This is a genomic window from Silvimonas sp. (genome assembly GCF_031291215.1).
GTDB lineage: Bacteria > Pseudomonadota > Gammaproteobacteria > Burkholderiales > Chitinibacteraceae > Silvimonas > Silvimonas soli.
Genome location: NZ_JARLJK010000122.1, coordinates 1 through 461,373, shown reverse-complemented (window position 1 = coordinate 461,373; position 461,373 = coordinate 1). Strand labels below are relative to the sequence as shown.

At 56.5% G+C, this 461,373-nt stretch carries 434 protein-coding genes, 1 other RNA gene, 1 pseudogene and 1 riboswitch (1 of these 437 only partly in view); of the genes and pseudogenes, 165 read left to right on the top strand and 271 right to left on the bottom strand.

What is annotated here, in order from left to right; translation table 11 throughout:
* From ccoN to P4L78_RS14830, 6 genes are all read left to right on the top strand, one after another.
* Positions 1-1,267 carry the 3' portion of a cytochrome-c oxidase, cbb3-type subunit I gene (gene ccoN, locus P4L78_RS14855; protein WP_283149536.1) on the top strand. It extends 155 nt beyond the left edge of the window, so 1,267 of the gene's 1,422 nt are visible here — the last part of the coding sequence; its start codon lies off the left edge, out of view; its stop codon occupies positions 1,265-1,267.
* A gap of 25 nt (positions 1,268-1,292) precedes the next feature.
* Positions 1,293-1,907 (top strand): cytochrome-c oxidase, cbb3-type subunit II, encoded by a 615-nt coding sequence (ccoO, locus tag P4L78_RS14850; protein WP_283149537.1) that lies wholly within the window; start codon positions 1,293-1,295, stop codon positions 1,905-1,907.
* Positions 1,908-1,912: 5 nt separating this feature from the next.
* Positions 1,913-2,083: a cbb3-type cytochrome c oxidase subunit 3 gene (locus P4L78_RS14845; protein ID WP_283149538.1), complete on the top strand. Its 171-nt coding sequence runs from the start codon at positions 1,913-1,915 to the stop codon at positions 2,081-2,083.
* Between the two features lie 26 nt (positions 2,084-2,109).
* On the top strand, positions 2,110-3,030 hold the full coding sequence (gene ccoP, locus P4L78_RS14840; protein WP_283149539.1) for a cytochrome-c oxidase, cbb3-type subunit III: 921 nt from the start codon (positions 2,110-2,112) through the stop codon (positions 3,028-3,030).
* A gap of 143 nt (positions 3,031-3,173) precedes the next feature.
* Positions 3,174-4,622: a cytochrome c oxidase accessory protein CcoG gene (gene ccoG, locus P4L78_RS14835; protein WP_309328633.1), complete on the top strand. Its 1,449-nt coding sequence runs from the start codon at positions 3,174-3,176 to the stop codon at positions 4,620-4,622.
* Positions 4,623-4,735: 113 nt separating this feature from the next.
* Entirely contained in the window at positions 4,736-5,233 is a 498-nt protein-coding gene (locus P4L78_RS14830; RefSeq protein WP_309328632.1) for a FixH family protein, read from the top strand.
* A gap of 134 nt (positions 5,234-5,367) precedes the next feature.
* On the opposite strand, the gene P4L78_RS14825 is transcribed toward P4L78_RS14830, so the two are convergent.
* From P4L78_RS14825 to P4L78_RS14815, 3 genes are all read right to left on the bottom strand, one after another.
* The gene (locus P4L78_RS14825) at positions 5,368-5,913 is read right to left on the bottom strand and encodes a FixH family protein (protein ID WP_309328631.1); all 546 of its coding nucleotides are present in this window, start codon (positions 5,911-5,913) and stop codon (positions 5,368-5,370) included.
* Between the two features lie 9 nt (positions 5,914-5,922).
* Positions 5,923-6,756: an undecaprenyl-diphosphate phosphatase gene (locus P4L78_RS14820; protein WP_283149543.1), complete on the bottom strand. Its 834-nt coding sequence runs from the start codon at positions 6,754-6,756 to the stop codon at positions 5,923-5,925.
* A gap of 77 nt (positions 6,757-6,833) precedes the next feature.
* Positions 6,834-7,904, bottom strand: a complete 1,071-nt coding sequence (locus P4L78_RS14815; RefSeq protein ID WP_309328630.1) for a tRNA-dihydrouridine synthase — start codon at positions 7,902-7,904, stop codon at positions 6,834-6,836.
* A 59-nt stretch (positions 7,905-7,963) separates the two neighbouring features.
* Between P4L78_RS14815 and P4L78_RS14810 the strand changes: the two genes are divergently transcribed.
* The 6 genes from P4L78_RS14810 to P4L78_RS14785 all read left to right on the top strand — a co-directional run bounded on the left by P4L78_RS14810 (position 7,964) and on the right by P4L78_RS14785 (position 15,506).
* Positions 7,964-8,551, top strand: coding sequence for a LexA family transcriptional regulator (locus P4L78_RS14810; protein WP_309328629.1), 588 nt, complete (start codon positions 7,964-7,966; stop codon positions 8,549-8,551).
* Positions 8,552-8,744: 193 nt separating this feature from the next.
* On the top strand, positions 8,745-9,572 hold the full coding sequence (gene queF, locus P4L78_RS14805; protein ID WP_309328628.1) for an NADPH-dependent 7-cyano-7-deazaguanine reductase QueF: 828 nt from the start codon (positions 8,745-8,747) through the stop codon (positions 9,570-9,572).
* Positions 9,573-9,638: 66 nt separating this feature from the next.
* Positions 9,639-10,181: a peptide-methionine (S)-S-oxide reductase MsrA gene (msrA, locus tag P4L78_RS14800; protein WP_283149548.1), complete on the top strand. Its 543-nt coding sequence runs from the start codon at positions 9,639-9,641 to the stop codon at positions 10,179-10,181.
* Positions 10,182-10,331: 150 nt separating this feature from the next.
* A complete protein-coding gene (gene dapC / locus P4L78_RS14795; protein WP_283149549.1) occupies positions 10,332-11,522 on the top strand; it encodes a succinyldiaminopimelate transaminase in 1,191 nt (396 codons plus the stop codon).
* A 79-nt stretch (positions 11,523-11,601) separates the two neighbouring features.
* On the top strand, positions 11,602-12,423 hold the full coding sequence (gene dapD, locus P4L78_RS14790) for a 2,3,4,5-tetrahydropyridine-2,6-dicarboxylate N-succinyltransferase (protein ID WP_283149550.1): 822 nt from the start codon (positions 11,602-11,604) through the stop codon (positions 12,421-12,423).
* Positions 12,424-12,674: 251 nt separating this feature from the next.
* Positions 12,675-15,506, top strand: coding sequence for a pitrilysin family protein (locus P4L78_RS14785; protein WP_283149551.1), 2,832 nt, complete (start codon positions 12,675-12,677; stop codon positions 15,504-15,506).
* A 167-nt stretch (positions 15,507-15,673) separates the two neighbouring features.
* Here the strand turns inward: P4L78_RS14785 and rpoS are convergent, their stop codons facing one another.
* The 5 genes from rpoS to apaG form a co-directional block, all read right to left on the bottom strand.
* Positions 15,674-16,642 (bottom strand): RNA polymerase sigma factor RpoS, encoded by a 969-nt coding sequence (rpoS, locus tag P4L78_RS14780; protein ID WP_283149552.1) that lies wholly within the window; start codon positions 16,640-16,642, stop codon positions 15,674-15,676.
* Positions 16,639-17,676, bottom strand: a complete 1,038-nt coding sequence (locus tag P4L78_RS14775) for a peptidoglycan DD-metalloendopeptidase family protein (protein ID WP_283149553.1) — start codon at positions 17,674-17,676, stop codon at positions 16,639-16,641. Before P4L78_RS14775 ends, rpoS begins: the two co-directional genes overlap by 4 nt.
* 83 nt (positions 17,677-17,759) lie before the next feature.
* Positions 17,760-18,389 (bottom strand): protein-L-isoaspartate(D-aspartate) O-methyltransferase, encoded by a 630-nt coding sequence (locus tag P4L78_RS14770; RefSeq protein ID WP_390901594.1) that lies wholly within the window; start codon positions 18,387-18,389, stop codon positions 17,760-17,762.
* A gap of 26 nt (positions 18,390-18,415) precedes the next feature.
* Entirely contained in the window at positions 18,416-19,159 is a 744-nt protein-coding gene (gene surE, locus P4L78_RS14765; RefSeq protein WP_309328627.1) for a 5'/3'-nucleotidase SurE, read from the bottom strand.
* Positions 19,160-19,382: 223 nt separating this feature from the next.
* Complete coding sequence (gene apaG / locus P4L78_RS14760; RefSeq protein ID WP_309328626.1) at positions 19,383-19,766, bottom strand: Co2+/Mg2+ efflux protein ApaG; 384 nt, start codon at positions 19,764-19,766, stop codon at positions 19,383-19,385.
* A gap of 118 nt (positions 19,767-19,884) precedes the next feature.
* On the opposite strand from apaG, the gene rpe reads away from it, so the two are divergent.
* Both rpe and P4L78_RS14750 read left to right on the top strand, forming a co-directional pair.
* Positions 19,885-20,571, top strand: coding sequence for a ribulose-phosphate 3-epimerase (rpe, locus tag P4L78_RS14755; RefSeq protein WP_283149557.1), 687 nt, complete (start codon positions 19,885-19,887; stop codon positions 20,569-20,571).
* Between the two features lie 17 nt (positions 20,572-20,588).
* Positions 20,589-21,248, top strand: a complete 660-nt coding sequence (locus tag P4L78_RS14750; RefSeq protein ID WP_309328625.1) for a phosphoglycolate phosphatase — start codon at positions 20,589-20,591, stop codon at positions 21,246-21,248.
* Between the two features lie 87 nt (positions 21,249-21,335).
* Here P4L78_RS14750 and P4L78_RS14745 read toward each other — a convergent pair whose 3' ends face one another.
* Both P4L78_RS14745 and P4L78_RS14740 read right to left on the bottom strand, forming a co-directional pair.
* A complete protein-coding gene (locus tag P4L78_RS14745; RefSeq protein WP_309328624.1) occupies positions 21,336-21,833 on the bottom strand; it encodes a dihydrofolate reductase in 498 nt (165 codons plus the stop codon).
* A 129-nt stretch (positions 21,834-21,962) separates the two neighbouring features.
* Entirely contained in the window at positions 21,963-22,700 is a 738-nt protein-coding gene (locus P4L78_RS14740; RefSeq protein WP_309328623.1) for an SDR family oxidoreductase, read from the bottom strand.
* Between the two features lie 100 nt (positions 22,701-22,800).
* Between P4L78_RS14740 and P4L78_RS14735 the strand changes: the two genes are divergently transcribed.
* The 3 genes from P4L78_RS14735 (at position 22,801) to serB (ending at position 25,475) form a co-directional block, all read left to right on the top strand.
* The gene (locus P4L78_RS14735; RefSeq protein WP_309328622.1) at positions 22,801-23,742 is read left to right on the top strand and encodes an AraC family transcriptional regulator; all 942 of its coding nucleotides are present in this window, start codon (positions 22,801-22,803) and stop codon (positions 23,740-23,742) included.
* 76 nt (positions 23,743-23,818) lie between these two features.
* Positions 23,819-24,520 carry a UPF0149 family protein gene (locus P4L78_RS14730; protein WP_283149562.1) on the top strand — a complete coding sequence of 234 codons (702 nt, stop codon included), beginning with the start codon at positions 23,819-23,821 and terminating at the stop codon, positions 24,518-24,520.
* Between the two features lie 115 nt (positions 24,521-24,635).
* A complete protein-coding gene (gene serB / locus P4L78_RS14725; RefSeq protein WP_309328621.1) occupies positions 24,636-25,475 on the top strand; it encodes a phosphoserine phosphatase SerB in 840 nt (279 codons plus the stop codon).
* Positions 25,476-25,579: 104 nt separating this feature from the next.
* Here serB and P4L78_RS14720 read toward each other — a convergent pair whose 3' ends face one another.
* Complete coding sequence (locus P4L78_RS14720; RefSeq protein WP_309328620.1) at positions 25,580-27,205, bottom strand: EAL domain-containing protein; 1,626 nt, start codon at positions 27,203-27,205, stop codon at positions 25,580-25,582.
* 338 nt (positions 27,206-27,543) lie between these two features.
* On the opposite strand from P4L78_RS14720, the gene P4L78_RS14715 reads away from it, so the two are divergent.
* Complete coding sequence (locus tag P4L78_RS14715) at positions 27,544-27,903, top strand: translation initiation factor Sui1 (RefSeq protein WP_283149565.1); 360 nt, start codon at positions 27,544-27,546, stop codon at positions 27,901-27,903.
* Here the strand turns inward: P4L78_RS14715 and P4L78_RS14710 are convergent.
* Positions 27,900-28,775 (bottom strand): EamA family transporter, encoded by an 876-nt coding sequence (locus P4L78_RS14710; RefSeq protein ID WP_309328619.1) that lies wholly within the window; start codon positions 28,773-28,775, stop codon positions 27,900-27,902. The two genes, P4L78_RS14715 and P4L78_RS14710, sit on opposite strands and share 4 nt — an antisense overlap.
* 117 nt (positions 28,776-28,892) lie before the next feature.
* Here P4L78_RS14710 and P4L78_RS14705 point away from each other — a divergent pair, with 117 nt between their 5' ends.
* The 6 genes from P4L78_RS14705 to P4L78_RS14680 all read left to right on the top strand — a co-directional run bounded on the left by P4L78_RS14705 (position 28,893) and on the right by P4L78_RS14680 (position 36,548).
* Complete coding sequence (locus tag P4L78_RS14705) at positions 28,893-29,291, top strand: DUF2946 family protein (protein ID WP_309328618.1); 399 nt, start codon at positions 28,893-28,895, stop codon at positions 29,289-29,291.
* 151 nt (positions 29,292-29,442) lie between these two features.
* Positions 29,443-29,934 (top strand): copper chaperone PCu(A)C, encoded by a 492-nt coding sequence (locus P4L78_RS14700; protein WP_309328617.1) that lies wholly within the window; start codon positions 29,443-29,445, stop codon positions 29,932-29,934.
* A 187-nt stretch (positions 29,935-30,121) separates the two neighbouring features.
* On the top strand, positions 30,122-30,952 hold the full coding sequence (gene efeU / locus P4L78_RS14695; protein WP_309328616.1) for an iron uptake transporter permease EfeU: 831 nt from the start codon (positions 30,122-30,124) through the stop codon (positions 30,950-30,952).
* 92 nt (positions 30,953-31,044) lie between these two features.
* Positions 31,045-32,238: an iron uptake system protein EfeO gene (efeO, locus tag P4L78_RS14690; RefSeq protein WP_283149570.1), complete on the top strand. Its 1,194-nt coding sequence runs from the start codon at positions 31,045-31,047 to the stop codon at positions 32,236-32,238.
* A 169-nt stretch (positions 32,239-32,407) separates the two neighbouring features.
* Positions 32,408-33,700 (top strand): iron uptake transporter deferrochelatase/peroxidase subunit, encoded by a 1,293-nt coding sequence (gene efeB / locus P4L78_RS14685; protein ID WP_309328615.1) that lies wholly within the window; start codon positions 32,408-32,410, stop codon positions 33,698-33,700.
* A gap of 181 nt (positions 33,701-33,881) precedes the next feature.
* Positions 33,882-36,548 carry an MGH1-like glycoside hydrolase domain-containing protein gene (locus tag P4L78_RS14680; RefSeq protein WP_309328614.1) on the top strand — a complete coding sequence of 889 codons (2,667 nt, stop codon included), beginning with the start codon at positions 33,882-33,884 and terminating at the stop codon, positions 36,546-36,548.
* On the opposite strand, the gene P4L78_RS14675 is transcribed toward P4L78_RS14680, so the two are convergent.
* Entirely contained in the window at positions 36,545-37,213 is a 669-nt protein-coding gene (locus tag P4L78_RS14675; protein WP_309328613.1) for an HAD hydrolase-like protein, read from the bottom strand. The genes P4L78_RS14680 and P4L78_RS14675 overlap by 4 nt on opposite strands.
* Before the next feature lie 590 nt (positions 37,214-37,803).
* On the opposite strand from P4L78_RS14675, the gene P4L78_RS14670 reads away from it, so the two are divergent.
* The 5 genes from P4L78_RS14670 to P4L78_RS14650 are packed head-to-tail and all read left to right on the top strand — an operon-like array spanning position 37,804 to position 43,115.
* Entirely contained in the window at positions 37,804-38,937 is a 1,134-nt protein-coding gene (locus tag P4L78_RS14670) for an AI-2E family transporter (RefSeq protein ID WP_309328612.1), read from the top strand.
* A 1-nt stretch (position 38,938) separates the two neighbouring features.
* Positions 38,939-40,480 (top strand): TolC family protein, encoded by a 1,542-nt coding sequence (locus P4L78_RS14665; protein ID WP_309328611.1) that lies wholly within the window; start codon positions 38,939-38,941, stop codon positions 40,478-40,480.
* A complete protein-coding gene (locus P4L78_RS14660; RefSeq protein WP_309328610.1) occupies positions 40,477-41,625 on the top strand; it encodes an HlyD family secretion protein in 1,149 nt (382 codons plus the stop codon). The genes P4L78_RS14665 and P4L78_RS14660 overlap by 4 nt, the downstream gene beginning before the upstream one ends.
* On the top strand, positions 41,615-42,670 hold the full coding sequence (locus P4L78_RS14655) for a DUF2955 domain-containing protein (protein WP_309328609.1): 1,056 nt from the start codon (positions 41,615-41,617) through the stop codon (positions 42,668-42,670). Before P4L78_RS14660 ends, P4L78_RS14655 begins: the two co-directional genes overlap by 11 nt.
* Before the next feature lies 1 nt (position 42,671).
* Complete coding sequence (locus P4L78_RS14650; protein WP_283149578.1) at positions 42,672-43,115, top strand: ion channel; 444 nt, start codon at positions 42,672-42,674, stop codon at positions 43,113-43,115.
* A 44-nt stretch (positions 43,116-43,159) separates the two neighbouring features.
* On the opposite strand, the gene P4L78_RS14645 is transcribed toward P4L78_RS14650, so the two are convergent.
* From P4L78_RS14645 to dcd, 6 genes are all read right to left on the bottom strand, one after another.
* The gene (locus P4L78_RS14645) at positions 43,160-43,561 is read right to left on the bottom strand and encodes a gamma-glutamylcyclotransferase (RefSeq protein ID WP_283149579.1); all 402 of its coding nucleotides are present in this window, start codon (positions 43,559-43,561) and stop codon (positions 43,160-43,162) included.
* Positions 43,548-45,005, bottom strand: coding sequence for a chitinase N-terminal domain-containing protein (locus P4L78_RS14640; RefSeq protein WP_309328608.1), 1,458 nt, complete (start codon positions 45,003-45,005; stop codon positions 43,548-43,550). The genes P4L78_RS14645 and P4L78_RS14640 overlap by 14 nt, the downstream gene beginning before the upstream one ends.
* Positions 45,006-45,046: 41 nt before the next feature.
* A complete protein-coding gene (gene recJ, locus P4L78_RS14635; protein WP_309328607.1) occupies positions 45,047-46,732 on the bottom strand; it encodes a single-stranded-DNA-specific exonuclease RecJ in 1,686 nt (561 codons plus the stop codon).
* Positions 46,733-46,791: 59 nt separating this feature from the next.
* Positions 46,792-47,787, bottom strand: coding sequence for a hypothetical protein (locus P4L78_RS14630; protein ID WP_309328606.1), 996 nt, complete (start codon positions 47,785-47,787; stop codon positions 46,792-46,794).
* Positions 47,788-47,849: 62 nt separating this feature from the next.
* Entirely contained in the window at positions 47,850-48,893 is a 1,044-nt protein-coding gene (gene mgrA / locus P4L78_RS14625; RefSeq protein ID WP_309328605.1) for an L-glyceraldehyde 3-phosphate reductase, read from the bottom strand.
* A 323-nt stretch (positions 48,894-49,216) separates the two neighbouring features.
* Positions 49,217-49,792: a dCTP deaminase gene (dcd, locus tag P4L78_RS14620; RefSeq protein ID WP_283149584.1), complete on the bottom strand. Its 576-nt coding sequence runs from the start codon at positions 49,790-49,792 to the stop codon at positions 49,217-49,219.
* Positions 49,793-50,020: 228 nt separating this feature from the next.
* Here dcd and P4L78_RS14615 point away from each other — a divergent pair, with 228 nt between their 5' ends.
* The 3 genes from P4L78_RS14615 (at position 50,021) to P4L78_RS14605 (ending at position 52,703) form a co-directional block, all read left to right on the top strand.
* Positions 50,021-50,479 carry a peroxiredoxin gene (locus P4L78_RS14615; RefSeq protein ID WP_309328649.1) on the top strand — a complete coding sequence of 153 codons (459 nt, stop codon included), beginning with the start codon at positions 50,021-50,023 and terminating at the stop codon, positions 50,477-50,479.
* Between the two features lie 81 nt (positions 50,480-50,560).
* Positions 50,561-51,970: a PhoH family protein gene (locus P4L78_RS14610; protein ID WP_283149586.1), complete on the top strand. Its 1,410-nt coding sequence runs from the start codon at positions 50,561-50,563 to the stop codon at positions 51,968-51,970.
* A 433-nt stretch (positions 51,971-52,403) separates the two neighbouring features.
* Positions 52,404-52,703, top strand: a complete 300-nt coding sequence (locus P4L78_RS14605) for a hypothetical protein (protein WP_283149587.1) — start codon at positions 52,404-52,406, stop codon at positions 52,701-52,703.
* 93 nt (positions 52,704-52,796) lie between these two features.
* Here the strand turns inward: P4L78_RS14605 and P4L78_RS14600 are convergent, their stop codons facing one another.
* Positions 52,797-53,159 (bottom strand): cupin domain-containing protein, encoded by a 363-nt coding sequence (locus P4L78_RS14600; RefSeq protein ID WP_309328604.1) that lies wholly within the window; start codon positions 53,157-53,159, stop codon positions 52,797-52,799.
* A gap of 282 nt (positions 53,160-53,441) precedes the next feature.
* On the opposite strand from P4L78_RS14600, the gene P4L78_RS14595 reads away from it, so the two are divergent.
* Positions 53,442-54,509, top strand: a complete 1,068-nt coding sequence (locus P4L78_RS14595; RefSeq protein ID WP_283149589.1) for a type II asparaginase — start codon at positions 53,442-53,444, stop codon at positions 54,507-54,509.
* A gap of 367 nt (positions 54,510-54,876) precedes the next feature.
* Here the strand turns inward: P4L78_RS14595 and dnaB are convergent, their stop codons facing one another.
* Positions 54,877-56,289 carry a replicative DNA helicase gene (gene dnaB, locus P4L78_RS14590; protein WP_283149590.1) on the bottom strand — a complete coding sequence of 471 codons (1,413 nt, stop codon included), beginning with the start codon at positions 56,287-56,289 and terminating at the stop codon, positions 54,877-54,879.
* Between the two features lie 152 nt (positions 56,290-56,441).
* Here dnaB and P4L78_RS14585 point away from each other — a divergent pair, with 152 nt between their 5' ends.
* The 4 genes from P4L78_RS14585 to P4L78_RS14570 all read left to right on the top strand — a co-directional run bounded on the left by P4L78_RS14585 (position 56,442) and on the right by P4L78_RS14570 (position 58,319).
* Positions 56,442-56,870 carry a type II toxin-antitoxin system RatA family toxin gene (locus P4L78_RS14585; protein ID WP_283149591.1) on the top strand — a complete coding sequence of 143 codons (429 nt, stop codon included), beginning with the start codon at positions 56,442-56,444 and terminating at the stop codon, positions 56,868-56,870.
* 30 nt (positions 56,871-56,900) lie between these two features.
* On the top strand, positions 56,901-57,218 hold the full coding sequence (locus P4L78_RS14580) for an RnfH family protein (RefSeq protein WP_283149592.1): 318 nt from the start codon (positions 56,901-56,903) through the stop codon (positions 57,216-57,218).
* Positions 57,215-57,436 carry a DUF1737 domain-containing protein gene (locus P4L78_RS14575; RefSeq protein WP_390901537.1) on the top strand — a complete coding sequence of 74 codons (222 nt, stop codon included), beginning with the start codon at positions 57,215-57,217 and terminating at the stop codon, positions 57,434-57,436. The genes P4L78_RS14580 and P4L78_RS14575 overlap by 4 nt, the downstream gene beginning before the upstream one ends.
* A 214-nt stretch (positions 57,437-57,650) precedes the next feature.
* Positions 57,651-58,319, top strand: coding sequence for an OmpA family protein (locus P4L78_RS14570; protein ID WP_283149593.1), 669 nt, complete (start codon positions 57,651-57,653; stop codon positions 58,317-58,319).
* 86 nt (positions 58,320-58,405) lie between these two features.
* On the opposite strand, the gene P4L78_RS14565 is transcribed toward P4L78_RS14570, so the two are convergent.
* Positions 58,406-58,834: a DUF4124 domain-containing protein gene (locus P4L78_RS14565; RefSeq protein ID WP_309328603.1), complete on the bottom strand. Its 429-nt coding sequence runs from the start codon at positions 58,832-58,834 to the stop codon at positions 58,406-58,408.
* Positions 58,835-59,078: 244 nt separating this feature from the next.
* Here P4L78_RS14565 and P4L78_RS14560 point away from each other — a divergent pair, with 244 nt between their 5' ends.
* Positions 59,079-60,260, top strand: a complete 1,182-nt coding sequence (locus P4L78_RS14560; RefSeq protein WP_309328602.1) for an AGE family epimerase/isomerase — start codon at positions 59,079-59,081, stop codon at positions 60,258-60,260.
* An 89-nt stretch (positions 60,261-60,349) separates the two neighbouring features.
* On the opposite strand, the gene P4L78_RS14555 is transcribed toward P4L78_RS14560, so the two are convergent.
* The 15 genes from P4L78_RS14555 to P4L78_RS14485 form a co-directional block, all read right to left on the bottom strand.
* Entirely contained in the window at positions 60,350-61,372 is a 1,023-nt protein-coding gene (locus P4L78_RS14555) for an adenosine deaminase (RefSeq protein WP_309328601.1), read from the bottom strand.
* 254 nt (positions 61,373-61,626) lie between these two features.
* Positions 61,627-62,421 carry a thymidylate synthase gene (locus tag P4L78_RS14550; protein ID WP_309328600.1) on the bottom strand — a complete coding sequence of 265 codons (795 nt, stop codon included), beginning with the start codon at positions 62,419-62,421 and terminating at the stop codon, positions 61,627-61,629.
* 57 nt (positions 62,422-62,478) lie between these two features.
* On the bottom strand, positions 62,479-64,554 hold the full coding sequence (locus P4L78_RS14545; RefSeq protein WP_309328599.1) for a sensor histidine kinase: 2,076 nt from the start codon (positions 64,552-64,554) through the stop codon (positions 62,479-62,481).
* Between the two features lie 38 nt (positions 64,555-64,592).
* Complete coding sequence (gene greB, locus P4L78_RS14540) at positions 64,593-65,168, bottom strand: transcription elongation factor GreB (protein ID WP_309328598.1); 576 nt, start codon at positions 65,166-65,168, stop codon at positions 64,593-64,595.
* 42 nt (positions 65,169-65,210) lie between these two features.
* Positions 65,211-66,467 (bottom strand): 23S rRNA pseudouridine(2605) synthase RluB, encoded by a 1,257-nt coding sequence (gene rluB / locus P4L78_RS14535; protein WP_309328597.1) that lies wholly within the window; start codon positions 66,465-66,467, stop codon positions 65,211-65,213.
* Positions 66,468-66,623: 156 nt separating this feature from the next.
* Positions 66,624-67,073 (bottom strand): hypothetical protein, encoded by a 450-nt coding sequence (locus P4L78_RS14530; RefSeq protein ID WP_283149601.1) that lies wholly within the window; start codon positions 67,071-67,073, stop codon positions 66,624-66,626.
* A 164-nt stretch (positions 67,074-67,237) separates the two neighbouring features.
* Positions 67,238-69,772, bottom strand: coding sequence for a DNA mismatch repair protein MutS (gene mutS, locus P4L78_RS14525; protein WP_309328648.1), 2,535 nt, complete (start codon positions 69,770-69,772; stop codon positions 67,238-67,240).
* A gap of 289 nt (positions 69,773-70,061) precedes the next feature.
* Positions 70,062-71,096 carry a low specificity L-threonine aldolase gene (locus tag P4L78_RS14520; protein WP_309328596.1) on the bottom strand — a complete coding sequence of 345 codons (1,035 nt, stop codon included), beginning with the start codon at positions 71,094-71,096 and terminating at the stop codon, positions 70,062-70,064.
* Positions 71,097-71,313: 217 nt separating this feature from the next.
* A complete protein-coding gene (gene xylB / locus P4L78_RS14515; RefSeq protein ID WP_309328595.1) occupies positions 71,314-72,783 on the bottom strand; it encodes a xylulokinase in 1,470 nt (489 codons plus the stop codon).
* 49 nt (positions 72,784-72,832) lie between these two features.
* Complete coding sequence (gene dalD / locus P4L78_RS14510; protein WP_309328594.1) at positions 72,833-74,230, bottom strand: D-arabinitol 4-dehydrogenase; 1,398 nt, start codon at positions 74,228-74,230, stop codon at positions 72,833-72,835.
* A 115-nt stretch (positions 74,231-74,345) separates the two neighbouring features.
* The gene (locus P4L78_RS14505; RefSeq protein WP_309328593.1) at positions 74,346-75,449 is read right to left on the bottom strand and encodes a sn-glycerol-3-phosphate ABC transporter ATP-binding protein UgpC; all 1,104 of its coding nucleotides are present in this window, start codon (positions 75,447-75,449) and stop codon (positions 74,346-74,348) included.
* A gap of 263 nt (positions 75,450-75,712) precedes the next feature.
* Complete coding sequence (locus P4L78_RS14500; protein ID WP_309328592.1) at positions 75,713-76,378, bottom strand: HAD family phosphatase; 666 nt, start codon at positions 76,376-76,378, stop codon at positions 75,713-75,715.
* Complete coding sequence (locus P4L78_RS14495) at positions 76,375-77,187, bottom strand: carbohydrate ABC transporter permease (RefSeq protein WP_309328591.1); 813 nt, start codon at positions 77,185-77,187, stop codon at positions 76,375-76,377. The genes P4L78_RS14500 and P4L78_RS14495 overlap by 4 nt, the downstream gene beginning before the upstream one ends.
* Positions 77,184-78,128, bottom strand: coding sequence for a carbohydrate ABC transporter permease (locus P4L78_RS14490; protein ID WP_283149608.1), 945 nt, complete (start codon positions 78,126-78,128; stop codon positions 77,184-77,186). Before P4L78_RS14490 ends, P4L78_RS14495 begins: the two co-directional genes overlap by 4 nt.
* A 99-nt stretch (positions 78,129-78,227) precedes the next feature.
* Entirely contained in the window at positions 78,228-79,538 is a 1,311-nt protein-coding gene (locus P4L78_RS14485; RefSeq protein WP_283149609.1) for a sugar ABC transporter substrate-binding protein, read from the bottom strand.
* 551 nt (positions 79,539-80,089) lie between these two features.
* On the opposite strand from P4L78_RS14485, the gene P4L78_RS14480 reads away from it, so the two are divergent.
* Positions 80,090-81,043 (top strand): sugar-binding transcriptional regulator, encoded by a 954-nt coding sequence (locus P4L78_RS14480; protein WP_309328590.1) that lies wholly within the window; start codon positions 80,090-80,092, stop codon positions 81,041-81,043.
* 123 nt (positions 81,044-81,166) lie between these two features.
* Here P4L78_RS14480 and P4L78_RS14475 read toward each other — a convergent pair whose 3' ends face one another.
* The 5 genes from P4L78_RS14475 to P4L78_RS14455 all read right to left on the bottom strand — a co-directional run bounded on the left by P4L78_RS14475 (position 81,167) and on the right by P4L78_RS14455 (position 84,826).
* Positions 81,167-81,661 carry a heme-degrading domain-containing protein gene (locus P4L78_RS14475; protein WP_309328589.1) on the bottom strand — a complete coding sequence of 165 codons (495 nt, stop codon included), beginning with the start codon at positions 81,659-81,661 and terminating at the stop codon, positions 81,167-81,169.
* Entirely contained in the window at positions 81,654-82,709 is a 1,056-nt protein-coding gene (locus tag P4L78_RS14470) for an oxidoreductase (protein WP_309328588.1), read from the bottom strand. The genes P4L78_RS14475 and P4L78_RS14470 overlap by 8 nt, the downstream gene beginning before the upstream one ends.
* Positions 82,706-83,494 carry a DeoR/GlpR family DNA-binding transcription regulator gene (locus P4L78_RS14465; RefSeq protein ID WP_309328587.1) on the bottom strand — a complete coding sequence of 263 codons (789 nt, stop codon included), beginning with the start codon at positions 83,492-83,494 and terminating at the stop codon, positions 82,706-82,708. The genes P4L78_RS14470 and P4L78_RS14465 overlap by 4 nt, the downstream gene beginning before the upstream one ends.
* Positions 83,495-83,562: 68 nt before the next feature.
* Entirely contained in the window at positions 83,563-84,012 is a 450-nt protein-coding gene (locus P4L78_RS14460) for a DUF3293 domain-containing protein (RefSeq protein WP_309328586.1), read from the bottom strand.
* A gap of 31 nt (positions 84,013-84,043) precedes the next feature.
* Positions 84,044-84,826, bottom strand: a complete 783-nt coding sequence (locus P4L78_RS14455) for an inositol monophosphatase family protein (RefSeq protein WP_283149615.1) — start codon at positions 84,824-84,826, stop codon at positions 84,044-84,046.
* Positions 84,827-85,069: 243 nt separating this feature from the next.
* Here P4L78_RS14455 and P4L78_RS14450 point away from each other — a divergent pair, with 243 nt between their 5' ends.
* Complete coding sequence (locus P4L78_RS14450) at positions 85,070-85,879, top strand: RNA methyltransferase (protein ID WP_309328585.1); 810 nt, start codon at positions 85,070-85,072, stop codon at positions 85,877-85,879.
* A 35-nt stretch (positions 85,880-85,914) separates the two neighbouring features.
* On the opposite strand, the gene clsB is transcribed toward P4L78_RS14450, so the two are convergent.
* The 3 genes from clsB to nudB all read right to left on the bottom strand — a co-directional run bounded on the left by clsB (position 85,915) and on the right by nudB (position 88,469).
* Entirely contained in the window at positions 85,915-87,081 is a 1,167-nt protein-coding gene (gene clsB / locus P4L78_RS14445) for a cardiolipin synthase ClsB (RefSeq protein ID WP_309328584.1), read from the bottom strand.
* A gap of 2 nt (positions 87,082-87,083) precedes the next feature.
* Positions 87,084-87,833 (bottom strand): endonuclease/exonuclease/phosphatase family protein, encoded by a 750-nt coding sequence (locus P4L78_RS14440; RefSeq protein ID WP_283149618.1) that lies wholly within the window; start codon positions 87,831-87,833, stop codon positions 87,084-87,086.
* A 192-nt stretch (positions 87,834-88,025) separates the two neighbouring features.
* A complete protein-coding gene (gene nudB / locus P4L78_RS14435; RefSeq protein WP_283149619.1) occupies positions 88,026-88,469 on the bottom strand; it encodes a dihydroneopterin triphosphate diphosphatase in 444 nt (147 codons plus the stop codon).
* Positions 88,470-88,521: 52 nt separating this feature from the next.
* On the opposite strand from nudB, the gene P4L78_RS14430 reads away from it, so the two are divergent.
* Together P4L78_RS14430 and P4L78_RS14425 are read left to right on the top strand one after the other, a co-directional pair.
* Positions 88,522-89,739: a cysteine desulfurase gene (locus P4L78_RS14430; RefSeq protein WP_309328583.1), complete on the top strand. Its 1,218-nt coding sequence runs from the start codon at positions 88,522-88,524 to the stop codon at positions 89,737-89,739.
* Positions 89,736-90,152, top strand: a complete 417-nt coding sequence (locus P4L78_RS14425) for a SufE family protein (protein ID WP_309328582.1) — start codon at positions 89,736-89,738, stop codon at positions 90,150-90,152. Before P4L78_RS14430 ends, P4L78_RS14425 begins: the two co-directional genes overlap by 4 nt.
* Positions 90,153-90,244: 92 nt before the next feature.
* Here P4L78_RS14425 and P4L78_RS14420 read toward each other — a convergent pair whose 3' ends face one another.
* The 9 genes from P4L78_RS14420 to hemN form a co-directional block, all read right to left on the bottom strand.
* Entirely contained in the window at positions 90,245-91,492 is a 1,248-nt protein-coding gene (locus P4L78_RS14420) for a sorbosone dehydrogenase family protein (RefSeq protein WP_283149622.1), read from the bottom strand.
* A 162-nt stretch (positions 91,493-91,654) separates the two neighbouring features.
* Positions 91,655-93,220: a SpoVR family protein gene (locus P4L78_RS14415; protein WP_283149623.1), complete on the bottom strand. Its 1,566-nt coding sequence runs from the start codon at positions 93,218-93,220 to the stop codon at positions 91,655-91,657.
* Between the two features lie 32 nt (positions 93,221-93,252).
* Positions 93,253-94,527: a YeaH/YhbH family protein gene (locus P4L78_RS14410; RefSeq protein WP_309328581.1), complete on the bottom strand. Its 1,275-nt coding sequence runs from the start codon at positions 94,525-94,527 to the stop codon at positions 93,253-93,255.
* Positions 94,528-94,618: 91 nt separating this feature from the next.
* Complete coding sequence (locus tag P4L78_RS14405) at positions 94,619-96,541, bottom strand: PrkA family serine protein kinase (protein WP_283149625.1); 1,923 nt, start codon at positions 96,539-96,541, stop codon at positions 94,619-94,621.
* Between the two features lie 321 nt (positions 96,542-96,862).
* Positions 96,863-97,831, bottom strand: a complete 969-nt coding sequence (locus tag P4L78_RS14400) for a sensor domain-containing diguanylate cyclase (RefSeq protein ID WP_283149626.1) — start codon at positions 97,829-97,831, stop codon at positions 96,863-96,865.
* Positions 97,831-98,445 (bottom strand): hypothetical protein, encoded by a 615-nt coding sequence (locus P4L78_RS14395; RefSeq protein WP_283149627.1) that lies wholly within the window; start codon positions 98,443-98,445, stop codon positions 97,831-97,833. Before P4L78_RS14395 ends, P4L78_RS14400 begins: the two co-directional genes overlap by 1 nt.
* Complete coding sequence (locus tag P4L78_RS14390) at positions 98,442-98,810, bottom strand: response regulator (RefSeq protein WP_309328580.1); 369 nt, start codon at positions 98,808-98,810, stop codon at positions 98,442-98,444. Before P4L78_RS14390 ends, P4L78_RS14395 begins: the two co-directional genes overlap by 4 nt.
* 80 nt (positions 98,811-98,890) lie before the next feature.
* Positions 98,891-99,634: a sulfite exporter TauE/SafE family protein gene (locus P4L78_RS14385; protein ID WP_390901539.1), complete on the bottom strand. Its 744-nt coding sequence runs from the start codon at positions 99,632-99,634 to the stop codon at positions 98,891-98,893.
* A gap of 24 nt (positions 99,635-99,658) precedes the next feature.
* A complete protein-coding gene (gene hemN, locus P4L78_RS14380; protein WP_283149629.1) occupies positions 99,659-101,056 on the bottom strand; it encodes an oxygen-independent coproporphyrinogen III oxidase in 1,398 nt (465 codons plus the stop codon).
* A 217-nt stretch (positions 101,057-101,273) separates the two neighbouring features.
* Between hemN and fnr the strand changes: the two genes are divergently transcribed.
* Together fnr and P4L78_RS14370 are read left to right on the top strand one after the other, a co-directional pair.
* A complete protein-coding gene (gene fnr / locus P4L78_RS14375; protein WP_283149630.1) occupies positions 101,274-102,020 on the top strand; it encodes a fumarate/nitrate reduction transcriptional regulator Fnr in 747 nt (248 codons plus the stop codon).
* Between the two features lie 13 nt (positions 102,021-102,033).
* On the top strand, positions 102,034-102,741 hold the full coding sequence (locus tag P4L78_RS14370) for a hypothetical protein (protein ID WP_309328579.1): 708 nt from the start codon (positions 102,034-102,036) through the stop codon (positions 102,739-102,741).
* A gap of 119 nt (positions 102,742-102,860) precedes the next feature.
* Here P4L78_RS14370 and P4L78_RS14365 read toward each other — a convergent pair whose 3' ends face one another.
* Positions 102,861-103,415 carry a phasin family protein gene (locus tag P4L78_RS14365; protein WP_283149632.1) on the bottom strand — a complete coding sequence of 185 codons (555 nt, stop codon included), beginning with the start codon at positions 103,413-103,415 and terminating at the stop codon, positions 102,861-102,863.
* Between the two features lie 181 nt (positions 103,416-103,596).
* Positions 103,597-103,812 carry a YjfB family protein gene (locus tag P4L78_RS14360; RefSeq protein ID WP_309328578.1) on the bottom strand — a complete coding sequence of 72 codons (216 nt, stop codon included), beginning with the start codon at positions 103,810-103,812 and terminating at the stop codon, positions 103,597-103,599.
* A gap of 122 nt (positions 103,813-103,934) precedes the next feature.
* Here P4L78_RS14360 and dnaE point away from each other — a divergent pair, with 122 nt between their 5' ends.
* The 9 genes from dnaE (at position 103,935) to P4L78_RS14315 (ending at position 117,575) form a co-directional block, all read left to right on the top strand.
* Positions 103,935-107,375, top strand: coding sequence for a DNA polymerase III subunit alpha (dnaE, locus tag P4L78_RS14355; protein WP_309328577.1), 3,441 nt, complete (start codon positions 103,935-103,937; stop codon positions 107,373-107,375).
* Between the two features lie 223 nt (positions 107,376-107,598).
* Positions 107,599-109,896: an NADP-dependent malic enzyme gene (locus P4L78_RS14350; RefSeq protein WP_283149635.1), complete on the top strand. Its 2,298-nt coding sequence runs from the start codon at positions 107,599-107,601 to the stop codon at positions 109,894-109,896.
* A 205-nt stretch (positions 109,897-110,101) separates the two neighbouring features.
* Positions 110,102-110,371: a PhaM family polyhydroxyalkanoate granule multifunctional regulatory protein gene (locus P4L78_RS14345; protein WP_283149636.1), complete on the top strand. Its 270-nt coding sequence runs from the start codon at positions 110,102-110,104 to the stop codon at positions 110,369-110,371.
* A complete protein-coding gene (locus tag P4L78_RS14340) occupies positions 110,368-111,582 on the top strand; it encodes a murein transglycosylase A (RefSeq protein ID WP_283149637.1) in 1,215 nt (404 codons plus the stop codon). Before P4L78_RS14345 ends, P4L78_RS14340 begins: the two co-directional genes overlap by 4 nt.
* A 261-nt stretch (positions 111,583-111,843) precedes the next feature.
* Positions 111,844-113,313 carry an anthranilate synthase component I gene (gene trpE, locus P4L78_RS14335; protein ID WP_309328576.1) on the top strand — a complete coding sequence of 490 codons (1,470 nt, stop codon included), beginning with the start codon at positions 111,844-111,846 and terminating at the stop codon, positions 113,311-113,313.
* Between the two features lie 27 nt (positions 113,314-113,340).
* Complete coding sequence (gene pabA / locus P4L78_RS14330) at positions 113,341-113,910, top strand: aminodeoxychorismate/anthranilate synthase component II (RefSeq protein ID WP_283149639.1); 570 nt, start codon at positions 113,341-113,343, stop codon at positions 113,908-113,910.
* A 55-nt stretch (positions 113,911-113,965) separates the two neighbouring features.
* Complete coding sequence (gene trpD / locus P4L78_RS14325) at positions 113,966-114,997, top strand: anthranilate phosphoribosyltransferase (protein WP_283149640.1); 1,032 nt, start codon at positions 113,966-113,968, stop codon at positions 114,995-114,997.
* Between the two features lie 6 nt (positions 114,998-115,003).
* Positions 115,004-115,792, top strand: a complete 789-nt coding sequence (gene trpC / locus P4L78_RS14320; protein ID WP_309328575.1) for an indole-3-glycerol phosphate synthase TrpC — start codon at positions 115,004-115,006, stop codon at positions 115,790-115,792.
* A gap of 577 nt (positions 115,793-116,369) precedes the next feature.
* Complete coding sequence (locus tag P4L78_RS14315; RefSeq protein ID WP_309328574.1) at positions 116,370-117,575, top strand: porin; 1,206 nt, start codon at positions 116,370-116,372, stop codon at positions 117,573-117,575.
* A gap of 190 nt (positions 117,576-117,765) precedes the next feature.
* On the opposite strand, the gene P4L78_RS14310 is transcribed toward P4L78_RS14315, so the two are convergent.
* From P4L78_RS14310 to P4L78_RS14290, 5 genes are all read right to left on the bottom strand, one after another.
* Positions 117,766-118,656: a L,D-transpeptidase family protein gene (locus P4L78_RS14310; RefSeq protein WP_283149643.1), complete on the bottom strand. Its 891-nt coding sequence runs from the start codon at positions 118,654-118,656 to the stop codon at positions 117,766-117,768.
* Positions 118,657-118,725: 69 nt separating this feature from the next.
* On the bottom strand, positions 118,726-120,471 hold the full coding sequence (locus P4L78_RS14305; protein WP_283149644.1) for a glycoside hydrolase family 18 protein: 1,746 nt from the start codon (positions 120,469-120,471) through the stop codon (positions 118,726-118,728).
* A gap of 225 nt (positions 120,472-120,696) precedes the next feature.
* On the bottom strand, positions 120,697-121,248 hold the full coding sequence (tadA, locus tag P4L78_RS14300) for a tRNA adenosine(34) deaminase TadA (protein ID WP_309328573.1): 552 nt from the start codon (positions 121,246-121,248) through the stop codon (positions 120,697-120,699).
* Entirely contained in the window at positions 121,241-122,899 is a 1,659-nt protein-coding gene (gene recN, locus P4L78_RS14295; protein ID WP_309328572.1) for a DNA repair protein RecN, read from the bottom strand. Before recN ends, tadA begins: the two co-directional genes overlap by 8 nt.
* Before the next feature lie 12 nt (positions 122,900-122,911).
* Positions 122,912-123,790, bottom strand: coding sequence for an NAD kinase (locus tag P4L78_RS14290; protein ID WP_283149647.1), 879 nt, complete (start codon positions 123,788-123,790; stop codon positions 122,912-122,914).
* 141 nt (positions 123,791-123,931) lie between these two features.
* On the opposite strand from P4L78_RS14290, the gene hrcA reads away from it, so the two are divergent.
* The 3 genes from hrcA (at position 123,932) to mltB (ending at position 126,694) form a co-directional block, all read left to right on the top strand.
* A complete protein-coding gene (gene hrcA, locus P4L78_RS14285; protein ID WP_309328571.1) occupies positions 123,932-124,942 on the top strand; it encodes a heat-inducible transcriptional repressor HrcA in 1,011 nt (336 codons plus the stop codon).
* Positions 124,939-125,457 (top strand): GNAT family N-acetyltransferase, encoded by a 519-nt coding sequence (locus tag P4L78_RS14280; protein ID WP_309328570.1) that lies wholly within the window; start codon positions 124,939-124,941, stop codon positions 125,455-125,457. The genes hrcA and P4L78_RS14280 overlap by 4 nt, the downstream gene beginning before the upstream one ends.
* A gap of 154 nt (positions 125,458-125,611) precedes the next feature.
* A complete protein-coding gene (mltB, locus tag P4L78_RS14275) occupies positions 125,612-126,694 on the top strand; it encodes a lytic murein transglycosylase B (protein WP_309328569.1) in 1,083 nt (360 codons plus the stop codon).
* 212 nt (positions 126,695-126,906) lie between these two features.
* Here the strand turns inward: mltB and rlmB are convergent, their stop codons facing one another.
* Complete coding sequence (rlmB, locus tag P4L78_RS14270; protein WP_283151465.1) at positions 126,907-127,653, bottom strand: 23S rRNA (guanosine(2251)-2'-O)-methyltransferase RlmB; 747 nt, start codon at positions 127,651-127,653, stop codon at positions 126,907-126,909.
* A 277-nt stretch (positions 127,654-127,930) separates the two neighbouring features.
* Here rlmB and mfd point away from each other — a divergent pair, with 277 nt between their 5' ends.
* The gene (gene mfd, locus P4L78_RS14265) at positions 127,931-131,335 is read left to right on the top strand and encodes a transcription-repair coupling factor (RefSeq protein ID WP_309328568.1); all 3,405 of its coding nucleotides are present in this window, start codon (positions 127,931-127,933) and stop codon (positions 131,333-131,335) included.
* Between the two features lie 598 nt (positions 131,336-131,933).
* On the opposite strand, the gene P4L78_RS14260 is transcribed toward mfd, so the two are convergent.
* Positions 131,934-132,878: a histone deacetylase family protein gene (locus P4L78_RS14260; protein WP_309328567.1), complete on the bottom strand. Its 945-nt coding sequence runs from the start codon at positions 132,876-132,878 to the stop codon at positions 131,934-131,936.
* Between the two features lie 231 nt (positions 132,879-133,109).
* On the opposite strand from P4L78_RS14260, the gene P4L78_RS14255 reads away from it, so the two are divergent.
* From P4L78_RS14255 to P4L78_RS14245, 3 genes are read left to right on the top strand one after another with little or no spacing between them, the layout of a single operon-like run.
* Positions 133,110-134,021, top strand: coding sequence for a MoxR family ATPase (locus P4L78_RS14255; protein WP_283149652.1), 912 nt, complete (start codon positions 133,110-133,112; stop codon positions 134,019-134,021).
* A 13-nt stretch (positions 134,022-134,034) separates the two neighbouring features.
* Positions 134,035-135,018, top strand: a complete 984-nt coding sequence (locus tag P4L78_RS14250) for a DUF58 domain-containing protein (RefSeq protein ID WP_309328566.1) — start codon at positions 134,035-134,037, stop codon at positions 135,016-135,018.
* Entirely contained in the window at positions 135,015-136,970 is a 1,956-nt protein-coding gene (locus P4L78_RS14245) for a DUF3488 and transglutaminase-like domain-containing protein (protein WP_309328565.1), read from the top strand. The genes P4L78_RS14250 and P4L78_RS14245 overlap by 4 nt, the downstream gene beginning before the upstream one ends.
* Positions 136,971-136,983: 13 nt before the next feature.
* On the opposite strand, the gene P4L78_RS14240 is transcribed toward P4L78_RS14245, so the two are convergent.
* Positions 136,984-137,562, bottom strand: a complete 579-nt coding sequence (locus P4L78_RS14240; protein ID WP_309328564.1) for a GNAT family N-acetyltransferase — start codon at positions 137,560-137,562, stop codon at positions 136,984-136,986.
* Between the two features lie 223 nt (positions 137,563-137,785).
* Here P4L78_RS14240 and hemH point away from each other — a divergent pair, with 223 nt between their 5' ends.
* From hemH to P4L78_RS14225, 3 genes are all read left to right on the top strand, one after another.
* Positions 137,786-138,904 (top strand): ferrochelatase, encoded by a 1,119-nt coding sequence (gene hemH / locus P4L78_RS14235; protein ID WP_309328563.1) that lies wholly within the window; start codon positions 137,786-137,788, stop codon positions 138,902-138,904.
* Between the two features lie 82 nt (positions 138,905-138,986).
* Positions 138,987-139,682: a response regulator transcription factor gene (locus tag P4L78_RS14230; protein ID WP_283149657.1), complete on the top strand. Its 696-nt coding sequence runs from the start codon at positions 138,987-138,989 to the stop codon at positions 139,680-139,682.
* A complete protein-coding gene (locus P4L78_RS14225) occupies positions 139,672-141,084 on the top strand; it encodes a sensor histidine kinase (protein WP_283151467.1) in 1,413 nt (470 codons plus the stop codon). The genes P4L78_RS14230 and P4L78_RS14225 overlap by 11 nt, the downstream gene beginning before the upstream one ends.
* A gap of 21 nt (positions 141,085-141,105) precedes the next feature.
* Here the strand turns inward: P4L78_RS14225 and gspK are convergent, their stop codons facing one another.
* From gspK to purU, 8 genes are read right to left on the bottom strand one after another with little or no spacing between them, the layout of a single operon-like run.
* Positions 141,106-142,023: a type II secretion system minor pseudopilin GspK gene (gspK, locus tag P4L78_RS14220; RefSeq protein ID WP_309328562.1), complete on the bottom strand. Its 918-nt coding sequence runs from the start codon at positions 142,021-142,023 to the stop codon at positions 141,106-141,108.
* A gap of 44 nt (positions 142,024-142,067) precedes the next feature.
* Positions 142,068-142,655 (bottom strand): type II secretion system minor pseudopilin GspJ, encoded by a 588-nt coding sequence (gspJ, locus tag P4L78_RS14215; RefSeq protein ID WP_309328561.1) that lies wholly within the window; start codon positions 142,653-142,655, stop codon positions 142,068-142,070.
* A complete protein-coding gene (gspI, locus tag P4L78_RS14210; RefSeq protein WP_309328560.1) occupies positions 142,642-143,022 on the bottom strand; it encodes a type II secretion system minor pseudopilin GspI in 381 nt (126 codons plus the stop codon). The genes gspJ and gspI overlap by 14 nt, the downstream gene beginning before the upstream one ends.
* Complete coding sequence (gspH, locus tag P4L78_RS14205) at positions 143,015-143,512, bottom strand: type II secretion system minor pseudopilin GspH (RefSeq protein ID WP_283149661.1); 498 nt, start codon at positions 143,510-143,512, stop codon at positions 143,015-143,017. Before gspH ends, gspI begins: the two co-directional genes overlap by 8 nt.
* Positions 143,513-143,527: 15 nt before the next feature.
* On the bottom strand, positions 143,528-143,980 hold the full coding sequence (gene gspG, locus P4L78_RS14200) for a type II secretion system major pseudopilin GspG (RefSeq protein WP_283149662.1): 453 nt from the start codon (positions 143,978-143,980) through the stop codon (positions 143,528-143,530).
* A gap of 8 nt (positions 143,981-143,988) precedes the next feature.
* Positions 143,989-145,191: a type II secretion system inner membrane protein GspF gene (gene gspF / locus P4L78_RS14195; protein WP_309328559.1), complete on the bottom strand. Its 1,203-nt coding sequence runs from the start codon at positions 145,189-145,191 to the stop codon at positions 143,989-143,991.
* Positions 145,188-145,760: a hypothetical protein gene (locus P4L78_RS14190; RefSeq protein WP_309328558.1), complete on the bottom strand. Its 573-nt coding sequence runs from the start codon at positions 145,758-145,760 to the stop codon at positions 145,188-145,190. The genes gspF and P4L78_RS14190 overlap by 4 nt, the downstream gene beginning before the upstream one ends.
* Positions 145,761-145,769: 9 nt before the next feature.
* Positions 145,770-146,621: a formyltetrahydrofolate deformylase gene (purU, locus tag P4L78_RS14185; protein WP_283149665.1), complete on the bottom strand. Its 852-nt coding sequence runs from the start codon at positions 146,619-146,621 to the stop codon at positions 145,770-145,772.
* A 186-nt stretch (positions 146,622-146,807) separates the two neighbouring features.
* Between purU and trmL the strand changes: the two genes are divergently transcribed.
* The gene (trmL, locus tag P4L78_RS14180; protein WP_309328557.1) at positions 146,808-147,272 is read left to right on the top strand and encodes a tRNA (uridine(34)/cytosine(34)/5-carboxymethylaminomethyluridine(34)-2'-O)-methyltransferase TrmL; all 465 of its coding nucleotides are present in this window, start codon (positions 146,808-146,810) and stop codon (positions 147,270-147,272) included.
* A gap of 55 nt (positions 147,273-147,327) precedes the next feature.
* Here the strand turns inward: trmL and P4L78_RS14175 are convergent, their stop codons facing one another.
* From P4L78_RS14175 to P4L78_RS14160, 4 genes are all read right to left on the bottom strand, one after another.
* Positions 147,328-147,717 (bottom strand): group II truncated hemoglobin, encoded by a 390-nt coding sequence (locus tag P4L78_RS14175; protein ID WP_309328556.1) that lies wholly within the window; start codon positions 147,715-147,717, stop codon positions 147,328-147,330.
* Positions 147,718-147,719: 2 nt separating this feature from the next.
* The gene (purT, locus tag P4L78_RS14170; RefSeq protein WP_309328555.1) at positions 147,720-148,922 is read right to left on the bottom strand and encodes a formate-dependent phosphoribosylglycinamide formyltransferase; all 1,203 of its coding nucleotides are present in this window, start codon (positions 148,920-148,922) and stop codon (positions 147,720-147,722) included.
* A gap of 200 nt (positions 148,923-149,122) precedes the next feature.
* Positions 149,123-149,320, bottom strand: coding sequence for a DUF3460 family protein (locus tag P4L78_RS14165; RefSeq protein WP_283149669.1), 198 nt, complete (start codon positions 149,318-149,320; stop codon positions 149,123-149,125).
* Positions 149,321-149,373: 53 nt separating this feature from the next.
* A complete protein-coding gene (locus P4L78_RS14160) occupies positions 149,374-150,162 on the bottom strand; it encodes an inositol monophosphatase family protein (protein ID WP_309328554.1) in 789 nt (262 codons plus the stop codon).
* 137 nt (positions 150,163-150,299) lie between these two features.
* On the opposite strand from P4L78_RS14160, the gene bfr (P4L78_RS14155) reads away from it, so the two are divergent.
* A complete protein-coding gene (gene bfr, locus P4L78_RS14155) occupies positions 150,300-150,770 on the top strand; it encodes a bacterioferritin (RefSeq protein WP_283149671.1) in 471 nt (156 codons plus the stop codon).
* Between the two features lie 14 nt (positions 150,771-150,784).
* A complete protein-coding gene (bfr, locus tag P4L78_RS14150) occupies positions 150,785-151,270 on the top strand; it encodes a bacterioferritin (protein ID WP_283149672.1) in 486 nt (161 codons plus the stop codon).
* Positions 151,271-151,397: 127 nt separating this feature from the next.
* Here the strand turns inward: bfr (P4L78_RS14150) and P4L78_RS14145 are convergent, their stop codons facing one another.
* Together P4L78_RS14145 and P4L78_RS14140 are read right to left on the bottom strand one after the other, a co-directional pair.
* Positions 151,398-151,607, bottom strand: a complete 210-nt coding sequence (locus tag P4L78_RS14145; RefSeq protein ID WP_283149673.1) for a bacterioferritin-associated ferredoxin — start codon at positions 151,605-151,607, stop codon at positions 151,398-151,400.
* 217 nt (positions 151,608-151,824) lie between these two features.
* Entirely contained in the window at positions 151,825-154,305 is a 2,481-nt protein-coding gene (locus tag P4L78_RS14140) for an EAL domain-containing protein (protein ID WP_309328553.1), read from the bottom strand.
* Between the two features lie 205 nt (positions 154,306-154,510).
* Here P4L78_RS14140 and P4L78_RS14135 point away from each other — a divergent pair, with 205 nt between their 5' ends.
* Entirely contained in the window at positions 154,511-158,641 is a 4,131-nt protein-coding gene (locus P4L78_RS14135) for a CHASE domain-containing protein (protein WP_309328552.1), read from the top strand.
* 75 nt (positions 158,642-158,716) lie between these two features.
* On the opposite strand, the gene P4L78_RS14130 is transcribed toward P4L78_RS14135, so the two are convergent.
* From P4L78_RS14130 to ndk, 15 genes are all read right to left on the bottom strand, one after another.
* On the bottom strand, positions 158,717-160,012 hold the full coding sequence (locus tag P4L78_RS14130; protein ID WP_283149676.1) for an adenylosuccinate synthase: 1,296 nt from the start codon (positions 160,010-160,012) through the stop codon (positions 158,717-158,719).
* A gap of 95 nt (positions 160,013-160,107) precedes the next feature.
* Entirely contained in the window at positions 160,108-161,253 is a 1,146-nt protein-coding gene (locus P4L78_RS14125; protein WP_283149677.1) for an ATP phosphoribosyltransferase regulatory subunit, read from the bottom strand.
* A 238-nt stretch (positions 161,254-161,491) separates the two neighbouring features.
* The gene (gene hflC / locus P4L78_RS14120) at positions 161,492-162,376 is read right to left on the bottom strand and encodes a protease modulator HflC (protein ID WP_283149678.1); all 885 of its coding nucleotides are present in this window, start codon (positions 162,374-162,376) and stop codon (positions 161,492-161,494) included.
* A gap of 12 nt (positions 162,377-162,388) precedes the next feature.
* Positions 162,389-163,573, bottom strand: a complete 1,185-nt coding sequence (hflK, locus tag P4L78_RS14115; RefSeq protein WP_283149679.1) for an FtsH protease activity modulator HflK — start codon at positions 163,571-163,573, stop codon at positions 162,389-162,391.
* A 6-nt stretch (positions 163,574-163,579) separates the two neighbouring features.
* Positions 163,580-164,683, bottom strand: coding sequence for a GTPase HflX (gene hflX / locus P4L78_RS14110; RefSeq protein WP_283149680.1), 1,104 nt, complete (start codon positions 164,681-164,683; stop codon positions 163,580-163,582).
* A 158-nt stretch (positions 164,684-164,841) separates the two neighbouring features.
* On the bottom strand, positions 164,842-165,108 hold the full coding sequence (gene hfq, locus P4L78_RS14105; RefSeq protein ID WP_283149681.1) for an RNA chaperone Hfq: 267 nt from the start codon (positions 165,106-165,108) through the stop codon (positions 164,842-164,844).
* Positions 165,109-165,265: 157 nt separating this feature from the next.
* The gene (gene der, locus P4L78_RS14100) at positions 165,266-166,690 is read right to left on the bottom strand and encodes a ribosome biogenesis GTPase Der (protein WP_283149682.1); all 1,425 of its coding nucleotides are present in this window, start codon (positions 166,688-166,690) and stop codon (positions 165,266-165,268) included.
* Positions 166,691-166,694: 4 nt separating this feature from the next.
* Positions 166,695-167,837, bottom strand: coding sequence for an outer membrane protein assembly factor BamB (gene bamB, locus P4L78_RS14095; protein WP_309328551.1), 1,143 nt, complete (start codon positions 167,835-167,837; stop codon positions 166,695-166,697).
* A 1-nt stretch (position 167,838) separates the two neighbouring features.
* A complete protein-coding gene (locus tag P4L78_RS14090; RefSeq protein ID WP_309328550.1) occupies positions 167,839-168,468 on the bottom strand; it encodes a tetratricopeptide repeat protein in 630 nt (209 codons plus the stop codon).
* Between the two features lie 93 nt (positions 168,469-168,561).
* The gene (gene hisS / locus P4L78_RS14085; RefSeq protein ID WP_309328549.1) at positions 168,562-169,827 is read right to left on the bottom strand and encodes a histidine--tRNA ligase; all 1,266 of its coding nucleotides are present in this window, start codon (positions 169,825-169,827) and stop codon (positions 168,562-168,564) included.
* A 75-nt stretch (positions 169,828-169,902) separates the two neighbouring features.
* Positions 169,903-171,186, bottom strand: a complete 1,284-nt coding sequence (gene ispG, locus P4L78_RS14080; RefSeq protein ID WP_309328647.1) for a flavodoxin-dependent (E)-4-hydroxy-3-methylbut-2-enyl-diphosphate synthase — start codon at positions 171,184-171,186, stop codon at positions 169,903-169,905.
* Positions 171,187-171,219: 33 nt separating this feature from the next.
* A complete protein-coding gene (locus P4L78_RS14075; RefSeq protein WP_309328548.1) occupies positions 171,220-172,107 on the bottom strand; it encodes a RodZ domain-containing protein in 888 nt (295 codons plus the stop codon).
* Between the two features lie 65 nt (positions 172,108-172,172).
* Positions 172,173-172,925 (bottom strand): type IV pilus biogenesis/stability protein PilW, encoded by a 753-nt coding sequence (gene pilW, locus P4L78_RS14070; RefSeq protein ID WP_309328547.1) that lies wholly within the window; start codon positions 172,923-172,925, stop codon positions 172,173-172,175.
* 42 nt (positions 172,926-172,967) lie between these two features.
* A complete protein-coding gene (gene rlmN / locus P4L78_RS14065) occupies positions 172,968-174,092 on the bottom strand; it encodes a 23S rRNA (adenine(2503)-C(2))-methyltransferase RlmN (RefSeq protein WP_283149688.1) in 1,125 nt (374 codons plus the stop codon).
* A 28-nt stretch (positions 174,093-174,120) separates the two neighbouring features.
* Positions 174,121-174,546: a nucleoside-diphosphate kinase gene (gene ndk / locus P4L78_RS14060; protein ID WP_283149689.1), complete on the bottom strand. Its 426-nt coding sequence runs from the start codon at positions 174,544-174,546 to the stop codon at positions 174,121-174,123.
* A gap of 180 nt (positions 174,547-174,726) precedes the next feature.
* Between ndk and P4L78_RS14055 the strand changes: the two genes are divergently transcribed.
* Positions 174,727-175,524, top strand: a complete 798-nt coding sequence (locus P4L78_RS14055; RefSeq protein WP_283149690.1) for an SPOR domain-containing protein — start codon at positions 174,727-174,729, stop codon at positions 175,522-175,524.
* Between the two features lie 100 nt (positions 175,525-175,624).
* Here the strand turns inward: P4L78_RS14055 and P4L78_RS14050 are convergent, their stop codons facing one another.
* From P4L78_RS14050 to P4L78_RS14035, 4 genes are all read right to left on the bottom strand, one after another.
* Positions 175,625-176,776: an FAD-dependent oxidoreductase gene (locus P4L78_RS14050; RefSeq protein ID WP_309328546.1), complete on the bottom strand. Its 1,152-nt coding sequence runs from the start codon at positions 176,774-176,776 to the stop codon at positions 175,625-175,627.
* 105 nt (positions 176,777-176,881) lie between these two features.
* Complete coding sequence (locus P4L78_RS14045; RefSeq protein ID WP_283149692.1) at positions 176,882-177,829, bottom strand: hydrogen peroxide-inducible genes activator; 948 nt, start codon at positions 177,827-177,829, stop codon at positions 176,882-176,884.
* Positions 177,826-178,326, bottom strand: a complete 501-nt coding sequence (locus P4L78_RS14040) for a disulfide bond formation protein B (protein WP_283149693.1) — start codon at positions 178,324-178,326, stop codon at positions 177,826-177,828. The genes P4L78_RS14045 and P4L78_RS14040 overlap by 4 nt, the downstream gene beginning before the upstream one ends.
* Positions 178,327-178,521: 195 nt before the next feature.
* Complete coding sequence (locus P4L78_RS14035) at positions 178,522-179,682, bottom strand: patatin-like phospholipase family protein (RefSeq protein WP_309328545.1); 1,161 nt, start codon at positions 179,680-179,682, stop codon at positions 178,522-178,524.
* A gap of 305 nt (positions 179,683-179,987) precedes the next feature.
* On the opposite strand from P4L78_RS14035, the gene guaB reads away from it, so the two are divergent.
* A complete protein-coding gene (guaB, locus tag P4L78_RS14030; protein ID WP_283149695.1) occupies positions 179,988-181,454 on the top strand; it encodes an IMP dehydrogenase in 1,467 nt (488 codons plus the stop codon).
* Positions 181,455-181,568: 114 nt separating this feature from the next.
* Here guaB and P4L78_RS14025 read toward each other — a convergent pair whose 3' ends face one another.
* The 4 genes from P4L78_RS14025 to P4L78_RS14010 form a co-directional block, all read right to left on the bottom strand.
* Positions 181,569-183,896 (bottom strand): extracellular solute-binding protein, encoded by a 2,328-nt coding sequence (locus P4L78_RS14025; RefSeq protein WP_309328544.1) that lies wholly within the window; start codon positions 183,894-183,896, stop codon positions 181,569-181,571.
* A 167-nt stretch (positions 183,897-184,063) separates the two neighbouring features.
* Positions 184,064-186,475, bottom strand: coding sequence for an EAL domain-containing protein (locus P4L78_RS14020; RefSeq protein WP_283149697.1), 2,412 nt, complete (start codon positions 186,473-186,475; stop codon positions 184,064-184,066).
* 229 nt (positions 186,476-186,704) lie between these two features.
* Positions 186,705-188,354, bottom strand: coding sequence for an electron transfer flavoprotein-ubiquinone oxidoreductase (locus P4L78_RS14015; RefSeq protein WP_309328646.1), 1,650 nt, complete (start codon positions 188,352-188,354; stop codon positions 186,705-186,707).
* Positions 188,355-188,416: 62 nt separating this feature from the next.
* The gene (locus P4L78_RS14010; RefSeq protein WP_283149699.1) at positions 188,417-189,364 is read right to left on the bottom strand and encodes a LysR family transcriptional regulator; all 948 of its coding nucleotides are present in this window, start codon (positions 189,362-189,364) and stop codon (positions 188,417-188,419) included.
* Between the two features lie 98 nt (positions 189,365-189,462).
* On the opposite strand from P4L78_RS14010, the gene P4L78_RS14005 reads away from it, so the two are divergent.
* The 3 genes from P4L78_RS14005 to P4L78_RS13995 are packed head-to-tail and all read left to right on the top strand — an operon-like array spanning position 189,463 to position 191,972.
* Entirely contained in the window at positions 189,463-190,233 is a 771-nt protein-coding gene (locus tag P4L78_RS14005; RefSeq protein WP_283149700.1) for a ferredoxin--NADP reductase, read from the top strand.
* A 48-nt stretch (positions 190,234-190,281) separates the two neighbouring features.
* On the top strand, positions 190,282-191,034 hold the full coding sequence (locus P4L78_RS14000) for an electron transfer flavoprotein subunit beta/FixA family protein (RefSeq protein WP_309328543.1): 753 nt from the start codon (positions 190,282-190,284) through the stop codon (positions 191,032-191,034).
* Entirely contained in the window at positions 191,031-191,972 is a 942-nt protein-coding gene (locus tag P4L78_RS13995) for an FAD-binding protein (RefSeq protein WP_309328542.1), read from the top strand. Before P4L78_RS14000 ends, P4L78_RS13995 begins: the two co-directional genes overlap by 4 nt.
* 106 nt (positions 191,973-192,078) lie before the next feature.
* On the opposite strand, the gene P4L78_RS13990 is transcribed toward P4L78_RS13995, so the two are convergent.
* The 6 genes from P4L78_RS13990 to P4L78_RS13965 form a co-directional block, all read right to left on the bottom strand.
* Positions 192,079-192,861, bottom strand: coding sequence for a peptidylprolyl isomerase (locus P4L78_RS13990; protein WP_283149703.1), 783 nt, complete (start codon positions 192,859-192,861; stop codon positions 192,079-192,081).
* 77 nt (positions 192,862-192,938) lie between these two features.
* A complete protein-coding gene (locus P4L78_RS13985; RefSeq protein ID WP_309328541.1) occupies positions 192,939-193,202 on the bottom strand; it encodes a BolA family protein in 264 nt (87 codons plus the stop codon).
* An 8-nt stretch (positions 193,203-193,210) separates the two neighbouring features.
* The gene (locus P4L78_RS13980; RefSeq protein ID WP_309328540.1) at positions 193,211-193,513 is read right to left on the bottom strand and encodes a YciI family protein; all 303 of its coding nucleotides are present in this window, start codon (positions 193,511-193,513) and stop codon (positions 193,211-193,213) included.
* A gap of 2 nt (positions 193,514-193,515) precedes the next feature.
* A complete protein-coding gene (locus P4L78_RS13975) occupies positions 193,516-194,193 on the bottom strand; it encodes a septation protein A (protein ID WP_309328538.1) in 678 nt (225 codons plus the stop codon).
* A 366-nt stretch (positions 194,194-194,559) separates the two neighbouring features.
* Positions 194,560-194,657, bottom strand: an RNA gene (ffs, locus tag P4L78_RS13970) — signal recognition particle sRNA small type.
* Positions 194,658-194,700: 43 nt separating this feature from the next.
* Entirely contained in the window at positions 194,701-195,825 is a 1,125-nt protein-coding gene (locus P4L78_RS13965; protein ID WP_309328537.1) for an asparaginase, read from the bottom strand.
* Here P4L78_RS13965 and smpB point away from each other — a divergent pair.
* On the top strand, positions 195,754-196,209 hold the full coding sequence (gene smpB, locus P4L78_RS13960; protein ID WP_283149708.1) for an SsrA-binding protein SmpB: 456 nt from the start codon (positions 195,754-195,756) through the stop codon (positions 196,207-196,209). The genes P4L78_RS13965 and smpB overlap by 72 nt on opposite strands.
* A gap of 117 nt (positions 196,210-196,326) precedes the next feature.
* On the opposite strand, the gene plsY is transcribed toward smpB, so the two are convergent.
* Complete coding sequence (plsY, locus tag P4L78_RS13955) at positions 196,327-196,941, bottom strand: glycerol-3-phosphate 1-O-acyltransferase PlsY (protein WP_309328536.1); 615 nt, start codon at positions 196,939-196,941, stop codon at positions 196,327-196,329.
* Between the two features lie 84 nt (positions 196,942-197,025).
* Here plsY and P4L78_RS13950 point away from each other — a divergent pair, with 84 nt between their 5' ends.
* The 4 genes from P4L78_RS13950 (at position 197,026) to P4L78_RS13935 (ending at position 199,857) form a co-directional block, all read left to right on the top strand.
* Positions 197,026-197,382 carry a dihydroneopterin aldolase gene (locus P4L78_RS13950; protein WP_283149758.1) on the top strand — a complete coding sequence of 119 codons (357 nt, stop codon included), beginning with the start codon at positions 197,026-197,028 and terminating at the stop codon, positions 197,380-197,382.
* A 446-nt stretch (positions 197,383-197,828) separates the two neighbouring features.
* A complete protein-coding gene (locus P4L78_RS13945; RefSeq protein ID WP_283149759.1) occupies positions 197,829-198,728 on the top strand; it encodes a Tim44 domain-containing protein in 900 nt (299 codons plus the stop codon).
* Positions 198,729-198,889: 161 nt separating this feature from the next.
* Positions 198,890-199,168, top strand: a complete 279-nt coding sequence (locus tag P4L78_RS13940; RefSeq protein ID WP_309328534.1) for a hypothetical protein — start codon at positions 198,890-198,892, stop codon at positions 199,166-199,168.
* 20 nt (positions 199,169-199,188) lie between these two features.
* Complete coding sequence (locus P4L78_RS13935; protein ID WP_283149761.1) at positions 199,189-199,857, top strand: Crp/Fnr family transcriptional regulator; 669 nt, start codon at positions 199,189-199,191, stop codon at positions 199,855-199,857.
* Positions 199,858-199,964: 107 nt separating this feature from the next.
* Here P4L78_RS13935 and P4L78_RS13930 read toward each other — a convergent pair whose 3' ends face one another.
* On the bottom strand, positions 199,965-200,255 hold the full coding sequence (locus P4L78_RS13930; protein ID WP_309328533.1) for a YciI family protein: 291 nt from the start codon (positions 200,253-200,255) through the stop codon (positions 199,965-199,967).
* Positions 200,256-200,382: 127 nt separating this feature from the next.
* Between P4L78_RS13930 and P4L78_RS13925 the strand changes: the two genes are divergently transcribed.
* Positions 200,383-201,267, top strand: coding sequence for a LysR family transcriptional regulator (locus P4L78_RS13925; RefSeq protein WP_309328532.1), 885 nt, complete (start codon positions 200,383-200,385; stop codon positions 201,265-201,267).
* Positions 201,268-201,561: 294 nt separating this feature from the next.
* Positions 201,562-203,886, top strand: coding sequence for a PAS domain S-box protein (locus tag P4L78_RS13920; RefSeq protein ID WP_309328531.1), 2,325 nt, complete (start codon positions 201,562-201,564; stop codon positions 203,884-203,886).
* Positions 203,887-204,025: 139 nt separating this feature from the next.
* Here the strand turns inward: P4L78_RS13920 and P4L78_RS13915 are convergent, their stop codons facing one another.
* The 3 genes from P4L78_RS13915 to pnp form a co-directional block, all read right to left on the bottom strand.
* Positions 204,026-204,349: a DUF2325 domain-containing protein gene (locus P4L78_RS13915; RefSeq protein WP_283149765.1), complete on the bottom strand. Its 324-nt coding sequence runs from the start codon at positions 204,347-204,349 to the stop codon at positions 204,026-204,028.
* 175 nt (positions 204,350-204,524) lie between these two features.
* Positions 204,525-205,511: an NAD(P)H-quinone oxidoreductase gene (locus P4L78_RS13910; RefSeq protein ID WP_309328530.1), complete on the bottom strand. Its 987-nt coding sequence runs from the start codon at positions 205,509-205,511 to the stop codon at positions 204,525-204,527.
* A 204-nt stretch (positions 205,512-205,715) separates the two neighbouring features.
* Complete coding sequence (gene pnp, locus P4L78_RS13905; protein ID WP_283149767.1) at positions 205,716-207,848, bottom strand: polyribonucleotide nucleotidyltransferase; 2,133 nt, start codon at positions 207,846-207,848, stop codon at positions 205,716-205,718.
* A gap of 158 nt (positions 207,849-208,006) precedes the next feature.
* On the opposite strand from pnp, the gene P4L78_RS13900 reads away from it, so the two are divergent.
* Positions 208,007-208,261, top strand: a complete 255-nt coding sequence (locus tag P4L78_RS13900; protein ID WP_283149768.1) for a hypothetical protein — start codon at positions 208,007-208,009, stop codon at positions 208,259-208,261.
* Between the two features lie 67 nt (positions 208,262-208,328).
* Here P4L78_RS13900 and rpsO read toward each other — a convergent pair whose 3' ends face one another.
* The 6 genes from rpsO to rimP form a co-directional block, all read right to left on the bottom strand.
* The gene (rpsO, locus tag P4L78_RS13895) at positions 208,329-208,598 is read right to left on the bottom strand and encodes a 30S ribosomal protein S15 (RefSeq protein WP_283149769.1); all 270 of its coding nucleotides are present in this window, start codon (positions 208,596-208,598) and stop codon (positions 208,329-208,331) included.
* Between the two features lie 129 nt (positions 208,599-208,727).
* On the bottom strand, positions 208,728-209,642 hold the full coding sequence (gene truB, locus P4L78_RS13890; RefSeq protein ID WP_283149770.1) for a tRNA pseudouridine(55) synthase TruB: 915 nt from the start codon (positions 209,640-209,642) through the stop codon (positions 208,728-208,730).
* Positions 209,643-209,651: 9 nt separating this feature from the next.
* A complete protein-coding gene (gene rbfA / locus P4L78_RS13885) occupies positions 209,652-210,044 on the bottom strand; it encodes a 30S ribosome-binding factor RbfA (RefSeq protein ID WP_283149771.1) in 393 nt (130 codons plus the stop codon).
* 145 nt (positions 210,045-210,189) lie between these two features.
* Positions 210,190-212,904, bottom strand: a complete 2,715-nt coding sequence (gene infB, locus P4L78_RS13880) for a translation initiation factor IF-2 (protein WP_309328529.1) — start codon at positions 212,902-212,904, stop codon at positions 210,190-210,192.
* A gap of 15 nt (positions 212,905-212,919) precedes the next feature.
* Positions 212,920-214,392, bottom strand: coding sequence for a transcription termination factor NusA (gene nusA / locus P4L78_RS13875; protein ID WP_283149773.1), 1,473 nt, complete (start codon positions 214,390-214,392; stop codon positions 212,920-212,922).
* A 65-nt stretch (positions 214,393-214,457) separates the two neighbouring features.
* Positions 214,458-214,886 carry a ribosome maturation factor RimP gene (gene rimP, locus P4L78_RS13870; protein WP_283151389.1) on the bottom strand — a complete coding sequence of 143 codons (429 nt, stop codon included), beginning with the start codon at positions 214,884-214,886 and terminating at the stop codon, positions 214,458-214,460.
* 277 nt (positions 214,887-215,163) lie between these two features.
* Between rimP and fadD the strand changes: the two genes are divergently transcribed.
* From fadD to dapE, 4 genes are all read left to right on the top strand, one after another.
* Positions 215,164-216,831: a long-chain-fatty-acid--CoA ligase FadD gene (fadD, locus tag P4L78_RS13865; protein ID WP_283149774.1), complete on the top strand. Its 1,668-nt coding sequence runs from the start codon at positions 215,164-215,166 to the stop codon at positions 216,829-216,831.
* 38 nt (positions 216,832-216,869) lie between these two features.
* Positions 216,870-218,021 carry a PilT/PilU family type 4a pilus ATPase gene (locus tag P4L78_RS13860; protein ID WP_283149775.1) on the top strand — a complete coding sequence of 384 codons (1,152 nt, stop codon included), beginning with the start codon at positions 216,870-216,872 and terminating at the stop codon, positions 218,019-218,021.
* Between the two features lie 85 nt (positions 218,022-218,106).
* Entirely contained in the window at positions 218,107-218,457 is a 351-nt protein-coding gene (locus P4L78_RS13855) for an ArsC family reductase (protein WP_283149776.1), read from the top strand.
* A gap of 49 nt (positions 218,458-218,506) precedes the next feature.
* Complete coding sequence (dapE, locus tag P4L78_RS13850; RefSeq protein WP_283149777.1) at positions 218,507-219,637, top strand: succinyl-diaminopimelate desuccinylase; 1,131 nt, start codon at positions 218,507-218,509, stop codon at positions 219,635-219,637.
* A 665-nt stretch (positions 219,638-220,302) separates the two neighbouring features.
* On the opposite strand, the gene P4L78_RS13845 is transcribed toward dapE, so the two are convergent.
* On the bottom strand, positions 220,303-222,162 hold the full coding sequence (locus P4L78_RS13845) for a sigma-54-dependent Fis family transcriptional regulator (protein ID WP_283149778.1): 1,860 nt from the start codon (positions 222,160-222,162) through the stop codon (positions 220,303-220,305).
* Positions 222,163-222,443: 281 nt separating this feature from the next.
* Between P4L78_RS13845 and adh the strand changes: the two genes are divergently transcribed.
* Positions 222,444-223,964, top strand: coding sequence for an aldehyde dehydrogenase (gene adh, locus P4L78_RS13840; RefSeq protein ID WP_309328528.1), 1,521 nt, complete (start codon positions 222,444-222,446; stop codon positions 223,962-223,964).
* Between the two features lie 92 nt (positions 223,965-224,056).
* On the top strand, positions 224,057-224,443 hold the full coding sequence (locus P4L78_RS13835; protein WP_309328527.1) for a DUF779 domain-containing protein: 387 nt from the start codon (positions 224,057-224,059) through the stop codon (positions 224,441-224,443).
* Between the two features lies 1 nt (position 224,444).
* Here P4L78_RS13835 and tilS read toward each other — a convergent pair whose 3' ends face one another.
* Both tilS and P4L78_RS13825 read right to left on the bottom strand, forming a co-directional pair.
* Positions 224,445-225,788, bottom strand: a complete 1,344-nt coding sequence (tilS, locus tag P4L78_RS13830; protein WP_309328526.1) for a tRNA lysidine(34) synthetase TilS — start codon at positions 225,786-225,788, stop codon at positions 224,445-224,447.
* Positions 225,775-226,743 carry an acetyl-CoA carboxylase carboxyltransferase subunit alpha gene (locus tag P4L78_RS13825; RefSeq protein WP_283149782.1) on the bottom strand — a complete coding sequence of 323 codons (969 nt, stop codon included), beginning with the start codon at positions 226,741-226,743 and terminating at the stop codon, positions 225,775-225,777. Before P4L78_RS13825 ends, tilS begins: the two co-directional genes overlap by 14 nt.
* 505 nt (positions 226,744-227,248) lie before the next feature.
* Here P4L78_RS13825 and flgM point away from each other — a divergent pair.
* Entirely contained in the window at positions 227,249-227,557 is a 309-nt protein-coding gene (gene flgM, locus P4L78_RS13820; protein ID WP_283149783.1) for a flagellar biosynthesis anti-sigma factor FlgM, read from the top strand.
* An 83-nt stretch (positions 227,558-227,640) separates the two neighbouring features.
* A complete protein-coding gene (gene flgN, locus P4L78_RS13815; RefSeq protein WP_283149784.1) occupies positions 227,641-228,111 on the top strand; it encodes a flagellar export chaperone FlgN in 471 nt (156 codons plus the stop codon).
* A gap of 112 nt (positions 228,112-228,223) precedes the next feature.
* Here the strand turns inward: flgN and P4L78_RS13810 are convergent, their stop codons facing one another.
* A complete protein-coding gene (locus P4L78_RS13810) occupies positions 228,224-228,757 on the bottom strand; it encodes a C40 family peptidase (RefSeq protein WP_283149785.1) in 534 nt (177 codons plus the stop codon).
* Between the two features lie 219 nt (positions 228,758-228,976).
* On the opposite strand from P4L78_RS13810, the gene P4L78_RS13805 reads away from it, so the two are divergent.
* Positions 228,977-230,170, top strand: coding sequence for a cyclopropane-fatty-acyl-phospholipid synthase family protein (locus P4L78_RS13805; RefSeq protein ID WP_283149786.1), 1,194 nt, complete (start codon positions 228,977-228,979; stop codon positions 230,168-230,170).
* A 191-nt stretch (positions 230,171-230,361) separates the two neighbouring features.
* On the opposite strand, the gene P4L78_RS13800 is transcribed toward P4L78_RS13805, so the two are convergent.
* From P4L78_RS13800 to P4L78_RS13790, 3 genes are all read right to left on the bottom strand, one after another.
* Positions 230,362-231,846, bottom strand: coding sequence for a DegQ family serine endoprotease (locus P4L78_RS13800; protein WP_283149787.1), 1,485 nt, complete (start codon positions 231,844-231,846; stop codon positions 230,362-230,364).
* Positions 231,847-231,936: 90 nt separating this feature from the next.
* Positions 231,937-233,256 (bottom strand): ATP-binding protein, encoded by a 1,320-nt coding sequence (locus P4L78_RS13795; protein WP_309328525.1) that lies wholly within the window; start codon positions 233,254-233,256, stop codon positions 231,937-231,939.
* Entirely contained in the window at positions 233,253-233,918 is a 666-nt protein-coding gene (locus P4L78_RS13790; RefSeq protein ID WP_283149789.1) for a response regulator, read from the bottom strand. Before P4L78_RS13790 ends, P4L78_RS13795 begins: the two co-directional genes overlap by 4 nt.
* 108 nt (positions 233,919-234,026) lie before the next feature.
* On the opposite strand from P4L78_RS13790, the gene P4L78_RS13785 reads away from it, so the two are divergent.
* On the top strand, positions 234,027-235,313 hold the full coding sequence (locus P4L78_RS13785; protein ID WP_283149790.1) for a ClcB-like voltage-gated chloride channel protein: 1,287 nt from the start codon (positions 234,027-234,029) through the stop codon (positions 235,311-235,313).
* Between the two features lie 128 nt (positions 235,314-235,441).
* Here the strand turns inward: P4L78_RS13785 and P4L78_RS13780 are convergent, their stop codons facing one another.
* Positions 235,442-235,738 (bottom strand): PsiF family protein, encoded by a 297-nt coding sequence (locus P4L78_RS13780; protein WP_309328524.1) that lies wholly within the window; start codon positions 235,736-235,738, stop codon positions 235,442-235,444.
* Between the two features lie 144 nt (positions 235,739-235,882).
* Positions 235,883-238,123, bottom strand: a complete 2,241-nt coding sequence (locus tag P4L78_RS13775; protein ID WP_309328523.1) for a patatin-like phospholipase family protein — start codon at positions 238,121-238,123, stop codon at positions 235,883-235,885.
* Positions 238,124-238,367: 244 nt separating this feature from the next.
* Here P4L78_RS13775 and P4L78_RS13770 point away from each other — a divergent pair, with 244 nt between their 5' ends.
* The gene (locus P4L78_RS13770) at positions 238,368-239,684 is read left to right on the top strand and encodes an anaerobic C4-dicarboxylate transporter family protein (protein WP_283149793.1); all 1,317 of its coding nucleotides are present in this window, start codon (positions 238,368-238,370) and stop codon (positions 239,682-239,684) included.
* Positions 239,685-239,786: 102 nt separating this feature from the next.
* Entirely contained in the window at positions 239,787-240,050 is a 264-nt protein-coding gene (locus P4L78_RS13765) for a hypothetical protein (protein WP_309328522.1), read from the top strand.
* Between the two features lie 101 nt (positions 240,051-240,151).
* Here P4L78_RS13765 and P4L78_RS13760 read toward each other — a convergent pair whose 3' ends face one another.
* The 7 genes from P4L78_RS13760 to leuC form a co-directional block, all read right to left on the bottom strand.
* Complete coding sequence (locus tag P4L78_RS13760) at positions 240,152-242,467, bottom strand: Tex family protein (RefSeq protein WP_309328521.1); 2,316 nt, start codon at positions 242,465-242,467, stop codon at positions 240,152-240,154.
* Between the two features lie 87 nt (positions 242,468-242,554).
* The gene (locus P4L78_RS13755) at positions 242,555-243,427 is read right to left on the bottom strand and encodes an Asd/ArgC dimerization domain-containing protein (RefSeq protein WP_283149795.1); all 873 of its coding nucleotides are present in this window, start codon (positions 243,425-243,427) and stop codon (positions 242,555-242,557) included.
* A 214-nt stretch (positions 243,428-243,641) separates the two neighbouring features.
* A complete protein-coding gene (leuB, locus tag P4L78_RS13750; RefSeq protein ID WP_390901546.1) occupies positions 243,642-244,706 on the bottom strand; it encodes a 3-isopropylmalate dehydrogenase in 1,065 nt (354 codons plus the stop codon).
* A 166-nt stretch (positions 244,707-244,872) separates the two neighbouring features.
* Positions 244,873-245,607 (bottom strand): glucosamine-6-phosphate deaminase, encoded by a 735-nt coding sequence (nagB, locus tag P4L78_RS13745; RefSeq protein WP_283149796.1) that lies wholly within the window; start codon positions 245,605-245,607, stop codon positions 244,873-244,875.
* Positions 245,608-245,826: 219 nt separating this feature from the next.
* A complete protein-coding gene (gene leuD, locus P4L78_RS13740; RefSeq protein ID WP_283149797.1) occupies positions 245,827-246,468 on the bottom strand; it encodes a 3-isopropylmalate dehydratase small subunit in 642 nt (213 codons plus the stop codon).
* Between the two features lie 9 nt (positions 246,469-246,477).
* A complete protein-coding gene (locus P4L78_RS13735) occupies positions 246,478-246,594 on the bottom strand; it encodes an entericidin A/B family lipoprotein (protein WP_283149798.1) in 117 nt (38 codons plus the stop codon).
* A gap of 55 nt (positions 246,595-246,649) precedes the next feature.
* Positions 246,650-248,056: a 3-isopropylmalate dehydratase large subunit gene (gene leuC / locus P4L78_RS13730; RefSeq protein ID WP_309328520.1), complete on the bottom strand. Its 1,407-nt coding sequence runs from the start codon at positions 248,054-248,056 to the stop codon at positions 246,650-246,652.
* Positions 248,057-248,243: 187 nt separating this feature from the next.
* Between leuC and P4L78_RS13725 the strand changes: the two genes are divergently transcribed.
* The 3 genes from P4L78_RS13725 (at position 248,244) to P4L78_RS13715 (ending at position 249,833) form a co-directional block, all read left to right on the top strand.
* Positions 248,244-249,029, top strand: coding sequence for a helix-turn-helix transcriptional regulator (locus P4L78_RS13725; protein WP_283149800.1), 786 nt, complete (start codon positions 248,244-248,246; stop codon positions 249,027-249,029).
* A gap of 94 nt (positions 249,030-249,123) precedes the next feature.
* Positions 249,124-249,558, top strand: a complete 435-nt coding sequence (locus P4L78_RS13720) for a ribonuclease domain-containing protein (protein WP_283149801.1) — start codon at positions 249,124-249,126, stop codon at positions 249,556-249,558.
* A complete protein-coding gene (locus P4L78_RS13715; protein WP_283149802.1) occupies positions 249,549-249,833 on the top strand; it encodes a barstar family protein in 285 nt (94 codons plus the stop codon). Before P4L78_RS13720 ends, P4L78_RS13715 begins: the two co-directional genes overlap by 10 nt.
* A gap of 144 nt (positions 249,834-249,977) precedes the next feature.
* Here the strand turns inward: P4L78_RS13715 and P4L78_RS13710 are convergent, their stop codons facing one another.
* A complete protein-coding gene (locus P4L78_RS13710) occupies positions 249,978-250,763 on the bottom strand; it encodes a ferritin-like domain-containing protein (RefSeq protein WP_309328519.1) in 786 nt (261 codons plus the stop codon).
* Positions 250,764-250,917: 154 nt separating this feature from the next.
* On the opposite strand from P4L78_RS13710, the gene P4L78_RS13705 reads away from it, so the two are divergent.
* Entirely contained in the window at positions 250,918-251,241 is a 324-nt protein-coding gene (locus P4L78_RS13705) for a DNA-binding transcriptional regulator (RefSeq protein ID WP_283149804.1), read from the top strand.
* Between the two features lie 24 nt (positions 251,242-251,265).
* Here P4L78_RS13705 and P4L78_RS13700 read toward each other — a convergent pair whose 3' ends face one another.
* Both P4L78_RS13700 and P4L78_RS13695 read right to left on the bottom strand, forming a co-directional pair.
* On the bottom strand, positions 251,266-252,132 hold the full coding sequence (locus P4L78_RS13700) for a radical SAM protein (protein WP_283149805.1): 867 nt from the start codon (positions 252,130-252,132) through the stop codon (positions 251,266-251,268).
* Positions 252,125-252,577 (bottom strand): universal stress protein, encoded by a 453-nt coding sequence (locus tag P4L78_RS13695; protein ID WP_283149806.1) that lies wholly within the window; start codon positions 252,575-252,577, stop codon positions 252,125-252,127. The genes P4L78_RS13700 and P4L78_RS13695 overlap by 8 nt, the downstream gene beginning before the upstream one ends.
* A 124-nt stretch (positions 252,578-252,701) precedes the next feature.
* Here P4L78_RS13695 and P4L78_RS13690 point away from each other — a divergent pair, with 124 nt between their 5' ends.
* The 3 genes from P4L78_RS13690 to P4L78_RS13680 all read left to right on the top strand — a co-directional run bounded on the left by P4L78_RS13690 (position 252,702) and on the right by P4L78_RS13680 (position 255,603).
* Positions 252,702-253,175 carry a thioesterase family protein gene (locus P4L78_RS13690; RefSeq protein ID WP_309328518.1) on the top strand — a complete coding sequence of 158 codons (474 nt, stop codon included), beginning with the start codon at positions 252,702-252,704 and terminating at the stop codon, positions 253,173-253,175.
* Positions 253,153-253,566, top strand: a complete 414-nt coding sequence (locus P4L78_RS13685; protein ID WP_283149808.1) for a TerB family tellurite resistance protein — start codon at positions 253,153-253,155, stop codon at positions 253,564-253,566. Before P4L78_RS13690 ends, P4L78_RS13685 begins: the two co-directional genes overlap by 23 nt.
* Before the next feature lie 234 nt (positions 253,567-253,800).
* Positions 253,801-255,603: a methyl-accepting chemotaxis protein gene (locus P4L78_RS13680; protein ID WP_309328517.1), complete on the top strand. Its 1,803-nt coding sequence runs from the start codon at positions 253,801-253,803 to the stop codon at positions 255,601-255,603.
* A 357-nt stretch (positions 255,604-255,960) separates the two neighbouring features.
* Here P4L78_RS13680 and P4L78_RS13675 read toward each other — a convergent pair whose 3' ends face one another.
* The 8 genes from P4L78_RS13675 to P4L78_RS13640 all read right to left on the bottom strand — a co-directional run bounded on the left by P4L78_RS13675 (position 255,961) and on the right by P4L78_RS13640 (position 263,960).
* The gene (locus P4L78_RS13675; RefSeq protein ID WP_309328516.1) at positions 255,961-256,449 is read right to left on the bottom strand and encodes a DNA-deoxyinosine glycosylase; all 489 of its coding nucleotides are present in this window, start codon (positions 256,447-256,449) and stop codon (positions 255,961-255,963) included.
* An 88-nt stretch (positions 256,450-256,537) separates the two neighbouring features.
* Positions 256,538-257,641: a nucleoside hydrolase gene (locus tag P4L78_RS13670; RefSeq protein ID WP_309328515.1), complete on the bottom strand. Its 1,104-nt coding sequence runs from the start codon at positions 257,639-257,641 to the stop codon at positions 256,538-256,540.
* A gap of 151 nt (positions 257,642-257,792) precedes the next feature.
* The gene (gene rbsD / locus P4L78_RS13665) at positions 257,793-258,200 is read right to left on the bottom strand and encodes a D-ribose pyranase (protein ID WP_283149812.1); all 408 of its coding nucleotides are present in this window, start codon (positions 258,198-258,200) and stop codon (positions 257,793-257,795) included.
* Positions 258,197-259,144, bottom strand: coding sequence for a ribokinase (rbsK, locus tag P4L78_RS13660; RefSeq protein WP_309328514.1), 948 nt, complete (start codon positions 259,142-259,144; stop codon positions 258,197-258,199). The genes rbsD and rbsK overlap by 4 nt, the downstream gene beginning before the upstream one ends.
* Before the next feature lie 45 nt (positions 259,145-259,189).
* Positions 259,190-260,206: a LacI family DNA-binding transcriptional regulator gene (locus P4L78_RS13655; RefSeq protein ID WP_309328513.1), complete on the bottom strand. Its 1,017-nt coding sequence runs from the start codon at positions 260,204-260,206 to the stop codon at positions 259,190-259,192.
* Positions 260,207-260,239: 33 nt separating this feature from the next.
* Positions 260,240-261,271, bottom strand: a complete 1,032-nt coding sequence (locus P4L78_RS13650) for an ABC transporter permease (RefSeq protein WP_283149815.1) — start codon at positions 261,269-261,271, stop codon at positions 260,240-260,242.
* A gap of 124 nt (positions 261,272-261,395) precedes the next feature.
* The gene (locus P4L78_RS13645) at positions 261,396-262,937 is read right to left on the bottom strand and encodes a sugar ABC transporter ATP-binding protein (RefSeq protein ID WP_283149816.1); all 1,542 of its coding nucleotides are present in this window, start codon (positions 262,935-262,937) and stop codon (positions 261,396-261,398) included.
* A gap of 72 nt (positions 262,938-263,009) precedes the next feature.
* Entirely contained in the window at positions 263,010-263,960 is a 951-nt protein-coding gene (locus tag P4L78_RS13640; protein ID WP_309328512.1) for a sugar ABC transporter substrate-binding protein, read from the bottom strand.
* A gap of 737 nt (positions 263,961-264,697) precedes the next feature.
* Between P4L78_RS13640 and P4L78_RS13635 the strand changes: the two genes are divergently transcribed.
* A complete protein-coding gene (locus tag P4L78_RS13635) occupies positions 264,698-265,453 on the top strand; it encodes a M48 family metalloprotease (RefSeq protein ID WP_283149818.1) in 756 nt (251 codons plus the stop codon).
* A gap of 67 nt (positions 265,454-265,520) precedes the next feature.
* Here the strand turns inward: P4L78_RS13635 and sucD are convergent, their stop codons facing one another.
* The 12 genes from sucD to P4L78_RS13575 form a co-directional block, all read right to left on the bottom strand.
* Positions 265,521-266,408, bottom strand: coding sequence for a succinate--CoA ligase subunit alpha (gene sucD, locus P4L78_RS13630; protein ID WP_283149819.1), 888 nt, complete (start codon positions 266,406-266,408; stop codon positions 265,521-265,523).
* 27 nt (positions 266,409-266,435) lie between these two features.
* Complete coding sequence (sucC, locus tag P4L78_RS13625; protein ID WP_283149820.1) at positions 266,436-267,605, bottom strand: ADP-forming succinate--CoA ligase subunit beta; 1,170 nt, start codon at positions 267,603-267,605, stop codon at positions 266,436-266,438.
* A 66-nt stretch (positions 267,606-267,671) separates the two neighbouring features.
* Entirely contained in the window at positions 267,672-269,105 is a 1,434-nt protein-coding gene (lpdA, locus tag P4L78_RS13620; protein WP_283149821.1) for a dihydrolipoyl dehydrogenase, read from the bottom strand.
* A gap of 136 nt (positions 269,106-269,241) precedes the next feature.
* Positions 269,242-270,489 (bottom strand): 2-oxoglutarate dehydrogenase complex dihydrolipoyllysine-residue succinyltransferase, encoded by a 1,248-nt coding sequence (gene odhB, locus P4L78_RS13615; protein ID WP_283149822.1) that lies wholly within the window; start codon positions 270,487-270,489, stop codon positions 269,242-269,244.
* Between the two features lie 65 nt (positions 270,490-270,554).
* Entirely contained in the window at positions 270,555-273,380 is a 2,826-nt protein-coding gene (locus P4L78_RS13610) for a 2-oxoglutarate dehydrogenase E1 component (RefSeq protein WP_309328511.1), read from the bottom strand.
* Positions 273,381-273,490: 110 nt separating this feature from the next.
* Positions 273,491-274,771: a citrate synthase gene (gene gltA, locus P4L78_RS13605; RefSeq protein WP_283149824.1), complete on the bottom strand. Its 1,281-nt coding sequence runs from the start codon at positions 274,769-274,771 to the stop codon at positions 273,491-273,493.
* A gap of 48 nt (positions 274,772-274,819) precedes the next feature.
* Positions 274,820-275,062, bottom strand: coding sequence for a succinate dehydrogenase assembly factor 2 (locus tag P4L78_RS13600; protein ID WP_283149825.1), 243 nt, complete (start codon positions 275,060-275,062; stop codon positions 274,820-274,822).
* 72 nt (positions 275,063-275,134) lie between these two features.
* Complete coding sequence (locus P4L78_RS13595) at positions 275,135-275,836, bottom strand: succinate dehydrogenase iron-sulfur subunit (protein WP_283149826.1); 702 nt, start codon at positions 275,834-275,836, stop codon at positions 275,135-275,137.
* Positions 275,837-276,036: 200 nt separating this feature from the next.
* Entirely contained in the window at positions 276,037-277,803 is a 1,767-nt protein-coding gene (sdhA, locus tag P4L78_RS13590) for a succinate dehydrogenase flavoprotein subunit (protein ID WP_283149827.1), read from the bottom strand.
* The gene (gene sdhD / locus P4L78_RS13585; RefSeq protein ID WP_283149828.1) at positions 277,803-278,150 is read right to left on the bottom strand and encodes a succinate dehydrogenase, hydrophobic membrane anchor protein; all 348 of its coding nucleotides are present in this window, start codon (positions 278,148-278,150) and stop codon (positions 277,803-277,805) included. Before sdhD ends, sdhA begins: the two co-directional genes overlap by 1 nt.
* On the bottom strand, positions 278,144-278,518 hold the full coding sequence (gene sdhC / locus P4L78_RS13580; RefSeq protein WP_283149829.1) for a succinate dehydrogenase, cytochrome b556 subunit: 375 nt from the start codon (positions 278,516-278,518) through the stop codon (positions 278,144-278,146). Before sdhC ends, sdhD begins: the two co-directional genes overlap by 7 nt.
* A 173-nt stretch (positions 278,519-278,691) precedes the next feature.
* Positions 278,692-279,414 (bottom strand): GntR family transcriptional regulator, encoded by a 723-nt coding sequence (locus tag P4L78_RS13575; protein WP_283149830.1) that lies wholly within the window; start codon positions 279,412-279,414, stop codon positions 278,692-278,694.
* A gap of 345 nt (positions 279,415-279,759) precedes the next feature.
* On the opposite strand from P4L78_RS13575, the gene P4L78_RS13570 reads away from it, so the two are divergent.
* Complete coding sequence (locus P4L78_RS13570; protein WP_283149831.1) at positions 279,760-280,740, top strand: malate dehydrogenase; 981 nt, start codon at positions 279,760-279,762, stop codon at positions 280,738-280,740.
* Between the two features lie 284 nt (positions 280,741-281,024).
* Here the strand turns inward: P4L78_RS13570 and nagE are convergent, their stop codons facing one another.
* Positions 281,025-282,995 (bottom strand): N-acetylglucosamine-specific PTS transporter subunit IIBC, encoded by a 1,971-nt coding sequence (gene nagE / locus P4L78_RS13565; protein ID WP_309328510.1) that lies wholly within the window; start codon positions 282,993-282,995, stop codon positions 281,025-281,027.
* 609 nt (positions 282,996-283,604) lie between these two features.
* Here nagE and dapA point away from each other — a divergent pair.
* Both dapA and bamC read left to right on the top strand, forming a co-directional pair.
* Positions 283,605-284,480 (top strand): 4-hydroxy-tetrahydrodipicolinate synthase, encoded by an 876-nt coding sequence (dapA, locus tag P4L78_RS13560; protein ID WP_283149833.1) that lies wholly within the window; start codon positions 283,605-283,607, stop codon positions 284,478-284,480.
* A 37-nt stretch (positions 284,481-284,517) separates the two neighbouring features.
* The gene (bamC, locus tag P4L78_RS13555) at positions 284,518-285,741 is read left to right on the top strand and encodes an outer membrane protein assembly factor BamC (protein ID WP_283149834.1); all 1,224 of its coding nucleotides are present in this window, start codon (positions 284,518-284,520) and stop codon (positions 285,739-285,741) included.
* A 223-nt stretch (positions 285,742-285,964) separates the two neighbouring features.
* On the opposite strand, the gene P4L78_RS13550 is transcribed toward bamC, so the two are convergent.
* Together P4L78_RS13550 and P4L78_RS13545 are read right to left on the bottom strand one after the other, a co-directional pair.
* On the bottom strand, positions 285,965-286,777 hold the full coding sequence (locus tag P4L78_RS13550; protein WP_283149835.1) for an anti-sigma factor: 813 nt from the start codon (positions 286,775-286,777) through the stop codon (positions 285,965-285,967).
* Positions 286,774-287,295, bottom strand: a complete 522-nt coding sequence (locus P4L78_RS13545) for a sigma-70 family RNA polymerase sigma factor (RefSeq protein ID WP_283149836.1) — start codon at positions 287,293-287,295, stop codon at positions 286,774-286,776. Before P4L78_RS13545 ends, P4L78_RS13550 begins: the two co-directional genes overlap by 4 nt.
* A 139-nt stretch (positions 287,296-287,434) precedes the next feature.
* Between P4L78_RS13545 and P4L78_RS13540 the strand changes: the two genes are divergently transcribed.
* Together P4L78_RS13540 and P4L78_RS13535 are read left to right on the top strand one after the other, a co-directional pair.
* Entirely contained in the window at positions 287,435-288,331 is an 897-nt protein-coding gene (locus P4L78_RS13540) for a metallophosphoesterase (protein WP_309328509.1), read from the top strand.
* 2 nt (positions 288,332-288,333) lie between these two features.
* Complete coding sequence (locus tag P4L78_RS13535; protein WP_309328508.1) at positions 288,334-288,696, top strand: cupredoxin domain-containing protein; 363 nt, start codon at positions 288,334-288,336, stop codon at positions 288,694-288,696.
* A 254-nt stretch (positions 288,697-288,950) separates the two neighbouring features.
* Here the strand turns inward: P4L78_RS13535 and P4L78_RS13530 are convergent, their stop codons facing one another.
* The 6 genes from P4L78_RS13530 to P4L78_RS13505 all read right to left on the bottom strand — a co-directional run bounded on the left by P4L78_RS13530 (position 288,951) and on the right by P4L78_RS13505 (position 295,678).
* Positions 288,951-290,339, bottom strand: coding sequence for a TolC family protein (locus P4L78_RS13530; RefSeq protein ID WP_309328507.1), 1,389 nt, complete (start codon positions 290,337-290,339; stop codon positions 288,951-288,953).
* A 14-nt stretch (positions 290,340-290,353) separates the two neighbouring features.
* Positions 290,354-292,321 carry a macrolide ABC transporter ATP-binding protein/permease MacB gene (macB, locus tag P4L78_RS13525; RefSeq protein ID WP_309328506.1) on the bottom strand — a complete coding sequence of 656 codons (1,968 nt, stop codon included), beginning with the start codon at positions 292,319-292,321 and terminating at the stop codon, positions 290,354-290,356.
* Positions 292,322-292,492: 171 nt separating this feature from the next.
* Positions 292,493-293,683 (bottom strand): macrolide transporter subunit MacA, encoded by a 1,191-nt coding sequence (gene macA / locus P4L78_RS13520; RefSeq protein ID WP_309328505.1) that lies wholly within the window; start codon positions 293,681-293,683, stop codon positions 292,493-292,495.
* A 209-nt stretch (positions 293,684-293,892) separates the two neighbouring features.
* Positions 293,893-294,300, bottom strand: coding sequence for a hypothetical protein (locus tag P4L78_RS13515; protein ID WP_283149842.1), 408 nt, complete (start codon positions 294,298-294,300; stop codon positions 293,893-293,895).
* Between the two features lie 54 nt (positions 294,301-294,354).
* A complete protein-coding gene (gene yfcF, locus P4L78_RS13510; RefSeq protein ID WP_309328504.1) occupies positions 294,355-294,990 on the bottom strand; it encodes a glutathione transferase in 636 nt (211 codons plus the stop codon).
* Between the two features lie 52 nt (positions 294,991-295,042).
* A complete protein-coding gene (locus tag P4L78_RS13505) occupies positions 295,043-295,678 on the bottom strand; it encodes a GNAT family N-acetyltransferase (RefSeq protein ID WP_309328503.1) in 636 nt (211 codons plus the stop codon).
* Positions 295,679-295,814: 136 nt separating this feature from the next.
* On the opposite strand from P4L78_RS13505, the gene P4L78_RS13500 reads away from it, so the two are divergent.
* The 3 genes from P4L78_RS13500 to P4L78_RS13490 all read left to right on the top strand — a co-directional run bounded on the left by P4L78_RS13500 (position 295,815) and on the right by P4L78_RS13490 (position 298,137).
* Positions 295,815-296,066, top strand: coding sequence for a hypothetical protein (locus P4L78_RS13500; RefSeq protein ID WP_309328502.1), 252 nt, complete (start codon positions 295,815-295,817; stop codon positions 296,064-296,066).
* Positions 296,067-296,399: 333 nt separating this feature from the next.
* Positions 296,400-296,849: a hypothetical protein gene (locus tag P4L78_RS13495; RefSeq protein WP_309328501.1), complete on the top strand. Its 450-nt coding sequence runs from the start codon at positions 296,400-296,402 to the stop codon at positions 296,847-296,849.
* Positions 296,850-296,964: 115 nt separating this feature from the next.
* The gene (locus P4L78_RS13490; protein ID WP_283149847.1) at positions 296,965-298,137 is read left to right on the top strand and encodes a CmpA/NrtA family ABC transporter substrate-binding protein; all 1,173 of its coding nucleotides are present in this window, start codon (positions 296,965-296,967) and stop codon (positions 298,135-298,137) included.
* 23 nt (positions 298,138-298,160) lie between these two features.
* On the opposite strand, the gene P4L78_RS13485 is transcribed toward P4L78_RS13490, so the two are convergent.
* The 3 genes from P4L78_RS13485 to P4L78_RS13475 all read right to left on the bottom strand — a co-directional run bounded on the left by P4L78_RS13485 (position 298,161) and on the right by P4L78_RS13475 (position 302,994).
* Positions 298,161-299,138 (bottom strand): NAD(P)-dependent oxidoreductase, encoded by a 978-nt coding sequence (locus tag P4L78_RS13485; RefSeq protein ID WP_283149848.1) that lies wholly within the window; start codon positions 299,136-299,138, stop codon positions 298,161-298,163.
* A gap of 140 nt (positions 299,139-299,278) precedes the next feature.
* Positions 299,279-300,202 (bottom strand): glyoxylate/hydroxypyruvate reductase A, encoded by a 924-nt coding sequence (locus P4L78_RS13480; RefSeq protein ID WP_283149849.1) that lies wholly within the window; start codon positions 300,200-300,202, stop codon positions 299,279-299,281.
* A 191-nt stretch (positions 300,203-300,393) separates the two neighbouring features.
* Positions 300,394-302,994 (bottom strand): hypothetical protein, encoded by a 2,601-nt coding sequence (locus P4L78_RS13475; protein WP_309328500.1) that lies wholly within the window; start codon positions 302,992-302,994, stop codon positions 300,394-300,396.
* Between the two features lie 205 nt (positions 302,995-303,199).
* On the opposite strand from P4L78_RS13475, the gene P4L78_RS13470 reads away from it, so the two are divergent.
* Positions 303,200-304,036 carry an AraC family transcriptional regulator gene (locus tag P4L78_RS13470; protein ID WP_283149851.1) on the top strand — a complete coding sequence of 279 codons (837 nt, stop codon included), beginning with the start codon at positions 303,200-303,202 and terminating at the stop codon, positions 304,034-304,036.
* Here P4L78_RS13470 and P4L78_RS13465 read toward each other — a convergent pair.
* On the bottom strand, positions 304,028-304,756 hold the full coding sequence (locus tag P4L78_RS13465) for a LysE family translocator (protein WP_309328499.1): 729 nt from the start codon (positions 304,754-304,756) through the stop codon (positions 304,028-304,030). The genes P4L78_RS13470 and P4L78_RS13465 overlap by 9 nt on opposite strands.
* Before the next feature lie 152 nt (positions 304,757-304,908).
* Between P4L78_RS13465 and P4L78_RS13460 the strand changes: the two genes are divergently transcribed.
* A complete protein-coding gene (locus P4L78_RS13460; protein ID WP_283149853.1) occupies positions 304,909-305,607 on the top strand; it encodes a PadR family transcriptional regulator in 699 nt (232 codons plus the stop codon).
* Positions 305,608-305,820: 213 nt separating this feature from the next.
* The gene (locus tag P4L78_RS13455) at positions 305,821-306,834 is read left to right on the top strand and encodes a BamA/TamA family outer membrane protein (protein ID WP_283149854.1); all 1,014 of its coding nucleotides are present in this window, start codon (positions 305,821-305,823) and stop codon (positions 306,832-306,834) included.
* Positions 306,835-306,921: 87 nt separating this feature from the next.
* On the opposite strand, the gene P4L78_RS13450 is transcribed toward P4L78_RS13455, so the two are convergent.
* Positions 306,922-307,620: a siderophore-interacting protein gene (locus tag P4L78_RS13450; RefSeq protein ID WP_283149855.1), complete on the bottom strand. Its 699-nt coding sequence runs from the start codon at positions 307,618-307,620 to the stop codon at positions 306,922-306,924.
* A gap of 330 nt (positions 307,621-307,950) precedes the next feature.
* Between P4L78_RS13450 and P4L78_RS13445 the strand changes: the two genes are divergently transcribed.
* Together P4L78_RS13445 and P4L78_RS13440 are read left to right on the top strand one after the other, a co-directional pair.
* Positions 307,951-308,625 carry a TetR/AcrR family transcriptional regulator gene (locus tag P4L78_RS13445; protein ID WP_309328498.1) on the top strand — a complete coding sequence of 225 codons (675 nt, stop codon included), beginning with the start codon at positions 307,951-307,953 and terminating at the stop codon, positions 308,623-308,625.
* A complete protein-coding gene (locus P4L78_RS13440; protein ID WP_309328497.1) occupies positions 308,622-309,233 on the top strand; it encodes an NAD(P)-dependent oxidoreductase in 612 nt (203 codons plus the stop codon). Before P4L78_RS13445 ends, P4L78_RS13440 begins: the two co-directional genes overlap by 4 nt.
* A gap of 174 nt (positions 309,234-309,407) precedes the next feature.
* On the opposite strand, the gene P4L78_RS13435 is transcribed toward P4L78_RS13440, so the two are convergent.
* The 6 genes from P4L78_RS13435 to upp all read right to left on the bottom strand — a co-directional run bounded on the left by P4L78_RS13435 (position 309,408) and on the right by upp (position 316,073).
* The gene (locus P4L78_RS13435) at positions 309,408-311,543 is read right to left on the bottom strand and encodes a TonB-dependent siderophore receptor (protein ID WP_283149858.1); all 2,136 of its coding nucleotides are present in this window, start codon (positions 311,541-311,543) and stop codon (positions 309,408-309,410) included.
* Between the two features lie 95 nt (positions 311,544-311,638).
* On the bottom strand, positions 311,639-313,240 hold the full coding sequence (locus P4L78_RS13430) for a PepSY-associated TM helix domain-containing protein (RefSeq protein ID WP_309328496.1): 1,602 nt from the start codon (positions 313,238-313,240) through the stop codon (positions 311,639-311,641).
* Positions 313,227-313,484, bottom strand: coding sequence for a hypothetical protein (locus P4L78_RS13425; RefSeq protein ID WP_309328495.1), 258 nt, complete (start codon positions 313,482-313,484; stop codon positions 313,227-313,229). Before P4L78_RS13425 ends, P4L78_RS13430 begins: the two co-directional genes overlap by 14 nt.
* Complete coding sequence (locus P4L78_RS13420) at positions 313,484-313,756, bottom strand: hypothetical protein (protein WP_309328494.1); 273 nt, start codon at positions 313,754-313,756, stop codon at positions 313,484-313,486. Before P4L78_RS13420 ends, P4L78_RS13425 begins: the two co-directional genes overlap by 1 nt.
* Before the next feature lie 314 nt (positions 313,757-314,070).
* On the bottom strand, positions 314,071-315,312 hold the full coding sequence (locus P4L78_RS13415) for a uracil-xanthine permease family protein (protein ID WP_283149862.1): 1,242 nt from the start codon (positions 315,310-315,312) through the stop codon (positions 314,071-314,073).
* 125 nt (positions 315,313-315,437) lie between these two features.
* Complete coding sequence (gene upp, locus P4L78_RS13410; RefSeq protein WP_283149863.1) at positions 315,438-316,073, bottom strand: uracil phosphoribosyltransferase; 636 nt, start codon at positions 316,071-316,073, stop codon at positions 315,438-315,440.
* A gap of 228 nt (positions 316,074-316,301) precedes the next feature.
* Between upp and P4L78_RS13405 the strand changes: the two genes are divergently transcribed.
* Positions 316,302-317,069 carry a hypothetical protein gene (locus tag P4L78_RS13405; RefSeq protein ID WP_309328493.1) on the top strand — a complete coding sequence of 256 codons (768 nt, stop codon included), beginning with the start codon at positions 316,302-316,304 and terminating at the stop codon, positions 317,067-317,069.
* A gap of 61 nt (positions 317,070-317,130) precedes the next feature.
* Here the strand turns inward: P4L78_RS13405 and P4L78_RS13400 are convergent, their stop codons facing one another.
* Genes P4L78_RS13400 through imuA form a run of 3 tightly spaced genes read right to left on the bottom strand, consistent with a single transcriptional unit; the run spans position 317,131 to position 322,355 of the window.
* Positions 317,131-320,256 carry an error-prone DNA polymerase gene (locus tag P4L78_RS13400; RefSeq protein ID WP_309328492.1) on the bottom strand — a complete coding sequence of 1,042 codons (3,126 nt, stop codon included), beginning with the start codon at positions 320,254-320,256 and terminating at the stop codon, positions 317,131-317,133.
* The gene (locus P4L78_RS13395) at positions 320,240-321,688 is read right to left on the bottom strand and encodes a DNA polymerase Y family protein (RefSeq protein ID WP_309328491.1); all 1,449 of its coding nucleotides are present in this window, start codon (positions 321,686-321,688) and stop codon (positions 320,240-320,242) included. The genes P4L78_RS13400 and P4L78_RS13395 overlap by 17 nt, the downstream gene beginning before the upstream one ends.
* A complete protein-coding gene (gene imuA / locus P4L78_RS13390; protein WP_309328490.1) occupies positions 321,612-322,355 on the bottom strand; it encodes a translesion DNA synthesis-associated protein ImuA in 744 nt (247 codons plus the stop codon). Before imuA ends, P4L78_RS13395 begins: the two co-directional genes overlap by 77 nt.
* 88 nt (positions 322,356-322,443) lie before the next feature.
* Between imuA and P4L78_RS13385 the strand changes: the two genes are divergently transcribed.
* The 3 genes from P4L78_RS13385 (at position 322,444) to P4L78_RS13375 (ending at position 325,340) form a co-directional block, all read left to right on the top strand.
* Entirely contained in the window at positions 322,444-322,836 is a 393-nt protein-coding gene (locus P4L78_RS13385; protein ID WP_309328489.1) for a hypothetical protein, read from the top strand.
* Positions 322,837-322,979: 143 nt separating this feature from the next.
* Positions 322,980-324,050: a tetratricopeptide repeat protein gene (locus P4L78_RS13380; RefSeq protein WP_309328488.1), complete on the top strand. Its 1,071-nt coding sequence runs from the start codon at positions 322,980-322,982 to the stop codon at positions 324,048-324,050.
* A gap of 12 nt (positions 324,051-324,062) precedes the next feature.
* Positions 324,063-325,340: a murein L,D-transpeptidase family protein gene (locus P4L78_RS13375; RefSeq protein WP_283149870.1), complete on the top strand. Its 1,278-nt coding sequence runs from the start codon at positions 324,063-324,065 to the stop codon at positions 325,338-325,340.
* Positions 325,341-325,445: 105 nt separating this feature from the next.
* On the opposite strand, the gene P4L78_RS13370 is transcribed toward P4L78_RS13375, so the two are convergent.
* Together P4L78_RS13370 and P4L78_RS13365 are read right to left on the bottom strand one after the other, a co-directional pair.
* Positions 325,446-326,186 carry a beta-ketoacyl-ACP reductase gene (locus P4L78_RS13370; protein ID WP_283149871.1) on the bottom strand — a complete coding sequence of 247 codons (741 nt, stop codon included), beginning with the start codon at positions 326,184-326,186 and terminating at the stop codon, positions 325,446-325,448.
* Between the two features lie 228 nt (positions 326,187-326,414).
* Positions 326,415-326,708: pseudogene (locus tag P4L78_RS13365) on the bottom strand (DUF3579 domain-containing protein); the annotation flags it as partial.
* A 269-nt stretch (positions 326,709-326,977) separates the two neighbouring features.
* Here P4L78_RS13365 and argF point away from each other — a divergent pair.
* From argF to P4L78_RS13320, 9 genes are all read left to right on the top strand, one after another.
* Positions 326,978-327,892, top strand: coding sequence for an ornithine carbamoyltransferase (argF, locus tag P4L78_RS13360; protein WP_283149872.1), 915 nt, complete (start codon positions 326,978-326,980; stop codon positions 327,890-327,892).
* A 1-nt stretch (position 327,893) separates the two neighbouring features.
* Entirely contained in the window at positions 327,894-328,517 is a 624-nt protein-coding gene (gene leuE, locus P4L78_RS13355) for a leucine efflux protein LeuE (RefSeq protein ID WP_283149873.1), read from the top strand.
* Between the two features lie 110 nt (positions 328,518-328,627).
* Entirely contained in the window at positions 328,628-329,845 is a 1,218-nt protein-coding gene (locus P4L78_RS13350; protein ID WP_309328487.1) for an argininosuccinate synthase, read from the top strand.
* 136 nt (positions 329,846-329,981) lie between these two features.
* On the top strand, positions 329,982-330,209 hold the full coding sequence (locus P4L78_RS13345; protein ID WP_283149875.1) for a DUF2788 domain-containing protein: 228 nt from the start codon (positions 329,982-329,984) through the stop codon (positions 330,207-330,209).
* Positions 330,210-330,244: 35 nt separating this feature from the next.
* Positions 330,245-330,568 carry a pyrimidine/purine nucleoside phosphorylase gene (locus P4L78_RS13340; RefSeq protein ID WP_283149876.1) on the top strand — a complete coding sequence of 108 codons (324 nt, stop codon included), beginning with the start codon at positions 330,245-330,247 and terminating at the stop codon, positions 330,566-330,568.
* Between the two features lie 73 nt (positions 330,569-330,641).
* Positions 330,642-331,172: a metal-dependent hydrolase gene (locus tag P4L78_RS13335; protein WP_309328485.1), complete on the top strand. Its 531-nt coding sequence runs from the start codon at positions 330,642-330,644 to the stop codon at positions 331,170-331,172.
* Positions 331,173-331,212: 40 nt separating this feature from the next.
* A complete protein-coding gene (locus tag P4L78_RS13330) occupies positions 331,213-331,731 on the top strand; it encodes a DinB family protein (RefSeq protein ID WP_309328484.1) in 519 nt (172 codons plus the stop codon).
* A 37-nt stretch (positions 331,732-331,768) separates the two neighbouring features.
* Positions 331,769-332,254 (top strand): YajQ family cyclic di-GMP-binding protein, encoded by a 486-nt coding sequence (locus P4L78_RS13325; protein ID WP_309328483.1) that lies wholly within the window; start codon positions 331,769-331,771, stop codon positions 332,252-332,254.
* Between the two features lie 138 nt (positions 332,255-332,392).
* Positions 332,393-332,572: a DUF3149 domain-containing protein gene (locus P4L78_RS13320; protein ID WP_283149880.1), complete on the top strand. Its 180-nt coding sequence runs from the start codon at positions 332,393-332,395 to the stop codon at positions 332,570-332,572.
* 80 nt (positions 332,573-332,652) lie between these two features.
* On the opposite strand, the gene P4L78_RS13315 is transcribed toward P4L78_RS13320, so the two are convergent.
* From P4L78_RS13315 to flgB, 16 genes are all read right to left on the bottom strand, one after another.
* On the bottom strand, positions 332,653-334,296 hold the full coding sequence (locus P4L78_RS13315) for a glycosyltransferase family 39 protein (protein WP_309328482.1): 1,644 nt from the start codon (positions 334,294-334,296) through the stop codon (positions 332,653-332,655).
* 98 nt (positions 334,297-334,394) lie between these two features.
* Positions 334,395-334,661, bottom strand: coding sequence for a type B 50S ribosomal protein L31 (locus P4L78_RS13310; RefSeq protein WP_283149882.1), 267 nt, complete (start codon positions 334,659-334,661; stop codon positions 334,395-334,397).
* A 256-nt stretch (positions 334,662-334,917) separates the two neighbouring features.
* Complete coding sequence (gene rho / locus P4L78_RS13305) at positions 334,918-336,174, bottom strand: transcription termination factor Rho (RefSeq protein WP_283149883.1); 1,257 nt, start codon at positions 336,172-336,174, stop codon at positions 334,918-334,920.
* 227 nt (positions 336,175-336,401) lie between these two features.
* The gene (gene trxA, locus P4L78_RS13300; RefSeq protein WP_283149884.1) at positions 336,402-336,728 is read right to left on the bottom strand and encodes a thioredoxin TrxA; all 327 of its coding nucleotides are present in this window, start codon (positions 336,726-336,728) and stop codon (positions 336,402-336,404) included.
* A 197-nt stretch (positions 336,729-336,925) separates the two neighbouring features.
* The gene (radA, locus tag P4L78_RS13295; RefSeq protein ID WP_283149885.1) at positions 336,926-338,278 is read right to left on the bottom strand and encodes a DNA repair protein RadA; all 1,353 of its coding nucleotides are present in this window, start codon (positions 338,276-338,278) and stop codon (positions 336,926-336,928) included.
* Between the two features lie 115 nt (positions 338,279-338,393).
* Entirely contained in the window at positions 338,394-339,773 is a 1,380-nt protein-coding gene (gene flgL / locus P4L78_RS13290; protein WP_283149886.1) for a flagellar hook-associated protein FlgL, read from the bottom strand.
* Between the two features lie 90 nt (positions 339,774-339,863).
* On the bottom strand, positions 339,864-342,062 hold the full coding sequence (flgK, locus tag P4L78_RS13285; RefSeq protein WP_309328481.1) for a flagellar hook-associated protein FlgK: 2,199 nt from the start codon (positions 342,060-342,062) through the stop codon (positions 339,864-339,866).
* A 137-nt stretch (positions 342,063-342,199) separates the two neighbouring features.
* A complete protein-coding gene (gene flgJ / locus P4L78_RS13280; protein ID WP_309328480.1) occupies positions 342,200-343,099 on the bottom strand; it encodes a flagellar assembly peptidoglycan hydrolase FlgJ in 900 nt (299 codons plus the stop codon).
* Positions 343,100-343,153: 54 nt separating this feature from the next.
* Positions 343,154-344,257 carry a flagellar basal body P-ring protein FlgI gene (locus P4L78_RS13275; RefSeq protein ID WP_283149889.1) on the bottom strand — a complete coding sequence of 368 codons (1,104 nt, stop codon included), beginning with the start codon at positions 344,255-344,257 and terminating at the stop codon, positions 343,154-343,156.
* 101 nt (positions 344,258-344,358) lie between these two features.
* Complete coding sequence (locus tag P4L78_RS13270; protein ID WP_283149890.1) at positions 344,359-345,114, bottom strand: flagellar basal body L-ring protein FlgH; 756 nt, start codon at positions 345,112-345,114, stop codon at positions 344,359-344,361.
* A 53-nt stretch (positions 345,115-345,167) separates the two neighbouring features.
* The gene (flgG, locus tag P4L78_RS13265) at positions 345,168-345,953 is read right to left on the bottom strand and encodes a flagellar basal-body rod protein FlgG (RefSeq protein WP_283149891.1); all 786 of its coding nucleotides are present in this window, start codon (positions 345,951-345,953) and stop codon (positions 345,168-345,170) included.
* A gap of 76 nt (positions 345,954-346,029) precedes the next feature.
* Positions 346,030-346,767, bottom strand: a complete 738-nt coding sequence (gene flgF / locus P4L78_RS13260; RefSeq protein ID WP_283149892.1) for a flagellar basal-body rod protein FlgF — start codon at positions 346,765-346,767, stop codon at positions 346,030-346,032.
* A 76-nt stretch (positions 346,768-346,843) separates the two neighbouring features.
* Entirely contained in the window at positions 346,844-348,169 is a 1,326-nt protein-coding gene (gene flgE / locus P4L78_RS13255) for a flagellar hook protein FlgE (RefSeq protein ID WP_283149893.1), read from the bottom strand.
* A gap of 119 nt (positions 348,170-348,288) precedes the next feature.
* Entirely contained in the window at positions 348,289-348,990 is a 702-nt protein-coding gene (locus P4L78_RS13250) for a flagellar hook assembly protein FlgD (protein WP_283149894.1), read from the bottom strand.
* Between the two features lie 28 nt (positions 348,991-349,018).
* Positions 349,019-349,426, bottom strand: a complete 408-nt coding sequence (gene flgC, locus P4L78_RS13245) for a flagellar basal body rod protein FlgC (protein WP_283149895.1) — start codon at positions 349,424-349,426, stop codon at positions 349,019-349,021.
* An 18-nt stretch (positions 349,427-349,444) separates the two neighbouring features.
* Positions 349,445-349,858: a flagellar basal body rod protein FlgB gene (gene flgB, locus P4L78_RS13240; protein ID WP_309328645.1), complete on the bottom strand. Its 414-nt coding sequence runs from the start codon at positions 349,856-349,858 to the stop codon at positions 349,445-349,447.
* 414 nt (positions 349,859-350,272) lie between these two features.
* Here flgB and P4L78_RS13235 point away from each other — a divergent pair, with 414 nt between their 5' ends.
* Positions 350,273-350,851 carry a polymer-forming cytoskeletal protein gene (locus P4L78_RS13235; RefSeq protein WP_283149897.1) on the top strand — a complete coding sequence of 193 codons (579 nt, stop codon included), beginning with the start codon at positions 350,273-350,275 and terminating at the stop codon, positions 350,849-350,851.
* Positions 350,852-350,979: 128 nt separating this feature from the next.
* On the opposite strand, the gene P4L78_RS13230 is transcribed toward P4L78_RS13235, so the two are convergent.
* From P4L78_RS13230 to P4L78_RS13210, 5 genes are all read right to left on the bottom strand, one after another.
* Positions 350,980-351,111 (bottom strand): hypothetical protein, encoded by a 132-nt coding sequence (locus tag P4L78_RS13230; RefSeq protein WP_309328479.1) that lies wholly within the window; start codon positions 351,109-351,111, stop codon positions 350,980-350,982.
* A gap of 89 nt (positions 351,112-351,200) precedes the next feature.
* Complete coding sequence (locus P4L78_RS13225) at positions 351,201-351,857, bottom strand: DUF1345 domain-containing protein (protein WP_283149899.1); 657 nt, start codon at positions 351,855-351,857, stop codon at positions 351,201-351,203.
* A gap of 47 nt (positions 351,858-351,904) precedes the next feature.
* Positions 351,905-352,234, bottom strand: a complete 330-nt coding sequence (locus P4L78_RS13220; protein ID WP_283149900.1) for a DUF2185 domain-containing protein — start codon at positions 352,232-352,234, stop codon at positions 351,905-351,907.
* Positions 352,235-352,319: 85 nt separating this feature from the next.
* Positions 352,320-352,880 carry a DUF4142 domain-containing protein gene (locus tag P4L78_RS13215; protein WP_309328478.1) on the bottom strand — a complete coding sequence of 187 codons (561 nt, stop codon included), beginning with the start codon at positions 352,878-352,880 and terminating at the stop codon, positions 352,320-352,322.
* Positions 352,881-352,956: 76 nt separating this feature from the next.
* On the bottom strand, positions 352,957-353,226 hold the full coding sequence (locus tag P4L78_RS13210; RefSeq protein WP_283149902.1) for a hypothetical protein: 270 nt from the start codon (positions 353,224-353,226) through the stop codon (positions 352,957-352,959).
* A 336-nt stretch (positions 353,227-353,562) separates the two neighbouring features.
* Here P4L78_RS13210 and P4L78_RS13205 point away from each other — a divergent pair, with 336 nt between their 5' ends.
* Positions 353,563-354,186 (top strand): nucleoside/nucleotide kinase family protein, encoded by a 624-nt coding sequence (locus P4L78_RS13205; RefSeq protein ID WP_283149903.1) that lies wholly within the window; start codon positions 353,563-353,565, stop codon positions 354,184-354,186.
* A 77-nt stretch (positions 354,187-354,263) separates the two neighbouring features.
* Here P4L78_RS13205 and P4L78_RS13200 read toward each other — a convergent pair whose 3' ends face one another.
* Complete coding sequence (locus tag P4L78_RS13200) at positions 354,264-356,453, bottom strand: prolyl oligopeptidase family serine peptidase (protein ID WP_309328477.1); 2,190 nt, start codon at positions 356,451-356,453, stop codon at positions 354,264-354,266.
* A gap of 371 nt (positions 356,454-356,824) precedes the next feature.
* Between P4L78_RS13200 and P4L78_RS13195 the strand changes: the two genes are divergently transcribed.
* From P4L78_RS13195 to P4L78_RS13185, 3 genes are all read left to right on the top strand, one after another.
* Positions 356,825-357,223, top strand: a complete 399-nt coding sequence (locus P4L78_RS13195) for a DUF3224 domain-containing protein (protein ID WP_309328476.1) — start codon at positions 356,825-356,827, stop codon at positions 357,221-357,223.
* 114 nt (positions 357,224-357,337) lie between these two features.
* Complete coding sequence (locus P4L78_RS13190; protein WP_283149906.1) at positions 357,338-357,682, top strand: hypothetical protein; 345 nt, start codon at positions 357,338-357,340, stop codon at positions 357,680-357,682.
* Positions 357,670-358,692 (top strand): hypothetical protein, encoded by a 1,023-nt coding sequence (locus tag P4L78_RS13185; RefSeq protein ID WP_309328475.1) that lies wholly within the window; start codon positions 357,670-357,672, stop codon positions 358,690-358,692. The genes P4L78_RS13190 and P4L78_RS13185 overlap by 13 nt, the downstream gene beginning before the upstream one ends.
* A 19-nt stretch (positions 358,693-358,711) precedes the next feature.
* Here P4L78_RS13185 and P4L78_RS13180 read toward each other — a convergent pair whose 3' ends face one another.
* Positions 358,712-359,710, bottom strand: coding sequence for a hypothetical protein (locus tag P4L78_RS13180; RefSeq protein ID WP_309328474.1), 999 nt, complete (start codon positions 359,708-359,710; stop codon positions 358,712-358,714).
* Between the two features lie 56 nt (positions 359,711-359,766).
* Positions 359,767-361,650, bottom strand: a complete 1,884-nt coding sequence (gene pepF, locus P4L78_RS13175) for an oligoendopeptidase F (RefSeq protein ID WP_309328473.1) — start codon at positions 361,648-361,650, stop codon at positions 359,767-359,769.
* A gap of 447 nt (positions 361,651-362,097) precedes the next feature.
* Here pepF and P4L78_RS13170 point away from each other — a divergent pair, with 447 nt between their 5' ends.
* The 9 genes from P4L78_RS13170 to P4L78_RS13130 all read left to right on the top strand — a co-directional run bounded on the left by P4L78_RS13170 (position 362,098) and on the right by P4L78_RS13130 (position 374,741).
* Positions 362,098-362,559, top strand: coding sequence for a hypothetical protein (locus P4L78_RS13170; protein ID WP_309328472.1), 462 nt, complete (start codon positions 362,098-362,100; stop codon positions 362,557-362,559).
* A 174-nt stretch (positions 362,560-362,733) separates the two neighbouring features.
* Complete coding sequence (sbcD, locus tag P4L78_RS13165; RefSeq protein ID WP_309328471.1) at positions 362,734-363,954, top strand: exonuclease subunit SbcD; 1,221 nt, start codon at positions 362,734-362,736, stop codon at positions 363,952-363,954.
* Positions 363,951-367,373, top strand: a complete 3,423-nt coding sequence (locus P4L78_RS13160) for an AAA family ATPase (protein WP_309328470.1) — start codon at positions 363,951-363,953, stop codon at positions 367,371-367,373. Before sbcD ends, P4L78_RS13160 begins: the two co-directional genes overlap by 4 nt.
* Positions 367,374-367,787: 414 nt before the next feature.
* The gene (gene hemP, locus P4L78_RS13155; RefSeq protein ID WP_283149913.1) at positions 367,788-367,928 is read left to right on the top strand and encodes a hemin uptake protein HemP; all 141 of its coding nucleotides are present in this window, start codon (positions 367,788-367,790) and stop codon (positions 367,926-367,928) included.
* A 336-nt stretch (positions 367,929-368,264) separates the two neighbouring features.
* Positions 368,265-370,559 (top strand): TonB-dependent hemoglobin/transferrin/lactoferrin family receptor, encoded by a 2,295-nt coding sequence (locus P4L78_RS13150; RefSeq protein ID WP_309328469.1) that lies wholly within the window; start codon positions 368,265-368,267, stop codon positions 370,557-370,559.
* A gap of 164 nt (positions 370,560-370,723) precedes the next feature.
* A complete protein-coding gene (locus P4L78_RS13145) occupies positions 370,724-371,779 on the top strand; it encodes a ChuX/HutX family heme-like substrate-binding protein (protein ID WP_309328468.1) in 1,056 nt (351 codons plus the stop codon).
* A 249-nt stretch (positions 371,780-372,028) separates the two neighbouring features.
* Positions 372,029-372,868, top strand: coding sequence for a hemin ABC transporter substrate-binding protein (locus P4L78_RS13140; RefSeq protein ID WP_283149916.1), 840 nt, complete (start codon positions 372,029-372,031; stop codon positions 372,866-372,868).
* A 23-nt stretch (positions 372,869-372,891) separates the two neighbouring features.
* Positions 372,892-373,926, top strand: a complete 1,035-nt coding sequence (locus tag P4L78_RS13135; protein ID WP_283149917.1) for an iron ABC transporter permease — start codon at positions 372,892-372,894, stop codon at positions 373,924-373,926.
* On the top strand, positions 373,926-374,741 hold the full coding sequence (locus P4L78_RS13130) for a heme ABC transporter ATP-binding protein (protein WP_309328467.1): 816 nt from the start codon (positions 373,926-373,928) through the stop codon (positions 374,739-374,741). Before P4L78_RS13135 ends, P4L78_RS13130 begins: the two co-directional genes overlap by 1 nt.
* Positions 374,742-375,107: 366 nt before the next feature.
* Here P4L78_RS13130 and P4L78_RS13125 read toward each other — a convergent pair whose 3' ends face one another.
* From P4L78_RS13125 to P4L78_RS12990, 28 genes are all read right to left on the bottom strand, one after another.
* Entirely contained in the window at positions 375,108-375,446 is a 339-nt protein-coding gene (locus tag P4L78_RS13125; RefSeq protein ID WP_309328466.1) for a hypothetical protein, read from the bottom strand.
* Between the two features lie 278 nt (positions 375,447-375,724).
* On the bottom strand, positions 375,725-376,321 hold the full coding sequence (locus P4L78_RS13120) for a hypothetical protein (RefSeq protein ID WP_309328465.1): 597 nt from the start codon (positions 376,319-376,321) through the stop codon (positions 375,725-375,727).
* 455 nt (positions 376,322-376,776) lie between these two features.
* On the bottom strand, positions 376,777-377,280 hold the full coding sequence (locus tag P4L78_RS13115) for a phosphatidylglycerophosphatase A (RefSeq protein WP_309328464.1): 504 nt from the start codon (positions 377,278-377,280) through the stop codon (positions 376,777-376,779).
* Between the two features lie 84 nt (positions 377,281-377,364).
* Positions 377,365-378,339: a thiamine-phosphate kinase gene (gene thiL, locus P4L78_RS13110; RefSeq protein ID WP_309328463.1), complete on the bottom strand. Its 975-nt coding sequence runs from the start codon at positions 378,337-378,339 to the stop codon at positions 377,365-377,367.
* A gap of 15 nt (positions 378,340-378,354) precedes the next feature.
* Positions 378,355-378,846: a transcription antitermination factor NusB gene (gene nusB, locus P4L78_RS13105; RefSeq protein WP_283149925.1), complete on the bottom strand. Its 492-nt coding sequence runs from the start codon at positions 378,844-378,846 to the stop codon at positions 378,355-378,357.
* On the bottom strand, positions 378,843-379,316 hold the full coding sequence (gene ribH / locus P4L78_RS13100) for a 6,7-dimethyl-8-ribityllumazine synthase (RefSeq protein WP_283149926.1): 474 nt from the start codon (positions 379,314-379,316) through the stop codon (positions 378,843-378,845). The genes nusB and ribH overlap by 4 nt, the downstream gene beginning before the upstream one ends.
* 21 nt (positions 379,317-379,337) lie before the next feature.
* Positions 379,338-380,447: a bifunctional 3,4-dihydroxy-2-butanone-4-phosphate synthase/GTP cyclohydrolase II gene (gene ribBA, locus P4L78_RS13095; protein ID WP_283149927.1), complete on the bottom strand. Its 1,110-nt coding sequence runs from the start codon at positions 380,445-380,447 to the stop codon at positions 379,338-379,340.
* Positions 380,448-381,059 carry a riboflavin synthase gene (locus P4L78_RS13090; RefSeq protein WP_283149928.1) on the bottom strand — a complete coding sequence of 204 codons (612 nt, stop codon included), beginning with the start codon at positions 381,057-381,059 and terminating at the stop codon, positions 380,448-380,450.
* Positions 381,060-381,239: a zinc-ribbon domain-containing protein gene (locus P4L78_RS13085; RefSeq protein WP_283149929.1), complete on the bottom strand. Its 180-nt coding sequence runs from the start codon at positions 381,237-381,239 to the stop codon at positions 381,060-381,062.
* Positions 381,240-381,243: 4 nt separating this feature from the next.
* Entirely contained in the window at positions 381,244-382,356 is a 1,113-nt protein-coding gene (gene ribD, locus P4L78_RS13080; protein ID WP_283149930.1) for a bifunctional diaminohydroxyphosphoribosylaminopyrimidine deaminase/5-amino-6-(5-phosphoribosylamino)uracil reductase RibD, read from the bottom strand.
* Positions 382,353-382,823, bottom strand: coding sequence for a transcriptional regulator NrdR (nrdR, locus tag P4L78_RS13075; protein ID WP_283149931.1), 471 nt, complete (start codon positions 382,821-382,823; stop codon positions 382,353-382,355). Before nrdR ends, ribD begins: the two co-directional genes overlap by 4 nt.
* A 234-nt stretch (positions 382,824-383,057) precedes the next feature.
* Entirely contained in the window at positions 383,058-384,305 is a 1,248-nt protein-coding gene (glyA, locus tag P4L78_RS13070; RefSeq protein ID WP_309328462.1) for a serine hydroxymethyltransferase, read from the bottom strand.
* A gap of 614 nt (positions 384,306-384,919) precedes the next feature.
* Positions 384,920-385,474 carry a hypoxanthine-guanine phosphoribosyltransferase gene (locus tag P4L78_RS13065; RefSeq protein WP_283149933.1) on the bottom strand — a complete coding sequence of 185 codons (555 nt, stop codon included), beginning with the start codon at positions 385,472-385,474 and terminating at the stop codon, positions 384,920-384,922.
* A gap of 14 nt (positions 385,475-385,488) precedes the next feature.
* Positions 385,489-386,037 carry an adenine phosphoribosyltransferase gene (locus P4L78_RS13060; RefSeq protein ID WP_283149934.1) on the bottom strand — a complete coding sequence of 183 codons (549 nt, stop codon included), beginning with the start codon at positions 386,035-386,037 and terminating at the stop codon, positions 385,489-385,491.
* Positions 386,038-386,058: 21 nt separating this feature from the next.
* Entirely contained in the window at positions 386,059-387,351 is a 1,293-nt protein-coding gene (locus tag P4L78_RS13055; RefSeq protein WP_283149935.1) for an NCS2 family permease, read from the bottom strand.
* A gap of 176 nt (positions 387,352-387,527) precedes the next feature.
* Positions 387,528-388,097: a TMEM165/GDT1 family protein gene (locus tag P4L78_RS13050; protein WP_283149936.1), complete on the bottom strand. Its 570-nt coding sequence runs from the start codon at positions 388,095-388,097 to the stop codon at positions 387,528-387,530.
* Between the two features lie 279 nt (positions 388,098-388,376).
* A complete protein-coding gene (locus tag P4L78_RS13045; protein WP_309328461.1) occupies positions 388,377-389,129 on the bottom strand; it encodes a hypothetical protein in 753 nt (250 codons plus the stop codon).
* Between the two features lie 114 nt (positions 389,130-389,243).
* Positions 389,244-389,765, bottom strand: a complete 522-nt coding sequence (locus P4L78_RS13040) for a low molecular weight protein-tyrosine-phosphatase (RefSeq protein WP_283149938.1) — start codon at positions 389,763-389,765, stop codon at positions 389,244-389,246.
* A 277-nt stretch (positions 389,766-390,042) separates the two neighbouring features.
* On the bottom strand, positions 390,043-390,951 hold the full coding sequence (locus P4L78_RS13035; protein ID WP_309328460.1) for a DMT family transporter: 909 nt from the start codon (positions 390,949-390,951) through the stop codon (positions 390,043-390,045).
* Positions 390,952-391,039: 88 nt separating this feature from the next.
* The gene (locus tag P4L78_RS13030) at positions 391,040-391,759 is read right to left on the bottom strand and encodes an ATP-binding cassette domain-containing protein (RefSeq protein ID WP_390901577.1); all 720 of its coding nucleotides are present in this window, start codon (positions 391,757-391,759) and stop codon (positions 391,040-391,042) included.
* A gap of 2 nt (positions 391,760-391,761) precedes the next feature.
* Positions 391,762-392,589, bottom strand: a complete 828-nt coding sequence (locus P4L78_RS13025; protein ID WP_309328459.1) for an ATP-binding cassette domain-containing protein — start codon at positions 392,587-392,589, stop codon at positions 391,762-391,764.
* A complete protein-coding gene (livM, locus tag P4L78_RS13020; protein WP_309328458.1) occupies positions 392,586-393,893 on the bottom strand; it encodes a high-affinity branched-chain amino acid ABC transporter permease LivM in 1,308 nt (435 codons plus the stop codon). The genes P4L78_RS13025 and livM overlap by 4 nt, the downstream gene beginning before the upstream one ends.
* Positions 393,893-394,807 (bottom strand): ABC transporter permease subunit, encoded by a 915-nt coding sequence (locus P4L78_RS13015; RefSeq protein WP_309328457.1) that lies wholly within the window; start codon positions 394,805-394,807, stop codon positions 393,893-393,895. The genes livM and P4L78_RS13015 overlap by 1 nt, the downstream gene beginning before the upstream one ends.
* Positions 394,808-395,015: 208 nt before the next feature.
* The gene (locus P4L78_RS13010; RefSeq protein WP_283149944.1) at positions 395,016-396,125 is read right to left on the bottom strand and encodes a branched-chain amino acid ABC transporter substrate-binding protein; all 1,110 of its coding nucleotides are present in this window, start codon (positions 396,123-396,125) and stop codon (positions 395,016-395,018) included.
* 416 nt (positions 396,126-396,541) lie between these two features.
* Positions 396,542-397,027: an Lrp/AsnC ligand binding domain-containing protein gene (locus P4L78_RS13005; protein ID WP_283149945.1), complete on the bottom strand. Its 486-nt coding sequence runs from the start codon at positions 397,025-397,027 to the stop codon at positions 396,542-396,544.
* A gap of 225 nt (positions 397,028-397,252) precedes the next feature.
* Positions 397,253-398,197: a DMT family transporter gene (locus P4L78_RS13000; RefSeq protein WP_309328456.1), complete on the bottom strand. Its 945-nt coding sequence runs from the start codon at positions 398,195-398,197 to the stop codon at positions 397,253-397,255.
* Positions 398,198-398,434: 237 nt separating this feature from the next.
* Positions 398,435-398,863, bottom strand: a complete 429-nt coding sequence (locus P4L78_RS12995; protein WP_309328455.1) for a hypothetical protein — start codon at positions 398,861-398,863, stop codon at positions 398,435-398,437.
* A 55-nt stretch (positions 398,864-398,918) separates the two neighbouring features.
* Positions 398,919-400,061 (bottom strand): PLP-dependent aminotransferase family protein, encoded by a 1,143-nt coding sequence (locus P4L78_RS12990; RefSeq protein ID WP_309328454.1) that lies wholly within the window; start codon positions 400,059-400,061, stop codon positions 398,919-398,921.
* 110 nt (positions 400,062-400,171) lie between these two features.
* Here P4L78_RS12990 and P4L78_RS12985 point away from each other — a divergent pair, with 110 nt between their 5' ends.
* Positions 400,172-400,606, top strand: coding sequence for a helix-turn-helix domain-containing protein (locus tag P4L78_RS12985; RefSeq protein ID WP_309328453.1), 435 nt, complete (start codon positions 400,172-400,174; stop codon positions 400,604-400,606).
* A 25-nt stretch (positions 400,607-400,631) separates the two neighbouring features.
* Here P4L78_RS12985 and P4L78_RS12980 read toward each other — a convergent pair whose 3' ends face one another.
* A complete protein-coding gene (locus tag P4L78_RS12980; RefSeq protein WP_283149950.1) occupies positions 400,632-401,264 on the bottom strand; it encodes a DNA-3-methyladenine glycosylase in 633 nt (210 codons plus the stop codon).
* Positions 401,261-402,634: a metalloprotease PmbA gene (gene pmbA / locus P4L78_RS12975; RefSeq protein ID WP_309328452.1), complete on the bottom strand. Its 1,374-nt coding sequence runs from the start codon at positions 402,632-402,634 to the stop codon at positions 401,261-401,263. Before pmbA ends, P4L78_RS12980 begins: the two co-directional genes overlap by 4 nt.
* 257 nt (positions 402,635-402,891) lie before the next feature.
* Between pmbA and yjgA the strand changes: the two genes are divergently transcribed.
* From yjgA to P4L78_RS12955, 4 genes are read left to right on the top strand one after another with little or no spacing between them, the layout of a single operon-like run.
* Positions 402,892-403,464, top strand: coding sequence for a ribosome biogenesis factor YjgA (gene yjgA, locus P4L78_RS12970; protein WP_283149952.1), 573 nt, complete (start codon positions 402,892-402,894; stop codon positions 403,462-403,464).
* A 1-nt stretch (position 403,465) separates the two neighbouring features.
* Positions 403,466-404,125 carry an HAD-IA family hydrolase gene (locus tag P4L78_RS12965; RefSeq protein WP_309328451.1) on the top strand — a complete coding sequence of 220 codons (660 nt, stop codon included), beginning with the start codon at positions 403,466-403,468 and terminating at the stop codon, positions 404,123-404,125.
* The gene (gene mog, locus P4L78_RS12960; protein ID WP_309328450.1) at positions 404,122-404,697 is read left to right on the top strand and encodes a molybdopterin adenylyltransferase; all 576 of its coding nucleotides are present in this window, start codon (positions 404,122-404,124) and stop codon (positions 404,695-404,697) included. Before P4L78_RS12965 ends, mog begins: the two co-directional genes overlap by 4 nt.
* 42 nt (positions 404,698-404,739) lie before the next feature.
* Positions 404,740-405,429, top strand: a complete 690-nt coding sequence (locus P4L78_RS12955) for an alpha/beta fold hydrolase (RefSeq protein ID WP_309328449.1) — start codon at positions 404,740-404,742, stop codon at positions 405,427-405,429.
* A gap of 84 nt (positions 405,430-405,513) precedes the next feature.
* On the opposite strand, the gene P4L78_RS12950 is transcribed toward P4L78_RS12955, so the two are convergent.
* The 15 genes from P4L78_RS12950 to rpoE form a co-directional block, all read right to left on the bottom strand.
* Positions 405,514-407,184: a hypothetical protein gene (locus tag P4L78_RS12950; protein WP_309328448.1), complete on the bottom strand. Its 1,671-nt coding sequence runs from the start codon at positions 407,182-407,184 to the stop codon at positions 405,514-405,516.
* Between the two features lie 66 nt (positions 407,185-407,250).
* Complete coding sequence (locus P4L78_RS12945; protein WP_283149957.1) at positions 407,251-407,619, bottom strand: STAS/SEC14 domain-containing protein; 369 nt, start codon at positions 407,617-407,619, stop codon at positions 407,251-407,253.
* 91 nt (positions 407,620-407,710) lie between these two features.
* Positions 407,711-408,481, bottom strand: a complete 771-nt coding sequence (locus P4L78_RS12940; RefSeq protein ID WP_283149958.1) for a pyridoxine 5'-phosphate synthase — start codon at positions 408,479-408,481, stop codon at positions 407,711-407,713.
* Positions 408,482-408,669: 188 nt separating this feature from the next.
* Positions 408,670-409,446: a DNA repair protein RecO gene (recO, locus tag P4L78_RS12935; RefSeq protein ID WP_283149959.1), complete on the bottom strand. Its 777-nt coding sequence runs from the start codon at positions 409,444-409,446 to the stop codon at positions 408,670-408,672.
* 29 nt (positions 409,447-409,475) lie between these two features.
* Entirely contained in the window at positions 409,476-410,411 is a 936-nt protein-coding gene (gene era / locus P4L78_RS12930) for a GTPase Era (RefSeq protein WP_283149960.1), read from the bottom strand.
* A 45-nt stretch (positions 410,412-410,456) separates the two neighbouring features.
* Entirely contained in the window at positions 410,457-411,167 is a 711-nt protein-coding gene (rnc, locus tag P4L78_RS12925; protein WP_283149961.1) for a ribonuclease III, read from the bottom strand.
* Between the two features lie 3 nt (positions 411,168-411,170).
* A complete protein-coding gene (locus P4L78_RS12920; protein WP_283149962.1) occupies positions 411,171-411,539 on the bottom strand; it encodes a DUF4845 domain-containing protein in 369 nt (122 codons plus the stop codon).
* Positions 411,540-411,620: 81 nt separating this feature from the next.
* The gene (gene lepB / locus P4L78_RS12915; RefSeq protein WP_283149963.1) at positions 411,621-412,583 is read right to left on the bottom strand and encodes a signal peptidase I; all 963 of its coding nucleotides are present in this window, start codon (positions 412,581-412,583) and stop codon (positions 411,621-411,623) included.
* 60 nt (positions 412,584-412,643) lie between these two features.
* The gene (gene lepA, locus P4L78_RS12910; protein ID WP_309328447.1) at positions 412,644-414,437 is read right to left on the bottom strand and encodes a translation elongation factor 4; all 1,794 of its coding nucleotides are present in this window, start codon (positions 414,435-414,437) and stop codon (positions 412,644-412,646) included.
* Between the two features lie 173 nt (positions 414,438-414,610).
* Positions 414,611-414,871, bottom strand: a complete 261-nt coding sequence (locus P4L78_RS12905; protein WP_405051551.1) for a glutaredoxin family protein — start codon at positions 414,869-414,871, stop codon at positions 414,611-414,613.
* A 5-nt stretch (positions 414,872-414,876) separates the two neighbouring features.
* The gene (locus P4L78_RS12900; protein WP_309328446.1) at positions 414,877-416,316 is read right to left on the bottom strand and encodes a DegQ family serine endoprotease; all 1,440 of its coding nucleotides are present in this window, start codon (positions 416,314-416,316) and stop codon (positions 414,877-414,879) included.
* Positions 416,317-416,383: 67 nt separating this feature from the next.
* The gene (locus tag P4L78_RS12895) at positions 416,384-416,875 is read right to left on the bottom strand and encodes a SoxR reducing system RseC family protein (protein ID WP_283149966.1); all 492 of its coding nucleotides are present in this window, start codon (positions 416,873-416,875) and stop codon (positions 416,384-416,386) included.
* Positions 416,876-416,916: 41 nt separating this feature from the next.
* Positions 416,917-417,918, bottom strand: a complete 1,002-nt coding sequence (locus P4L78_RS12890; protein WP_283149967.1) for a MucB/RseB C-terminal domain-containing protein — start codon at positions 417,916-417,918, stop codon at positions 416,917-416,919.
* Positions 417,918-418,430, bottom strand: coding sequence for a sigma-E factor negative regulatory protein (locus P4L78_RS12885; RefSeq protein ID WP_309328445.1), 513 nt, complete (start codon positions 418,428-418,430; stop codon positions 417,918-417,920). Before P4L78_RS12885 ends, P4L78_RS12890 begins: the two co-directional genes overlap by 1 nt.
* A gap of 56 nt (positions 418,431-418,486) precedes the next feature.
* On the bottom strand, positions 418,487-419,098 hold the full coding sequence (gene rpoE / locus P4L78_RS12880) for an RNA polymerase sigma factor RpoE (RefSeq protein ID WP_283149969.1): 612 nt from the start codon (positions 419,096-419,098) through the stop codon (positions 418,487-418,489).
* Positions 419,099-419,483: 385 nt separating this feature from the next.
* Between rpoE and nadB the strand changes: the two genes are divergently transcribed.
* Both nadB and tpiA read left to right on the top strand, forming a co-directional pair.
* On the top strand, positions 419,484-421,064 hold the full coding sequence (gene nadB / locus P4L78_RS12875; RefSeq protein WP_309328444.1) for an L-aspartate oxidase: 1,581 nt from the start codon (positions 419,484-419,486) through the stop codon (positions 421,062-421,064).
* 262 nt (positions 421,065-421,326) lie between these two features.
* A complete protein-coding gene (tpiA, locus tag P4L78_RS12870) occupies positions 421,327-422,163 on the top strand; it encodes a triose-phosphate isomerase (RefSeq protein ID WP_283149971.1) in 837 nt (278 codons plus the stop codon).
* A 141-nt stretch (positions 422,164-422,304) separates the two neighbouring features.
* Here tpiA and P4L78_RS12865 read toward each other — a convergent pair whose 3' ends face one another.
* The 5 genes from P4L78_RS12865 to P4L78_RS12845 form a co-directional block, all read right to left on the bottom strand.
* Positions 422,305-425,469 carry an efflux RND transporter permease subunit gene (locus P4L78_RS12865; RefSeq protein WP_309328443.1) on the bottom strand — a complete coding sequence of 1,055 codons (3,165 nt, stop codon included), beginning with the start codon at positions 425,467-425,469 and terminating at the stop codon, positions 422,305-422,307.
* Positions 425,470-425,483: 14 nt separating this feature from the next.
* Positions 425,484-426,641: an efflux RND transporter periplasmic adaptor subunit gene (locus P4L78_RS12860; RefSeq protein ID WP_309328442.1), complete on the bottom strand. Its 1,158-nt coding sequence runs from the start codon at positions 426,639-426,641 to the stop codon at positions 425,484-425,486.
* A gap of 577 nt (positions 426,642-427,218) precedes the next feature.
* Positions 427,219-427,761: a hypothetical protein gene (locus P4L78_RS12855; RefSeq protein ID WP_283149974.1), complete on the bottom strand. Its 543-nt coding sequence runs from the start codon at positions 427,759-427,761 to the stop codon at positions 427,219-427,221.
* A 261-nt stretch (positions 427,762-428,022) separates the two neighbouring features.
* On the bottom strand, positions 428,023-428,589 hold the full coding sequence (locus P4L78_RS12850) for an acyl-homoserine-lactone synthase (protein ID WP_309328441.1): 567 nt from the start codon (positions 428,587-428,589) through the stop codon (positions 428,023-428,025).
* An 86-nt stretch (positions 428,590-428,675) separates the two neighbouring features.
* A complete protein-coding gene (locus tag P4L78_RS12845) occupies positions 428,676-429,095 on the bottom strand; it encodes a DUF4902 domain-containing protein (protein WP_309328440.1) in 420 nt (139 codons plus the stop codon).
* A 156-nt stretch (positions 429,096-429,251) separates the two neighbouring features.
* Between P4L78_RS12845 and P4L78_RS12840 the strand changes: the two genes are divergently transcribed.
* From P4L78_RS12840 to P4L78_RS12825, 4 genes are all read left to right on the top strand, one after another.
* Entirely contained in the window at positions 429,252-429,962 is a 711-nt protein-coding gene (locus P4L78_RS12840; RefSeq protein ID WP_283149977.1) for an autoinducer binding domain-containing protein, read from the top strand.
* Positions 429,963-430,867: 905 nt separating this feature from the next.
* Positions 430,868-431,242 carry a DUF2946 family protein gene (locus P4L78_RS12835; RefSeq protein ID WP_309328439.1) on the top strand — a complete coding sequence of 125 codons (375 nt, stop codon included), beginning with the start codon at positions 430,868-430,870 and terminating at the stop codon, positions 431,240-431,242.
* 167 nt (positions 431,243-431,409) lie between these two features.
* A complete protein-coding gene (gene copC / locus P4L78_RS12830) occupies positions 431,410-431,769 on the top strand; it encodes a copper homeostasis periplasmic binding protein CopC (RefSeq protein ID WP_283149979.1) in 360 nt (119 codons plus the stop codon).
* 21 nt (positions 431,770-431,790) lie between these two features.
* The gene (locus P4L78_RS12825; RefSeq protein ID WP_309328438.1) at positions 431,791-432,633 is read left to right on the top strand and encodes a CopD family protein; all 843 of its coding nucleotides are present in this window, start codon (positions 431,791-431,793) and stop codon (positions 432,631-432,633) included.
* A gap of 31 nt (positions 432,634-432,664) precedes the next feature.
* On the opposite strand, the gene P4L78_RS12820 is transcribed toward P4L78_RS12825, so the two are convergent.
* The 4 genes from P4L78_RS12820 to P4L78_RS12805 form a co-directional block, all read right to left on the bottom strand.
* Complete coding sequence (locus P4L78_RS12820) at positions 432,665-433,453, bottom strand: 2OG-Fe dioxygenase family protein (protein ID WP_309328437.1); 789 nt, start codon at positions 433,451-433,453, stop codon at positions 432,665-432,667.
* 160 nt (positions 433,454-433,613) lie between these two features.
* Positions 433,614-434,780: an MFS transporter gene (locus P4L78_RS12815; RefSeq protein ID WP_309328436.1), complete on the bottom strand. Its 1,167-nt coding sequence runs from the start codon at positions 434,778-434,780 to the stop codon at positions 433,614-433,616.
* 95 nt (positions 434,781-434,875) lie between these two features.
* Positions 434,876-436,345, bottom strand: a complete 1,470-nt coding sequence (locus tag P4L78_RS12810) for an MFS transporter (protein ID WP_309328435.1) — start codon at positions 436,343-436,345, stop codon at positions 434,876-434,878.
* Positions 436,342-437,055, bottom strand: coding sequence for an SDR family oxidoreductase (locus P4L78_RS12805; protein ID WP_309328434.1), 714 nt, complete (start codon positions 437,053-437,055; stop codon positions 436,342-436,344). Before P4L78_RS12805 ends, P4L78_RS12810 begins: the two co-directional genes overlap by 4 nt.
* Positions 437,056-437,196: 141 nt before the next feature.
* Here P4L78_RS12805 and P4L78_RS12800 point away from each other — a divergent pair, with 141 nt between their 5' ends.
* The 4 genes from P4L78_RS12800 to thiD all read left to right on the top strand — a co-directional run bounded on the left by P4L78_RS12800 (position 437,197) and on the right by thiD (position 441,136).
* Positions 437,197-438,150, top strand: coding sequence for a LysR substrate-binding domain-containing protein (locus tag P4L78_RS12800; RefSeq protein ID WP_309328433.1), 954 nt, complete (start codon positions 437,197-437,199; stop codon positions 438,148-438,150).
* Positions 438,151-438,718: 568 nt separating this feature from the next.
* Positions 438,719-438,815, top strand: a riboswitch (TPP riboswitch).
* Positions 438,816-438,885: 70 nt separating this feature from the next.
* Entirely contained in the window at positions 438,886-439,695 is an 810-nt protein-coding gene (gene thiM / locus P4L78_RS12795) for a hydroxyethylthiazole kinase (RefSeq protein ID WP_309328432.1), read from the top strand.
* On the top strand, positions 439,692-440,330 hold the full coding sequence (gene thiE, locus P4L78_RS12790) for a thiamine phosphate synthase (RefSeq protein ID WP_309328431.1): 639 nt from the start codon (positions 439,692-439,694) through the stop codon (positions 440,328-440,330). Before thiM ends, thiE begins: the two co-directional genes overlap by 4 nt.
* Complete coding sequence (gene thiD / locus P4L78_RS12785; RefSeq protein ID WP_283149988.1) at positions 440,327-441,136, top strand: bifunctional hydroxymethylpyrimidine kinase/phosphomethylpyrimidine kinase; 810 nt, start codon at positions 440,327-440,329, stop codon at positions 441,134-441,136. The genes thiE and thiD overlap by 4 nt, the downstream gene beginning before the upstream one ends.
* A 148-nt stretch (positions 441,137-441,284) precedes the next feature.
* Here the strand turns inward: thiD and P4L78_RS12780 are convergent, their stop codons facing one another.
* Positions 441,285-441,977 carry an LrgB family protein gene (locus P4L78_RS12780; RefSeq protein ID WP_309328430.1) on the bottom strand — a complete coding sequence of 231 codons (693 nt, stop codon included), beginning with the start codon at positions 441,975-441,977 and terminating at the stop codon, positions 441,285-441,287.
* A complete protein-coding gene (locus P4L78_RS12775) occupies positions 441,970-442,431 on the bottom strand; it encodes a CidA/LrgA family protein (RefSeq protein ID WP_309328429.1) in 462 nt (153 codons plus the stop codon). Before P4L78_RS12775 ends, P4L78_RS12780 begins: the two co-directional genes overlap by 8 nt.
* 117 nt (positions 442,432-442,548) lie before the next feature.
* Between P4L78_RS12775 and P4L78_RS12770 the strand changes: the two genes are divergently transcribed.
* Positions 442,549-443,439 (top strand): LysR family transcriptional regulator, encoded by an 891-nt coding sequence (locus P4L78_RS12770; protein WP_283149991.1) that lies wholly within the window; start codon positions 442,549-442,551, stop codon positions 443,437-443,439.
* An 11-nt stretch (positions 443,440-443,450) separates the two neighbouring features.
* Here P4L78_RS12770 and P4L78_RS12765 read toward each other — a convergent pair whose 3' ends face one another.
* Positions 443,451-445,394, bottom strand: coding sequence for an AsmA family protein (locus P4L78_RS12765; RefSeq protein WP_309328428.1), 1,944 nt, complete (start codon positions 445,392-445,394; stop codon positions 443,451-443,453).
* A gap of 323 nt (positions 445,395-445,717) precedes the next feature.
* Between P4L78_RS12765 and P4L78_RS12760 the strand changes: the two genes are divergently transcribed.
* The 5 genes from P4L78_RS12760 to P4L78_RS12740 all read left to right on the top strand — a co-directional run bounded on the left by P4L78_RS12760 (position 445,718) and on the right by P4L78_RS12740 (position 448,286).
* A complete protein-coding gene (locus P4L78_RS12760; protein WP_283149993.1) occupies positions 445,718-445,876 on the top strand; it encodes a DUF3309 family protein in 159 nt (52 codons plus the stop codon).
* An 83-nt stretch (positions 445,877-445,959) separates the two neighbouring features.
* Complete coding sequence (locus P4L78_RS12755) at positions 445,960-446,379, top strand: hypothetical protein (protein WP_309328427.1); 420 nt, start codon at positions 445,960-445,962, stop codon at positions 446,377-446,379.
* Positions 446,380-446,679: 300 nt separating this feature from the next.
* Positions 446,680-447,105: a PRC-barrel domain-containing protein gene (locus tag P4L78_RS12750; RefSeq protein ID WP_283149995.1), complete on the top strand. Its 426-nt coding sequence runs from the start codon at positions 446,680-446,682 to the stop codon at positions 447,103-447,105.
* Positions 447,106-447,412: 307 nt separating this feature from the next.
* Positions 447,413-448,048 carry a hypothetical protein gene (locus P4L78_RS12745; RefSeq protein WP_309328426.1) on the top strand — a complete coding sequence of 212 codons (636 nt, stop codon included), beginning with the start codon at positions 447,413-447,415 and terminating at the stop codon, positions 448,046-448,048.
* Positions 448,049-448,121: 73 nt separating this feature from the next.
* The gene (locus P4L78_RS12740) at positions 448,122-448,286 is read left to right on the top strand and encodes a DUF1328 domain-containing protein (protein WP_283149997.1); all 165 of its coding nucleotides are present in this window, start codon (positions 448,122-448,124) and stop codon (positions 448,284-448,286) included.
* Positions 448,287-448,447: 161 nt separating this feature from the next.
* Here P4L78_RS12740 and P4L78_RS12735 read toward each other — a convergent pair whose 3' ends face one another.
* The 5 genes from P4L78_RS12735 to P4L78_RS12715 form a co-directional block, all read right to left on the bottom strand.
* Entirely contained in the window at positions 448,448-449,044 is a 597-nt protein-coding gene (locus P4L78_RS12735; RefSeq protein WP_309328425.1) for a glutathione S-transferase, read from the bottom strand.
* Between the two features lie 211 nt (positions 449,045-449,255).
* Positions 449,256-449,732 (bottom strand): BON domain-containing protein, encoded by a 477-nt coding sequence (locus tag P4L78_RS12730; protein ID WP_309328424.1) that lies wholly within the window; start codon positions 449,730-449,732, stop codon positions 449,256-449,258.
* Between the two features lie 443 nt (positions 449,733-450,175).
* Positions 450,176-450,604, bottom strand: coding sequence for a response regulator (locus P4L78_RS12725; RefSeq protein ID WP_309328423.1), 429 nt, complete (start codon positions 450,602-450,604; stop codon positions 450,176-450,178).
* 323 nt (positions 450,605-450,927) lie between these two features.
* Entirely contained in the window at positions 450,928-451,578 is a 651-nt protein-coding gene (locus P4L78_RS12720; protein WP_309328422.1) for a response regulator transcription factor, read from the bottom strand.
* 86 nt (positions 451,579-451,664) lie between these two features.
* Entirely contained in the window at positions 451,665-452,204 is a 540-nt protein-coding gene (locus P4L78_RS12715) for a ferritin-like domain-containing protein (RefSeq protein WP_309328421.1), read from the bottom strand.
* 329 nt (positions 452,205-452,533) lie between these two features.
* Between P4L78_RS12715 and P4L78_RS12710 the strand changes: the two genes are divergently transcribed.
* On the top strand, positions 452,534-453,958 hold the full coding sequence (locus P4L78_RS12710) for a CHASE3 domain-containing protein (RefSeq protein ID WP_309328420.1): 1,425 nt from the start codon (positions 452,534-452,536) through the stop codon (positions 453,956-453,958).
* Between the two features lie 27 nt (positions 453,959-453,985).
* Here the strand turns inward: P4L78_RS12710 and P4L78_RS12705 are convergent, their stop codons facing one another.
* A complete protein-coding gene (locus P4L78_RS12705) occupies positions 453,986-454,123 on the bottom strand; it encodes an entericidin A/B family lipoprotein (RefSeq protein ID WP_283150004.1) in 138 nt (45 codons plus the stop codon).
* Between the two features lie 339 nt (positions 454,124-454,462).
* A complete protein-coding gene (locus tag P4L78_RS12700; protein ID WP_283150005.1) occupies positions 454,463-454,654 on the bottom strand; it encodes a CsbD family protein in 192 nt (63 codons plus the stop codon).
* A 237-nt stretch (positions 454,655-454,891) separates the two neighbouring features.
* Here P4L78_RS12700 and P4L78_RS12695 point away from each other — a divergent pair, with 237 nt between their 5' ends.
* Entirely contained in the window at positions 454,892-457,174 is a 2,283-nt protein-coding gene (locus tag P4L78_RS12695; protein ID WP_309328419.1) for a PAS domain S-box protein, read from the top strand.
* A 134-nt stretch (positions 457,175-457,308) separates the two neighbouring features.
* Here the strand turns inward: P4L78_RS12695 and P4L78_RS12690 are convergent, their stop codons facing one another.
* Positions 457,309-458,634, bottom strand: coding sequence for a glucoamylase family protein (locus tag P4L78_RS12690; protein ID WP_309328418.1), 1,326 nt, complete (start codon positions 458,632-458,634; stop codon positions 457,309-457,311).
* A gap of 276 nt (positions 458,635-458,910) precedes the next feature.
* On the opposite strand from P4L78_RS12690, the gene P4L78_RS12685 reads away from it, so the two are divergent.
* Both P4L78_RS12685 and P4L78_RS12680 read left to right on the top strand, forming a co-directional pair.
* Complete coding sequence (locus P4L78_RS12685) at positions 458,911-459,723, top strand: hypothetical protein (RefSeq protein ID WP_309328417.1); 813 nt, start codon at positions 458,911-458,913, stop codon at positions 459,721-459,723.
* 155 nt (positions 459,724-459,878) lie between these two features.
* Positions 459,879-461,138: a phospholipase A gene (locus P4L78_RS12680; RefSeq protein WP_309328416.1), complete on the top strand. Its 1,260-nt coding sequence runs from the start codon at positions 459,879-459,881 to the stop codon at positions 461,136-461,138.
* The last annotated feature ends 235 nt before the right edge of the window (positions 461,139-461,373 follow it).

The following is a 461,373-nucleotide window of genomic DNA, read 5'->3' as shown; positions in this document are numbered from 1 at the left end:
CTTGCGGGCGCTCCACACCAGCGCGGTGATTTTCGCGTTTGGCGGCAGTGGCCTTTTTGCTACTTCGTATTACGTGGTTCAGCGCACCTGTAACGTGCGGCTGTTCAGCGACAAGCTGGCCGCTTTTACTTTCTGGGGCTGGCAAGTCGTCATCGTGGCTTGTGCCATCACCTACCCGCTCGGCATTACTTTCAACAAGGAATATGCCGAGATGGAATGGCCTATCAAGCTGTTGATCGCCGTGGTCTGGGTTACCTATGCCGTGGTGTTCTTCGGCACACTGGCCAAGCGCAAGGTCAAGCATATTTACGTGGCAAACTGGTTCTACGGTGGCTTCATTCTGGCCGTAGCGCTGCTGCACATTGTGAATAGCGCGTTTGTACCGGTCAGCATGTGGAAGTCCTACTCGGTGTACGCCGGTGCTGTGGATGCCATGGTGCAATGGTGGTACGGCCACAACGCCGTGGGCTTTTTCCTGACCGCAGGCTTCCTGGGCATGATGTATTACTTTGTGCCTAAACAAGCCGGTCGCCCGATCTACTCGTATCGCCTGTCAGTGGTTCACTTCTGGGCGCTGATCTTCACCTATATGTGGGCTGGCCCTCACCATCTGCATTACACCGCTCTGCCAGACTGGACCCAGTCGCTGGGTATGGTGTTCTCGTTGATTCTGCTGGCGCCAAGCTGGGGTGGCATGATCAACGGCATCATGACGCTGTCCGGTGCGTGGCACAAACTGCGTACTGACCCTATCCTGAAGTTCCTGATCACAGCCCTGTCGTTCTACGGTATGTCCACCTTCGAAGGCCCGATGATGGCCATCAAGACGGTAAATGCGCTTTCGCACTACACCGACTGGACCATTGGTCACGTGCACTCCGGTGCTCTGGGCTGGGTGGCGATGATCACGATCGGCTCGATCTACTACCTGATCCCGCGCCTGTTCAATAAAGAAGAAATGTGGTCGGTGAAGCTGATTGAGGTCCATTTCTGGGTCGCGACACTGGGTACTGTGCTGTATATCGCTTCCATGTGGATTGCTGGCGTAACCGAAGGCCTGATGTGGCGTGCGGTGAATCCGGATGGCACGCTGACCTACGCATTTATTGATGCGGTAAAAGCAACCCACCCGTACTACATCATCCGTTTCCTGGGTGGCGTATTGTTCCTCTCCGGCATGGTGCTGATGCTTTACAACACGCTGCGTACCGCTTTCTCCGGCACTCCGGTCAATGCGCAAATCCCAGCAGTGCACGCACACGCCTGATTGCCGAAGACGGAGAAGAGATTAAATGGAAAGAATTCAAAAACTGATCGAACAGAACGTCTTCTGGCTGATTCTGCTGACCATCCTGACCATTAGCGTCGCGATGATGGTGGAAATCCTGCCACTGGCGTTCTCCAAGTCCACCACGCAGCCAATTGAAGGCGTCAAACCCTACACCGCGCTGCAACTGGCTGGTCGTGATATTTATCTGCGCGAAGGCTGTTACAACTGCCACTCGCAAATGATTCGCCCGTTCCGCGCAGAAACCGAACGCTACGGTCATTATTCGGTGGGCGGCGAGTCGGTTTACGATCACCCGTTCCTGTGGGGCTCCAAGCGTACTGGTCCGGACCTGGCTCGTGTTGGCGGTCGTTACTCGGATGAGTGGCATCGCGCCCACTTGACCAATCCGCGTGATGTGGTGCCTGAGTCGATCATGCCAGCGTTCCCGTGGCTGGCCGCAAACAAGGTGGATGCAGAAAGCCTGCCTGCCAAAATGCGCGCCCTGCGTCGTGTTGGTGTGCCATATACCGATCAAGACATCGCTAACGCGACCAAAGATGCTGAAGGCAAATCCGAAATGGAAGCTGTCATTGCCTATCTGCAAGGCTTGGGTCTGGCGCTGAAAAACAAGAGGTAACAGACATGGCTTGGCAGGATTTGTTGCGCATCAGCGTCACCGTTCTGGGTTTCCTGTGCTTTGTTGCCCTGATTATCTGGGCATTCAGCAAGGGCACAAAGGATGAAATGGAGGAAGCGGGCCGCGCGCCCCTTCTCGACGATGACCTGCCTGCGTCTTCGTCTGGGCAAAAATAAAAGCAGTTCACCGCGCGGAGTCATAAATGACTGATTTTTATAGTAGTTTTTGGGGCGTTTACATCACCGTAATCGTCATCGTTTCGCTGATCGGCTTGGGCTATCTGCTCAAGAGCCAAAGCGTGATCAAGGTCAAGAAGGGCGAAAAAGTCCAGACCCTGGATCACGTCTGGGACGGCGACTTGCAGGAATATAACAATCCGCTGCCGGGTTGGTGGGTCGGTCTGTTTGTGCTGACCCTTTGCTTTGCTGTTGGCTATCTGGCGCTTTACCCCGGTGTGGCCATTGGTAACCTCAAGCACTGGAGCGCAACTGGCCAGTACAAAGAAGAAACCGCCAAAGCTGATGCCAAGTACGGTCCGCTGTATGATCAGTTCCTGAAGATGCCAGTTGAGCAAGTTGCGCAGAATCCACAAGCGCAAGAAATGGGCAAGCGTCTGTTCCTGACCTACTGTCTGCAGTGTCACGGTGCGGATGCTCGCGGCGCGAAGGGCTTCCCGAATCTGGTTCATCATGACTGGATGTACGGCGGTACACCGGATCGTATCGTGCAAACCATCAGCTTTGGTCGTCACGGCCAGATGCCGGCGTTCGGTGCTGCATTTGGTGAAGAAAAAGTGCGTGACGTTGCCAACTATGTGCTGAAGATTTCCGGCAACAAGTTTGATGATGAACGCGCCGGTCGAGGCGAAGCCACCTTCAAGCAAGTTTGCGCAGCCTGTCATGGCCCGGATGGTCACGGTAATATTGATGTTGGTGCCCCGAATCTGACCCATCCAAGCGGCGTTTGGCTGTATGGCAAGTCTGAATCCACCATCATCGAAACCGTTACTAACGGCCGTAACAACCAGATGCCGGCATGGAAAGACTTCCTGGGCGATGCCAAGGTGCATGTGCTGGCAGGTTATGTATACGGTTTGTCGCACAACTCGCAGAACGCCCAGTAACCCGGTGCGTCATGCTTGAAAGCTGTTAAAAGCGAAAAAAAAAACGGGCGGCTTATTCCGCCCGTTTTTCATTTCGCCCTTGAATGAGCGAAATCTACCACCCGCATTTGCGTGCAAGCGTGGCAGCAACAGGATTCCCGATCATGAGCAAGAAACTGCAAGATATTCCCGTCACCGTCGTCGAGGTTAACGATCAAGGTGAGTATGAAGAAGTCAGGCTCTATGCCAAGCACAAAAAGATCTATCCGCGCTGGATCAATGGCGTCTTCAATAAATGGCGAATTTTCTTTGTGGTGGCCACGCAGTTGTTTTTCTACGGTATGCCGTGGATCAACATCAATGATCGGCAAGCGCTTCTGTTTGATCTGGCTAATCGCAAATTCTTTATTTTTAACATTGTTTTCCTGCCGCAAGACTTTATCTACCTGACCGCCCTGCTGCTGCTTTGCGCCTTCGGCCTGTTTGCCTGGACCACCATTGCCGGGCGCATCTGGTGCGGCTACTCCTGTCCGCAAACGGTCTACACCGAAATTTTCTTGTGGATAGAAAAATGGGTGGAAGGTGATCGCATGGCGCGCCTGAAGCTGGATAACGGCCCGCTGAATGTGCGCAAATTACGCCTGAAGCTAACCAAGCATGCGATCTGGATCCTGTTTGCGTTGTGGACCGGTTTTACTTTTGTTGGCTATTTCATGCCCATTCGCGAACTGTGGATGGAATTGACCACGCTGACATTGGGTACTCTTGAGCTGTTCTGGGTGCTGTTCTACGGTTTTGCAACTTATGGCAACGCTGGTTGGCTACGCGAGCAGGTCTGCAAGTATATGTGCCCGTATGCACGCTTTCAGAGCGCCATGTTTGATGCCGATACGCTCATTGTTTCGTACGACCCGGAGCGTGGCGAGCAACGCGGTAGCCGCAAAAAAGGCAGTGATTACAAGGCAGATGGTCTGGGTGACTGCATTGACTGCAAGATGTGCGTGCAGGTATGCCCCGTCGGCATTGATATCCGGGACGGGTTGCAATACGAATGTATCGGTTGCGCGGCATGTATCGACGCCTGCGATGAGGTCATGGATAAAATGAGCTATCCGCGTGGCCTGATTCGCTACACCACGGAAAACGCACTCAATCACGTTTATCCAGAGTCGCAATTCTGGTCCCGACTGAAGCGTCCCCGCGTCTTGATGTACGGTGTCGTCCTGTTCATTGTGGCTGCCGTAACCATTGTTTCGCTGGTTCAGCATCAACCGGTCAAGGTGAACATAGCCCGGGATCGAGTTGCGCTGGTACGTGAAGCAGAAGACGGCATGCTGGAAAACAGTTATCGCCTGCAAATCGAAAACGCTGACGAACAGAACCATAGCTACTCGATCGGGGTCGAAGGTTTGCCGGGCATGAAGATTCTGGTCGACGGTGGGAATAAGGTTCTGGTGAAATCAACTGACCAGGAAGACGTCGGCGTGCGTGTGCATGTTGATGCCGCGAATGCGAAAGCAGGCAGTCACCCCATTGTCTTTATCATTCAGGCAGTGGATAGCCCGAAGATTCAAGTGCGCGAGAAGTCGAGCTTTATCGGGCAAAACCAGTAATCCACGACGACACAAGCTGGGCCAGCGGATTCGGGTATTTCGTCTGCTGGCCCAATGCTTTTGATCTGCTTTATCTATCTATTTATTTATCGAGCAAAGTAAAGACCGCACGTATGCAGCAACAAAAGAAGCCTTGGTACAAATCGCCGTGGGCATGGTTCATCCTGATGTTTCCGATTGCCGCCATTCTGGGTTGCATCAACATGATCTGGATCGCCGCCAAATCCAACGATGGCACGGTGGTTGACGATTATGCCAAGCAAGGCGAAGAGGTCACCAAAGTCGTGGCCCGTGACCAGGCAGCGGCTCGCTTGGGCTTGAATGCCCATTTCGCGATGGATGCTGATCGGCAGACCATTCATCTGGTTCTGAACAAGCCGGTCGGCGATGTACTGCGCCTGCAGTTCGTCCACCCCACCCGTTCTGAACTGGACCAGAAAGTTCAACTAAAAGCGCAGTCCGCTACTGACTTCATCGGCAAATTGCCTGGCCCTCTTGGCAATGCACGATGGGGGCTGGATCTAGCTGACAATGCCAACCAGTGGCGTTTGCAGGGTAGCTTCAAGCCAGAGCAATCGCTGTCTGCGCCACTACAACCGGCGGGCCAATAGCGCCAAAATATCCGTTCTTGGCACCAAAAACATAAAGCCCTGCTATCGCAGGGCTTTATGTTTTTTTTACTGGTGCCGCGGCTCTCGGATTTATTCAGATGCCGCTGCACAAGCCAGAATCAAATCAAACCAGATCAGTTTTCCGCTGGCGCGACGGTTTGCACGGTGGGTTTAACACTCACGGTATCACCGGTTTTCCCCGCATCCCATTCGCCTTCCATGCGCCACAATTCCTGATTCTGAATCGAGATATGCCAACGTGTAGCTTTGGTCGGCTCGATATTGGCCAGGTAATGACCGCCATCCACCTTGCTTAGCAACACATGCTGATCCAGCTTTTCTTGTGTCGGGTGTGCCAGATCCATCTGTAATACTGGCGGTAATTGCTGATTTTTGGGATTGTCCAACAACAACTCAACGTGACCGCGCACCACGTCCAGCGTCAACTTGCCATCCAGCCCGAGCAACTTGGCTTGTTCGTCCTCGTGCATGCGCTGGTTTATGGCCTGGCCAGCCTGATAATAATTCTGCGTAACCAGATCGTCTTCACGCGAGAATGCCAGGTAGACGCAGAACAAGCTGCCTACTACCACCACCGCCGGACCCGCCATCACCAACCACGGCCCGGGCTCTTTGTACCAGGGTTTGCGGCTGTGGTTGTTTTCAGTCGTGGATACCATGTTTGTTCCTTATGCCAATTTCACTGCCAGACCCAGGATGCCCACGGCAATGCAGTACCAGCCAAAGGGTCGCAAGGCTTTGATTTCATGCGTTTTGAAGTATCGCATCAGCAGCCATGTGCTCAGATAAGCGCAGACACCGGCGATCACGCCGCAAATAAGCATGAGTGACAATGGCAGTGGACCGGCTTCGTGTATGGCTTTAGGCAATTCCAGAATGCCCGCCGCCAAGATGATCGGCGTTGCCAGCAGAAACGAAAAACGCGCGGATGCTTCGTAATCCAGCCCCTGCGACAAGCCGCCCAACAAGGTGCTGCCCGAGCGGGAAATGCCGGGAATCAACGCCAGGCTTTGCGCAAAGCCAATTTTGATTGCCTCAAAAAAGGTCAGGCTTTCCAGTTTGCGGCCACTGGAGCGGCGACGGGCAAAGCGGTCTCCGGCGATCAGCATGACGCCATTCACGATCAGAAACGCCAATACGATGGTGCTGCTGGCAAACAGCATGCGGATTTTCTTTTCCAGCAACAAACCCAGCAAGCCGGCGGGAATGGTACCCGCGACGACCAGCCACAGTGGTCGCGCTGCGGAATTACCCGGCATACAGCCGCCGCGAAAGAAGTCGGCAATCAACGAGATCCAGTCTTTACGGAAATACAGCAGCAAAGCCAGTGCAGTGCCTAAATGCAAAACCACCATGAACGGCAGAAATTGCGGGGAACGCGGGTCCAGTTGCCAATGCAGCAAATCGGGGACAATGACGCCGTGCCCCAGACTACTCACTGGAAACAACTCGCTCACACCTTGCATTACGGCAAAAAGAATACTTTCCAGCTGCAGCGCCATAAAGGCGTCTCCTTGAACGTCAAATTATATTTGTTGATAACCGCAAATCATGACAACTCGTCGCGGGCAGGCCAATCTCAGACTAAAACAGCGGCTTCAGCCCGCATGGAGTCAAGCATTAACGCCACGAGATCTTTGCCTTCTTGCAATGCCCTGCCCTCGATAAAAACAGCATCAGCTTGCGGATAAGTACGGCGCAAATAACCCAGCCACTGCTTGGCGCGGCCGGCCTGGTATTTGGGGAGAATGCGCGATTCCACGTTATGCCAAAACAGCTGCACCAACGGAGCCAGATCGGACCAGGCCAAACCAGCCTGGCTGAGCGCCTGCAATGCAAGACCGGGGTTGGCCACCATGCCGCGCCCGATCATCACATCTTCGCAGCCGGATACTTCGCGACAACGATGAAAGTCCGCAGCGGTCCAGATTTCGCCATTGGCAATAACCGGAATCGAAAGTGCCTCACGAATGGCCGGGAGTTTTTCCCAATAGGCTGGCGGGCGATAACCGTCTGTTTTGGTTCGCGCATGTACCACCAGTTCGGCCGAGCCCCCGTCTTGCATGGCGTGCGCGCATTCCAGCGTCAGACTTTGGTCTTCGTAGCCCAAGCGCATCTTGGTGGTTACAGGAATATGTGCCGGCACTGCTCGCCGCACCGCGCTAACAACCTCATGGATCACTTCTGGCGTCTTGAGCAATAACGCCCCGCCGCCATGTCGGTTGACGGTTTTAGCCGGACAACCAAAGTTCAGATCGATACCAGGGGGATTGAGCGATGCCAGACGTTCCGCGTTTTCGGCCATGCAGGCGGGGTCTGACCCCAGCAACTGAACGCGCACTGGCACACCCGCTGGCGTTTTCCCGCCATTCAGCAGCTCAGGGACGAAACGATAGAAGATGCGTTTGGGCAGCAACGAGCCAGAAACCCGAATGAATTCGCTGACACAAAGATCAACACCGCCTGCACGAGTCAAAACATCGCGCAAAACGTGATCAAGCAGCCCTTCCATCGGGGCCAGATAAATACGCAAAGCCGGTAGCCAGTCAAAATAACAGCCGCCATTGTACCCTGGCCCGGCTTGTTTGCTTAAGGCCGCCAGGCTGGCCAACCCAGGCCAGCGGCTGGCAACAGTCGAGGTCCTATGCATTTGACAACAGAACGTTCGTTCACATACCCTATGTTGAACGAATGTTCTGTGAGCGCATCATGGGCAACCCCAATCGCGATACCGAGTACCTGGGCAAACTTCAGGATTATTATTCTAACTACCGCAGTTTGCCGTCCTATGCCGTCATCGGCGAAATGCTGGGTATGGCATCCAAGTCTGCCGTTTCAGCGCTGGTCAAGCGCCTGATGCTGGCCGGTTATATCGAAATGACGCCCGATAAACGCCTGGCGCCCACCAAACGCTTCTTTGAACGTGAGTTGGCGGACTTTCCGGTGCCAGCGGGTTTGCCCGCCGCCGCGAACGACGCCATGAGCGAAGCGCTTTCTATTGACGACTATCTGGTCAATCGCCCTTCTGCCACCATCATGGTGCGCGTTCGCGGCGAGTCGATGATTGAAGCTGGCATTCATGATGGTGATATCGCCATCGTCGAAAAACGCCCTGCCGCCAGCGTTGGCGATATTGTCGTGGCCATCATAGATAACGAATACACGCTCAAAGAACTTGGGCGCGACAAGCAAGGTTTCATGTTGTTGCCGCGTAACCCGGAGTTCTCGCCAATCCGCCCGCAAGAAGGATTGGAGATTTACGGCGTGATGGTGGGGCTGGTGCGCAAGTACCGCTAACGGTTGGTTTCGGGCTGGCACCGTTGGCCGCGTGCCCCTCTGGCCAGACAAACAAGACGCGTTGGGCTGGTATCCAGTGGACGCTTTGCCGCAGAATATCGTCCCATATACCCGGCAAGGGCTTGAAGGTGCGCGGATTGGGCGCATCTATTCAACCTTCCCGACCATCTAGTCCACGCCCCCTGGAACACGCATGAGCGAAGCTGAATTCTCACCCCTTGGCAAAGCGGTGAGCTACAAGACTGAATACGATCCATCGTTGCTGTTTCCGATTCCCCGCCAGGGCAAGCGTGATGAAATCGGTGTAACCGGCGCGCTGCCGTTTATGGGTGTTGATATCTGGAACGCCTTTGAACTGAGCTGGCTCAATGCCCGCGGCAAGCCGCAAGTGGCGATGGCAACGTTTCATATTCCGACTGAAAGCCCGAATATTGTTGAGTCCAAATCATTCAAGCTCTACCTGAACAGTTTCAACCAAACCCGTCTGGCTGACATCGAAGCATTGCAATCGTTATTGCAAGCCGATATTTCCGCCGCTGCTGGCGCGCCAGTAATCGTGCAGTTGCTTGAGCCTGAAGTTTTTGCAGCGCAGAAAATGGCCGATCTGGCCGGCTATTGCATCGACAATCTGGATATCGAAGTCGACAACTACGAACCCACACCGGGTCTGTTGCGTTGTGACCAACTGGATAGCCCGGTCGATGAAGTGCTGACTTCCAATCTGTTGAAGTCCAACTGCCTCGTTACCGGCCAGCCAGACTGGGCCAGCGTACAGATTCGTTATGTCGGCGCGCCGATCAATCGCGAAAGCCTGCTGCGTTATCTGATCTCGTTCCGTAACCACAACGAGTTTCACGAGCAGTGCGTCGAGCGCATTTTTGTCGACATCATGCGTGACTGCAAACCCATGAAACTGGCCGTCTACGCGCGCTATACGCGTCGTGGTGGTCTGGACATCAATCCTTACCGTTGTAATTTCAGCGGCCCGCAGCCGACCAATATCCGGACGGCGCGACAGTAGGCCTGATCTGCTGGCCCACCACAAGGCGTGAACGCGCCAAATCACAAATCCCACAAGGAGAAATCAATGACCACTGAAGTTGCGATCCTGGCTGGTGGATGTTTCTGGTGCATGGAAGCGGTTTTTCAACGCCTGCGCGGTATTACCGCTGTGCAATCGGGCTATATGGGCGGCCATGTGCAGCACCCGACCTACAAGGCCGTGTGCACCGGCGAAACCGGTCATGCCGAAATTCTGAAGATTTCCTTCAATACGGATGAAATCAGCTACGAAGATGTGCTGGACGTGTATTTCACGATTCACGACCCAACCACGCTGAATCGCCAAGGCGATGACATTGGCACCCAATATCGCTCGGAAATCTTTTATCTGAATGGCGAACAAGAGTCTGTTGCCCGCACCAAAATTGCGGAGTTGAGCGCAGCGGGAACCTATCCGGACCCAATCGTTACCAAACTGACGCCTGCGCAGGAGTTCTGGCCAGCTGAGGACTACCACAACAACTACTTCAATCAGCATGGCGAACAGCCGTATTGCTCGTTGGTAGTGGCCTCCAAAGTACACAAACTGCTGAAATACTTTCCGCAGCAAGCCAAAGAAAGCCTGTAAAACCCGTTATTTGTGACCGTTAACGCGATGCCTGCCTTTATCGGGCGGCATCGCGTTTTTCATTTGGCCTGACATTCGCGTTAATCAGCGGGTGTTAGCATGATGCCAACGCCGGTATAATCGCCGTTTTCCCTAAGGCCCAGCTGCGACATGTCACCCCGGCTCGACGACCTGCATCCCTACCCGTTCCAGAAGTTGAAATCGCTGTTTGCCGGTGTTACGCCCAACCCGGTGTTCAAACACATCAACTTGTCGATCGGGGAGCCCAAGCACGCCACGCCGGAGCTGATCAAAGCCGCGCTCGTCAACAATCTGGACGGTCTGGCTGCATATCCGGCCACGCTGGGCTCGGAAGCACTGCGTGAGTCGATCAGTCATTGGCTTGCTCGTCGTTACGATCTACCTGCGCCCAATCCGGCCACCGAAATCATCCCGGTCAACGGCAGCCGCGAGGCGTTGTTTTCGTTCGCCCAAGCCGTGATCAACACCGAAACCGGCAACAAGCCGGTGGTGATCTCCCCTAATCCGTTTTATCAGATTTATGAAGGCGCCGCGCTGCTGGCCGGGGCTGAACCGTTTTATGTGAACTGCCTGGCGCAGAACCGCTTTCAACCCGATTGGGATAGCGTGCCGGAAGATGTCTGGCAACGCACCCAACTGGTGTTTGTATGCTCGCCCGGCAATCCGACCGGCGCGGTAGCCTCGCTGGATGACTGGAAAAAACTGTTTGCGCTGGCAGATCGCTACGGCTTCGTTATTGCCAGCGATGAATGTTATTCCGAGATTTACTTTGACGATGCCAAGCCGCTGGGTGGGCTCGAAGCAGCCCACAAGCTGGGGCGCGATTATCGCGGGCTGGTGGTGTTTTCGTCGCTGTCCAAGCGCTCTAACGTGCCCGGACTGCGTTCGGGCTTTGTGGCTGGCGACGCGGCGATTCTGGCCAAATTTTTGCTGTACCGTACTTATCACGGCTGCGCCATGAGCCCTTCCATTCAGGCGGCCAGTATTGCCGGCTGGAACGATGAGGCTCATGTTGTCGAGAACCGCAGTCTTTATGGCGCCAAATTTGCCGCTGTGACACCAGAACTGGCGACAGTGCTGGACGTGGCCATGCCCGATGCCTCGTTCTATCTGTGGGCCAGCACGCCCATTGCCGACACCGAATTTGCCCGCCGCCTGTATGCCGAACAGCACGTTACCGTTTTGCCAGGCTCCTATCTGGCGCGCGATGCGCACGGCGTGAATCCGGGAGCGAATCGCGTGCGGATTGCGCTGGTGGCACCGCTGGAAGATTGCATTGCCGCCGCCAAACGCATCGTTCATTTCTGCCAGACGCTTTAATCGGGTTTTAAGCCCAAGCGTCTACATTTGAATTTATCCGATTAATCAGCAAGCCATATCAACCTGAACAGGAACCGCCATGAGCAACCTGCAAGCCGTTATCGAAACCGCATTTGAAAATCGCGCCGAGATCAACCCAGGCAACGTAACCGCCGAACTGCGTGATGCCATCAACGAAACCATCAACGGTCTGGATAAAGGTCTGTGGCGCGTCGCTGAAAAAGTGGACGGCCAATGGCAAACCAATCAGTGGCTCAAGAAAGCCGTTCTGCTGTCGTTCCGCATTAACGACAACGTCTTGCTGGATGGCGGTTGCACTCAGTACTTCGACAAAGTCCCTAGCAAGTTTGCTGACTACAGCGAGGCTGACTTCCGCGCTGGCGGTTTCCGTGTTGTGCCCAACGCCGTGGCGCGTCGCGGCTCGTTTATTGGCAAGAACGTGGTGCTGATGCCTTCGTACGTCAACATCGGTGCTTATGTTGATGAAGGCACTATGGTCGACACTTGGGCCACCGTCGGTTCTTGCGCGCAGATTGGCAAGAACGTTCACTTGTCCGGCGGCGTGGGTATTGGTGGTGTATTGGAGCCGCTGCAAGCCGGCCCGACCATCATTGAAGACAACTGCTTTATCGGTGCGCGCTCGGAAGTGGTTGAAGGCGTGATCGTGGAAGAAGGCTCGGTGATTTCGATGGGCGTTTACATCGGCCAATCCACCAAGATCTATGACCGCGAAACCGGCGAAGTGACTTATGGCCGCATCCCGGCCGGTTCGGTGGTGGTATCGGGCAATCTGCCTTCCAAAGATGGCTCCTACAGCCTGTACTGCGCTGTAATCGTGAAGAAGGTCGATGCCAAGACTCGCGGCAAGGTCGGCATTAACGAACTTCTGCGCGGCATCTGATTCAAATCTGCCTGAGCCGGCCGGGATATTCACGCCCCGGCCGGCGTCATGGCCCGCTTTGTGCGCCTTTCCTGGCGCGCGGTGCACAAAACCGGTCCCCGCTCGTTATTTGAATACCCCAATAACAAGAGTGGCTGGCAATTGCGTTCTGGTGCACCCTGGACTGGCATGCCAATAAATGGCGTGCCGTGTCGCGGATAGGTCGCCAGAGCACCGTTGTCATCGTCCCTCTAAAGACTCGGTGTCAATTCATGCCCCTTATCCGCAAGCTTCTTGTTGCCTCACTGTTGTCTGTGGGCTTGCTCGCCACAGCTGCTCAGGCCAAACCCGGTTTCCCGCAAGACCAAAGTGACATCAAGCCCGATCCCGCCGCCACATGGGGTGTGCTCGATAACGGCGTGCGCTATGTCGTTCTGCCCAATAGCGAGCCTAAAGGTCGCGCCAGCCTGCGCTTGCTGGTTAAAGCCGGTTCGTTGAACGAAACCGATGACCAACAAGGCCTGGCCCACTTTCTGGAGCACATGGCGTTCAAGGGCAGTACGCATTACAAGCCGGATACGCTGGTGAACTACTTCCAGCGCCTGGGTATGGGCATGGGCAGCGACGCCAACGCCAATACCGGTCAGGATCGCACGGTGTACCAGCTGGAGTTGCCTGACACCAAAGAACATACGTTGACTGAAGGCCTGCAGGTGTTCGCTGATTTCTCGGGCGGATTGCTGCTGCAACAAGATCAGATCAACAGTGAACGCGGCGTTATTCTCAGTGAAAAACGCGCGCGTGATTCGGTGGCGTTCCGCAACTACGTAGCGGAAATCAACTTCCTGCTGCCCGGCTCATTGCCTGCTCAGCGCATGCCCATTGGCCAGGAAAGTGTCATCAATGCGGCCAATCGTGATCGCTTTGCTGACCTTTACAACACCTGGTATCGGCCGGACCGCCTGACCATCATTGCGGTGGGTGACTTGAATGTTGTCAAAACCGTCGCGCTGATTAACAAGGAATTCGGCGGATTAACCGCTCGCGCGCCAGAACGCGCTGCGCCCGATCTGCGGATTCAGTCGACAGTAAAAGACGTGCAGGTGGGATATCACTACGAGGCCGACGCCCCGAATACCAATATCAGCATTCAAACGCTGCAGCCTTTCCCTGGAGAAGACAAAGCGCAAATCCGCCTGAGCGACCAAACGTTGCAACTGGCGCTGGATATGTTGTCGCGGCGGCTGGACATGCTGGCGCACCAGGAAAATTCGCCACTCAATGGCGCGTATACCGGTGTCTACGACATGTTCAAGCAAGTGCGTATCAGCACCATCGGCGCTTCGGCCAAGCCGGAACAATGGCAAACGGCCTTGGGCTTGGTCGAGCAACAATTGCGCGGCGCACTGGAACACGGTTTTACTGCTGCCGAACTCAAGGTCGCCACCGCCAATATGCGCACGGATTTGCAGCAATCAGTATCCAGCGCCGCAACGCGCCGTTCTGATCGCTTGGCGGGTTCGATAGCCGACTCGCTCAATGACGACAATGTATTTACGTCGCCGCAGCAAGATCTCGCCCTGCTCGGCCCGTTGCTGGATAAAGTCACGCCACAAGATTGCCTGGACGCACTGCGCAAAGCCTGGTCGGGTGGCCGAAAAGTGTTTGTTGCCGGTAACGTCAAACTGGATCAGCCGCAAACACAAATCCTAGCGGCTTATCAGCAAGGCCAGACTCAGGCCGTAAAAGCCCCGGATGCTGATAAAACGACCGAGTTTCCATACAAGGATTTTGGCCCTGCTGGCGCGGTAGCCAAACAGAAGCAGATTGATGATTTGGGGATCACCCAAGTGCAGTTTGCCAATGGCGTCCGCCTGAATCTGAAGAAAACCCCGTTTCAGGCCAACACCGTGAGCGTGATTTTGCGCGTGGGCAGCGGCTTGCTGACCGAACCTGCAGCCACTCAACCTGGTTTGGCCTACCTGGCCAATCTTGGATTCAAAACCGGCGGGTTGGACAAGCTGGGCATTGATGACCTGCAAACCGCATTGGCTGGCAAGCAAGTCGGGCTCAACTTTGGTGTCGGCAGCGATGCCCTGACCTTCTCGGCCAATACCAACCAGGACAATCTGCAGCTGCAATTGCAATTGCTGGCCGCTTATCTAGCACATCCTGGCTACCGGCCAGAAGCGCTGTCTATGGCCCGCAAAGCCATCGTAGAGAACCAGACGGAGCTGGCGCATACGCCGGAAGGCTTGTTGCAGACGCGCATTGCCAGCGAGCTGGCCGACCACGATCCGCGCTTTGGCATTCCCGATCAGAAAGTGGCTTTGTCGCGCAATCTGGACGAACTGAAAACGTGGCTGCAACCGCAACTGAGCAGCGGACCGCTGGAAGTATCGATTGTCGGTGATATCGACATCCCGCAAACCATAGCTGCGGTATCGCAAACGCTGGGTGCCCTGCCACAACGCGATGCCAAGCCGGATTACACCGCGCAACGCGTCGTCAACTTCCCGGCTCAAGCGGTGAACCAGCGGTACACGGTGGCCACCGAGATCAATCGCGGGTTGGTGTTTATTGTGTGGCCAGCCACCGATGGCAAAGACATTCATCTGACTCGCCGTTTCAATCTGCTGGCCGAAGTCCTGAAGAACCGCTTGTGGGACACCATCCGCATGCAGATGGGCAGTTCGTACAGTCCACAGGCGTTCTCGCAGCTGAGCGAGGTGTTCACCAATTACGGCTCGATTGGCGTATTGATTACGGTGGAGCCAGAGCAAGCAGACAAGGTGGCCAACGCAGTACGCAAAATTGCTGCAGACCTGCAAAGCAAAGGCATTACCGACGATGAACTGGAACGCGCCAAAGCACCTATCCTCACCGGGATTCGCGACTCCGAACGCACCAATGGCTACTGGCTGGGCACAGTGATGAATGGTTCGCAAGAAGTACCAGCCCGGCTAGATTGGGCGCGTTCGCGGGCCAGCGACTATCAGAGCATCAGCAAGGCCGACCTGGACTCACTGGCGCGCCATTATCTGGTCGCCAACAAGACCTACAGCTTTATCGTGGTGCCCGATCACAAGATCAGCAGCAAATAGTCATGGCGTAGCGTCAATGGTGGTGCCACGCGGCGGTGAATTCATCGCAGCGTGGCACCCCCAGGCAAGTAGTCATGCGTAGTGCCAATAAAAAACGGCTAAATGAGATTGATCATTTAGCCGTTTTTTATTGTCGGTAATGGCCGACGAAATTTAACCCAGACTCGTTAAAGCACCACATCGCGGGTTACCCCGTAGCGACGCAAGATGCGGCGCAGTTGTTCCAGTGCTTCAATCTGGATCTGCCGTACTCTTTCGCGGGTCAGATTCAGGCTCGCCGCCAGGTCTTCCAGCGTGCAGATTTCATAACCATTCAAGCCATAACGGCGCTCGATTACCATGCGTTGCTTGTCGTTCAGTTGCTTGAGCCAGTCGCGCACATAGCGTTCGATTTCCATGTTCTGCAACAGCGTTTCCGGACCATCATGCTGGTCATCGGGGATGGACTCACCGATGGTCAACATTGGATCGATATCCAGCGGCGCGTCCAGCGAAGCAACTCGCTCGTTCAGACCCATGATCCGGCGTACATCTTCCACTGGTTTGCCCACCAGCGCGGCAATTTCTTCCACCGTTGGCTCATGCCCCATGCGCGCTTCCAGATGGCGTTGCGCACGCAGATACACATTGAGTTCTTTGATGATGTGCACAGGCAGTCGAATGGTGCGCGACTGATTCATGATGGCGCGCTCGATGCTTTGGCGAATCCACCACGTGGCATAAGTCGAAAAACGGAATCCACGCTCTGGATCAAACTTTTCCAGTGCATGCATCAGGCCGATATTTCCTTCCTCGATCAGATCAAGCAAGGTCATACCGCGGTTGATGTAGTGCTTGGCGATGTTCACCACCAAACGCAGGTTGTGCTCGATCATTTTCTGGCGGGCAGGAAAATCGCCTTGAACCACTCGCCGTGCCAGTGCCCGTTCTTCATCCGGAGTAAGTAGCGGGCTGTGACCGATTTCATTTAGATAAATCTGGGTAACGTCGCCAGTGCTCTCATAGACAGGCGCGTCGGCCTCTTCTGCAGCCGCAGCTTCTGTCTCGGTTTCCCCTTCTGCTTCGTTATCAATTGACTCGAGTTCTTCTTCCTCGAGTAACGCTTCGTCTTCCAGGATATCGATTTGATCGTTCATGATTTATCTGAGTGGATGTATTTGGCTGGATCGACTGGTTTACCAAATCTGCGAATTTCAAAGTGCAGTTTGACCTGGTCGGCATCGGTGTTGCCCATCTCCGCGATCTTTTCACCCTTCTTGACGATGTCGCCCTCCTTGACCAGCAATTTGCTGTTATGCGCGTATGCGCTCAGGAATTCGTTACTGTGCTTGATGATGATCATTTTGCCGTAGCCACGTAAGCCACTGCCCGCGTAAACGACCTTACCAGACGCTGACGCAATAACAGACTGCCCCATTTTTCCGACAATATCAATACCTCTACTTTCATCAGTGAAAGGTTTTGTCGGTTGGCCCGTGGTTGGCCACATCCAGTCCACCTCACTTGCCGCAGCAGAAGCGGCCTCAGATACCGGTTGCGAGGCTGATTTATCGTTACTTTTTGTAACGGCATCGGCAGTTGCGGCCATTTCCGAAGCTGTCGCAGCCTTGGCCGGTCTCGCAATGTCCTGCTGTGGTTTTGATACAACTGCCGGGCCTTCTGCCAGTGCCGCGATCCCGCTGGCGTTTTGCGCGCTATATGGCAACTTCATGGCTTTGGGATAGCTTTTGTTCGCTGCCACCACCGGTGCGGTGGCAGGCGTTGCCGCGGTGGCTGCAGGTGCGGCATCTTTCAAGGGTCGCACTTCTACGCCACCTGCATCCGCTGCGGCGGCGGGTGTAGAACCCGGTGCGGTCAGCCGCAATACCTGGCCGACCTTGATCGAATTCACGTCATCCAGATTATTCCAGGCTGCCAGATCACGATATGCCACGCCATGATCCATGGCGATCCGGTACAAGCCATCCCCTTTCTGGACAACATAGGTATCACCTGTCGCACCCGAGGCCACGATCGGGCCGTGGTTACCAGCAGGCGCAGTCGGGGCCGGGGTTGGTGCGGTGCTGCCCTGTTGATAGCGATCAACAATCGGCGCCGGTTGGTTCGGCTGATTGGCACATGCAGTCAGCAACAGCAATGCGGCGGGGACGATGAGGCGCTGCCAGTTCACTAATTTCTCCTTGGACTTTCTGATTTTGTGTAGTTATGTAACATCCGGGACGGCTCCCGGCAATGTGGCGCAGGCGTGCTAATTCACGCCATACCAGGCAAGAGCGGCACAAAGCGGACTTTCTCCAGCCGTTGCTCCACCGGACCGTCGGTCGTGAGTTCGATCATACGCAATTCCTGAATTTCGCCCCCAACCGGGAAAATCATGCGCCCGCCGGGTTTCAATTGCGCGATCAACGCTTCAGGGACGACCGGCGCGGCGGCCGTGAGCATGATGACGTCGTAGGGAGCGCCATCCGGCAGGCCCCGGCTGCCATCGCCATGCCTTAGACGTGTATTGAGAACACCCAAAGTGGATAAACGTTCCCGAGCCTGTTTGGCCAGGCCGCCAATACGTTCAATCGAATAGACTGTTTTAAAGAACTGCGCCAGCACCGTGGTCTGATAACCGCAACCCGTACCAATTTCGAGCACACGTTCGCGCTGTGCCACGCCAATCGCCAATTCGGTCATGCGCGCCACAATATATGGCTGGGAGATGGTCTGGCCATGACCGATAGGAAGCGACATGTCGTCATACGCTTTGTGTGAAATCGCTTCATCCACAAAGGCATGCCGCGGCACCTCGCCCATGATGCCCAGCACTTCGCTACTGACAATCCCCTGGCTTTTCAGCCGCTCGATCATGCGGGTGCGCGTGCGGGCAGAGGTCATGCCCATGCCAGGGACATTACTGAAATTCATGCGCATAGCCATTTCGATACCGTATCCAGTTCCGAATATGCAGTGAGATCAACAGAAAGCGGCGTAATCGAGACATAACCATTGGCCACAGCGTGAAAATCGGTGCCTTCCCCCGCCACCGCCGCACTGCCCACCGGCCCGACCCACCAGATCGGGTCGCCGCGCGGGTTCTGGTCCTTGATCACAGAAGCCGCGCGATGGCGACGCCCCAGTCGGGTCACTTTGCGGCCCACAATGCGGTCGTACGGCAAATCGGGGATATTGACGTTCAATAACGCCGGTGTCTCAAACGGGTGCGCCAGAGTATGGGCGATCAGTTCGCTAGCCACTTGTGCGGCGATCTCGAAATGTTGTGGATTGCGTGACGCCAGCGAAAACGCAATGGCCGGCACCCCCAGCAGATAACCTTCAGTGGCCGCGGCGACCGTGCCGGAATAAACAGTGTCGTCGCCCATATTGGCGCCGTGGTTAATACCGGACACCACCAGATCGGGCAGTTGATCCATCAGGCCGGTTGCCGCCAAATGCACGCAATCGGTCGGGGTGCCATTCACGTAAAAGAACCCGTTAGGCGCCCGCCGAACATTCAGCGGCCTATCCAGCGTGAGCGAATTACTCGAACCACTGCGGTCACGCTCGGGTGCGCAAACCATTACCTCGTGCTCGTCCGCCAGCGCCGCAGCCAGAGCTGCGATACCGGTGGCGAAATAACCATCGTCGTTGGACACTAATATGCGCATGCGGCCTCCACTGCGCCGTATTCTAGCTGCATGGGACGTTACGGCGAAGCAGCGCAGGCATGAGCGTTGCGTATTCCGGCTTTACCGGAAATCGCCAGCATGCATTACAGGCCAAAACGGATAGATATTGCACAAATGTGCAGCAGATAATCTGCAGTGACTGGCCCGCGTAGCACGTGGTTTACCTGCGCTGCGGGCTGGCTGATTGTGGGGTGATAGTTGATTAATGCAGCGTGCGTGGCACCGACAGCAAAAACTCGGGGATCTGCGCATCAAACAAGGTGCCGTCGGCGGTGCGCATCTGATAAGTGCCGCGCATGGTGCCCACCGGCGACTCCAGCGTGGTACCGCTCATATATTCAAAGGATTGCCCCGGTTCCAGCACCGGCTGTTCACCGATAACGCCCAAGCCGCTCACTTCCTGCTCGCGCCCTTCCATATCGCGGATGATCCAGTGACGTGAAATCAACTGGACAGTGGCTGCGCTGCGATTAGTGATGGCAATGCGGTAGGCAAACACGTAGTGGTCCTCCGCTTCGTCCGATTGCTCGGCCACGTAAGACGCGTTGGGGACTATTTCAATGACAAATTCTGGCTTTTCGCTCATGGGTCCAGCCTGCAGTTGAGTTCTTATTCAGGCACATCTTAGCAGCCTGGCCCAACGGACGGCATGCCGAATGAGATACAATCCGGGCCATAGTCTCATAAATCTCACGGAGTTCTTCATGGCCGAATACCGCATTGCCCCCAGCATTCTATCCGCCGACTTTGCCCGACTGGGTGAAGAGGTGCGTAACGTGTCGGAAGCTGGCGCCAGCCTGATCCACTTCGATGTCATGGACAACCATTACGTCCCCAACCTCACCATTGGCCCGATGGTGTGTGAAGCCATTCGCCCGCACACCAACCTGCCCATTGATGTGCATCTGATGGTGCGTCCGGTTGACCGCATCATTCCTGATTTTGCGAAAGCCGGTGCCAATATCATCACTTTCCACCCGGAAGCCTCCGATCATGTTGACCGCTCGCTCGGACTGATTCGCGAGCACGGTTGCCAGTCCGGTCTGGTGTTTAATCCGGCCACCTCGCTTGATCATCTGGATTACGTGCTGGACAAGGTCGATATGGTATTGCTGATGTCGGTAAACCCGGGCTTTGGCGGTCAGGCGTTTATTCCGGAAATGCTGGAAAAAGCCCGCCAGGCGCGCGCCAAGCTGGATCGCTACAAAGATAAAACCGGTCGCCACATCCATCTGGAAATCGACGGTGGCGTGAAGGTCGACAATATTGGCGAGATTGCTGCTGCGGGCGTCGATACCTTTGTAGCGGGCTCGGCCATTTTTGGCCACCCGGATTACAAAGCCATCATCGCCGCCATGCATGGCGAGATTAACCGCCACGTCGGCAAGTAAGCAGTAAAGGTTCTGGTATGGACATCAAAGCCTTTGCATTTGATCTGGACGGCACGCTGGTCGATTCGATTGCCGACCTCGCGCGCGCTGCCAACGCTGCCCGCGCCGATATGGCGTTGGCACCGCTGGCGCAATCCACGGTAGCCAGTTATGTCGGCGATGGTGCCAGTTCTCTGGTTGCCCGCACGCTGGCCGACAGCCATGCCGCCGAGTACACCGGCACCGCGCTGCAAAAAGAAGCCATGGCGCTGTTTGATCGCCACTACAAACAAGGCTTGTCGATCGACACCACGTTCTACCCGCAAGTGCAGATGACGTTGTCGCGGCTGCACGAGCTGGGTTTCCCGCTGGCCATTGTTACCAACAAACCCGAGCGCTATACGCTACCGCTGCTACGTGAGCTGGGCGTGAGCGAACGGTTTGAGGTGGTGGTTGCGGGCGACACGCTGACCGAAAAAAAACCTTCGGCCATGCCGCTGCTGCATGTGGCGCAGGCGCTCAATATCAGCCCGGAAGAGATGTTGATGGTCGGGGATTCCAAAAACGACGTCCTGGCCGCACACGCCGCTGGTTGCCCCGTAGTTGCCGTGAGCTATGGCTACGGCAGCAATCTGGACGATCTGGGCGCGGATCGGGTGATCCATCATTTTGCCGATCTGCTGGAATTTGTGGATTAAGCCACCGGCGCGATCTGCAAAAACAAAAAGCACCGATTTAACGGTGCTTTTTAATATCCAGCGTATCGACTTGCCAATGACGCCGCGTCAGCCTTTACGCCGGTAATCCACCCACGCGTAGGTCACGCCGCTAGTTTCATCCACACCCTCTTCACGCTGCGCCGGCTGCCACACGGCGCGGTCAAATTCCGGAAAAAACGCATCGCCTTGCGGGGCCAGTGCGACCTCGGTCAGATACAGCACGTCCGCTATCGCCAAGGCTTGGCGGTAGATTTCGCCACCGCCAATCACAAATACGCTTTCAACGTCAGGGCAGGCTGCCAGCGCTGCTTCGATGCTGGGGTAGGCTTCAGCGCCCGCAGCTTGCCAATCCGTCTGGCGCGTTACCACCAGATTACGACGCCCCGGCAGCGGGCGACCCAGTGAGTCCCAGGTTTTACGGCCCATCAGAATCGGGCGACCCAATGTCAATGCCTTGAACCGTTTCAGATCATCCGGCAAGCGCCATGGCAGGCGGTTTTCAATGCCGATGACACCATTGGTGCCCAGCGCGGCGATCAATGCAACTTCTGGCTTGTGACTCATATACGGCTCCGGGCAGGCAATGCGGTTCTCACAGACAAGGCGGCATTTTGGGGGAAGCCGCCGCTCACGGCAACGCTCCGCCTTTTTTTAAACCACAGCACCCAGCCCAAGGGCACTTCGGTTTTGAGCTTACCCGGCCAATGCCAGGGCATCCGCACCCGCCGCAATCCGCATCGGGCTTGCTGGATCAGTCGCTGCCCGCCCCACCGCTTCCGCCACATCCTGTGCTCGCGTCACTGCCGATGACTGCGCCCATTGGGCAAACACCTGCTGTGCCAGCTCGGTGTAGGCCTGCGGGATGCCATCCTTCATCCGTGATTGAGCGTTTTCACCAAATCGCGTTTCCGGGGCCCGACCAGGAAGCACCAGGCCGACCCGGATATTGAATGGCTGCAGTTCCAGCGCCAGTGACTCAGTAAACGCATTTACCGCCGCCTTGCTGGCGGTGTAGACCGCGAGGAGTGGCAGTGGCAGCAATGTCACGCTCGACGTCACATTGACGATCACACCGGCCTTGCGTTGCCTGAACTGCGGCAGCACGGCCTGCGTCATTGCTATCGTGCCCAGGGTATTTGTTTCGAACACCTCACGAGCGGTTTGCATGGCGATGCCCTCAAGCGCGCCCAACACCCCGATCCCGGCGTTATTGACCAGCACATCAATTGGTCCGGCTGCTTCTACAGCATGGCGAATGCTTTGCGGGTCGCTGACATCAAGGGCGAGCACCCGCAGGTTCGGGCTGGCTGGCAACAAGTCTGTGCGTGGCGTACGCATGGTGGCGAAAACGGTCCAGTCGCGGTCCAGAAAGTAGCGCGCGGTTTCAAGGCCAAAGCCGGATGAACATCCGGTGATCAGAATGGTTTTCATGGGGGATTCCAGAGAGTGGTTGGCAGCACCAACACGATAGATCGCAGCAACCGGACTTGCTACACTCATAAATCCAGATTTCATTTGCAAGAGTCCAATCATGGTCGATCCTCTCGCCCAAGTCGTTGCGCTACTGCAACCAGCCGCAACCGCAGCAAAAATGGTCAGCGGGAGCGGACGCTGGCGGGTCCGGCGCACGGAATCCGGCCAACCGTTCTACTTCGTCATTCTTGAAGGGTCTTGCCGCCTTGCGGTTGATGGCCGCGAACCTCTCGCCCTGCAGGCAAACGACTTTGTGCTGATCCCTGCGGCGTACGACTTCACCATGTCCAGCCTTGAGCCCGTGACCGCTGAAGACGCGCAAGCTGCACCCGTTGCCTTGGCCGACGGCAGGTTCAGACTTGGCCCGCCCGATGCCAGGCCAGATGTGCAATTACTGGTGGGTCACTGTATTTTTGGTTCGCCAGATGCAGCCCTGCTGGTATCGCTGCTTCCGCAACTGGTCCATGTTCGGGGCGAGAGTCGGCTAACGACCTTGGTGCAACTGGTGGGCGAAGAATCCCGCGCGCAAAGACCAGCACGGGATGTCATTCTGTCCCGCCTGCTGGAGGTACTGTTTATGGAAGCCCTGCGCTCCACAGCGGGCACGGCCGCATCGCCCGGTCTGCTGCGTGGGTTGGCCGACGAACGCCTGGCAGTTGCGATCCGGCATATGCACGAAAGCCCTGCCCAGGCATGGACCGTGGCCCAACTGGCCAAAGAGGCCGCGCTCTCGCGCTCTGCCTTTTTTGAGCGCTTCAGCCACACCGTGGGGGTCACACCGATGGATTACCTGCTCTCCTGGCGCATGGCCATGGCCAAAAATCTGCTTTGGCGCCAACAGCTCGCCATTGCCGAAATCGCCGACTGCGTGGGCTATAGCTCCGCCAGCACATTCAGCGTTGCTTTCACCCGCCACGTCGGCCTGTCGCCAGCGCGATATGCGCGCGAACAAGCGCAGTCGCCAGTCACACCAGAGCCCGAAGCCGTAGCGCTGGGCTGAAAACGTGCCCGCAACGCGGAAACTGTCATTGGCGCTGGTACAATGGCGGATTGAATGAGCTTCCTGGATGTTTGTGATGACGCTGCAACCGCTTGACGATACCGAATTCGACCGCCTCGATACCTTTTTGATGTGCCCGCGCACGCCAGAAGCCACCATGGATCTGGAAATGCTGGATGGTTTCCTGGTGGCGCTGACCATCGGGCCGGAAGAAGTCCCCGAGGATGAATGGCTGCCTGCGGTATTTGACGGCCATGTACCCGAGTTTTCGGATCAGATTGAAGCCGACGACATTCTGGATCTGATCCGCCGCCACGCTGCCACAATTCGTCAGGCGTACTCGGTGAAAAGCCGCAGCAATATGGGCGAAGAGCCGCTGTACTACCCGTTGATCCTGAACGACGAAGGGATGGACGAAAAGTGGCAAGACACCGTTGGCCAGTATTGGGCTGCAGGTTTTCACGCCGGGATCGCCGTGCGCGAAGAGCCTTGGCAAGCGCTGATGGACGAAAGCGATGATTTCTATGATCTCATCGCCAAAATCCTGGTGGTCGAACTGGGCCATGACCCGGATAACGAAGACGAAAAATTCACCATCAAACAGCGCGAAGAGCGGCTGGATGAGCTGCCTTGGCTGGTCGAAGAACTAATGTTCCTGTGGCTGGAAAAGAAGTTTGGCAAGGTAGAAACCGTCAAACGTGATGACGCCAAGGTGGGTCGTAACGACCCTTGCCCTTGCGGTAGCGGCAAGAAATTCAAAAAGTGTCACGGCGCCTGATTGGTGTCGGCCTGCGCCCCGGCGATGCCTCGTCGGGGCTGCGCATGACGCAAATTCCGCATCTGTTTTATCGGTAATCCAAACTTTTCCATCCTCTTTTTCAGACCGGCTGCCCATGTACCGTCTCGTGATCCAGGCTCCAGAAGTCGACACTCCCAATCTCAAGCAACTCGCTCGCCTCTCTGGCGCAGGTGAAATCCAGGCTATCCATCAGCAAGCTTTCCGGCTGATCGGTGCCGATATCGCCAACGAAGAAGCCGTCGCCGATTTCTGCGAATCCGCTCAATACGATTGGGCGTTTATTCCGGAAGACCATGGCGTACGCGATATTGGCCTGGTGGTGATGGATATGGATTCGACGCTGATCACCATCGAATGTATTGATGAGATCGCCGATATGGTCGGCATCAAGCCACAGGTTTCGGAGATCACCGCCGCCGCCATGCGCGGCGAAATTGATTTCCGCGAAAGCCTCACTCGCCGCGTGGCTTTGCTGGCCGGGCTGGACGCCAGCGCCTTGCAGCGCGTTTACGATGAGCGCCTCAAGCTCATGGCTGGAGCCGAGGCCATGCTTAAGGGTTTTCAGGCCGCTGGCGCCAAGACCTTGTTGATCTCCGGTGGCTTCACGTTTTTCACCGAAAAACTGCAAGCCCGGCTGAAGCTCACCCAGACCATTGCCAACGAGCTGGAAATTGTCGATGGCAAGCTCACTGGCCGCGTGCTCGGTGACATTGTCGACGCCGAGCGCAAAAAAACCGAGTTGATCCGCATGCGCGATGAACTCGGTTTGCGGGCCGACCAGGTTGTGGCCATGGGCGACGGTGCCAACGATTTGCCGATGCTGCACGCAGCGGGTTTTGGGGTGGCATGCCATGCCAAGCCGAAAGTCCAGGCCGAAGCGCCGTACTGCATTAACCATGTCGGGCTGGACGGCGTACTTAATTATTTCTTGTGATGGCCGGACATTTGATGGCTCGCCTGCAGTCGATATGGTCCGAAAAAAGCACCGCGTTGTCGGTGCTTTTTTCATTGCAGCTCATTAACCTCACCGCTTGGGTTCTAAGTCTCAGGTGTGACGCGCGCATCACCGGGTGTGGCCATCGTCTTTTCTCTACCCAGAAAAGCCAAAAATTCGGTTGCGGGCAGCGCTCTGGCAAATAACCAGCCCTGCCCGTATTGCACACCGCGCAGAGCCAGCCAGTCCGCCTGCGCCTGGGTTTCGATGCCTTCAGCCACCAGTTTCAAATTCAAACTGCGGCCAATCTCGACGATGTGCGGGGCCACGCTGGCGGAAACCGCCTCAGTCCCCACCGTATCGATGAACGATTTATCAATCTTCAGGGCATCCACCTGAAAACTCTGCAGATAAGACAAACCGGAGTAACCGGTGCCAAAGTCATCAATGAATACCTGGTGGCCAGCATCCCGAAAGGCCTGAATAACAGAACGAGCCGTTTCTGCATGCATAAACCCGCGCTCGGTGGCCTCGATGCAAATCTGCGCCGGGTCGATTTCAAATGCAGCAAGTTTTGGGGTCAATAGCTCCAGAAACCGGGTGGATGCCAGATCAATGGCGGCCAGATTGATCGAGATATACAAGTCAGTGCGGGTCTGCAGCAAGGTGGCCATCTCGGCGCAGATGATCTCCAGAATTTCATCGGTCATCGGCTGGATCAGGCCAGACTCCTCAGCGACCGGTACAAACAAGTCCGGGCGTACCAGATTGCCGCCCGCCTGGCGCCAGCGCACCAATGCCTCTGCGCCGATGCAACGGCCAGTGCCCAGTTCAATGATGGGCTGATAATGCACTTGTAGTTGCTTGCGCCGGATTGCATCGCGCAACTGCCCAGGCAACGAGAATCGCCTGCGCACGATCCACAGCAAAATGGCTGCCGCCAACAGGCCGCACGCCACGCCAACCGGCAACCAGATTGTCAACGTGCCATACCAGTGCCGCAGCAGGTTAACCGAGGGTTCGCCAGCCACGACGGCAATCGGCAACACGGAGGACTTCGCCACGACGTAGTAGTTACCGTCCTCCAGATTCGTAGAGGGATGGCTAAATGCCCGCAGCAGATAGACGTGATTGGCATTGCGCCACGCCGCTACCACCTCTGTGCCATCTCGATTGACCACGCCGAGCGATAAATCGGCATAGTCGCTGATCACGTCTACCAAAGATTCCGGGTCGATCAGGATCGCGGTTTTTTCGGTCGCCACGACCATCATCGGGTTGCCGGTGCGCTCCAGATCTTTGGCTTGCAGCCAAACCCGGTAACGGGTGCCTTTCCAGGTTTCCGGCCCAAGAATAACCTCGTGTTGCAGGTGCCCCAGCATGGCGCTGCATTCAACTCCGCGCTTTTTGTCCAGGTCCATGATGTCCCGAACGTAGCGATGGTTAATGGCAATTCGCCGCATATCAAAGAGGTATTCATCACTGCAAGGCTCGGAGGTGAGTCCATCCATTTGCACCAGTGCCTTGCGTGCGTTGTCGAAAACCACTTCCACGCGCGCCAGGCCGCGCTGGGCATAAAGATTGAGCGCGTCGTATTCTTTTTGCTCGGCCCGCTGCTCCGCCACCAGTGTCGCAATAGCTACCGGCACAATGGCCACGGCAATCGCGCCCAATATCACCAGAACTACAAAGGAGTGGCGTAATCCGCCCGGAGTCGACAATTTCAGCATGAACCTGGGTTTCTCAAAATGTGCCTGCGCATCGAAACGGACGCGTCCACAGCAAACCAGATAAATACCGGTTTCCCACGCCCCTTACATTCATAGCCAGCCGCGGGCCTCCCTGCCTGGAAAATGCAGCCTCCGGGAGCAGTGCCAATACCCTTGAGGTTCGATAAAGGTCGGTACCTTTTGCGCTTGCCCGGCATGACTGCGGAATGGCTGGAGGGCTTACCTGCCAAACTTCACAGGTACCATTGCGGCGCAAGATGGCCTCAAGCCGCAGGGCGACGTATCATGCGCACGCTGGCATTGCGCCATCTGAACAACACAGCACAAACGAGCTTTTGATGAAAACACCCTCATCCAGCGGCCTGGTTTATTCGACCGAACACGGCAGCATGTGTCCGGACTGCCGCCAACCCCTAGCGCAGTGCAGCTGCGGCAAAGCCACACCCACTGGTTTTGCTGATGGCGTGATACGCGTGTCGCGGGAAACCAAGGGCCGTAAAGGCAAAGGCGTGACGCTGGTCAAAGGCGCGGTGCTGGACGAAGCGGCACTCACCCAATTGGCCAAGCAACTGAAAACAGTCTGCGGCTCAGGTGGCACCGTTAAAGACGGCGTAATTGAAATTCAGGGCGATCATTGCGATCAGGTGTTGGCGCTGCTCAAGAAACAGGGCTTGGCCGCCAAGCGCGCTGGCGGTTAAACGGCCATGCCCCGCAAGCGCGGGCCAAAGACGTTGACCAGCAAACCGAGCATGACCACCGCACCGCCGAGCCATTGCATCGGCGCCAGATGTTCTCCCAACGCAACGGCAGCCGAGATCACGCCGATCACCGGCACCAGCAGCGTTAATGGTGCAATCTGCCGCACCGGGTGATGCGCCAGCAATTTGCCCCACAAGCCGTAACCCATGCAGGTGGCAACATAGGCCAGATAAAAAATCGCCAGCACACTGCTCAAGCCAGGATTGGCCAGACTGGCGGAGATGCGTGCGGGGCCTTCCAGACACAGCGACAACACAAAGAACGGAATCGGTGGCACCAGCGCGCCCCACACCACAAGGCTGAGTGGATTAACTTGCCCAATCCCCTTGATCACCAGATTGCCGCCAGCCCAGGACAACGCTGCCAATAGCGTCAGCACAAAGCCAACCACGGATACACTTCCCGTCACACCGCCCAGCCCGATCAACGCCAGCCCCGCTGCCGCAACGATCATGCCCAACAGGTTATGCCAGCGCACGGGTTCCCTGAAGATCACTGCCGCCAGCAGCACGGTAAAAAACGCTTGGGCTTGCAAAACCAGCGAAGCCAGGCCAGCGGGCATGCCGACATACAATGCGGAAAACAGAAATACAAACTGTCCCAGGCTAATGGTCGCGCCATAAGCCACCAGGCGGGACCACGGAATCTGCGGGCGCGGAATAAACAATACGGCGGGGAAAGCCACCAGCGTAAAGCGCAAGCCGCCCAGCAGCATCGGCGGCACGCCGTGCAGGCCCACTTTGATGATCACAAAGTTGATGCCCCACACAAACACCACCACCAGCGCCGATAGCCAGTCTTTTACAGACATACCGCAAATTCCGGAAAAAAGGCGTCCAGTATGCGCCGCCACCGTCTGCACCACTATCCCGCAAATGCAGGTCCGTCTAGAATCCGCAACACCGTTGGCATTCGCAGAATTCATCTCATGCAGCACTCCGCTCGCTGGCACGCTCCTTCGCGGTGGCTCTACGCCATCCGGCTAGCGCTGTTCGCGATTTTGCTCAATGCCGTTGGCCCAACCTTCAGCCAGCTACACGCAGCGCACCAGCCAGACCTGGCCGCGACGCTGACCATTTGCAGTGTCGATAGCACCCGGGCGGTTCAACTCACTCAGCGTGGCCGGGCACTGAATCTGCTACAGCTGTTGAGCAAGCCTTGCCCGCTATGCGCATTGCAATTGGGGCCAGGTTTGTTGCCCATGATCTGGCAGTTGCCTGTTTTGAGCTTGCAAGCGCTGGTGCTGGCGCAGCCGACCGTATCCAATGCGCCGCAAGTATCCATCATTGCCTTGCCACCAGCGCGCGGGCCGCCAGCGCAGAACTGATTGCCCAGAGTGGCACGCTCAGCCATCACCCGTTTTCATGGATTGGCTTTGCTGATTGCCGACTACCGCAGCAGATGCGGAGCCCTGACACATATCGTGATGCCTGGCCGTGACCTTGATCCCCGCCGGCATCTCAAACTGGAATCGACCCATGTTGAACTTCACCAGACAAATTTTTCGCGCGCTGCTACTCAGTACCGTGCTTTGCGCGTCTTTCGCGGCCACCGCTGCACAACCCGCTGCTACAAATGCAATCCAGGTCGAGCACGCCTGGTCTCGCGCCACACCACCTGGCGCCGCTATCGGAGCGGCCTACTTCGAGATCACCAATAACAGCAAAACCGCCGACACCCTCATCGGCGCCAGTAGCCCGGTGGCCGCCACAGCCAGTGTGCATGAAATGAAAATGGCCAATGGCATGATGCAAATGCGGGCCGTACCGCAGTTGCCCCTGCCAGCCCAGGGAAACATCAGTTTCAGCCCGCAGGGATATCACGTGATGCTCAACGAACTTAAAGCGCCGCTTAAAGAAGGTGGTCATTTTGCCCTGACCTTGCAGTTTGCCAAGGCAGGAGCGATCAGCGTTGATGTAGCCGTTCAAGCGATGGGCGCAGCGGCAACGGATATGTCGCACCAGCACTAGTTACGCAGCCTGCGTTTTAAATGTCGATCTGACTGATGGCACACAAAAAAGGGCAACCAGACTGGCTTTGGTTGCCCTTTTTTACGCCTGCCACCACACACCTGAAAATGTAATGAGAATGATTTGCATTTTTAAAATATTCTGAATAATATTTCGCGATTATTACTCCCTTGCGGAATATTGCTCGATGCTGGTCCCTTTTCTCATCATGCTGCGCGAAGGCATGGAAGCCGCACTGATCGTCGGCATCATTGCCAGTTATCTCAAGCAGTCCGGGCGCGGCCGGTGGATGTCTATGGTGTGGGCCGGCGTGGGTCTGGCATCCGTGCTTTGCCTGGGCGTGGGCTTTGCCATCAACGCCGCTGAAGGCGAATTTCCGCAAAAACAGCAAGAGCTGTTCGAAGCCATTGTCGCCGTGATTGCCGTGGGCATCCTCACCTCTATGGTGTTCTGGATGAAACAAGCGGCGCGCTCCATCAAAGCGCACTTGCATGACTCCATTGATGCCGCGCTGAACAAAGGTAACGGCCAGGCGTGGGCGCTGATCGGCATGGTGTTCTTTGCCGTCGCACGTGAAGGCCTCGAATCTGTCTTCTTTTTGCTGGCGGCATTTCAGCAGGATGTCGGCATCGCGGCACCCATCGGCGCCTTGCTGGGGCTGGCTGTCGCCATTGGCTTGGGAGTAGCCCTTTACCAGGGCGGCATCCGGCTGGATCTGCGCAAGTTTTTCCGCTGGACCGGCATCTTCATCATTTTTGTAGCGGCGGGTTTGTTATCCGGCGCGGTCAAGGCTTTTCACGAAGCGGGTTTGTGGAACGGCCTGCAAGACACGGCATTTAACCTGACTGCCATTCTGCCTTCGGGCAGCACGCCAGGGGTGATTCTGGGTGGCGTTTTTGGTTATCAGGATGCACCGGCGGTGGGCGAACTGCTGGCTTGGGTGCTGTTTCTGGTTCCCGCTTTGTATTTCTTCCTGGCTGGCAACAGGCAGCCAAAAACCGCAGCGCGTCCGGCCTGAGCCCGGTGCCAGCGGCTGTAATTTGGCAATAAATCGTTAGCAGTCATTAAGTATCAATATCAAAACAAAATAAACTCGCGAAGGAAATCAGCATGAATGCCCGTTCCGCTCTTAAACCGTCTGCGCTGTGCATGTTGCTCGTTGCCGCAGCTCTGACTGCCTGCCAGAAAACCGAAACCCCTGCGCCTGCTGCCGAGGCGTCTGCCCCAGCATCGGCAGTGGCCGCAGCGCCTGCCAAACCAGCTGAAATTACGGTAACGATTACCGATGCAGGCTGCGATCCCGCCAACCTGACTGTGCCTGCTGGCAAAAGCACGTTCAAGATTATCAATAACAGCAAGCAAGCCGTTGAGTGGGAAATCCTCAAGGGCGTGATGGTGGTGGAAGAGCGCGAGAACATTGCACCAGGCTTTACCCAAAGCTTGACGGGCGATCTGGAAGCCGGTGATTACGACATCACTTGCGGCTTGTTGACTAACCCCAAGGGCAAGCTGACCGTAACACCAAACGGCACCCAGGCCGCATCCACCACGCACCCGTCGGTAGATCAGCTGGCTGGTCCGCTTGCTGACTACAAAGCGTATGTAACTGCCGAAGTCACGGCGCTGACCGAAGCCACGACCAAGTTCGTGGCCGCAGTTAACGCTGGCAAGCTGAAAGAAGCCCAAGCGCTGTATGCACCGACCCGGGCCCATTACGAGCGTATCGAACCGATTGCCGAACTGTTCAGCGATCTGGATAAATCCATGGATTCGCGTGCTGACGATTACAAGCAAAAAGAAGCTGATCCAGGCTTTACGGGTTTCCACCGTATTGAATACACACTGTTCGAGAAAAAATCGACCAAAGACCTGAAACCGATTGCCGACAAACTGCTGGCCGACACCCAGGAACTGCAAAAGCGTGTTGAAACGCTGGCCTTCCCGCCCAAGAAGCTGGTGGGTGGCGCGGCAGAACTGATCGAAGAAGTCGCCAAGACCAAGATCAGCGGTGAAGAAGATCGTTACAGCCATACTGATCTGTGGGACTTCCAGGCCAATGTAGACGGCGCGAAGAAGATTTATGACCTGCTGCGCCCATTGGTCGACAAGGCAGACCCGTCACTGTCGCCTAAAATCGACGACAACTTCAAGCAGGTGGACGATTTGCTGGCCAAGTACCGTAAAGGTGACGGTTTCGAGAGCTATGAAAAGGTCAGCGAAGCCGACCGCACAGCACTCAAAGGCCCGATTACCGCTTTGGCTGAAGACCTCTCCAAGCTGCGCGGCACGCTCGGTCTGGATTGATCGCCAGTTATTGATATGACCCGGGCCGTTTCGGCGGCCCGCCCTGCCCGGCCCGTTTTGCCTCGCTTTCCGCTCACGGAAAAAACGGCAAAATATCGCCGGGTTTGTGCCGTTCCAGGCTTGTCTAGCGGCCTGCTTTAGAATCACCTGAAACACGAGATGCACGATCATGAATGACCAGAAACCCCTCCCGCCAGACGCCATTGCCGCTGCCGACGCCAAACCGGCGTCACCTTCCCGTCGCCGACTGCTGTTTGGTCTTGGCGCAGGTGGCGGCGCAGCGGCGCTGGGTGTGCTTGCAGGGGCTGCGGTAACGTTGAACCGGAAACAACCGGAAACAACCAACGAACACCAGCCGTTCTTTGGCGAGCATCAGGCAGGGATCATCACGCCGCAACCGGCGGCAGCATTGGTGGTGTCATTCGATATTCTGGCGCGCAATAAAGCTGAACTGGAACGATTGCTGCGCCTGTTGACTGACCGGGTGGATTTTCTCGCGCGCGGCGGCCCCGCCCCGGAACTGGACCCGCGCCTGCCGCCGCCCGATAGCGGTTTATTGGGGCCGGATATTTTCCCCGACAACCTCACCATGACTGTGTCGCTGGGCGCAGCGGTGTTCGATCAGCGCTTTGGCCTGACTACACACAAGCCGCTGCATCTGGCCGAAATGGATCAATTTCCCAATGACCAGCTCGACAACGAACTGTGTCATGGCGATTTGCTGCTGCAGATTTGCTCCAACACCGCAGAGACCAACATCCACGCGCTGCGTGACATTGTGAAACACACGCCAGACCTGCTGGCCGTGCGCTGGAAAATGGACGGATTTTTGCCGCCGCATACCCTGCGCAAGATCGGCAAAGAATCCGTGCGCAATCTGCTGGGCTTTAAAGATGGCACCGCCAACGTGGATGCGCAGAACCAGCAATTGATGAATGAACTGGTGTGGGTGAGTAGTAATAGCAAAGAACCGGCATGGGCTGTGGGTGGCAGTTATCAGGTAGTGCGCGTGGTGCGCAATCTGGTCGAACAGTGGGATCGCACGCCGCTGAAAGAACAGCAGCAGATCATCGGCCGTGACAAAGCCACCGGCGCGCCACTGGGCATGGACAAAGAGCATGATGTGCCGGATTTCGCTGCCAACCCGCACAGTGCGCAGGTGCCGATGGACGCGCATATCCGCCTGGCCAACCCACGCACTGAAGCCACCCAGCGCAACCTGATTTTGCGCCGCGGTTATAACTATTCGCGCGGGATTACCAAATCGGGCCAGTTCGATATGGGTTTGCTGTTTGTGGCCTACCAGGCCGATCTGGCGGCCGGGTTTATCACTGTGCAAAATCGTCTCAATGGCGAACCGCTGGAGGAATACATCAAACCGATTGGTGGCGGGTATTTCTTTGTATTGCCCGGGGTAAAGAAATCAGGCGATTTTCTGGGGCAGAGTTTGCTCAGCGCGTGAGCTACAGCCAAGGGCCGCGCACCTTCATCGTCCAACTAAAAAGGTCACCGCAAGGTGGCCTTTTTTAATGGCTTCGCCTGCTCTACCCCGCGCATACATGCCACAAGTCATCAGCGAGTCTGCTACGGTATGAGCACAGCCATGCGGCTGCCAGACTCTTTTTATTGTGCAGGCATGAACTATGACCACCGACGCAAACCCCAATATTTTGACCACTGCCGAAGGGCAACGACTCGCCGGTGACGAAGCCGCATGGCGACGTTGGGGGCCCTATCTGGCCGAGCGGCAATGGGGTACGGTGCGCGAGGACTACAGTGCCGATGGCGATGCCTGGCGTTACTTCCCGCACGAACAAGCACGCAGCCGCGCTTATCGCTGGGGCGAAGACGGCATTGGCGGTTTTTGCGATGAACAAATGCGCTGGTGCCTGTCGGTAGCGTTCTGGAACGGTCAGGACGAAATCATCAAAGAGCGCTTGTTCGGATTATCCAATCCACAAGGCAACCACGGCGAAGACGTCAAAGAACTCTATTTTCATGAGGATGGCACGCCATCGCATGCCTATATGCGCATGCTCTACCGCTATCCGCAGCGCGCGTTCCCTTATCAGCAACTGATAGCAGAAAACGCCCGGCGCGATGCCAGTCAACCCGAGTTCGACCTGCTGGATACCGGCATCTTTGCCGAGAACCGCTATTTTGATATCACCATCGAATACGCCAAAGCCGGCCCGGACGATGTGCTACTGAACATTACCATCCACAACGCTGCGGATGTGCCAGCGACACTGGATGTGCTGCCGCAGCTTTGGGCGCGCAACACCTGGTCCTGGGATGAGCCCAACGGGGCCAAACCTGGTTTGCAGCTGGGCGAGAACGGCGTTGTCGCTACCCACGCCGAATTGCCAGCCATGCAGTTCAATGCCGAAGGTCAGCCGCAATGGCTGTTTTGCGAAAACGAAACCAATCCAGCACTGTTCAACAAGCCAGTCCCCGGCATCTACAAAGATGGCATCAACGACTTTGTGGTCCATAGTGCAGCCGATGCCATTCGCTCCGATCAAGGCAGCAAGTGCGCGGCGCGATATCACCTGGATATCCCAACTGGTGGCGACGTTACACTGCGCTTGCGCTGGCGCCCCGCCCAGGCCACCAATCCGCCCTTTGCTGATTTCGGCCAGATCATCACCTCCCGGCAAAACGAAGCGGATGAATTCTACGCGGTTCTGCAGCGTGGTATCGCCGACGAGGATGCGCGGCTGGTGCAACGCCAGGCGTTGGCGGGGATGCTTTGGTCCAAGCAGTTTTACCTGTTTGACGTGCGCCGCTGGTTGCAGGGCGACAGCGAAGACATGCCGCCGCCCGCCCGCTGGCAGGGACGCAATAAAGACTGGCAGCACCTGAGCTGTGCCGACATTCTGTCGATGCCTGATACGTGGGAATACCCATGGTTTGCTGCGTGGGACCTGGCTTTTCATGCAGTGACCTTTGCGCTGGTTGATCCGGCTTTTGCCAAATCACAACTGCTGGCGCTGGTGCAGGAACGCTATATGCATCCCAATGGGCAGATTCCGGCCTATGAGTGGTCTTACGGTGACGTCAATCCGCCGGTTCAGGCATGGGCGACGTGGCGGGTGTTTCAGATGGACACCGCGCTCACCGGCCAGCCAGACCATCTGTTTCTGGAGCGCATGTTTCACAAGCTGCTGCTCAACTTCACCTGGTGGGTAAACCGCAAAGATGCTCAAGGTCGCAATGTGTTCCAGGGCGGCTTTTTGGGGCTGGATAACATCGAGATTTTTGACCGTTCCGCACCGCTGCCTGATGGTGCGGCGCTGGACCAACCCGATGCCACCGGCTGGATGGCCTCCTACGCGCTGACCATGATGCGCATTGCGCTGGAACTGGCTTGCGGCAACCGCGCGTATATCGATATGGCAGTGAAATTCTTCGAGCATTTCTTGTATGTCGCTGCCGCCATGTCCGCCCGCGGCGATAACGATCATGATTTGTGGAACGAAGAAGACGGGTTCTTTTACGATCTGCTGCATTTGCCAGATGGCAGCGCCAAACCATTGAAAGTGCGATCGTTCGTCGGCATTGTGCCGCTGTTTGCGGTGCACATTCTGGAGTCAGACGTACTGCAAAAACTGCCGGAATTTGCCGAGCGGCTGGACTGGTTCCTCAAGCAGCGCCCCGATCTGACCAATCTGATTTCGCGCTGGACGGAACCCAACGGCAAGGAATTCCGCCTGTTGTCATTGCTGCGCGGCCACCGCACCAAGTGTCTGCTGCGCCGTATCCTCGATGAGAGCGAGTTTTTGTCGGACCACGGCATTCGTTCGGTTTCGCGCCAGTATCTGACACAACCGTTCCAGTTCAACTTTGGCGGCAAGCAACTGGAATTGCGCTATCTGCCCGCCGAATCCGATTCGCGGCTGTTTGGCGGCAATTCCAACTGGCGCGGGCCGGTGTGGATGTCACTCAATTATCTGCTGGTGGAATCCCTCTACGAATATCACCGCTATTACGGTGAAGACTTCAAAGTGGAATGCCCCACCCGCTCCGGCCAGATGCTGACATTGCGCCAGATCGCCGACTTGCTCTCGCAACGGTTGGCAGGCTTAACGCTGCGCGACCAGAGTGGACGCCGCCCGGTGATGGCGGCGTATCCGGCGCTCTATGCAGATCCGGCGCAATCCGGACGAATACTGTTCCATGAGTATTACCACGGCGACAACGGCAGCGGCCTGGGCGCGGCCCACCAAACCGGCTGGAGCGGTTTGGTGGCGTTATTGCTGCAGCCGCGACGGGAACATGCGCGCGCGGATATCCCGTCTTGTCATTAAGCGTGAAGGTGCTCGCGGTCCGCTAGCTGTGGCAACTGCGCGGGCGTCTCAAAAATATGTCGGGGTTGTTCAGCGGCCAGTTCGGCGCGCGAACCATAACCCCAAAGCACGCCAACGCCTGTTAGACCGTTGCGATTGGCCGCGATCAGATCGACCCCGCGGTCGCCCACCATGGCCGAACGCTCGGTGACGATGCCCTGCTCGCGCAAAGCGGCAATTTGCTGCCATTTATGCGTGCCGATTTCTGCGCCGTTCACAAAGCGGAAGAAATCGCTCAAACCAAAACGCTGCACGATCATCTCGGCAAAATCGCCGCGTTTCGAGGTGCACACCGCCATGGGTATCCCGGCCGCTTGCAATGCCGCCAACGCAGCGGGAATCTCTGGATAAAGCATGTTCTCGGCATAGCCAACATCGCCGTAGCGCTCGCGGTACTTGGCCACCAGCGCATGAATATGCGCGCTATCGCTCGAACCCGTTTCGGCAATAAAGCTTTGGTCCAGCGGCGGCCCGATATAGCGAGCGAGTTCGGCCAGCGGTTTGGTGGGATAACCAAAATGCGCGAGCGCGTAGTTCAGGCAATTGCCGATGCCTTCCAGCGGGTCACTTAAGGTGCCATCCAGATCAAACAGAATGAAATCATGCGGGTTTTGCGATGTTGGCATTACTGAGATTCCACAGAAGATTGCTGAGGTGATGTTGCCGCCTTGGGCGGGCACTAATTTAATCGTGGCAACTTAGACTTCCTGCAGGAGTTTGTAAACGCCAGTGTCTTGCAGCGCCGCCCAGCGCAGCGGTTAGCTGGGCATGGACGCCTCCAGCATGGTCGGAAAAATCTGCAGGTCTCGGGCTTGGGCCGAATGCTATCGAGCTAATCCGGCAGACTCAGATGGGCAGAAATTCCACCACTCAAGCCCTGTCAGGTTTTCCATTTGTCTGAAACTGAATCAGCGACCAACTCCATTTTGCGGGGCAACCCATCCCGACAAAAACACGTAAAGGCTGAAGCAGAAAGGATCACCTCAGGAAGAAACCATCATTTATTGACAAAATCATCCAGAAAAACTGACAGCAAGCTTCGAAAAATCTGGTTATAGACTGGATTACCTGGCAATCCCCTTCTAGTCTAAAGGCTGTGATTTCTTGTAGCCAGACGGCAAGCGCGTCGCAAACACCGGTCGACCAGGTTGGCCACGATGATTCCATATCAGCTGCATCGTAGCCTGCATTGCAATGATCTTTTGGAGTATCCAGCATGCTAAATAATATCAATTTGCAAAAAGTATTATCGCGGCGCTTGCTCGATGTATTCATTCAAGCGGGCTTGATCGCTGCCCTGGTTGCAGTCTGCTATCAAATTTTTGGCCCTTTCATGACCTTGATGTTGTGGGCGGTCATTCTGGCAGTAACGCTATTTCCGTTGCACCAGAAACTGGCCAATAAACTGGGAGGCAACCAAGGTCGAGCTGCCACGATTATCGTGATTTTGGGCATTTTGCTGATTTTTGTGCCCATGGTCCTGCTTGCCAATTCTCTGGCCGATGCAATTACCAATTCCATTCAAACACTCAAAGAAAACACGGTAACTATTCCGGTGCCGCCGGATTCAGTTGCGGGATGGCCAATCATTGGTAAAAAGGTATACGGGCTATGGAACGCCGCAGCAACCGATCTTCCAGGCTTGATCCAGTCATTTCAGCCCAAAATTGGCGATCTGGCCAAAGCTGGGTTGGGTTTTGTCGCGGGCATAGGTGGCGGCCTGCTGAAATTCCTTGCTTCATTCATTATCGCCGGCGTGATCATGGCGTTTGGACGTGAAGGCCACAAAACCGCGCGAGCCATTAGCCGCCGTTTTGTTGGGCCTGAAAAAGGCGAATCATTTGCAATTTTATCAACAGCAACGATACGTGCGGTGGCACAAGGCGTAATCGGTATCGCGTTCATCCAGGCGACATTGCTCGGCGTGATTTTGATGATTGCGCACGTCCCTTTTGCTGGCGTGCTGGCCATTATTGCTTTGGTACTGGGTATCGCTCAATTACCGGCTTTGCTGATCAGCATTCCGGCAATTGCCTATATCTGGATGAGTGGAACTTATTCAACGGTGCCCGCCATTATCTATTCCATTTTGCTGATTGTGGCGGGCGCTGTAGATAACGTGCTCAAACCCTTGATGCTCGGGCGAGGGGTCGATGCGCCCATGCCGGTGGTGTTGATGGGGGCTTTGGGTGGCATGGTCGCTGCGGGGATTCTGGGGATGTTCGTTGGCGCGGTGCTGCTGGCGCTGGGTTATCAGATATTTATGGACTGGGTGGCCATGCAGCCAGATACCCCGGCTGAACTGGTGGTGCCGGTGGTCGTTGAGGTAAAAGCGGCCGGACAAGAATAAGGTGGCTGAAATTGTGAGCGCAACGGCCAAGCCACTTGCCCGGCGCTGCGCCAGCCTGCTGGTCGCGTTCAGCGTCTCGGCCTGTACAGTGGTGGGGCCGAACTACGTACGCCCCGCTAGCGATATTGCCCCGGACTGGCAGAGCAGCAGCATGGTGCCCGTGCCAAAGCAAACGGGCGACATGGCGCTCTGGTGGAAGCACTTCAACGACCCGGTCCTCAATGGCTTGATCGACGAAGCATTACGCAAAAACCATTCCGCCAAAATTGCGGCTTTACGAGTCATGGAAGCACGCGCCCAATTGGAAATCGCCGGGAGCAACCTTTACCCGCAACTACAGCAAGCTACCGGCAGTGCGCTCTATGCGGCGCGGCGCCCGTCTGGTGGCGTGACCTCAAGCCAATGGAATTACAGCGCTGGCGTGAATATTGGCTGGGAGCTGGATTTCTGGGGGCGCTTTCAACGCGGTATTGAAGCGGCAGATGCCAATTATCTGGCTTCGCTGGATAGCTACGACGATGCGCAGATTTTGCTGGTAACGCAAACCGCAACGATCTATGCGGCGATTCGCACCCTGGAATCACGTTTGAACATCGTGCATGGCAATGCCGATATTCAAAGACGCAGTCTGGAGATTACCGAGCATCTTTTTAAAAGCGGCAATGAATCCGAACTCGATCTGCAACAAGCCAAAACCCAATACCTGAGCACGGTTGCCAGTATTCCGGCGCTCGAAGCGTCTTTGCGCACCACGCAAAATGCCTTGGCCGTCATTTTGGCCAGGCCGCCGGGCCCGTTACCTGAAATGGCGAGCGGTGTGGGCGTCATTCCGCAAGCAAACCTTTTGATGGTGGCTGACCTGCCCGCCGATTTGCTGCGCCGCCGCCCGGATGTACGGACGGCTGAAATGCAATTGATGGCGCAATCTGCATTGATTGGCGTGGCACAAGCCGATTTGTATCCGTCACTCACTCTGCTGGGGTCATTGGGTGTTTCTGCCGCTTCGATTTCAGGATCACCCACCACTGCAGCTTTGAGTGTAGGCCCAAGCTTTACTTGGAATATTTTTGACTACGGTCGTATCCGGAATAACGTCCGGGTGCAGGACGCGCGTTTCCAGGAACTGGCCGAACTGTACCAGGACAGCGTGTTACAAGCCGCAGGCGAAGTGGATAACGCCGCCGTTTCTTATGCCAAAAGCCTGGAGCAAGTCAGCCTGCTGGACCAAGGCGAAGTGGCGGCCAAGCGCGCGCTGGCTATCGCCAATATTCAGTATCGCGAAGGCATGGCGGATTTTGAACGCGTGCTGGATGCCCAGCGCGCCTTGTTTAGTCAGCAAGAACGCGTCGTGACCAACCGGGGCGATGTCGTCGGTAATCTGATTGCGGTTTACAAGGCAATGGGCGGTGCGTGGCAAGTCGCCAGACCAGAGCCGTTCCTGGACGATGCGACGAAAAAGACCATGAAAGAGCGGACTAACTGGGGCGACTTGCTGGATGTGCCCTTGCCTGCCACTGACGCAGATCCCATGACGAGAAAATGATGAGTGACTCAAGTCCTTCACAAGACACCGCGCCTGCAGCCCCAGCGCCACCGGTAATTGAAGTGGCAAAACCCGGGCGCGCCGCACGTCTTGCTCCGCTATTACTGTTGCTGCTCATCATCTTGAGTCTGCTTTGGTATTTTGCGGCCGACCGCATTACGCCTTATTCATCGCAGGCGCGAGTCCAGGCATTCGTCATCCCGGTGGCGCCTGAAGTGGCCGGAATCGTCAAAAAAGTGCTGGTGAAAGACAACGACGACGTACAAAAAAATCAGCCCTTATTTGAAATTGACCCGGTCGAATATCAAATCGCGCTGGATCGCGCCAAGTCTGATTACGAGTCGGCGCGCAAAGGCGTTTCCGCCGCCGCTGCGGGCGTTGACTCAGCCAAAGCCTCACTGCGGGCCGCACAGGCCAACCAGCTCCAGGCCGAGCAAGACGCACATCGCCAGGAAACCTTATACGCCGAAGATCCGGGCGCCATTTCGGTCCGTCGGCTGGAAACAGCCCAGGCGGCACGCGAACAGGCCAGAGCCAAAACCGTTGCCGCAGCCGCCGAAGTGGTGCGGGCACAGGAAAGCATGGGTGGTGAAGAAAGCGTCAATGCCAAGATCGCCAGCGCGCGTTCAGCCGTCGCCAAAGCCGAACTAGACATGAAGCAAACCACGGTCTTTGCCCCATCGCGCGGTTTGGTCACGGACTTGCGTGCCGACGTGGGCCAGTTCGCCCAGGCGGGCGCGGCAACCATGACGCTGATCGCCATTCATGATTTATGGATCAGCGCGGAAATGACCGAAAACAACCTGGGGAATGTCAAGGTGGGTGATGCGGTTGGGATCGTTCTTGATGTAATGCCAGGAGAGGTTTTGAAAGGCCGCGTGCGCAGCATTGGTAACGGTGTCAGTTCGGGTAAATCGACGCCAGCCGGAAGCTTGCCGACCATAGAAAACAACCGCGACTGGCTGCGACAAGCGCAGCGCTTTCCCGTCGCGATTGAGTTCTTACCTGAGGAATTAAAACGGATTCATGGCATGCGTGTTGGCGGCCAGGCCGACGTAATGATCTTTACCGGCGAGCGCGGTCTATTGAGCGGCCTTGGTTCAATCTACCTTAGCCTGATGAGCAAGCTGTCGTATGTTTATTGATTCGACCATGCGGCGGTTCGCCATTGATCAACCCAGTCGCTTCGTCTTGCGCTTCGGCCTGGGCGGCGGGCTTGCCCTGGCAGCGGCGTACGGGATGGCCTTGGCGGTGCCGCACGTATCGCTGCTGATCGCCATGCTCTTGCTCAGCAAACCTGGCCCGGCTCTCTCGCCGGTAAAGAGTATCGTCCTTGCCGGTGTGCTGATTCTGCTTATGGGTTCGGGGGTCTTGCTGGTCCCCTTGCTGCAACACTACGCCGTTGCTGCAGTGTTGTTGATTGCGCTGGGGCTGTTTGCCATTTTCTATGTGGGTACCAGGAAGTCGCATCCTTTATTGAGCTTGCTGATTGTTACTTTCACGCTGATCCCGGTTGCTGGAATACAGGAACAGGCGCTTGCCCTGGCGGTGGTTCACGCATTGGCCGGTGGCGTAATTCTGGGCGCGGCCATTGGCACGCTCATGCACGTGGTTCTTCCCAACCTTCGCGTTTTGGCGCCACCCAAGCCGGTGAAGCCCGACGTCGAGGCTGCGGTATGGCTTGCGTTGCGCGGCGTAATCATCATTTTGCCGGTGCTGATATTGGCTTTACAAAACCCTTCGCTTTATATGGCCGCGATTATGAAAACGGCGACCTTGGGGCAACAGGCAGAATCGCTGCACGCAAAAGAAGCCGGACGAGAATTGCTTGGGTCAACTTTTCTTGGCGCGCTGCTGGCCTTGCTGGTCTGGTGCGGCTTGAGCCTGTGGCCATCGTTATGGATGTATACGCTGTGGATGACACTGGCTTTTTGCTGGTTGGGCTTGCGGCTATATCGCATCCATCCGAGCAGTTATCCGCCCTCGTTCTGGATGAACACGATGATTACGCTGGTCATTTTTTTGGGTCCGGCCGTGCAAGACAGCGCTAATGGCAAGGATGTGCTCACTGCGGCATTGATACGCCTGGCCCTATTTGCCGGAATTGCACTGTATGCCTGGGGCGCGATTTATGTCCTGGAGCAAGGCCGAATGAGGCTTCGTCCAACATTAAAACGCACTGGAGTTTGATATGTTGCTGAATTTGCTGGTCGGTTTGCCAATGGTGTTGCTGTGCCTGATATTGCAGGTTGCCGTAATGGGTTTCTGCGTGCGCTATTACTTTCAACACGTAGCCAGACTAGGCAGGGCCCAATTAATGAGCGGCGGGTTAAAGGCATTGTTTGTATTGATGATATTGCTGATGATTGGCAATTTTTTCCAGATATTTGTCTGGGGATTACTATTTGTGCAGTTGGGCGAATTCACCGATCTGTATGATGCCGTTTTCCATTCGGGCGTCAATTTCACTTCGCTGGGATATGGCGATCATGTCATGAGCAAACAGTGGAAATTGCTCGGCCCGCTTGAAGCCGGCAATGGCATTTTAATGTTTGCCATGACTGCCTCAATGATTATGGTGGTATTGCAGGACATGATAAAAACCAGCGTTAAATATCCCGGCTCAAATGAATAATGCCGCCTGACCAATAAATCCGCTTGCCGTTGCTGCCAATACAATTAATCGGCAAATACTTCCTGATATAGCCCTTGCGCCAGCAAGGTACCAATCGGTACCGGGCAGAAATAGGCCCATGCCTGAACCACGGAGCCATCGCCTCTCTGCACCGCAATCTGCTGGCGCATATACCACTCTGGATGGCGCTCCAGTACGTCCAGATGCGCTAATTGGGCTGCATCGACATGGTACAGCTCGCCTTGCACCGGATAACGCGGCTCGCTCTTGTACAGAAACGGAATGCGCTGATCCAGATAAAGGGCATAACTTGCCACCGTCTGCGCCTGCCCCAGGCAAGGTGTGCCGCGCATCCAGTGATGATTGCGACAGCCTTGTTTGAGCGTGCCATAGACAAATACATAACCCGCTTCCGCGATGGTGGATGTTGCTTCAGTATCTGTCATGGTTTTTGGCGGGGAGGTTGCTGGGTAGATCGAACGGCTTGTTGTCCATATCGTCGCTGTTTGTGGACGAGGCGCCAGTGGTCTTGTCAGCGTTGACGGCGGGTTGCGACGACATGCCAGTGTCTGCAGAAGTGGCCGAGGTGCTCGTAGCTGCACCCTTCGGCGAAGCTGCAGTGTCATCCGCGGTTACCGGCACTTGACTCACCGGCGGCACATCCGCCGTTGCCATAACCAGCGGCGAGCTGGCGCGGCAATCGTCATCGGCAAAACACACTTCAACCGCCACGCGAGCTGGAGTCTGGTCGCGCAAGATACGAATCTGCCCGCAATAACTGCGCGTACTGACTACGCTCTGCCGCGATTCCACTACGCCTTGATTGCAAATCGCCGCCTGCTTTTGCACCCCGCCCAATGGCGCGTTGGCATCGGCATCCAGCAATTGCCAGCTCACCGGTGCATTGGTCGCGGCAGCGAGCGGTAGCGACCAAGCCAGGATGTAGGAGTCGGCCGTGCCGCTGTTAATAGCCAGTTGCGGCATGGTGGGCGACGGCGAAGTGCTGACCACTTCCAGCGGGTACGGGTCGCTCGAAGCGCAGGCCAACTTGCTGCATAAGCGCACGCTCAACACATGCTTGCCCGGTGCCAGGCCACTGATTGTGGTGCCTGCGGACTGACTGTTGGGGGTATCTTCGGTAAACGATGCGGATTCATACAGCACTTTGCGCTGATCCAGCACCTGCCAGTAATGGCCAGGCGTGCCCCACCACAGATGCCAGTCAATTTTCACGGGCTCACCGGTAGTCACAGCGGGTAACCAGTCGATGGCGGGCGCCGAAGGTTTTTCGTCTTTTTTCTCGGCGCCAACCCAGGTGCTGGCATGAAGTGGCGTGCAAGCGGACTCGCCGTCAGGGCCGGTATTGCATAAGCGCACCAGCAGATCGTGCCGCCCGGTAGCCATATCGGTAAGGGTATAGACACCGCTTTGTACCGAGATTGCTTTGGCCGCGCTGTCCTTGCTGGTGAGCAGCGTGCGCTGGGTAAACGTCTGGCTGCGCATGCGCAGTTCGCCGTTGTCCCAGACTTCCCAATACTGGGCAGTGGTCCCGAAGTTGATATCCCAGCCTAGCGTGACGCGATTACCTGGCAAACTCGCTGGGACTTCATCCAGCGCCGGGCGGATTGGCGGCTCTACCGACGCTGCCGGGTATTGGTCGCCCGAATACTGCATAGTCGGCAATGGCTGAATGGATGGATCGTTGGCGGGCGCTGCCGGCGTGGTGTCTATGTCAATGCAATCGAGCATGCCGCCAGTGGCCGGCTTGCAGGCGCGCTCACCCGCAGCGGCGGCCTCTTGTGGCGTCATGATCACGGCCCGCGCTGGAGCGGCACTCAGCGCCACCAGGACCAAAGGGACAACGGAAAGCAGCGGCGAAAGCTTGGGCAAATCCACAATCTCCTTTGCGTCAGCGTCAGCGCTGACCGGGTTTATTCGCAGTGATCCAGTTGTAGTTGCAAAGTCCGTTCGCCACGAAACTCATTGATCGAGATCGAAAACACGGCGGTGACCGTGGCAGGCAGCGGGTCCGCATGTTGAAAACGGATGCCGTCCAGCACCAGACCGAACCGCGTAGCCAGCTTGACCTTGAGATGTCGTTCGCCCACCACGCGCTGTTCCAGCACACGAAACTCGTCATGAAAACGTGGCGCCGGAAAACCTTGCCCCCACACCTGGCTATCGAGTTTGGTCACGATATCCATGTTGTAGCTTTCTTCGGGCAAAGCGCCATCGGTTTCGATAATGCGTTCCAGCGCCGAAGATGGCATCAGTTCACGACACACGGCCTCAAACTCCTGCTGGAAGCGGCCAAAATCCTCGGTGCGCAAGCTCAAACCGGCGGCCATGGCGTGGCCGCCAAATTTCAGAATCAATCCTTCGTGACGCTTGGAAACCAGGTCCAGCGCATCGCGCAAATGCAAGCCCGGAATGGAACGCCCCGAGCCCTTGATCTCGCCTTCGCCGCCATCTGCGAACACCAGCGTGGGCCGGTGAAACCGGTCTTTCACGCGTGAAGCCACAATGCCGACCACGCCTTGATGCCAATCGGCTTGATACAGCGAAATGCTCCAGGCATCGTCAACGTTGACCGTGGTGAGGATCGCCTCGGCCTCGTCACGCATGCCGGCTTCGATATCGCGACGGGCGCGGTTCATCTGGTCCAGTTCTTGTGCCAGCGGCAGCGCACCGCTCTCGCTGCCAGCCAGCAAACAAGCGATACCCAGACTCATGTCGTCCAGCCGTCCGGCGGCATTCAAGCGTGGCCCCAGCGTAAAGCCCAGATCAAAACAGGTGGCTCGGCGCGGATCACGCCCAGCGGCAGTAAATAGCGCCAATACACCGGCGCAGGCCCGCCCGGCCCGCATGCGCTTCAAACCTTGTTCGACCAGAATGCGGTTGTTGGTATCCAGTTTGACCACGTCAGCCACTGTTCCCAGTGCCACCAGGTCCAGCAATTGGCCCAGATTGGGTTCCGGTTGATCGCCAAACACGCCGCGCTGGCGCATCTCGGCCCGCACCGCCATCAGTACGTAGAACATCACGCCGACACCGGCCAGATTTTTGGAGGGGAATGTGCAACCCGGCTGATTGGGGTTAACAATCAGCGCATCGGGCAGATGATCGCCGGGCAAATGGTGATCGGTAATCAGCACGTCAATGCCGCGCGCCTTGGCGGCCAGCACACCAGCCACGCTGGCGATGCCGTTATCCACAGTCAGGATCAGATCGGGCAGTTTTTGCGCTGCCAACTCAACAATTTCTGGCGTCAATCCGTAGCCATATTCAAAGCGATTGGGCACCACAAAATCGATGGTCGCCCCGAGCATGCCCAAGCCTTTCAGGCCGACGGCGCAAGCCGTGGCGCCATCGGCATCGTAGTCGGCCACGATCAGAATCCGCTCGCTTCTGGCAATGGCATCAGCCAGACGTTTGGCGGCTTCCACTATCCCCTTGAGTGAGGTAAATGGCAGCAAGCGGGCAAGATCGTGCTCCAGTTCGGCTTTGCCCAGAATGCCGCGCGCCGCGTACAGTCGCGCTTCCAGCGTAGAAAACCCGTCGGCGCGCAAAGTGGTTTCAAGGTCGGCCGGAATGGGACGGGGCTGGATACGGGGCATGGCTGGATTGATCGCTTTCTGAGTTGGGGTTGGTCGTGAACGGGCCGTTATGCGCTGATTTACCACGGCAATCGTGGGCGTCGCCAAAAGCGCCAACGCAGGCTGCGATTGGCTTCAACCGCGAGGCCGATTTCTGGAAAGCTCAATGCCACCGAATCAAGCCGACCTTCCCGCAATTGCTCCAGCAACGGTGCAAACCAGTCGCTTTCCAGTTTTTGCCAGGTAGTGCGCCAGCCGTGCGGGTCGTTGGCGATCAATTCATCGCCCAAGACATCCAGCACCACCATGGCGTCGTGTCTGGGCAGCTCGCTGGCGTGTGCAGGCAACGCCGCAGTTTTGCCCTGCCCGGCTTTGACCAAAGCTTGTAATACCGGATCGTCGCCCAGCACCCATTGTTCCGGCACTACTGGCTTGCGTGGCAAAGGCCAGTCGCCGCCGCCCCACAGCCAGATGCTGTTAATCGACGGCTCGCCACGCGCTTCGCGCTGGTCATTGACCGGATTGGTATAAAACAGCATCTGGATTTCATTGAGCGCGCGATGCCATTGCAAGGCATCCGGCCCTTTGGGCAAAAACGGATCAATATTGCGCCCGATCACCGCGTCTATGGGCGTGCAGCGCAACTGCGGGTCCAGCGGCAAACGCAAGTACCAGCGCTGCGGCGTGGGGGCAAAAAACTCGTAACCATCGTCTTTGAAAAGCCCGTTGAGACTGCTGATCAACGCATCAGCATCGGCTTGGGTAATGTCAAAACTGCGGCCATCCTGCAAAGACAATTGATCGCGCCCGACATGCAAATGCACCGGGTCAGCACGCAACCAGTAACCAGGCTCGGCACCCGGAAGATCCACGCCCAAGGTGAGCGGTGCCACCGGTAATGAGCGCAAGCCAAAACGCTCACTCAACCAGGCGTGCCATTGCTGTTTTTTGCCCGGCAGACGTTGTCCGCGCGCAATCAGCGTCGCGAGCGCCGGCAGTTGTAAATTCGCAGTGATTTGCGATTGCAGGTCGACATCCGGCCAGATGCCGTGAGGAATGACAAGGTGATAGTGCATGGCGCGGATTTTAGCACGCCATGCACCGGACTACGGCGGAGTTGCGCCGCGCGCCAAGGCGCTCAGGGGCGCTGATCAGTGGAGGGTTTTTCCCACAGATTGACGCCGCTTTCTACTGCGTATTTGTCGATTTCGTTGAGTTCATCAATGGTGAACTCCAGCTTTTGCAACGCGGCCACGTTCTCTTTGATTTGCTCCGGGCTGCTCGCGCCAATCAGCGCGGTCGTCACCCGCGCATCACGCAGAATCCAGGCCAGCGCCATTTGCGCCAGACTTTGCCCACGACGTTTGGCAATCTCGTTCAGCGATTTCACCCGGGCGATGTTTTCTTCGTTCAGATGCGACTTTTGCAGCGAGCCACCACCTTCGTTATTTACGCGGGCGTGTTCAGGGATGCCGTTGAGATACTTGTCGGTCAGCAAGCCTTGCGCCAGCGGTGTAAACGCAACACAGCCGGTACCTTCGCCGGCCAATACGTTCAGCAAGCCATGTTCTACCCAGCGGTTGAGCATGTTGTAGGACGGTTGGTGAATCAGCAGCGGAATTTTCCATTCGCGCAGCAAAGCGGCCATTTCCTGGGTTTTGTTGGGCGAATAAGAGGAAATCCCCACATACAAGGCTTTGCCTTGCTGCACGGCGGTTGCGAGCGCACCGGCGGTTTCTTCCAGTGGCGTGTCCGGATCAAACCGGTGCGAATAAAAGATATCCACGTAATCCAGGCCCAGTCGCTGCAGGCTTTGATCCAGGCTGGCCAGCACATATTTGCGTGAACCACCACCTTGCCCGTACGGCCCAGGCCACATATCCCAACCGGCTTTGCTGGAAATGATCAATTCATCGCGATACGGCCGGAAATCCTCTTTGAATATCTGACCGAAATTGGACTCCGCACTACCGTACGGTGGACCATAGTTGTTGGCCAGATCGAAATGGGAAATGCCCAGATCAAACGCGGTATGCAGCATCTCTCGCTGGCGTTCAATCGCGGTAGTGCCGCCGAAGTTGTGCCACAAACCCAGCGACAACGCGGGCAGTTTGAGGCCGCTTTTACCGCAAGTGCGGTAAACCATTTGATCGTAACGGGATTGAGCAGCAACGTAGGCCATGAAAAGGAACTCCGCAGAGTGATGTTGAAGGACGAAACCGGAAAAAAGTCGGTAATTGAAGCTATGCCTGCACAGACAGCCGCGGGTGCAGAATGTTGCAATATGTGCACGCGAGTTCAGCGTTGCCCAGCGCAGTGCCGTCAGCCCCTGTTGGTCTGCATGATGGCATGTGGATCGCTTGCAAATGCAACTATCTGGCCACCAATTATGCCCGGATTGCGATTTGTGCCCTGCGCCTCACGGGTAATTTGCGGCGGGTGGTGGATAAAGAAAAGGCCGCATTTAGCGGCCTTTTCTGTCATGCAATCACACCCATCGGGCGATCAGGTTTTTGGCAAAGTCACGCCAATCTGGCCTTGGTATTTGCCGCCGCGATCACGGTAACTGGTTTCGCAAACGTCATCTTCATCGGCCTCAAAGAACAGCACCTGCGCCACGCCTTCATTGGCGTAAATCTTGGCGGGCAGCGGCGTGGTATTGGAGAATTCCAGCGTTACGTAGCCTTCCCATTCCGGCTCAAACGGCGTCACGTTCACGATAATGCCGCAACGGGCGTAGGTCGATTTACCCAGACATACCGTCAGCGCATTACGCGGAATACGGAAGTATTCGACGGTACGGGCCAGCGCGAACGAGTTCGGCGGGATGATGCAGTAACCCTTGCCCGAGACATCCACAAAGCTGTTTTCATCGAAGTTTTTTGGATCAACGATGGTGGAGTTCAGGTTGGTGAACACTTTGAATTCATCGGCACAGCGAATGTCGTAGCCGTAGCTGGACGTGCCATACGAAACGATGCGCTCGCCGTTGACTTCCTTGACCTGACCTGGAATGAACGGCTCGATCATCCCGTGCTCTTGGGCCATGCGGCGAATCCACTTATCGGACTTGATACTCATCGTTGTCACACCATCTACACAAAATGGTGGTTATTGTAACTGTGCTTGGGGCCGACGTGTGAGATCAAGTCCGGATGGCACCCGAATGTTTGCCCCCAGGCAATGGCATGGCTTGATGGCGATGCGGCATTTTTACAAAACTCATTTATCTTCCTTGCTGCTTACGACTGCATTGACCAGAATGAAGTCAGAGGGGCAAGCATCCTGAAAAAAAACGGAGAACTATCGATGCTCAATGAATCCTGCCCGTCTTTTGAATTGCCCGTGACGGGTGGTACGACATTCAATCCGGCCTCGCTGCTCGGCGAAGCCTTTGTGCTCTACTTCTATCCGAAGGACAGCACTCCTGGTTGCACCGTTGAAGGTGGCGACTTCCGCGATCATCACGCTGCGTTTGCCGCAGCGGGCGCCAAAGTCTTCGGCATCAGCCGCGACAGCATCAAATCCCACGAAAACTTCAAGGCCAAAATGGCGTTCCCGTTCGAGTTGATCTCAGACCCGGACGAAGTCGCCTGCGCGGCCTTTGGCGTGATGAAAATGAAGAATATGTACGGCAAGCAAGTGCGCGGTATCGAGCGCAGCACCTTTGTGATCAACAAGGAGGGGAAAATCGCCCACGAGTGGCGCGGGGTAAAGGTACCCGGCCATGTGGAAGCAGTGCTCAGCGTTGTGCAGGGCCTGAAATAAGGGGAAACGGCCTGCATGGGCCGTTTTTTATTGGTACCGCATCACCCGGTTTTCATTTCGCCCGTCTACAAGGAGAGCCTTATGGCCGCTCGCAAGTCGAAAAAAGCTGAGGATTCAAAGTTGTTCGTGCTGGACACCAATGTGATGATGCACGATCCAACCTCGATCTTTCGCTTTGAAGAGCATGACCTCTTTCTGCCGATGATGACGCTGGAAGAGTTGGACGGGAACAAGAAAGGCATGACGGAAGTGGCCCGCAACGCCCGTCAGACCAGTCGTTTTATCGAAGAGTTGATTGCGGGCCGAGAAGAAGATTTGCATGCCGGTGTATCGCTGGCCGATGCCAGTAAAGGCCAGGCCAGCGGTCGTTTGTTCTTGCAGACCGAAGCCATCACCAGCGTGCTGCCCTCCCAATTGCCCATGGGCAAAGCCGACAACCAGATTCTGGGCGTCGTGCATCACCTGCAGCAAATGCAGCCCAAGCGTCAGGTCATTCTGGTGTCCAAAGACATCAACATGCGCATCAAGGCGCGTGCGCTGGGCCTGGCCGCCGAAGACTATTTCAACGACAAAGTGCTGGAAGATACCGACCTGCTGTACACCGGCATGCGCGAGATCGACCAGTCGTTCTGGGAGAAAAACGGTAAGGATCTGGAGAGCTGGCAAGAAGGCGGCCGCAGCTACTGGCGCCTGAAAGGCCCGGATGTCATCGACCTTTACCCCAACCAGTTGTTGTTCCAGCAAGGCGAGCGCCCGCTCGCGGCTCGCGTGGTCGAGCTGGAAGGCAAAACAGCCAAGATTGAAAGCCTCAAAGATTATTCACACCAGAAAAACGCCATCTGGGGCGTAACAGCGCGCAACCGGGAGCAAAACTTTGCGCTCAACATGCTGATGAATCCGGACGTGGATTTTGTCTCGCTGCTCGGTCAGGCCGGTACCGGTAAAACGCTGCTGACGCTGGCGGCAGGTCTGGTACAAACGCTGGAATCCAAGATTTACTCCGAAATCATCATGACCCGCGTAACCGTGCCGGTGGGCGAGGACATTGGCTTTCTGCCGGGGACCGAAGAAGAAAAGATGCAGCCGTGGATGGGCGCGCTGGAAGACAACCTGGATGTGCTCAACCAGACCGATGCCGAAGCAGGCGACTGGGGCCGTGCTGCTACGCGTGATCTGATTCGCAGCCGTATCAAGGTCAAATCACTCAACTTCATGCGCGGGCGTACTTTCCTCAACAAGTTCTTGATTATTGATGAGGCGCAGAACCTGACACCCAAGCAGATGAAGACGCTCATCACCCGCGCCGGTCCCGGCACCAAGGTAGTGTGTCTGGGCAATATCAGCCAGATTGATACGCCCTACCTCACCGAGGGCTCATCGGGCCTGACCTACGTGGTGGATCGCTTCAAGATCTGGACCCACTCGGGGCATATCACCTTGCAACGCGGCGAGCGTTCACGCCTGGCGGATTACGCGGCAGAAACGCTGTAAACCTGGTCATTTACTTATCATCTCAACAACGGGCCGCGAGGCCCGTTTTTCATTGCAAGCTTATGATTTTCTGAGAAATACTTTTATTTCAGCAAAAAAGCGCGCCTGCCAAGCCTGTTGCAAGCATTGTGATTACACCAGGAAAAGCCTTCAGCGCTGTTTCTTTATGCTGCAACACAGCAATTTTTCAGTTACATGACAGTTTCACTCCATCGCCTTTCGCAGCTGACGAACGGTGATAACCCGACTTTCGCAAAGCAAGCAAATTGGCCGATTTACTTGCCAAGGCAAACAAGTCGGGGACTAGCCCCGCAACATACCGGCGTGTAGGCTTTGCGCTGATCAGTCGCACCGATCCAGAACCCAGGGGGGTATTCATCGAAAAGATGAATAACCGGTTCCGCGACTGGCACAACAACAAGGTGGGAGATCAATGCCAACGATCAAGATTCATCGTCAAGGCGCGCTGGGCCGTCAGCCGCGCATGTTGCTGGATGGACATCCACTCGGCCATACCATGCCGGGCAATTGCCTGAGCGCCCCGCTGCCACCCGGGCGCCATACGCTGCAAGCGCAACTGGATTGGGGTAAAACACCGCCGCTGGTATTTGATACCGATGGCGAAGAAATGCATTTCACTGTCAAAAGCAATATGCATGGCTGGAAGTTGCTGTTCGCACCGTTCTATCTGTTTGCGCCATACAACGCGTTGGTGGTTGAGCAGCGCCACTAAGCGGTTTGATGCATCGCATCATGCGTACAGATAACGAAAAGGCCCGGTTTTCCGGGCCTTTTCTGTTGTTGGCTACTCCTTCGCCCCGCCTGTTTAGCCCGCGTTACGTTCCAGCACCACAAAATACTTTTTCACCGGCTCGACCACTTCAAACTGGCCTTTGAAGCCAGCCGGGATAACCAGCGCCTCACCCGCCCGCACTTCCACCACCTCTCCGTTTTCATCATGCACGCGGGCCAAGCCTTCGATGATGCTGAAGAACTCTTCTTCATTCGGGCCAAACTCAATCCGCCAGCTACCCGGCTCGGACGCCCAGATTCCGCTCGAAAATTCTTTGGATGCATTTTCGTAGTGCAGCCAGGTGGTGCGCTGTGGGTTGCCAGACACCAGACGCTCCGGCCGGGGATGATCAACGATGGCTTGCGGCGACTGCTGGGAGAAGGCGATGACTTTCACAATTATTCCTTTTTAATCAAAAAATTAGATCAGAAATCAACCACTGGATATGCAATTGGTATTAACGTTTTCCCTGACAGTGCTTTCGACAATGTTGTCAGCCAAGGGCACGGATCATGCTTTTAATCACCCATATAAACTGCCACGTGCCTTGCTGCACCATGTTTTATCAACGGTCTGCAGTCCTGGCTGAGCATGCCGCAAGCGCCGACAGTTTATTGAGTTGATCGATGTTTGACCAAAAGCGTCACCCTACCTGAAAACCCATGTCTGGAGATACGCATGCTCACCAAGATGCTGCAACGCGCACTATTTGTCGCCATCACGTGTAGTTCTGTTGTGGTTTACGCCGCCGACAAACTGCCCAATGTGGTGATCCTTGCCACGGGTGGCACCATCGCCGGGACTGGCGCCACCAGCACGACCACGGTGGGTTATACCGCAGCCAAGGTCGGCGTGGAAAAGCTGATCGAAGCGGTGCCAGAATTAAAGCAAGTGGCCAATGTTTCTGGCGAGCAGGTATTCCAGATTGCCAGTGAGAACATGACCAACGAGAACTGGCTGGTGCTGGCCAAGCGAGTGAACGAATTGCTCAAGCAAAGCAGCGTGGATGGCATTGTCATCACTCACGGCACCGACACCATCGAAGAAACGGCGTATTTCCTCAATTTGACCGTGAAGAGCAAAAAGCCAGTAGTGATTGTGGGTTCCATGCGCCCTTCCACTGCCATCAGCGCCGACGGCCCGATCAACCTGTATAACGCGGTGGCCGTTGCTGGCAGCCCGGACTCGGTCAATCGTGGCGTGCTGGTGGCCATGAACGACGAAATCCTCGGCGCTCGTGATGTCACCAAGACCAACACCATGCTTGCCAACACCTTCCGCTCGCCGGAACTGGGCGACTTGGGCTATATCGTTTCCGGCAAACCGCAGTTTTATCGTGCCACCACCAAAAAGCACACTTGGGAAACCGAGTTTGACGTATCAAAGATGGAGCATCTGCCCGCCATCGACATCGCCTATGGTTCGGCCAACGCCAATACCATCGCAATTGATGCGTTTGTTGCCGCTGGTGATGTCGGTATCGTTTATGCCGGTACCGGTGACGGCAGTCTGTCCACGCCCGTACGCGCCCGCCTGACCGAATTGCGCCAGAAAGGCATCTACATCCTGCGCTCATCCCGGGTCGGCAACGGCCCCACCCTGCGTAATGGCGAGAACGATGACGACAAAACTGACTTCGTCGTCTCCGACACCCTCAGCCCGCAAAAAGCCCGCATCTTGCTGATGCTGGCGCTGACCAAGACCAAAGATACCAAAGAGATTCAGCGGATGTTTTATACGTATTGAGTGGAAGAGTATGGCGCGAGAGCGAGGTTGTCTCGCTCTTGCTGGCTGAAGTGAGGAGATAGGGGTTAGCTTGGTCATCATTGCCACCCCGGATTCTCGCTTCGCTTCATCCGGGCTACGTGCTTTTCGCATTCCCAGCCTCGGCGGCCCACGGTGAACGTCGCCGCTGGATTCCCGCCTTCGCGGGAAGGACGATGTAATTGGTGTGCATGGCGGCTCTGCTGTTGCTGTTGCAATTAACTCTGGCATACCACACCGCAAATCACGCCGACCGAGAGCCGGAGACCTTAGGCTCCGGCCGACTGAGGGAACGCAGATTGCTCCCGCCCTACCCGCCAGACCCAAACAACTACTGCGTCAAACCCACTTACTCCAGATCCCCCGACCAGCCATCCGGTTTCACCAACGCATTATCAAAGCGCGAATACTTGCCGATAAATACCAGCGGCACCTTGCCGGTCGGGCCATTCCGGTGCTTGCCGACGATACATTCCGCCAGACCTTTGAATTGCGAGTCCGGGTTGTAGTACTCATCCCGATACATAAACATGATGATGTCGGCATCCTGCTCAATTGCGCCGGATTCGCGCAAGTCAGACATCATGGGGCGTTTGTCGGTACGTTGCTCCACCGAGCGCGACAACTGCGAAAGCGCAATGATCGGACATTTGAGTTCTTTGGCCAGTGACTTCAAACCGCGTGAGATTTCGCCCAGTTCGGTTGCCCGGTTCTGGTCTTTGGCCCCTGCCCGGCCCGCCATCAACTGCAAATAGTCGATCACGATCAAACCCAACTGACCATGCTGTCGCGCCAGTCGTCGTGATTTGGTGCGGATGTCCAGCGCGGTCAAAGCGCCGGTTTCTTCAATGAAGATGGGCGCCTCGGACAAGCGATTGATCGCGTAGGTCAGCTTGGTCCAATCTTCATCCTCGAACTTGCCGGTCTTGAGCTTGTGCAGGTCGATCTTGCCGATCGACCCCACCATCCGCATGCCCAATTGCGCCGCGCCCATTTCCATGGAGTAAATCGCCACCGGCAAACGCAATTCGGTGCCTACGTGTTCAGCTATGTTGACCGAGAACGCGGTTTTACCCATGGATGGACGACCCGCCACGATCACCAGATCGCCCGGTTGCAGACCGGAAGTCATTTTATCCAGATCAAAAAAACCGGTCGCCACGCCGGTGACCTCAGACAGGTTGTCTTGTTTGTAGAGGTAATCGATCTTCTCGACGATTTCTTTCAAGATCGGCGGCATGGCAATAAAGCCCTGCTGCCCTTTAGCCGACTGCTCGGCGATCTGGAATACGCGTGATTCAGCTTCATCCAGCAACGCTGAGGCTTCTCGTCCACCCGGATTGTAGGCCGCATCGGCGATCTCGGTGGCGACGCTGGCGAGCTGCCGCATCACCGATTTTTCGCGCACGATTTCACCATAACGGCGAATGTTGGCGGCAGAAGGTGTGTTTTGTACCAGCGCGCCCAGATAAGCCAGGCCGCCGATATAAGAAAGCTCGTTATTGTTGTCCAGCGACTCGGACACGGTAATCACGTCGGCGGGACGGTTGTGTTCGATCATCTTGACGATGTGTTGCCAGATGCGGCGATGGTCGTCGCGATAGAAGTCCTGCTCGTTGATAATGTCGGCAATCCGGTCAAACGACGGGTTGTCCAGTAACAGGCCACCCAGCACGGATTGCTCAGCTTCTACCGAATGCGGCGGCAGGCGCAGGCTATCAAGTTGCGTGTCATTCTGTGGGGCGGTAGGATGCTCGGTCATTTTGTAAATCGCCGTTCCTCTGATTTGCGGTTTTTCATTCGATTCCAACTACAGACACCAGGCAAAAACAAAACTGGCTGGCCGGATGCGATGATACGTTTCAGCGTTGATCGCTTCTCGTAAAAAGCCCGTTAGTTTACGCCGCAATACAGATGCAGTGCATACGAAAATCCCTGCTGGTACCGCATAGCGCCGAGCGCATGTTCAATCTGGTCGAACGGGTTGAAGACTACCCCAAATTTCTGCCCTGGTGCGGCGGTGTGGAGGTGCACGAGCATACCGATACCGTGCTGGATGTCACGGTACGGATAGAGTTCATGAAGGTCAAAACCTTCTTTCGCACCCGTGACATCAAAACCACCAATACCATCGACATGCATTTTGTAGACGGCCCGTTCAAAACGCTGCACGGACTGTGGACATTTACGCCGCTGGACGAAGATGCCTGCAAAATCGAATTTGCGCTGGATTACGAGTTCTCCAATCGCGTGATTGAAGCCGTGATTGGCCCGGTGTTCAGCAAAATCACTTCTACTTTTGTCGATGCGTTTATCCAGCGCGCCGACAGACTCTACGGTTAATACCATCAGGTAACTCAGGAACGCGCCATCATGAGCCATGACATTAGCGTCGAAGTGGTCTACGCCACGCGTGACAAGCAAAAACTGGTCAGTATCAAAGTGCCTGAAGGCACTACCGCAGAAGAAGCCGTACGTCGCTCCGGCATTCTGGCCGAGTTTCCGGAAATTGATCTGGCCGTGAACAAGCTGGGGGTTTTTGCCAAGGCGGTGAAATCCGATACCGTGCTGCGCGAAAAAGACCGGGTTGAAATCTATCGCCCGCTAATTGCCGATCCTAAAGAAGTGCGCCGGCAGCGCGCAGCGGAAGGCAAGGTCATGAAAAAAGGCGGCGGTACCGGCGAAGAATGAGTCCGCTGCTCCCGCCAGACAATCTGCCGGTTTATCGCTTGCTAACCGGCCCGGACGACGCCGCCTTCTGCCGCCGAGTAAGTGAGGCCTTGGCGCTGGGCTATGTCTTGTATGGATCCCCCGCAGCCACCTTCAATGGCACCAGCGTGATTGTGGCGCAGGCCGTTGTCTGGCCCGCAGCCCGCGACTTCCGCGGCATTGGTGAGTCCGTCCGCTAAGCAAGCGCTGCATCTGCCAGCAAGATGACGACTCGCATAAATTCGTCCGGGCTTAAGTCACTCAAGCAGATATGCACAGGTCAAGTCAGTCACCCCACTTTTCGCTCTTGCTGGCAGGTAAATCCTCCACATAGGGCATCTGGCAACGACGGGGGATAATCCGCACCACCGCTCATTCATCACTTCAAAACATCCCTTATAAACGGAGAACCGCATGCGTAAAGTTGTTATTCCCGCGCTGATCAGCGCTTTGCTACTGTCTGCTTGCGCCAATGACCTTGGCGACAAACGCAGTATGAACAATACCGAAAGCGGTGCCGTGATTGGCGCCGTGGGTGGCGCCGCTATCGGCGCACTGGTCGACAAGAACCATCGCGGCAAAGGTGCGCTGATTGGTGCGGTGGGCGGTGGTCTGGCTGGCGGCGCCGTCGGCGCATACATGGATAAACAAGCCAAAGATTTGCAAAAACAACTGGCTCCGGAAATTCAAGCTGGCAATATCATTTTGCAAAAGCAAAGTGATAGCCAGTTGATTGTAACCATGACTTCGGCCACTGGTTTTGACACCAATTCCAGCACGGTTAAATCGGGCTTCACGCCAACGCTGAATAAAATCTCCAGCGTGGTCAATCAATACGGCAAGACCACCATTGCGGTCATTGGCTACACCGACAACGTCGGCAAGGCCGATTACAACCTGGCGCTGTCGCAACGCCGCGCGCAAGCCGTGAACGATTATCTGGTTGGTCGCCAGGTCAATCCGGTTCGTTTGACGTCGGAAGGTCGCGGCGTCGCGGAACCTCGCGCCACCAATGCCACCGAAGCTGGTCGGGCGATGAATCGACGCGTTGTGTTAGTGATTAACGCGGTGACAGCCAGCTAATACAGCCAGGCGCACGCAACAGAAAAGCCCCCGAATTTGGGGGCTTTTCTGTTGGAAACTATTTGCTGCCTTAAACCGGCAACCAGTTATTCGCAGTATTTCTGGATGCTCGCTGCGGCTTTGTCGATTTCAGCCTTCTTCTTGTTTGCATCAAGCATTTCTACTTCGCCTTTCTCGTTGATTGACTGCAACTTGGTCGCGGACTGCAAAAAGCCGAGTCGCGTTTTTGCGGTATTACATGCTTTTTCATCTTTTTGCGAGGCCGCTTGTTCCGCAGCCGGGGCCGAAGCGCCCGCAGCTGGTGGGGTTGCTACAGCGGCAGGGCGGCTGGCTGGGGCCGGAATGGTATTCACGGTAGCAGTCTTGATATTGACCACCTGGGCTTTACCCTGGGCTGCAGTCGGTGGCGTATCCGAATACTGGGTGTTGCCGTTCGCATCTTTCCACTTGTAAATCTGGGCCTGCGCCAGTGCAGCGCATCCGCACAACACGGCCAATGCCAACAGATATCGCATAGTCCTGCTCCCAACAGTTATTGGTTTAATTCTCATATTGAAATCTAACTCGCTTACAGATTAACGGCAAGCGTGGGGGGATACTGTACAGACTGGGTGTACCATCCACCGTAAAATTGCTGCCGATTTCAACTCGGACGCAAGTATAGGTGGCAACCGTGTGCATCGGGCTCGTGCCGCGATGGACGCCCAGTTTCCGCCGCCGTCCGTATCCCCTCTTCCCCATTTTTTGGCTGGAGACGCAATGAGCATTGATCAAACCGATTTTCGCAGCCGCCCTTTTTTGCTGGACCATATCCGTCACACGATGTCGTTCTACGACCCGCGTTCGGTTGATGCCAACGGCGGCTTCTATCATTACTACAAAGATGACGGCACGATTTACGACAAATCGACGCGTCATCTGGTCTCGTCCACCCGGTTTGTTTTCAACAACGCCATGGCATGGCTGCAATTTCAAAAGCCGGAATATCAAGAACGCGTCAAACACGGTCTGGACTTCATCCGCAATGTACACCGCAATCCGCAAACCGGTGGTTATGCCTGGGTGCTGAGCGACGGCAAAGTGGTGGATGCTACTAACCAATGTTACGGCCTGGCGTTTGTGATTCTGGCCTATGCCTGCGGCGTGCGCGCCGGGTTTAGCGAAGCCAAAGCCTGGCTGGCCGAAACGTTTGATCTGATGGAACAGCATTTCTGGCTGCCAGAACATGGCATGTACGGCAGCGAAGCCAGCGCCGACTGGGTGCTGACTGATTACCGCGGTCAGAACGACAACATGCACGCCTGCGAAGCCATGCTGGCGGCATTTGAAGCCACCGGCGAGGCGCGCTACCTGGAACGTGCCAAGACCCTGGCCAAGAACTTCACCATCGTGCAAGCCGGGCGCACCGGCGGGCAGGTCTGGGAGCATTTCCGGACCGACTGGACCCCTGATCTGGAATACAACAAGGGCGACCGCACCAATATCTTCCGCCCGTGGGGTTTCCAGACCGGGCACCAGACCGAATGGGCCAAGCTGCTATTGATTCTGGATCGCCACGCTCCGGCAGAATGGCACCTGGACCGCGCCAAAGAACTGTTTGATCGCGCCATGGAACATGGCTGGGACGAAAAGAACGGCGGTCTGGTCTATGGCTACGACCTGCAAGGCCAGCTCTACGATGGCGACAAGTATTTCTGGGTACAGGCCGAATCATTCGCCGCCGCCGCCTTGCTGGCCCAGCGCACCGGCGACGCCAAATATTGGCAGTGGTACGACCGCATCTGGGCCTACAGCTGGGAGCATTTTGTTGATCACCAATACGGTGCCTGGTATCGCATCTTGACGCCAGAAAACGCCAAAGTGGATGACGAGAAATCGCCCGCCGGCAAGACGGACTACCACACCATGGGTGCGTGCTACGAAGTGCTTAATGTAGTTTGAGCTTGCTCGTCTTGTGGGCAACCAACAAAAAACCGCCAGTTATTCGTTGGCGGTTTTTTGTTGGTTCAGGCAATCACTAATGCGCTGGATTACTCCCCGCGCCAATCCCGATATACATCGTCGATTTCTGCCAGCAATACGTCGCGACGCGCCGACTCCAGCCAGCTGGCTTCAATGCTGTTTCTAGCCAGCTTGACTACTTCTTGCGCGGTCAAACCCAGTGCATCGACACACGCCACGAAGTTGTCATTCACGTAGCCCCCAAAATACGCCGGATCATCCGAATTGATGGTGACTTTCAGCCCGCGCGCCAGCATCTCGCGCAGCTTGTGCTCGCGCATATCCTGGTAGACCTTGAGCTTGACGTTAGACAGCGGGCACACCGTCAGCGGCGTTTGTTCCTGCGCCAGCCGCGCCATCAACGCTTCGCTTTCAATCGCCCGCACGCCGTGGTCAATCCGTTTTACCTGCAGGATATCCAGCGCTTCTTCGATGTATGCGGGTGGGCCTTCTTCGCCCGCATGCGCTACCACCGGCAAACCTAGCTCTCGGCATAGCGCAAACACGCGAGTGAACTTGGAAGGTGGATGACCCATTTCGCTGGAATCGAGCCCAATGCCGTCAATGCGGTGCAAAAACGGCTTGGCTTCCTCTAATGTGGCCACTGCGTCAGCCTCGGACAAGTGCCGCAAGAACGACATGATGATGCGAAAGCTGATGCCCCACTCACGCTCGGCCTGCAGCATGGCGCGGCGAATGCCACCGATCACGTCACCAAATGCCACACCGCGTTCGGTATGCGTCTGCGGATCAAAAAAGATTTCAACATGACGCAAGTTATCGGCGTGCGCGTGTTCCAGATAAGCCCAGGTCAGGTCGTAAAAATCGGTTTCAGTCAGCAAGACGCTGGCACCGGCGTAATACAGATCCAGAAACGACTGCAAATCCGAAAAATCATAGGCAGCGCGCAATGCCTCAACATTGGGCCAGGCCAGTTTCACGCCATGACGCTCGGCCAGACGAAAAGCCAGTTCGGGTTCGAGCGTGCCTTCGATGTGTAGATGTAGCTCGGCTTTGGGCAAGGCGCAGGCTAGCGCGGCAATATTGGACATCCAGAACTCCTGTGTCGTCAGTCGGGACCGACACGATCAAATCAACAAAGAAAAAATGATACGCCAACCGTAGGGCTAAGCTGATTTCCCATTTTTCGCCGCAGATACCTGGCGGGATTTGGGGGAACGATCAGCAATGTAACCGGCGGCACTTCCATCAAGATAGTTGTAAAGCGTGGCTGTCACACAATGCGCTATGGGTGCCAAATGAAAAGCCCGCCATACGGCGGGCCTGTGCCAGAGAAAGTCAGCGATTACACGGCTACAGCGCCTTTGAGCGCCGGATGCGGGTCGTAACCTTCCAGCGTGAAGTCTTCGTATTCAAAATCGAAAATATCGCGCTTGGCTGGATTGAGCTTTATGGTCGGCAAGTTGCGCGGATCGCGACTCAACTGGGTTTTGACTTGTTCGAGGTGGTTCAAATAAATATGGCAATCCCCGCCAGTCCAGACAAAGTCGCCCGGCTGCAGATCGCAGGCCTGAGCCATCATCAGCACCAACAAAGCGTACGAGGCAATATTGAACGGTACGCCCAGGAACAGATCTGCCGAGCGCTGATACAACTGGCAAGACAATTTGCCGTCAGCCACATAAAACTGGAAGAACGCGTGGCATGGCGGCAAGGCCATGTTTTCGATCTCACCCACGTTCCAGGCGGACACGATGATGCGCCGCGAATCCGGGTTGGTCTTCAGTTGCTTGACGACCTGACTGATCTGGTCGATATGGCGACCATCTGCGGTTGGCCAACTACGCCATTGCGAGCCATATACCGGGCCCAGCTCACCATCTTCACGCGCCCACTCGTTCCAGATGGTCACGCCATGCTCTTGCAGCCAGCGCACATTGGTGTCGCCACGCAAGAACCACAGCAGTTCGTAGGCAATCGATTTGAGATGGGTTTTCTTGGTGGTGACCAGCGGAAAACCTTCCGCCAGATTAAAGCGCATCTGATGCCCAAACACGCTCAGGGTGCCGGTGCCGGTGCGGTCTTCTTTCTTTACGCCATGGTCAAGAACGTGTTGCAGCAAGTCGAGATACTGGCGCATGAATCAAAAGCTCCACGAGAAAACGGTATTCACAAAGACGGGCATTTTACCCTTAAATCACCCCTGACTGGATAGCGGCAATGCAACCGAGAACGTCGCGCCGTGCCCTAACTGGCTCTGGCAATGCACGGTGCCCTGCATACCTTCGGCCAAGCGTTTGACGATGGATAAACCCAAGCCAGTGGCATGCTCCCCGCCTGTCGGCACGGCAGAAAGACGGCTGAATTTAAGGAACAGTTTGTCCATTTCATGCAGCGCGATCCCCGGACCTTGATCCGACACACGGATTTCCACGCAGTCGCCACGCGGCACAGCAGTAACGGTAATGGACGACTGCGCGGGTGAATACTTGGAGGCATTCGACAGCAAGTTATCAAGGATCTGCCACAGCGCCTGGCGATCTGCCAGCACCGACATGCCACAAGGCAACCAGGCCACAGTTTGCGATTTATCCTGCAGCCGCGCATCCCAGCTTTGCAGCAACTCGGCCATCAGCGGGTCAATCTCGACCGGGTCAACCTCGATGCGAAACTGCCCGGATTCCAGCGCATGGATATCCAGCAAATTGCCGACAATCTGCTGCAAGCGTTCGGCCAGCTTCTGAATGCCCAGCAAGCGCCCTTTTACGCGCTCGGCTGGCCACTCGCCCAGCTTGCCTGCAACCAGCCCAGCCATGCCGCCAATACTGGCGACGGGGTTTTTGAGGTCATGCGCGGCAATGGCCAGCAATTCGTTCTTTTCATCATTCAAATGGGTCAATTGGCGGTTAGCGCCTTGCAATTCCTGATTGCTCTGCGCCAGTTCGGCCGTGCGCTCGGTTACCTGGTCTTCCAGCTGTTGGCGGTGATTGGCCACTTTGTGTGCCATGGCATCAAAACTGCGCGCCAGCTCACCCAGTTCATCATCCCGATGCACATCCAGCTGATCAGTTGTATTCCCGTGCGCCAGCGACTGAATAGCCGTTTTCAACCGGGCCAGCGGCCGCGCTACGTCGACTTTGAGCACCCACGCCAGCAAGCCCAGCTCCACCAGCAAGGCCACTAGCCCCAGCAGCAACACCATACTGGCGGCAATAGCCGCTTTTTCCTGCAACAACCGTTTGGGATAAACCACCACAAACATCCAGTTGGCACCGGAGATATTCGACACGCCCAGCCAGGAGCGCCCATCAGCGGATTCGACAAACGGCTGCGTGGTGGTCGCCTTGAGCGCAGCGTAGTACAAATCGCGTAGCGATGGATCATTAGCGGTACGCAGATCATATTCACCCCGCGCCTGATGAATCTGCGTCATGCGGTCGGCATGGGCAATCAACGAGCCCGCACGGGTGACGATAAAATTGTAAGTGCCCGCAATGCTGACGCTATTGGTGCGCTGGATTAGTTGATCCAGCAACACGTCCTGACCCGAACCGCCAATGTAGCGGCCCATGTAGTCGATGGGTGTCACCACCGACACCATCCATTCCATTGCCTGTTTGTCGAAGTAAATGCCGCTCCAGAATGTTTTGCGGTCCGGATTACGCGCGGGGGTTTCGTCCAGTTCAACATCCAGATCCACCGCAAAATCTGCCACTGAGCCATTGCGGCCGTAGTTCAGATCGGGCAAGAACATGATATTGCCGTCTGACACATTCAAATCAACGTAGGTGTCGTAATAACGGTTGCGATTGGCCTGACCAAACTGGCCAGCCAGTTCGTACGCCAGCAAGGTCTGGCGCATGAAATCGTCAGTGAGCTGAACTCGCGGCAGAATCGCCACGGTGGCTTTATATTCGAAATCATCCAGCTCGGGGCGCACTCGCCACATGCCATCCCGATCTTGCTTGATTAGACGGTGGAACTCGGGGGATGGATCGTAGCTCTGCATCAACGCGTAACGCCGCACAAATTCGTTACGCAGCAGTTTGGTATTGGTTTCCGCTTGCAAGAACAAATTGCTCTCAAGCTGGCTGCGCGCCTCGATGTACTTGCCCAGATTGGCCAGCGCTTCGGCCTGATAACGGGTGTAGCTGTAGTAATAACCGAGGGCGGAAAGAATCAGCGATGCCAGCGCGATACGGCAAGCCATATTGCGTAATGCGCGGCGAAACAGGCTGGCGGAGGAAGATGTAAGTTGGTCTGATCCTGTCATGCCAAGAGCATACAGAGCCAGCCCAACCCGGGCAAAGCTTACGGCTGTCGGTCAGGAAAAACTGTATCCACCGCGACATACATCACCGACAGGATTTCCAGTTCTTCCACGCCGGCTGGCGTACGCAACAAAACGGCGTCGCCTTCGCGCGCCTTGAGCAAGGCCCGGGCGACCGGGGAAGTCCAACTAATGTGGTTCCGTTTGAGATCGGTTTCGTCTACGCCAACAATGCTGACGGTTTCTTCTCGACCATCTTCCCGCGCGTAACTCACCGTCGCCCCAAAGAACACCTGATCGGTGGCTTCGCGGGTTTCCGGATCAACCACTTCGGCGTTTTCCAGCCGCTTGGTCAAAAAGCGGATGCGCCGATCAATCTCGCGCAAGCGCCGTTTGCCATACAAGTAGTCACCGTTTTCCGAGCGATCACCGTTACTGGCCGCCCAGTTCACCACTTGCGTGAGTTCCGGGCGCTCTTTGTTCACCAGCTGATGCAGCTCTTCGCGCAGGTTTTTCCAGCCACCGGGCGTGATGTAGTTCTTGCTGCCCGCCGGAACCTGTAGCTCTGGCGGCAGATCATCATCGTCATCGGATTCTTTGGTAAATGCCTTGTTCATATTGCAACCTTCAAACCAGGCCAGGCGGGCATACCGTCTGGCTTAGAATTCCTTGGCAACACCATTCAGACGCAAGTCGGCCCATTTGAGCGCCGTCAACACTTCGGTTTCGTTCAGTTCATAGAACTGGCCGCGTTTGAGACGCGCTGGCAACACGAACATGCCAAAGCGCACACGCATCAAACGGCTGACTGGGATCTCGAAGTGCTCGAACATGCGGCGGACTTCGCGGTTACGCCCTTCTTTGAGCACCACACGATACCAGCGGTTTTTACCTTCACCACCAGAATCGGAGATATGGTCAAAGTGAGCCGGACCGTCATCGAGCTCGATCCCGGCGGTCATGGTTTTCATTTGCTCGCCGGTCAGTTCACCCATCACCCGCGCGGCATATTCACGCTCCACCTCAAAACTGGGGTGAGTCATGCGGTTGGCCAGATCACCGGAAGTTGTAAACAGCAGCAAACCGCTGGTGTTGAAGTCCAGACGGCCAATGGCCACCCACTTGCTGGATGCCAGCTTGGGCAGGCGCTCGAACACGGTGACCCGACCTTGTGGGTCATCACGCGTTACCAGTTCGCCTTCTTGTTTGTGGTACATCACAATGCGCGGCAGGCGATCCGGCCAGCGCAGACTGACGCGTTTGCCGTCCACGCGAACATCGTCGCCTTGCTTGACCTTGGTACCCAGCTCAGCAATTTTGCCATTCACCGAAACGCGCCCTTCTGAAACCCAGGTTTCCGCTTCGCGACGTGAACCCCAACCGCTGAATGCCAGCGCTTTTTGCAGGCGTTCTTCGCCCACTTGATCCGGCGTCAGGCGTTTGGCGCGCAATTGCTTTTGTTGTTCAACCTGCTTGGCCGAGCCGTGGCGTACCGCCAGCTTCTTGGCCTTGGCCACAGTACCCCGTGGCTTGCGTGGCTTGCTGATGCCTTCTTGCTCTGGTGTCGTTCCGGCCGCTGCGGCGGCGGTCGGCGGACGGGTGTTCGCTGGTCGCGCTGTGGTGGCATTGCGGATACGGGCACCTGCGGCCTTGGCCGCCGGCTTATCGGTCGCTGGCATGCCAGCGTGAATACGGCTACCACCCGACTTGGGCGCACGCCCCACTCCCGCTGGCTTGGCACCGGTCTTGGCCGTGGTGCGGCCGCTGCCTGCCGTCTCGTCGCGCGGCCCGCTGTGCCAGTTATCAGAGGCGTCTTTGCTACGAACCCGCTTGGCGCGCGTGGCGGCCTGCAGATTCTCCTCTGATTTTTGTTCGCGAATAGCGGGTTGCGGCCGGCGGGCGCGAGTGGTTTTCATGCGATGCTTCCTGAAGACAATCAGTGATTATATCCTGCCGCGGCCCTTCTCCGGGCTTTTGCACTCTTAATGCAGGCAGGACTAGCGAGCCAGCAAAAACAAAAACCGCCAACTGGCGGTCTTTGTTTTATCCAAACCTGGTCCAATCTGGCCGAATCACTCGCCGGAAAAAAAGCCAATGCTGCCCAAACTAGTCAGTCCCAGATTGAAATGCTGACCCTCAGTCGTCTGGCCAGTGCCGCGCAATTCAGCCCGGCGCAAGATTTCATGCAGCACTTCTACTTCTTTAAACCACTTCAGCAGACGTGTATCGGCGTTGATGAACGATTCGATCTTTTCCTTACCGAAATGGTCACCTAACACCACAATCTTGCCGCCTTCATCACTGCGTAGCTGAATGGCCGGTGGAACCGTCAGGCCTATCCGGGCCAAGTGGTCACCCACGTCATCACCAAAACGCTTGAGTTCAGAGGCTGCTTTGGACCGAATATCGTTGAGCTTGATGCCCTCTTCTGTATCCGTCAGTCCAAGAAACCGCGCAATTCCTACATCCAGTGCATCGTCGCCACCCGCCGATTGGTTCACCGGCTCACTTGCAATGTTCACAATCTACTCCTCAAAGTCTGTTTTTATTGGTCTTTGCTGGAACAGCTATCTGTAGCACGAATCGAATCGTAGCAAACGACCCTATAAACGATAGGGGAAATAGACGGACGGTCCAATGCACAAAACGCCCTATATCGGTGCGCTTACGAATGTAATAAATGCGCTTACTGGGAGGTTTGCAACGCTTTTAAAGCATACAAAGCTTGCAGCGCTTCTCGAGGGGTAAGATCGTCTGGGTTGATTTTTGTCAAAGCCTCAACCAACTCGTAAGGCGCTGCCTCAGGCGCAGGCTCTTCTACAGTTGGCGCAGCAAACAGGTCGCCCTGGAGGCCATTAGAGATGCTACTTTGCTCCAGCTCTAGCAGTTTACGTCTCGCCTGGCGCACCACATCACGCGGCACCCCAGCCAGACTGGCCACCGCTACGCCATAGCTTTGCGACGCCGGGCCTTCTTGTACGGCATGCAAAAACACAATCTTGTCTTTGTGCTCAACGGCATCCAGATGCACGTTGGCCACCTGCAAATAATCTTGCGCCAAGCGGGTCAGCTCAAAATAGTGTGTGGCAAACAAAGTATAAGCACGATTCTTTTCGATCAACGCCCGGGCGATCGCCCACGCCAGCGCCAGACCATCAAAAGTCGAGGTGCCACGACCAACTTCATCCATCAACACCAGCGAATGCTCGGAAGCATTGTTCAGAATATTGGCTGTTTCGGTCATTTCCACCATAAAGGTTGAGCGCCCGCCCGCCAGATCATCTGACGCACCAATGCGGGTGAAGATGCGATCCACCTTGCCGATCACCGCTTTGTCTGCGGGGACCCATGAGCCGACGTGCGCCAAAAGCACGATTAACGCGACTTGGCGCATATAGGTTGACTTACCACCCATATTTGGCCCGGTAATCAGCAGCAATTTGCGTGTGTTATCAAACTGCACGCCATTGGGGATGAAATCGTCGATCTGCGCTTCAACCACCGGATGCCGACCAGCTTCGATATTCAGGATTGGGTCATCGATAAATTCCGGTGCCACATAATTACACTCAACCGCGCGCGATGCCAGGCACGCCAGCGTATCGGCAGTTGCAACGGCATGAGCGGCCAAGCGCAGTGCAGGCAGATGTGGCTGCAACTGTTCAAGCAGGTCTTCGTACAGCTGTTTTTCCAACGCCAGCGCCCGGTCTTGAGCGGACAGCGCTTTATCTTCAAATTGCTTAAGCTCTGGCGTAATAAAGCGCTCGCAATTTTTCATCGTCTGGCGGCGGCGATATTCGGGCGGCACCTGGTCCAGATACGAATTGGTGACTTCAATAAAGAAGCCTGCCACACGGTTGTACTCCACGCGCAGATTGGCAATGCCGGTACGCTCGCGCTCTTGCGCTTCCATTTGCGCCAGAAACTCGCCACCACCAACCTGGATGGTACGCAGTTCGTCCAGATCGGCCGAATAGCCATCTGCCACTACCCCACCCTCACGCAACACGACCGCTGGCTCAGGCTTGATGGCCGCTGTGAGCAAAGCATGTAGCGCCGGATCGGGTTGCAACGCCAAAGCCAGGCTGCTGAAAAACGGGGTTTGCGGCAAGCTGTCAGGCAGAGCCGTCAAGGCGCCCAGACTATCGCGCAAACTGGCAAGATCGCGCGGGCGAGCGCTGCGCAACGCAATACGGCTGGCGATACGTTCAATGTCGGCGACTTCGTTGAGCGCACGGTGGATATCAATATAAGCGCCACTTTCCACCAATGAGCCAATCGCGCTTTGGCGCTCCAGTATCTGCCCATGCCCACGCAGTGGGTGATGCAGCCAGTGTCGCAGCAGCCGCGACCCCATGCCGGTAGCGCAACAATCCAGCAACGAGAACAGCGTGGGCGAGGCCTCGCCGCGGATCGTCTCGGTGAGTTCCAGATTGCGTCGGGTGGCGGCATCCAGCTCGATAAACTGGGTATGGCTTTCCACGCGCAGACCCGCCAGCTGCGGCACCGTACCACCTTGCGTGGTGCGTACATATTCCAGCAGCGCCCCCGCCGGACCCAGCGCCAACGTGGTGTCGGTAACGCCAAACCCCGCCAGATCGTGCACATTGAAATGCCGCGCCAGATTACGACTGGCGCTTTCCCGATCAAACTGCCAAGGCGATAAACGCCGGACCGGCGCACTGATCTGATCAAACAGAGCCAGCGCAGCGCCGTCCGGAATCAAGATTTCAGCCGGACGCAATCGCTCCAGTTCGGAGATCAGCTTCTCGACGGTGGTATCCATCAAGGCGAAATCACCTGAAGCCAGCGACAACCAAGCCATGCCCAGTGCGCCTTTCTCCAGCGTCAGCGCCAGAATACGGTTCTCTTGTTTGTCATCCAGCAAGGCAGCATCAGACAAGGTGCCCGGCGTTACCAGACGCACCACCCGACGCTCCACCGGACCTTTAGTCGTAGCGGGATCACCAAACTGCTCGCAGATCGCCACCGACTCACCAAACTTGACCAGCTTGGCCAGATATTGCTCCACTGCGTGGTACGGTACCCCCGCCATCCGGATCGGCTCCCCCGCCGACTGCCCGCGAGTGGTTAGCGTGATATCCAGCAACTTCGAAGCCTTCACCGCATCATCGTAAAACAGCTCGTAAAAATCGCCCATGCGATAAAAAACAAACTTGTCCGGATGATCTGCCTTGAGCGCCAGGTATTGCGCCATCATCGGTGTGTGATGAGTGGACGAATCCACCTTGGTACTTTTGGTCTTCGGTTTGGTTGGATCTACAGCCATTTATTCCTCTTCAAGCGGCCTGATGCCGCCATATTGCATATTCTGTAAGCAGCGGGGGCGCTGCGGCTTGGGCGCTATTTTAGCGTGAGTGAGACGGACTAGCTGAACGACCTACAGCTCAAAATGAAAAAAGCTGGCAAGTGCCAGCTGTATTTCTCCGCTGAGGCTAAGGACACCATTTCTTTAGCCTCAGCGCGTCCTCAATTTGTCGTCGCTCTTTTCAGGATGCAAGGCTGCCTTCCACATCCCCCACCAACTCATCCACCTGCTCCACCGTCGTCGCCCACGAACAAACAAACCGTGCGCCACCGGCACCGATAAAGCTGTAAAACGCCCAGCCTTTGTCTTTCAAGCCATTCACTGCCACTTGCGGCAGGCTCACGAATACGGCATTGGCTTGCACGGGAAACATCAGGTCCACGCCAGGCAGGCGAGATAGTGCATCGCCCAGACGGGTGGCCATGGCGTTGGCGTGAGTGGCGCGGGTTAGCCAGGCGTTTTCGGCCAGCATGCCGACCCATGGGGCGGTCATGAAACGCATTTTGGATGCCAGTTGGCCGGCTTGTTTGCAGCGATAAGCAAAGTCTTGCGCCAGTTGATGGTTAAAGAACACCACGGCCTCGCCCACTGGCATGCCCATCTTGGTGCCGCCGAAGCTGAGTACGTCTACGCCTGCACGCCAAGTGATATCGGCGGGACTGACACCCAAATGCGCCACTGCATTAGCAAAGCGTGCGCCGTCCATATGGAACGACAAGCCCATCTCGCGGCAGGCGTGGCCGATGGCTTGTACTTCTTCCAGCGAATAAACGGTGCCGACCTCAGTAGATTGGGTGATGGTGACAGCGCGGGGCTTGGGGTAATGGATATCCGTACGGGCGGCGATCAAGCGGGCGATGCCTTCAACATCCAGCTTGCCGTGCTCGCCATCTGCCAGCAGCAGCTTGGTGCCGTTGGAGAAGAACTCCGGGCCGCCGCATTCGTCGGTTTCTACATGCGAGAGCTTGTGGCAAACAATGCTGTGATAACTCTGGCACAGCGAGGCCAGCGCTAGCGAATTGGCCGCGGTGCCATTAAATACAAAGAACACATCACAGTCGGTTTCAAAGACATCACGAATGGCATCACAGGCGCGGCGAGTCCATTCGTCGTTGCCATAAGAAGCCATATTGTCGCGATTGGCTTCAATAAATGAAGCAAGCGCTTCGGGGCAAATGCCTGAGGTATTGTCGCTGGCGAATTCAGTACGTTGCATGGGCGGGATATCCATTCTCAAGTGGTCGAGCGGGCTTGTGGCCAGCGGTGCCGTGATTGACGTCAAGTAGCATCAACTAGCAATTAGACCAGACCGCAATGGCAGCACTCAACCCGTTTCTGCGCTTATATGAGAGGGATTCATGCAACAAAAGGGCGACGCCCGCCCGACACTGCGCTACACCAAACGATTCCACAATTCTTCAACCCGATGCAGATCAACCCTGCACTAACTGCTGCAGCGGTCGCTGCCGGTAAACCGCACGGAAAAACTCCAGCCGATGGGCAAGCGCATCGGCCCGCTGCAACTGCGGCAAATACTCCGCCCGTACTGGTGGTTTCTGGCAAATATCTGCCTCGTTGCCACCTGCGCACAGCCAGCCCAGCCGCGCAGCACCCAGTGCCCCGCCCGCCTCGCCGCCGTGGTGAGTAATGATGCGGATGTCCAGCACATCGGCAATCAATTGCGCCCAATACGGGCTACGCGCACCGCCGCCCATGAGCGACAGCGTATCAACGCTGGTGCCTGCCGAACTGAGCGCGTCCAGCCCGTCCTTGAGCGCAAACGTCACGCCTTCCAGCACCGAATATCCCAGCATCGCGCGATCTGTGGCGTGGGTCATGCCGTGAAATACACCTTGGGCGAACGGATCGTTGTGCGGTGTGCGCTCCCCAGACAGGTATGGCAAGAACACGGGGGATTGGTCGAGCATGCTGGCAGACAGCGCGGCCACCTCGGGCAGCAGCGTGGCCTCATCGGTGCCGGTCAGCTTGCACAACCAGCGCAAACAACTGGCGGCAGACAGCACCACACTCATCTGATGCCAGCGATTGGGTAGCGCGTGGCAAAACGCATGGACTGCCGACGCCGGATTGGGCCGAAAGCGGTCGTTCACTACAAACATTACGCCTGAGGTGCCCAGTGAGATAAAGCCATCGCCCGGTACAGTCGCACCAATGCCCACGGCGCTGGCGGCGTTGTCACCACCGCCACCCGCCACCATCACGCCTGCGGGCAAGCCCCAACGCTGCGCCAGTTCCGGGCGCAGATGGCCGGAAACGGCATCACCTTCCACCAGCTTGGGCATGTGTTCGCGGCTTAATCCGGTGGCAGCGAGCAGTTCGTCGGACCAATCCCGTTTGGCGACGTCCAGCCACAGCGTACCGGCGGCGTCAGACGGGTCACTGGCTTTTTCGCCGGTCAGTTGCAGGCGCAGCCAGTCTTTGGGTAACAGCACGGTGCGGATGCGCGCGTAGATGTCGGGCTCGTGCTTGCGTAGCCATAATAGTTTTGGAGCGGTGAAACCTGGCATGGCCAGATTCCCGGCAATCGCGTGCAGATTGGGCGCGCGCTCGGTCAGTTCGCGGCATTCATCGGCGCTGCGCATGTCATTCCACAAAATGGCCGGGCGCATGACTTTGTCTTGCGCATCCAGCACTACGGCACCGTGCATCTGGCCCGACAAGCCAATGGCGCGAATCTCGGCAAACCGGTTGGGATGGGCCGCACGCAAGTTATCGATGGCATCGACCGTGGCAGTCCACCAGGCGGCCGGGTCTTGTTCAGACCAGCGTGGATGCGGACGGCTCACCGTCAACGCCGCGCCAGACGTCGCAATCATGTTGTTGCGGTTATCCAGCAACACCACTTTGACTTCCGACGTGCCCAGATCGATGCCCAGATACATGGTTCTTCCTTGTGTTTTCAAGTCGGTGAACTGCGCTTCGACAACCGCCTCAAGCCAGCGCGCTGACTTGCCAGGCTTGTACCCGTTGCACCGATTCGCGCATCAGCGCCACAAATTCCGGCTTGCCCGCAATGGCGCCCCACAGCATCGGGTCGGCGCAAAAAGTGGCCAGCGGATCAGCCGCCGCAAGCATGGCCCGGGTGGCGGCTTCATCCAGAATGCCGTCCTGGTATTCATATGGCAATTGCCCTTGGCCCCAACGCTGCAGAAACACAAAGAACAAGGCGGGCAGCATCGCGGTAGCTTGCGGTGTCACGCCACGTTTGAAGCATTCGGTGAGCGTGGGTGCGATGAAACCAGGAATCTTGGAGAAACCATCCGCTGCCACGCGCTGGTTGCTGTCCTGAATATGCGGATTGCTAAAGCGGTCCAGCACCACATCGCGGTATTTGCCCAGATCAAGCGGGCTGGGCGAGAGGCACGGAATCACGTCCTCAGTCACGTAGGCATATGCCATCTGGCGGATCGACGGCACCGTCGTGCCTTCATGAATGTACTTCAGTCCGATCAGTGTTCCGGCCCACGCAATGCAACTATGCGTGGCGTTCAGAATACGGATTTTGGCTTCTTCATACGGCAAGACAGATTCAACCATCTCCACGCCGACGTTTTCCAGTGCAGGCCGTCCGGCAATAAAGTGGTCTTCCACCACCCACTGGATAAAGCTCTCGCCCATCACCGGCACTTCGTCATTGATGCCGGTTGCGGCCAGCACGCGCTCACGCACAGCGGGCACCGGGCGCGGGGTAATGCGATCCACCATGCAATTCGGGCTCACAGTATTGATGGTGACCCAAGCGGCCAGATCAGCCTCTTCGCGCAGCGCCAGAAACTGCAACAAGCCATCACGAAAGCGCTCGCCGTTGTGGCGCAGGTTATCGCAGTTGAGCAGCGTGACCGGGCCGTGATTAGCCTTGCGCCGGGCGCTGAGAATGGCGTGGATGGCACCATAAATGGTGCGCTTCTCACCTGCCAGATCGGCCGCCAGATCCGTATTGGCCACGTCCAGTTTGAAATGATGATCCAGGTAATACCCGGCCTCAGTCACCGTAAACGAGATCACCCGCGTATCAGCTGCGGCGCCCACTGCCACTAGCGCGGCCAGTTGCGCATCCCACGGCACAATCTGGCCGATGGAGCGCACGGTTTCGTATTCTCGCTTGCCTGCCGGGTCGACGGTTTCCAGCACGTACTCGCCCTTTTGCCGCTCCAATGCCTGGAGTAATGGCGACATGTCTTCCCGGATATTGGAAAGCGCCAGCGTCCAGCTATGGTCGCCACTTTCCAGCAAGCGATGCAGATACCACGCCTGATGCGCACGGTGAAACGATCCGGCACCGATATGTAGCCAGGTGGAACGCCCGGCCTGATTGGTATTTGCCTTCATGATGAAACTCCTTTGTATGATTCTTGCGGCCGAGCCGGTCCTTGCCGGGCGCTGCAATACGCTGGCTGGATAGATAAAAACCGGGAAGGCGCTAACGCGTTAGTCGATTATTCGGTCATGCGGCGGCCAGCAGGCGTACGCGGGGCAAGGCAGCACCTTCGGCGTTAAACAGGTGGCAGCGCTGCGGGTCGGCACTCAGCTTGATGCTGCTGCCGGTGTCAAACCGGTCTTCATCAGGAACCCGCAGCACCAGCCCTTCGGGCGCGGAAGGGTTGGTGGCGTACACAAAAGCGTGATCGCCAAGGAATTCCTGCGCGGTCACAGCGGCCAGAATCTGGCCGGATGGATCAACCTGCAGATGTTCCGGACGGACACCCAGCGTGACTTTGTCGCCCACTTTGAGCGTGCCGCCATCAATGGCCGTTACCTGGCTGCCACCGGCGTTGAGCTTCACCGTAACCAGATCGTGCTCCACCGCGGCCACCTCGCCTTCCAGGAAATTCATCTTGGGCGAGCCAATGAACCCAGCGACAAACTTGTTTGCGGGATGGTGATACAGCGTGTGCGGCGAACCAACTTGCTCGATATGCCCCGCAGACAGCACCACAATTTTGTCGGCTAGTGTCATGGCTTCGACTTGATCGTGGGTCACGTAGATCATGGTGGTTTTGAGATCATAATGCAGCTTGGCAAACTCCAGCCGCATCTTCACCCGCAAGGCCGCGTCCAGATTGGATAGCGGCTCATCAAACAGAAATACCGAGGGCTCACGCGTAATGGCGCGGCCAATGGCCACGCGCTGACGCTGGCCGCCCGACAACGCCTTGGGCTTGCGATCCAGCAGATGATCAATGTGCAGGATTTTGGCAGCGCGCTGCACGGCGACATCGATCTCCGCCTTGGATTTACCGGCGATCTTCAGCCCGAACGCCATGTTGTTGTACAACGTCATGTGCGGATAAAGCGCGTAACTCTGGAACACCATGGCAATGCCGCGCTTGCTGGCGGGGACTTCGTTCATGCGCTGATCGGCAATGCGCAACTCGCCACCGGTGATTTCTTCCAGCCCGGCAATCATGCGCAACAGCGTGGATTTGCCACAGCCGGACGGGCCAACAAACACCACGAACTCGCCATCGGCGATATCCAGATTGATGTCGCGCAGCACTTCGGTGGTGTCATAACTTTTTTGTACGTCTCGCAAGGTCATGCTGGCCATGTCGGGCTCCTTGTTGAATCGGGCTGGGGTCTGGCTGGGCCAGACCAATCAATCACTCACATCAAACTGACCTGGCGGCGGGTTACACCCGCCCTACGCCAGATATGCCAAATTCGTAGTTCGTAGTCCGGATGAAGGCCGTTTCACGGCATAAACGTGAGCGGGAATCCGGGGTTGCAATGTGTCCATACGCACCTGTATTGAAATTTTCCGATGTGGCATCCCGGATTCTCGCTAGCGCTTCATCCGGGCTACGAGGCTGTTCATTTACCCCACGCCGCCAATCGAGCGGGCAATGTGGTCATGTCATCAAAAACATCGCTGGCTCCGGCATCGCGCAAGCGCTGGGCGGCGGCGGGTTCGCCGTGCCGGGCACCGACAAAGCCAAGTACCACCAAGCCAGCAGCGCGGGCGGCAGTTACACCAGCCACACTGTCTTCCAGAACCAGACTGCTGGCCGGATCGGCCCCCAATCCAGCGCAAGCAGCACGATATAAATCCGGCGCCGGCTTGGGTCGCAAACCGCGACCTGGGGTGTAGACCTGATCCGCAAACAGTGACCACAATCCGGCGTTTTTCAGGCCCGCTTCGACGCGAGACTGGCTGCTGTTGCTGGCCACCGCCAACGGCAAACCCACCGCAACCAGTGCATCGCGTACACCCCGAATCGACTGGGCTTCAGCAATGCAGCGTGCCTCCACCACCGATTCCAGATGCAGTGTTTCGGCACGACTGAGCACCAACCCCATTTCCTGGGCGAGATCGTCAGCGATGTGGCTCAAGGTCATGCCCAGGCGTGGTCGCAAAAACGCATCCAGCTGCGCGCGGTCGGCGCGGTCAGACAAACCATCCAGAATCGCTGCCAGCGCTACGCTTTCACTATCCAGCAGCACGCCATCGCAATCGCAAATCAGGTGTTTCAGGGTCATTTCACGGCCCCGAAAGTCATGCCGCGCACCAGTTGTTTTTGGGCCACCCAACCCAGGCAAAGAATCGGCATCACCGCCAGCAGTGACGCTGCGGACAACTTGGCCCAGAACAGCCCCTCCGGATTGGAATACGAGGCAATGAACACGGTGAGCGGCGCGGCGCTGGAGCTGGAGAGGTTCAGACTCCAGAACGCTTCATTCCATGACAGGATCACCAGAAGTAGCGCCGTCGAAGCCAAGCCAGGCAATGATGTAGGTAGCAACAAATGCAGCATTTCCTGCCAGGCATTGGCGCCGTCAATGCGCGCCGCTTCGAGGATTTCTTTGGGCACTTCGTTGAAGTAGGTAAATGCCATCCACACCGCAATCGGCAGATTGATCAGCGTGTAGATGATCAGCAGGCCAGTCACGCTATCGAGCAAGCCCGCAGATTTGGCCAGCAGATAGATCGGAATCAACACGCCCACGGCGGGCATCATTTTGGTGGAGAGCATCCACAGCAGCGTTTTTTGCGCCCGCGCACTGGGGAAGAACGCCAGCGAATACGCGGCGGGCACAGCGATGATCAGCGACAAAATGGTGGAGCCAAACGAGACGATCACCGAGTTGCTGACAAAGCTCAGATAGTGGCTGCGCTCAAACACTTCGTGAAAGCTCGACAACGTTGGCGTGAAGATCAAAGACAGCGTGTAGGCATCTTGTTCGGTTTTGAACGCGGTGACGGCGATGATCAGAATCGGCAGAAAGATCACGAACGCCACAGCCCAGCCCAACATGCCGACCCAGATCGGGGATTTGGAGTCATTCATTTTGCGTACTCCCCTTTAAGATTTTTGGCGAGCATGCGCACCAGGAAGAACGACACGATATTGGCCAGCACCACCGCGATCACCCCGCCAGCCGAGGCAATGCCGATATCAAATTGCTGCAAACCAATCGAGTAAATCAGCCAGGTTAGCGTGGTGGTTTCCGTGCCCGGGCCACCGGCCGTGGAGGTAAAGATTTCGGCAAAGATCGACAGCAAGAAGATGGTCTCGATCATGATCACCACGGCAATGGCGCGCGACAGGTGCGGCAGGGTGATGTAAACGAAGATGCGAATCGGCCCGGCACCATCCAGTTGCGCGGCTTCACGTTGCTCGGTGTCGAGCGATTGCAACGACGTGAGCAAAATCAAAAAGGCAAACGGCAACCATTGCCACGCCACCATCACAATCACCGACCACATCGGGTAATCGGCCAGCCAGTCGATCGGCTGCAGACCCAGATGGCGGAACACCCAGGCCCACAGGCCATAAACCGGGTGCAGGATCATGTTCTTCCAGATCAGCGCGCTGACCGTGGGCATCACAAAAAAAGGCGCGATAACGAGGAGTCGAGCAATACCGCGGCCAAAAAAAGGTTGGTCAAACAGCACCGCCACCAGCGTGCCGCCGACTACGGAGATACCCAATACGCTGCCAATCAGCAGCAAGGTGCGGCCTATCGAGGGCCAGAACGTGGGGTCTTGCAGCAGATATTTGTAGTTATCCAGCCCGACAAAGCCGGTTTGGTCCGGGCTTAACAGGTTGTAACGAATGACCGAGAAATATAGCGTCATGGCCAGCGGCACGATCATCCACAAAAACAGGATGGCGACCGAAGGTGTCAGCAGCAACTTGGCCAGCGGGTTGCTAGCGCGGCGGCGTGGCAGCGGCGCGGCTTTGGTCGGCGCATCCACCGGTAACGCGTTGAGGACATGTTGAGTCATGGGAATACCTTTTGAGGCTCAAATCAGGCAGGTCCGTCCGGGGTGAATCAGGCATGCATTCCATGCATCCCCAATCCACCCCAACCAGGAACGGGATGCTTACTTCAGATAACCCGCCTGACGCATGGCCCGCTCAGTCGACGCTTGCGCTGCCTTGAGTGCAGCGTCCACTGTGCTCTTGCCGGTTAGCGCGCCTGCAACCTGCTGCCCCACTACCGTACCGATCGACTGGAACTCAGGAATGGTGGCGAACTGCACCCCGATATAAGGCACTTTCTGCACCGTGGCATCGGTCGGGTTGGCGGTCTTGATGGCGTTCAGAACAAACCCGGCAAATGGCGCTGCTTTTTGGTAATCCGCCGAGGCGTAAGTGGATTCACGCGTACCGGACGGCACCGAAGCCCAACCCAGGTCTTTCGCTACGAGCTGGATGTATTCCTTGCTGGTCGCCCAGGCAGCAAATTTCTGGGCGGCATCCTGGTTCCTGGAAGATTTCGGGATAGCCAGCGACCACATCCACTGCCAGTGATTGCCTTTCGGTGAAGTGCCAATTGGCGCCTGAGCGAAGGCAACTTTGTCAGACACTTTGGATTCTTTGCCGTTGTACAACATGCCAGCAGCTACAGTAGCGTCAATCCACATGGCACACTTGCCGCTACCAAACAGCACCAGGTTTTCATTGAAACCGTTGGCGCTAGCGCCCGGAGGGCCGTATTTGTTCAGGATATCCACGTAAGTGGTCACGGCTTTTTTCCACTGCGGCGTATCAATAGTCGGGTTCCACTTCTCATCAAACCAGCGACCACCAAAGGTGTTGACCATGGTGCCGACCAGCGCCATGTTCTCGCCCCAACCCGCCTGGCCACGCAAGCAGATGCCATACATGCCATTGGCTTTATCGGTCAGTTTTTCGGCAAACCCGCTAATATCCGTCCAGGTGGGTTGATCCGGCATTTTCAAACCCTTGGCATCGAACAAGTCTTTGCGATAGTAGGTCATTGAGCTTTCGGCATAGAACGGCACGGCGTAGAGCTTGCCGTTGAGCGAAAGACCATCGCGCACCGGTTTGATGACGTCATTTACGTCATAGCTGGCGGGCAGATTCAGCGGGGACAACCAGTTTTTCTTGGCCCAGATTGGTGTTTCATATGCGCCAATGGTCATCAGATCAAACTGGCCACTACCGGTGGCAATATCGGTGGTAACCCGCTGGCGCAGCACGTTTTCTTCCAGCGTGACCCACTTGAGCTGGATGTCCGGATTGGCGGCTTCAAACTGTTTCGAGAGCTTTTGCAGTTCGATCATGTCCGGGTTGTTGATTGTGGCAATCGTCACTGTTGCTGCGCTAGCCAAACCAGCGGCGGCAAAGGTGGCGGCGCTCAGGGCGCAAATCAGGGTATTGCGTTTCATGCTTGTCTCTCCAAACGTTTTAACGTTGAGCGGCTGGCTGCTGACGACGCTGACAATGCGAACCCGCATCACCACGCCCCGCTCTGGTGCGCCACACCTGCTCTCCTGCTTTTAGCTTTACCGCTTTTCGACTTTGGTATTTGCGCGGGCCGTATCGCCGTTGGCGCAATCAAACACAGGCACATCGCTTGACTTCTGGCATGCAGAAAATCACTTCCCTCTTTAAGCCTGCAGATCACTGCAAGATCGGCATTTTTTGCTGATTTTGCTAGCAACCTGGTACTACGGATGGCGATCATTGGCTATTTGGCAGAACCGTTTATCGCCATCGCGTAGTGAGCAATTAATCACTACACGAGCAAATAATCAGACAGGACTTAATCCATGTCAAGCATTTGCCCACAATTAGAGCAAATGCAACTAAAATGCACCCAATTGGCGCCAGCCCCAAGACGCCGCCACACCCACCCCAATCGCAGCGCTTGCAGTTACAATCGGCACAGCAAAAACCACCGCAAACCAAAGCGGGCCGGGCATTTCGAGGAAAGGCGATGTCAAGACAGCAAGAAAAACTGGATCAAGCCGCACGGGCTGCGTGGATGTATTACGTGGCCAACAACACGCAAAACGAGATCGCCGACCACTTGGGGATTTCCCGACAGATGGCACAGCGGCTGGTGGCGTATGCGGTGGAACAAGGTCTGGTGCATGTACGCATCGAACACGGCATTACCGATTGCCTGGCGCTGGCCGAGGCGATGAAAGCGCGTTTTGGCTTGAGTCTGTGCCGGGTCGTTCCGGCGACGGATCGGGACTCAGAAGGTTTACGGCGCATGCTGGCCGTGGCCGGTGCCGAAGTGATGACGCAGTATTTGCAGTCAGAAACGCCAATCGTAGTGAATCTGGGATCAGGCCGGACGCTCAAGGCGGTGATTGATGAGCTGACGGATATAGACCGCCCGCAGCACCGGATTGTGTCGATGGTGGGCGCAATTGCGACTGATGGCGCATCCAACCGTTATGACGTGGCGTTACGCACAGCCGAGAAAACCCGCAGCAAATATTTCATGTTGCCCGCGCCGTTGATTGCCGACAGCGCAGAAGACTGCCGCCAGTGGTGCAGCCATCGCGTATATCGCGTGGTGAGCGAGTTATCAGCCCACGCCGATGTCACTTTTATCGGGATTGGTTCAGTCGGGCCGGGCTGCCCGCTGGAAGAAGATGGCTTTTTGTCTGCGGAGGAAATTTCACAACTAGTCACCGACGGTGCAGCTGGCGAAATTATTGGCCACGCGGTGGATCACAACGGCCGCCCTGTTTCATCGGCCATTACGGACCGCGTCACCAGCTTGCAACTACCCACATCCGCAGATCGCCCGGTGATTGCTTTTGCTGGCGGTGAAAGCAAATACGCAGCGCTCAATGCCGCCTTGCGTGGGCAGTGGCTATCGGGGCTGGTGACGGATGAAGCGTCCGCCCGGCAGGCATTGGCGATGCCGGCGTGATTCGTAGGGTGGATTCGCGTAGCAATCCACCAACCGCATCTGTATGACACGAAGGGCTAAGGTGGATTGTCGCCATGCGCCAAATCCACCCGACAGGATCAGAGCAAGCAACGTCTCACCCCTTCAATCCAGCGCAATTTCCGTCAGCGACACCCCAAGATAATCCGCCAGCACTTCCACCACCAGATTGTGATCCTCACGCTGCGCCAGACCAGAAACGATCACGCTGCCAACACATCCAGCCCCACGCACCAGTAGCGGAAAGGCACCGCCGTTGGTGGCGTAATCAATCAGCGGCACGCCGATTTTCTCGGTTAGCGTAATACCCTGCTGGCGATTGCCCTGGCCGACGCCGTAGGTACTGCGGTGATAAAGTTCGACCACATTGCGCTTGCGCCGAACCCAGTCATCATTAACCGGCGTGGTGCCGGGTAAGGACGAATAGAACAAACGCTGGCCATTCATGGTGATTTCAATTGTCACCGGCGCTTTGCGCTCTACCGCTACCTGGCGCAATTTGGACCCCAGCTCCCACGCGGTGTGGGCGTCAAACGCCGTAAATTGCAGCGCGGCTTCCTGCTTGGCGATCCGCGCCAGATCACGCTCAAAATCAGGCATTCACTTCCCCTTGGGTCGAAAACGGCATTTCGCGTTGTGTGCTGGCACTGACTTGCACCAGTTCAATGACGGCCATGACTTGTGCGGCCTCCGTCGCGGGCACCGGGTTGGGCTTGCCCTCGGCGATGGCGGCATGAATACCCGCGTAGTAATGACGATAGTCGCCGATTGCCGTCGGCACCGGGTGAGTTTCTTCGATGTCATTCACACTGACTATGCGCAAACCATCCAGCGGATCCACGCCCCACCGTGCATAACCCGGCTGCCCGCCCGCTTTCAATTGGGATTCCTGGGTGTCCAGCCCTTGCTTGATAAAGCTGCTTTTGGTGCCGTGCATTACATAGCGCGGGCCGCCGGATACCAGGCAGCTGCCGTGCAGTATCACGCGCAAACCTTCGTAGCGCAGGATCACGTGAAAGTAATCTGTTGCCACTGCCTCATCACGCAGGCACGCCAGATCACCATAGACCGCATCGGGCACGCCAAACAGTTGCAATGCCTGATCAACCAGGTGCGGCCCCAAGTCGTACCACAGACCGTTACCCAAACCGGCGGATTCGCGCCAGCGTTGACGCACCACCGGGCGAAAGCGGTCGAAGTGCGATTCGAAGTGCACCACGCGCCCCAAGTCATCATTGGCCAGCAGGCGTTTTACCGTGAGGAAGTCGGCATCCCAGCGCCGATTATGAAATACCGACAGCACTTTGCCCGCCGCTGCGGCTTGGGCGATCAACGCATTCGCTTCAGCCAGAGTGGTAGTAAATGGCTTGTCGACCACCACGTGCTTGCCTGCCGCGAGCGCGGAGCTAGCCAGCGAATAATGTTTGTCATTGGGCGCGGCGATCACCACCAGATCAATTGCCGGGTCCGCAAACACTTGTGCGGCATCGGCAACGACTTGAGCCTCCGGCCAGTCCGCATGAACCTTGGCAGCATCACTGGACACCACCGTTGCAAGGCGCAAGCCAGGAATGCTGACGATCAATGGAGCATGGAAAGTTTTACCGGCATAGCCATAGCCGATCAGTGCGACATTAAGTCGATTCATGCGGTTTTCTCCTGAGTGTGAGACGGCACCAGCACCTGCAAGCCAGCGGGCTGATTTTGCCAAGCCGGATTGCGATCGGTGAACCAATGCTTGAAATTTGCAATATCGGCCACGAAAAATGGCTCAATGCGATTGATCTTGCTGTGATCTGCCACCAACAGCGCGTTGGCGCTACCACTGAGCATGGCACGTTTCACGGCCGCATCGTCGGCTTCGCTCGCAGTAACACCAAGGCGCTCATGCACGGCACAAGCACCCATAATCGCCCAGTCGGCGCGATACCCGGCAATCTGTTGTAGCGTGTCGCTGCCACTAAACAATCGCTGCCGTGCATCCCAGACACCACCCGCCAGAATCAAGCGGATATTGGTTTTATCGCCCAAGACCACGGCCACGTCCAGCGCGTGGGTGATCACGGTAAGTGGCATATCCGGCAACGCCTGCGCCACCGCCAAAACGCTCTGACCGGCGTCCAGCAGCAGAGTTTGATGCGGCAAGATATGGGCGACGGCGGCTTGCGCCAATTGCGTTTTGATCTGGGGCAGCACATCTGCGCGCTGCGTGCGGGCCATGCGCGGCACATCAAGGGACACCGCGCCGCCATGGGTCTTTTGCAGATAGCCCTGCTCATCCAGCGTGCGCAAATCGCGGCGAATGGTGTCGTCGGAAACCTGCAGGCGCAGCGCAAGATCGGCCACAGTGGCGCGCCCTGCTTCGGCCAGCCAATCGAGAATGCGTTGATGACGTTCTTCGGTAAACATGCAGGCAATAGTAAAACCCGGCATGTGGTTTTGCAAATTTATTCTGTTATTTGCGGTTTTGTGCGGAAAATACGCTATGCGAGGCAGCCAACTTATGCGGTAACGTCCGGCAGGCACCAGAGCAATTGCGCCTTCTCGTCTGTCCGACCGAACAATACGGCGTTCTGTGCGAAGCGCTCACCCCAAGCTCGCGCAATGACCTCGTCCACCCCGAGCACCAACACGGACGATTCGGCTGGCCATTGGCCATCATCAGCCTCGCCTACGCCCTCAAACAGCGTGAGCCCGGCAGCGCGGATGGCATCCAGCAGATTTTGGTGGAGAGCAAGATTCTCGTAGCGGCATAACGCTGCGGCAGACCACGGGTTGCAGGCAGAGATGAACATCCAGCTCGTGGCTGAGTGTTGGCGTAGAACGGTATCTAGATCGGAATGGCTTTGACCCACCCGCAACGTCAGCCCGAGGACCGGGACGACGTAACGGGTGGCGCGATAAGCGGCCTCAAAAGCCGCCGTCGCTGCAGATAACGTGGGCGCGGCCACGGTCATCGTCTTTATGAAATAACTGCGTGGCTTATTTGATGTGCGACTTGATCAGTTGCAGCATCTGGCCGAATACACGGGGTGTACCGCACAGCACATCGCCGCTTTGCAGGTAGTTTTCTTCACCGTTCAAGTCGGTAATCAGACCACCGGCTTCTTGCACCAGCAGCGAGCCAGCGGCGATATCGACCGTTTTCAGGCCAAACTCAAAGAAGCCGTCAAACTGGCCGCAAGCTACGTAGGCCAGATCCAGCGCGGCTGCGCCTGGACGGCGTACGCCAGCGGCTTTTTGGGCCATTTCACGGAAGATGCTCAGGTAGGCATCCAGGTGCTTGAAATCGGTGTACGGAAAGCCGGTGCCGACCAGCGCATCAGACAATTCACGCACCTTGGAAACGCGGATACGGCGGTCGTTACGGAACGCGCCTACGCCACGGGTAGCGGTAAACATGTCGTTGCGATTGGGGTCATACACCACGGCCTGGGTGACCACGCCTTTGTGCGCCAGGGCGATGGAAACCGCGTATTGCGGAAAGCCGTGCAGAAAGTTGGTGGTGCCATCAAGCGGATCGATAATCCATTCGAATTCGGAATCACCGGACTGGCCCGACTCCTCTGCTAGAATAGCGTGCTTGGGGTAGGCTTCCAGGATGGTGTCGATGATGGCTTTTTCTGCCGCACGATCCACTTCCGACACAAAGTCGTTGTGACCTTTTTTCTCTGGCGTGATCAGATCGAGATTGTTTGAAGCGCGCTGGATAACGGAAGCGGCACGGCGGGCGGCACGAACGGCCGTATTGAGCATCGGATGCATGAACTTACCCCTGACATGAATTGAACAAGCTGACAGGAAACGCAAATTGCGCCTCAACGCCAAAAGCGCGAGGTGTGGCACGTAGCCCATGCATGACGATGCGAATTGTCACTAACCAAGTTGGGGACGCCTTGCGCGTTTCCCGGTCAGCTTGTAAAGATCGAAAATAAATATAGCCGCTATTGTACTGAATTTCCGGCCCTTTTGTCACAAGCCCTGTAAAAAGCATTTTATAAAGCCCGAATGACCCCATCCAACGACCTCCCCGCCGCCGGCCTTGCCGCCAACACCACGCTCGCACAATTTCGTGTGGTTTTGTCTCATACCTCGCATCCTGGCAACATTGGATCCGCCGCCCGCGCCATGAAAACCATGGGATTGCAGCATTTGTATCTGGTGAACCCAAAAGAGTTTCCATCGGATGTAGCCCGCTCGCTGGCCAGTAGCGCGGATGACTTGCTGAATCGCGCCATTGTTGTGAATAGCCTGGAAGAAGCGCTGGCTGGCACCACCCTGCAAGTGGCCATGACCGCGCGCCGCCGCGAGCTGGTACAACCGCTGCATACTCCGCGCCAGTTGGTACCGGAACTGGTCACCGAAGCCATCGGCGGCGGCACCATCGCACTGGTGTTTGGCAACGAAACCAATGGCATGACCATTGATGAGGTGCGCTTGTGTAACCGGCTGGTCACGATCCCCACCAATCCGGATTATTCCAGTCTGAACCTGGCGCAGGCCGTGCAGGTGCTGTGCTATGAATTGCGTGCCGCTCTCCTGGATGACGTGAGCCACCTGGCGGAAAAGCGCCAGCTACCCAGCCACGACTACATGGAACTGTTCTACAAACACTTGGAAGAAACGCTGATCACCATCGGCTTTTTGCGCACCAAAACGCCCAAACGTCTGATGCCACGCGTGCGCCGGATTGTGCAACGGGCGCAGCTGGATCAGGAAGAAGTGGATATGCTGCGCGGCGTATTACGAGCCGCCGTAGAATTTGAGCGGGTTACGCCACCCGCCCAAGCTACGCCAGAGGCAGACAAGCCGGAATAAATCGCCGCCGGTGCCAGTGCGAACCCCATTGGCACCTATTTCAGATAGCGCTCCCCGCCATAACCCGAAACGGCCATCAATACCCGCACCACGCCATGACTGACCCACGGCAGGAGCCGCTGGTACCACGGTGCTTTGCGCCAGTCTTTTAAATCGACTGGTAACGCCGCCGCCGAAATCATCACTTGAATATCGTCACCCAAAGCGCGGGCAAATTCGTCATCCCGCACAAAGACGTTGCCTTCACGTGCGAGCAAAAGGCTGAATGGATCAATATTGGATGAGCCCACCGTGGCCCAATGACGGTCGATTACTGCCACTTTGGCATGCATGAAACCGCTGGTGTACTCGTAGATTTCGATGCCCGCGTCAAGAAACAGCCGGTAGAACGCGCGGCTGGCGTATTGCAACAAGGCGTGATCCAGCTTTCCCTGCAGCAATAACACCACTTTCACGCCACGCGCAGCCGCGTTGATCAGAGCATGGCGAAAGCGATAGCCGGGTAAAAAATACGCGCTGGCAATGATGATTTCGTCTTTAGCTTCATCAATTGCGCTGAGATATTCGTGTTCGATTCCGTGGCGATTGCGCAAGTTATCGCGGATATCAAAACGCGCCAAAGCGCCGCCCGCGCCTTCCACCGGCAACTTGACGCGGCTGGGTTTGGCCCACTCTGGTTGCACTTGCACCCACGCCGTCTGCCGCCACATGCGATCGGCGGCCTCATGCATGACCGCCAGTAGCGGCCCGCGCACTTCTACCATGTAGTCGTAACGCGGTTCCGGGCCGGGCTGGCCGGTAAAATCAGAAAGGATATTGATACCACCGGCAAAGGCCACCATGCCGTCGATCACGGCCAGTTTCCGATGCATGCGGCGCAAACGCTGCCGATTCAACGACAGTGCTTTGACTTCAGGCCGAAAGAACAGCAATTGCACGCCCGCGTCGGCCAGTTTGAGTTTCCAGTCATCCGGAAACCGGCGCGCGCCAAATCCATCCAGCAGCATTTTGACTTCGACCCCGCGGTGCGCCGCCAGCATTAATGCTTCGCAAACTGCAATGCCGACGATATCGAGCTCAAACAAATAGCTTTCGAGAAAAATCTCGCGCTCAGCCCAAGAGATCGCCTCAATCAATTCCGGAAAGTAATCAGCGCCATTTTTGAGAAGCTTGATCCGGTTACCAGTCAGGTAGCCGTTCATGCCTAACCCCGCCGCAACACGGTATAGAGCGGCGCGTGGTCAGACATGTTGGACCAGGGGCGCCCGCCCAGGACATCTGCCACTTCAATACCAAACCCGCGCACATATACGCGATCAAGCGAGAGCACCGGCATGCGTACCGGAAAGCTGCGCGCCGGAGAACCATGCAAGGTTTCGAAGGCTTCGATGACATGCAGTTCGTTGCCCAGAAAGCGCGTGGCCTCGCGGCGCCAGTCATTGAAATCGCCCGCGATTACCAATGGCGCGTTTTTGGGGACTTCACGCTGGATCTGCTCGACCATGGACGTCAATTGCTTGCGCCGGTCCCGCGCCAGCAGATTCAAATGCACGCAGAACGCGTGCAAAGGGATGTTCCAGCCTGGAATATCCAGCACGCAATGCAACAGGCCGCGTTGTTCAAAACGATTGAGGGTAATGTCGTGATTACCCCAGCGCATGATCGGAAAGCGCGACAACAGTGCATTGCCGTGGTGCCCCAGCCGGTGAATGGCATTGCGGCCGTAGGCGGATGCCAGTTCATCACCGGCCAGGTATTCGTGCTGCGGCGTCGCTGGCCAATAGGTAAAGCGCTGCGCCCGCGTGCTGTGGGCGCCCTGCACTTCTTGCAGAAAAACCAGATCCGGTTCCAGCGTTTTGAGCGCCTGACGCACGTCATGCACCACCAGCCGCCGGTTCAGCGGCGAAAGGCCTTTGTGGATATTGTATGAGGCAACCTTGATGCGTCTTTCCATAAAATCAATGAGTTATCGTCATTATTTATTGCCTTGAAACCACCGTGAAATACACTAAATCTGGCTCAAACATCATCGATTTGTTGGCCAGCGCACTCCGCCGCTCTCAGGCGCCACTCATAGTTGTAGCGTAAGTCTACGACTCATTTCTGGAAATAACGTTTCAAATACGTGCGAGAGAACTTGTACCGGCTACGCAGCAGTTCGGTGTGCCAACGTCCGGATCGCCTCCGCGTTAGATGGAGAAAACACCAGTTCCGCTGCTTGCTGCCAATCCACCCACTGATAGCGGGTGTGTTCATCGGGAGCCAGCGTGACATCGAGTTCATGCGGCACTTGCAGACTGAACACGTGCTCGGTGTTGACGGTAACGCCGGGCGCATAACGATGGCGCCACACTTCGTAGATTTCGTATTCGGTACTGAAGTGCCAGTCGCTCAAACCGTAGCGGGCGGTATCCAGGCCCGTTTCTTCCATCACTTCGCGCTGCGCGGTGACTGGCAAGGCTTCGTCGGCTTCGCGGCTGCCGGTAACGGATTGCCAGGCATTGGCGAAATCCTTGCGCTCCAGCAGCAGCACCTTGAGGTCCGGCGTGTGGATGACCACGAGAACGGAGATCGGTTGTTTGTATGTCATCGCCGCATTATACAATGCGGCCTTGATGCTTCTCTTTCCTTTGTCATAGCCCATGACCACATCTCCACTCGATTCGCTGCGCGCGCAGTTTCCCCTGCTGCAGGCCAATCCTGAACTGGTTTATCTGGATAACGCCGCGACCACGCAAAAGCCGCTGGCCATGCTGGATGCCGAGCGCCGTTTCTACGAAACAATGAACGCCAATGTGCATCGCGGCGGGCATCGGCTGGGTCATGCCGCGACTGAGGCCTATGAGGCGGCGCGCATCACCGTGGCTCGGTTTATCAACGCGGCCAGCGCAGGCGAGATCGTGTTCACGCGGGGCGCGACCGAGGCGATCAACCTGGTGGCGTATAGCTGGGGTGGCAGCACCCTCAAGCCTGGCGACGAGATATTGCTGTCCACGCTGGAGCATCACGCCAATATCGTGCCGTGGCAGTTGATCGCACAAACCACCGGTGCGGTGATCCGGGCAATTCCGTTGCTGGACGATGGCCAGATTGATATGGCGGCGTATCAGGCGCTGCTGTCACCACGTACGCGGTTGGTGGGTATTAGCCAGATGTCCAACGCGCTGGGCGTTTGCCCGCCGCTGGCGCAGATCATCCCCACCGCCCACGCTGTGGGCGCGAGTGTACTGGTAGATGGCGCGCAAGCCATCGCTCACCAAGAGATTGACGTCCAGGCGCTCGGCGCGGACTTCTACGTGTTCTCGGGCCACAAGGTCTTTGGCCCGACCGGCATTGGTGTGTTGTGGGCGCGCGCAGATATTCTGGAGCAGATGCCACCATGGCAAGGCGGTGGCGAGATGATCGAACGGGTGTCGTTTGCGGGCACCACCTTTGCGCCCGCACCACGCCGCTTTGAGGCCGGTACGCCCGCCTTCGCCCAGACCATCGCGCTGGCCGCCGCGCTGGACTGGCTAAGGGGCCAGGATCGCCCAGCTATTGCCGTGCACGAATCGGCGCTTTATCGGCAACTGGCAGCCGGAATCGATCAAATCAATGGAGTGCGGATACTTGGCACAGCAACAGGCAAAGGCCCGATTGCCTCGCTGGTGTTTAGCCACGCGCATCCGTATGACGTGGCGCAGTTTCTGGATGAACGCGATATCGCCGTGCGCGTGGGCAATCATTGCGCAGGGCCACTGATGCAGTCATTGGGCTTGAACAATGGCACGTTGCGGATATCGATAGCGGCTTACAACACCGCCGCCCAGATTGATTTGTTACTGAGCACACTGAACGAAACACTGGAGTTGCTGGCATGAGCGACTGGCCTGAACTCCCTGCAGCGCTTGCGCTTTCCGCGCTAACCGAACGCCTGCAAGCGGCCCAAGGCTGGGAAAACAAAAACCGGCTGTTGGTGCAACTGGCCCGCGAGCTACCAGCCATGCCCACCGAATTAAAAGTTGATGAAAACCGTGTTAGTGGTTGTGAAGCGCACGTGTGGCTACTCACGCGCTGGCACGAAGGCCGTTTACAGATGTGGGCAGATAGCGATTCACGCATCGTGAAAGGGTTACTGGCGCTGGTTTGGGCGGCGTATCAGGGCTTGAGCAGAGAAGAAATTGCCAACCAGGATTTCGGCGCGCTGTTGCAGGAACTGGGTTTGCAGCGGTTTCTTTCCAGTTCTCGCGCCAGCGGGCTGAACGCCATGGTGCAGGTGATTCGTAACGCTTGAGTTGCCTGGTGGATTGCCAAGGCGAATCAACCCTACTTGATGCACGTCGTAGGGTGGATTCGGAGCAAAGCGACAATCCACCAGTCGGCAACTCAATGCATCTTGATCGGGGCCAGCACCAGCAGTGTGCCGTTGCGATCTTCGGTGATCCAGATCGTCCCTTCCCGATCAACTTTGATATCGGTTGGCGCGCCCATTGGGTGTTTACCCGGCGTGTCAGCCCAATCAGAGATCAACTCCTGATAGTCGCCTTGCGGCATGCCGTCTTTGCCAAAGCGATAAGCCACTAGCCGGTGCCCGTTATTGCGGTAGCCATGCCAGCCCATGATCAAACTGCCACGCCACGTGGCCAATGCGCCCGGTGCATCGTAAAAGGCCATGCCTAGCGGCGCAGCATGCCCGGGAATCAATCGCACGGGTTTGCTGAGCTTGCTGCAGTCGGCTTTGGCGAATTCCGGTGCGGCGACATTGTTATCGTAGCAATACGGCCAGCCATAATGGCCGCCCTGCTGGATCAGATTCAGCTCTTCGTGCGGCAGGTTTTCATCGTTGGTCATGCCCGGAATTTTGCGATTGATGTAATCGCGGCTGTTTTCGGCCTGCCACAACGCACCGGTATCCGGGTTGATTGCCAGCGCCATGGAATTGCGCAGCCCGCGTGCATACAACTCGCCCTGCCATTGGCCGTCTTTCTGCGTGTAATGCCAGATGGAGGCACGGGGATTCGGGGTTTCCATATCCTTGCACGACTGCAATACCGGCTTGCTGGCGTCAATCTGGCCTTCGCAGTTATCGGTGGCCGAACCGAAGTTCACAAACAACGAACCATCTTTGGCAAACACGAAGGTCTTGATCGGATGACGGCCATCGCCGGGCAAGTTATCCAGCACCGTGGTCAGCTTGGGATTGGCGTCGGCGGGATTAAAACGACTGATCCGGTTGTCTTCCCCCAGATAAACCTGACCATCCGGCCCCAGTTGCAAGCCATGCGGGCGATTCAAGCCGCTCAGTAGTGTGATCCGGTCAAAACCGCCCTGCTTGCGTACCAAGCGGAACAACTGGCCTTTACCAGCACCCCAGCCGCCCATATCGGTGATGAGCACCGAACCATCGGCCATTGGCAACACGCCACGCGGCATCGGCATGCCAGTGGCAGCCAGGCCAACGCAGAAACCGGGAGCGGTTTTCAGCGGCAGGCGCGGGAAACCTTCGCAAGTGCCATCAATGGCATACGCAGTCCCTTCCACCGCCGCAGTTGCCGCGCCGCTTAGCAACATGCCTGTTAACAGACCGGCCAATGCTAGTGCCCGTCCACCCATTGCCGACTTCATGATTTTCATTGCCTGCTACCTTCGCGCTTGAATGACCGGATCATCTTAGTGCCAGCCGCGCGCCACTGCACACAACCGGGCCATATCGGCAAAAACAAAGAACCCGGAGAAAGTTTCTCTCCGGGTTCCGTCTAGTTGAGGTCGATTTTCAACCCCGTCGACAGTCAATCGTTAAAACGCACTGCCGCGTTTTTCCAGTTTGCAGTCGTAAGTCAGGATCACTTCGCCCTCTTCATCCACGCTCTCCAGCTTGACCGAGAATCCCCACAGCCGGGCGATGTGTTTGAGGACTTCGTGCACGCTATTGGCCAGCGGCCGGCGTTGATACTGGTAATGGCGCAAGGTCAGCGAGCGATCACCGCGCGTGTTGACGTTGTACACCTGGATATTGGGCTCGCGATAAGCCAGGTTGTACTGCGCCGCCAGCATGGTGCGGATTTCCGCATACCCGGCATCGTCGTGGATGGCCGAGACTTTCAGCGTGGCGTTTTCGTCGTCATCCAGAATGGCAAACAGGCGGAAATCGCGGATCAGTTTGGGCGATAGATACTGCGCCACAAAGCTCTCATCCTTGAAGTTGCGCATGGCAAAGTCCAGCGTTTTGCGCCAGTCCGTGCCCGCCATATCCGGGAACCAGCGGCGATCTTCTTCGGTGGGTTCCTGGCAGATGCGCTGGATATCGCGATACATGGCAAAACCCAACGCATACGGGTTGATGCCGTTGAAATACGGGCTGTCCACGCCTGGCTGCATGATCACGTTGGTGTGGCTGTGCAGAAATTCGAACATGGCCGAATCGGTAATCGAGCCGTTGTCGTACAACTTGTTCATCAGCGTGTAATGCCAGAACGTGGCCCAACCTTCGTTCATGACCTGAGTTTGCCGCTGCGGATAAAAATACTGCGCCACCTTGCGGATAATGCGGACAATCTCGCGCTGCCACGGCTCCAGTAGCGGCGCGAATTTCTCGACAAAATACAGCAGATTCTCTTGCGGCTCTGCCGGAAAGCGCGATGGCGCTTCGGCGTGTTCTTCTTCAGCACGGCGCGGCAAGGTGCGCCAGATGTCGTTGATTTGCGATTGCTGGTATTGATCACGCTCCGCCACGCGGGCCAGTTCTTTTTCCAGCGACAGTTTTTGCGGACGCTTGTAGCGATCCACACCGTAGTTCATCAGCGCGTGGCAGGAATCCAGCAGTTCTTCGACTTTGTCTTCACCGTGGCGCGCTTCGCATTCGGCAATATAGCGTTTGGCAAAGACCAGGTAATCGATAATGGCATCGGCCTCGGTCCAGGTCCGAAACAGATAATTGCCTTTGAAGAACGAGTTGTGCCCAAAGCTGGCGTGGGCAATCACCAGCGCCTGCATGGTCATGGTGTTTTCTTCCATGAGGTAGGCAATGCAGGGGTTGGAGTTGATCACAATCTCGTACGCCAGCCCCATCATGCCGCGCTGGTAATGCTTGTTGGTGGAGAGAAACTGCTTGCCGAAGCTCCAGTGGTTGTACATCACCGGCATACCCACCGAGGCATACGCATCCATCATTTGCTCGGCAGAGATAATCTCCAGTTGGTTGGGATAGGTATCCAGCCCGAACTCGGCGGCGATGCGGGTGATTTCCTTGTAATACTTTTCGATCAGTTCAAAGGTCCATTCCGAACCGGTGGACAGCGGCTCGCGGGCGGGCGGTGAGGCCTCTAGCTCGCTGCGGCTTTTGCGACTGCGGGTAGTCGTCATGATGGTGAATCCTCTGCCGTTGCACTGGCCGGTCAGGCCACCGCTTTTTCCGGATGCTTGCGAAAGAGATCCCGGAACACGGGCCAGATCTCCGACGCATCCCTGATTCGACGCATGGCAAATTCTTTATGCGTCTGGGCCACCATTTCATATTCGTACCAGAGGTTCTGCGGCTCCCCTTCGGTTATTTCGACATAGGCGTAGTACTGCAGCAGCGGCAGCAAGGTATTTACCAGCAGTTCGCGACACTGGGGTGAGTCGGAATCCCAGTTATCGCCATCCGAGGCCTGCGCCACGTAGATATTCCAGTCTGATGACGGATAACGCGCCTCGATAATCTGCCGCGTGAGTTTGAGCGCGCTGGACACCACCGTGCCACCGGTATCGCGGGCGTGGAAAAACTCATCCTCGTTAACCTCATACGCCTGCGTGTGATGGCGAATGAACACCACCTCAATCTTCTCGTAAATGCGCGTCAGGAACAGATACAGGAGGATGAAGAACCGCTTGGCGATATCCTTTTTGTTTTCATCCATTGAGCCCGAAACATCCATCACGCAGAACATCACCGCTTGCGTAGTCGGCATCGGGATGCGCGTGCGGTTGGAGTATTTAAGGTCGAACGGATCAATAAACGGAATCGCCGCTACCCGCGCCTTGAGCAAATGGATTTTCTCCAGCGCGGCTTTCACCACCGGATCGTGCTCACCACGCGTTTCCAGCAACTGGTCGAGGTCTTCTTGCGCTTCATTCAGCTCGCGCATCGGCTCGGCGGATAACGCAATCCGGCGCCCGAGCGCGCTGCGCAAGCTACGCAACACGTGAATATTGGTCGGCGTGCCGTCGCTGGTGAACCCGGCGCGGACCGATTTGAAGGTGATGGTTTGTGTGAGTTGGCGCTTGATCAGATTGGGTAGTTCGAGTTCATCAAAAAAGAAATTGAGAAACTCCTCGCGCGACAGATCAAAAACGAAGTCGTCCTCGCCACCGCCGCCCTGCCCGGAACCACCGCTGCCACCTCCCCCGCCAGATTCGGGTCGGCTGATCTGATCGCCGCGCAGATACTCTTTATTACCGGGAAAAACCCGCTCCCACACGCCACCAGCGGCGTGACCCAGCGTGGGTTCGTTGACGTCCCGAACGGGGATGGACACTTTCTCCCCGCGTTCGATATCGGTAATGGACCGATCCTTGACCGAGCGGGCCACCGCATCGCGAATCTGGGTTTTGAACCGTTTAAGAAAACGCTCCCTGTTGACTGCCGATTTGTTCTTGCCGTTCAAACGCCGGTCTATCAGATGATGCATAACGCCCCCGAGCGGGATTAACCCTTGCCGGAAACGCCAGCGCGCTATTACTCGGCGCTGGTGCTCCCGGCCACCTCATCGATCTGCCTCGTCACGACGATTTGCGCACTCGCAGATACCATTCGCACAAGAGGCGCACCTGTTTGGGTGTGTAGCCCTTGGTGACCATGCGGTTCACAAAGTCCTCGTGTTTCTTCTGGTCTTCCGCGCTGGCTTTGGCGTTAAACGAAATCACCGGCAACAATTCTTCCGTGTTGGAGAACATCTTCTTTTCGATCACCGTGCGCAGCTTTTCATAGCTGGTCCACGCCGGGTTTTTGCCGGCGTTGCTGGCCCGCGCGCGCAGTACAAAGTTGACGATCTCGTTGCGGAAGTCTTTCGGGTTGGAGATCCCGGCCGGTTTCTCGATTTTCTCCAGTTCATTGTTGAGCGAGTTGCGATCAAAGCTCTCGCCAGTATCCGGATCGCGGTATTCCTGATCCTGAATCCAGTAATCGGCAAAGGTCACGTAGCGATCAAAAATGTTCTGACCATATTCAGAGTAACTCTCCAGGTAAGCGGTCTGGATTTCCTTGCCGATAAACTCGACATACTTCGGCGCCAGGAACTCCTTGATATAGGCGATGTAGCGTTGTTCCTGCTCTTGCGCGAACTGCTCGCGCTCTACTTGCTGCTCCAGCACGTACAACAAATGCACGGGGTTGGCTGCCACTTCCTGGTGATCAAAGTTGAATACGCGCGAGAGAATCTTGAAGGCAAAGCGCGTCGACAACCCACTCATGCCTTCATCCACGCCAGCAAAGTCGCGGTATTCCTGCATGGATTTGGCTTTCGGGTCGACGTCTTTCAGGTTCTCGCCGTCATACACCAGCATCTTGGAATACAGACTGGAGTTTTCCGGCTCCTTGAGTCGTGACAGCACCGCAAACTGCGACATCATCTTGAGCGTACCTGGCGCGCATGGCGCGGCCGAGAGAGATGAATTACGCAGTAGCTTGTCGTAGATGCGCGTTTCTTCCGACACCCGCAGGCAGTACGGCACTTTGACGATGTAGATCCGGTCGAGGAAGGCCTCGTTGTTCTTGTTGTTGCGGAACTGCTTCCACTCCGATTCGTTGGAGTGAGCCAGAATCACCCCTTCAAACGGAATCGCCCCAAAACCTTCCGTACCCTTGAAGTTACCTTCCTGGGTAGCCGTCAGCAACGGGTGCAACACCTTGATCGGTGCTTTGAACATTTCCACAAACTCAAGCAAGCCTTGATTGGCCAGGCACAGACCGCCGGAATACGAATACGCATCCGGGTCATCCTGGGCGTATTTTTCCAGCTTGCGGATATCCACCTTGCCCACCAGCGAGGAGATATCCTGGTTGTTTTCATCGCCCGGTTCGGTCTTGGAAATCGCAATCTGCCGCAGTACCGAAGGATGACGTTTCACCACGCGGAACTGGTTGATATCGCCATTGAACTCATGCAACCGCTTCACCGCCCATGGGCTAGGGATCGTCTTGAGGTAGCGATCCGGAATGCCATATTGTTCCTTGAGGATTTCGCCATCCTCATCGGCATTGAACAAGCCCAGCGGCGACTCGTTTACCGGCGAGCCTTTCAGGCAATAGAACGGCACGCGCTCCATCAGCTCTTTGAGCTTTTCAGCAATGGATGACTTACCGCCGCCCACTGGCCCCAACAGATAAAGAATCTGTTTCTTTTCTTCCAGCCCCTGCGCGGCGTGGCGGAAATATGCCACCACCTGTTCGATGACTTCTTCCATGCCATAGAACTCGCGAAACGCCGGGTACAGCCGCATTACCTTGTTCTGAAAGATGCGCGACGCTCGCGAATCCAGGCGGGTATCGACCATCTCCGGCTCGCCAATCGCCATCAACATGCGTTCGGCAGCGGTCGCATAAACCGAGCGATCCTGCCGGCACAACTCCAGATATTCCTTTAGCGTGAGTTCTTCTTCGCGGGTGCGCTCGTATCTCGAGGCATAGTGATTGAACACGTCCATGACGCATCTCCAGCTTCGGTGGATTGGGATACGGCTGCCACGCGTCGCCAGGTGGGGTTTGAAACGGGTAGTCAAAGCAGCAAGGGGCGGCGCTGGACAACGAGGTGGCATCGCGCCCCCTCGCTTTTTGTTATAGACGAGGCTTACCGCAGATGAGTTCAGAATATCGCGAAGAATGTAACAGTAATTACAAGAAAAGCGCTTGCCGGTGCTGCAGTGCGCCGAAGCGCTTGAATTGGCGGGAGATTACCCGCCAGAAAGGAGAAATCGAGTACGTGGATGGCGCAGAAAATGACTGTGCGAAAAAGCAACAAGCGCAAATCAATCCGCGCCCAGTTCCTTGTCAACCATTTGCGCGCTGTAGAACGTCACGCGATTACGCCCGGCCCGTTTGGACGAATACAAGGCAAGATCGGCCTGGGCTTTTACGCGATCAACCTTGGGTGTGCCCGGTTCGTAAACTGCCACGCCCAGGCTACCTGTGACGGCAATCGGCACCTCGTCGTAGCTGATCGGGCTTTCGGCAATGGCGCGCCGAATGCGCTCGGCTGCGGCAATAGCGCCGTCCCGACCCGTTTGCGGCAGCATTAGCAAGAACTCTTCACCACCGTAGCGTCCGAACACGTCGGTATCGCGTAGCACCCGGCGAATGCGCTCTACCACCTCGCGCAGCACTTCATCGCCGCCAAGGTGGCCGTGGGTGTCGTTGATCTGTTTGAAATGATCCAGGTCCAGCAAGATCACGCTGAAGGTTTCAGCCTGATAACGCTCGACCCTGGCGATTTCATCCACCAACCGCGCTTCAGTAAAGCGGCGGTTGTAAACGCCGGTCAAACCATCGCGACTGGAGCTTTCTTCGAGCTTGGCCATCGCCTGCTTCAGCATGCTTTGGTAAACCGCCGCATCAGTCACATCCGAAACCGTGACCGCTACGGCGCTGACTTCGCCTGTGGCTTCACGTACCGGCATGAACGTGCAGTTTTGCTGCATGAAATCAATGCCGCCAGTAATTGGCCGGTTGTGCCGGAACGGAAACAGCCAGGGGCGCTGCTCCCATGAGGTGAAGGCAAAGTTGTGCAGCGTGAATACACCATCGACCTTTTTGGCCAGCCACTTTTGCGGCAGGTCCGGGAACAGTTCAAACAGATTCTGCCCAATCGCGGCCTCGGCGCTCACGCCGCTGTGGTCTGCCATAAAGCGATTCCACAGTAAAACCCGGTACTGCTTGTCCACCGCGAAAATGCCAACACCGACTTCACTGATAATGAAATTGCGCAACGTCTCCAGCATTAGATGCTTTCCATGAACGCATCCAGCGCCTTTTTCAGTTGGGTGATGGATTCTTCCGGCATCAGCGTGAGCAAATGGCAGGTGAAATCGCGAATTTCCAGGGTGAAGCGCACCTGAATCAGCAAGGCGCAATCCCACGTCAATTGCTCGGGGTTAATCAGTCGGTCAACCTCGGCGTTTTCGGCAATCAGCGTAGGTGGCGAATATGAAAGTGGCGACAACAGTAGATCGGCAATGCCGTTCAAACATGCGCCGACCAGCACATTGCCGACATCAAGCAGCAACTCACGTTCGGTGGAGGCGCCGATCTCGTCTTCGTAGCCCATGAGATCAGCCAGGTTGCGACAGCCACGCTCGTCGTAGATCACCACGGCTTCGCCACGCAACATGCCGCTGAAAGACTGGCGCACTGCGGTAACGGCCAGCTCACGCCCGACGGTGTTAGCAATGGTTTCGGAGATATTGCTCGCATCCGCAAGGCAAATCCCCGGCACCGACAAATGCACAAACCCGCCCATGATTTGTGCCAGCAAAGCTCCCGCCCTGCCCATGGCGATGTTGGTTACTTCCTGCAGCGCATCGCGCTGGTCTTCGTTCAAAGCAATCGCAGTCATAGGTTGATCCCGTACTCGCGCAGAACAGCCTCAATGCTAACCGGATCGACAGGCTTTTTCACGAAAGCAGCCGCGCCCAGCGCCCGTACACGCTCGCGAGCGAGGGTCTGTACGTCGGCGGTAACGACGATCACGAAAGAGTTCAGGCCTTCTTTCTGCAGCGTTTCCAGGACGCCATAACCATCCAGATCTGGCATGGTCAGGTCAAGAAACATCACATCAGCCTTTCCATTTCTGTAAGCTTCAAGCGCTTCGAGACCATTGCTGGCCTGGGTGATTTCCACATCCCATTGCGGCGGCAACGCTTTGATCAGCATTTTGCGTGCGATAGTGGAATCGTCGACAACGAGGATCGGCGTGGGCATGCTGGGTTTTGACCTATTCAACGATGCTAAAGGCATAAGCTGACAGATTTTAGTTCAGTTACGTTGCACTGAATAGTCTGTCAAAGGACTATATGACTAAATAGCAGCAGTGAAACCAGGCGCCAGATACCAAACGACACAAATAACAATCCTGCCACAAGCCTGACCAAAGGCTTGCGCAACAGAAGGTTTGCACGCCCCGCCGCCTGGCCAATCAACAACAGGTTTGGCAGTGTTCCCAGCCCAAAGGCAAGCATTATCAGGGCCCCTCGAACGACACTGCCGCTAGCCAAAGCTGACAAGCTTGCGGTGTAGACCAAGCCGCAAGGCAACCAGCCCCATAGGCCACCGATAATAAACGTGTCTCGCCAGTGCCTGACAGGCAAGCGACGCGCCAGTAAGGGCTGAATTTTTCGCCAGACGGGCCGACCAACGGTTTCCAGCCGAGTCACCCAGGTCGACCATCCAGCCAGATACAAGCCCACCGCAATCAATAGCAGGTTGGCCAGTACAAACAGGACTACCTTGATCGACTGCAGCGAAACAAGCGCCGGCAACGAACCAATGGCACCAACCAAAGCCCCGATCAGCGCGTAACCGCCAATCCGGCCCAGATTAAAACCGAGGTGATAACGCAAGCGCGGACCTGGCGGCAACTGCAGGCTGAATGCAGCAACCACCCCGCCGCACATACCAAAGCAGTGACCACCGCCCAGCAGGCCGGCCACGAAAAAAGCAAGAAGGTCAAAATCGTGCAAATCAGAACCCTGGCAAAGAAAACAATCTGCGGCGGCCTCAAGGCCAGCCGCCACGGCGCGTTGCACGCCGCATGCCGGTCTGAGCTTACCTTAAACCAGGCGCGAATAGCTCGCTGCGGTGGTCTTCTCGCGCAGATGACGGTCGAACACCATCGCAATGGAACGGATCAGCATGCGTCCTTTAGGCGTGACCTCAATGCCCTCTTCGCTCAACTGCAACAAGCCGTCCTGCTCCATCTGTGACAGCCGCCCCATTTCGGGGGCGAAGTAGGTTTTGAAATCCAGTAACCAGGCGGTTTCAATCTGTCCAAAATTGAGGTTAAAGCGACACATTAATCCGTGAATTACCGAACGGCGCAGCAAGTCATCCATATTCAAAATATACCCGCGCTCAATTGGCAATTGATTACGATCGAGCATCTCGTAATACTCATCGATATTTTTTGAATTCTGAAAATACCCGGCCCCAACCTTACCAATTCCGGATACACCAAATGCCAGCAAATCAGATTCCGCGTAAGTTGAATAACCCTGGAAATTACGCTGCAAAGTACCACGGCGCTGGGCAATGGAAAGATCATCATCCGGCAATGCAAAGTGATCCATGCCGATATAAACGTAACCAGCGGCAGTCAATTTGTCGATGGCTGCATGCAGTATATCCAGCTTGGCCGATGAGTCGGGCAATGCGGCCGTATCAATGCGTCGTTGCGGCTTGAAGCGCTCAGGCAAATGGGCGTAATTATAAAGCGCAATGCGGTCTGGATGGATGTCCAGCACCCGGTCGATGGTTTGCATGACACTAGCTACAGACTGGAACGGCAGGCCATAGATCAAGTCGATACTGACTGAACGAAACCCGGAAGCGCGCGCGGCGTCAATCACCTTGCGGGTCTGCTCTTCACTCTGAATCCGGTTAACGGCGCGCTGCACTTTCTCGTCAAAGTCCTGAACGCCAACACTCACCCGGTTAAAACCCGTTTCAGCCAGCAACGCTATTTTTGATAATTCAAGTTTGCGCGGATCAATTTCGATTGAATATTCGCCATCCGTCAGAATGTCGAAATTATCATTAATTGCGCGCATTAAAGTGGCTAGTTGGGTTTCCGGCAAAAAAGTCGGTGTACCACCCCCAAAGTGGATCTGGCCAACCTTCATTCGGTATGGCAATATATTTACGTGAAGCTGTATTTCTTTTTGTAGATACTCTGTATATTTAACTGCCTGCGATTCATCTTTGGTAATCACTTTATTGCAAGCGCAGTAATAGCAAATCGTATTGCAAAACGGCAGATGAAAATATAAAGAAGCAGGCTTGTCCGCCTCACCTACACGCGAATGCAACAGCATCTCGCGATAATCGGCAGTTTCAAGCTCGGCAAATCGGTCTGCGGTGGGATAAGACGTGTAGCGAGGGCCTTTGCCATCGTAGCGCTCGACAAGAGATCGATCGAATTCGACCTGCTGGATCAACGGTGTTGTATGCATTTGTCCTACCCCTAAAACACAGGGTAAAGATTTTGCCTACATCTGGGACATAGTTACTTGATCCAAATCAATACGACTCGCATGATGCTAGCATCTACTGCGAGGATACGTGACCTGGCTCAATAAGCGGCACAGAATTCGATGAAGCGGCACACAGGATTGTGTAAGGGTGCCGCTGCAATGGCGTAAAAATTTCAAGTCATAGTGGAACAACATCATGCTGTCACCAATTCAGTTACGCGAAACCGGCCTCAAGCAACTGCGGCACGCCTGCTCAAATTGCAGTTTGCGTGAACTGTGTCTGCCCATTGGCTTGTCGCCCGAAGAAATGCGACAAGTTGATCAATTGGTCAGCCAGGGCCGCCCCATCAAGCGCGGCGAAGCACTCTACCGTGCCGGTGAGCCGTTCCATGCACTCTATGCAGTGCGCCTCGGCTTCTTCAAAACCAGCATCGTTTCTGAAGATGGTCGCGAACAAGTGACCGGTTTTCACATGAATGGTGAGTTGATGGGCATGGATGCAATCAGCACCGACCATCACACTTGTGACGCAGTTGCGTTGGAAGATAGCGAAGTATGCGAACTGCCCTTTGCTGAAATCGAATCCATGTCGCGCCGTATTCCCAACCTGCAACGCCATCTTTACAAGATGATGAGCCGCGAAATCGTCCGCGATCATGGCGTAATGCTGCTGTTGGGCAATATGAAGGCAGAGGAACGGATTGCTGCGTTCTTGCTCAATCTCTCGCAGCGCTTTGCCTTACGTGGCTATTCGCACAGCAGCTTTCATCTGCGCATGACGCGCGAAGAAATCGGCAGCTACCTCGGCCTGAAGCTGGAAACGGTAAGCAGAACCTTATCGCGCTTCCAGGACAATGGTCTGATTCGAGTACAGAACAGGCTCATCGAACTGAAAGACACCGAAGGCTTGAAACAATTGATGAACAACTGTCAAAGCAATTGACTGCCTGATTCCAATGCTCACGCAAGTTTGCCTGGTTGCCCCAGCGGCGCTCGCATCCTCCATCCTTGGCCGCCTGGCGCGATCAGGATTGGGGGTGCCGGTATTTCCGGCAGAAACTCCAACTGCTTTGCCGCCTGCACCCACCCCCGACAGCACGTTGGTGTTGGTGAACCCGCAAGGGCTCGCGGAATATCTGGCATGGAAAAGCCAAGCCGATGCACAGGGCTGGCATCTGCTGGATATAGCCGGCAACTTGCAAAACCCCCTCGGGCAAATCTACGGCTGGATGCTCGCTGTCGGTGCAAAGCACAGTGACCTTGCAATAGCCGAACCCATCATTGCAGCGTTGTCGCCAGCCCTGCCCAACGCATGGCTTCACGCAGGCGGCCCCGGGGCTGGCGCGTTTTTGCAGACCGCAAGCGGTGCCTGCCTAATGCAGTCTGGAGAGGTCTGGTTGTGGTTACAGCGCGCGTTGCAGCAACCCGGCAGCACGCCGTTTGATCTGCAGTCTTGGCAATACCTGGTTCACGGCGGTTTTGAGAAGCTGCAGCGAGAGGCGCGGGATTACCTGGCCCTCGACACCGAGCCGTTCACTCCATGGCACGCCGCGCAAAGTGGCCTCTTGCTCCAAGGTAGCTCTAATGCACTGGCGAGGGAGCTAGCACAGTGGCTGCTGATACTCCCAGTCGTCCCAAGCCCGTCCGCCGCAACCGCGTCCTGACACTTCAACAGCACAAGGCTAAGCCAGTATCGGTGGTGCGTTGGCAAAAAAAATGGCCCTCGTCAGAGGGCCATAATCGCAATCGGCAGATATGCGCTTTGAAACGTTAAAACATTTGCTCAAGCAGCTTTGCGACGACCGTTCGCCGCAGGCGCTGCTTTAGTCACATTCTGTACTACAGTGGCAACCCACTCTTCGCTCTGCTTGCGCGCAGCGGCTACTGTTGTGCCATAAGCGTCCAGCGAAGCCGCTACGCCATTGCGCAACACTTTGATGCCTTCGGCACCGGCGGGCGCTTGATCAGCGAATGCGTCAAATCCGGAAAGCACCTCATCGCCAGATTTTTTGACTTGCTGTTCGACCAATTCGCTCAAGGCCTGTTGGGTTGCTTGCGCAATGCCAATGGATTCACGCCATGCGGCAGTGGCTTTTTCAATTAGCGGCTCGACCAGGCCACGCTGTAATGCCAAAGCACCTTGCACATCTTTGGTCTGCGAGAAGGCTTTGATCGCCTCAACGTTATCGGCAGCCACAGTCTTGGCAAAGCCCAGCTGCACGCCCCACAAACGCTCCGCACCGGCCAGAAAGGTCTGTGCGTAATTCAAGGACCGCTCGATCCCGACTTGTTGAGCGCGGGAAAACTCTTCGGCAAAACGGTTGGAACCAAACGTCATGATCTTTCCTTTAGGATTTGTGCAACGCAACATCTGGAAGCATTGTGGCAGAACGCCGATACATGTCAATGCAATATTTGTGCGGCGCACAAAATAATCTTCAGACGAAAAAAAACGACCCTCAGGTCGTTTTTTTAATCCGGTGGCTGAACCACCAACTCACGCGCGGGGAGACTCCCCATTACGCCTTGGTATCTACCGCGTTGCCCAGATTAGTCGGGTTGTTATATTGCGGCACCGGCGGTAATGCCTGCAGCAAGCTCAGCGCTGCCGAGGCCTGCGCGTCGTTGGCTTTTTTCATTACCCCGACGCCAACAGCCACGTTGGTCGCTGCGGGTTGCAGAACCAGAGAATTAAGCAAGCTGCTTGCCGTTGATGCAGAAGATGCGGAATCCATAAAACACTCCCATTGATATCAACAACATAACGTAACTTTGGCCACCGGGCAAGCCAGAGGGATCCCACACGCGCACTCCTCGGGGCATGCCTGGCACGGCGAGGGGTGATAGAATCGGCGCTATGAATACCCCTGCATTTATCCATCTCCGCCTGCACTCCGAATTCTCTGTAACCGACGGCATCGTGCGCATTGACGACGCGGTAAGTCATGCCAAAGCGTTAGGCATGCCCGCTGTTGCCGTATCGGATCTGATGAACCTGTTTGGCATGGTCAAGTTGTATAAGTCCTGCCGCAGCGCCGGTCTCAAGCCCATTGTGGCGCTGGATACATGGATCGAAAACGAAGAAGACCGCGACAAACCGACCCGCGTGCTGTTCGTTGCGCGCGATCGCGGTGGTTACGGGCGCTTGTGCGAGTTGCTGACGCGGGCCTATCTGGAAAACCAGTATCGCGGACGGGCTGAGCTTAAAAAAGCGTGGCTGGATGAAGGCGACAACAGCGGTTTGCTGTGTCTGTCTGGCGCCCATCAGGGCGAAATCGGCCAAGCCTTGCTGAATGGCAATCTGGAAGGTGCCAGAGAGTTGGCGCAATGGTGGCACGCTCGCTTTCCAAATGCGTTTTACCTGGAACTGCAACGCACTGGCAAGCCAGAGTGCGAAGTCTCCGTGCAAGGCCATCTTGATCTGGCCTCCGAACTGGATTTGCCCGTCGTCGCCACCCATGCCATCCAGTTTATGGCACCGGACGATTTCAAGGCGCACGAAGCCCGGACTTGTATTGCGGAAGGCTACGTCGTCTCGGACAAACGCCGCCCGCGTAATTTTACTGAAGAACAGTATTTCAAGACACCTGCCCAAATGCAGGAGTTATTCAGCGATATTCCGGAAGCGCTGGCCAACACCATTACCATCGCTCAGCGCTGCAACATCAATATCGTGCTGGGCAAAAATTTCTTGCCGCTGTTCCCTACTCCGGAAGGCATGACGCTGGATGACTTCCTGGTGCATCAGGCCAAAGAAGGCCTGGAGATGCGACTGGCGCAGCTGTATCCGGATCAGGCCCAGCGCGATGCCGAACGCCCGCGTTACCAGGAACGGCTGAAGTTTGAGACCGATACCATCATCCAGATGGGTTTTCCGGGCTACTTCCTGATCGTGGCCGACTTTATTATCTGGGCCAAGCAAAACGGCTGCCCGGTGGGGCCAGGCCGGGGTTCGGGCGCGGGTTCATTGGTGGCGTATTCGCTGGGTATTACGGACATCGATCCCACCGCCTACGCCCTGCTGTTCGAGCGGTTTTTGAACCCGGAACGGGTTTCCATGCCCGACTTTGATATTGACTTCTGCCAGGACAACCGCTGGCGTGTCATTGAATACGTGCGCGGCAAATATGGCGCCGAAGCGGTGAGCCAGATTGCCACTTTCGGGACCATGGCGGCCAAAGCTGTGGTGCGCGATGTGGGTCGTGTGCTCGATCTGCCTTACATGTTTGTCGATGGCCTGTCCAAGTTGATTCCAGCTGCCCCAGGCAAGCAATACAGTCTGGACGATGCGACCGAAATGGTGCCGGAACTGGCCGTGCGGGTGCAGAACGAAGAAGAAGTCGCCGAACTGTGGGAATTGGCCAAAAAGCTCGAAGGGCTGACCCGTAACATCGGCATGCATGCCGGGGGCGTATTGATTGCACCGGGTCAGATCACCGACTTCTGCCCCGTCTACCAGGCCAGCGGCGTGGATTCGTCACCCGTCTCCATGCTGGATAAAGATGACGTTGAGCAAGTCGGGCTGGTGAAGTTCGACTTTTTGGGCCTGCGAAATCTGACGATTATCGAACTGGCCCTGCAATACATTAAAGAGCAAACCGGCGAATACATCGACTTGATGAGTCTGGGTTTTGGCGATCAGGCGGCCTACCAGGTTTTCCGCGATGCCAATACCACCGCCGTATTCCAGGTTGAATCGGACGGCATGAAGCGGCTGCTGGAAAAACTCCAGCCTGACCGTTTTGAAGACATTATCGCGGTCTTGGCACTCTACCGTCCCGGCCCGCTGGGTTCCGGCATGGTTGATACGTTTATCAACCGGAAAAAAGGTCTGGAGAAACCGGACTACTTCCACCCCGATCTGGAAAAGTGTCTGGAGCCAACCTATGGCGTGATCGTGTATCAAGAGCAGGTGATGCAGATTTCGCAGATTATCGGTGGCTACACGCTCGGTGGCGCGGATATGTTGCGCCGGGCCATGGGCAAGAAAAAGCCCGAAGAAATGGCCAAGCACCGGGCAACCATTGCCGAAGGTGCGGCGCAAAAAGGCTACAACCCGGCGCTGGCAGAAAACCTGTTCGACTTGATGACCAAGTTTGCCGAGTACGGCTTTAATAAGTCGCACACGGCCGCCTACGCGGTGGTGTCGTACCACACAGCATGGCTCAAGGCGCACCACACCGCCGCTTTCATGGCCGCGACCATGAGTTCGGAACTGGATAACACCGACCAGCTGAAGGTGTTCTACGACGATTGCATTGAGAAAAACAAACTCGAAATGCTGCCGCCGGACGTGAACCACAGCATGTACCGCTTTGTGCCAGTGGGTAAGCGGCAGATTCGTTATGCACTGGGCGCCATCAAGGGCGTCGGTGAAGGCGCGGTTAACATGATCGTGGCCGAGCGTGCAGCCAATGGTCCGTTTACCGATCTTTATGACTTCTGCATGCGCACCGACAAGAAAGAAGTCAACAAACGCGTGCTGGAAGCGCTGATTCGCGGTGGTGCGTTTGATGCGCTTGAACCCAATCGCGCGCAGCTGCTGGGCAACGTTGAGCAAGCCATGAGTCTGGCCGAGCACGCTGCTGCCAACGCCAATCAAGGCAGTCTGTTTGACGTGTTCGAGCCTTCTGCTGCGCCAACGGTGGAATGGATTACCGTTCCTGCGTGGGACGACAAAACCCGGCTGGCCGAAGAAAAACCGGCAATCGGGTTTTATCTGTCCGGTCACCCCTTTGACGCCTATGCCAAAGACGTCAAAGCCTTTATCAAAACCCGCCTGGATCGCTTGCAACCGCGTAAAGACATTCAGTTTGTCGCCGGGATTGTGATTGGTGTGCGCGTCAAAAATGGCGAGCGTGGGCGCATGGCGTTTGTGACGCTGGATGACGGTTTTGCCAAACAAGACGTCACCGTATATTCAGAGGTATTTGAAGCCAATCGCACCAAATTGACTGAAGATGCCTTGCTGGTCATCCCAGGAAAAATCAGTGAAGATCGTTTCTCTGGCGGCCTGCGTGTGATTGCGGACGGGGTTATGGATATCGCGGAAGCGCGCAGCCAGTTTGCGCAGGCACTTACGCTCAAATTCAACGGCAATGCCGACCCGGGCAAACTACGGCAAGCGCTGGATAACTGGTCTGGCGGTGCTTGCCAGGTTGAAATCGAATATCACAATGACAACGCCAGTTGCCGGCTGGCTCTGGGCAATATCTGGCGCGTTACTTTGCATGACGATCTGGTGGGTTCACTGAAAACGTGGCTGGGTAATGATGCAGTTTCGATTCGTTTCTCATAACACTACCAAACAAGGGGCCTCGCGCCCCTTGTTTGTTTTCCGGCTGGCGAGCGCCGTTCCAGGCGGTCCGCAGTCAGGAGGTCATCACGCTTTCCCTATTCGGCAAAACCCTGACTTGTTTTCGGCCGGGCAGGCGTCCAGCATCACGCTAACCGCCATTTAGTTGATTCAAGCATTCAATCACCACTGACTACTACAAAGTTGAAAGGCATCGGAGTCGTACATGGATGAAGAACTGAATAAAAAAGCACTGGATTATCATCGCTTTCCCAAGCCCGGCAAGATCCAGGTGGTGCCGACCAAGGCACTGGCTAGCCAGCGCGATCTGGCACTGGCCTACTCCCCAGGCGTTGCTGCCGCATGTATGGCCATCGTCGAAGACCCGGCGGAAGCCCGCAACATGACCGCACGGGGCAACCTGGTCGCGGTGATCTCCAACGGCACCGCCGTACTCGGTCTGGGCAATATCGGCCCGCTGGCGGGCAAGCCGGTGATGGAAGGCAAAGGCGTACTGTTCAAGAAATTCGCCGGTATCGACGTATTTGATATCGAAGTCGCGGAAAACGACCCGGACAAACTGGTTGAGATCATCGCATCGCTGGAACCCACTTTCGGCGGCATCAACCTGGAAGACATCAAGGCACCGGAGTGCTTCATCGTTGAACGCAAGCTGCGTGAACGCATGAATATCCCGGTGTTCCACGACGATCAACACGGCACTGCCATCATTACCGGCGCCGCGGTAAAGAACGGCTTGCGTTACGTCGAAAAGAAGATCGAAAACGTCAAACTGGTCTGTTCCGGTGCTGGCGCGGCAGCGATTGCGTGTCTGGATTTGCTGGTTGGCATGGGCCTGAAACGCGAAAACGTACTGGTTTGCGACTCCAAAGGCGTGATCTACACCGGCCGTGACGAACGCCTGGATGAGACCAAAGCCCGCTACGTGCGTGACACCCCTGCCCGCACGCTGAGCGACGCGATTGATGGCGCGGATATTTTCCTGGGTTTGTCTGGCCCTGGCGTTGTGACTCAAGAAATGGTCACGCGCATGGCCGCCAAACCGCTGATTCTGGCGCTGGCCAACCCCGACCCCGAGATTGCTCCGCCGGCTGCCAAGGCCGTGCGCCCCGACGCCATTGTGTGTACTGGCCGCTCGGATTATCCGAATCAGGTTAATAATGTTTTGTGCTTCCCGTTCATTTTCCGTGGCGCGCTGGATGTCGGTGCCACCACGATCAATGAAGAAATGAAGCGCGCTGCAGTAACTGCCATCGCTGATCTGGCCCACGCGGAACAATCCGACGTGGTGGCCGATGCTTATGGTGGCCAGAGCCTGAAATTTGGCCCGGAATATCTGATTCCCAAACCGTTCGACCCACGCCTGATCATCAAGATCGCGCCTGCCGTTGCGCAAGCGGCCATGGATAGCGGTGTGGCCGAACGGCCGATCACCGATATGCACGCGTATATCGAAGACCTGACCCAGTTTGTCTACAAGTCCAACCTGTTTATGCGCCCGGTGTTCTCGGCCGCTCGCAAGAAGCAGGAACGCGTGGTGTATTGCGAGGGCGAAGACCAGCGCGTACTGCATGCCGTGCAAGAAGCCGTGGACATGAAGCTGTGTGTGCCGATTCTGATTGGCCGCCCGAAAGTCATCCTCAAGCGCATTGAGCACCTGGGTTTGCGCATCAAGCACGGCGTGGATTTTGAAATCTGCAATCCCGAACACGATCCGCGCTATCGCGAGTACTGGAAGCTGTACCACTCTCTAATGATGCGCAAGGGCGTGTCGGAAGAGCAGGCGCAACTGGAAGTGCGCGGCAAACCGACGCTGATTGGCGCATTGATGGTAAAACGCGGTGAAGCCGACGCGCTGATCTGTGGCCTGACCGGGCGCTATCACCAGCATCATTTCTATGTCACCAATGTACTTTGCCCCAAGCAAGGTGCGGCGACCACGGGTGCGATGAATGCGCTGCTGCTGCCAACCGGCAACATTTTCATTGCTGATACCTACGTCAACCAGGACCCGACTGCGGAACAACTGGCCGACATCACCTTGATGGCGGCAGAAGCGGTGCGCAATTTTGGCATCGCGCCCAAAGTCGCGCTGTTGTCGCACTCCAGTTTCGGCACGTCGGACAGCCCGTCCGCCCGCAAGATGCAAGCCACATTGCGGCTGGTGCGTGAACGCGCACCTGAACTGGAAATCGACGGAGAAATGCATGGTGACGCAGCCATTTCGGCGGAAATCCGTCAGCGCGTGTTCCCGCACTCCACGCTCAAGGGCGACGCCAATCTGTTGATCATGCCGAACCTGGATGCCGCGAACATCTCGTTCAACCTGCTCAAAATGACTGCGGGCGATGGCTTGACGGTGGGGCCAATCCTGCTGGGCATCCCGGCTACCGCGCATATCCTCACGCCAACGGCATCGGTCCGGCGCGTGGTGAACATGACGGCGCTGGCCTCGGTTGAGGCTGCAACACACGACAACGACGTCCAGTTGCATGTGGATTAAGTTGGCAAACCCTCAGCAAGTGGGGACGTAACCACCGCTCGCTGGCCAGGACAGGGCGAAAATCGCGGCAAATGCGGTTTTCGCCCTTATGCTTTGTAAAGTGGCCGTGCAGTCAGTCCAATGTTCTAATTGGTGATTGGTGATTGGTGATTGGTGATTGGTGATTGGTGATTGGTTTATTCAACGATGGCGACAAGGAGATGAGATGAGCGAATTCAATCCTGCAGATCCGTTCGGCTTTTTCACCCAGATGTGGAAAAACCCGCCCAGTGGCGCCAATCCATTCATGCCGCCACTCACCGAAGAAGAAATCGATCGCAAACTGGCGGAACTCAAAACGGTAGAGCAATGGCTTTCCGTGCAAGTGGGCATGTTGCAAATGACAGCCAAAACGCTGGAACTGCAAAAGGCCGGACTGGTCGCACTGCGACAGGGACTCGACCCCAAACCAGCCGACGGAGGCCATGGCGGATGAAATTGCAGCAAAAACAGAACAAACAAGACCACCTGTTCCAGAACTACGCCCTTTCCTGGCGCAGCGCCTTCATCGCGTGCTGCGCTGCCATTCTGGCTGCGTGTACCACCCCGCCGACGCAGCAACCTGGCCCCACTCCAACACCCACGCCAACTCCGCAGCCCGCCGCGGTGAAATACCAGAGTGTCAGCTGGAGCGACGTGCCAGCGACCACGGATGTTGAGATGGTCAACGGGTTCAACGCCTGGCGTAGTGGCTGCCCCAAACTGGCACGCAATGCTACGTGGGCGGCAACATGCAAGGATGCGGCCAACGTGCCGCAAGATGCCGGCGCGGTGCGCAGCTTCTTGCAGAACCGGTTACAGCCCTACGCGTTGCAAAATCCGGATGGCAGCCAGACTGGCTTGATTACCGGCTATTACGAGCCGGTTTATCCAGGTAGCCAAAGCAAAACCGCTAAAGCCACAGTGCCCGTTTACAGCGTGCCGGATGATCTGATCATCGTAGCGCTAGATGATCTTTATCCGGAACTCAAAGGCAAGCGCGTTCGCGGCAAGCTGCAGGGCCGCAAGCTGGTGCCCTACCCGGATGCAGCCAGCATTGGCGACAAAGGCGTAACCGCGCCGGTCTTGGCCTGGTTGCAAGACCCGATGGATTTGCAGTTTCTGCAGATTCAGGGCTCTGGCCGGGTGCGCTTGGCCGATGGCAGTCAAATGCGTCTGGCCTACGCCGATCAGAATGGCCAACCCTATAAGCCGATTGGCCGCTGGCTAGTCGAACAAGGTCAGTTGAAGTCCGGCCAGGTCAGCATGCAGGCGATCCGGGCATGGGCGACGGCTAATCCGAAACGGATTCCCGAATTACTTGCCAGCAATCCGAGCTATGTTTTTTTCCGCGTCTTGCCGCCCTCCAATGAAGGCCCACAAGGCGCGTTGGGTGTACCGCTAACAGCCGAATATAGCGCGGCGATTGATCCCAAGGCGGTGCCGCTGGGGAGCCTGATCTGGCTCTCTAGCACCCGCCCGGACAACAACAAGGCCATCAACCGGCCGCTGGCGGCACAAGATACCGGCGGCGCCATTGCCGGCGCCGTACGCGCCGACTTGTTCTGGGGCACTGGCGACGCCGCTGGCGAATTGGCTGGCCATACCAAACAGCAAGGGCGCATCTGGTTACTCTGGCCTAAAGAAGCGCCACCGCCGCAACCGTAGTCGGCGGATTGGAGTGGATAACAAGCACCAAAGGCAGGCCGGGACCACACATTCCGGCCAGCGTGCATCTGCGGGTTGACCAATCCGGGCAAGTTCGGCAAGATGAATCCCGAAATTCCTCTTCATTGTTTACGCAGACCTGATTACCAATATGGCATTCCACTCCAACGATATCTGGCTTGAATGGCGATGGCGTAGCTGCTGATAGCGGCCGCAAGCCTATTCGCTTTGTCTCAAACCATAATTCGTTCGGAGTAAGTCATGCTGACGCGTGAACAATTCGCAGCGCTCGCTGCACAAGGCTATAACCGTATTCCCGTTGTCCTCGAGCTGTTTGCCGATCTGGACACCCCTCTTTCTGTTTATCTCAAGCTGGCCAATCGTCCGTATTCCTATTTGCTGGAATCCGTCGTCGGTGGTGAACGCTTTGGTCGTTATTCCTTCATCGGTTTGCCTGCACGTACTCGCCTGACCGTGAGCGGCGAACATGTTGATGTAATCCACGACGACCGGATCATCGAAAGCTTTGATGGCAATCCGCTGGATTTCATCAATAGCTATCAGCAACGCTTTAAAGCCTCTATCCCGGCCAATATGCCGCGCTTTATTGGCGGGCTGGTCGGATACTTTGGCTACGAAACCATCCGTTTTATCGAGCGCAAACTGGCGCACGTGCAAAAGCCGGATGTGATTGGCGCACCAGACATTCAATTGCTGTTATCTGAAGAGCTGGCCGTTGTAGATAATCTCTCCGGCAAGCTCTATCTGGTGGTTTACGCCGACCCAGCCAAACCCGAAGCCTACGACAAAGCCGAAGCGCGCCTGTGGGAGCTGCGCATGAAGCTGCGCGACCCCGCACCGATGCCGTTGCAAGGCCCGGCAGAAAGCGTTACCACGCCGAACTCGGAATTTGGCGAGGAGCGTTTCAAAGAGGCCATCGGCAAGGCCAAGGAATACATCCTGGATGGCGACATCATGCAAGTGGTGTTGTCGCAGCGCATGCAGTTGCCGTTCCATGAGTCGCCGCTCTCACTTTATCGTGCACTGCGTTCGCTCAATCCTTCGCCATATATGTTCTTCTACCACTTTGGTGACATGCACGTCGTCGGCGCCTCGCCAGAAATTCTGGTGCGGCTGGAAGGTGAAACCATTACTGTGCGCCCGATTGCCGGCACCCGTCCACGCGGCAAAACACGGGAAGAAGATCAGGAGTTGGCTGCAGAACTACTGGCCGATCCGAAAGAGATTGCTGAACACGTCATGCTGATGGACTTGGGTCGCAACGACACCGGGCGTGTGGCGCAAACCGGCAGCGTAAAAGTGCTGGATCGCATGATCGTGGAAAAGTATTCCCACGTGATGCACATTGTTTCCAGCGTGGAAGGCAAGCTCAAGCCGGGTTTGTCCAATATCGACGTGCTCAAGGCCACCTTCCCGGCCGGTACGGTTTCTGGCGCACCCAAAGTGCGCGCCATGGAAATCATCGACGAACTGGAGCCAAGCAAGCGCGGGGTTTATTCCGGCGCAGTGGGTTATCTTGGCTTTAATGGCGACATGGACGTGGCCATTGCACTGCGCACCGCCGTAGTAAAAAACAACACGCTTTATATGCAGGCGGGCGCCGGGATCGTGGCCGACTCCGTTCCGCAAAGCGAATGGCAAGAGACGCTGAACAAGGCCCGCGCCGTATTGCGCGCCGCCGAGCTGGTTCAACGCGGCCTTGATGCCTGACTCTTACCGGATACTGGAGAACTCACCATGCTGTTGATGATCGACAACTACGACTCGTTTACCTATAACCTCGTGCAGTATTTTGGTGAACTGAAACAAGACGTTGTGGTGTACCGCAACGACGAAATCACCATCGAACAGATCGAAGCGCTGCAGCCGAAATACCTGGTCGTGTCGCCCGGGCCATGTACTCCGCTTGAGGCCGGTATTTCAGTCGCTGCCATTGAACACTTTGCCGGCAAGCTGCCGATCCTGGGCGTATGCCTTGGGCATCAATCCATCGGTCAGGCTTATGGCGGCAAGATTGTGCACGCCCAAACCTTGATGCACGGCAAGACCTCACCGGTCAGCCATACCAACAAGGGCGTGTTCAAAGACCTGCCCTCTCCGTTTACCGCCACCCGTTATCACTCTTTGGTGATCGAGCGCGAAAGCCTGCCCGACTGTCTGGAAGTGACGGCTTGGACTGAAGACGGCGAGATCATGGGCGTGCGCCATAAAACATTGCCGATCGAGGGCGTGCAGTTTCACCCTGAATCCATTTTGACCGAACACGGTCATCAGATGCTGGATAACTTCCTGAAGGAATGGGCCTGAGCCGCCGACTCAGCCAATACCGCTCGCGCTTTCCCATTCTCCAGGAGTTACCCGCATGACCATTACCGTCCAGGATGCCCTGAATCGGCTAATCGACCAGAACGAACTGTTTTACGATGAAATGCTGTTTTTGATGCGGCAGATCATGACTGGCCAGATGCCAGCGGTGCAAATCGCGGCCCTGCTAATGGGGCTGCGCACCAAGGTAGAGTCAGTTTCTGAAATTGCCGCCGCCGCGACCGTCATGCGCGAGTTTGCGCTGCCTGTTGCCATCGCAGACCGCACTCATCTGGTAGATATCGTTGGCACCGGTGGCGATAAAGCGCACACCTTCAATATCTCGACCACCGCGATGTTCGTGGTTGCTGCTGCTGGCGGGCGCGTAGCCAAGCACGGCAACCGCGCGGTGTCCTCCAGTAGCGGCAGCGCCGATGTGCTGGAAGCGCTGGGTCTGCGGCTGGATTTGACTGCAGAACAAGTCTCCGCCTGTATCGATAATGTGGGCGCCGGTTTCATGTTTGCACCGAGCCACCATAGTTCGATGAAGCATGTAGCCGCTGTGCGCAAGGAAATGGGCGTACGTACCATTTTCAATATTCTGGGCCCGCTGACCAATCCAGCTCAGGCCGAAAACCAGTTGATGGGTGTGTTCCATCCGGATCTGGTCGGTATTCAAGCACGCGTGTTACGCCAACTGGGTTCAAAGCATGTGCTGATCGTGCATGGCAAAGACGGGTTGGATGAGATCACCCTGTGTGACCAAACCCGGATTGCCGAATTGAAAGACGGCGAAATCCGCGAATACGATTTTGATCCGCGCGATCATGGTTTCAAGCTCTGCCATATCTCCGAGTTACATGCGGGCGATGCTGTGCAGTCCAAAGCCATTGTTGAGGCCGTACTGAACGATGAAAGCGGCCCGTGCCGCGATATCGTGGTGCTGAACGCGGGCGCGGCAATTTATGCGGCCAACGTCGTGGATAGCCTGGCAGATGGTTTCGCGTTGGCCAGTGAAACCATTGCCAATGGCAAGGCCAAGGCCAAACTGGCCGAACTGATTCAATTTACCAAGCAATTCCCGGGTTGATTTGCCATGTCTGACATTCTGAAAAAGATCATTGCCACCAAAGTGGACGAAGTCGCCGCCGCGCGTAAAGCAATCCCCTTGCATGCGATTCGTGAAGAAGCCGAATCGAGCACCGATCAGCGCGACTTCGTGGGTGCACTGCGCGCCAAACATGCAGCCGGTAAAGCGGGTGTGATTGCCGAGGTCAAAAAGGCCAGCCCGTCCAAAGGCATTATCCGCGCTGATTTTGTGCCCGCCGCGATTGCTGAGAGCTACGCCGAACATGGCGCAGCTTGTCTGTCAGTGCTGACTGATATCCATTATTTTCAAGGTAGCGCCGATTACCTCAAGGCCGCACGCGCAGCCTGCGAACTGCCTGCTCTGCGCAAAGATTTCATGATTGACGAATACCAGGTATTCGAAGCCCGCGCCTGGGGTGCCGACTGCATCTTGCTGATTGCCGCCGAATTGGGTCTGGCGCAAATGAAAGACATGGAAGCCACCGCGCATGCGCTCGGCATGGCCGTTCTGGTTGAAGTGCATAACGGCGATGAACTGGATCTGGCTCTGGAACTCAAAACGCCACTCGTTGGCGTCAATAATCGCAACCTGCGCACCTTTGAAGTCAGTCTGCAAACCACACTGGATTTGCTGCCGCGCATTGATGGCAACCGGATTGTTGTCACCGAAAGCGGCATTATGGATGCCAGCGACGTGGCATTAATGCGTGAGCACAATGTGCATACCTTCCTGGTCGGAGAAGCATTCATGCGCGCAGATAATCCTGGTAAAGCATTGGCAGGGTTATTTAGCTAAAGAGAGTCAAGCAACCAGCAACCGTTATCTCTTTACGGTTCAAAAACAGCACCGCCCGGGCATTTGTCCCGGGCGTTTTGCATTGAAACGGCCTTCAGGTTTGCCTTTTGTGGCGGATATTGTGGCTAATTGATTATTTATTAAGCGACACATAAGCACTGTTAGTAGAGACGGGTCTGATATCCACTCCCCTCATACCATTTTGTAGTTGTTTATTTACAACAACAACGCATAAAACCAATGTCATTTTTTAGTGGTTATCCCCAATAAAAGGCCATTTCAGGGGCGTTTAAGCCACTTATAGGAATATAAAAACAAGTTATAAGACCCCTGAAACCTATAAATGTCATATTTCTGTCATCATACGGCCCTAGACTGGCGCCGGTTTCAGAAGAAGACGATTCGGTAAATGCCGAACAAACCCAGTCAGAACGAAACCACGGTTTACTCGATCTTTCAGTGTGATCCGGCAATGTTAAATCCACGCCTTGTTGAGCGTATTTATCTAGCCAAGGTTTCAGAGTTGCAGATGTAATAAAAGCATCTGCATTGTTTTCCGCAAACGGAGATAGTTCAAATGAAAAAAATCATGGTTGCCGCACTGGCTGCTGCTTTCCTCACCCCGATCGCAATGGCCGATGTGACCATCTACGGTTCTATCCGCGCTGACGTTGAATATGACAGCTTTGGTGACCTGAACGGCAAGTCGCCAGCGGTCAGCAGCCAAACCCGTATTGTTGATTCCTCCTCGCGTATCGGCTTCAAGGGTACCGACAAGTGGGACAACGGCTGGACTGGCATTTGGCAACTTGAATCCGGTATCGGTGCAGCTGCAGCTTCTGCAGACAGCAACGGCACCAAGCCTAAGGGTTTCGGTGGCGGCGCTTGGGGCGGTCGTAACTCCTTCATCGGTTTTGTTGCGCCTGACTTCGGTACATTCCGCGCTGGTAACTTCGACAGCACCTACAAGAACGTGCTGACTTCCTCGAAGCTGTCGCCGCTGTTCGACGATTTCCTGGATTCGACCGACTATAAGGGCAAGAACGCAACGTTCTCCCAGTTGGCTACCCGCCTGAACGACAACCTGGCTTATGAGTCGGCAACTTGGGGTGGTTTCCAGATCCGTGCCAACGTTGGCCTGGATGGTTCCCCGCAAGCTAGCGGCAGCGCACCGATTTATGACATTGCTGCCCTGTATAACTACGGTGGCTTCAACGCGTCCCTGGCATATCAATACGCCAAGGATCGCAACTTTGCTCAAGTTAGCGGTATTTCTGTGGCCGACACCACTGGCACAACAAATGCCACGACGGGCGCCACCACTTACAACATCGCTGACGGTGCCAAAGTTGAAGGTTACCAACTGGCTGCTGGCTACACCTTTGACTTCGGTCTGGGTCTGGGCGCAGGTTGGGAACATATCTCCAACGAAGAAGCTTCCAAATATGTTGCAACTGCTGCAACACATGCGAAGAGCACCAGCTGGAACAACTACGTTGTGACAGGCAACTACTGGTTCAACCCGAAGTTTGAGCTGCAAGGTCTGTACAGCCGCTCGAACAAGGTTTACGGCGTTGACGATCTGACCGGCCAGCAGTACTCCTTGTCCGGCGTGTACTGCCTGAGCAAGCAAACCCGTTGGTACACTTCTGCTGTTGGTCTGAAGAACGACGGCAAGACAACAGGTCAGCAGTTCTCGTTCCAGAACAACTCGGTTTCGTTGGTTGCCAAGAATGGCCAAACCTCGTACACCGTGCTGACAGGCCTGCGTTCGGATTTCTAATCTGAACTCAAGGTTTGCCACATTGCAGGAAAAAACCGGGGAAACCCGGTTTTTTCTTTTTCATCCCCTTGCGAGTGTCGTACACCAGCATAGCTGTCAGCCGTGCCGTCCAGCCCTACCCGTGACTTATGCGGCAGGCTTCTTGTCTGCGACGAAATAGCACTGCGCATACGCAATCCTGGCCACTCACTCAGGTTTGAGGCTGACCGAGCCAGTAGCGTAGCAATATGCCTTCCGGCAAGCACCGCACGATTTCGAAGTCAAGCGACTGAGCATTGGCAACAAATGCTGGAACAGTCAGGATACGCAGCTCAAACCACTGCCAACTGCGCGCACCCTCAATAATGGCGGCAAGCAATTGTTTCCAGTCCGGCACTGCACCCTCAGCCTCTGCTCGCCAAAGCATCAGCCCCATACTGCCTGTTAATGTTGCCAATGCAAGCAAGCGACCTTCTGCGCTCCATAGCGCCCATGCATCGGCACTGAGCGCGGGTACAGGAGATATCGGCATGGCAATTGTCATTGGATGCAAGTGTTGTTGCAGACCAGCCAATGCGTTCTGCGGGACATTTGCCACATATTGCTGCCGGGGCTCCGGCTCACCGTCCAACATCAAAACCTGGCAATCAGGTTTAACCAACTCAAACAGCTCCACCACATCCGCATTACGCATGCGCACGCAACCATGCGATGCAGGAATACCCATGGGCTGGTCGTCTGGGGTGCCGTGGATGTAGATATAGCGACGCATGCTGTCCACTTGCCCGAGCCGGTTGAACCCGGGCTGGCAGCCACTGAGCCAGAGAATGCGGCTGAGAATCCAGTCCCGCTCCGGATACTGTTCGGCCAGTTCTGGCGTGTGAACCTCACCGGTGGGGCGTCGTCCACGCAATACCGCGCCGATGGGCAGGCCGGCACCGATTTTTGCCCGGACCACGTGCAAGCCGCGCGGCGTTTGCATACTGCCCTGTTGCTCACCGATACCGGCGGCAGCGGTTGAGGCCTGGTATTGCTTGATGACTTGCTGTTGCTCATCCAGCAAACACAGTGTTTGTGCGGCCAGATCAATGACTATTTTCATGGTTTTTGCACCAACAAAACGGGGGCCATACAGCCCCCGTTTTTACTACTTGCACAATGGATTACCTGCTTAATGCTTGATCAGACCATTGTAGATGGTGCCGCTCAACTCACCGTCAGGCGTATCTTGAGAGATTTCCCAAGCCATCATACCGCCCAGCTTCATCTTTTTCACGTAGTCGATTTTGTCTTTCAGCACTTGTGGGTCGTCATAAACCCACGCTTCGTTGCCGGAAACCTTGACGATGGCTTTGGTCTTGTCGTCACGGAACACGTCGCCCGCCTTGGCTTTGACTTCGGCATAGGTGGCCACGCCTTCATCCGGCGTGCCCTTGGCCTTGGCTTTCACGGCCTGATGAATGCCGTGGTTGTCCATTGAGCCGGTCACCCAGCCGTAGCCATAGAACGGCACGCCTAATACCAGTTTGGCGGGCTGCACGCCTTTTTCGATATAGTCTTTGACTGCCATATCGATGGAGAGGCGATCTTTAGGCCCGGTGAACAGGTTGGATTGATAGCCAGTGGTGCTGTCCCAAGGACCGGCAAAGTCATAGGTCATCAGGTTGATCCAGTTCAGCGATTGCTGAATCTTGTCGCTTTCGATCGAACCATAAACCGACGACGAAGCGCTTGCCGCCACGGTCAACAAGTAACCTGGCTTGAGTGCATCCAGCTGTTTGCGGAATTCGGCCAGTAGCGCGGTGTAGTTCTTTGGGTCTTCATCGCGTACCACATTGCCTTCGTTACCAGCGCTGCCCGGGTATTCCCAGTCAATGTCGATGCCATCAAACACCCCGGCCGCCAAGCCATCTTTACCGGCGATATTGCCTTTGATGAAGGTATCTACGCAGGATTTAACGAATGCTTCACGGTTTTTTGGCAGAGCGGCATCGGAGAAATTCTTGGACCAAGTCCAGCCGCCCAGCGAAATCACCACTTTCAGATTCGGGTGTTTTTGCTTGAGTTGCTTAAGCTGATTCCAGTTACCGAATAGCCCGTTGGTGCCTGCATCAACCTTGCCATCGAGCGTGTGAGCGGCATCGATCACCGTTTTGTAATCAGCATCTGGATCACCCACTACGCATTTGTTATCGACCACATTGGCAAAGGCGTAGTTGATCACAGTTGCCTGACTGGCCGCACCGCTGGTTTCCAGGTTCTTTACGTAATAGCCGGATTTGGTCGGAGCCCAAGCCGGGTAGTAGGCCACGAACTGTGGTGAAGTCGGGGCTGCAACGCCACCAGCTACAACGGCAGCAGCGGCCGGTGCCTTGGCGTCCCCGCCACCGTCACCCTTTTCCACCAGTTTGAAATTGGCAAACAGCGAATCCCCAGCATCGCCATCACCATTGGTCCAATGTTCGAGGGCCAAATGGAAAGGGAACTTGCCTTTGAAGTCCAGGTTGTAGGTATTCCACTGCTTGTTATCTTTGAGCTTGTCCGCGCCGCCGCCCAGCTTGGCCGCACCGGCTAGCCAATTGTCGCGACCGGGGAAGTCTGCGGTGTAACCCACTACGCCACCGCAGTTGGAGCTACACAGGCCAAGATAATCAAAGCTCAGTGTGTATTTCTTGCCTTCAGCAAACTGGACCTTGGAAAACATGTCGCCACCAAACACTTTCTTGGTGAACTTCAATGCTTTTTGTCCGGGGCGCAACGGATCATCAACGATCACCCCATGCATGGGCACTGTGCCGTCGCCGTTTTGACCGACCCACTGCGACAGATCGCCCTTGAAATCGTCCTGAAATACCACCGTATCTGCGTGCGCAAGCGCCGCTGCCACAAAAAATGGCAACAGTAATAGCCTTTTCATTCCGTCATCCTCGTTCGGGTTTTATGCCTGAGTTGCAAAGCAACTGGCGCCCTTGCTGCGCAACTGCCGCGGCCGTTTCGGGCACACCGTGTTCGCAATCTGTTTATGTTCTTACATGGTCACAGCTACGTCTTACGCGCAGCCATGGCCGCCACTCTAACATGGCAAAACGATGGCACGCGCATGCGCCTGGCATAGCGAGCAATTTGAGCAACACCCGTTGATTCAGGTCAGCGGAAGATCGGGATTGGCAGCGCTTTCCCGCTGCTGTTTTTGCAATTTGCGGCGTAGCGCAAAGAACGCCTTGAGCTGGGCGGAGGCCTCATCAGCCAGCAGTCCGCCAACCACTGCGGTGTGGTGATTAAGGCGGCGATCCGGAAAGGGGTTAATGACGCTACCTGCAGCACCCGTCTTGGGGTCGGTGGTGGCGTAGATGATACGAGCCAGTCGCGCATGCATCATCGCGCCTGCGCACATCAGGCAGGGCTCCAGCGTTACGTAGAGCTCGCACCCTGGTAGCCGGTAGTTACCCAGCGTCTGGGCCGCGGCGCGCAGCGCCAGCATTTCGGCATGGGCTGATGGATCATGCGTCGTAATCGGTTGATTACAGCCGCGCCCGATAATGCGACCCTCAAACACCACAACTGCGCCGACCGGCACTTCACCCAGTTCTTGCGCGCGCGCGGCTTCCAGCAAAGCTTCTTGCATGAAGCCGATTTGCGCTTCAGTCCACGATTCGGGCATTGCAGCAATAGGAAACAAAACCGGGTCAGACATGGCCAAGCAATTCTGCAGCGTGACGGCGCGTGGTTTCAGTGATCTCCACACCGCCGAGCATGCGGGCGATTTCTTCGACGCGGCCGACGTTATCCAGCGAGGCGACGTGGCTAACAATGCCTTCCTTGTTCTTGGCTTTGCTGACCAGATAATGCTGACCGCCGCATGCGGCGACTTGCGGCAGATGGGTAATGCACAGCACCTGATGCTTCTGCCCTAGCCCGGCCAGCATGCGGCCTACGATCTCGGCCACGCGCCCGCCGATGCCTACGTCCACCTCATCGAACACCAGCGTCGGCACGCCCGACAAAGCACTGGTGATGACCTGAATCCCCAAGCTGATTCGCGACAACTCACCGCCGGAAACAATCTTGCCCATGGCACGCGCCGGGGCATCGCCATGTGCAATCAGAAAATCCACATCTTCAAGGCCATGCGCACTGGGGACGGTGGCAGTCAGGGCCACTTCAAAGCGGCTATCAGCCAGCGCCAGTGGTTTCATTTCTGCGGTCACTGCCTTGGCAAACGCCGGGGCATGACGTTGACGCAGGGCGGATAGCTTGGCGGCGCTGGCCTCATAACGGGTTTGCGCCGCTTTGGCAGCTTGTTGCAAGCGCGCCAAGCCTTCGCCGCCACCCAGTTCATCCAGCCGGGCTGACCACTCCGCCAACACTACCGGCAAACGATCTGGCGGCTCAATCCGGTATTTGCGGGCCATGCTCCAGATGGCGTCGAGGCGTGACTCGACCTCAGCCAGACGCGAAGGGTCGAGTTCCAGATGATCTGCATAGCGGCGCAATTCGCTCACGGCCTCAGATAATTGGGCATCCACCCCGGCCAGCAACTCCAACGAGGGGTTGAGCAGTTCGTCATAACCTGCCAGTTCTTGCAGGCGGCGTGTAGCCCCACTCAGCCAGCCCTGGCAGTTTTCATCGTCATCGCTCAGGACTAACAACGCTGCTTGCACGCCATCAATGAGACTAGCGGCATGTTGCAGGCGTTTGTGTTCGCCTTGCAGTTCAACCCACTCGTTGTCGCCCAGCGCCAGTTCGGTCAGATCATTGATCTGCCACTGCAAGCGCTCACGTTCGGCTTCAAAGGCAGCCGCATTACGGCTCGCAGCGTCGAATTCTTCTTGTGCACGTTGCCATTGGCGCCAATCCGCAGTGACTTGGCTAGCCAGATCGCTGGCACCGACAAAGGCATCGAATACATTGCGCTGGGTCTCTGGCCGCAAAAGTAATTGGTGTGCGTGCTGGCCATGAATATCCACCAGCATTTCGCCCAGTATTTTCAGTTGTGCCAGCGTGGCGGCGGTGCCATTGATAAAGGCTTTGCTTTTGCCTTGGGTATCGAGCGTGCGGCGCAAATTGACAATATCGGTGTCGTCGCCAGTGAGTTCGGCTTCGGCCAGCCAATCCTTGGCAATTTTCAGATCAGTGATAGCAAATTCTGCGGCCAGTTCGGCCTTGTCAGTGCCATGGCGCACCATGCCGACTTCGGCGCGGTCACCCAGCAACAGGCCCAGCGCATCGATCACAATCGATTTACCCGCGCCGGTTTCACCGGTGAATACACTCAACCCGCCAGCGAAATCCAGCGCCAGCCGGTCAACAATCACGAAATTTTTAAGATTCAGAGAGAGCAGCATGGGTTTCGCAGGTCAGAGGAGCTTTTCGCCCCAGTGCAATTTGTCGCGCAACATGTCGTAGTAGTTGTAACCCACCGGATGCAGGATGCGCAGCGTGTTGCGATGGCGGCGGATGATGACACGATCTTTCTCGCGCAATTCACAATCGGCCTGGTTATCAAAATAAACCCGGGCATCGGAATTGCGCGTCAGCAAAAACTCAACTTCACTGGTGTCATTGATCACAATCGGCCGGTTGGACAGCGACTGCGGGCAGATCGGCACCAAGGTAATCGCGGGCAGGCTCGGATGCAGAATCGGGCCGCCAGACGCCAGAGCATACGCGGTAGAGCCAGTTGGCGTGGAGACTATCAAGCCGTCCGAACGCTGGCTGTACACAAACTGGCGATCAATGAAGATTTCGAACTCGATCATGGCGCCGGTAGAACCGCGGCTGAACACCACATCGTTAAACGCCAGCGCGGTGGTCTGGTCTTTACTGCCTTCGCGCTTGACCACCGTTTCCAGCAAGATGCGCTCTTCGGGCACAAACGCACCCGCCAGCATGCTGCCGATGGTTTGTTCCATATCCTTGAGCGGGATATCGGTCATGAAACCCAGGCGGCCCTGGTTGACGCCAATCACCGGGATGCGATACGGCGCTACCAACCGCGCCACGCCCAGCATGGTGCCGTCACCGCCCAGCACAATCACCAAATCGGCCAGCTTGCCGATCGCCAGCCGATCCACCGTGGGGATATCGGTAATGCCATGTTCACTTGCTACTTCTGCTTCGATCAGCACGCGCACGCCCAGTGCCTGCAGCATCACCGACAGCTGACGCAACGGTCCACCCAGCGTAGGGGTGTTAAAGCGGCCGACCAGCACAATGGTTTTAAATAGGCTCTGCATGGCTTGATCCAGACAAATACGGCTGCATTTAACCACAAGGGGGTGGCGCTTGGCACTCTCGCTCCAGTTTGATAGACACGAGGCCAACAGATGATGGCGAGATAATTAACGCCAACCATCAATCCACATTAGAATCGGATCATGCTTAGCGATCGTGCACAAATCCTCCTGAAAACCCTGGTTGAGCGATATATCGCCGACGGCCAACCTGTCGGCTCGCGCGCCTTGTCGCAATATTCGGGTCTCGATATCAGTTCGGCCACCATCCGCAATGTGATGGTCGATCTGGAACAACTTGGTTTTGTAGCCAGCCCGCACACCTCGGCCGGGCGTATTCCCACGTCTTTGGGCTATCGCTTTTTTGTCGATAGTTTGATGGCAGTGCGTCCGCTGGACAAAATCTCTGTGGATGCAGGCAGCCTGCCGCTGGATAACCCGCAACGCACTATCGCCGCCGCCTCCAATCTGTTGTCGCAACTCACCCATTTTGCTGGTGTAGTCATGTCACCGCGTCGTCAGGATGCAGTACTCAAGCATATCGAGTTTCTGCCGCTGTCGGATAAACGTGTGTTGCTGATTCTGGTGACCAGCGATGGCGATGTGCAAAACCGCATCATCCAGACGAAAAATGGCTTCCCGCCTGGCGATCTGATCGAAGCAGCCAATTTTTTGAACGTGCATTGCACTGGCAAAACCTGGCGTGGTTTGCGCTCGTTTGTAGAAAACGAAGTCCGCGCGGTGAAGGGCCAGTTGGCCGAGTTGCTCAATACAGCGGTGTTATATGGCCAGACCGTGCTGGGTGGCGAAGCCGAAGATCTGGTGATTTCCGGTGAACGCAACTTGCTGGATAGCGACGATCTGGCCGCCAACATGGGTCGTTTACGCCAGCTGTTTGAACTGTTTGAACGCAAGACCGCCTTGCTGCAATTAATGGAACTGGGTAATCGCGCTGAGGGTGTCCAGATCTTTATTGGTGGCGAATCGGGTCTGGCGCCACTGGACGAATGCTCCATCATCACGGCGCCCTATCACGCCAACGGCCAGGTCATTGGCACGCTGGGCGTGATTGGTCCGACGCGCATGGCTTATGAACGCATCATCCCGATTGTGGATGTCACCGCCAAACTGTTATCCAGCGCCCTGTCCCAATGAACCCGGAAATCTGCCTGCGCCCCGCCCAAGCGGATGATGCCAGTTGCCTGGCTGCACTTGCCATTCAGGTATGGCTGCATACGTATACCACCGACGGCGTCCGCCCGGCGCTGGCCAATTATGTGCTGACACAGTTCACGCCACAGCGCTTCGAACACTGCATCAACAACACACGCCATCGTGTCATCGTTGCCGAGCAAGGCGAACATCTGCTGGGTTACGCTTTGCTGGACTTTGATTCATACCAGCCGGCGGTGCCGCACACCTCGACAGAACTGCAAAACTTGTATGTATTGCCGCGCTTTGCCCGTCAGGGGATTGGTAGCGCGCTGCTGCACGCCTGTGCCAATGCCGCGCAAGACCAGGCCGCTGATGCCACTTACTGGTTATCGGTGAACAGTCAGAACCACAATGCCTTGGCGTTTTATGCAAGTCATCAGTTCGAGCAATATGGCACCTTGTTTTTTGATCTCGATTCGGTAAGGTACGCCAACCAGATTCTGGCCACTGTCTGAATGGGTGTACGTCATCCGGCAACGCCTCTGGCGGGTATCAGAGTCATCAAGATCAAGTATAAATAACCCACAATACGTACATAACAACCGCATGCGCTGGCGACACCCGCCGCGCGCCAGTCAAACGCAGCACAACCCCATTTCCGGATCGCCCATGTTTTTGAAGTTACGCGCCGCCTTGTTTTCCGCCGCCCTGCTGGCTTTTGTTCCCGCAATCAGCCACGCCGACACCGCGTTGTTGCAACGCCCGGAAGTCCAGAGTTATCTCGATAACCTGGCTGCCACTCAGGGTTTCAATCGCGATGACCTGACCGCGCTGTTTCAACAGGTGAATACCAAGCCGAGCATTATTACGGTGCTGGATCGCCCCTCTACCGGCCGCCCTTGGTACCAGTTCAAACAGAACTTCATCAACAACCAGCGCATTCTGGGTGGTGCCCGCTTTATGCGCCGCTATGCCGATACGCTGGATGCAGTGAGCGATAAATACGGTGTGCCTGCGGAAGTCATCACTTCCATTTTGGGTGTCGAAACACTGTATGGCCGCACCACCGGCACCTTCCGCGTGATTGATGCGCTGACCACCATCGCCTTCGATTACCCACGTCGCGCGGATTACTTCAAAGATCAACTCACCCAGTTCATGCTGCTGGCGCGAGAAGAAAACGAAAATCCGCTGACCTTTATGGGTTCCTATGCCGGTGCCATGGGCATGCCGCAATTCATGCCGTCCAGTTTCCGCGAATACGCCGTGGACTGGACTGGCGATCATCATCGAGATATCTGGGGCACACCGGAAGATGCCATCGCCAGCGTCGCCAACTTCCTGGCCGCTCACGGCTGGCAGCGTGATGGCGACACTTACGCCCCGGTGAACGTCAGCGCCGCCGAAGATGATCTGCTGGCGGATAAATTCAACCTGCATTACACGGTGGCCGAGTTGATGCAAAAAGGCGTGCAACCGCTGAGCGAAACCGACACCTCCCAGCAAGCGGTGTTGTTCAGCCTGGAGACTGAAGCGGGCAACACCAGCTACTACATGGGGTTCAACAACTTCTATGTAGTCACGCGCTATAACCGCAGCACTTTGTACGCTACGGCAGTTTTGCAATTGGCAAACGCCATCAAGTCGGCCTACGACAACAATCTGGACCTGCAGGACACCTCAGCCAGCGACAGTAATAAAAGCAAAACCAAAGCCAAGTCGACGAAAAAAAATGCGGCTGGCTGGAATTGATTGCTGATCAGCGTAGCCCGGATAAAGCCGCTGGCGAGAATCCGGGGTTGCGATACAACCATTTGAAATAGATGCCTTGACCTCGCCGGCATCGCTCCCCGGATTCCCGCTTCGTTTCATCCGGGCTACAAGGACAGGCTGCGAGGGCAATAAAAAAGGACGGGTTATCCCGTCCTTTTTTATTGCTGGCAAAACCAGAAACCATCGCGCGATTACTTCGCCGCCATCGTCCGCTGGCGACGCGTCTCTGACAGCACGATCCCGCTGGCCACCGAGACATTCAAACTCTCCACCGAACCAAACATCGGAATCGACACCAGTACATCGCAATGCTCGCGCGTCAGGCGACGCATGCCATCACCTTCGCTACCCAGAACCCAAGCCAGCGGTCCGGTATTGCTGAAGTGATGTAGATCGGTATCGGCCTCGGCCGCTGTACCGGCGATCCAGATCTCGCGCTCCTGCAACTCACGCAGCGTACGCGCCAGATTGGTCACCATCACGTAGGGCACGACTTCCGCCGCGCCGCAGGCTACTTTGGATACGGTTGCGGTAATGCCCACTGCTTTGTCTTTGGGCGCAATCACCGCATGCACACCCATCGCATCGGCCACGCGCAAACACGCACCCAGGTTATGCGGATCGGTAATGCCATCAAGCACCAGCAAGAATGGCGGCTCGTCCAGATCATCCAGCACATCGTCTACGGTGATGTACGACTTTCCGGCGTCGATCAACGCGGCTACACCTTGGTGTTTGCCGCCAGCGGTCAAGCCATCCAGGCGCTTGGTATCCACCAGCAAGACTTTGCAGCCCTGTGCTTCGGCCAGCCGCGCCAGATCTTTGGAGCGCTGATCCATTCGGGCGGCATTCAGGTAAAGCTCGATGACGCTATCGGGAAAGCGTTTAAGGCGCGAACCGACCGCGTGAAAACCGTGTATGACTTTGTGATCCATGATGCCTTGCCAGCAAGTGTGGCGGGTGCTTTGCAAAGGCGTCAGTTTACAGCATTGAAGGGCATCCCGATAAATCGAGGTGCGAGGTGCGAGGTGCGCAAGTATCTGACAACTCAACGCAACCACGAATTCGTCATTCCCGACCTGGGCGGCCCCCTTGGCGGGAATGACGAGTCGAGGGCCACAGACCTCCTCCGTTGCCCTTCACTGCTAACTCCTCCTCACCCCTCATCTCTCACACACGTATAATGGCCACTTTGCCGCCCCCGACGATCCCGCCGTGTCCGCTCCCGCCCTTCCCCGCGCAGGCGAACGCCTGCAACTCGCTCTGCCTCCTGGTTCCGCTGATAGCCTGCTGCTGGCGCGTTATGCCAGTGCCGCGCGCCCATTGGTCATCCTCACCGATGCCGCGCACGAGGCCACCCGCTTAAAAGACGAGCTGGCCTTTTTGCTGCCGGAAAAAAGCGTGGTGATGCTGCCGGACTGGGAAACGCTGCCCTACGATCATTTCTCGCCGCACCAGGATTTGATCTCCGAACGGCTGGCCACGCTATGGCAAATCCGCGAAAGCCAGGCCGATGTGGTGATCGTGCCGGTGCAAACAGCCATGGGCAGGCTGGCACCGGTGGAATACCTGGCGGGCTACACCTTCTTTATCAAGAAGGGGCAGAAATTTGATCCGGAAAAGATGCGCGCTGATCTGGCGTTTGCCGGGTACAGCCACGTCACCCAGGTTTACAGCCCCGGCGAGTTCTCGATTCGCGGCGGGTTGATTGATCTGTTCCCGATGGGCTCCACGCTGCCCTACCGGCTGGACTTGTTCGACGAAGAAATCGAAACCATCCGCACCTTTGATGTGGATACCCAGCGCAGTCTGTATCCGGTGCCGGAAGTGCGCCTGCTGCCGGCGCGTGAGTTCCCGATTGATGACGGTGGCCGCACGCGCTTTCGCCAGCGCTTTCGCGAAGTCTTCGAGGGCGATCCGTCCAAATCCCGTCTGTACAAAGATATTTCCAGCGGCGCCACGCCTGCCGGTATCGAGTACTACCTGCCGCTGTTCTTTGAACACACGGCCACGCTGTTCGACTACCTGCCGTCCACCGCGCTACTGACACTGCACGGCGATATCCACGAGGCGTCACAACGTTTCTGGAATGACACCCAGGAACGTTACCGCAATCTATCGGGAGAGAAAGACCGGCCCATTCTGAAACCGGGTGATCTGTACTTGATGCCGGATGCGCTGTTCACCGCGTTCAAAGCGTGGCCACGACTCGAATTCACTGCTGCGCCAGCCGAACTGGCGCAACCATTGCCGCCGCTGGACGTAGACCGCCGCGCCGAAAATCCGCTCAGCAAGCTGGTCAGTTTTCTGGACAGTTTCAAAGGTCGCGTGCTGATCTGCGCTGAGAGTCTCGGTCGTCGCGAAACCATGGCGCAGTACTTCGCCGACTATGATCTCAAGCCCGCGCTGACTGATAGCTGGCAAGGTTTCGTCAACGCCAAAGACCGCGTCATGCTGGCGCCTTCGCCGCTTTATCGCGGCTTTGTGCTGCCTGATGAAAAGCTGGCGATCATCACCGAAGGCAATCTCTACGCCGCTGTTGCGCAGGCCCGCGGCAAGAAACAGCAAAAACGCAGCAATACCGACAGCATGCTGCGGGATTTGTCCGAGCTGAAAATCGGCGATCCGGTAGTACATGAAGCCCACGGCATCGGCTTGTACCAAGGCTTGATGTCGATGGACCTGGGTGAAGGCGAAACAGAGCTGTTGCTGATTGAATATTCCGGCGGCGACAAACTCTACGTGCCGGTGTCGCAACTGCACGTGATCAGCCGCTATTCCGGTGGCTCGCCCGAGGCCGCACCAATCCATAAACTGGGTTCCGGCACTTGGGATAAAGCCAAACGCCGCGCCGCCGAGCAAGTACGCGATACCGCTGCCGAACTCTTGAACCTGTACGCCCGCCGCGCAGCACGTGAAGGCCATGCGTTTGACTGGTCATACAACGACTACGCCGCGTTTGCCGAAGGCTTCGGCTTTGAAGAAACTGCCGACCAAGCCGCTGCCATTGAGGCAGTGTTGATCGACATGCGTTTGGGTCGACCGATGGATCGGTTGGTGTGCGGTGATGTCGGCTTTGGTAAAACCGAAGTCGCTCTGCGCGCGGCCTTTGCAGCGGTAGCCGGTGGCAAACAAGTGGCCGTACTGGTGCCGACCACATTGCTGGCCGAACAACATTTCCAGACCTTTACCGACCGTTTCTCCGATTGGCCGGTAAAAATTGTCGAGTTATCGCGGTTCCGCTCCACCAAAGAAGTCGCGGCTGCCATGAAAGGGCTGGAAGACGGCACGGTCGATATCGTGATCGGCACGCACAAATTGGTGCAGCCAGACATGGTGTTCAAGAATCTCGGTCTGGTGATCATCGATGAGGAACACCGTTTTGGCGTGCGCCAGAAGGAACAGCTGAAAGCCTTGCGCGCCAATGTAGACGTGCTAACGCTGACCGCCACGCCGATCCCGCGCACCTTGGCGATGAGTCTGGAAGGCCTGCGTGACTTCTCAGTCATCGCCACCGCGCCATCGCGCCGCCTCGCGGTGAAAACCTTTGTCGCCAAGTACAGCGATGGTGTGATCCGCGAAGCCGTGCTGCGTGAACTCAAGCGCGGCGGTCAGGTGTTCTTCTTGCACAACGAAGTAGAAACCATCGAGAACGCCCACCAACGCCTCGCCGCCTTACTGCCCGAAGCGCGCATTGGCGTTGCCCACGGCCAGATGCGCGAGCGCGAACTAGAGCATGTGATGCGCGACTTTTACGCGCAGCGCTTCAACATCCTTTTATGTACGACGATTATCGAAACCGGGATCGACATCCCCAACGCCAATACCATCATCATGAATCGCGCCGACAAATTCGGCTTGGCGCAGCTGCACCAGATGCGCGGCCGGGTGGGTCGCAGCCATCACCAGGCCTATGCCTATTTACTGGTGAACGATCTGGAAGGGCTGACCGCCTCGGCCAAGAAGCGCCTCGAGGCGATCCAGATGATGGAAGAACTGGGTTCTGGCTTCTTCCTCGCCATGCATGATCTGGAAATCCGTGGCGCAGGCGAAGTACTGGGCGATTCGCAATCGGGCGAAATGCAGGAAATTGGTTTCTCACTGTATTCGCAAATGCTCAACGAAGCCGTCAAGGCACTCAAGAAAGGCATCGAGCCCGATTTGTCGCAACCGCTGGGCGTGACCACCGAAATCAATCTGCATTCGCCTGCCTTGTTGCCGAACGAATACTGTCCCGACGTGCATGAGCGTCTGAGCTTGTACAAACGTCTGGCCAACTGCGAAACGCTGGAAGAACTGGATGATTTGCTGCAAGAGTTGATCGACCGTTTCGGCCTGCTGCCTGATCCGGCCAAAGTGCTGCTTGATTGCCACAAACTGCGCATGCTGGCCAAGCCGATGGGCATCACCAAAATCGACGCTGCAGATTCGGCCATTGTGATCAACTTTGCCAAGAACACCCAGGTTGAGCCGATCAAGATCATTACGCTGATCCAGTCCAAAAAGAACTATCGACTGGCTGGGCAGGATCGCTTGCGGGTGGACGGCAACTGGCCGGAGGCACCTTTGCGGGCGGCGCGGGTGAAGGAGTTGTTGGGGGAGTTGGTGAAGCCGGTTTAGTGGGCGGGTAGTCTTGGACTCGTTGCGTGGAAGCCCGTAGTTATGCAATAACACATCGCCGGTAAAGCGTTGTTGGAGCGACTTATTGAGGCATTACGGCCCCGGATTCCCGCTTCGCTCCATCCGGGCTACGAGGGCCGCAAAGTTCTAGCCTGGTTCTGCACGTGCAGTTAAAGCAGACCAAACAACAAAGCTGATCACGCCGACCGAGAGTCGGAGACCTCAGGCTCCGACCGACCGAGGGGACGCAGGATGCGCGTAAACCATCCTTGCATACAGACGGTTCGTTTCCCCCTGCAACCTGCATTCGAAGCATTCTGCATCGTTGTGGGGGTACCCCCGAGGGGCACGGTTTTTGACCTGGGGCCCCCTTGCGGCAGCGGGGTCGCCTTTTGCGATCCCGCTCTGCGGGACTTTTGGTTTCTTTTCTTTGGCGACGCAAAGAAAAGAAACGTGCTCCCGGTCACCACCGGGTATCTAATACTTTTACTTGTGCCAAAGGCACTAACAAGCAGCGGGTGTTGGAAGTCGAAGGAATAAGGCCAGGGCAAGTTGCAAGAACCCCACCGGATTTTCACCGTAGCCGGGCTAGCACGAATCACAACCCTGCCATTTCCTTAACATGCACCGCCACACTCCTCCCCAGCGAGGACAAGTCATACCCCCCTTCCAGCATCGACACAATCCGCCCTTGCGCATGAGTCTTGGCCACCTGCATGACCTCTCGCGTCACCCAGGCATAATCGGATTCCACCAATCCCATTGAAGACATATCGTCCTCTCGATGTGCATCAAAACCGGCAGAGATCAAAATCAGTTGCGGCGCGAATTCGTTGAGGGCCGGTATCCAGAAATCACTCACCATTTGCCGAAAATCCGCGCCAGTGGTGGCCCTTGGTTTAGGGATGTTCTTCATGCCCGGCCCGCGCGGTTCATCGCCAGAGTACGGAAAGAACGGGTGCTGAAACCAGCCCACCATCAGTACACGAGGATCATCGCAGAAGATGTCTTCAGTGCCATTGCCGTGGTGCACGTCAAAATCGACCACGGCGACGCGCTCAACACCGTATTCCGCCATGGCGTGCGCAGCGGCCACGGCGACGTTGTTGAACAGGCAAAAACCCATGGCCTTGTTACGTTCGGCATGATGGCCGGGCGGGCGAATCGCACAGAACGCATTTTGGGCGTGGCCCTGCATCACCATATTCACTGCCCCGATGCCAGCGCCCGCAGCGTGGTAGGCGGCACGCAAGCTGAAGGAGTTGATAGCGGTGTCCGGGTCCAGATGCACGTAGCCATGCGAGGGCGATAGCGTCGCCAGCCGGTCCAAATACTCAGCATCATGCACCCGTTCCAGTTGCGCGTAGGTGGCGGGCTCGGCGTCGACGTGCAACAAACAATCCCACAAACCTGCAGCTATCAGCCGATCCTGAATGGCGGCAAGGCGTTCGGCGCACTCCGGATGCCCTTTTCCCATGTCATGCATGGCGCATGCGCTGTGGGTGAGATAGGCCGTCGCATCACTTTTCGCTGCAGAAAACAAGGGAATCACTCCTGCCCGGAATCTGGCCGGGACGTATGGGTGCAGAATCGAATTGAGCGGTTCTGATTGCATTGCGCCGCTTGTCCGGGCAGTTTACGCGTTCGCGATGTGCACAGGCAAAGCCAGTGCCATTGGCATAAACTGCGCGCTCAGGCATAAAACAATAATCAGTAGCTCCACATCGCTGGCCAGCCGTCCAGCATCATTGACCCGCTCCAATCAGAGAACTGCATGCTCCAGCCTTTTCTCGCAACACTGAACCAGTTGAACACGCTCATTCTGGGCAAGGAAAACCAGGTGCGGCTGGCGCTGGCGTGCCTGCTGGCCCGGGGCCACCTGTTATTTGAAGATGTGCCCGGTGTTGGTAAAACCACGCTGACTCACGCGCTGGCCAGTTCATTGGGTTTGCAGTTTCAGCGCGTGCAATTCACCAGCGATCTGTTGCCCGCCGATCTCCTCGGTGTATCGGTGTATGCGCGCGACAGCGAAAGCTTTCGGTTTCATCGCGGCCCGGTGTTTAGCCAGTTGTTGCTGGCCGACGAAATCAATCGCGCTCCACCTAAAACCCAGTCCGCTTTGCTGGAAGCCATGGAAGAAGGCCAGGTCAGCGCCGATGGCGTCACCTACCGCTTGCCCGAGCCGTTTTTTGTGATTGCCACGCAAAACCCGCAACATCAGATTGGCACTTTTCCACTGCCAGAATCGCAGCTGGACCGTTTCTTGATGCGGCTGGAATTGGGCTATCCCAGTCTGGCCGCCGAGCGTGCATTGCTGGCGGGCGAAGATCGTCGCACCTTGCTGGCCGCGCTCAAACCCACCGTCAGCCCGGAACAATTGCTGGAAGCGCAGCAAGCTGTCGCCACGGTGCGGGTATCTCCCGCACTGCTTGATTACGTACAGGCGCTGGCCGCCGCAACCCGCACCAGCGAACGTTTCAGTTACGGCCTGTCGCCGCGTGCTTTGCTGGGCTTGATTGCGGCTGCCCGCGCCTGGGCCTGGCTGGATGGGCGCGACTTCACGCTGCCAGAGGATGTCCAGGCTGTTTTTGCCGCAGTGGCCGGGCATCGCTTGCAAGGCCGTTCCCACGGTCAAACCGACGCCCGCAGCGCACAAGACTTGCTCGCTTCTGTGGCCATTCCTTGAATCTGATAGCGTCATGCTCAAGCTATTGAGGCCATTGCAGCAGCGCGGGCAACGCTGGATGAACCAGCGGCATCCGGCAGTAAGCGGCACTTTGCAACTGCGACAAAACCGCATTTATGTTCTGCCCAGCGGTTTTGGTCTGGCCTACGCGGCTACCTGTGTATTGGTACTGATTGGGGCCATCAATTATCAATTGAGCTTGGCTTATCTGTTTGCGTTTCTGATGCTGGGACTGGGTCACTCGGGCTTGATTCAGGCGTTTCGCAATCTGCTGGGACTAACGCTGAACGCACAACCGGCGCCGGCAGTGTTTGCCGGAGATATGGCGCATTTTCCGGTGCGTCTGGGCGATGCCCGCAAATTTGGCCGCCGAAATCTGCAGCTACGCGCGGTGGGCGGAGTGCCGCAGCAAGTCATCAACATCGCGGCCAGTACCGATATCATGGTCTGGCTTGCGGTACCCGCGGTTCAGCGTGGCTGGTTGCCCTTGCCGCGCGTTACCATTGAAACGCGCTTTCCCACTGGTTGGTGCCGCGCCTGGAGCCACGCCAGCCTGAAAGCAAATTGCCTGGTGTATCCGCGACCGGAAAACAATCCTCCGCCGTGGCCAGATGCATCAGGCAACGAATATGCGGGCCGCCGTCAGCGCTCTGGAGATGATGATTTCGCGGGCTTGCGCCAATACCAGCCGGGCGATGCCATGCGGCAAGTGGCGTGGAAGCAATCGGCCCGGCTGGACTGGCTTGCCGTACGGCTACACGACACACCGCGCTCTTCCATGCAGCATCTACGCTGGGATGACGCGGCGGGGTTGAACGTCGAGGCCCGACTGTCGCGCCTGACCGCTTGGGTATTAAAGGCCGATGCCGCTGGCCTGCCTTATACATTGATGTTGCCAGATCAGGTCATCGCAACCGCCGCTGGCGCCTCGCAGCGTGAGCAGTGTTTGCACGCGCTGGCGTTGTTCGGGCTGGCGCAGTCGCAAGGATCGCCATGACCGCGCAATCCGCCAATTACTCCGCCCCAATGCCACTCCCCCCATTCTATGCACTGGCGGTAGCAGTGCTGGCAGCGCTGGCGCCGGGCTTGCTGGCTTTGCCGCTCTGGCATACGGCCTTGATCATTACGCCCGTGCTCTGGCGCATCTGGCTGGGCCACCGCAACGCGGCCTTACCGCATTTGGTGGTCAGAATTGGCTGGGCATTGCTGCTGTTTGCGTTCGCTTTCATGCAGTACCACACGTTAGTGGGGCGTGAAGGCGGCGTGGCTGTGCTCAGTAGTCTGATTGCAGTGAAATTTCTCGAAACCAAAAATCATCGGGATGTGCGCGTACTCAGCTTGCTCGCGTTTTTTGCCTGCAGTACCGGCTTTCTGGTGTCGCAATCCCCGCTGATGCTGGTTTACACCATCGTGGTGGTGGCCATGATTTGCGGGCAATTGGCTGCGTGGCATCGTGACGACGGCAAGGTCGATATGAGCGATCTGCGGCGGGTTGGGCGCATGTTGCTGGAAGCGCTGCCCATCGCCTTGATTCTGTTTGTGCTGTTCCCACGTTTATCGGGGCCGCTGTGGCACATGCCAGACAATGAACCGCGAGTCCGAACCGGATTGTCGGATGACATGTCGCCCGGCAGTTTTAGCGATCTCACCCAGGACGATAGCGTAGCGTTCCGCGTCGACTTTAACGGCCCCACGCCGCCGCGCTCACAGATGTATTGGCGCGGCCCGGTGATGTCATCATTTGATGGCACCACCTGGCACACCGGTTATGCCGGTGACCCCACGGAAAGCTTCGAAACTGCCGGGTCGGTGTACCGCTACACCATGACGCTGGAACCCCATCAGCGAACATGGCTGCTGGCACTCGATCTACCGGTGCAACTGCCGGAAAACGCCCGGCTCAGCCCCACTCTGCAAGCGCTGTCGCGCACACCGGTAACTGAACGCCAGCGTTTTGCCTTTGCCAGCAGCACCCACTGGCGCACCCAAGGCGACAGCGAGCGTAGCCTGGCCCGCAATCTGGCTATTCCGCCCAATATCAATCCGCAGGCTCGTGCGCTGGCGGCCAATTGGCTGCGCTTGCCACCGGCACAACGTGTCGCCGCTGCCATGCGTTTTTTGCGGGACGGGCACTATCAATACACGCTTGCTCCGCCGCTGCTGACCAGTGTTAACCGGATTGACCAGTTGCTATTTGAAACCCGCGCCGGTTTTTGTGAGCACTATGCTGGCGCGTTCACTTTTTTGATGCGGGCGGCAGGCGTACCAGCACGGGTGGTCGGCGGTTATCTGGGCGGTGAATACAATCGCACCGGTAACTACTGGATCATCCGACAAGCCAGCGCGCACGCCTGGAGCGAAGTCTGGCTACCCGGCCAGGGCTGGCAGCGCGTTGACCCGACCTCAATGGTTGCGCCTGACCGTATTAATCGTGGCTTGGCAGAAAGCGTGCCCAGCAGCGACCCGCTACCCTTCATGCTGCGGGATGAAGACAGCACACTCGCCCAATTGCGCCTGAATTGGGACGCTGTCATGCACGGTTGGGATACCTGGGTCGTGGGCTATGATGCCCAGCGGCAAATGCAGGTGCTTAACCGGTTGGGTATCGACAATCTGTTGTCGCCCACCTTTGTTGGCTGGCTTTGCGGTGGCTTTGGCGTGTTGCTGCTGATTTATCTGATTGCCGCCAGTGACTGGCGCCGCGCCCGCAAAATCGACGCCGCGCAACGTCATTGGCAATTTTTTCAGAAAAAACTCGCCAAAGCCGGAATATCAGCGCGGGCCAGCGAGGGACCATTAGACTTCGCGCGCCGCGCTGCCCTGAAGCTGCCAGCCCAACAAGGTGAAATTTTCGCGATCGCCAGCCAATATGTCGCTATTCGCTACGGCCCTACCCCTGACGCCCTGCCCGGCTTGATCCGCGCTACACGGCAGTTTAGGGTGCGCTGACCAAGCCTGTTTGTCAGGGCTTGATCGCGGCGTAGACACAGGTATCGCACAGCTCTCCCGTCGGCGTGATCCGTTCATTGCGCATAACACCTTCCAGCGTCATGCCAATTCGCTCGCAGACACGGCGGCTGGGCAAATTGGCTGCGTCACAAAGCGCTTCGACCCGGCGTGCCCCCAAGGTCTCCCATGCCAGACCAAGCAGGGCTCGCGCGGCTTCGCTTACCAGACCCTGCCCTTGTTTGCTGCTGCGACACCAGAAACCAAGTTCGAACTTGGGTACAGCCCAATCCAGGCGGTGCAATCCTGTCGCCAGTACCAGTTCTCCGGTTTCCCGATGCCAGGCCAGCATGGCTAAATCCTTGCGCGCAAGAAAGTCCGCATGGCGTTGTTGGCACCATTCTTCTGAGCTAGCCACAGACGGCTCGGCAACGGCCCAAGGTAAAGAAGCAGGAAATTGGCGCAATGCGGTCAATGACTCGCAAACGGCGGCATAAACAGCGGTGCCGTCGCCTGCCATCGGTGGTCGCAAGATCAAGCGAGAGGTGATGATTTCTGTCGGGATATTCAGGGTAAACGGATCGAGTTTCGGCATTGGCTGGTCGATTCAGGCTCAGTCGTAGAAAATCTTAATGGCTGCCCACTTTAGCATTAACCAAATACCGCAATCTTCAGGCAAAGCATCATCCCGCGAAGGCGCCCCACTCAACAGCAACCCTGCCCGCTGCTATGATGTTCGGCTTGCCTGACGCGTGCCGAGCTAATCCCACTGGTATGCGCACCGTTTTCACACAGCTACAGACAAAGGACGTCGTTTCATGCCCCTTTTTGACAAAGAACCCGAGCACCGCCATGACCAGGTTGCCCGAACAGGGGTTTTGTTGATCAATCTGGGCACGCCTGACGCTGCCACCACCTCTGCCGTGCGACGCTACCTCAAGCAGTTTTTATCTGACCCTCGGGTGGTCGAAATTCCAAGACTGCTATGGCAAATCATTCTGCGACTGTTTGTGCTGACCACCCGCCCCGGCAAATCGGCAGCGAAATATGCGCTGATCTGGAACCGGGACGGCTCGCCCTTGCTGGTATGGAGCCAGAAACAAGCCCGCTTGCTGAAAGGTTATCTGGGAGAGCGCTATGCGCAACGTGGACAAGAAGGCCCGGTTATCGCTTTGGGCATGCGTTATGGCAATCCATCTATTGCCAAGGCGATGGATGAATTAAGAACCGCGGGTTGCGAACGAATCCTGGTCTTGCCGCTCTATCCACAATACGCCGCCAGTACCACCGCCAGCGCTTATGACGCTGTGTTCAAGCAAATGGCGCGTTATCGCAATCCGCCTGAATTGCGACTGGTAAAGTCATATCACGCATATCCTGGATATATCGCAGCGCTGGCAGCACGGGTAAGGCAAAGGTGGAATGAACAAGGGCGCAGCGAGCACCTGATACTCAGTTTTCACGGTCTGCCACGTTATACGCTCGATAAAGGCGACCCTTATTACTGTCATTGCCAGAAAACAGCGCGGTTGCTGGCTCGCGAATTGCAGCTTGAGGAAAGCGAATACACCGTGGCGTTTCAGTCCCGTTTTGGCCGTACTCGCTGGCTGGAGCCGTATACCAGCGTGGTGCTGACCCAATTGGCCAAAGGTGGCGTGAAATCGGTTGACGTGTTTTGCCCTGGATTTGTGGCCGACTGCCTGGAGACACTCGAAGAAATCGCCATGGAAGGCAAACAAACCTTCCTCGCGGCGGGTGGAAAAACGCTGAATCACATTCCTTGCTTGAACGATAACCCGACCTGGATCGCTGCGTTAGCTGACTTTTCGTCGCTGCAACTTACAGCGTGGACGGACGGTACCCTGAATAGCGAGATCCCGCTGGAAGCCGCGAAAATAGCCAATCTACGTGCACAAAAAATGGGCGCGAAACAATAATGAAAAAAATACCTTGGGCAATTTGCCAATACCAGTTACACTCAACGGTAAGCTTAATCTTACAACTCGAAGGAATCCTCCTATGAGCACTCGGCTCTTTCTCGCCGAAGACGATCTCATTCTTGCGGATGCTCTGAAAACCAGTTTGTCACAAGCCGACTTCCAAGTTGACTGTGTCAACGACGGCTCCCTGGCACTGCAGATTCTTCTTCACAATGATTACGATGTAGTGGTTCTGGATATCGGTCTGCCCAACATGGACGGCCTGACAGTGCTTCGTAACATTCGTCAGCACAAACCATCCCTGCCTATTCTTATCCTGACCGCCCTTGACGGTCTGGAAGACCGCGTTGCCGGTCTGGATGCGGGCGCTGATGATTATCTGGCTAAACCTTTCGAATTCGCCGAACTGGAAGCACGTCTGCGCGCTCTGTTGCGTCGCAGCCAGATTCTGCCGCAGTCGGTTCAGCAATTGGGCAATCTGCGTCTGGATCGCGCCGGTCAACGCGCATGGTGTAACGACACTCCTCTCGATCTGTCCGCTCGTGAACTGACCGTACTGGAAATCCTGATGTCGAATATCGACCGCGTGGTGACCAAAGAGCAGATCGTGTCCGAACTGGGCTCTGATAATGCTGAAGTTGGTCTGAACGCGATTGAAGTTTACGTACACCGTCTGCGCAAAAAGCTGGAACCTTGTGGCGTGGTAATCCGGACTATCCGTGGTCTGGGTTATTTGCTGGAAAAGCAGCAACCTCACGCTGTCGATGCAGGCTAAGTACTCCCTCAAACGCCAGCTTTTACTCTGGCTTTTGATTCCCCAGCTGGTTCTATGGCTAGCTGGGGCACTTCTCAGTTTCCAGGTTGCCAATCACTTTGCCAATGAATTGATTGACAACAGCCTCTTGCAAATTGCCAGAGGGCTTTCCCGCCAGATCCGTACGCAAAGTGACGGTCAGGTTGGCGCAGATTTCCCCCAAGCCACCCATTTTCTGCTGGACGACTCGCAAGACGAGCCGTTGCTGTATTCGGTAGAAACGTCCAGCGGCCAGAAAATCCTCAGTAATTTCGATTTCCCGGCACATACCGACACGCTACCTCCCGTTGCCGAGCAACCGGTTTTTCATAACCTGGTCAAGCTACCCAATCCCGTGCGTATGGTTTCGGTGTATTACCCGCTGGGTAATGATGCCAAAGGACAAACCCGCTGGCTGCATGTGCAGGCCGCCAAAAGCCTGGCCCGCCGCAATCATCTCTCTCGCCAGATCATGCTGACCATCGCACTGCCCTTGGGCGGACTGCTGATCGTAATGAGTTTTCTGGTCTGGCTGGGTATCAATCGTGGCTTGCAGCCTTTGAATGGCTTGCAACGACTGGTGGAAAATCGCAACCCCCAGGATCAAGCACCCTTTGAGTTGAGCCACGCGCCGCAAGAATTGCACGCCCTGGCCAAAGCGCTGACCCAATTACTTTCGACTACTCAACAAAGCGTTGCCCGCCAACGCCGCTTTATTGCCGATGCCGCGCACCAGTTGCGCACGCCTCTGGCTGGCCTTAAATCGCAAACCGAACTGGCCATGCGTGAGACTGAACCCGAGCAACTGCGCGCTCGTTTGAATATGGTGCACACCAGCGCCACTCGCAGCATCCATCTGGTAAATCAGTTACTGACGCTAGCACGTTCGGAACCAGGCACCCAAAACGGCATGCCCCGTGTCAAGGTTGATCTGGCCCGGCTGATTCGCGATCTCACTGCCGAATCCGTACCACGCGCCTTGGCGGCAGGTATGGATCTGGGATGCGACACAGCACTGAATGAAGCGGTGATTGAGGGTAACTCAGCGCTATTACGCGAGCTATTTGTAAACCTGGTCGAGAACGCCATCAAGTACATCCCACGCGGCGGCAATATCACGGTGCGGCTCAGCGAAGATACCTCGCGCTACATTGTCGAAGTTGAGGACAATGGCTCCGGCATTCCGGACGATGACAAACCTCGGGTGTTTGAGCGCTTTTACCGACGAGAACAAACCGGTAACGGCTGCGGCCTGGGGATGGCTATCGTCAAGGAAATTGCCGAACGCCACGGTGGGACGGTAGATCTGCTCGACGCCCTGCCACATGGGCTGATCGTACGGGTGGAACTCCCCAAAGAACAACCACTGCCGCCCGCCCACTAACCGCGTAGCCACGTCGGTCGGTTATTCACGCCTGAACCAGACAATGCGCGGGATATCGCTGGTTTTGCGTTCCAGCAAAGCGGCATAGCGCAAAGTCACCCGCCCGAAATGCGCATCCACCTCATTGATGAAATACTGACTTTGCACCGACAGCGCAGCGCTGATAACGCCCGCTTTGGCTGTATCGGGCAATGCTTTGGTAAATTGGCTGATATCCGCGAAATAAGACCCGGCCCGTTTGGCGACTACAGCTTGTGCGTCGGTCACGGACAGACCCGGCACAACCGCCGCCAGCACCTCGGCCTCAGCAAAATTAACGTTCACCGGCGTTACAGCGGGCAGCACCGTCACAAACGGCGTAATGGTGTTGATGACCTCGGGCGTAAATCCTTTCACACGGGTCAGCGAGCCCATATCGGTCAGCCGCTGATTGGCCGCCCGATATGGCGGACTGGCCTGCAGATATTCATTGTCTTCCGCCCCGCCGGGGCTGCGGGTATCGCTATCCGCATCCTCCCAATCGGCCAGTGCATTGACTAGATCCGGCGACAAGGACAACTCCGTGAACAGGCGCTTGCAGGCGGCAATTTCCGCATCATTGGCCTGACCATTGTCGGAAACCAGGTTATTCAGATTGTAGCGGCCGTTCTGTTCCAGCACGCGCCCGCCCACTCGACCGTTTTCCACTGGAATAGCCGGAATGGGGATATTCCATGGCTCCAGCATATGGTCGACCTGATTGTTGCGGAAATCATCTTTCAGTGTCAGCCGCGCCAGGTTCACCGAAGCACGCACAACACCCATAGCCTCGGCTTGATCGAATTGATTTTCGAGTTGCCGAAACCATAAACCCTGCCGCCAGGCGATCCATGCCGCCAATGCAGCAACCAGAGCCGCGAGTGCTACGGCAGTCAGAATGGCAATGCCACGTTGCCGCATGGGCGAGTGAACTGCCGTTTTGGACCGGATTCTTGAGGAGGTTCTCATGGCAATGCGTAGATCCGCTGAATCGAGCCTTGCCCTTCATGTTGCATCACTACCTTGATCGCACGTGGTAAGACATCGGTACCGCCGACCACAGGCCAGGTCGCTTGCCACTGCAAGGAACTATCCATAAAACTCACTTCAAAGCGCTGGACCCGATCCAGCATGACATGAACCTGCGGCTGACTGCGGGGCGCCAGATCGAGACTGTCCCATTGCAGCATTTCCAGTCGACCCTCTTTGAGCCGATATGCCACATGAAACGGTTCACGCTCGCGGTTCATGCGCACCAATTGCAATTGGGGCCAGTCAGGATTGTTAGGCTGGGCGTTACCTTCCAGCGCTGGTTGGGTCAGTCCTGAGCTATCGCGCCAACTACGGTTGGCGGCCTGGGTGACATCGTCATCAAACCGGCCCAGCACCAAGCTAAGTTCACGCCAGCGCGTGGTTTCTGCATCCAGCCGGATTTTGGTGTCCACCATGGTCGACAAACCACGGAAGGCAATCAGCGACATGACCGCGAAAATGGCCATGGCAATGAGGATTTCCAACAAGGTAAAGCCGCGCTTGGTCCTAGATGCGTGCAAGGTAGCTCACCAGAGTTGCCGCGGCATGCTGCGGATCATTTTGCAGATAGACGCTGATTTCCACACGCCGGAACGAGCGATTAGGCGACGCGCCTACTTCAATACGCCAGTTGAACGCTTCGCCCGCCTGGTCTTCTGCACCGGATAACTGCCCGGTTTCCGGAAAATCATGGCGCGCAGTCATTTCGTTCAGGCGATTCTGCGCCACCCACCCGGCCAGCATGCGTGTACGAAAATCAATGGCAGAATCGGTACTGAAACTGGTGGCCTTGAGTGCTGCGGTCAAGGCAATGGCCACGACCGCGAGTGCGACCATGACTTCGATCAGTGTAAAACCGCCAAGTCGGCGAAGATGGTGCTCAAGCATCGGGCTGCACCACATGCGCGTTAACCCGCCCCATGACATCGCCTTCCAGCATCCACTCGCTTTGCCCTAACGTCATTTCCACGGTAAACGGCTGATTCACGCCGGAAGCCTCGAACACAATGCGTTCGCCCAGCCGCAAATCGCGCAGATTGGCCGTTTGTTTGGTCACCCGCAAATTCTCGGGCAACTCGTAGGGTTTGAGCACTTCATGATTGGGAATGGCTTGCCAGTTGTTCTGATCATCTTGCACCCAGAACTGGTAGCCATGACCATCGGTGGACCAGCCGATGGTGCGGCCACCCGCAATGGCTTCATCGCGGGCGTCTTCCAGCACGGCAGCCAGCCGCCGTGCTTCATGCTCGGACACTTGAGCATCAGACTGGCCCAGCTTGACGACGGCTAGCCCCAGAATGATGCCTATCAGCGCCAGCGCGACCAGAATCTCGATCAGAGTAAAACCGCGCTGTATGCGCCGGGCAAGCGTGTTCATCGGTGAAATGGCTGCTTACTGCTGCCAGGAACCGATGTCGGCGTCGTAATTCTCGCCGCCAGCCTGACCGTCTGCGCCGTAGCTCATGACGTCAATCTCGCCATGCAGGCCTGGGTTGAGATAAATGTAATCGTTGCCCCACGGGTCTTTCGGCAGCTTTTCCAGGTAGCCACCGTTTTTCCAGTTGGCTGGTGCCGGGCTGGCCGTTGGCTTTTCAACCAGGGCTTTCAGGCCTTGTTCGGTAGTCGGATAGCGGCCGTTGTCCAGTTTGTAGAGTTTGAGTGCCTGTACGACTGAGCGAATATCCTGCTTGGCGGCGACCACGCGAGCGTCGTTTGGCCGATCCATGATCTTGGGAACAATCAACGCCCCAAGGATGGCCAGAATGGTAATCACCACCAGAATTTCAATCAGGGTAAAGCCGCGCTGGGCGGCACCAGCCGCGCGACGGGATGCTGCTGCAAACATGGAGGACCTCATTTGACCAATTGGTTCATTTCGAAAACAGGAAGCAAAATTGCCAACACAATCAACAACACCACGATACCCATCGCCAGCACCATCATTGGTCCGAGCAAGCTGGTAAAGGTAGCCACGCGGTTTTCCAGTTCCTGACTTTGCTGTGCGGCGGCTTTGTCCAGCATGTATTCCAGCCGGCCCGTGGCTTCGCCGCTGGCAATCAGGTGAATCAATACGGGAGGGAACAACTTGCTCGGTGCCAGGGAACGCGATAACGGTACGCCTTCACGTACCTGGCGAGCAGATTCTTGCACTGCCTCGCGTAGCGGCAGATTGCTGATAACGCCCACCGCGGCCTGCAATGCCTTCAAAAGCGGTACACCACTGCCCACCAGAATCGCCAGGGTGGATGCCAACCGGGCCGTATTGCCTGCCCGCACAAAGCGGCCAAATAGCGGCACCCGCAAACACCATGCATCAAACTTGCGTCGTATGGCTTCTTGTTTGAGTGCCTGCCAGCCACCGACACTGGCACCAATCAGCAACAGCAGGATCAGCCAGCCCCATTGGCGTACGGCGGCGGAGGCCCACAGCATGGCGCGGGTCAGGAACGGCAGTTCGGTTTTGGCGCTCTGAAACACGGTCACCATCTGTGGCACAACCCAGGTCAGCAGCCCGACAATCACCAGCACCGACACGGCCATCACCACTGCGGGATAGACAAACGCCAACGCCACTTTGGAAGCCAGCGCTGCTCGCGATTCCAGATAATCAGCCAGCCGTTGCATGACCGTTGCCGCCCGGCCAGATTCTTCACCAGCGGCTACGATGGTGCGATACAACTCGGGAAAAGCTTTGCCCTGCCGAGCCAGCGCTTGTGACAAGGATGAACCGGCCAGAATCTCGCTGCGCAAAGCGCCAGCCAGTTGTTTCTCGCGTTCGTCTTCGCTTTGTTCGATCAGCACTGCCAAGGCTTGTTCGATGGTGAGACTGGCATCCAGCAACGTAGCAAATTGCCGCGTCCACACCGAAAGCCGCTGCCCACCCAAACCACGGCTGCGCCCCAGACTGGTGGTGCCGGTGGCAATTTCACCTATTTCGCTGACCCACAAGCCTTGGTCGCGCAGTAAAGTGCGGGCGTGTCGTTGCGTGTCGGCTTCAATCATGCCGCGCTTGTTTTCGCCATCCTGGCTAGTCGCTACATAGCGAAAAGCGGTCACAGATCAGTCTCCTCGGCCGGTGGACTCGGCGAAGTTGTTGTGTCGGTAGCAATCCAGCCGAATTCATTGGCCAGAGTCATGGCACCGCCTACCAGCAGCAGCGCCACAGGAATAAAAGACAAAACCGCAATCACCACACTCGTGAGCTTTTGCCCGGTTGCGCCCATAACCGCGCGGATCATGACCACCACGCCGTAGATACCGACTGCCATCAGCCCCAGGCTGCCCACCGGATCGGGCATGGCAGCAAACACGGGCACCAGCAATTGCGGAGTGGAACTCAACACCACCAGTGGAAACAAACTACCCTCAACCGGTTTCTTGTCGATCACCTTGAACCAGAGCATCAGCCACAAAGCAGTCAGAATGGCTTCCAGCCAGTTCACCAAAATGAAGAATCCCAGCCGTATCGGCCACGCTGCCAGAAAGTCATCGTTAGCCCACGCGCCCGCCACCCCAATCAAGGTGAGCCAGAGCGCAGGCAACCACACCGGATAACTGTATTCCGGCAGGGTTTTGCTTCGCAGCAGGGAGACATCAAGCGCGTCGCGCAAGAAACGAGGGATCACTGCGTGGGCTCAGGCAAAGATCACGGTCTTGTTGGCGAACACCAGTACGCGATTTTCCAGGTGCCATTTCACTGCACGCGAGAGCACGATTTTTTCCAGATCGCGCCCTTTGCGGACCAGTTCTTCAACGTCGTCGCGATGCGAAATGCGGATCACGTCTTGTTCGATGATGGGACCATCATCCAGTACTTCTGTTACATAGTGACTGGTGGCGCCAATCAGCTTCACCCCGCGAGCAAACGCGCGATGATAGGGCTTGGCACCGTCAAAGGCAGGCAGAAAACTGTGATGGATGTTGATCACGCGTTGCGGATAGCGCGCGGTAAAGTCATGCGACAACACCTGCATATAACGCGCCAGCACCACCAGATCAACCTGGTTGTCTTCCAGCAACTGGCGTTGCGCGGCTTCAGCCTGGGCTTTGTTGTCTTTGTTAACTTCAATCACGTGATACGGCACACCGTAGAACTCGGTAATTGCACGGCATTCTTCATGATTGGAGATCACCAACGGGATATCGCATGCCAGCTCGCCGCTTTGATGGCGATGTAGCAAATCCACCAGGCAATGGTCGTATTTGGAGACAAAAATCGCCATGCGCTGACGGCGCGTGGTCAGCGCCACTTTCCACTGCATATTGAAGCGATCGGCGATTGGCTGGAAAGCAGGCGCAAAAGAAGCCATATCCAGCGTAAAATCCGTCAGATCCCATTCCACCCGCATCAGAAACAGGTCGTCGGTGACGTCCTGATGCTGGTCCGAATGCACGATATTGGCATTGTAGGTGTAGAGAAAATTGGCAATGGCGGCGGACAGACCTTTACGGTCCGGGCAACTGATCAGCAGTGTGGCGGTATTCATGCAGCGATCCGGTTAGAGCTTTGTTAGCCACTGATTCTAGCAGTAACCACTGTGCCATGGCATGGCGTAGTCATGCCAAACCGGCAATCTGCCTTGTTCTCTCATATTTGTCGTATTTATGCGCCCAACCCGGGCGGCCTTATTGGCGCCATTTAACCTGTCATTTCCGAGCAAAGTCTTTCACGCATGTTCCATATCATTCTGTTTCAGCCGGAAATCCCCCCAAACACCGGCAATGTGATTCGTCTGGCCGCCAATACGGGCTGCACGCTCCATCTGGTCAAGCCGTTAGGCTTTCCGCTGGATGACGCCCGCATGCGCCGCGCCGGGCTGGATTACCATGAGTTCGCCGAGATGCGCGTGCATGAGGATTGGGATGCATTGATTGCAGACTTGGGCGAGGTGCGCATGTTCGCCATGACCACCAAAGGCAGCACCCAGTTTGACAAACTTGCCTTCAAACCCGGTGATGCATTTGTGTTTGGTCCAGAAACGCGCGGCTTGCCGTCTGAGGTGCTGGACCGTTTTGCGCCGGAAAACCGCATTCGCTTGCCGATGTATCCAGACAATCGCAGCCTGAATCTGTCCAACGCCGTCGCGGTGACGGTATTCGAGGCCTGGCGCCAGAACGGGTACGCCGGCGGCGCGTAAAAACAAAACCGGGCATATAGCCCGGCTTTTTATGCTGATATCAGCAAAGCAACAATCAGCGGTTACGCATGAAATCCGCAGTACGAAAGAACGCATCTTCCAGATGATCGCGTAGTGCTTGTTCCATCGGCTGTTCATCCAAGGCTGTGTACATACACAGCAGCCACTGATCGCGGGCGTCCTCGTCCACAGCAAACGGCATATGGCGCGCTCGCAGCATCGGGTGGCCATATTTTTCAATGAACAACGACGGCCCGCCCAGCCAACCCGAGAGAAACTCAAACAGTTTCTGCCGGATCACCGTCATGTCGCCACCATGCATCTGGCGCAGCGTGGTGACGCGCGGATCGGCATCCATAATGTCGTAGAACCGGTCCACCAGTTTGCGCAATGGTGCTTCGCCGCCCAGCATTTCGTAGGGCGTGAGTTGCTGTACTTCGCTCACACTCAAACCTCGTGCTTCACAGGTTTCACCAGGCTGGCAGCATGCTTGGCCCGATCACGCGCTTCATCTGTATCAGCACCGGCAGCCACCACCACGCCCATGCGGCGACGTTCGAATGCCTCTGGTTTGCCGAACAGGCGCAGATCAACACGGGGTACGGTCAACGCTTGTTCTACGCCTTCAAATGCAATGCCCTGCTCGTTCATCGCACCGTAAATAACAGCGCTGGCGCCTTGTTCACGCAGTGCCACGTCAACCGGCAATTTGAGGATGGCGCGGGCGTGCAATTCAAACTCGGAGAAACGTTGCGTCATCAGCGTAACCAGACCGGTATCGTGCGGGCGCGGGCTGACTTCCGAGAACCAGACATCGTCGCCCTTCACAAACAGTTCCACGCCAAACAGGCCTCGACCGCCCAGATTGCTGGTGATCTTTTGCGCGATATCACGCGAGCGTTCCAGTGCCAGCGGGCTCATCTTTTGCGGCTGCCAACTTTCCACATAATCGCCCTTCACTTGCACATGGCCGATTGGATCGCAGAAGAAGGTTTCGACATTGCCCGAAGCACCCACAGCGCGCACGGTCAGTTCGGTGATCTCGTAATCAAAGTCAATAAAGCCTTCAACAATTACTTTGCCTTGATTCACGCGGCTGCCGCTGGCGGCGTACTCCCAAGCCGGGATCACGTCCGCTTCGGAGCGCAAAGTGGATTGGCCTTTACCGGACGAAGACATCACCGGTTTGACCAGACACGGGAAACCAATCTCCGCGATGGCGGCTTGCATTTCTGCCAACGAACTGGCGAAACGGTACGGCGAAGTCGGCAAACCCAGTTCCTCTGCGGCCAGGCGACGGATGCCTTCGCGATTCATGGTCAGGTTAGTCGCGCGGGCAGTCGGGATTACTTCTGCCAGGCCATCGGCCTCAATGCGCAGCAGTTCCTCGGTGGCAATCGCTTCAATCTCGGGCACGATCAAGTGCGGACGTTCTTGTTCAACCAGCGCGCGCAAGGCGACCGGGTCAGCCATGTTGATTACGTGGCTACGATGTGCGACCTGCATGCCCGGTGCATCGGGATAGCGATCAACGCCGATGACCTCAACGCCCAGACGCTGCAAGGCAATGATGACTTCTTTACCCAGTTCGCCGCAGCCAAGCAGCATGACACGGGTGGCAGAAGGGGAAAGCGGCGTTCCGATACGCATGGGGGCTCCTGAGGCGAACAGTCTGGGCGTCAAATCTGAAGGGCCGAATCTTAACATGCTGGCGCCATGGCCTGACATAGCGGATGCTGACTGGCGCAGGCGACAAGGCTTGATCGCCCCTTCGCCCAGTGGTCGCTCGCAAATCGAATAACAATAAAAAACGCCACTCTATGGTGGCGTTTTTTATTGAACCGGCCAGATCAGTCGGCTTGATACGGATAAGGCTTCTGTTCAATACGCGATGCGTCGTTGCGAGCCGTTTCATCCAGATTGATCGGCGCTTTGTCCCACAGCAATGCACGGCCTTCAAGCTGGCCTTTGGCCACGTCTTGATGCTCGGTCAGATAACCCTGCATGAACTTGGTGAAATCGGAAACGTAGTTGATGTCTTGAGCCATGGATGCGAACGCCGTGTTTGAATTCTGGGTTTGACTGCTTGGAATAGGCGCCATTATACCGGCAAGCTGCGCAGCGCGGGGAGCACCTGTGCATGCAAATCTGCATTGGCCGCCGCCAGCACCCGACCGGCACTACCCAGGCGCAATGGTTCGCCCTGCCAGTCGGTCATTGCGCCACCAGCGCCAATCACCACCGGCGCCAATGCGGCAAAGTCGTGCAGCTTGAGGCCCTCTTCTACCACCACATCCAGCCAGCCAGCGGCCACCTGGCCATACAGATAACCATCACCGCCATACACCGGATAACGGCAGGCCTTGACCAATTCAGCAAACACTTGCGCGCAGGTTTGCAGATGTTCCGGGCCGGTGGTGCCAATGCGCGCGGCAGATACCTCATTGATATCACTGCCGTGAACCGGGCGACCGTTGAGCGTGGTGGGCACGCCGACGCCGCCAATCCAGCGGTCGTTCACAATGGGCTGGTTGATTACGCCCAGCACCGGCTTGCCAAAATGCAGCAGGCCAATCAGCGTGACAAACAAAGGGCGGCCGACAGTGAATGACTTGGTGCCATCAATCGGATCAAGCACCCAGACCCATTCGGCATCGATGTTTTCTTCGCCATGTTCTTCACCAATGATGCCGTCATTGGGGCGCGCAGCACGAATCCGCTCGCGCATGACGCGCTCGGCTTCACGGTCGGCGATGGTGACCGGGCTGTCATCATCTTTGGAGACAATCGAAAATTCGTGGCGGTAATAGCCGCGGATGGTCTGCCCGGAAATATCGGCCAGCTCATGGGCAAGCTGGATCAAATCCTGGGAAATCGGGGTCTGGTTCATGGTGATCTATACCTTTATGGCCTCGGCGCGCAGCCTATCATGATCCATCTAGCGCTGGAAACGGATGAATTATCGCAGTGATCCGCGCACGACTGTTCTAAAATGCAAGGTCAGCCAGACAACAAGAGGAAAGCATCATGCAGGGAAATCCTGATGTGGTGAAAGCACTCAATACGGTGCTCACCAACGAATTGACCGCCATTAACCAGTTTTTTCTGCATGCGCGCATGTACAAAAACTGGGGCTATAAACGGCTGAATGACCATGTTTATCATGAGTCTATCCATGCCATGAAGCGCGCCGACGAACTGATCGAACGGATTCTGTTTCTGGAAGGCCTGCCCAATTTGCAGCAACTGGGCAAGCTGATGATTGGCGAAAATCCGCAGGAGATGTTGTCCTGTGATCTAAAGCTGGTAACCGGATACCTGACCACCCTGCGCCAGGCAATCGAAAACGCCGAGTCTGCTCAGGATTACGTCAGCCGTGATGTATTGACCGAGATGCTGGAAGAAGAAGAAGAGTACCTGGATTGGGTTGAAACCCAACTTGGTCTGATTCCAGAAGTAGGCATTGCCAACTATCTGCAAGCACAGATGGGCGACTGAGGAGCAGAGCCACCATGCAAGGCAAAACCAGCGTTATCGACGCATTGAACCGGTTGCTCGCAGCAGAACTGACCTCTATTGATCAGTACTTTCTGCACAGCCAGATGTACAAAAACTGGGGTTATCACCGACTGTTTGAGCGCATTGACCATGAGCGCCAGGACGAAATCGGCCACGCCACCAAACTGATGGAACGCATTTTGTTTCTGGAAGGCATGCCTAATGTGGCGGCACGCACTGCCCTGCGCATCGGCACCGATGTTCCGACCATGCTCAAGAATGATCTGGATACCGAATACGAAGTAGCCACTGCACTGAAAGCAACCATTGCCCTGGCCGAACGTGAGCAAGACTATGTCACTCGCGAAATGCTGGTTGAGTTGCTGGATGACACTGAAGTCGATCACGCCCATTGGCTGGAACAACAACTGTTCTTGCTGGGTGCTGTCGGCCTGCACAACTACCTGCAATCGCAAATGGGCAGCGGCAGCCCTACTTGATTGCCAGCGCGATGGCGACGCATTAGCAGAAGTAAGTAAACAAAGTCCTGGCTGAAAACGAAAACAGCCGAGATAAACTCGGCTGTTTTCTGAATTCTGGTCATCAGACCCGTTGATCCGCTCGCGATCAGGCCGCCACGGCGTCCATTTCTTCCCACCCGCGAATGGCCTCAGCTTCAATGGCATCCATCATGGTGTCTTTGGCGCAAGTTGTGCACTGGCCGCAACACGTGCCCGCGCCGGTTGCCATCTGCAACTGCGTAAATGTGCGTGCGCCCTTTTCAACGGCGACATGAATGGCTTTTTCCGTAACCCCATTGCAGATACAGACGTACATCAGAAAGACCCTTGTTACTGATAACTGTTCTCATTATCTTGCAAGAACGATTCTCAATCCAGTAACAATGTCACCTGCCCGATAAACGGCAAGATGCTGAATCCCCCTGAAAACATGCAGTAATATCCCCAACAAACATGCCGTCAATCAAGCCTGCGCAGCGCTGGCACGCGACACCCCAGCCGCGTGATTTTGTGGGGAGCGCCCTCCTCGAAACTCAGGAATCAGACTTCCACGATATGGCAGGCGGGTCTGCAAACTGCCATTCGCGAGCCGGTTTGGGCTTGTCGTATAGATAACCCTGCATGATGTGGCAGCCTATTTCACCCAGCTTCTCAGCTTGTTCAAGCAACTCCACCCCTTCTGCCACCAACTCCATGCCGAGCGTGTTTCCCAATGCAACAATGGTCTGGATAATTGCCAGATCATTGGTGTCGTTAAGCATGTCGCGCACAAAAGACTGGTCGATTTTCAGTGTGTCCAGCGGGAAGCGCTTGAGATAGGCCAAGCTGGAATAGCCAGTGCCAAAATCATCCAGCGAAATGTTCACGCCTAATTCCTTGAGCGCCACCAATATCTCGCGTGCGGCGTCGGCTTCCCGCATCAAGGTGCCTTCGGTGATTTCCAGTTCCAGCATGGCGGGAGGCAAACCGGTTTCGTTCAAGGTTTCGGCAATCAGCTGCGGCAAATTGCCGGCAGAAAACTGTGCAGCCGAAATATTGACCGACATTTTCAACGGATGCCCTTGAGCCATCCAGCTGGCGGCCTGGCGACAGGCTGTTTCCAGCACCATTTTGCCCAACGGCACAATCAGGCCGGTTTCTTCAGCCAGCGGAATGAACCGCGCTGGCATCAGTAACTCGCCGTCGGTGTTGTACATGCGTACCAGCGCTTCAGCGCCAATCACCTTGCCCTGGCGCGTATCCACTTTGCTTTGGTAGAACACTTCAAAACGTTTTTCCTGCAGCGCTTCACGCAGATGGCGCTCCAGCAAGTGACGGCTTAATACCAGGTCTTCCAGTTCGGTAGAGAAGAAACGGTAGCGATTGCGGCCATCCTGCTTGGCCCGATGCATGGCCACGTCAGCATGCCGCATCAGCGTTTCTTCATCGGAGCTGTCATCCGGAAACAAACTGATCCCCACGCTGATCGACAGATTGAATTGCTTGCCATCGAGTTCAAATGGCTCAGTCATTGCGCCCAGCAACTTGGTCGCCGCTTCGTCGGCCTCGGTAATCGAACGCAGCTCCGGCAGCAGAATGACAAACTCGTCACCGCCCAGTCGACCTATCGTGCCACTGGCCGTCATTACGTTTTCCAGGCGGCGGGCCACTTGACGCAGCAGGTCGTCGCCTGCGGTATAACCAATCGAATCATTTATAAACTTGAAGTAGTCCAGATCGAGCAGCAGCATGGCCACATGTGTCTGACTCCAACGGGCGACCTGCAAACCGTGTGAGATTCGGTCTTGCAACAGCAAGCGATTGGGAAGCCCGGTGAGCGGATCGTGGCTGGCTAGATAACTCATCTTGATCGCCATGGCGCGCGCTTCGCTGGCATCACGAAACACAATAATTGCGCCGGTAATCTCGCCCGCCTGATTGCGTATCGGGGCAGCGGAATCCTCGACCGCAGATTGCTGGCCACTCAAGGCAATCAAATTGCAATTGAGCGCCATGCCCACGATCCGCGCCTCCTTGAGCGCCAGATAAATCGGATTGCGCAATACGTGGCCGTTATTTGAATCGCGCAATTCCATCACGGTTTCGATGGGTTTGCCCAAGGCATCGGCTGTATGCCAGCCGGTCATTTCCTCGGCGATCGGATTAACAAACGTCACCAATCCTTGCGGATCAGTTGCAATAACGGCATCGCCAATTGAATTGAGCGTAATGCGCATGCGCTCTTTTTCATCCCACAGCGCGCGCTCGGCCAGCTTGCGATCGGTGATATCGGTAAGCACCATCAGCAGCCCTGCCACCGAGCCCAGTTGCCAGTTCGGCACCAGCGTGGTCTGCGCGAAACGGCGGCGGCTGGATGAGGGAAACAGCGTCATCTCCACCGTAACCGTGCGCCCCTGCATGGCTTCCTCCCAGTGCGGCCGCAGTTGCAGCAGGGTCTCTTCATTCAATACTGCGTCTAGCGTCATTCCCAACATGCGCGAAGCGGAAATGCCAAACCAGTGTCCCAACTGATCATTGCAGTAACGGTTATGGGTGTCCGCGCCCCAAAATGCTACAAATGATGGCAAGTGGTGCACCAGATCGGCCAGATCCCGCCGGGTTTGGGCCAGCTGGTCTTTCTGCCGTTTCAAGGTGAGCTGGTTTTGCACTCGTAGCCGGCAAATCGGTACATTGAGCGGCTTGTTCAGAAAATCCAGCCCTCCGGCCGCCAGAGATTGCGTCTCCCAAGACGTGCCTTCATGGGCGGTAACAAAGATCACCGCGCATTCGCTGGTGTAAGGATTAGCCTTGAGCGCATTGCAAACGGCATACCCATCCATGCCGGGCATTTCGATATCGAGAATGACCAAGTCGGGGCGACTGCTGTCGGCAACGCGCAAGGCGTCCGGGCCGTTGGTGGCAAATAGCAGTTCTCCCATGCCTTGCAAGGCATGACTTATCAGCTTGATATTCTCGACTGCATCATCAACGATCAAGATCGTAGGCTGCGGCCATTGCTCTTCGACAGCAAACACGTTGAATTTCTCTCCATGCTAATTGGCCATGAATTTGCTATATAGGCATTTACTAATGAAATATCAGCGTCTTTCCTAGATAGCACTTAATTGACGATAAAAACATATTTTTCGCCAAGCTGTCTTCATTGTGAATGCAATTGTTGGCAGCAGACAGCGCACGCATCATCGTGCTAGCGTAGCGCGTTACCGGGAGATCTCTCGCTTGCAAACCAACAACCCCAAATGGTTGCCGCTGGCCATCGTCCTGATTGGCCTGGTGTTCTCGACGGTCCTGGCTCACCGCCAGCAGATTGACAATGAGAAAACGGCAGAGCGCCGGTTTCTCTCACGCTCGGGGCGTGCAGTTGATCAAATCAATCTGCAAATGCATATCTACGAATACGGCTTGCGCGGCGCACGCGGCACCATAATTGGCGCGGGCGGTGCCAATATCACGCGAGACCGCTTTAAAGAATACGGCGAATCGCTGGATATTGGTTCGGAATACCCCGGAGCTCGTGGCTACGGCTTTATCCGGCGGGTAAAACCAGAGGAAGAAGCGGCCTTTATTGCCAGCGAACGCAATCAGGACCATCCGGACTTTCGTATCCGCCAGTTCGTACCCCATTCCGGGGAAAAATACCTCGTGCAGTATTTTGTACCCGAAAATGACAAGAATCCGGTCATTGGTCTGGATCTGGCTTCCGAGCCTTCTCGTCAGCAAGCGCTACTCGCTGCAACAAAAAGCGGCAAGGCCACGCTTAGCGGCCCGGTTACCCTGACCCTGCCCACCGGCCTGCCCAACCGCGGATTCCTGATGGTCTTGCCGGTCTATCGTTCGGGCACCACACCCGCGACGATAGCCGAACGGGAGGCCGCAACCATCGGCTGGGTATACACACCACTGGTGGTTGATGAGGTGATGAAACGGCTGGATTACCGTGACGGTGAGTTATCGGTGACTTTATCCGGCCAGGATTCAACGGGGCAGACAGTTCAGTTTTTTGCTTCACCCCAAAGCGATCTGCCTGCGCTGGGTGACCTGACCTATAAAGCCGATATTCAGCGCTATGGGCAGCTTTGGCATGTGCAGATCAAGGCAACGCCACGGTTTATCCGCAATCTCAATTTGTTATCGCCGCTGGAACCCGCATTGATGGTCATGGCTTGCGCGCTGTTGCTGGCCGGTTTGATCTATTTTTACCTGCTCAACGTGAGCCGCCGGCTCAGAGCTTCTGAGGCCCAGTCCAGACTGGCCGCCATTGTCGAAGGCTCCAACGACGCTATTATTGGCAAAACACTGCAAGGCGTAGTCACCAGCTGGAACTCTGCCGCTCAGGCCATGTTCGGGTATTCCGCCCAGGAAGCCATTGGCCACACCATTCGGGAACTGGTGGTACCGGATGATCGCGCCCAGGAAGAAACTGACATTCTGGATCGGGTCGGGCGAGGCGAATCCGTGCCGCACTTTGAAACCATCCGCCAGCGCAAAGATGGCAGCACATTGCCAGTATCAGTGACCGTCTCGCCTATCCGTGGCGCGCATGGCCAGATTGAAGGCGCTGCCAAAACCGTTAGGGATATCAGCGCTCAGAAGGCGACAGAAGCGCAAATCATGCAGCTCAACGCCACGCTGGAGCAGCAGGTTGAAGAACGGACCATGCAGATCCAGGCTTTCTCTGCACTGCAACAGGCCATTCTGGATAGCGCCGGTTATTCAATCATTGCCACCGACAGGGACGGCATGATCAAACTGTTCAACCCGGCAGCCGAGCGCCTGCTGGGTTACGAGGCGGGCGAGATGATCGGGCTGGAAACGCCCGCGCTGTTTCACGATCCGGCTGAAGTGGCGGCACGCGCTGCGGTATTAAGTATTGAGCTTGGCCGAGTGGTCGAACCCGGTTTTGAGGTTTTTACCGCCAAAATCCAGCAGGGTAAAACCGACTCCAACGAGTGGACCTACATCAGCAAGGACGGCAAACGCGTCCCGGTTTTGCTGACTACCAGCAGTTTGCGCGACGAGGACGGGAATATCTTTGGTTACCTCGGAATGGCCGTAGACCTGACGACTCACAAGCATGACGAAACGATCTTGCGCCAGGCCAAGGAAAGCGCGGAGTCAGCCACTCGGGCTAAGTCGGACTTTCTGGCCAATATGAGTCACGAAATCCGTACGCCCATGAATGCCATCCTCGGCATGTTGCAATTGCTGCAGCAAACCGAGCTAAGCAATCGCCAGTACGATTACACCGAAAAAGCCGAATCTGCCGCCAAAGCATTACTTGGTTTGCTCAACGATATTCTGGATTTTTCCAAGGTTGAGGCCGGCAAGCTCGAACTGGACCCGCATCCGTTCATGCTGGACAAACTCCTGCGTGATATCGGGGTGATCTTGTCCGCCAGCGCCGGGCAGAAGGACCTCGAAATCCTGTTCGATATCGACGCGGCAGTGCCTGAAATGGTTGTGGGCGATGCTTTACGTCTGCAACAGGTGCTGATCAATCTTGCCGGCAATGCGATCAAGTTCACCGAGCATGGCGAGGTGGTCCTTTCGGTGCGGCTGAAACGACGCAGCAACGACCTGCTCACTATCTTTTTTTCGGTCCGCGATACCGGCATTGGCATCAATCCGGAACAACTCGCAGCCGTCTTTGACGGTTTCTCACAGGCTGAAGTGTCCACCACTCGCCGGTTTGGCGGCACGGGTTTGGGGCTGGCCATCAGCCAGCGTCTGGTGCACTTGATGGGTGGGCAGCTTAAGGTTGAAAGTCAGCTCGGCAAAGGCAGTACATTCCATTTTGAAGTGACGCTGCAAGCTGCTGTCCAGGAAGCCATCACGCCTTCGACTTCGGCGCTGGCCAACCTGCGCGGCGTACGGGCACTGGTAGTCGATGACAACGCCAGCGCCCGCGGAGTGATCTCGCGCATGCTGGACTCGCTAGGATGGCATGCCGATCTGGCCGAATCAGGCGCTGCGGCTTTGTCATTGCTGGAACAAAGCATTCAACGTGGCCGGGTGTATGACGTCATCTTTGTAGACTGGGCCATGCCGGAAATGGACGGCTGGCAGACAGCCGAACATATCCGCCAGATTTCGCCCGCCAATACTTCACCATTAATCGTCATGGTGACCGCATACAGGCGCGAAATGCTGGCGCAGCGCCTGGCCAGCGAGCAAGCCTTGCTGGATGGCTTTCTGGTCAAGCCAATCACAACGTCCACCCTGTTTGATGCGGTAGCTGATGCCCGTGCCAACCAGAACCTGCAGTTCGCCGCGGCTCCTGCCACCCAACCCCGGATGCAACGGTTAACCGGGCTGCGTCTGCTACTGGTTGAAGATAACCCGACCAACCAGCAAGTAGCACGTGAACTGTTACGCAACGAAGGTGCACTGGTGGATGTGGCGGGCGGTGGCATTGAGGGTGTTGCAGCAGTACAGGCCGCCAATCCGCAATATGACGCAGTGTTGATGGATATCCAGATGCCGGACATGGATGGCTACGCCGCAACCCGCGAAATCCGCCACAAGCTGGGGCTGCGCACCCTTCCCATCATTGCCATGACCGCCAACGCCATGGCCAGTGATCGCATTGCGTGCCTGGATGCAGGCATGGATGAGCATATCGGCAAGCCGTTCGATCTGAATCAACTGGTTGCAGTGATCAAGCAATTCACCAGGGTGGGCGCCCCGCTGTTGCCAACGCCACCTGCCCTGCAAAAAACCAGCGGCGTCATACCCCAGGCCGCACTCAAACTGGCTGGCGAGCGCGGGCTGGACATCTCGGTGGCAGTGGCGCGCTTGGGTGGAGATTTGCCACTGTTCGAATGGGCGCTAGGCAGCTTTCTGGGTGCCAGTACCCAGACCGCCGAACAACTCAAACAATGGCAAGTTGGTGATCCGGAGGACACGCTGGCGCGGTTGCTGCATACGCTCAAAGGCACCGCGGGCACCGTCGGCGCAACCGATCTGGCACTGCAGGTACGGCATGCTGAAATAGCCATGCGCGAAGGCCAAAACAGCAGCAAACTGAGCGACTTGCTGGTATCCATCCAGGCAGCACTGGAGCAAACCTGCACTGATGTCAAAGCACTGGCTGATATTTTGCAGGCAGCCAATACACCGCCAGCCGCACCGCCGCCGTCCAACCCACAGTTGGCCGCCGAACTGGAAAATCTGTCCAGGTTGCTGGCGACTGCCAATATGCAGGCCATGCAGGTGTTCGAGCGGATAAAAAGTGGCTTGAGCGCGGTCTATCCAGAACACAGCGAAAAAATTGGTCAAGCCATCGATACGCTGGATTTCCAGTCGGCCCACTCACACTGCGAGGACGTGCTGGAACAACTCAAAACCTGACCCGCCCCTCTTGCAGCCAGAAACAAAAAGCCCCGCATAGAGCGGGGCTTTTTGTTGAATACGCCAAGCTTCGGCTTAGTGACCGAACGGGTGACGCAACACGATGGTTTCTTCGCGATCCGGACCGGTCGAAATCATGTCAACCGGGGCTTCGCAAACTTCTTCCACGCGCTTGAGGTAAGCACGGGCGTTAGCTGGCAGATCTTCCAGACGTTTGATACCAAAGGTGGATTCTTTCCAGCCCGGCATTTCTTCGTAAACCGGCTCGCAGCGGGCGATTTCTTCAGCACCTACCGGCAAGATATCCACAACCTTGCCATCGACTTTGTAACCGACGCACAGGTTGATGGTTTCAATGCCATCCATCACGTCCAGTTTGGTCACACACAGACCGGAAACACCGTTGATCTGGATCGAGCGCTTGAGTGCAGCCGCGTCGAACCAGCCACAACGACGCGGACGGCCAGTAACCGAACCAAACTCGTTGCCGCGCTTGGCCAGGCCAGCGCCGACTTCGTCAAACAGTTCAGTCGGGAACGGGCCGGAACCCACGCGAGTGGTATATGCCTTTACGATGCCCAGCACGTATTGCAGCATTTGCGGTGCCACACCGGCGCCAGGAGCCGCAGCACCCGCCACACAGTTGGACGACGTCACAAACGGATAAGTACCGTGGTCGACGTCCAGCAGCGTACCTTGTGCGCCCTCAAACAGAATGGCTTTGCCTTCCTTGTTCAGGTCGTACAGGGTGCGTGAGACATCGGCCATCATTGGCTTGATGCGGGCAGCAAAGCTCAGGGTCTGGTCATAGACTTGCTGGAAGTCCAGCGCCGGAGCCTTGAAGTATTGGGTCAGCAGGAAGTTGTAGTACTCAAGGTTTTCCTTGAGCTTGGCCGCAAAGCGCTCTTCGTGGAACAGGTCTTGCAAGCGAATCGCACGACGTGCCACTTTGTCTTCATAAGCCGGGCCGATACCGCGGCCGGTAGTACCGATCTTGGCCTCACCGGCAGCCGATTCGCGAGCCTGGTCCAGCGCAATGTGGTACGGCAGGATCAGCGGGCACGCTTCAGAAATGCGCAAGCGGCTGGCGACATCGATACCGGCAGCGCTCAGCTCATCGATTTCCTTGAGCAGCGCTTCAGGCGAAAGAACCACGCCATTGCCAATGAAACATGCTTTGTTCGCATGCAGGATGCCGGACGGAATCAAACGCAAGACGGTTTTCTTGCCGCCCACAACCAGCGTGTGGCCAGCATTGTGACCGCCCTGGAAACGGACAACGCCTTGTGCATGATCGGTCAGCCAATCGACGATCTTGCCCTTGCCTTCGTCACCCCATTGGGTACCAACCACGACTACGTTTCTGCTCATTCAGAACCTCGATTTAACCAGATAAAACAATCGTTTATACGTACAACTCGAAGCAGCCCACCTTTTAGCAGACTGTACGGCGAAAAGCCCGCGCATCAGACAAGCGGATCAACCTGCCACTGCCCGTTTTTAAGAACCAGACGACGATTGACCGCCGCCTCTTCCGGCTTGACGCCCAAATCAATAATTACTGTCTCACCCGCCGCACGTAACTGGCGCACGGTAGCAATCAGAGTGGCATCGTCACCGGCTGGCGCGAGGATGGCCGCTTTGACTTCGGGGAATGGCAAACGGCTCAGTTCGCGCATATCCAGGCTGAAACCGGTAGCCGGACGTGAACGACCAAATTTCTCACCGACCCGATCATAACGGCCACCGCGTGCAACCGCGTTGGCAAAGCCTTCGGCATAAGCCGCAAATACCAGACCGGTGTGGTAGTCGCTGCTGCGCACTTCGGCCAGATCAAAGCGCACCGGAATCTTGCGAACGGCCAGCGCGCTGGACAGTTGTTCCAGTGCGGCCAGCGCCTCGGCAACGCCTGCGATATTCGGCAATGCGGCGCGAGCACGGGCCAGTACATCGTAACCACCATACAGCGAAGGCAGCGCTTGCAAACCCTTGGCAATCGCCGGATCCAGCCCTGCGGATACTTCACGCAGAGTTGGCAAATCTTTCTGCTGCAGCGCGCTGAAAGTCTGATCGCGCAAATCACCTTTCAAGCCGGCGGCATCGGCCATCGCATGGAACAAACCAATGTGACCAATATCCAGACGCATGTCTTTCAAACCAGCCAGCGCCAGGCTTTCGAACATCAGTTCGATGACTTCAACGTCAGCGGCGACATCAGCGCAGCCATAAATTTCAGCGCCAATTTGGCGCGGTTCACGCGTGGACAAAATGCCGTCCGGTCGAGTATTAACCACCGACCCGGAATAGCACAGCCGCGTTACGCCTTGGCGGTTGAGGATATGCGCATCAATACGCGCCACTTGCGGCGTGATATCCGCCCGCAAACCCATCTGGCGACCGGTCAGTTCGTCTACCAGCTTGAAGGTTTTCAGGTTGAGCGCCGGGTCATCCTGCAAAAACAGCGACTCGACATATTCAACCAGCGGCGGCATGACGAGTTCATAACCGTAGCGGGAGAAAAGATCGAGCAAACCCCGACGCATCGCCTCAATCTGGCGAGCCTCGCGGGGCAGCACGTCGGAAATGTATTCCGGCAAAATCCAGTTGCGCATTGTTCAAACCAAAGCAGATTTTGGAAGCCCGCAACGGGTTGCGGAAAATCCAGACAAACCAAAGCCCTGGCGCGCAGAACGCACCGGGGCTGTGATCTTCAAAGAAAGCATTATCTCATGAATGCAGTGGTTCGCGGGCGAGAACTACCACCGCGAGCGTGCCGAGCGGCAAATCTGCGGAGAAATACCGCAGCCTCGACAGGGCAAAATCGCCCACCTAAGCTGCGGCAATCATCCGTTATTTACCTGGCTTGCCAGCCGCACCGGGGCTCTTCATGTATTTGAAGAACTCGGAGCTTGGGTCTACCACCATCATGTCAGACTTTTTGGAGAAGCTTTGTTTGTAGGCTTCAAGGCTGCGATAGAACGAGTAGAACTCGGGGTTCTTGCCATAAGCATCGCCATAAATGGCGGCTGCCTTGGCATCACCCTCACCCTTCAAGGTTTGTGCCTGGCTATAGGCATCGGCCAGCAAAACTTCGCGCTGACGATCCGCATCGGCCTTGATCTGCTCGGCTGCAGCAGAACCTTCCGCACGTAGCTGGTTAGCCACGGCTTTACGTTCAGATTGCATGCGCTCGTAGACCGAGTTCAGCGTGCTGTCCTCCAGCTCCACCCGCTTGATCCGCACGTCGACCACGCGCACACCAATCCGCGCGGCATCGGCATCAGCCACTTGCTGCACCTTGGCCATTACCGCATCGCGCTGACCGGAAATCACATCTGCCACGGTGCGTTTACCAAACTCATCGCGCAGCATGTTATTGACTGTATTGCGCAGACGATCACGCGCCTTGCTTTCGTCCAGGCCAACCGCACGGTAGTAGCGCTCGACATCAACGATCTGCCACTTGATGTAGCTATCAACCTTCACGTTCATTTTCTCGATGGTCTGAATCCGGGCAGGTTCAGCTTCATCGATACTTTGAATACGGCGGTCAAAATAACGTACGTCTTGCAACAGCGGCACTTTGAAGAAAATACCTGGCTCTTTCAGCACTCGCTTGAATTCGGAGAACTGGAACACGACGGCGTACTGACGTTGATCCACCGTAAACAGCGAAAGACTCAATACAAAAATAACTACAAGAATGACCGCTATGGTCGGAATGATTCTATTCATGGCCACCCCCTGTTAACGTCCGTCACGAACGCCGCGGTCTGATGCCGCGGGCGTGGCTGCCGCCGTTGCCGGCGTTGCATCTGCAGTATTGTCAGCAGCGGTCGCTGCCTTCGCTGCATCTACAGTCGGGCCGGGGTTGGTCGATTGGATCAGTTTATCTAGCGGCAGATATAACAAGTTGCCGCTGCCTTTCTGATCCACAAGGATTTTGGTGGTGTTCTGGAACATCTGCTGCATGGTGTCCAGATACATCCGCTCACGCGTCACTTGCGGGGCCTTGGCATATTCGGTCGCGACTTGCTTGAAGCGCGATGCGTCACCATCAGCCTGCGAAACCACGCGTTGCTTGTAACCTTGGGCTTCTTCCATCAAGCGTGCGGCAGTACCGCTGGCCTTCGGAATCACGTCGTTGGCGTACGCTGTACCTTCGTTGATCAAGCGAGCCCGATCTTGCCGCGCCTTCACGGCATCGGCAAAAGCGGCCTGCACTTGTTCAGGCGGCTGGACGTCAGAAATATTGACGCGGGCCACAGCGATACCAGTGCCGTAACGATCCAGCAGATTCTGGATCAGCTCGCGAGTGTCTTCGGCAATCTTGCCGCGACCTTCGTTTAGCACGTAATCGACCTTGTTCTGACCGATCACTTCACGAATTGCCGTTTCCGCCGCTTGCTTGACCATGTCTTTACCGTCACGGTCAACAAAACGGTTGTCAAAAGCAAAGTCTTGAGCAGATTTGAGCGTGTACTGAACTTCCAGTTGCACCTGAATGATGTTCTGGTCGCCGGTGAGCATGATCGACTCATCGCCGCCACCGTCAGTGCGCCCGCCCACTTCCAGACTGCGGATTTCAGTGACATTGATGATTTCGCGGGTTTCAATCGGCCACGGATAGTGCCACTTCAGACCCGACTTGTTGACGGTCTCGACATAACGGCCAAATCGCAGAATCAGCGCGTTTTCGCGTTCATCAACGACATAAAAGCCGGACGCGAGCCACAGCACGATGACGACGCCGATAATCGCAAAAATGCCGGTACTGCCGCCAGGAATACCGCGTCCCGACCCCGAAGAAGGAGGTCGGTTGCCGCCCCCAAAAAAACGGGACAGCTTGTTAGTGAAATTGCGGATGATTTCGTCCAGATCGGGTGGGCCATCTTTGCGGCCACCACCCCACTGCGGATCGTTTTGACTCATGGGATCTTATTGTTCCTCGATGGGTTGACTCATTGCATCGACCAGCGCGCCCCGCAGCAAATCGAGCCCTTCCCCCTGCGCGGCGCTTACACGAACCGCACAGATTTTATCATACTCGTCATGCTCGATTGCTGGCTCAAGCCCTTTCAGATCGATCTTGTTCCAGACCATCATTTGCGGGATGCGTTCCGCACCAACTTCATTTAAAACTTTATTGACTTCGGCAACCTGCATATCGCGCAGCGGATGATTCACGTCAACGACATGCAATAGCAGGTCCGCCTGGATGGTTTCTTCCAGAGTTGCCCGGAAAGCCGCCACCAGCGTATGGGGCAATTGCCGGATAAAACCCACGGTATCCGAGATGACTACCGAGTGCTCATGGTCCAGAAACAGCTTGCGCGAAGTCGTATCCAGTGTGGCAAACAACTGATTTGCCACATAAATATTGGCCTTGGTCAGCGCATTGAATAGCGTTGACTTGCCCGCGTTGGTATACCCGACAATCGACACCGAGAACTCGTTGCGTCGCTCGCGCGCTTTGCGCTGGGTAACGCGCTGGCGCTGTACCGTCTCCAGTTGGGATTTCAGCCGCTTGACCCGAAGCCCTAGCAAACGACGGTCGGTTTCCAGCTGGGTTTCGCCCGGACCACGCAAACCTACCCCGCCCTTTTGGCGCTCAAGGTGAGTCCAGCCGCGCACAAGGCGCGTGGACATATGCGACAGCTGGGCCAGTTCAACCTGCAACTTGCCTTCTGCGGTACGAGCACGTTGCGCGAAAATATCCAGAATCAGGGTTGTGCGATCAACCACGCGGCATTGCATTGCCCGTTCCAGGTTGCGCTCCTGCGCTGGCGATAGCTGATGATTAAAAATCACCAGCTCAGCCTCGTTGGCGCGCACCGCTTCGGCGATTTCCTCAACCTTGCCGGTTCCGGCAAAAAAAGCCGGATCGGGTCGACGACGACTGCCCTCGATCATGGCTACCGGCGTAACGCCAGCCGATGTCACCAATTGCACAAATTCTTCTTGCCCATCCCGGTAATCTGCATCGTTAAAATCGAGGCAGACCAAGACAGCGCGGTCTCCGCCCTTGTGGCGTTCAAACATATGGCTTCTAGATTTGCTGAAATAACATGGAACGAAATTACGCCCTTACCTTACACGAGTAAGCGACGCGGCTATTTCTCAATATGGTGACATCCGGCCAGAAAAAAACCCCGGGGCCAGGAACCACCGGGGCTTTAATCTGCAGCAGCGACCCGGGATCAGGCTTCCGGGGTGGCAGCGGCCACGGTAGCGTTCTGCGGATGCTCGTGCGGGATATTGACCGGACGCGATGGCACCACGGTCGAAATGGCGTGCTTGTACACCATTTGGGTTACGTTGTTGCGCAACAGGACAACGTACTGATCGAACGATTCGATCTGGCCTTGCAGCTTGATGCCATTCACCAGATAGATGTAAACCGGCACATGTTCTTTACGCAGGATGTTCAGAAACGGGTCTTGTAGCATTTGCCCCTTGGTACTCATTTGTTATTTCTCCGATGCGTTATTGTTGGTGGTGATTCGCAAATCTTCTCATTTGCTTTGCTTTTTACAACCTGTCTTACGCTTATAGTACAAAAGCAGTTAGCTGCCAATAGGCAAGTTACCCTTGCGCAGCCTTGCCAAATGGCACCGCCAGTGTCTAGCGCTTCTGTTTCTTCGCTTCTTGCATTTTGCGATTATCCAGCTTCTTGGTTGCCAGCATTTTTTTCCGCCGTTCCAGCAGGCTGAGTTTTTTCGGCTCCTCCTGCTTTTCCTGGAATGGATTAGCACCCATCTTGAACTGCACCCGTAACGGCGTACCTTGCAGCTTGAACGTATTCATGAAGCTGCGTTCCAGATAACGCCAATACACAGCGGGCACTTGCTCCAGCGCGTTGCCATGGATAATCACCACCGGCGGGTTTGTACCACCTTGGTGGGCATAGCGCAGTTTGGGACGAATTTTGCCAGACAGCGGCGGTTGCTGACGCTCCACCATAATCTGCAATGCACGCGTGAGTTTGGGCGTTGGAATTTTGATCATGGCCGCGTGATACGCCTGATCAATCGACTTGAACAAATCGCCCACGCCTTGGCCATTCAGCGCCGAAATGTAGTGGAATTTGGCAAACTCAAGGAAAGCGAGCTTGCGATCCACTTCGCGCTTGATCCGCTCACGCTGTTCGGTATCTGCCGCTTCCCATTTGTTGATGGCCACGACCAAGGCACGGCCGGTTTCCAGCACAAAACTGGCCAGACGGGCATCCTGGTCGGAGACTTCTTGCGTGGCATCCAGCACCAGCACGGCTACGTTGGCGTCTGAGACGGCCTGCATGGTTTTGACGACCGAGAACTTCTCGATGGTGTCGTCAATCTTGCCGCGACGGCGCATCCCGGCGGTGTCGATAATGGTGTAATGGTGATCATTACGCTCAAAATCGATGTAGACCGAATCGCGCGTGGTGCCAGGCTGGTCGAACGCAATAACGCGCTCTTCGCCCAATACCGCATTGACCAGCGTGGATTTGCCCACGTTTGGTCGGCCGATGACGGCGAATTTCGGGTGATCCGACTCCGCCGTTTCTTCATCGATAGGGAACCGTTCGAGCGTATCGCTGATCAGTTCGCGTACACCTTCGCCGTGTGCGGCAGAGATGGCAATTGGATCACCCAGACCCAATTCAAAAAAGTCGGCTGTGACCACGCCACGGGTCATGCCCTCGACCTTGTTCACCGCAACCCAGATCGGACGTCCGCTTTGGCGCAAGCGCTGCGCGATGATTTTATCTTGTGGCGTAATGCCGGAGCGGCCATCCACAATGAAGATGACTGCATCGGATTCATCGACAGCCTGCAAAGTCTGCCGGGCCATTTCATGCAAAATGCCATCGTCAACCACCGGTTCAAAACCGCCGGTGTCTACAACAAAATACGGGCGATCACCGACCTTGCCGTGGCCATAATGGCGGTCACGGGTCAGACCGGGGAAATCGGCGACCAGCGCATCACGCGTTTTGGTCAACCGGTTAAACAGAGTGGATTTGCCCACATTCGGGCGCCCCACCAGGGCAATCGTTGGCTTCATTCGTTTACTTTATGCCAACCGAAAATACGCCGCCGTTTTGCGACTGTACGATCAGATGGTCGGAGAAGGTTTGCGGCGCGGCGGCGATACGACTGCCATCCGTTGCCAATTGTGCGACAAAGCTGCCGTCGTCTTCGTTCAGCAGATGGATATAGCCTTGATAATCAGCTACGGCCACATTGCCGCCTAAAATTGCCGGTGCGCCAACAATGCGCGCAGCCAGTTTGTCTTGATCCCATACGCTACGGCCGGTTTCCCGTTCGTAAGCGCGTACATGGCCCTGATCATCGGTCAGGAACAGTTTGTTGCCGTCTGCGGCAATGCCGGAGAAGCTGGACGCTTCACGTGACCAGACTACCGCGCCGGTTCTGCGGTCAAAGCAGCTTACGCGCCCTTGATAGGACACCGCACAAACCGAACCACCATTCACCAGCGGCGGCGAAACAACGTCAGCGACCCGCTCAACTTCGGTAGCACCTTTGGGCTGCGAAACCACGCTATCCCACATGGTACGGCCATCGGCCATGGACAACGCCACAATGTGACCCGCCGGCAAGCCGGTATAAGCAATGCCGTCACTGATGGTGATCGGGGCAAAATTGCGTAATGTCAGAGTCGGAATCTGGCGTGTGTATTGCCACTTCACCGCGCCATCGCTGATCGCCAGTGCAGAAATTTTGCCATCACCGGTACGCACCAAAACAACATCATCGCCCACAGCTGGCGGAGCCACGATCTCGCTCGATGCCTGAGCTTGCCACAGAGGTTTGCCATCTGCACTGAAGGCGTAAACCTTGCCTTTGAGTGTACCCACTGCGATCACGCCATTACCGGCACCAACGCCACCGGCCACCGGGCTTTCCAGTTTGACCTGCCACTGCGTACCACCTGTAGCCAGTTTCAGCGCCGTCAGACGATCCGGCGATCCAGCTACGATCAGCAGGTCCCCCAGATTGGCTGGCAGAAAGCGCAGGAATTCAGCCTTGTCGCCAGCGGTGGCGCGCCATTGAGTCGCCACACCTACACTGTTCTTGACCACAGGCAGCGGCGATGGAGTTGGTGCATTGCTGGGTGCAGCGCAGGCTGCGAGCAGCAAGGCAATTGCGCTAGCGCAGAAACCGCGAAGGAAGTGACGTTGCAAAGGCATATCAGGAATTTCCGAGAGCTTCGAGTTTTACTTCAACAAAACGAACGTTGGGCGCGTCTTTACCCAGCTTGGCCAGCGCGTCCTTATAAGCATCACGCGCACCGCTGTTGTCGCCCTTGGCCGCCAGCACATCGCCGCGAGCTTCTGCAAACAGCGGTGTATAGCTATCGTTTTCGCGAGCAGCGAGTGTTTTCAGCGCAGCATCAAATTGCTTCTGGTCCAGTTGTACCGCAGTCAGACGCAGACGCGCTGCATCGCGGATTTCGGACTCGGATGCGTGGGCAATAGCCCACTCCAGTTGGGTTTGCGCGGACTTCAAGTCGCCAGCACGTGCACTGGCTTTGGCTGCCAGTAAAGCGGCGCGCGGTGCATACGGACTGGTTGCGTAATCTTTTTTCAGGACATCTGCGTCAGCCAGAATCTTTGCGGTATCACCGGTAAGATCGGTTTCCAGTTGTGCGTAAGCGGCACCGGCTTTTTCTGCAACACTGCTCTGGTAGGCATTCCAGCCAGTCCAGCCGCCATATGCCAGCAAACCGACTACCACCGCACCCGCGAGATATTTGCCCCAATCGGCCCACGCCGCCTTGAGTTCGGCAATCTGTTCCTGTTCCTGCAAATCGAAAGCCATTCTGATTTCCTGTTGCAGCCCCGCGCTGCATTTTTATGTTGATTGGTGATTCGTGCCGGTTCGCGGTGCCAGCACTCAATGTCAGGTTACGGATTATGCCCGAATTCGCGCGGCGAGGTCGGCCAAAGGCAGCGTGACCTGTTCCCCAGCGCCCTCGCCCTTCAGCGTTTTGAGATTGGCAACGTTGTTGGCAGCCTCTTCATCCCCGATCACCACCGCATAACGCGCATTGGAACCGTCGGCTTTTTTGAATTGGGACTTGAAACTGCCGCCACCACCGTGCAACACCACATTCAAGCCTTCCGCGCGCAATTTGATGGCCAGACCAAAAGCCTGGCGTGATGCCTGCTCACCCGCGTGCACCAGATATACGTCGGGCTCCGGCTCGGGCAGCGCCACCTGTTGAGCTTCCAGGGCCAGCAAAATACGCTCGATACCCATACCAAAGCCCACACCGGTGCATGGCTTGCCACCAAGTTGCTCCACCAGACCGTCGTAACGACCACCGCCAGCCACAGTACCCTGCGAGCCCAGATCGGTGCTGATCCACTCGAACACGGTGAGATTGTAGTAATCCAGGCCCCGGACCAGCCGTGGGTTGATCCGGTAGGCAATCCCGGCATCGTCCAGCAAGGCTTTCAAACCCTCAAAGTGCTGGCGCGATTGTTCACCCAGATAGTCGACCAGCTTGGGCGCGTTTTCAGCCATTTCCTGCAAGGCCGGATTCTTGGTATCCAGCACACGCAATGGATTGGTGTAGAGGCGGCGCTTGCCGTCTTCGTCGAGGATGTCCTGGTATTTCTCCAGGTAGGCGACGAGATCAGCGCGATGGGCAGCGCGTTCGGCGACTTCACCCAAGGTGTTGATTTCCAGCTCGAGCCCTTTGAGGTCAAGGCGCGCCCAGAGATCGGCCAGCATGACAATCAATTCGGCGTCCACATCCGGGCCGGTAAAACCGAACGCTTCTACCCCCAGTTGATGAAACTGACGATAGCGCCCTTTCTGCGGTCGCTCGTGCCGGAACATCGGGCCGGTGTACCACAGACGCTGGGTCTGGTTGTACAGCAAGCCATGTTCAATACAAGCACGTACGCAACCCGCGGTCCCTTCCGGACGTAAAGTCAGTTTTTCCCCGTTCAAGCTATCCTCGAACGAGTACATTTCCTTTTCCACGATATCGGTATGTTCACCGACGCCACGCACATACAGCGGTGTGGATTCAACAATCGGTGTGCGAATCTGGCGGTAGCCATAGGCGGCCAGCCAGGCGCGACTTACCGCTTCGAAGTGCAGCCACGCAGCACTTTCCTGCGGCAGCACATCATTCATACCTTTCACGCCCTGGATGGTTTTACTCATGGATATTGTTTTCCAAAAACAAAAACGGGCACGGATACGGCGCTGAGCCAGCATCCGTACCCGTGCCGCAATTGATCAGACTTGCTTGATCGGAATGGTTTTGTTGATCGCGTCAGCGGCGCGGCGCTTGGCCCCACCCTCGCTGTAGCGCGTCAGCACGTAATCTTCGACAATGGCCAGAAACTCTTTGGCAACATGCTCGCCCTTCAGTGTCACGGTTTTCTGGCCATCCACATAGACAGGGCACACCGGGACTTCGCCTGTACCTGGCAAGCTGATGCCGATATCTGCCAGTTTGGATTCACCAGGACCATTCACCACACAGCCCATGACGGCCACTTTCAAATCCTCAACGCCTGGATATTGCAAACGCCAGATGGGCATTTGCTCACGCAGAAAGGTTTGAATGCCTTGCGCCAGTTCCTGAAACACGGTGGAGGTGGTACGGCCGCAGCCGGGGCAGGCAGTAACCAGTGGTGTAAACGAGCGCAAACCCATGGTTTGCAGCAGCTCTTGCGCCACGATCACTTCTTTGGTGCGATCGCCACCCGGCTCAGGCGTCAGCGAAATGCGGATGGTATCGCCAATACCTTCTTGCATCAGCACCGCCAGCGCCGCCGACGACGCCACGATGCCTTTGGAGCCCATACCGGCCTCAGTCAGGCCCAGATGCAGCGGGTAATCACAGCGCCCCGCCAGATTGCGATAGACCGAGATCAGATCCTGCACGTGCGAAACTTTGCATGACAGAATGATTTTGTCTGGCGACAAACCCCAGGATACGGCCTGCGCCGCCGAATCCAGCGCCGAGCGGATCAGCGCTTCGCGCATGACCGCATCAGCAGAAAGCGGCCTGGCCAGTTTGGCGTTCTCGTCCATCAGGCGCACGGCCAGCGCTTGATCCAGCGAGCCCCAGTTCACGCCAATACGCACTGGCTTGTCGTACTCGACCGCTTTTTCGATCATGTACGCAAATTTTTCGTCTTTCTTCGAGCCCTTGCCGACGTTACCCGGATTGATCCGGTACTTAGCCAGTGCTTCAGCACAGTCCGGGTAGTCGCGCAGCAGCCGGTCACCGTTGAAGTGGAAATCGCCAACGATGGGCACAAAGCAGTCACGGGCAGCCAGCATGTCGCGAATACGCGCAACTTGCGCCGCAGCTTCCGGGCTGTTAACCGTGATCCGTACCATCTCCGAGCCTGCACGCCACAGGTCGTAGATCTGGTTGGCGGTACCCAGCGGATCAACGGTATCGGTATTGGTCATGGATTGCACAACTACCGGGTGATCACTACCCACCCAGACGTTGCCAATGCGGACCTGCCGGGTGGACCGGCGCGGGAGATTATCTGTAATCATCATCTTCGCTTGCTTAAACCTGCTTATCCAGACTTACTTCAGTTCCAGCGAGGCAACGTCGGTCTTCGTATATTGAGTCAAATCCACCGCCTGGCCACGCAACCAGATCTTGGTCTTGGGCGCATTACCGATGCGGACATGATACGGCGGCACACCGCCAAAGCTGCGATCAGTGCCTGCAGTCAGCAAATTGCTGACCAGTTTGGTGCCTTTGGCATCCACAACCTGCACCCAGGTATCGGCATCAGCCACAATGCGTAAATCACCATTCTCAACTGCAGATGCGACCGCTGCAGTCGCAACCACGCTGGCAACCGCAACGGGAACAGGCTTGGAAGCAGCCACGGCTACGGCAACCTGACTTGCACTTTCCGCCATTGTGGCAGCTGAAGCAACGGCCACTTCGCTAGCGGTTGCAACCACATCAGCGGGTGCCGAAGCCATTTCAATTTGTGGCTCAGAAGCCGTTTGTGTGGCTGCCAGCTCGGGCGATGGCGGTTGTTGCAAATACCAGAAAATGGCCGCAACGGCCGCGACAAACGCCAATACAAAACCCAGCCAGCCCAATACTTTGCCGCTACCAACCCCGCCACCACCGCCCAGAGAGAAAGAATTGCTCTCTTCTACGAGGTGAGGCAAAGCCACTTGCACCCGTTCCCGCGGCAGAAGCGACTCAAGGTCAGCCAGCACCGGCGCTGGGTCCAGATGCAGCAATCTTGCGTAATTGCGCACAAAGCCACGAGCAAAGGTATTGCCCGGCAGTTGGTCAAAATGGTCTGCTTCAATCGAAGCAATCTGCCGGGAAGACAACTTGAGCTGAGCAGCAACATGCTCAAGGCTCAGGCCCAGCGCTTCACGCTGGGCTTTCAAACGGGCACCAGGCCCGCTTGCTGGCGAGTGGATTTGTTCTTGTTCGCTCATTATGGATATTCCGCCGGCACCCAGGGCAGCCGGTTGGGGTAAACAGGATCAGGTTCAGTCGAAAATCAGTTGAGTTGACCGCTCAAAAGGCGGGTTGTTTCAATTGAATCGGGATATTGGGTCTTCAGTTGCGAAGCCAGCCGGTTTTCCACCTCGGTATTACCCAGCGCATGTTCCAGCCGCAACCCCATCCAGGTCAATTGCGCACTCGGCTGAACCATTTTTTGCAATTCGTTGTAGTTCTGGCGAGCCAACACATAATCTTTGGTGCGCAAACCCAGTTCAACCAGCTCTTGCCGCGCCGCCACGCTATCCGGCCGGTAACGCAAGGCCCGGGTGAAATATTCTTTGGCGTTTTTCTCGTCGCTGGCGCTGGCGGCACACTGACCGGCATTGACCAGCGTTTTATCCGCGTTGGCATACAGCGGGTTTCTGAGAGCAACCATGTAATGCAGGATGCCCTCTTGCGGCTTGGCGTGATTACACAGATACCAACCGTAATTGTTGTTGATGTCCGAATCGTCAGGAGAGTAATTCAGCGCTTGCTGGAAGTTCGCCACCGCCTGACCTTCATCATGCAATTCGGAGTAGATCAGACCGAGCATGCCGTAGGCGGCCGCGTAACGTGAATTGGCGGCCAGGGCTTCTTTGACCTCGGAAACCGCCACATTGTATTGCCCGCGTTTGAGGTACTCACCCGCCAACTGGGTATGCACCGCGGCACGACGATCGCTTGGCGACATTTCATCGTCAGAAGAAGCGGCATAGGCCTGTGCCGCCGTCAGGCATGTCATGGCAAAGCAAAGCATTGAAACCATGTACCGCCGGATCATTCCACTTCCCCTGTTTTTCTAGTGTTTTTATTTGAACTGAATCGGCCGCGTTTCAATCGTCTGGCGATTGGCTGTACGGCGCGTTTTGTCCTTGACCTGACCCGCCAGCTGACCGCAGGCCGCGTCGATATCATCGCCACGGGTTTTGCGAACAGTCACGATGTAACCGGCGTTCATCAGGATATCCCGGAACGCGAGGATAGCATCACGGCCGGAACGGTTGTAGCCCGAATTCGGGAAGGGATTGAATGGAATGAGATTCAGCTTACAAGGTGTATCGCGCAACAGGGCGATCAACTCGCGGGCATGTTCCGGTTGATCGTTGACACCTTCAAGCATCACATATTCGAATGTAATGAAGTCTCTTGGCGCTTTTTCCAGATAGCGCTGGCAGGCCGCCAGCAGCTGCGCCAAGGGGTATTTCTTATTGATTGGCACGATTTCATCACGCAAACGATCATTGGATGCGTGCAGACTGACGGCCAGTGCTACCGGACAGGCGTCACGCAGTCGATCCATCGCCGGCACGATGCCAGAGGTGGAGAGCGTAACGCGGCGGCGCGACAGACCATAAGCGTTGTCGTCCAGCATCAGTCGCAAAGCGGCGACCACGTTATCAAAATTGGCGAGTGGTTCGCCCATACCCATCATGACCACGTTGGTCACAATGCGTGTGTCTTCATTCACCGGCACGCCAATGCGCGCCTGTTCTGCGCTCAGACGACGATTGGCCCACCACAACTGGCCAATGATTTCACCGACTGAGAGATTGCGGTTAAAACCCTGCGCACCCGTCGAGCAGAATGAGCACTCCAGCGCACAACCCACCTGCGAAGAGATGCACAAAGTGCCACGGTCATCTTCCGGGATGAATACGGTTTCGATGCCGTTACCGACGTTTACATCCAGCAGCCACTTGGTGGTGCCGTCGCTGGCCACATGCTCAGCCAGCATGGCGGGCGAACGCACAATCGCGTCCGCCGCCAGTTTTTCCCGAAAGCCCTTGGCAATATCGGTCATGTTGCCGAAGTCGGCTTCACCATGTTGGTGTATCCACTTCAGCAACTGTTTCGCGCGAAAAGGCTTCTCACCGTAGCTAACCATCAGCTCGGCAAGGCCTTGCGCATCGTAATCCAGCAAATTGACCGACATACCAGGTACTCCCGCGAATCACTACGCCTTAGCGGCTGTAGACTTCGCTAGCTGCGAAGAAGTAAGCAATTTCGATCGCTGCATTTTCTGCGCTGTCCGAACCGTGAACTGCGTTAGCGTCGATGGATTCAGCGAAGTCAGCACGGATGGTGCCCTTGTCCGCTTTCTTCGGATCGGTCGCGCCCATCAGGTCACGGTTTTTCAGGATCGCGCCTTCGCCTTCCAGAGCCTGGATGAACACCGGGCCGGAAACCATGAAGTCAACCAGGTCCTTGAAGAAAGGACGTGCTGCGTGCACTGCGTAGAAGCCTTCAGCTTCAGCGCGGGACAGTTGCTTCATCTTGGCAGCAATAACTTTCAGGCCGGCGGACTCGAAGCGATCAACAATCTTGCCGATCACGTTCTTTGCAACTGCGTCGGGCTTTACGATCGACAGGGTACGTTCAATAGCCATTTAATTTAACACTCCAGGGTTGATGATTTGACTTGCGTGATTTCTACGTGTTTACTTCATGCGGCAATGCCCTTTGACATCAATTTCAAACGGGCATCACAGCTGAATTCCGGGCCGGAAAATCACGGCCCCTCAGCTAAATAGCCGAACATTATAACAAATTCAAAGACATTGCGGCAGATGAGCGACCAAGACGACCCCATCCTGCGTCAGGCGGAGCAATCCCGGCTTAAACAACAGCTTGCCTGGCGGCTTGGCATCGCCGCCGCTCTCATCGTTATCGTGCTTGCCGCCATCTGGTTTCTGGACCATGTGCAGCAAAATAACGACACTCCGCAACTGATCAATACACCGCACATATCTGCCATTGCCAGCGCTGTAGCCGAGCAAGCCAGCGTCCCTGCATCGGCACCGGCTAGCGCAGTCATTGCCAGCGTAACTGAAACGGTTGCTAGTGAAGCCGCCACCGCCAGCGCAGCAGCAGCGCAACCCACCCCAACAGCAGTTCCGACCCCAGCGGTGCCCGTTACAACCCAGGGCGGCAACGCTGCCACGCGCACTACTACAACACCCAGCCATTACACGGCGATAACAACCAGTGCACCGGTTGTCACTGGCGCCACAACGCAAGCACCCAGCAAAGTAACTCCGGCACCCGCCGTCACCAATACCAAACCGGTTGCCGCCCCACCCGCCCCGGCAGCCGAGAAAATCATCGCCGAGCAACCTGCCACTGTGCTCGCCCCGGGCAAATTTGAAGTGCACGCTGGGGCGAATGGCTACACCGTGCAAGCCGGCGTATTTCTGCATGCCAGCAATGCCGACAAACTACTCACCCAATTGCAAAACGCTGGCGTACCAGCCTGGCTGGAAACCCGCGTGCAAATCGGTCCGTTCAAGAACAAGGCCGATGCCGAGGCGGCGATTAGCAAGCTGCGCAAACTGGGTATAGAGCCGGTAGTACGCGAAAACCAATAACCACCGCATCAAGGTTGCGATGCATGACCATCTGCAACCTGCGCCAATCAAATAAAAAACGGGCCTATAGCCCGTTTTTTATTTGGCACTCCTGGCAACTTCAGCCCAGCACTGGCGGCAATTGCGGCAGTAGCGTCTGCCTTTCTTTAGTAGCGGCACCGCACAGCGCGAATCCCAACAACTGGCCATCACTTGCCACAAATCGGGCATCAATCCCGTCTTCGCTTGCCAGCACCTGCCACTCACCTGCAACGCCTGCCGCCGGCGGCGATACCACCGTCGGGCAGGCTGGTGTTTTCACCAGAACCGGCATCGCCGGATAGCGCAACATTGCATCCTTACCAGCCAGCCCCTGTGCCAGTGCACGTGCGGCATGCATGATCGGCATCACAAACGGCAAATTGAGCGACTCAATTTCGGCGCAATCGCCCAAAGCGTAGATGTGTGCATCGCTGGAACGCAGTTGCCGATCCACCACCACGCCACGCTCAACCGTCAACCCTGCAGCTATCGCCAGGGAGGTGTTCGGGCGCAAGCCAACCGCGGACAGCACCAGATCAGCTTCGATACGCTCGCCCGTGCTGAGTTCGACTTCAAAACCATTGGCCACTTTGGACACGCTGCCCGCCATGGCGCCAAATACAAAACCCACACCGGCGGCTGCCATTTTGCCGGCAAACCATTCGCCGGCCGCAGCTGGCAGCAAACGCGATAGCGGTGTGGCAGCCGCCTCAATGACCACGGGTTCTATCCCGCGTGCCAGCAAATCATTGGCAAACTCGCAGCCGATCAAACCGCCACCCAGAATAGCCACACGTTTTATGCCATCAAGTTTGCTGGCAAAGTGGGCAAAGTCGTCCAGGTGATTGACCGACATCACCGCGTCGGCAGCGTCGCCGCCAAGGCGTAAACGAATGGGGTCAGCCCCGACAGCCAGCACCAGATCGCGATACGGCTGCACCTGCCCGTCAGACAGCATCAGCATGCGCTGTTCGGGCTCAATCCCTACGACTTCGGTACGCGCGTAAATGACGGCATCAAGCTCGGCTTCCATTTTTTCTGCGGACTTCATAACCAGCGTGGCAGCAGTTTTGTTGCCAGCCAGGGCGTTGGAAAGCATCGGCTTGGAATAAAAATCCGCACTGTCCCCGGCAATCACCACCAGCGGTGTTTCGGTATCCAGCTTGCGAAATTCTCGCGCCAGGTTATAGCCAGCCAGACCGGCACCAACAATGACAACAGGGGAAGCCATGAAACGTATTCTCCTTGCTCCGCTCAGACGGCGGACACTACTGAATCTTTGAATTGATTAAATGATCGACCAAACCCGCGCGGCAAACAGCACGCGGCAACTGGCTCAAGCGGCGACAGGCACCGCTAGTTCCGGCTGCAGAAACGTGACCTCTGGCAGATGGCTGGCCAGTACGGCGTTACGCACCGCCTCAACCGCCGCCAGACGCGGAAAGTTGCGTCGCCAGGCCAGCACCACCCGCCGCGTCGGCACCGGCTCGGAAAACGGCCGGATGCTTAATAATGAATCGTCCGCCGAGGTCACGGATGTAGCCGGCAAAACGGTCACGCCGATCCCGCCGGCAACCATATGCCGGATCGTGGTCAGCGAAGAGCCCTGCAACGTGCGCTGCAGACTGCCGGTGGGCAGGCTTTCACGATTCAGGTCCGGGCAGGTTTGCAGTACGTGATCGCGGAAGCAATTACCCGGCGAAAGCAGCAGCACGTTTTCTTCAGCCAGCATGGATGCATCAATCGTCTTATGGCTTTCCCAGTGATGCCCTTTAGGTGTAGCCACCACGAAGGGCTCGTCATAAACCGGTTGCGTCGCGATGCCTGGCTCGTGGAACGGCTCAGCGAGGATGGCGACGTCAATCTCGCCCTGCTTGAGCATTTCCGCCAATCGAGCGGTGTAGTTTTCTTCCAGCAATATCTGCATTTGTGGTGCGGCTTCACGCAAATGCGGAATCAGGTGCGGTAACAGATAAGGGCTGATGGTGTAGATAATGCCCAGCCGCAATGCGCCAGCCAGCGGGTCTTTACCTTGCTCGGCCAGCTGCTTGACCACCTGCACTTCTTCCAGCACCCGCTGCGCCTGTTCAACCACGCGCTCGCCAATTGGTGTCAGCGTGACTTCGCCAGCAGCGCGCTCGAACAGCGTAACGCCCAGCTCGTCTTCAAGCTTTTTGACGGCCACCGACAAAGTCGGTTGCGACACAAAACAGCTGTTGGCCGCGCGCCCGAAATGGCGTTCACGAGCCACAGCAACGATATATCGCAATTCCGTCAGAGTCACTTGCGGGCTCCTTGCCAGCTACGAATCAACCATGCTGCCACGATCAGACCCAGGAACATCACCAGCGTCCAGCATGGAAGGCTCAAACCCAAGAACTTCCAGTCGATCACCGCGCATTCGCCGTGCCCCACCAGCACCGAACGGAACACCTGCAGCCACGGCTGGTTATCCAGCATATATTCCAGGCCTGGGCCACACGAGCCCAGTGACGATTTATCGGTCAGAAAATACTGCAGATAGACTTGTCTTGCCGAAACACTGGCCCCGGCCAAGCCAACCAGCGTGAGCAAAGCGGGCCAGAACCAGGTGGCCCGGCGCAACGGAAAAAGCGCGGCCAGTAACGAAACCAAGCCAAACGAGATGATCCCCACGCGCTGGAAGATACATAGCGGGCAAGGGCTCAAAAATTCGTGATATTGCAAATACAACGCATAACCGATGGAGCCCGCACAGAGCACAGCCAGAGCAAGAAAGCCAAGTCGCCAGCGAAAATACATATGCCACCTATTGATCAGGAATCAGATTCAGAAGAGTTCAAGTAACTGTGCTGCGTGCGTATCGTGGGCTGACCGGGCTTCAAGATAATCTTCACAAACTGCCGAGCCGATTGTTTTTTTCAATCGCCATTCTAGCAGTAATGGTGCGGCCGCAGACAAGCGCTTACGCCGCAATCACCTGTCACAGCGCAAGCTTTAGTCCGCCAGAAAGCGCACCAGTTCGGTCCGCCGCGCCATGGCATCGCGGTACCCAAGGCGAATAAGCTGACGAACATAGTCGCCATGAAACAGCAGATAGCTGGACAACACCGAACCTTGTCGGCGAAAGGCGCCAAGACCACTGAGCAGAAAGCGCAAACCGGGCGGAAAGCGCTTGCGATGCGGCATAACCAGGCGCTCCAGCGGGCGCGATGGCGCAATGGTGAGCACCTCGATAGGCCGCAGTTCGGTGCGATGCTCGGCCAGAACTTCTGGCGCCAGCAGATTGATGGTTTTGTTGACGCGCTGCACGCGCTCCAGATCAGCCTCCATGGCATCCAGAAACACACTGTTTAATAGATGCCCTGCCACTTGCGCCAAAGACGGATATTCGCTGACCTTCTCTCGCGGCGGCTCGGCTTGCGGTGCCACCCCGACGACCAACATCTTGCGGGCACCCAAGTGAATTGCCGGGCTCAGCGGCGCAATCTGCCGCACCGAGCCATCACCGAAGTATTCGCGATTGATCCGCGCCGCCGGGAATACCAACGGAATGGCACTGGAGGCCATGAGATGCTCAACATCGATCCTGGCACGCAGGCCGATACGTGAAGCACGCTGCCAGCCGTCTGGCAAATGGGGCGCAGCTTGATAAAAGCTCACCGACTGACCAGAGGTATAACCCGACGCAGTAATAGACAGTGCCAGCAAGGCGCCTTCATCAATACTGCGCGCAATGCCGTCGAAATCGACCAGACCAGAAAGCATTTCGCGCAATGGCGCGTTATCGAGCAAAGAGCGCGGATTATGTTTGCCCAAGCCACCAGCCAGCATTGAAACAATCCAGTGGGCTGCGCTTTTGGCCAAGCTGAAAACCCCGGCGTGATAGATGCGATCTGGCGTCAATTCCAGCCACGAGCGCGCGAGGTGGCGCACTGCCTCTTGAAAACTGGATGCCTTGGACGCCAGCCCGGCGGCGTTGATCGCCCCGGCTGAAGTGCCACAGATAATCGGAAAAGGATTGGTTTCTTGTTGTGGCTGCAGCCGGGCGATGGCCAGCAACACACCCACCTGATACGCCGCCCGCGCCCCGCCGCCAGACAACACCAGTGCGCAAGCGCCACGCTCACGTGTTGGCGTGTTCTCAGCTTCATCCATCTCACGTCTCCCCATTCTTGATAGCCGTTTTAACGGATTTATATTTCTTGTATTGGCCAACATACGTCCCTGCTCGATGGGCCTAATCGGGCACCACGGGCGAGCCCGGCGCCCCACTCCGACGCAGTGTCACAATATGCGTCCAACATATTGCACTGAGCCGGTGCAACGAGCGAACTGGACGCCGCCAGGCAGACGTTTTCTGTACAAATTGCAACACGCCTCGTTAATTCGGCCATTACGACGGCATAGGCGTAAGTGATTTATCCCGGTATAATCGACTTTTGGCGTGAAAGGATTCGCACATGCGCATCGTGCAAAAAGCCCTGACCTTCGACGACGTTCTGCTCGTCCCGGCCCACTCTGACGTTCTGCCTCGTGATGTCAGCCTTGGAACTCAATTCACTCGCGATATCCGGCTGAATCTGCCGCTCGTGTCCGCTGCAATGGACACCGTGACAGAAGCCCCTCTGGCGATTGCTATCGCTCAGGAAGGCGGCATCGGTATTGTTCACAAGAACATGTCGGCCAAGCTGCAAGCGAAAGAAGTTTCCAACGTTAAACGTTACGAATCCGGCATCGTTAAAGATCCGCTGATCGTTGCACCGGAAATGCTGGTGCGCGACGTGCTGAATCTGACTCGTCAGCATCGTATTTCCGGCTTCCCGGTTATTGACTCCAAAGGCGTGGTTGTTGGCATTGTCACCAACCGTGACCTGCGTTTCGAAACCCGTCTGGATGTCCCGGTCGCCAGCATCATGACCCCGAAAGACAAGCTGATCGTGGTGCGTGAAGGCGCTTCCATCGAAGAAGCACGCCATCTGATGCACGATCACAAACTGGAACGCGTTCTGGTTGTGAACGAGGCCTTCCAGTTGCGCGGTCTGATTACCGTTAAAGACATTATCAAAACCAGCGAACACCCGTTTGCGGCCAAGGATGAACTGGGTCGTCTGCGTGTTGGCGCTGCGGTTGGTACTGGCGATGGCACCGAAGAACGCGTCACCTTGCTGGCGGAAGCCGGCGTTGACGTGATCGTGGTTGATACCGCTCACGGCCACAGCCAGGGCGTGATCAGCCGCGTGAACTGGGTGAAGCGCAACTTCCCGAACGTACAAGTGATTGGTGGCAATATCGCCACCGCAGCTGCTGCTCGCGCACTGGTTGATGCTGGCGCCGATGCAGTCAAGGTCGGTATCGGCCCGGGCTCCATCTGCACAACACGTATTGTGGCAGGCGTTGGCGTACCGCAAATCTCTGCCGTAGCCAATGTGGCTGAAGCACTGGCTGGCACTGGCGTGCCGCTGATTGCTGACGGTGGCATCCGCTTCTCTGGCGATATCGCCAAGGCGATTGCTGCTGGTGCCCACACCGTCATGCTGGGTGGCTTGCTTGCTGGTACTGAAGAAGCACCGGGCGAAGTTGAACTCTACCAAGGTCGTTCTTACAAGAGCTACCGCGGCATGGGTTCGCTGGGCGCGATGCAGCAAGGTTCCAGCGACCGTTACTTCCAGGAAGAAAACACCGCCAATGCCGACAAGCTGGTACCGGAAGGCATTGAAGGTCGCGTACCGTACAAGGGCTCAGTAACGGCTATTGTTCACCAGTTGATGGGCGGTCTGCGTTCTTCCATGGGTTATCTGGGTTGCGCCTCGATTGAACAAATGCACCAGAAAGCGGAATTCGTGCAGATCACTTCTGCAGGTATTCGCGAATCGCACGTGCATGATGTGCAGATCACCAAGGAAGCACCGAACTACCGCGTTGAGTAATCGGCCAGTCCGATGGTCTGACGTAAAAAAAGCCCTGCACATGCAGGGCTTTTTTCATGGTTCGCTCCGGAGGCAACGACTCAGAATCAACAATCCGGGTCGTTGCAGACTGCCTTAGCGTTTTGCTGCGTCCGCCAGCATCCGCGCCGCCTCGGCCGCACTCATGTTGGCATTGCGCCAGAACTTCATGGTGATATCAAAGAAGGCAGCGCGTACATCTTCTGGCAAACACTGGCTATGCGCCCACGACGGCACCAGGACATTGGCCGATGCAGCTTGGGCAAATGACTTGGCAGTGTCTTGCGAATAGCCATCATAACGACGCATTGGCGTATCTGAACGCGCCGGTACATTGCCTTTGAAGAAGTTGAAAGACTCCTGCCCATCCTGACTCATCAACATGTTCACCAGATCCTGCTGGGCCCGCTGTCTGGCCGGATCTTTCTGCTTGAACATGATTAACGAGTCTGCAGCAAAGCTGAACTCACCCGCAGCCGCTGGTGCAGCCCAACCCATGTAGTCCTTGCCTTGATCCTGGTTGGCCTGCATAAACTCCGGCTTGGCCCAGTCACCCATGATCTGCATTGCCGCACGACCATTGATCACGTCCACGGTGGCCAGATTCCAGTCACGGCCAGCAGCATCTTCGGTGCAATATGGCTTCATGCGCTTGAAGCGCTCCAGTGCGCGCACCATACCGGCACTACCAATGACTGCCGCGTCTCGTTTTACAAAGCAGGAACGATGGAACTCGGCGCCTTCAGACAGAATCACCGTCTCCAGCATGGTTGCGATCTGCCAGTCTTGCTCTCCAACTGCCAGCGCGGTAATTCCAGCAGCCTTGAGCTTGTCGCACAAGGCAAAGAAATCATCCCACGTACGCGGTTGCTGACCGTTCACCCGCTTGAGCAACGGCAGGTTAACCCACAAAGTATTGACCCGCGCGGCACCCAGCGGCACGGCCACATACTTGCCGTCGACCTGAATCATTTTATCGAGCACAGCTGGCAGGATGCTGGACCAGCGCTCTTTGTGCGCCAGTTCGTTCAAATCAGCCAGCACACCCGCTTGCGACCACTTGCCGATATTGATGATGCGGTTGGCCGCAGCAGTCGGCGCGTTGCCCGACTGCACGCGTGAATTCAACGCCGCCATCGGATCACCGCCACCAGTGCGTGCATCCATCCAGTGATGGCCTTGCGCATTCAGGCGGGTCTTGATTTCAAACACGGCCCGCGCTTCGCTGCGCGAAAGCCACCAATGCAACACTTCCACGTCGGCCAGTTGAAACTGCCCTACCGCTTTGAGCAAGGTTTTGGCGCGCTCATCAACGCTCTTGAGTGTTTCGCGCGCCTGATGCAGCGCTGAATCGGTCGCTTGCGTCATGCCGCTAACGCGCTCGGTAGAACGCGCCATCGATTCAGTCGCCGCGGACTGTTCAGCCGTAGCATCGGCAATTTGCCGAACCACGCGCGCCACCTGATCCATCCGCTCCGAGATGGTCAGCATATGCGTACGGGCGTGCTCGGCCTTATCTACGCTTTGCGTGACGCCACTGGAGGTACGGGTCATATCCGTGACCACGGCGTCGGTTTCGGCGTTCACCAGTTCAATGCGGCGAGCAATATCCACCGTGGCCGAAGAACTCCGTTCGGCGAGCTTGCGTACTTCATCTGCCACCACCGCAAAACCACGTCCCTGCTCACCAGCTCGGGCAGCTTCAATCGCGGCATTCAGGGCCAGCAAATTGGTCTGGTCGGCGATATCTTTAATGACGCCAACAATGCCGCTGATTTCGCGGGTGCGCTGACTCAGGCTATCCATAGTCTGGCCAAGCGACTGCATGGCCGTAGCCACTTGCGCTACTTCAGTGGAAACGCCCATCACCGCCTGCGCGCTTTCTCCGGACATCGACTGGGTATCGAGCACCGCTTCATCCACATCACGCGCATTGGCGGCGATGTGCGAAATACTTTGAGTGATTTGTTCGACCGTTGCCGCCGAGGCTGACGCGTGATCAGACTGAGTGCGGGTGTCGTTGGCGATCTGTGTGGTCACCGCAGTCAGTTCGTGCAGACTCAGCGCCAGCGCTTCCATTTCGCGCTGGATTTCGCGCAACACGGATTGCTGGTTGGTCACGAAGTGATTGAGCGGTCGCGCCAGTTCTGCCAATTCTCCAGACTCCGCAAAACGCACTGACAAGCCGCCCGCATCATTGGCCATGGCCGAAATGCCCTCTTGCAGAGCCGTCAGCGGCTTGAGGGCGAAACCACTCGCCAGCCAGCTACCCGCGCCAATGCCGAGCAAAGTCAAAAACGCCAAGCCGTAGGCCACGCCATCCAGAGCAAGGTTCTGCCCGAAAATCACGTAGCCCAGAGTCACTATAAATCCTAGCAATGCCACCAGAAAAACCGGCAGCACCAACCGCATGCGCATTGTCATGTTGTACCTCCCCAAACCACTTGTTATATGTTTACGACCGGTGATTTATGTTGTTGTTTCGATGACGATGTCATCCACCGGTCGCAGTACTGCCACAACCTTCAGAGGCAGAAAAAACCGCCCGCGCACACTGTGCGTCGGGCGGGGTTTTTCACCAATCCACAACACTACTTATAGACGGGCTCTAGCTCCATGCCGGGCGATGGAATACCGATGTGATAGCCCTGCAGATAGTCCACACCAATCTCTCGCAGTTTGTCTGCAATGGCTTCTGATTCGACATATTCGGCAATGGTCTGACGGCCCATGGCGTGCGCAATATGGTTCACGGCAATCACCATTTGCAGGCTGACATGGTCGTCCACAATGTCGCGCACCAGGCTGCCGTCAATCTTCAGATAATCCACTGGCAGGGTTTTGAGGTAGGTAAACGACGAGAAGCCACTGCCGAAGTCGTCCAGTGCAAAGCGGCAGCCACGCGTACGTAGTGCTTCAATAAATAGCGTCGATTCTTTGATATTGGCAATGGCGCTGGTTTCTGTGATTTCAAAACACAGTTGCTGCGGGGCCACGCCAGATTCGTCCAGACGCTCCAGCACAAATGCCAGCGTCTGGCGATTCAATGACTTGCCTGACAGGTTGACCGACAGCATAGGCACCGGCAAACCCTGGCGCGTGCGCTCGGCTTGCGAAGAAATGGCATGCGCCACTACCCAGCGATCAATCGTGGCCATCAAGTCGTAACGTTCTGCGGCGGGGATAAACGCGCCCGGAGAGATGATCTTGCCGGTTTCGCTGACCAGTCGCAGCAGCACTTCGTAGTGCAACTCGTCTTCGTCGGTAGCAGAAACAATCGGCTGGTAATACAACTGGAACCAGTTTTGCTCGGCCGCCTGGCGCAGGGTTGCCAGCAACTGCAATTCGTTATGGCGCTGCTCCAGGTTCACTTCACCGCCGCGATACCACGACAAACGATTGCGACCGGCTTCTTTGGCGGCAAAACAGGCCACGTCAGCGCGGCTGAGCACCTCTTGCAGATTGCGTGCTTCGCGATCCATCAGCACCAGACCCATACTGCCGGTGACATTGAACGGACGGTCTTGCCAGACAAAACGATACTGCTCCAGCACCTGCAAAATACGCTCGGCCAGATGCTGCGCCTGTTCCGGCGCCGCATCATGCATGACCAAACCAAATTCATCGCCGCCGAGACGACCGACATGGACCCCTGCGGGCACCAGTTCCAGTAATTGTCGCGCCAGTTGCCGCAGCAACTCGTCACCCGCCAGGTGACCGCAGGTATCGTTAACCAGTTTGAACTGGTCCAGATCCAGCTGCATCAATACGCATGGTTTGCCGTTCTCACGCACGCTTTCGCTGGCCTGCACCAGTGCGCCCATAAAACCGCGGCGATTGGTCAAGCCGGTCAGTTCATCGTGCGTGGCTTGATAAGCCAGACGCTCAGTCAGTGCTTCCGCCTCGCTAATGTCGTGTAGCGCCACGACCAGACCAATCCCGTGTTCATCCGGCACTGCGGCAATTGCCATCTCCACTCGATAACGCTGCCCCAACCGGTTAACCAGCGTGGCCACTTCACGGGTGGCTGCGCTACCGCCTTCAAGTGCTTCGGCTAACAGCCGCGACAAGCGCGTGCCGCTAGCTTCATCCACCGTCATGACAATGTCGGTAATCGGGCGACCGGAGGCCTCGGCAAATGGCCAGCCGGTGAGGCTTTCGGCTGCGGGGTTCAGCAGTTTGACTTTGCCGTCGGCTGTGGTGGTGACGATGGCGTCTGCCACCGAACTCAGCGTGGCTTCGGCGAGTTCTTTCTCGCGCAGTAGTTCGTGCTGGGCGGCGTCACGCTCATACAAACCTTGCAGCAGGTTGCGCCGCATGGTGTTGAAAGCATCGGTCAGTGTTTGCAATTCATCGGCAGTGCCTGGCGGTCGCGCCAGTACCAACGGCGCAGACAAACGCTCGTAATTGAAGTGACGGGTGTAGTCCGCAATATACCTTAGATGGCGTGCGATCAACCGGTGATAAAGCCAGATAAACGCCAGCGCAGCAGCGGCCATACCGGTGACTAGCAATAACAAGATGCGTTTAAGCTGGTCCGTAATTTGCGACTCGAGCCCATCGAGCGTGTTCACCAGCGTCAATTGACCAAGCCGGACCGACTTATTGGTCAGCGGATGCAGATATTCGACCGGAAAAGTCATGCTCACGACGGAGCGCTGGTCAGATGGCAACTCACCAGCCTGATAACGCGAGCCGTCGGTCTCCACCAGCTCGGCGTATCCCACGACCTTGGTTTGCAACAGCGAGTTGAGTTGGGTGCGCACCGCTTCGGTGTTCACCAGCCACAGATTCACCGCCAACTGCGGACGCACACTGCGCGAGAGCGTTTCCAGATCAGTACGAATCTGGGTCAGGCTGCGCTGATACTCCTGGCGCGCCAGAAAAAACGCCAACGACGCGGCCACCAATACGCTCGTCACCATCACCGCGAGAACGAGACGTAGAGCTAGCCGGTTTTCCCGGAAAAAGGTGCGCAGCCGCGCGAGCAATGGGGGTGTCACTTTTGGGCTTCGTTGTATTGATCTATATGGCTGGTCTGCAGCATAAACGCACACCTTGGCTGGCACAAACTGTAATGACATGTTTGCTCAGGCAACAGTTAATTGCTTTCATCAACAGAAAGAATATTTTGTATATTCCAGCAATTAAACCACACTTTGCGCAGACCTTATCAGTAAAACACCGTATGTACAGCCAAAATAAAAGACTTTTGTTTTCATACTCTTACAGCTACATCCCGACATAACCCGGGCCGCCTCCGCCTTCGGGCACCTGCCACACGATATTTTGTGACGGGTCTTTAATGTCGCAGCTTTTGCAGTGCAAACAATTCTGCGCGTTGATTTGCAGCGCAGGATTGCCTCCTCTCATCACTATTTCATACACGCCAGCCGGGCAATAATGCGCCTCTGGCGATGAATATGTATTCAAATTCAATGAGATAGCAACGTCAGGTGCTTTAAGATGTAGATGCGACGGTTGGTCCGCTTCATGCCAGGTGTTGGATAATTGCAACGAAGACGCTTTATCAAAGGTTAAAACACCATCTGGTCGGGCATAAACGAGCTTGTTGACTTGCGCGGCTGACCGTAACGTCAGGTGATCGGCCGGGCCGTGACGCAAGGTCCACGGCGTACGCAAACCCAATTGATCCAGCCACAACTCGGCACCGGCATACAGCGTCCCCAGCAAACTGCCAAAGCGCGAAAGCGCGGGCTTGATATTGCGCACCTGCTTGAGTTCTTGCCCCACCCAACTGTTTTCCAGCGCTACCGGGTAATCCAGCAATTCATCTCCGCTACGCCCGGCTACCAGCGCGGCGAACACCGATTGCGCCGACAGCATTCCGCTCTTCATGGCGTTGTGGTTGCCTTTAATGCGCGGCACATTCACCAAGCCAGCGGCACAACCAATCAGCGCACCGCCCGGGAAAACCAGTCGCGGCAAAGACTGCCAGCCGCCTTCTGAAATAGCTCTTGCGCCGTAGCTGATGCGTTTTGCGTTACGCAACATCGGTGCAATGGCCGGGTGCTGTTTCAAGCGTTGAAACTCGTCAAAGGGCGACAATGTCGGGTTGCTGTAATCCAGATGAGTCACCAGACCTATCGAAACCAGGTTAGGCGCCATGTGATAGATAAACGCGCCACCACCGGCGTTGCCACCCAGCGGCCAGCCCAAGGTATGCAGCACCTGGCCCGCGCGATGTTGTGCGGCAGGAACCTGCCATAGCTCTTTAATACCCAAGCCAAACTTCTGCGGCTGCGCATCGCGGCGCAAATCAAACTTTGCTTCCAGCAGCCGGGTAAGCGAGCCACGGGCGCCCTCTGCCACTAGCGTGTATTTCGCGTGAATTTCAATGCCCGGCGTGAAATCGGCCTTGGGTTGACCGTTTTTATCGACCCCCATATCGCCGCACACCACTCCCTTCACCTCGCCATTTTCGCCATAAACGATATCCGCCACAGCGAAGCCGGGATAAATCTCTACGCCGGCTTCTTCGGCCTGCGCCGCCAGCCATTGGCCCAGCTCGCCCAGACTTACAATGTAATTGCCATCGTTGCGCATCACCGCCGGAATCAACACATCAGGAATCGACCAGGCCAGATCTTCATCCAGCACCATAAAGCGATCGTGGGTCACCGGCGTATTGAGCGGCGCGCCACGCTCACGCCAATCCGGGATCAACTCATTCAGCGCAATCGGGTCCAGCACTGCGCCAGACAACAAGTGCGCCCCTACCTGCGCACCTTTCTCCAGCAAGCAGACACTTACCGTGTGGCCGGTTTCTGCAGCCAGTTGCTTCAGCCGGATCGCCGCACTCAACCCTGCCGGGCCGGCGCCGACGATTACTACGTCATATTCCATTACATCGCGCTGCATATCTTGTTCTGCCAATCAAATTCAGAAAAATGTGTTCCACCTGCACGGGTTGGACTGTCGCGCTACCGATATTCCACCGGTTTGCCATCCGGGCGTCGCAACACAATTTGATCGCTGCGTTCGACATCGCGGGCAGCATCGCGACAAAGCTCGATAAAAGCTTCAATGCCCGCCGTGCGAAATTTTTGCTTATGCAACACAAAGTGGAACATGCGGCGAAAATCCAGTCCGGCCACTTCGAGCGGTACCAGGCTGCCGCGGCGAAAAGCCTCTTTCAGCGTCAAACGCGAGATACAACCGATGCCCAGGCCCGATTCCACCGCGCGTTTGATCGCTTCGGTGTGTTCTAGCTCCAGCCGGATATCCAGCCGTGGCAGCACGTGGCGCATGGCATATTCAAAGGTCTGTCGCGTGCCCGAACCTGGTTCGCGCACGATCCATGGCACCGCCAGTACGTCGTCCAGCGTGACTACCTTCTGGCTGGCCAGCGGATGCTCCGGCGCGGCAAAGATCACCATTTCATCGGCCACCCACGGCAACATATCCAGATCGGGGTGCTGGATTTCTCCCTCAATCAACCCCAGATCTAATTCAAAGTGGGCAACTTCTCGTACAACCGTGGCCGTGTTATGGACCGACATCTTGATCCGGCAACCGCTGTGCTGACGCATGAACTCACCAACCAGCAAAGTCGCCAGATAGTTACCGATGGTCAGCGTGGCACCAATACGCAATGGGCCAATGCCGCTTTCGCCAGCCAGCGTGGATTCAATTTCGCTAGCCCGATCAAGCAACTCAATGGCCCGAGGCAGCAGCTGGCGACTCAGCTCATTTAGCTGCAGGCGCTTGCCATAGCGGTCAAACAGCTTGGTATCGAACTGTTTTTCCAGTTCAGCCAACGCTGTGCTAGTGGCGGACTGCGACAGTGAAAGTGATTCCGCCGCACGCGAAACGCTCTCTGCGCTGGCGACGGCAACAAACACTTCCAGCTGCCTGAGGGTATATTTCATATCTATTTTCCGAATATATTTTATTAAATAATTCAAATTTACAGATATTGTACCCATCTTTAAGATAGGAATCCAGATAACCAGCAGGAATAAAGATCATGTCCGCTAGCGAAAAATACACAGCAGAAACGATCACCCACCTCCACACGTGGACACCCAACCTGTTCACGCTGCGTACGACACGCGGTGCGAGTTTCAAATTTACGCCGGGGCAGTTTGCCCGGCTGGGCGTTGAAAAGAATGGAAAAATTGTCTGGCGGGCCTATTCGATCCTGTCCGCCGACTATGACGAGCACCTTGAGTTTCTCTCGATCGTGGTGCCTGGTGGTGAGTTCACCAGCGAACTCACCCGTTTGCAGGTGGGCGACACTATCTATGTAGATAAAACTGCCTACGGCTTTCTGACCCGTGACCGGTTTGAGCACGGCAAAGATTTGTGGATGCTTGCCACCGGCACTGGCCTCGCGCCGTTTTTGTCCATCCTCTACGATTTCAGCGCGTGGGAAGAATATGATCGGCTGATTCTGGTGCAAAGCGTGCGTGAGCGCGCCGAACTCGCCTATGAAGACATTATTCGCGGCTTTGCTACCAACGAGTTTTACAGCGAATTTGCCCACAAGCTGCACTACGTGCCCATCGTGACGCGTGAAGACATGCCCGGCGCGCTCAACACCCGCATCACCACCTTGCTGGAAAACGGCGGTCTGGAAGCATTCACCGGCATACCGCTGGATCAAGACCGCTCGCGCATCATGATTTGCGGCAATCCGGATATGGTCGAGGAAACCCGCAAGCTGCTGGGTGAGCGTGGATTTACCCTGGCCCGGCGCAGCGCCCCCGGCCACATGGCCGTAGAACAACTTTGGTAAGCCGCTGCCAGCCCAAGCGCGCTGGCGTGCTCTGAATAAGGAATAACGATGAAAATTCTCGTAGCGGTAAAACGCACCGTCGACCCAAATGTGAAAGTCCGCATCAAGGCGGATGGCTCCGATGTGGATATCGGCGCAGCCAAAATGAGCATGAATCCCTTCGATGAAATCGCAGTGGAAGAAGCCGTGCGCCTGAAGGAAACAGGCGTGGCAACCGAGATTGTGGCCGTTTCTGTGGGTCCAGCCGCAAGCCAGGATAGCTTGCGCCACGCCTTGGCCATGGGCGTCGATCGGGCAATCCTGATCGATACCACCCAAGTTCTGGATTCGCTGGCCGTAGCCAAATTACTGCGGGCAGTGGCCGAACGTGAAAAGCCCGATTTGTTATTGCTGGGCAAACAGGCCATTGATGACGATGCCGCGCAAACCGGGCCGATGCTGGCAGCGTTATTGCACGTCGGGCAAGCCGTTGCCGCATCGAAAATCCAGATTCAGGACAAGCAGATCACCGTGATACGCGAAGTGGATGGCGGCCAGGAAACCCTTACCCTGCCCCTGCCCGCGCTGGTCACCACCGATTTGCGGCTGAATGAACCACGCTACGTGAAATTGCCCAATCTGATGCTGGCTCGCAAGAAACCCGTTGAAACGCTGACGCCAGCTGAGTTGGGGCTCGAAGTCGCCGCCCGGGTCATCAAATTAAAGGTGGCCGAGCCGCCGTCGCGCAAAGCGGGTGTGGTGGTAAAAACCGTGGACGAACTGATTGATCGCTTGCGTAATGAAGCAAAGGTATTGCCATGAGTATTTTATTGATTGCCGAACATGACAACCAGCAACTGCGCGCCACTACACGCCATGCAGCGTCAGCAGCGGCGCAACTGGGTAGCGACATTCATGTACTGGTCGCGGGCCTTGGCGCCGGCAGTGTTGCCCACGAAGCCGCCAATATTGCCGGCGTTACCAAAGTGCTCCACGTGGATGCCGAAGCGCTAGGCCACGCGCAAGCTGAGCGATTGGCGCCGCTCATTGCCAACCTGGCCGGAACATCTGAAGCCATCGTTGCCGCATCCGGGACGTTTTCGCGCAATGTGCTGCCACGCGTCGCCGCGTTGCTGGATATCGGCATGGTGTCGGACGTGCTGAAGATTGAATCTGCAGATACGTTTGTACGCGCCATCTATGCAGGTAATGTGCTGGCCAGTGTGCAAACGACCGATCCCGTAAGGATTTTGAGCGTGCGGCCTACCGCTTTTACCGACGCTGGTTTGCAAACCTCCGCTGCGCCTATTGAGGAGGTTGCCTGGCAGGTTGAAGCAGAACATCAACGTTTATCGACTTGGGTATCGAGCGAGCAAACCGCAAGCAATGGCCCAGAGCTGGCAACTGCCAGAACCGTTGTCTCAGGTGGTCGTGCGCTGGGCAGCGCCGAGCAGTTTCATGCACTGCTAACCCCTCTGGCCGACAAGCTGGATGCCGCCATCGGTGCCTCGCGCGCTGCGGTGGATGAAGGCTACGCACCAAACGACTGGCAGGTTGGTCAAACCGGCGTGGTGGTAGCACCGAAGCTATATTTCGCGGTGGGGATTTCTGGCGCCGTACAGCACCTGGCAGGTATGAAGGATAGTGGTACGGTGGTGGCGATCAACCAGGATCCGGATGCGCCGATCTTCCAGTCTGCCGACTACGGCCTAGTTGGCGATCTGTTTACGCTATTGCCGGAACTGACCAGCAAGCTCTAAGCACAACCTCGCAGGGCCGCGCACCAACAAAAAACGCCATGCATTTGCATGGCGTTTTTTGTTTCCCGTTCTGGCTACACGTGTAACCGGAGCAAGATCAGAACTATTACTGCACAGTTGCCTTGCCACGCAGATCATCAACCATCTTTTGTACGCGTTGGCGTTGGATTTGCTGCGAGATTTCACCCTTCGCTTCAGCGAAAGAAGGGAATTTTGCATCGCGCACATCATCCAGCTTGATGACGTGATAACCGAACTGGGTCTTGACCGGGGTTTGAGTGATCTGGCCCTTGGTCAGCTTGGTCATCGCGGCAGAAAACTCTGGCACGTAGTTGTTCGGGCTAGCCCAACCCAGATCGCCACCGTTTGCACCGCTGCCAGTGTCGACAGATTTAGCCTTGGCCAGATCATCAAATTTCTTGCCCTTTTTGAGTTGGGCGATGATGTCGTTGGCTTCAGCTTCTGTTTTCACCAGAATGTGGTGGGCATGGTATTCCTTGCCTGCATTCTGAGCCTTCACGGTGTCATATTCTTTCTGTGCATCAGCATCAGAAACCGGGTTGTTTTTTACGTAGTTGTTCACGTATGCGCCGATTACGATCTGCTGCTTGGCTGCATCCAGCTGAGCTTGCACGTCTGCGCTCTTGTCAGTGCCCTTCTTCACGGCATCTTGATAGATCACTTCGTTGTTGATCAGCTGTTGCTTGATACGGTCACGCAGTTCCGGCGAGTCTTTCTGACCACGTTCAGCCAGTTGCTTTACGATCATGTCCATCTTGCTTTGCGGGATGGCCACACCGTTCACGGTAGCAACGCTTGCATCGGCCATAACCGAAGCGGAAATCATCGCGCCGATCACGGCAAAAATAAGGTGCTTGGTAGAACGCATTACGTGATTCCTTTGAGTGTTATCGAGGTCAATGCATACAACTTGAAATTATATTCCGGGAACGAGGCTACCCGTTCTCAGAGCTCTTCCGGGGTCAGCGCCTTGATACTGAGCGCGTGAATGCGCGCCGGCATCAAATCTGCCACCAAAGCATACACCTTGCGATGTCGGGCCACTTTACCCAATCCCGCAAAGGCCTGCGCCACAATCGTGACATCAAAGTGAGCACCACCTTGCGCGCCAGCATGGCCCGCATGAGCAGCACTGTCGTCGTGCACGATTACGGTTTCAGGTTCCAACAACGCCAGTCTCTGACGCAATTCATCTTCCATGCTAATCATACCAGAGCTCATGGAAGCACATGTTTGAAGGGTTTCACAGACACCTCGGCATAAACGCCAGCAGCGCGATAGGGGTCAGCTTCTGCCCAGGTTTGCGCCGCGGTTAAAGATTCAAACTCGGCCACAATCAGGCTGCCGCTGAATCCAGCCGGGCCAGGATCTACCGAATCAATCGCCGGGAAAGGCCCAGCCAGTACCAGGCGCCCTTCTGCCTTAAGTATGTCCAGACGCGCCAGATGCGCAGGCCGACTAGCCATACGAGCTGACAAGCTGTCCGCAACATCGGTTCCGATAATCGCATAAAGCGGCATGATTATTTGTCCTGATCCGACGGTGGGTTACTGGCGGGATTAGCATCGTCAATGACATAACGGCTCAGCAGCAGGCCTTGGGCCACTACAAAAACCACCGTCAATCCTAACGTTCCAAACAGTTTGAAGTTGACCCAGACAGAGTAACTATAGAGCCGGGCGACAATGATATTGACCACGCCCATGCTAATGAAGAACACAACCCAGACGTTGTTCAATACCGACCAGATGGATTCGGGCAGCATCATTTGTTTGCCCATCATGGTCTTGATGAGGTTTTGACCGCGAAACCACTGAGACAGCAACAAGACCAGGGCAAAAATCCAGTACAGACCGGTAGGCTTGTACTTGATGATGTCTGGATTATCAAAATACAGCGTTGCCCCGCCCAGCACGATAATCAGCACAAAGCTGACGATCAGCATGGCATCGATTTTGCGCCACTTCAGCCACGAAAATACCAGCTGGATCACGCTGGCCACCATGGTCACCGCTGTGGCGATCAGCATTGCGATTTGATCGGGCGTCTTGGGCGGTACCGATGCTTGCGCTTCGGCCAGCACGTGCGACAGCAGGGGAATATGACTTGCCCACGCGACAGCATGCGCCGGGTCATGCTGGGTGAAGAAAAATGCGAGGAAGAAGAAGATGACCGGGAAGAGGTCGAAGAAAGCCTTCATGGACAGAACCAGCTACTGGATGGCGCATTATGCATTTGGCGCCGAGGGCTGACAAGGCAATGAGTAGCAGCAAAAAAAACGCCGCGACTAGCGCGGCGGAAATTCCACTGGAGATACACGAAGCATCAGCTTGCGAAACGAATATTGCGCCCTCGCCGAATATGCCATGTTGATACACGTCAACGATTCCAGGGTACTAATCACATGGCATAAATGAGATATATCAGGCAGACAAAAGCAGGGAAATGTGTACTGTATTTCGAATGGGCCAGGCAAAAAGGGGCCAAGCTAACACTGAGGACAATCAGAGAAACGCCGGAGAACAGGAGGGGAAAAACGGGGCACTACGAGACAAACAAAGGGAGGGGTGGCGAGCCCAACCCCCGGCACTGGCATCAAAAGCTGTGGCTGCTTCCTTCCGGACCTGACCAAGTTCACCTTCTAGCCATGCGGGGAGACCCGCCATCGAGAACAGGCAGCGATACTAGCATGGACAGCCTGACGCGGCTACTTTTGCGTTCGTTCACCGGCGATATTTTGCATAAACAATTGGCGGCGTTCAGCAAGTTGCTGTGTGCGACCAGCCACCCAATACAACTTGGCCAACGCTGCTTCTGGCGTCATATCCCCCGCCGCCAGCACGCCGGCGGCCACTAAAGATTGGCTAGATGCATACAACCCCATCTGCACCGAACCAAAAACACATTGCGTACAATTCACCACAACAGTCGATTGGGCCAAGGCTTCCAAAGCATGCGTCAGCTCAGGATGGGCAGGAACATTACCGCTGCCATACGTTTCCAGCACCACGCCATCCAAGGGTTGTGCCAACAATGACTGTGCCAGCCAGATTGAACTGTGACCGGGGCCGAGCGTGGCGCGTACCACTCGGGCGTCGGCTGCGACCAATTGCAACCCTTGCCACGAACTGTTTGTCGTTTCAGCGCCAACTAAAGCCCAGCCAGAACCAAAACGGCGCCCTGCCACTGGCAAATTCGGACTGGAAAAAGCGGCATCAGCTTCACAATCGCTTTTGCGAACCCGATTACCTTGAAATAGTTGACCAGCAAAAACCACTCCCACACCGCGGTACGCGCCGCCCATGACCAGTTCAATGGCGGCCTCAACGTTGTCCGGCGCATCGCTGCCCTGCTCTTCCCACGGATGTTGGGCACCGGTGACGATCACGGGCTTATTCAGACCCGCCAGCATGAAAGACAGGGCCGAAGAGGTCCAGGCCATGGTGTCGGTACCGTGTAGAACGACGAACCGGTCGAACTCACCGGCACGCTGCGCAATGTCGCTGGCTATGCGATTCCAGTCGGCCGGTCCCATATCGCTGGAGTCAAGCAATGGCGAATATTCGATCACTTCTACTGCTGGATAACTGGCCTGCAACACTTCACTGAGAAAGCCAGGTGCTGGCTCCAGCCCGGCGTTACCAGGGCGCATTCCCAACGTACCGCCGCAATAAAGTAAACAAATTCGCACAGTGATACCTCGAAAAATGCGCCACCCGGTACAATCATTGTTCGGACGATGAGCCAGATGGCAAAAGAAATGACGATTGTTGATAACCGCAAAGCGTTTCACGAATATTTTATCGAAGACCGGCTGGAAGCTGGCCTGCAACTGGAAGGCTGGGAAGTCAAAGCCATTCGGGCGGGTCGTGTCGCGCTGAAAGAGTCTTACGTCACCTATATTAACGGCGACTTTTATTTGATGGGTGCGCACATCTCGCCGCTGGTCTCCACTTCAACGCACACCTATGCGGACCCGGTGCGCCTGCGCAAATTGCTGCTCAAACGCAACGAGATCGCCAAGTGGGCGGAAAAGGTCGATCGCTCGGGTTATACCGTAGCGGCCTTGAACATGCACTTTGCGCATGGCTATATCAAGCTGGATATCGGCCTGGCCAAGGGCAAGAAGCAGCACGACAAACGCCAGACCGAGAAAGAGCGCGAATGGGTCAGAGAAAAAGCCCGGATCGTGCGCGATCACACCAAGCAAGGTTGAAAAAGCTCAGCCTCACAAATAAATCCCCCGTTATCTGTCAGCAGATCCGGGGGATTTTTTATTACTCCATCGACGAACCAATCGGCGAGACCCTTAGTGCAGAGGGCCATCGCTCATTCACGAACTCATCTCATCCTTGCCGCTGATTTTACTCTCGCTCCCCTGCAGCAGCTTGCGGATGTTCTGATGATGCCGTGCGATCAGCAGCACCGAAATGATCAGCACCGCATATAAATACACGCGCTCAGGGATAAACCACCAGGTCAGCAGCGGCGCAACAACGGCAGCAATCAATGCGGCCAGTGACGAAATCTTGAAACCCTTGGCCAGGACCAGCCAGATCAACAGAGTAATCAGCCCGACGGGCCAGTCAAGAGCCAGTAAAATCCCGCCCGCAGTGGCCACACCTTTGCCACCCACAAACCGGAAAAACACCGGCCACATATGCCCCACAGCGACCGCAACCGCCGCTGCCGCGATAGTCTCATCACCCAAGTGCCAGAAGTGCGCCAAAATCTGAGCGACAACGACCGCCAGCCAACCTTTGAAGGCATCACCCAGCAAAGTGAGTGCGGCGGCCTTTTTGTTGCCCGAACGCAGCACGTTGGTTGCGCCAGGATTGCCCGAACCATATGAGCGCGGATCGGCCAGCCCCATTGCCCGGGAGACGATCACGGCAAATGACAGCGAACCAATCAGATAGGCGGCCAGCACGACGATTAACGACAGCATCTTGAATTCCACTACAATAGCGAGCTTTCGATTGTAAGCGATCCGTACGCGGGCACGTCAAACCTTACCCGCGCCAGGAGTGGTATGGACATCATTTTTCTGCACGGCGTACGCGCCAAAACCCTTATTGGCTGGTATGACTGGGAGCGTCTCGCCCCCCAAGTCGTTGAACTCGACCTGGAAATCGGTCTACCTTCCGCACGCGCCAGTGTTTCCGACAATCTGACCGACACCATCGATTACGACAAGGTCGTTCAGCATTTGCGCCAGGCCATGGCTGAACAGCACTTTCTGCTGCTTGAAGCGCTGGCCGAACACATTGCACATCTGATCATGCAGGATTTCTCTGCACCATGGACCAAAGTGTCGGTTACCAAGTTGGGTATCCTGCATGAAGTGGGTCGGGTTGGGGTGACTATCGAGCGCGGGCAACGCAAATAAATTGCACCGCCACTGCCGGGCATAATCGAATACCCGGCAGTTATGGAACCAGCTGCATCTCCTGGTGTCCGATCAATGCCCAATATCAAGTTGCCATTCACGCCGAATAGCACCTGTGCCGACTTGAAATCTGTAAGAAACAACCTTCCAGCTTGGCAAGAATTAATCAGAAAAATGAACCAAAGCGATTTGGTTCATATCTGATCAGCCAGGCGCCTCCAAAGGTTTGTAAGGCGATGATATTTATCCGGCCAATTGCGCTTTTTACTGCTGAGTCGGTCAAAAATGCCGTCCAAACCAATAACGGATGCGTTTGGGCGCTGCATCGTATAAACAAAATCATCGTGTCTTATCACTTGAAATTAACTGCTTAAGCCCTTACTAATGTACGATTCATGGTTTTCCAATACACAACCTGACAATCGATTGACCAGGGACTGTCGTTAATGCGTAGTCATACTTCGGGATCACGTTTATTCATTATTTTGCTGGCGTTTGCCGTGGCTCTTGCTGGCCCGGTGCAGGCAAAACGATTAGGTAGCGGCCGTTCAACCGGCATGCAACGTAATCAGATTACTCGTCCCGCCCCCACTACCCCGGCCCAATCTCCAGCGCAGCCACCTGTTCAACCGGCACAGCCTGCGCCGCAACAACCACAGCGTTCGTCGCTGGTACCCGCGCTAGCGGGGGCAGCGGTTGGGGCTGCTGCAGGTTATGCCCTCGCCAGGAACGGCGACCATGCTTCCGGCACTGCTAGCGACGGTGGCGGCTTGCCGTGGGGCTGGCTGATTCTGTTGGGCGGTCTGACGCTGGCCGGCTTCATGTTCTTGCGTCGGCGCGAGCGCCCGGTGGTAGATCCGTATCCGGAAACCCGGCCAGTGCCGGGCTGGAACGACTCTGCCAAGGTCAATACCCAGAACCAGAAGGTTTACCGGATTGGCGAAGGCGTCATGCAAAGTGGCCAGTCCGCACCGGCGAGTCTCCCGGATGGCACCGACACGCAAGCCTTTCTGCGTCATGCCAAAGCCAGCTTCCAGCACTTGCAGGCAATGAACTCGCCAGAACAACTGGAAGAATTGCGCAAATATCTGACGCCGGAACTCTTCACTGCGCTGCACGGTGAAATTGAAGAGAACCGGGAAATTGCTGATTTCCCGGCGCTGAATATTGATTTGCTGGATATCAGCGATGAATCCGCGCATCTGGTCGCCAGCGTGCGTTTCAAAGGTCAGGTCAGTGAGTACGTTAACGCGCCGGTTGAAGCGTTTGAAGAGGTATGGCACTTCACCAAGCAAAAGGCACCCGCTGCGCGCTGGCTGCTTGCAGGCATAGAACAAACCCATTGAACGGTTGCGCGTGAATCACGATGTTCTAAAGTAAAGTGTGATTCAACCCGATATAGCCGTTAACCGAACAATTACGGGTTGAGTATCTCATGCCATTATCTCGATATTTCGTTTGCATGCTTGTGGTTACGGCACTAACTGGCTGCGACCAGGTCAATGAAATGCTGAACAAGCAGCAAGCCAACGGCAAAGCGATCGGCGCAGCATGCCGACACAGTGGTAGAGCGCTGGAAGATTGTTTTAGTCGTAATCCACGTGTGGCTAAATCAGATATCTTTAGCGGTTGGAAAGAAATGAATGAATATATGCTAGCCAGAAAAATGGAAGTAGTCCCGAGTGCGGAGCAATGCACCCCGACTACAGACGACAAAAAAACGGCAGCTGCTCAACAACACAACACATCAGCAGCCTCGGCCGCAGCAAAGAGCTCTGCGGATTGAGCACAGGAGATGTTTCATAGATGGACACAACGTTGAAGAACTTCCTAAGCCAGATTCCAGCATTTGAAGGGTTTTCTGACGAAGACCTTGAAGTCATCCAGCACGCAGCGGTGCGTCGGCACCTGCCTAAAGGCACCTTCCTGTTTCGCGAGGGCGATCCGGGCGAAGCCATGTATCTGCTGGTTGAAGGGCGCACCCGCTCGTTTACCAGCGACAACCAGGGCAAGGAATTCGTATTCCTGATCGGTGAAGCAGGCGATGTGTTTGGCGAAACTTCGATGATCGATGATGAGCCGCGCAGCTGGTCGACCCAAGTCGAAGAAGACTCTACCTTCCTGATGTTTACCAAACAGGATTTCCGCACTGCGCTGGACGCTTACCCACAGATCAAAGACAAACTGATCCTGGCACTGGCCCGCATGGTACGGCGCCTTTCCGCCACCATGAAAAATCTGGCCCTGCTGGATGTTTATGGTCGCGTACGCGCTTTGTTTGAAGGCATGGTTACCGAAAACCCGGACGGCACCATGATGATTTCCGAGCCCCTCACTCAGCAAGCCATTGCTGACCGCGTTGGTTCTTCGCGCGAAATGATTGCGCGGATTCTGAAAGAATTGGTGTTTGGTGGTTACGTGCGCCTGGAAAACAAACGCATTATCTTGCTGCAAAAAATGCCTGAGCGTTTCTGATCTGCAAATCACCCAATCGGGACCAGCCCTAACTGGTCCCGCACAAAAAAGCCGACCCTCTGGTCGGCTTTTTTTATCGCTCACCCCAATTAATGTAATGCCAATGCTTAGACGGCTTTAAGCGCGGCCACTTCGGGCTGAGTAATCTTGAAATCAAATTCTTCAATTTGATAGGTTGCGACGTTGGCCATTACATAACTGTCTTGCGCCAGGATATCGTCGAGTTGAGCGCGTGAAGCGACTTGCGCCAAAATCACTCCACCCAGACCATTGCGCTTTGGCCCCGCCGCTACAAACACGCCCGCTTCCACATATTGCTTTACCCACGCCCCGTGACTGGCGATATGCGGTTCAACTGCGGCCGGGTTCTGGCTGTAACTCACATTCAGTAAAAACATGATGACTCTCCTGGGTTGGGTGGCAAAACGCTAATCGCCCTGCAGCACACGAACCCATTATCATTTCCCAATCTGAAACGATAAATTGGCTATATTTTCTAACACTTAGAACCACAGGTTTGAAATTATGGATCGGCTGTTAGGTATGCAGGTATTTGTCAGAGTGGTTGATCTGGGTGGATTTACCGCAGCGTCGGTGGAATTTGGCATCTCCCCAACCATGGTGGGCAAACATATCCGTGAACTGGAAACCCGTTTGGGTGCCCGTTTGCTCAATCGCACCACGCGCAGGCAAAGCCTGACCGAAGCGGGTCGCACCTACTATCAGCGCTGCCGCCAGGCTTTGGTCGAGGTAGAAGCCGCCGATGCCAGTGTGGATCAGTTGCGCGCGGCGCCACGTGGCGAATTGCGTATCAGCGCCCCGACCTCGTATGGCGCTTGCCAACTTGCGCCCGCGCTGACCGACTTTCTGCAAGATTTTCCGGAGATCAGTGCGTCTTTGCACTTGAATGACCGGGTGATTGATCTGGTCGAAGATGGCTTTGACGTGGCTTTTCGCATCGGTACGCTTTCCGATTCCGGGCTCATTGCCCGCCCACTCAAGCCCTATCGCATGATGCTGTGCGCCAGCCCGGCCTATCTGGCCCGCCATGGCACACCGCAGACACCAGGAGATCTGGCCAGGCATGAATGCATGGATTTCTTGCGCTGGGAGAACGAACACACTTGGCGCATGTTTGGCAAAGATGGCGAGATGCAGGTGCAAGTCCCCGCCCGCTTAACCATCAATAACGGTATAGCGTTACGCAATGCCGCGCTGGCAGGCTTTGGGATCGTTCTGCAAACTGAAGCCGTGCTGGCCGATGATCTGGCCAGTGGTCGACTGGTACAACTGCTGCCCGACTACGCACCCCCTGCCCGGCCCATGCATCTGATTTATCAAGCCGACCGCCAGCCAACGCCCAAGCTCAGTGAGTTCATTCGCTTTGCGCTGGAACGCTTTGGCCTATAAACCTCCAGTGGATAAAGCGTGATCCACTGTCATGCAAGTGATGATTTGGGTAACTCCGTGCCCAAGATGACCGCGAATTAACAGCCAGATCAGCCTATGCTGATTAACGTAGGCTGCGGCTGGTATCGCGGTCAATCATGCACTCAGGAGGAATGGCCACTTGCCCGGAAGAAAATCAGGATCATCCCGCGTGCGAACCGTGCGACCCGGCCTGATCACGCAGGCATTGGAACGCCCTGCTGCCGCTCTGGCTGGTTTCGGCTGGTGCGAATCAGTTCGTGCGGAGCATCCGGCATGATTGTCCCGCCGATTCCGCACAATGAAACCGCCCGATTGCAGGCGCTTAACCAACTTAACCTGCTCGGTAGCAGCGAACCCGATCCGGCGCTGGACCGGCTCACGCGTCTGGCCGCCAAGGTAATTGGGGTGGAAAGCGCCCTGATCTCGCTGGTCGCCGCCGACTTCCAGCACTTCAAATCCTGCTACGGCTTTACCGGCTTGCAAACCGCACGGGACATCTCTTTCTGCGGTCATACCATTCTGGGGGATGAGCTGATGCTGATCCCTGATGCCAGACTCGATCCACGTTTTAGCGATAACCCCGTTGTCACCGGTCCGCCCTACATCCGCTTCTATGCAGGCAAGGCGCTCAAAACCCTGAGCGGCTTCCGGATTGGTTCTCTGTGCATTTTTGATCCACAACCGCGCGACCTTGATGAAGAAGGTGTGCGCATGTTGCTGGACGTCACCACACTGGTGCAAAAGGAACTCTACGCACGCGAGTTCGCGTTGCGCGCATCGGTCTCCCAAGCCCGAGCCGATCAGGAAATAACCCGGCAAGAAAGCTTGTTCCGCAGCACTTTCGACCAGGCAGCAGTAGGCGTTGCCCATCGCAGTCTTGATGGCAACTGGCTCCGGCTGAATGAACATTTTGCCAGCCTGCTCGGTTATACCGCCGAGTCGCTGTTGCAAGTCCCGTTAACACAACTCCTGGGAGAGGACGGTACGCAGCGATTGCGGGCCGTGCGCCAGCGCCTGCTGGATGGTGGAAACAATGAACGTTGCGAAGAACAACTCATTCATCGCGACGGCTATCTGGTCTGGCTTGAACTCACCTTTTCCGTCTTTCGCGGAGACAACGGACAGCCGTGGTTTTTCGTGCTGATAGCGCAGGATATTTCGATCCGCAAGCAAACCGAAGCTGAGTTGCACGCCCTGCAAGAAGGCTTGAAGAAAGAAATTGCCCAGCAGACTCAGCAACTTTCCGCAGCCAATGCGTCGCTGGCCAGCACACTGGATGAACTCAAAGCCACCCAGAATCAAACGCTGCAAACCAAACGGCGCCTCAGTGAAACTCTGGCCACCGCGCTGGAGGCTTTTGTCGGCGTCACGCAAGACGGCACCATCGTTGACTGGAACCAGCAAGCGACAGAAACCTTCGGCTGGACCCGCGAAGAGGCCATGGGCAACAATTTTGCCGACCTCATCATTCTGACGGAAAACCGTGAACAGACCCGCCAGGCCGTTTACGCGTTTGTTGAACACGCCGCACAGCCCGCGTTATTCGAGCGCGGCGAGATGATGGCGCGCCACAAGAATGGCCACCCTATTCCGGTAGAGAAAACGGTATCGCCCATTTTTGTGAATGACCGTTATCTCTTCAATATTTTCCTGCATGATATTTCTGATCGCAGACAGGCCGAAGATCTGTTGCGCGACAGTCGCGAGCAATTGCAGACCATCACCGACAATTTGCCGGTGCTGATCGGATACATTGAGTCTGACCTGCGTTGCCGCTACCTGAATGCCACCTACCAGGAATGGTTTGACCGCGATCCGCATTTGCTGATGCATCGGCCCATTCCGGAGGTCGTTACGCCTCATGAGTGGGCGCAACTTGAGTCGCATGTGAGCGAGGCAATGCAGGGCCGCAAACATAGCTGGGACATGGTGGCAGATCGCGGTGGCCGGCGGCGCGAAGTGCGCATGACCTTGATTCCCGACCGCGCGAATGATGGGCAAATACGGGGCGTCTACTTGCTCGGCGTAGATTTAACCGATCGCAAACGACTGGAAGAAACGTTGCGGCGCGAAGCGCTGGAAGATGCGCTCACCGGCCTGCCCAATCGGCGGGCTCTTTTGCAGCTCATCAATACGGCACTCGGTCGCCAGCAACGCCAGGCAAAACCGTTTGCGGTGTTTTTCCTCGATCTGGATGGCTTTAAAGCAGTGAACGACCGCTTCGGTCATGATGCTGGCGACGAGGTGCTGAAGACTTTTGGCAAACGCCTGCGTGCCAGTGTCCGCAAAATTGATGCCGTGGCGCGACTGGCAGGCGATGAGTTCACCATTCTGCTTGAAGACTTGCAAGACGCCCGCCATGACGCCGCCCGCGTAGCCGAGAAAATTGTGCAATCCATGCAGGAACCTTTCCTGCTGGAAAACGGTCAGGTCACGCTCTCGACCAGCATCGGCATAGCCATTCACATGCCCGGCGACTCACTTGATGCTGAAGCCCTGCTCAATGCTGCGGATACGGCGATGTACGAGGTCAAGCAAGCAACCAAAAATGGTTATCGTTTTGCCGAGCCCAAGCCAGCGCAAAGCGACCCCGACTAGAGATATTCCTGTCCCGAGCCGGAACGTCTTTCACGACGAACCCAGGCAATTTTGCCGCGGCAATTAATTCCGCGCTTGCATGAGTCCAGGTTGCTGGGTAACTGCCTAGCGCGCGGCTACATCGTCTAATAGCCAGTCGTTAGTGCTTTTTCTTAGCCGGGCAGGCTTCGCACTGTTTGGGCGAACAGACTTTATCCAGGCTTTGCGACAACGCACATACCGAGCGGCGGCAAGCGACAAAGCGGATGTTCTCTTCGTGCGCCATTTCGCGGTAATGGCGCATCACGTTGTGCCCCAGAAAATCGGTAAACAAGATAATCAGGTCAACGCCTTTGAGCGTTGCCGGTTTGCGTTGATGCGCGGCGTTGCGGCCGGACACGTGTTTGTGAATCGCAATGCCATATTGTTGCAGCACGTCCGGGATATTGCCCAAAGTGTCTGCACCGACGAGGTAAGCGTTCATGAAGCACTCCATCCTGTAGAGGTTGGCGGTTTGCCGACGCGCCGGGATGGCACACCGCTCAACCGATGGAATGCACTTTAATCTAAATGAGAATTGTTATCAACACTTAAATATTACGTTGGTGTCAGCGTAAAATTGAACTTTTGCAAGTGCTTGCTGACCGCAAGCGCCCCGCTCAATCGTCGGCCCCTACCCGCAATATCACCTTGCCCAGGTTGTGCCCTGCCGCCACATAGCGATGCGCATCAGCGACCTGAGTCCAGTCAAACTCCCTGGCAACCGTTACCCGCAACTTACCGGCCTGTATCAAGGGCAGCACGTGATCGCGCAGAGCCTGTGCCAAACGGCCTTTTACGGCCAATGGTTGCGGGCGCAGGGTCGAACCCCGCAGCGTTTGCCGCTTGATCAACAACAAGCCCATATTGGCTTCGGCACTCAGCCCGCGCAGCATGCCAATCAAGATGATCTGCCCATCGGCGTTCAAACAGGCCTGATTGCGTGGCAGATAATCCCCGCCTACCCCATCCAGAATCAGATCGACACCGCCAGCACTCTTCAGCTCGGTGGCAAAATCCTGCTGTTTGCAGTCAATCACCATATCGGCGCCCAGATCGCGGCAATACGCGCATTTCTCCGGGCCACCCGCAGTCACGGCCACCCATGCGCCAAAGGATTTACACAACTGGATGCCAGCGCTGCCAATACCGCTGGCGCCAGCGTGAATCAGCACGCGCTGGCCGGCGTGCAATCCCCCCAGATCAACCAGATTGAACCAGGTAGTCATCCAGGCTTCGGGCAAGCTGGCAGCGGCAACCGCATCCATGCCTGTCGGAACCGGAATGGCTAACTGGCTTTGCAGCAAACAGTATTCAGCGTAGCCACCGCCGCCAACCAGACCCATCACGCGATCACCAACCGCAAACTGCGTGACGCCAGTGCCCACTTCGACCACGAGCCCGGCAATCTCCATACCCAGAATATTGGACTCGCCTGGCGGCGGCGGATAATTACCGGCACGCTGCGCCAGATCGGCGCGGTTGATCCCGGCGGCGGCTACTTTGACCAGCAACTGCCCGGCAGCGGGCTGTGGCCGTGATGTTTGCCCCAAGTGAAGCGTTTCCGGGCCGCCGTGTTCGGTTTGCAATACCGCTTGCATGGTCATGCTGTTCTCCACTTTTTGGGATGTAGATGCGGGATGGATTTGCAGAAATGGGAATAATCCATCAATCGCCATGGGATAAGGTCAGTTGCAGAAAGTTCGTCCCGCTCGTGACGTCTCTACGCATTCTGCAGCCGGAATAGAAAAGACCACGGCGAACCGTGGTCTTTTCTTTTATACGCCAGTCATGGCGAAGCGTAATACTGCTTACGCTTCTGGTGCCACTGGAGCAGCAGCCGGAGCTTCATCGTTCAGCACGGCCTTGATCGACAAGCGCACACGGCCCTTCTCGTCTTGTTCCAGTGCCTTCACGCGCACAACCTGGCCTTCTTTCAGGTAGTCAGCCACGTTCTTGATGCGCTCGTTGGCGATCTGGCTGATGTGAACCAGACCATCACGACCCGGCATGATCGAAACGATGGCGCCGACGTTGTTGTCCAGAATCTTGACAACCGGGCCTTCATAGATCTTGCCGATCTCCACTTCAGCGGTAATTTCGCTGATGCGGCGCTTGGCTTCGTCAGCACCTTCCGAAGAAACGGAAGCGATGGTGATCGTGCCGTCTTCCTGGATGTCGATTTGCGTGCCAGTTTCTTCAGTCAGCGCACGGATCACGGAACCACCCTTGCCGATCACGTCACGGATTTTTTCCGGATTGATCTTCATGGTGTACAGGCGTGGAGCGTGTTGCGACACTTCAGTGTTCGCACCAGCCACTTCCTGCTTCATGATACCCAGGATATGCAGACGACCGGCTTGAGCCTGGTCCAGCGCAACCTTCATGATTTCCTTGGTGATGCCGTCGATCTTGATGTCCATCTGCAGTGCGGTCACGCCTGCGTCAGTACCGGCTACCTTGAAGTCCATGTCGCCCAGGTGATCTTCATCACCCAGGATGTCGGTCAGCACTGCAAAGCGGTTGCCTTCCTTGATCAGACCCATGGCGATACCGGCCACGTGGTTCTTCAGCGGAACACCAGCGTCCATCAGAGCCAGGCAGCCGCCACACACGGAAGCCATCGAGGACGAACCGTTGGATTCGGTGATTTCCGAAACCACGCGCATCGAGTAACCAAACTCTTCGCTGGTCGGCAGCACGGCAATCAGAGCACGCTTGGCCAGACGACCGTGACCAATTTCGCGGCGCTTTGGCGTACCAACGCGGCCGGTTTCACCGGTTGAGTACGGCGGGAAGTTGTAATGCAGCATGAAGCGGTCGGTGTATTCACCGGCCAGCGCATCAATTTTTTGCTCGTCCAGCTTGGTGCCCAGAGTCGCTACCACCAGACCTTGGGTTTCGCCACGGGTGAACAGTGCCGAACCGTGGGTACGCGGCAGCACGCCGGTACGAACGGTGATCGGACGCACCGTGCGAGTGTCACGACCGTCGATACGCGGGAAGCCGTCCAGAATCTGGTTACGCACAATCTTCGCTTCCATGTCATGGAAAATGCCGCGAATCTTGTTGGCTTGCAGAGTGTCGGTGTCTTCGGTGATCAGTGCCGTTTTGACCTTGTCCCAAGCTTCGTTCAGCTTGACGGTACGCGCTTGCTTTTGGGCTACGCGGAAAGCTTGAGCGATGTCTTCACCAGCGATTTCAGTGATACGGGCTTCCAGCGCTTCGTCACGTACCGGCTCGTTCCAGTCGAACAGTTCCGGGTTGACTTCGTCAGCCAGTTCGTTGATCGCCTTGATGGCTTTTTGCATTTCGTCATGACCGAACACCACAGCGCCCAGCATGATTTCTTCAGACAGTTCTTTGGCTTCAGACTCAACCATCAGCACCGCTTTTTCGGTACCGGCAACGACCAGATCCAGCTCGCTGGTTTTCAGTTCGTCTTTGGTCGGGTTCAGAATGTACTGGCCGTTCGCGTAACCAACGCGTGCAGCGCCGATCGGGCCAGCAAACGGCACGCCGGAAATAGCCATGGCAGCCGAAGCGCCAATCATTGCCGGGATATCGGAATCGATTTGTGGATCAAGCGAAACCACGGTGGCGATCACCTGGATTTCGTTGAAAAAACCTTCCGGGAACAGCGGACGGATCGGACGATCGATCAGACGGCTGGTCAGAATTTCTTTTTCGGAAGGACGACCTTCGCGCTTGAAGAAACCGCCGGGGATTTTACCCGCAGCGTAGGTACGTTCTTGGTAATCAACGGTCAACGGAAAGAAATCCTGACCTGGCTTAACGCCGCGAGCTGCAACCACCGTCACCAGAACGACGGTGTCATCCATGGAAACCAGAACCGCACCGGATGCCTGGCGAGCGATTTCGCCCGTTTCCAGCGTCACGGTATGACGGCCATATTGGAAAGACTTCGAGATTTTATTGAACACGGATTGCTATCCTTTTCAGTAATGCGCTTTTCGGCCACAAGCGCGTGCGATTGCCGCTGCGGTCAGGCCGGGAGACGAAGATCAAAGCGTTGTGTTCGACGCCTTTGAAAATCATCCGGGACAGATGGCGGAGCGTTCCCGGTTTGTGAGGGAATCGCGTGCCGCGTTTGAAAGACTCTGTCCGTGACCGCCAGTTCCAGCACAGTCCAACATCCGCCCTTTTGCCGCCGGAACTGCAATTTGACAAAAGGGAGGCACAACCTGGTTTTTCTGACACGCCGAATAACGGAGCCAAGAAAAAAAGCACTAAAAAATCATTCTGGTACAACATCCGGCGACTGGCAGCACAAATTACACTTGCGCCAGTTCAGGAATCCCACCAGAAACGATTTTTTAGTGCCTTTTGTGTTTAAAGCTTGCGCTTCATGCGTGCCATAAACAAAAAAGTCGCAGTTTTCACTGCGACTTTTTCGTGAATGATTACTTACGCAGACCCAGCTTGGCGATCAGATCGCGGTAGCTGTCAGCGTTGGTACGCTTGAGGTAGTCCAGCAGACGACGACGACGGGAAACCATCTTCAGCAGACCGCGGCGGGAGTGGTGATCCTTCGCGTTGGCTTTGAAGTGAGGAGTCAGGTCGTTGATGCGAGCGGTCAGCAGCGCAACTTGAACTTCGGGGCTACCGGTATCACCAGCGGCGCGTTGGAACTGGCCAACGATTTCAGCTTTTTGTGTAACAGAAACAGTCATTTTAAAACTCCGATAAGTTGATCTCAAACCCTTGGGACGTTCCCGGATGGGTCTTTCCGATCAGACAAGCAAAACCGAGTGTCGCCACCCGTGTTTGCTCCATTAACCAGCACTTGAACCAATCAGAAATCAGTCACTAGTAGCCAGCAGACGTTTGGGCCGTAGCACATCATCGGATGCCACTTCGCCCAAACCAAGGAACGCGCGATTATGCCCGTTTTGCGGCGCGCCGTAAAGGCGGAATGTACCTTCGGCAGGCTGCCACACCGACCTGCGGCGTACCGTCATGCCATGCAGGATGCGATGGGTATCATCTTCATCGAGCTGGATTTCCGGCAGATCAAGCACTAGAGATTCCGGGGCCAGCAAACGCGCCTCTCGCTCGGGCATTTCAATCTGGCCCAATTCATCCAAGCCAATTGCGTCTTCCAGTACAAAACCGGCGGTACGTGTACGGCGCAAACCGGACAAATACGCACCACATCCCAGCGTGCGGCCAATATCGTCAGCCAGTGTGCGAATGTATGTGCCCTTGGAACACAGTACGTCCAGCACCAGCACATCGCCCTCAAAGCTGATGATATCGATTGAATAGATAGTGATATGGCGCACTGCCCGTTCAATCTCAACACCCTGGCGCGCGTATTCATACAACGCCTTGCCTTGAAACTTGAGCGCGGAATGCATAGGCGGGATCTGCTCGATGGGGCCAGTAAACTGACGGATCACCGCCTCAACCTGGGCACGATCACAAGTCACTTCGCCAGAACGGGAAATACCGCCTTCACCATCCAGCGTGGTCGATACCTGACCGAGCTGCAGCGTCGCACGATAACCCTTGTCGGCATCGAGCATGCGCTGGGCAAACTTGGTGGCCTCGCCAAAACACAGCGGCAGCAGACCCGTAGCAAAGGGATCAAGCACGCCGGTGTGACCGGCTTTTTCGGCTTGAAACAACCAGCGCGCCTTTTGCAGCGCATTGTTGCTGGAAACACCAAACGGTTTATCCAGCAGCAAAACGCCATCAATCTTTCGTTTAGCCATGCGCGACGATCAACCTTCTTCTTGTTCGTCGTCCGGGGCTTTAGGCAAGCCAACGGCTTGCTGGATCAGGTTATCGAGCGCCATGCCGCGTTCGACTGAGTGATCATATTCAAAATGCAGTTCCGGCATTTTGTAGAGCGAAATGCCGCGTGCCAGCTGACTGCGAATAAAGCCCTTGGCCGCTTCCAGCTTTTCAGCAATCGATGCTGCGTCTTCTGGCGTACCCATGAAGGTGTAGAAAATCTTCGCGTGCGAATAATCGCGCGTGATTTCCAGATCGGTGATGGTAATCAGCGATGCTTTGGGGTGATCCAGTTCGGCCCGGATCAGTTCAGCCGTATCGCGCTGCAATTGTTGCGACAACCGGTCAGCGCGCGTGAAAGTCTTTTTCTGTTTAGCCATGGTGTGTGAGGAGTCAGGCGTGAAGGGCGAGGTGTAGCCCCATTTCCTGGTGATACAAAAGTAAAAGGCGCAGGCTTGAAAAAAAGCCTGCGCCGCCAGCGTCATCAGGGTGGGGTCTTACACCTCACTCCACACCCCATACGCCTTACAACGTCCGTGCAATCTCGACGATTTCGAACACTTCGAGCTGATCGCCTTCCTGGATGTCGTTGTAGTTCTTCAGTTGCAGACCACATTCGTAGCCAGCGCGAACTTCCTTCACATCATCCTTGAAGCGTTTGAGCGTATCGAGTTCACCTTGATGGACCACCACGTTGTTGCGCAGCAAACGAACGCCGGCACCACGCTTGACGATACCGTCGAGCACGTAACAACCGGCCACCGAGCCAACCTTGGAGATGACAAACACCTGGCGAATTTCGACCAGACCAATGATCTGTTCTTTCTTCTCTGGTGCCAGCATGCCCGACAGCGCAGCGCGCACATCATCTACTACATCATAAATGATGTTGTAGTAGCGGATATCGACGCCTTCGTGCTCGGCCAGCTTGCGCGCTGCCGCATCGGCACGCACGTTAAAGCCAACCACCACCGCCTTGGACGCCAATGCCAGATTGATATCGGACTCGCTGATACCACCCACGCCCGAGTGCAGAATCTGCACACGCACTTCGTCGGTCGACAGTTTTTGCAGCGAACCAGCCAACGCTTCCAGCGAACCTTGCACGTCGCTCTTGATGATGATCGGCAGGCGTTGAACTTCGCCGCCTTCGGCCATCTGCGCGAACATGTTTTCCAGCTTGGAAGCCTGTTGCTTGGCGAACTTCACATCACGGAACTTGCCTTGACGGAACAGGGCGATTTCACGCGCCTTCTTCTCGTCAGCCAGAACCATGGCGTCTTCACCAGCACTTGGCACTTCCGACAGACCCAGAATTTCTACCGGGATCGACGGACCAGCTTCGGTAATCGGCTTGCCGTTTTCGTCCAGCATGGCACGGATACGACCAAATACGCCGCCAGCCAGCAACACGTCGCCCTTCTTCAGCGTACCGGATTGCACCAGCATGGTTGCCACTGCGCCGCGACCCTTGTCCAGACGGGCTTCAATAATGATGCCCTTGGCTGGCGCGTCGGTCGGCGCTTTCAATTCCAGCACTTCAGCCTGCAGCAGAATGGCGTCGAGCAGGTTATCGATGCCCGTACCTTGCTTGGCCGAAACTTCGATGAACTGTGTATCGCCACCCCAGTCTTCCGGCACAACTTCTTGTGCAACCAGTTCCTGGCGGATGCGTTCCGGATTGGCGCCTTGCTTGTCGATCTTGTTCACTGCAACCACGATTGGCACACCGGCCGCTTTCGCGTGGTGAACGGCTTCAATGGTTTGCGGCATCACGCCATCATCGGCAGCAACTACCAGCACCACGATATCAGTCGCCGAAGCACCGCGAGCACGCATGGCGGTAAACGCCTCGTGACCCGGGGTATCAAGGAACGTAATCACGCCCTTTTCGGTTTCCACGTGGTACGCGCCGATGTGCTGGGTAATACCGCCCGCTTCGCCAGCCGCCACTTTGGCGCGACGAATGTAATCCAGCAACGATGTCTTGCCATGGTCAACGTGACCCATCACCGTCACGACCGGTGCGCGTGGCAGCAGTGCGTGTTCGGTTTTGTCTTCGTCGCCCAGATAGATTTCCGGATCATCATGCTTCGCAGCAACCGGTTGGTGGCCCATTTCTTCCACGACGATCATCGCGGTTTCCTGGTCCAGCACCTGGTTGATGGTCACCATCATGCCCATCTTCATCAGTGCCTTGACGACTTCCACACCCTTCACGGCCATCTTGTGCGCCAGATCGGCTACAGAAATGGTTTCCGGAACATCAACGGTGTGGGTAATCGGCTCAGTAGGCGCCTGGAAAGCGTGAGCATTGTTATCTTGTTGCTGCTGACCCTTACGGCCACCCTTCTTGCTCTTCCAGTCACCGCCCGCGTCGCCGCCCTTGGTGCGCAGGCCGCCTTTCTTGCCGCGCTTGTCGTCATCCCACGCGCCCTTCTCGCCCTTTTTCTTGTCGGCGGGTTTGGCAGCAGCAGGTGCCGGTGCAGCCGCTTTGGCTGGCTCCGGAGCACGCAACGGTTCGTTGCGTGGCTTGCGCAATTCAACGCGCATGCCGATGCGTGGACGAGTTTCGTCCGAACGCGCAGGCGATTGGTTTGGAGTACGGCTTGGTGCTGGCGCAGCAGCGGCAGGTGCCGGGGCTGGCGCAGCAACCGGGGCCGGAGCATCAGCGACGGTTTCTGCAACTGGCTCAGCTACAGCGTGCGCCACGGCAACAGGTGCCACTTCAACATGCGACGGTTGCGCCGGAGCTTCAGCAGCAACCGGCTCATCTTTACGCACGTCACGATTTTGCTTGGCGCGCATTTCTGCGGCCTGGCGGGCAAACAGTTCGTTCTGACGGCTGGCTTCCAGCTCACGTGCAGCACGTTCACCGTCATTCAGGACCGGTGCCGAAGTGCCGATTGCTGGCTCTGCGGCGTGTTGCAATCCCTGACTGCCTTCCGGCGCGATCACAACGCGTTTTTTGCGGACTTCAACCTGAATGGTCTTGGCCTTGCCGGTTGCGTCGGTCTTGCGAATTTCGCTAGTTTGCTTGCGTTGCAATGTGATCTTGGGCTTGTCGCCCGCTGCACCGTGTTTCTTTTGCAGATGATCCAGCAGACGTGTTTTGTCATCGGCCGTAATAGAGTCCGATTCACTTTGCTTGGCGACACCGGCCGCCCGCAGCTGTTCCAGCAATTCTTGCGGCGGCATTTTCAGCTCTGCCGCGAATTGACTGACTTTCAGTTCACTCATGCAATTCCCCCCGCCTTATGCGAACCAATGCTCGCGGGCCTTCATAATCAGCTGTTTGGCATCGTCTTCACCGACACCGGTCAATTCCACCAGTTCGTCGACGGCCAGTTCTGCCAGATCGTCTCGCGTATGGATCTCATGTTCCGCCAGTTTGGCGACCAGTTCGGCCGTCATTCCATCCAGACTCTTCAAGTCTTCAGTTTGGTGCTCGAGCTTTTCTTCATCCACGATAGCTTGCGTAAGCAGCGCATCGCGAGCACGGGCACGCAACTCGTTCACGGTGTCTTCGTCGAAGGCCTCGATCTCGAGCATTTCATTCAGCGGCACGTAGGCCACTTCTTCCAGGGTGTTGAAGCCTTCCTGGACCAACACATCTGCAACATCTTCGTCGACGTCCAGCGCCTTGACGAAGAGTTCGCGCACTTTGGTGAACTCGACTTCGTTTTTCTCTTGAGCCTGATTCACCGTCATGATGTTCAATTTCCAGCCGGTCAGCTCGGATGCAAGCTTCACGTTCTGGCCGCCACGGCCAATTGCCATGGCCAGATTGTCTTCGTCCACGATGACATCCATCGCGTGGCTTTCTTCATCCACGACGATTGAGCTGACATCAGCCGGGCTCAGGGCACCGATAACAAACTGTGCCGGATCAGCCGACCACAGCACGATATCAACACGTTCACCGGCCAGTTCGTTGGTCACGGCGTTCACGCGGGTACCGCGCACACCGATACAAGTACCTTGCGGATCAACACGCTGATCGTTGGACTTCACAGCCAGCTTGGCGCGCATGCCAGGATCACGTGCCACGCCCTTCAGTTCGATCAGGCCGTTCTCGATTTCCGGCACTTCCATTTCGAACAGCTTGAGCATGAACTCAGGTGCAATCCGGCTCAGCACCAGTTGCGGACCACGGCCCAGACGATCAATACGCACCAGGAATGCACGTACTCGGTCACCTACGCGCAGGTTTTCCTTGGGGATCATCTGGTCGCGTGGCAGCACAGCTTCGAGCTTGCCCAGTTCAATGATGGCGTTACCGCGCTCAATACGCTTGATCGTGCCATTCACCACATGTTCGCGGCGTTGCAGGAAGTCGTTCAGGTTTTGCTCACGCTCAGCATCGCGAATCTTTTGCAGAATCACTTGCTTGGCGGTTTGCGCACCAATACGGCCGAATTCGATTGGCTCGAGTTCTTCTTCCCAGGTTTCGCCCAGTTTCAAATCTTTGTCGTAGTCAGGCGCATCGGTGATGGCGATCTGACGGGACGGTTCTTCGTGGTCATTGTCTTCTACCACGGTCCAGACACGGAAGCTGCGATAGTCACCGGTATCGCGATCAATCGCGACACGGACATCTACTTCATCGTCGTAACGTTTTTTTGTTGCCGAGGCCAGCGCCAGTTCCAGCGCGGTAAACACGACATCTTTTTCAACATTCTTTTCACGCGCCAGTGCGTCGACCAGCAACAGAATTTCACGGCTCATTGTTTAATTTCCCCCGGCAAAGCCCGGCCAGCTCTATTTGTCGGTATTGAATTCACAATCTGGAATCAGAACTGCGGTTCCAGACGCACTTTATCGATCTGCGCCATTTCAAGGCTGACGCGCTCGCCATCCACGTCGATTATGACGTGACCGTCTTCAAAGCCGACCAGCTTGCCCAGAAGACGCTTGCGTTTATCCGGCAATGGCAAGCGCAGTTTTGCGCGCACCATTTCGCCGGCAAAGCGTTCGAAATCAGCGGGCGTTTTCAGCGCGCGATCCAAACCGGGCGACGAGACTTCCAGCCGCTCGTAGCCAATGTTTTCCACTTCGAACAAACGCTGAAGATGGCTGCTCACCGTGGCACAATCTTCCACGGTAATGCCGCCCTGTTTGTCGATGAAAATACGAACCAGCCCGTTATTGGCCAATTCGACGTCCACCAGCTCGTAACCGAGCCCCGGAACGGTCAATTCAAGAACGCTTTGCAGACTCACTGCCATAAAAACGCAAAATCCTTTTCGCAAACAAAAAATGGGCTGCTACAACAGCGCCCATTCTCAAGCACTCCCTCATGCGTGTGGGCCTGATCCGCAATTGGATCAAACGCCTCACCAGGGGATAAACCCGATTCTATCAGAAACAAGACTTTGGCGAAACTCTGGCATAAACATGAAGACGCCAACGGATGATCGGCTTGTTGTCGATGCAATCCGCCACTAGAGTTACGCCAAAATATGGGAACCACCCGGTCCCCGACATGGAGAAGACAGCATGGATCGCCCCTGGTTTACCAGTTATCCCGCCGGTGTGCCCCACGAAATCGACATGAACGAGTTCTCGTCGATTCCGGATGTGATTGCACAAACACTGGTCAAGTTTGCCGACCGGGATGCCTTCATCAATATGGGCAAAGCGATCACCTACCATGAGCTTGATGAGCAAACGACCGCATTTGCAGCGTATCTGCAACAAGATCTGAAGCTGGCACGCGGCACTCGCGTGGCCATCATGATGCCCAATTTGCTGCAATATCCGGTGGCGCTATTCGGCATTCTCAAAGCCGGACTGGTGGTGGTAAACGTCAACCCGTTGTACACGCCCCGCGAACTCGAACATCAGCTGAAAGACTCCGGCGCAGAGGCGATTGTGATTGTCGCCAACTTTGCCCATACGCTGGAAAAAGCCATTGCGCAGACCAAGGTCAAGCATGTCATCCTGACCGAAATTGCCGACATGCTCGATTTCCCGAAGCGCCTGCTGATCAACAGTGTCGTCAAATACGTCAAAAAGATGGTGCCGTCGTTCAACTTGCCTGGCGCCACCCATTTCAATGATGTGGTCAAAAAAGGCCGCAATCTGCATTTCAGCCCGGTGCGCCTGACGCACGACGATCTGGCTTTCCTGCAATACACCGGCGGCACCACTGGCGTGGCCAAAGGCGCCATGCTGACTCACGGCAATATCGTCGCCAACATGCAGCAGGCTTCGGCCTGGATTAACCAGATTGTGCAAGACGGCCATGAACTGATTGTGACGGCGTTGCCGCTATACCATATCTTTTCACTCACCGCGAACGGCATGATCTTTACCAAGCTGGGCGCCACCAACTTGTTGATCACCAATCCGCGCGATATTCCGGGGTTTGTGAAAGAACTGTCGAAATATCCGGTCACCGCCATTACCGGCGTGAATACGCTGTTTGGCGCGTTGGTGAACAACCCGGACTTTCTGAAGCTGGATTTCTCCACCTGGCGTCTGACGCTGGGTGGCGGCATGGCAGTGCAGCAGTCCGTCGCCGACAAGTGGAAAAAAGTCACTGGCGTCACGCTAGTAGAGGCTTATGGCCTGACCGAGACCTCCCCTGCCGCCATGATCAACCCGATGACGTTGCGCGAATACAATGGCATGATTGGGCTGCCGATTCCGTCTACCGATGCGCAAATTCGCAGCGATAGCGGCCAGGTGCTGGCACCCGGCGAACCCGGCGAGCTGTTTATCAAAGGCCCGCAGGTGATGAAGGGCTACTGGCAGCGTAAAGACGAAACCGACAAAGTACTGGGCGCCGACGGTTTCCTGGGTACGGGCGATGTCGCCATCATGTCGCCGACCGGCTTTTTCCGGATCGCTGATCGCAAGAAAGACATGGTGCTGGTTTCTGGCTTCAACGTTTACCCCAACGAGGTGGAAGACGTCGTCGCCAAACATCCTGGTGTACTGGAAGTCGCGTGTATCGGTGTGCCGGACGATAAATCCGGTGAAGCGGTAAAGATTTTTGTGGTCAAAAAAGACCCGGCCCTGACGGAAGCCACGCTGATTGCGTACTGCCGTGAGCAGCTGACCAATTACAAAGTACCCCGCAAAGTCGAGTTTCGCGATCAATTGCCCAAGTCCAACGTGGGCAAGATTTTGCGAAGGGAGCTGCGTGAGGGCCAAAGCTAGTTAATACGTCCCGTTAACGGGATTTGAGGGGAATTGCCATGAACCTGATGCCATTTTTCAAGCTGATGGCCGAGCGCCAGGCGTCGGATCTGTTTTTGTCGGCCAATGCGCCGATCACGATCAAGATCCAGGGCGTCTGTTATCCGGTCAACAATCAGGTTCTTGGCGCTGACCACGTCAAACAACTGGTCTACCAGATCCTCAACCCGCAACGCATTGCCCGCTTTGAGCAAGACCTGGAACTGAACTTTGGTCTGGCAGTTGAAGACATCGGCAACTTCCGGATCAACGTGTTCAAAAGTCGTGGCAGCGTGGCCATGGTGGTGCGCTTTATCAAGCCCAACGCCGCCACGCTGGAAGAACTGCGCATGCCAGGGATGTTCAAAGAGCTGATCATGGAAAAGCGCGGCATCATTCTGGTGGTGGGCGCAACCGGCAGCGGCAAGTCATCCACCGTTTCGGCCATGCTGGAACACCGCAACCAGAACCACCCCGGTCACATTCTCACCATGGAAGACCCGGTTGAGTATCTGTTCAGCCACAAGAAAAGCCTGGTCAACCAGCGCGAGATCGGTGTTGATACCCACAGCTACGGCGACGCACTCAAGAACGCCATGCGCGAAGCACCGGATGTGCTGATGATTGGCGAAATGCGTGACCGCGAAACGGTCACCTACGCCATGCAATACGCCCAAGCCGGCCACTTGTGTATCAGCACATTGCATGCGAACAACAGTTATCACTCGCTGGCACGGCTGGTGAACTTCTTCCCGCAAGAAGCGCGTGAAAGCTTGCTGTACGATATGTCCACCGCGCTGAAGGCGATCATTTCGCAGCGACTGGTACGCAACAAGCAAGGCAAGTTGATTCCGGCTGTGGAAATTTTGCTGAACACAGCGCGCATCTCTGAGTTGATCCGCGACGGACACCTGGCCGACATCAAAGAAGCCATGGAACAAAGCCTGGCCGAAGGTTCGCAGACCTTCGAGCAATCGCTCTACCGCTTGTATCGCGCGGGCGAGATCGAACTGGATGAGGCCCTGCGCAATGCCGATTCGGCTACCAACCTGTCCTGGATGGTCAACAACGCGCAATCGGCGGAAGAACAGGATCAGCAATCTGCTGCGCAAAACAACAGCACCAGCAGCACGCCGGCGACTGATCTCAATTTCAATATTTCGCTGCACTGATCCGCTTGCAGTCGCATAATACGGGGCCGCAAAAAGCGGCCCTTTTTGCTGCGTTGCGCCTGACCGGATTTTGAGAGAACAACCCATGAAACTCTATGGTATTCCCAATTGTGACACCGTCAAAAAAGCCCGCACCTGGCTGGACGAACAAGGTCACACCTACGAATGGCACGATTACAAGAAACAAGGCGTCAGCGCAGAACTGCTGCAAGACTGGATTACCCACACAGGCTGGGAACCACTGGTGAATCGCCAAGGTACAACCTGGCGCAAACTGGATGAAGCGACCAAAGCCAGCGTTGTCGATGCCCAATCCGCCATTGCCGTGATGCTGGCGCAACCGTCTGTCATCAAGCGGCCAGTACTTGAGCGCAATGGCCAGATCACCGTGAGCTATAAACCCGAGTTGTACGCCGCGTTGTTTGATGGCTCCTGAGCCACTCACTCAACCCGCCCCACCTGTTATTGACGAGAAAAACACCAATATGAGCGATCCCACCCTGGAGCTGACCGAAGCGCTGATGCGCCGGGCCTCCGTTACCCCTGATGACGCTGACTGCCAGACCATCATGGCGCGGCGCCTGGCCGAGCTCGGGTTTCACATTGAGCACCTGCGTTTTGGCGAAGTCGACAACCTGTGGGCACGCAAAGGCAGCAGCGGCCCAGTGCTGGTGTTTGCCGGGCATACCGATGTAGTCCCGACTGGCCCGGTGGATCGCTGGCATTCCGACCCGTTCGCCCCGGAAATCCGCGACGGTCATTTGTTCGGCCGCGGTGCAGCCGACATGAAAGCCTCGCTGGCCGCATTTATTACTGCGACCGAAGCGTTTCTGAAAGATCATCCCGATCACAAGGGCTCTATTGCCTATCTCATCACATCCGATGAAGAAGGCCCGGCCAAAGACGGCACGGTCAAAGTCATCGAAACCCTCGCCGCGCGCGGTGAGGCCATTGATTACTGCATTGTGGGCGAACCCACCAGCTCGCAACAGTTTGGCGACATGATCAAAAATGGCCGTCGTGGTTCGCTCTCCGGGCATTTGATCGTGCAAGGCGTACAGGGCCATATTGCCTACCCGCATCTGGCCAACAATCCAATTCACATGCTGGCGCCAGCGCTGGCCGAGTTGACGATTACCGAGTGGGATAAGGGGAACGAATACTTCCCGCCGACCACCTGGCAGGTTTCGAACATGCACAGCGGCACCGGGGCGACCAACGTCATCCCCGGCACCGTCGAAGTATTGTTCAACTTCCGCTTCTCGACCGAGAACACCGCCGACACCCTCAAAGCCAAGCTGGAAGGCATTCTGGACAAGCACGGCGTGGAGTACGAATTGAACTGGTCATTGAGCGGCGAGCCGTACCTGACCGGCCAGGGCGAACTGGTGAGCAGCATTCAGGCCGCCATTCGGGAAGAGACCGGCATAACGCCAGAACTCTCGACCACCGGCGGCACTTCGGATGGCCGCTTCATCGCCAAATACTGCCCGCAAGTGGTGGAATTTGGGCCATTGAACGCCACCATCCACAAGCTGAACGAATGCGTGGCAGTGGCGCATTTGCCATTGTTGTCGGGCGTTTATCGGCGAGTGCTGGAAAAGCTGGTGGCTTGAGTAATACGCAAATTCAGAGATTTAACTAAAAAAGCCGCTGAGATCAGCGGCTTTTTTATGTCTGGCTATCTGACCTGCAAATCGAAGGCCGGATAAAGGCCATTTCTCGGCATAAACTTCACGGGAATCCGGGCTACGATACTGAACGCCAAGGTCTGCGGCTTGTTGAAGTATTGCGACCCCGGATTCTCGCTAGCGCTTCATCCGGGCTACGATACTACGATACTGAACGAATGCGTGGCAGTGGCGCATTTGCCATTGTTATCGGGCGTTTATCGGCGAGTGCTGGAGAAGTTGGTAGCCTGAGCAATACGCAACTTCAGAGATTTAACTAAAAAAGCCGCTGAGATCAGCGGCTTTTTTATGTCTGGCTATCCGACCTGCAAATCGTAGCCCGGATGGAGACCATTTCTCGGTATAAACTTCACGGAAATCCGGGCTACGATACTTCGCCCTGAATCCACCCAACGAGGCTGGCCAACAGACGGTTTGCTTGTGCCTTTGACCTTGGGCCCCCTTGCGGCAGCGGGGTCGCCTTTCTTTTGGTTTCTTTTCTTTGGCGACGCAAAGAAAAGAAACGTGCTCCCGGGCACCCCCGGGTATCAAATGCCTTTAAACCTCGTGCCGAAGGCACTTACCCCACAAGCCTTTGAAGTCACACCATTTCACCCCCGCTGCTTGCGATAAATCGTATTCCTCGACACCCCCAAAGCCCGCGCTGCAGCCGACACATTCCCGCCATGCTCACTTAACGCCGCGTGAATCGCCGACTGTGTCACCGCCGCCAACCGCCCTTCTTGCTGCGGCCCATTCGGTTCAACACCACGACTGGTCGCTTCGATGAAATCATCCGGCAAATGCGCCAAGCCAATTTCGGCCTCATCTCCCGCCAATACGCACGCGGTATGCAGCAGATTGAACAATTGCCGGAAGTTACCCGGCCAGTGATAGCCCAGACACATCGCCATGACCTGTGCCGACAGCCGATAACGTATGCCGCCAGCGCTTTCGGTATTGAGCATCTTGCGAATCACCGCCGGTAGATCGCTCCGCTCACGCACTGGCGGCAATCGTACGGTCAGGCCTTGAATGCGGTAGTACAGATCCGCACGAAACTCGCCGCATTCCACCATCGCCGGTAAATCACGGTGCGTGGCGCAGACCAGCGCGATATCCACCGGAATGGCCTGATCGCTACCTAGTGGCGTGATTTCGCGTTGTTGCAGTACTCGCAGCAAGCGCGCTTGCAACGCCAGCGGCATATCGCCGATTTCGTCCAGGAACAGCGTACCTGCGCTAGCCTGCAAAATCTTGCCGCTGCTGCCTTTGCGCCGTGCGCCGGTAAAAGCGCCGTCAACATAACCAAACAGTTCGGATTCGATCAGCGTTTCTGGAATAGAAGCGCAATTAACCGCCACGAAGGCTTTGTCGGATCGGGGCGAATCGCGATGCATCGCCTGAGCCAGTAGCTCTTTGCCGGTACCGGTCTCGCCGGTAATCAGAATCGGTACATCGCGCCCCAGCACTTTGCCGACCCGTTCGATGACCCGCGCCACCTGGGCGTCGCCCGTATCCAGGTAATGCAGATGCGACAATCGTGGCAATGCGCGTGGGGTAACCAGGCTGGCGGTTCTGAGCACGGCGCGCGCTTCAACCTTGACGCCGTTATGCAGGCATAACTCGATCCAGCCATCACCCGTGCGATGACAACGCGACAACACCTCACCCAGCGGCATATCAAACAGCGCCGCAAACGGTCGACCAGCCAGTTCATCCTCGATACCCAACTGGAAACGGGCGCTGCCATTGGCGGCCAGCAAATGCCCATCCAGCGAGAACGCGGCGATGCCTTCCATCAAGGTGCCGACAAATTCGCGGCGGCTATGAAAACTCAGATACAGCGCGTCGGCAAAGGCATCGCGCAGCAACTGGTTTTCCAGCGTCTGCGCCGACATGCGCACCAGCGCCGTGGTGTGGCGGTGATAACCACGGTAATCGCCGGTCACGTCAATGACGCCGCTCAAGCCACCTTGCGGATCAAGAATGGGCACGCTGGAACACGTCAGAAACTGGTTGGCTTTCAGAAAATGCTGATCGCCATGCACGGTGGCGGCCCGGCGTTCGGTAAGCGCGGTGCCAATGGCGTTGGTGCCTTGATTGGCTTCCGTCCATAACGCGCCGGGCTGCAGCGCGACTTTTTCCGCCCGCGCCAGAAAATCATCATCGCCCAGCGAATGCAGCACCAAACCACTGGCATCGGTCAGCACGATCATGCTGTGGGTATTGGCGATTTGCTGATAGAGCGTTTCCACCAGCGGCACCGCATGCTGATAGAACTGGCGATGCTGGCCGACCTGCTCGGCCAGAGCGGCTGGCGAGAGAATCGCGTAGTCCGGACGGGTGCGCTCAGACAGGCCGTAACGGCGGGATCGCTCATGCGCGGACTGCAGTCGCTCGGGGTCGAGCAAGGACGTATAAACCAGATTATCGCCCCCGCCAAAAGGGTTAGTTGCAGAGTGGGACACTGGTGCCTCCTTGGCCGCACAAATTGCTGCGGTGCACCTAATTATCTGAAAAATAAGTGTTTTATCTGTTCAGTGATCAATGTAGCACCTGTTGCAAAATGGCGCAAAAACGCATTTTCCGGCAATCACACTTTCATATTATTTATTTTAAAATCAATACGTTGTAAATAAATTAAGTCGAATTAGCGCATTGGCACAGCGTTTGCACCTGTGTGTACAGCCAGTACCCGCTGGCACAGCTGCAACACTGCCCATTCAATGCACTGAGGAGAACAGGTCAAATGAATCACGCTGAGATGAAGTTTCTGAATCTGCCGTTTCCGTACAAGAAAGAATATGGCAATTACATCGGCGGCAAGTGGGTACAGCCCGTGGCTGGCGATTATTTTGACAACGTATCCCCCATTACCGGCGAGCCGTTCTGTCGTATTCCGCGTTCGCAACAAGCCGATATCGATCTGGCGCTGGACGCTGCTCATGCCGCCAAAACCGCTTGGGGCCGCACCTCGCCCGCCGAGCGTGCCAATATCCTCAACAAGATTGCCGACCGCATGGAGGCCAATCTGGAAATGCTGGCCGTGGCCGAAACCATCGACAACGGCAAGCCCATCCGCGAAACCCGCGCGGCTGATATGCCGTTGGCCGTTGACCATTTCCGCTACTTTGCCGGCGCAGTACGGGCACAAGAAGGCGGGATTTCGGAAATCGATCACGATACGGTTGCCTACCACTTTCACGAACCGCTGGGCGTAGTCGGGCAGATCATTCCGTGGAATTTCCCGATCCTGATGGCGGTATGGAAACTGGCACCCGCGCTGGCCGCAGGCAATTGCGTGGTGCTTAAACCCGCCGAGCAAACGCCGGCGTCGATTCTGGTGCTGGCCGAGTTGATTGGCGATCTGCTGCCACCGGGCGTACTCAATATTGTTAACGGTTTTGGGCTGGAAGCGGGCAAGCCACTGGCCACCAGCAAGCGCATCGCCAAAATCGCCTTTACCGGTGAAACCACCACCGGCCGTTTGATCATGCAGTACGCCAGCCAGAACCTGATTCCGGTCACGCTCGAACTGGGCGGCAAGAGCCCCAATATTTTCTTTGAAGATGTCCTGAGCGCCGATGACTCGTTCTTTGACAAAGCGCTGGAAGGCTTTGCCATGTTTGCGCTGAACCAAGGTGAAGTCTGCACCTGCCCTTCCCGCGCGCTGGTGCAAGAGTCGATCTACGAGCGCTTTATGGAACGCGCAGTAAAACGGGTTGAGGCGATTCGTCAGGGCCACCCGCTGGATGGCGGCACCATGATTGGCGCGCAAGCCTCGCAAGAGCAGTTCGAGAAGATTCTGTCGTATCTGGACTTGGGCAAACAAGAAGGCGCCAAGTGTCTAACCGGTGGCGAGCCCGCCCGCTTTGATGGCGAGCTATCCAAAGGCTATTACATCAAGCCCACCATCTTTGCTGGCCACAACAAGATGAGGATTTTCCAGGAGGAAATCTTCGGGCCGGTGGTGTCTGTGACCACGTTCAAGAATGAAGCCGAGGCACTGGAAATTGCCAATGACACGCTCTACGGCCTGGGTGCGGGCGTATGGACCCGTGATGGCACGCGGGCGTATCGCTTTGGCCGCGAAATCCAGGCCGGGCGCGTGTGGACCAACTGCTATCACGCCTACCCGGCGCACGCGGCCTTTGGCGGCTACAAGCAATCCGGCGTCGGCCGCGAAAACCACAAGATGATGCTCGATCACTATCAGCAAACCAAGAATCTGCTGGTGAGCTATTCGGACAAAGCGTTGGGTTTCTTCTGAGCACGAGTTTGCACGCAGCAAACGTGGGGTGGATTTGTTCCGGTTTTATGAAGCGAATCCACCCGCCACCGTTTTGCAGGCAAAGGATAATTATGGAACAAACTGTTGAACGGGTGACCGCCACGCCCGCCGCGCTCGCGCTTATCGCCCAGCTAAAGCAGCAGCACGGTGACTTGCTGTTTCACCAATCCGGTGGCTGCTGCGATGGCAGCGCGCCGATGTGTTTTCCGCGAGAAGAATTCATGGTCGGTTCGTCAGACGTGTTGCTGGGGGAGATTGGCGGCGTGCCGTTCTATATGAGCAGCTCACAGTATGAATATTGGGAGCACACACAGCTGATCATTGATGCCATTCCCGGCAATGGCGGGATGTTTTCGCTGGAGCGACCAAGCGGACTACGCTTTCTGACGCGTTCGCGTTTGTACGCGGATAATGAATCGGCGTGGCTGGCCGATCACCCGGCTAAAACTGCCGCCTGATTCAGACTTGCGTACCGGAACCGCTTTGCCATAGCGGCAGCCAACCAGTTTCACCTTCGGTTTGCTTGAAGGTGGAGTCTACTCCGACGCCAGGCCAGGCAACGAGTTGGTCCTTCAGATAAACCAGCGGCGTAGCGGCACGTTGCCACGGCGGAATACCCAGACTTTGCGCCAGTGTCTTGAGTTGCTGCGCCGGCCCATCAGCCCGCAAACGGATCGTTACCGCACCGCGCCAGGGTCGCAATTCAAATCCTGCGCGTAAATGCCCCTCGCCAATGCCGTTTTCTGCGACTGACTGCCAATGCAGCTCTCCGGCCCAACCTGCTGGCTGCACGGTGGCACCGTTTTCCCAAGCCAGTTGTTGCACTTCACCCGGCTCAATTTGCGCGGCGGTAATAAACAGCCGATTGCGATAGCGCCGCACGGCTTGTTTACGCCATACCAACGCCGGCTGGCTATCGGCAGATGCATTGCAACTGGTCCGCCAGAGTTCGTCAAAGGCGCGGGTATCCAGCACCAGATCATGACTTCCCAGCCAATGCCGCAGGGCGTGCTTGAGGCGCAATGGCGATAACGGCGTATCCAGTGCAAAAGCATCGCCTTGCACGCACAGCGGCAAATCGTTGGCGGCGACTTCATCAAGCAATGCCTGCGCTTCAGCTATATGCCGGGCACTGCGGTAAATGCTTTGCGCCATGGCCGGAAAGGCTTCTTGCGCGGGCGGGATGACCTTGTGCCGCAAGAAATTGCGGTCGAAATCGGTCTGCTGATTGCTTTCGTCTTCCACCCAAGTCAGCTCATGCTGGCGAGCGTAGTCCAGCAACTGCGCGCGAGGGACGTCCAGCAAGGGCCGCAGCAAAGTGCTGTTCTGGCCAAATGGCCTTGCTAGCGGCATGGCGGCCAAACCGGCCAAACCGCTGCCGCGCAACAGGTTTAACAGCACGGTTTCTGCTTGATCACCCAGATGATGCGCCGTGAGAAACACAGACGCGGGCTCTTGCGCAAAAGCGGCGTAGCGAGCATTACGGGCAGCGGCTTCTGCGCCGTGGCTGCGCCGTTGCGTCAGCGTGACATGCTCAACCCGACAAGGCACTGCCAGCGATTGCGCAAATTCCACGGCAAATTGCGCCCACGCATCTGCGTTGGGCGACAAGCCATGATGCACGTGCACCGCGGACAGACTGAAATCAACCGAGGTGCGGCATTGAGCCGCCAGATGCAGCAACACCACCGAATCGAGCCCGCCAGAAAGGCCGACACAAATGGTGGTGGGTTGTGCAGAGGAACAATACGGCGCCAGCCGGGCGGACACCCGGCTGATCAGCGCCGCATCAGGAGAGGTCAATTTCCTTGTACTTGCCATAAGCCATCAACCGTTCGAACCGGGTTGCCAGAAGTTCGTCAGTTGATTTGTCTTGCAGCGCCTTGAGTGCGTCGGACAGCGTTTTTTTCATCGTCACCATCATTTGCTGATAGTTGCGATGCGCGCCACCAACTGGCTCGGTGATGATCTTGTCGATCAAACCCAGCGTTTTCAGGCGAGCGGAGGTAATGCCCATGGCTTCGGCTGCATCAGCCGCCTTTTCAGCGGTCTTCCACAGAATGGAGGCGCAGCCTTCTGGCGAGATCACCGAGTACGTGGAGTACTGCAGCATCATGACCGTATCAGCAACCGCAATCGCCAACGCGCCGCCCGAGCCACCCTCACCGATCACCGTGCAGATAATCGGCACGCGCAGTTTGGTCATCTCGAACAGATTGCGGCCAATGGCCTCGGACTGGCCGCGCTCTTCTGCGCCAATGCCCGGATACGCACCCGGCGTATCCACAAAGGTCATGATCGGCAGGTTGAATTTTTCAGCCAGCTTCATCAGGCGCAAAGCCTTGCGGTAGCCTTCCGGACGCGGCATGCCAAAGTTGCGGTATTGCCGGTCTTTGGTATCACGGCCTTTCTGATGGCCAATGACCACGACGCTTTGACCGTTAAAACGGCCTACGCCGCCAACAATGGCTGCATCGTCTGCATAGTGGCGATCACCGTGCAGTTCTTCAAAATCAGTAAATAGCGCCTTGACGTAATCAAGGGTGTACGGACGTTGCGGGTGGCGTGCCACCTGCCCGATCTGTGCCGAGGTGATCTTGCTATAGATACTCTTGGTCAGTTCCTGGCTTTTCTTTTCCAGGTGGCCAATTTCCACGGAGATATCTACGGCCGAATCATCCTGCACAAAACGCAGTTCCTCGATTTTGTTTTCGAGTTCGGCGATCGGTTGTTCAAAATCCAGAAAAGTGGTCTTCATGCTGTTTTTGTTTCCCTGAGAAGCCGCCAGGGCTTGGGTATTGCGTCAGATTGCGTTGTGTTCCACCGTATTTTCGGCCTGCGCAGCGGCGTCAGCGACCTGTTTCGTATGGGGTGGAACCCAAAAATCACGCAACTATACAGCAACGTTCTGCCTCCCCCAAGCATGGCACGACGGAACAGCAACCGGCCTGGTGACCCGTAAATCCGTGATCAGGCTACAAGCCTTAATCTGTAAGGTATTGGCTCTGATGCGACTAACCCGGTCTGCAGTTTGTATCAAAGCACTGATGACCTTTTGTCGGTTCGTTGCGACACGTGAGCCATTCTTCACCAGTGCAATGACGTGCTTGTTTATCATCAGTTGCGATCGTTTGCGCACGTCGCCCTGCCCGGTTGTGGCTGGCAATGAAAATCAATCCTAAAGTTCCTACGCGCACAGCCGATAATTGGCATAATAAACGTTAATGCGCAGCCCGCCGTGCCGGTGGGCGGGAAAGGTAAACATGAAAATAGACCAATCTAGCAAGGTTTCACTGCAATCGCCCGCACGTACCGACGCGAGTCGGACGCCTGCACCCGCGACCCAGTCAGCCTCGGCACAAGCGACCAGTACCGCTCAGGAAAACGTAACCCTGAACCCGGCTGCGGCGCAATTGGGGCAAGCAGATCAAACCGGCGGCGATAACAGCGTGTTCGATAGCGAACGCGTGGCTTCTTTGCGCCAAGCGATCAGCGAAGGTCGCTTTACCGTGAGCAGCGACCGGATTGCCGACAAGCTGATCTCCAGCGTACAAGATTTGCTGCAGCAATAAAGCAATAACCGCCGCGTTGCCAACTGTGCCCGTTCACTGGTGGCACAGAGCCCTCTTCACCCTTCTTTGTAGCGACTGCCTCTGTGGTGCAACCTGAATCCGTACTTGAGCTGATTGAAAAAGCTTCGGCCGCACTGGCCGAGTTGCTGCAGTTGTTGCAGCAAGAACAGGATTGCCTGGTCAGCAACCGGATTGACGATCTGGCCACCTTGATCTCCGCCAAGCAGCAAAGTGCCGGCAAAACCGAACAAGCCACCGGTGCCGTCGAAGAATGGTTCAATGCCAATGGTATCGCCAGCCGGGAAGCCGATATCCGCCAGTGGCTGGCCGCGCACTTGCCGCAAGGCGCAGGTGCTTGGGAAACATTACGCGAACAAGCGCGTCAGGCTTCTGCCATCAACAAAAGCAACGGTCAGTTGATTGATACCCGTCGGCAATTGGTGGATGGTTTTGTTGCTGAACTGGCGCACGAGCGCGGCGAAGGCACCCAGTTGTATTCGGGCTCCGGCCAGCTTACCGGGCGGACCGGGCCATTTACCCGCGGCAAGGCTTGATTTAGCGGCTGGTTCGAGCCGAAACCAGGAACAAACAATAAAGGGCACCCCATCTGGCGTGCCCTTTTTGCTATGCGCGAGAAAGCAGCGCCAGATCCACCGCTAGCAGATATCAGTTGGTGGCAATCAGCGAGCGCCCGCCCTCAAACCGCGCTGCAAACCATGGCGAGCTCAGCGATTCAACCTTGATATGCCCTTTGCTGGATGGCGCGTGCACAAATTTGCCATCGCCAATATAAACACCGACATGTGAATACGGCTTGCCCAGCGTATTGAAGAACACCAGATCGCCCGCTTGCAGAGCCTGGCGATCCACCGGCCGAGACAGCCTCGCCATTTCGGCTGCGTTATGCGGCAAAGTGACGCCGAGCGCATTTTTGTAAATGAAATACACCAGGCCACTGCAATCAAGACCGGCTTCCGGATTAGCACCACCAAATTGATAGTTCACATCGAGCAAACTCAGGGCGTAGAGCACCACTTCCTGGCGGTTTTCTGAGGCGACTTGAATGGTACTGACCGAGCGGTCAATCGGGCGGCTGGCGGTGGGGGGCGGAGCCGAAGTGCGCGGGGCAGAGCCACACCCGGCCAAGGTGAGTAGCGCCATCAGCAGCAATGGGCGCAGCGACCTGTAATCTTGGGTCATGACACACCCTGAAAATATTGATCGGCACATTGTATCCCGCCTGGCCGCAAAAACCAGGACCTATGCCGGATTCGCAACAGCTGCCCGATATTTCATTGCACCGGAAACTGTATTCTTTCAAATCAGTTTTTTGTCATTTGCGCTCAATGTTCTAATTTAAAAACAAGCAGTCCAGAAAGTTTGTTGGTACCCCGCCCGTAACCTTGAACTGAGGTGAACATGCCCTGGAACAATCTTTTTGATGAATTTCTTGAACGTATGCGTAGTCATGGCATTCCTTTGCGCTTGCAGCTCTGGAACGGTAAACACTTTGATCTGCACCCGGAGCCCAAGGTAACCATCATCGCCAATACCGCAGGCAGTTTGCGACACGTGTTGCATCCTACGCTGGACAGCCTGGGGCAGGCCTATGTGGAAGGTGATATTGACCTGCAAGGGCACGTGCTGGATGTGGTGGATATTGCAACGCAGCTGGCTGCGGCCGAAGGCCCGGCCTCACGCAGCGCGTCTCGACGTGGCCGTCACTCCAAGGATTCCGACAAAGATGCCATCAGCTATCACTACGATGTTTCAAACGAGTTTTATAGCGCCTTTCTGGATAAACAAATGGTGTATTCGTGCGGTTATTTCCGCTCGGAAACCGACACCCTGGATGCGGCGCAAGAACAGAAAATTGATCACATTCTCAGAAAACTCAATATCCAGCCCGGCCAGCGCCTGCTGGATATTGGTTGTGGCTGGGGTGCGCTGATTGTTCGGGCGGTGAGACATTACGGTGCTCGCGCCGTAGGCGTAACCCTCTCCAGCAATCAGTATGAGTACGCCAAAGAACGCATCGCACGTGAAGGGCTGAGTGATCGTTGCGAGGTGCGGCTACAGGATTACCGCGACGTGACCGGTCAGTTTGACCGGATCAGCAGCGTCGGCATGTTTGAACATGTTGGCTTGCGTAATCTGGAAGGGTATTTCCGGCAGATCCACAAATTGCTGGTCGATGGCGGCGTGGTCATGAACCACGGCATCACCAGCACGGATACCAACTCGTTCAACTCCCCTTTTGGCGGCGGCGACTTTATTGACCGCTATGTCTTTCCCGATGGCGAACTCCCCCACATCAGTCTGGCCTTGCGTGAAATGAGTATCGCTGGCTTGGAGGTTGTAGACGTGGAAAACCTGCGTCGCCATTACGCATTGACCCTGCGGCATTGGGCAGAGCGCTTTGAAGAGGCGGGAGAGAAAGTCCGGATCATGGCTGGTGAACAAAAATACCGGATCTGGCGCGTGTATCTGGCCGGGTGTGCATACGGCTTTACCCACGACTGGATTTCGCTCAACCAGATTCTGGCGGTGAAAGCAGGCGGACCGGGCCTCAATACTTTGCCCTTCACGCGAGAATATATGTACCAACCATGACCAGCCAGATAACCACACAGCCTGCTTGAAACGGGCAAAAAAAATGGGGGCGAATCCGCAAGAATCGCCCCCGAGCTTTATCAGGGAGAGTCACAACTTCATACAGGTACTTGGTTACTGCAGTTAAAACAGTTATTTGCGAGGTCTGCCGACACTTGCAAACACTTTAAAACGGGCTAAAAACCAGCTACTTAGCCCAGATTAATCGGTACAAAAATCTTGGCGTCACCGCGCTGGACCAGCAGCGCCACATGATCCCCCGCCTTGGCCACCAAGACTTTCAATTGCTCGGCACTGGTCACATTGGTGCCATTGATTGCCAGCAAGACATCACCAGGTTCAATGCCAGCGCGAGCGGCCGGGCCGCCAGCTTGTTCCACCACCAGACCGCCAGCAATCCCGGATTCCTGTTTTTCATCCGGCGACAGGGGTCGCACGGCCAAGCCCAGGCGCCCGTGATCCTGAGTAGGGTTAGCGGCAGCAACCTTGCTGTCTTTAGCCTCGCCAATTTTGGCGTCGACATCAACTGTCTTGCCATTACGCCAGACCTGCAAACGCGCGTCGGCGCCGGGTGCGAGGCTGGCAACGGCTGGCGGCAATTCGCTGGAGCTTTCCACCGTTTTGCCGTTGAGTTTGAGCACGATATCGCCCGCTTTCAGGCCAGCCTTGGCGCCCGGACTATCCGGCTCAACACCACTGACCAACGCACCAGTCGGTGTCTTCAGACCAAACGACTGGGCCAAAGCCTGATTCACATCCTGAATGGTGATACCCAGACGACCACGCGTGACCTTGCCGTGCGCCACAATCTGCTGCGAAACATTGCGGGCAATATCAATCGGGATGGAGAACGACAGGCCCTGAAAACCGCCGCTGCGCGAGTAAATTTGCGAATTGATACCGATGACTTCGCCATTCAAATTGAACAGCGGGCCGCCAGAGTTACCTGGATTGATCGGCGCATCGGTCTGGATAAACGGGGTATAGCCTTCATCCGGCAGCGAGCGGGACTTGGCGGAAATAATCCCGGCAGTCACCGAGTTCTCAAAGCCGAACGGCGAGCCAATCGCCAGCACCCAATCCCCCACGCGCGATGCCGCCGGGTCGCCCAGCTTCAGGGTTGGCAGGTTGTCCGCCTTGATCTTGAGTACGGCGACATCGGTCGCTTTATCCGCGCCCAGTACCTTGGCAGTGAACTCACGCTTGTCCGTCAGTTTGACGGTGACTTCGCTGGCATCTGCTACCACGTGCGCGTTGGTCAAAATAAGGCCGTCCGGGCTGATAATGAAGCCGGAACCCAAGGCGTGCAGCGGCTGCCCTTGCCCACCTTCCCCATCTTGCGGTGGCTGAATGCCAAAGCGGCGGAAGAATTCGTAAAACGGATCGTCTGGATCAAGCCCCGGTGCACCCTGGCCTTGGCGTGTAGCAGTCTTGACCTGACCGGTTACGCTCACGTTCACCACTGCGGGGCCATAGCGGGCAACGATATCGCTGAAATTAGGTAAAGCAGCCTGAGGTGAAGCCAGCCCGGCAACGGCTTGTGTCGTTGCGGGCGGGGTATTACCGGCAAATGCTTCAGGCAGCAAATGGCCGTTGATTTTGGCCACGGAGAATCCAAGCACCCCAGCCAGCCCGAGGGCGAGGGCCGTTGTCTTCCAGGTTCGTGTCGTCTTCATGGTTTGTTACTCCTTTGCAGTCATCTTGGTGGACCGTTGCAATGGAGATTAAACGCCTGACCTTAAACGGCACTTAAACAGAACGACGAGCTAAACAGCTTTGGCTGCGTTTGTGAAAATCACCTCAACTGCCAGCCCACCCAAGGCCGAGTCGCCCAGACTGACCTTGGCAGACTGGCGAGCTGCCACGGCTTTTACAATGGCCAGCCCCAAGCCACTGCCCGCTGCCGAAGTCCCTGGCCGCCGGTAAAACCGGTCAAACACGCGCTCGCGCTCGTCCACCGGAATGCCCGGTCCGCTATCGCTGACCCGAAAAAACGGCTGGCCCTGCTCGTTCAGTCCGGTTGCCACATCAACTTGACCGCCCTGCGGCGTATAGCGGATGGCATTGCCGATCAGATTGGCAAACAGAATTCGCACTGATTCCCGATCACCCACGATTTGTGGCTGTGCCGTGCCAGGAGCCAGCCCGATATCCAGATTATTGGCTTCGGCCAGCGTCAGGTGATCTGCCAGCACCTCTCCGGCCACCTCTGTCAAATCGATCGTCACCGACGTTTGCGAAGGATTGTCCGGCTCCGCCCGGGCCAGCGTCAGTAGTTGCTGCAATACATGCACTGCTCGGTCCAGCCCCGATTGCAGCGCATTGAGCGCCACTGTGCGTTCCGCCGCGTTGTCCGCACGCTCCAGCAACTGTAACTGCAGTTGCAAGGCGGTCAGCGGCGTGCGCAGTTCGTGCGCAGCGTCGGCGGTAAAGGTGCGTTGCGCATTCATCGCCTGGTCGAGGCGCCCCATCAACGTGTTGATGGCATTGACCAGCACGCCAGCTTCAACCGGCACCTTGTTCACGGCAATGGGGTCCAGCGTGGCCGGCGTGCGCGCAGCAACCGCACCTGCCAGATCGTCCAGTGGCTTCAAGCCACGCCCCACCGCCAGCCAGCCGATCACCGCCAGCAAAGGCAGCATGGCCAGAAACGGCATCACCGTTCGCACGGCGGCCATCAATGCCAATTGATTGCGAATACGTAACGGCTGGGCGACTTGGACGACTTCGCCAACCAATGGGATCGAAAACGCCCGCCACGTCCCTTCTTTGGTTTCCACGTTAGAAAAACCCAACTGGGCCTGATCTGGCAGAACGCGATGCGGATGCGACATATAGATCCGCATGCCGCGGTCGTTCCAGACCTGAATCACAAAATCAAAATCACCGCGCTCGTTGGAGGGGCGCGGTAAAGCACCGATGAAGTTCTGATCGCGCAGCGCCAACGCCATCTGGCGCAACTGGTAATCAAACAGCGCGTTGGCTTCTTCGCGGGCGCGATAAAAAGTAATGCCCGCGCCTAGCGCAATCGCACCACACAGCACGGCCAACAATGAGGCAACCAGTTGTTTACGAATGGAAATCATGCGTTGGCCTTGGGCACAAAATAACCCACGCCGCGCAGATTTTTGATCCACTCTGGCCCGAGCTTGCGGCGCAACGCATGGATATACACCTCAACCGTATTGGAGCCGATCTCTTCGCCCCAGCCATACAGCCGCTCTTCCAGTTGCGTACGCGACAGCGGCACGCCGGGGCGCTCAGCCAACGCCGCCAGCAAGGCGTATTCGCGCGCCGACAGCGTCACCGGCTGGCCGCTCAACACCACTTCACGCGTTGCCGGGTTGATGCGTAGCGCGCCCAGATCAAGCACCGGATCAACCCGCCCGGCATGACGACGCAACACGGCCCGGATGCGGGCGGCTAGCTCATTCAGGTCAAACGGTTTGACTACGTAGTCGTCGGCCCCTGCATCCAGTCCCTCAATGCGGTTTTCCACCGTATCGCGCGCGGTGAGGATCAGTACCGGTCGGCCATCGTTGCGTCGGCGCATGCCTTGCAGCAAGGCTAGCCCAGACTTGCGCGGCAGTGAGAGGTCCAGCAATACCAGTTCATGCTCGCCACAACTGAGCGCGGTTTCGCCTTCGCTGCCATCGCGCGCCCAATCCACAGTCATGCCCAGAGATTTGAGTCCCTGTTGCACGGCCTCCCCGATCATTGCATCGTCTTCTACCAGCAAAACCCGCACCGTAATTCTCCTGAAACCCGCATGAACCAGACATGACCATCACTGATTTGCCCTGTATTGTAGCGAGCACAATTGCCTGTCGTGCAAAACCGTCTGCGATCATTTCTCATGCCCATTCCTTTTCGCCATGTTTTGCTGTTGCTGCTGTGGTCCGCGCTAGCCGGTATCGGCGGTGCGCTGGCCACGTTGTTGTTCCGCGAAGCCATTACGCTGGGTCTGGGTGTTATCAACGGTCACACGGGTTGGGGCCTGGTTGATACCGCCAGAAATCTGGGTTTGTGGCAACGGGTGGCGCTACCCACGATAGGTGGCTTGCTGGCCGGACTGGTGTTGCAATTTTTGCTCAGCGACGCCCAGCGACGCGCCCGTGTGGACTATATGGAAGCCGTTACCGTAGGCAGCGGCAACGTCAGCGCGCGCGGCAGCCTGGTGCGTAGCTTGTCGTCGTTATTCAGCATTGTTTCCGGTGGCTCATTGGGGCGGGAAGGATCGATGGTGCAACTGGCCGCGCTGGGTGGCTCATGGCTAGGGCAAATCACCCGCATGCCGACTGGCGAGCGCCGCTTGCTGGTGGCGTGCGGCGCGGCGTCGGGCATGGCCTGCGCCTATAACGCGCCCCTGGCTGGCGCACTGTTTGTGGCCGAGATCGTGTTGGGGTCCATCGCGATGCCGAGTCTGGGACCGCTACTGATTGCTGCGGTGGTGGGCAGCCAGTTGTTTCATCACCTATGGAACAGCGCCCCCATTTTTGAAATCCCGCCGCTGGGTTTTGTCTCAAGCTGGGAACTACCCGGCTACGTTGTACTGGGCCTGCTCTGCGGAATGCTGGCACCGGCGTTCCTGAAAACACTCAATCTCGCCAAAGCAGGATTCGCCCACCTCCAACTCCCGCTGCCCATTACGCTGGCGATTGGCGGTTTACTGGTGGGTGTATTGTCTTTGTGGCGGCCAGAGGTGTGGGGCAACGGTTATAGCGTGGTCAGTGCCATGCTGCACGGCGCCTGGGCATGGCAAATGGTGTTGTTGCTGCTGGCCTGCAAAGTGTTGTCGACTTCAGCGAGTATCGGTTCCGGTGCTGTCGGCGGTGTGTTTACCCCGACGCTGTTTGTAGGCGCCGCCACTGGCTTGTTGTTTGGCACCCTCGTCCACACTCTGTTCCCGCATAGCACAGCTGGCCCCACCGTTTATGCGGTATTGGGCATGGGAGCATTTCTGGCCGCGGCCACGCAAGCGCCGTTAATGGCGATTGTGATGATCTTTGAAATGACGCGGGATTACGAAGTGGTCGCGCCGCTCATGGTGGCCTGCGCGCTGGCGTGGTTTGTTTCGCGGCTGTGGCTGAATGCCGACCCGCTTTACCATTCCGGGAGAGAAACCAATCCGCCATCGGCCTGACTGACGCCAGTCAGTGCCGCATCTCTGAAATCCGCATAAACAAAAAAGGCAGCCCTTAAGCTGCCTTTTTTGTTGTCGGCCAAGCCGGAACACCGTTCCTGGCTCGCTCGCCGTTGGCTCGCACCTGTTTATTTCTTCAGGCAAGTGCTCATGTAAGACTTGCGGGCATCGCCCTTCAGGCTTTGCGCAGTGGCATCGGCATTACATGTTTTCATTTTGTCTTGCTGGGTTGCCGGTACCGACGCGGCCGGTGCCGAGGCGCTCAGACAAGTGCTCATGAAAGTCTTGCGTGCATCGCCACTCAGGGCCTTGGTTTTGGCATCGGCATTACACGAGGTCATTTTATCTTGCTGCGAATTGGTAGCCATCACTTGCGTAGAGAACAGCACAGCAGCAGCGAGCAGCGAAATACGGATCAGATTCATGAAGTTTCTCCTTGTTGTGAACTACCAGCGGGGCAGTTTGTGTTAGCCAGTTTAGTCATTCGTTCACAATTGGCATGCAACTCTTCTGTAACGTTGTTTTCTCCAAAGCTTCAGCTTGTTACAAGCCAGCGTCAGCCATTGCCATCAAAATGGATTACCCAGTGTCAGGTAATAGCGCCATTGCCGGTTATCACCGTAGGCCGCGCCCAGATAAAGCGGGCCGAGGAACGATTCAATGGCAATGAATCCAACGCCGGAGTAATGCCATTTACTGGCGGACTGATCAAACGTTGATTCATCCATTTTGCCCGCTTCCGCAGCCAGACCAAGCATGGTACTTCTGCTCTCGGTATTCAAAAATGGCAGCGGGCGATACAGCGTTACGCGGCTATACAGGAATTTGTCACCCAATAATGCCTGGTAGGGATAACTGGAAAGATTCAAAAAACCACCCATCCAGGCCGTATCCACAACGGCATCTGTGGCGTGAGACGTGGTCTGTGCTTTAACCATGACGTAGCCATTGGTCTCGCCCAGTGAAAACGCTTGTTTGCCCAGCAAAGACAAGCGCCCGTAACTGGCTGTGTTCGCACCACCACCCCAAGCCTGGTAGGCACTCAGCTGCAATGCCGTGCCACTGGAGGGGAAGTCTGCGTTGTCGAGTTGGTCATAATTCAGGCTCGCGCGCATACCGTAATCGTGTTGATAGATTTCAGGTAGCGCAATGATCCCCGGCTGGCCATTGGCGTCGGAGGCAAGGATGCCGCCAACCACAGGGCTGGCATGGGCATGCTCGGCCATAAAGCCAATCCGCGCCTCACCATAGCGTGAGAATGTGGAACCCAGATCAATACCGCCTTGCTGTTTGTAAAGCCGGAACTGGCCAACCTGCGTGTTGCCGTCATACAAAGCCAGTGGGCTGGATTGCACCGTAAAATTGGGGGCAACAAACGCGTACCCATCAATTTGCAATGGCTGATAAAACTCGCCACCCAGGGCCATGGTATCGCCAGCCCGCAAAATAACCGATGCCTCGCCACCCAACGAATTCAACCAGGTGCGGCGATAGCGTGCCAGCAACGCATAGGGCGAAGCATTTTCAAAGTCCGTACCAAGAGCAATACCGAAATTGAGATAATTGGGGCCCCAATCCTTTTCAACCGGAATCAGCCGTAATTTCTGCCCGGCACCGTCATCCAGCAATTCGTAATCCAGCTGCGAAAAATCGCCGCGGGAATAGAGGTGCGAAAGTTGATCATGAAAATCACCGCTATCCAGATCCTTGCCCAGTTCCACATCGACGTTTCTGGACAGTACATCCGGATTCACCCGCGTAGTGCGCGCCACTTCAATGCTGTCGATTGGCTTGGGTTGCAGACGTTTACTTTCTCTGGCTACCTCCCATTTATCGTATTCAGCCGGACTAAGTTCATAACGCTGCAATTGCACCAATTGCTGGCGGGCGGCTTTTTCACCGGCAATGATGAAATCGCTGGCTTTATTGAAATCAGTACTTTCCAGCGTGCCTAATGCCGGAGTAATGAGCACATCATCCGGCTTAAGGCTGGCAATTTGCGGGCGCTGGTTTTGTACGATCATCAAGCGCGTGTATTGGTTAGCCACGTCAAAAATGGTGTTGATGCCATCGCGTTTGAGCGGTGGCGAAGCCACATCTACGGCGATGATCACATCTGCACACATCTTGCGCGCGACATCCACGCCCAGATTGCGCGAAAGGCCACCATCCACCAGCAAGTGCTGGCTGCGAGCCACGGGCGGAAAAACCCCCGGCACGGCCATGCTGGCGCGCATTGCGGTCACCAGATCGCCATCGCTCATCACCACCATTTCGCCGGTTTCCAGGTCTGTGGCAATGGCGCGAAATGGCACGCTCAGATCGTCAAAACTCTTTACCGTGCCGCCGTAAGTCAGATCACGCAGCAGCGTGGCAATTTTTTGGGTCTCTATGGCGGACTTGGGCAAAGCCAGTGAACCGTCATCACGCACGCCAACGTCAATTGGCGCCAGGTGCATGTTGTCATCCTGCTTTTGCCGATACGACATCTGTTGCCGTGGCAAACCGGAGCTAAACAAGGCATCCCAGTTGGTTTTACCCGAGAGGGTCGACATGCTCTGCGGAGTCTGCCCGGCGGCGTAACTGCCGCCCACCAACGCCCCGATGCTGGTGCCGACAATGCAATCGACCGGAATATGATTCTCGGCCAGCACTTGCAGCACGCCGATGTGCGCCAGCCCGCGTGCCCCGCCGCCGCCCAGTACTAGACCGATGCGCGGCCGATCCTGCGCCGTGGCTGTTGCCATGGGCACCGCCAGCACCAATGCCGCCATCATCCAGAACATCCAGCCCGATACCGCCTTATGCATGCCTGCCCACCAATCCTGTTGTACCGGCGTGGCCGGTATTCGCTTCTGGCCGCGATTCTAACTGACCACGCAGACTTAACGCACAATTCACTTTAGATAGCGTCAGCGGATTCACACATTTTCGTATTTGCAAAGTTGCAATCTGCCGGATGTATTTACTCTTGTCTCCAACGACAATCGGCAAGTTTTTAAATATTGCCGATAATTAAAGCCGTTTTGGCCGGTAATCCGGATCGGGAAAATCATGATCGCATTGCAATTGGCTGTGGTATTGGCCGCTATTTTGATCGGGGCGCGCCTGGGCGGCGTAGGTTTGGGGTTAATGGGCGGATTGGGGCTGGCCGTGCTGGTATTTGGCTTTCACCTGCAACCAACCAGCGCTCCGATTGACGTGATGTTGATGATCCTGGCGGTGATTACCGCTGCCGGTTGTCTGCAAGCTGCCGGCGGCATGGACTGGCTGGTGCGGGTGGCTGAGCGTTTGCTGCGGCGCAACCCCAAGCGCATTACCTTTTTTGCGCCTTTGGTGACCTACACCTTCACCTTGTTCGCCGGTACCGGCCACGTGGCGTATTCCGTTTTACCGGTCATCGCCGAAGTGGCGCGGGATTCTGGCGTGCGCCCGGAACGTCCGCTATCCATTGCCGTGATCGCTTCACAAGTCGGCATCACCGCCAGCCCGATTTCTGCCGCCACGGTGACTTTGCTGGCCATGCTGGCGCCTTCCGGCGTTGATCTAAGCCACATTTTGCTTGTGGCCATTCCCGCCACCTTGCTGGGCGTGCTGGCCGGTGTAGTTGTAGCCAGCCGCCTGGGCGTGGAACTGGAACTGGACCCTGAATACCAGAGAAGACTGGCCTCTGGCGAGATCGCTCCGCGCCAACCAACCACGGCGGCGGCACCGTTGCCCCGCTCAGCGCTGCTCTCTGTTTGCATCTTCCTGGTTGCCGCGTTGGCGGTCGTACTGCTGGGATCAATCTCCGCCTTGCGCCCGAGTTGGGTTATCGAAGGCAAGCTGATCCAGATGGATATGCCCAGCGCCATTGAAATCGTCATGCTGTCCGCCGCCGCGCTGATTTTGCTGTTGGGCCGGGTAGAAGCTGATCTGGTGGTGCGGGGCAGCGTGTTCCGCGCCGGAGCGGCGGCCGTGGTCGGCATCTTTGGTATTGCGTGGATGGGTGACACCTTCATCCAGGCCAATATGGCGTTTTTCTCCAGCGAGATCAAAACCGCCATTACCGCAGCGCCGTGGCTGTTCGCGCTGGCCTTGTTTGGCATGTCGATCTTGCTGTATTCACAAGCGGCAACCATTCGAGCGTTGATGCCATTGGGCATGGCGCTGGGTTTATCGGCACCCGCACTCATTGCCATGTTCCCCGCCGTGAACGGCTATTTCTTTATTCCCAATTACCCAACCGTGATTGCCGCCATCAATTTCGACCGAACCGGCACCACGCGCATTGGCCGCTGGTTGTTGAATCATAGCTTCATGTTGCCCGGGTTAGCTTGTTCGCTGGTGAGCGTAGCCAGCGGTTTTGGCTTGGTTAAACTGGTGTTCTGAACGTCAAAGGCCAGCACAGCAAATGCCATAAATCAGATTTTTCTGCACACATTTAAGGCAAGTCTGATTTATTGAACATAAAGAGGCACGCATCATCTGCCGATGCCTGCCTCTACCCCTCTTCCAAGCCATTCATATGTCGCCCGCCAAAATCTGGCTGCGGGATATATCAACACGCGGGAAACCCTGGTCAGCGCATTGGGCCTGGGTTGGCGCACACCGCTCTGGCGCCTGGTGCGCCCGACAAAACCTGCTCAACCACGCACAGCAGTTGCCCCCACCAACCGCGCAAAGCTGTTAGCCAACTATCAGGCCGTAGTGACTGGGGATCAATCGCATGAAGAACTAATCGATACCTACGCCTGAGGCTTTCAGACAAGCTAGATAAAAAAAACGCCAACCAGACCGGTTGGCGTTTTGCTGAACGTAGAAGCGCGCACCAATTTGCCGCGCCTTTGCTGCCCGCCTTACTTCTTCAGTTTCAAACCTGCCAGGGCCGATGCCATAGCGCCTTGCGGCTCTGGCTGGCGCTGTACCACCTTACGCTCATTGCGGCTCATGGCCTGACCAGTCACGCCAGCATCCGGTTTCTGGCGACTGTCGTCATTCAGGCGCATGGTCAGTGCTATGCGTTTGCGCTTGGCATCCACCTCTTGCACTTTGACCTTAACCACATCCCCTGCCTTGACCACTTCGCGCGGGTCTTTGATGAACTTGGTGCTCATCGCCGAGATATGTACCAGGCCATCCTGATGCACGCCGATATCTACAAACGCGCCAAAATTGGTGACGTTGGTGACCACGCCTTCCAGCACCATATCTACTTGCAGGTCGGATATTTGTTCCACGCCGTCAGCAAAGCTGGCAGTTTTGAATTCCGGGCGTGGATCGCGGCCCGGTTTTTCCAGTTCGGCCAGAATGTCTTTTACCGTTGGCAAACCAAAGCGTTCATCGGTGAACTCAGCCGCATTCAATTGCTTCAGGAATGTGCCATCGCCAATCAGTGACTTCACTGCTTTCTGCACTTTGGCGACGATTTTTTCGACCACCGGATAGGCTTCCGGGTGCACCGCCGAGCGATCCAGCGGGTTGTCACCATCCATCACGCGCAAGAAGCCGGCAGCCTGTTCAAATGTCTTTTCTCCCAAACGCGGTACTTTGAGGAGTTGGCGACGATTCTTGAACGCGCCATTGGCATCGCGGTAAGCCACAATCTGGCTGGCCAAGGTGGCATTCAAACCGGAAATACGCGTCAGCAAAGCTACCGACGCCATGTTTACGTCCACGCCCACGGCGTTCACGCAGTCCTCAACCACCGCATCCAGCGAACGGGCCAGATCAAGCTGGTTCACGTCATGCTGGTATTGGCCAACGCCGATGGATTTCGGATCAATCTTCACCAGTTCCGCCAGCGGGTCTTGCAAGCGACGCGCAATCGATACCGCGCCACGCAACGATACATCCAGTTCCGGAAACTCTTTGGCGGCCAGTTCCGACGCCGAATACACCGATGCGCCAGCTTCTGACACCACCAGCTTGGTCATTTTGTGTTCGGGGTGCAGCTTGATCAGGTCCATCGCCAGCTTGTCGGTTTCACGGCTGGCGGTGCCGTTGCCAATCGCAATCAGATCAACCTTGTGCTTGCTGGCCAGCGCGGCCAATACGGCCAGCGATTCATTCCACTGCTTACGCGGCTCATGCGGGTAGATCGTCGCGGTATCCAGCAGTTTGCCGGTGGCATCGACCACCGCCACTTTGCAGCCGGTACGCAAACCAGGATCAAGACCCATGGTGGCACGCGGACCCGCCGGAGCGGCCAGCAGCAAGTCTTTCATATTGGTGGCAAACACCTGGATCGCCGCACCTTCCGCCCGCTCACGCATCTGGTTGATGAGTTCGGACTCCAAGCTCAGCGCAATCTTGGCGCGCCAGGTCAGGCGTACGGTGTCCAGCAGCCATTTGTCCGCCGGGCGACCGAGATTTTCGATGCCATTGCGACGGGCAATTTTCAGCTCACACACGCCCGGGCCAACCGGCTTGGCGGTTTCGTCCAGTTCTTCCGGCAGTGGCAATGCCAGCGTCAGAATGCCTTCGTTGCGGGCACGCAGCACGGCCAAAGCCCGGTGTGACGGCACATCACGCCACGGTTCGTCGTATTCAAAATAGTCTGAGAACTTCGCGCCCTCTTCCGCCTTACCTTCGACCAGGCGGGTTTTAACGTGCGCCTTGCTGGCCACGTGTTCGCGCAGATCACCCACCAGTTGGGCATCTTCAGCAAACTGTTCCATCAGAATGGCGCGGGCACCATCCAGCGCGGCTTTGACATCGGCCACGCCTTTCTCGGCATCGACATAGGCTGCCGCGACGGCTTCCGGGTTTTGCGTTGGATCGGTCAACAAACCTTGTGCCAGCGGGTCCAGGCCAGCTTCTTTGGCGATCTGGGCGCGGGTGCGACGCTTGGGTTTGAACGGCAGATACAAGTCTTCCAGCCGTTGTTTGTTGTCGGCATCCAGCAACTGCAGTTTGAGTTCAGGCGTGAGCTTGCCTTGTTCATCCACACTGGCAATCACGGCACCGCGCCGCTCTTCCAGTTCCCGCAAATAGCGCAGGCGTACTTCCAGATTACGCAACTGCGTGTCATCCAGCCCGCCGGTGACTTCCTTGCGATAACGGGCAATGAACGGCACGGTCGCGCCTTCATCCAGCAGTTGTACGGCGGAGGCCACCTGGGCCTCGCGGCAGACCAGTTCGGTGGCAAGGCGGGAATGAATACTCGGTAGCATCCTGCGGACTATCCTTAAAGCGATGATGTTTTGTGCAACGGCGCCAACATGTGCCTGCCTGGCGCCGTGAAGGCGAAACGCGTGATTTTACGCGCCAAGCAACTCGGCGACGACCGCCAGTGCGCCCAGACGAGCGTTATCGACCACGGCCCACAGGGTGATGGTCTTGCCATCTTCGCTCACATGTACTTCGCTGATCCACACTAGATCGGCGCCAATCACGTCTTGCGGGGTCGCGATGCCGTCGGCACCTTCGACATCCAGCACAAACAGGCCCGGACTGGCCCGCAAAGCGGTAATTACGGCTTCGCGAGTGGTTTCCTGGATCAAGCGCACCGACAAAGTCGCGCCATGACCAAAGAACAGCGGTGCTTGTACGCGTTGCACGCTATCGAGCAGTGGCGCACCCAGTTGCTGGTTCACCACATTGCGGATGGTTTCCGATTGCGCATGCGGCAAGGGGAACAGGTTGAAGGCCAGGCGCTTGGGGAAAGCGCCGTTTTCGATCTCTTCATTGGAGAACAAAGCACGAGTCTGTCTGGAAAGCGTTTCAACGCCAGTCTGGCCTTGCGAGGAGGCGGACTCGATCAGCGTGGCGTGCGCGCGGGCAATCGACAAGCCGGACATCGCAATCAGCGGGCGCGACAAAATGGCGAACGATGCCAGCGGTGCAGTGGCGTCGAGTAGACGGCAACCGGCTGCCTTGGCGGCAGGCGCGTACTCTTTCAGCTCGGCGCGGCTACCGGCAAATACGGCAACCTGCGCCAGCGACCAGTCAAATTCGGCGACTTCGAGCACGGCGTAGTCTTCGCCCCGGAAAGAAACCAGCGAGGTTTCATCATCAACGGCCAAGGCGTAGATTTCGTCGATCGCTACCGGGCTTTCGGCCAGGACTTCCAGCAGGGTGCTGCCAAAGGGGCCGTGGGCGCCAAGGATGGCGAGCGAGATGCGTTCAGACATGTGGTGTACTCCTAAGCTGCGAGCGCGGTGGCGTGCCACCCGTGTGGCATCCGGAACAGTGTGCGCCAGCTTTCCAGCATTTCGCCTACTTTCCGCCCTCTCCCTGAGAGGGACCTGTCGCGCCCGAATAATTGAAATAAAGCAGATTCAGGGAAGCGCGCAAAACAAAACAGGGCGCAATTAGCGCCCCGTTTCCGTTGAGCAATCCGTGATTTTACAGTGCTGCCACCACGGCGTCGCCCATTTCGCTGCAAGACACTTTTTTGGTGCCTTCTTCATAGATATCGCCGGTGCGCAAACCATCGGCCAATACCTTTTTGACTGCGGTTTCGACACGCTGGGCTGCTGCTTCGTTGTTCAAGCTGTAACGCAGCAACATGGCCAGCGACAGAATCGTTGCCAGCGGATTTGCCAGGTTCTTGCCCGCGATATCCGGTGCCGAACCATGACTTGGCTCGTACATGCCCTTGTTGTTCTGATCCAGCGAGGCCGATGGCAGCATGCCAATCGAACCGGTCAGCATCGAGGCTTCATCCGACAGAATGTCGCCAAAGATATTGCCGGTCACCATCACGTCAAATTGCTTGGGATTGCGCACCAGTTGCATGGCAGCGTTATCCACATACATGTGGGTCAGCGTCACGTCCGGATATTCTTTCGCCACATCGGTGACGATTTCTTTCCAGAATTCGGTGGTTTCCAGCACATTGGCCTTATCGACCGAGCACAGCTTTTTGTTGCGCTTTTGCGCGGCCTTGAAGGCCACGTGCGCAATGCGGCGGATTTCTGACTCGGCGTAGCGCATGGTGTTGAAACCTTCGCGCTCGCCTGCTTCGTTCACATGCACGCCACGCGGCTGGCCAAAGTAGATATCGCCGGTCAGTTCACGCACGATCAGGATATCCAGACCGGACACGACCTCTGGCTTGAGCGTGGAAGCATTGGCCAGTTCCGGGTACAGAATGGCCGGGCGCAAGTTGGCGAACAGATTCAGATCTTTACGGATAGCCAACAGACCCCGTTCCGGACGCAGCGGGCGATCCAGCGTGTCGTACTGTGGACCGCCGACTGCCCCCAGCAAGATGGCATCGGCTTCGCGCGCCAGCTTTTGCGTGAACTCGGGATACGGCGAACCGTATTGGTCGTACGCAGCGCCACCCAGCGGGGCTTCAACCGTTTCTACATCCAGACCATCATTACGCAGCTTGTCGAGCACACGCTTGGCCTGGTTGACGATTTCGGGACCAATGCCATCACCGGGGAGAATCAGAATCTTCATGAGTATGTTTCGCCAGAAAAATAAAAACCCGACCATTTAAAGGCCACCAGAAAAAGCGCTCTGGCACGACGCCCAACCGCAGACAGTACAAGTAGTACGGCCAGGTTGGGCAACACAGCCAGAGCGGTTTTGCTGGTGGCCCCGAAGGCCGGGTTCAGGGTTTGAATTAGCTGTGCGACAGCTTGTAATTCACGTCGCAATCAGTCAGAACAATCACGCGCGGGTGGGTTTGCAGCAACGAAGCTGGCACCTGCGTCGAGATCGGGCCGTTCAGCGTGCGATCGAGGATTTCGGCTTTTTCCTGGCCTTTCACCACCAGCAGGATGGCCTTGGCGTGCAGGATGGAGCCCATGCCCATCGTCACCGCGTGAGTCGGCACTTCGTCGAGCGAATTAAAGAAGCGTTTGTTGGCTTCGCGAGTGTCTTCCTTCAGCGTTACCTTGTGGGTAAAGCGCGAAAGCTCGGTATCTGGTTCGTTAAACCCGATATGGCCGTTGTGGCCAATACCCAGCAACTGCATATCTACCGGGCCTTGCTGATACAGCGCTTCGTCGTAGCGACGACATTCGGCTTCGATATCCGGCGCATTGCCATTGGGCACGTGCGTGTTCTTCGGATCAATGTCGATGTGGTCGAACAGATTGCGCTGCATGAAGCTGCGATAGGATTCTGCGTGCGTTACCGGCAAACCCACATATTCGTCCAGATTGAACGTGCGGGTTTCCTTGAAACTGATCAAGCCTTGTTGGTACGCTTTGACCATTTCCTGGTACATGCCCACCGGCGAACCACCGGTTGCCATCCCCAAGACGGCGTTAGGGCGTCCGCGTACTACGGACATCATCAGGTCCGCGGCGACGCGGTCCAGTTCGGCTTGATTCTTGAATTTATGCAGGATCATGGTTTCGTTTCCCGTGCTTATATTTTAATGAGAGTGTAAGACCTGAAACTCGAACTATAGCAACTGCCAGCAATTTGCCGCTGCCTCAGGCCAATATTACCGCCATTTTATGTCAGTTGGCGGGCTACAAGCACCCGTTTACGACACTGCATGGCAATCCTGGCGAAATCAAATTCGCCAGGATTGCCGAGGGAAACATCTGCTAAACCCTGATCTGCCTCAAGCGGCAAACAGCCATGGCTGGCTTTGGCGATGCTTTGCCTCGAACGCCTTGATTTCATCAGCGTGCGCCAGCGTCAGACCAATTTCATCCAGACCATTCAACAAGCAATGCTTGCGATGACCGGTGATATCAAAGGCAAACGATGCACCAGACGGCGTAATGACCTTCTGCGCCGCCAGATCAACATTCAGCCGGTAGCCTTCAGTGGCTTGCGCTTCTGCAAATAACTGATCGACCACTTCGGTTGGCAACACAATCGGCAGCACACCGTTTTTGTAGCAGTTATTGAAGAAGATATCTGCAAAGCTTGGCGCGATCACCGCGCGAAAACCGTAGTCTTCCAGCGCCCAGGGCGCATGTTCACGCGATGAACCACAACCAAAGTTGTCACGGGCCAGCAATACTTCAGCGCCGACATAACGCGGATAGTTGAGTACGAAATCCGGGTTGAGCGGACGCTTGCTGTTGTCCATGCCCGGTTCGCCGTGGTCCAGATAACGCCATTCATCAAACAGGTTCGGCCCAAAGCCAGACCGTTTGATCGACTTCAGAAACTGTTTGGGGATGATGGCATCCGTATCCACATTGGCACGATCCAACGGGCAAACCAGACCGTTCAACTGCGTAAAAGCTTTCATGGCATATCCTTACTTGCCGTCGATCTTCTCACCCAGTTTTTGCACATCCTGACCAAAGCCATGCACGGTATTGCAACCGGCAAGGGTCAACACGGACAACATCAGCAAAACAAGCATCGATTTCATGGGTTTAAAGACTCCGCAAGATTCATAGTGAGTTAAGCCGGAGCGCTAGTGCGTCTCAAGCGAAGTCGCGGACATCAACAAAGTGGCCAGCAATGGCTGCAGCTGCTGCCATTTCCGGGCTAACCAGATGGGTACGCCCACCCTGCCCCTGCCGACCTTCAAAGTTACGGTTAGAGGTAGAGGCGCAGCGCTCACCCGGTTCCAATCGGTCCGCGTTCATCGCCAGGCACATCGAGCAGCCCGGCTCACGCCATTCGAAGCCAGCCTCGGTAAAGATTTTGTCGAGGCCTTCCGCTTCAGCCTGCCTTTTTACCAGACCTGAACCTGGCACCACCATAGCGAGCTTCACATTCGCGGCTTTTTTGTGGCCCTTGGCCACCGCTGCCGCTGCGCGCAAATCTTCAATACGCGAATTGGTACAGGAACCAATAAACACCTTGTCGATATTGATCTGCTCAATCGGCGTATCTGCTTGCAGACCCATATATTGCAGTGCGCGTTCCAGACTACCGCGTTTTACCGGGTCTTCAATCAGCGCCGGATTTGGCACTTTGCCGCGCACGGTGGTGACTTGCTCTGGGGATGTACCCCAAGTCACTTGCGGTTCGATGGCGGATGCATCCAGTTCAACCACATGGTCGAACTTGGCGCCTTCATCGGAGACCAGTGTTTTCCAGTAAGTCGTGGCTTGGTCCCATTGCGCCTCGGTTGGGGCGTACGGGCGGCCTTTGAGGTAGTCGACGGTTTTGTCATCCACCGCCACCATGCCAGCACGCGCACCGGCCTCAATCGCCATATTGCACAGGGTCATGCGCCCTTCCATCGACAAACCGCGAATGGCCGAGCCGCCAAATTCGATGGCGTAACCTGTGCCGCCAGCTGTACCGATCTTGCCGATGATTGCCAGCGCAACGTCTTTACCAGTCACGCCACGACCCAGTTCGCCTTCCACCTTCACCAGCATGGCTTTGGATTTCTTGGCCGTCAGTGTTTGCGTTGCCAGCACGTGTTCGACTTCCGATGTGCCGATGCCATGCGCCAGCGCGCCAAATGCGCCATGCGTGGAAGTATGGCTATCGCCACAGACCACGGTCATGCCAGGCAAGGTGGCGCCATTTTCCGGGCCAACCACGTGCACGATGCCTTGACGCAAATCCTTGAACGGGAAGTACGCCAGCGCACCGAAATGCTTGATATTGGCGTCCAGCGTTTCAACTTGCAGGCGCGAGATCGGATCCTTGATGCCTTCGTCCCAATGATCGGTCGGGGTGTTGTGGTCAGCCGTGGCCACTACCGAATCCACCCGCCAAGGCTTGCGCCCGGCCAGTGTCAGGCCTTCAAAGGCTTGCGGGCTGGTCACTTCATGCACCAGGTGGCGATCAATATAGATAAGACAGGTGCCGTCTTCCGACTCATGCACCACGTGGGACTGCCAGAGTTTGTCGTAAAGCGTCTGTGCCATTTATGTCATCCCGATTGCGCCCTTGCCAAGTCGATTTGCAAGAACTGGGTTGGTAGTCAGCCCCCTGAATTGGCAGGCGGCCGACCGGATTAATCTGGTTACGGAGTACAGCTTAGGAGTTTCGATTTGCGCTAACAAGCCAGGCATTTATACTGGTATAAATACTAACTGGTAACAGGATGATGCAATGTCTATCCGTCGCAAAGAACTGGGCGAGTTCCTGAACGCGCTGCGCCAGAAATGCGAGCCTGCCGCGTTTGGTTTTCCAGTCGGGCAACGCCGCCGTACTCAAGGGTTACGCCGCGAAGAAGTCGCCCAACTGGCCGATATCAGCCCCACCTGGTACACCTGGATTGAACAAGGCCGCGAGATCAGCGTTTCCGGCAAAGCATTGCACCGACTGGCGCAGGCCATGCGGCTGGATAAAACCCAACGCGCTTATCTATTTGAGTTGGCAGGCCAGCGCGATATCCAACCCGGCACCGCCGAACTGGAAACCACCCCGCCGTTTCTGCAGCAGATTGTTGACGATTTTCGCATGCCAGCCTACGTGATGGGGCGCTATTGGGACATGCTGGCCTGGAATGCCGCTGCTGCCGACTTGTTTGGGGACTGGCTGGATGCTGATCGCGCACCCAACCTGCTGCGTTTTGTGTTCGCGGACCCGCAAGCGCGCACACTGGTAGAGGATTGGGAATCACGTGCACAACGACTGGTGGCTGAGTTTCGAGCCGATAGCCGTGATCAACTGGAAGACGCGGTTCTGATGCAGCTGATAGATAGTCTGCATCAGGCCAGCCCGGAATTTGCTACTTACTGGAAACGCTATGATGTTCTGGAACGACACGGTGGATTGCGCGGGTTCAATCACCCGGTGCATGGGCATATGAACTTGAGCCAGGTCACTTTTCAGTTGGTGGATCAGGATCATCTCAAGCTGGTGTTACTCACCCGCACACCCGAGCCTGAGTAAACCGATCACCGCTGAATGATCACTTTGACCTGGACCATTCGACTATCCATAATCAGACGTCACTACTTGGACGTCACTACTTGCGGGCTTACTCATGCGCTTTCTTGTTTCGTTATTCCTGGCGGGCTTGTGTGGTTCAGCAATGGCAGCGCCGTCCTGCAATCAGGTAGTGCAGGATCTGAACCAACGCATCAGCCCCAAGGTAGATGCAACGCAGTTGGCACAAACACTTGGCGCGCTGGCCCAAACCGGGCGCTTGCCTGATAGCTATGTCACCAAGCGCGCAGCAGAAAATGCCGGTTGGCGACCGGGCAGCAATCTGTGGCAAACCCAGCCGGGAAAGTCCATAGGTGGCGATCGCTTTGGTAACTACGAACACCGTTTGCCCAATGGCCAATATAAAGAAGCTGATCTGGATTATCGCGGCGGCAAGCGCGGTGCCAAACGGCTAATCTTTGGCAATGATGGTCGCCGTTATGTCACGGTCGATCATTATCAAACCTTTACCGAGGTACCGGCATGTCAGTAAAGAAACCAACCCTAGTGACGCTGACCCATATCCATAAAATGGACGATGTATACGACCAGTTCAGCGCCCAACTCGCCCTGCCCGACTACTTTGGTCGCAATCTGGATGCGCTTTACGACGTGTTGACCTCAGACGTAGCCGGCCCTCTGCAAATTGTCTGGCATGGCGCAAAAACCGCAGAAGGCCACCTCGGGCATGAGCACTACGCAGCGCTGCTGGCAGTGTTTGATGATGTGGGTGAAGAACGCGACGATCTGGAAGTGATCCTTTCCTAGCCGTCCTCTGCCTTCAGGCCGAACATAAATAATCGGCAAAACGAAAACGCCAATCTGCGGTTACGGATTGGCGTTTGTTTTGGTGAAGCTGTATTGGCAAGTGGCGGCCAAGCAGTGAGCCCTTCCCCGCGCCTGCAACCCGGTTCAGCTCTGCAGCGACTCAATCAGCGCCAGTTCCTCATCACTAAAACCCGCTTCACGCCGCGCCGCATGATTCAACGCACCGGGATATGCCGGCACCGCGTAATCCCGTAACAGGCTGACAAATGTCGCCACCGGCTCCAGCCCGCGCTGTTCGCAGCACCAGTGATACCACCTGTTACCGATCTGCACGTGTCCAATCTCGTCGCGCAAAATCACATCGAGAATTTTTGCTGCCTGACGATCCCCCACCGACCATAACCTGGCGCGGATACCGGGAGTCACATCCAGCCCGCGCGCTTCCAGAATGCGCGGCACCAGCGCCATGCGGACCATTACATCGTGATCTGTGCGCAACGCCATATCCCACAGACCGTTATGTGCGGGAAAGTCACCGTAATCAAAGCCGGATTTCTGTAGGTAATCGCGCAACAAGGTGAAATGCAGTGCCTCCTCTTTTGCCACCTGCAGCCAGTCTTCGTAGTAAGCCAAAGGCATTTCGCGAAAACGATATATGGCATCAAGCGCAAGGTTCACCGCATTGAATTCAATATGCGCCAGCGCATGTAACAGCGCCGCCCTTCCTTCTATCGAACCCAACCCACGCTTGGGTACTTTCTTGGGAGAAATAAGGATCGGTTTCGGCGGGCGGCCCGGCTCTGCCAATCGACGCGGTTCCGGGCTGATTGGCATGGGCGCCATTGCGACGATCCCGTTGAGCAGCGCAATTTTTTCATCAGGATCAAATGCCAGCAGCGCAGTTTCAACCGAAGTAAGTGAATTTGACATTTCTCATTATTATCAACAAGTTCCGATCAACAATCCGTGATTAATCACAAAGCAAAAACCGGAATAGTCACGTATTCCTACGCTTAGATGGCGATAAGATGACGGCAACATAGTTTTTTAGCCATCCAGCATGGCAACTTAAAGGAGGCCCACCATGGCGAACAATACAGTTAACCCACGGGAAATCCGCCGCCAGCTCGGAATGAATCAACAGGAATTCTGGAGCAAGATCGGTGTAACCCAAAGTGGCGGTTCACGCTACGAAAGCGGCCGCAACATGCCGCGTCCGGTACGTGAATTGCTGCGCGTAGTACATATTGAGCAAATCAATCTGGAAGAACTCAATCGCGAAGACCATCAGGTCATGCGTTATCTGCGTGAGTACAAACCAGAATTGCTTGAAACATTGCGTGCCGCAGCGCGAGAACGTGAAAAGCATCAATCCCGTTTTACCATGTCGAGCATGCTGGCCAGGTAAATCGCCAGCTGCCAGCAAGGCAGACTAAATGCTCAGCTTTACCACAAGACCCTGTGCTTCGATTCGTTCGGCCAGGGTCTTCATCCATTCTGCGGGCGCTGCACGCAAGCGATCTGCCTCCGGTTGCATGGATGGCCGTGCCAGACCATACAACAACACCCCACGCAAATCCCCCGCCTGCGCCTTTGCTTCCCGCAAAAACGCCAGATAAGCCTCGACTTCTGCATCGTCTGGCAAGGCGCCATCCAGTTCAAACATGCATGTCTGTAACCACGTCGCACAGCGCCGCGAAGCTTCGACCAGATGCCGTAGCACAGCTGCGCGATTCAACTGCACCTGGTTGACCAAAGCAAATCCATCCTGCGGCGCGCGATCGACCTTGAACCACACTTCGCCATTGATGCGGCCCATATGCTCCAGCACGGCTAGCGCTTCAGGCTTGTACAACTGGCTGCCATTGGTGATCAGTACCACCTTGATCTGGCCCAGCAGACCAAAGACTTGCAGTTGCTGCTCCACGATGACCAGCGCCTGGCCAAATTCATGGCTCATGGTCGGCTCGCCGTTGCCAGAGAAAGCAATGTCGTTCAGCCGTTGTAGTTCTGGCGGCACGCGTTGTGCCATGAAATCGCCATCAACAATCTGATGCAGCATGGCTGCCAGTTCGTCTTCAAGCTGCTCAAGCGCAATGGGGGGCGGGCCGCCGCGCTTCAGATCCGGGACTTGGCAATACAGGCAACGCCAGTTGCAGGCGTTGTTCGGATTGAGATTGATGCCGATCGATACCCCGCCAGCACGCCGCGATACCACCGGATAAACATAGGTAAAGCCCGCGCTGTCGCGGGCGTGATCGTTCACCCGCAACATGCGGACTGGCACAAAATCAGGCATTGGGTTTGGCTCTTACCAGCAAGATTGGCACTGCTGTATGGCGCATGACGCCCTCGGCGACGCTCCCCAGCAGTAAATGGGTCAGGCCACTGTAGCCATGCGTGCCCATGACGATCACGTCGGCTTTCCATTCTGCCGCATCGTCCACAATGGCGCGGGCCAGGTTGCCGCCCCATGCTTCAAGCAAACCTGCCTCGCAATTGACGTTCTGCTGTTTAAGGATATCGGCATATCTAGCCAATAACTGTTCACCACTCTTACGCAGGGCATCCTGAAGTTGCGGAACATCAAGAAACTCGTTCGCACTCCATGCGAACTGCGCCAGATCAATAACGTGTACCAGGCGCACTAGCGCCTTCTGATCAATCGCAAAGCGAATCGACTCGCGTAGCGCTGTGGCACTCGTATTGCTGTCATCTACCGGAACAAGAATGCGCTGATACATGGTGCCTCCTTAAACATGAATTCGAACGGTAATACAAGTTTAGCAGATCGTGTCTGGCCGGTTGCGGGGCCTCATGCATGCGAATACACTCAATTCGCATGTAAATTTTGCCGTTTATTGAGACATGACAAGAATCAAACTAGACCCGCCCAAGTGGATTGACCTGCAAATTGAACTTGCGATACGTGTCACCGATCTGAACTACGGTGCGCATCTGGGCAATATGGAGTTGCTGGGGCTGTTGCATGAGGCCCGCGTGCAATATCTGGCGCATTATGGAAATACCGAATTGGGCGATGCTCAAACGCCGGGCATTATCCTTAATGACGTTGCCATAACTTTCCATAGCGAAGGTTTTCTGGGTGAAAAACTGAGTATTGCCATGACCGCGGCTGAACCCTGGCGGGCAGGATATGTTCTTTATTATGTGGTGCACGCCGTCAAAGATAATGCCCCGCCGCGGCTGGTTGCAGTAGCCAGAACGGGCATCACGTTCTTTGATTACGCTTCGCGCAAACTACAAAACATGCCCAAAGCATGGGCAGACCGGCTCAACATCGACAGGACTGAAGAACATGAAAAAATATCCCAACAATAGCGCAGAAGCGATGGCCCGCATTCTGGTCATGCAAATGATGTGCGATGGCAATTTTGACCCCGCTGAAATCGACGAACTGGAGCACCTGCGCGTTTATGAAGCCTTGGGCATCAGCCGCAAAGCATTTATCCAGGTGCTGCAGGACTACTGCAACGACCTGTCTGACGACGCATCCGACGACGGCAATATCCGCCTGGTCGATCGCGAACGTATCGACCAGTTGCTCGATACAGTAGACGACCAACGCAAACGCCTGATGCTGGCGGCCATTGCGCTGGGCATTGCCAAGTCCGATAACGACTTCAGCAATGTTGAACTGGCTGTGTTCCGCCACATGCTCAAACACTGGCATCTGAGTCTGGAAGATCTGCAGGCCGCGTTCACCGCCTGATTTCTGGCAACGGGCTGCGGCTATCTGTCTGCTCAACAGCAGCAGCAAACATCCGTAAATTGGCAGTACCGAGTACCAGATCGACGGCTTTCTGCACCCTTCGATCTGGGTTTTTCCTTTCAAGTTAGCTCGCCGACTGCCGATAAAATCCGTATCCGGCCGATAATTCAAGATCGTACAGATCATAAAAATCGGGGCCAGCCACGCGCATGGTCTTCGCAGGGGAGTTCGCAAATGCAATGGTTGAATGACTTTCACACCGTATTTGAACGCACTTTGCTGGGCACTCTAAACCGCAAATTTGCCTTTCTTTACCTGTTACTTGCCGCCCCCATTGCCATGCTGGTCGTAACCAGCTTTGCCGATACGGCCATGACCGATACCGCGCACCAGTTGGGCCTTGATGCGAATGCCATTGCCAAACTAAGCCATGCGTTTGACACCATCACCACTTGGGCATGGATCCTCACCGTGCTCAGCGCCGCATTTATTACCGTGCAGGTGATCTATTTCCGCTTCTGGATTACCCGGCCGGTACTGGCTATCACCTCTGTTCTGAATGACGTCGCCGGTGGCGAAGGCGATCTTTCGCGCGACGTGCCAGTGATTACCAGCGACGAAATCGCCGAACTGGCCGCGAGTTGTAACCGTTTCCTGGCCAAGCAGCGCGAAATCATTGCCAGCGTGCAAACCATGACCGTGGGCATCGCGCTGGAAGCGGCCAAATCAATGAAAAGCATCGGCGATTCGGCCCAGTCGGCACACCAGCAAGATGCGTTGGCGCAAAAAGTGGTGGAAACCAGCGACAGCACCACTCAAGGGATTAACGACGTGTCGCGGCGCACCCAGGAAATCTCTGGCTCCACCACCCACAATCTCGAAATGGCGCGGGCTTCTTATGCGGAACTCCAGGACGTCACCGACCGCATCCACGCCATCAGCACCCGCATGGCCAGCTTTAACGACACGGTAAATGGATTGAATCAACGTTCTGCCAGCATCAAAAGCATTGTGGATTTGATCAAGGAAATCTCCGGGCAAACCAACTTGCTGGCCTTGAACGCGGCGATTGAAGCGGCGCGGGCGGGTGAAGCCGGACGCGGTTTTGCCGTGGTCGCAGATGAAGTACGCAAGCTGGCAGAAAAAGTGGGCGTCGCCACCGACGATATTTCCCGCGATATCGACAGCATGCTCGGCGAGGTAGCCCATACTCGCGATGAAACAACCGTCATCACCAACGATGCGCAGCTCACACGGGCCGTGGTAGAAAAAGCCTCGGGTCAATTCTCGCGGATGATGGTGGATTTTGAATCCACTTCCGCCGCCCTGATCGGCATTGCCAGCACGCTGGAGGAATTCACCGCAGCCAACAATGTGGTGAACGCCAATGTTTCAGAAATCCACGCTCTGTCGCTCAAAGTGAACGAGCGCATGGGTTTGTCTGCCAATTCCTCACAAGGCTTGGCTCGTGCCGCCGAGCAAGTACAAGAGTTGATTGGCCGCTTTACCGTAGGCCGCGGCCACCTGGATGCCAATATCCAGAAAGCCTGCCAGACCCGCGACCTGATCCAGACAAAAATTGAGGCCATGCACAAACAAGGCGTCAATGTGTTTGACCAGCAATATCAGCCTATTCCTGGTAGCGCGCCGGTCAAATACAAAACCTCATTTGACGGACGTTTTGAAACAGAAATCCAGCCACTTTACGATCAACTGGCCCGCGCGGCCGCTGGCGGTAAGTTTGTGCTGGCGGTAGATACCAACGGCTACGGCCCGACGCATAACAGCTGGTATTCCAAAGCGCCCACTGGCGATAAAGCCACTGACTTGGTCAATAGCCGCGACAAGCGCATTTTCAACGACCCGGCCGGGCTGCGTGCGGCGCGCAATACCCAGCGCTTTTTGTTGCAAACCTATGTACGCGATACCGGCGAGATCATGACTGAGCTGGATGTGCCTATTCATGTGAATGGCCGGCACTGGGGCGGTTTGCGACTCGGTTTTGATGCAAGCCACATGCTGGAAAACAAAGCCTGATTCGGCGCCAGGCTAAATCTGCCGGACAACGCAAAACGCCACCATGAATCAGTCATGGTGGCGTTTTTCAATGGGCGACTCATCATCGCCATCCCCTTGTACCCTGCTTAGATCGTTGTCTTGCGGCCGACGAACTGATAACGCTGTTGCAGCATGGTTTCAGCGGTTTGTTCCAGCCATTGAATAAGTGTACGCATGATGATTTCTCCTGTTGCTTCGTAGTTTTGTTATACGTATTGTGCATTTTTTAATGAAACAAAACTACGTAAAACTCACACTCCGCAGCGACAATTATTCACACAGCATATTGTTGGCGACACGCAAACACGGGGTTTTCCGGTCTCTATGCCAGTGCAATTACAGCGCACTCACCAATTGTTGCCATGCTTGCTGTTTCTGCGCCAACGCCAGCGTATAGGCAGGGCTGGATGAAGGCAGGTCAATCAGCATTAGGCCGCTGATACCCAAGAGTTGCCGTCGGCCTATTCGCGCCGATGTACCGCCGTTGAACCCCACCGCTTTGAGCGCTGGCAGCGTTTTGACCAGCTCAGCGAGTGCATTGTGAGACTGGTTGCGGATAGCGGCATCCAGACTGCCTTGGCGCTCCGCCTCTGCGATGACATCCCACAGGCCGATGTGATGCGCCAGCAAGGTGGCCAACCGCATTTCATACGATTGCGCCCGCAGATCAACGCCGATGACGGCACCAACCAGTTCCCAGAACCTGTTTTGTGGATGGGCGTAATACTGTGCCTGCGCCAGCGAGCGCTCGCCTGGCAGGCTGCCTAGCAACAATAGCCGGGTGTGTTGATCGACCACGGGTGGGAAGCAACGTTTGAGGTCCATAGGGTGCGATCAGACGGAGGCGTGAAGTACAAGCCCGCATCTTGCCCGTGCGCAGAGGTGCCAGGCAAGATGCGGGGTGTTCACCGGATCAGTTAGCAGGTAGTACCACCGGCACTGGCCGGGTCATCAGATCGACGTACTGCGCCAGGAAGCGTGCGTTATCGAACTTGCTGATATAGCGAATCTTGCGCACCGAGCCACCGACGATGGGCGCCGTGGTGCTGGCAGAGACCTGCCCTTGCTGCTCGCCTGGCGTAGTGTTGATGGCGAGCCAGTCATCCGTGGTTTGGGTCGCCATGGTTGGATCAAGCAGATAGGCAATGGTTAGCGTGTCAAAGATGTGTGCATCCGGCCCGAGGAACTGGGCGTTTTCGGTGTCGTAAATCTGCGTGACCACCGTTTGCCTGGCCGGATTATGCGCAATGGCATCAAACGTCGCCTGATCCAGCGGCACGGTATCGGTTACGTCCAGCGGAATCACCACTTGCGGGATATCCCGGCGCAGCACTTCCTGTACAGCCACCGGGTCAAACCACCAGTTCATTTCGGCCACAGCATTGGAATTGCCGGGCACATTGATATTGCCACCCATATACACAATGGATTTGATCAGCGGTGCAATTTCAGGCGCCTTGCGCAGCGCCAGCGCCAGGTTGGTCAGCGGGCCGACTTCCAGAATGGTGATTTCATGCGGGTGCGCCTTGATGGTCTGGATCATGAAATCCGCCGCATTCTGCTCCCGCAAAGTGGTGCTGGTGGCAAAACCATCCGGCGGTGCGATCAGATCGGCCGTGCTTTGCGGTTTGGGGAACATCCATGCGCCAAACCAGCCATTGGGATTGGCGGCCTGCTGCGCCCGAATGCTGGTTTCATCGTACGCTAGCGGGTAATCCGCCCCGCCATACACGCCAATGCGCTGCGAAACGCCCATGCGTTCCGTGGCCTTGAGCGCGTCGCTTTCCTCCTGCATGAGCCAGCCATTCCCGCTTTCAATGGTCAGGCCCAGCACATCAATTTTGCCTTGGGCCATCAATTGCGTGGCCATGACGAACAATTGGCCATCGTCACCCATGGTATTGAAGTCGGTATCGATGATCACTTTGGGCGCGGAACCAGTTGAATCGGAATCTCCGCCGCATCCGGCCAGCAAAGCGGTACCCAGCAAAAGCAGTGACAGGACTGTCTTTTTCATGTTGTTTCCTTGGATTTTTGTCAAAAGCGGCATGCACCTGGCCTCACCGAGAACCCGTTGCGGGTTTCGGCGTGCCAGGACTTTCAAACTGCAGAAGCAAAACAGCAGGACTACTGAGGTGGTTACGGCAAAAAAGAGGAACGACAGAAAACTAGAAGGTGACACCTGCCACCAGCATTACGTTGGCATAGGGCGTGCATTCGCCCGTGCGGATAAAGGCACGTGCATCGCGGCTCAAGGTTTTGAGCGCTTCATGGCTAAGCACTTTGCGCTCGCCCAGCACGTCGGCATGCTCAGCCAATGCCGTCAGTGGTGCTTGCTGAGCAGCCACCATTTCAGTGGCAATCACGTGCGATTGCACCTGCATTTCACTCAGCACTGCGGCCAGCACCTGGCTGAAACCGGGCGTGCCGGGCACGAGTGCCAGATCGATGATTTGCACGTCTGGCGCATGCAAAGGCGTGGGCATGCCCGCATCGGCGATCAGAATCATGTCGCCATGCCCCAGCGTTGCAATGAGGCGGGACAGCGCGGCATTGAGCAAAGCGGTTTTCTTCATGCCTGATGCTCCAGTTCGTGTAGATAAGGAATAGACGGCTGTGCACCCGCGCGCGTTACCGAGATCGCCGCAGCGCTTTGCCCCACCACGATGGCGGCATGCGGCGTAGCGCCGTTGGCCAGCGCTGCGGCAAAACCACCCGTGAAGGTATCCCCGGCAGCAGTGGTGTCCACGGCGTGTACCGGTGTGCCCGGATAATGCGCAACGTCGTTGTCGATCAACGCCACCAGGCCACGAGCGCCCAGCGTAATGATCACATTGCGAGCACCCAGCGTACGTAGCCGCTGCGCGGCGATGCAGGCATCTTGTGGCGAATCCACGGCGATACCACTGAGGGTGGCCGCTTCAATTTCGTTGGGAATCAGATAATCAATCTGGCTTAGCCAGTCGCCAGGCAAGGCTGCGGTGACCGGCGCTGGATTCAAAATCGTGGTCTTGCCCAGACGGCGGCCCGCTTGTAATGCGGTCAGTACAGCCTGATAGGGGGTTTCCAGTTGGCACACCACAACATCTGCGGCGGCCAGTACGGGTTCCGCGCCGTTAATGGCGGCAACATCCACCCGCGCATTGGCTCCAGGAATAATCAGAATGGCGTTCTGGCTCGCCTCATCCACGATGATCATTGCCACGCCAGTTGCCGCATCAGCAATCCTCGCAACCCCTTGGCAATCGATATTCTCGGCCTTTAACCCGTTCACCAACTGCGCGCCATAGGCGTCTGCACCCACAGCGCCCAGCATGGTCACTTGTGCGCCCAATCGGGCGGCGGCAACAGCCTGATTACCGCCTTTACCGCCTGCAATGGTGGCAAAACTGGTGCCAGCCAGCGTTTCGCCCGGATGTGGCAAGCGCTCGGCCCGACCGACCAGATCCATATTCAAGCTTCCAATTACCACCACGCGGCCTGGCACGGCCGCTTCGGTCTGATGTTTGACTGCTGTCACTGCGCTATTCCTGTATTCAGGCCGCTTCGAGTGGCGGCGTTATGTTCATTCATTGCCAACAATGGCCAAGGCACTGGTTGATTCTCGTACCGTCAATTGCGGCGCCACAATTTGTCGCCGCGCCGGGCCAGTGGCCGTACCGCTGATGCGGTCGAGCAACAGTTGCGCTGCTTGTTCTCCCAACTGCAGGATGGACTGGCCCACTGTCGACAGCGCGGGATAAACATAGCGACTCAATTCAATGTCATCAAAACCGATGACCGAGCAATCTTGCGGCACGCGCATGCCGCGCTCGGCGGCGGCGCGCAGCACGCCAATGCCCATCATGTCATTCCCGGCAAAGATGGCCGTCGGCTGCAACCCGGCAAACAGACGAGAGGCCGCGTAATAACCACCCGGGCTGGAAAAATCGCTTTCCATGATGGCCTCAGTGCCAATGGCAACGCCTGCTTCGGCCATCGCCCGCGTGAATCCGGCGACGCGCAAGGTACTGACCACCATCGATGATGGGCCACTGATACAACCAATGCGCCGATGCCCTAGCGACAGCAAATGCTGCGTGGCCACGTAGGCACCGAATTCGTGATCAATCTCGACCAGATCAGCAGTGACGTTGTCGACTTCGCGGTCGACGATGACCACCGGCACATGGTTCTCGCTCAAGTCCAGCGCCAGTGACGGGTTGTCACCGGCCGAGGCAATCACCAGTCCATCGATACGCTTTTCGCGCAGTGCCCGCAGATAGTTGCGTTGTTTCTCGGTGTCATCATCCGAGTTACATAAAAAGACGCAGTAACCATTTCGCTCGCAGCGCATTTCGATGCCACGCGCCAATTCGGCGAAGTACGGGTTGGTATTGTTGGGCACCAGCAAACCAATGGTGGAAGTCGCCCGCACTTTGAGCGAACGCGCTACACCGGACGGTACGTAATTCAACTGGCGAATGGCGCCTTCCACTTTCTCGCGGGCTTTTTCGCTGACCGGCCGCGTGCGGTTGACCACGTGCGACACAGTGGTAAACGACACGCCAGCCAGCGTTGCCACATCCTTGATCGTTGCCATGAATCGTTTGTTTCCTGAGTGTGAGCGAGTGGCTTAGCCGCGCTTTTTGGCGCGATTGCTGCGATAGGTATCCAGCACCACGGCGACCACAATCACCGCGCCCGTAATGATGCGTTTGGTTGGTTCATTAGCCCCGATCTGCGCCAGCCCGGCGGCCAGCACCGAGATAATCAACACACCGAAGAAAGTGGCGATGACCGAGCCGCGCCCGCCCATCAAACTGGTGCCACCGATCACCACGGCAGCGATCACTTGCAGTTCCATGCCCTGCCCCGCGTTTGGATCAGCCGCTTCCAATCGGGAAATCTGGAACAACGCGGCCAGACCCGCCAGCGCACCCATCAGCGCAAACACAATCAGCTTGTAGGGTTTGGGATTGATACCCGCCAGGCGCACAGCTTCTTCGTTCGTGCCGATGCCCACCAGATAACGGCCAAACACGGTGCGGGTAAGGACCAGCTGGGCAACGATCATGACCGCCAGCGCAATCAAAAAGGCAGGAGAAATGCCCAACGCGACCGGGTTGGACAGCCAGTCAAACGAGGCGCCAATGTACGCTGTGCGCGAATTGGTCAGTTGATACGCCACGCCGCGGGCAATTTCCAGCACACCCAAAGACACAATGAATGAAGGAATGCGCCAGCCCACGGTGACTGCGCCGGTCAGCGTACCTGCCAGCGCCGCCACGGCCATGCCCAGCAGTGCGGAAGGAAATGGTCCCAGTTGATATTTAAGTGAAGCGACACTCACAACCGATGCGGCCAGCGCCAGGACCGAACCCACCGACAAATCGATGCCAGCAATGATCAGGATGAAGGTCATCCCGACCGACATCACCACCAGATCGGGAATCTGGTTGGCGATCAGGCTGAAGGTGTCATAAGTAAAGAAATGCGAACTGAGCACAGAAAACAGCGCAATCATCGCCAGCAGCGCACCGGCCAAACCCAGATATGTACTCAACGAGCGCCACAGCGCCGACCCCGTCAATGTAGAGGCGGAAGCCCCCATCACGGCAGCGGCGTCTGCTTGCGGACTCGCCGGATTATTTTGTTGTTCGTTCATGCTGCTGCTCTCCTCGAGTCGCAACCGGCGCACAGTTAGCGCGGGCTGCCGACTATTTCATTGATGTTTTATTGCTGTCTATTCATTCAGTTGCCGGTACTTGCCGGGCAATGTCGCATCGGTTTTAGCCGGCGACAGGTTCCGGTTCTGTGAGCATGCGGTCGCGTGTCTGGTATCCGGCAAAGGCGGCAGCAAGAATGGCATCCTGGCTCCAGCTTTCACGCTCGAAAGTGCCGGTTAGCTGGCCAGCCGAGAGCACGGCAATGCGGTCACAGATCAGCATCAGTTCGCGCAGGTCGCTCGATACCACCACCAGCGCTTTGCCTTTACGCGCCAGTTCGCCAAACAGCGCGTAAATATCGAACTTGGCGCCGATATCAATGCCGCGCGTAGGTTCGTCAAACAACAGCACTTCACAATCGCGCTCCAGCCAGCGACCAATCACCACTTTTTGCTGATTGCCGCCAGAGAGTTCCTGCACCGTTTGTTGCGGGCCAGAGGTCCGGATATGCATGGCGTTGATCTGCCGTTGGGCCAGCGCGTGTTCACGCTTGTTATCCACCACGCCATGGGCGGACACCGCATCCATATTGCCCAGCGAGATATTGGCGGCAATCGATTGCGACAGCAGCAAGCCCTCGCCTTTGCGATCTTCGGTGATCAGCGCAATGCCGTGATTCACCGCATCGGTTGGGGACGAAATCGTGACCGGCTTGAGCGGGTTGCCCACCGCCACGCTGCCGCGATCAGCGCGATCGGCACCGTAGATCAACCTCAGTAATTCGGTACGTCCGGCACCGATCAAACCACTGATGCCAAAAATCTCGCCGCTGCGTACTTCCAGTGAAATATCTTTTACAACGTCGCCGCGGCCCAGGCCTTTTACTGCCAGCAAGGGCGCGCCGATCGGGCGAACCCCAAAATCAATCTTCTCGCCCAGTTCGCGACCTACCATCAAAGTCACCAACTGGTTACTGCTGTATTTGGCGATGTCGTCTACGCACACCAGGCGACCATCGCGCAGCACCGCAATGCGGTCTGCAATACGCGACAGTTCTTCCAGCCGGTGCGAGATATACACCAGCGCCACACCGCGTCGTTTGAGGGCGGCGATCTGGTCGAACAACAAATCGACTTCGCGCGCGGTGAGCATGGCGGTGGGCTCATCGAGGATCAGTACCCGACATTCGCCAATCAGGTTACGGGCGATCTCGACCATTTGCTGATGGCCGATGCCCAGTTCTCCGACCAGGGTGTCCGGATCGATGGCTTCCAACCCGACTTGCGCCATGGCGTGGCGGGCGTCTTCGCGCAGTTTTGCGCGGGAAATCCAGCCTGCGCGGCGCGGTAATTTATTGAGAAACAGGTTTTCTGCCACCGACAGCGTCGGCAACAAATTGAGTTCTTGCATCACCATGCGGATACCGGCGTGTTCTGCTTCGGTCCGGCTATGTGGTGTGTATGGCTGACCCTGGTATTGCATCTGCCCGTGCGTGGGCGTCACCAGGCCACCAATAATTTTGGAAAGCGTACTTTTGCCCGCGCCATTCTCACCGGTCAGGGCTAATACTTCGCCCGGATAAAGCTGCAGGGTGACATCGGCCAGCACTGGTGTGGCGTAGTCTTTACCCAGACCAGTTACGGCAATGATTTCGCGATCAGACATATTCAGGTCGTCCTGTATGGCGCGGCACCGTAACGGCGCCGCGCCGGGGCGTATTGGCAGATGCGTTTACGCTTACTTGGTGATCAGTTGTACCTGGGTTTCAACCACACCAGACAGATCAGATTGTTTCTTGTGCTCTTTGATCGCCTTGAGCGCAACGTCGATCCCGAACACGGCTTGCTTGGCTGCAAACTGGTCAGCGGTAGCCAGCACACGGCCGTCAGCCAGCATCGGCTTGATCGCATTGATATTGTCGTAACCCACCACCATCACCTTGCCTTGCTTGCCCGCTGCACGCACGGCAGACACGGCGCCAATAGCCATGTTGTCGTTACCGGCCAGCAGTGCTTTCAGGTTCGGGTATTCGTTCAACATGGCCGACGCCACGGCATTGCCCTTGTCGATTTCCCATTCGCCAGACTGTACCGAATCAACCTTGGCACCCACAGTGGTCATCGCATCTTTGAAACCGGCAGTGCGTTGCTGGGCGTTGGTGGTGGTCGAAACGCCTTCCAGAATGCCGACTTCATCACCGGATTTCAGTTTTTTGGCCAGGTAATCACCGACCAGCTTGGCGCCAGCGCGGTTGTTCGGGCCCACAAACGGCACGTTCAGATTTTTGGATTTCAGAACGTCGTTATCCAGCTTGTTATCGATGTTCACCACGATGATGCCGGCGTCAACGGCTTTCTTGACCACCGGCACCAGCGCTTTGGAATCAGCCGGAGCAATCACAATGGCGTCGACTTTGGACACAATCATTTGCTCGACAATGCGAATCTGGTTGGCAGTGTCGGTTTCATCCTTGATGCCATTGGTAACCAGATCGAACTGCGCGGCGTTTTGTTTCTGATAATCCTTGGCGCCTGTTTCCATGGTCAGGAAGAACTCGTTAGCCAGCGACTTCATCACCAGCGCGACCTTGGGTTTGTGGGCATCCGCATAGACGTTTGATACCGGCAACACAGCGACGGCGGTGAACGCAAATGCGGCGGCGATCATGCGGCGAATATTCTGTTTCATGCTTGTCTCCTGAATGAACTGGACTGCACTGATTTGGTGATCGTGATTGGGTAAATAAAAAAGCAAACGTTTGCGCAAACAAACAAAAAACTGGCGCATGGGCTACCGCGTTTTCTGCTTGGCAGAGTCAGATGTAGCAAACGTTTGCGCACTACAAATTACGAATGATTACCCCATTGCCGTCAACAACATTACGTTTTGCGGCGCACCAGGAAAGCACAGTCAGCTTGTTTTTGGTGCATGTGAGGAGGCGACTGGACCGAACAACTAGTCATTGAAAGCTGACACATGTCGTTATCCATCCAGCACGGCGGAAGGCGAGACAACCGTGTTTCTATGGCACTCAGGCATTTTTCGGAGATGGTTTTTGCGCAAAGATGTAAGGCCAGCCAGCGTTTTCAGTGCTTTAACGGCGGTTGTCCCTTGCAGGTTACCAAGCTATTTTTGCGTGAACGGCATGTGCAAACGCATATCGATATCTAAAAAAAAGCTGTGGTTTTTTGCAACAGTCCACACCTCAAGACCGCATGTTCAGACACAAAATGAAATGCAGCCTGGTATGGCGACCCATTTCATGACTCGAAATCGGTCATCGACTTAGCACTACCAGCTTAAAAGCTGATACATGAAGAAATATTTGCGGTATTTTTTCCGCAAAATCCGGTGGGAAAGTCCACAGCGAGCGGCAACAATAGCTTTGCCAGACTATGTATCCGGCATATTTATTGGAGACCGCAATGCAATACCGTTACTCACTTTCCATTCTCGCCGCCGCCACGCTCGCCCTGACCGCTTGCGCTGGCATGGACACCAATGCGCTGATGCAATCGGGCGCCACTGCAGCGCAAGCCGCCATGCTGACCGACAGCGATGTGCAGCAACTGTCAGTGCAGTCTTGCCAGGAGCAAGACGCCAAATCGTCAATTGCTCCAGCGAGCAGCACTTACGCCAAACGTTTGAGCGTTATTTCCAAAGGTTTGCCGACCAGCGTGAATGGCGCGCCACTCAACTTCAAGGTGTATCAAACCAAAGACGTCAACGCCTGGGCGATGGCGAACGGCTGCGTACGCGTTTACAGCGGCTTGATGGACCTGATGACAGATGACGAAGTGCGCGCCGTGCTGGGACACGAAATTGGCCACGTCGCATTGGGCCACACCAAGAAAGCGGCGCAGTTGGCATATAGCGTCACTGCCGCGCGTGGCGCAGCCGGTGCAGTGGGCGGGTCGACCGTGGCGGCACTTTCCAAATCGCAACTGGCTGATCTGGCCGAACAACTAGTCAACGCCCAGTTCTCGCAAAAGCAGGAAAGCCAGGCCGACGATTACTCGTTTGATCTTTTGAAGAGTAAAGGTTTGAGCCAGAAACCGCTGATGACCAGTTTCCAGAAACTGGCCACGCTGGATGGCGGCAAGAGCACCATGATGAGCTCGCACCCCTCCTCCATTGATCGCGCCAAGCATATTCAGGACCGGATCAACTCGGGTAAGTGAGTCCCACCGCCCGAATATAAAAAGGCCCGCAAATGCGGGCCTTTTTATTCACAACGGCAATCAACAATTACTTGATCATGCCCTTGGATTTCAGCAATTCAAACATGGTCTTGCCGATTTCTGCCGGGCTGCGAGTGTAGGCAATGCCAGCCTTCTCAAATGCCTTGAACTTCTCTTCAGCCGTACCCTTGCCACCGGAGATGATCGCACCGGCGTGGCCCATGCGTTTACCCTTCGGTGCAGTAACGCCAGCGATGTAGCCCACAACCGGCTTGGTCACGTATTGGCGAGCGAACTCAGCAGCTTCTTCTTCTGCCGAACCGCCGATTTCACCGATCATCACGATCGCATCGGTATCCGGATCATCCTGGAACAGCTTGAGTGCGTCGATATGGCTGGTACCGGGAATTGGGTCGCCACCGATACCGATACATGTGGACTGACCCAGACCCAGCGCGGTGGTTTGCGCTACGGCTTCATAGGTCAGCGTGCCGGAACGCGACACAATGCCGATGCGGCCCGGGTTGTGGATGTGCCACGGCATGATGCCGATCTTGCACTCGCCAGGGGTAATGATACCAGGGCAGTTCGGGCCGATCAGGCGGATGCCGGCTTCGTCCACGGCTTTCTTCACATACAGCATGTCGATGGTCGGCACGCCTTCGGTAATACATACGATCAGCTTCACGCCGGAATCGATGGCTTCAAGGATCGAATCCTTGGCAAAAGCTGCCGGTACGTAGATGACCGAGGCATCGGCTTGGGTCTGGCGTACCGCGTCTTTCATGGTGTTAAACACCGGCAGACCCAGATGCTCGGCACCGCCCTTGCCCGGTGTTACGCCACCGACCACTTTGGTGCCGACTTTCAGTGCTTGTTCAGCATGGAAAGTGCCGTTCTTGCCGGTGAAACCCTGCACCAGCACTTTCGTGTTTTTGTTTACGAGAACGCTCATTTTTGAATCCTTATCCGATGCGGATGATTAGAGGGCAGCCACGGCGGCAACAATCTTTTCCGCCGCATCGTTCAAACCTTGTGCCGAGGTCAGGGCTAGGCCCGATTCGTCCAGAATCTTGGCGCCCAGTTCGGCGTTGTTGCCTTCCAGACGCACCACCACCGGCACGGTAACGTGCACTTCTTTCACCGCCGCAATGATCGCTTCGGCAATCATGTCGCAACGCACGATACCGCCGAAGATGTTGATCAGTACGCCCTTGACCGAGGTGTCAGCCAAGATCAGCTTGAAGGCTTCGATCACGCGCTCTTTGGTTGCGCCGCCGCCCACGTCCAGGAAGTTGGCTGGCTGGCCGCCCTTGAGCTTGATGATGTCCATGGTGGCCATCGCCAGACCGGCGCCGTTCACCATACAACCGATATTGCCTTCCAGTGCCACATAGTTCAGCTCGAATTCGGACGCTTTCACTTCGCGTTCGTTTTCTTGCGACTTGTCGCGTTGTGCCAGCAGATCCGGGTGACGGAACAAGGCGTTGGAATCGAGGTTGATCTTGCCATCCACGCAGGCCAGTTCGCCGTTTTCACGCAACGCCAGCGGGTTCACTTCAAACAGCGCAAAGTCGTTTTCGACGAATGCGTTGTAGGCGCCCAACATCAGCTTGGTGAACGCGCCGATTTGCGCGCCGGACAGGCCCAATGCAAACGCAGCATCACGCGCCTGGAACGGCTGCATGCCGGTCAGCGGGTTCACTTCAATCTTGATGATTTTTTCTGGTGTTTCCTCAGCGACCTTCTCGATCTCCACGCCGCCTTCAGTGGACACCATAAACACGATGCGTTGCGAACCGCGGTCTACCACCGCGCCCAGGTACAGTTCGCGCTGCACCGGGTACATGTCTTCACATACCAGCACGCTGTGTACAGGCTGGCCAGCGGCGTCGGTCTGGTAAGTCACCAGGTTGGTACCGATCAGGCGGGTGGCTTCTGCCGCAGCTTCTTCGCGGCTCTTTACCACTTTCACGCCACCAGCCTTACCACGGCCACCAGCATGCACTTGCGCCTTGACCACGGCGAACTTCCCGCCGAGGGTGTCATAAGCTGCAGCCGCTTCTTCGCCGCTGTTGGCCAGAATGCCGCGTTGTACCGGCAGACCATATTTGGCCAGCAGTGCCTTGGCCTGATATTCATGCAGATTCATGTGAAAATCCTTGTGAGGAGTAAAGCGTGAGGGGTGAGGCGCTGTGACCTCCCTCCTCACACAAGATCAAGAGTGAAGGCCGCGCTTGTCGACGCCCAGCGCTGCTTCGTGTACCGCTTCAGACAGCGACGGATGCGCATGAACGATGCGCGCGATGTCTTCTGACGATGCATTGAATTCCATCGCGACCACGGCTTCGGTAATCAGTTCAGACGCAAACGGCCCGATGATATGGACGCCGAGAATGCGGTCGGTCTTGGCATCGGCCAGCATTTTCACAAAGCCAGCGGTTTCGCCCAGACCCAGCGCGCGACCATTCGGCGCAAACGGGAACTGACCTTTACGGTATTCCACGCCTTCTGCCTTCAACTGTTGCTCGGTCTTGCCGACCCAAGCCATTTCCGGGCTGGTGTAGATCACCCACGGCACGGTGTTGAAGTCGATATGCGGGTGCTGACCAGCAATGCGTTCAGCCACTGCCACGCCCTCTTCCGACGCCTTGTGCGCCAGCATCGGACCACGCACCACGTCACCCACCGCCCACAGATTTGGCAGGCTGGTACGGCATTCATCGTCCACCACGATGAAACCACGGGCATCCAGCGGCAAGCCGACTGCATCGGCAGCCAGATTCCAGGTATTCGGGACACGCCCAATCGAAACGATCAGCTTGTCGAAGGTTTCGGCGTGCTCTTTGCCCTCAGAATCGGTGTATTCCACCTTCACCGATTTGGCCGTCGCTTTGGTGGTGTTGATCTTCACGCTGGTGCTGATCTTCAGACCCAGTTCCTTGATGAAAATCTTCTGCGCTTCTTTGGCAACCGCTTCGTCGGCAGCCAGCAAGAAACCAGGTGCGGCTTCCAGGATGGATACATCTGCGCCGAGGCGCTTCCATACCGAGCCCATTTCCAGACCGATCACACCAGCGCCGATCACGCCCAGCTTCTTGGGCACTTCCGGAATGCTCAGCGCGCCCACGTTATCCAGCACGACTTTGTTGTCGAACGGCAGACCGGGCAACTGACGGGGTACCGAGCCGGTGGCGATGATCACGTGAGTCGATTCGACTACTTCGGTCTTGCCGGATTCTTCGACTTCGACCTGCCACTTGTCACCATTGCGGCCAACGATCTTGCCGTGACCAAACAGGCTGGCCACCTTGTTCTTTTTGAACAGAAAGCCAATGCCGCCGGTGAGCTTGCTGACGATGCCATCTTTGCGTTCCAGCATCTTGGCCACATCGAACTTGGCACCCGAAACGGTAATGCCATGCGCCTGGAACTTGTGCTCAAGGCGTTCCCAGTTCTCGGAAGACTCAAGCAGTGCCTTGGACGGGATACAACCCACGTTCAGACACGTGCCGCCCAGGCTTTGCTTGCCTTCCTTGTTCTTGAATTCGTCCACGCAAGCGGTTTTGAAACCCAGTTGCGCGGCGCGGATTGCCGCGACGTAGCCGCCAGGGCCGCCGCCGATCACCAGTACATCGAATTGTTGAGACATGTTTATGACCTTGTTCTGCGAGCTAACAAATCGCCATAGGGTGCAATGAGCATCGCGAATTGCACCGGCCAAGTAGCACTACTCTGAATGGTGGGTTACGCCAACGGCTAACCCACCCTATCAAACAGACGAGCGCTTAGATATCCAGAATCAGGCGGGCCGGGTCTTCAATCGCTTCCTTGATTGCCACCAGGCTCAACACGGCTTCGCGACCGTCAATGATGCGGTGATCGTACGACTGGGCCAGATACATCATCGGGCGTACCACCACTTCACCGTTCTCGACCACAGCGCGTTCTTTGGTCGCGTGCATGCCCAGAATCGCGGATTGCGGCGGGTTGATGATCGGGGTGGACATCATCGAACCAAAAGTACCGCCATTGGAGATGGTGTACGTACCGCCAGTGAGTTCTTCCACCGTCAGCTTGCCTTCTTGCGCGCGCTTGCCGAACTCGGCGATGGTCTTTTCGATATCGGCCAGGCTCAGTTGGTCCGCATTGCGGATGATCGGCACGACCAGACCACGCGGGCTGCCCACAGCCACGCCAATGTCATAGAAGCCGTGGTAAACGATTTCATTCCCATCGACCGATGCGTTCACAATCGGGTACTTCTTGAGTGCGTGCACCGCAGCTTTCACGAAGAAGCCCATGAAACCCAGCTTGATGCCGTGCTCTTTCTCAAAGCGGTCTTTGTATTTGTTACGCAGATCCATTACCGGCTTCATGTTCACTTCATTGAAGGTGGTAAGGATGGCGTTGGTTTGTTGCGATTGCAGCAGGCGCTCGGCCACGCGTTGACGCAGGCGGCTCATGGCCACGCGTTGTTCCTGGCGATCACCTTGTGGCAGCACAAATGCCGGAGCTGCGGCGGGCGCTGCAACGGCGGGCTTGTTACCGCTGGCGATGGCGTTCTGCACATCTTCTTTCAGTACACGGCCACCACGACCGGAACCCGCAACTTGCGATGCATCCAGGCCAGCATCTGCAGCCAGTTTCTTGGCGGCTGGCATCACAGCAGTGCCAAAACCAACGGCAGAGGCTTCGACGCCATGCGCTTCAGCGGCAGCGGCAACACGCTTTTTGTCTTCAACGACTTGTGCGGCCGGAGCAGCGGCGGCAGTTGGCGCAGCGCCAGCAGCTTTGGCTTCGGTATCGATGGTCGCAATGATTTCATTGCTGCCCACGTTATCGCCTTCATGCTTGACGATGGACACCAGCACGCCAGCTTGTGGTGCCGGGATTTCCAGCACGACTTTGTCGGTTTCCAGATCGATCAGTGTTTCGTCACGGGCAACCGCCTCGCCTTCTTTTTTCTTCCACTGCAAAAGGGTCGCTTCAGCAACAGATTCGGGCAGCTGCGGGACTTTGATCTCAATAATCATAAGAACTACTCCAATTGGTTCTTGTTGTGACAAGACGCGGCGGGAAGGCCCCCGCCGCGTTGGAATTACAACGTCAATGCATCGTCAAGGAAGGCTTTGAGCTGAGCAGTGTGCTTGCTCATATAACCCACAGCCGGTGAAGCCGAAGATGGGCGGCCAGCAAAACGCAATGTCTGTTTCGGCGTGGTCACGCTTTCCAGACGATGGCGAATCTGGTGCCATGCGCCCTGATTGCGTGGCTCTTCCTGGACCCAGACCAGCTCGCGGGCATTTGGATATTTCTCCATTTCCGCTTGCAGTTCTTCGGTCGGGAACGGATACAACTGCTCCACGCGCACAATGGCAATGTCTTTAATCTCACGTTCGCGACGGGCGTTGTCCAGGTCGTAGTACACCTGTCCAGCACACACCACCACGCGCTTGACCTTTTTGGCATCCAGCGCCGCGGTATCGCCAATGACGTTGCGGAATTCGCCGTTGGTGAATTGTTCAATCGGGCTGGCGGCGTTCTTGGCCTTGAGCAAGCGCTTGCTCATGATCACGATCAGCGGCTTGCGCACCGGGCGTACCATCTGCCGACGCAGCATGTGGAAAATCTGGCTGGCTTCGGTCGGTTGCACCACCTGCATATTGTGTTCAGCACACAACTGCAGATAACGCTCCACGCGAGCGGATGAGTGCTCAGGACCGGCACCGTCGTAACCGTGTGGCAGCAGCATGGTCAGGCCGCACAAACGACCCCACTTGGTTTCGCCAGAAGCGATGAACTGATCGATCACCACCTGCGCGCCGTTACCGAAGTCACCAAACTGCGCTTCCCAGATCACCAATTCGTCTGGTGCCGAAGAGGCATAACCGTATTCAAACGCCAGCACCGCTTCTTCGTTCAGGATCGAATCGATAACGGCAAAGTGCGCCTGGTTATCCGACAGATACTGCAGCGGAACGTACACGCCCTGATCCCAACGCTCGCGGTTCTGGTCGTGGAACACAGCGTGGCGGTGGTTAAAGGTGCCGCGGCCGGAGTCTTCACCGGAGATACGCACCGGGTAACCTTCAGTCAGCAGCGTGGCATAGGCCAGATGTTCGGCCATACCAAAGTCGACATTCAGCGTACCGGCCGCCATTTCGCGGCGATCATGCACCACCTTGTCGACGGTGCGATGCAACTTGAAGCCTGCCGGCACCGCGGTGAATTTCTCGGTCAGGCGCACCAGGTCGGCTTGCGGCACGGCCGTGGTGACCGGGTGACGCCAATGCGTACCCATGTATTTGGAGAAATCAATCGCGTAAGAGCGCTTGTAGTCGGTCAGCGAGGTCTGTTCGACGTGCTCGCCTTTATCCAGCGCAGCACGGTAAGCGGCGATCAGCGCTTCGGTCTGTTCGGCCTGAACTACGCCCTCAGCAATAAGCTTGCTGGCGTATTTGTGGCGCACGCCCGGGTGAGTGGCGATCTTCTTGTACATCATTGGCTGGGTGAGGTACGGATCATCCGCCTCGTTGTGGCCATGTTTGCGGAAGCAAACAATGTCCACCACCACATCCTTCTTGAAGGTCTTGCGGTATTCCATTGCAGCGTGAACCACAAAGCACACCGCTTCAGGATCATCACCGTTCACGTGGAAGATTGGCGCTTCGACCATCTTGGCGATGTCGGTACAGTACAAGGTCGAACGGGTGTCGCGGGTGTCGGACGTGGTGAAGCCGATCTGGTTGTTCACCACCAGATGCACCGTACCGCCGGTACCGTAACCACGGGTGTGCGACAGGTTAAACGTGCCCTGGTTGGTACCCAGACCAATAAACGCCGAGTCGCCGTGAATCAGCACCGGTAATACTTGATCACCACTGCGATCTGCACGGCGTTGCTGACGCGCACGCACCGAGCCTTCGACCACCGGGTTGACGATTTCCAGGTGCGACGGGTTGAACGCGAGGCTCAAGTGCACCGGGCCGCCCGCAGTCGGGATATCGGCCGAGAAACCGTTGTGGTACTTCACGTCACCGGACGGCAGCTCGGTGGTCGGGCGACCTTCGAACTCGCTGAACAGGTCACGCGGTTGTTTACCCAGAATGTTCACCAGCATGTTCAGACGACCGCGGTGGGCCATACCGATGACCATTTCCTGAATGCCCTGCTCGCCCGCCATCTGCACCAGATAATCCATGGCCGGGATCATCGAATCGCCGCCTTCCAGCGAGAAACGCTTCTGGCCAACGTATTTCTTGTGCAGGTATTGTTCCAGCGTTTCCGCCGCAGTCACTTGCTTGAGAATACGCAGCTTCTGGTCACGGTTGAATGACGGTGTGGAACGACGCTCTTCAAACCATTCCAGCACCCATTTGCGGGTTTCGGAATTGGTGATGTGCATGAATTCCAGACCGATATTGCCGCAGTAGGTCTGTTTGGCGAACGCAATCACTTCAGATAGCGTGGCCCGCTCCATCGATTTGATATTGGTGCCAAACGTCAGCGCCATATCGGCTTCGACAAAGCCATAGAATTTGGGGTCCAGCTCTTCGACGTAGTCCGTGTCCATGCGGCACAACGGATCAAGCGTGGCATTGCGGCTACCCAGCAAGCGATACGCCTGCATCATCCGCAATACTTCCACCTGCTTGCGCGAGACGGAGTCTTCGGCCACCGAAGCGTGCACAGCCATTGCACGCGGTTGGCGGGCCAGTTGGCGGAACGATTCTTCGATAGGTGCACGTGGGATATCGCGATCAGTCGCGCCCGGCAGTTGCTGCAACTTGTCGAAGTAAGTCCGCCAGCCCGGGTCAACCAGGTTGGGATCTTCCAGATATTGTTCGTACAAATCCTCCACGAAGGGGGCGTTGCCACCGAACAAATGGGAATTCATTTCTAGCTGTTCCAGCTCTCGTTTCATGGCCAGTGTGTCCTGTCTGCCTAAACCCCAGCTGCCTTGGTCTGGGGGACTTGCCCACGGCCCGCACCCGCGAACCGTGGCACTGCTGTTTTAATCGTGCAACCTGGTGCTTAGCGCTTCTCGACCGGGATGTAATCGCGACGCACCGCACCGGTGTACAACTGGCGTGGGCGGCCGATCTTCATGCCAGGATCGGAGATCATTTCGTTCCAGTGGCTGATCCAGCCTACGGTACGGGCCAGCGCGAAGATCACGGTGAACATCGAAACTGGAATACCGATTGCGGTCAGCACGATACCGGAATAGAAATCGACGTTCGGGTACAGCTTGCGCTCGATGAAGTACGGGTCTTCCAGAGCGATTTTTTCCAGCGCCATGGCCAGCTTGAGCTTGGGATCGTTCTCCAGTCCCAGTTCCTTGAGCACTTCGTAGCAGGTTTCACGCATGATTGCTGCGCGTGGGTCCATGTTCTTGTAAACGCGGTGACCAAAGCCCATCAGCTTGTGAGTCTTGGCTTTCACGCCTTCCATGAACGCTGGCACGTTATCGATGGAGCCGATTTCATCCAGCATTTTCAGCACGGCTTCGTTGGCGCCACCGTGCGACGGGCCCCACAGGCAAGCGATACCAGCAGCGACGCACGCGAACGGATTGGCGCCCGACGAACCGGCCAGACGTACGGTGGAAGTCGAAGCGTTTTGCTCGTGATCAGCGTGCAGCGTGAAGATGCGATCCAGCGCCTTCACCAGGATCGGGTTCGGCTTGTACTCTTCGCACGGCGTAGCAAACATCATGTGCAGGAAGTTGGCGGTATAGCTCAGGTCGTTCTTCGGATAGTTGAAAGGCAGACCCTTGCTGTAGCGGTAACACATCGCAGCAATGGTCGGGATCTTGGAGATCAGACGGAAGATGGTGACTTCGCGGTGACGCGGGTTGCTGATATCCAGGCTGTCCTGATAAAACGCCGACAACGCACCGGTTACGCCGACCATCATGGCCATCGGATGTGCGTCGCGACGGAAGCCCTGGAAGAAACGGGTCATCTGGTCGTGCACCATGGTGTGACGCATCACCATTTTGACGAACTCGGCCTTTTGTTCAGCTGTAGGCAATTCGCCGTAGATCAACAGATAGCAGGTTTCCAGGTAGTCGGAATTCTGAGCCAGTTGTTCGATCGGGTAACCACGATAGTAGAGCTGACCTTGATCACCATCGATAAAGGTAATCGCCGATTCGCATGAAGCCGTGGCCAGGAAGCCCGGGTCAAACGTGAACATGCCGGTTTTGGAGAAGGCGCGGATATCCACCACGCTAGGCCCAAGCGTGCCCCCTTGCACCGGCAGATCAATCGTGCCGCCGTTATAGGTCAGAGTAACTTTGTTTTCTGCCATGTCTTTAAGCTCCTGGTTTTGCATGCCGGCTTGATGCCAGCCGTGTATCTATCGGTGCGCGCCAACCCGTTCAATCATCGGTACCAGACGTTGATCCGGGCATTGCGCTTTGCCATTCAGGTAATCCAGCAAATCGTTGTCAGACAGCAGCAGCATCTGTGCATAGGTGGTCCAGTCAGCTTCACTGAAACCAGGCAACACGTCGCGCACAAAGCGCTCCAGTTGGATATCCAGTTCCAGCAAGCCCCGGCGGGACCGCCAGACGATGCGTTTTTTCTCTATTTCATCCATGACTGCTGTCCGTTGTTACTACTTGTCTACCACGCGAAGAGTCGTGTGCTGCTGTTTTATGGCGGGTGATGGTTAAACCACGCGCTTGACCATCAGGTCTTTGATCTTGCCGATGGCTTTGGTTGGATTGAGGTGCTTCGGGCACACATCCACGCAGTTCATGATGGTGTGGCAACGGAACAACCGATACGGATCTTCCAGATTGTCCAGACGCTCATTGATGGCCTGATCGCGGGTATCGGCAATAAAGCGGTACGCCGCCAGCAAGCCCGCCGGGCCTACGAATTTATCAGGATTCCACCAGAACGACGGGCAAGAGGTCGAACAGCAGGCGCACAGGATACATTCATACAGGCCATCAAGCTCTTCACGATCTTCTGGCGACTGCAGGCGTTCGCGTTCTGGCGCCGGGTCGTTGTTGATCACGTATGGCTTGATCGAGTGGTACTGCTTGAAGAACTGGGTCATGTCGACGATCAGATCGCGAATCACCGGCAGACCTGGCAACGGGCGGATTTCCACGGGTTGTTTCAGATCGTTGATGTCGGTGATACAGGCCAGACCGTTCTTGCCATTGATGTTCATGGCATCCGAACCACACACGCCTTCGCGGCACGAACGGCGAAAGCTCAATGTGTCATCCACTGTCTTCAGGCGCACCAGCGCATCCAGCAGTTTTTTGTCGGATGGCTCCAGCTCGACGTGATAGTCCTGCATGTACGGCTTGGCATCGACGTCCGGGTTGAAGCGATAAAGTTTGAAATGCATTTTCATTTTAAATAAACCCTTCAAAAATCCTCTTACTACCAACCTCACGAACGCAGTGAGGCCCCCTCGCGGCGGCGAGGGCGGGGGGAGTCGGGATGGAACAGGGGAGCCGGTCTTCGCAAGCAGCATGCAGCCAGCGCCCGGCTTTGCCGGGTGCCCGCACGGTGTTCTGCAATACGAATAACGGTAACGAGTTCATGTGAGGCTCAGTAGACGCGTTTTTGCGGCGCGATATATTCGACCGACAACGGTTTGGTATGAACAGGCTTGTATGACAGCGAACGGGTCTGGCCGTCATACAGCGTGTGCTTCATCCACTCGTCGTCGTGACGATCCGGGTGGTCATCTTGCGCATGGGCACCGCGCGATTCCTTGCGGGCTTCAGCGGAGATCAGCGTCGCCACAGCGACTTCGATCAGGTTGTCCAGTTCCAGCGCTTCAGTGCGGGCAGTGTTCCAGACCTTGGATTTATCCTTGATCTGGGTCCGCTTGGCCCGTTCGGCGATGGCTTTGATTTCTTCCACGCCCTTGGCCAGGTTCTCATCGTTGCGGAACACACCGGCGCGCAGTTGCACGCACTTTTGCATGGCATTGCGTACATCGGCGACATCTTCGCCACCGGTCTGGTTTTCCAGACGTGCCACGCGGGCGAGAGAGAAATCGGCGGCATTGGCGGGCAGCGGCTTCCAGTCCGGACGTTCGTTTTTGATGTATTCGATCATGGAGTTGCCAGCCGACTTGCCGAACACCACCAGATCAAGCAACGAGTTCGTACCCAAACGGTTGGCACCGTGCACCGAGGCACAAGCACATTCGCCAGCGGCATAGAAGCCGTTTACGCGCACTTCCGGGTTATCACCCTTCGGCGCCACGACTTCACCCTTATAGTTGGCCGGAATACCGCCCATCATGTAGTGAGTTGTCGGCACAACCGGGATCGGGTCTTTGATTGGATCAACGCCAGCAAACTTGATGGCGATTTCACGAATACCTGGCAGGCGATGGTTGATGATTTCGGGGCCGAGATGGTCCAGCTTCAGCAACACATGGTCTTTTTCTTTCCCGCAGCCACGGCCTTCGAGAATTTCCAATGCCATAGCGCGGGAAACCACGTCACGCGATGCCAGGTCCTTGGCATTCGGCGCGTAACGCTCCATAAAGCGTTCGCCATTGGCATTGAGCAGAATCCCGCCCTCGCCGCGCACGCCTTCGGTAATCAGCACGCCCGCCCCGGCTACACCGGTTGGGTGGAATTGCCAGAATTCCATGTCTTCCAGCGGAATACCGGCACGTACGGTCATGCCCAGACCGTCGCCGGTATTGATAAATGCGTTGGTGGAAGCAGAGTAAATACGACCAGCACCGCCAGTGGCAAACAACACGGCTTTGGCGTGGATGATGTAGGTTTCGCCGGTTTCCATTTCCAGCGCGGTGACACCGATGACGTCGCCATCTTCATCACGGATCAGGTCCAGTGCCATCCATTCCACAAAGAACTGGGTATTGGCGCGCACGTTGCGTTGGTACAGCGTGTGCAACATGGCGTGACCAGTACGGTCAGCGGCGGCACAGGCGCGTTGTACTGGCGTCTTGCCAAATTCGGCCATGTGGCCGCCGAACGGACGTTGATAGATTTTGCCGTTTTCCAGGCGGTCGAACGGCATGCCGAAATGCTCCAGCTCAACCACGACTTCTGGCGCCTGACGGCACATGAATTCAATCGCGTCCTGGTCGCCGAGCCAGTCGGAACCCTTGACGGTGTCATACATATGCCATTCCCACTTGTCTTCCTGCACGTTGCCCAGTGAGGCGGAGATGCCGCCTTGTGCTGCAACGGTATGGGAACGGGTCGGGAATACTTTGGACAGCACGGCGGTTTTCAGGCCCGCTTCAGACAATTGCAGTGCGGCGCGCAGACCGGCGCCACCGGCACCAACGATGACTGCATCGAATTTACGAACGGGAACAGACATCAGGCACCCCACACAACTTTAACGGAATAAACAAGACTGGCGATCAGCCACACCAGAGTGAGCGTATGCATGGTCAGGCGCAAACCAGCGGACTGGATGTAATCCATCCAGATATCGCGAATGCCAACCCATGCATGCCACAACAAGGCCAGTACGGTGACTTGAGTCAGCACCTTGACCCAGGTACAGGCGAACAGGTTTTGCCAGGCTTCAAAACTGGTGCCATGTGCAAACAGCAAGAACGCCACCAGACCGAGTGTGTAAACCAGCATGATGACAGCGGTAATGCGCTGCACCAGCCAGTCGCGCAGGCCGTAATGAGCGCCGATAACGTGGCGATTTACCATGTCAGACCCCCGATAATCACGGTCAGCGCCAGGCTCACAATCAGCACCAGCTTGGAAGTCAGGCGTGCGGTCGGCAGGTCCAGACCTTTGTGCACGTCCAGAAACAGAAAACGCGTACCCGCGCAGACGTGATGCAAAAAGCCCCACAGCAGCACTAGCAACAGCAGTTTTACGATGGGATGCCCGATACAGGCGCGGAAGGCTTCGAAATGTTCAGCGGAGGACAGAGAACCAGCCAGGGCATACAGAACGAACGGAATCGCAACAAACATCAGCGCACCACTGGCGCGATGCAGAATGGAAACAATCCCCGGCAACGGCAGCCTGATCTGCCATAGCGCGAGATGCTTGGGCCTTGTTTGACTCATACGCTCTAATCCCCTTGACTCTCAAGTTTGAAAAACCAGCGATACCAACCGCCACATCGTCTGGCTGCAGCATTTTTGAAAACAGCCAGCCAGACAATCAAAAATCCGTTTTTATTACTGTTACTGATTACTACCACTGCATCACCGCTGCGTACCCGCTACTGCGGCAGCCCTTAGTGATCATCTTCCAGTGCTTGTAATGCGTATTTCTCACTACTAAACCATGCCACGCTCCACACCTGCGGCACATCGTCGAAATCCCTGGCCAGGCGCACAACCTGCAGCACCGGTTCATTAACTTCTATCTGCAACAAGCGGGCTTCTGCCTGCGCCGCCGGGACTGCGCGATAACGCACATCGCCACTCTTGAGCCGCACCTGGTAGTCTCGCCAGCATACGGCACGAATATTGCCGCCAAGTTCACGCAACTTACGCATATCCAGCGCGGGAAAAGTCACCTCCGACAACAACGACTCTTCGACGCCGATCACTTCGCCATCCACCCGCACCAGCCGCCTGATTTGCCACAACGGCGCACTACGGCGCAAATGCAGGATTTCCGCCAGATGTTCACCAGCGTGGATTTTCACGCAACTAAGCACTTCCACTTTGGGCGTGCGCGCGTTGTAATCATTCAAAGATGCAAAGCGCAAACCACTCAGTTCATCGCCCGCCTCGGTCACAAATGTGCCGACACCCTGGCGCCGGTAAAGAACTCCATCTGCGACCAGCCCATCAAGCGCCTTGCGCACAGTCCCCTGACTTACACCGAACCGTTGAGCCAGCTCTTGCTCGCTGGGCAGGGCTTCATCACCTTGCCACATCCCGGATTCAATATCAGTGAGAACCTCACGCAGGACCTGCTGGTACAGCGATTGTGCGATGAGCTTTTTCATGATTTTGAGCTTTTTAACATGTTGTCGGCGTGGAGTCTACTACAGTCTTATATAAGACATAAGACAAATTGCCGATCAGCGGCCAGGCGACGCTAAAACGCACCACCAGCCGCAGAGTGCGTGATAAACTTTCGGCACTTTGCAACATTGATCTGGTTGTTGGCTGGTACGGTACGGCGCCATGTAATCGAAAATTTACGTAGCGCGTTATGTCAGCAGTACAACATTTGCGGCTCTACCATGCCGAATCAACCAGATTCACTGCTTACATGGCACGCGAGAGTTTGTTCTGGCGTTGTCGTCGACGGCGGGTCACCCGCCCATTTTCACGCGGAGTAGTAATCAATGAAAAAACCCGTACGCGTTGCTGTTACCGGCGCCGCCGGTCAGATCGGCTACAGTCTTCTGTTCCGTATTGCTTCTGGCGCCATGCTCGGCCCGGATCAACCGGTCATTCTGCAGTTGCTGGACATCACCCCGTCGTTGCCAGCACTGAATGGCGTGGTAATGGAACTCGACGACTGTGCCTTCCCGTTACTGGCTGGCATCGTGCAAACCGATGACCCGAAAGTTGCATTCAAGGATGTGGATATCGCCCTGCTGGTTGGCGCGCGTCCACGTGGTCCTGGCATGGAGCGCAAAGACCTGCTGGAAGCCAACGGCGCCATCTTCACCGCACAAGGTCGTGCGCTGAACGAAGTGGCCAGCCGTGACGTGAAAGTGCTGGTTGTGGGCAACCCCGCCAACACCAACGCCTACATTGCCATGAAGAATGCACCGGATCTGAACCCGGCCAACTTCACCGCCATGATGCGTCTGGACCACAACCGTGCGCTGACACAGATCGCTCAAAAGACCGGCAACGCAGTGACCGCCGTGAAGAAAATGATCATCTGGGGCAATCACTCCTCCACTCAGTACCCGGATATTTTCCATGCTGAAGTGAACGGCCAGAACGCAGCCCAACTGATCAACGATCAGAAATGGCTCGAAGCCGAGTTCATCCCTACCGTGCAACAGCGCGGCGCCGCCATTATCAAGGCTCGCGGCCTGTCTTCGGCAGCGTCTGCAGCCAATGCAGCTATCGACCATATCCGTAACTGGGTATTGGGCACACCGGAAGGCGATTGGGTCACCATGGGCGTTCCGGCCAATGGCGAATACGGCATAAGCGACCTGATCTTTGGCTACCCGGTAACCTGCAAAGATGGCAAATACACCATCATCCAAGGCCTGGACGTCAGCGAATTCAGCCGCAGCCGTATTGATGCATCAGCCAAGGAATTGTCTGAAGAACGTGATGCTGTGAAGCATTTGCTGGCATAAGCGATTGCCAGACTGATATCCGGAAGCTGGATATACAGATCAAAAAAAGGCGAACCAACCGGTTCGCCTTTTTATTATTGCGCGCCGATTCCGCCAAAGCCCATAGCAATAACAGGACCACGCCTGAAACCCGACTCCACAATCCAGAGCGCTAATTGCAAAGTACAAATCGCACGATAACCGTCACAGCAACTGGCAGCACCAATAAAAAAAGCGAACGGACAATGCCGTTCGCTTTTCAGAATCAGTCAAACTCCGGCTAGCGAGCCAACCGGAGTAGATGATTACTTGTTGAGCACCACGTACAGTGGCGTCTTGCCTGCTTCAACAGTACCGCTAGCCAGATCACCCAGACCTGCAAACTGATCCGAATTGCTGATCACAACAGGGCTGATCAGCGATTGGGCGTTGGCAGCCAGGTATTCCAGATCCAGTTCAAGCACAGGATCACCGGCATTCACATGCGCGCCCTGCTCAGCCAGGCGAGTAAAGCCCTGACCTGCCAGTTTCACGGTTTCGATACCGATGTGGACAATGATTTCCGCACCGCTATCTGCTACCAGCGCAAACGCGTGATTGCTGTTGAAGATCTTGACCAGCGTACCGCTTGCCGGAGCAACCACAAACTTGCCGGTTGGCTGAATCGCAATACCCTCACCCACAGCCTTGCTGGCAAACGCGGCATCCGGAACTTGTTCCAGCGGCACGATATTACCGGTCAGCGGAGCCAGCAGAACCAGACCCTTGGCCGAAGTCGGCACTACAACAGGAGCGGTCGCTACGGGAGCCGGGGCTGCAGCTTTTGGCGCAACCGGAGCCACCGCCGGAGCAGCAACAACCGCAGCAGGCTTGCCTACCAGTTGACGCATGCCATCAGCGATCATCTCGGCTTTTGGCCCGACAATGATCTGAACGTTTTGCTTGTTCAGGCGAATCAGGCCCGAGGCGCCCAGGCGCTTGGCTTCCGCTTCGTTTACCACTGCGGAATCGTTCACTGTCAAACGCAGACGTGTAATGCAAGCGTCGATGCCTGTCAGATTTGCAGCACCACCCACTACACCAATGTAGGAGCTAGCCAGCGCAGCGATATCGCCACTTGCTGGAACAGCACCCGCACCTGTAGGGGCTTCCACTTCGTCTTCACGACCTGGAGTCTTGAGGTTGAACCACTTGATGAACAAGGTGAACAACACGAAGTACAGCACAAACCAGACGGCGCCCATGATCAGCAGCAGGCTGACGTTCTTGGCAGCAGGCAGCTTGGACATCAACACAAAGTCGATTGCACCGGCAGAGAACGAGAAGCCAGCGTGGATATCAAGCATTGTGGCGATGTAAGCCGAAACACCTGTCAGCACAGCGTGCACGACATACAGTGCAGGAGCCAGGAACATGAACAGGAACTCAAGCGGCTCAGTCACGCCAGTCAGGAAGGCAGTAAATGCCACCGAGAACAGCAGACCACCGACAACAGCGCGACGGCTCTTTGGTGCAGCAAGGTACATGGCCAAAGCGGCGCCTGGCAGACCGAACATCATTACTGGATAGAAACCAGCCATGAATTGACCGGCAGTCACGTCACCAGCAAAGAAGCGGTTCAAGTCACCGTGAGCAACAGTTTGCACGCCATCTTTCAGATAGCTGTAGTCGCCAATCTGGAACCATGCGATCGCGTTGATCACTTGATGCAGACCGGTCGGGATCAGCAAACGGTTAACGGTTGCGAATACGCCAGCACCCAGGGCATGCGCGCTAACCATCCAGTCGCCGGCGTCTTTGATAACGCCCTGAACCGGTGGCCAGGCATAGCCCAGAATCCATGCCAGTATCAGCATCGTCAAACCGGTAATGATCGGCACAAAGCGTTTGCCACCGAAGAAAGCGAGCCAGTCTGGCAGCTTGATCGTATGGAAATGGTTGTACATGACGCCCGCGATCAAACCGGAAAGAATACCGGCCAGCACGCCCATATTGACGTCTTTATTGATCACTACCATGGCTTTGGTGAGAATCAGATAACCCACCGCACCCGCAAGTGCAGCTGCACCTGCATCATCCTTCGACCAACCCACTGCAACACCAATGGCAAACACCAACGCCAATTGGCCAAAGATAGCCCCACCCGCTTCAGCAATAAATGGCAGGTTGAACACATCTGGCTGTCCAAGCCGCAATAGCAATGCGGCCACTGGCAGCGTCGCAATTGGCAGCTGCAAGGAGCGGCCTAACCTCTGCAATCCGCCCAGCAAGTTCATGTTGCCTCCTGTTTAAAATGATAATAAGAAATTAGGCTGCACAAGACAGCACCTTATGATGTTGTAATCGCTTCCAGGGTACAAGTAAACCCTGGCGGATTATTCCACTGTGCTATGCCCTGTGCAATGTCAGGCAGGAGAAGTATTCACATCAATCAGGACAACTGATTGAAGCAGAATGCTTTTTGTTACATGAATGGCGCGGCTTACAACTGTTTTCTGTATAAATCGGCCCTTCATTTCCACCTCTGGCAATGTTGGCGTTTTACCGCCTTTATAACTTTTGACTTCTATATAACGCCGTGTAACTTACGCAACAAATGCGATTTCCATTTTGTTTTTAAGCAAGTTTTTGCTGACACAACTTGCCTTGCAACCGGTACAGAAAGCAGAAACTTCGGGGCATGAGATTAAATTTTGCGATTTTGCGAACTACCACCTTCTGCCCGGACCCGCTGTCGGCCCGGGGCGATCCGGCCCTTACATACACTCGCTATACACTCTTGATTCCACGCGCTCGTGCGTTCGGTTAGAATGGCGGCTTGCACAATCGCCGGCAGCGGGTATCCTGCGTCGACGAACTCCAGTAGACATAACAGGTAATTGCACATGCTGACAGGTAGTCTGGTTGCGCTCGTGACACCCATGAAGGACGACGGCGCTCTTGATTTTGATCGTTTGAGGCAGTTCGTTGACTGGCATATTCAGCAAGGTACTGACGGGCTTGTCGCTGTGGGCACCACCGGCGAATCCCCTACCGTTGATGTTGAAGAGCATATCGAGATCATTCGCGTAGTTGTAAAACAGGCAGCTGGCCGGGTTCCGGTCATCGCTGGCACTGGCGCCAATTCCACACGCGAAGCAATTCACCTGTCGAAAAAAGCCAAAGAAGCTGGCGTATATTGTGGCCTGTCGGTTGTCCCCTACTACAACAAGCCAACTCAAGAAGGCCTGTTCCAGCATTTCAAAGCCATCGCAGAAGAGTCCGGGTTGCCCACTTTGCTTTACAACGTCCCTGGGCGTACCGTGGCCGACCTTGCCAATGACACCGTTCTGCGCCTGGCCCAGATCCCTGGCATCATCGGACTGAAAGATGCTACGGGTAATCTGGAACGTGCAGCTGACCTGATCAAACGCGTACCAGCCGGTTTTGGCTTGTACAGCGGCGACGACGCTTCGTCGATCGCATTTTTGCTGCTGGGTGGACATGGCGTGATTTCGGTGACGGCCAACGTCGCTCCACGCCAGATGCATGATCTTTGCGTTGCCGCGAGCGCCGGCCGTATTGCCGACGCGCGGGCCATTAATGATCGCCTGCAGGATTTACACAAATATTTGTTTGTCGAAGCCAACCCGATTCCGGTCAAATGGGCACTTGAAGAACTGGGTTTGATTGGCAGCGGCATCCGCCTTCCGCTTACCCGCCTCTCTGAAAGTGCACAACCGGTAGTGCGAAACGCCTTGCAAGCCGCCGGTTTGCAGTAATCCAGAACCGTACAATCACCCGACACAGAATCCGCTCATGAAAAACGTGTTTCGCCTGATGCCCCTTGTCGCCATTTTGGTGGCAGCCGGTTGCACTTCTGTAGACCAGATGCCCTTCCAGAGCAAGGTCGATTATCGTTCTGGCAGCGACAACCTTTCGGGCAACTCGCTCGAAGTTCCGCCGGATCTGACTGCGCCGAACTCCACCAACAATTACGTTGTACCGGGCAAAACCGTTGCCGGGACAACACCAGCGGCAGCGGCTGTTGTACCTGCAGCACCGGTCGCCAACGCAGCCAGTGGTACTGCCGCAGCGCCGGTAGCTACGACTCAGCAGCCGATTACCAAAACCACTGTTTTGCCGCAGAACGAGAGCGCCAAGCTGGTTCAAGCTGGTTCGCAACGCTGGCTGGTTGTGCAAGGTGATCCGGCCAAACTCTGGCCAGAGATTCGCCAGTTCTGGCTGGACAACGGCTTCTTGCTGACTAGCGACAATCCGTCCATCGGCATTATGGAAACAGACTGGCAAGAAAACCGTGCCAATCTGCCGCAGGATATCGTTACCAAGGTGCTGCGCAAACTGGCTGACGGTATTGTTTCCACCGGCCTGCTGGATCGCTTCCGTACCCGTGTAGAACAAGGCACAGAACCTGGCACTACTGAAATCTACCTGACCCACCAGGGTATGCAGGAAGTCTACAAAGATACCGGCAGTTCGGATCAACGCGTAGGCACCAGCACCGGTATCGGTAACATGCAAACCGTCTGGACACCACGCCCGGAAGATCCGGAGCTGGAAGCACAGATGTTGGCCATGTTGCTGCAGAAATTCGGCATGCCTGTGCAACAAGCGCAGCAAGTGGTCGCAACCCCGGTCAAGGTTCCGGATGCCGCTACACTGGTTGACAACAATACCGCCCTGACCGTGAGCGATACTTACGATCGCACATGGCGTCGTGTTGGCCTGGCACTGGACCGCACCGGTTACGTTGTATTTGACCGTAACCGCACCGAAGGCCAGTACTACGTTCACCAGTCGGAATCGGATATCGGCAAGGAACAAACAGACAGCCTCACCAGCAAGCTGGCGTTCTGGAAATCCAAACCGGTCGATAAGGCTGTCGCTCAACCGGAATACCAGGTTCAGCTCAAGCAAGAACTCAACCTGGTCAAGGTTACCGTCACCAGCAAGGATGGCAAGCCAGTGGACAGCAAGATCGTCTACGACATTCTGAGCAAGCTGCAAACGCAATTGAAGTAATCTGCATCGTCCATCCAGTCTGGATGACGACCAATAAAAAACGGGCTGATTGCCCGTTTTTTTATTGCTGACGCCAGAACAAAGCGGCCATTCTGATTGACTCGGACACAAACCCTTTTTGCCCAGCAAATACCGCCGAGGTCTAATCCAATTAATTAGAACGCGCGGTAAGCTATTCGCTGGACTGGCTGCGCTCAGTTGCCTGTTCGTGGCAAATGAGAGACTAAGTTGCCCCGGCCGCTCTCAACAATCCGGCAAACCGCTGCAAATCCGCCGCATTCAAATCCGATACCGCCCAGCAATTCATTCCTTCCTGTTTCCAGGCCAATAGCTGATAGCCCTGCTGCGTTTGCACCAACGGCGTGGCATTGGCTGCCACTTCAGTTGCTGGCCACACATATACGTTGATCACGTGCAGCTTGTAGCGATACACCAATGCCGCTACGGGCCGATGATTCAGATAATCCAGCCGCCCACCCGCAAGCGGAAAACCGGCGCTCGCCAGATCGTGCACCGGCGGTGAGAAATCCAGCTTGCCAGCAAACCATGGCTTCACTGTATGTTGATCCGTGCTGATCACGTCAGATAGATGTGCCGCCTGCAGCGCCCGGATATGACCGGAAAGAACTTCCTGTGCCAATTGGGTTTGGGACGATGGCGGCTGAGGCAACAACATGAACATCAACAACGCCCCTGCGAGCGCGCCGCCTAACCCGGTAAAACCAGGCCAGAACCAGCCAGACCACTTGGTCCGCGTGCGATTGGCAGGCCGTAATGTCTGCTGCGCTACCCTTGGTGGCTCTGGCTGTTGCTGCGGCGTTCGGTCAACCTCAGCCGACAATTGCTCAGCCAACTCCGCCGGCAGTGGCTGAAAAGCGTCGCGCTGCAGCCAGTTTTGCATGACCAACATCGCGGTATGCGCCTGTCGACATTCCGCGCAATCGGCCAGATGCCTTTCCACGACAAGGACTTCCTGGGGCGGCAATTCGTTGTCGATCAAAGCGGACAAACGCGCCTGGATTTCTTGATGATTCATCGCGTTGTCCCTTGGTTGTTGGTCAAAATGGTGGCTAGCATGGCGCGGGCGCGGGCCAATCGCGACATCACCGTCCCTGGCGGCAAGCCGGTCATGCGGGCAATTTCCTGATAAGAACACTCCGCTAGTTCGCGTAACACCAGCACTTCTCGATAAGGCACGGGCAACTGGCGCAAGGCATCTTCAATCACACGCTTGGCGTCAGCGCGCTCTGCCATATGCTCCGGGTTGAAGGTCCAGTCAACGGCTTCAGGGCCGGACTCATCCAGCAAATCGTGCGGGCGCTGGGCCGCCACGCTGTCATAAAACGCGTTGCGCACGATGGTCAGCAACCAGGCTCGGGTTTCAATGAGCGAACCAGAAAACCCGTCGAAATAGCGCCATGCGCGCAACCAGGCCTCTTGCACCACTTCCTGGGCTTGAGCGTCATTGCGCGCCAGCCAGCGGGCCAGTTGCCAGGCACTGGAGAGATGCGGCAATGCCAGTTGTTCAAAACGTGTTTTTTTATCAACGGTCATGGGCTGGTTCATACCGTGTAAACCGCGTTGGCCCGGTATTTATTTCAAATACCGGGGAATATTTTTTTGCATAGGTCAGTTACCACATCAGAGCGTCCAGATATGCCGTCCGGACCAATACACAGCAAAGGTGATGATCATGCAAAACGCAATCGACCGCCGCTTGTTTCTCAAGCTGGCCGGGCTGGGCGGTGTGGTTCTGGTTACGGGCTGTGCCATGCCCGGGATGGGTGGCGAGATGGCGGCCCAGTCCGACTTTTATTTTGTGCAGTTGTCCGACACCCACTGGGGCTTTAAAGGACCAGCAGTGAACCCGGATGCCACAGGCACGTTGCCCAAGGCCATTGCCGCAGTCAACGCACTCAATCCGCCGCCGGATTTTGTGGTGTTTACTGGCGACCTGACCCATATCAGTGAAGACCCGGCAGTACGGCGGGAACGTCTCACGCAGTTCAAACAAATGGCATCGACCATCACCGTGCCGGTAGTGCATTACATGCCCGGCGAACACGACGCGTCGCTCGACAATGGGGCGGCCTACCAAGAGTTTTTTGGCGCGACCCATTATGCCTTCGATCATAAAGGCGTGCATTTCATCGTTATTGATAATGTCAGCGACGCCCACGCCCGCATCGGTGCAGATCAACTGGCCTGGTTACAAGCCGATCTGGCCGGACAGCCTAAAGATGCGCGCATCGTCGTATTCACTCATCGCCCACTCTTTGATTTATACCCGCGTTGGGATTGGGCCACGGCGGATGGCGACCAGGCATTGGCACTGCTGATGCCTTATCAAAACGTGACTGTGTTCTACGGCCATATCCACCAGGAACACCATCACATGACTGACCACATCGCCCACCACGCCGCACACGGCCTGATGTTTGCGCTGCCCGCTCCGGGCTCGCAGCCACAACGTACGCCCGTGCTGTGGGATGTAACGGCGCCTTATCGCGGCTTGGGTTATCGCGAAGTGACCGAGCGCGTTACGACTTCGACGCCCGCATTAACTGAATTGCCAGTCACAGGAGCTTGAACATGCCTGATCGACGCCTGTTTTTACGCGGTATGCTCACGGCACTGGTCACCGGTTCGACCATGGGACTGATCCGTGCCGCCGAGCCACCCGTATTTCGCATCAGCGCGCGCCGCTTTACCTACACGCCCGCCACGCTGGATATTCCGGCGCACCAAACGGTGATTCTGGAACTGACCGTGAGCGATATCGTGATGGGCTTCAATCTGCCGGATCTGAAACTGCGCACCGACCTCGTCCCCGGCCAGACCGCACGGCTGACACTGCCACCGTTACCTCCCGGCGAAGTGCCGTTTTTGTGTGATGTGTTTTGCGGCAGTGGGCATGAAGATATGAGCGGGATGTTGCGGGTGGGGATGAAGTGAGAACTGCCTCGGTGAATCGGGCCAAAGGTGTGTGGGAGCTTCTCTACTTCGTCATTCCCGCGCAGGCGGGAATCCGGCGGCAATATTCGCAGAAACCCAAAAAATCTTTGGCCCCCAGTTAACCTGGCCAGTGCAATCGCCCGTTCCCGCGCTGTAACTGGACTCCCGCCAGCGAGGGAATGACGATGCAAAGCTTCCCGGATTATCGGGATGAATCCATCCTGCCTCTGGACGACCCCAAGGCTGTCCACCGCCTATGAGCCTGCTTGCGCATCGCCACCCAGCGCCTTGTACAGCGTCATCAAATTAACCAATTGGTTGTAGTGGTTCTCCGCCAGCGTAATATCCGCCGAGCGACGGGTTTCTTGCTGATCCAGCCAGTCTTTGACGCCGGTTTGTCCGGCGCGGTAGCGGGTTTCGGAAAGCTTTTCTGCCTTCACTGCGTAGTCATAGGCAATCTGCCGTTGCTCGCCTTCGGCCATGTACTGGGTGCGGGCCGAGAGTGCGTTTTCTACGTCGGCCAGGGACGAGTAAAGCGTCTGACGGAAGTTGACCACGGCTTGTTCGTACTGCGCTTGCGAGACCTTGATCGTCAGTTGCGTGGTGTTCCACTGAATGAACGGCAGCGTCAAACCAGCGCCGAGCGTGCCGATTGGATTTTTGAGTACGTCGCCCAGGCTGGTGCTGCCGGTGCCCACGTTACCGGTCAGGCTGAAAGCCGGGTAGAAACTGGCTTTGGTGGCATCGACATTGGCCAGACTTTCACGCAAGCGGGCTTCGGCAGCGCGCAGATCCGGGCGGCGCGACAGAACATCGGCGGGCACACCAGCGGGTACGTCCGGCAGTGCGCCAGTGGGCAAAGCGGTGATTTCTGTTTCGCGGTTTTCCGGTGCCTGGTTGAACAAGATCGCCAGTGCGTTGCGGGCTTCTTCACGTTGTTGTACCAGGCTGGTCAGCGATGCTTTTTGCGTTGCCAGATTCTGCATCGACTGCGCTGCATCCAGCCCGCTTGATTGCCCGGCTTTATGCTGCACGCGTACCAGATCCAGCGTGCGTTGGGCGTAATCGATGCTTTCCCGGGCCGACGTCACGCGCTGGTTCAGATAACCAATCTGCCAGTACAGTTGGGCGGTAGTGCCAATCAGCGCCAGCGCGGTGTTCTGGCGATCCAGTTCGGTGGCAGTCGCTTCCCATTGCGACACATCGCGCAGGCTCGAAAGCCGTCCCCACAAATCAATCTCATAACTAAGCGCGACGTTAGCACCGTAAGCCTTGGTGGTCGGGCCGCCGTTTTGCAGGTTTTTGACGGCGCTGCCGGTCACCCCTGCAGTCACAGCAGGCGTGAGGTTGGTATCAGTCAAACCAGCCTGCAAACGCGCTTCGCGTACTTTGATGGTGGCGGCGGCGAGATCGTTATTGGTGCGCAATGCTTTGTCGATCAGCGCATCCAGTTGCGGATCGTTAAAGCTTTTCCACCAGGCATCCTGGCTGGCCACTTCACTGCCGGTGGTGGCCGGATTGACCCAATGTGCTGGCAAGGTCGCGCCAGGAGTCTGGTAATCACTGCGCAGAGCGCTACCGCAACCGGCGAGCGCCAAGGTGAGCGCCAGCGCGGTGAGTGGAACAACATATTTTTGTTTCATTGAGTTTTTCATCATCATTCGCGCGCCAGCGCTTCAATCGGGTCCAGCCGGGCCGCGTTGCGGGCGGGCATAAAGCCAAAGATCACGCCAATCAGCGTCGAGCAAACGCAGGCCGCCACAATCGAGCCCACCGAGAATTTCATCGACATCACCGAGACAAACATCGAGAACACCACGCCGATCCCGAAAGACAGCAACACGCCTATCACGCCGCCAATCAGGCAAACCAGCACGGCCTCAATCAGGAACTGCTGCAGGATATCGTTCTGTCGTGCGCCCACCGCCATGCGAATGCCGATCTCATGCGTACGCTCGGTGACGGATACCAGCATGATGTTCATCACGCCGATCCCGCCCACGATGAGCGAAATCACGGCAATCGCCGAGATCAGTAGCGTCAGCGTGCCAGTGGTTTTTTCCACCGTTTTGAGGATGCTGTCCGATGAATTGGTAAAGAAGTCGGTGGTACCGTGGCGCAGGGTCAGCACTTTGGTCAGGCTTTGCTCGGCCAGATCATTGGGCATGCCATCGCGCACCCGCACCGTGATGCTGTTGAAATACTGCTGGCCCAACAACCGCCCCATCGCCGTGGTGTAGGGGATGAACACCTGCAAATTGGAGTTGCTGCCAAACGCACTTTCTTTCTTCTCGGCCACCGCCACAATCGTGCAAGGCAAGCTGCCGACCAAAATCACCTTGCCGACCGGGTTTTCCCAGGTTTTGAAGAGTTTGTTGCGAGTGTTGTCATCGATCACCACGGTTTGCGCCTGGCGGCGGACTTCATCCGCGCCAAACGCCACGCCACCGGCCATTTTCATGTCGCGCACGCGAAAATACTGTTCGCCCACGCCGCTTACCGAGGACGTTGCCGTGACGTTGCCGTAACGCAGCGTTTCACTGCCAGAAACTGACGGCGTGACGCTGTCGATAAAGAATTGTGATTGCAGCACGGCCAAGTCGCTGGGCGTGAGGGTGCGAATCGAACTGGCCTTGTCGTCGCCCCAGCCTTTACCGGGGAAGACATCAATGGTGTTGGTGCCGATGGAACTGATGTCATCAATCACCTTCTGCCGCGCGCCCTGCCCCAGCGCCACTACCGACACCACCGACGTAATGCCGATGATGATGCCGAGCATGGTCAGCAGCGTGCGCATGCGGTGCGTCGCCATGGCAATCCAGGCCATCTTGAATGCCTCACCAAAGCGCCCCCAATTGGCGTTCAGCAGGTTCTGCCGGTGTGTCAGCGGCTTTCCCAGCACCACTTTCACCGGGTCTGCGGCTTGCTCGTTGCGGCGATCAGCGATGATTTCGCCGTCATGAATCTCGATGATGCGCTCCGCGTTGCTGGCCACTTGCATATCGTGCGTGACCAGAATCACCGTATGCCCGCGCTGGTGCAACTCACGCAAGATCGCCATGACTTCTTCACCGCTACGGCTATCGAGCGCGCCGGTGGGCTCATCCGCCAAGATCACATCGCCGCCGTTCATGAGCGCACGGGCGATACTCACGCGTTGTTGCTGACCACCGGACAACTGACTTGGCCGATGCATCGTCTTGTCAGACAAACCCAGCCGCCGCAACAGTTCCTGCGCCCGGGCGCGGCGTTGTTGCTTGTCTGTGCCCACATACACCGCAGGGATTTCGGCGTTTTCTTCTGCGCTCAAGTGCGGCAACAGGTGGTAACGCTGAAAGATAAAACCAAAGTGCTCGCGCCTTAGCGTGGCCAGATCATCACCTTCCAGCTCACGCGTTTCGCGCCCGGCCACCCGGTAACTACCGGATGAGGGTCGATCCAGGCAACCCAGAATGTTCATCAACGTGGATTTGCCGGAGCCGGATTGGCCGACAATGGCGACCATTTCACCAGCATGGATGGTCAGGTTCACGTCCTTCAGGACCGTGACCTCTTCTTCCCCGGCGGGAAAGCGGCGCTCCAGATGCGTCAGCTCCAGCAGCGCCTTGCGGGTTTCCTGAGTCATGCCATACCCCACATGCCTTGGCGCTGCGCCTTTGTAGCCCGGATGACGCAAAGCGCAATCCGGGGAGCGGCGATGGAAAGGACGAAACGGCACTCCTCATGGGACTTCGCATACCCCGGATTCTCACTGCGTTTCATCCGGGCTACCGTTTTAGCTTGTTGACGCGTCATCTCAATGCCCTGGCGGCGGGCCGCGATGATCGTCTTGCGTGGCGGCAACCTTGAGCGTGCTGGTGTCGCCCACGATGACCTTCTCGCCTTCACTCAAGCCACTCAATACTTCCGCGTTGACGTTGTTATTCAGGCCGATCTTCACCTTGCGCGTTTCCGGCATGTCGTTCTTGCCAAGCACGCGCACCTCATAACTGCCATCGGCACCTTTCGGGCCTAACGCGGTAACCGGGATCGCCAACGCGTGTTTGGCTTCCCCCTGCACAATCGACACCTGCGCAGTCATTGATGTCTTCAATACGTGGCCCGGATTGGGTACGTCAAACAGCCCGTTGTAATACACAGCGCTGGTTGTGGTGGTCGTTGTGGTGGTGGTTTCGGTGCTGATGGATTCTGGCGCCGGTTCAATTGCCCGCAACTTGCTGCTAAAGCGTTTTTCCGCCGCGCCCAGAATGGTGAAATACACCGGCTGGCCCGGTTTGACGCGCACCACGTCCGCTTCGGAAATCTGCGATTTGATGGTCATGGTATCGAGGTTAGCCATGATCAGAATGGTTGGCGCCGATTGGGCCGACACCACGGTCTGCCCTTCTTGCGTAACGATCGAGATAATCTCGCCATCCATGGGCGCGGTAATGCGCGTGTAACCCAGGTTGGCTTTGGCGGTATCCACATCCACCGCCGATTGCTTGATCTGCGCATCGAGTGCGGCCAAGTCAGCTTTGGTGGAATCCACCTGCGCCTGCGCGCTTTCCAGATCAGCGCGCGCGCTGGCGTCGCTGGAGATCATGGTTTGCTGGCGCTGTAACGCCAGCTCATATTGTTTGAGCAGCGCCAGCTTGGAGACCTTCTGCGCCTGAACGTTATTCAGGCCCGCTTCGGCTTTACGCAAGTCATTCTCTTGCAGCACTGGATCGATCTCGGCCAGCAACTGGCCTTTTTTAACCCGATCACCCAACGCCACTTTGAGCGACTTGAGCTGGCCGTTCACCTGCGCACCGACACTCACCTGCTTGATCGGTTTGATGGTGCCACTGGCCAGCACGGTGTCTTCCAGATCCATGCGGCTGACCGGTGTGGTCAAAAATTGGGGCTTGGCGGGTTTGAACAGAAAATGTTGTGCGGCGAACGCCAGCACAAGCAACACCACCGCAATCGCGATGATGCGGGTCGTTCGTTTTTGTAATTTCATCGTTTTTATAAGTCTGAGGGCCTGACTGTTGACTGGGGGATGTTACCTGCGATCAATCGTAATTGCGTGCTTTCAAAGTGATTTAGCCAGCGTGAAATGTAACGATACCGGCGCGATACACACATCAAAGTATTTGAATCATTGCGGACCAACCGAATCTGCCAGCCTCAAAGGCCCGCAAGCATGGACACTTTACTGGCCTGGCAAGCTCACTGTTCCAGCACCTGTTTCAGCGTGGCCAGATCACGCTGCACCCAGTCCTGATCGCGCTTGAAGTCGGCATCACTCATGCCCGGCTGGCGAAACAAGGTCAAGATCACGTCACTACCATCATCGTTAGCAACCACCCTCAACGGCACGTAAACCTCCGGCACACCGGCCGCTGGAACGCCAGCCGGACTGATGTAATGATCCAGTACGCCGTATTCGTTGGCGGGCGTGAACCGCACCGGTAGCTCCCCACTGGGCGAATCGGCGTACCAGATGCCGTTCTCGTGCCGGATTCCCCGACTCAAACCGGACGCCCATTGCGGCCAGTTAAACGGGTTAACCAGAAACCCATAGACGTTGGCCACTTCGCGCGAAATGGAAACCGTAATAACAATAGATGGCAGCATGATGATTCCCCAAAACCAGTTAGCCCTATCAATCAAGCGACTCGCATTGCCGAATCAAACCCCGCGCAAGGCCAGCCACTTTTGCACCGACGGCCGTTGCCACTGGGCATTGGCGTAGCGGCGCAGCTTTTCCGGGATTTCATCGCCATTTTTGACAAGCCGGTTGAGCATCAGTGCCAGATCGGTATCGGCAATGCACCATTGGTCAAACAGGCTGGTGCTGCCATTGGCGATCAAACGCTCGGCCACATCGATCAGTTTCTCGGCGGCTTCCGTGCCTTCAAATGATAGCGGCGTAGATTCGGGAGCGATGAATACCACCTCGGTCGGGCGTTCGATGCGCAGCGCTAGCAAATCGCTGCGCAACCAAGCCTGCACCTGCCGCGCCCGGGCGCGCTCGTAGCGGTTGGTGGGTAGTACATTGGCGTAATCTGGCGCTGGATAAGTATCTTCCAGAAATTCCACAATGGCGGACGATTCAGACAAATGAAAATCCCCCGCCACCAAAGTCGGTACCCGTGCGGTAATGGATTGGCTGCGATATTGCGGGGCGTAGTGCGCGCCTTTACCCAAGTCAATGCCCTGCACGGAAAATGGCAGCCGTTTATCTTGCAGGGCCACAAATGCGGTCATGGCATACGGGCTCAGGAACTGGGCATCGGTATAAAGCGTGAGCGATTCGGTGGTCATGATGTTTCGTTCCGTCTGGTTGCTGGGTAGTTGCAGGCTGGGCAGGTTTGGATCACAACGGGGTGGCGGCCTTCACGGTCAGGGCCGGCCGGGTGTAATAAAGATCCCATTCTTCTTCGCGCGTCAGGACAAAGCCATGGCGGACGTAAAAACGGTTGGCGTCGCTACCACGCAGAGCAGCCAGATGCATGGGTTGGTTGTGGGCGTCTGCCACATCCATAAGATGCCGCAGCACTTGCGAGCCCAACCCTTGCCCGCTCACGCTGGGCAATAGATAAAAATTATACAGATGAAGGCCGTCGGCCTCGTGCGTCATGCAGTAAAAACCGACGCGCTCACCGTTCAGATTAATGCTTTGAGTGGCAGGTGCGTTGAACTGATCACGCATGCGCTGGCGCGCCCGGTTCTCGTCAAATCGCCCCACTCGTTCCAGGCTTTCACGCATGGCAGCCACACGGATATCGGCAAGGTTTTCCAGGTCGTTGGCCGTAACGGCCGAAAAATCGAGGGTGCCAGACATCGGATAAATTTCCGGGAAATGGAGATGAAGGTAGACCCACAAAGATAGCAGATCGCGGTTTTCCGATGCGTAGTACGCCCCTGTAATGCGCTGCGGCCAGTTGGATTGCCTGACAGAAATCATAATGTGGTCACCCCCATGCCGTGCCAGCTTGAGCTGATATGTCACTTGATCGTAATGCTTACAGCCTAAACTGCGGGCCTGTCCGGAGCCATTACCCGCTGCGAGCCACGCGCATACAAATGCCTGGCGCGCCGTTTTTCCGGATCTTGTTCACTGTGGTACTGCATAAACAGGTTTATCGATGTTCAGCAAATTTCGCCTTCCGCCAATTCGCGCTCGCCGTTCCCCTTTGTATTACCCGCTGTTTGCCATCGGCGCGGTGCTCACGCTTGCAGCGCTTTACGGCTGCAAAGACATGGTTGCCGACCCGCATCTTGCCGCAGCACAGCAGGTTATCCCGACCACAACCCATAACGATGTCAGCACTTCTCGCCAGCAACGCCAGCCGCGACAAGAACTGGTCGCTTTGAACGAAAAGTTATTGCTGAACTGATTTATTGATGGTTTGTTGATACCGAACCCAAGCCGGGTCGAACACCCTGGTTGTGGGATCGCTACCGTCTCAAACAGACATCCGTTAGCGCCAGGCCGTTCAGCGGCTCTTGCTTTGAGCTGCCTTACGCTTTGCGCAAATTCGCATCATTGATCCGATGCGCCAAAACCACTCAGCGCTGCACCAACATGGCGCAATCAAAACTGGGCTGGGTTTCTACTATCAGCAAATCTCCTTACTTATCAAAGCACTGCCTTCTATGTTGCAATGCCACATCACCGGCATGCTTCTTGCATTAGCCTGATTACCCATCGTTACTAAAGAAGCCAAGCCATGCTGCGCATACTTCTGGTTACCGATACCGAAAAAGCCCTGGGCGACGTGCGTCAAGCACTCACCCGCCGTGGCTATGCCCTGCTCCCGGATGCCACTACGGCGCCGGGGTTGGTCCGACTCATTGAAGGCCAGTCACCCGATCTGGTGCTGGTCGACGCTGAATCGCCATTGCGCGATACGCTGGAGCAACTGGCGGTGATGAACCGCAATGCCCCGCGTGGGTTGCACATGGGCGATCAGCTTGCCGATTTGCGTTTGCAACAAGCCACGCGAGATCTGGGCGTTTCGGTTTACGCCTCGCATGAAGCAACGCCTGCCAGCGTGGCGCCCGTGCTGGCCTTGCTGGTAGCCCGTTTGACCCAAGCCGCCAGCGTGCAACAACGGCGAACCGAAACCGCCCGCATCACTGCGGATCGCGCTTTGCTGTTGCACGCCAACGGTCTATAACCCAGGCATCTTTTCAATTTTCCGGTTGCGGCTGGCATTGGTTGGTCGATATGAACCAGTGCCAGCGCAATCTTAACTACCTGCCAGACCATTCGGCTCTGTACCTGATACCACCATGCCCGCCAACTCCCTCGCGCCCTATCGCGCCGGGTCAGACCAAGACATCCCGGAAAAAACGCATCTGAAGCTCGGCTACGTCGCCCAAGCCGAATGCGCGCCGCTGGTCGTCGCGCAGGTCAGAAATCTGGGGGCTCGTTACGGCATTACACTGGAACTATGCCGCCAGCCATCCTGGTCGGCATTGCGTGACAAATTGCTGAGTGGCGAGCTGGATGCCGCGCAGATGCTGCACGGTATGGCTTATGGCATTCATCTAGGCTTGGGTGGCCAGCAAGCCGACATGGCGGTGCTGATGACCCTGAACCAGAATGGTCAGGCGATTACGCTGTCCAATTCGCTGGCTGAAGCGGTGACATCTGGCGGTTCCTTGCGCATGAAGCTGGCAGACACGCCACGCCGCCGGGTGTTTGCGCATACTTTTCCGACCGGCACCCACGCGTTATGGCTGTATTACTGGCTGGCTGCACAGGGCATCCATCCGCTGAACGATTTACGCAGCGTCACCATTCCACCGTCACAAATGGCGGAATCGCTGGCCAGAGGGGAACTGGATGGCTATTGCGCCGGTGAGCCGTGGAGCACGCTGGCCTCCAACGCCCATAACGGTGTGACGGTGGTGACCAGTGGCGAAATTTGGCCCGATCACCCGGAAAAAGCCCTGACTTGCCGCCAGGACTTTGTCACTCGCTACCCCGGCAGCGCCCGCGCCTTGATCAAAACATTGCTGGATGCCTGCCGCTGGCTGGACGATTCGGCGCATCGCGAAGAAGCCGCACGCTGGATGGCGGATGCCACCATCATCGGGCAATCGGCGGATCTGATCACCGCGCGTCTATTGGGTAATTACGGCAGCGCGCCGCTCCGTCAGCCGCCAAGGCCTATCCGCTTCTTTGCCGATGGCGAGGTCAATTTCCCATGGTTGTCGGATGGCCTGTGGTTCCTGTCGCAATTCCGGCGCTGGGGTATGACGCGTGAACTTGCCAGCACCACCATTACGGTCGTCAAGGCGGTCAACCAGACGGCGCTTTACCGCGAAGCCGCTGAAGCCATCGGCGTGAACGTGCCAGTTGATGAATACCGCAGCAGCGTATTGATGGATGGCTATCACTGGACCGGCATCAACCCCGATGGCTATGCCAGTTCATTCAGCGTGCGCGAGCGCGGCTAAGACTGGCGCAACCCTGCCCGTTCTCAAAATGCAGCTGGATTGACCAGATTGGTTAAATCCGGCTTGCCCGCCAACGCATTGACCAGATTACTGACCGCGCTCACAGCCATGGCTTTGCGGGTCTCGAGCGTGGCTGACCCAAGATGCGGCAATGCCACCACATTGGGCAGCTTCAGCAAAGGGCCATCCACCGGCGTGGGTTCAGCCGCAAACACATCCAGCCCGGCACCACGCAACTGACCTGCCATGAGCGCAGCGGCCAGTGCGTGTTCATCCACAATGCCACCGCGCGCGATATTGATCAGAATGGCGTCCTTCTTCATGAGAGCCAGTTGTGGTGCGCCCAGCAGATTGCGGGTTTGCGCTGTCAGCGGCACCGTCACCACCACAAAATCCGACTGCGTCAGTAGTTCATCCAGCTCAACGTGGCGGGCGCCATAAGCTTGTTCTGCAGCCAGGTTAGGAGTGCGCTTGGTGTACAGCACCTTCATGCCAAACCCCAGCGCGCCACGTCGCGCTACTTCGCTACCGATCCCACCCATGCCGATAATGCCCAGCGTTTTGCTGTGTACATCCACGCCAAAATATGTCTCTGCCAGATTGGCTTGCCAGCCGCCAGCGCGCACCCAGCCATCCAGTTCCACCACTCGCCGCGCCACCGCCAACATCAGCGCCAGCGCGGTATCTGCAGTGGTCGCGGCTAGTGCGGCGGAAGTGTTGAACAACGCCACTCGCCGTTGCGTGAGGTCCGCCACCTTGATGGTGTCGTAACCCGCCGAGATAGTCGATACCACTCGCAATTTGGGCGCCAGTGCCAGTAGTTCGGCATCAATGCGCATGCCTGCCCCAATCATGCCTTCGGCCTGGGTGAGCGCGGCGTGCCATGTGGGCAAGTCGGCCTTGGCGCCCTTGGCATCAAACCGGCGTAAATCGAAGGTATCAGCCAGTTGCTGCAGCAGATCTGCGGGCACCGGGGACGCGAGGATGACGACAGGTTTCATGCGTAACTCCAAACGGGGCAAAGCGGGAAATGGACAGGACTGGTAATTTCAATTCAATAATTTGATTACCATTGTAATTAGATTAACTATGTCAGCCACAACAAATTACCGCCCTGCCATTACGCTTTGCACTTCATCACTTAATAAGCCCGTTGCCGATCCACCACACCGGCCACCGTTTCACCGCGCTGCAGTGCCCGCAGCTTGTCTGCAATCTGCTGCACCGATGGCCCCGGCAAGGTGTTGGCTGCAACGTGCGGGGTGATAAACACCTGCGGATGTCGCCACAGTGGGTGATCCACCGGCAGCGGTTCTTCGGGAAAGACATCCAGTTGCGCACCCTGCAGATGGCCGCTATCGAGCAGCGCCCGCAAGGCATTCAAATCGATCAAATCTCCGCGCCCGGCATTGATGATCGCAGCACCGGTGGGTAACAGTGTCAGGCGCTGTTCATCCAGCAAGCCACGCGTTTCTGGCGTGGCGGGCAACAGGCAGACCAACACATCAGTGCGGGCCAATAGCTGCTCTAGCCCCGCTGGGCCGTGCAGGCAATCCACGCCATTGACGGTTTTGGCATTACGACTCCAGCCACTGACCGGGTAACCCAACGCCAGCAACGCCTGGCAAATGCGTACACCCAGTTCGCCCAGACCCAGCACGCTGACACGTACCTCGGCTGCGGCACGTTGCGGTAATGGCTGCCACACACCCGCTTGTTGCTGGCGAACGTAGCCATCCATATTGCGTTGAAAACGCAGTACGCCAAACAGCGCGTATTCGATCATCTGCTGTGCCATCCCGGCATCGGTAAGGCGGATGACTGGCACATGGGCAGGTAAATCATCGCGCTGCAAAAAGCGATCTACGCCGGCGCCCAAGGCAAACACTGCACGCAGATTGGGAAAGCGCGCAAATAAGCCTTGCGGCGGTCGCCACGTGGCCAACCATTCCACCGCCGCATCGTCGACAGTCTCTGGATAAGCCGCGACCGGCATGTGCGGCAGCGCTTGTCGAAACAGATTGGCCCAGTTCGCGTCACCAGGCGGGGTATGGATATAAAGCATAGGAGGCAGACTCAAACAGTGGGTTCAGGACGAGGTATGACGACCAGCAGAACAAGCACTATGCCACGGGGGCTGGCTACGCCCAAGCGGGCCCTACAGATAACCCGGCAGATAAGCCGGATTTAAAAAGGCCTGCAGTTGCCTGCAGGCCTTTCGGTTAGTGATGTGCTACTGCTTCTGAGACAGAGTGATTAGCGGAAACGCCGTCCGCCACCCATGCGTCCTTGAAAACCACCGCCATAACTGCTGCGGTCAAAACCATGGAAGTTGTCTGGTCGCTGCACGCCCTGGCCACCCATGCGCTCACCGGCATTCTGGTGCATTTCTCCGCCGCCATTCTGCCCCAGCGACTGCCGCGCCTGACCCGCATTGCTACCTGCGGCCTGCGGCGTGCGTTCTGCCGTGCGCTCGTTGCCGCGATCACGCGCCAGTTGGTCTGTGTTCACACCGGCGTCTGCTGGCGGCTTCACGTTCTTGAACTGGCCGTTCGGCTGCACTTCCTGCCAGCCCTGGCCCTTGTCGTAACGATATACATTGCCGTCTTTCCCGGCATAGACATTGCCACCCGCATTCACCACGCCACCATGCGTCACGTCGCCGGTGTCTTTGTTGTAATGCACATAGCCCGCGCCATTCACATCTCCGGCTGCCCCTTTGCTGTTGAATGAGCCAGCGGCAGTCGCACCATGATCCGAAGTAGTGGCGCCTGAAGTGCTGTGGGTTACCCGACCGGTGTTGGTATTGACGGTAGTTCTCTGACCACCGGCAATGCCATTCCCGGTATTCGGGTTATAGGCCGCAGCGCCTTGCCCTGCCACTGCACGACCGGTTTCCGGGTTGTAACGCACGCCACCTGCCGCTGCGCTGGTCACGCCGGTATAAGCATTGGTGTTACGCCCGGCATAACCATAACCGTGCCCGCCGGTAGCCTCGTTGTAGAAGCTGCCGCGTACAGCGGTGCCATAGTTGCCAGTCCACGGATTGGACCATGCAGCGCGCGTGCCTTGCGCCACGGTATTGCCCCAGCGGCCATAGACGTTACCCACCGCCACCGACGGCCCCCAGTACCATGGCGACGGGCCGTACCAGCCATACCACGGGCCCCAGTACGGGCCATACCAGGCCGAAGCCCAAGCCCATCCAGCCACAAAGCCAAAGCTCCAGCCCACAAAGGCGTCATAACCAAAGGCGACGTTGTAGCCATAGGTAGCCGGGCAGCCGTACCAGACATTGCCCACCCACGCGTTGCAGGTGTAACCCGTGCCGTAGACCACCACGCCGCTGTTGACCACGGTACCGTAGTAACCAGGCGTGTAGCCCACGTAAACCACGTCCGATGTGTGCCCGTAAACATAGACATAAGTCACGTAATGCACGGGCGAGTTAGCGGGGATCGTGTAGATCACGGCAGGCACGGTCAATGCCACCGACCAAGGGCCAGTAGGCGCCGGCGCCATGAACCACACGCCGTTTTGCACCGCGTAATACTGTGTCGGGCTGACCTGAATGACCGGCACGGCGGTGTTCCACGCGTAATTGAGCGCGGTGCCATCAATGGCCTTGAACTGCGGTTGACCTCCATCGTAGCTCACGTTGAGCTTGGCCTGAGCCAGATTGACGCTGGCGGTTTGCGGGATCGAATTGGCGATCAGCGATTCACGTGCCTCCGGCGTGCCAGGGATCGAAGCCAGCACTGCGCTCTTGGCGCTGTCTGAAGGGATCTTGGCAAAGTCGGCCGGCAGCTTTTCACCAGCAACATAAGTCCATGGACCTTTGGTGGAGTTGGCGCTGAACCAGCGGCCAGACAGCAATACGTACCAGGTATTGTCGGTAGCGGAATCCACAAACACGTCGCCAGCCGTGTTTGCAACATAGGCCAGAGATGTGCCGGCAATCTGTGCAAACTGCGGCTCGCCATCGACCATCACCAATTCAGCCGGGCCGGTAGCGGTGTAGATCGCCGGGTACTTGCCCGCAGCCAGTGTCTTTTTCATGGCCTCGGTGGGTTTATCCATGACGTCCACCGTTTTGGCGTTAACTGCCTCTTGCAACGCTTGTTCCAGCCCGGACGAAACCTTGGGCGCAGCGGTCCACGGTCCCGTCAATGCCGGTGCTTTCATCCATTTACCGGCAAAACGCAGATACCAGGTGCCGTCCTCCATCAGCAGCAAAGAACGGGTATTGATAACGCGATTGATGCCCTTGGCGCTGGTTGGCTTCACCGATGGCGAGCCATCAACCAGCACCAGCAAGGCCGGTTCAAACGAGAAAATGATCTGTGGCGGTGTGTTGTTCACGGTCACACTGGCTTGGTCAGCGTCGGCATGATTGATCGCCAGAGTCGCCTCAAGTTGATCCAGGCTCACGGTGAGCGGCTTGTTCGGCATGGCCTTGCGCGCCAGCGTCAGATATTTATTCTGGTTGGTCGAGTCGGTGGGGAAGCTCACCTTGTCGATCACCACGTTATCCAGCAGCACCGTCCGCGCCACCTTGTTGGTATCGGTGCGGGCCGAAAACCAGCCTACGCCGTAGGCCAGCAAATCTTGCTGTTTGCCGTCTTTACCGGTGGCCGTGCCCTTTTTAACCGAGATAGCCAGCCGCCCTTTGAGGGTATTGCCAGACCAGCTATCGAGCTGCGGCTGGTAAAAGGTGATTGCCGTGCCATCCACGGTGTAGTGATGAGGCCATGGCGCGTTAGTGGTCGGCGTCGCTGCGGCAAACGCCGTGGGCGCCAGCGCCAGCATCACGCCGGCGCATAACGCCGCTATGGCCTGAAGCATATTCTTGAACATACCGAGCCCCTTTTGAGGTCTTCAATTGGACCGGAACCGATCATGGCCAAAGCGCAGATCAGTGCCGCGGGGAGGCGTCTGCTTGTGTCATTCTGCTGCCTCCTCCTGCGTTGGTTTTAGTGCATGGACCATAAGTTCACCAGCGGCCAGGTAAATATGCTAGAAATGAGTTCACACCTGATCACGCAAAATTCGCAGAATATCCATGAAAATCAATGAACTGGAACAAACCACCTTTTGGGCCAACCCTGATTGGTATTTTGTGGAAGGTCGCCGCAGCCACAATGGCCGGGCCTGTTACCAGGCACACACGCATCCCACTTTCTCGATCGGGATCGTCGATGCCGGGAGCAGTCTGTTTACGCATCGCGACCAGACGGTGCCATTGCGGCCAGGTTCAGTGGTGATGGTAGGTCCGGACGAGGTTCATGCCTGTAACCCCGAACCGGGCAAGCGCTGGAGCTATCGCATGTTTCACATTGATGCGGCGTGGCTCACCGCGCTGTGGCAACGCTTGGGCCAACCGGCAACGCTGCTCACGCAAGGACATGGCGTGATTCACGATACTGATCTGGTCGCGCAAATCGAGACATTAACCGAACTGCTGGCTGCCGCGCCCGCGCTTGACCCAGCCCGGCGGGTGGCCGCGCTGCAGGCGTGCCTCACACACATCTACCTGCGTGCCAGCGAGTTGTTGCCACAGCAAGCTGTACGGCAGTCCGATCCGCGCATCAGCAAAGCGCTGCAGTTCCTGGCGGGGCAGCGCGGGCAACGCATCACACTGGCGCAACTGGCAAAGGTCGCCGGGGCCAGCCCTTGGCATCTGGTGCGATTGTTCCGCAGCGAACTGGGCATGACACCGCACGCCTGGCTGGTTGATCAACAAATCAATCAGGCGCGGCAACTGGTACGCAACCAGCAATCACTGGCCGACGTAGCCGCGCAGGTCGGGTTTGCCGATCAGGCGCATTTGCAGCGCGTCTTCAAACGCCATGTTGCGGCAACACCGGGGCAATATCGGCTGATCGACCGCTCACGCTGAGCCACCCAGCGCCATACCCACCGCCAGCACCAGCAGTACCATGCCAGCACCAATCTCGATCTGTGACAGATGACGCGTGAGTGCCCCGCCTATGTGCCGATGGCGTAGCAACATGGCCAGTAGCCAATCCCACAGAAACACCGCACTCACCATCCACAGCCCATACCCGGTCTGAATTATCAGCGGCGTTTGCGGACTCACCGCCAGCGTAAACAGGCCCAGATAAAACAACGCGTTTTTGGGATTGAATCCGCCCGAACCCAAACCGCTCAGCAAACCAGAAACCAAACCGCCGGTGGTGCTAGCTGTTGGCGCAGTGTCGGGCAGCGCCTTGCGTGCCAACCCGCCACGCACAAACTGCCAGGCAATCCATATCAGCCACGCGCACCCGGCCCATTTGAGCGCCTGCAACAACACCGCGTTATGACGCAGCAGCGAGAACCCGGCCAGCGCGCACAAGATATAAATCCCGTTGGCCAGCGCGATGCCCAGACACACCCCTAGCGTATGTCGCCGTGACTGGGTCAACGCACTGCGCAGCACCAGCAAGAAGTCCGGGCCGGGGCTTAACAGCGCGAGAAAATGAGTGCCGGCAATCAGCAGGAATTCGTGCCAGAACATGCGTACCACCTTGTCCAGATAAAACTCGAAAGCAGGCAGTCTGGCCAAAACGGGGTGTGCCGGATTGAACAAAATTGCGCGGATGAGACCTGCGAGCACGGGATATCCCTCGCCGCTTATCGCCCAAGCGCTTGACTTCGCTTCTGGCAAAATATATCTTAAGACACATATCGTAAGATATAAAAGCAAAACCAAACCGGCCCAACGAGGCCGGAGATAAACCAAAGCACCATCTACAAAGGAATAACCCCATGAAACAATTCATTCGCAAGCTGCGCGAACATCATCACATGCACCATGAGTGGCATGACCATATGCGCCACATGATTGGCCGTCACGGCCGTGGCCACGGTCACGGTGGCTTCGGCGGCGGTTTTGACGACGAGGCTGGTGGCGGCGGGCGCGATTTTCGCTCGGGCCGCAAGTTGTCTTCCGCCGACCTGCAACTGATCATCCTGGCTTTGCTGGAAGAAAAACCGCGCCATGGTTACGAAGTCATCAAAGCGCTGGAAGAACGTACCAACGGCTTTTACGCGCCCAGCCCCGGCATGGTTTACCCCGCGCTCACCTACCTGGAAGAAGTTGGCCAGGCCAGCGTGACGCAGGAAGGCAACAAGAAGCTGTACGAGATCACCGCTGAAGGTCGCGCCTCGCTGGCAGAAAACCGCCCACGCGTGAATGCCATCCTGAGCAAGCTGACCTTTATCGGCGACAAAATGGACCGCATCCGCGAAGTCTTTGGCGAAAAGCTGGATCGCCATGCGGGCCGCTTTGGCATGAGCGTGGAAGAGGACGGTAGCCGCTTTATTACAGCACTAAATAATGCGCGTTTTGCCCTGAAAGCCGCTTTGCGCTCCAAAATCGGTGCCAGCGAAGCCGAACAACGCCGCATTGCCGCCATCCTGGAAGCCGCGACGCTCGAAATCGAAAACCCCGGCATCACCGAATAAACCCTCACCCGGAGCACTTTGCCCAAGCGCCACCTGATTACTGCAAAGTGACAATTCGCCAACTAAACTGGGTTTGACCGCTCCTAGAGGCTCAAGCCCATGTACACAAAGTTATCAGTACGCCGGCTGCTTGCCGGCGTTTGCATTTTATTAGCCGCTGGCAATGCTCGGGCCTGGCCCAATCTCACCGATCCTGAAGACGGCGCGCTCGACATGAGCGACTATCTTTTGAATCAAAAGGGATTTCTCCCCGTTCCCAGCATCATTACGGAACCGGCGGTTGGCTACGGCGGCGGCGTAGCACTGCTGTTTTTTGATCAATCCATGGCTGAATCCCAAGCCAAAGCCAAAGAAACCGGCACGCTGCAACCACCCAATATCACCGGCTTTGGCGGTATTGCCACTGAAAATGGCACGTGGGGCATGGGCGCGTTCCATTTCCATTCATGGGATGACGACAGCATCCGGTACTTGGGTGCCGTCGCTAAAGTAAATCTCAAAACCGACTACTTTGGCTTGCTGAATGAGCCTCGCGCGTATCAGCTCGACGGCAATTTCCTGGTGCAGCAAGTACTGTTCAAAATCCCCGATACGCGTTGGTATATCGGCCCTCGCTACACCTATCTAGACGCGAAAACCACCTTTACCGGGCAAGTCGCCACCGAATTGGGCGGACTGGAAAAAGACCTCACCATCGGCAAGGGCGGGCTGGTCATCGACTATGACACCCGTGACAACATTTTCTGGCCCAGCCAAGGCACCTATGCAGAGATCGAAGCGCAGTACGCCCGCAGCTGGCTAGCCAGTAGCCAGGACTTTGATACCTACAACGCACGCGTATTCAACTGGTTACCGTTTGGTAAAGAGTGGGTACTCGGGTTGCGCGCGGATGTGCAAGCCACCAGCGGCGACGTGCCGTTTTATGCGCAACCTTTTGTGGATCAGCGCGGCGTGCAGAAAGGCCGCTATCAAGACAAAAACGCCGTCATGCTGGAAACCGAACTGCGCTGGAACGTGACCCCGCGTTGGGCGGCGCTTGGGTTTGTCGGCGCTGGCAAAGCCTGGGGCACCTGGCATACATGGAGCGATGCTTCGACGCCGGTGGGTGTGGGTGTTGGCTTTCGTTATCTGATTGCCCGCAAACTGGGTATGGGCGTGGGGATCGATATCGCTCATAGCCAGGAACAGAATGCCTGGTATATCCAGGTGGGCAGCGCCTGGCATTGAGGCAGATGTGAGGCGTCTTGAATCCCTGTCCACATGAAAATCGGGCCATTGTGCAAACAATGGCCCGATTCAATTACCGGTGAGCGATCAGTTGCGCCGTTCGCCCCAGAAATTCTTTTTGCGCACCCACGCCGCATCAAAACCGCGCTCTTCCAGTAATACGGTATGCACGTCCCGCACTGTGCCCGCAGCACCGGCCAGGTAAATAGTGGTGGGGGCTGGTAAATCCAGCGTCCGGGCGATGCCAGACTGGCGGGATTTGCCATGCAGTTTATCCAGCAGCACAAACGGCAATTGCAACGCGTCGATCACGCGGCCGATTCGGTCATCGCCGTCAATCACCCCTTCACATCGGCCATTGGTTGCTGCTGCAATAGCGGCAAATGGCGCGAGGGTTGTGGCATCACCAAAGAACCAGTGAGCTGCGGCAGTTTGATCAACCGTAATCCGCCCGGAGAATCCGCGAAACCACACGTTGTCACCACGTTCCAGCAAATGGGCCCACGAGCTACCCGGGCCACGGCCGTGCAAATGAATCAATAACTCGATTTCGCCGCGCTCGCGGTCAAAACGGTACACCGAGTACTTGCGCCGGACTTGCATGGCTGGGCCATCGACAAATACCGCGATCTCCATACCAGGTTCATACCCGGTCATCTGCGAGATGCCGTCCGCACTGAGCACCACATGCCGGATCACGCCCTCCAGCGTGGTGGCACGCAACACGGTGGCGCGCTGAATGGTTTCGCCTTTGATCAAGGCCTTGAAGCTTTCAATCACACCCATGCTGCATCTCCGCTGAAATGACCTGGTACTGCCCCGCTTTGCCACGACCGGGTTTGCCCGGTGCGACTGTCGTTGGTAAGTCTCATGATTTTTCCTTTGTGGCTGTTATTGGCATAGCGGTGTCTTTGCACCTTTTTATATCTTACGATATAAGTCTTAAGATATATCTAACGACTGTATCGACGCAAGCTTCCATCAAAGAAAAACCAGGAAAAACACTGCCACCAGTCGGAACAAACAACTCTGTATAAAAATACGAGCATTTACTCGTATAATGAGCGCATTCTATGAGTAATTACTCGCGTTTCCTACTCGCATCCTGGAATGAACATGGCAGACCTCCCCAGCCCAAGAAAATCGCCACGTCAGGCCCGTTCGCAAGTCATGGTCGAGACCATTTTGCAGGCCACGGCTCGCGTTTTAACCGAGCGTGGTTACGCTGGCACCAACACCAATCTGGTCGCCGAATGCGCGGGTGTCAGCGTGGGCTCGATTTACCAGTATTTTCCGAACAAAGACGCATTGATCACCGCCCTGCATGATCGCCATTCCAATGAAATGGTCGCGCTGATCTCCAATGCGATCGCTGAGGTGTATTCGGTTGATCTGCAAACCGCCGTAGAACGGATAGTAGAAGCGGTGCATGAAGCGCATTTGCTGGAACCGGAAATGCATCGCGCGCTGGAAAACGGCGATATGCAATGCCACGACCAGGCGCATCACGAGGGCTACGTGACCATCGCGGCGCAGGTACTGAATTTGCTTAAACACCATCGGGCGGCCATTCGGGCAGAAAACCTGGAACTCGCTGTCTGGACCTGTATGAAGATCATTGAAACCATGGTTCACAGCGCCGTGCTCGATCCTCCCCCGCAGTTCAGCCAGGCCGAAATCCGCCGGGCAATTGTGGCTGCAGTGATGGGCTATCTGGTCTACGCGACCCCGGCGCTTGATCCAGCAACCAAGCCATTGCCAACTGTTCTCATCAAGGAAGCGTCATCATGAAAATCGCCATCATCGGAATTACCGGCCGTGCGGGTTCGCGCATCGCCACCGAAGCTTTAAGCCGCGGGCACGAGGTAACCGGCATTGTGCGCACGCCGGGCAAGGCCGACGTACCGACCGGAGTAGACGTCAAACAGGGCGATGCGACGCAGCCAGAAAGCATTGCAGCTGCCTTGCGCGGCTACGATGCGGTGGTCAGCGCAGCGCGCTTTCAGACCTTGACCGCAGCGCCATTGCTGCAAGCAGTCAAAGCCGCCGGGGTGAAACGTTTGGTCGTGGTTGGCGGCGCCGCCAGCCTTGAAGGCTCTCCCGGCCAGCTGGTGCTCGATAGCCCGCATTTCCCCGCCGAATACAAACCGGAAGCCACTGCTGGCAAGCGCTTCCTGGACGATCTGCGCCGCGAATCCAGCGTGGAATGGACGTTCATCTCCCCTTCCGCCGAATTCGGCCCCGGCGAGCGCACCGGCCAATTCCGGCTGGGCTCACAGCAATTGCTCAAGGATGCCAACGGCAAAAGTCATATCTCGATGGAAGACTATGCGATTGCCCTGGTAGATGAACTTGAAAAACCGCAGCATGTGCGGGAGCGGTTTACGGTGGGGTATTGAGGGAAAGTAGCGCGTTTCCGGCCTGGCCCCGGTATTTTCAAAGCGGCGCGCGTGATATTGGCCGGATACGCCCTGCTGTAAACAACAAGGGCTTCTTATAAGAGACAAGAAGCCCTTGTCCAACTCATGCTCATCGATCAGTAGCAGCCCATTGCTACTACTCCAACCCGGTTATTAGAATTCCAGTTGCGCCGAAGCCTTCAGCATCCGAGGTGTCCCCTGGTTCAGGATAAAGCCCCAGCTAGTCAGCCAGTATTTCTCGTTGGTCACGTTGTCCAGATTCAAACGCAGCGTCACTTTCTGGGTATTCCAGTGCGTCACATAGCGCGCGCCCAGATCAAACAAGGTATATGACGGCGCAATGTTGCTGTTGTCCGCTTCCAGCGCACGGTCACCCACATACTGCGCGCCCGCAGTTAGTGCCAGGCGGTCGATTTGCGGCACCGCATATTCAACGCCGGCACTAGCCTGGAAGCGTGGTGCGCCATAAGCCCGTTTGCCATTGATATCAGCCGACGCGTTCACATTGCTGGCATCCAGCCACATGGTGCTGCCGGTCAGCGTCCAGTTTTTGGCAAGTATGGTAGAGCCGTTCAGTTCCAGCCCTTGATAGCGGGTTTCGCCGTTTTGCACGAACGTGGCATTGGAATTCACATATTCAAGACCGCGATTCACCCGGAACAAAGCGGCAGACGCACCCCAAGTCTGGTATTCCGCCTTCACGCCCACTTCGTACTGCTTGCTTTTGAGTGGCGGCATGATGGCGTTGGGGTTGCTGGCATAAGCCGGGGCGGTGCCGCCCTGTTCCAGCGATTCCACATAGCTGCCGTAAACAGAGACAGGCTCAACCGGTTTGTAGATCAACGCAATCGTGGGCGTGACTGGCGAGCGGTCATATTTGGCCGTCACCGCACCGGCCATGTCGTAGCCGGTCTGGGAATAATCGTTGTAACGCAGACCCAGAATGGTGGACCACTGGTCGTTGAACTTCACCGTGTCACTGGCAAAGACGGCTTTCTGCGTCGTTTTGGAACTCAGATAAGTTCCATTGTCGTAATTGGTGTTGGGGTTGGGAAACACCGTCATGTTGTAGATGTTGCCGCTGCCCAGTTCGGTCGAAGCAAAATTGTCCGGATAGTCTTCTTTCTGATCTTGCCAGGACACGCCAAACACCAGTTCATGCTTGATGGAACCAGTCTGCAGATGGCCGTTGAGCAATGCTTGCGCAGTCTGATAGTCGTAAACCGAATAGCCGCCCCACTGCAGCTCGGAATAGCCGCCGCTATTATCGGTCAGGAAAATGGCACTATCGCGGTTTAGCCGATCCTGTTTGGCGTAGCGATACGACAGCCGGGCGTCCCATTGCGGATTAATCGCCCAAGTCAGATCGGTACCGGCGACTTTGTAGCTGGTTTCGTAATAAGTGAACGGGGATGCCAGGCGCTGGCTGCCATCCAGCGCGGACGGAATCTTCACCGGTTCAGCCACGGTCAGGCCGTAATCCTGCGCCAGGATGGCACCGTAATACGCGCCATCGACGCGACGTTTGTTGTACAGCGCATCCACCGACCACACCACATCCGGCGTGATGCGCATGTCTGCTGCAATCGAAGCGGTAGTGCGTTTGACATAGCCCTCGTCCACCGCCGTATCGCCCTGCTCCTGCACGGCATTCAGGCGATAACCAAAGCGGTTGTCATTACCAAAGCGCCCGCCCAGATCAGCCGCAGCCTTGAATACGCCATCGCTCTCAAAACCGGCAGTGACGCTGGCGTACGGCGCGTTGGTCGGCCGCTTGAGTACGTAATTGAGAATGCCGCCCGGCGCGCCAAAGCCATACATAAAGCCAGACAGGCCCTTGAGCAATTGCACTTGGTCGAACACTTCCAGCGGCAGGTCACTACCCCACGCCGGTGCGCCCAGGCCATCAATCTTGATGCCATTCAACGTATCGATCTGCATGCCGCGCACGCTGATGGCGCTGTTTTCGCCCGCATAGCTGTTGCCAATGCTGGTCACGCTGGCGTCGTTTTTGAACGCTTCAGAAATTTGCGAAGATTGCTGATTCTGGATTTGCGCCGCACTCACTGCCGTGACTGAAAACGGCGTGTCGCGGATAGCTTGATCACCCAGCGCGCCATTGCTGGTGGACTGCACCCGATAGCTTTCCAGGGTAGATTGCGGTTGCGCGGTGGCGGTGACATCCACATTGGACAATACGGCGGCATCTTCGGCGAAAGCATGCGGAACAGCGCACAAAGCCGCAATTGCAAAAGCCAGCGGACGCAAACGAAGTGTATGGCGAGGCATGAAGGTTCCCTGATTGAAAGGTAAGGTCTGCCCTGACCTGAGGCGGTCGGGCCTGTTTTGATATGGATTTGGTAAAACTGGAGGTACTGCTGGATTTATGCGGTATTGATGGCTGGAACGCGGCGCGGCGGCGCAGAAGTCATGGCCCAGACGCTGTTGGCTTGGCCTGCTTGCTGACGGCGCCGGGTCAGACGCGCCAACCAGAGAAAACCTCCGCCCATGAGCAGCGCAATGGCATCGACACCAAAGATTTGCCAATCGCCACGCCATGGGGTGATCAGCAGGTAATCACCCGTTAGCAGGCCGTTGGCCAGCGGAATGCAGAAGGTCATCAACGCAGCAGCGCGCAGCAGATGCACGGCGGCGACGATGGGTGGGCGGGTAAAAGCAAAGAGCAGCGCGCAGAAGAATAGGCCGTAGCAAACTTCGCGTTCTAACAGCGGGACATCCAGATTCAGTGCCGCGCCCAGTTGCGCCGCCACAAACGCACCCGATATCGCTACGCAAGTACCGATGCATACGCCTATCGTGGCCTGCGCCATGTGGTATGGCGCCCGCCCCTGCTGTTCCTGGCGCGATTTGCGGCGCGATTCCACCCACAGCAAATTGCCGGAATAAAACAAAAAAGCGCCCATCAGCCCTAGCACAAAGTACAGCCACTTCACTGCGTAATGACCAAAGCTGCCAAAGTGCAGGCTGTATGCGCCGCTCATGGTGGCGTGGTTGATGTCTCGTTCACCGGCAATCTGGGTATCCAGAATATGCCCGTCCGCCAGGTGCACACCGATGTTGCCGTACGGCGCCAGCGAGCGTTCGGAATTACCGCGCACCGCCGCTTCAGCGTTGGCATCGCCATAATTGAGCAGCGTCAGCGCGCTGGCTTCAAAATCTGGCGCTTGTTGGCGCGCACGCTCCAGCAACTCGGGCAAGGGCAACATGACGGCGGATTTGTTGGCTGCAGGTGTCTCAGTGGTCACGTCCAGTGCGCCATTGATCTTGCCCATCAAATTGCCGCCATAAGCCAACGTATCAAACCCGGTCAGCAGCAAGCCGTACAGGCAGAACACCGCTGCGGTAGTGGCAAAAATGATATGAAACGGCAGGCTGAATACACCAATCAGGTTGTGCGCGTCTTGCCACAATCGTTTCAGATTTTTGCCCGCACGCAAGGCCAGCAAATCTTTGCTCAACCGTGGCAAATGAATCAGCAGACCCGACACCAGCGCCAGGCCGTACAACACGCTGACCACGCCCATGAAATAAATCCCGCCAACCGGAATACCCAGCGAGTAATGCACTGCATTGATAAAGCTGGTCAGGTCGGACTCAGGCTTGGCTGTGCCATCCATATGAGCCAGCGTGGCGCTTTGCCAGTCTTTTTTGGCGGTATCGAACCACCACGCCACATAACGTGAACCGGTTTCCGTAGGCAGTTGCAGACTCAAACGAGCTTTGGCATCGGGGTGCGCTGCGATCACGCGATCGATCAGCAACTGCCCTTCGGCCGGTGTTTCGACATGCTGGCTACGGTTGGCTGGGTTCTGCCAGATAGCAATGTCGTCCTGGAACACCGTAATGGCACCGGCATAAAACGCCACAAACAAGGCAAAGCCAGCCAGCAAGCCGGTCCAGGTGTGCAGGCTTTGAAAGAGACGTAACGTAGCGGAAGATGGCGACGGCATTTCAGGCAAGCGCATGACGCGTCCCCCACAGCAACAGATAAACCAACAGATTGAGCGCCAGCAGCAAACTCCACGCTTTGGCGGTGGAACGAAACAAGGTGCTACCAGCCATGATGCCAACCCACAACGGTGCAAACAGCAGCAGCGCTGGCACAATCAGGTGCGACCAGCCACCTGGCGCCAGGCGGGTCAGCAATCCGATAATGGCAATCGAAAGCGGCAAACCCAGCACCGCGCCTGCAGAGAAACGCCACCACATTAGCGGGCACCTGCTGCGGCTTTACGCGGTACCAGCAACGCCAGCGCAGGCAAGGCGATCCAGCTCAGTACAGTGGTCACCAGCGCGGCAAACACCCCTGCCCCGACGCCCAGTTGCCATACCCACAGTACGGTGGCGGCCAGCAGCAATACTGCGCCGATCCGACGCCCAACCCAGCCAGCAGACTGCGCCAGCAAAGACTGGTTAGGCGCGGCCAGGTACGTCCCGGCGGCCCCGGCAACGGTTAACAAAATGGCAAAAATAGTAATCATCAAAGGTCGAGCCTGCGGTTGGATCGCCGCGCGCAATGCTCATGCGGCGGGATCAGCATTTATCAGGACGTCATATTAATGATAACTGTTCTCATTTACAACCTTAAAAGGTCAGAGATACACGCAGATACTTGATGAAGTTCAAATCCTGTCCGGCAAATTGCGGTTTGGCGCGGCGATTTGAACAGGCATGCGAGCCTGAAAACAAAAACCCGGATGCTCAGGCGAGCGATCCGGGTTTTGTTTTTCAGACACATACTTGGGAGATTGCCGCGTTTATCTTTCAAAACGAGACGAATCACCCCATCAGGCAATTAGATATCCTGCCCTTCCACAATGCCGTCGCGCTGCTTGTCTTGCGGCAGGATCAGGTTAAGCACAATCGCCAGAATACTGACCAAACCCACGCCTGCCAGATTCAAACCGCCCAGCTTCAACGTCAGGCCACCAATCCCGCAAGTCAGGATCACAGCGACGATCACCAGATTGCGCGGGGCCATCAGGTCTACCTTGGCGTCGATCAGCGTTTTCAGGCCGATGCTGGCGATAGTGCCGAACAATAGCACCATGATCCCGCCCATCACGGGCAGCGGAATCGATTGCAGGATGGCGTTGAACTTGCCAAAGAACGCCAGGATTACGGCCAACACAGCGGCGTAGGTCATGATCACCGGGTTGAAGTTGCGGGTGATCATCAGCGCGCCGGTGACTTCGGAATACGTGGTGATCGGAGGGCCACCGATCAGACCGGCAAAGCACACGCCCAGGCCGTCGCCGGTCAGGGTGCGATGCAAACCAGGTTTGGTGGTGTAGTCGTTACCCGTGACCTTGCCAACCGCCATGACCGCGCCGATATGCTCAATGGCCGGAGCAATCGCTACTGGCAACATAAACAGAGCCGCCGCCCAGTTCACTTCTGGCGAAACAAAGTGCGGCATGGCAAACCACGGTGCCGCTGCAATACCGCCGAAATTCACGATCCCCATAAACGCGGCGACGACATAACCCACGATCACGCCCGACAAAATCGGCACCAGCCGCAACAGGCCACCGGCAAACACAGCCACGATAATGGTCGTTGCCAGAGAAATCGCTGCCAGCAACATCGATGGACCATATTCCACCAATTGCTTGCCACCACCCTGCCCCATGGCCATGCCGGATGCAGCAACGGCGACCGACAAACCGATCACCATGATCACCGGGCCGATCACCACCGGCGGCAACAGGCGGTTAATCAACGACATGCCGCGCCACTTGATGATGGCGGCAACCACAAAGTACATAAACCCGGCAAAGAACAGACCGAATTGAGTGGCGGCCTGACCCCAGGTTTGCATGGCAAAAATGATCGGGCCGATAAATGCGAACGATGAACCCAGAAAAATCGGCACTTGCCGCCCGGTAAGCAACTGGAACATCAGCGTGCCCACGCCAGCGCCAAGCAGCGCCATGGCGGGGTTAAGTCCGGTGAGTAACGGCACCAGCACCAGCGCGCCAAAGGCGACGAACAGAATCTGCGCGCCCGATATGAACTGTTTTACGGTTGAAAACATGGTATCCCCTTCCTGATTTATGATTTTTAGGGTTTTGCGTGGTGGCTCAGGCTTGTGGCCTGGAGCCGGACAAAACAATGCCGGGAATCCCCCGGCGTTGTTTGTAATTACTGATTTTGCATGGCTTACGACTTGTGCACAGTACCGAAAATCTTGTCACCGGCATCGCCCAACCCCGGGATGATATATCCGTGCTCGTTCAGGTGGCTATCGAGCGCGGCAGCATAAATCTGCACGTCTGGATGAGATTCGTTCACCAGCTTGACGCCTTCCGGCGCGGCGACCATCACAATCGCCTTGATCTCTTTACAGCCTTTGCGCTTGAGCATCTCAATGGTTGCCACCAGCGAGCCACCGGTCGCCAACATCGGGTCAATGATCAGTGCCAGACGATCATGCAAGTCGCCAACGAATTTCTCGAAATACGGCTCTGGCTGCAGCGTTTCTTCATTACGCGCCAGACCAACCACGCTGATCTTGGCCGACGGCACCAGATCCAGCACGCCATTGAGCATGCCGATACCGGCACGCAGAATCGGCACCACAGTCAGCTTCTTGCCCTTGATCTGTTGCACGGCAATCGGGCCACACCAACCCTGAATGGTTTTAGGCTCCAGTTGCAGATCGCGCGTGGCTTCGTACGCCAGCAAGCGCGCCAGTTCTTCAGTCAGCAGCCGGAATTTATTGGTACTGGTGTCCTCCGCACGCAGAAGGGCAAGTTTGTGTTGCACCAACGGGTGGTCAACGACGGTGAGTTGCATGGCGTGCTCCGGACTGATTGTCTACATGATGATGCGCGCATTTTACCGGCTGTGCCGATCGTTGCCATCAGTAGAAATAGCATAGGCCATGGCATGAGCATGTGCAGTGGCCAGATCGCCGCTAAACGTTCTCGCAACAGTTATTCAAACCGGTTTGAAAAGCGTTTAAAGCTTATCTAGACTGGCGTTTTGCCACCGCTTCTTTCACTAAACGTCCAGAGACTCGTCATGAATACCAAACAGGCACTGCTTACCCGGCTGGATGAAATCGGCCAGTCACTGGCACACAGCGGCCAGGCGCTGGCGCTATTTGGACTGGGTTCCGTTGGCGTGGAGGTAGCGCGCGTCGACAAATGGTCTGATCTGGATTTTTTTGCCATTGCCGCACCCGGTTTCAAGCAACGGTTTATCGATAACCTGGATTGGCTTGGCAATATCCGCCCGCTGGCATGGCATTTTCGCAATACGATAGACGGGCACAAGGTCTTGTTTGAAGACGGCATTTTTTGTGAATTTGCCGTTTTCGAAATAGACGAACTACCTAATATCGCCTACGCGCCGGGCCGCATGATCTGGAAAAAACCGGAAGTGCCCGACAGCATTTGTCTGCCCTCTTTCACCCCAAAGCGGGAAAACCGCAGCACCGACTGGCTGGTCGATGAAACCTTGGGCAATTTGTATGTGGGCATGGCGCGTTACAAGCGCGGCGAAAAACTCTCTGGCTTTCGCTTTGTACAGGTTGATGCGGTCAATCGCGTAATGGAACTGGCGGCTCATCTTGAAACGGCCCAGGCCAGCGTGTTTACCGACATCTATGCGAACGAACGGCGCTTTGAACAGCGCTTTACCCAAACCGCCACGGCCCTGCCCGATTTGATGCAAGGCTATGCGCGCACACCACGCTCGGCGCTCGCCATCCTGGCCTGGCTGCAGGCGCATTTTGCCGTGAACACACGCATGGCCAGCGAAATCTGCAGTCTGTGCGGTACAGACTGACTGATCCAACTGATCCGCCGCAACGGTCTTTCGGGTGTATTGCGATCATTAGACATGAATATCAATGAAAATCTCGGCTGCGCGTTAATAACTCACCGAGCAATTCGGTTCGATCTTCAAGTTTGTGGGCGACCAGATGCAACACACCCTCAACGTGCTGTACCTGCCCATATACCACCATCAAGCGCGACCCCAACAGTGGCTTACGATAGAGGGAAGCCACCTTTTCCCAAACCACCACATTGGTGTTGCCGGTTTCATCTTCCAGCGTCACGAACACCACACCGTTTGCGGTACCTGGCCGCTGCCGCCCAACCACAATGCCGCACACTTTGACGCGCAACCCATGAGGCACGCGCTTCAATTCAGCCGCGTTAAGCAGTTTGTCGCGGCGTAAACGTTCGCGCAGCAAAGACAATGGGTGCGCTCGCAATGACAAACGCAGACGACGGTAGTCCGCAGCAATATCCTGCCCCAGGCTGGCCGGGTCTAGCTCCGGCAGAATGCCGTCACTCTCCGACCAGGCCAGATCGTGCGTGGTATCAATGGCGCTGGCGTGCCACCACACCTGGCGACGATGCCCCGCCAAGGTTTCAAACGCCCCGCCCTCGGTGAGCGCGGTCATATCCCGCGTATCCAGCTCCAGCAGTTTTTGCACTTGTGCCACCGATTCAAACCCGCCCGGCGGACGCAGAGCCGCTAATTGCGCTACCGCCAACTCGCTCAAACCTTTGATCTGCCGCATCCCCAGCCGCACAGCGGCTTGCGGACGTTCGATGTCTTCCAGCGTGCAGTCCCAATCGCTGTGTTGCACATCCACCGGGCGAACCTCAATGCCGTGGCGCTGCGCGTCCTGGATCAGTTGCGAAGCACTGTAAAAACCCATCGGCAGCGAGTTGAGCATGCTGCACAAAAAAACCGCCGGTTCATAGAACTTGAGCCAAGCCGAGGCATAGACCAGCAAGGCAAAACTGGCGGCGTGGGATTCGGGGAAGCCGTATTCGGAGAAGCCTTTGATCTGGTTGTAGAGACGGTCAGCAAATTCGGCAGTTTGCCCGTACTTAATCAAGCCCTCTTTTAACTTCTGTTCGTATAACTTTAGTTTCCCAGTACGTTTCCACGCCGCCATCGCCCTTCGTAAGTCATCAGCCTCCCCCGCAGAAAACCCAGCTGCAACCTGCGCCAGTTGCATGACTTGTTCCTGAAAAATCGGCACACCAAATGTTCGCCCCAACACCTTGTCAACTTCCGGGCTCATCTTCTCAATCGGTTCCAGTTTTTGGCGGCGGCGCAAATAGGGATGCACCATGCCACCTTGAATCGGCCCTGGTCTCACAATCGCGACTTCAATCACCAAATCATAAAATTTCTCGGGTTTGAGCCTGGGTAGCATCGACATCTGCGCCCTGGATTCAATCTGAAACACGCCAATGGTGTCGGCCCGACTCATCATTTGGTAAACCTTGGAGTCTTCCGCCGGGATGGTGGCTAGCCTCCAGTTACTGCCACGAATGGCATTAACCAGATTGAGCGAACGGCGCAATGCCGAAAGCATGCCGAGTGCAAGTACATCTACTTTCAGCAACCCCATTGCATCCAGATCGTCTTTATCCCACTGCACTATGGTTCGATCTGGCATGGCCGCATTTTCAATTGGCACCATGCGGCTGATTGGCCCACGCGAGATGAGAAACCCGCCCACATGCTGTGATAAATGACGCGGGAACCCAAGTAAATCATCGGTCAACGCCAGCAATAACTTCACCGGTCGGCTTTCCGGGTCAAGACCAGCTTCCACCAGCCGTAGTGGCAACTCCTCTCGCTGATCCCACCAGGACAGATTTCGCGACAGGCGATCCAGTTGATCTGTTGCCAAGCCCAGCGCGCGCCCTAAATCGCGCAAAGTGGACTTCGGACGATAAGTAATAACCGTGGCCGTCAGAGCGGCCCGCTCACGAGTATATTTTTTATAGAGATACTGCATCACCTGTTCGCGTCGATCATGTTCAAAATCGACATCGATATCAGGCGGCTCGTTACGCTCTTCCGAGATAAAACGTTCGAACAAACAATTGGCACGTGCCGGATCTACTTCAGTAATACCAAGGGCAAAGCAGACTGCCGAGTTTGCTGCCGATCCGCGGCCCTGGCAGAGAATGTCCTGGCTGCGGGCGTATCTGACAATGTCATGCACTGTGAGAAAATACGGCTCATATTGCTTGCGGCCAATTAGCGCCAACTCACGGTCAACCTGTTCAGACACAGCATCAGGCACGCCCTGCGGGTAACGCTCGACCAGTCCTTCCCGTGTCAAAGCCTTCAGGTATCCCGCCGGCGTCATACCGTCCGGCACCAGTTCATCCGGATATTCATAACGCAAGTCACCCAGATCAAACGTACAGCGCTGAGCGATCTGCAATGCCTCAGCAAGCATGTCTGCCGGATAAACCATGGACAAGCGCAAGCGACTGCGTAAATGGCGTTCACCGTTGGGAAACAACGCGTGACCGCACTCGGCGACCGGTTTATGCACCCGTAAAGCAGTCATTACATCCTGCAACGCCCGGCGAGAACGCACGTGCATGTGCACATCACCTGCGGCAACACAAGGCAAGCCCGCGTATTCAGACAACCACCGCAACTGCGCCAGGCGAGCTTTATCATCTGGCCCTTGCAGCAACTCAACGGCGATCCAGACACGATCTTCAAACAGAGACCGGAACCAGTCCGCATCATTGGTATCTGGCTGCGCAGACGGCACCCATAAAGCGAGCAGACGATGTGCAAAGGCAGCCACATCCTCACGTGTCAGTCGGTACTCCCCTTTCGCAGCGGCCCTTCGGCCCACCGTAATCAGTTCAGATAGATCGCCATAAGCCTGCCTGTCCGGCGCAATCAAGACCAATTTCAATCCATCATCCAGCGTAAATTCAGAGCCAATCAGCAGTTGCAAGGGAATGCCTTTGTGGGCATTCACCTCTTGCCACGCCCGCACAACACCGGCGAGGGAGCACTCATCGGTAATTGCCAGTGCTCGATATCCCAATACTCGTGCACGCTCAACCAGTTCACGTGGATGTGAAGCTCCACGCTGGAACGAGAAATTGGAAAGACAATGCAGCTCCGCATAGTCTGGCAACCCAGCCATCACACCACCGGAGTCGGCGGATTTATCCAAAGAATCCATGTAACCACCATTCATGCGTTGAGCGGTCCTGCCAGACCCAGTAGCGCCGCCCGGACGGGCCAATGGCGACGTAATAATCGCGTGCCATGGCATGTTCATCCCACCAACCCGATTCGATGCGCTCGGCGCGGCCCGTACAACTGAGCAGTTCGCCATACCATGGGCGCTCGTTACGCAGGCTCAAGCGCTGTGGCTCCGCCAGCAGCCAACCCGGACGCTCACCGACTGGTAAGGCTGCACTGGGTTCGCCAGGCCGAGCCGGGCGCCATGCCAGTTCGGGGCGATGCTCATCCACCGTCGCCACGGCTTGCACGGCTGCTTCCCCAAGGCGGGCCGACAAGCGCGCCAGTAATAACTGGAAATTGGCATCGCCAGCCTCATGCCCAAACAAGCCTAATGGCATGCCATCCAGTTGATGCAACTGTTCGGCCATCAGCGTGATGGTGAATGCGGGCGCCGCCAGTTCGTAACGTTCCAGACGCTCTTTCAGCACCGACATGAATTCCGCCGCCCGCCGCCCTGGCACGCCAAAGCGCACCGTCAGCATGCTGGCCGGAATATCTTCATGCTTGAGCCGCAGGGTGACTTCCTGCACGCCCAGCCCGCGTCCGCTGAGAAACAATGCCAGTTCATCAAACAGCCACTGGCCGACCATGGAAAAACCGTCCAGTGTTTCCACGGGGTAATCCAGATCGACCGAGCGCTCGAAGCGATCTGGTGGCACGAACGGATCACGCGGGTCTGCCGCCGCACCTAACGCACGATCCAGCAGCAAGGGGAGTTCTTTGCCAAAACGCCGACCCAGCCCGGCGCGGGGTAAATCGATCAGACCACGTAGTTCACGCAAGCCCAGTTGTCCGAGGCCTTCCTGTGTTTTTTCCGGCACCGGCAACACGGCCAACGGCAATTCGGCCAGCGCCCAACCAATATCTTCAACCTTGAGTACCGCTTTGCTCCGCCCGCACATGGCCCGCCAGGTTGCCGCAAGTGGCGTGGGGGCAACGCCAATGCTGATGCTCAGGCCAAATTCAGCCAGCCCCGTGCAGACCAGTTCACGCAAGCGCGGCAAACCGCCGAAATAAAGCAAACAACCGCCGATTTCCAGCAGCAAGGTATGCCCATCGCCGATCACCACCGTGGGCGTGAATTGCAATGCCCAAGCAGCCAGCGTCGCCAGCTTTTGCGTTTCTGCCTCGGGGCGGCGGACATAAATATCCAGCTCATTGGCCAAGGCAAAAGCGGCAGACAGCTTCATTCCTGGCTTGATGCCTAGCGAAGCGGCCAGGGTATCCGCCAGCATCACCTGCTCGCCGCTGCCGTGCGCTACCACAACCAGTCGTGGCCGCACGCTATCCTCAGCTGGCGAGCCGTGGTGTCGTGGCGGAAAGACTTCCAGCGGCAGTTGCGGCAGATGAATAGCCAGCCAGAGCATGCCGGACCTCCTGACGAGATAAAAAGACCGGCGTTGTCAGGGGCAAGCCGCGCCGTTTCAGAATATTGATCTGCCAGCCTTGTTGGGAGCTGGAAATGGAGAGGCGTAACGGCAAGGGCGAAGACATGATCCGCGACCGCCCCGGGCGCAGTAAAAAGCCATAGCCGTTGCCCGCTTTGGCGGCCAGTTGCAAACGGCGACTGGCCCGGTCATCAATAAAACCCTGAACCCACCCCAATACCGCACCGCAGGCCGGCTCACGCAGGGCTTGCTCCATGGCCCAGAGCGACTCGGCCACCGAGCCCGGCTTGAGCCAGAGCGTTCGTGCCAAATCGATGCCCGCTTGCTGCCATGCCGGGGCGTAGGGAACATAGGGCGGCGAGACCAGCACAATTTCACGGCTACGCCCGATCTGGTGCAACGAAGGCCACAGAATGGCCAGTTCGCCCACACCTGCCCCATCGGCCAGCAATAACTCAGTCGTGCTGCCTGTCGCCCAGCCGCCATCAGGTAATTCAGCATCCAGCGCGGCAAGGGCCGTCGGCAAACTCTGTTGCGCCGACGCCATGCGTCCATCACCAAGCCAGATGGCTGGATGCTGCAAAACCTGGTCCAGAACGCCAGACATGATCAGTCTCTCTTCGTGCAGATATTTGCGTTCGATCATATAGAACGTTCGTTCTATTATCAAATCTGACAGACAAACGTTAGAGTGATTTCGTCACTCGCCCGCCAGCCCAAAGGAGTCCACCGCCATGCAACATGACGAAGCCCAGCGCATCATCACAGCTTTTGCGCAACAGCCGGTTTTGCCCGCCCGCACGGGCGCAGGAATGCAGGTGTCTTTCGACGAGGAAACGCTCAAGCAGGCTCTGTTACTTGCCGCCGAAGCCCTGGCTATTGCCGGGAAATTGACCGCTCGGGCGGCAGCGCTGCCCGCCAATGCCGGCAAGGCATGGACCGATGCAGAAGATCAGCAGCTACTGGCTGCTTTTGACGAGGGAATGTCGGTGCAAAAGCTGGCCACTCGCCATGGCCGTACTCGCGGCGGCATCACCGCCCGTTTGATCCGTAAAGGCAAACTCCTCCCCGATGCCCTGGCTCCAGTGCCGGTAAAGCTCCCGGAACAATCGGGCCAACACGGCTGAATGGTTGCCAACAGCCGATCCAAGGCGCTTGCAACAATCACACAACCGGTAACCCGGCTGGCAAGTTCACGGGCAGCCAAGACGAGGTTTTGCTAGAATCCGCACCTTTAGCGCATATACGCCTTTACGGACTACATAACACCATGAGCCTGCGACGAATCGCTCTCACACTGATTTCTTGTCTGATTGCCAGCCACGCCTTTGCCGGAGATTTCGAAGATATCCAGCAATTACTTAAAGCCCGGCAATACAAAACAGTCGTCGAGCGCGCCGACAGCTATCTGGTAAAAAACCCGAAAGACGCCCAGATCCGCTTCTTGCGCGGGATTGCGCTGACCGAAATGGGCCGTACCGAGGAGGCGATCAAGGCCTTCACATCGTTGACTGAAGACTACCCGCAACTGCCGGAGCCCTATAACAATCTGGCCGTGTTGTACGCTCAGCAAAACCAGCTGGATAAATCGCGCACTGCCCTGATGATGGCGATCCAGACCAACCCTTCCTATGCCATTGCACATGAAAACCTGGGTGATCTGTACGCACGCATGGCATCTCAGGCCTATGACAAAGCCCTGCAACTGGAAGGCTCTAACCAGAATGTCCAGACCAAGCTGACGCTGGTTCGTGAATTATTCAGCAGCAACCCGGCCATTGCACCGCGCCCGGCAACATCAGGCACCAAGGTTGCGGCCAACACCCCAGCGAAGCCAACACCTACGGCTGCGCCGACACCGGTAGTAACCGCCAAACCAACCCCATTGCCAACCCAGGCGCCGACGCCTAAACCTGTCGTCACGGCAACACCGGCCCCAACGCCAGCTCCGACACCGACCCCTACTCCTGCGCCGGTCAAAGCCGCATCGCCACATGATGCGGATCAGGAACAAATTGTGGCCGCAGTGAATACTTGGGCTGCCGCCTGGTCCAAACAAAACGTAAACGGCTACCTCGCCGCTTATTCGCGCAACTTCAAGACACCTGGCGGTGCAAAATTTGCCGATTGGGCCAAAGAACGGCGTGATCGCATCACTTCACCCAAGTCAATTGACGTCGGTGTTTCAAATATCAAAATTGAATTTACCGATAACGATACAGCTAAGGTAAAATTCCGCCAAAATTACAAGTCGGATCGTCTGTCTGCGCGCTCCACTGGTAAGACTTTGATTATGGAAAAATCCGGCGGCCGGTGGCTGATCGTTGAAGAGCGTACCTGAGCGATTTACTGAATGACCCGTACCATCAACTGGAGCAAGCTGATCATCAGCTTGCTGGCATTACTGCTGCTTGCCCCGGCGGCGCAGCCACGTATGCCAATAATGAATCCGTACCAGTTGCATCCGCTGCGGGACGTTAAAGGCACCTCCACGCAAGGCTCTCCGGAGCAAATGATTGTTGCCGCAATCGACGCCATCCGCGACAACCGGATGGCCGATGCGCGCGCGACAGTGGATGCACTGCTCACCAAAGAACCCAATTACCGCTTGGCGTATCTGCTTTCTGCAGATCTGTACGCCATGCAGGCCGAGCCATTGGCTACCATCGGCGGCGCGGCGCCAGCCATCAATACCGACAAGCTGGAAGACTTGCGACGTGAGGCCTTGGTCAGAATAAAACGGCAAGCTGCGCCACCGCCGCTCAATCAGCTGCCAGCGCAGCTGATTGCTTTTTCGGCAAAACAGAAATACGCGATTCTGGTCGATGCCTCCAGCTCGCGCCTGTTTGTATTTGAAAACCACGATGGCACACCGAAATACGTCACCGATCACTATGTAACCGTGGGCAAGCTGGGTACTGAAAAACAGCGAGAAGGCGATCAGCGCACTCCCCTCGGCGTTTATTTTGTGGATAGCCACATGTCGCGCCCGCAGCTGGACAAGACTTTTGGCACACAAGCCGATTTGTATGGCGTAGGCGCCTGGCCGATTTCGTATCCCAACGAGATGGATAAACGCGAGGGCCGCACCGGCCACGGCATCTGGTTGCATGGCAGCCCGTCTGAGACCTACTCGCGGGCACCGCAGGCTTCCAATGGCTGCGTGGTACTGACCAATCCGGAAATGCTCAATGTGTCTGACTTTTTGCAGATTGGCACCACACCTGTAGTCATCGTGCCAAAGGTGGAATGGCTGTCAGCCGCAGAATGGCAAGAACGCCATCAGGCCGCGTTGCATTTACTGGATAACTGGCGCGAGTCGTGGCAGTCCCTCAATCTGCCGCATTATCTGAATTACTACAGCAAAGACTTTACGACCGGCGACGGGCAGACACTGGCAAGCTGGAGCAAGCAGAAATCATCGCTGAAAGCTTCTCGCCAAAGCGCCCAAATTGATCTGAGCGAGGTCAGCCTGTTTAGCGGCGGCAAAAACGAAACCCTGGTTGCAACTTTCGATCAGGATTATCGCAGCAACAATCTGGACAACCGTATGCGCAAGCGGCTCTACTGGCGTAACGAAGATGGCGCTGGCTGGAAGATTGTCTGGGAAGGTGCCGCTGCGAACGGTTGATGAATGACGGTTTGCATCCGGCTGCAGCAGGCACCGACAATAAAAAAAACCTCGCACATGGCGAGGTTTTTTTTATTGTCGGTAATAACCGCGTCGCCCTTGGCGTTACAAGGTCAGGCCACCAGTTACTTCAATAGCAGCGCCGTTGATATAGCTGGCCTCATCACTGGCGAGGAAAGCATATACATTGGCAATTTCTTCCGGCCGAGCCATCCGTTTCATCGGCACACGCTCTTCCATCGCCTGAATCACCTTTTCCGGCATGTCATGCAAGATAGGCGTAGCCACGAAGCCCGGGCAGACCGCATTGGCCCGAATACCCTTCTTGCCCAGCTCTTTGGCCCAGGTTTTCACAAAGCCAATCACACCAAATTTGGCTGCAGCGTAATTAGTCTGGCCAAAATTGCCGTAGACCCCAACCACTGAAGAAGCATTCAGAATGACACCACTGCCCTGCTCAATCATGGTGTCGACCACAGCCTTGGTGCAGTTGTAGACACCCTTGAGATTGATGTCGATTACGCGATCAAACTGCTCATCACTCATCTTGTACAACTGGGCATCTGCAACAATGCCGGCGTTATTGACCAGAACATCGATCCGGCCAAAACGGGCTTTGACCCCGGCAACCATTTCGGCGATTTGTCCTTTGTTGGTCACATCAACCAAAAAACCTGCCGCTTGCGCGCCACTGGCCACAAGCTCGGAAACCACTTGGTCCACCCCAGCCGAATTGACATCACAGACCACCACTTTTGCGCCTTCAGCCGCAAATTTCACAGCGGTAGCATGGCCAATGCCGCTGGCACTGCCGGTGATAATGGCAACTTTGTCTTTTAGCTTCATCGAATAGCTCCTGCTGACTTATACATGTGCCGCCGCGCTGTACCGAAGATGTCTGACGGGTTTCAGCGCGCAGCAGCTAACGCACCCATGCGCGCTTCTCATAAGGACTAGCATAGCGCGCGTTGTGCGTTGCAACAATGAAAAATCGATGAGTTGAGCCCGAACGGGCTCAGAGGGGAAACAGAATTAGCCAGCTTTGGGAGCGGCTTCGGCTTGGGCCGATTCAGCTTGTTGCTGTTCAATCAGTGTCCGGCAGTCGACCACGCGCAAATCATTGTCGCGGGCAAATGCCATGATGAATTCAAAAACACGGGGATCGAGCTTTTCCAGTTGTTTGTCTACAGCCACGCAACGCACACCGTCCATCACCATGGGGCGGACATATGGCGCGTAGGAAAGCTTTTGATCAAAACCAAAGGTAGAAAGAATACCGGAAAGACGCTCCGCCCAGTCGCTAGGCCGGAACTGGCGCCCGTCGCTGGTGATCCCCTGAATGACGATTTCGTATGGATTACAGATCATGTGTATAAGGGAAAGCGTTATGGAGCACGTTTAAAACGTGATTATATCGTAGCCAGTGTTGCAGTGCATCGATTTGTCACAAGGTTAAGCGATTTTACAGTTCAATCGCGTGGATACCAAGCGCTGATCCGTACGACATGATCATCGGCAGGCACGACGAAAAATCAATACGCATGCACGTCAGGGCTTGCCACCCAGCCACTGCACGCACAATAATGGTTGTTTTTTCAAACAATTGCGGCCTCACTCGGTCGGCAAAAGCGTGCCCCATGCGACACTATTTGCAGTTCAAGGATTTCTCCCGCGACGAATACCAGTATCTCTTCAAGCGCGCCCGCGTATTGAAGCAGAAACTGCGCGCCGGTGAGTTGTATCAGCCCCTGGTAGGCCGCGTTCTGGCGATGATTTTTGAAAAATCCTCGACCCGTACCCGAGTGTCCTTTGAAGCTGGCATGTCCCAGTTGGGCGGCCACGCCATGTTCATGGCCTCCAAAGATACGCAACTCGGCCGAGGCGAACCCATTGAAGACGTCGCACAAGTCATCAGTCGCATGACCGACATCGTCATGGTGCGCACCTTTGAGCAGAGCATCATTGAGCGCTTTGCCGAAAACTCCAAAGTGCCGGTCATCAACGGCCTGACCAACGAATACCACCCCTGCCAGATCATGGCCGACATCTTCACGTATGAAGAGCGTTTCGGTTCTATCGAAGGCAAAACTGTTGCCTGGATTGGTGATAGCAACAACGTCAGCCGCACTTGGCTGCAAGCGGCCAAAATCTTCAATTTCAAATTGAACCTGGCCTGCCCTCGCGGTTATGAAATGACCGTGCTGGATGGCGAGACTTATGGCCCGGAACATTTCGAGCAATTTCGCGACCCGTTTGACGCCGCAAAGGGCGCAGACGTCATCACTACCGACGTCAGCGTATCAATGGGCTACGAGCGCGAAACCCTGCAACGCAAGAAGGACTTCCTCAATTATCGCGTGACCGAAAAATTGATGGCTCACGCCAGTTCAGAGGCCGCTTTCCTGCATTGCCTGCCAGCGCATCGCGGCGAAGAAGTCGATCCAGAAGTCATCGACGGCCCGCAATCGCTGGTTTGGGATGAAGCGGAAAACCGCATGCACACCCAGAAAGCCGTGATCGAATTTTTGTTGCTGGGTGAATTGAAGGACTGAAGTGCTAGGGATTACCGACCCACTTACTTATCTGGCCGGGGCCACCGCCATCATTCTGATGCCTGGTCCCAATTCCTTGTTTGCGCTTTCAGTGGCTTCACGGCGCGGAACGCAAGCGGGGTTCGCCGCCGCCGCCGGGATTTTCACCGGAGATCTGATCTTGATGCTCGCCGCTGCGCTGGGTGTGGCATCATTGATGCATGCTTATCCGGTTGCGTTCGACGTTGTACGCTACGCCGGTGCTGCATATCTGGCCTGGCTGGGCGTCAAGCTCTTGCTGGCCAAAAGCAACAAGCAGGCTGAAATGTCCCACGTGGATGTGCCAGCCCGCCATATTTATCGCCAGGCGGTGTCGATTTCGCTGGTGAATGTCAAAGCCATCATTTTTTTCATGGCTTTCTTTCCCCAGTTTGTCGATCCATCGTATTCGCACATCTGGCTGACCTTCGGTGCCCTCGGCATCACTGTGCAAATTTTGAGTTTGTCGTATCTCAGTTTTCTGATTCTGGCTGGAGCCAACATTGCCAGGAAGTTGTCTGGCCGCGCCTGGATTGGCGCGCTGTTGCGCCGACTGACTGGTGTGCTGTTCCTGAGTTTTGGCGCGCGCCTGGCGCTAGGCCGATGACCCGTTTTACCCGTCGGTCATAGCGATATATTGCGCTAAAATACTGGTCTGAAAATTTGAACTGAAATCGACATCACCTACTGATCCAACTTGCCTCATCGGGGATTCCCATGTCTGACGTAAAGAAAGTAGTGCTCGCCTACTCTGGCGGTCTTGATACCTCGGTCATTTTGAAATGGCTGCAGGACACCTACCAATGTGAAGTGGTGACATTCACTGCTGACTTGGGCCAGGGCGAAGAACTTGAACCGGCACGACAAAAAGCGCTGCAGTTCGGCATCAAACCCGAGCACATCTTTATCGATGACTTGCGCGAAGAGTTCACCCGCGATTTCGTCTTCCCGATGTTCCGCGCCAATGCGCTGTACGAAGGCGAATACCTGCTGGGCACTTCCATCGCCCGTCCGCTGATCGCAAAACGTCAGATTGAAATCGCCAATGCCACCAACGCCGATGCAGTCAGTCATGGTGCAACCGGCAAGGGCAACGACCAGGTTCGCTTTGAACTGGGTTATTACGCACTCAAGCCAGGCGTGAAAGTGATCGCCCCGTGGCGTGAATGGGATCTACTAAGCCGCGAAAAACTGCTGGCCTATGCCGAAACCAACAAGATTCCGGTCGACATGAAGCACAAGAACGGCGGCGCGCCGTACTCCATGGACGCCAACCTGTTGCACATCTCGTTTGAAGGTCGCCACCTGGAAGACCCGAAAGCGGCTGCGGAAGAAAGCATGTGGCGCTGGACCGTGGCGCCGGAAGATGCGCCTGACAAACCACAATTCATTGATCTCGAATACGAAAAGGGCGACGTGGTTGCCATTGACGGCGTGCGCCTGTCGCCAGCCCAAGTGTTGACCAAGCTGAACGAACTGGGCGGCAAGCACGGCATCGGTCGACTGGACCTGGTCGAAAACCGTTACGTGGGCATGAAGAGCCGTGGTTGCTACGAAACCCCGGGCGGCACCATTTTGCTCAAGGCTCACCGTGGCATTGAGTCGATCACCCTGGATCGTGAAGTTGCGCATCTGAAAGATGATCTGATGCCCCGCTACGCCAGCCTGGTCTACAACGGCTACTGGTGGGCACCAGAACGCAAAGCACTGCAAGTGCTGATCGACCACACCCAGGAACGCGTCAACGGCTGGGTACGCCTCAAGCTGTACAAAGGCTCGGTTTCGGTGGTGGCACGTGACTCAAAAGACACGCTGTTCGACCAGACCATTGCCACCTTTGATGATGACGGCGGCGCCTATAACCAGGCTGATGCTGGCGGCTTTATCAAGCTGAACGCCCTGCGCCTGCGCATTGCGGCGCGCAAGGGCCGTTAATCTGTACGCTGGTCGCAAGGCCAGCATGCAAGATGAAGCGGTTCAGTAAATCCGATCAGGCCGGCACATTACGAGCCGGCCTGATTGTTGTTGCCTCATCTCGAGACACAGTAATCAACGAAGCATCCGGCCTGCCATGTCCATACTTGATCCCATTCTGAAAATGCCCGAGGACACGTTTGATACGCTGTCCGTTTCCATACTGGTCACCGGCCTCATCATCTATATGGGCTTCATCATTTATCGCATGGCCAAGGATTCACAAGCAGGCAAATTCGGCACCATCATCCTGTTTTTTGTGCTCGGATTCGGCATGTTGGGCTTCATCATCAAAACCGTTTTGACCGAAGTGCTGCAAAAATAAGGCAGCCACACCACCCTTCCTGGAGCAATTCCTTCATGAGCCAGCAACCCCAGCAGTTCGATAACGTATCCGTGGCAAAACAAGCCAATGTCTATTTTGACGGCAAGTGCGTTTCGCATAGCCTGACTCTGGCAGACGGCACCAAAAAAAGTGTGGGCGTGATCCTGCCGTCCGCACTGGTATTCAACACTGGCGCACCTGAAATCATGGAACTGATTGCAGGTAAATGTGCCGTCAAACTGGCAGGCGAAAGCGAAGCACGCGTTTACTCTGGCGGCGAGTCTTTCAACGTACCGGGCAATTCGAGTTTCGATATCGAAACACTCGAAACCCTGCATTACGTTTGCCATTTCGGCTAAGCCGTAATCGCGATCCAGCGCCCGTACCGACACGGTTGGTACGGGCGTTTTTTACAAAGAACAACCGACCCTCATGACGACCATTGTTACCCACGCCCTGGTTGCTGCGACAATTGTGCGGACCTTACCCGCGCACTGGCGTAGCCGCTCGCTTTATCTGCTGGCCATGTCTGGCTCAATGGCACCGGACCTGGACACACTGGGTTTTCGTTTTGGCGTTGCTTATGGCAGCGACTTTGGTCACCGCGGCGCAACTCATTCCATTGTTTTTGCCATAGCTCTAGGCCTCTTACTGGCACTCTGGCAGCGCCAACGACACGGACCCCCGCTACTTCGCTGGTGGACAATCCTGACGCTCACCACGGTCACGCATTTGCTGCTGGATGCAGTCACTGACGGTGGCTTGGGCGTCGCCGCTTTGTGGCCGTTTAGCAGTACCCGATTTTTCTTTCCAGTGCATCCGGTGGTGGTGTCGCCAATTGGCGCGCATTTCTTCAGTCACCGCGGCGTTGCGACACTCTGGAGCGAATTGGCCTGGGTCGGCCTGCCGTGTGCGATTATCTGGCTGGCACTGACACTTTGGCCGCGTCGTAAATATCGCTAGAATCGCCACTTGCCCGTGGCCCATCCGACAAAGCACCTAAATGATCAATCGAGCGTATGTGCAGTTGATGAGCAGCTACAATCGCTGGATGAATGAGCGCCTGTTGGCCATGGCCAATACTCTGGACGATGATGTTCGGCACGCCGATCAAGGTGCGTTTTTCAAATCCATCCATGGCACGTTGGATCATCTGATTCGCGGTGATCGCAACTGGCTGGCCCGCTTTAGCCAGCAACCCGCGCCGATTTTCCCCGCTGGGCATCTGGTCTGCGCCAGTTGGTCTGAACTGGTTGCGATGCGTCGACACATTGATGCCGAGATCGACCAATGGGCTGAGCGTGTCAGCGATGACTGGCTGCAGCAGCCTTTCAAATGGCATAGCCCGATGTACCAGCGCGACCTGAACATGCCAGCGTGGATTGTGGTTACTCATTTTTTCAATCACCAGACCCATCATCGTGGTCAGCTGACGACTTTGTTATCGCAACTTGGCATTGACCCCGGCGTGACCGACCTCCCCATGTTGCCGGCGCTTGAGATAGATCCATTTACGTTTTGAAATTGGCAACCCCCGAATTATTTAGCAGGAGAATCCCATGCCCTCATTCGATATTGTTTCTGAAGTTAATGACGTTGAAGTGCGCAATGCGCTGGAACAAACCAACAAAGAAGTGAGCACCCGCTTTGACTTCAAAGGCTCGGATGCGCGTGTAGACCAGGCAGAGAAGGTGCTGACCTTGTTTGCCGATAACGACTTCCAGCTCGATCAAGTGAAAGACATTCTCACCGCCAAACTGACCAAGCGCGGCGTGGACATTCGCTGCCTGGATGAAGCCAAGAGCGAGAAGGTATCCGGCAACAAGGTCAAACAAGCGATCACCGTGCGTACCGGCATCAGCGGTGAAGAAGCCAAGAAGATCGTCAAGCTGATCAAGGACTCCAAACTCAAAGTCCAGGCCGCGATTCAAGGCGATGAAGTACGCGTCTCTGGCGCCAAGCGTGATCTGCTGCAGGAATGTATCGCGCTGGTGCGCAAAGCGGTAACTGACTATCCGGTGCAATTCCAGAACTTTCGTGACTGAAACAGCGGCAAACCGCTTTGCCGAAAATATGACATTTCGGTATTTGTGACCGCAACAAATTGACTGTCGTCAATATCAACTCAGCGCCGACCCGCCATGATCGTGTCATTACAAATTCGTCCTGGCAGGAGTCACATCATGGAAAACACCCCTTGGGAAACGCTGTTTTTTTCTGATATTGGCCTGTTGAGCCTGTTCACGATTGGATTCATTCTGGTGATGGCGGTGTATATCTTCTTGTTTGTTCGTCGCAATGTGATGAACGCTGTTGATCCGGACACCATCAAAAAAGAAGATCATCACCCGCAACACTCGTAACGTTACAGTTACTACCCATAAAAAAGACCAGCAAGTTGCTGGTCTTTTTTATGGGTAGTAACTGCTGCCAAGCGCTGGCTCTACTGAGTGGCAGAATGGGTTTTATCAATCAGATAGAAATGCTCATGCCGCTCTCCTGGGCGCGCGCCATCCCATAACACCATAGAACCCGGCGGCGGATCACCCGACAACAACTGCAGGCGGCAACCATCAACCTCACGCCGTTGCAGCGGCATATCCGAAAAATAATCAATCGAAGCGGCCATTGAGTCGGATATCAACGATCCATCAATGCATCCCGGTTTTTGCGAGTTAATTGCCACCTGCAAAGCAGCAACCACCGGACGATAGCTCTTTGAAGCATCCAGCCACGGCTGCCACAAGCCAATCAATGCACCCCACAATAGTGTGACGCCACACGCCCAATTGGTGATCGCAAGGCGTCCCAGCGAGCGCTTGCGTAGCAGCACCCAGCACCATGTCGCTGAGATTGCCAGCGTAAATACCAGCCCAATCACCGCAACGTGCGGGTGCCACGCCGGGCTAGCCTCAAGCAAAGTTCTGGCCCAGCTGCTGGGTGTTCCGGTCTGGATAACCAGCCACGCACACCACAACAAAAAGGTACCAACCCCAAAAGTCATGATGCCAAACCAGTTGAGCGCCGCAGCCGCGCCGCGCCGCAAGCGATCGATCCCCACCGTGGTCAATAAAGACAGAGCTGGAAGTACGATCAGCAAGGACGACTCGCCGATCAAATCGCCCGCCAGAGCCAGCCAGCACGCGTTCAACAACAAAGCCATTATCGGTAGCGCCAGTTTCGGCGAACGCCACTCAGCCTTGTTGGACCAGGCACCCCAGACACCCAACGGCAGAACCGGCCAGGCAAACCACAACACGATTGAAAAGAAAAAACCGAAGGTGTGGAAGGATTGCCAAGCAGCCAGCCCCCCAAATGCGCCAAATGCGTAATAGTTAAGCCAGACCCGAAACGCGGGCGGGCTGAACTGATAGAGATCCACCACCCAAATCAACCCGAGCGGCACAGCGGTGACCAGGGCAGTTAACAGCGTGGCTAGATACCACGGGCGCCGCCATGGGCGGAAAGCCACCAGAGACATAGCGGTGACCAGACTGAGTAAGAACTCGCCCCAGGACGCTCCCAGCAGCAGAACCAACCAGGACATCCCCAGCAATAGCCCGCCCTGCACCGGCTGCCTTAACGCCCAAGCCAGCGCATACAGTTGCCAGGCAAAACTGAACAGCAAAATCACATCGGGGGACAAATGATGCCCCCACACAATGAGCCCGATACTGCCGATCAACGCCATGACCGCCACACGGCCCTGGCGACGCCCGTAGAGCTCACGACCAGCCAGACCCAGCCCCCACATGGCCAGGGCCATCCACACGCCCGTAACAAGGCGTGCTGCGTCGTGCACAGCCAACCCCATCCGGGATAATGGCCAGGCCAGTATTGCGGCCGTCCAGTAGTAAAGCGGGCCATGGATGAGATAGGCGCTATCGCCGTACCACGGCAGCGACCAATGCTGCCCATCCAGAAAACGCTGGATGACGGCGGCGGTTTCCAGCTCAGCCGGCTTCCACGGGTCATGCCCGATCAGGCCAGGCAACAACCACACAAGACACAGCAACAACAACTGCCAGGGACTTTGCCCAGGCGGGAGCGGTTGTTCGCGTTCGGTTTCAGGGACGTAGGTAAGCATGCGGCGATTCTAACTGGCAATGCGTGGGGATGACAGAGACAAAAAAGGCAGCCTCGAAGAGCTGCCTTTTTTGCGGTACACAGAACACAAGCGCTGGATTAGCCCTTGTTGCTGGTGTACATGGAGTATTTCTGACGGAACTTCTCGACACGACCTGCAGTATCCAGCACTTTTTGCTTGCCGGTGTAGAACGGGTGCGATTCGGAAGAAACGTCCAGACGAACAACTGGATAGTCCTTGCCGTCGGTCCACTTCATGGTTTCCTGGCCGCGAGCGGTCAGTGTGGAGCGCGTCAGAAACTTGAAATCAACGCTTGCATCAAAAAAGATGACTTCTTTGTACTCGGGATGGATACCGTCTTTCATTTTCATTTCCTTTGACATGAGCGCGCCGGGGTTGTGCCGACGCAAAACGCGCATTATTCCAGATACAGCCACTTACCGCAAGGAAAGCCGCCGCAAATACTGGCAGCAACCGCCTCGGCATTTTCTGGCCAGGGGGTTTTACCAGCAAATATGAAGGCATCGCAGAAAATCGCGCTGACAAGACGCGGCCCCGCAGACAGTACTACAAGTACGGCAAGGGGGCGTAACGTAGTCAGCGCGGTTTTATGCGGTGCAATCAACGACGCATGGAGTCGAAGAAATTGGCGTTGTTCTTTGTGGCTTTGATCTTGTCTTGCAAGAACTCCATCGCTTCCAGATCATCCATTGGATACAGCAACTTGCGCAGTACCCAGATCTTTTGCAGTTGTTCTTGCGGGATCAACAACTCTTCGCGGCGCGTGCCGGAACGGTTGATGTTGATAGCCGGGAAAGTCCGCTTTTCCGCCATGCGACGGTCAAGGTGGATTTCCATGTTACCGGTACCCTTGAACTCTTCGTAGATCACATCGTCCATGCGCGAGCCGGTATCGATCAGCGCTGTGGCGATAATGGTCAGACTGCCGCCTTCTTCGATATTACGGGCGGCGCCAAAGAAGCGTTTTGGACGTTGCAGGGCATTGGCGTCGACACCACCGGTCAGCACCTTGCCAGAGGCTGGTACCACGGTGTTGTAGGCGCGAGCCAGACGGGTGATCGAATCCAGCAGAATCACCACATCTTTTTTGTGCTCAACCAGACGCTTGGCTTTTTCGATGACCATTTCAGCCACTTGCACGTGGCGTGTAGCTGGCTCGTCAAAGGTGGAGGACACAACCTCGCCCTTCACCGAGCGCTGCATTTCGGTCACTTCTTCTGGACGTTCGTCGATCAACAACACAATCATCACCACGTCGGGGTGATTGGAGGTGATGGCGTGCGCAATGTTTTGCAGCATCACGGTTTTACCGGATTTAGGCGGCGCCACCAGCAAACCACGCTGACCACGGCCAATCGGCGCGATCAAATCAATAATACGGCCGGTCACATTCTCTTCGGCCTTGATGTCGCGTTCCAGCTCCAGACGGCGCGTTGGAAACAGCGGAGTCAGGTTTTCGAACAGAATCTTGTGCTTGGCATTTTCTGGCGGTTCGCCGTTGACCTTGTCGACTTTAACCAGCGCAAAGTAACGCTCGCCATCTTTCGGCGTACGGATTTCACCTTCAACCGTATCGCCAGTGTGCAGATTGAAGCGGCGGATCTGCGACGGACTGACGTAAATGTCATCCGGGCCAGCCAGATAGGAAGTATCCGGGCTACGCAAGAAACCGAAGCCATCTGGCAGAACTTCCAGCGTGCCATCGCCGAAAATGCTCTCCCCTTTTCTGCCCTGGTTTTTCAGCAGTGCAAAGATCAAGTCCTGCTTGCGCAGACGACTGGCGCCTTCAATTTCGTTGGCGATGGCCATCTCGACAAGAGCTGAGACGTGGTGATGTTTTAGATCGGACAAATGCATGCGATTGGGCCGTTGCTGTACAAGCTAGAAAATATGGGGAATAGGGAGAGACGTAATTCTTGGAATTCTGATATCAGTGTGGCGGAAGGACTCCAGCACACGCAGTAAACGCCGTAAGGGTATACGGCATTAAATTACACTGTCAAGCAACCAGCGACGCGTGGGCGTCGCTGGTGTTGCGCAATCAATACGCAACCGGCCAGATGAGTTTTTGGCCGGTTCAATAATTACAGATTGCTGTCAAGAAACGCGGTCAGTTGCGACTTGGACAACGCGCCCACTTTGGTCGCTTTTACTTCGCCACCCTGGAACAGCATAAGCGTAGGAATACCTCGGATGCCGTACTTCGGCGGTGTACCCTGGTTTTCGTCGATGTTGAGCTTGGCAACTTTGAGCTTGCCAGCGTATTCGCCAGCAACTTCGTCCAGAATCGGAGCGATCATCTTGCAAGGACCACACCACTCGGCCCAGTAATCAACCAGCACTGGGGTTTGCGATTTCAGAACTTCAGCGTCAAAAGAGGCGTCGGTAACGTACGAGATGTGTTCGCTCATTGGATTCTCCAGAACAAATGCGGGTAACGATGCGGTATCTATGTCAGAAAATGAACCACCGGCAGCACAGGCCACCGGTTTACTGACGACTATGCTAACGGATGCGCTCGCAAAATCCCAATCAATTATGACCGTTCGGTCTGATACAAAAATACTATGAGGCCATCGCTGGCGATTTCAAGTCGCCATAAAACCACTTATAACGCTGCGTTCATGGCATCAGCCAGCCGCTCAACTGCGGTCACGGTCATACCTTCTATTGGCTGACGCGGGCGATTGGCATGCGGCACGATAGCGTGGGTGAAGCCCAGCTTGGCAGCCTCGCGCAGCCGCTCCTGGCCACGCTGCACCGGCCGCACTTCGCCCGCCAGACCCACTTCACCGAACACGACCAGTTTTTCCTGCAGCGGCCGGTTTTTGAGCGATGACACAATGGCCACCAGCACCGCCAGATCAGCTGCAGGCTCGTTGATGCGCACACCACCCACCGCATTGATGAACACGTCCTGATCAAACACGGCGATGCCCGCGTGGCGATGCAAAACCGCTAGCAACAAGGCCAGCCGGTTTTGCTCGATCCCCACCGCCAGCCGCCGTGGCTGTGGCGCGTGGGTGTCATCGACCAGCGCCTGGATTTCAACCAGCATCGGCCGCGTGCCTTCTTGCGTCACTAACACGCAAGAACCAGCCACCGGTTCGCGATGCTGGCTAAGGAACAATGCGGATGGATTAGTGACCTCTTTCAGGCCCCGATCCGTCATGGCAAACACGCCAAGTTCATTGACCGCGCCAAACCGGTTCTTGATTGCCCGAATCAGCCGGAAGCTCGAATGCGTATCGCCTTCAAAATACAAGACGGCATCGACGATATGTTCCAGCACGCGCGGGCCAGCCAGCGCGCCCTCCTTGGTCACGTGCCCCACCAGCAAGATGCTGATGCCGGAGCGTTTGGCGGCGCGGGTCAATTGTGCGGAACACTCACGCACCTGCGCCACGCTACCGGGCGCCGAGGTCAGCGCGTCTGAATAAACGGTCTGGATCGAGTCAATCACCACCACCTGTGGTTTTTCGCGCTCCAGCGTGGCCAGAATCTTTTCCAGATTGATTTCCGGGAACAGCCCTACGGGCCCGGTCGCCAGCTGTAGGCGCTTGGCACGCAGGGCAATCTGCTCAGCGGACTCTTCACCGCTGACATACAACACCCGCTCGCTACCCGACATCTGCGTCAACGCTTGCAACAGCAAGGTGGATTTGCCGATGCCTGGATCGCCGCCAATCAGCACCACGCCGCCGGGCACCAGGCCACCACCCAGCACGCGATCCAGCTCCGCCATGCCGGTGGGCGTGCGCGGCAGATCGACCGCTTCAACATCGGACAATTGCCGAATGGCGCCATCTGCGGCCAGCGATTGAAACCGCGCTGGTGCTTTGGCTTCTGCAACCGCCTCGGTCAGTGAATTCCAGTCGCCGCAATGCGGACATTGGCCTTGCCATTTAGGCGAGGTGCCACCGCAGGACTGACAGACGTAAAGAGTTTTAACTTTGCTCATGGGGCGATATTAGAACACGTCCACAGTGCTCACCGACACATCACATGGCAGGCAGAAATAAAAAACGGACTCTGCAGAGTCCGTTTTTGGTGACTGACGTGATCGCCGCATCTGATCAGGAGATGTACTGGAACAAGCTCAATCCAGCCACCTTGGAGAATGTCTGGCGCGCAGCTTCCAGCGTCGTCTGATTTTGCGTGAAATCGCTGATCGCCTTGGCGTAATCCAGGCCATCGAGGTCGGCAATGGTCGAGCTATAAGCCAGATTCAGATTGCCATTGGTGGTTTGCTGCTGGGTCGATTCGTTTTGCCAGGCGCCGACACTGGCATTCACCTTCACCATATTGTTCAGTACGTTGGACATCGCCGAAATCACGCCATTGAGCTGATTCTGGAACGCCGCCTGCCCCTTGCCGGTGGTGTCGGTGGTGTAGTTGGTCAAAGCACTGGAGAAATCAGCAATCGTGGTAAACACGTCCTGATTGGTACTGGCGGCAATATTGAAACTGTCGCCAGCCTTCGGCGTGCCGGTCATGTTTACGCTGGCGCCAAAGTCCCAATTAGGGACTGGCGCTGTACCCGGATCACCAGGCTGCGCCGACAACTGGATGTCACCACCGTCAGAATAAGCACGCGGATACGCCCCGGCGCGGGCGCCAGACGTGGTGTAGTTGTACCCGTCAATCATCGAGACGTTGTAATTGGGGTTGGCGGTGCCGTTGGGCAAAGTGGCACGGTTATCCACGATGTCATAACTCACCGTGGGCGGCGCCGACGGATCGGTCGCGTTGGGGACAGTCTGGAAAGTGATATTGAAATTCTGGTCGTTGGCGGTGCTGTTCCACTTGCTCTTGTCCAGTACGGTCCCGGCACCTACCAGCGCATTGCCGGTATTGGCGGTAGCGGCGCTAGTGGTAAACGTGCCGTTGCCATTCTTGATCTGCTGGAACACGCCAGACCCGTCCAGCGACGTCGGCAAATTGCGCGAAGCAGAAATCTGTACCTGCCGTTGCCCCTGATCGCCGTTATAGGTCACGTTACCAAATGAAGCCTCGGTAAACGGCTTCACATTGCCCTTGAAGCCCGAGAACAGATACTGGCCGCTGCCATCGGTGGTATTGGCCAGCGCCATCAACTGCTGGTAGTTGCTGACCAATTGGGCGTTAATCGATTGTTTGTCTGCGGCAGTCTGCGACGCGTTACCGGCCTGCACTGCCAGCGACTGGATATTCTGAACCGCGGTAATCACCTGCTGCAGGGTGGAGCCTTGCAACTGCAATGCCGAATCAGCGGATTGCGCATTGGTGGTGTACTGGGTGGTTATGTCCTGAGCCTGGGTCACATTGAGCAAGCGTGCCGAACCAATCGGATCATCTGCCGGAGTCAGAATGCTGCGACCTGTCGACAGTTGCTGCTGCAACTGGTTTTGCTGATAGGTCAGATCATTCAGGCTCTGAGTGTTCAGATTGTAGATGGTGGTTGTCGCAATACGCATGACCAAACTCCCGGCTCTTTTCACCTGGCATAACCAGGCACTGCAAATAACACATTAAACAAATATAAAAACACTACACAACAGCCAGACCTAGCTGATGTTCATGATCGACTGAAACGCCTCTTGCGCAATCTGGATCACCTTGCTCGCTGCCTGGTAAGCCTGCTGATAGCGCAACAGATTGGATGCTTCTTCATCCATATTCACTGCAGACAACGAATCACGTGCGGTCTGCGCCTGAGTCAGTACGGCGGTTTGCGCCGTCGACATCACTTGCGCCTGATTGGTTTGCGTCCCGATCGTCGACACCATATTGCTGTAGGCATCTTGATAAGTCACGGTACCATTCATCAGTATCTTGCTTGTTTGCAGCGCGCCCATTGCCAACGCGTTACGGTTATCCGAAGTGCCGTTAATATTTTTGCCGATGGTGATCGAGTCGCCCGCGGCCGGCACACCGTTCAGCACCATATTCCAGCCGTTGTCGCTCACCGTCATCCCGGCGGTGTAAGTCTGCGCCGGGCTGGTCACGCCGGTCACCGAATCGGTCAGCGTAAAGGTAGTGGCCGAGGTGAAATTAAGCGTCACCGGATTTTGCAGCGCCGGATTCAGTGCGCCGCTAATGGTCGAAGTAGAGGGTTTATCTACCGTTGGTTGCGTCAGCGTCACCGAACCGGTATTGGCCGGGTTCGACTTCGCGGTAATCGGTGCGGCTGCTGCCACCAACGAAGGGTCGGTAATCGCAACACCCAAGCCCGCAACCAGATTATTCACCGGCTGGATATTAAAGCTGTCGCCTGAATTCATGGTGCCGCTGGCAATGCTCACCGCAACACCATCCATCCCGACCGGGCCTGCGGCCACTTGTGCGGGTGTGAACACACTCTTGGTGTTATCAGACAACCGCGTCATCACATACTGGTTGTTGGTGCCGTCATAGGCAAAGCTGTAGTTGCTGGTGGTCAGTTTGGTCACATCGCTGATATAGCCGGTGAGTTGACCAGTGCCCGTATTGAACGTGCTGCTATTGATGCTGCCCAGTGCAGGCGGGAACGAAAAAGTACCCGTGCCGCTGGCGGCCGGCGTGGCGCCCGATTGCAGTGTCACACCCAGCGCAGTGAAACCGGCAGTCATTTGCGCCGCAGTAATGGTCTGCGAGGATTGATCCGTGGCGCGGGTCAGCGTGTAATTGCCGGAGACCGAGTCATATGCCAGTGAGAAATCCGACAATGGCGTTGGCGCTGAGGTCGATGGCAGGCTGACATTCACGTTCACGCCATTGAGCGTGGTGCTGAAGCTGCTCGCGCTCGGCATGCTGAACAGATTCTGGCCAATATTGCCGTTCAAATCCTGACCGGCACGCTGTTGCGCGTTCATGGTCTGTGCCAGACCAATCGCGGTCAGGTTAAGGGTGTTTTGCGCCAGCGTCAGCGAGTTGTTCCGGAAATCCAGCAAGCCTTGCAAACTGCCGCCCGCCAACTGGCTGTCCGGCAGATACACGGTGTTGTTGTTCTGCTTGTACGCCACCGAAATATTTTGCGGATTGCTTGGCGACTGCACTGCGGCCAGCTGGAACGAAGTCCCGCCCACCACCACGTTCTGGCCATTACCGATAAACACGTTTACGGTGCCATCGGTCTGGGTCGTGGTCTGGGCCTTCACGTACTTGTTCAGTTGCAGCAACTGTTGGTCGCGCTGATCCATCAAATCGTTAGGCGGCTGACCGGAAGCGCTCAGCACGGCGATTTGGGTGTTCAGTGTGGCAATTTGCGAGGTGATGGCATTAATGCTGTTCACCGTATCGCTAATCTGCCCATTCACGGTCTGCGCGCTCTGCGCCAGCTGATCGTTGAAAGTCTTGAAGCTGGACACCAGTGTTTGCGCGCTGGTCAGCATGGCGGTGCGCGAAGGCGAATCCGCCGGATTGCTGGTCACCGCCTGCACGGAGGTAAAGAAGTTCTGCAACGCAGGCGACACCCCGGCGGTCGGGTCCGCCACGATGTTATCAACGCTCTGCAAGTTGCTCAGATAGGTCGAGAAATAGCTGCTCTGCGACTGCGCGGTCTGCAGATTTTTGGTCAGAAACTGGTCGTACGCCCGCGAAATGGTATCCACCTGCACACCCATCCCGACAAAACCGCTACCGGTTTGCTGAGGATAAGGCGCACTTTGCTGGATACTCTGGCGCGAATAGCCAGGCGTGTTTGCGTTGGCGATATTGTGGCCGGTGGTACTCAAGCCCAGATTCGCCGCATTCAGCCCTGATACGCCAATACTGAAAACACTCATTGTCCTGCTCCGTTACTTTGGTTGCGGCTGGCTAAACCCGCAGCTGCAACCCTTTTCTGGATATCGGCCACTTGCGCCGTTTCTTGACTTTTTCTTCATCAATTCAAGCGATTCAAGCCAACGTCATCGCCTGAAAATCAGGCATCACTGCCCATCTGTCTTTGCACCCGCGCCGCCACCAGTGCCAGCTTGCCGGCATACGCCGGATCAGTGGCATAGCCTTTGGCTTGCAGCGCGGTGCCGTAGCTCTTGGCGTCACCCCCCTGACCCACCGCATCACCGAAGCGGCGTTTGATCAAACTGGCGTAGTCGCTCATGGCGTCGGCATAAGAGTCATACGAGCGGAAAGTCTCGGTTTTCTTTTGTGCCACGCCATTTACATATTCGGTGGTGGTGACATCTGCCGTCTTGCCTTGCCAATCCTTGCCCGCCTTCACGCCAAACAGGTTGTGGGTGTCATTACCGGCAGCGTCGGTCAGCGGCTTGTGGCCCCAGCCGGTTTCCAAAGCAGCTTGTGCCACCAGCACATGCGGCGAAACCCCGAGCGCAGCACTGGCGGATTTTGCCGCCGCGCCGATTTTGTCGATGAACGACGTGGCCTTGCCGCCCTCAGCGGCATCTTTTGCCGCATCGCCCGCAGTTTTTGCCGTCAGGGTACTGGCGGAAAACGGATTCGGCGGAGTGTGCGCAGGCTGTTTCAGCAACGACGGGTCTTGCAGGATGCTGATCTGGCGGGCGATAGAGTCGGCCAGACCAATGCCGCCATGGCGAGACATGCTCGACGCCAACTGCTCGTCGTACATACTGCGAAACATGTTGGTTGCGGGCGAAGTAGAGAGCGTGTCGTACTGCGGCGTGGCGTCGCGCATGGATTTGAGCATCTGCTGCATCAGCAATGCTTCAAACTGCTGCGCCACCGCTTTCACCCCGTCTTTGGGCGAATTGAGCGCGACCTGACGCAGCTGGTTGACACTGTTCGGGTCACTGGCCAGCGACTGGGCGGTGTTGGTACGAGTAGCCGGGGTGTTTAACGTCATGGTGCCGCTTCAGCAAGGAATCGCTCTATTAAAAGCAATCCCTGTGCCACACCATCAAATCACTTCCAGATCAGCCTTCAGACTGCCGGCTGCCTTCATGGCCTGGAGGATCGCCAGCAAGTCTTGCGGCGTAGCGCCCACCGCATTTAAAGCCCGAACCACGTCACGCAGGTTGGACGCTTTGGGCAGGCGCACAATGCCGCCTTTGTCCGCCTCGATCTGGATATCGGCATTCTGATTGCGCACAGTGCGACCGTTAGCCAATGGCGCAGGCTGGCTGATGGTATTGATGGCGTTAATGGTCACGGTGAGGTTGCCATGCGCCACGGCACACGGATCAACCTGCACCGCCTGGTTCATCACGATTGAGCCGGTGCGGGCGTTGATGATGACTTTGGCGGCAACATCAGCCGGAGTCACATCCAGCCCTTCCAGCCGAGACAAAAATGCAACGCGCTGATTGCTGTCTTCGGGCGCGCGCACCTGAATCACCCGGCCATCTTGTGCCGAGGCAATCGGACCAAACTGGCCATTGATGGCGTTGACCAGATTACTGGCAGTCGTGAAGTCGGTTTGCAGCAATTCCAGCTGCACAAAAGCGCCCTGCCCCACACCGCCGGGTACGGCGCGCTCCACCGTGGCACCGCCGGGAATACGCCCGGTTGCCAACTGGTTGATCTGCGTGGTCGAACCCGCCGCCGAAGCACCTGCGCCCGCCACAACCACGTTACCTTGCGCCATGGCGTAGATTTGCCCGTCCACCCCTTTGAGCGGCGCCATGATCAGAGTGCCGCCGCGCAGCGATTTGGCATTACCCATCGACGAAACCGTGACATCCAGCGGTTGGCCAGGACGGGAAAACGCGGGCAGATTGGCGGTAATGGTCACCGCCGCCACGTTCTTCAATTGCAGATTACCGCCGCTGGGCACTTGCACGCCCAGGTTGTTCAGCATGTTGATCACCGATTGCACGGTAAACGGCGTTTGCGTGGTCTGGTCACCACTGCCGTCAAGGCCCGTTACCAGGCCATAACCCACCAACTGGTTGGGCCGCACGCCAGCAATGGTGGCGATATCACGCACTTTGTCGGCTTGCGCCACGCCCGCCAGCAAAGCCAGCGCGGTAACGGCAAAAAAACGAATGAATTTTTGTTTCATGATGAGCGCTTCATCTTCATTGCCAATATGTAGGGTTTGCAGGCTTTACCTGCGAACACGTTCAGTGGCGGTGCGCATCAATGCGCACCCTGCGACTTCTGTTAGTACGGCATCACACTCAAAAAGATACGCTGCAGCCAACCCATGGTGGTGGCGTCTGCCATCGCGCCCACGCCCAATTGTTCAATACGCGCATCAGCCACACGGGTGGACGGAATGATATTGCCGCTCTGGATATCGGTCGGATTCACCACGCCAGTCAGGCGCAATGTATTGATATGGCCATTGATGGCAATCTGCTTCTCCCCACCAATCTGCAAATTGCCGTTAGGTAACACGTCCACCACCGTGGCCGAGATCGCCCCGGTAAAGGTGTTGGTGTTGTCGGTGGCGCCCTTGCCCGCAAAATTGTTGTCGTTGCTGGTGGAAAGGTTCGCGCCCATGAACTCTTTCAGGTAACCCGGCATACCAGGAATCGAGCCGCTGCCAGTGAGACCCAGCGAGCCTTTACGATCGGTCGAGGTATCCACCTTGTTGGTGGCCGACAGGTTTTCGGCAATGGTAATGGTCAGCAGATCGCCGATATGGCGGGCAGAGCGTTCTTCAAACAACTGGCGCGAGTTGGCAACCTGAAAAATCGAGCCTTGGTTGTAACTGGCCTGCAGCGCCGGTTCTGGCCGCACCGTCGTCGGGGTGGTGACGATGGAAGACGGCGGCAGGGCGGCGCAGGCGGCCAGCGACATTACTGCTATCGCCAGCACCAGACGAGCCAATTGAGAAACACGAAAATACATGGTCATACCCTGGTTATCTGCAACTACGCGGACAGCCGCCGCGTAGCGCCAAGTCAACTTCACACTATCAAACCCGCCAAATCCTTTACCGCCAACTGCCAACTGCTAATCACCAATTACATCTGCTCAAGCTTTTGCAACATCTGGTCAGACGTTGTCACTGCCTTGGAATTGATTTCATACGCGCGCTGCGCCTGAATCATGTTCACCAACTCTTCGGTCACGTTGACGTTGGACGTTTCCACATAACCCTGGTTGATCGCACCCAAACCGTTGGTGCCGGGTTGCCCGGCAGTCGGCGCGCCCGAGGCATTGGTTTCCAGAAACAGGTTATCGCCAATGGCTTGCAAACCGGCCGGATTGATAAACGTGGCCAGCTGGATGGTACCCAGTGTTACCGGAGCATTCGCCGCGTTATTCACAATGGCCGAAACCGTACCGTCTTTACCCACGGTGACGGAGGTCGTACCTGCGGGCACCTGGATGGATGGATTCAACGCCTCACCACCCGCGGTGACCACGTTACCCTGGCTATCTAACTGGAATGAACCATCACGCGTGTAAGCGGTGGTGCCGTCCGGCTGGGTGATCTGGAAGAACCCGACACCGTTGATGGCCAGATCAAGCTGACCTTCGGTGTTCTGCAAACTACCTTGTTGAAAGATACGGGCCGTAGCCACTGTGCGTACACCGGTACCCAGTTGCAGACCGGTTGGCAAACTGGTGGTCTGACTGGTCGCGCCACCCGGCTGCCGCAAGTTCTGGTAAAGCAAATCTTCAAAAATCGGCCGTTCACGCTTGAAGCCGTTGGTGGCGACGTTTGCCAGGTTATTGGAGATCACGTCGACGTTGTTTTGCATGGCATCCATGCCCGTCTTGGCGATCCACAGTGAACGCATCATGGTGTGTTCTTCCTTGTTGTAAGCGGCGCTGCTGTTCTTTGGGTCTAGCTTTGGGTCTGGCTACGGATGCCAGTCATCAACTGGCAAACTGGATAATCGATGCAACGGCCTTGGCGTTGGTATCGGCCGTCTGGATTAACTGCACCTGCATGTCGTAATGGCGTTGCGAACTGATCATGTTCACCAGTTCATCCACTGTATTCACATTGCTGTTTTCCAAGGCATCGGGTGCGACTTTCACGTTGTCATCGATGGGCGCAGGCGTGCCGTCACGCTGGCGAAACAGGCCGTCTACCCCTTTGGTCAGGTCGCTACCCGCCGGATTCACCAGCTTCAAACGGCCCAGATCTGTCGTGCTCGCGGGGTTGTCGAGCGGCGTACCACTGATGGTGCCGTCTGAACCAAAGCTGATTCGGGTATTGTCCGGCACCGTGATCGGGCCGTTTTCACCCAGCACCACTTGACCAGAACGCGTCTTGAGCAAGCCGGATGCATCAATCTCGAATCCGCCATTGCGGGTATAGGCTTCACCGCTGGCGGTTTGCACGGTAAACCAGCCATCGCCATCAATGGCCGCATCCATATCGCGACCAGTGCTTTGAATCACGCCAGCTGACAGATCAGCGCCAGTAGTTTGCGCAACCACAAAAGCGCGGGTCTGCGCCCCCTCTCCCACTACCGGCACGGCGCGGAACGCATCCAGATCAGCCCTGAAACCTGGCGTTGCTGCATTGGCCAGGTTGTTAGCCACGGTTGCCTGGCGCTCCATCGATTGCTTGGCACCCGTCATGGCCACATAAATCAGTCTATCCATCGCGCTGCATCCGCCTTTTTGCCAGTGTTCTGTTGGTTACGCAGGTATCAAATCAACCGCTTCAGACTCAAACCGGTCAGATGTTCACAATGGTTTGCAAGATGGTGTCTTGCGCCTTGATCGTCTGCGAATTGGCCTGGTAATTACGTTGTGCGGTAATCAGGTTCACCAGTTCGGAGGTCAGATCGACGTTGGAGTCTTCTACCGCCGATGATTGCAGCGAACCCAGACTACCTGTACCTGGGTCGCCAATCAGCGCCTGACCCGATGCAAAAGTCTGCGCCCACAGATTGCTGCCCAGTGGCTGCAGACCCTGCACGTTGGCAAAGTTGGCCAGCACAATCTGGCCGACTGTTTTGGTCTGGCCGTTGGAGTAGCTACCTTGAATGGTGCCGTCTTTACCAATCGACATTCCGGTCAAGGTGCCGTCGGCATAGCCATCCTGGTTCAATGCATTCACCACAAACGGGCTGCCGTATTGGGTGGCTTGCGGAAAGGTGACATTGAACGCGAACGGGCTGGTTGCGCCGTTAGGTGCGACCAGATTGGTGGTGAAATTGAATGCCGAAACATTGCTGGCGGCGGTGCCGGTCAGCGGGTCGGTTACGGTTGCGGTGCTATCAAGCGCACCGTTGCCGTTAAACGACAAATAACCATTAGTGCCTGCTGGCGCGCCGGTGGACACCGGGGTAGCGCCGTCAAACGACGTTTGCACTTCCCACTGATTGGTTGCCACTTTGGTGAAATAGAAGGTCAGGTTATGCGACACGCCCTGAGCGTCATACACCTGAGCAGTGGTCGAGCTGGTAAACGTGGTCGGGTCGGTCACACTCAGCGGGCCAACGCCAGCCGGTGAGGCTGCACGGCTGATAATGGGCGCAGCGGCGTTCAGGTTCATGGAGCCGACCTGCAAACCAGCAGACGACGTCCCCGAAGAACCGGTGGCGCGCGCGCCAATGTTGCCCACTTGCACTTGCAGTGGCACTGGTGAGCCACCCTTGATCAACTGACCGGATGCCGGGTCGACCGCCCAGCCAGTCAGGTGCTCGCCATCGTTAACGATGTAGCCCTGATTATCCAGCTGGAACTGGCCGTTACGGGCATAAGCCACGGTGCCGGCATCGTTGACCATGCGGTAAAACCCGTTGCCGGTAATAGCCACATCCATCGGGTTGCTGGTGGTTTCCACGTTGCCCTGGCCGAACTGCTGGGCCACGCTCATCACCCGCGTACCGATCCCCGCCACATTGGAGGACGAAGCAAAGGTAGATGCGTAAATATCCGCGAACTCTGCGCGCGAATCCTTGAAGCCCACGGTATTGGCATTGGCAATGTTGTTACCAATGACATCCAGGTTCTTGGACGCTGCGTTCAGACCGCTCAAACCTTGTTGAAAACCCATGCTTTCTCCCCCGGCAATCCTTGCCGCCCTTGCGGCAATTCATGCCTGCCCTGTCGGGCACGTTATCGGACTTATCTGATTAATTCGTTTGTGACTGCAAGTAACACGGCTAAAGCGGCTTAGCTGATCTGTTTGACATCACTCAGATTGACTGTTGAGCCATTGCCCAACTGCACTTGCACGCCGCTACTACCCAGAATCACGCTGGTAGCGGTTTGCCAGCCATCTACCGTGAGGGTGGATTGCGCACCGGAAGAACTCATGCCAGAAGCCACTATCGCGTAGTTACCCGCTGGCGCCTTGGTGCCATCGGACAGCGTGCCGTCCCAGTTGATTGCGTTCATCTGCCCGGCAGTTGGCGTATTGGTCATTTGATCAACCACCTGGCCAGTGGTTAGCGACACCACTGAAACCTGCATCTGCGAAGTACCGGCCGGCACGTCAATCTGTGCTTGCAGCGGCGTGGTGCCGTCAAACGCAAAGCTCTTGGTCGGTGCCATGACCTGTTTGCCGATCAGCGCAGCGGACTGCAACGCCTGGCTGGAACTGAACAGCGACGACATCGACGACATGGTCTGATTAAGCTGCTGCACGCCACTCACAGTGCTGATCTGCGCCAGTTGCGAGGTCATCTGCGAGTTATCCATTGGATTGGTTGGATCCTGATTCTGCAATTGCGCTACTAGCAACTGCATGAACTGATCCTGCAAACCAGCGGCCGAACCCGAGGCAGTACCACTGGCGCTGCTGGTGCTGGATGTACCGCTAAGCGCAGCGTTGAGTTTGCTGAAATCAAACCCGCTACCTACTGTTGTTGCCATCTGGCTACTCCCTCAATCCGCTATTCAATCAGGCCGTGGCGAGCTGCAAGGTACGCTGCAGCAGGGTTTTGGCGGTATTCATTACATCGGCGTTGGTCTGATAAGAACGCGACGCCGACAACATATTGGTCATTTCTTCAACCACATTCACGTTAGGCATGGCTACGTAACCATTGGCATCGGCCACCGGGTTGTGTGGGTCATACATCAAACGCGGTGGTGTCTGGTCTTCAACCACCTGAGCAACTTTCACGCCCACGCCACCAGCTGGTCCGATCGGGGTAGCCTGAAACACCACTTGCTTGGCGCGGTACGGCTGGCCGTTGGAACTGGTGGCCGACTCGGCATTCGCCAGATTGCTGGCCACCGTATTCAAGCGCATCGACTGCGCCTGCATGGCCGAAGCCGAGATATCAAACGTGCTGAACAAAGACATGATCTAGTTGCTCCGCGGTCAGGACGATGCGGACGTCAGCGCAGTGCGCATCGTGCTCATCCGGTTCTGCATAAAAGTGATCGAAGCCTCGTAGCGCAGCGTGTTATCCGCAAAATCGCGCATCTCGGTATTCATATCTACGGTGTTGCCATCAATCGAGGGTTGGACCTCGCTGCGGTACTGCAGTTGCGGGGCAAACAAGTCTGTAGTGCCCTGCGGTTGCAGATGGCGCGCATCGGTTGCGGCCAAAGTACCGGCGTTCACCTGGGAAGCACTCAGCGCCGACTTGAACGCGGTCGAAAAATCGAAATCGCGAGCCTTGTATTGCGGCGTATCGCCGTTGGCAATATTCGACGACAACACTTCCTGACGGTACCCGCGCAACTTCATGGCGGTTTCCTGTGTTTGGAAATAGCTATCCAGCGAACTCATCATGGCCAAAGGCTTCCAGGTGTGTGACTGGACTCACAGAAGCAGGAAGTATGCCAGAAAACAAACCATTGATTTATAACGACTTAATTTTTATGCATATGGGATGCCCGGCAAGTTTTGCCGGTCTGCCAAGAGCGTGAGCGGCAGTGCAATGCCCGGCCCGCTTAAAACGCGTCGTTTATCAGCGACAGGCCAGAAAGCCGATTTCACTGGCGTCAGCCCGATTACCGCGCACGGCATGACGCCTGACGGCGACAGGCGGTAGCAACATTTTCGTAATTCGCATCAACAAAAAACAACATCTATTTGTTTATAAAAGATATTTTCATTGTGGCACGGCAATTGCACTAGAAGGGGTAGACGTGGAAATACCGATATTTCGCGCACCCTCTGACGTAATTCCAAGGAGTACCCATGTTCTCGTCGAAGCAACAATCGCCCATCCTCAATAAAAACCAGAGCAGCCTGACCAATCGCAGCGCGCACGCCGATGCGGGCAGCAGCCAACCCTATCCACCCGCCGGTGACAATCTGCGCCCTGACGGCGTACCCGCCAGCGTTCAGGCAACCAAAGCAGTGGTACCGGTAGCACCCGCCGCCACTGCAGATACCGGCGGCAACCGGCTGATCGTCGGCCCGGATGTAAAACTGCGCGGAGCCGAGATTCTGGATTGCGACACGCTGGTAGTTGAAGGCCGCGTAGAAGCCACCATGGATAGCCGCGTTATCCGCATCGCCGAAGGTGGCTCGTTCTCGGGCAAGGTGAGCATTGATGTGGCCGAAGTCCACGGCACCTTTGAAGGTGAACTGACCGCACGCGAGCAGTTGATCATCCACGCTACTGGCCGTGTCAAAGGCACCATCCGTTATGGCAAGCTGCTGATTGAATCAGGCGGGATGATTTCGGGTGAGATTGAATCGCTGGCAGATGCACGCAAATTTGCTGGTGAAGACAAGTCGTCCAACGTCACTCGGCTGAGTGCTGCGGGCTAAGTCGGGATCTTTCCTGCCATGCAAAACGGGCGCTTTATGCGCCCGTTTTGTTTTTCGCCCTTCCAGCGGTGTATTCATCGGCCCCACTTGGCCAGCCGCACTTCGCCAGCCGCACTTCGCCAGCCGCACTAAAAATGGCGGTGAAACCACGCCTTGGTTTTGCGGATGGTTTTATCCACCGGGTGGTGATCGTGATGATGGTGCGCCGTGGTTTCCGCAGCGGCCAGCGGTGCGGCCATCAGCAAAGGAATCAACACCATCAGCGCTAGCGAACATTTCAGAAAGTGGTCATGGGTAAACAGGTCAATGGATATCGAACGTATATCAACGCATGCAAGCGTAATGGCGCTCAGTTCAGCAAGCCCGCCGCCACATTGATCGACAAACCCAGCACACTCAGATTGAAAACAAACGCCAATACCGATTGCGCCAGCACGACACGCCGGGTTGCGCTGTCCCCCACCGCAACATCCGCGGTCTGGCAAGCCACCGCGATGGTGAACGAGAAGTACAGAAAATCCCAATACGCGGGTTCGGCGGGGTTATCCGGAAACAGCACCGGCTTCTTGTCATGCGTGGCGCAGATATAAAACTGATGCGCGTAGTGAATGGCAAACGAAGTGGGCAGCATCAACCACGCCCCCACCAGCGTAATGGCCGTAAAACCAATTCGGGTGAATTGGTGGATGCCCGACGCACTTTTGACGCTGGCCAATTCAATCAGAATGGTGACAAGACTCACCACGCAAGCCAATGCCACGGCGGCCAGCACAATTTCGGCGTTTTCATCCTGCGCCTGGGCAATCTGGCGAATCCTTGCAGGCTCCGCCCTGATCATCATCGCCCACACCGTGGCCAGGTAAACCCAGACGGTAACGTTCCAGGCGGCCAGTGCCCGCGTCAACCCGGTTACTGCGCCGGGCCATAGCAGATAAAACAGCACGCCCAGCGCAATGGCGATCATCAGCCGCGGGCGGGCCTTCATCAAACCACCGACACGGCTCATGGTATTTTCCGCAGGCTCAGCCCGGAACGTGAAGTTGGCATGCAGGTTTAGTCTTCGGAGACGTCGTAAAACACGCCATCGTCTTTATCGAAAGATGCACCAATCGGGGCGTCCAGAAACTCGATAATGCTCTGGTCGTAATTGGCGACGACGTTCACGTCCAGCAGACTGAAATGTTTGGGGTTATCCAGATAGCGGTCGTCTTCTGCGCCGGAGAAAAAGCGCCAGCCACTGTCGTCAGCATCTTCCGGTTCTTCGCGCACCATATAACCGACCGGATGCCCTTCGACCACGATCAAATCAGTGACAACACACAGGCCTTTGCCGGTGACAAGAGTGCGGATATCCGCCGCGTTGATTTTGTATTGCTTTTGCATGATGGCTCTCACAGGCAGACAAGCTCTCAGAATACCGGCTTTCGCGCTCGATTGGGATGCCAGCGCCATTGTTGCGTACCCGCGGCTAGCCCTTGCCGGGCAACTTTTGCAGATATTCCAGCTGCGCTTTCAGCGTCGGCAGCGTTTGCCGGGCGAAGTTGACGATATCCTGATCGCTGCCATTGGCCACTTCTTGCGACCAGGCAATCACGGCATCCTGGCAAGCTTTGGTCTGCACCTTCACCCAAGCTTCGTCAAAGTGATCGCCCTGCAAACCGGATAGTTGCTCCAGATCGTGCCGTTGGGCGGCGTCTGGCTCAGTGGCCGCCGGTTTGCCTTTACTCTGCGCCAGCAATTTGAGTTTTTGCGCAAGTACCGCATGATCTTCAGCCACCTTGCTGGCCAGTGCTTTGATGGCCGGCGCTTCGGCTTGCTGCAAAGCCATTCGGTTAATGGCAATGGCGGCCGTGCTGCTGCGCTGCGCTTCGGCCATGAACGATGCATCTTGTTGCGACAATTTGGCCTGGCGAGACGCCGCCGCACTGGGCGAGGCGGCGGTGTCAGTCGACTGGCTCTGCGCGGCATCAACCATCGCCGATGCGGTCATCAGGCTCAGAGCCAGTGCGGGAGTGAGAAAGAGCGACATGATGCCTCCGGCAAATTGCAGTTGATCCGACGTGGTTGGAATCACCAGCTGCGGGCGGGCGGGTGCCTCGGCAAACTCAGTGCAGCGTTACGCCAGAAAAATACGGCGTATCGGTTGCCGGTTCGTCCGGCGAACGCGGCGGCTCTTGCTGTGGCGCGGGCGGCACTGGTAGATAAGGATCGCTCAAGGGCGGATGCGGAAAAGGTTGATCTGGCGGGATCGGCAGCGGCGGAATCGGTTGCGGCGGTAAGGGCTGCGGAAAATCCGGATCGGCCGGTTCTGGCTGTGGCGGATTACCGGGCACGCTGGGCGGATAAGCAACTGGCATCACGGCGGACGGGAACATGGTGAACTCCTGCAAAAGCAGATTCGTGAGTTCATTTTGCCCGCCTGCGTCGGCAGCCGCTGTCAGCTATCCACCGATACTACCGTGGGATCATTGCCGGTCTGGCCAGCAAGGTATTATCCTCACCACGTTTTTCGGCGTGCTGGCGGGGTTTGATTCCCAGAGCCCGCTCACTCTCGCGAGCGTCTTTGCGCCTTGATGGCAAAAGCGCTATCCAGAGCACCAGCCGTGAGCCTGTTGTGAAATAACGATATCGGGCCACGCGCCCTCGTTAACCGCACGGTCGGCCGCACCGCCCGATCACCCGACCTCAACCACACAGGACAGCCGCAGACCATGGTTCCGGATATTTATTTGCAACGAGCACTGGCTTTACTGGAAAGCGGCCAGCGCAAAATTCTGGGCATCGCCGGGGCGCCGGGTTCAGGCAAATCGACAGTCGCGCAGGCGCTGGCTGAACAACTAGGCGCGCGGGCGATTGTGGTGCCGATGGATGGCTATCATCTGGCCAATGTCGAACTCGCCCGGCTCGGCCGCGCCAGTCGCAAAGGCGCGCCCGATACCTTTGATATGTACGGCTACGTGGCTTTGTTGCAGCGGCTCAAACAGCAAGGTAAAGACGAAACTGTCTACGCCCCGCTGTTTCGCCGCGAGATCGAAGAACCCATCGCCGGAGCGATTCCGGTCGCCGCAGATATCCCGCTGATCATCACTGAAGGCAATTATTTGCTGATGGAAAACGGCGGCTGGCAAGGCGTGCGCCCGCTGCTGGATGAAGCTTGGTACGTCGGCGTGGATGACGAACTGCGTCGCTCGCGACTGGCGGCACGGCACATGCATTTTGGCCGCAGTGAGCAAGCAGCCAAAGACTGGGTGGCCAATACCGATGAACCCAACGCCGTGCGTATCGCCGCCACCCAGGCGCGAGCTGATCTGATCGTGCAATGGCCTGAGTTGTAAGCGCCACAACGGCCAGCACAAAACGCCAGCGGCCAGTGATATCTGCATATCACTGGCCGCTGGCTGTTTCACTCAACTCAATGCGGCTGGAAGCCTTTCTTGCCGGTGCGCCACAAAATGAACGCGTATTGATCGGCCAGATCATCATCAATCTGGGTGCGGGTGGAGCCGATACCATGCCCGGCATCCACGTTCACTTTCAGCAACACCGGATTATGAGACGCGGTCGCCCGTTGCAGCGTGGCAGTCATCTTGGCGACTTCCCATGGCGAGACGCGCGGGTCGTTCAGGCCGGTGGTCAGCAGCACGGATGGATATTTCACGCCTTGTTTCACCGCATGCACCGCATCCATCTGTTTGAGCGCCAGAAAGCCGTCGTGATCCTTGATGGTGCCAAACTCGTCGATATTGGGCGGCCCATTGGGCGAGAATTCCGCGCGCAAGGTGTTGGATGCGCCGACGTCAGACAGCACTACTGCAAACAGGTCCGGGCGTTCGGTCATGGCGCGGCCCACGGTGATGCCGCCAGCGGAGCCGCCCTCAATGCCCAGATGCTTTGAATCGGTCCAGCCGTCTTTGATCAGTTTCTCGCAGCAATCAATCAGATCGCGCCAGGTGTTGGGCTTGTTCAAGCCCTTACCCGCTTGCCACCAGCGTTTGCCGTATTCGCCGCCGCCTCGCACATGCGCCGTGGCCATGACGCCGCCCTGCTCCAGAAACGCAATAAAGCGCGTGGAGAAATAGGGTGATTGCACAATCTGATAAGAACCGTAGGCGCTGACGTGGGCCGGATTCTTGCCGTCTTTCTTGAGCCCTTTTTTGGCGACAATCGACAGCGGCACTTTGGTGCCGTCACGTGCCACGGCGAAGGTGCGCACGGCCTCGTAGCCGGATAAATCCACGTCCGGCTTGGCGATCAGGTGAGTATCAACACATTGGCCACTTACCGGGTCGTAGCGGTAAACGGTAAATGGCACGAGCCAGCTGGCGCCAATCAGCCACGCGCCATCTTCGGCGCTAGTTGCGCCAACGCCATCCAGCGAGCCTTCAAACGGCAAGGCAATATCGCCTGCCTTGCCGTTGCGGTCGATGCGGCGCAGCGTGTTGTAACCCCCATCCAGCAAAGTGACATACAAACCATCCTTTGCTGCAACGATGGCCTGGACAACCAGATCGCTGGCAGGCACTACCAGCTGTGCGCTGGCGATATCCGGCGCCGCCGCGCTGGTTCGCAGCACTTTGCCGTTATCTGCGCCTTTGGTGCTGAGCAAATAGAGATCATTGCCGACCAGCGCAACGCCAGTTACTTCGTCCGCGATATCGCAGACTTGCTGCCATTGCGGTTTGCCAGCAACGGCATCGGCCAGTTTGGCGCTATACCACGCGTTCGCCAGGCGCACGCCGCCTTGCGGGCAAGCCAGCACGTATTCCGAGCCTGGATCAGTAAACACCATCGGAAAATCGAGGTCTTCAAACTTCACTTGCGGGTACTGATTCACCGACAGAATTTTGATGTCCTGATTGGCATCGGTGCGCAAGCGGTGCAGCCAGGACACGCTGCTCTTGAAGTAATCAACTGAGCCCTTGGCCTGCCCTGCTGCCAGCCGATTAAAAAAGAAGCCGGAGTTATCGGGCAACCACTGCGGATTAGCCTCTTGTGCCCGGTCGATTTTCTCCGGCAACAGGTTGCCGCTGTCGATATCCAGAATATAAAGCGTCGAATTCTCGGAGCCCGCTGGCGACAAGCCATACGCCATCAACTTGCCGTCGGGTGACGGCGTCCACCAATCCAGCGAAACGTGTGAGCCTTCTACCTTGATAGCGGTCGGGTCGATCAACAATTTGTCTTCGCCGCCCGCTTCTTCGCGCATATACAACTTGAAGTTATCGCCGTTGCGCGGACGCTTGCTGAAGAACACCCGGCCACCCGAGGGCTGCACCATGCTGATCGCTTCCGCCCCGCTGGACAGCGCGTTCAGCCGCTTGCCCAAGGCAGCACGCCCCGGAATCGCATCCAGCATGCTGCGCGCATAAGCACCCTGACCTTTCATGTACGGAACCCAGTCCGGGTCGGCACTGTTTTCCATCCAGCGATAGTCATCAACGACCTGTTCGCCCCAGATCGTCTCGGTAACGGGCTCGACACGGGCGATGGGTGGCCGGCGCGGGCCAGTCGCCGCTTCGGCAATCCACGGCAAGGAAGTCATTACGGGCACAGCGCCCAACAGCTTGAGAAAATCACGTCGTTGCCAGCCGGACTGAGACATCAAACACTCCTGAAGCGGATCAGTGGAAGTTTCTGTTTTTTGCTATTTTGTTGTTCGTTACGCGTAGTTGGACGCTTTTAATGCAATGGTCTGACATCGCCAGAACGAGCAAACCGCGTGCCAGTTCACCTGCCTGGCTCGCTAGTCGATACTGGCGAGCGCCCGCAGCGGACAATGGCATGAATTTTTACTGGCGCCCCGAAAGTATTGCAAGTGCATAAAAGTACGACATGACCGAAAAGCCTCGCACCCCAGTCCACGCAGCCACGTGGCGGCATGGCTGGCCCGGTTCAGCAGGCAAAAACGGCTCCAGCAACTAGTATGTCTGCATGCCGGTCAGACGCTGGCACCACTTAAACAGGACCGGTTTTATGGCAACGCAAATCAACGGCGCTTTCGACGTCACCCTCACCCCGCTGGCACAGTCAGAAAAGACCGCTGGCGCCAGCTTGGGGCGCATGGGGATCAGCAAACAGTTTCATGGCGACTTGAGCGCCACCAGCAAGGGCGAAATGCTCAGCGCCATGACCGATACGGCAGGTTCTGCCGGGTACGTGGCGATTGAGCAAGTGACTGGCTCGCTGGTCGGGCGCAACGGCAGTTTTGTGCTGCAACACTCGGGAAGCATGGCGCGAGGCGTGGCCAGCTTGCGAGTGACGGTTGTTCCGGATTCTGCGACGGATGAACTGGTCGGACTGACCGGGGAAATGGCGATCAATATCGTGGATGGCAAACATTTTTATGAGTTCAGTTTTACCTTGCCGGCGTGAAGGCATAGGTTGCCGATTTGTGCGGCGATCTGACCGGTTTATTTGTGCATGGAAAAGCTGTGAGCACCAGCAAGCGACAACTCATTCAAAGCGATTTTCTCGGCAGTACAACCGTTGCTGGATAAAGGCCCGATCCAGGACCTGACCGCCTACGGCATCTTGCGCCCGGCCATCAAGCGCACGGAAGTCATCTGTGACGAAGCCGTGCAGTTCAAAGTGGGCTTTGATAGCGACAAGGGTGAAATCTGGGCTGATCTTACCCTGCCCGAAGGCAACTTCTGCTATCAGCGCAGCTCCAACATCCCGCAACAGGCCGAATTTGCGCACGGACATCCGCTGGAAATCTTCAACGCGCAGCATCAACCGTATTTTGAGATAGAAACCCACGCCCCACTGGCTCATCTGCAGCCCGGCGAACGTATGTCTTACACCATTGAGGAAGCCGCATGGGCGATCTGAACGGCGTACCCGCATTGACCACCTCCGACAGCTGGACGCTCGATTGGGCGTGGGGCGACGTCACCTTGCAAGCCTTGGGCGGCATGCTGGCTCCGGTCACTTTTGTCCTGGAAGACGACCGCGCCATTCAACCGATGCAGATCGCGCCGTGGGGCGACAAGCCAGACCCGCAATGGCCTGGCGTATTACGCCAGTTACGCGGCGAATGGCCCTGTGTACCGTTTGGCATGGCTCAGGCCCCGCAACATCTTGACCCGTCTTGGCCGGTGGCCAACGACACCAACCCGTTTGACCACGGCTATGGTGCGAATCACGAATGGCAGCTGGTGCATCAGACCGATGAAACCCTGACCATTGCGATCAATTACCCGGCCGATGACGCCGTTGCGCGACTGGAACGCGAAGTACGCGTCGACCCGGAACGCGCCGCCATCACCGTCACCCTCATCATCCATGCCCGCCACGAAACGCAAATCCCGGTCGCCTTGCACCCCACTTTTGCGGTGCCTGCCAGCGGCGTAGAAGTGCTGGCCTGCCAAATTGAAAGCGCCCACACCTACCCGCAACCCACGGAATGGAAAGTATCGAAGCTGAGACCGGATCGCAGCGCCAGCAGCCTGGCCGCATTGCCCGGCATTCAAGGGGAAGTTGATATCACCCACCTGCCCTTGCCCTACGCCACCGAAGAACTGGTACAACTGCGCGGCTGCCGGCCACCATTTGTATTGCGTTATCCGGGCTGGCAAGCCGATGTAACGCTGGATTGGGACACCCAACAGTTGCCCGATGCCCTACTGTGGATCAGCAACGGTGGCCGCGCTTTTGCGCCTTGGTCCGGTCGGCATTACGCGTTGGGCGTTGAGCCGCTGAACAGCTTTTTTGATCTGGGGCGCGTGGCGACGCCGCCGGTTGATCACCCATTGGCTGATCGCAAAGGACTGACGATCAGGCCGGGGCAGCCGGTGATTATTCGGTATCGGCTGTCGGCTGGGGTTAGTCCGGCAGTGTGATTGGGCATTTGGTCGTGTCTCAAATCCGGCTGGATGGCATTCCAGCTGACTGACCAAAGATATCGCGCCAGGCCACGTACATGCCCATCATGACCAGCACAACCAGGGGCGACATGAAAACAATCAGGCCTGCAGCCATCAGCAACTGCGCCCCGGTTCCCTGCATCGCGCTCGGGCCCGTCTGGTGCATGGCAATTGCCGCGACGACAAACACGGCGATCAGGACCACAAAAATCAGTAAACCCCATAATGCGTAACTAATTAATACCCCGAGAAAAGCGGGTACGTTACGCAAACCGGCCTGAATGCTGTTGCGGTATGCGGCCAAGACTGGTTGCCCGCGCAGTACCACTTCGGGTGTGCAAAATGCCGTAAGCAGGCCAAGCAGAGCCAGTATCGCAACTGGCCAAAACCTCAGGCCGTGCAGCGCGGCGGCAAGCTGCAATTGTTTCGGGTCAAAGGCCAGCGATAGTGGCAGGCTGGAAGACCAGGCAATGAACAAATTCCCCATCATGTACAACACCACCTGAAGACATAGCAGAGTGAAAATTCTCTGCCCATTCTCTTTGAGCGTCTGGCTGGCCTTGGACCAGGAAAACTGACCATCCAGGTCGACCTGACGGAAAAAACAATAAAACACGCAACCAGACAACGCGCTTGTTGCGGGCAGTAGATATCCCGCAATGACCCAGGGGATGTGTTGCGACAGCAGCATCAACACCTCAAACGCAATCGATAGTCCCAGCCATTGCCAAGGTTTCTTGCGAAACAAGCGCCAGCCCTGCGCAAGCCAGCTACGGCCATCAGCAAAAGATAAACGAAGAGGCAACGAGTCGATTGCAATCATCCTGGCGTTCCGATTTATAAAAGATTCGTGAAAGAATATATATAAATTCAAGTCAACCAGAAAGATTGCCCTGCTACCTCCCGCAAGAGTGTAGGTTTGCGAACACAGTGGCCCAGGCTGTAATTCAAGCCGCGCAGATACAACACCAGAAAACAAAAGAGCGCGTGGCACCAGGTATTAAAACCCGGCACCACGCGCTCTTCATTTGCTGCAAAAGTTGGGCTGGCTTACTTCTGTGCCATCACCGCTTCCAGCTCATCCATCACCTTATCCATACGCCGCACAATGGCTTGATATGGCGCCGGTGTTGCCATATCCAGCCCGGCACGCTTGACCACCTGGTACGCATCATCCGAGCCACCGGCTTTGAGCATGTTGAAGTAACGCTCACGCAAGGCGGTGTCGCCCTTCTCGATGCCTTCCGCAAAGTACGCGGCGGCGCTGATTGAGGTGGCGTATTGGTAGACGTAGAAGTCTGAGTAGAAGTGCGGGATGTACGCCCACTCCACGCCGTACAAGTCGTCAATGTGCACCACGCCTTGCGCGTCGCCGTGATAGCGCTTGAGCAGTTCCAGATACATCTTGCTCAGGTCGGCGCCGGTCAAAGACTGGTCGTGCTCGATGGCGTCATGCGCTTTGAGTTCAAACTCGGCGAACATGGCCTGGCGGAAGAAGGTACCGCGCAGTAATTCCAGTTCCTGACTCAACGCGAATACTTTTTCTGCCCTGGTTTTGGCGTGGCTGGCAACGTAATCGGCCAGCAGCATTTCGTTGGTGGTGGACGGGATTTCGGCGACAAAGATCGGGTAGTCGGCGGTTTCAAATGGCTGCGCGCCGTTAGCCAGCACGGTGTGCATGGCGTGACCCCATTCGTGCGCCAGAGTAGACACACTCTCGTAGCCACCATCAAAAGTCATCAACACAAACGGATGCACGTCATATGCGGCGCCATTCATATACGCGCCTGAATGCTTGCCTTGCTGTTGCAGCGAGTGCATCCAGCCTTTCTGGAAGTTGCCACCCAGTGTTTTCACGTAGTCGTCGCCTAACGGTTGCACCGCATCCAGCGTCAGCGCTTCAGCTTCGGCTAGAGAATACTGACGTGGCGGATTGGCCAGAGGTACATAAATGTCTTGATAGCCCGCTTGCTTCAGGCCCAGCAACTTGCTGCGCAGTTTGAAGTAGCGATGCAGAGTGGGCAACCCGGCATTGGCTTGGGCCACCAGCGTGGTGTACACGGCATCAGGCGTATTGCCGCCCGACAACGCCATGTCCAGTGAGCTGTCATATTTTCGCGCACGGGCTTTGAATACGTTGCCACGCAGATGGGCCACGTAGATCGCCCCGATAGTGCGCTCGTACGCCTTGAATACCGGCCAGAAGGCCTTGAATACTTGCTGACGCACTTTTGGATCGCGGTCGCTACGCAGGGAGACGTAGGTTTCCTGATCCAGCGTATAGACTTTGCCGCGCACGGTGATCTTGGGCCACGGCAGCTCGGCATTGGTCAGCAGGTTGTAGATGGAGCCCGCTTGTTCCAGTGGGTCATTAGCGGCGGCCAGCAGGTTTTCTTCACCTGCGCTGAGCGTGTGGGCAGACAAGCGCAGCGCGGTATGCAGCATGTAGCTGAACTTCTGTAGACCCGGCTCTTGTTTGATCCAGGTGTCGATCTTTTCCGCCCCAATCGCCGCAATTTCCGGGCTGATAAACGCCGTTGCCTGATCAACCTGGCTATCAAGCGAATAAGCCAACTGGTTGCGCGCCTGGTTGGTGTCGTCCTTGGTATTGGCATCGGCTTTCAGGCCGGAATAAACCTCCAGCCGATTGGCGCGGCGGCGGATATCGGACATGGTCTGCAAACCCTTGAGCAAACTGGCCGAACTGGTACCCAGCGTGCCTTGTAGTGCCTTCATTTTTGGCAAATCGGCCAGTAGTGCCTGGCGCTCGGTTTCCCATGCGGCGTCGGAGGGATACAGCGAAGTCAGATCCCACACTGCAGGTGGGTTGGCTGAAGGGTTGCTTTGGGTTGTAGCGGCAGAAGCAGCGAAGGCGGGGGTAACAAAAGACAGAGACGTAAAAGCGAGGGCAACAGCAAGTGCGATGCGTTTCATGTACAGGACTCTGGGTAAGGGTCTTGATGCGGACAAGCTGTCCTGCTGGGTTGCGGACAGCGCAGCTCAAAAAAACAGTTGAGGATTCTGCCGTAGCGCGTCCGGGTTTGTTGCAAAACTGTGTAAACACGAATTACCAGAGCTGAAAATGTTGTACCGAGGATACGTAATGCGCCCAAGCGCCGGAATAAAAGGCCTGGCCTGGCCGTTTTGTTAACAGAGCGAATCTTTCTTGCCATCTAACCTGACCGCGCAGGGCAAATAACACGGCAGGCAGCAAACCCGTTCTGGCGCTGCTACGCTGGAGCAGCACCGGCCGATATTGAGCAGGCTATTGCGATGCTATTGCTGAATCCGAATCATCAAAACCAGACCGCAGACCAGACCATCTTTCACACCCGAAACGATGAGTCACCTGTCACTTCGCTCACCCATGAGGACACGGCTATGGCCCAAAATAATTGGTTTGAATCTTTTAATTTGCCCGCTGGCACCAGCAAACCCCGATCCAAATGGCGCGCCGCTGCCTTTGCCGCAGCACTGGCCGGGTATGCGCTAATGCTGGCTGGGTGCGCCACGGTTAGCGCGACCAGCACCCAATACGTTGGCGCGCCGCACCCGGCCCCGAGCGATCCGGCCAAGGTAGAAATCTTGCGGGCCGAACCGACGCACCCATTTGACCGGCTGGGCGAAATCAGCGTGGATGCCTCGGTCGAGCCATCGCCACCTATCGCGGATATCGAAGCCAAAGTACGTTCAGAAAGCGCCAAGCTCGGCGCTGATGCAGTGGTAATCGTGCTGGATCGGGTTGTGCCCACCGGCGTGTATGTATCCGGCCCGTGGTGGGGGCGCAATGTGGATACCATTACCGGCCGCAAACTGATTGGCGTGGCGATCAAGTACAAGTAATTCTCGCCAGCCCGCAAAACCGCCCGGATATTTGTTATTCGGGCGGTTTGTCATTCAAAGGCACATCGGCGACCGCCTCAACCTGCGCGGCTCACGTAGAATCAACGCTGGTCAAAGCTGCAGCGCCCAACCACTCAGCCACGCCCTCTTCCCCAACCAGCACAAAAGCAATCGATGCGGATTCTGCATACCTCCGACTGGCATCTCGGCCAGCATTTCATGGGTAAAACCCGCCAGGCTGAGCACCAGCAATTCATGAGCTGGCTGATCGAACAAATCACGCTACAGAGTGTGGATGTGGTGATCATTGCCGGGGACGTATTCGACACCGGCGCACCACCCAGCTACGCCCGCGAGTTGTACAGCAGCTTTATCGTGGCCATGCATGACACTGGCGCCATACTGGTCGTCCTGGGCGGTAATCATGATTCGGTGGCGACGTTGGGCGAGAGCAAAGCCTTGCTGGCGCGTTTGGGTACGCGGGTTATCCCGGCAGTGAGTGAAGACGCCGCTGACCAGGTGTTGGTGCTGTCGCAACGTGACGGCCAGCCGGGTGCGGTGCTCTGTGCGATTCCGTTCATTCGCCCACGCGATGTCATGCACAGCGTGGCCGGGCAAAGCGCGCAAGACAAACAACTGAGTCTGCAAGAAGCCATCCATCAGCATTACCAGGCTTGTTACGCCGCAGCAGTGGCAAAGCGTGATGAATTGGGCGGACAGTTGCCGATCATCGCAACCGGCCACCTCACCACCGTGGGCGCCAGCGCCAGCGAATCGGTGCGGGAGATTTACGTCGGTGCGCTAGAAGCCTTCCCCACCAATGCCTTCCCGCCCGCCGATTACATTGCCCTAGGGCATATTCATCGTCCGCAAAAAGTGGGGGGTCTGGAACACATCCGTTATAGCGGCTCGCCGATTCCGCTAAGTTTTGATGAAGCCACTCAAACCAAAGAAGTACTGCTGGTTGATCTGAACGCCAACGGATTGCAAAGCGTGACACCACTGCCCGTGCCCTGCTTTCAGGCAATGGCCACAGCACGCGGCACATTGGCCGATTTGACCAGCGCTTTGGCCAAAGCGGCCGTGGGTGGCACTGCCGATACCCCGGCATGGGTTGAAGTGGTCATTACCGCCGATGATTACTTGAGCGATCTGCAAAGCCGTATCGAACAAATCATTGTCGGTTTGCCGGTAGAGATATTGCGCATTCGCCGCGAGCGCGCTAACGCCGCCGCGCACCTGCAAGGCAGCGCCAGCGAAACCCTGGATGAACTGAGCCCGGATGAAGTCTTTGGCCAGCGGCTGGCCGCAGAAATGCTGGAAGAACTACTGCAAACGCAGTTACAGCAGCGCTATCGCCAGATCGTTAGCGCCTTGCAGGAGGATCAACCATGAAAATCCTCACGCTGCGTTTGAAGAATCTCAATTCGCTTAAGGGCGAATGGACTATCGATTTCACCGCCGAACCGTTTCGCGACAACGGTTTGTTTGCCATTACCGGACCAACCGGTGCGGGCAAGACCACGCTGCTGGATGCCATCTGTCTGGCGCTGTATCACCAGACGCCGCGCATGGACACCATCTCCGCCAAAACCAACGAGGTAATGACGCGCCACACGGCGGAATGTCTGGCTGAGGTGGAGTTCGAAGTAAAAGGCCAGCGTTATCGGGCGTTCTGGAGCCAGCGGCGCTCGCGCGACAAGATTGACGGCGCGCTGCAGGCGCCGGTGGTGGAACTCGCCGATGCCAATGGCCTGATCCTGACCAACAAGATCAACGACAAACTCAAGCTGACCGAAACGCTCACCGGACTGGATTTCAGCCGCTTTACCAAATCCATGTTGCTGGCTCAGGGCAGTTTTGCCGCGTTTCTGGAAGCCAGCGCCAATGAGCGCGCGGCGTTGCTGGAACAACTCACTGGCACCGAAATCTATGGCCGGATTTCCCAGCGTGTGTTCGAACAAACCCGCGACGCCAAAACGGCGCTCGACCAGCTCAAAGCGCGCGCAGAAGGCGTGGAGTTATTCAGCGATGAAAAACGCGTAGAACTGACGGAAGAAGCCGCCGCGTTAGCGATCCAGGAACCCGCCCTCGCCGCCCGCCAGACTGAACTGCAAACTCAAAGGCAATGGCGCGACAGCCTGACCACGGCCACCCAACAGCAAACGCGCGCGCACTTTGCCCAGCAACAGGCTGAAGAAGCGCTGTTGGAAGCGCGTCCGCAACTGGCCCGGCTGGCGGCGAGCGAACCGGCGTCGCGCCTGCGCCCCATGTATCTGGCCTGCCAAAATGCCGGGCACACGCTTGCCGCATCGCAACGGACACTGGTCGAAACCCAAACCCACCAGCAGCAAATCACGGCGCAGATTCACCAATATATATGGCAGGCCACGCAGTTATCCGCGCAGATTGCCGCAGCTGCCTTGGCTGAACAAGCCCGCCTTGGCCAGCAGCAACAGCAAGTGAACGCCGAACTGAGCGCGCGCCCGCAGCAAGCGCAATTGGGAGAACGGCTGGCAGTCTGGCGTGAACAACTGGCCGCACGCCAGCAAGCTGACAATGAAATCGCGAGCTTGCTGGCGAAGCAACAGCAGTATCAAAACGCACTGACCGCATTCAAGGCAGATCAGGCGACGTTGGCGACGCAACTGGCCGCTGAACAAAGCCAACTCGCGGCGATACAAGCGACTGAAACCGAATACCAGGCCCAGATCAGCAATCTACTGGGCGGAAAAACCGAAGCCCGGTTACGCCAGGATTGGCAGCAATTGCATGCGCGGCACGGCGCGCTGACGCAACTGGCGCAAGTGGCGCAAAGCCGCCAGAAACTGGTCGACGAAACCCGCCAACTCAACAGCGATATCGCCCGCCAGCAATTACTGGTCGCCGACAAAACCGGCCAGCGCGATGCCTTGCGGGGGCGGTTCAAGGATATCAATCAGCAAGTCGTCGACAAGCAAAAATTGCTGGAGCAAGAGCAACGCATTCAGGATCTGGCCGGATTGCGTCAGCAGTTGCAGCCTGGTGAAGCCTGCCCGCTGTGCGGAGCGCATGAGCATCCGGCAGTGGCGCATTACCAGGTGCTGGACGTCTCTGACACGCGCCGCGCGCTGGAAGAAAAACGGGCCGAACTCGAACAAGTGCGCGATCAAGGCAACAAGCTGAATGATGAACTCGCCACGCTCGGTGCGCAGATCGAACAGTGGCTACTGCGTCTGCAAGTGTTGGGCACAGAACAAGAACAGCTCGATCAGCAATGGCAACAACTGGCACAGCAAATTGGCCAGGATTTGACCGATGCCAGCGCAGTAACCCAACAATTGGCCTTGATCGGTCAGCAACGCGACGCCGCGCAGCAGCAACTGACGCAGCTGGATGCCAGCAACGCCCAACTCGGGCAAATCCGCCAAAGCCGCGAGCGCATTGCCAGTGCGGCGCAGACGCTCACCGATCAACTGACCGCGCTGCAGCAACGCCAGCAAAACGGCGAAACCCAATTGCAGGCGTTGGTTGAACAGCTGCAAACACGCCAGATTCAACAGCAAGCGGCGCAAGCCAGCCTTAACCAGCAAATCAGCGAATTGGGTTATCCGCTGCCCACGGTCATTGCCGACTGGATGCAACAGCGCGAGCAAGAATGGCTGCACTGGCAACAACTGCAAGCCACTTCGCAACAACTGGATCGCGCCAGTCTGACGCAGCAATCTGCCACTCAGCACGCGCAAGAACAGGCGCAAACCTGGCAGCAACGTTGGGCCGCCTTGGCGTTGCCAGAACCCGCCGCGATTGAGCGCGCTGATAACCCGGGTGCAGCACTGGCCAATCTGGCCAGTCAGCTGGATATCACCCAGCAAACGGCCAGCGCACTGGATGGCAAAGTGCAAACACTCGCTGAACAAATCTCCAGTCAAACCAGCCAGCTGGAACACGCCAGCCAGGAATGGCAACAAACACTGACGCAAAGCCCGTTTGCTGATGAAGCCGCATGGCAAGCCGCCTTGCTGGACGATGCGCAGCAAACCCAATTGCAAACGCTCAAACAAAGCCTGGAGAAAATCCTGACCGAGACCACCGCACTGCATAACGCAGCAGCTCAAACTCTCGCACAGTTACAAGCCACACCGCTCACTGCGCTGGACGCCACGCAACTGGAAACACAGTGGCAAACCCTGCAAGTCGAGATCAAAACGCTGACCCAGCGCCAAGGCGAAATCCGCGCCCAGTTACAAGGTGACGAAACCCGTCGCCACAGCCAGCAAACGTTGTTTGCCGAAATCATCGCGCTGCAGGGCGATTACGATGTCTGGCAGCATCTGAACGGTTTGATCGGTTCGGCCGATGGCGCCAAATATCGCCGCTTTGCACAAGGTCTGACGCTGGATCATCTGGTGCATCTGGCCAATCGCCAACTGGAGCGCTTGCATGGCCGCTATCAGCTGCTGCGCAAACGCAGCGGCGAGCTGGAAATGGAAATTGTCGATACCTGGCAAGGCGACGTCACCCGCGACACCCGCACACTCTCCGGCGGCGAGAGTTTTCTGGTCAGCCTGGCGCTGGCCTTAGCCTTATCCGATCTGGTCAGCCACAAGACCTCGATTGATTCGCTGTTTCTGGACGAAGGCTTCGGCACGCTGGACGGCGAAACGCTGGATATCGCCCTGGATGCGCTGGACAGTCTGAATGCCACTGGCAAGATGATTGGCGTAATCAGCCACGTGGAGGCGCTGAAAGAACGGATACCGGTGCAGATTCGCATTGGCAAAGGGCATGGGGTTGGGTTTTCAGCGATTGAGACTGGGTCTTTTGGGCGGTGATTTGGGGCTTGGGTTCAAAAGTCAGAATGGCTTCGAATTAGAAAAGCCCTCCTTGTTAGTGAAGATTTATCACGTGAACCAGACTTAGACGCTTGCGTGGCTTGTAGCCTGCTGAAGCGATGCAGAGTCCGGGGTGGCGATACCTCCGCTTTTCAGGCGATCAGAGTTCATCTGCCCGCCCTTGCCCACCGGTATTCCGCCCCTCATTTCTGTTTTCTTTGTAGGTGTCTTCAGGCGTTATCTTGAGCCATGTAACCCGCATGAATGCTCAATCCACGTCCTTGCCTGAGTCAATCAGTCCGCGCTTAGCACAAACAAAGTGCCGCCATTTTGATTTACACCCATTGCTAATGATAATAATTCTCGTTTATATTTATCGGCATGGACAGACGCCAACGCCCGCTTTCACCCTCAATGCCCACCGCCGTCGCACAACCGCCGGTGGTCGATAGCCGCAAGTTGCTGCAGACCGGGCAAGCGGTGGTGATCGAGCATAACGGCGTGCGTTACACCTTGCGTGAAACCCGCCAAGGCAAGCTGATCCTGACCAAGTAAGGCCAATCTCTGAGAGCAACACCGTGTGCAAAAGATGTCGACCGGGGCGTTATCAAACCGTGCTACATGGCTTGCAAGCGACTGTTTTTCAATGAGATTGCAATAAGATACAAACAATAAGAAGCTGCGCACCCGCCGCAGGACGCAACACCTAAAAAAATCAAAATAACCGCGCATGCCAGCCGGTTCCGCGCCGCACACTTTTCATCTTTGAAAAAAGATTGAAAGTGGCCGCCGGGCAGCCAGCCGCGCAGGGCTTTGTCAGCCGCAAGTACACACATCCGCATTAGCCGGATTGCCTGCGTGCGACCTCGCCCTCCCGCTCAAGGAACCGGCATGACCCGCACCAAGCAAACGCTTGCGCTGAGCCTGATGGCCTGCGCTCTGCATTCCGCCTTTGCCGCTGACATCGTCGCGGCACAAAATAGACAACCCGCTGACGCCGTCACGGCACAAAATAGACAACCCGCTGATGCCGGTACTCCGGCGCAAAATGTGCAACTCGCTAAAGCACAGACCAGCACCCACGGCGACACCAGTTTGTCGCCCGTCGTTGTCACCGCCACCCGCACTGAAAAAACCATTGATGAACTGCCACCGTCGGTAACCTCCACTGACCGCGACACCCTGGATGACAACTTCATCCGTGACTTCACCGATCTGGGCGATCGCGCCGAGCCAGGCGTCACCATTACCCGTCAGCCACGTTACGGCGGCACCAATGTGAATATCCGCGGGCTGGAAGGCAACCGCATTCTGATGATGGTGGATGGCATTCGTTTGCCGGACACCTTCAGCTTCTCTGGCCGCGATACCTTCATTGGCCAGGACATGGTGGACTTTGGTTCGCTGGCGGCGATTGATATCGTGCGTGGGCCGGGTTCCACGCTATATGGCTCGTCCGCTTTGGGCGGGATTGTCGGCTTGCGCACGCTGGATCCATCCGATTTGCTCAAGGGTGGCAAGCAGTTCGGTGGCCGCATTGATGCCGATTACGACAGCGCCGACAGCAGCTACGGCGCTCGCGCCAGTCTGGCCGGAGAGGCCGCGCCTGGCACCTTCTGGTTGATGCAAGGCGGCGGTCGCAAAGGCCACGAACTGGACAATATGGGAACGCGCGGCGGCAACGGCGCCAATCGCACCGAGCCTGATCCACAAGATACCGACAGCAGGAATGTGCTGGGCAAGTTGCAGCATTACTTTGATGGCGGCCACAAGCTGGGTCTGACCGGTGAGTACCGCAGCACCACCACTGACACCAATATGCTGAGTGACATCTCCAGCTCCATTAAATCCAGCCGGGCGGTGGATGAGCAAACCCGCAAGCGCGTTTCGCTGGATTACGACTACACCGCACCAACCGCTGGCCAGTGGATCGACTCCGCCACCGCACGGGTTTACTGGCAAAACCTGGATAGCGACCAGCGCCGCTACCAGGTGCGCACCACCGCCGCCGACTACCAGCGCGACGGGCAATACACCCAATCCATGAAAGGCGCCAACGGCCAGGTCGTGAAGAATATTGATGGCGCCATTACCCAGCAGTGGGTGGTGGGCGGCGAATGGTGGCAAAGCCGCACCGAAGAATTTGCGGCAGGTAAACCGGCCTCTTCGACCATCAACGTACGCACGGTGCCCGTCACCAATATCACGCAATGGGGTTTGTTTACGCAGGATGAAATCGGCTTTGATGGCGGCCGTTTTTCTCTGACGCCAGGCCTGCGTTATGACAGCTATCGGCAAGACCCGGAAATCGACTCCGTACTGGCTGCGCAGATTGCTGCTGGCGCGGGTATTGCGCCCAAGGATCAAAGCGATTCCAAGCTATCCCCCAAGTTGCTGGCCACGTACAAAGCCACCGAACAGGTCACGCTGTTTGGCCAGTACGCCCAAGGCTTTCGCGCGCCGAGCGTAGTTGAAGTGAACGGCCAGTTCACCAATGGCGGCATCGGTTACACGCTGGTCGCCAACCCGAACCTGAAACCGGAAACCAGCGAAGGCGTGGAATTTGGCGCGCGCTTTGGCACCGACAAGCTGGGTGGCTCAGCGACGGTTTACGACAACCGCTACAAGAACTTCATCGAACAAGTGACGCTGCAACAAGGCGACGCCGGTTGGGTTCCTGGCTACCCGGCAGGCGTGTTCCAGAACATCAACATCGGTAAAGCCCGCATTTACGGTACCGAAGTCACCGGCCACTGGCAGTTCTTGCCGAACTGGCACAGCAATGCCTCGCTGGCCTACGCCGTGGGCACCAACGAAACCGATAACACCTGGCTTGATTCCGTAGCGCCGCTCAAAACCGTGATCGGCGTCGGTTATGCCCGCGAACAATGGGGTCTGGATGGCGTATTTACGGCAGCCAGCGCCAAACGCCATGTATCCACCGACACCTTGTTCCAGCCACCGGGCTACGGCGTGGTGGACTTCACCGGCTGGTATTCACCACTGAAAGACCTGCGTTTGTCTGCTGGCGTATTCAACTTGCTGGACCACAAATACTGGAACAGCCAGGACCGGCAAACCAGTGCCGGCGGCCCTGGCGGCATGTTGCAAGCCAATAATGCAGCCATTGATCGCTACAGCCAACCAGGTCGCAGCTTCCGGGTTTCGGCCAACTATTTGTTCTAGGCGTTGCAAGCAGCACACCGTTTTGCTGGCCTGACCCGGTTCGAGCCAGCACACCATGAAGCACAGCAATCGGGGCAACAGCCCTTTCCCACCCAGCTTCGCAGGCCTTTCAGGCTGGCGCAGTTGGGTGGCTTTTTCATCTTTTAACGACAAGGCAGGACACGATGACTGCAGCCAATTTCTCCTCCTTCGCCGACTTTGCGGCAGATCTGCAAACCCGCCACTCAGAATTGCTGGCGGCAGAACCCAAACTGCGTATCCGCGACCGTGCCACACGCCTGAACAGCAGCGAAGCCGCACTGGTCGCCGCCGACTGTGGGGTGCAATCGATTGAGCTTGCCGGCAAAGCACAGGACATCTTCCGTCAGCTCGGCACATTGGGCGAAGTGATGGCTTTGTCGCGCAATGACTGGTGCGTACACGAGCGTCATGGCCGCTACGAAGATATCCACGCCGATGGCCCGGTCGGCATGGTATTGGGGCCGGATATCGATCTGCGTTTGTTCTTCAATTTCTGGAAGCACGCTTATGCGGTGGCCGAAAACAGCCGCCAGAGCATTCAGTTCTTTGATGCCGAAGGCGTGGCGATCCACAAAGTGTTCCGCACCGAAGCCACCGATGCCGCCGCTTGGGAAACACTGATTAGTGCATTTGGCCAACTGGACAAACAGATTCCGCAATTTGAAAGCATTGCCGCCACTCAGGAAGCCGCACGCGCTGATGACCCCGTCGCCGTGCGTTCGGCCTGGCTGGCACTGGACGACACGCATGCATTCTTCCCGATGCTGCGCAAGTTCAAGCTCTCTCGCCTTGGCGCATTACACGCTGCCGGGCGCGATCTGGCCCAGCCGGTTGAGAAAGACGCGGTAGAAGTCATGCTGCAACGAGCGGCGGATAGCGGCTTGTCGATCATGTGTTTTGTGGGGAACCGGGGCATCGTGCAAATCCACTCCGGCCCGGTACACGAGCTGGTGCGCACCGGCCCTTGGTTTAACGTGCTGGACCCTAAATTCAATCTGCATTTGCTCACCGAAGCCATTGATTCGGCGTGGGTGGTCAACAAGCCAACGCGCGATGGCTGGGTGACCTCGCTGGAAATCTACAACGCTAGCGGCGAGTTGATTGTGCAGTTCTTTGGCGAACGCAAACCGGGTAAGCCAGAGCTGTCGCAATGGCGTGAGTTGCTGGTGGATTTGTGCAGCGAGCCGCTGGCGGCGTAACCGACCGCAATATGTAGCCCGGATGGAACATGCCACCAGGGGTACCCCCACAACGCCAGCGGATACCACAGATGTCGGTTGCAGCGGGGGAGTGACAATCCGGGAGCAATGCGCCTATTTCCAGCGGCATCGTTGGTTGACGCGTTACTCCCCCGGATTCCCGCTTGCGCTCCATCCGGGCTACGAGGCAACTGCCTGCGAACATGTGCAATCGCCTACGCACCCTTATTTTGAAGGTAATAAAAACCAATGAAAAAACTGTGCTGTGCCCTCCTCCTCAGCCTGACCACCTTGGTCGCGCAAGCGGCGTCAGCGCCGCAACGCGTGGTGAGTTTGGGCGGACCACTGACCGAGATTATCTACGCACTCAACGCCGGGGATCGTCTTGTCGGCGTGGATGCCTCCAGCCTGTATCCGGCGGCGGCGACCAAGTTGCCGCAAGTGGGCTATTACCGCGCCTTTTCGGTCGAGGGCGTTGCTGCACTGAATCCGGATCTGATCCTGGCCACCGACCAGGCTGGCCCACCCCAAGCCATCAGCCAGCTGCGCAGTCTGGGCAAGCGAGTGATTGTGCTACCCAGCGCACCCACGCTAGAAGCACTGGAACAACGCGTTCAGGGCGTTTCTGCCGCGCTGGGCTTGCGGGACGATGGCGGCAAAATGGTGGCGCAAATCCGCCAGCAAATTGCACAACTGGATATCAAACCTTCTGGCATCCGCACGCTGCTGGTGATGAACCGCACCGGCAAGCTGGAAGGCGCAGGCACCGATACCACGGCCGATGCCATGCTCAAACTGGCGGGCGCCCGTAATGTGCTCGCCAGTCAAAAAGGCTACAAGCCGCTTTCCGCCGAAGCCGCCATCGTGCTGGCGCCACAAGCCATCGTCACTACCACCATGTCACTCAATACTTCCGGTGGCCTGGATGCCTTCCTTGCTTTACCAGGCATTGCCGGTACGCCCGCCGCCAAAGCGCGCCGCGTGGTGGTGATTGATGATTTGTTGCTGCTGGGATTCGGCCCGCGCCTGGCTGAGGGTCTGGCCACATTAAAAACCGGTCTGACCGCGCCCGTCACAGCCAGCCGCTAGCTCGTCTCTTCAAGGCCAAGTTCATGAATTCTGCTTCTGCCGTGGCCAACACCCCGGCTCGCTTGCCCTCGCTGCATCGTTCACTCGCGGTGTTTGCCACGCTCACCGCCGTATTGGTAGTGCTGGTGCTGGTGTCGTCAGCCAATGGTGCGGTGCGTATCCCGTTCAGCGCCATGCCACATGTGCTGTTTGGCGATGTATTGACCGATGACGAAGTCCTCTGGCGCAATGTGCTGATGCAAGTGCGCCTGCCGCGCGTCTTGCTGGCCGTGGTAGCTGGTGCCGGGCTCACCATCACTGGTACCGCCATGCAGGCGCTGTTTCGCAATCCACTGGCAGAACCGGGCTTGATCGGCATCTCGTCCGGCGGCGCGCTGGGCGCGGTGGCAGCCATTGTACTGGGTGCGCCGGGCATGTTCTGGCTGGCACCGGCCGCGTTTATCGGCAGTTTGCTCTCCACCGCTGTGTGTTATCAGTTGGGCAGCCGCCAGCGCGGCATGGGTAGTTTGTTGCTGGCAGGAGTGGCAATCAACGTCATCTGCGGCAGCATGATCGGGCTGTTCACCTACATGGCCGACGATGCCCAACTGCGCAGTCTGACCTTCTGGAATATGGGCAGTCTGGCCGGTGCTACCTGGTCACAACTGGCGTTTCTGGCACCGTGGACACTCGGTTTGTCGCTGCTGTTGCTACGCGAATGGCGCGCTTTGAACGCCTTGCTGCTAGGTGAACGTGAGGCGCAGCATCTGGGCTTTGCGCTCAAATCTCTGCGCCGTAGATTGATTGTGCTGGTCGCGCTAATCGTCGGCCCACTGGTTGCTGCGACCGGCGTGATCGGCTTTGTCGGACTGGTGGTGCCGCATCTGGTGCGCTTGTCGCTGGGAGCAGATCACCGCTGGTTGCTGCCCAACACACTGGTGGCCGGAGCGATCGCTTTGTCGCTGGCGGACTGGCTGGCGCGGATTGCCGTCGTCCCGGCTGAATTGCCGATTGGCATTGTCACCAGTCTGGTCGGCGGGCCGTTCTTTTTGTGGATGCTGACCCGGAAAATGCGTTGATGTTGATTGCCGAAAATCTCAGCTGTGGCCGCCACGGCCAGGCCGTATTGAAAGACGTATCACTGCGGCTGGAGCCGGGCGAAGTACTGGGTGTGCTCGGTGCCAACGGTGCGGGTAAATCCACCTTGCTAGCGACTCTGGCTGGCGAATTGCCCCCTGTTTCCGGCAGTCTGACGCTACACGGTCAGCCTCTGGCGCAAATCAGCGCCGCCGACCAGGCACGCTGTCGCGCCGTATTGCCGCAATCGCCATCGCTGGCGTTTGAATTGGGCGTGCGTGCCGTGGTGGGCACCGGCGCCTATCCGTTTCCCGAGGTCTCTCCGCGCGAGCTGGATGCGCTGCTGGAACGCACGCTGGCACTAGCCGATGCCAGTGCGTTCATTGCGCGCCGCTATACCGCGCTATCTGGTGGCGAACAGCAACGAGTGCAATTTGCTCGCGTGCTAACTCAGGCGCTGGCCGCGCGCCAGTCGGGTGAATATCGCTTGTTGATGCTGGACGAACCCACCGCCAGCCTTGATCCGCGCCACCAATTGTTGTTGCTGGAAGCGGTCACCACGCTGGCGCGCGCCGAAGGTCTGGCGGTGCAGGTGATTTTGCATGACGTGAACCTGGCGGCGCAGTGGTGTGATCGCCTGTTATTGCTGGCCGACGGCCACGTCACCGCACTGGGCTCGCCCGCGCAGGTGCTCACTGCGACAAATCTGGAGGCGGTGTATCAGATCAACGCCACAATCGTTCCCCATCCGCTAGCGGCTGGGCGGCAGTTGGTGTGTTTTGGGGACGGCGGCGTAACCAGCATCAGCGTTAGTTAATTACTCTCCGACGGCGAAAAGCGGCCCTGATATCTCACCCGGGGCGAAGCTCTTTTGCGTGGCAAACCGATGTGGCAACAGGCCTTGTGATCAGGCGCGCAACAGCGGTGAAATGTCTTAATCCTGCAAACTAGCCAGACTAATGTTGTACCTGGATTACGGCATTAGCAGCAACCCGACCGCGGCTAAGTTGTTAGCACCCTTTACTGGTCAGATTGACACTGCCGCAATCAGCACAGCCGATGCCGAGTGCAAAAAACAAACCAGCCCAGCGTGTCCGGCCCTGGATGGCAAAAGCAGCTAGCTTATTCCCGGCCTTTGCCAGTTTGTTCAGTTGATTTGCGGGCGCGTTATCCCGGCTTTGCCTTACGGCCGGATCACCAACCGCGAACGATGTCGCTCTTTGATATCCGCAATGTCTTCCTGCATGCGCTTGAACGCTGCGACCGCTTTGTGTTCATCTTCGGTGAGACTGGTCAGGTCCAGATGCCTGACCAGCACCGCCAGCACATCGCCCATGCGGCCTAACTGCTTGCCGTAACTGGCTACGTCCTGCAGCACTTCTTGTTCAATCGCCGGGTTGGAAGACGTGCCCAGGTTCACATTGATCAGGCCGAACTGGCTGCCCATCAACGAGAAATATGCAGTCCATGGGTTGATCGTTTGGGTGACAGCCCCAGACAAAGGCAAGTTGACGGCGGGCATGGCGATTCTCCTGTTACGACGTGAGTGCGGGCTCCGGAATTGTTCCAACATAGCTGTTGCACTGGCCGTGCGGGCATGTCGATAACGATCCGGGCGGCAAACGGTGTTGCGGTGCGCCCTACGAGGTCTGGGGAGGAAATACTGGCTTTCATAAACAGCCAATAAACGCACGGTTTGAGCCAATGCAATAAGCATTAGCCAATATCAATCCTTGCCCAAGTACTGGTCATCTCTGATTGAATGCGCAATGCAGATTGCACTTTCTGCTGGATCAATGATCAAGGCTGCAAAGTACAGCCGGAATCTGTCAGCGTATCTTTAAGAATAAGCAGCGGTGCCAGCAAAAGCGCATTGGCGTGGGCAGAGCCACAGGATTGGCGCACCGCTTTCTTCATTTCCCTGGCCATAGCGGAAGATGGCGCAACGGGCGTTAAAGATAAATCCAGTTTTTGCGGCTCACTCGCCGCGCTGTGGCGCATATCGGCTTTAATCGAGCCTCTTAGCGATTCCATATCCAGCGCGGGTTTGGCCGAGGCATTGGCTGCGGGTTGGTCCGGGGTAATGGCGCGCTCTTGCGTATGCGCTGCTGATCTATCGCGTGGCGTATGAACTGGCGGCACAACAGTCGGTGAATGAACAGGCTTATGCGATGAAATGGCAACGGCCGGCTTGGCCGGTAAAGGCAGAGTCTTTAATGGTGGAGCATCGGGCGGCAGGATTTGCACCTCGGTGCCAGGAAAATTGTCTGGCGGGCGTACCGCGTGCCTTGGCGTAAGCAGCAATAGCCATATTCCCAAACCGTTTATGGCTACCGCAATAATAAAGCCACCAACCCGATTGCCGCGCGGTGGGTAAAACGTGATAGCGCTCGCCAACAATTCTCTCCGCCAATTAGCCTGGATGATCGCGGGCAAATCATAGAGCTTTCAGAAAAAGAAAGCATCAGAAATTAATTTTTTGAATTATGCCAGTGCTGCTTTTCATTTAACGAGAAATTCCCGCAACCAGCAAGTCATGCGCCAAATGACAACGGCACTATTTATTTGAAAGCCAACAAACCCGTGCCGCTGCCAAGCCTGACCAATCGGCCTTGTTACCAAACCGTGATTGCATATGAAACGACGCCTTACTATAAACCCGGTGCAATAGAACGCTGACAACTATCTCCCTGCCGGAGAGGCGTCATGCCCCGGTTTTTTTTTCGGCCGCATTTGCAAGATTGCGGCCTTGAGCCTTTGGCTGGCCGCCAATGCACAAGCCGATCCGGCTCGCTCTATGCGGGCTGGCCGGATGCTCCACCCGCTATATCTGGCCAGCTATTGAATGACGATCAGACAACCGATTTAAGATAAACGCCCAGCACCAACACAATCACCGCGTAAAGCGCGGCCAGTAAATCATCCAGCATAACGCCGAGGCCGCCGGGTACCTTGGCGTCAAACCAGCGGATGGGCCACGGTTTCCAGATATCGAACAGCCGGAATAACGCGAATGCGGCCAGCCACCAGAACAGGTTCACCGGCACTGCCAACAATACCAGCCACATCGCCACAATTTCATCGATCACAATCGCGCCGTGATCGTGCACGCCCAGATCATGGCCGGTTTTGTCGGCAGCCCACCAGCCGATCAGAAAAACCACGCCAGTCAGACTCAAAATGACAATGGGCGGCCACAGCCAGACCATCAATGCAAACAGCGGGATCGCCGCCAGCGAGCCAAAGGTACCCGGCGCCTTTGGAGCAACGCCGCTGCCAAAGCCCAGAGCAATGAAATGCGCCGGATGGCTCATCAGAAAACGTACGTCAGGGGGTACCAAACCTGTTTTTGCCATAGTGGCTCGTCTTTTCCGCTGTGAAATCTGAAGACATCAATTCAATTGAAAGCAGCCGCGCGACGCGACAAGTCGCCGCGCCGTTCAGGCCGCAGCGCTGAAGTGGTCAAACCCGCCGCTATTGAGCGCCATTTCCTGGCCTTGATCGTTCAACACCCGCACCAGCGCACCGGATCGGGCCGCCAGCATTGATCCAACACGAGTCAATGGCAAAGCCAGTTCAGCGGCCAGCGCGGCCAGTGCTGCACGTTGCGTTACCGGGGCGCAGAAACATAATTCGTAATCGTCGCCGCCGGTAAGCGCCAGATGCAAACGGGTTTCAGCATCAAGCTGAGCCAGCGCTGGATGCACCGGTACCTGACTCGCCACAAGGTCGGCGCTTAAGCCCGAGCGCTCGCAGATATGTTTGAGATCGCCTGCCAGTCCGTCCGAGATATCCAGACACGCGCCGGCAATTCCACGCAGTGCCCGGCCCAGTTCGACTCGCGGCATCGGCATTTCCAGCCGGTCCTGGCATGCTTGTAGCGCCGCAGCGGGTAACGCCAGCCCTTGTACGCGCACGGCAACCGCGGCGGCCGCCGCACCCAATGCGCCCGACACCCAGACGTCATCCCCAGCGAGCGCGGCACAGCGAGTCAGCGCGGTGCCCTGCTCCAGCTCGCCCGCGATCTGGATGCTGATGGTGAGCGGGCCACGGGTGGTGTCACCGCCGACCAGCTCCACGCCATGCTCCTGCGCCAACTCGAACATGCCACTGCTGAAGGCATCCAGCCATTGCGGATCAGCCTGCGGCAAAGCCAACGCCAGAGTAAACCAGCGCGGCGTGGCGCCCATTGCCGCCATGTCCGACAGATTCACTGCGAGCGATTTGTAGCCCAGCCGCGCCGGATCGACATCCGCAAAGAAATGCCGCCCGGACACCAGCATGTCCACTGAAATGGCCTGCTGAAACCCCTCACGAGGCGTCAGCAATGCAGCATCGTCGCCGATGCCCAGATCAGCGACGGCCGGTTGCGAAGCTTTGTGAAAATAGCGGGAGATGAGATCGAATTCGTTCACTGCGTACCGGCAAACTTAACGCTGGCGCTTGGCACGAATGGCTTCTACTTCGACCGGGCGCACCTGGGCGGCCAGCTTGTCGAGCACACCGTTCACGAACTTGTGACCGTCGGTGCCACCAAACGTCTTGGCCAGCTCGATGGCTTCGTTGATGATTACCGGATACGGGGTTTCCGGCATGTTGATGATCTCTTGCGCACCGACATACAAAATGGCGCGTTCGACCGGGCTGACTTCTTCAAAGTCGCGGTCCACATGTGGCTTGAGCGCTTCAGTCAGCGATGGATTACCACCGATGGCACCAGCCAGAATAGTCCGGAACAGTGTTTCGTCGGCCTTGGCAAAGTACGGGCTACTTTCTTTCAGAAAGCGCTCGATAGCGGACACGGATTCGCGAGTCAGTTGCCACTGATACAAGCCTTGCATGGCAAATTCGCGGGCGCGGCGGCGGGCCGATTTGGCCGGCTTTTTCGGCGCATCCGCGCCCGGTTGGTTGACTTCGCTCATGCTTTCAGTGCCTTTTGCAGGTTGGCCATCTCGACCGCAACGCGAGCCGCATCACGGCCCTTTTCGTCGACGCGGACTTCGGCTTGTTCATCGGTTTCGGTAGTCAAAATGGCATTGGCAATCGGGATACCCGCATCCAGACCCACGCGAGTCACGCCCGCGCCAGATTCGTTGGACACCAGTTCAAAGTGGTAAGTCTCGCCACGAATCACCGCACCCAGCGCCACCAGCGCATCGTAACGGCCGGATTTGGCCAGCGTTTGCAGCACCAGCGGCGCTTCCAGCGCGCCCGGTACGGTGGTCAGCAGCAGGTCTTGTTCACGCACACCCAGCGCTTTCAGTTCGGACAAACACGCGTCACGCAGGCCTTCGCAAACCGGCGTGTTGAAACGTGCCATCACCAGGGCGATGCGCAGACCTTCACCATTCAGGTTAGGCCCGATAAAGGGAATCGATTGACTGATCGACATTTTGATAAATCCTTGATTAAGTTATTTTTCTTCGCAACGCGGCAGCTCGAAACCAGTAATTTCGAGACCAAAGCCGGTCATACTCGGAATCTTGCGCTCAGGGGACAACAAACGCATCTTGCCCACCCCTAGCGACTTCAACATTTGGGCGCCGATACCATAGGTACGCAAATCCCATTTGCGCGGGCTTTCCAGCTTCAGTTCAGGCAAAGCACGCGCCAGCAGATCGTCACCATCTTCAGTCCGGTGCAGCAAAATCATTACGCCGCTATCGGCCTTGGCGATGGCATCCAGTGATTCGCGTACATTCCATGAGTGTGCCGAGTGCGACAAATCCAGCCAGTCGATCAGCGATGCGGGTTCATGCACGCGCACCAGCGTTTCTACATCCGGCTTGGGCTCGCCCTTGATCAACGCCAGGTGCGTGGTGGCAGTGAGTTTGTCGCGGAACACCGCCAGATCAAAATCACCCGCAAACGTTTCGACCGTGCGGCGACCTTTGCATTCGATTAGCGTTTCGGTCTGACTGCGGTAGTGGATCAGATCGGCAATGGTGCCGATCTTGATGTCGTGCTCGGCAGCGAACTCCAGCAACTCTGGCAAACGGGCCATGGTGCCGTCATCGTTCATGATTTCGCAGATCACGGAGGCCGGGGACAAACCACCCAGCATCGCCAGATCAGAACCTGCCTCGGTGTGCCCTGCCCGCACCAGCACGCCGCCGGGTTGGGCCAGCAGCGGGAACACGTGGCCCGGCGAAACCAGATCGCCCGGCTTGGCATCAAACGCCACCGCTTTACGGATGGTCAGCGCGCGGTCATGCGCCGAGATACCAGTGCTGACGCCTTCAGCTGCCTCAATCGACACGGTGAAATTGGTGCCGTGGCTGGAACCGTTGTTGTTCACCATCAACGGCAACGCCAGTTGCTCGCAGCGCTCGGCCGACAGCGTCAGGCAGATCAAGCCGCGGCCATACTTGGCCATGAAATTGATGGCTTCCGGCGTGACATAATCAGCCGCCAGTACCAGATCGCCTTCGTTTTCGCGGTCTTCTTCATCAACCAGAATGACCATTTTGCCAAGGCGGATGTCGGCGATGATGTCTTTGATTGGAGAGATGCTGGCGCCCATTTACGCTTGCTCCAGCGACATCATGCGTTCGACGTAACGAGCGATCAGATCGATTTCCAGATTGACTTTGGCTCCCGCCGACAACGCGCCGAGCGTCGTGACCGACAGCGTGTGCGGAATCAGGTTGATGGAGAACTGGCAGCCGCCCTCGACATCACTCACGTAGTTGGTCGTCAACGACACGCCGTTCACCACGACCGAGCCTTTGGCGGCCAGGTATTTGGCCAGCGCTTTTGGTGCCCGCACCACAAGTTCACGGTTTTCACCCACTGGCTCAAAGCTGACCACGTCACCCACGCCATCCACATGGCCGGACACCAGATGGCCACCCAGTCGGTCGGACAAGCGCATGGCTTTTTCCAGATTGACCTTGCCGCCTTCGTTGGCCAAACCCACGGTGACACCCAACGACTCGTTCGATACATCAATACGATAACGGCCACCTTCGGCAATCTCGATCACCGTCATGCATGCGCCGTTGTGCGAAATGCTGTCGCCCAGAGCGACGTCGGACAGGCCCAACTCAGGAGCCGCAACAGTCAGCGTCAGACCGCCTTCAAACGGAGTGATTTTTTCAATCGTGCCAATGGCTTGAACAATACCGGTAAACATTCAGTGGCTTTCCTTGCTTTGAGCATCGAACAACGCCGCATTCGCTTCGCGCACACGCGTTTTGGACTTGAGTTCATTGCAGCTGTTGCAGAAATAGTCGCGCGCGCCACAGGCGATCAGTACTTCCAGTGGCTTGCCGCAATCCGGGCATAAAGGTGTGGTGGTTTGGCTGTCGGTCATCTCACTACTCCTGCGTGACAAATAGAGCCGAATCAGTGAATCGCAAGTCCCAGCGTAAATCATCCCCGACCATACGCCGCTCCCGAACCACTGGCGTTTGCTTGTCTGCCAGGTCTGGTAAATCCAGCCAGGCTGCGCCGCGTGCCGGGTCGCCGATCAATACCGGTGCTTGATACAGCACGATCTCATCGACCAATGCCGCGCGCAGCAACGCGCCATTCAATTGTGCCCCGGCTTCGGCGGTGACTTCATTGCAACCATGTCGACCCAGTTCGGCCAGCAAGGCAGCCAGATCAACTCGGCCATCATCGCCCGGGCACACCAGCAACTCGGCCCCAGCGGCGATCAGTTCGGCATGTTTGCGTTCTTCAGCATAAGCCGTGGCAATCAACACGCCGGGGGTTTGCAACATTTTCGCGTTGGGCGGCATGCGTAACAGGCTATCGACCACGACGCGCAGTGGCTGGCGGCCAATATCGAAATCCCGCACGGTCAGTTGCGCATCGTCCGCCAGCACCGTGCCAATACCGGTCAGCATGGCGCTAGAGCGGGCACGCAATTTTTGTACGTCAGCGCGCGCGGCCGGGCCGGTAATCCATTGGGATTGGCCATTCTGCAACGCAGTGCGGCCATCCAGCGACGTCGCGATCTTCAAACGCAACCAAGGTCGACCCCGAATCATGCGGCTGAGAAAACCACGGTGATGCTCGGCAGCCTCTTTGGCCAGCAGGCCATGACTGGCTTCGACGCCAGCGGCGCGCAAACGCGCCAGACCTTGCCCAGCCACCAGCGGATTCGGGTCGCGCAACGCCACCACCGCTCGCACCACACCCGCCGCAATCAAGGCATCGGCGCACGGCGGTGTGCGGCCATGGTGGCTGCAGGGTTCCAGCGTGACATAAGCCGTAGCACCACGCGCCAGTTCACCCGCCATGCGCATTGCCGTAACTTCGGCATGTGCCTGGCCGGTCGGCTGACTGTGCCCCTCGCCCACCACCACGCCATCACGCACCAGTACACAACCCACGCTTGGGTTGGGCGGCGTGATATCACGGCCACGCGCAGCCAGCGTTAATGCTTGCTGCATGTACTGGTGATCGGCGGCGGACCAGCTCACTGCGGCTGCGCCTTGTTGTCTTTACTGACTTCGCGGATGACATCGCGGAAATCATCCAGATCAGAGAACGAGCGATAAACCGAGGCAAAGCGGATGTACGCGACTTTGTCCAGCTTGGCGAGTTCGCTCATCACCATCTCGCCAATCTGACGGGACATGATTTCGCGCTCACCCACGGTGAGCACTTTTTGAATGATGCGGCTGATGGCTTCATCGACCAGATGCGTTGGCACCGGGCGTTTGTGCAAGGCGCGATGAAAGCTGGTGCGGATTTTTTCGCGGTCAAACTCGGCGCGCTGGCCGTTCTGCTTAACCACTTGCGGCATGCGTACTTCTGCCGTTTCAAAGGTCGTGAACCGTTTGTCGCAGACACTGCAGCGGCGACGACGGCGTACCAGATCGCCTTCGTCTGAAACCCGGCTATCTACCACCTGGGTATCGGGGGAACCACAAAATGGACACTTCACGCGAAGCCTCCGATAAAGATCAGGCCCGTTGGGGCGAAAATTGAACGGTCATGCGGACCGGTCAGACAAAGAGCAAAAAATAGCACAGGGTGGGAGCTTAGCCCCACCCTGTTTCACTGATTCACCCCAAAACCGGTCTGGCTGTGTTACCCCGCCTGGCCGTACTCAAATCGTACTGTCTGCGGCGGGATGTCTTGCCAGAACCAGTTTGTGAGCGAATCGAATCGCGAGTAATTACGCGCCGTAAACCGGGAACTGCGCAGTCAGGGCTTTCACCTTTTCTGCGATGGCGGCCAGGTTGGCTTCATCGTTCGGGTTGTCCAGCACGTCGGCGATCAAGTGTGCAACCTGAATGGCTTCAGCTTCTTTGAAACCACGCGTGGTGATCGCCGGGCTGCCGATACGGATACCGGAAGTCACAAACGGGCTTTCCGGATCGTTCGGGATGGCGTTCTTGTTGACGGTAATGTGTGCTTTACCCAAGAACGCATCCGCCGCCTTTCCGGTCAGGCCTTTAGGGCGCAGATCAACCAGGAACACGTGCGATTCGGTACGGCCAGAGATGATACGCAGACCGCGTTCTGCCAGGGTCTTCGCCATGGCTTGTGCGTTCTTTATCACTTGCGCCTGGTATTCCTTGAAGTCGGGTTGCAGTGCTTCTTTGAACGCCACGGCCTTGCCGGCGATCACGTGCATTAGCGGGCCGCCTTGCAATGTCGGGAAGACGTTGGAATTCAATACTTTCTCGAACTCAGCCTTGGCCAGGATCAGACCACCACGCGGACCACGCAGGGTCTTGTGGGTGGTGGAGGTCACGAAGTCAGCGTGCGGCACCGGGTTCGGGTAAACACCCGCAGCCACCAGACCGGCGTAGTGAGCCATGTCGACCATGAAATACGCGCCAACCTTCTTGGCGATCTCGGCCATACGGGCCCAGTCAAAACGCAGTGCGTAAGCCGAAGCACCGCCGATGATCAGCTTGGGTTTGGCTTCAATGGCGATGCGTTCCATTTCGTCGTAATCGATCTCTTCTTTTTCATTGAGACCGTAAGGCACGATGTTGAACAGTTTGCCCGACAAGTTAGCCGGCGAGCCGTGAGTCAAATGGCCGCCATGACCCAGGTTCATACCCATAACGGTATCGCCCGGCTTCAGCACGGCAAAGTACACCGCCTGGTTGGCTTGCGAACCGGAGTGCGGTTGCACGTTGGCGTACTCAGCACCAAACAGTTCTTTTGCGCGATCAATGGCCAGTTGCTCGACCACGTCCACATATTCGCAACCACCGTAGAAACGCTTGCCGGGATAACCCTCAGCGTACTTGTTGGTGAGCTGGGAGCCTTGGGCTTCCATCACCGCTGGGCTGGTGTAGTTTTCGGAAGCAATCAGCTCGATATGTTCGTGTTGGCGGACGACTTCGCCAGCGATGGCGGTTGCGAGTGCGGGGTCGTACTGGGCAATGGTCAGGGATCGGGAGAACATCGTGACAAGTCCAGGTGGGTCAGAAGAATCCGCGATTTTATCATGGATCAAGCAATTTCTTGCTGGTGACAGACAGTTTTTGCGTGCGGTTTACGCATGGGGTGATGAAGCGGGTTCATGGATATGAATGGCGAATTGCCTCCGCCCCTGCAGCCCTCAAGCTTTTGTAGCCCGGATGAAGCCGCAGGCGAGAATCCGGGGGCGGGGGTTGCAATACACAAAGGTGTTAGTGCCTTCGGCACGGTTTTAAAGGCATTCGATACCCGGTGGTGACCGGGAGCACGTTTCTTTTCTTTGCGTCGCCAAAGAAAAGAAACCAAAAGTCCCGCAGAGCGGGATAGCAAAAGGCGACCCCGCTGCCGCAAGGGGGCCCGAAGTCAAAAGCCGTGCCCCTCGGGGGTACCCCCACAACGATGCTGAATGTTCGGGATGCAAGTTGCAGTGGGGAAACGAACCGTCTGCAAACGAGGGATCTTTGCGCGCCTCCGGCGTTCCCTCGGTCGGCCGGAGCCACATTGATTGCAGATAGCAAAATCCAGATCAGAAAACATTTATCCAACAAAAAACCCGGGCAAGCCCGGGTTTTTAGCGACATCCAGCGGCAACAGCAGGCCTTACAGCCCTTTCACCGCATAAATGCACAAGGTATTGCGCCAGTAGCCCTGGTAATCCATGCCGCAGCCAAACAAGAAGCGATCTTCCACCTCCAGACCGACAAAGTCAGCGGATACGCCAGGCGCCTTGCGGTCGTGCAGTTTGTCGACCAGCACGGCCACTTTGACTTCTTTGGCGCCGCGCTTGATGCAGTCTTCGATGACCGCAGCCAGGGTGTGGCCTTCATCCAGGATGTCATCGACGATCAGGATGGTGCGGCCCTTCATATCGTCACGTGGCGGTACCAGCCAGTTGATCTGGCCGCCGCTGGTTTCGTGGCGATAGCGGCTGGCGTGCAGGTAAGAGCATTCCAGCGGAAACTTCAGTTTGGGCAGCAGGTGGCCAGAAACTATCAGGCCGCCGTTCATGATGGTGTACACAATCGGATTGCTGCTGGACATCGCATCAGTGATCTGCGCCGCCATACGATCAATTGCCGCGTGTACCTCCTGTTCAGTGTGCAGGCAGTCCGCGTTGTCGATGATGGTATTTGCTGCAGGTAGTTCAAGCGTCACGGTATATACCCCGTTTAATGTCCGGCAAAATCACAAATGGTAAACAGCGGCAGGCCCTGATCCTTGATCAGTTTCGAGCCGCCCAGTTCAGGCAAATCAACGATGGCTGCCGCCTCTACAACCGTGGCACCCAGCTTGTGCAGCAGATTGTACGCCGCCAGCATGGTGCCGCCAGTGGCAACCAGATCGTCAATCAATAACACCCGGTCCCCCGGCTTGCAGGCATCGGTATGAATTTCAACGGTAGCCGAGCCGTATTCCAGCTCGTATTCTTCGGCCACGGTCAGGTAAGGCAGTTTGCCCTTCTTGCGAATGGGTACGAACCCCAGATTGAGTTCGTACGCCACCACGGCCCCCAGGATGAAACCACGTGCGTCCACGCCAGCCACCAGATCGAGTTTTTCATCCATATAGCGATGAACAAACGTATCGACCAGCAGGCGGAAGGTCTTTGGGTCTTGCAACAGCGGCGTGATGTCGCGAAACATCACTCCCGGCTGCGGCCAGTCCGCCACGGTGCGGATATGCGACTGGATATAGTCGGCGTAAAGCGGTTCTTTCATCCTGGTAAACCTTGAAGTAGATCAGCCAAAGAAGGCGAATTTCACCAGCCACAGCAAGGCGATCACCACCACGGCGGGCGAGAGATCCTTGAAGCGGCCAGCCAGCAGCTTGATGGCAACATAGCTGATGAAACCAATGGCAATACCATCGGCAATCGAATACGTAAACGGAATCGCCAGTGCGGTCATAACTGCTGGTGCGGATTCAGTCAGATCGTTCCATTCGATTTCAGCCAGACCACGCGCCATCAACACGGCGACGTAGCACAGCGCCGGAGCAGTCGCAAAAGCAGGCACGGAGCCAGCCAGCGGCGAGAACACCAGCGAAATCAGGAACAGGATCGCAACCACAACAGCGGTCAGACCAGTACGGCCACCCACAGCAGTACCCGCTGCAGATTCAATATACGCCGTGGTGGACGAGGTACCCAGAGCAGCACCGGCCACAATCGCCACGCTATCGGCCATCAGTGCGCGCTTCAGGCGCGGCAGCTTGCCGTTTTTGTCCAGCAGGCCAGCGCGATGCGAAACACCAATCAGCGTGCCGGTGGTGTCAAACAGATCAACAAAGAAGAACACGAACACTACGCCCAAGAGGCCAGCGTTCAATGCACCTTTCAAGTCCATCTGCAGCAGGGTTGGGGCAATCGATGGCGGAGCCGAGAACACGCCCTGGAATTTGGACAGGCCCATCAGCACGGCGATCACGGTGACCGTGAGAATGCCGATGATGATCGAACCCGGAATACGGCGATATTCCAGCGCAATGATCAGGAAGAAACCAAAAACCGCCAGCAGCGTTTGCGGAGCGTGGATGTTACCCAGCGTTACCAGCGTGGCCGGAGAAGCGGTCACCACGCCGGCGCTCTTGAGTGCAATCAGCGCCAGGAAAATACCGACACCGGCGGAGATAGCCAGTTTGAGCGAATGCGGAATCGCGTTAACGATCGCTTCACGCACTTTGAACAGGCTAACGGCCAGGAAAATAATGCCGGAGATAAACACCGCACCCAGCGCCGTCTGCCAAGGCACGCCCATGCCCTTGACTACGGTAAAGGTGAAATAGGCATTCAGGCCCATACCCGGCGCCAGCGCGATCGGGTAATTAGCCACCAGCCCCATCACCGCCGAACCTACTGCCGCAGCAATACACGTCGCCACGAACACGGCGTTGAAATCCATGCCTGTCATCGACAAGATGGATGGGTTGACGAAGATGATGTACGCCATCGTCAAGAATGTGGTGAAGCCCGCCAGCACTTCGGTCCTGACGTCCGTGCCGTGTTCCTTCAGTTTGAAGAACGCCTCTAGCATCTCTTATTCCCCGGTTTGAATTTATGGATTAGTTATTGCGTAAAAACGCGAGCCGAATAATGGTTTATAGAGCGTTATGCAATGTGTTTGCCAGCGCTCACCCATTTTTACTTTTTTCCCCGATGCTTACTTTTACTTTTGCCTGCCATTACCACCGTCGAACCGTCATGAGGTGTTTACAAACCCACCCCAGCCAGCGCGCAAACTCCCAGTACGGCAAAGATTGCCGACGCCACAAAACGCACGTAGCGCAACACATGCATGCGCGCTGAAATCCATTGCCCTACAAACACGGCTGGCACATCTGCAATCATCATGCCCAGCGTGGTGCCAGCGACCACCTGCCATAACGGCTGGTAATTCACTGCCAGCGCCACGGTAGCGATCTGGGTTTTGTCGCCCATTTCAGCAAGAAAAAAGGTTAATGCGGTCGCGATGAACGCGCCATAAGGTTTGATGCCATTGTCTTTTTCATCAAACTGATCGGGAATAAGCGCCCAGGCGGCAATGGCCAGAAAGCCTATACCCACCACCCAGCGCAAAATTTCGGGCGCAATGAAGCCAGACAGCCACACGCCGATCCAGCCTGCAGCAAAGTGATTGATGATGGTCGCGACGAAGATGCCGGCCACAATCGGCAGCGGCTTGCGAAAGCGCGCAGCCAGAATCAGCGCAAGCAGCTGTGTCTTGTCGCCCATTTCTGCTACGGCCACTACGCCGGTGGACACGAGGAATGCGTCGATCATCAGTGTGTATACATACAGGACAGTTGGCGGCAGATCAGCCCATGCGCCAAGCCTCATCCACAACCGGGAGAGGCACTGACAACAAAGTGCAGCCACAAAGACAAAGTCGCTGACAAAACCTGCCTTTGGCGCCATGGGTCACGTTGTGACGCTGGCAAAGCATTGTTTTGTGAGCGACTTCCAGTTTGCGGCGATCTGCGGGACGAACTTCCCTGAAGGCCAAAAGGTGCGCAGTGTACTCCCCGGCGTTGATCGGTTCAACCTTACAAGGTCACCGAACTACCTGGGGATTGCCGCAGTAACGGCACTGACCGGGATGAATTGCAGGAACGGCCCGGCAATCATGCTCTGGGCGTAATCAATGGCGCTGCGGCGATATTTTTCGTTGTTCATCTCCGCCAGCAACTCCAGCCGACTGAGCATGCGGCCAAACTCGCGCTCAAAAGACAAGTTGCGCACGTCCGGGCCAATCTCGTTGGATAACAACAGCACCCTGCCCTGCGCATCCTTGCGATTGGCCAGCATCCAGGCGGCCACTTCAATATTGTGGGCGGCGTTCGCCAGTTGTTGCGCATCCAGCCCATTGATCAAATACAGCTGCAAATGCCCGCCATAGACTTCGACCAGCATCGTACCCAGGCCATAAATCAGCGTGCCGGCACGATCGCCGGTAAAAGCGGGATCAAACGCCAGCGGCAACGCGGCCACTGATCGCACATTGACTGGCAACCCGGGTAGCGGCGTGCCATTGCGGATAGCGTCAATGACATTACCTTGCGCCGTTTGCAGATCCGGCGCGCCGGTTTTCTTCCATTCAGCCGGATTGCGTTTGTAGAGTTTTTGCAGCAGCAGCGCCAGGCTATCGAGGTTGTCGCGCATGGCCAGATTGGCCGCACGATTGGGCCCGCTTTGGGCCAGTTCATTGCTGTGAAAACTGTCGCCATTCACCGGCTTTTCGACCGGGGTACTGGCACAACCTGCCATCAGTCCAGCCAATAGCACCAGCCCTGATAGCCGTGCGGGTTTGTGCATGCGATGCTCCAGCCAAAAATCAAACGGCGCCAACTGCGCCGTTCCATTCATGGTTGACCATCAAGCTGCGATCCACAATCAGAATTGAGCTAAAACGTATCGCGAAGTGACCGTTTACTCTGGCTGGGCCAATGCCGTTTCAATATGTTTGACCAAGCCATCGCAACCCGCCTCGACCAGATCGAGCACATTTTCAAAGCCTTCGCCGCCACCGTAATACGGATCGGGCACGTCAGCGCCCTCATGACCCGGCGCAAAGTCCAGAAACATCTTGAGTCTGTCACGCAATTCGGGCGGGCATTGGCGTTCGAGCTTTTTCAGATGGCCGTGATCCATCGCCAGCACCAAATCGAACTGGCTGAAATCCTGGCGGTTGACCTGGCGGGCACGCAGAAAAGACAAATCGTAGCCGCGCTTGCGGGCATGCTGCTGTGCGCGGCGATCCGGGGCTTCACTGACGTGGTAGTCGTCGGTACCAGCAGAATCGATATCCACCCGTTCTTGCAACCCGGCCTTGCGCACCAGCTGGCGCATGACACCGTCCGCAGTCGGGCTGCGGCAAATATTGCCGGTACAAACGAAGAGAACTCTGAATTTCTTGACGTATTTCAACGGCTTATTCCACTTCTGACACACCAATCCGTGTCATGACGAGTTAAACAGGGGCGAGAAGAATTCGCATGTTAACACCGTCCGGCGAACGCACGTTTCAAACAGGGACATACGTACATCTACTGATGCAATGACGATACAGCGGTAAATTCAGAATGCGTAGGCACGGATAGCCGCGCCCGACGGGTTTCGCTGGCGATAGCGGCTTTGCAAGCTTGGAACATATTTTTCAGACAGAACTCAGCACACGAAGGCTGCTTTGGTGTTTGTGCATTGCTGACCCCGGGCGAGCAATCGCGCATCAGGATAAAGGCGCAGCTTTTTCCACCGGTGATTCCGGCTCTTGCCAGCTCACCAGGAAAATCGCCGCTAGCACACAAACCAGTGCGGCAGCGTGGGCCAGGGCCGGTTGCTCATGCAAAAACACAATCGCATAAACCACTGCTGCCACTGGCAACGCAGCAGTAAACACCCCGGCCTTTTGCGCCGGAATATGGCGGATACCCTTCATCCACAACCAGAAACTCAATACGCTAGCCGCCAGTCCGTACCAGAACACCAGCAGCCAGGTATGCAAGTCCACGCTGGTCAGGTCGAAATGCAGCAGCGAGGTCAAACCCAGCGGCAGCATCAGCATCAGGCCAATCAAATGTGTATACGCGCAGATATCAATGGCGGGGAGCGACTGGGTGAGGCGGCGCGACAGAATCACGTAGATGGATTCACAGACCACGGCGCCAGCCACCAGCAAATTACCGACCAGTGAACCGCCGTCACCATCGCTACCAGAACGGGTGACGTTGATGATCACCATACCCAGCACCGCCAGCCCCACGGCCACAATGGCGCGGCGGCCCAGATGTTCGCGCAGGAACAGCCACGACAAAATCAGCACCACCGCCGGGATAGTGCTGGTTATAACGCCCGCCGCCAGCGCCGTGGTGCGTTGCACGCCGTTGAGCATCAGCAACGTAAACAGGAAGGTACCGAACAGTGCCTGCAGAAACAGTCCCAACCACTGCTGACGTGTCACCAGCCGCATGCGGCTGAGCCGATAGCGCGGCAGCAATACGCCGACACCCACCACAAAGCGCAATAGCGCAAACAACGTCACCGGCACCACCATGACAATTGATTTGCCGATCCCCACATTGCTGCCGACCAGCGCCATCGAAACAATCAAAAACAAGGTATAGCGATTGAACGTCATGAATAGACCGGTGATGTGGGGGTGAACGGGGGCTACGATGCAGACGCGGCACGCCCGCAAAAAACGAACGTGCCGCGAAGGCCAGACTTTAAACTGCGTGGGCGCCGCTTTCCAGATACGCCGCACGTACTTCCGGGCTTTCCAGCAATTCTTTGCCGGTGCCCGCCAGCACAATGCCGCCATGCTGCAGCACGTATCCACGATGCGCAACCCGCAAGGCATGGTGAGCATTTTGCTCGACCAACAAGATGGTCATGCCGTAGGTGTCGTTCAGTTCGCGAATAATGCGGAACACTTGTTTGATGTACAGCGGCGCCAGGCCCAGTGAAGGCTCATCCAGCAACAGCAGTTGCGGGCGACCCATCAAGGCGCGGGCGATGGCCAGCATTTGTTGTTCGCCGCCAGAAAGCGTGCCAGCCCGTTGTGCCTGACGTTGCTCCAGAATCGGGAACATCACAAACATGCGCGCCAGGTCTTCGGCAAAGTGCGCGGCATCGGCAAAGGTGCTGCCCATTTGCAGATTTTCCAGCACGGTCATGCGCTGGAAAATCCGTCGCCCTTCCGGCACCAGCGCAATGCCTTTGCGCGAAATCTGGTGCGTGGACAAACGGGTAATGTCTTCGCCCTGGTAAGTCACCGTCCCTTGCGAGGCACGCGGCTGACCAAACAGCGTCATCATCAAGGTGGATTTACCCGCGCCGTTGGCACCAATCAAGGTAACGATCTCGCCTTTTTCCACATGCAGATCAACACCGCGCAAAGCGTGAATGGCGCCGTAATGGGCATGTACGCCGGTAAATTGCAGCATGCTCATAACACCACCTCCGCCGTGTCTTCTTCGCCCAGATACGCTTTGATCACGTTTGGATCATGCTGGATTTCCAGCGGCGTGCCCTGGGCAATCTTGTGGCCAAAGTTAAGCACGCAAATCTGGTCCGATACCCGCATCACCACGCTCATATCGTGCTCGATCAGCAAAATGCCTTTGTCGTGTTCACGCGAGAGATACAGCAGCAACTCGTTAAGCTCGGCGGATTCGCGCGGGTTCAGCCCCGCCGCTGGTTCATCCAGGCACAACAGCAGCGGATCGACACACAAAGCGCGGGCGATTTCGATGCGCCGTTGCGTGCCGTAAGACAAATTGCCCGCGGCCACATTGGCGCGATCCAGCAAACCCAGCCGTTCCAGCCAGGTGCGGGCTTTTTCCAGCGCTTCGTCCTGGGCGTGCCGATAACTGGCCAGCCCCAGCAAACCGGCAATCGAAAACCGTGACGCCCGCTGCAGTGCGTTGTATTGCGCCACCATCAGGTTTTCCAGCACCGTCATGCTCGGGAACAAGCGGATGTTCTGGAATGTCCGCACCACCCCGGCCTTACGCGCCACCAGATGCGACGGCAGCTTGTTGAGCGCCATATCGCCATGTTTGGGGTGATGCATCAACACATCGCCCACCGTCGGTTTGTAGAAACCGGTCAGGCAATTGAAGAAGGTGGTTTTACCCGCGCCATTGGGGCCGATGATGGAGGTGACTTTGCCCGCTGGGACATCCAGCGACAGATCATCCAGCGCGGTCAGCCCGCCAAAACGCATGGTCAGGTTCTTCACTTCCAGCAAGGTTGGGTTGTTGGCAGCACTCATGGCGCGGCCCCCTGCTCTGCAGCCAGCCCGGCCAGTCGCAGCGTTGGTTCACGCCGAGCGATAATGCCGCCCGGACGCCACACCATGATCAGCACCATGGCGGCGCCGAACAACAGCATGCGGTATTCCGAGAAATCCCGGCCCAGTTCCGGCAACACCACCAGCAACAGCGCGGCAAACACCACGCCCAACTGGCTACCACGCCCACCGAGTACCACGATGGCAAGAATGGTGGCCGACTCGGAAAACACAAAGCTTTCTGGCGAGATAAACCCCTGGCGCGCGGCGAAGAACACTCCGGCGAAACCGCCCAGCATGGCGCCAATGGCGTAGGCAGAGAGTTTGATGCCGGTGACGTTGATGCCGAGCGCTTTGCAGGCCAGTTCATCTTCACGCACCGCTTCCCACGCCATGCCCACCGGCAAACGGCGCAAGCGTGAGACAAACAGATTGGTCAGCAACGCCAGCACCAGAATCAGGTAATACAGATAAATGACACGCTGATCGGCCGAGTAGTCCAGGTGGAAAAACGAGGCAAACGTCGGCGTATCGCCAGGCGGTTTGAATTCCAGGCCAAAAAAGCTGGGGCGCGGAATGGAGTTGATCCCATTAGGGCCACCGGAAAAGTCAGTCCAGTTCACCAGAATGATACGAATGATTTCACCAAAGCCCAGCGTCACAATCGCCAGATAATCGCCGCGCAAACGCAAGGTAGGCCAGCCCAGCAGAACACCAAACAACGCAGCCATGCCGCCCGCCACCGGCAAAGTCTGCCAGAAGCCCCAGCCAAACAGCGTCGACAGCAAGCCGTAGCTGTACGCGCCCACCGCGTAGAACGCCACGTAGCCCAGATCCAGCAAGCCAGCCAGACCCACCACCACGTTCAAACCCCAACCCAGCATCACGTAGATAAGCACCGTGGTTGCGGTATCCACCACGTAGCGATTACCGGAAAACGCAATCGGCAGCACCAGCGCAAACGCCAGCATCACTCGCCCCAGCCATGCCAGCCACGGTCGTTGTACCACCACGGCGGTTTTGGCGGCGACGCGTTCGCGTTGCAGTTTGCGCAGATGAAAATGATCCACCAGCCATTGCAATACCAGCCGCCCGACAAACACCGCGCCGACAAACTCGGCCAGCAGCGGCCAGCGGGTTAATACGGTAAGTCCACTGCCCTGATCCTGCGTGGCGAGCCCGAGCATGGGAATACCCAGCAATAGCGCGACCAGGCCGATGCGCAATGCGTCTTTCAAACGGGCCGCCATGATGCCGCCCAGGTCTTGTTCAACAAGCGCGTTCATCAGACTTTCTCCACTTCTGGCCGGCCCAGCAAACCACTGGGGCGGAACATCAGCACCATGATCAGAATGGCGAAGGTGGCGACGTCTTTGTATTCCGGCGATAGATACGCGCTCCAGAACGATTCGATCAGCCCGATCAGCAAACCGCCGAGCATGGCGCCTGGTAATGAACCCACGCCGCCCAGTACCGCTGCGGTAAACGCTTTGATGCCTGCGACAAAGCCAATCGAAAAATCCACCACGCCGTAATACACGGTGACCATCACACCGGCGACTGCCGCCAGCGCGGCGCCCAGCATGAAGGTGTATGAGATGGTCCGGTCGACATCAATCCCCAGCAGTGAAGCCATGGTGCGATCTTGCTCGCAGGCACGTTGTTGGCGGCCGAAGGAGGTGCGGGTGATCAGGCCGGTAAATGCCACCATCAACACTACTGTCACCACGCAGATCATGATTTGTGTCCACGCCAGATGCACCGAGAAACCATTGTGGCTGAACAGTTCAATGCCGCCAGGCATCATGGTAGGAATGGGTTTGACGCGGGCGCCCTGGGTGATCTGCACCATGTTCTGCAGAAAAATGGACATCCCGATCGCGGAAATCAGCGGCGCCAGGCGCGAGGCGTTGCGCAGTGGCCGGTAAGCAGTGCGCTCCACCGCCCAACCGTAAACCGAGGTAAATGCGATGGCAATGATGAGGACCAGCGCCAGCGCCAGTGGCACTGCGGTGATGCCCATCGCGCTCATCAGCGTCAGCGCAGTCACCGAGATAATGGCGCTGACCATATAAATGTCGCCGTGGGCGAAGTTGATCATGCCGATGATGCCGTACACCATCGTATAACCGAGTGCGATCAAACCGTAGACCGCACCCAGGGTGAGGCCGTTGATCAATTGCTGAATGAACTGCCCCATGACAAGGGTTGCTCCAGTGTGGGTAGGCAGGTTGCAGCATGGCAGGCGGTGTAACTGGCCCGCCACGCTGCACAGGTACCTGTTGGAGCCCTGACAAAACCCAGCGAAGCGATGCACCAGGTAGGCACAAGGCGCGCGAAACGCAAACAGTACGATTAGTACGGCAAGTAAGCGCAACGCAGCCTGCAGGGTTTTGTTAGCGGCTCTCTTACTTGAAGTATTCGTACTTGTTGCCCTTCCACTGATACACCCGGAACGCCGGGACTTTCAGATCACCTTTGGCATCAAACGACAAGGTGCCCACCACGGTGTTGAAGGAACCGTTTGCCAATGCTTTTTGCAGATCGGCGTACTTCACGCTCTTGGCTTTTTCAGCCGCTTGCTGGAACAACTGCATGGCCGCGTAGGCGTACAGCACATAGCCATCGGGTTCGATCTTCTTGTCGCGGAAGCGCTTGACCACGTCAGCAGCGCCCGGCTCCAGACGCGAATCCGGGGCGAAGGTGAACAGCACGTTGTTGGCGTTGTCACCACCGGCAGCAGTCACCAGTTCGTTGTTACTCATGGTATCGCCGCCCAGAATGGTCAGCTTCAGACCAGCTTGCTGAGCCTGGCGCAGGATCAGCGCTACTTCGGTGTGATAACCACCGTAAGCCACGACCTCGACACCCGCAGCCTTGAGCTTGGTGACGATGCCGGAATAATCTTTTTCACCGGCGGTGATGGATTCACGCAGCACCGGTTTCACGCCTTTGCTTTGCAAGCCCTTGGCCATTTCATCAGCCAGACCCTTGCCGTAGGCACTCTTGTCATCGATCACGGCGATTTTCTTGCTGCCGAAATGCTCAGCCAGGAACCCACCGCCCACGCCGCCTTGCTGATCGTCGCGCCCCATGATGCGGAAGATATTCTTCAAGCCGCGCTCAGTGACCTTCGGGTTGGTGGACACGGTAGCCATTGGAATTTGCGCATCGTTGTAGATATCTGATGCCGGAATGGTCGAACTGGAACACCAGTGACCATGCATAAATACGATGTGCTTGTTGACCATGGCATTGGCCACCGACACGGCTTGTTTTGGATCACAAGCGTCATCGCCGACTTCCAGTTTGATCTTCTGGCCCAGCACGCCGCCCTTGGCGTTGATATCGGCCACGGCCATTTCTGCGCCGTTGCGGATTTGCGCACCGGCGGAGGCGTACTCACCCGTCATTGGACCGGCAATACCGACCGAATAATCGGCCCAAGCTGGTACGGCCAGCAGCGTGGCCAGCCCCAAGCCTGCCACGATAATGCTTTTCTTCAATGCCGCTTTCATGATCCTCATCTCCATAAATGAAACATACAGTGAAAGATTTAGTGATTCATGCAGCACAATTACATACGAAATTATGTCTGCATTGATACAGTCGATATAAATCAAATACCAGCAAACGGTGATATACGGGTCTGTGCCCGTCATTGTTTTCGGACACCGCGTATTCGCTATGCATTATCAAAGCAGCATTACCGCAGTTATGAACGCATTCGGTACAAAGTCGCTACATATTTCAATTCGTTTATTGCAAATGAAAGTACTGCCACTCAATGCCTAGCCCTGCAGCAAGGCACCAAAACTCTTAACCACCACGCCAGCTTGAGCATTGCCTGCTTGTGGCCACCAATGCAGCAGCCAGCACGATCCGCACGCGCCAGGCGTGGTCAGTTGCAGTGTCGTGAATCCAGTACTCTTTTTTATTCTGATTTTTGAGCGAGATGGCTCAGTGAAACCGAGGTTGATTCTTTAACCTCTTCCATCACCGTATAGCTGTGGGTAACCCGAATACCCGGAATGCCACTTAATGCTTTACCCAGAAATGAGCGATAAGACGCCATATCCGGCACGCGTATCTTCAGCAGGTAATCAAACCCGCCGGCAATCATGAAACACTCCAGAATTTCCGGAATCTCCAGTACTGCTTTACGGAATTCTTCAAATGCAGTTTCTGATGTTTTTTCCATCGAAACTTCAATAAACACCATCAAGCCCAGACCCAGCTTTTCAGTAGATAACTGAGCGGCATAGCCTTTGATCACGCCAGACTCTTCCAGCGACCGTACCCTTTCCAGACATGGCGTCGTGCTCAGCCCCACTTGCCGGGCCAGCGCCACATTGGTCATGCGCCCTTCACGTTGCAGGGTTTCCAGGATTTCCAGGTCGATCTGATCCAGCTTTGCCATGCAGTCCTCGTTGCGTGCCTGATCGAGCTCTGCCAGTTCGGTACGCAGGTACTCATCTGCGCAGGCATTAGTCAGAAAGAACAATAAACCACGCCTTATGCAAGGTACAATTTGTTATTTCTAAGTTGCAAAAATACCGCAGTATATTGTTCTGCGTAGTTGGGGATTTCCAGCACAAGCACGCAATAGAGATGACCGGTCGCCTGTTGCAGATATGGTCGTGGCTCAGCCGGGATGCTCTGGTGGATGTCGCACTGCATGCACCCACGATGATCCGGCCACGCCACCCAGCAACAAGAAAATCGCCGCCAGCTCCAGCGGACGGGGCATGCGGGCCTCGTAGAGAAAACCGTAAAGCAGCGCAAACACCGTTTCGAAGATGATCATTTGCCCGCCCAAGGTCAGCGGCAAACGGCGGGTGGCGGCATTCCACAGGCCAGTGCCGATCATGGAAGGCCCAATGGCAATGGCAAACATCGCTACGGTAAACCAGCCCCAGGCGCGCGGCGCAGTATTGGCAGACAGCAGTGGCGCCATAACGCCCACTGACACCAGCAGTGCCAGCACGCCGGTAGTAACGCCCATCAGCAATGACCAGTCGTGACTGGAAAGATCAGTGCGCCGCATCAGATAGCGGGCATTGCCCACGGCGTAGGCGCTCCAGGCCAGCAAGGCACCTGTTGCTGCCAGCAACCCGACCAACTTGGCGCCAATGCTTTGAGCATAGCCAGCGGGCAAAGTGGCCGTGAGCACGTCAGCCCCGTTACACAACACCCCAAGCACAATCGCCGCCAAGGGCCAGATCAATTTGCGCAGGCTGACCGCGTTATGATCCGCGCCGCCTGCCAGCGTCACCAGCACTGGCAACATGCCGATCACCAGCGAGGTGGCCGCCACGCCAACCCGTTGCACAGCGATTGCCAGCAACAAGTAGTACACCAGATTGCCGGCGACGCTCAACCATAACAGCGTGAGCCAGTCACGACGCTCGAGCCGCTGCAGCACGGCGCGTAATGTGGGCAACAGAAATGCCAGCGATACCAGGCCGTAGGCGACATAGCGCCCCACCATCAGTTCGGCAGCGCTGAAATTGTCCAGCACGCGGGGCACCAGGAAAATCACGCCCCACAGCGCTCCCGCCATCACCCCGTAAGCAATTCCTGCAAACACGCAGCGACTCCCCTTTTTGTTGTCAGCGCAGCATAGCGCATGCCCTGCATAGCTGGGCCTTGTGGATTACGGCAACAAGATGGGGAATGAAATCGAACCTGTAGCCCGCACAGCACCCTCTGAACGGGCATGACGGGCCGGGAAACAGATCACGGACAAAATGGGTGAAGGAGAGGAGAAACTGGCAGTGAGGCAATACAGCAAGGCAGGCAGCAGGCGCCACAGCGCCCGTTGCACTTATTGATCCTGCTCTTGATTCACCACGTACAGCATGCCCGGTGGGGCCCACGCGCCTTTATCAAAGAACTTGTCAGTACCGCGCACCAGAACGTAGCCATCGGTGACCATGACCACGGCCAGATCCTGATCGCGCGGCAGTTCGCGACATTCGCTGCTGTCGAACAAAGCGGCGAACTTGTCTTGCTGGCCGCTTTGCACATAAGCCACGCTCCGCCTAGCGGTATCCGGGAAAGCGCAGGCGTAGGCCCCCGGCTTTGTTGGCCCCACTTGCACGCCAACGCTCAATGCCTCAGCGGGCGCACTGGCCGAATCGTTACCGCCGACACCCAATACGTCGATCATCATGGTGGCGCCACCAATCAAAAAGACGGCGAGCAACAGCAGCATTTGCCATTTCTGCGAATTGCCGCTTTTAGATGCCTGCATAACCGTTTATTCCGTAACCAGTGAAAGGCGGCATTGTACCCGTCGCCGCCCGGGTCTAGCGCAGCAACTTTGCCAGGCGTGCCATGCCTTCTTCGATCTCGGCCGGACTGGAATGGCTGAAATTGAGGCGTAAACAGCTTTCGGGGGCGGCACCGGCAAAAAAGGCATCGCCCGGCATGATGGCGATATCAGCGGCCAGCGCTTGCTGCATTAATGCATGGGTGTCGATGGCTTGCTTGAAGCGAACCCAGAAAAACAAACCGCCCACCGGTTTTTGCCAGGTGACCAGATCGCCCAGATGCTTATGCAGTGCGGCATCCATGGCATCGCGGCGTTCGCGGTAAATGGGCAGCACGCGCTGGACATGCTCTCGCAAACCGCCATTGAGCATGCTGGCTACCAGTTGCTGGCTCAGTCGGTTGCTATGCAAATCTGCCGCCTGTTTCAGCCGGGTCAAATGCGGCACCAGTTGCGGGTGGGCAATCAGAAAGCCCAGGCGCAAGCCAGGAGCGAGCGTTTTGGAGAATGAACCCTGATATACCCACGGCGCGTTTTTCAGGCGACCGGCAATGGGCAATGGCGCGGGCGCATCAAAGGCCAGTTCCCGATACGGATCATCTTCAAACAACGGCACATTTGCGACGTCCAGCGCTGCGGCGACCTGTTGGCGTTTGGCGTCTGGATAGCAATAGCCCGACGGGTTCTGGAAGGTGGGCGTGAGATAAGCCATCTGCGAACGACTCAAGGCATCGGCAAATTGCGCGACGTCGGGGCCGGATACGGTATCCACCGCCACCGGCTGGAAATCTGCACCAAACAGCCGAAATGCCTGCAGCGCTGCCAGATAAGCCGGGGCTTCGACCAGGACGCGTGTGTCCTCTTCAATGAACAACTTGGCCACCAGATCAATGCCTTGTTGCGAACCGGACAGCACCAGGACCTGCGCAGCGGTGCAATCGATCCCCAATGCGCGGCCTTGTTCGGCAATCAACTCGCGCAATGCAGGCTCGCCTTCGGTCTGGCCGTACTGCCAGCAATCAAGCGCCTCAGAGGACACAGTGCTGGCCATATCCGGCCGAAACAGCGCTTCATCCGCCGGTAATCCGCCTGCAAACGAGATCACGCCAGGGCGGCTGGCGGCGGCAAGAATATCGCGCACCAGCGACGAAGTCAGGCGTTCAATTCGTTTAGCAAACATGGCATTTCCTTTTTTAGGTCAATCTACTTGACTATATGCTGTTTCCCTCAGCCCTAAATGTCAATATCATTGCCCAGTCTTTTCAGCCATAACAGTTACCGGCCAAGCACATGACAACCAAGTCGCCACAGAAACGTGCACTCAGTGATGCGCAGGAACTCTTGTTCTACGCGTATCGCGCCTTTACCGCGGCACCCGACGCCATGCTGGATCAGCGTGGCTGGAATCGCGTGCACCATCGACTGTTGCACTTCATTGGCCGCGACCCCGGCATTGCCGTGAACGAACTGCTGGATAAACTGGGCGTGAGCAAACAAGCCGTACACAGTCCGCTCAAGTCACTGGTAGAAGCGGGTTTGGTAGAGACAGCGCCCGATGCTGCTGACCGGCGCGTCAAATGCCTGACACTGACCGATGCTGGGCGGCAACTGGAACTGGCTTTGTCGTCGCCGCAGTTTGTTTTGCTGGAAGAAGTCTTTGCCCGCTGCGGGTCAGAGGCGGTAAAAGGCTGGGAAGCGGTGATGAAGGCCATGGCACAACGCTAAAGCTGCGTCAGGGCACAACCCGCCGCTAGTATTCGATCGGCACAGCTTCCAGGCTGCGCCACAGATACCATGTTGCCGCACTGCGCCACGGTTGCCAGCGCTCGGCCAGTTCGCGCATGGCTTTGGGCGGCAACCGTTCGCCGCCGTTGTAAAGCCGAGCAATGGCGTTGATTACGCCGATATCGTCCAGCGGTAAGACATTGGGCCGCAGCATGGCAAACATCAGAAACATTTCGGCGGTCCAGCGGCCAATACCGCGAATGCTCACAAGTTCAGCGACGATTGCGTCATCGTCCCACGCCTGCCACACCGCCATGTCCAGCCGACCCGCCACATGATGGCGCGACAAATCCTGGAGGTATTCCACTTTACGGCCAGACAAGCCGCAACCACGCAGCCTGGCGACTTCGACCTCCAGCAACTGCTGGCTATCGAGCACGCCACCCAGTTCGGTCAAAAAGCGGCCCCAGACCGATTCCGCCGCCTTCACTGAAATTTGCTGCCCGACTATCGACCTTGCCAGCGTTTGATAAGCATCGCCGCGCCCGCGCAGGCTGATGTCCGGGAACTGCGCAATCAGCTGCGCCATGACCGGGTCAGCCGCCGCCAGCGCGGCGACGGCCTCATCCCAGTATTGCGGGCGCAGCGCTTCGCTCATTCACCGGCAACCGTCATGCGGCGAATCAACAAAGAGCCCACGCGCCGACTGGACGACAACTGGATATCGCTGCCCATACCGATGATGTCCTTGAACATGTCGCGTAGATTGCCCGCTACAGTGATTTCTTCCACTGGATACCGGATTTTGCCGTTTTCCACCCAGAACCCCGCCGCGCCACGCGAATAATCGCCGGTCACCATATTGGTGCCATGACCCAGCAATTCGGTCACAAACAGACCAGTGCCCAGTTCAGCCAACAGTTCTTCAAAACTGGCGGTTGGGGTCACCAGCAGGTTATGCGCGCCACCGGCGTTGCCGGTACTTTGCATGCCCAACTTGCGGGCACTGTAGCTGGAGAGAAAATACCCCTGCTGCACACCGGCATCGATCAAAGTGCGCCGCTGCGTGGCCACACCTTCGGCATCAAACACGCTGCTGCCCAGGCCTTTTTTCAGGAACGGGTCATCCACAATCGTCACACAAGGCGCAAACACCGCTTTGCCAAGACTATCGGTGAGGAAGGACGATTTGCGATACAGGCTGCTGCCACTGACGGCGTTGACCCAGTTGCCCAGTAAAGACGACGCCAGCGATGCTTCAAACAGCACCGGATACTCGCCCGTCTTGACGCGCTTCGCCCCGAGACGACGTACCGCCCGTTCCCCGGCCTTGCGCCCGACGCTGACGGCGGATTCCAGCTCTGCCGGATCGCGCATGCTGGTGTACCAGTAATCACGCTGCATGCCGGATGCATCTTCGGCAATCACGGCTGCGGACAAACTATAACGGCTGCCGGTGCCAGTCCCGACAAAACCAAGCGAATTGCCGTAGGCCCAGCGCGAGGCATGAGTCGAGGCCGAACCGCCTTCGGAATTGGTAATGCGCGGATCAACTGCCCGCGCGGCATCTTCGCATTCAGTAGCCAGACGGATCGCCTCTTCTACTGGCAAATCCCAGGCGTGGTAGAGATCCAGATCGGGGAAATGCGTAGCCAGCAACGCTTTGTCCGGCAAGCCGGCAAATTCATCAGCCGCAGTAAAACGGGCGATGGCCAGGGCGGCGCGCACGGTATCAGCCAGTGCATTGGCTGAAAAATCCGAGGTACTGGCGTGCCCTTTTTGCTGACCCTGATACACCGTGACACCCATACCCTTGTCGCGGTTGTACTCAATGGTTTCGACTTCGCCCAGGCGCACGCTGACGTTCTGACCAAACGACTCCGAGATATCTACATCGCAATCGGTCGCGCCCTGGTCACGGGCTTCATCCAGAACCTGGCCGACCAGATCGGCCAGTTGTTGCTCGCTAAAACTGAATCCGGACACGGTTTTCCTTTTTTTGCTGATTGGACCACCCAGCGTCTGCATGCGCGGGTTGCCAGGTTGTTCGGCTCTTCAAGGCTGGCGGACGTATTGACCGCCGCGAATCACCATTCAATGATGAATGATGACGGTTTGTCTGTGTGTATTGCTCAAATGGTGGCAAAACGGCGTATTGCCAGAGTCATTCGCGCATCGGTTTGCGTATCCTCGCCGCGCCCGCTGGTACTGTCGTATTGCAAAGGCGCGGGGTTGGGGACGAACTAGTTTGTTATCATAGCGGTTTTGCAGTAATGGCCCCAAACATGGCAAACAACGAATCTATCGACCAGCACGACGACGACGTCGAACTGGCCAGCAAATCGCAGATGAAGCGCGAGGCGACCGCACTGCAGGATCTGGGCGGACAATTGCTGCCACTGGACATGAAACTGATCCAGACCTTGGGCCTGCCCGACCGCCTGGTTGAGGCGATCCGCGAGTTCAAGCGCCTGAAGGCAAACGGCGCGATTGCGCGGCAAAAACAGTTCATTGGTAAATTGATGCGCGATGTCGATCCGGCACCAATCCACGCTTTGCTGGCACGCGTCTCCGGGCAATCTGACACGCACAATGCGTGGCTGCACAAGCTGGAGCGCCTGCGCGACAAAATGCTGGAAGACCCGAAAGCGGTAGAAACTTTTGTGGCCGACTACCCTGACGTCAATGTCCAGCAATTGCGCCAGCTGATTCGCAATACCTTGCGTGAACGCGAACTGCAAAAACCGCCGAAATCTTTCCGCGAATTGTTCCAGCTGCTCAAGCAACATATTCAGGAACCTACTGTGCCAAGCGTGGAATCGTTGATGCCACCTGCGGACGAAGACGAGGAAGCCTGATATGACATGGCGCGTCGAGTGCGAGGCATTTCTGTTTGACATGGATGGCACGCTGGTCGATTCCACCCCGCTGATCGAGCGCATCTGGCGCGGCTGGGCGGCGCGGCGGGATATCGACGTAGATTATCTGTTGCAACACATACACGGTCGGCGCGGCGTAGAAACCATCCGCCTGGTAGCACCACATCTGGATGCCGAATCGGAAGTGCGTGAATTGCTGGCCGAGGAAATGGCTGACATGACGGGTGTAACGGCCATTCCTGGCGCAGCAGACTTCGTGGCGCGACTGCACCCGGCGCAATGGGCCATCGTGACCTCTGCGCCGCGTGACATTGCATTGGCCAAGCTACGGGTTGCCGGTGTGCCGCACCCACAGTGGATCATCGCTGCGGACGATGTAGACATTGGCAAACCGCATCCGGAGCCCTATCTGAAGGGCGCTGCTCTGCTGGGCAAGCATCCGGCGCAATGTGTCGCCTTTGAAGACGCCGAAAGTGGCATTCACTCCGCCCACCAGGCAGGCATGCCGGTCGTGGTCATCACCCACGCCGCCGGTGCCGATACGACCGGCTTGGCCAGCGTGCAGATCGGCCATTACAACGAGCTGCAACTGAGCCACGCCAACGGGCAATTACAACTGGCTCGGGAGCGCGTGGCATGAGTTTTCGCATTGGACTGGTTTCGGTGTCGGATCGGGCCTCGCAAGGCGTCTACGAAGACAAAGGAATCCCGGCACTCCAGGAGTGGCTGGCCAGCGCGGTCACCACTCCGTTTGAAATCGTCGACCGTTTGATCGCCGACGAACAAGCGCTGATTGAAGCCACACTGATCGAACTGGTGGACGTGGAGCAGTGCGACCTGGTGCTGACCACCGGCGGCACCGGCCCAGCGCTGCGTGACGTTACGCCCGATGCCACGCTGGCGGTGGCTGACCGGGAGATGCCTGGCTTTGGCGAACAAATGCGCCAGATCAGCCTCAAGTTTGTGCCAACTGCCATTTTGTCGCGTCAGGTGGGCGTGATCCGCAAGCGCTGCCTGATTCTCAATTTGCCTGGGCAACCCAAATCGATCCGCGAAACGCTGGAAGGCCTGAAAGACGGGCTGGGGCATATTATTGTGCCGGGCATTTTTGCCGCCGTGCCGTATTGCATCCAGTTGCTGGAAGGGCCGTACATAGAGACCGACCCGGAAGTGGTCGCAGCCTTTCGCCCCAAATCGGCGATCAAGCCGTAGAACTGGTCAAGATATGCTCAAGGTAATACAAGGACTCATCGCGTGACTGCTACCACCACACCTTCCCCGCTGCTCGACACCATTGAAGTGGAAACCGGCGACAACCCGACCGCAGCGGTGATCTGGATGCACGGCCTCGGTGCCGACGGCTCCGATTTCGTTGGCATGGTGCCGGAACTAGGCCTGCCAGAGTCGCTGGCGGTGCGCTTTGTGTTTCCGCATGCCCGCTTTATGCCGATCACCTGCAATAACGGCTACACCATGCGGGCGTGGTACGACATTCTGTATTTTGACGAGATCAACCGGCATGCCGATGAAGCGGGCATCAAACAATCGCTGGCCGACGTGGATGCGCTGATCAAAGACCAGAATGCTCGTGGTATTCCGACTGAGCGGATCGTGCTGGCTGGATTCTCGCAGGGTGGGGCAATTGCCTACACCGCTGGGCTGACTTACCCGCAACGGCTGGCAGGCATTGTGGCGCTCTCAACCTACTGGCCCTCCCCGGCTCTGATCGAGCAAAATCGTGGAGCTGCCAATCAGCAGACTCCGGTGTGGGCTGCGCACGGCACCGGCGACCCGGTCGTGCCATTCGCCTTGGGTGAACGCGCGAAAACCGCAACCGAGCAATTGGGCAACCCGGTGCAATGGCATCATTGGCCAATGCAGCATTCTGTTTGCCTGCCGGAGATTCAAGGCATCGGCAAATTTCTGCAGTCCGTATTGGCCTGATCACCGGCCAGCACAATAAAAAAGGCTCTGCCATAACGGCAAAGCCTTTTTTATTGCCAGTAACCAGCCTGATCCCGGCCTGGCTTAGTGCTTCTGCGCCACCACTTGTACTGTCACCCAGGTCCAGTCGATGCCTTTATCGAGGATGGCACCCAGCGTTACCGTGAAATGACGTTCGCGCGCCTGCACTTCGTAGATACGGTCACTGTCGTAATCGGCGGAGTACATCAGCAAGGTATTGACGCTGACGCCATCGACTTCATGCGGCAAATACAGCGCCGAATTCTGGGAATGCAAAATTGCCCCGTCAAACGCATCAAACTCGGTAACTTCCAGCGCACGCGGTTTGAGAGATGCGGTATTGCTCTGGATGCTGACGGCCACAGGCGTGCCGCTCAGTAGTTGCACACCGGTATAGACCTGCAACTCGTTCACGCGCGACAACCGCCGTACCACGCAAACCTTCCAGGTATCTTCCTGACCAATGCGCATGCCCAGCAGCACGCCTGGCCTGACCCATTCGGCACCTTCGGCCTCCAGCGTGGCTCCGAAGCCGCCTTCAGATTCGTTTTCGATACGCCAGCTTTGCCAATCGGCTTGCTCGGTACGCTGCACCACCTGCGGCGTCTGGGCCTGACGCGCCCGCGTACGCGACGAGACAAAACCGTAGAGCCGCATATCCATGATTTCATCGTCATCAACGATGGGTTTGGTTTCAGCGGGCTGGCGCGAGAACTTGTCGTTATCTACCCGCACATGGCGAAACAGCCGATCCAGCCCGCTGACCACATGCGCTTCTTTGCTGACGGCATGGCGGTCGCTACGCGAGATCTGTGCGTTGCGGATCGACATGCTCCAGAACACGTCCAGATGCTTGAGCAACTCCAGGCAAGCCGGAGCACGACAGTCGTTGCCCAGACCCAGCGTTTGCGGCGCTGCACCAGCCTCCAGCTTGCTGATCAAGGCTTGCACTTCGTTGAGCAGCTCAAAAATGCCCCAGTAACGATATGGATCGCCGCGACTGTCTTCAGCAATTTTTTCCGGTCCCTGCTTGCCGCTCAGGTTCACGCAGAAATGGTGGTGGTCTGGTTGAAAACGCCGCGCCAGCAAAACATTGCGCGACCATTTATCCAGCCATTGATCGGTCCAGTCCAGTTGACGCACCGACAGATTGTTGGAGGCCACCGTGTTGAGCATCAACAACTGGATGTATTCGTCGGCGCAAGAACTGACTTCCGCACCGTGATGGGGATAGAGCGGGAACGGATTACAGTCAAAACCGTCGATTTCCGAGAGCCGATACATGCTGTGGGCCTGAGTCCACAACTGCGGCGGCACCCGGTCAAAGCGGAAATAATGCCACTTGGCCAGTATCGCCACGTAATGCAGGCTGCGCGCCAGTACCAGCGGCATCAGCGCGTCCCAGGCTTGCTTCTCCGCATCGGCCGCTTCCACTTTGGCAAAGCGCTGATACGCCGCCACCATGGAATTGGCCAGCCCGGTGATATCACGCCACAGTTTTTGCTCAATCTCTTTGGGCATACGCGGGTTGGAAACGTATTGATAACGAATCCGCTCAAAGCCAACCTGCACACCGTTGTCGATCTTGATGAGTGCTTCAAGCAATTCCGGCACCGGTTTGCGCTGGCTGGTGAGGAATTCATCCACCACCGCAGCCACTTTGTCGCGCTGGGCTTGTGGATCGGCAAGCTCAAGTTTGTTACACCACGCCGTAAGCTGACGCGGGTTGTCCAACGGGGATGCATCCTTGGAAAAAAGGCTGTTGAGAAAAGCTCTCATGGTTATCCTGTTCTTTGCCGTCTACGCGGCAGCCCCTTGTGTGCCATCTGCCAGCAGCCAGCCTTTGGCTTCGTCCAGCGAGTCAAAAATTTCGATCTTTGCATCCGAAAACAACTGGTTCAACCAGGCCGACCAGGTAATCCACTGATCGTCGGTCACCACCGCAACTTTGCCGAAATCCTTGCTGTGGGCGCGGGCGAATTTGTATTCTTCCACGGCCATATCCAGCGTGTAGCGCATCATACCTGTGAAGTCGAACAACAAATTGGGTTTGCCTTCAAAGTTGATTTTGTAACGCACATCATCTTCGAACTGCCGGAAGTCATGCACGGTAAATTCGTTGAAAACCGCAACCGAAACATAACCAGGCTCATGAGTGATGGTAATCATGGCATCCCCTTATTTGTTGACTGATTGGTTGAAATCCTGTGCCAGCGCCATTGGCTTGCAACGCTACATTGCCAGATCACAGAATGCGCGCTTAGTTCTCGTCATCCTCAGGAATATCTCGCCGACCGGGCAAGCGTGAGCGGATCATCAGCATTTTCATTTCGCGCACCGCCGCTGGCAAACCGACGATCAGTGCCTGCGCAATAATGGCATGCCCAATGTTCAGTTCTTCAATTTGCGGGATCGCTGCAATGGGCTCGACGTTATGATAATTCAATCCATGCCCCGCGCTCACAGCCAAGCCAAGGTTGGCGGCATATTCAGCGGCAACCTTGATGCGGGCGTATTCGGTTTCGCGGGCGCGCCGGTCTTTGGCCAGGGCATAGCGCCCGGTATCCAGCTCAATAGCTTGAGCGCCCATAGACTGAGTCAGACGGATCTGTTCAAAGTCCGGTGCCAGCAGCACTGACACCCGAATGCCCGATGCAGCCAGCTTTTTGATGTATTCGCCAACTTCGGCGCGATTGCCGCGCACATCCAGACCATGCGTGCTGTTATGGCCTTCCCCATCGGTAGGTACAAGGCAGACATCTTGCGGCGCGACACCCAAAGTGAAGTCGAGCAACGCCGGATTCAGCGCCATTTGCAGATTCAGGCGCGTCTGCAGCAGGGCCTTGATAAAACGGACATCCTCATCGCCCACATGACGACGGTCTTCGCGCAAATGCAAAGTAATATGATCCGCCCCTGCTTGCTCCGCCACTTGAGCGGCAAAAACAGGGCTTGGATAACGCGCATCGCGAGCATTTCGCAACGTCGCCACGTGATCGATATTGACACCCAGCGCAAGATCACCAGCCATAAACAAAGCTCTCCGCAGTATTTCGATTCAGTACATCAATTTATATCGGCACCACCAGCAACATCATGATCAAGATCGTCCTCGATTATGAGAAAAACGGATGCCGCTGACACTTTCATCATAAGACACCAGTTGCTCCGGCCCAAGCTCGATACAAATAACCCGCAGGTTACGGTGCCGAATGTCTCTTACAAGCGCTGCAGATCCAGCAAGAGCTGGCGGGTATGCAATGGCGTATCACCCAACGCCGCAGCGAGTGCCTGACGCATCAACAATTTGGTTTGCGCCAGCGCACGCTCGTCATCGAGTTTGCCCTGACGCAATGCCAACAATACTTCGCCATCCAGCCGGCCACCCTGCCCGCCCGCGTCGACCAGGCCCTGGTTCGCGATGTAGTCATAACTGCGCCCAGCGGCGATGGGCGCACCTTGAATATCGCGTTCCAGCTCCAGCCCGTACCCCAGCTCCGCCAACAGCGCCAGCTCAAAGCCCCGCAAGATGGGTTCAACCTCGCTACCAGCTGCCGAAGGCAACGCTGCCAGTTGCCGAATCGCCTCAAAGTAAGCGGCGAACAGCGCTGGTTGGGGCTCCTCGCGCGGCATCAGCCGGACTAGCAATTCGTTCAGATAAAACCCGCACAGCAAAGGCAAACCGGTCGGCTGGGCGATACCACCTTGCCAATCGGCCGCGTGCAGCGTCTTGACGTCGCCACCACCAAACCAGGAAATCAGCAGCGGCTGAAACGCCAATAACGCACCACGCAATTGCGACCCGGCACGCTGGGCACCACGCGCGACGATGGAAATCCGCCCGTGATCCCGTGAGAATACCTCCAGCAAGCGGCTGGTTTCACGCCAGGCATACTGATGCAGGATAAACGCGGGCTGCGCGTCGACGCGCGGTTGGGACTTACCGCCGCGAGAACGCTTTACCGCTGAAGAAGAATTAGTCGAGCGACTTGCCAAGCAAGCGCCCCGAGAGTCTGCACATAGACTTATTCGAATCCTTGTTGACGCAGAACACGCGTGTCGTCAGCCCAGCCGCTTTTGACCTTGACCCACACTTCCAGGTAAACCTTGGCGTCAAACAGTTTTTCCATGTCCTGGCGCGATTCGGTACCGATTCGCTTGAGCTTCTCGCCGTTTTTGCCGATCAGAATGGCTTTCTGGCTGTCGCGATCAACCAGCACCGCTGCGTAGATACGGTACAGCGGGCGGCCATCACGCATGGTTTCTTCGTCGAATTTCTCGATTTCCACGGTCATGGCATAAGGCAGTTCATCGCCGAGTGCGCGGAACAGCTTTTCGCGGACGATTTCTGCGGCCAAAAAGCGCGAATTGCGGTCGGTGATATGGTCTTCCGGATACAGCGGAATCGACTCCGGCAGCAGTGGTTGTACCGTCTTGAGCAACACGTCCAGTTGCTGGCCCTTGAGTGCAGAGACCGGCACGATGGCATGGAAGTTGAACTGGTCTGCCACTTTCTGAATAAACGGCAGCACTTCGTTCTTTTGCGTCAACTGGTCAATCTTGGTAATCACCAGCAATACCGGACGATTTTTGGGCAGCAGCTTGAGCACCGCTTCGTCCGCCGGGCCATACTGACCGGCCTCGATCAGAAACAACACGCAATCCACATCCGCCAGCGTCGTGGTGACGTTACGGTTCATCGCCTCGTTCAAGGCATTTTTGTGGCGGGTCTGAAAGCCCGGTGTATCGACAAACACAAACTGCGCTTCTTCACTGGTGTAAACCCCGGTGATGCGATGGCGAGTCGTTTGTGCCTTGCGCGAAGTAATGCTGATCTTCTGGCCAATCAGGTGATTCATGAGTGTGGATTTGCCCACATTCGGGCGGCCAACAATGGCCACAAAACCACAACGGAAGCCGTTGGCAACATCGCCCGCGACAGTAATTTCGGAATCAGCCATGACAGGCTCCAGGCAAGTAAAACAATTTCGTAAACGGCGGGAGGATCAAGCGCGCTTGGGGGCCTTACCCGGGTATTTCTCTTTCAGCATACCCAAGGCTTCGCCCGCGGCAAGCTGTTCCGCAGCGCGGCGGCTCGGTCCGAGCGCAGAGGTGGTGACTTTGAGGGCCGGTACGCTGCAGGAAATCTCGAATACCAGATTAGGCGATTCGCCTTCCTGGCGCACCACCTCATAAACAGGCAACGCGTGATGGCGCGCCTGCAACCACTCTTGCAGTGCGGTTTTGGGGTCTTTCAGCGCGCGCGATGGATCAATCGCTTCGATGCGGGGAACAAACAAACGCTCGATCATGCCTTGAGCGGCTTCAAAACCGCCATCAAGCCACGCCGCACCAAAAATGGCTTCAAGCGCATCGGCAAGAATCGACGGACGGCGATGTCCACCACTTTTCAGTTCGCCCTCGCCCAGCCACAGGTAGTCGCCAATATTGAGTTCACTGGCCACGTCAGCCAGCGACTCTTGCCGCACCAGGCTGGCGCGCAGTCGCGATAACTCACCTTCGTTCAGTTTCGGGAAGTGATTGAACAGTGCCCGACCTACAACCGCATTGAGAATGGCGTCGCCGACAAACTCAAGACGTTCGTTATGCGTGGAAGCAAAGCTGCGATGGGTCAACGCCTGTTTGATGAGGCGTGCGTCAGAAAAAACATAACCGAGCGCCTTTTGCAGGCGCTCGGGAGGTAACACAATGGACACGGTTTATTGCCCTGACTGTGATGCGCTGGATTTTTCAGCATCAAATGCAAACAGCAAACTGGCATTCCCCATTAGCGGCACAACACGTTCATAACTCGCGCTGATTGTTGTTACGCCACCGGACTGCACGATCACCAGATCTTGTGGTTTGACCGAATCAGTATCGTTGATTTGCGCGTGCTTGCTGTACGAAGCGCGAATCTGTTCAGGCGTTGAACCTGCTTCTTCCTTCACCAAAGTGGCGAGGGTTTTCTGAATATTGAAGTATTCAACCCAAGCCGGAATGACCTTGAAAAAGGTCACCGCTGCCGCGCCCACAACCATGGCGATAATGATAAATCCAATAAAAGACAACCCGCTTTGCTTGCGCATTTTTAATCCCCTTATTGCCCCCGGATCATATTGCCCGGTTGGCTTGCTCATGCGGCAATGGTGCCGTGATGACACGATGACTTAGCGGATGAAAGTGCCAATCCGGCCAAGCTGTTTCAGGTTGAACCAGACCAGGAACGCTTTACCTACCACGTATTTGTCCGGAACAAAGCCCCAATAACGGCTATCTGCAGAATGATCGCGGTTATCACCCATCATGAAGTAATAACCTTCAGGCACCTTGCAGCTAAAACCTTCGTCATCATAACGGCAGTTTTCGCGATACGGAAAGTCACGCACCTCCGAAAGCATCGCGTATGGCGGATTATCAACGGATTGCAGGGTGTTATAGGTATGCGTACCTTGTTTTTCGGTGAATTGCTTGTTGCGTTCCAGGCGCACACCGTCTTCCACGTAATCCAGGTTACCGGCATCTTCGGTCGGCACTGGCTGGCCATTAATGGTCAATTGCTTGTGGCGATATTCCACCGTATCACCGGGCAAGCCGATGGTGCGCTTGATGTAATTGATGGACGGATTTTCTGGATAGTTGAATACCATCACATCGCCGTGCTGTGGTTTGCCGACTGGCATAAACACGTTATTCAGCACTGGTACCCGCAAGCCATAAGAGAACTTGTTGACGACGATAAAGTCGCCGACTACCAAGCCGGGGCGCATTGATGAAGACGGAATCTGATATGGCTCGATCACGAAAGAGCGCAGTACAAACACAGCCAGAATCACCGGGAAAAACCCGCGTCCGTATTCGACCCAATCCGCAACCGGTTTGTCGCCGCGTTTTTTGCCCCAGACCAGCTTGTCCATTACCCACACAATGCCGGTCACCAATACAAATACCAGCATCGCTGCGGCGATGGAGAAATATTGCACCAGCAGGATAAATACACCGACGATGGCAAACAAATAGCCGTATTGCACCAGTTGCGGTGCCTCTGGACCATGACGTTCTTGTTTGTTGCCCAGCGCGATCATGACCGGGCCGAGCAAGGTAATCACGATGCCAATCAGAAGCCAGTTCATCAGAAACCTTGTTATGTGGTGGATTGGAACAAAACAGCCAGAGCTTTACGCGGCACGTGCTTACTTGTCGCTAACCTGCAGAATCGCCAGGAAGGCTTCTTGCGGAATCTCGACATTGCCCACTTGGTTCATGCGCTTTTTACCTGCTTTCTGTTTCTCGAGCAGCTTTTTCTTACGGGTAATATCGCCGCCATAACACTTGGCCAGCACATCTTTACGCATGGCCTTGACGGTTTCCCGGGCAATAATATGCGCGCCAATTGCCGCCTGAATGGCAATATCGAACATCTGGCGCGGAATGAGTTCCCGCATTTTGGAAACAAGTTCGCGGCCGCGATAAACCGAACTGGCGCGGTGCACAATCAAACTCAACGCATCCACCCGCTCGCCGTTGACCAGGACGTCGAGCTTGACCAGATCATCCGCACGGAATTCTTTGAAGTCGTAATCGAGTGAGGCATAACCACGCGACACCGATTTGAGCTTATCAAAGAAGTCCATCACCACTTCAGCCATCGGCATATCGTAGGTCAGCATGACCTGACGACCCATGTATTGCATGTTGCGTTGTGCGCCGCGCTTCTGGTTACACAGCGTCATCACGTTACCGACATAGTCCTGCGGCACCAGGATGGTCGCAGTAATGATCGGTTCGCGGATTTCTTCAACTTTGCCCGGGTCCGGCAACTTGGACGGGTTCTCGATCTCGATCACTTCACCGTCTTTAAGCACCACTTCATACACTACCGTCGGTGCAGTAGTGATGAGGTCCATGTCGAATTCACGCTCAAGCCGTTCCTGCACGATTTCCAGGTGCAACAACCCGAGGAAACCACAGCGAAAACCAAAGCCCAGCGCTTGCGAGACTTCCGGCTCAAAGTGCAGCGAAGCGTCATTCAGTTGCAGTTTTTCCAGCGATTCGCGCAATGATTCAAAGTCATGGCTTTCTACCGGATACAGACCGGCAAACACCTGCGATTTGACTTCCTTGAAGCCAGGCAAAGCCTCGGTGGCGGGTGTTTTGACCAGCGTAATCGTGTCACCGACCTTGGCGCTGGCCAGTTCTTTGATGCCGGCAATCACAAAGCCTACTTCACCGGCGCGCAGTGCATCGCGCTGTACCGACTTGGGCGTGAACACACCCACCTGCTCGCACAAATGCTGTGCCTTGCTCGACATGAACAGGATTTTGTCTTTGGGGCGCAGTTCGCCGTCCACCACACGCACCAGCATGATCACGCCCACGTAGTTGTCGAACCACGAGTCAATGATCAGCGCCTTGAGCGCGCCATCCGGATTGCCGCGTGGGGCAGGAATTTTGGCTACTACTTCTTCCAGGATATCTTCAATGCCGATGCCGTTTTTGGCTGATGCACGCACCGCATCCACGGCGGCAATGCCGACGATGTCTTCGATTTCCTGAATCACGCGCTCAGGTTCAGCGGCTGGCAGATCAATTTTGTTCAGCACGGCAACCACTTCCACACCTTGCTCGATGGCGGTGTAGCAGTTGGCCACAGTCTGGGCTTCAACGCCTTGTGAGGCATCGACCACCAGCAGCGCGCCTTCACACGCCGCCAGAGAACGGCTGACTTCATACGAGAAGTCAACGTGCCCCGGGGTGTCGATCAGGTTCAGGTTGTATACCTGACCATCGCGGGCCTTGTATTGCAACGCTGCGGTCTGGGCCTTGATGGTAATGCCGCGTTCTTTTTCGATATCCATCGAGTCGAGCACTTGCTCAGACATTTCGCGAGCATCCAGACCACCACAGAACTGGATGAAGCGGTCTGCAAGGGTCGATTTACCGTGGTCGATATGCGCGATGATGGAGAAATTACGAATGTGGTTCATCTAGGGACTTGTTTACTGTAACTGGATAGGCGCCGGCCAAACCGCCGCCGCAACTGCAAAAAGGGGCACGCCATGCGTGCCCCTTGGCTAAAAACCGAATGATTGGGCGGGATTTTACCGGAAATCGCTGTTATGAACAAAAGCAGCGGCCCGGCGTCGTAAACCAGAGCCGATCATGCGTGCTGACACTTGGCCAGCCAGGCATCCAGCGCCTCGATATCCAGGTGGTAATGGCAGATTTCCTGGTCACCCGAATCAGCCAGCACCGGTACCAACTCACCGTAGCGCTCTTCCAGGTCGTCATTGTCGTCAATGTCGATCCAGTTCACGTGGAATCCGCGCTGGCGCGACAATTCGTCCAGTTGCTCACGCATATGCAGACAAAGACTGCAGTACTCGCGGCCGTACAAGCGCAATTGCATAGGCATATTCATCAGACTTATTTGTCCTTATCGGTTTTGTCTGTTTTATCGGGCGCTTTGATGGAGAAGAACAACGATCCATCCTGACGCAGCACGCGCAGCGCCACACTATCACCCGGCTTGAGCGCATCCAGTGCCTGGCGCAGTTGTGCTGCACTACTCAGATCGGTACCGCCGATTCCCGCAACGATGTCACCACCTTGCAGACCGGCACGAGCAGCAGCGCCAGTGGCACTTTGCACACCAACCCCATATTTGATACCGGCCTGCTTCAACTGGCGTGGGGCAAGTTCGACCAGCGACAAACCAAAGCGCCGAATGCTGCTTTCTTCTGCCGGCTTGGCTGACTTGTCGCCCGGCTTACCCGCGCCGCCATCGTCTTTCTGGTCCAGCACGCCAATCGTGAGCGTAACGTTGCGGGCGGCTTTATCGCGCCAGATTTGCAAAGTGGCTTGCGAGCCTGGTTTGCTGGCGGTCACCAGCCGTGGCAGATCGCCGGTTTCTTCAATGGCTTGGCCGTTGTATTTGAGGACAATATCGCCCGGCTTGATTCCGGCTTTGGCGGCCGGGCCATCTTTATCCACCGCTGAAACCAATGCACCCTGCGCTTTGGGCAAACCAAAGCTCTTGGCCAGATCGTCATTCACCGACTGCACGGCTACACCAATGCGCCCGCGGGTGACTTTGCCATTGGCTTTGAGTTCGGCCACCACTTTCATGGCCTCGTTAATTGGAATGGAGAACGACAGCCCCATAAAACCGCCAGACTGGCTGTAAATCTGCGAGTTGATACCCACAACCTGGCCATCCATATTGAACAGCGGGCCGCCGGAATTACCCGGATTGATAGCGACATCAGTCTGGATAAACGGCGTCTGGTTTTCATCCAGCAACTTGCGGCCCGTGGCTGAGATAATCCCGGCGGTGACGGTGTTTTCAAAACCGAACGGCGAACCAATCGCGACGACCCACTCTCCGGCCTTCAGTTTGTCAGAATCGCCCAGATCCGCCTTGGGCAGATCAGTGGCATCAATCTTGAGCAAGGCGATGTCGGTGCGGGCATCCGAGCCCACTATCGTGGCCTTGTATTCTTTCTTGTTGGTGAGGGTGACTTTGATGGTGTCCGCTTGTGCGACCACGTGCGCGTTGGTCAACACGTAACCATTGGCATCAATGACAAACCCCGAACCCAGCGATTGGGCTGTGCGCTCCCGCGGTTGCTGGCCAGCCGACGGCGGCACGGGAAAACCAAAGCGCCGCAGCAAATTGAGTGTGTCTTCATCCATCTCCATTTGTGAGCTGGATTCACGCAAGGTGGAGGTTGTCGACACATTCACCACCGCCTTGCCTTCTTTTTCCACTAGTTGGGTAAAGTCGGGCAAGCCGGTCACGGCAGCTGAACTGATTGCGCTGCTCACAGCGATAACGCCTGTCACAAACAAAGTTTTCATTTGCATGGTTTGGTCACTGTTCAGGAACGGGACAGAAACAGACAGGCGTACTCGTCACAAGTTCGCAGCAGGCTTAGCGAGCACCGTCAGCGGTGGGTGTACTGCGATCACAGAATTTGATGGGCTTGGCGTCGGGCGCAACGCGTTCCAGTGTGGTTGGTTCAGCCAGGCTGGCGAGATTGCGGCGGCTGCGCAAAACCAGGAAACCGCCAACGAAACCGATGGCAGCACCGATAACCGCGCCCAGATCAGGCAATCCATAAGGTGCGACCAGACGCCCCACTCCGGCACCGATCATCAACGCCGCCAATGGCACACCGTATGCAGCCAGCGCACTCTTGAGCAGCATGCCGTCGGCAACACCGATACGGACTAAGTCGCCCGGTTTGGCATCAACGGTATTGCGCACGCGAAACGCCTCTTTGGCGTTACCGAACATGCGGGTAATGGCCACCGACTTACAGCCGGTTTCCGGATCACAGTTGCCACATGGTGCATGCGGCTTGATGCGCACCCAGACATGCTCGCCTTCGCGACGAACGACTTGTGCTTCACTTTCAATCATGGATATCCCCTGTCACATCCCGCAATTATGACGCTTTGCGATTACTGTGACCCGGCTTTTTCGCCTTTGGGCGTATAAGCGTAGCTGAACGCCTGCACCGTTTCTGGCGGAACTTCGCCCAATACCGTCAACAAGTACGGCCCCGCTTGGCGCGCAAACACGGTGATCCCGGCTTGCTGGGCGATCCCCAATGGCGCAGAAGCATCAAATGGCTCGATAAATACCGAAAGCGTGACCAGACCGTCGCCATAAAGGTGATGAATCACCGGTTTGGGCTTGCCCGTCATCGGACGCTGCCCTACTTTCAGCAGGCGAAACCCGTTGGGCAGATTGTGAATATCCCAGCCGGTATCTTTAGGCAATGCGACCGGCCCGTTCGAGTCATCGACCGGTGCGGGTTTGACTGGATAAGTCGGCTTGAGCAAACGCCGGTCAATCGGACCGCCAATCTGCACTTGCGAGAACGCAAACACTTCGACCGGTTCACGCCGGATACCCAGCATGACTGATTTGAGCATCAAGCCGGTCTCAGGATGTACCCAGTAGCGATGCGGATAACGCAGTTTGTCGCGCGGCTCGAAATCGTAAATATTTGCATCTTGCCCGGCAACGCGTTCCTGACCGACAAATCGGACCTGATAGTTTACCAACACGTGGTCGGCATCATCCGGAAACTGGCGCGGAAAGAGTTTGGACGACTGGCGCCGGTCAATGGGAAAGACCTGGCCTCCAGGCAAATACAGGCTGACCTGGTTGCCCTGCCGGAAAAATTCGCGCGGCGGTCCATCCAGCGACTCACGTCGCTCGATATCGTTTCCGGAGGCGGCCTCATGAATAACCCGGAATGCCTCCATATTGTCGCCATGCTGATGGACATACACCCCCTGGAACGACACCGTCTTGGCGGCATTGGCAACACGCGCGACCAGTTGGGTAGCGTCTTGTTGGCTCAAGAGTTCGTTGGGGACGAGAGAGGCAGCCAGTAAACGTTGGCCTGCCAGGAATAAACTGCCGGCCAGGATCCAGCCCTTGGTCTTCATCATTATTTGGTCGGTTGCTTGGTCTCAAACGATGCATAAACAAGGTCACGCCCATCGATCGGGTTACCCGAATCTTCGTGGTGCGCGGCCAGATAGGCACGGAATTTGGAATCGGAATTGGCTACGTGTACGGCTTGTGGGGTAGCCATTGCGGCCATGTGCGGCACTGCTACGGCAGAACCGGTATATGCACCATGGAACGCTTGCCAGCCCACCACGCTCAGAAAAGCCACAGATGCCGCAGCCGAGAGCGGCGCCAGCGCACGGCGCATGAAGCGGCGACGGCGCGAACTGGCGGCTGGAGCAAACACCACGGGTTCTGCCGCCAGGCGATCACAGAAGGTCTTCATGAAATCGGGTGACAAAATGGGATGCTGCTGCATCACATCGCCAACCAGATGCCAGTCTTGCCAGTCGTCGCGCAGCGCCGGATCAGCGTGCAGTTGTGCCAAAACCTGGTCAAAGCGAGCAGGCTCGAGTTCTCCGTCGATCAACGCCGACAAATGCTCTTTCATGATTGCGTTACCCTCTAGTTGCCCAGTCAAACGGGCTTTGTGCTGCCTTGTACCGGCTACCAACGTCTGTCCTTGCCCACCGTCTCGAGCAATGGCCGTAATTTACCGGCGATTGCTTCACGTGCCCGAAAGATACGCGATCGGACAGTGCCTATGGGACAGTTCATCACTGTAGCGATGTCCTCGTACGACAAACCGTCCATTTCACGCAACGTAATTGCGGTTTTCAGTTCATCGGGCAGAGTGTCCACCACCTCGTTGACAGTTCTGACAATCTCTCTGTTGGAGAGTTCAGCCTCGGGCGTATGGTAATCCGGAATCTGCGCGGCGGCATCCAGGGTTTCGCCTTCATCGTCCTCGTAATCGTTGGCCAGCTGGGGCCGGCGGCCCATTGAGGCCAGATAATTTTTAGCGGTATTAATAGCAATGCGGTATAGCCAGGTATAAAACGCGCTTTCGCCGCGAAAGGACGGCAGTGCGCGATAGGCCTTGATAAAGGCCTCCTGGGTCACATCCTCGATCTCATGCGGATCACGAATCAGGCGCGACAGCAAACGTGCGATTCTGCGCTGATATTTGGCGACCAGGAGTTCGAATGCCTTCTTGTCGCCAGCTTGCGCACGCGCGACCAGGGCTTGATCGATATCCCGTTCGGTAAGGTTTTCCAATGCGGGCTCCGTGTGGAACGGCCTGCGTAAATATTAAAATGACAGTAACCCGGTACCAGTACGCGGTAACACACACTGTTCTAAGTAACCAGCAATATCCGGCAAATTCGCGCTCCTTCCCTGGAAAGCACCACCGGATGTTGCAGCCGATATATCACATTGCATATCGGCCAGACTGCTGTCAGATGCAGACCTTCTTGATTGATTCTTCGTTATCTGGGGCTGACAACTGTGTTTTACAAGACAGACAATGAACGATCATCGTCGCATTGCCGCCTTAAAAGCGGCTTAAAGCATGGTCTATGTCAATGACATCGCTGCCGCATATTCGGCACCACTGTTATAGTTACATTTTTGAGACAGCACCCGGGAGCAATAGCCAGCCATGCGCCAGTTCGACGTTTTGATCATGGGGAGCGGCCTTGCCGGCATGACCATTGCCCTCAAGCTTGCCGATCAGTTGAAAGTAGGTCTGGTCACCAAATGCGCGTTGCGCGATGGTGGCAGTGGCTGGGCGCAAGGTGGTATCGCCGCCGTGCTGGACGATGCTGACAGCATTGAACTGCACATCCGCGACACCTTTGTTGCCGGAGCTGGATTATGCGATGCGCAAGCCACCCGATTCATTATTGAAAATTCACGCGAAGCCATCGACTGGCTGATAGACATGGGCGTGCCATTCACGCGTGACGACTCCGGCGATACTAACTATCACGGCTACCATCTGACACGCGAGGGCGGTCACAGTCATCGCCGTATTATTCACGCTGCCGATGCCACGGGTGCTGCCGTGATTGATACGCTGGCCCAAAAAGTGGCCGTGCACCCGAACATCACCGTGCTGGAAGACCACATCGCGCTGGATCTGATCACCGGTAAAAAGCTGGGGATGGAAGAAGACCGCTGCTGGGGCGCCTACGTTTACGACAAAATCGGCGACAAAGTCGAAACCATCGTGGCGCCGCACACCGTGCTGGCCACCGGGGGGGCGGGCAAGGTGTATCTGTACACCACCAACCCGGACGTCGCGACTGGCGATGGCATTGCCATGGGCTGGCGGGCAGGTTGCCGGGTATCGAACATGGAGTTCATCCAGTTCCACCCGACATGCCTCTATCACCCGCATGCCAAATCTTTCCTGATTACCGAAGCGGTACGCGGCGAAGGCGGGATTCTGCGCTTGCCCGATGGCACCCGTTTCATGCCACAGCATGACGAACGCGCCGAACTGGCGCCGCGTGACGTGGTGGCCCGCGCCATCGACTTTGAAATGAAAAAAGGCGGCTTTGATTGCGTCTATCTGGATATTTCATTCAAGCCCGCTGAATTCATTAAAGAGCACTTCCCGAACATCTATCAACGCTGCCTCGAATTGGGCATCGACATCACCGTTGAGCCGATTCCGGTAGTACCGGCGGCGCATTACACCTGCGGTGGTTTGGTGGTCGATATGGATGGCCGCACCGATGTGCCTGGCTTGTACGCAGTCGGCGAAGCGGCCTGCACCGGGCTGCACGGTGCCAACCGGCTGGCGTCCAACTCACTATTGGAATGCATGGTTATTGGCAAAGCCACGGCGGCGGATATTCTGGCCGACCAGGTCGGGCCAATGCCGGTTGTGCCGGAATGGGATGAAAGCCAGGTCACCGATCCGGATGAAGAAGTGGTCATTGCCCACAATTGGGATGAGCTGCGCCGTTTCATGTGGGATTACGTGGGCATTGTGCGTACCAACAAACGGCTGGAACGGGCGCTACATCGCATTGAGTTGCTGCAACACGAAATCCACGACTACTACAGCAACTTCCGCGTGGGTAACGACTTGATTGAATTACGTAATCTGGTCACTACAGCCGAATTGATCGTGCTTTCCGCCATGGCCCGCAAAGAAAGCCGCGGTCTGCATTACAGCCGCGACTATCCGGGCATGCTGCCGGAAGCCAAGCCCACCGTACTGAAACCGTGACGCACTGAATCCGCCGCTTTCTGGCACTGAAACAACGCCCCTGCCCGCCCTGCCGCGGGCTGTGGCGTTGTTTACTCACCTCACCCGTTCTCATAAATCGGCACAGTAAGAGATTTTCCAGCCGCTTCCAGGTATTGTTGATGTACCGGCCTTTCAATCTGGCCTAAAGTTATTCAATGAGCATGTGTTGTGAAGCCCGGCATCCTGGCAATACACGTGACTCGACACCTCTCCCTGAGCCCGCCTTACTGGAACTAGCATCATGAGCGAAGACGATCTCAAACCACTGGTTATCGGCAACTGGAAAATGTACGTCTCGCGTGAGACCGGTTCGTCGATGCTGGCCGAACTGGCCACCGCCCCTGCCATGAAAGATGTAGAAGCGGTCATTTGCCCCGCATTTCCGTTTTTATCTGAAGCGGCAGCCGCGTTGCCCGCCAGCGGAATTCGCCTGGGCGCGCAAAATTGCAGCCCGGAATCCAGCGGTGCCCACACTGGCGAGGTGTCCGCCGCCATGCTGGCCGATTTTGGCTGTAAATACGTGCTGATCGGTCATTCCGAACGTCGCCGCATGTATGGCGAAGGCGATCATGAAATTTCGCGCAAAGTGGCGCAAGCGCTGGAATACGGCCTGACCCCTGTGCTGTGCATTGGCGAAGACGCCGATCAGCGCCGCAGCAACCAGACCACCAAGGTGTTGCAAACCCAGTTGATCAAAGCAGCCCAACTGTTTTCTGCCACCGACTGGCCGCGTATCGCCATTGCCTATGAGCCAATCTGGGCCATTGGCACGGCAACTTCCATTTCGGTCATCCAGCTGGCCGCCACCATTCGTACCCTGCGTCAGTTGCTGGAAGAAATGCATACGCCAGGTCAGGGCACTATTCAGCGCATCATTTATGGCGGCAGCGTGGACGAAAAAAATGCGGCCAGTTTGATGATCGGTGCCGAAATCGATGGCCTGCTGATCGGGCGAGCATCTATTCCAACCGAGCGTTTCCTGCAAATTTGTCTGGAAGTCTCGCTCGCAGCGCGGATTGGTGCTTATGTGGGGCATCGCGCCACACGCGCCGCCGCCAGCAACGGTACCGAGGGCTAATGGCCTGGCCAGTTACACCTTGAAGTAGCAAGACACAGATACTCATCTATGTGACCGATGTAAAAACAGAGAAGCCCTGCAGCATTTGCCGCAGGGCTTCTCTGTTTTTTACCCACTGCTCATACCACTGGCGCGAGCAACTTACTCCCCCGCGCCTTGCAACAAGGCCGCAGTCACTTTGGCTGCTTTCTTGTGCTTGCGACGGCTTTGTATCCAGTGGCTCAAACGATCCAGATACAAATACACCACCGGCGTGGTAAACAGCGTCAGCGCCTGCGACAGCACCAGCCCGCCGACCATCGCGTAGCCGAGTGGGCGGCGCAATTCAGAACCCGCACCGTGGCCCAGCATCAGCGGCAAACCGGCCAGCAAAGCGCACATGGTTGTCATCATGATCGGGCGGAAGCGCAAGATACACGCCTGGTAGATCGACTCCTCGGCGCTCATGCCGCGCTCGCGTTCGGCGGTCAGCGCAAAGTCGATCATCATGATGCCGTTTTTCTTCACGATGCCAATCAGCAAGATAATGCCGATCAGCGCGATCACCGTCAGGTCATATCCCGCCGCCATCAGGATCAGCAGCGCGCCCACGCCCGCCGACGGCAAGGTCGACAAAATGGTCAGCGGATGAATATAGCTCTCGTATAACAAGCCCAGCACGATATACACCGCGATCAGCGCTGCTGCGATCAGATAAGGCTGCGATGACAGTGAATCACCAAACGCCTTGGCCGTGCCCTGGAAAGCGCCGGTCAAAGTGGCCGGGACGCCCATTTCTGCCTGCGCCTTGTTGATGGCATCCACCGCTTGGCCCAACGACACGCCTGGCGCCAGGTTGAACGAGATCGTCACCGCCGGGAACTGGCTTTGGTGGCTGATCGACAGATACGCCGTCTTGTTGGTGTCGATATGCACAAAGGTCGACAGCGGCACTTGCTGGCCAGTCAACGGCGAAGTGATATACAGCTTGCTGAACAACGCCGGGTCTTGCTGCAACGCTGGCGTCACTTCCAGGACCACGTGGTAAGTATTGACCTGGGTGTAGTACTGAGCCACCTGGCGCTGACCGATCGCATCATACAAAGTGGCGTCGATGGTCGCAGGCGAAATACCGAAGCTGGATGCGCGCGTGCGGTCGATGGTCAGCACCGCGGTGGCTGCAGAATTCTGCTGATCCGAAGCAATGTCCGTCAGTTGCGGCACTTTACGCAGCCGATCCACCAGTTTGGGCGCCCACTCGTTCAGTTCATCCAGGCTGGAGTCAGTCAGCGTGTATTGATACTGCGTACGCGACAAGCGCCCGCCAACGTTGATGTCCTGCCCAGCCTGCAAGAACAGGTTCACCCCTTCCACCTTGGCCAGTTTTGGCCGCAACCGGGTAATGACCTCATCCGCCGAAAGCGTGCGGCCCTGGTCTTTGGGCTTGAGGTTGATATAGAAGTTGCCGGTATTGAAGGTGTTCTGCCCGCCAACCATGGCAAAACTGGCCACGTCCGGATCGTTGCGGATCACTTCGGCCAATGACTGCATGCGCTGGTTCATGGCCTTGAAGGATGAATCCTGCGCCGTTTCGGCAAAGCCAAACACAAAGCCGGTATCTTGCTGCGGGAAGAACCCTTTGGGGATCACCATAAACAGGATGACGCTCAGCGCAACGGTGCCCAGGAACACGCACAGGGTAATGAACTGGTGTTTCATCACCAGATCCAGCCCGCGCTTGTAACCGGCGAGCATCGCATCAAAACCGCGCTCGAACAATTGATAGAGCTTGCCGTGCTTGTCGCCGTGATGATCTTTCAAAAAGCGCGAGCACAGCATGGGCGTCAGCGTCAGCGAGATAACCACCGATACTGCAATGGTCAGCGTCACGGTAATGGAGAACTCGCGGAACAAACGCCCGACGATCCCGCCCATCAGCAACAGCGGGATGAACACCGCAACCAGCGATACCGAAATCGAAATAATGGTAAAGCCGATTTCGCCCGCTCCCTGATATGCGGCCTCCATGGGCGACATGCCGTCTTCAACGTGGCGGTAGATGTTTTCCAGCATCACGATGGCGTCATCGACCACAAACCCGACGGCAATGGTCAGCGCCATCAACGACAGATTGTCCAGACTGAAGCCCACCAGATACATCACACCGGCGGTGCCCATCAGCGCTAACGGCACGGTCACGCTGGGGATCAACGTGGCTGGCACGTTACGCAAGAACACAAAGATGATGCCGACCACCAGCAAGATGGTAAGCACCAGCGTGAACTCCACATCGCGCACCGAAGCACGGATGGTTTGCGTGCGATCGACCAGAATGTTGATATGCACGGTCGGCGGAATCGCCGCCTGCAAACGTGGCAGCGCGGCTTTAATCCGCTCTACCGTCTCGATCACGTTGGCGCCCGGCTGCTTGGTAATGGCCAAAACAATGGAATGTTGCCCGGACAGAATCGTCGCTGCAGGGTCAACCGCTTTACCGGCATACGCCCATCCGGCCAGTTTGGTGTTCTCCGGTGCATCAACGGCCACGCCAATATCGCGCACCCGCACTGGCGCGCCATTCTTGTAGGCCAGCACCATTTCGTTCCATGGCGACGCTTTCAGCAACTGGTCATTGGTGTAAACCGTAAAGCTTTGCTTATCGCCATCCACCGTGCCCTTGGGCTGGTTGACCGTTGTGGTCGCGATGACAGTGCGGACGTCTTCCAGGCTCATGCCCATGGCCGACAATCTGGCCGGATCAACCTGAATGCGCACCGCTGGCTTTTGCTGACCACCGATATTGACCAGACCCACACCCGGAATCTGCGAGATTTGCTGCGCCAGAATGTTATCGGCGTAGTCGTTCACCTCAGTCAACGGCAAGGTGTCGGACTGCACCGCCATCACGATAATGGGCGAATCTGCCGGGTTCACTTTCCGGTAAGTTGGCGGATTGGGCAGATTGTTTGGCAATTGTCCGGTAGCGGCGTTAATGGCCGCCTGCACGTCCACCGCCGCCGCGTCGATATTGCGGTTCAGATCAAACTGCAAGGTAATCTGGGTGGTGCCCATCGCGCTGGATGAGGTCATCTGCGACAGGCCGGCAATCAGCGAGAATTGCCTTTCCAGCGGTTGCGCCACGTTGGACGCCATGATCTCCGGGCTGGCCCCGGGCAAGCTGGACGACACCTGAATGGTTGGAAAATCCACCTGCGGCAGCGGCGCCACCGGCAGTAATGGCCAAACGGCAATCCCGACCAGCAAAATCGCTGCGGCCAGCAGCGAAGTTCCGATCGGGCGTTTGATAAATGCGGCAGAGATGCTCACGTTACCTTCCCTGCTCAGTGGCTGGCGGCGGGTTTATCGGCCTCGGCGATGGTCGCGCCGGGCTTGAGTTTGTACTGACCATCCAGTACCACGCGTTGACCCGCTTGTACCCCTTGGTCGATGATCGCTTTGCCGTCCTGGATTTGCGCCACTTTCACCTTCTGCAGTTGCGCTTCGTTGCTGGCGTTCACCACATACACATAAGTGCCGGCATTACCACGCTGCACGGCCGCTGACGGCAGAGTAATCGCGTGACTGCGTTCACCCAGTACCAGGCTCACATTCACATACTGGCCTGGCCATAAGGCATGTGCCGGGTTGGGAAAGGTGCCCTTGAGCGATACCGTGCCGGTGGTGGTGTCGATCTGGTTATTCACCAAAGACAGCGTGCCGGTCGCCAGTTTGTCACCACCGTCCCGCGCATAAGCCACGACCTTGAGCGACTTGCCGCCCTGAATGGCTTTGTTGACTTGCTGCAGCGCGTCTTCCGGCAGGGTAAAGGTCGTCGCAATCGGATCAATCTGGTTAATCACCACCAGACCGGTCGTATCTGTGGCATGCACGATATTGCCCGGATCAACCAGACGCGCCCCGGTTCGGCCGCTCAGTGGCGAGATGATGGTGGTGTAGCCCAATTGCACTTTGGCGTATTCAATCTGCGCGTCATCATTCTTGAGCGCGGCTTCCAGTTGTGCCACCAACGCACGCTGGGTATCCAGCGTCTGCTGAGTCGTCGCATCTTGCTTGATCAGATCGGTATAACGGACCAGGTCACGTTTGGCGTTATCCAGTTGCGCCTGATCTTTGGCTCGGGCAGCAACCACCTGGCCCAGTTGCGCCTGGAAAGAGCGAGGATCGATTTCGGCCAAAACCTGACCTGCTTTGACATCCTGACCTTCGGCAAAACCCACTTTCTGCAATTCGCCGTCCACGCGCACTTTCACGGTTACCGTTGCGTTGGCTTGCACGGTCCCCACGCCAGTCAGATAAATCGGCACGCTTTCGTCACTGGCTTTTACCGTAGTCACGAGGGTGGGCGCTGGGGCTGGTGGTTTGCTGGGGGGCGTTTCGGCATCGGCTTTGCGTGAGGCGGACCAGAAGGTCACGCCGCCCGCAGCAATGAGTACCAGAGCGATAGCAATGGCAGACTGGGTTTTTCGTTGCCTGGTCATGAGCTTTCTATTCACCTTCTGCGAGTACCGCACGCAAGGGACGGTACGCTGTTTCGTATCTGGATTGGATTATTCAATCGGGCGCACTGGGAGACGTATTCACCAACGCAGTGCGGGGCTAGTCGATCCGCGGGTTCGCGGCACTATCATATCTGTATCAGAATGCTGCTTATACCGGCTAAACGCGATCAGAAGCATGGCGTTGACCATCTTTACGATGGCTTTACATAGCAGCGACACAAGGAACTTTATTGCTCCGCCGACAAAGGGCAATGACCACAGCGGGGCGTCCGGGTCCATGTTGCCCACGATCTATGCCCATGTCATTACGGCAATAACAACATGGCCCGTTTATCGCTTTATAACCGTCCATAGCATATAGATTGTCTATGAATAAAAGTTGAATGCGTTTCCGGGCAAGTTGCTTTTGGGGTGATAACTGGCACGTACGCCAAGGCTGAAAACGCGATAAAAAAACCTCCTGGCACAGGCTGTGCGCACAGGAGGTTTTTTTAATGTTTGCGTGATGACTGCGGCTAACGATACCCAGCTCACCACGTCGATCTAACGCGCTGATTTACATGGCAAATTCTGTCTTGGCCTGAGTTACACAAGCGTCTTTACGGTCGCCACTAAATGCATCGCACTTCTCGCGGGCCACTTTGTAATCTGCCTCGCGCTTGGCGTCATCGGCTTTGGCCGTAGCCTTGTAGCGATCTTTATTGGCATCAATATCGGCCAACATTTTGTCGCGGTCAGCCTTGGCGGTTTGTTTGCAGACATCCTTGTCGTTACCGGCAAGACGGCCACACTTCTCTACCGCTACATCGTAGTTAGCCTTGGTCCGTTCACGCGCAGCATCGGCGCGAGCCGCTTCGGTGTCTTTGTCCTGGGCATCCAGATCTGCCAGCGATGAACGTTGCTCAGCTTTGGCCTGGGCCTCGCAGACATCCTTGCCGTTGCCGGCCAGGGTCTTGCATTGTGCTGTTGCGGCGTCATAACGTTGACCGATGGTGTCTTTGCGTGATTGATATTGATCGTGGCTCAGTGCGGCAAAGCTCAGCGCGGGTGCTGCCAGCAACGCAGCAGCAATCAGAGATCGAATGGCGGATTGACGCATGTCGGCACCTTCTTTTTGAATGAGAAAGAAGGCAAGCACTGATCGGCAGATACCGTTTCGGCAGCAGTTTTACTGCGGCTGGCATTGCCGAAGATCAGTTACGCTTGCCTGATGCCCACTTTAGCTGGACAAGTGCAAGCGGCCAGTCATCCCCTGTGGCAGATCAGCGCAAGAAGAAAGAGCCAATGTTTGTAGGCATTGCCCGACGTTGGCTGCCCGGCAAGGCGCGTTGCCGGTGCTTTCGCAATGATCCTTTGGCCGTCAGCCCAGCGGATTTTCCACATCGATCACACAGGCGAACAAAGGATAACCATCAATAATCATCGGTGGGCCAGCCCGATGAGCATGAAACCCGGCGTTGCGCAGGATACGCTCTATGCCAACCGGCGAAACCGTGATGATGGTTTTAGCGCCTAGTTGCGCGGCACAGTGGATGGCTTCACGCAGCAGTTCCAGCGCCAGCGGCGAAATGAATTGCCCGCCCGCCGTGCCGGTTGGCCCTTGAAAATCCACCGCGGCAAAGCGTGACAACTCCCACACCTCCGGCGAATTTGGCGCTGGCAAACCATTGAGCAGTTGCGGGAAAACCTCGCCCAACAAATACGGCTGTGTAGTCGGCAACAGGCGGGCGCATCCGGTAATGCGTTCTTCGGCATCGCGCGACACAATATAAACCGTGTCTTCCCGATCAAATTGATCCTGCTCGATGCCGGGCGGCGTATCCAGTTGCCAGCCAAGCATTTCCACAAAAACCTTGTGGCGGTAAACCGAGAGTGCTTTGGCAACACCCACCGGAAGATGCGCCGACTGTCCGGACAACATATGCATATCAACCCCCAATGGAATATGTTTCAAAACAGGGGGAATAATTTGCCCGGTCACGGCCAAGGAAAACTGTCAACGAAGACAGGTATCTAAATATATCGGGAGGTGATAAACCGGCTGGTTGCCTCTTGCCATTGCATATGGGCAAGCCGCTCAATCAACAGGTCTTCAGTTCTGACAGGGCCAAGGTCATTGGCATTGGAATCAATCAGCATGATATTACTGCGCGGCTTGCCGGTTAACTGATAACCACAGCTGGCGATAAACCAGTCCCAGCCAATAGTCAGAATCGGGTGGGACTTGCTGATCCACTCGGTATAGCCACTGATTGTCGCAAGACGAGAACCACATCGCAAAGAACCAGCCGGGTCATCATCCAGCCCGGAAACAAGATGGTGCAAAGGAATACCCAGCAGCGTCGCAAAATCCAGCCGGACATATCCATCGGCGCAAAGACCCGGCCTATTCATTACCGCGCAACTGCTATCACCAAAAATCCGAGCCGACATGGCGTTGTGACCTGAACACGAAAACAGACTTGAAAGTGTAATGAACATTGATCACACATTGCCATTGTCAGAGTTATCAGCTAACACGCATAACAAAGGTTTGCTGACAAGCCGGGTGTTGATAACAAAACCACAAACAGGCTGGGGGATAACGAGATGTCACCTTTCGTAGAAGAAAACCTGCATTCACTGCTTACCATCCACGACCAAGGGCAGTATTTCAGCAAGATTACCCATATGGCGCAGGAACTGGGCTTTGAATATTGCGCCTATGGCGCTCGCATGCCCTTCCCTTTAAGCGCCCCCCGCACGGAAATGGTGAATAACTATCCTGTCGCATGGCAGCATTGTTATCAAAGCAAACACTACATAACGCAAGACCCGACCGTAGCGATTGGTTTGCGCTCGACTATTCCCTTTGTGTGGAGCGAAGCCTTGTTTTCGGGCTCCCGCGAACTGTGGGAAGACGCACGCTCACACGGGTTGCGCAACGGCTGGGCCCAGGCTTGCCGCGATGTTAGCGGCGTCGTGGGCATGATGACGCTGGCTCGCTCCAGCGACGAAATCAGCGATGCCGAACTCAATGAACACGAACCGTTACTAATGTACCTGGCCCAGGTGGCGCATGTTGGCATGTCCCGCTTCTTTCTCGAACACTCGTCTTATGGGCACGAGGTAAAACTCACCCCGCGCGAAACCGAAATCTTGCGCTGGACCGCCGAGGGCAAAACCTCTGCCGAAATTGGCGAAATACTGAATATCGCCGAGCGAACTGTTAATTTTCATGTGAACAGCACGTTAACCAAATTGAATGCCGCCAATAAAACTTCTGCTGTGGTGCAAGCGGCGTTACGCGGGTTGCTATAGCCAGCAGAGGCTAACTATACTGTTTTTGGGAAGCACAAATTCAATGCAATTGAATTGCAGTGGATTGTTGCGCAGAAAATATATTTGCGAACATCAAATAGCCTGGCTGTCAGCCATTCAAAAAACCAACCCCTTCCTTCGTTCCGTCATCCTCACACAAGATCTCTTGCCATCGTTATGCAGAACACGCAGAACCGTGACCACCATTCTGATGCATCGACGCCGCAATTGCCGCCTGTCAGCTTTAGCAGGTTTCCTCATGGCAAGGTATCCACGGATGATACCAGCAAGCTGGCCTTATTTTGAGCGACATAGTTAGCAAGACAACTGTTTATTAATTCATACACCAGACCAAAAATCCATATCAACAACATTACATTAATTATATACATTGGTATTTTTCATCAAGCAGCAGAAAAATAATTTAGCCAAATTAATCAGTTGAGACTAGCCCCAGTTATGCAATGCAGTTTTCATGTGATTGTCTATAAATCAGCTTTGGTGCATCATTATTTATCCAGAATCTATCACTGCATTTTCAACCCAGCACAGACATGTCTGACAACCGAATAAACACAGCATACTGATCAGGCAAATTGCGTTGCGCAATTGCTACCAGCAGTTATCCGAATCAAATTGCAATTGCCTTTGGGCAATGTGTTCTGGTCGGCGCTACCCGCACCGATCACACCGTATTTGCCCTTCGGGTTGCCGTTGCCAAAAGCGACGGCAACCTCCCCCTCCCTCTCCTCTTTTCCTGGCAAGTAGATCTGGCAGCCACTCGTCCACCGCATGAGCCAAGCGGCGACCCGCACGGCTGAAGTGGGCTGGCAAAACTACAAGTGAGAATAATTCGCAATAACAATCTCGACATACATGGGCCATCGGCGGCACAATCTGCCCCCATGTATCGCCAGCCTCGTTTGCATCTATTCGCCCTTTACGCCGCAATCATTGCATTGCTGGCGCTGGCGTTCGTGCCGCCGGTCATGCAGGTGCTGCGCCCGGCGGTACTGATGGCTGACGCGATGCCAGGTTGCAATGACCCGGCGATGCTACAGATGCATCACCCGGCATCCAGTGCGGATCTCAACGGCGATATGGATAGCTGTTTGATGTGCTCCCTGGCCTGCCACGTCCCCGCATTGGCAGCAGTTCCACCGATGGTCTGGGTGGCTCCGCTGGGGTTGGCGCTTGTTTTGCAGCCGGTGTGGCGGATATTCTCGTCACGCGACAGCTTGTTTACTCCACCCGCACGCGGCCCACCAAGCCTGCTTTAGCCGGTATTTCTGGCCGGTTTTTTCGTATTTCCCCCATTCAAGATGGACTAGCGTGGCCATAACCAACAGCCCGCTGGTCTTGCCGAGCACGCGTGCCCGTATGCTGGCGTATGTCTTTACCCTGCATTTGCAAGGCGTGCTTGTAGCCCTATTCAAGAGAATTAATCATGAAATCCATCCGTACCCTGTTTGCATTTGCCGCATCAGCCCTGCTGTTCACCGCCCAACTGGCCAGCGCCCATGCCCATCCACACGAACAAAGCCCTGCGCCCAATGCCACCGTAGCGGCACCGCAGGAAGTGCGCATCGCTTATACCGAAGAGCTAGAGCAATCGCTCAGCTCGCTCAAAGTGCTTGATGGCAGCGGTAAAGTGCTGGCCGATAAAGCCACGCTGGATGCGGCCGATCACAAAGTCATTCACCTGCCATTGCCAGCACTGTCTGCCGGTGTGTACACCGTGGAATGGGTAGCGGTGGCGGAGGATGGCCATCGCACCAATGGCAAATACACTTTTACCGTTAAATAACGCGACAAAGCCTCAGACGACATGAGTGGATTCGAGTGGGCTGGCCCGGCGTCAGCCAGCGTGGCCGCGCTGCTGGACATACTGATTGCCCTGCTGATCGGGCAATGGTTGAACACGCGCGGCAAGCCTGGCTGGCAGCTGCCCAGCCTGCTCGGTCTGGTATTTTGTGCCAGTCTGCTGGTTAATAGTGCCAGCATGGCGGGTGTGCCACTTTGGGCCGCGTTTGCGGCGCTCCCGCTAGTGCTGCATACGCATTACGGCCTGATGTGGCTGGCCGGAGCGACCTGCATCGCAGCCTTGCTGCTGGACAACCGTTACCGCAACGGCAGAGCGTCAACCGCAGTCATCATCGTACTGTTTGTCTATTTTCGCGCCTGCACCGGTCATGTGGCCGATGCGGGCATGTTCAGCCTGGCCCCGCTGGTGCATACCGTACATTTGCTGGCCGCGGGCGCGTGGGCTGGCAGCGTGCTGGTCTTTCTGGCTCAGCATCGCAAGCTGCGGCAAGACGGCAAATGGTTCGATAGCCCGAGCGCGCGCCATCTGTCGCAAGTGGCGTTGTGGGCGGTGATGGTTGTGGTGCTGACCGGCGCCGCCAATGCCTGGCGAGTGCTGCAGTTGGGCGCATCTGCGGTGGAACCGTGGCAACAGCCCTGGAGCGTGATCCTGAAAACCAAGCTCGCGCTGGTCGCCATTGCCGTGTTGCTTGGCGCCACCAATCGCTGGAGCATCATGCCCGCGCTGGATTTGAATCAGCAACGCGCCCAGCGCCAGTTCATGGCGCTCTTGCTGCTGGAAGCGGTGGTTTTCGTTGGGGTGATTGGCTGTGCGGCGGTGTTGGGATCAACCAGCCCGCCGATGTAACAACGGGCATCAACTCAGATCACAAACCGGCTCAAACCTTGCGCCGGAAAGTGACCACCAGCACATCGCGGCAAGCAAATTGCCCGGCTTGCTGCGGCACGATGGGTGATACGCCATGCAGCACACGTTCGTCGTCCACCAAGGCCATATCCAGCGTATCCGCCAAAGTAAAGGTGCGCAGCGGATTACCCTGCAAGTCGTAAATGGTGCTGACGCCCTGTTCGACATTGCGCCGTTGCACCATCAGCATCAGCACAAAATCCACCCCATCGCGATGCACGCCTTCCGGCGTCGGCAAGCCAAGTTGCTCGCTGCCCGCCTCAATGCGGAACTGGTGTACTTCGATGTGCCAGTTGGCGTTGGGAGAACGTAGCCCGAATATCTCACACCCCAGTGCGACCACACTGCGCAAGGTGGCGCCATGCACAACCGCATGCTCAACCGGTTGATAGTGACGGGCGATGCCACCATTGAGCGCGTTGTATTCGCGGCTTTGAAAATGCGGCTGATGCGGTTCCACCACAAAACTGCGTTGCCCAGACATAGCCGTTAACGTCGCGTGCCGGCGTTTGCGATAGCGCCCGCCGTCGGCCATATAGTTATCCAGGCACAAGCGTTCCCAACTGGCCTGAAACTGCGGCCAATCTGCGGCCAGCGTGGCTGCATCGCTAAAGCCCTGGCCTGCCAGCAAGGCTTGAGTACGGGCAGCGGGCACATAGCTGTAACCACGCGTGGTCAGCGCCTGGCTCAGCAGCGCAACGCTGTCCAGCGCTGGACGGGTATTCGGGGAGGTAATGCAGTCGGGGTCGAGCGTTTCCATAACTATGTGCAAACCAATACGCATTGCTGCTTTGTGACGGGACATCTACACCAATAATGCTGCAGATGTTCCCATCATATCTATCTGGCAAAAGATTGAGTCGGTAGATTCCCGTACAACCAGCAAGACAATGCGCCGCAACCAGCGCCGATTCTGGCGCTCAGGGTTGATAAGCCGGTTGTTGCCGCTTGCGATCCAGCGCGCCAGACAGTATCACCACCGCAAACCCGATCAGCGCCACCGCCGCGCCCAGCCACGGCAAATTGGTCAGCGGATAACCCGCACCCAGCATCGCCCCGCCCAGCCACGCACCGGACGCATTGCCCAGATTGAAAGCGCCCTGGTTCAATGTCGGAGCCAGGTTCGGCGCACCCTGCGCTTTGTCGATAACTCGCACTTGGGCCGCAGGCACAACCGCAAAGGCAAACATGCCCCAGAAGAACACGGTCACCAGGGTTGGCACCTTGTAATGACTGGTGAACGAGAACACCGCCAGCACCACGGCGATCATGCAGAAAATAATGGCCAGACCCCGCATCAAGCGCCAATCGGCCAGCTTGCCGCCCACCAAACCGCCCGCGGTAATACCGGCACCAAACAGCAGCAACACCCAGCTTTCCTCAGCGGCGGTAAAACCGGTGACGTCGCGCAGGATGTACGCGATGTACGTCACCACGCTGAACATGCTGACCGACGCCAAGGTGCTAATCAGCAATGCAAGTTGGGTCTGGGTTTCTGCAATTTTGCGAAACTCACCCAGGATACCGCCACCTTGCGGCGTGGCAACTTTGGGCAACCACACTGCCAATGCCGTTGCGGCGATCAAACCAATCGCTACCACCGCCCAGAACGGCGCGCGCCAGCCCGCCACATGGCCCAGTGCCGTACCAAACGGCACGCCAATGATGTTGGCCACGGTCAGGCCGGTAAACATCATGGCCACCGCTTGGGCGCGTTTGTTACGCGGCACCAGATCTGCCGCCACTACCGAGCCAATGCCAAAGAATGCGGCATGGCAGAACGCAGTCACCACCCGCGCCACCATCAACATGGCGTAGCTGGGTGCCAGCGCGCACAGGGCGTTGCCGAGGATGAACAAACCCATCAAACCAATCAGCGCCTGCTTGCGTGGCCATTTGGCGGTAACGATGGCCAGAATCGGCGCGCCAATCGTTACGCCAATCGCGTAGCCGGAAATCAACATACCGGCGGCGGGCGTGGAAACGGAGAAGTCGCGGGCCACTTCCGGCAGCAAGCCCATGATCACGAATTCAGTTGTGCCAATGCCAAATGCGGCGGCGGCAAGGGCTAAGAGTGGGAGGACCATCGCGGCTTTTCCTGTTGCAAGATTGAACTTGTTTCAAACAAAACTATTTCAGCGTACCGAATATATGCGATCAGCATTGTGACAACGTGTGGGCTTCAGCGCGACGTTCGCCTGGATTGATTTGCGATTGTGGCTTCAGCGGGTGTGGGCCCACTGACCTCGGCCCCGGCGTTTCTGGCCAGCAACAAACTGTCGCCCACGGCCAGTAATGCAATCAGCGCCACCAGACCAAAAGCCAGATGAAACTCGCTCACGCCAGGCGTACCTGCCACTTGCCCGTGCACGACTTCAGCGATGCGTAGCGCCAATGCTCCAAAAGCAATCCCCATGCCCGCATTCATTTGCTGGAACACGCTAAACAAGGTGGTTGCGCCGGTCATGCGGGCTTGTGGTACATCAGCAAAACCAATGGTATTGAGCGCAGTAAATTGCATCGAGCGGCACAAACCGCCAAAGAACAGTACGGCAGCGATAATAGCCAGCGGGGTGTTGGGCATCAGGCCAGCGCAGGCGGCGAAACCCACCGCCACCAACAGACCATTGCCCACCAGTACATTGCGAAAACCAAAACGCCGCATGATCCAGCTGGTGGCCGGTTTCATGCACAGATTTCCGGCGAACAGCGCCAGCATCAACATGCCCGATTGGACCGCACTCAGGCCAAACGCGAGCTGGAACATGAGTGGCAGCAGAAACGGTGCGCTGCCAATAGCAATGCGAAACAACGAACCACCCACAATGGTCACGGCAAAAGTCGGAATACGCAGCGCGCTCAGATCGACCAAGGGGTTTCCCACCCGGCGCATATGCCAGACGGTGACGGCCAGCGCAGCCAGGCCAGCGAGCAACAAACCGCCGACCCACAATGGCGCCACCGGTTGATGGCTGGCGGCCTCCAGCCCCATCATCACGGCGCTGCAACCGATACCGCTGCTGACAAAGCCAAACACATCAAACGGTCGCGATTGCGCGCCGTCGCCACGAATCAACCGCAATGCCGCCAGCCAGGCAATCACGCCCAGCGGCACATTCAGCAAAAAGATCCAGTGCCAGCTCAGCCAGGTGGTGATCAAGCCACCCACTGGTGGACCAATCACCGGCGCCACCAGACCCGGCCAGGTGATCGTGGCAATCGCCCGTACCAGGTCTTTGCGCTGGGTGTTACGCAATACCACCAGCCGCCCTACCGGCACCATCATGGCACCGCCCAAGCCTTGCAAAATGCGCGCAGCAGTAAATTGCCACAGGCTGGTGCACAGCCCACATAGCAACGACGCCAGCGTGAACACCACAATAGCCGAGCAAAACACCCGGCGCGGGCCAAAGCGGTCCGCCAGCCAGCCGCTGACGGGAATAAACACCGCCAGCGCCAGCATGTAAGCACTCATACCTATCGACAGCCGCGCCGGGGCCACACCAAAGCTGGCCGCCATTTGCGGCAACGCCGTGGTGATGACCGTCGCGTCCAGGTTCTCCATAAAGAACGCAGCGGCCACCAGAAACGGAATCCAGCGCAAAGCACCGTCAGCGAGCGGCGCTTGCGCGGCGGTCGTGGTCTGACTCACCCAATCGCTCCACCACCGTCGACCAGTACAGTCGAACCGGTAGAGAACGGCGTACCGGCCAGATACAGCACGGCATTGGCGATATCTTCTGGCTGACCCACACGTTTGGCGGGCAACGATGCCGCCACTTTGTCGAACATCTGCAGCCGATCCGCCTCGGCAAACTTGTCCCATAGCGGCGTGACAATCAGCCCTGGCGAAACGGTGTTGACGCGCACTGGCGACAACTCCAGCGCCAGCCCGCGGGCCAACGCCTCCAGCGCAGCGTTGATTGCCCCTTGCAACACGGAACGGCTGCTGGGGCGCACCGACAAAAAGCCCGAGACAAACGTGAGTGAAGCATTTGGCGTAAACCGCGCAGCCCGCGCAATGCGATAAGCGCCCCAGAACTTGCTGTTCATGGCGCTGTAGGCATCTTCCAGCGCCAGCGTGCGCACTGCGCCAGTTGCCGTTTGCGCTGCAGAGATCACGATGTGATCCCACTCGCCGGCTTTGGCAAAGAAGCTTTCAACGTCCGCATCGCTGGTCATATCCAATGCGGCGATTTCAACCTGCCCCACCACCTGTTCCGCCGCCACTTGCAGCTTGGGTAATGAGCGCGAAGCAATCGTCACCTTTGCTCCGGCGCGGACAAAGGCTTGTGCCGTGGCCAGACCAATGCCGGAACTACCGCCGACAACCAAAACCCGCTGATCAATAAATGAAGTCATTGCATTGCTCCCTGGTTGTGCTGCTGTGTGGATATTCAGTTGAATGAAGGGCAGTTTATCCACTCAACGTCTGGAGATAATCCAGCAAAAAAGCGACAATCCCTCTACATTTCGTTGAGAATATTCCGGGCACTTCACGCCATGACACTGGATAACCTGCAGGACCTGAGCATCTTCGCCAAAGTCGTTGCTACGGGCAGTCAATCGGCCGCAGCCAGAGAACTGGATGTGTCACTGGCTGTGGTCAGCAAACGGCTGGCATTGCTGGAGAAACAACTTGGCGTGCGCTTGCTGAATCGCACCACGCGCCAACAGTCGCTGACGGAAGAAGGCCAATTGTTTTACGCCAGTTGCGTGCGCATTCTGGCCGAAGTCAGCGAAGCCGAAACGCAACTCTTGCTGCATCGTGACAGCGTCAGTGGCGTGCTGCGCATCAACGCGCCCAACGCCTTTGGCCGCCGTCATCTGGTGCCGCTGGTCACCGCCTTCCAGGCACGCCACCCGCAACTACGCGTTCAGCTGGACTTGACCGACGCGGTGATCGATCTGGTTGAAGGCGGCGTGGATGTAGCCATCCGCTTTGGCAGCCTGCCCGACTCCAGCCTGTTCGCCCGCGAGTTGGCGCCCAACTATCGCGTACTGTGCGCTTCGCCCGATTACATTGCCCGCCGTGGCTTACCGCAATCCGCGGCCGAACTGGTGCAACACGACTGCATTCTGTTTGGCGAGCAATTGGTCACCGAATGGCAGTTTCACGATGAGAGCATCAAAGTGCACGGCAACATCGTCACCAACCACGGCGAAGCCGCGCACGAACTGGCCTTATGCGGCGCCGGGATCGTCCTCAAATCGATCTGGGATGTCGGCGCCGATCTGGACAGCGGCCAATTGATCCGTGTCCTCCCCGAACACGCCATCGCCTCCGCACCATTGCACGCGGTATACCTGCACAGCCGACACTTGGCCCCGCGCGTGCGACAGTTTGTGGCGTTTGTGAGTGAGCAATTGCAACAAGCCTGGCGCTGGGACCCGGCACCCAAACTGCGGGTGACGGCATCTGGGCAGAACCGGCGGGCACGGGTATCGGGGATTTGAGCCTTGGGATCGTTTGTAGCCTGGATTCGCGTAGCAATCCGGGAGCAACATGGGGCAAATTTAATCACCGGCGGTTCGATGACTCATTGCAATCCCGGATTCCCGCTGACGCTTCATCCGGGCTACATGGGTTTAGGCCCACAAATGGTGGATTGGCTAAACCCAATCCACCCTGCAACTTCATGTTTTTGACTTTTACCAAGCAAACAAAGCAGCCGATCACGCCGACCGAGAGTCGGAGACCTTAGGCTCCGGCCGACCGAGGGAACGGCGGAGCCGCGCAAAGAACACTGGCAAACAAACTGTTCGTTTCGGCTTTTGACTTCGGGCCCCGTCGGACGCTCGCGTCCCGGGTCGCCTTTCTTTTGGTTACTTTTCTTTGGCGAAGCAAAGAAAAGTAAGGTACTCCCGGTCACCACCAGGTATCAAACGCCTTTTACACCCGTCCCGCAGGCACCAGCAACACTTGAAACGGAAGCCAAATCAGCCAGTCCACAATGGATTGTCGCCTCCCTTCAAATCCCACCAAAACCCTCCTTGCCCACAACACCCCAACAGCGGACAATCCTCCCCTGACTCGGGGTGCTTTTGCAGTTGCAAAGGCTGAGAGATACCCGTTACCTGATCCGGATAATGCTGGCGGAGGGAAGTCCCAAGTGGCCCTGTGCTGCTCGCCTGCACTGACCGTCCGTATTACATGGATGGATCAATCCGGGCCGCCAAGGAGCCACATAAATGTCATCATCCGCAATCCCCACCCTGCCGTTTTCCATCATTGCCGACGAGTTGGAACGCTTTCGCAGCGTGCATCCGCTGGTGCATGTGCTGACCAATGAAGTGGTACAGGAAATCACCGCCAATGTTTTGCTGGCTGCGGGTGCCGCGCCAGCCATGATTGTGGCGCAGGAAGAAGTCAGTATTTTTGCCAGCATTGCGGGCGCAGTGCTGATCAATGTCGGCACCTTGCGCGACACACAACTGGCGGCCATGCGGCAGGCCATCACCGCAGCCAATGCAGCCAACGTGCCATGGACGCTTGATCCGGTGGCGGTTGGCGCCCTCGAATATCGCAGCAATGCCTGCCGTGAATTTATCCGGCAAAAGCCCGCAGCCATTCGCGGTAATGCCTCGGAAATCCTCGCGCTAGCCGGTATGGGCAGCGGCGGGCGTGGCGTAGACAGCACGGCGGGCTCCAACACCGCGTTGGCCGCCGCCCAGCAATTGGCCCGCGATAGCGGCGCCGTCGTGGCTGTGACTGGCGAAATTGATTACATCACCGATGGCAACAGCACCTGGGCTACGCCCTGGGGCCATCCGCTAATGACGCAAGTGGTCGGCACCGGCTGCGCACTTTCTGCGCTGGTCGCCGCGTTCACCGCGCAAGCCCCCAACCGTTTGAACGCCGTAGCGGCAGCCTGCGCCCTGGCCGGGATTAGCGGTCAGCGGGCACAAGCCATTAGTAATGGACCAGGCTCGTTCAAAGCGGCATTCCTCGACACGCTATATTTATTGAGCCCCAACGAACTGCGGGAGATGACCGCGTGAAGCCGTTTGATTTATCGCTTTATCTGGTGCTCGACCCTGACCTGTGCGGCGGTCCGCAGGGCATGGTGGACACCGCCCGTATCGCCGCCGAGAACGGTGCCACCATCGTGCAACTGCGCGCGCCCAACTGGAAAAAACGCCAGTGGCTGGAAACCGCATTTGCGCTCAAGGCCGTGCTGGACCCACTTGGCGTGCCGCTGATCATTAATGACCATATCGACGTCGCAATCGCGGTCGATGCCGCAGGCGTGCACATCGGCCAGGCCGATCTGCCGCCCGACGCCACGCGCCGGTTGATCGGCCCAGATAAAATTCTTGGGCTGTCGACCTCCAATGCGGCGCAAATGGCCGATGTACCGTTGGGACTGGTGGATTATCTGGGCGTTGGTCCGGTGTACCCCACCGGCACCAAACTGGATGCCTCGCCCGTGATCGGGCTGGACGAATTCGGCCAGCTTATGCGGGCCAAGCCACTGCCAGTGGTGGCGATTGGCGGCATCAAGCATGGCACGGCAGCGCCACTGATCCGCGCCGGGGCCGATGGCGTGGCCGTGGTTTCGGCCATTTGCGGTCAAGCCGATATCGCTGGCGCGACTGGCCATCTATTCATTGAAATTACCGGAGGCCGAACATGAGCCCCTCAACGATCCCGCATGCTCTCACCATCGCCGGTTCGGATTCTGGCGGTGGCGCTGGCATCCAGGCAGATCTGAAAACCTTCTCGGCGCTGGGCGCATACGGCATGAGCGTGTTGACCGCGCTGACCGCACAGAACACCCAAGGCGTGCATGCGGTGCATCCAGTGCCGCCCGAGTTTGTCACAGCCCAACTGGATGCCGTGTTCAGCGATATCCGGGTCGATGCCGTCAAACTGGGCATGCTGGCCAATGCGGGGATCGTCCATGCCGTTGCGGCCAGCCTGGCAAAGTATCAGCCGACGCACATCGTGCTCGACACCGTGATGATCGCCAAAGGTGGGCACCCGTTGCTGGTGGCCGAAGCTGTGTCGGCGATTCGCGACGCGTTGTTGCCGCTGGCTTCGCTGATCACGCCTAACTTGCCAGAAGCCGCGGCGTTGCTAGGCGCCCCGGTCGCCACCACAGAAGATGAGATGCGCGCACAAGGTTATGCACTGATCGCCGCCGGTGCCAAAGCGGTGCTGATGAAAGGGGGACATCTGGGTGGCGCCGAGAGCCCGGATTGGCTGATCACGCCACAGTCCGAAACGCGCTTTGCCAATATCCGCATCGCCACCCGCAACACGCACGGTACCGGTTGCACGCTGTCTGCCGCGCTGGCCGCTTTGCGTCCGCAACATCAGGACTGGCCGCAGACCGTGGCAGCAGCACGCGAATGGTTGCAAGCAGCGTTGATCGCAGCGGACCGGCTGGATGTCGGCCACGGAATTGGCCCGGTGCATCACTTTCACGCGTGGTGGTAATCAGCGGCAACCGGGCTCCCGGCACCAGGTTCTGCTGCCGGGAGTCTCTGCATCAACAATTTGACGACTGCTTATTTCATGCCCAGCGTGGTAGGTGAAAACAAATCACGCGCCAGAGGTGCTTCCAGACTGCGTTATGGACGCGGGCCTAGAAAAACAATTTGCCGATCACCGGAGCGCCCAGCACGCTGATCAAACCGGCAATCATCATCACCAGGCTGGAGACTACGCCCTGCACTTCGCCAAGCTGGCGGGCTTTGGCGGTACCGGCGCCATGGGCGGCGGCGCCAAAGATGGCGCCGTGCGCAAGGCGGCTGCGCACCATTGGCAGGCAGGTCAGCACGGTTTCACCAATCGCCATGCCCAGCACGCCAGTGATGACCACAAACACTGCTGCCAAGTCCGCGGGGCCGCCAATTGAACGCGCGGCTTCAATGGCAAACGGTGTCGTCACTGAACGCACGGCCAGGCCTTTTTGCAGCATCACCGACAAGCCCAGCCAGCGCGCCAGCAAGACGGAAGTGCTTACCGAAGTCACCACTGCGGCGATCACGCCCGCAGAAATCGACAGCCAGTGTTTACGCACCATGTTGCGGTTGTCGTAAATGGGCAAAGCAAAAGCGATAGTGGCCGGGCCGAGCAGCCACATCAACCAGTGGGTATCAGCGATGTAGTCGTGGTACGGGATATCGGCCAGCAGCACAATGGCGATCAGCACCGCCGGGGTTGCCAGCAAAGGCATCAGGATCAGCCGCAGGCTTTTTTCATACAGCCGCTTGTTGGCGTAATACAAACCAACGGTGAGAATGAAACAGCCTGCAGCCAGCATTGAATCAGGCATGGTGATTACACCGGCGGCGGGCCAGTTTGAGCTCCAGCCGATATACCTGGTCCACCACCAGCGCGGTGACCACCATGACCGCCACGGTGCTCAGGCCGATCACGGTACAGATGCGCCAGCCGTCGCTCAGAATCAGTGCCGGATAATTCACCACGGCCAACACGGCCGGTACAAAGAACAGCAACATCTCGCCCAGCAACCAGTTGGCGCCACGGCGAATCCAGCCTGTCTGCACTACGCCCGCAAACAGTAATGCAGCCATCGCGCCCAGCCCCAGCAAACTGGCTGGCAATGGCAGATCGAACCGGGCCTGCACCCAAGCCGCCACCAGCCACAACGCCGACAACGCCACCACTTGCGTCGCGACACAGCCAAAGGCGTAAAGCCGCGCGCCCAAGGCAGAAGTAGCCGAGGCGACGGGTGCTGGCAACGCGGGGCTTGAAGCGAGTTCCATGATGACGGGCACGGCGTAAAAGATTGAATAACGCCAGTATACGAAGCGTCTATCCAGACATAAAATGAATAATAATTATCCAATTCATTCCATTATGGAATGCATGGCGAGGCAAAGATGGATGTCCGTGCGTTGCGTTATTTTGTTGAGGTGGTACGCCAGCAAGGCTTTACCCGCGCGGCTGAAACCTTGTTTGTTACCCAGCCCACCGTGAGCAAAATGATCAAGCAGCTGGAAGATGAACTCGGCGGTCCATTGCTACTGCGTGAGGGTCGCAAAGTGCTGCTGACGGACGCCGGTAAAGTGGCCTACGCCAGGGCGCAATCGGTACTGGCTGAAGTAGCGCGCTTGCGCCAGGAAGTGGCCGAAGTCGATGGCATGGCACGCGGAGAACTGGCGGTGGGTATTCCACCCATGGCCGGGCGCTACTTTGCGCCGGTCATCGGGCGCTATCGCAAGCAATATCCCGGCGTGGCACTCCGGCTGCGCGAACAAGGTGGCCGGGCGCTGGAAGAAAGCGTGGTCAATGGCGAACTGGATCTGGGCGTCACCGTGCTGCCTGCCACCGTGCCCGGTCTGGCCACTTTGCCGGTCACCCGCCAGGCGTTGATGGTGGTTTATCCAGTGGTGCGGGCGCCGGTCAAAGCAAAACCGGTGGCACTGGCCGAGTTGGCCGCCCTGCCCTTCATCATGTACGAGGATGACTTCGTGCTGAATCACGTCATCATCCACGCCTGTGAAGCCGCCGGATTTACCCCGCAAATTGCCGGGCAAAGCCGTCATTGGGATTTCATTGGTGAACTGGTTGCCAACGATGTCGGCATCGCCATTTTGCCCGACCCCATCGCTCGCCAGCTCGATCCGGCCCGCGTAGTTTGCCGCCCGCTGGCCGATCCCGCGCTGGCTTGGGAACTAGGACTGGTATGGCGTCAGGATTATTTGTCGCGAGCGGCCCGCGCATGGCTAGAGTGCTGTGAAGAAGCTTTCGGTTATCCCGCACGCACATGATCGATGCTGTATCAAGAATGCGGATGAGCCTCCGGATTCTTTTTGGCGTTGGTGTCCGCCTGCTGCATCAACTGGGCACACGGCGAATCTTTGGCGGTCCCCACCTCAATCAGCGGTAGCAAGACCAGCGGTGGATAAACAAACGCCAGCGCCACTGCCGCGGCCGTGCGGCCCACGGGTTGTGGCAGTGACGGTTTCACCGACGGCTTTTTGAAAGTCCCGCCAATATCTATCGGCCCACGCAAGGCCGCCAGGCTGATGTCTTTCGGATCAACCTTCAACGCCATATCCAGCTTTTCATCGCGAAAATTGATATTGCCCGAGCCGTTAATCACTTGCTTGTCGGTATCCAGCACAAACGTTTTGATAGTCGCATCACCATTTTGCGCGGACAAATCGGCCACCATGCAACGCACCGGCACCGGCTTGTCGCCGGTAAACAGAATGGGCAGCAGATTGGCCAGATCCAGATTGGTCAGGCGCAGCAGCAGCTTGCTGATCTTGCCGCCATCCATGATCACCGCCACGTTGCCATTGGCCGAGCCCAGCATCTGCGCCACTGAATTACCCTGCATGGCCAGCCGCGCCTTGCCGCCGACCAAACCGGCGCTGGCCTGGCGACTTTCGCCCAAGGACGGAACAAGTTGTTCCAGCTGCAAATGGGCTGCGGTCATGTCGACACTGGTTTTAAGCGGCGTGGCACCGCTATCCATCTGCAATTGCGCCACCACATGACCACCGGCCACGCCCACATTAAGCGGGTCTAGCGTCAGTACGCCGTTGTTCAGCAAGAGATGAGTCTGGATGTTATCCAGCGGCAGACTGGCGTTCACGATCTGCGTGCCGCGAAACTTCACATCCGCATCAGCGATATTGAGTTTGTCCAGATTGAACGGGTTGCTGGGCAGTATGCGATCACCCTTGGGCGGCGCGGGCTGACCACTTTCCTGGCGCGCCCCGATAAAGCCGGAAAAATCCTGCAGATCGACACGTCTGGAAGTCAGGTTGGCGGTAATGAACTTGGGCTTGCGGGCGAGATCAACAGCAAAATCGCCACCCACATCGCTGCTGCCCACCTTGCCGGCAAAACCCTGCAGCTTCCATACCTGGTTCTCATGTTGCAGATTGCCAGCCAGGCGATAAGGCGGCGTAGCGGGCAACGGCAATTTGAGGATCGGATAAAGCTGCGCCAGGCTTTGCCCAGACAGATTGAAGTTGATCGCCAGACCGCTCATTTGCAATGGGTTGGTGACCGTCCCTTTGGCGCTGAAGTGCGTCTTGTCGACGGAACCCGTTACCTGCAAAGGATAAGGCTGTGTGGTGTCGCGCAGGTTCAGCAAACCGCCGCCCACCGCCGTCACGTTGAAATCCAGCTTGCGAAAAGCGCCTTTGGCATCGACATTCACGGCGGCGGCTTTGCCCTGAACGCCATGGTCGGTGGCGACTTTGGCGGTAACGTCCGAACCTTCGGCATCCAGATAGTGGATTTGCCCATTTACTACATCCAGCTGCCCCAGTTTCACGCTGGGCGAACTACTGCCACTGGCGGGTGATGACGCGGTGAGCTGGTCGAAATTCCAGTTGGCTTGCCCTTGGGCGTTTTGTTCCAGCAAAACATTGGGTTCGGTAATCACCACGCGCGGCAATTCGACTTGCCGATGCCACAGCGGGCGCAGTGGCAGATCGAACTCCAGCTTTCGCACAGTGGCCATGACTGGCGTTGTGCTCCAGCTGGCGTTGGCCAGCTGCAAATCTTCTACGGTGATGGTGGGCTGCATGGAAAGATGCACATGTAAATCGCCCTTGATAACGAACTCGCGGCCCAGTTTTTGCGAAACCTGGCGTGCGATCGGGCCGCGCAGCATGTTCCACTGGAACAGATAAAGTGCCAGCGCGAACAGGGCGATGATGGCTGCCAAGCTAGAGAGGACTATTTTTTTACGTTGTGTCGCCATAAAACGGGACTCTCACGTTAGATGTTCTTATGACATGGCTATTTGCAGAAAGAACGAAAAGCGCATGATTGCATTATCGCATTGAGGCAGGACCGGGCTATCCGCGCACCGGCGGGTTGTCTTGCCAGACGTCACCTACAAACCAGCGCATCGCATTATGTAGGCATATTCCTGCAAATACCTGCGCGAGTTTGGCGATGGCATTGCGCCGCCCGCCGACATGACTGGCCAGACGACTGACGTATCTTTATGACGGGCAAGTTCACCGGGCAATTCATTAACGTTTTTCCGGTGGCTTGCATACCTTAAATAAGGAGAACGTCATGTCACTTGGCCTGATTCTACTCATCGTGCTGTTGCTGATCGTCGTCGGCGCCCTACCCACCTGGCCGCATAGTCGTAACTGGGGTTATGGTCCCAGTGGTGGGGTTGGCTTACTGTTGATTGTGCTGATTGTGCTGCTGGTCGTTGGCGTGATTTAGCGTCGCTGCGGCTTTGTTCTTGTTCTTGTGTTGTCTGTTAATACTGCGCGCCCGGGCTGGCCTCGGGTCAAGGAGATGCGGCAATGACCATTCAGCGTAGCAACACCGAACAGCGCCATGATCGCAGCCAATTGATGCTGAACCTGCTGGCCGCAATGGCCTTGTCGCTGGCCATATTGCAGGCGTGGACATTGCTGGAAACAGTGGCCGATACCACGCGTAGCGTTCCCGCCACCGAAGCGGCAACCGGCCCGGCCACGGTGATGCGGGCAGCGCAAGCCCGAACACCCTGCCAGGCTCACAAAACGCGGGACGATAACTCCCTGCTGCAAGGTTATAGCGGCTATCTGCTGCTGGAACACGCCATCGCCGATGGCGATGTATTGAGCCAGCCACTGGCATGTGCGCCGGGCAAAACCATGTCAGCCAGATCGCCTGCCAGCCCGGTCAACTTCAATGACCAGCAAGAGATGATTCAACCCGAGGGCGTGAAGCTGATCTAAGCCGTGGCCACGTTCACGTGTTGTTCGATGCGCCTCGTACCGCATCCAGGCGTTTCTCGGCAGGCTTCGTGCCAAATCCATCACCATCGCCCGGCGCAATTGCTCCGGGCGATGGTCATGTAGGAAGCTGTAGGCATGGGCTCATAGCCTGCCCTCCACAAAGCGTACGGTTTTCCAGACAAGCACCGACATTCCGTTTTTGCGCTGAAGTCCATGATGAGAAGCATCGAACGAGTCCATTACGTTCCGATGTCCGCGGTGCCCCACCGCAGCCCACGCATTATCACAGGAGTATTCATCATGACTTTGCCAGGCAACCAACCTCTCAATACGGACGTACGCTCCACCGGCCTGCCGCCAGTGACCCCGGGCTTTAGCACCCAGGTTATCGCTTCGCATGAAGTGGAAGGCTACAAAGTGGTCAATGAACAAGGCGAAAATCTGGGCAAGATTGACCAGTTTGTGCTTGATGTCAGTAACGGCAAAGTGGCCTATGCCGTGCTGTCGTTTGGCGGCTTTTTAGGCATGGGCGACAAACTGTTTGCCATTCCATGGTCAGCCTTACAGCTGGACGAAACCAATAAAGAATTCGCCTTGATCGGTATCGACAAAGAAAGCCTGAAAAACGCCCCAGGCTTTGATAAGGACCACTGGCCAGCTTTTGCCGATGAACAATGGGCCAGCAATCTGCATAGCTACTATCGCGCCGATCCGTACTGGCACTAAGCGTCTCCAGCCATTTGCGTGATTGAACGCAGCCGCCCGACCCGCAAAGGTCCGGCGGCTGCATTCTTTTCAGCCTTCCTTCGCACAGATGTTGTCCACATAGACGCGGCTGCAATCACATTTACCGATGTCGGACACAACCTACAAGTGCTGCCCGCCCTGCCGACAGCATGTCGCGTCAGCAGCCCGACATTTCTGTGGCGTAGCCAGCGCTAAGATGACCTCACTGACAACGGTGAAACAAGACGCACACAGCGCGAGATTCCCGGCCCTTTAACCCGCTCACCCCGCAAGAAGGTACATAACGATGAACGAATGCAAAGCGATCCGGGATGCCTTGCTCAACCGCCGTGAAGACTTGGTGAGCTTGCTGCTGCGCACGCGTCGGTTGGCCCAGGATACTGGTAACAACCGGGTGCGCGACTGGGCTGAACACGAACTCAATGGTTATCCGCAGCACCAAGCGTTGCCGGAATACCGTGAGATCCCCGCGCAATCGTTCGTCAAGTTGCAGGGAAATCAGCTGGTGATTGAGTCGATTCGCTTCCCGACCGAGTTTATTCCGGACGAGTTGCAAGAAGAACTTGGCGTCAGCCGCTTGTTTAATCCGGTTGCCGATTATTTGCCTTACCTGCAGGGCAAATACAAGGATGAACTGTGCGAAGTCTGGTATCGCGATCAACTGGCACAGATCAATGAAGCACAGCGTTTTATGCCAGGCATGGTTTGTCTGGCTGGCTGGAAAGCCATCCAGCGCAGCGCTATTTGCGAAATGGTGGCTTCTTGCCGCGATGAACTGTTGTTTGGCTTGAGTGAAATCGAATTTGGTCTGGGTCAGCGCGCGCCTGCCAGCGTGTCCAGTGCCTACACCAGCAAGCACAACATGCTGATGGTCGCGATCTCTGGCGGCGTAACGCAACAAGCGCAACGCCAATCTGCCTGAGCGCCCCGATAGTTGTACCGGTTGCAGATGAATACCTGGCAGTTATTTTAATTTTCCGCAAAGGAGTAAAGCCATGCTGCACTACGCCGTAGTCTTCTTCATCATCGCCCTGATTGCCGGCTTGCTGGGTTTTACCGGCATTGCGGCAGGCGCCGCCGATATCGCGCGGATTTTGTTCTTCCTGTTCATTGTTATTTTTGTGGTCAGTATCGTGCTTGGCTTCTTGCGCGGGTGGTAGCGGTTCAGTAGCTGTTCGCGCAGTTGTTGCAGTACCGCCTGGATCAGGCGCTTGTTTCCCTCTCTTTGCCTCACTTCGACAACCGGATGCCTGTATTGGGTAATCCGGTTTTTTTTGGCTAACGTTCGAGGTTGCCCATCTTCTGCCTGGCTGGCGCGCGTTTACTTTTGCATAACCTGCGCAAACAACGCGCTGGCCAGTTGGTTATCCAGCCACGCAATCAAACGCGGATACGGCGATTGATAGAACCAGGTTTTATCGACATGGGCAAACTGGCGCACAAACGGGAATGCGGCCATATCGACCAGCCCGGGTTTGTCTCCAGCCAGCCAGTCTTGCCGTTGCAACCGTTGCTCCAGCTGCTGTAAGTAGAGTTCGCCCTGCTCGCGGTAATACACGGCGCTGTGCTCTGGATACCGTTCCGGATATTTGTAGCGGTCCAGATAAAATTTGAAGCTGCCATCGTTCTGCGCGACCAGCTCTTGCGCCGCCACAGACCAGCCCTCCCCTTGCAGCCAACCTTCTGGATCAGCCAGATTCAGCGCCCACAACATGATGTCCAGGCTTTGCTCCAGCACCGTGCCATCAGGTAGCTGCAGCACCGGCACCGTGCCCTTGGGTGAACACGCCAGCATGGCGGCGGGTTTGTCGCGTAGCACCACCTCATGCTGCTGGACCGGTACGCCACTGACAGCGATGGCCAGCCGTGCACGGATGGCATACGGGCAACGGCGGAAGGTATACAGGAGAGGAATCACGACAGGCCAGCCGGGAGCGCAAAGAATGGATGGCGATTATCGCTCTATCCGCCAAGGCCGCCAATTGGCGGGCGACGAAATCGGCCTGGCCCGTTACATAGAAAACGCCAGCGCATATAGCCCCAGGGGAAAGGCATGCACTGGCGTGTAAACAGTTAAACCGCAGGTATTGCGGGTGCTGCAAGCGTAATCAGCTCAACTTGGTTAGAAGTTAGTTGGATTTGACCGTGGTGTTATCCACCACCGAGGTCACACCTTCCACACCAGAAACCACGGTCTTGATTTCGCTGTGCTTGGCTTCGTTATCTACCGTGCCAGCAAGCGTAACCACACCGCCCGTGGTCGCCACGTTCAGAGCCAGTGTGCTCAAGCCAGCATCTTGTGCCAGCGCAGCTTTAACCTTGGTGGTAATGGCGGCATCGTCCAGCTTGGCACCCGCCACTGCAGATTTATCCGAAACGTTATCAGCCGCTGCCGATGCCGCAGCCTTGATGTCAGATGCAGCATCCTGCAACTTGGCACTGGCCGTATCGGTCGTGGTAGCGGCGGCACCACTCACGGAAGAAGCCACGCTGGATGCGGACATTTCGGTGCTGTCATCATGACGCTGGCAACCGGCCAACACGCCGGACAACAACAATGCACCGGCAAGCAGACTCAAACTGGTTCGGGTTCGCGAATAAGGCATGGGAACACTCCTTTAGTCAGGACTTAACATGAAAGCGATACGCAAAGCCTGAGCGCCTGAGGCAAGTAACGGCTTCGCCGGGGCGCTCACGGCGGGTTGACCAATCTGCGGTGGTCATCAACGGGCGGGCGCTTAATGGAAGAAAAGATAAAACAGCAATAACAATGAGAACGGGACGCCCAGAACCCATGCAACCAGATATTTGGCCATTGCGATCACCTTGATGTTTTGCTTCGGTGATTACACTTTATGGCAGCCGACGCGGCCTGGCTGTCTGTGCCGCCCTGATTGCGCTGTAGGGTGGCTTGCGCGGCTGATGTGAGATTGTTCTTACATATCAGCCGGTTTATTGCGGCGGCAAGCTCAGTGGCAGCGCAAACAACAATGCCACCCTATGTAGCGGAGCAATGTTGTTTGTACCCACCGCCCGTTTCCGGGTGCGCTCAAATCGCCGGATTCGGCGACTTTGGAGCAATGTTTTCGATAGTTTGCACCGCCTCGGAAAAATGCATGGACTTGTCGAAGAAGTGCTCAACACCCAGCATACGTGCGCGTCGCTCGTACAAGCTGAAAGCGTGGTTGGTCAGTACCACGCGCACCGGCGGCGTCGGGTCGTTGTTTTTGATGTAGGACAAAACATCAAAACCGGTCCCTTCAAGTAGTTCCAGATCAATAACCGCCAGATCGAAACTCTGCTGTTGCAGCGCAACGATGGCGTCTTTGGCTGTGGCGGCAAACGCGGTAAATACCACATGACCGGAACTGCCCAAGGCTTCCACCAAGGCTTCGCGGATCAACACGGAATCCTCGACCAGCAAAGCGGTCACTGTGGGTCTGTCTTGCGGAGGGATATTTGATGGATCTGTATTCATTTTACGTCTCGGGCTGCTGGCTCTTGCGATTGCTTTTGTCGACAGGCCCATACCCTGACGGCATCTCTTGTCGTGCTGGCAGACAGCTTGCTGGTGCGCCATACGCGCTTGCTGGTCGGTGACCCATACTCGTTTTCAAACGGCATCCCCTTTACTGGGCTGCAGGCATCCAGCGCCCGCAACCTCATGGCCGCGTGGAACATCCAACAATTTCAACCCACCATTACGCTACAACGAAGGCTTTGACATGAATGGTAATCAGCGTCACGTTTTTACACTCGGACTGACAACCGGTTAGTACGAACTCCGTCGTTTCCCGTGAGCTAGTTGATTAACTCGTTCTTGATGGCGTAATAGGTCAAATCAGCGTTGGTTTTTAGATTCATTTTCTCCAGCACGCGGGCACGGTAAGTACTGACCGTTTTCACGCTCAGGAACAGTTCATTGGCGATGTCGGTGGGCGATTTGCCGCTGGCCAGCTTGTAAAACACCTGGAACTCGCGTTCTGACAACGTCTCGTGCATGCGCTTGTCGCTGGGCTTGATCAGCTCGTTGGCCAAGAGATCAGCCAGCTCAACCGACACATAACGACGCCCGTTGCAAATGGTGCGGATCGCTTTGATGATCTCGGCCGGATCAGCATCTTTGGATAAATAACCGCGGCAACCGGAACGGATCAGATTGAGCGCGTACAGTTCTTCGGCGTAACCGCTCAGGATAAGCACCGCCAGTTCTGGCTTGATGCGCTGCATATCGCGCAGGGTATCTACGCCGTTTTTATCCGGCATGGAGATATCCAGCAGCACGATGTCGAAGTCCTGTTTACGGATCAGCTGCAGCGCTTCCATGCCGGAACCTGCTTCACCTGTCACTTCCAGGTCATCCTCAAGCTCAATCAGCGAGCGCATACCCGACCTGACAATGCCGTGATCGTCGACTAACAGAATGCGTCTTTTGTTTGTGCTATTCACCATGGTTTTTGCTGGAACGATGCCCGCATCGCCCACTGCCTCTCTATTTTATTGATCAGGGTGATTGTGCTCTGGAAGTTGACTCGCCGTTACTGCGTCTTGACCAGCCAGTCTGACAACTCGTCGGCGTGCTCTTCTTCTACCGCTAGAATATCTTCCAGCACGCGGCGGGTGGTCGGATCTTTATCGCCAATAAAGCGCACCATTTCACGGTACACATCGATGGCGATCCGCTCGGCCACCAGGTTCTCGCGAATCATTTCTTGCAAGGTAGAGACGACCACGTAATCAGAATGTGCGCGCTCAGCCAGTCCCTTGGGGGAGAAATCCGGCAAACCGCCCAGTTGTACAATGCGCTGCGCCAGCTTGTCGGCATGACCCAGTTCTTCTTCGGCATGCACGGCAAATTCTTCGGCAATGGCCTCAGATTGCACACCTTTGGCCGCGTAGTGATGCAGCTTGTAACGCAAGACACAGACCAGTTCGGTCGCCAGCGCTTCGTTGAGCAAACGGATTATGGTACCAACATCCCCTTTATAGCTGGACGTCTGCGCGCCATCGGCGACGTTCTTGCGCGCTTTTTCGCGGATTTCACCAATATCGAGTACAAAATCATCAGCATGGGACATGGTTGGCTCCAAAGCGAACGGATCAGGCTTCACCTCTGCGCAGCAGGTCTGCAGGACTGGTCGGCACGCTGTGATATAAAGAAGTTGATGAATGACACCGGCCGCTGCGGGCTCGCCTGGGGCGTAACTTGAGCGGGCTGGCAATCCAGTCACGATTTGAATTTGCTTGTCCCCACTATAGGCAGGTCGGGCTTGTCTCCCTATGCGGGCAGCACTGAAGCTGATGTCGGTGTATTCCTACAACAATTAACGGCAGCAAGCGGGCCGGATTTCTCCGGCACAACGGGCATGATGCGGTCTTGGCCCACGTTCAGGAATTGAGCTTATCCATGAAAAACATGCTGCATAAACTGGCACGCAATCTCAAGGCGTTGGGCTGGAAGCTGCAAGCTGGTTTGTTATTGGCCATTCTGGTGCCCATCTTGACGGCCATTCTGTCTGACGTGTGGATCAGCCAGGCCGAAGAAGACAATCAGGCCATTGTGGCCACGCATGGCCGTATTCTGGCGTTGCACGAATTGCAGACCATGCTGCTGTCAGCGGAATCCGCACAGCGCGGGTTTCTGGTAAACGGCGAACTGCAATACCAAATGGCCTACGATCAGACTCTGCCTAAAATCCGGCAACTGGCTGGGCAACTGGTTGATCGTTATGCCAACGTCGCCCCAGCCGGCCCGGATCGTGATGCGCGTCAGGTGCAGCAATTGTCGGTGGAGATTGGCGAAAAGCTGGCTGAAATGGATATCGGCGTCGGCTACGCCCGCAATGGCGATATCGAACGTGCACGCGAGCTGGTCAACACCAATCGCGGGTTTGAACTGGCCGGATCTATCAGTCGCCGTATCGATGCCCTGTTAGATGCAGAAGACAAAGCATTGAACCGGGAGCGCCAGAACCGGCAGCGCGTGGTGTTTTACGTGCGACTGGCCGTCGCCAGCGCCTGGGTACTGGTTTTGCTACTGGAAGCAGGTTTGCTGCTGCTGTTATCCAGCATGCTGGCAAACAAGAGCCAGCAGGCACGCGAAATGACCGAACGTCATGCGCAACTGGATGCCAAGGTCAATGAACACACCACCCTGCTCAAACAACTGGCCATGGATTACCAGCTTGGGGTGGAGCGCGAGCGGGCCAAGCTGGCGCGCGAGTTGCATGATGAGCTGGGCTCCATTCTGACCGCCACCAAAATGGATATCTCGTGGGTGCAGCGCGAATTGCGCGATTCAATGCCAGCGGTGAGCGAAAAGTTGAACAAGACCACGCGCAATCTGGATCAAGGCATCCAGTTCAAACGCCGAGTGGTGCAAGAACTGCATCCGTCACTGCTATCTACTTTCGGGCTGATTGCGTCCGTGCGTTCATTGGCAGAAGAAGCTGCGCAACGCAGTGACTGGCAACTGGAACTGGCTTTGCCCGACGAAGAAACCAGTATCGACGACACTTTGTCGTTGATCGTTTACCGCATCGTGCAGGAAACGCTGAACAATGCCGCCAAGTATGCCAAAGCCAAGACTATCTCCATCAGCTTGATGGTCGACGACGAGCACATCAAACTGGAACTGGAAGACGACGGCATCGGGTTTAATCTGGATGATCTACCAGCGGAAACCCACGGCCTGCAAGGCATCCGCCACCGCGCCACCGCCATTGGTGGCAAGGTGGACTTCACCAGCCAGCCTGGCGAGGGGCTATTTACCCGCGTGTTACTGCCGCGGCGTTTCAACAAAGAAAAACAGCACCCGAAGGTGCTGTCCTGATGTCCATAGTGGCCGGAGCGTAGCCGCTTATTGCTGCGCTTTTTCCGCAGAGTTCTCTACCTTTTCACCACCTTTCTGGATATCCTGGCCCGCACCTTTTACGGTATTGCAGGCAGACAAACTGGCAGCGAGTAACAGAGCAGCAAGTACACACATGCGTTTCATGGTGGTTCTCCTTTGTATTATCCGGGTAGACCGGTAGCTGCTGCTCAACGCTGTCGCCTTGAACGACATCTCCGGCAAGACACAAGTCGTGATTGCACTGTATCTGCATGGCTTGGTCAGTGCTGTCGCTGGCTCAGCCGTTTTTTTGTCGGTTATGACCTACATTTTCGGTAATCTGTCACCGATCTACCAGCAAAAACAAACCGCGCCGACCACAGCAAAAGCTGCGATACGGCGCGGCGGCACTCAGTTACTCAGACAAAGGAGAGTTGGGTCGCCGAAGCAGCCACTAGCGTGAGTGCAAAACAGCCAAGCTGAACAACTGACCTCGCAAGCGGCTTAGTGCTTACCAGTGGTCGAAGTGCGCTTGGCATCTTCGCGGGCATCACCCACGGCAGCCTGCACCTTGCCCACGTTCTTTTCCAGGTTACCCTTCAACTGGGTGCCCGGATTACCGATGGCTTTACCCACGGTTTCTTTAACGGCGCCTTTGGCTTCGTTGATGCGGCCTTTCACTTGATCTTTGTTCATGATTTATTCCTCATAGAATGGAAATGCAGTGTTATCTCTGCATGGATTTCATCATAGGGACGATGCCTGGCCGTCGCTGTGAGCAGCCAACGCTTTCTGGCGTAAGTGCCTGTCTGGCATAGCTATGCCTGCAATGGCCTGAACCGGCTGGCCGTTGCCCGTCGCCCCGATTCAGAGCTTGTCCTGGGAAAAGGCTGCAGATTGCTTATCATGCGGTGAACAGCATGGAGAACGAGCTTGCAAAGCCCCGCCCTGCATGAAAAGGAGCAACAGCGCCTGGAAGCCCTGCGGGCGATGTGTGTACTGGATACGCCGCCGGTGCCAGAGCTGGATCGCATAACGCGCCTGGCCGCACGCTTGTTTGATGTGCCGATCGTGCTGATATCGCTGGTAGATAACAATCGGCAGTGGTTCAAATCCAGAGTCGGGCTGGATACCTTGCAAACCCCGCGCGACATTTCGCTATGTGCTCATGCCATTTTGCAACCAGGCCGTTTTTTGGTTAACGATGCAGAACATGATCCGCGTTTTGCCGATAACCCACTGGTAGCTGGCCCGCTCCATTTACGTTTTTATGCGGGCCAGCCATTGCATTCGTTGGCGGGTTTGCCAATTGGCACCCTCTGCCTGATCAGCCCGTCGCCCCGCACATTCAGTACGCAAGATGAAGCAACTCTGGAAGACCTGGCCGCCATCGCACAGGAGTATTTCCAGCAGCAAGAATCCTCCATGCGCAGCCGCAAGACTGAACGCGAGCTGGCCCATTCGCATACCTTGTTTGAAAAAACTTTTGCTCATGCGGCGGTGGGTATTGCGCTGGTCTCGATAACAGGCCGCTGGCTGCGAGTCAATCAGCAACTGAGCAGCATGCTGGGCTACGACGTCCCGACGATGCAGCAAAAAACCTTCCAGGAAATTACGCATCCGGACGACTTGCAAGCAGATCTGGCCGCGCTCAAACAACTGCTGGATGGCGAGATTTCTGCTTATTCGATAGAAAAACGTTACTTCCATGCCAACGGCTCGATCGTCTGGGTCTTGCTGAGTGTTTCGTTGATTTACGATGAATTTGACCAGAGCAAATCATTTGTTTCGGTGGTGACCGATATCACCGAGCGCAAAAACATTGAATCGGAATTACTTTCACTGCAGCAAGAACTGGAACAGCGGGTTGGCCTGCGCACCAGAGAATTGCAGGTGGCGGTGGAACAGTTACACGAGGAAGTCGAACTGCGCACCCAGGTGCAACACAAGCTGGTACTGGAGAAAGAGCGTTTTCGCCTCACCCTGGCCAACGCTACCGATGCCTTTATCGAGCTGGATGAAAGCGGCCGGGTCATGGCCTGGAATAGCGCGGCAGAACACATTTTTGGCTGGACCCTGGATGATGCGCTGGCTCGCCCCGTGGCCGAACTGGTCATTCCGCCGCAGTTACGCGAACCCGGGCAGAACGGTTTTGACCAGTTTGTGATTGGCAAGGCCGACCCGGCCATAGATCGGCACATCCAGTTCAAAGCCATGCGCAAAGACGGCTCGGAGTTTCCTGTAGAGCTGACCCTGGCAGAAAACCGCATCCAGGGGCGTCGTGTGGTGAATGCATTTTTGCGCGACATCTCGCAGCGCAAAGCCGATGAACAAGAGATCCTGAGCAGCCGCTCGCGCCTGCGCCTGATCACCGACAACATGCCCGTGCTGATCAGCTTCGTGGACGAGCAGTTGCGCTATCAGTTCGCTAACCGCACCTATGAAAGCTGGTTTGGCGGCAACACCGACAGCCTGATCGGCACCCATATGAGTGAACTACTGGACCCGAAAGCTTATGCGCATACCAAGCTTTATGCCGCGAAGGCATTGAAGGGGCAACAGGTCAGTTTTGATAACAAGCTGGTGACCCGCAAAGGCGTGCTGCACGTTCACACCACACTTGTGCCCAACTTCCGGGCCGATGGCCGCCCACAAGGGTTTTATATCCTCTCGCAGGATATTACCGAACGGAAAAACCTCGAAAACAAGTTGGCCTTTGAAGCCACCCACGACGCGTTGACCGGCCTGCCCAACCGTCGCGCTTTTATGCGCGTCTTGCATGAGAGCCTTGCGCGCAGCCATCGCAGCGGTAAAGGCATGGCATTGTTGTTTCTCGATCTGGATGGCTTCAAACAGATCAATGATCAGCGTGGCCATGAATTCGGCGATCAGGTCTTACGCCAGTTCGCCCAGACCCTGCGAAACTCGGTGCGCGAAACCGATACCGTGGCGCGTCTGGCCGGGGACGAATTCACGGTGATCCTCGAAGGGCTGGATGTCACCGAGTTGGCAGTGCAAACAGTGGCCCACAAGTTGCTGGCCAGCCTGGCTACCGTCCATACCATTGGCGACGAAGCAGTGCATTTGCGGGCCAGTATCGGCGCGGCCACAGTAGCCGCAGGCGAGCCTGTCACGCCAGAGAAACTGCTGGCCATTGCGGACGCCGCCATGTATCGCGCCAAAGCGCAAGGCAAGCATCAGGTCGCAATCAACTAAGCGGTTCAGCCCGCCCAGCAAGCAAAAACCCTGCGCAATGGCAGTGTCTGGATATTGGTGCAAGGCATTTCGGACTCAGCCTCGCAAAAGTCATCCGCAGTGGGATGAGCGCATAGTAATCAGCGAATGTTACGTCAGCGTGACAAGTTTTCTGCCGATACCACACCACTAGGACGCGAATCTGCGACTGTTTGTGCCAGCCAGCCTCCGCCAAAACCGGCACGCTGCAGACCCTGAACGATATACGGGCAGCGCCGCATGATCTGCCAGATCAGTCCGCTGCGGTAGTTCTCGATCATCAGCACAATCGGTCCCTGATCAATGCCGAAGTGCCAGGGAGAAACCCAGCCATACGCGCTACCCTGCGAGTCCGGCCAGGTGGGATTAAAACTGGCTTTGAACCCGTACGGATTGCCCGCATGCAGATCCAGCTCGTGCACAAAATAATCAATGCTGGGCAGCACCACTTCCGGTGCAAATGGCAAAGAAGCCACCACCACCCACGGTGCAATCGTGCCGTCGTCCGGCCCGTATGGCACGCCGCGCGCCAGATAGTCGTAGAACTCCCGCACAACGCCATCCACGATCCGTCGTGCCGGACCGGGGCCATCCGTTGCGGTAAGGCCCCAGCAATGCTGGTTATAGCCTTTGAATCTGCCTGGGTTATCGATGGCATAACGCTGCTGCACCAGCGTGGCGCGGCGACTGTTTTCAAAGTAATCAATACCTCGCCCTCGCATGAACTCATCCTGGATGCCCCGAAAGTCGACCCAGATATGTGAGAGTTGATGCGTAAACAGTGAGCCCGCATACAAGTAGTCAATCCCGTAGCTGTTTCCCCACTGATACGCCGCAGCCCAGGCCGGATAGCTGGCGGCGGGCAGCGGGTATGTCGGCGAGCCCAAGCCCAGAATGTAGAGCAGCAACGCTTCGTCATAGCCATTCCAGCGCGCGGCCAGGAAGCCTTGTTCCGGAGTCCAGCCCATGGACACGGTATTTTGCTGATCCAGCGCCCAAGTCCAGTCCGCGCGGCGATACAAGCCATCCGCCAAAGCCCGGATCTCTGCCTCGGCCAAATGTTCGCCGGTAAAATACTGAGCGCAGGTCAGCGCACCAGCCAGCAAAAATGCGGTATCGATCGTCGATAACTCGCAATGTGCGGCGCGGCGTCCAGTTTGCATATCCAGAAAGTGGTAATAGAAACCGTGATAACCGGTCGCATCCGGCTCCGGTCCTTGCGGCGATTGCCAGAAAAAGCGCAAGGTGGTGAGCACGCGCTCTCGCGCCGCCTGCCGCGTGATAAAACCCGCCTCCACGCCAACCGGATACGAGGCAAGCGCCATGCCCACGGCGGCAATGCTCGCGGGCCAGTCTGGCGCCGTTTTATCAAGTACCAACCCATTGGCAGGGTTGGTTTCGTGCTCAAAATAGCTAAACGCGGTGCGCTGAATCAGTAGCAAATCACGATCGATGATGCTTCTCCCGCTGCTGACAAGGCCTGGTCGGTTTGGTACTGCGCCTGCCGGTTGGGTTCGCCAATGCCGGGGAGGTTCACTGTTCGGGCCAAACTTTTCAATTCACATACCCTGGCCACGTACTTCAACCACACCGATAAACCTAATCAAATGTCAGGCTTTGCGCGGGTATTTCTGCGACTGATTACACGGCATTCTTGCGAGTATCGGTCTTTATGATTAACTATCAATGCGGCTCAAACTCACTTATGGCGGAAATGCATGGTAGCAGATAGCGCAATTTATCAATTCGACGCTGGTCTAGTTAGCGTTACCTTGGGCGTGCTAATGATTGCGGCGGCGGCATTGGGCGCTCGCGTTGCCCACCAACGCGGTCGCGCCGGTAAAGAAACCGCGCAAACCAACCTCTCGGCAATTGAAACCGGGTTATTTGGATTATTGGGGCTGCTATTGGCTTTTACTTTTTCTGGCGCGGCATCGCGTTTTGACAATAGAGCGGCCCTGCTGATTGATGCCGCCAACGCCATGCATGGCGCCATATTGCGCACCGATTTATATCCGGCAGCCGAGCGGGATACTTTGCGCAAAGATCTGCGCCAATATCTGGAATTACAGATCTCATTCTATAACCAGGAAAGTGATCCACATTCCCTGGGTATGCTGATTCAGCAAAGCGATGCAATACAACAGCAATTGTGGGCAAAAGTCAGCAACTGGTCGCGCGATCCGGCCAATAGCCTGGCCAGTGTACAAATGCTGAATGCGCTGGATAAAGTGTTTGCGCTAACAGCGAGCCGACAGATCGCCTCGCAAGCACATATGCCCGCAGCCATAGTCTGGCTCTTGTTTGTAATGGCCATCGCCACCGCCTATACCAGCGGCTATACGCATGGTGCATCCGGCAAATTCAGTTGGGCAGGCTATATCGGCTTTTCTTTGCTTACCGCGATGGTTATCTATGTCACGCTTGATCTGGATAGCCCCGGCCGAGGCATTATCCGACGCGACGTGCAGGAACAGTCTTTCATTGCATTAAGACCTTTGCTGACAGCCCAATCGGTAGCAAATCCATGATCATCGAGCCAAGTCAGTTTTATCTGACAACTTATCAGCATTGATGAAACGACGATGCCTTAATAGCCGGCCCGGTTATCCGCAAAGAGAGGTTTATCTTGAGTGCCTGCACATCCGCATCGCATCCACAGGCGAAAGCTGGTGCCGTTCGCGGCATGGCAAGTTTGCTGAGCAGCGCAATTGCCAGCCTGGCGATATTGCCGGGAATAGCCCACGCAGATGTCTCCGTTTTATATCCAGCCAGTACACTCAAAACTGATGCGCCGTTCACCATTACTTTATTGCTGGACAATCCCGATAAGGAAGCAGCAACGATTACGGTGCCAGAGCAGTTGCACGCCAATATCAGCAATGCCGATTTCCCGCAGTTACCCATTACCTTGTTGCGGGCGGATCATTCAACCGGCGCGATCGAGGTCAAGCCAGGTGGCTTTAGAAAAGTGGCTTACCTGGCGCGCTTACCCCCTAACCTGCGCGGCACAATCCGGGTGCAACTTACCAGCTTTGATACGGCGCCAGTCTTGATAGCGCTGGATTCAGCCGCAAACAAATCACCAGCAGCCGACCCATCTGCTAACGGCACAGAAACCGGCCCAACCCAAACTGCTGCGCCAGTCAGCGTAGCAGCACTGGCCGCCAGCCAGGTAGCCAGCCCCGGCGGGCAAGATGCCGCGTCCACTGCGTTGCTACGCGGCGCGGAGGATCGCTTGTCGCCGTACGAGCCAATGTATTTTGCAGTTGGCAAAAATGGCGACACCACCGCCAAATTCCAGCTCAGCTTTAAATATCGCCTGGGTCTACCTAAAGACCCCACTTCACGTGCCCTGGTCGACAATCTGTATTTCAGCTTTACCGAGCGCTCAATGTGGGACTTGTCTGCAGACTCGCACCCGTTTGAAGACAGCAGCTACATGCCGAGCCTGTTTTACTACGTCCCCGATACTGGCGTGAAAGCCAGCTGGTTCAGCAAGCTGGGCCTGGAAAGCGGGCTAAGGCATGAGTCCAACGGCAAAGCTGGCGATGAATCGCGCAGCATGAATTACGCGTATGTGCGACCGATCCTGCATTTTGGCGATCCCACCAAAGGCGAATGGACCGTGGCGCCCAAGTTGTACTACTACCCGGTTGATAACAACAACCCGGATATGCATCAGTACCGCGGCTATGTTGACCTGGACGTCGCATACGGGACCTCGGATGGCTGGCAGCTGGCAGGGACATTGCGCAAGGGCACCAAGGCCGATTATGGCAGCGCAGAACTGCAATTCACCTATCCAGTAGCCAAAGTCTGGGCCGGCGCGGGCGGCTATTTCTATGCAGATCTGTTCTCTGGCTACGGCGAAAACCTGCTGGACTACAACAAGCACAGCAATCAGGTTCGTGTGGGTTACAGCATTACGCGGCAGAACTGGTAATGTTCTGACTCCGCAGGCATAAAAAAAGCCCCGCAGTGCATCCCTGCGGGGCTTTGTCCTTGCGTACTGCCTTTTGCCTTGCGCGCCTTGCGCACGGTGCAAAGCAAAACGCCCGGTACAGGTTCCTGTCCGGGCGTTCAAAAGGGTGTCTGGCAATGACCTACTTTCACACGGGTAATCCGCACTATCATCGGCGCTAAGTCGTTTCACGGTCCTGTTCGGGATGGGAAGGCGT

Coding starts and splice junctions, on each gene's coding strand:
- ccoO (WP_283149537.1), top strand. CDS start 1,293: ATGGAAAGAATTCAAAAACTGATCGAACAGAACGTCTTCTGGCTGATT.
- P4L78_RS14845 (WP_283149538.1), top strand. CDS start 1,913: ATGGCTTGGCAGGATTTGTTGCGCATCAGCGTCACCGTTCTGGGTTTC.
- ccoP (WP_283149539.1), top strand. CDS start 2,110: ATGACTGATTTTTATAGTAGTTTTTGGGGCGTTTACATCACCGTAATC.
- ccoG (WP_309328633.1), top strand. CDS start 3,174: ATGAGCAAGAAACTGCAAGATATTCCCGTCACCGTCGTCGAGGTTAAC.
- P4L78_RS14830 (WP_309328632.1), top strand. CDS start 4,736: ATGCAGCAACAAAAGAAGCCTTGGTACAAATCGCCGTGGGCATGGTTC.
- P4L78_RS14825 (WP_309328631.1), bottom strand. CDS start 5,913: ATGGTATCCACGACTGAAAACAACCACAGCCGCAAACCCTGGTACAAA.
- P4L78_RS14820 (WP_283149543.1), bottom strand. CDS start 6,756: ATGGCGCTGCAGCTGGAAAGTATTCTTTTTGCCGTAATGCAAGGTGTG.
- P4L78_RS14815 (WP_309328630.1), bottom strand. CDS start 7,904: ATGCATAGGACCTCGACTGTTGCCAGCCGCTGGCCTGGGTTGGCCAGC.
- P4L78_RS14810 (WP_309328629.1), top strand. CDS start 7,964: ATGGGCAACCCCAATCGCGATACCGAGTACCTGGGCAAACTTCAGGAT.
- queF (WP_309328628.1), top strand. CDS start 8,745: ATGAGCGAAGCTGAATTCTCACCCCTTGGCAAAGCGGTGAGCTACAAG.
- msrA (WP_283149548.1), top strand. CDS start 9,639: ATGACCACTGAAGTTGCGATCCTGGCTGGTGGATGTTTCTGGTGCATG.
- dapC (WP_283149549.1), top strand. CDS start 10,332: ATGTCACCCCGGCTCGACGACCTGCATCCCTACCCGTTCCAGAAGTTG.
- dapD (WP_283149550.1), top strand. CDS start 11,602: ATGAGCAACCTGCAAGCCGTTATCGAAACCGCATTTGAAAATCGCGCC.
- P4L78_RS14785 (WP_283149551.1), top strand. CDS start 12,675: ATGCCCCTTATCCGCAAGCTTCTTGTTGCCTCACTGTTGTCTGTGGGC.
- rpoS (WP_283149552.1), bottom strand. CDS start 16,642: ATGAACGATCAAATCGATATCCTGGAAGACGAAGCGTTACTCGAGGAA.
- P4L78_RS14770 (WP_390901594.1), bottom strand. CDS start 18,389: ATGACCTCTGCCCGCACGCGCACCCGCATGATCGAGCGGCTGAAAAGC.
- surE (WP_309328627.1), bottom strand. CDS start 19,159: ATGCGCATATTAGTGTCCAACGACGATGGTTATTTCGCCACCGGTATC.
- apaG (WP_309328626.1), bottom strand. CDS start 19,766: ATGAGCGAAAAGCCAGAATTTGTCATTGAAATAGTCCCCAACGCGTCT.
- rpe (WP_283149557.1), top strand. CDS start 19,885: ATGGCCGAATACCGCATTGCCCCCAGCATTCTATCCGCCGACTTTGCC.
- P4L78_RS14750 (WP_309328625.1), top strand. CDS start 20,589: ATGGACATCAAAGCCTTTGCATTTGATCTGGACGGCACGCTGGTCGAT.
- P4L78_RS14745 (WP_309328624.1), bottom strand. CDS start 21,833: ATGAGTCACAAGCCAGAAGTTGCATTGATCGCCGCGCTGGGCACCAAT.
- P4L78_RS14740 (WP_309328623.1), bottom strand. CDS start 22,700: ATGAAAACCATTCTGATCACCGGATGTTCATCCGGCTTTGGCCTTGAA.
- P4L78_RS14735 (WP_309328622.1), top strand. CDS start 22,801: ATGGTCGATCCTCTCGCCCAAGTCGTTGCGCTACTGCAACCAGCCGCA.
- P4L78_RS14730 (WP_283149562.1), top strand. CDS start 23,819: ATGACGCTGCAACCGCTTGACGATACCGAATTCGACCGCCTCGATACC.
- serB (WP_309328621.1), top strand. CDS start 24,636: ATGTACCGTCTCGTGATCCAGGCTCCAGAAGTCGACACTCCCAATCTC.
- P4L78_RS14720 (WP_309328620.1), bottom strand. CDS start 27,205: ATGCTGAAATTGTCGACTCCGGGCGGATTACGCCACTCCTTTGTAGTT.
- P4L78_RS14715 (WP_283149565.1), top strand. CDS start 27,544: ATGAAAACACCCTCATCCAGCGGCCTGGTTTATTCGACCGAACACGGC.
- P4L78_RS14710 (WP_309328619.1), bottom strand. CDS start 28,775: ATGTCTGTAAAAGACTGGCTATCGGCGCTGGTGGTGGTGTTTGTGTGG.
- P4L78_RS14705 (WP_309328618.1), top strand. CDS start 28,893: ATGCAGCACTCCGCTCGCTGGCACGCTCCTTCGCGGTGGCTCTACGCC.
- P4L78_RS14700 (WP_309328617.1), top strand. CDS start 29,443: ATGTTGAACTTCACCAGACAAATTTTTCGCGCGCTGCTACTCAGTACC.
- efeU (WP_309328616.1), top strand. CDS start 30,122: ATGCTGGTCCCTTTTCTCATCATGCTGCGCGAAGGCATGGAAGCCGCA.
- efeO (WP_283149570.1), top strand. CDS start 31,045: ATGAATGCCCGTTCCGCTCTTAAACCGTCTGCGCTGTGCATGTTGCTC.
- efeB (WP_309328615.1), top strand. CDS start 32,408: ATGAATGACCAGAAACCCCTCCCGCCAGACGCCATTGCCGCTGCCGAC.
- P4L78_RS14680 (WP_309328614.1), top strand. CDS start 33,882: ATGACCACCGACGCAAACCCCAATATTTTGACCACTGCCGAAGGGCAA.
- P4L78_RS14675 (WP_309328613.1), bottom strand. CDS start 37,213: ATGCCAACATCGCAAAACCCGCATGATTTCATTCTGTTTGATCTGGAT.
- P4L78_RS14670 (WP_309328612.1), top strand. CDS start 37,804: ATGCTAAATAATATCAATTTGCAAAAAGTATTATCGCGGCGCTTGCTC.
- P4L78_RS14660 (WP_309328610.1), top strand. CDS start 40,477: ATGATGAGTGACTCAAGTCCTTCACAAGACACCGCGCCTGCAGCCCCA.
- P4L78_RS14655 (WP_309328609.1), top strand. CDS start 41,615: ATGTTTATTGATTCGACCATGCGGCGGTTCGCCATTGATCAACCCAGT.
- P4L78_RS14650 (WP_283149578.1), top strand. CDS start 42,672: ATGTTGCTGAATTTGCTGGTCGGTTTGCCAATGGTGTTGCTGTGCCTG.
- P4L78_RS14645 (WP_283149579.1), bottom strand. CDS start 43,561: ATGACAGATACTGAAGCAACATCCACCATCGCGGAAGCGGGTTATGTA.
- recJ (WP_309328607.1), bottom strand. CDS start 46,732: ATGCCCCGTATCCAGCCCCGTCCCATTCCGGCCGACCTTGAAACCACT.
- P4L78_RS14630 (WP_309328606.1), bottom strand. CDS start 47,787: ATGCACTATCACCTTGTCATTCCTCACGGCATCTGGCCGGATGTCGAC.
- mgrA (WP_309328605.1), bottom strand. CDS start 48,893: ATGGCCTACGTTGCTGCTCAATCCCGTTACGATCAAATGGTTTACCGC.
- dcd (WP_283149584.1), bottom strand. CDS start 49,792: ATGAGTATCAAGTCCGATAAGTGGATTCGCCGCATGGCCCAAGAGCAC.
- P4L78_RS14615 (WP_309328649.1), top strand. CDS start 50,021: ATGCTCAATGAATCCTGCCCGTCTTTTGAATTGCCCGTGACGGGTGGT.
- P4L78_RS14610 (WP_283149586.1), top strand. CDS start 50,561: ATGGCCGCTCGCAAGTCGAAAAAAGCTGAGGATTCAAAGTTGTTCGTG.
- P4L78_RS14605 (WP_283149587.1), top strand. CDS start 52,404: ATGCCAACGATCAAGATTCATCGTCAAGGCGCGCTGGGCCGTCAGCCG.
- P4L78_RS14595 (WP_283149589.1), top strand. CDS start 53,442: ATGCTCACCAAGATGCTGCAACGCGCACTATTTGTCGCCATCACGTGT.
- dnaB (WP_283149590.1), bottom strand. CDS start 56,289: ATGACCGAGCATCCTACCGCCCCACAGAATGACACGCAACTTGATAGC.
- P4L78_RS14585 (WP_283149591.1), top strand. CDS start 56,442: ATGCAGTGCATACGAAAATCCCTGCTGGTACCGCATAGCGCCGAGCGC.
- P4L78_RS14580 (WP_283149592.1), top strand. CDS start 56,901: ATGAGCCATGACATTAGCGTCGAAGTGGTCTACGCCACGCGTGACAAG.
- P4L78_RS14575 (WP_390901537.1), top strand. CDS start 57,215: ATGAGTCCGCTGCTCCCGCCAGACAATCTGCCGGTTTATCGCTTGCTA.
- P4L78_RS14570 (WP_283149593.1), top strand. CDS start 57,651: ATGCGTAAAGTTGTTATTCCCGCGCTGATCAGCGCTTTGCTACTGTCT.
- P4L78_RS14565 (WP_309328603.1), bottom strand. CDS start 58,834: ATGCGATATCTGTTGGCATTGGCCGTGTTGTGCGGATGCGCTGCACTG.
- P4L78_RS14560 (WP_309328602.1), top strand. CDS start 59,079: ATGAGCATTGATCAAACCGATTTTCGCAGCCGCCCTTTTTTGCTGGAC.
- P4L78_RS14555 (WP_309328601.1), bottom strand. CDS start 61,372: ATGTCCAATATTGCCGCGCTAGCCTGCGCCTTGCCCAAAGCCGAGCTA.
- P4L78_RS14550 (WP_309328600.1), bottom strand. CDS start 62,421: ATGCGCCAGTATCTCGACTTGCTGCAACACGTTCTTGACCATGGCGTA.
- P4L78_RS14545 (WP_309328599.1), bottom strand. CDS start 64,554: ATGACAGGATCAGACCAACTTACATCTTCCTCCGCCAGCCTGTTTCGC.
- greB (WP_309328598.1), bottom strand. CDS start 65,168: ATGAACAAGGCATTTACCAAAGAATCCGATGACGATGATGATCTGCCG.
- rluB (WP_309328597.1), bottom strand. CDS start 66,467: ATGAAAACCACTCGCGCCCGCCGGCCGCAACCCGCTATTCGCGAACAA.
- mutS (WP_309328648.1), bottom strand. CDS start 69,772: ATGATGGCGCAATACCTGGCGCTCAAGGCAGATCATCCGGACAAGTTT.
- P4L78_RS14520 (WP_309328596.1), bottom strand. CDS start 71,096: ATGCAACGTACTGAATTCGCCAGCGACAATACCTCAGGCATTTGCCCC.
- xylB (WP_309328595.1), bottom strand. CDS start 72,783: ATGTATCTGGGCATCGATCTGGGCACGTCGGAAGTCAAAGTGGTGTTG.
- dalD (WP_309328594.1), bottom strand. CDS start 74,230: ATGAAGGCAAATACCAATCAGGCCGGGCGTTCCACCTGGCTACATATC.
- P4L78_RS14505 (WP_309328593.1), bottom strand. CDS start 75,449: ATGGCCAGCATGACCTTGCGAGACGTACAAAAAAGTTATGACACCACC.
- P4L78_RS14500 (WP_309328592.1), bottom strand. CDS start 76,378: ATGACCCTGAAACACCTGATTTGCGATTGCGATGGCGTGCTGCTGGAT.
- P4L78_RS14495 (WP_309328591.1), bottom strand. CDS start 77,187: ATGAATGACTCCAAATCCCCGATCTGGGTCGGCATGTTGGGCTGGGCT.
- P4L78_RS14490 (WP_283149608.1), bottom strand. CDS start 78,128: ATGACTCAACATGTCCTCAACGCGTTACCGGTGGATGCGCCGACCAAA.
- P4L78_RS14485 (WP_283149609.1), bottom strand. CDS start 79,538: ATGAAACGCAATACCCTGATTTGCGCCCTGAGCGCCGCCACCTTTGCC.
- P4L78_RS14480 (WP_309328590.1), top strand. CDS start 80,090: ATGTCAAGACAGCAAGAAAAACTGGATCAAGCCGCACGGGCTGCGTGG.
- P4L78_RS14475 (WP_309328589.1), bottom strand. CDS start 81,661: ATGCCTGATTTTGAGCGTGATCTGGCGCGGATCGCCAAGCAGGAAGCC.
- P4L78_RS14470 (WP_309328588.1), bottom strand. CDS start 82,709: ATGAATCGACTTAATGTCGCACTGATCGGCTATGGCTATGCCGGTAAA.
- P4L78_RS14465 (WP_309328587.1), bottom strand. CDS start 83,494: ATGCCGGGTTTTACTATTGCCTGCATGTTTACCGAAGAACGTCATCAA.
- P4L78_RS14455 (WP_283149615.1), bottom strand. CDS start 84,826: ATGCATCCGATGCTCAATACGGCCGTTCGTGCCGCCCGCCGTGCCGCT.
- P4L78_RS14450 (WP_309328585.1), top strand. CDS start 85,070: ATGACCCCATCCAACGACCTCCCCGCCGCCGGCCTTGCCGCCAACACC.
- clsB (WP_309328584.1), bottom strand. CDS start 87,081: ATGAACGGCTACCTGACTGGTAACCGGATCAAGCTTCTCAAAAATGGC.
- P4L78_RS14440 (WP_283149618.1), bottom strand. CDS start 87,833: ATGGAAAGACGCATCAAGGTTGCCTCATACAATATCCACAAAGGCCTT.
- nudB (WP_283149619.1), bottom strand. CDS start 88,469: ATGACATACAAACAACCGATCTCCGTTCTCGTGGTCATCCACACGCCG.
- P4L78_RS14430 (WP_309328583.1), top strand. CDS start 88,522: ATGACCACATCTCCACTCGATTCGCTGCGCGCGCAGTTTCCCCTGCTG.
- P4L78_RS14425 (WP_309328582.1), top strand. CDS start 89,736: ATGAGCGACTGGCCTGAACTCCCTGCAGCGCTTGCGCTTTCCGCGCTA.
- P4L78_RS14420 (WP_283149622.1), bottom strand. CDS start 91,492: ATGAAAATCATGAAGTCGGCAATGGGTGGACGGGCACTAGCATTGGCC.
- P4L78_RS14415 (WP_283149623.1), bottom strand. CDS start 93,220: ATGACGACTACCCGCAGTCGCAAAAGCCGCAGCGAGCTAGAGGCCTCA.
- P4L78_RS14410 (WP_309328581.1), bottom strand. CDS start 94,527: ATGCATCATCTGATAGACCGGCGTTTGAACGGCAAGAACAAATCGGCA.
- P4L78_RS14405 (WP_283149625.1), bottom strand. CDS start 96,541: ATGGACGTGTTCAATCACTATGCCTCGAGATACGAGCGCACCCGCGAA.
- P4L78_RS14400 (WP_283149626.1), bottom strand. CDS start 97,831: ATGCTGGAGACGTTGCGCAATTTCATTATCAGTGAAGTCGGTGTTGGC.
- P4L78_RS14395 (WP_283149627.1), bottom strand. CDS start 98,445: ATGACTGCGATTGCTTTGAACGAAGACCAGCGCGATGCGCTGCAGGAA.
- P4L78_RS14390 (WP_309328580.1), bottom strand. CDS start 98,810: ATGCCCACGCCGATCCTCGTTGTCGACGATTCCACTATCGCACGCAAA.
- hemN (WP_283149629.1), bottom strand. CDS start 101,056: ATGCATACAACACCGTTGATCCAGCAGGTCGAATTCGATCGATCTCTT.
- fnr (WP_283149630.1), top strand. CDS start 101,274: ATGCTGTCACCAATTCAGTTACGCGAAACCGGCCTCAAGCAACTGCGG.
- P4L78_RS14370 (WP_309328579.1), top strand. CDS start 102,034: ATGCTCACGCAAGTTTGCCTGGTTGCCCCAGCGGCGCTCGCATCCTCC.
- P4L78_RS14365 (WP_283149632.1), bottom strand. CDS start 103,415: ATGACGTTTGGTTCCAACCGTTTTGCCGAAGAGTTTTCCCGCGCTCAA.
- P4L78_RS14360 (WP_309328578.1), bottom strand. CDS start 103,812: ATGGATTCCGCATCTTCTGCATCAACGGCAAGCAGCTTGCTTAATTCT.
- dnaE (WP_309328577.1), top strand. CDS start 103,935: ATGAATACCCCTGCATTTATCCATCTCCGCCTGCACTCCGAATTCTCT.
- P4L78_RS14350 (WP_283149635.1), top strand. CDS start 107,599: ATGGATGAAGAACTGAATAAAAAAGCACTGGATTATCATCGCTTTCCC.
- P4L78_RS14345 (WP_283149636.1), top strand. CDS start 110,102: ATGAGCGAATTCAATCCTGCAGATCCGTTCGGCTTTTTCACCCAGATG.
- P4L78_RS14340 (WP_283149637.1), top strand. CDS start 110,368: ATGAAATTGCAGCAAAAACAGAACAAACAAGACCACCTGTTCCAGAAC.
- trpE (WP_309328576.1), top strand. CDS start 111,844: ATGCTGACGCGTGAACAATTCGCAGCGCTCGCTGCACAAGGCTATAAC.
- pabA (WP_283149639.1), top strand. CDS start 113,341: ATGCTGTTGATGATCGACAACTACGACTCGTTTACCTATAACCTCGTG.
- trpD (WP_283149640.1), top strand. CDS start 113,966: ATGACCATTACCGTCCAGGATGCCCTGAATCGGCTAATCGACCAGAAC.
- trpC (WP_309328575.1), top strand. CDS start 115,004: ATGTCTGACATTCTGAAAAAGATCATTGCCACCAAAGTGGACGAAGTC.
- P4L78_RS14315 (WP_309328574.1), top strand. CDS start 116,370: ATGAAAAAAATCATGGTTGCCGCACTGGCTGCTGCTTTCCTCACCCCG.
- P4L78_RS14310 (WP_283149643.1), bottom strand. CDS start 118,656: ATGAAAATAGTCATTGATCTGGCCGCACAAACACTGTGTTTGCTGGAT.
- P4L78_RS14305 (WP_283149644.1), bottom strand. CDS start 120,471: ATGAAAAGGCTATTACTGTTGCCATTTTTTGTGGCAGCGGCGCTTGCG.
- tadA (WP_309328573.1), bottom strand. CDS start 121,248: ATGTCTGACCCGGTTTTGTTTCCTATTGCTGCAATGCCCGAATCGTGG.
- recN (WP_309328572.1), bottom strand. CDS start 122,899: ATGCTGCTCTCTCTGAATCTTAAAAATTTCGTGATTGTTGACCGGCTG.
- P4L78_RS14290 (WP_283149647.1), bottom strand. CDS start 123,790: ATGCAGAGCCTATTTAAAACCATTGTGCTGGTCGGCCGCTTTAACACC.
- hrcA (WP_309328571.1), top strand. CDS start 123,932: ATGCTTAGCGATCGTGCACAAATCCTCCTGAAAACCCTGGTTGAGCGA.
- P4L78_RS14280 (WP_309328570.1), top strand. CDS start 124,939: ATGAACCCGGAAATCTGCCTGCGCCCCGCCCAAGCGGATGATGCCAGT.
- mltB (WP_309328569.1), top strand. CDS start 125,612: ATGTTTTTGAAGTTACGCGCCGCCTTGTTTTCCGCCGCCCTGCTGGCT.
- P4L78_RS14255 (WP_283149652.1), top strand. CDS start 133,110: ATGCTCCAGCCTTTTCTCGCAACACTGAACCAGTTGAACACGCTCATT.
- P4L78_RS14250 (WP_309328566.1), top strand. CDS start 134,035: ATGCTCAAGCTATTGAGGCCATTGCAGCAGCGCGGGCAACGCTGGATG.
- P4L78_RS14245 (WP_309328565.1), top strand. CDS start 135,015: ATGACCGCGCAATCCGCCAATTACTCCGCCCCAATGCCACTCCCCCCA.
- P4L78_RS14240 (WP_309328564.1), bottom strand. CDS start 137,562: ATGCCGAAACTCGATCCGTTTACCCTGAATATCCCGACAGAAATCATC.
- hemH (WP_309328563.1), top strand. CDS start 137,786: ATGCCCCTTTTTGACAAAGAACCCGAGCACCGCCATGACCAGGTTGCC.
- P4L78_RS14230 (WP_283149657.1), top strand. CDS start 138,987: ATGAGCACTCGGCTCTTTCTCGCCGAAGACGATCTCATTCTTGCGGAT.
- P4L78_RS14225 (WP_283151467.1), top strand. CDS start 139,672: ATGCAGGCTAAGTACTCCCTCAAACGCCAGCTTTTACTCTGGCTTTTG.
- gspK (WP_309328562.1), bottom strand. CDS start 142,023: ATGCGGCAACGTGGCATTGCCATTCTGACTGCCGTAGCACTCGCGGCT.
- gspI (WP_309328560.1), bottom strand. CDS start 143,022: ATGCTTGAGCACCATCTTCGCCGACTTGGCGGTTTTACACTGATCGAA.
- gspH (WP_283149661.1), bottom strand. CDS start 143,512: ATGAACACGCTTGCCCGGCGCATACAGCGCGGTTTTACTCTGATCGAG.
- gspG (WP_283149662.1), bottom strand. CDS start 143,980: ATGTTTGCAGCAGCATCCCGTCGCGCGGCTGGTGCCGCCCAGCGCGGC.
- purU (WP_283149665.1), bottom strand. CDS start 146,621: ATGAATACCGCCACACTGCTGATCAGTTGCCCGGACCGTAAAGGTCTG.
- trmL (WP_309328557.1), top strand. CDS start 146,808: ATGTTCCATATCATTCTGTTTCAGCCGGAAATCCCCCCAAACACCGGC.
- purT (WP_309328555.1), bottom strand. CDS start 148,922: ATGCGTATCGGAACGCCGCTTTCCCCTTCTGCCACCCGTGTCATGCTG.
- P4L78_RS14165 (WP_283149669.1), bottom strand. CDS start 149,320: ATGGCTCAAGACATCAACTACGTTTCCGATTTCACCAAGTTCATGCAG.
- P4L78_RS14160 (WP_309328554.1), bottom strand. CDS start 150,162: ATGAACCAGACCCCGATTTCCCAGGATTTGATCCAGCTTGCCCATGAG.
- bfr (WP_283149671.1), top strand. CDS start 150,300: ATGCAGGGAAATCCTGATGTGGTGAAAGCACTCAATACGGTGCTCACC.
- bfr (WP_283149672.1), top strand. CDS start 150,785: ATGCAAGGCAAAACCAGCGTTATCGACGCATTGAACCGGTTGCTCGCA.
- P4L78_RS14145 (WP_283149673.1), bottom strand. CDS start 151,607: ATGTACGTCTGTATCTGCAATGGGGTTACGGAAAAAGCCATTCATGTC.
- P4L78_RS14130 (WP_283149676.1), bottom strand. CDS start 160,012: ATGAGCAGAAACGTAGTCGTGGTTGGTACCCAATGGGGTGACGAAGGC.
- P4L78_RS14125 (WP_283149677.1), bottom strand. CDS start 161,253: ATGCGCAACTGGATTTTGCCGGAATACATTTCCGACGTGCTGCCCCGC.
- hflC (WP_283149678.1), bottom strand. CDS start 162,376: ATGAATAGAATCATTCCGACCATAGCGGTCATTCTTGTAGTTATTTTT.
- hflK (WP_283149679.1), bottom strand. CDS start 163,573: ATGAGTCAAAACGATCCGCAGTGGGGTGGTGGCCGCAAAGATGGCCCA.
- hflX (WP_283149680.1), bottom strand. CDS start 164,683: ATGTTTGAACGCCACAAGGGCGGAGACCGCGCTGTCTTGGTCTGCCTC.
- hfq (WP_283149681.1), bottom strand. CDS start 165,108: ATGAGTACCAAGGGGCAAATGCTACAAGACCCGTTTCTGAACATCCTG.
- der (WP_283149682.1), bottom strand. CDS start 166,690: ATGAAGCCAACGATTGCCCTGGTGGGGCGCCCGAATGTGGGCAAATCC.
- bamB (WP_309328551.1), bottom strand. CDS start 167,837: ATGCCTTTGCAACGTCACTTCCTTCGCGGTTTCTGCGCTAGCGCAATT.
- P4L78_RS14090 (WP_309328550.1), bottom strand. CDS start 168,468: ATGGCTTTCGATTTGCAGGAACAGGAACAGATTGCCGAACTCAAGGCG.
- hisS (WP_309328549.1), bottom strand. CDS start 169,827: ATGAGTAAAACCATCCAGGGCGTGAAAGGTATGAATGATGTGCTGCCG.
- ispG (WP_309328647.1), bottom strand. CDS start 171,186: ATGATTACAGATAATCTCCCGCGCCGGTCCACCCGGCAGGTCCGCATT.
- P4L78_RS14075 (WP_309328548.1), bottom strand. CDS start 172,107: ATGAGCGAACAAGAACAAATCCACTCGCCAGCAAGCGGGCCTGGTGCC.
- pilW (WP_309328547.1), bottom strand. CDS start 172,925: ATGGTTTCAATGCTTTGCTTTGCCATGACATGCCTGACGGCGGCACAG.
- rlmN (WP_283149688.1), bottom strand. CDS start 174,092: ATGTCGGTCAATTTGCTGGATTACGATGCGCAAGGCCTTGCCGAGCTG.
- ndk (WP_283149689.1), bottom strand. CDS start 174,546: ATGGCTATTGAACGTACCCTGTCGATCGTAAAGCCCGACGCAGTTGCA.
- P4L78_RS14055 (WP_283149690.1), top strand. CDS start 174,727: ATGAGCGACCAAGACGACCCCATCCTGCGTCAGGCGGAGCAATCCCGG.
- P4L78_RS14050 (WP_309328546.1), bottom strand. CDS start 176,776: ATGGCTTCCCCTGTTGTCATTGTTGGTGCCGGTCTGGCTGGCTATAAC.
- P4L78_RS14040 (WP_283149693.1), bottom strand. CDS start 178,326: ATGTATTTTCGCTGGCGACTTGGCTTTCTTGCTCTGGCTGTGCTCTGT.
- P4L78_RS14035 (WP_309328545.1), bottom strand. CDS start 179,682: ATGGATGAAGCTGAGAACACGCCAACACGTGAGCGTGGCGCTTGCGCA.
- guaB (WP_283149695.1), top strand. CDS start 179,988: ATGCGCATCGTGCAAAAAGCCCTGACCTTCGACGACGTTCTGCTCGTC.
- P4L78_RS14025 (WP_309328544.1), bottom strand. CDS start 183,896: ATGACAATGCGCATGCGGTTGGTGCTGCCGGTTTTTCTGGTGGCATTG.
- P4L78_RS14015 (WP_309328646.1), bottom strand. CDS start 188,354: ATGCAGCGCGATGTAATGGAATATGACGTAGTAATCGTCGGCGCCGGC.
- P4L78_RS14010 (WP_283149699.1), bottom strand. CDS start 189,364: ATGAAATATACCCTCAGGCAGCTGGAAGTGTTTGTTGCCGTCGCCAGC.
- P4L78_RS14005 (WP_283149700.1), top strand. CDS start 189,463: ATGTCCGCTAGCGAAAAATACACAGCAGAAACGATCACCCACCTCCAC.
- P4L78_RS14000 (WP_309328543.1), top strand. CDS start 190,282: ATGAAAATTCTCGTAGCGGTAAAACGCACCGTCGACCCAAATGTGAAA.
- P4L78_RS13995 (WP_309328542.1), top strand. CDS start 191,031: ATGAGTATTTTATTGATTGCCGAACATGACAACCAGCAACTGCGCGCC.
- P4L78_RS13990 (WP_283149703.1), bottom strand. CDS start 192,861: ATGCGTTCTACCAAGCACCTTATTTTTGCCGTGATCGGCGCGATGATT.
- P4L78_RS13985 (WP_309328541.1), bottom strand. CDS start 193,202: ATGATTAGCATGGAAGATGAATTGCGTCAGAGACTGGCGTTGTTGGAA.
- P4L78_RS13980 (WP_309328540.1), bottom strand. CDS start 193,513: ATGCCGCTTTATGCGATTATCGGAACCGATGTTGCGGACAGCTTGTCA.
- P4L78_RS13975 (WP_309328538.1), bottom strand. CDS start 194,193: ATGAAGGCTTTCTTCGACCTCTTCCCGGTCATCTTCTTCTTCCTCGCA.
- smpB (WP_283149708.1), top strand. CDS start 195,754: ATGACGATTGTTGATAACCGCAAAGCGTTTCACGAATATTTTATCGAA.
- plsY (WP_309328536.1), bottom strand. CDS start 196,941: ATGCTGTCGTTAATCGTCGTGCTGGCCGCCTATCTGATTGGTTCGCTG.
- P4L78_RS13950 (WP_283149758.1), top strand. CDS start 197,026: ATGGACATCATTTTTCTGCACGGCGTACGCGCCAAAACCCTTATTGGC.
- P4L78_RS13945 (WP_283149759.1), top strand. CDS start 197,829: ATGCGTAGTCATACTTCGGGATCACGTTTATTCATTATTTTGCTGGCG.
- P4L78_RS13940 (WP_309328534.1), top strand. CDS start 198,890: ATGCTGAACAAGCAGCAAGCCAACGGCAAAGCGATCGGCGCAGCATGC.
- P4L78_RS13935 (WP_283149761.1), top strand. CDS start 199,189: ATGGACACAACGTTGAAGAACTTCCTAAGCCAGATTCCAGCATTTGAA.
- P4L78_RS13930 (WP_309328533.1), bottom strand. CDS start 200,255: ATGTTTTTACTGAATGTGAGTTACAGCCAGAACCCGGCCGCAGTTGAA.
- P4L78_RS13925 (WP_309328532.1), top strand. CDS start 200,383: ATGGATCGGCTGTTAGGTATGCAGGTATTTGTCAGAGTGGTTGATCTG.
- P4L78_RS13920 (WP_309328531.1), top strand. CDS start 201,562: ATGATTGTCCCGCCGATTCCGCACAATGAAACCGCCCGATTGCAGGCG.
- P4L78_RS13915 (WP_283149765.1), bottom strand. CDS start 204,349: ATGAACGCTTACCTCGTCGGTGCAGACACTTTGGGCAATATCCCGGAC.
- P4L78_RS13910 (WP_309328530.1), bottom strand. CDS start 205,511: ATGACCATGCAAGCGGTATTGCAAACCGAACACGGCGGCCCGGAAACG.
- rpsO (WP_283149769.1), bottom strand. CDS start 208,598: ATGACTGTTTCTGTTACACAAAAAGCTGAAATCGTTGGCCAGTTCCAA.
- truB (WP_283149770.1), bottom strand. CDS start 209,642: ATGGCTAAACGAAAGATTGATGGCGTTTTGCTGCTGGATAAACCGTTT.
- rbfA (WP_283149771.1), bottom strand. CDS start 210,044: ATGGCTAAACAGAAAAAGACTTTCACGCGCGCTGACCGGTTGTCGCAA.
- infB (WP_309328529.1), bottom strand. CDS start 212,904: ATGAGTGAACTGAAAGTCAGTCAATTCGCGGCAGAGCTGAAAATGCCG.
- nusA (WP_283149773.1), bottom strand. CDS start 214,392: ATGAGCCGTGAAATTCTGTTGCTGGTCGACGCACTGGCGCGTGAAAAG.
- fadD (WP_283149774.1), top strand. CDS start 215,164: ATGGATCGCCCCTGGTTTACCAGTTATCCCGCCGGTGTGCCCCACGAA.
- P4L78_RS13860 (WP_283149775.1), top strand. CDS start 216,870: ATGAACCTGATGCCATTTTTCAAGCTGATGGCCGAGCGCCAGGCGTCG.
- P4L78_RS13855 (WP_283149776.1), top strand. CDS start 218,107: ATGAAACTCTATGGTATTCCCAATTGTGACACCGTCAAAAAAGCCCGC.
- dapE (WP_283149777.1), top strand. CDS start 218,507: ATGAGCGATCCCACCCTGGAGCTGACCGAAGCGCTGATGCGCCGGGCC.
- adh (WP_309328528.1), top strand. CDS start 222,444: ATGAATCACGCTGAGATGAAGTTTCTGAATCTGCCGTTTCCGTACAAG.
- P4L78_RS13835 (WP_309328527.1), top strand. CDS start 224,057: ATGGAACAAACTGTTGAACGGGTGACCGCCACGCCCGCCGCGCTCGCG.
- P4L78_RS13825 (WP_283149782.1), bottom strand. CDS start 226,743: ATGAAGACCACTTTTCTGGATTTTGAACAACCGATCGCCGAACTCGAA.
- flgM (WP_283149783.1), top strand. CDS start 227,249: ATGAAAATAGACCAATCTAGCAAGGTTTCACTGCAATCGCCCGCACGT.
- P4L78_RS13810 (WP_283149785.1), bottom strand. CDS start 228,757: ATGACCCAAGATTACAGGTCGCTGCGCCCATTGCTGCTGATGGCGCTA.
- P4L78_RS13805 (WP_283149786.1), top strand. CDS start 228,977: ATGCCCTGGAACAATCTTTTTGATGAATTTCTTGAACGTATGCGTAGT.
- P4L78_RS13800 (WP_283149787.1), bottom strand. CDS start 231,846: ATGAAGACGACACGAACCTGGAAGACAACGGCCCTCGCCCTCGGGCTG.
- P4L78_RS13795 (WP_309328525.1), bottom strand. CDS start 233,256: ATGATTTCCATTCGTAAACAACTGGTTGCCTCATTGTTGGCCGTGCTG.
- P4L78_RS13785 (WP_283149790.1), top strand. CDS start 234,027: ATGCCCATTCCTTTTCGCCATGTTTTGCTGTTGCTGCTGTGGTCCGCG.
- P4L78_RS13780 (WP_309328524.1), bottom strand. CDS start 235,738: ATGAATCTGATCCGTATTTCGCTGCTCGCTGCTGCTGTGCTGTTCTCT.
- P4L78_RS13775 (WP_309328523.1), bottom strand. CDS start 238,123: ATGCATAAGGCGGTATCGGGCTGGATGTTCTGGATGATGGCGGCATTG.
- P4L78_RS13770 (WP_283149793.1), top strand. CDS start 238,368: ATGATCGCATTGCAATTGGCTGTGGTATTGGCCGCTATTTTGATCGGG.
- P4L78_RS13765 (WP_309328522.1), top strand. CDS start 239,787: ATGCCTGCCTCTACCCCTCTTCCAAGCCATTCATATGTCGCCCGCCAA.
- P4L78_RS13760 (WP_309328521.1), bottom strand. CDS start 242,467: ATGCTACCGAGTATTCATTCCCGCCTTGCCACCGAACTGGTCTGCCGC.
- P4L78_RS13755 (WP_283149795.1), bottom strand. CDS start 243,427: ATGTCTGAACGCATCTCGCTCGCCATCCTTGGCGCCCACGGCCCCTTT.
- leuB (WP_390901546.1), bottom strand. CDS start 244,706: ATGAAGATTCTGATTCTCCCCGGTGATGGCATTGGTCCCGAAATCGTC.
- nagB (WP_283149796.1), bottom strand. CDS start 245,607: ATGATCCTGCATAAATTCAAGAATCAAGCCGAACTGGACCGCGTCGCC.
- leuD (WP_283149797.1), bottom strand. CDS start 246,468: ATGAAAGCTTTTACGCAGTTGAACGGTCTGGTTTGCCCGTTGGATCGT.
- P4L78_RS13735 (WP_283149798.1), bottom strand. CDS start 246,594: ATGAAATCGATGCTTGTTTTGCTGATGTTGTCCGTGTTGACCCTTGCC.
- leuC (WP_309328520.1), bottom strand. CDS start 248,056: ATGGCACAGACGCTTTACGACAAACTCTGGCAGTCCCACGTGGTGCAT.
- P4L78_RS13725 (WP_283149800.1), top strand. CDS start 248,244: ATGTCTATCCGTCGCAAAGAACTGGGCGAGTTCCTGAACGCGCTGCGC.
- P4L78_RS13720 (WP_283149801.1), top strand. CDS start 249,124: ATGCGCTTTCTTGTTTCGTTATTCCTGGCGGGCTTGTGTGGTTCAGCA.
- P4L78_RS13715 (WP_283149802.1), top strand. CDS start 249,549: ATGTCAGTAAAGAAACCAACCCTAGTGACGCTGACCCATATCCATAAA.
- P4L78_RS13710 (WP_309328519.1), bottom strand. CDS start 250,763: ATGTCAAATTCACTTACTTCGGTTGAAACTGCGCTGCTGGCATTTGAT.
- P4L78_RS13705 (WP_283149804.1), top strand. CDS start 250,918: ATGGCGAACAATACAGTTAACCCACGGGAAATCCGCCGCCAGCTCGGA.
- P4L78_RS13700 (WP_283149805.1), bottom strand. CDS start 252,132: ATGCCTGATTTTGTGCCAGTCCGCATGTTGCGGGTGAACGATCACGCC.
- P4L78_RS13695 (WP_283149806.1), bottom strand. CDS start 252,577: ATGTATCAGCGCATTCTTGTTCCGGTAGATGACAGCAATACGAGTGCC.
- P4L78_RS13690 (WP_309328518.1), top strand. CDS start 252,702: ATGACAAGAATCAAACTAGACCCGCCCAAGTGGATTGACCTGCAAATT.
- P4L78_RS13685 (WP_283149808.1), top strand. CDS start 253,153: ATGAAAAAATATCCCAACAATAGCGCAGAAGCGATGGCCCGCATTCTG.
- P4L78_RS13680 (WP_309328517.1), top strand. CDS start 253,801: ATGCAATGGTTGAATGACTTTCACACCGTATTTGAACGCACTTTGCTG.
- P4L78_RS13675 (WP_309328516.1), bottom strand. CDS start 256,449: ATGGACCTCAAACGTTGCTTCCCACCCGTGGTCGATCAACACACCCGG.
- P4L78_RS13670 (WP_309328515.1), bottom strand. CDS start 257,641: ATGAAAAAGACAGTCCTGTCACTGCTTTTGCTGGGTACCGCTTTGCTG.
- rbsD (WP_283149812.1), bottom strand. CDS start 258,200: ATGAAGAAAACCGCTTTGCTCAATGCCGCGCTGTCCCGCCTCATTGCA.
- P4L78_RS13655 (WP_309328513.1), bottom strand. CDS start 260,206: ATGGCAACGATCAAGGATGTGGCAACGCTGGCTGGCGTGTCGTTTACC.
- P4L78_RS13650 (WP_283149815.1), bottom strand. CDS start 261,271: ATGAACGAACAACAAAATAATCCGGCGAGTCCGCAAGCAGACGCCGCT.
- P4L78_RS13645 (WP_283149816.1), bottom strand. CDS start 262,937: ATGTCTGATCGCGAAATCATTGCCGTAACTGGTCTGGGTAAAGACTAC.
- P4L78_RS13640 (WP_309328512.1), bottom strand. CDS start 263,960: ATGAAACAGAATATTCGCCGCATGATCGCCGCCGCATTTGCGTTCACC.
- P4L78_RS13635 (WP_283149818.1), top strand. CDS start 264,698: ATGCAATACCGTTACTCACTTTCCATTCTCGCCGCCGCCACGCTCGCC.
- sucD (WP_283149819.1), bottom strand. CDS start 266,408: ATGAGCGTTCTCGTAAACAAAAACACGAAAGTGCTGGTGCAGGGTTTC.
- sucC (WP_283149820.1), bottom strand. CDS start 267,605: ATGAATCTGCATGAATATCAGGCCAAGGCACTGCTGGCCAAATATGGT.
- lpdA (WP_283149821.1), bottom strand. CDS start 269,105: ATGTCTCAACAATTCGATGTACTGGTGATCGGCGGCGGCCCTGGCGGC.
- odhB (WP_283149822.1), bottom strand. CDS start 270,489: ATGATTATTGAGATCAAAGTCCCGCAGCTGCCCGAATCTGTTGCTGAA.
- P4L78_RS13610 (WP_309328511.1), bottom strand. CDS start 273,380: ATGAAACGAGAGCTGGAACAGCTAGAAATGAATTCCCATTTGTTCGGT.
- gltA (WP_283149824.1), bottom strand. CDS start 274,771: ATGGCAGAAAACAAAGTTACTCTGACCTATAACGGCGGCACGATTGAT.
- P4L78_RS13600 (WP_283149825.1), bottom strand. CDS start 275,062: ATGGATGAAATAGAGAAAAAACGCATCGTCTGGCGGTCCCGCCGGGGC.
- P4L78_RS13595 (WP_283149826.1), bottom strand. CDS start 275,836: ATGAAAATGCATTTCAAACTTTATCGCTTCAACCCGGACGTCGATGCC.
- sdhA (WP_283149827.1), bottom strand. CDS start 277,803: ATGTCTGTTCCCGTTCGTAAATTCGATGCAGTCATCGTTGGTGCCGGT.
- sdhD (WP_283149828.1), bottom strand. CDS start 278,150: ATGGTAAATCGCCACGTTATCGGCGCTCATTACGGCCTGCGCGACTGG.
- sdhC (WP_283149829.1), bottom strand. CDS start 278,518: ATGAGTCAAACAAGGCCCAAGCATCTCGCGCTATGGCAGATCAGGCTG.
- P4L78_RS13575 (WP_283149830.1), bottom strand. CDS start 279,414: ATGAAAAAGCTCATCGCACAATCGCTGTACCAGCAGGTCCTGCGTGAG.
- P4L78_RS13570 (WP_283149831.1), top strand. CDS start 279,760: ATGAAAAAACCCGTACGCGTTGCTGTTACCGGCGCCGCCGGTCAGATC.
- nagE (WP_309328510.1), bottom strand. CDS start 282,995: ATGAACTTGCTGGGCGGATTGCAGAGGTTAGGCCGCTCCTTGCAGCTG.
- dapA (WP_283149833.1), top strand. CDS start 283,605: ATGCTGACAGGTAGTCTGGTTGCGCTCGTGACACCCATGAAGGACGAC.
- bamC (WP_283149834.1), top strand. CDS start 284,518: ATGAAAAACGTGTTTCGCCTGATGCCCCTTGTCGCCATTTTGGTGGCA.
- P4L78_RS13550 (WP_283149835.1), bottom strand. CDS start 286,777: ATGAATCATCAAGAAATCCAGGCGCGTTTGTCCGCTTTGATCGACAAC.
- P4L78_RS13545 (WP_283149836.1), bottom strand. CDS start 287,295: ATGACCGTTGATAAAAAAACACGTTTTGAACAACTGGCATTGCCGCAT.
- P4L78_RS13540 (WP_309328509.1), top strand. CDS start 287,435: ATGCAAAACGCAATCGACCGCCGCTTGTTTCTCAAGCTGGCCGGGCTG.
- P4L78_RS13535 (WP_309328508.1), top strand. CDS start 288,334: ATGCCTGATCGACGCCTGTTTTTACGCGGTATGCTCACGGCACTGGTC.
- P4L78_RS13530 (WP_309328507.1), bottom strand. CDS start 290,339: ATGAAACAAAAATATGTTGTTCCACTCACCGCGCTGGCGCTCACCTTG.
- macB (WP_309328506.1), bottom strand. CDS start 292,321: ATGACTCAGGAAACCCGCAAGGCGCTGCTGGAGCTGACGCATCTGGAG.
- macA (WP_309328505.1), bottom strand. CDS start 293,683: ATGAAATTACAAAAACGAACGACCCGCATCATCGCGATTGCGGTGGTG.
- P4L78_RS13515 (WP_283149842.1), bottom strand. CDS start 294,300: ATGCTGCCATCTATTGTTATTACGGTTTCCATTTCGCGCGAAGTGGCC.
- yfcF (WP_309328504.1), bottom strand. CDS start 294,990: ATGACCACCGAATCGCTCACGCTTTATACCGATGCCCAGTTCCTGAGC.
- P4L78_RS13500 (WP_309328502.1), top strand. CDS start 295,815: ATGTTCAGCAAATTTCGCCTTCCGCCAATTCGCGCTCGCCGTTCCCCT.
- P4L78_RS13495 (WP_309328501.1), top strand. CDS start 296,400: ATGCTGCGCATACTTCTGGTTACCGATACCGAAAAAGCCCTGGGCGAC.
- P4L78_RS13490 (WP_283149847.1), top strand. CDS start 296,965: ATGCCCGCCAACTCCCTCGCGCCCTATCGCGCCGGGTCAGACCAAGAC.
- P4L78_RS13485 (WP_283149848.1), bottom strand. CDS start 299,138: ATGAAACCTGTCGTCATCCTCGCGTCCCCGGTGCCCGCAGATCTGCTG.
- P4L78_RS13480 (WP_283149849.1), bottom strand. CDS start 300,202: ATGCTTTATATCCATACCCCGCCTGGTGACGCGAACTGGGCCAATCTG.
- P4L78_RS13475 (WP_309328500.1), bottom strand. CDS start 302,994: ATGTTCAAGAATATGCTTCAGGCCATAGCGGCGTTATGCGCCGGCGTG.
- P4L78_RS13470 (WP_283149851.1), top strand. CDS start 303,200: ATGAAAATCAATGAACTGGAACAAACCACCTTTTGGGCCAACCCTGAT.
- P4L78_RS13460 (WP_283149853.1), top strand. CDS start 304,909: ATGAAACAATTCATTCGCAAGCTGCGCGAACATCATCACATGCACCAT.
- P4L78_RS13455 (WP_283149854.1), top strand. CDS start 305,821: ATGAGCGACTATCTTTTGAATCAAAAGGGATTTCTCCCCGTTCCCAGC.
- P4L78_RS13450 (WP_283149855.1), bottom strand. CDS start 307,620: ATGGGTGTGATTGAAAGCTTCAAGGCCTTGATCAAAGGCGAAACCATT.
- P4L78_RS13445 (WP_309328498.1), top strand. CDS start 307,951: ATGGCAGACCTCCCCAGCCCAAGAAAATCGCCACGTCAGGCCCGTTCG.
- P4L78_RS13440 (WP_309328497.1), top strand. CDS start 308,622: ATGAAAATCGCCATCATCGGAATTACCGGCCGTGCGGGTTCGCGCATC.
- P4L78_RS13435 (WP_283149858.1), bottom strand. CDS start 311,543: ATGCCTCGCCATACACTTCGTTTGCGTCCGCTGGCTTTTGCAATTGCG.
- P4L78_RS13430 (WP_309328496.1), bottom strand. CDS start 313,240: ATGCGCTTGCCTGAAATGCCGTCGCCATCTTCCGCTACGTTACGTCTC.
- P4L78_RS13425 (WP_309328495.1), bottom strand. CDS start 313,484: ATGTGGTGGCGTTTCTCTGCAGGCGCGGTGCTGGGTTTGCCGCTTTCG.
- P4L78_RS13420 (WP_309328494.1), bottom strand. CDS start 313,756: ATGATTACTATTTTTGCCATTTTGTTAACCGTTGCCGGGGCCGCCGGG.
- P4L78_RS13415 (WP_283149862.1), bottom strand. CDS start 315,312: ATGTTTTCAACCGTAAAACAGTTCATATCGGGCGCGCAGATTCTGTTC.
- upp (WP_283149863.1), bottom strand. CDS start 316,073: ATGCAACTCACCGTCGTTGACCACCCGTTGGTGCAACACAAACTTGCC.
- P4L78_RS13405 (WP_309328493.1), top strand. CDS start 316,302: ATGAATACCAAACAGGCACTGCTTACCCGGCTGGATGAAATCGGCCAG.
- P4L78_RS13400 (WP_309328492.1), bottom strand. CDS start 320,256: ATGGATTCTTTGGATAAATCCGCCGACTCCGGTGGTGTGATGGCTGGG.
- P4L78_RS13395 (WP_309328491.1), bottom strand. CDS start 321,688: ATGCTCTGGCTGGCTATTCATCTGCCGCAACTGCCGCTGGAAGTCTTT.
- imuA (WP_309328490.1), bottom strand. CDS start 322,355: ATGATCGAACGCAAATATCTGCACGAAGAGAGACTGATCATGTCTGGC.
- P4L78_RS13385 (WP_309328489.1), top strand. CDS start 322,444: ATGCAACATGACGAAGCCCAGCGCATCATCACAGCTTTTGCGCAACAG.
- P4L78_RS13380 (WP_309328488.1), top strand. CDS start 322,980: ATGAGCCTGCGACGAATCGCTCTCACACTGATTTCTTGTCTGATTGCC.
- P4L78_RS13375 (WP_283149870.1), top strand. CDS start 324,063: ATGACCCGTACCATCAACTGGAGCAAGCTGATCATCAGCTTGCTGGCA.
- P4L78_RS13370 (WP_283149871.1), bottom strand. CDS start 326,186: ATGAAGCTAAAAGACAAAGTTGCCATTATCACCGGCAGTGCCAGCGGC.
- argF (WP_283149872.1), top strand. CDS start 326,978: ATGCGACACTATTTGCAGTTCAAGGATTTCTCCCGCGACGAATACCAG.
- P4L78_RS13350 (WP_309328487.1), top strand. CDS start 328,628: ATGTCTGACGTAAAGAAAGTAGTGCTCGCCTACTCTGGCGGTCTTGAT.
- P4L78_RS13345 (WP_283149875.1), top strand. CDS start 329,982: ATGTCCATACTTGATCCCATTCTGAAAATGCCCGAGGACACGTTTGAT.
- P4L78_RS13340 (WP_283149876.1), top strand. CDS start 330,245: ATGAGCCAGCAACCCCAGCAGTTCGATAACGTATCCGTGGCAAAACAA.
- P4L78_RS13335 (WP_309328485.1), top strand. CDS start 330,642: ATGACGACCATTGTTACCCACGCCCTGGTTGCTGCGACAATTGTGCGG.
- P4L78_RS13330 (WP_309328484.1), top strand. CDS start 331,213: ATGATCAATCGAGCGTATGTGCAGTTGATGAGCAGCTACAATCGCTGG.
- P4L78_RS13325 (WP_309328483.1), top strand. CDS start 331,769: ATGCCCTCATTCGATATTGTTTCTGAAGTTAATGACGTTGAAGTGCGC.
- P4L78_RS13320 (WP_283149880.1), top strand. CDS start 332,393: ATGGAAAACACCCCTTGGGAAACGCTGTTTTTTTCTGATATTGGCCTG.
- P4L78_RS13315 (WP_309328482.1), bottom strand. CDS start 334,296: ATGCTTACCTACGTCCCTGAAACCGAACGCGAACAACCGCTCCCGCCT.
- P4L78_RS13310 (WP_283149882.1), bottom strand. CDS start 334,661: ATGAAAGACGGTATCCATCCCGAGTACAAAGAAGTCATCTTTTTTGAT.
- rho (WP_283149883.1), bottom strand. CDS start 336,174: ATGCATTTGTCCGATCTAAAACATCACCACGTCTCAGCTCTTGTCGAG.
- trxA (WP_283149884.1), bottom strand. CDS start 336,728: ATGAGCGAACACATCTCGTACGTTACCGACGCCTCTTTTGACGCTGAA.
- radA (WP_283149885.1), bottom strand. CDS start 338,278: ATGAGCAAAGTTAAAACTCTTTACGTCTGTCAGTCCTGCGGTGGCACC.
- flgL (WP_283149886.1), bottom strand. CDS start 339,773: ATGCGTATTGCGACAACCACCATCTACAATCTGAACACTCAGAGCCTG.
- flgK (WP_309328481.1), bottom strand. CDS start 342,062: ATGAGTGTTTTCAGTATTGGCGTATCAGGGCTGAATGCGGCGAATCTG.
- flgJ (WP_309328480.1), bottom strand. CDS start 343,099: ATGACGTTAAACACCCCGGCTACTCGTACCAACACCGCCCAGTCGCTG.
- P4L78_RS13275 (WP_283149889.1), bottom strand. CDS start 344,257: ATGAAACAAAAATTCATTCGTTTTTTTGCCGTTACCGCGCTGGCTTTG.
- flgG (WP_283149891.1), bottom strand. CDS start 345,953: ATGATGCGTTCACTGTGGATCGCCAAGACGGGCATGGATGCCATGCAA.
- flgF (WP_283149892.1), bottom strand. CDS start 346,767: ATGGATAGACTGATTTATGTGGCCATGACGGGTGCCAAGCAATCGATG.
- flgE (WP_283149893.1), bottom strand. CDS start 348,169: ATGGGTTTTCAACAAGGTTTGAGCGGTCTGAACGCAGCGTCCAAGAAC.
- P4L78_RS13250 (WP_283149894.1), bottom strand. CDS start 348,990: ATGGCAACAACAGTAGGTAGCGGGTTTGATTTCAGCAAACTCAACGCT.
- flgC (WP_283149895.1), bottom strand. CDS start 349,426: ATGTCTTTGTTCAGCACGTTTGATATCTCGGCTTCGGCCATGCAGGCG.
- flgB (WP_309328645.1), bottom strand. CDS start 349,858: ATGAGTTCGCTGGATAGCTATTTCCAAACACAGGAAACCGCCATGAAG.
- P4L78_RS13235 (WP_283149897.1), top strand. CDS start 350,273: ATGTTCTCGTCGAAGCAACAATCGCCCATCCTCAATAAAAACCAGAGC.
- P4L78_RS13230 (WP_309328479.1), bottom strand. CDS start 351,111: ATGGTGTTGATTCCTTTGCTGATGGCCGCACCGCTGGCCGCTGCGGAA.
- P4L78_RS13225 (WP_283149899.1), bottom strand. CDS start 351,857: ATGAGCCGTGTCGGTGGTTTGATGAAGGCCCGCCCGCGGCTGATGATC.
- P4L78_RS13220 (WP_283149900.1), bottom strand. CDS start 352,234: ATGCAAAAGCAATACAAAATCAACGCGGCGGATATCCGCACTCTTGTC.
- P4L78_RS13215 (WP_309328478.1), bottom strand. CDS start 352,880: ATGTCGCTCTTTCTCACTCCCGCACTGGCTCTGAGCCTGATGACCGCA.
- P4L78_RS13210 (WP_283149902.1), bottom strand. CDS start 353,226: ATGTTCCCGTCCGCCGTGATGCCAGTTGCTTATCCGCCCAGCGTGCCC.
- P4L78_RS13205 (WP_283149903.1), top strand. CDS start 353,563: ATGGTTCCGGATATTTATTTGCAACGAGCACTGGCTTTACTGGAAAGC.
- P4L78_RS13200 (WP_309328477.1), bottom strand. CDS start 356,453: ATGTCTCAGTCCGGCTGGCAACGACGTGATTTTCTCAAGCTGTTGGGC.
- P4L78_RS13195 (WP_309328476.1), top strand. CDS start 356,825: ATGGCAACGCAAATCAACGGCGCTTTCGACGTCACCCTCACCCCGCTG.
- P4L78_RS13185 (WP_309328475.1), top strand. CDS start 357,670: ATGGGCGATCTGAACGGCGTACCCGCATTGACCACCTCCGACAGCTGG.
- pepF (WP_309328473.1), bottom strand. CDS start 361,650: ATGAAACGCATCGCACTTGCTGTTGCCCTCGCTTTTACGTCTCTGTCT.
- P4L78_RS13170 (WP_309328472.1), top strand. CDS start 362,098: ATGGCCCAAAATAATTGGTTTGAATCTTTTAATTTGCCCGCTGGCACC.
- sbcD (WP_309328471.1), top strand. CDS start 362,734: ATGCGGATTCTGCATACCTCCGACTGGCATCTCGGCCAGCATTTCATG.
- P4L78_RS13160 (WP_309328470.1), top strand. CDS start 363,951: ATGAAAATCCTCACGCTGCGTTTGAAGAATCTCAATTCGCTTAAGGGC.
- hemP (WP_283149913.1), top strand. CDS start 367,788: ATGCCCACCGCCGTCGCACAACCGCCGGTGGTCGATAGCCGCAAGTTG.
- P4L78_RS13150 (WP_309328469.1), top strand. CDS start 368,265: ATGACCCGCACCAAGCAAACGCTTGCGCTGAGCCTGATGGCCTGCGCT.
- P4L78_RS13145 (WP_309328468.1), top strand. CDS start 370,724: ATGACTGCAGCCAATTTCTCCTCCTTCGCCGACTTTGCGGCAGATCTG.
- P4L78_RS13140 (WP_283149916.1), top strand. CDS start 372,029: ATGAAAAAACTGTGCTGTGCCCTCCTCCTCAGCCTGACCACCTTGGTC.
- P4L78_RS13135 (WP_283149917.1), top strand. CDS start 372,892: ATGAATTCTGCTTCTGCCGTGGCCAACACCCCGGCTCGCTTGCCCTCG.
- P4L78_RS13130 (WP_309328467.1), top strand. CDS start 373,926: ATGTTGATTGCCGAAAATCTCAGCTGTGGCCGCCACGGCCAGGCCGTA.
- P4L78_RS13125 (WP_309328466.1), bottom strand. CDS start 375,446: ATGCCCGCCGTCAACTTGCCTTTGTCTGGGGCTGTCACCCAAACGATC.
- P4L78_RS13115 (WP_309328464.1), bottom strand. CDS start 377,280: ATGGCAAAAACAGGTTTGGTACCCCCTGACGTACGTTTTCTGATGAGC.
- nusB (WP_283149925.1), bottom strand. CDS start 378,846: ATGAGCGAAGTCAACCAACCGGGCGCGGATGCGCCGAAAAAGCCGGCC.
- ribH (WP_283149926.1), bottom strand. CDS start 379,316: ATGTCGATCAGTCAATCGATTCCCTTTATCGGGCCTAACCTGAATGGT.
- ribBA (WP_283149927.1), bottom strand. CDS start 380,447: ATGGGCGCCAGCATCTCTCCAATCAAAGACATCATCGCCGACATCCGC.
- P4L78_RS13090 (WP_283149928.1), bottom strand. CDS start 381,059: ATGTTTACCGGTATTGTTCAAGCCATTGGCACGATTGAAAAAATCACT.
- P4L78_RS13085 (WP_283149929.1), bottom strand. CDS start 381,239: ATGACCGACAGCCAAACCACCACACCTTTATGCCCGGATTGCGGCAAG.
- glyA (WP_309328462.1), bottom strand. CDS start 384,305: ATGTTCTCCCGATCCCTGACCATTGCCCAGTACGACCCCGCACTCGCA.
- P4L78_RS13060 (WP_283149934.1), bottom strand. CDS start 386,037: ATGAAAGAACCGCTTTACGCCGACTATATCCAGTCGCATATCCGCACC.
- P4L78_RS13055 (WP_283149935.1), bottom strand. CDS start 387,351: ATGCTAGAGGCGTTCTTCAAACTGAAGGAACACGGCACGGACGTCAGG.
- P4L78_RS13050 (WP_283149936.1), bottom strand. CDS start 388,097: ATGATCGACGCATTCCTCGTGTCCACCGGCGTAGTGGCCGTAGCAGAA.
- P4L78_RS13045 (WP_309328461.1), bottom strand. CDS start 389,129: ATGCACAAACCCGCACGGCTATCAGGGCTGGTGCTATTGGCTGGACTG.
- P4L78_RS13035 (WP_309328460.1), bottom strand. CDS start 390,951: ATGACGTTCAATCGCTATACCTTGTTTTTGATTGTTTCGATGGCGCTG.
- P4L78_RS13030 (WP_390901577.1), bottom strand. CDS start 391,759: ATGCTGCAATTTACCGGCGTACATGCCCATTACGGCGCCATTCACGCT.
- P4L78_RS13025 (WP_309328459.1), bottom strand. CDS start 392,589: ATGAGTGCTGCCAACAACCCAACCTTGCTGGAAGTGAAGAACCTGACC.
- livM (WP_309328458.1), bottom strand. CDS start 393,893: ATGAACGCGCTTGTTGAACAAGACCTGGGCGGCATCATGGCGGCCCGT.
- P4L78_RS13015 (WP_309328457.1), bottom strand. CDS start 394,807: ATGGGGCAGTTCATTCAGCAATTGATCAACGGCCTCACCCTGGGTGCG.
- P4L78_RS13010 (WP_283149944.1), bottom strand. CDS start 396,125: ATGAAAGCGGCATTGAAGAAAAGCATTATCGTGGCAGGCTTGGGGCTG.
- P4L78_RS13005 (WP_283149945.1), bottom strand. CDS start 397,027: ATGGCAAAGCTGGATCAGATCGACCTGGAAATCCTGGAAACCCTGCAA.
- P4L78_RS12995 (WP_309328455.1), bottom strand. CDS start 398,863: ATGCAGGCATCTAAAAGCGGCAATTCGCAGAAATGGCAAATGCTGCTG.
- P4L78_RS12990 (WP_309328454.1), bottom strand. CDS start 400,061: ATGTTTGCTAAACGAATTGAACGCCTGACTTCGTCGCTGGTGCGCGAT.
- P4L78_RS12985 (WP_309328453.1), top strand. CDS start 400,172: ATGACAACCAAGTCGCCACAGAAACGTGCACTCAGTGATGCGCAGGAA.
- P4L78_RS12980 (WP_283149950.1), bottom strand. CDS start 401,264: ATGAGCGAAGCGCTGCGCCCGCAATACTGGGATGAGGCCGTCGCCGCG.
- pmbA (WP_309328452.1), bottom strand. CDS start 402,634: ATGCAGACGCTGGGTGGTCCAATCAGCAAAAAAAGGAAAACCGTGTCC.
- yjgA (WP_283149952.1), top strand. CDS start 402,892: ATGGCAAACAACGAATCTATCGACCAGCACGACGACGACGTCGAACTG.
- P4L78_RS12965 (WP_309328451.1), top strand. CDS start 403,466: ATGACATGGCGCGTCGAGTGCGAGGCATTTCTGTTTGACATGGATGGC.
- mog (WP_309328450.1), top strand. CDS start 404,122: ATGAGTTTTCGCATTGGACTGGTTTCGGTGTCGGATCGGGCCTCGCAA.
- P4L78_RS12945 (WP_283149957.1), bottom strand. CDS start 407,619: ATGATTACCATCACTCATGAGCCTGGTTATGTTTCGGTTGCGGTTTTC.
- P4L78_RS12940 (WP_283149958.1), bottom strand. CDS start 408,481: ATGGCTGGTGATCTTGCGCTGGGTGTCAATATCGATCACGTGGCGACG.
- era (WP_283149960.1), bottom strand. CDS start 410,411: ATGGCTGATTCCGAAATTACTGTCGCGGGCGATGTTGCCAACGGCTTC.
- P4L78_RS12920 (WP_283149962.1), bottom strand. CDS start 411,539: ATGCGCAAGCAAAGCGGGTTGTCTTTTATTGGATTTATCATTATCGCC.
- lepB (WP_283149963.1), bottom strand. CDS start 412,583: ATGAACTGGCTTCTGATTGGCATCGTGATTACCTTGCTCGGCCCGGTC.
- lepA (WP_309328447.1), bottom strand. CDS start 414,437: ATGAACCACATTCGTAATTTCTCCATCATCGCGCATATCGACCACGGT.
- P4L78_RS12905 (WP_405051551.1), bottom strand. CDS start 414,871: ATGAATATGCCTATGCAATTGCGCTTGTACGGCCGCGAGTACTGCAGT.
- P4L78_RS12900 (WP_309328446.1), bottom strand. CDS start 416,316: ATGCAAATGAAAACTTTGTTTGTGACAGGCGTTATCGCTGTGAGCAGC.
- P4L78_RS12895 (WP_283149966.1), bottom strand. CDS start 416,875: ATGATTGAAAGTGAAGCACAAGTCGTTCGTCGCGAAGGCGAGCATGTC.
- P4L78_RS12890 (WP_283149967.1), bottom strand. CDS start 417,918: ATGATGAAGACCAAGGGCTGGATCCTGGCCGGCAGTTTATTCCTGGCA.
- P4L78_RS12885 (WP_309328445.1), bottom strand. CDS start 418,430: ATGAAAGAGCATTTGTCGGCGTTGATCGACGGAGAACTCGAGCCTGCT.
- nadB (WP_309328444.1), top strand. CDS start 419,484: ATGCGCCAGTTCGACGTTTTGATCATGGGGAGCGGCCTTGCCGGCATG.
- tpiA (WP_283149971.1), top strand. CDS start 421,327: ATGAGCGAAGACGATCTCAAACCACTGGTTATCGGCAACTGGAAAATG.
- P4L78_RS12860 (WP_309328442.1), bottom strand. CDS start 426,641: ATGACCAGGCAACGAAAAACCCAGTCTGCCATTGCTATCGCTCTGGTA.
- P4L78_RS12855 (WP_283149974.1), bottom strand. CDS start 427,761: ATGCGTCAATCCGCCATTCGATCTCTGATTGCTGCTGCGTTGCTGGCA.
- P4L78_RS12850 (WP_309328441.1), bottom strand. CDS start 428,589: ATGCATATGTTGTCCGGACAGTCGGCGCATCTTCCGGTGGGTGTTGCC.
- P4L78_RS12845 (WP_309328440.1), bottom strand. CDS start 429,095: ATGTCGGCTCGGATTTTTGGTGATAGCAGTTGCGCGGTAATGAATAGG.
- P4L78_RS12840 (WP_283149977.1), top strand. CDS start 429,252: ATGTCACCTTTCGTAGAAGAAAACCTGCATTCACTGCTTACCATCCAC.
- P4L78_RS12835 (WP_309328439.1), top strand. CDS start 430,868: ATGTATCGCCAGCCTCGTTTGCATCTATTCGCCCTTTACGCCGCAATC.
- copC (WP_283149979.1), top strand. CDS start 431,410: ATGAAATCCATCCGTACCCTGTTTGCATTTGCCGCATCAGCCCTGCTG.
- P4L78_RS12825 (WP_309328438.1), top strand. CDS start 431,791: ATGAGTGGATTCGAGTGGGCTGGCCCGGCGTCAGCCAGCGTGGCCGCG.
- P4L78_RS12820 (WP_309328437.1), bottom strand. CDS start 433,453: ATGGAAACGCTCGACCCCGACTGCATTACCTCCCCGAATACCCGTCCA.
- P4L78_RS12815 (WP_309328436.1), bottom strand. CDS start 434,780: ATGGTCCTCCCACTCTTAGCCCTTGCCGCCGCCGCATTTGGCATTGGC.
- P4L78_RS12805 (WP_309328434.1), bottom strand. CDS start 437,055: ATGACTTCATTTATTGATCAGCGGGTTTTGGTTGTCGGCGGTAGTTCC.
- P4L78_RS12800 (WP_309328433.1), top strand. CDS start 437,197: ATGACACTGGATAACCTGCAGGACCTGAGCATCTTCGCCAAAGTCGTT.
- thiM (WP_309328432.1), top strand. CDS start 438,886: ATGTCATCATCCGCAATCCCCACCCTGCCGTTTTCCATCATTGCCGAC.
- thiD (WP_283149988.1), top strand. CDS start 440,327: ATGAGCCCCTCAACGATCCCGCATGCTCTCACCATCGCCGGTTCGGAT.
- P4L78_RS12780 (WP_309328430.1), bottom strand. CDS start 441,977: ATGCCTGATTCAATGCTGGCTGCAGGCTGTTTCATTCTCACCGTTGGT.
- P4L78_RS12775 (WP_309328429.1), bottom strand. CDS start 442,431: ATGGAACTCGCTTCAAGCCCCGCGTTGCCAGCACCCGTCGCCTCGGCT.
- P4L78_RS12770 (WP_283149991.1), top strand. CDS start 442,549: ATGGATGTCCGTGCGTTGCGTTATTTTGTTGAGGTGGTACGCCAGCAA.
- P4L78_RS12765 (WP_309328428.1), bottom strand. CDS start 445,394: ATGGCGACACAACGTAAAAAAATAGTCCTCTCTAGCTTGGCAGCCATC.
- P4L78_RS12760 (WP_283149993.1), top strand. CDS start 445,718: ATGTCACTTGGCCTGATTCTACTCATCGTGCTGTTGCTGATCGTCGTC.
- P4L78_RS12755 (WP_309328427.1), top strand. CDS start 445,960: ATGACCATTCAGCGTAGCAACACCGAACAGCGCCATGATCGCAGCCAA.
- P4L78_RS12750 (WP_283149995.1), top strand. CDS start 446,680: ATGACTTTGCCAGGCAACCAACCTCTCAATACGGACGTACGCTCCACC.
- P4L78_RS12745 (WP_309328426.1), top strand. CDS start 447,413: ATGAACGAATGCAAAGCGATCCGGGATGCCTTGCTCAACCGCCGTGAA.
- P4L78_RS12740 (WP_283149997.1), top strand. CDS start 448,122: ATGCTGCACTACGCCGTAGTCTTCTTCATCATCGCCCTGATTGCCGGC.
- P4L78_RS12730 (WP_309328424.1), bottom strand. CDS start 449,732: ATGCCTTATTCGCGAACCCGAACCAGTTTGAGTCTGCTTGCCGGTGCA.
- P4L78_RS12725 (WP_309328423.1), bottom strand. CDS start 450,604: ATGAATACAGATCCATCAAATATCCCTCCGCAAGACAGACCCACAGTG.
- P4L78_RS12720 (WP_309328422.1), bottom strand. CDS start 451,578: ATGGTGAATAGCACAAACAAAAGACGCATTCTGTTAGTCGACGATCAC.
- P4L78_RS12715 (WP_309328421.1), bottom strand. CDS start 452,204: ATGTCCCATGCTGATGATTTTGTACTCGATATTGGTGAAATCCGCGAA.
- P4L78_RS12710 (WP_309328420.1), top strand. CDS start 452,534: ATGAAAAACATGCTGCATAAACTGGCACGCAATCTCAAGGCGTTGGGC.
- P4L78_RS12705 (WP_283150004.1), bottom strand. CDS start 454,123: ATGAAACGCATGTGTGTACTTGCTGCTCTGTTACTCGCTGCCAGTTTG.
- P4L78_RS12700 (WP_283150005.1), bottom strand. CDS start 454,654: ATGAACAAAGATCAAGTGAAAGGCCGCATCAACGAAGCCAAAGGCGCC.
- P4L78_RS12685 (WP_309328417.1), top strand. CDS start 458,911: ATGGTAGCAGATAGCGCAATTTATCAATTCGACGCTGGTCTAGTTAGC.
- P4L78_RS12680 (WP_309328416.1), top strand. CDS start 459,879: ATGGCAAGTTTGCTGAGCAGCGCAATTGCCAGCCTGGCGATATTGCCG.